Genomic DNA, 449,990 nt, shown 5'->3' on the forward strand with positions numbered 1-449,990 from the left:
CCGGCAGTACCGGGCCATAAACGTTCAGCGCGTTCTGGGACGCCTTACGGGAGGCGATTTTCGCCGGTTCCGCCTGGAGTTTTTCAATGTACTCCTGCGTTACCTGCTGCCAGTTTTCCGGCATTTCACCGCCCATACGGCGGTTAAACTCGGCCGCCAGCTCCGGGTAGGCTTCCTGATACGCGGCGAATTTCTCGTTCCAGCTCGCTTCAACCTGGCGGCCTTTTTCCTTCGCATCCCAGCCTTTGTAGACTTCATCCGGAATTTCAAACGGCGGGTAGTTCCAGCCGAGCTGTTTACGGGTCAGCGCCACTTCTTCTTCGCCAAGCGCCGCGCCGTGGGACTCCTCTTTGCCCGCTTTGTTCGGCGAGCCGAAGCCAATCACGGTGCGACAGATAATCAGCGACGGTTTATCGGTAACCTGTTTCGCCTCTTCAATGGCGCGCTTGATAGCCTCTGGATCGTGGCCGTCAATCTCATGCACTACGTGCCAGTGGTAGGCTTCAAAACGTTTGGCGGTGTCGTCGGTAAACCAGCCCTCGGTTTCGCCATCAATCGAGATGCCGTTGTGATCGTAGAAGCCAATCAGCTTGCCAAGACCCAGCGTGCCCGCGAGCGAGCAGACCTCATGGGAGATACCTTCCATCAGGCAGCCGTCGCCCATAAACACATAGGTATTGTGATCGACGATTTCATGGCCCGGGCGGTTGAACTGCGCCGCGAGCGTTTTCTCGGCAATCGCCAGACCCACGGCATTCGCGAGCCCCTGACCGAGCGGCCCGGTGGTGGTTTCCACGCCCGGCGTATAGCCGATTTCCGGGTGGCCCGGCGTTTTGGAGTGCAGCTGGCGGAAGTTTTTTAGCTCTTCCATCGGCAGGTCGTAGCCCGACAGATGCAGCAGGCTGTAGAGCAGCATCGAGGCGTGGCCGTTGGAAAGAATAAAGCGGTCGCGGTCATACCACGTCGGGTTTGTCGGGTTGTGTTTGAGGAAATCGTTCCACAGCACTTCGGCGATATCTGCCATCCCCATCGGCGCGCCGGGGTGACCGGATTTGGCTTTCTGAACCGCATCCATGCTCAGCGCACGGATGGCGTTGGCTAAAAGCTGACGAGACATGTTTCTCTCCATGGCAAAAGTTAAAGTTTGGCGGCAAGCAGATCTTCAAGTGAACGCTGGTCGACAGCGAACTGGCGAATGCCTTCGGCCAGTTTTTCGACCGCCATCGCGTCCTGGTTATGCTCCCAGCGGAATTCCGCTTCGGTCATCGGCTGCGGACGGTTAAAGCCCTGGGAGGCCGGAATAAGCTTACGCGCCACCGGCGCATCGCTCTCCTGCAACTCTTTCAGCAGGTTAGGGGAGATGGTCAGACGGTCGCAGCCCGCCAGCGCCAGGATCTGCTCGGTACGGCGGAAGCTCGCGCCCATCACGATGGTCTGGTAGTTATGCTGCTTGTAGTAGTCGTAGATGTTACGCACCGACTTCACGCCGGGATCTTCATCAACCACATACGGGTCCATCGGTTTGCGGGTGTTGTACCAGTCATAGATACGGCCCACGAACGGGGAGATGAGATACACCCCCGCTTCGGCGCAGGCGCGCGCCTGGGCAAAGGAGAACAGCAGTGTCAGGTTGCAGTGAATGCCTTCTTTTTCCAGTTCTTCTGCGGCGCGAATGCCTTCCCAGGTGGAAGCGAGCTTAATCAGAATGCGCGATTTATCGATGCCCTGTTCCTGGTACAGCTCCACCAGGCGACGCGCTTTGGCGATGCTTTTTTCTTTGTCGAACGACAGACGCGCGTCCACTTCGGTTGAGACGCGTCCTGGAATACTTTTCAGAATTTCCGCACCCACATTGACGGCCAGTTTGTCACTCGCTTCCGCGACCTGCTCTTTTTGCGTGCTGCCGCGTTTTTTGCCGTATTCCAGCGCATCGGTGAACAGATGCTGGTAATGCTCAAGGCTTGCGGCCTTCAGCAGCAGGGAAGGGTTGGTGGTCGCGTCCTGAGGCTGATAGTTACGAATGGATTCAATATCGCCGCTGTCGGCGACTACCGTTGTGAATTGTTTAATGCCATCGAGTTGGTTCATTTTGCTACTCCTTGAAAAGCAAAGATTTTATGGGGCGCTGTCAGTGTCGCCCGCCGGGATCTCATCAGGGACATAACAAAAAAGCATAGCAGACGCGCATAGCAATGCTTTCCCGAACCGGCAACATCGCTGCTATAAATTGATAACATCAAAGGGTTGCATGACTCAGAGTTTGGCGGTCTTCAAAGTTTAGCCGCCGCTAACGGGCGATACTGACGGCCTGGTTAAACGAGCGTGCGACACGCCGCTTCATACCCTGCAGAAGAAAAAGGATCAGTAAAATGGATGAGCAACTAAAACAGAGCGCCCTCGATTTTCACGAATTCCCTGTCCCAGGCAAAATTCAGGTTTCTCCGACCAAACCGCTGGCCACTCAGCGCGATCTGGCGCTGGCCTATTCGCCAGGCGTAGCCGCGCCCTGTCTGGAAATCGCCGCCGACCCGCTGGCCGCCCATAAATACACCGCGCGCGGCAACCTCGTGGCGGTTATCTCCAACGGCACCGCGGTGCTGGGGCTTGGCAATATCGGCGCGCTGGCCGGTAAACCGGTGATGGAAGGCAAGGGCGTTCTGTTTAAGAAATTCGCCGGTATCGATGTGTTTGATATCGAAATCGACGAACACGATCCCGATAAAGTCATCGATGTGGTGGCGGCGCTGGAGCCGACCTTCGGCGGCATCAACCTGGAAGATATCAAAGCGCCGGAGTGTTTTTATATCGAGCAGAAGCTGCGCGAGCGCATGAATATTCCGGTGTTCCATGACGATCAGCACGGCACCGCCATCATCTGTACCGCCGCGGTGTTAAACGGCCTGCGCGTGGTGCAGAAAAACATTTCCGACGTGCGCCTCGTGGTTTCCGGTGCGGGCGCGTCCGCCATCGCCTGTATGAATCTGCTGGTGGCGCTTGGCATGCAGAAGCACAACATCGTGGTGTGCGACTCCAAAGGCGTTATCTACAAAGGCCGTGAAGAGAACATGGCGGAAACCAAAGCCGCTTATGCGATTGACGACAACGGTAAGCGCACGCTGGGCGACGTGATTGAGGGCGCGGATATCTTCCTTGGCTGCTCCGGCCCGAAAGTCATGACCCAGGAGATGGTCAAAAAGATGGCGGATTCGCCGCTCATCCTGGCGCTCGCCAACCCGGAGCCGGAAATCATGCCGCCGCTCGCCAAAACGGTGCGTCCGGATGCGATCATCTGCACAGGCCGTTCAGATTTCCCGAACCAGGTGAACAACGTCCTCTGCTTCCCGTTTATCTTCCGTGGCGCGCTGGATGTCGGCGCGACCGCCATCAACGAAGAGATGAAGCTTGCGGCGGTCCACGCCATCGCTGAACTGGCACACGCCGAGCAGAGCGAAGTGGTGGCCTCCGCGTATGAAGATCAGGAGCTGTCGTTCGGGCCGGATTACATCATTCCGAAACCGTTCGATCCGCGCTTAATTGTGACTATCGCGCCTGCGGTAGCGAAAGCGGCGATGGATTCCGGCGTGGCGACCCGTCCGATTGAGGATTTCGACGCTTATAAAGACAAACTCACCGAATTTGTCTACAAAACCAACCTGTTCATGAAGCCGGTCTTCAACCAGGCGCGCAAAGATCCGAAGCGCGTGGTGCTTACCGAAGGCGAAGAGCCGCGCGTGCTGCACGCCACTCAGGAGCTCATTACGCTTGGGCTGGCGAAGCCGGTGCTGGTGGGCCGTCCTGGCGTTATCGAGATGCGCCTGAAAAAACTCGGTCTGCAAATCGAGGCGGGCAAAGATTTCGAGATCGTGAATAACGAGTCGGACCCGCGCTTTAAGGAGTACTGGAACGAGTATTACAGCATTATGAAGCGCCGTGGCATCACGCAGGAGCAGGCGCAGCGCGCAGTGATTGGCAACAGCACGGTGATTGGCGCTATCATGGTGCATCGCGGCGAAGCCGACGCGATGATTTGCGGTACGATCGGCGATTATCATGAGCATTTCAGCGTGGTTCAGCAAATTTTCGGTTATCGCGACGGCGTGAAAGCCGCAGGTGCGATGAACGCGCTGCTGCTGCCGAGCGGCAATACGTTTATCGCCGATACCTACGTGAACGACGATCCGACGCCGGAACAGCTGGCGGAGATCACCGTCATGGCGGCGGAAACGGTGCGTCGTTTCGGGATCGAACCAAAAGTGGCGTTGTTGTCGCATTCCAACTTTGGCTCTTCCGATTCGCCTGCCGCCAGCAAAATGCGCGAAACGCTACAGCTGGTGCGTGAGCGCGCCCCGGATCTGATGATCGACGGCGAGATGCACGGCGACGCGGCGCTGGTAGAGAGCATCCGCAACGATCGTATGCCGGACAGCCCGCTGAAAGGCTCGGCCAACATCCTGATTATGCCGAACGTGGAAGCGGCGCGTATCAGCTATAACCTGCTGCGCGTATCAAGCTCCGAGGGCGTGACCGTGGGGCCGGTGCTGATGGGTGTGGCGAAACCGGTACATGTGTTGACGCCGATCGCCTCGGTTCGCCGTATCGTGAATATGGTGGCGCTGGCGGTGGTCGAAGCGCAAACCAACCCGCTGTAATTGGTTAACGGCGGGTGCGCAGGCTTACCCGCCCTACACGGCAAAGTGGTTATTCGTGGTTTTGTAGGGTGGGTAAGCGAAGCGCACCCACCTGACATTAACCCGGCGGGTGCGCAGGCTTACCCGCCCTACAAGGGAAAGCGGTTGTTCGTGGTTTGTAGGGTGGGTAAGCGAAGCGCACCCACCATTTTTCCAGCCGCACCCGCCATTCACCCACGCTCACCGCCGCCCGAGCGGCACCACCAGCGGCGTACCCGCCACCGGATCCTCAATAATCATGCATCGTAACCCGTAAATTGCCTCGATAAGCGCCGCGTCCACAATCTCTGACGGCGCGCCCTCGGCGATAATCTTCCCGTCCCGCAACGCAATCAGATGATTCGCGTAGCGGCACGCCTGGTTCAAATCGTGCAGCACCGCGGCAAGCGTATACCCCTGCTCGCGGTTAAGCGTGCAGAGCAGTTCCAGCAGATCGATCTGATGGCTGATATCAAGCCAGGTGGTTGGCTCGTCGAGCAGCAGAATTGAGGTCTCCTGCGCCAGCACCATCGCAATCCAGGCGCGCTGGCGCTGGCCGCCGGAGAGCGTATCGACGCTCTGGTCGGCAAGCGCGGTCACGCCGGTCGCCGCCATGGCTTTTTGCACCGCGCGCTCGTCCTCGTCGCGCCAGCGGGTAAACAAAGGCTGATGCGGATAACGCCCACGCGCCACCAGCTCCGCAACGGTGATATCCCCCGGCGCGCTGGCGTTCTGCGCGAGCAGGCCAATGCGCCGCGCCACCTCTTTAGTGGCGAAGTGCTGAATAGCCTCGCCATCGAGGCGCACCTGCCCGCCGAGCGGCTTCATCAGGCGGCTCAGCGTGCGCAGCAGCGTCGATTTGCCACAGCCGTTCGGGCCGATAATCGCGGTAAATTTGCCATCGGGGATCGCCACGTTCAGCCCGTCGGCGACGCGAAAATCGCCGTAGCCCAGCGTCAGCGCTTCGCCGGTTAAGCGTGAAGTCATAGTCATTTCCTGCGTGACTCCTGTATCAACAAGGCGATGAGATAAATGCCGCCGAGGCAGACAGTGACGGTGCCCACCGGCAGCTGATAAGGCGTGAACAGATACTGAGCGCACAGGTCAGCGGCCAGCAGCAGCAGCGCGCCGCACAGCGCCGCCTGCGTCAGCCCAAAGCGCGCGGTGCCGCTTAAGCGACGCGCGACATGCGGGGCCACCAGCGCCACAAAGGAAATCGGCCCGGCCATCGCCGTCGCGCCTGCGGTCAGCACGACGCCGGTCAGCATCAGCAACAGGCGGGAGCGTTCCACCGCCACCCCCAGCGCGCAGGCGCTGTCGTCGCCCATCTCCAGCAGCCGCATCCGGCGCACCAGCAGCGCGCTCGCCAGCAGCGCCAGCACAAGCAGCGGGGAGGCGGGCAGCGTTTTCCCCCAGGTAATGCCGTTCAGCGAACCGGCGTTCCACAGGCCCGCGGACAGCGCCGTCTCAAGCGACGCCTGCAGCAGCAGCCAGGTATTGAACGCCACCAGCATCGCCCGCACCCCAATGCCGATAATAATCAGCCGGAAAGTGTCGATGCCGTTGCGCCAGGCGAGCAGCCAGACGACAAACGCCGTCAGCGTGCCGCCCGCGATGGCGGCGAACGCGATAGCGGATTGATGCTGGCCCGCCAGCACCATCGCCACCAGCACGCCGCTCCACGCGCCGGTGTTGAAGCCCATCACATCCGGGCTGCCTAAAGGGTTGCGCATCAGCGACTGGAAAATCGCGCCGCTCACGCCGAGCGCGGCACCCAGCAGCAGCGCCATCGCCACGCGCGGCAGCCGCCATTCGGTGACGATAAGCGAAACATTGCGCGGCGCGTGGCCGGTCAGCGCGTCCAGCACCTGGCGGGCCTCAAGCGTCACCGCGCCCTGCGTCAACGCCCAGAGGCCGAGACCTGTGCACAGGCTCAGCGTCAGTAGGCAAAAGAGCCCTAAACGAGGGGGAACGGATCTCATAACGCGCCTCCGCCGCGCCGCTGGCGCACCAGATAAATGAGCGCGGGCGCGCCAATAAACGCGCTGACCACTGAGACCCTCAGCTCGCCCGGCACTATCAGCCTGCCAATGATATCCGCGAGCAGCAGCAGCGACGGCGTGGCGAGCAGCGTCACCGGCAGCGACCAGCGGTGATCCGCGCCCACCAGCCAGCGCGCCAGGTGCGGCATCATCAGGCCGATAAAGGCGATGGGGCCGACCACGGCGGTGGCGCTGGCGCACAGAAGCGTAATGGCGACAAGCCCTAGCACCTGCGTGCGCGCCACGCGGCTGCCGAGCGCCGTCGCCGTGTCGGCTCCCATACTGAGACTGTTCAGGGCGCGCCCCAGCAGCAGCGCGATAACCGCGCCCGTGAGCACGAGCGGCGCGATGGCTTTAAGCGTCGTCAGCGTGCGGATATCAAGCGAGCCCGCCTGCCAGAAGCGCAACTGGTCATACACCGTCGGGTTTAAGAGCGCGATACCGCCGGAAAGCCCTTCCAGCACCGCGGCCAGCGCCACGCCCGCGAGCGTCAGGCGCACCGGGCTAAGCTGTCCGCCGCCCGCGCTGCCGGTAAACGCCACGATGAGCGTGGCGGCCAGCGCGCCGCACAGCGCCAGCGCGAGAACAGGCAGCGGATCGTTCACGCCCCACAGCGCCGCGCCCAGCACAATGGCGAAGCTGGCACCGGCGTTCACGCCTAACAGGCCGGGGTCGGCGAGCGGGTTGCGGGTCAGCGTTTGCATCAGCGCGCCGGCAAGCCCGAGCGACAGCCCGGCGACAATCCCCGCAAGGGTGCGCGGCAGGCGTGCGTCGAGCACGATAGTGCAGTCCGCCTCGCGGCAGGTGCCGGTGAGCGCGTCCATCACAAGAGAGAAGGGCAGGGATTTGGCGCCCACCCGCAGGCTGAGGGCGGCCATCAACAGCAGCAATAACAAGAGACACAACAGGACAACCATCCTGGAGGAAAGGCGCGAGGCCGACATAACGCACATCCTGGAATCGATAATGATAGTTATTATCACTCTTATCTGGCTATGTTAGCATGGCCGTCCCGTTATCCGGCAAGGAAAATTCGCGTTAAGGCCCTGTAATGAACCGACATTCGCTGTTGCTCAACCTCTCGTTACTGAAAACTCATCCCGCTTACCGCGCCGTCTTCCTGGCGCGCTTTATCTCCATTCTCGGTCTTGGTCTGCTTGGCGTGGCGGTGCCGGTACAGATCCAGACGCTCACCGGCTCGCCTTTTCAGGTGGGGCTTGCGGTCACGCTTACGGGGGCGGCGATGTTTATCGGGCTGATGACGGGCGGCGTACTGGCCGACCGCTACGAGCGCAAAACGCTCATTCTGCTGGCGCGCTCCACCTGCGGCCTCGGGTTTATCGGGCTCTGGGTCAACGCCATGCTGCCTGCGCCGTCGGTTATTGCGATTTACGCGCTCGGGCTGTGGGACGGGTTTTTCGGAGCAATCGGCGTGACGGCGCTGCTGGCGGCGACGCCCGCTATCGTCGGGCGTGAAAACCTGATGCAGGCGGGGGCGATTACCATGCTGACGGTGCGTCTGGGGTCGGTGATTTCGCCGCTGCTCGGCGGGATGCTGCTCGCCTGGGGCGGTGTGGCCTGGAACTACGCGCTGGCGGCGCTCGGCACGTTTCTTACGCTCCTGCCGCTGCTGACCCTTCCGGCGTTGCCTGCGCCGCAGATGCAGCGCCAGCATCCGCTGCGCGCGCTGGCCGACGGGCTGCGCTTTCTCGCGGCAAGCCCGGTGGTGGGCGGCGTGGCGCTGATCGGCGCGCTGCTGACGATGGCGAGCGCGGTGCGCGTGCTCTATCCGGCGCTTGCGAACCACTGGCAGATGGCGAGCGGCGAAATCGGCGTATTGTACGCCGCCGTGCCGCTTGGCGCGGCGCTGGGCGCGCTCACCAGCGGCGGGCTCGCGCACGCGCCACGCCCGGGGCGCACACTGCTGGTTTCTTCCGTGCTGGCGCTCGCGGCTGTTAGCGTGTTCAGCCTGATGCCGTTCTGGCCGCTGGCGTTTATCTGCCTGACGCTGTTCGGCTACCTGAGCGGCGTGAGTTCGCTGATCCAGTATCAGCTCATCCAGACCCGCACGCCGGATCACATGCTCGGGCGCATCAACGGGCTGTGGACGGCGCAAAACGTGACGGGCGACGCCATCGGTGCGGCGGCGCTCGGCGGCATGGGCGCGTGGCTGTCGCCCGTGAGCGCAGCGAGCGTGGGCGGGATGGGGCTTGCGATTATTACCCTTGCGCTGGCACTGCTGCTGGCGGAACTGCGCTGTCTACGCCAGCCGCCGCCGGAACCCGCGCCGCATTAAAAAAGGGGCCAGTCGGCCCCGTTTTTTATTGTTTGAACAACGCTTCAAGCCGTTTCAGCAACAGGCTGGCGCTGTAGTAATCGAGCCGGAAAGTCTCGGTGCCAAGCGCGTAAACGCGTTTATTTTTCACCGCCGACAGGTGCGCGAGCAACGGGTCGCGCATCAGTGCCGCCGCGTCTTTATCATCAGCCGCGAACAAAAACAGCGTCTCGCCGTTCAGCCCCGCCGCCAGATTTTCCCCGCCGAGCTGAATAATGTCGTGGCGTTTGCCCATGCTGGTGAGGCCGTGCGCGGCGGGCGGCGGCGCGAACGTAAAGCCGAGCTGGCCGAGCAGTTTCCCCTGCGCCGATTCGGCGGTCCAGAGATTCGCGCCGTGCGCGGCAGGGTTATAAACCAGCGCGCTCACGGGCTGCGGCGGCAGCGTCATCTGCGCTTTTGCCTGCGCAAGCTGCTGATCAAACTGCGCGATGCGTTCGGCGGCCTGCTTCTCATGGCCTGTTATCTCGCCAAGCTGCGTTAACAGTGCCTGCCAGCTTTTGTCGTCGTAATTGATGATTAATGTCGGCGCGATAGCGGAAAACTGTTCATACAACGCCTGCGCGGAATCGCCGCCGGTCGCGCTCACCAGTATCAGATCCGGCATCTGCGCGGCGACGGCTTCAGCGTTTGGCTCGCCGATGTACAGCCGCTCAACATGACGCGCTTTGGCGATATCACCCCACTGGCGCAAAAAACCCTGGTCGTCAGCGACGCGGTTGCCGGGCGACGTCGCGCCGCTTGCCACCACCGGAGCATCAATCGCCAGCAGCGAACCGGTTAGCGTGACGCTGGTGGAGACGATGCGCTGCGGCGCTTTTTCAAGCGTATGTACGCCGCGGCTGTCGGTCACCTGACGCGGCCACGACGCCGCCTGTGAGACTGAGGATATTCCTAAAACCAGCAGGCTGGCGACGAATGCGGCGCGCAGAGCGGAAGTGAACGTCACGGCAACAATTCCTGTACGATGAGTTAATAATGCTTCTCATTTTCATCATTTGCCGACAGGATGCAAGCGCCACTGTCGCCTTCACTTCACCCCCATGGTTGACAACCCCGTCATTTCGCCTTAGGTTACGCCTCCAAATACAAATGATAACAATTATCAGTTCACTTTTTGGTACAGGAGGAGCGCATGGATACGTCACTGGCCGGGGAACGCTGCGACGCTGCCGCAACCCTTTCATCTGACAGCTTTTTCTTCATGTCGCCTTATCGCAGCTTTACCACGCGCGGCTGTTTTAGGCGGCTGGAGACGCCCGCGGCCGACGGCGCAGCGCGTCACGGCGTGTTTCAGACCGCGTTGCGTAACGCGTTCGACAGCGCCCGCAGGCAGGGCATTGCGCGCCCCATGATCGTTGGCGCTATCCCGTTCGATACCCGCAAACCCACTGCGCTGTTTATTCCTGAAAGTTACAGTGACACCGCGCGCGGCGGTTATTCGCTTATCGACAACAGCGCCGCGCCGCGAGTGATGAGCCGTGAGGCGCTCCCGGATGAAGAGACGTTTATGGCGATGGTGGCGCGCGCCGCCGCGCTGACCGCGACGCCTGCGGTCAGCAAAATCGTGCTCTCCCGCCTTATCGACATTACCACCGAACAGGCTCCGGACAGCCTCGCGCTGCTGGCGCGTCTGGTGGCGCAAAACCCCGCGAGTTTTAACTTTCACGTGCCGCTGCCGGACGGCGGCGCGCTGCTCGGCGCAAGCCCGGAACTGCTGCTGCGCAAAGATGGCAATACGTTCAGCTCGCTGCCGCTGGCGGGCTCCGCGCGCCGCCATGCCGACGCGGCGCAGGATAAAAGCGCAGGCCAGGCGCTGCTCTGTTCGGCCAAAGATCGCCATGAACATGAACTTGTGACGCAGGCAATGCGCGACGTACTCGCGCCGCGCAGCCAGCGCCTTGCGATGCCGGGCGCGCCGGAGCTGATTACCACGCCGACGCTCTGGCATCTCGCGACGCCTGTGGAGGGCGAAACGCGCTTTGCGGATGACAACGCGCTGTCGCTCGCCTGTCTGCTGCACCCGACGCCCGCGCTGAGCGGTTATCCGCACGAGGCGGCGAAAGCGTATATCGCTGAGCTGGAGCCGTTCGAGCGCGAACTGTTCGGCGGGATCGTCGGCTGGTGCGATGCCGACGGCAACGGCGAGTGGGCGGTGACTATCCGCTGCGCGCGTTTGCGGGAAAACCAGGTGCGGCTGTTTGCGGGCGCGGGCATTGTTCCGGCGTCCGATCCGGCCTCGGAGTGGCGCGAAACCGGCGTCAAGCTCTCCACCATGCTCCACGTTTTAGGTCTTCACTGAGGTTTTACGCATGACGATCCCTTACACCCGCTGGCCGGATGAACTTGCCGCGCGCTACCGCGCCCGCGGCTACTGGCTTGACCTGCCGCTCACCGATATTCTGAGCCGCCACGCGCAGAGTGCCGCGACGGCGCTTATCGACGGCGAGCGCCGCTACAGCTACCGCGAGCTGGACGCGGCAGCTACACGTCTTGCGGGCGCGCTGGCGTGTCGCGGGCTTCAGCGCGGCGATACCGCGCTGGTGCAGCTTGGCAATGTGGCGGAGTTTTACATCGTGTTCTTCGCGCTGCTGAAAATCGGCGTAGCGCCGGTTAACGCGCTGTTCAGTCATCAACGCACCGAGCTTGACGCTTACGCGCGCCAGATTGCCCCCGCGCTGCTGATTGCCGACCGCGAGCACGCGCTCTTTAGCGACGACGCGTATATCACGGCGCTGAAAGCGCAGTGTTCGTCGCTGCGGGTAACGCTTCTGCGTGGCGACGGGCTGGAGGCGCTCATTTCAGCGCCGACGACGGATTTCATTCCCACGCCGTCCGCTGCCGATGAAGTGGCGTTTTTCCAGCTTTCTGGCGGCAGTACCGGCACACCGAAGCTCATCCCGCGCACGCACAACGACTACTACTACAGCATTCGCCGCAGCGTGGAGATTTGCGAATTCAGCCGCGAAACGCGCTACCTCTGCGCGCTGCCCGCGGCGCACAACTACCCGCTAAGCTCCCCCGGCGCGCTCGGCGTCTTCTTCGCCGAAGGTTGCGTGGTGCTGGCGCGCGACCCGAGCGCGACGCTCTGCTTCCCGTTGATTGAGGCGCACCAGATTAACGTCACCGCGCTGGTGCCGCCCGCCGTCAGCCTCTGGCTGCAGGCCATTCAGGAGTGGGGCGATAACCGCCAGCTGGCATCGCTGAAACTCTTGCAGGTCGGCGGCGCGCGGCTTTCCGACACGCTCGCTGCGCGCATTCCGGCGGAAATCGGCTGCCAGCTTCAGCAGGTGTTCGGCATGGCCGAAGGGCTGGTGAATTACACCCGCCTGGACGACCCGGACGAGCGCATCTTCACCACCCAGGGCCGCCCGATGAGCCCGGACGATGAAGTCTGGGTAGCCGATGAAAACGGCAATCCGCTGCCGCGCGGTGAAACGGGACGGCTGATGACGCGCGGCCCGTACACCTTCCGCGGTTACTACAACAGTCCTGAACACAACGCCAGCGCCTTTGATGAGAACGGCTTTTACTGCTCCGGCGATCTGGTGGCCATTGATGAGCAGGGCTACATCACCGTTCAGGGGCGCGAGAAAGATCAGATCAACCGCGGGGGCGAGAAGATCGCCGCGGAAGAGATCGAGAACCTGCTGCTCGGCCACGAGGCCATTGTGCATGCGGGGCTGGTCTCGATGGAAGACAGCCTGCTTGGCGAAAAAAGCTGCGCGTATATCGTCATCACCCGCCCGATCAAGGCGGTGGAGATCCGCCGTTTTTTACGCGAGCTGGGCGTCGCCGATTTCAAACTGCCGGATCGCGTGGAGCGCGTCGATGAACTGCCGCTTACGCCGGTCGGCAAAGTAGATAAAAAACAATTGCGTCTGTGGCTGGCCGCGCGTCAGCCCGTCTCTGAGTAAGGAAAGAAGATGGCTATCCCAAAACTGAACGCCTATACGCTGCCCACGGCGGCGGATCTCCCGCAAAATAAAGTGAGCTGGGCGCTGGAGCCGCCGCGCGCCGCGCTGCTCATTCATGATATGCAGGAGTATTTCCTTAACTTCTGGGGCGAAAACTGCCCGATGATCGAGCATGTGGTGGCGAATATCGCCGCGCTGCGAGCGTACTGCAAGGCACAGGGCATTCCGGTTTATTACACCGCGCAGCCCAATAACCAGAGCGACGCCGATCGCGCGCTGCTGAACGACATGTGGGGGCCGGGGCTGAATAGCCATCCGGAGAAGCAAAAGGTGGTTGCGGCGCTGGCACCGGATGCCGACGACACCGTGCTGGTGAAATGGCGCTACAGCGCGTTTCACCGCTCGCCGCTTGAGCACGCGCTGAAAGAGACGGGCCGCGATCAGCTCATTATCTGTGGGGTGTATGCGCACATCGGCTGCATGATCACCGCCACCGACGCGTTTATGCGTGATATTCAACCGTTTATGGTGGCCGACGCGCTGGCGGATTTCAGCCGGGATGAGCACCTGATGGCGCTTAATTACGTCGCGGGCCGAGCCGGGCGCGTGGTCATGACCGCCGATCTGCTGCCTGCCAGTGAGCCGGACGCGCCGGGCAGCAAAGCGGCGCTGCGTGCGCTGGTGCTGCCGCTGCTGGATGAGTCCGACGAGCCGGAAGATGACGAAAACCTGATCGACTACGGTCTCGACTCGGTGCGCATGATGGCGCTGGCGGCGCGCTGGCGCAAAGTGCATGGCGATATCGACTTCGTGATGCTCGCGAAAAACCCGACCATCGATGCCTGGTGGGCGCTGCTAAGCCGGGAGCCGCAGGCATGACGCTCGATTTCCAGGGGAAAAACGTCTGGGTGACCGGAGCGGGCAAGGGCATTGGCTACACCACCGCGCTGGCGTTTGCCGCGGCGGGCGCGAACGTGACTGGTTTTGATCTCGCGTTTCCACTGGCTGATTATCCGTTCGCCTGTGAAACGCTGGATGTGGCAGACGCCGCGGCGGTGGCGGGCGTTTGCGAGCGGTTGCTCGGCAATAACCCGCGCCTTGACGTGCTGGTGAACGCCGCGGGCATTCTGCGCATGGGCGCGACGGATGAACTCGCTCCCGACGACTGGCAGCAGACGTTCGCGGTAAACGTGGGCGGCGCGTTTAACTTCTTTCAGCAGACGATGGCGCAGTTTCGCACGCAGAAGGGCGGGGCTATTGTGACCGTTGCTTCCGACGCCGCCCACACGCCGCGCATCGGGATGTCGGCGTATGGCGCATCAAAAGCGGCGCTTAAAAGCCTGGCGCTGACCGTGGGGCTGGAGCTGGCCTCCTTTGGCGTGCGCGCAAATCTGGTGTCGCCGGGTTCGACCGACACTGATATGCAGCGCACGCTCTGGAAAAGCGACGATGCCGAACAGCAGCGCATTCGCGGTTTCGCGGAGCAATTTAAGCTCGGCATTCCGCTCGGCAAGATTGCGCAGCCGCAGGAAGTGGCGAACACCATCCTGTTTCTCGCCTCGGATCTTGCGAGCCACATTACGCTGCAGGATATCGTCATCGACGGCGGCTCAACGCTTGGAGCATAGATGATCTGGAAACGACACATGACGCTTGAGGCGCTGAACGCGACCAGTACTGGCACGCTGGTGGAAAATCTCGGGATTGTTTATACCCGTCTGGGCGACGATCTGCTGGAGGCGACGATGCCGGTCGATACCCGCACGCATCAGCCGTTCGGTCTCCTGCACGGTGGCGCCTCCGCGGCGCTTGCCGAAACGCTCGGCTCGATGGCCAGTTATCTGACCACCCGCGACGGGCAGTGCGTGGTGGGCACCGAAATCAGCGCGTCTCATCATCGCGCGGTGTCGCAGGGCCAGGTGCGCGGCGTCTGCCAGCCGCTGCATCTGGGGCGGCAGAGCCAGTGCTGGGAAATCGTGATTTATGACGAACAGGGGCGGCGCTGCTGCACCAGCCGGTTAAGCACGGCGATTCTGGGATAGATTTTTTGTGTGGTGGGTGCGCCTTCACATCTGGCGGGTGCGCTTCGCTTACCCGCCCTACAAAAGCCCGGTTCACAAAGGATGTAGGGTGGGTAAGCGAAGCGCACCCACCATTGCAGAAGGCGATGGTCTGTATCGTGATGAGCGGCGAATATATACGCTCGGTGAACGGTTCCGTTCGCCGACACGCTGTCTTTCTCTGCCGCCTTTCCTCACGCGAACGTGTTAAGGGGGCTCGCCGCCGCCCCCTTAACAATCCCGGCTCGCGGCCAAAGGGCAGCCGCCGGGAAACCCCCACGTATCGGCGTGCAATTTCGGAAATCTTGTTTTCGTAGGGCGGGTAAGCGAAGCGCACCCGCCATCATCACGTGATCCCGCTAGCAGACTCACGTAAATCCCTGACGCCATCCCGCGTTTCTCGGGTGGCTAAGTTGTTAAATTCATTTTGGTGATATAGAAACAAAATGTAACACCTGTGTTTCACTCACTGTTTCACTGAATGGATAACTATTATGACGAACTCAGGGAAATACCTTATCTGGGCAGCGCTCTCTGTCGTGGGCGCGTTTGCGCTGGGCTATATCGCGCTTAACCGCGGCGAACAGATCAACGCGCTCTGGATCGTGGTTGCTGCTGTCTGTATCTATCTCATCGCTTACCGTTTTTATGGTCTGTATATCGCGAAAAAGGTGCTGGCCGTCGACCCGACGCGCATGACGCCTGCGGTGCGCCATAACGACGGGCTCGATTATGTACCCACCGATAAAAAAGTGCTGTTCGGTCACCATTTTGCGGCGATTGCCGGTGCCGGGCCGCTGGTTGGGCCGGTGCTGGCGGCGCAGATGGGGTATCTGCCGGGCATGATCTGGATCCTCGCAGGCGTTGTGCTGGCAGGGGCGGTGCAGGATTTCATGGTGCTGTTTGTCTCCACCCGCCGTGACGGGCGCTCGCTCGGCGAACTGGTGAAAGAGGAGATGGGCAACACGGCGGGCGTCATCGCGCTCGTCGCCTGCTTTATGATTATGATAATCATCCTGGCGGTGCTGGCGATGATTGTGGTGAAAGCGCTGACCCACAGCCCGTGGGGCACTTACACCGTCGCCTTTACCATTCCGCTCGCGCTCTTTATGGGCATCTATATTCGTTATCTGCGGCCAGGACGCATCGGCGAAGTGTCGGTCATCGGCCTTGTGATGCTGGTTTTTGCGATTGTTTCCGGCGGGTGGGTGGCAGAGAGCCCGACCTGGGCGCCGTGGTTTGATTTCACCGGCGTGCAATTGACCTGGATGCTGGTGGGCTACGGTTTTGTCGCGGCGGTTCTGCCGGTCTGGCTGCTGCTGGCACCGCGCGATTATCTCTCCACCTTCCTGAAAATCGGCACTATTGTTGGCCTCGCCATCGGCATTTTGATCATGCGCCCGACGCTGACGATGCCCGCGATGACCAAATTTATCGACGGCACTGGCCCGGTCTGGACCGGTAACCTGTTCCCGTTCCTGTTTATCACGATAGCCTGTGGCGCGGTGTCGGGCTTTCATGCGCTTATCGCCTCCGGCACCACGCCGAAAATGCTCGCCAATGAAAATCAGGCCTGCTTTATCGGCTATGGCGGCATGCTGATGGAGTCGTTTGTCGCGATCATGGCGCTGGTCTCGGCCTGCGTTATCGACCCCGGCGTCTATTTTGCGATGAACAGCCCGATGGCGGTGCTGGCACCCGCAGGCACGGCGGATGTGGTCGCGTCGGCCGCCCAGGTGGTGAGCGGCTGGGGTTTCCAGATAACGCCGGATACGCTTAATCAGATCGCGAATGAAGTGGGCGAGCAGACGATTATCTCGCGTGCGGGCGGCGCGCCGACGCTTGCGGTCGGCATGGCGTATATTCTCCACGGGGCGCTCGGCGGCCTGATGGATGTCTCGTTCTGGTATCACTTCGCTATTCTGTTTGAGGCGTTATTTATCCTGACGGCGGTGGATGCGGGCACCCGCGCCGCGCGCTTTATGCTGCAGGATCTGCTGGGCGTGATTTCGCCGGGCCTCAAGCGTACCGATTCACTGCCCGCTAACCTGCTGGCGACAGCGCTGTGCGTGCTGGCGTGGGGCTATTTCCTGCATCAGGGCGTGGTGGATCCGCTTGGCGGTATTAACACCCTTTGGCCGCTGTTTGGTATCGCCAACCAGATGCTGGCGGGCATGGCGCTGATGCTCTGTGCGGTGGTGCTGTTTAAGATGAAGCGCCAGCGTTATGCGTGGGTGGCGCTGGTGCCGACCGCGTGGCTGCTGGTCTGTACGCTGACTGCCGGCTGGCAGAAAGCGTTCAGCCCGGATAACAAAGTGGGTTTCCTCGCCATCGCCAATAAGTTCCAGGCGATTCTGGACAGCGGCACCATTCCGCCGCAGTACACCGAGGCGCAACTGAGCCAGCTGGTGTTCAATAACCGTCTTGACGCGGGCCTGACCATTTTCTTTATGGTGGTGGTCGTGGTGCTGGCAGTGTTCTCGATTAAAACGGCGCTGGCGGCGCTGAAGCAGGATAAACCGACCGCCAACGAGACACCGTATGAGCCGATGCCTGCCAGTGCGGAGCAGATAGTCGCGCAGGCGAAGAACGCGCATTGATTGAGGCGTGGGGAACGGTAGGTGCCGGTAACGGTACGGTGGGTGGTGGAAAGGTGGCCCGGGCAGGTGGGTGCGCTGACGCTTACCCACCCTACGTGCGACCACCGCGCTATTTGTTGTTGTAGGGCGGATAAGCGAAGCGCACCCGCCGTGATTACAGGAATGGTACATATCGTAGGGCGGGTAAGCGAGGCGCACCCGCCGTAGGTTCAGGAATGGCACACATCGTAGGGCGGATAAGCGAAGCGCACCCGCCGTAGGTTCAGGAATGGCACACATCGTAGGGCGGATAAGCGAAGCGCACCCGCCGTGATTACAGGAATGGCACATATCGTAGGGCGGGTAAGCGTTAGCGCGCCCGCCGTCCAGAACCCGGCCACGGGTCACAATGAATCAGAGCCAACGCGTAAGGATAAAGATATGTTCGATACCCTCGCCAAAGCCGGTAAATACCTCGGTCAGGCCGCGAAAATGATGGTTGGCGTGCCCGACTACGACAACTACGTCGAGCATATGCGTGTGAACCACCCGGACCAGACGCCGATGACTTATGAAGAGTTCTTTCGTGAACGCCAGGACGCCCGTTACGGCGCGAAAGGCGGCGCGAAATGTTGCTGAGCGCCGTACATCAACGGTAAAGGATTAGCTGTTCTGGCTGGCAGTCATACAGCGCTGCCAGTTTTTCGCGGGTGCGTTTTTGTGGACGTGAATCCGGTGATTCCAGCTGAGAAACGGCGGACTGACTGATACCGAGTTTTTCCGCCACGTCCTGTTGGGAAAGGCCGCGCCAGATGCGCCAGGCGGCTTGTAAGCTCACGTTCTGCTCGACGGAAATCCCCACCACTTCATGCGGCACGGTGACGTCGTTTTCATCGCTCATTTCAAAAGGTAACGGCATGAGCGTTTCGTTGTCTTCAAGCTGCGTGAGCAGCGATAAGTAAAGCTCATAAGGGATAACGACATATTCTGGTTTCCCTTCTTTATCGTGAATCACCTGTGCATTAAACATAGCGCCACCCTGATTTAGTTAAGGTATGTGGTTGTCGTTCTGCGTTTGACTTCCATGATAAGGCAGATAACCGGCACGCCCTGACGGCGTTCAAAAATTACCCGGTAATCTCCCACCCGCAGCCGGTAGCGAGCCTGACGGCACGCCAGTTTGACGATATCCAGTCTCGTTTGGCCGGGAGACGCTATCGCCGCGACTTTACTCACAATGGCTTTTTGGTCGTTCTGGCTAATCGCCTGCAACTGCGCAATCGCCCGCTTCGTCCATCTGATCTCCATGTGGTTCCCTCACTTTATCCGTTTCCTTTTTATAAGTAAAATATAAGAATATAAGCTTTTATCCGAAAAGCGTTTTCTTATATGGCAACGTTAAACCCGGTCAGGGTACAGGGGAAGCAGCAGGGAAAGATTCTTCGTGACGTCTCGCAAAAACGCCTTCCGAAGAAGGCGTTGCGTGGGATCAGGCGGGGGTTTCTTCCAGGCGCTGGCGTTTACGCAGCGACGGAAACAGGCGCATCCAGAGCCCGACGACCACCAGCGTGCCGATACCGCCAATGGCCGCAGCGGGCACGGTGCCCAGCAGCGCGGCCAGCATGCCGGATTCAAATTCGCCAAGCTGGTTCGAGGTATTGATAAATATCGAGTTCACCGCGTTCACGCGGCCCAGCATCTCGTTGGGGGTATCGAGCTGCACCAGCGCGCCGCGAATAACCATGCTCACCATATCAAACCCGCCTGTCGCGAAGAGGGCGATAAGCGACAGCCACAGGTTGCTTGATAGCGCAAACACCAGCGTCGCCACGCCAAAGCCCGCTACCGATAAGAACATAATCATCCCGACATGTTTCTCAAGCGACCGGCGGCTCAGCCAGAAGCCCACCAGCAGCGCGCCCACGGCAGGCGCGGCGCGCAACAGCCCCAGCCCCCACGGGCCGGTGTGCAGAATATCGTGCGCGTAAATCGGCAGCAGCGCGGTAGCGCCGCCCAGCAGCACGGCAAAGAGATCGAGTGAAATCACGCCCAGCACGTCCGGGCGCTCGCGAATAAACTTCACGCCTGCAAAGAGCGTGGCGAGACTCGCGGGCTGGCGCGCAGGCGGCGCCTGTTCATAGCGCAGGCGGCTCACCATCACGACCGAAATGAGATACAGCACGGCGGTCAGCGCATAAACCACCTGTGCGCCGAAGACATACAGCAGGCCGCCCAGCGCCGGGCCCATGATCATCGCCGCCTGGCTTGATACCGCGCTCGCCGCCGTGGCGCGCGCAAGTAGGGAAGGCGGCACCAGCGCCGGCAGCATCGACTGCAACGACGGCGCTTCCATCACTTTGGCGACGGAAATGATAAAAATCAGGCCGAGGATAATCTTCACATCGGCGAGATGCGCCACGGTGGCGGCGGTCAGCGCGGCGATGGCGAGCCATTCCACCAACTGGCCAATCAACACCACGCGGCGGCGATCGCGCTGATCGGCAATGTGCCCTGCCCAGAGCGCCAGCGTGATAGAGGGAAGAAACTGCACCAGGCCTATCAGACCGAGATAAAACGCGCTGTGGGTGAGGGCGTAAATCTGCCAGCCCACTACGATAGACAACATCTGGAAACCAAAGCCGGAGCAGGTACGCGCCAGCCAGAACGCGACAAACGAGCGGTGCGCCATCAGCGACGCGCCGCCATCAGAGTGTACAGAAGCCATAAACCATCCCGAACGTATAAAAACGCGGCGTGAAAGAATAGTTATCGCCGCGTGAGCGAGGTTTAAGCCTACAGGGATTTCGCAAAAAGTGGCATCGCACCCTGTGCGATTTAGTTAGCGAGCAAAGGTTTCCACTTTTTCAAAGGCCGCGCGCAGGGCTGCGGGTGACAGCGCCACCGGCAGGGCGTGAATGGATTCCACCGGGCGCAGCGTGTGGGCGATAACACGGTCCAGCTCCGCCGCGTTATGAATATCGACATCCAGCTCTGCAAGCGTGGTGGGCAACCTGAAGCGCCGCCAGGCGTCAATCAGCTGCGTCAGCACGTCGTCCTGGCCGAGCAGAGCGCTCTGTACCAGGATGCCGTAAGCCACTTTGGTGCCGTGCAGATATTTTTCCGTCTGCGGCAGCACGGTCAGGCCGTTATGTACCGCATGCGCCGCCGCCACGCGCGTATAGCGCTCGCCAAGCCCGCCGACCATGCCGCCGCCCGCGATAATGGCATCCACCACATCGCGGAAATCCTGCGTGAGCGCGCCACGATGCTGACAGGCGAGCGCCGCTTCGCTCTGTTCCAGCAGCACGTCACGAATGGCGAGCGCGGCGTTGAGGCCAAGCCGTACGGTAAGCGGCAGGGTGGCGGGCGCAGGTGCCAGTACCACGGCTTCATACCATTTGGCGAGCGTGTCGCCGATGCCCGCGAGCAGATATTCCGCCGGCGCGCGCAGGATAATCTCCGGCTCCACCAGTACCAGATGGTTGGCGTCGTCGAAAATCTCAAAATGCAGCGCCTGACCAGCGTCGTTGTACCAGACGGAGAGCGGCGTCCAGGCAGCGCACGTGGCGGCGATGGTCGGAATGGCGACCACCGGCAGGCCAAGACGTCGCGCCAGCGCTTTGGCGGTATCCAGCAGCGCGCCGCCGCCAACGCCAATCACCACCGCCCGATCGTCACCCGCCTGGGCCGCAAGCGCGCTGACATCGCTTTCGCTGCAATGCCCGCGAAACAAAATCCGCGTAGCGCCGGGGGCGTCAATGGCGTCTGAGAGAAAAGGGCGCGCGGCGGCAATAGCGCGTTCGCCATAGATCCAGACGGCGCGCGCGAGTTGCGCCGGGGTGTAGAAATCGTGCAGGCGAGCCAGCGCGCCGGGATAAGAAAAGTAGTTTGCCGGGCCGGGAACCACGCGGATGTCGGTATCGCTCATGAGAGTTGTCCTTGTCTTTTTTACCATCCTGCCACAGAAAGCCGTCCGGACGTCTGATTATTGTCGTCCTCGCGCATGCAATCTTTTCACGTTGACAGCGAAACGCAGCGGCAACCTGAAAAATTCTAATGTTACGTCCAGACATCTGGACGGCTAATAATTTTTTGCTTTATCTTATGCCGATTCATTCATTGCAAGCGGATATATCCGCGTGAATGATTGCCTTAGCTGATTAATCATTCATGTGGAGACGGCCTGCTATGTCCCTGAACCAGTGCCTTGAGATGCGCGCGATATCCCTGGCCTTTAGCGGCTTTCCGGCGCTGACGCAGGTGGATTTCACCCTGCGGGCAGGCTCCGTACACGCGCTCACCGGCGCGAACGGTGCCGGAAAATCGACGCTGATGGCGGTGCTCTCCGGTGCCTGGGATCACTATCAGGGCCAGATCCTGCTGGATGGCGAACCCGTACACATCCGCTCGCCGCGCGACGCCAAAGCGCTCGGCATTCATCTCGTGCAGCAGGAAGTGGACGCCGCGCTGGTGCCGGGGCTGAGCGTTGCGGAAAACATTATGCTCGACAGCCTGCGTGAAGGCGGCCTGCGCTACCGCTGGGGTGAAACCCGCCGCCGCGCCCGAGCGGCGCTGGCGCAGCTTGATGTGGAAATGGACGTTAACCGCCGCATCGACAGCTGTTCGCTTGCCGAAAAACAGCATGTGCTGCTGGCGCGCGCGCTTTCGCATCACTGCCGTTACCTGATCCTTGATGAACCGACCGCGCCCCTCGATCAGCACGAAAGTGAACGTCTGTTCGCGGTGGTCAGACGCCTCCAGGCGAAGGACATGGGCGTGGTGTTTATCTCGCACCGCATTCATGAGCTAAAAGCCATCTGCGACACCCTGACGGTGCTGCGCGACGGCAGGCTGATTGAGAGCGGGCCGATGGCGTCGCTCTCTGGCTCGCAGATCGTCGAGAAAATGCTGGGACATGCGCTCGACACGCTCTACCCGCCGCGCCGCCCGACGCCTGAAAATGCCGTATTGCTGGCGGTGGACGGGCTGCATGACGACACGCTGCTACAGGACATTTCGCTGCACCTGCGTAAAGGGGAGATCCTGGGGATCGCCGGGCTGGCGGGGGCCGGGAAAACGGAGCTGTGCAAGGCGCTCTTTGGCGCGAGCAAAAGTACGCTGCGCCAGGGCGAGCTTGCGGGGCGTCCGTGGCGGCCCACCGATCCTGCGGATTCGGTGGCGCGCGGGCTGGCGCTGGTGCCGGAAGAGCGACGCAAAGAGGGCATTTTTATCGACGAGCCGATCGCCATGAATCTCGCCGCCAGCGCTGATGGCAGCTTTACCCGCTGGGGGCTGTTTGGTCACCGCGACGCCTGGCGCTGGGCGCAGGAGGTGATTTCGCGTCTCGGCATTCGCGCCAGCGGGCCAGGGCAGCGGCTGCGCAGGCTTTCCGGCGGCAACCAGCAGAAAGTGGCTATCGGCAAATGGCTGCGCGGCAATAGCGACGTGCTGATTTTCGACGAGCCGACGAAAGGCGTGGACGTCAAAGCCAAAACCGATCTTTTCAACCTGATTGACGGGCTGGCCCGCCAGGGCAAGGGCATTATTTACGCCTCCGGCGAGTTCACCGAGCTGGTGGGCCTGTGCGACCGCATCTGCGTGCTGTGGGACGGGCGCATTGTGGCGGAGCTGGATGGCCGCGACGCCAGCGAAGAAACCTTATTACTCTATTCCACCGGAGGAACCCCCGCGTGAGCAAGGCCGCAACCCTGAAGAGCACGCCGTCGGCGCGCCACCAGCTGTTTGAGTTTTTCTATAAGTGGGGAATGTTGCTGACGGTCGTGGCGCTGGTCGCGCTGTTCGGCATCGCCTCGGACAACTTTCTCGATCCGTTCAACATCATCAACATTCTGCGCTCTATCGCCATCGTGACAGTGATCGCTATCGGCGTCTCTATCTCGCTGACTATCGGCGGGTTCGATCTCTCGGTGGGCTCGACGGCGTCGCTGGCCAATGCGCTGGTTGTCTCGCTGTTCGTCTGGCACGGCTTCGGCACAACGGAGGCGATTGTCATCACGCTTGCGCTCTGCACGCTGGTCGGGCTGTTTAACGCGTTTCTGATTGTGGTGCTGAAAATCCCGGACATGCTCGCCACGCTTGCCAGCCTGTTTGTGATTCAGGGCGTCGCGATGACCTACAGCTACGGTGGCTCAATCACCCAGAACATGGTTCTGCCGAGCGGCGAGATGGCGGAGGGCGTGATTCCTGACGCCTTCAGCCTGCTCGGCCAGGTGCCGGTGATTGTGATTGTGATGCTGGTGGTGACGGTCGTGGCGCAGCTTGGGCTGTCGTTGACCACCCACGGGCGGCGCATGTACGCCATCGGCGGCAACCCGGAGGCGGCGCGCCTCTCCGGCATTCGCATTACGCGCTACAAAGTGGCGGCGTATGTCATCGCCTCGCTGCTGGCGGGCCTTGGCGGCATTCTGCTTGCTTCGCGCATTGGCTCCTCGCAGGTGAACGCGGGCAGCGGTTATCTGATGGACGCCGTCGCGGCGGCGTGGATTGGCTTTTCGCTGGCCGGCTCCGGCAAACCGAACGCGCTCGGTACGTTAGTGGGCGCGGTGATCCTGGGCGTGCTCTCCAACGGCCTGGTGATGCTCTCGGTGCCGTATTACGCAATGGACATTATCAAAGGGCTGGTGCTCGCTGGGGCGCTTGCCATCACTTACATCCAGCGACGTTAATCACAGACAGGGAAATAAACAGAATGAAAAAACTGACGCTCTCTTTACTGGCGCTGGGCCTGCTCTCATCGCTACCCGGTTTCGCCGCCACGCCCGCGCCGGTGCCGGACGCCATCGCCAGTCACAACGGGCCGGTGCGCATCGCCGTTATCCGCAACTTAGGGTCGGACGACAACACCACGCAGTTTGTGGCGGGCGCGATCCAGGAAGGCAAAAAGCTCGGCTTTAAGGTCAGCACCTTTTTAAGCAACGGCGACGACGCGAAATTTCAGGATTTCGTCAATCAGGCCATCAGCCAGAAATATGACGGCATCATTCTCTCTCAGGGGCGCGATCCGTACTCCACCGAACTGGTGAAGCGTATTGTGGACGCGGGCATTAAAGTCTCGGTGTTTGATACCGCCGTGAAAGGCGAGATCCCGGGCGTCACCGTCACCCAGCAGGACGACGCGTCGCTCACGCAGCTCTCCGCAGGCCAGCTGGTGAAAGATTTCAACGGCAAGGCGAACATCATTAAGCTGTGGGTAGCGGGCTTCCCGCCGATGGAGCGTCGTCAGGCGGCGTACCAGGAGATCCTGAAGCAAAACCCTGGCATTAAAGAGCTGGAATCGATAGGCGCAGTCTCGTCAGACGTGCAGGGCGATACCGCCAACAAAGTAGGCGCGGTGCTGGCGAAATACCCGAAAGGCCAGATTGACGCCATCTGGGGCACCTGGGACGCCTTCAGCCAGGGCGCTTACAAGGCGCTGAAAGAGAATGGCCGCACCGAGATCAAGCTCTACAGCATCGATATCTCCAACCAGGATTTGCAACTGATGCGCGAAGCGGGCAGCCCGTGGAAAGTGAGCGTGGCGGTCGATCCGAAGCTGATTGGCGCGACCAACGTGCGACTTATCGCCAATAAAATCGCCGGTGAGCCGACGCCTGCCACCTATGATTTTAAAGCCGCGGCCATCCCGCAGGCGTTGCTGGCAAGCCAGAGCGGGCCGGTGAACGTGGCGGCGCTCAGTAAAATCATTCCGGGCTGGGGCCAGACCGAGGATTTCATCGCGCCGTGGTTTGCGACGCTTGAAGCGAAGCACAAATAATGGCGACTGAGTTACCGCGCCCGGACTACAGCCGCAATATGCGGCTGATTGGCCACTCCGACCAGGGCGGCCGCCCGGACGGCGTGCAGGTGATGGTGCACCGGGGCTTTGCGTATATCGGCCATATGGTGTCGCAGGGCTTTTCCATCGTTGACGTGCGCGACCCGAAAAACCCGACAGCGGCGGGCTATGTGCCCGCGCCGCCCGGCACCTGGAACGTGCATCTCCAGGCGCACGATGACCTGCTGCTGGTGATTAACGCCCGCGATCTCTTTGCCGATGCGCGCTTCGCCGACGAAAAAGTTTATTACACCCGTTCGGTCGGCGAGACGGTGCGCGATGTCCACGACAAAGGCTGGAGCGCGGGGCTTCGCGTGTTTGATATCGCCACACCCGAAAAGCCGCGCGAAATCGGCTTTCTGCCGCTCAACGGCATCGGCATTCACCGCATCTGGTATGTCGGCGGGCGCTGGGCGTATGTCTCGGCGCTTCTCGATGGCTTTACCGATTACATTTTCCTGACTATCGATCTGGCTGACCCGCGTAAGCCTGAAGTGGCGGGGCGCTGGTGGCTGCCGGGGATGCATCAGGCGGCGGGGGAGACGCCCCACTGGCCCGACGGCAAACGCTACGCGCTGCACCATGCGATTATCGCGGGCGATACCGCCTACGGGAGCTGGCGCGACGGCGGGCTGACGATTCTCGATGTGAAAGACCGCAGCCAGCCGAAACTAATCAGCCACCGTAACTGGAGCCCGCCGTTTGGCGGCGGCACGCATACCGCACTGCCGCTGCCGGATCGCTCCCTGCTGGTGGTGCTGGATGAAGCCGTGCTGGATAACCAGCAGGATGGCGAAAAGCATATCTGGCTGTTTGATATTCGCGAGCCGTCAAATCCGGTGAGTATTTCGACCTTCCCGCAGCCGGATGAAACCGACTACGTGGCGAAAGGGGCGCACTTCGGGCCGCATAATCTGCATGAGAACCGCCCCGGCAGTTTTGTGAGTTCAACGCTGATTTTCGCGACCTGGCAGAACGCGGGCGTGCGTGCGTACGATATCTCGAACCCGTACCGGCCAGTGGAGACCGGCGCGCTGGTGCCCGCCGCGCCAGAGCGAATGATGGATACGCGGCCCGGACGCCCGCAGGTGATTCAGTCATGCGATGTGTTTGTGGATGCGCAGGGGATTATTTACAGCACGGATTATAACGGCGGGTTGTCGGTGATTGAGTATCAGGGGTAGGGGCATCGCGCGGTAGGCGGCATGACGGCGGGTGCGCTGCGCTTACCCGCCCTACGGGGCGGGGGAGATATGGTGGCGGGTGCGCTTTGCTTACCCGCCCTACAAACCCAGTTTCGACCTTCTTTTTTGTAGGGTGGGTAAGCGTAGCGCACCCACCGGGGCCAATTACCCGTACTGCCGCACGCGGGCGATAAACTCGTCGGCGCTCTCAATGCGCGGGGCAAGAAGGATCAGCGCCTTGCCAAGCCCGATGGCGTGGCGCAGGCACGACAGCTTCATCTCTTCATCCCGAATGGTATCGATATCCGCTACATGCGACAGGCCGACGCTTCGGCGGATAAGCTCCGTACCGGCAAAGCCAATGGCGTCCGCCCATACTTTCTTCAAAAACTCGCTGGCGTAGCCAGGCTCTGCCAGCGCCGCGTCGCGAGTTTTCTCGCGCGCCAGCGTCTGGAAACGCTCGGCGAAGGTGTGCCACAGCGTGGCGATATCGATAAGGCGCTGCTCGCGCGCGTCGGCGGCTTCGCGAATGCCGAGCTGGCCCGGCGCGCCGCAGTAGTTCAGCAGCAAGTTGCCGATGGCCGTTCCAACGTCAAAGCCCACCGGGCCGAAATACCCGAACTCGGCGTCAATAGCTTTCAGGCTGCCGTCGGCGACAAAAATGGAGCCGCTGTGAATATCGCCGTGCAACAGCGCTTCGGCATGGGAGAAAAAGCGGTGCTTGAGTGCAGCCACGGCGCATTTCAGCGCGGCATCGTCGCGCAGCGCCGCGACGTCGGCCTCAAGTTCAGCCGGATAGTTATTGCGCTCATGAACCTGATACGGGTCGTTAAAGAACAGATCTTCGGTGATCTCGCACATCTCCGGGTTGATAAAGCGCGCCACTTCGGCCTTTTTCGCATGGGGATGCAGATAAAAATCACTCGTGTGAAACAGCGTCTGGGCCAGATATTCGCCAAGCTGGCGGGCCGCCTGTGGGTAATGCACGCCTTTGATCAGTTCGCCGCGCCAGATGCGGTGATCGGAGAGATCTTCCATCACCATAACGGCAAGCGTGGGATCGTAATGATGAATTTTAACCGTGTGCGCCGGGCAGTGCTGATAGTGCGCCACCAGCGTCTGGGCTTCGAGACGCGCGCGATCGAGCGTCAGCGGCCAGGATTCCCCCACGCAGCGCACATAGGGCAGCGCCTGTTTAACGACAATTCGGCTAATGCCCTGTTTATCAAAGATTTTAAAGACCAGATTGAGATTGCCGTCGCCGACCTCCTGCGCGCTCACCAGTGCTTCCGGCGCGCTGAGTCCGCCAAATTGTTGCGCATAAGCCACCGCATCGCTGGCCGTAAAGGTTCGGTATTGCGACATTGCTGATATCCTCATTCAATCTGGTTATAAAGACGTACGGACGTCTATACATCTGGACTTCATCCTGACACAATAGAACACAATAACGCAACAAGGATTTAACGCATGCAGACACTTCAGACGACCAGCCTGCGGGTGGTGGATAACAAGCTCTGGATCCTCGACCAGCAGGCGCTGCCGCAGCAGAAAAACTGGCTGCCCGCCGATAATACAGAGGCGCTGGTGGGGCACATTCACGCGCTGAGAGTGCGTGGTGCGCCGTTGATTGGGCTTTCGGCGAGCCTGCTGCTGGCCCTGCTGGCCGAACATGGCATGACGCGCGACGCGCTCGGCCAGGCGCTGGAGGTACTGCGTGCGGCACGGCCCACGGCGGTCAACCTGATGAATAACCTCGACCGCATGAAACAGGCACTCACGCAGCCGGATTTCGTGGCGGCGCTGGGCGCGGAGGCCTTACGCCTGGTGCAGGAAGACCGCGAGCTGTGCGAGCGCATCGCGCGCGCCGGGAGTGAACTCGTGAAGCCTGGCAGCCGTTTGCTCACCCATTGCAATACCGGCGGGCTCGCGACGGCGGGCGTCGGCACGGCGCTGGGCGTGATTGCGCGCGCGCATGAAGCGGGCAAGGTGGCGAACGTGTGGGTCGATGAAACCCGGCCGCTGTTGCAGGGCGGGCGCTTAACCGCCTGGGAGCTCGGCGAGCTTGGCGTGCCGTATCAGCTGATTACCGATTCGATGGCGGCGAGCCTGATGGCGCAGGGGCAGGTGGACGCCGTCTGGGTGGGCGCGGATCGCATCGCGGTCAATGGCGACGTGGCGAATAAAATCGGCACCTATTCGCTTGCCGTACTGGCGAAATTCCACAACGTGCCGTTTTACGTGGCGGCCCCGCAGACGACGCTCGATCCGGCATGCCCGAACGGTGCGGCGATCCCGATTGAGCAGCGTTCTGCGGCGGAAGTGACCGGTGTGGCGGGCAGCTTCGGCGCGGTACAGTGGGCGCCGGAAGATGCGCGGGTCTATAACCCGGCATTTGACGTCACACCCGCCGCGCTGATTAGCGGCTGGGTGCTGGACAGCGGCGTGGTGACGCCGGAGGATGTGGCAAACGGGCGTTTCGCCGGGTAAAAAGGGCGTCCGCGCGAGGCGGACGCCGCGTTATTTCACCCAGTCGCGCACCGGCAGGAAATCGCGGTACAGCGCTGCCTCCGGGCTGTTTTCTTCCGGCTGATAGCCATATTCCCAGCGCACCAGCGGCGGCATCGACATCAGTATCGACTCGGTGCGCCCGCCGGTTTGCAGGCCAAACAGCGTGCCGCGGTCCCACACCAGGTTGAACTCCACATAGCGGCCGCGACGATAAAGCTGGAATTCGCGCTCGCGCTCGCCCCAGGGCAGCGCTTTACGGCGCTCTACAATGGGCAGATAAGCCTCAAGATAGCCGTCGCCCACCGCCTGCATAAACGCAAAGCAGGTGTCGAAATCGGGCGTGTTCAGATCGTCAAAGAACAGCCCGCCGATGCCGCGCGCCTCCTGGCGATGCTTCAGATAGAAATAGTCGTCGCACCATTTTTTATAACGCGGGTAGACGTCATCGCCGAAAGGCGCGCAGAGATCCCGTGCGGTGCGGTGCCAGTGCACGGCGTCCTCTTCAAAGCCGTAAAACGGCGTTAAATCGAAGCCGCCGCCAAACCACCAGACCGGATCGGCACCCGGTTTTTCGGCAATGAAAAAGCGCACGTTGGCGTGACTTGTCGGTACATACGGGTTTCGCGGATGCACAACCAGCGACACGCCCATCGCCTCAAAGCTGCGGCCTGCCAGCTCCGGACGGTGCGCGGTGGCGGACGCGGGCATTGCGTCGCCATGAACGTGGGAAAAGTTGACGCCCGCCTGCTCGAACACCACGCCGTCGCGCAGTACGCGGCTACGTCCGCCGCCGCCGCCCTCGCGCTGCCAGGCGTCTTCGACGAAATCATCGCCATCCACCGCCGACAACTGCTGGCAGATACGGTCCTGTAAATCGAGCAGGAAAGCTTTTACGCGCTGAATATCAGGTGCCATCGTTAGCCTCGTTTCGAGTGGGCTTTGTGATTATCAAACCAGTTGAAATAGCTGATGACGCCGTTGGCGATGGCGGTCGCGATTTTCTGGCGGAAGGCGGCCGTGCCCAGCAGCTTCTCTTCCTGCGGGTTGGTGATAAACGAGGTTTCCACCAGCACGGACGGGATCGATGGCGATTTCAGCACCACAAACGCCGCCTGTTCCGTGTTGCGGCTGTGCAGGCGGTGAACCGGTTTTATCTGGCGCAGAATATGCGAGCCGAGCGTCAGGCTATTTTTAATGGTGTCGGTCTGCACCAGATCGAACAGCACCTGTTGCAGATAGTGATCTTTATTTTTGACCTTGCTGCCCGCCACGTCGTCGGCGGCGTTCTCGCGCTCGGAGAGGTATTTCGCCATGGCGCTACTGGCGCCGCGGTTGGAGAGCGCAAAGACTGACGCGCCCGCGGCGCTGGGGCTGGTAAAGCCGTCGGCGTGAATCGACATAAACAGATCCGCGCCATGCTTGTGCGCGATTTCAACCCGATCGTAGAGCGGGATGAAGGTGTCATTGCTGCGCGTCAGTTTGGCGTCGATGCCGTGGGCGCGCAGAATGGCGCGCACGTTTTTCGCGATGGCGAGCACGACGTGTTTTTCTTTCGAGCCGTTATGGCCGATGGCGCCGGTATCGATGCCGCCGTGGCCTGGATCGAGCATCACGAGGCGGCGCGCGCCCGCTTTTTTCGCTTTAGGCTTGCTGTGGCTGTTACGCGTGCTGAGCGCCGGGCTCTCTTCTTTCGCCAGCGCCTGGTTAAGACCGGTCAGCGCCAGCGCGGCAAGACCGGTACGTAGCAGCTGACGTCGCGAGGTGAGTTTTTTTAAGGGTTTGAAAGTGCTCATGCGTCCTGACTTCTGATTTTACTGTCCTGGAGTGTTATAACCTGGCGTAACGGGGTGGAACGACACCCTGTTGCAACAAAAGTTTTACTATTCATTTCAGGGCGTGATGATTCATCAGTATGCCATTTTCAGGGAACTTTTGCCGGAGATATTGGCTATTGGCGTCGGTAGCGCCATAATCGGAGTTTTTACGCCACAAAAGACGGGGAATACCATGGAGATACGCGTTTTTCGCCAGGCCGACTTTGAAGAAGTCATTACCCTGTGGGAGCGCTGCGATCTGCTGCGTTCGTGGAACGATCCTGAAATGGATATCGAACGTAAACTTAACCATGACCCGGATCTTTTCCTGGTGGCGGAAGTGAGCGGCGAAATCGTCGGCTCCATCATGGGCGGCTATGACGGCCATCGCGGTTCGGCGTATTACCTGGGCGTACACCCGGAGTTTCGCGGCCGCGGCATCGCCAACGCGCTGTTAAACCGGCTGGAGAAAAAACTCATCGCGCGCGGCTGCCCGAAAATCAATATCCAGATCCGCGAAGAAAACGACGTCGTGCTCGGCATGTACGAGCGGCTGGGCTATGAACATCAGGATGTGATTAGCCTTGGCAAACGGCTTATCGAGGATCAGGAGTATTGATAACCCTTCACCCGGCCGCGGCCGGGTGAACCAGGCGTTTAGCCTTTGGTGATTTTCTTCACGTCGATTTCGACGGAGTTCCAGTCTTTATCCACTTCACCTTCGATGCGCACTTTGTCTTTCGGCGTGACGGTGACGCCATTCCAGACGTGGTCGTCGATGTCTACGTTGGCGGTGCCGCTGGCGTCACGGAACTCATAAAGCTCTTTACCCATCTTGCGCACGATGTTGCCTTCCAGCACCACCCACGCGTCATCGCGCAGGTTTTTCGCTTCGCTGACGGTTGTGCTTGCGGCGTCCGGCCCCTGGAAACCGCCTTTCGTGGCTGTCGCGCTGGCGCTGTTATCCGGGCCTGAGAAACCGCCTTTCTGCGCCATCACGGGCGTCGCTGACAGCGCGCAAGCGGCGATACACAGAGCGATAAGCTGTTTTTTCATCTCCATCTCCTTGAGTTATGTACGACGAAGACCTTTCTTCGTCGGATAAGACAAGACATAATTTTGGATCTAATACCGAAAGAGTCCAGGGTTTATACGTGTATTTACCTTCCGATTACGACAGCCGCGGCTGGCTTAAACTCCCGTTGCTGTTCTGGGCGGTGCTGTTATTACAGGCCCGCACCTGGGCGCTGTTTGTGCTGGCGGGCGCGTCGCGCGGGCAGGGCGAGGCATTGCTGGGGCTCTTCTACCCTGACCGCCAGAGCTTCTGGCTGGGGCTGGCTGCTGGCCTGCCTGCGTTGCTGACGTTTCTATTAAGCGGGCGGCGGCACGATTTCCCCCGCCTGTGGCGCGGCGCGCGTTATCTGTTAATGCTGACGCAGACCGTGATGCTGCTATCGCAGGCGCTGTTGCTCTGGTGCGATACGCCGGGCGGCATCGCGCTGGCCCTGCTCGTGCTGGACGCCTGGGCGCTCTGGCTGCTGGCCTCGCATCGCCGACTGCGTGCCTGTTTTGCAACACCACAGCCCTGAACGGCACTTTTTGCCGTCTTTACGCTCCAACGAGACATTGTCGACTGATAAAAGGAACCGGGATGAAGAAATTGCCTTTGCTGCTCTGTGGAACGTCGCTGTTACTGGGCGGCTGCTCAACGCTCTCTAACGTTAACTGGTCAAAGGCGGCGCCCTGGCACTGGTTTGACGGGTGGGGATCGTCGCTGGAAGTCACCGAAAAGGGCGTCGGCGATATCACTGCCGATACGCCGCTGCAGGAAGCCGCGATAAGCGAGGCGTTGGGTGACGATTATCGCCTGCGCAGCGGCATGCGCGCTAATGGCGGCACGATTGTGCGCTACTTCGAAGCGATGAAAGAGAACCAGCTGGCGCTGGTCATTGACGGCGAAAACGGCACGGTGAGCCGCATCGACGTGCTGGATAAAGCGATTCCTGAAGACAATGGTGTCGAGATCGGCACGCCGTTTGGCGATCTCTATAAAAAAGCGCAGGGCGTCTGCCAGAAAGCCAGCGCGCCGGATGATGAGGGCGTGGAGTGCAAAGCGCCTGACAGCGAGCACATCAGCTATGTGTTCAGCGGTGAATGGCGCGGCCCGCAGGAGCTGATGCCGCCGGATGATACGCTCAAAGGCTGGACGCTGAAAAAGATTATCTGGCGTCGCTGAGTCTTGCGTAAACGCAACGCCTGAACCGTGAAATCGGGTACAATACGCCCGGTTTTGCCACCCGGTGGCAGCGGTTTATCAGGAGGAGTGATGTCTGTGGTTCAAAGCGGCATTTTGCCGGAGCATTGTCGCGCGGCTATCTGGCTTGAGGCGAGCGTTGATGAAAGCCAGCGTGAGGCGCTGCGCGCGGCGAGTAAAATTTTCGCCGATAAAGTCGCGACCTTTCAGGCGCAGTTTCCCGAGGCGAATCTTGGCGTTGTCGTGGCGTTCGGCCACACCCTTTGGCGGGCGCTGACGAAAGATGACAGCGCGGCGGAGCTGAAAGACTTTGCGCCGCTCGGTAAAGGGCTCGCGCCCGCGACGCAGCACGACGTGCTTATCCACATTCTCTCTCTGCGTCACGATGTGAATTTCTCCGTGGCCCAGGCGGCGCTGGAAGCATTCGGCGACGCGCTGAAAATCGAAGAGGAAACCCACGGTTTTCGCTGGGTGGAAGATCGCGACCTGAGCGGTTTTGTCGATGGCACCGAAAACCCGGCGGGCGAAGAGACGCGCCGCGAAGTGGCAGTGATTCAGAACGGCATCGACGCGGGCGGCAGTTACGTCTTCGTGCAGCGCTGGGAGCATAATCTCAAACAGCTCAATCGTATGAGCGTGCCGGATCAGGAGATGATGATAGGGCGCACCAAAGTCGCTAACGAAGAGATCGACGGCGACGTGCGTCCTGTTACGTCGCATCTTTCACGCGTTGATCTGAAAGAAGACGGCAAAGGACTGAAGATTGTGCGCCAGAGCCTGCCTTACGGCACGGCCAGCGGCGTGCATGGCCTTTACTTCTGCGCCTACTGCGCGCGTCTTTATAACATCGAACAGCAACTGCTGAGCATGTTTGGCGATACTGACGGCAAGCGCGACGCCATGCTGCGCTTCACGCGTCCGGTGACCGGCGGCTACTATTTCGCGCCTTCACTGACCCGCCTGCTTGCCCTTTAATTCCCTTCGCGCGCGGCCTTACGGGCCGCGCCTTCACGCCTTTCGTCTTATATCCTTTTGCGCTTGCAAATCACTAAACGGTATATAAAAGCGGTATAGCTTTCTCACCCGTATAAATACACTGATGGCTCGATCGTTATCACATTTATAAGGTGCAAAATGGCCGTGAAATCAGTGAAAAAAGCATGGGGCGCGCTGGCGATTTCTCTGCTGATGGCGGGTTCCGCGCAGGCGACTGAACTGCTTAACAGCTCTTATGATGTTTCGCGCGAGCTGTTCGCTGCCCTGAACCCGCCGTTTGAACAGCAGTGGGCGAAGGAGAACAACGGCGACAAGCTGACGATCAAACAGTCTCACGCAGGCTCCTCAAAGCAGGCGCTCGCGATTTTACAGGGCTTAAAAGCAGACGTTGTAACTTATAACCAGGTGACCGACGTTCAGATCCTGCATGACAAAGGCAATCTGATCCCGGCCGACTGGCAGGCGCGTCTGCCGAACAATAGCTCGCCGTTTTACTCCACCATGGCGTTCCTGGTCCGTAAAGGAAACCCGAAGAACATTCACGACTGGAATGACCTGGTGCGCCCGGACGTGAAGCTGATTTTCCCGAACCCGAAAACCTCCGGCAACGCGCGCTATACCTATCTGGCGGCCTGGGGCGCGGCGGATAAAGCCGACGGCGGCGATAAAGCCAAAACCGAGCAGTTTATGACCCAGTTCCTGAAAAACGTTGAGGTGTTCGACACCGGCGGGCGCGGCGCGACCACCACGTTTGTCGAGCGCGGCCTGGGTGACGTGCTGATTAGTTTTGAATCGGAAGTCAATAACATCCGTAATCAGTACGCCAAAGAAGGCTACGAAGTCGTGGTGCCGAAGGTGAATATCCTGGCGGAGTTCCCGGTGGCGTGGGTCGATAAAAACGTAAAGGCCAACGGCACGGAAAAAGCGGCCAAAGCCTACCTGAACTGGCTCTACACGCCACAGGCGCAGCAGATTATCACCAGCTATTACTACCGCGTGAATAACCCGCAGGTGATGGAATCGCTGAAAGATAAATTCCCGCAAACCGAGCTGTTCCGCGTGGAAGACGCCTTCGGCACATGGCCGGACGTGATGAAAACCCATTTCGCGAGCGGCGGTGAGTTCGACAAGCTGGTGGCGGCGGGGCGTAAGTGATGTTTGCTGTGTCTAAACGCGTGCTGCCGGGGTTTACCTTAAGCCTCGGCACCAGTTTGTTGTTTGTCTGCCTTGTTCTGCTGCTGCCGCTGAGCGCGCTGGTAATGCAGCTCTCCCAGATGACCTGGGCGCAGTACTGGGACGTGATTTCTAATCCGCAGGTGGTGGCAGCGTACAAAGTGACGCTGCTCTCCGCGGCGGTCGCCTCGCTCTTTAACGGCGCGTTTGGCCTGCTGATGGCCTGGATTTTAACGCGCTACCGTTTTCCGGGCCGCACGCTGCTCGACGCGCTGATGGATCTGCCGTTCGCGCTGCCGACCGCCGTGGCTGGCCTGACGCTCGCCTCGCTGTTCTCGGTTAATGGTTTTTACGGCGAGTGGCTGGCGAAGTTTGATATCAAAGTGACGTATACCTGGCTTGGCATCGCGGTGGCAATGGCGTTCACCAGTATTCCTTTTGTCGTGCGTACCGTTCAGCCGGTGCTCGAAGAGCTGGGGCCGGAGTATGAAGAGGCGGCGGAAACCTTAGGCGCTACCCGCCTGCAAAGCTTTCGCAAAGTGGTGCTACCGGAGCTTTCGCCGGCGCTGATGGCGGGCGTGGCGCTCTCCTTTACCCGCAGCCTCGGCGAGTTCGGCGCGGTGATTTTTATCGCAGGCAACATCGCCTGGAAAACCGAAGTGACCTCGCTGATGATTTTTGTTCGTTTGCAGGAGTTTGACTACCCGGCCGCGAGCGCGATTGCCTCCGTGATTCTTGCCGCGTCGCTGCTGCTGCTGTTTGCGATTAACACGCTGCAAAGCCGGTTTGGACGCAGGGTGGTGGGACACTGATGACGATGATGACACAGGCGCGCGAAGGCGCGCGCATAAACTGGGGTAAATGGCTGCTTATCGGCATCGGGATGCTGCTGTCGGCGTTTATTCTCGTGGTGCCGATGGTCTATATCTTTGCCAAAGCCTTTTCCGACGGCCTGATGCCGGTGCTGGAGAATATCGCTAACCCGGATATGCTGCACGCGATCTGGCTGACGGTGCTGATCGCGCTGATTACCGTGCCGGTTAACCTGGTCTTCGGTACGCTGCTGGCCTGGCTGGTGACGCGCTTTAACTTCCCCGGTCGTCAGCTGCTGCTGACGCTGCTGGATATTCCTTTTGCCGTCTCGCCTGTAGTGGCGGGGCTGGTGTATCTGCTGTTTTACGGCTCCAACGGCCCGCTCGGCGGCTGGCTGGACGCGCACGACATGCAGATTATGTTCGCCTGGCCGGGCATGGCGCTGGTAACGATATTTGTGACCTGTCCGTTCGTCGTGCGCGAACTGGTGCCGGTGATGTTAAGCCAGGGCAGCCATGAAGATGAGGCGGCGATTTTGCTGGGCGCTTCGGGCTGGCAGATGTTCCGCCGCGTGACGCTGCCGAATATTCGCTGGGCGCTGCTCTATGGCGTGGTGCTGACTAACGCCCGCGCCATCGGCGAATTCGGCGCGGTGTCGGTGGTCTCCGGCTCTATTCGCGGCGAGACGCTGTCGCTGCCGTTACAGATTGAACTGCTGGAGCAGGACTACAACACCGTCGGCGCGTTTACCGCCGCCGCGCTGCTGACGCTGATGGCGATTCTGACCCTGTTTTTAAAGAGTGCGTTGCAATGGCGCCTGAATAATCAGGAGAAACGCGTGCAACAGGAGGGAAATCATGAGCATTGAGATTGCCAATATTAAGAAGTCTTTTGGTCGCACCCAGGTGCTGAATGATATCTCTCTGGATATCCCTTCCGGCCAGATGGTGGCGCTACTGGGGCCGTCCGGCTCCGGGAAAACCACGCTGCTGCGCATTATCGCCGGGCTTGAACACCAGACCAGCGGGCAGATCCGCTTTCACGGCACCGATGTGAGCCGCCTGCATGCGCGCGAGCGTAAAGTCGGGTTCGTGTTCCAGCATTACGCGCTGTTTCGCCATATGACGGTGTTTGACAACATCGCGTTCGGCCTGAGCGTTCTGCCGCGCCGCGAGCGTCCGAACGCCGCCGCGATTAAACAAAAAGTGACACAGCTTTTAGAAATGGTGCAGCTGGCGCATCTGGCTGACCGCTATCCGGCACAGCTTTCTGGTGGCCAGAAACAGCGCGTGGCGCTGGCGCGTGCGCTCGCGGTTGAACCGCAAATTCTGCTGCTGGATGAACCCTTCGGTGCGCTCGACGCCCAGGTGCGTAAAGAGCTCAGGCGCTGGCTGCGTCAGCTGCATGAAGAGCTGAAATTCACCAGCGTCTTCGTGACCCATGACCAGGAAGAGGCGATGGAAGTGGCCGACCGCGTGGTGGTGATGAGCCAGGGCGATATCGAACAGGCCGATGCGCCGGAGCAGGTGTGGCGTGAACCGGCGACCCGCTTTGTGCTGGAGTTTTTAGGCGAAGTGAACCGGCTCAAGGGCACCGTGCGCGGCGGGCAATTCCACGTCGGCGCGCATCGCTGGCCGCTCGGCTTTACGCCTGCATACCAGGGGCCGGTGGATCTGTTCTTACGCCCCTGGGAAGTGGACGTGAGCCGCCGCACGAGCCTTGATTCGCCGCTGCCGGTGCACGTACTGGAAGTGAGCCCGAAAGGCCACTACATGCAGCTCGTGGTACAGCCGCAGGGCTGGTATGACGAACCGCTCACCGTGGTGCTGCGCGAGGATTATGTGCCGCAGCGTGGCGAGCGGCTGTTTGTCGGCCTGCAGCATGCGCGCATTTACCACGGTAATGAGCGTATCGAGACGCGCGAGAATATTGCTCTGGCGAAGTCTGCCTGATAGCTTATTGCGCAGGTTTATCGCCCGGTGGCGCTACGCTTGCCGTGCCGACAGTTATCACCGCATTTTTCAGGCCGGGTAAGCGAAGCGATACCCGGCTTTTTTTTTGAGTAAACATCGTGAACACACTCGAACAAACGATCGGCAATACGCCTCTGGTGAAGCTCCAGCGCCTTGCGCCGGACAACGGCAGTGAAATCTGGGTCAAACTCGAAGGCAATAACCCGGCGGGCTCCGTCAAGGACAGGGCGGCGCTGGCGATGATTACCCGCGCCGAAGCGCGCGGCGAGATTAAGCCTGGCGATACGCTGATTGAAGCCACCAGCGGTAATACCGGCATTGCGCTGGCGATGATCGCCGCCGTCAAAGGGTATCGTATGACGCTGCTGATGCCCGATAACATGAGCATGGAGCGCAAGGCGGCGATGCAGGCGTATGGCGCGAAGCTGGTGCTGGTGAGCCGCGAACAGGGAATGGAAGGCGCGCGCGATCTCGCCTCTGAAATGGCGAAACGGGGCGAAGGGATTATTCTCGATCAGTTCAATAACCCGGATAACCCCTGGGCGCACTATACGACCACCGGGCCGGAGATCTGGCGCCAGACTGAAGGACGTCTCACGCATTTTGTCTCCAGCATGGGCACGACCGGCACCATTACCGGCGTCAGCCGCTTCTTACGTGAGCAGGCCAAACCGGTGACCATCGTTGGATTACAGCCGGAAGAGGGCAGCAGTATTCCGGGTATTCGCCGCTGGCCCGCAGAGTATCTGCCGGGGATTTTTGACCCATCGCTAGTGGATGAAGTACTGGATATTCATCATCGTGATGCGGAAAGCACAATGCGCGATCTGGCGCGTAAAGAAGGCATTTTCTGCGGCGTCAGTTCCGGCGGCGCGGTATGCGGCGCGCTGCGCGTGGCGCGCGCGAATCCGGGGGCTGTCGTGGTGGCGATTATTTGCGACCGGGGCGACCGCTATCTCTCCACGGGTGTGTTTAGCGAAGAGATTTACAGCCAGGGCGCGGGGATTTAACGCCATAACGGCGGGCATACGCCAGATGGGGATTTCAGCCGCCGCGTTTTCCGGTAACCCATCAAGATCCAGCAGCAGGGTGGTCGGAAACGGTCAGAAGAAACGCCGGTGGCGCATGGTTGGTTGAAGCCCGCGGTTAAGGGCAGGGATAAAAAAATGGCGCCTTGCGGCGCCATTTTTGTACACGAGTCAGTCTTATTTCTTGATACGGATTACCGGCGTTTCACCGACGGTCACGCTACCAGAAAGCTTGGTCAGCTCTTTGATTTCGTCCATATTGGAAATAACAACCGGCGTCAGCGTGGATTTTGCTTTCTCTTCCAGCAGCGGCAGATCGAATTCGATAACCGGATCGCCTTTCTTCACGCGCTGGCCTTCTTCAGCGATGCGTTTGAAGCCTTCGCCTTTCAGCTCAACGGTATCAATACCGAAGTGGACGAACAGCTCAATGCCACTGTCCGATTCGATAGAGAAAGCGTGGTTAGTTTCGAAAATCTTACCGATGGTGCCATCAACCGGCGCAACCATTTTATTACCGGTCGGTTTGATAGCGATGCCATCACCAACGATTTTCTCTGCGAACACTACATCCGGCACGTCTTCAATATTAACGATTTCACCAGACAGTGGAGCAACGATCTCAATGGTTCCGGTGTCGCTATTGCCTTTATCACCGAACAGTTTACTAAATAACCCCATTAGCCTTCTCTCCTAAGCAGTAATTTGGGCCGCATCTCGTGGATTAGCAGATTGTTTTTTCTTCAATGAACTTGTTAACCAGCGTCATTAACTCGTCCGTTGTCGGTTGAGCAAGAGCCTGCTCTGCTAAAACCTTCGCATCTTCGAAGTTCGTGTTACGGATAATCTTCTTAATGCGCGGGATAGAAATGGCACTCATACTGAATTCATCCAGACCCATCCCCAGCAACAGAAGTGTAGCACGTTCGTCGCCAGCAAGCTCACCACACATGCCGGTCCACTTACCTTCAGCATGAGATGCATCAATAACTTGCTTGATGAGGTTCAGGACAGACGGTGACATCGGCTGGTAAAGATGCGATATCATATCATTACCGCGGTCAACCGCCAGGGTGTACTGCGTCAGATCGTTGGTACCAATACTGAAGAAATCGACTTCTTTGGCGAGGTGGCGCGCGATGGTCGCGGCAGCCGGGGTTTCTACCATGACGCCGATTTCAATCGTTTCGTCGAAAGCTTTGCCTTCGTCACGCAGTTCTTGTTTGAAAACGTCGATCTCTTTTTTCAGCGCGCGCACTTCTTCAACCGAAATAATCATCGGGAACATGATGCGCAGTTTGCCGAACGCGGAGGCGCGCAGGATGGCACGCAGCTGATCGCGCAGGATCTCTTTACGATCCATCGCGATGCGGATTGCACGCCAGCCGAGGAACGGGTTTTCTTCTTTCGGGAAGTTCATGTACGGCAGCTCTTTGTCGCCGCCGATGTCCATGGTACGCACGATAACGGCCTGCGAGCCGCACGCTTCAGCAACGGCTTTGTAGGCCTGGAACTGCTCTTCTTCGGTTGGCAGAGAATCGCGGTCCATGAACAGGAATTCGGTACGGTAGAGGCCTACGCCTTCTGCGCCGTTACGCTCGGCGCCTGCGACATCGCGCACGGTGCCGATGTTCGCGCAGACTTCAACCTGGTGGCCGTCAAGAGTGATGGCCGGCAGATCTTTGAGCTTCGCAAGCTCTGCTTTTTCTTCAGCAACCTGAGTCTGAATCGCGCGCAGGGATTCAATCTCTTCGTTCGTCGGGTTAACGTAAACTTTGTTGTTAACCGCATCGAGGATCAGGTAGTCGTCATTTTTCACCTGAGTGGTGACGTTGCCGGTGCCCACAATCGCTGGCAGCTCAAGGGAGCGCGCCATGATGGAGGTGTGGGAAGTACGGCCGCCCAGATCGGTAATAAAGCCCAGCACCTTTTTGAGGTTCAGCTGTGCGGTTTCCGACGGGGTTAAATCGGCTGCCACCAGAATGACTTCGTCCTGGATGGAGCTTAAATCAATGATGGCCAGGCCCAGAATGTTGCGCAGCAGACGCTTACCAATATCGCGCACGTCAGCGGCGCGTTCTTTCAGGTATTCATCATCCAGCTCTTCCAAGGCGGTCGCCTGACCTTCGATAACTTCATGCGCTGCCGCGTCGGCAGTGATGTGCTTATCTTTAATCAGGGCTATGATTTCCTGCTCCAGCTCTTCATCTTCCAGCAACATGATGTGGCCTTCGAAGATAGCTTCCTTTTCTTCACCGAAAGTTTCGCCGGCCTTGATCTTGATAGCTTCCAACTGAGCGGAGGCTTTGGCGCGACCACTCAGGAAACGTTCTACTTCCTGATCAACCTTATCGGCAGAAATTTTTTTCCGGTCGATGACAATTTCATCTTCTTTCAGCAGCAATGCTTTGCCGAAAGCGATACCCGGAGACGCTAAAATGCCTGAAATCATAACCCTACCTTACTTGTGACTGATTTTAATAAGAACCCGGAACTTACTCGAGTTCAGCCATCAGTTTTACCAGATGCTCTACTGCTTTCTGCTCATCTTCGCCTTCTGCGGAGATGGTCACAACGGTGCCCTGAGTCAGGCCCAGAGTCTGCAGTTTAAACAGGCTTTTTGCGCTGGCGCTTTTGCCGTTGGAAGTCACAGTGATCTCGGAGGTGAAGCCTTTCGCTTCTTTTACAAACTGAGCAGCAGGGCGGGTATGCAGACCGTTCGGAGCGGTAATAGTCACTTCTTGCTGGAACATTGTATTTCCCCAACTTATAGGTTTAGTTTGTGGAACTAAAGTCTAGCCTGGCGGCGTGACTTTAGCCTGTATTGTTAGCGTCGGCGTAACGGAACGCAGCACGGATGCCAGAACCACGAAAAACGCATGGCTTTTTGTTCCATGCGGCTCGCGTTTCGCTCGTCATTAATCATTATGACGCGATCGAAGTAGCATAACCAAATCGTTAAATCGATTCAGCACACATCAATTCGCCTCAGGATTAATTTCACGCATCGAAATAATTGCTGGTTAAATACCAGACCCGGTCAATCCAGGCAATGCCATACAAGACAAAAGTTTGATGCACGCCACAAAAAAGCACCCCTTTGGGTGCTTTTTTGCGCATATTTAACAATCTGGCATCACTGTTGCAGTTCTTTCTCAGTGAAGAGATCGGCGAACAGCGCGGTGCTTAAATAACGCTCACCCGAGGATGGCAGGATAACCACAATATTCTTATTGGTAAAGGTTTCATCTTCCTGAAGCTTGAGCGCAGCGGCAACGGCGGCACCGGAAGAGATACCGGCCAGAATCCCTTCTTCTTCCATCAGGCGGCGCGCGGTGGAGATGGCCTCTTCGTTGGTGATGCCGATAACTTTATCGATCAGTTTGAGATCCAGATTGCCCGGAATAAACCCTGCGCCGATGCCCTGAATTTTATGCGGGCCTGGTTTCAGCTCCTGACCTGCGATTGCCTGGGCGATTACTGGGGAATCGGTCGGCTCAACAGCGACGGTAATCAGCTCGGTTTTACCCTTGGTATTTTTGATATAGCGGCTCACGCCGGTCAGCGTACCGCCAGTACCGACGCCTGCGATAAATACATCAACCTGGCCGTCCGTGTCTTCCCAGATTTCAGGGCCGGTGGTTTTTTCGTGAATTTCCGGGTTAGCCGGATTGCTGAACTGTTGTAACAGCAGATATTTCGACGGATCGCTTGCGACAATCTCTTCCGCTTTCTGAATAGCGCCTTTCATGCCTTTAGCGCCTTCGGTCAGTACCAGATTTGCGCCCAGCGCTTTCAGCAGCTTACGGCGCTCAACGCTCATGGTTTCCGGCATGGTCAGCGTCAGCTTATAACCACGGGCGGCGGCGACATACGCCAGCGCGATGCCGGTGTTACCACTGGTCGGCTCGACCAGCTCCACACCCGGCTTCAGTACGCCGCGCTTTTCCGCATCCCAAATCATGTTGGCACCGATACGGCACTTAACGCTGAAGCTTGGGTTACGTGACTCCACCTTCGCCAGAATGCGTCCGTTACCGATGCGGTTCAGTCGAACCAGCGGCGTATGGCCAATAGTCAACGAGTTGTCTTCAAAAATCTTGCTCATAGCCCGTCCTTAACTGTATGAAATTTGGGAGCCGCACCAGCATACCCGCTCACCGCGTGTGAGGAAGTAAGGATTTCGTATATCGTTATACTCGTGCGAAATAATGCTTAAGAGTATGGAATAAGCCCGGCTATATGCCAGCCGGACTAGCGCCAGCTCGCATGTTTACCGCGATAACAATCCACCCACATCGCCGTTGCGCCGCAGACCGCGACGGGCATAATCGCCAGATTCAGCACCGGGACCAGCGTAAAAAGGCTGACCAGCGCGCCGAACTGCATATTTAAGCTCTTACGTTCGCGCAGCGCCGCGCGCATGGTTTTAAACGGCACTTTATGGTTGTCGAAGGGGTAATCGCAGTACTGGATTGAGAGCATCCAGGCGCTGAAGAGAAACCACAGCACGGGCGCGACGGTCTGGCCAATACCCGGAATAAAGTAGAGCAGTAACAGCACCAGCGCGCGGGGCAGATACCAAGCGAGCTTTTGCCATTCGCGCTTCATAATGCGCGGCAAATCTTTCATGATGCCGAAAATACCGGTATCCGGCGGCGTGGCACCGGTGAGGCGTGCTTCCAATTGTTCCGCCAGCAGACCGTTAAACGGCGCGGCTATCCAGTTGGCCACCGTCGAAAAGAAATAGCCGAAAACAAGAACAATGGAGATAACCGCGAGGGGCCAGAGCAGGTAATTAAGCCACTGCAGCCAGTCCGGTACATGAGACATGAGCTGCGGGATCCAGTTATCGAGGCGGGTAAACAGCCACCAGAACGCGCCGCCCATCAGCAGGAAATTGACCAGCAGGGGAAGGATGACGAAGCGCCGAATGCCGGGCTGGCTTATCAGCCTGAATCCTTCTGAAAGGTAGTACAGACCGCTGCGCGAACCCGCGCCTGTCGTTGAAACCATAGTTCCGCAAAGCTCCTTATTAGCCTCCCCGAACCGGGGCCCGGTTATCTTAACCGAGAGGGAAATTTGCGCCACCCGAGAAATGGTCGAAAAAACAGCAAAAAGCACGATTTCTTTCATCTTTCTGTCCGGAAAACCGAGCGCGCACTTGCACTTGCCGTAATGGGCAAATACTCTTAGTGAGTAAATGTTTGCCGTCATGGCAAGGTGTTAGAACAACAGAGAATATAATGATGCAGGATTTGCGTCTGATATTAATCATTGTTGGCGCGATCGCCATAATCGCCTTACTGGTGCACGGTCTGTGGACCAGCCGTAAGGAGCGTTCTTCTATGTTCCGCGATCGTCCGATGAAGCGCATGAAATCGAAGCGCGATGAGGATGAAGACGAAGACGACGTCGATGAGCCGGATGATGACGGCGTTGGCGAAGTTCGCGTGCGCCGCAGCGCGCCGGCGCCGGAAAGCGCGCCTGCTCGCCAGCCTCAGCATAACTATCAGCCGCCTTACGCGCCTTCGCAGCCGCGTCAGCCTGTTCGCGAGCCGGTCGAGCCGGAGCCAGAAGTGGCTTACAGGGAAGCGCCGCAAGCGCCCCTGCATCAGCCGCAAGAACCACAGCCGGTTCGCCAGACCGCGCCGCAACCGTCGCAGCCCGCACCGGCACAGCCTGCCATGCGCCAGCCTGCGCCGCAGCCGGTCGCCGAGCCCGCGCCACAGCCCGAGCCGGTTGCTGAGCCTGCCCCCGTGAGCGCCCCGGAAAAACCGCAGCCGAAAGAAACCGTTATTATCATGAATGTCGCGGCACACGCGGGCAGCCAGCTGAATGGTGATGTGCTGTTTAACAGCATTCAGCAGGCCGGTTTTAAGTTTGGCGACATGAATATTTTCCATCGTCATCTGAGCCCGGACGGCAGTGGCCCGGTGCTGTTTAGCCTGGCGAATATGGTTAAACCCGGGTCGTTTGATCCGGAAACCATGACCGATTTCACCACGCCGGGTATCACCATCTTTATGCAGGTGCCGGGCTTTGGCGATGAGCTGCAAAACTTTAAACTGATGCTGCAGTCGGCGCAGCATATCGCCGATGAAGTCGGCGGCGTGGTGCTGGACGATCAGCGCCGTATGATGACGCCGCAGAAGCTCCGTGAATATCAGGACAGAATTCGCGATGTGAAAGAGGCGAACGGTTAACCGCCCGCCGTTAAGTTTTCTCCCCTAACCCCCGCCTGTCGGGGGTTTTTTATCATTGATGGTGCGTTATGGAATCAATCGAAGAAAAACTGACTCAACTGCGAACCACGCTTCGCCATCATGAATTTCTCTACCACGTTATGGACGCGCCGGAAGTGCCGGACGCCGAATACGATCGCCTGATGCGCGAACTGCGCACGCTGGAAGAGGCGCATCCGGAGCTGGTAACGCCCGATTCACCCACTCAGCGCGTTGGCGCAGCGCCGCTGACCGAGTTCAGCCAGGTGCGACATGAAGTGCCGATGCTGTCGCTGGACAACGTGTTTGACGAGGCGAGTTTCCTCGCGTTTAACAAGCGCGTGCAGGATCGCCTGAAAAGCACTGATGCGCTGGTGTACTGCTGCGAGCTGAAACTTGATGGCCTGGCGGTCAGCCTGTTGTATGAAAATGGTCTGCTGGTCCGCGCCGCCACTCGCGGCGACGGCACCACCGGCGAAGACATCACCCTCAACGTGCGCACCATTCGCGCCATTCCGCTGAAGCTTCGTGGTGACAACATTCCGGCGCGCCTCGAAGTGCGCGGCGAAGTGTTTCTGCCGCAGGCGGGCTTTGAAAAGATTAACGAAGAAGCCCGGCGCACCGGCGGGAAAGTTTTTGCGAACCCGCGTAACGCGGCGGCAGGCTCGCTGCGTCAGCTCGATCCGCGCGTTACGGCCAAACGACCGCTGACGTTTTTCTGTTATGGCGTCGGGCTGCTGGAAGGCGGCGAGCTGCCGCGCAGCCATATGGAACGTCTGCAACAGTTTAAAGCCTGGGGTCTGCCGGTGAGCGAGCGTATTCGTCTCGTGAAAACGCCGGAAGAGGTACTGGCGTTTTACCATCAGGTTGAGGCCGACAGGCCGACGCTCGGGTTTGACATCGATGGCGTGGTGATTAAAGTCGATTCGCTCGAGCTTCAGGAGCAGCTTGGCTTCGTAGCGCGCGCGCCGCGCTGGGCCGTGGCGTTTAAATTCCCGGCGCAGGAGCAGATGACGACCGTACGCGACGTGGAGTTCCAGGTCGGACGTACCGGCGCTATCACGCCGGTGGCGCGCCTTGAGCCGGTGCAGGTAGCAGGTGTGCTGGTGAGCAACGCGACGCTGCATAACGCCGATGAGATAGCGCGCCTTGGGTTGCGCATCGGCGATAAAGTCGTCATTCGCCGCGCGGGCGATGTGATCCCGCAGGTGGTCAATGTGGTGCTCTCAGAACGCCCGGAAGAGACGCGGCCTGTGGTCTTCCCGGCGCAGTGCCCGGTCTGCGGCTCGGATGTCGAGCGCGTTGAAGGCGAGGCCGTAACGCGCTGCACCGGCGGGCTTATCTGCGGCGCGCAGCGTAAAGAGGCGCTCAAGCATTTTGTTTCCCGCCGCGCGATGGATGTGGACGGCATGGGCGATAAAATCATCGACCAGCTGGTTGAGAAAGAATATGTCCATACGCCTGCCGATCTGTTCCGTCTGACTGCGGGCAAACTGACCGGGCTCGATCGTATGGGGCCGAAATCGGCGCAAAATCTGGTCAATGCGCTGGAAAAAGCCAAAGAAACCACCTTCGCGCGTTTCCTCTATGCCCTTGGCATCAGGGAAGTGGGGGAGGCGACCGCCGCCGGGCTTGCGGCGCATTTCGGCACGCTGGAGGCGCTGATTAACGCCTCGATTGACGATCTGCAAAAAGTACCGGATGTCGGCATCGTGGTCGCCACGCATGTGTTCAACTTCTTTGAAGAAGAGAGCAACCGCGCTGTCATTCACGATCTTACCGAAGAAGTAGGCATTCACTGGCCCGCGCCGCAGGTGGTGAAAGCCGAAGAGATAGACAGCCCGTTCGCCGGGAAAACCGTAGTACTGACCGGGACGTTAAGCCAGATGTCGCGTGATGACGCCAAAGCGCGGCTTGCCGCGCTGGGCGCGAAGGTGAGCGGCAGCGTGTCGAAGAAAACCGATCTGCTTATTGCCGGTGAAGCGGCAGGCTCCAAGCTTGCGAAAGCGCAGGAGCTGGGCATTGAGGTCATCGATGAGGCGGAAATGCTGCGTCTGTTAGGTGAGTAATATGGAAAAAGAGCAACTCATCGCTATCGCTAATACGGAAATGCCGTTTGGAAAATACAAAGGCCGCCGGCTTATCGACCTGCCAGAGGAGTACCTGCTGTGGTTTGCCCGTAAGGATGAATTTCCCGCCGGTAAACTTGGCGAACTGATGGCGGTGACGCTGCTTATCAAATCAGAAGGGCTGGGCCACCTGGTTCAGCCGCTGAAAAAGCCCTGAAAAAACGGCGCGAACCTCGCGCCGTGATTTTTCCTGCCATTTCACCGTGGCCCTGTTACCGGCCGGTGAGAACGTTTTTCTTATACGTAGATATCAATCTGATGGTCGCCGGAAGCCTGCTTCACGGCTTCCACCTGCTTGCTTTCCTGTTTTTTCTGCGCCTGTTCAGCCTGCTCACGCTGCAACTGAGCCAGCTGCGCCTGCAGCATTTTGATCTGGTTTTGAATAAGCTGCTGTTGTTTCTGCTTCTCTTCCGCGCTGCCTTCGCTGGTCGCGAGATCTTTAAGCTTGGTCGTAAGCTTAGTGATCTGCTGGGTCAGGCGGGCAATCTGCGATGCGATATCATTGCCGGTGGGCGCGCTGCTGCTGCTCGTCTGTACCGACGGGGTTGAAGCAGTAATGGTCGTCGACATCATGTTCTCCTTTTTTATAAGCCTGGAGAAGGTATCGGCACCGGAATGGGAAAACTGAGTGTTTAATGGATAAATCGTGGATAAAAACGAAGCAGGGCGGGTGAATACGGAAAGACGTGAGCGATGAGAATAACGCGCATAGCAAAAAGGCGCCTTTAGGGCGCCTTTTTACATTGGTGGGTCGTGCAGGATGACTCGCTTCGCTCGCCCTTCGGGCCGTCGCCGCAAGCGGTTCCGTTGTCTCGCCATAAATGGCTCGACTCAAACCTGCTGCAGGTTCGAATCTTTTTGGCATACAGATAAGCAAAAAGGCGCCTTTAGGGCGCCTTTTTACATTGGTGGGTCGTGCAGGATTCGAACCTGCGACCAATTGATTAAAAGTCAACTGCTCTACCAACTGAGCTAACGACCCGAAGTGGTGGGTGATGACGGGATCGAACCGCCGACCCCCTCCTTGTAAGGGAGGTGCTCTCCCAGCTGAGCTAATCACCCACTTCGGTACTTCTGTTACTAATGACAAGAAATTCGCTGGCGAGAAAGTGGTGGGTGATGACGGGATCGAACCGCCGACCCCCTCCTTGTAAGGGAGGTGCTCTCCCAGCTGAGCTAATCACCCACTTCTCATTTCTTATCTACACGGCGGGAACCACTTAGAGTGGTGGGTGATGACGGGATCGAACCGCCGACCCCCTCCTTGTAAGGGAGGTGCTCTCCCAGCTGAGCTAATCACCCCCGCTGTGTGGAGTCGCATTATAGGGAGAGTTGAAAATGAGTCAACGCCTTTTCCAAAGTTTTTGTTTGTTCGTCGTAAAATTAGACAGTGCGCTGATTTTATGGTCGTTAAGGTATGATTTCTCAACAGATAACGCCGGAAAAGAAGGGGGGGAAGGTATCAACATTGAGGAATCAGCGCACGGTGGTAGAATATTGCCCACTTTGTCACTCCCTGGCATGTGCCGCTTAATGGCATTGTTTAACACTAAGGCCAATCAATGAAAATCAAAACCCGCTTCGCGCCAAGCCCGACCGGCTATCTGCACGTCGGTGGCGCCCGTACCGCTCTTTATTCCTGGCTTTTCGCCCGCAATCAGGGCGGCGAATTTGTGCTGCGTATCGAAGACACCGATCTTGAGCGCTCCACGCCGGAAGCCATCGAAGCCATTATGGATGGGATGAACTGGCTGAGCCTGGAGTGGGATGAAGGCCCGTATTTCCAGACCAAACGCTTCGATCGCTACAACGCGGTCATTGATGAAATGCTGGCGGCGGGTACGGCGTATAAATGCTATTGCTCGAAAGATCGTCTGGAAGCGCTGCGCGAAGAGCAGATGGCGAAAGGTGAAAAGCCGCGTTACGATGGCCGCTGCCGTCACAGCCATGAGCATCATGCTGACGATGAGCCTTGCGTCGTGCGTTTTGCGAACCCGCAGGATGGCTCCGTCGTGTTTGACGATCAAATCCGCGGCCCGATTGAGTTCAGCAACCTTGAGCTTGACGATCTGATTATCCGTCGTACTGACGGCTCCCCGACCTACAACTTCTGTGTGGTGGTGGACGACTGGGATATGGAAATCACGCACGTGATCCGTGGCGAAGACCATATCAACAACACGCCGCGCCAGATCAACATTCTGAAAGCGCTGGGCGCGCCGGTGCCGCTGTACGCGCACGTCTCTATGATCAACGGCGATGACGGTAAAAAACTCTCTAAACGCCATGGCGCGGTGAGCGTTATGCAGTATCGCGACGACGGCTATCTGCCGGAAGCGCTGCTGAACTATCTGGTGCGTCTGGGCTGGTCCCACGGCGATCAGGAAATTTTCTCCCGTGAAGAGATGATCAAATTCTTTACGCTTGACGCGGTCAGTAAATCGGCGAGCGCGTTCAATACCGATAAACTGCTGTGGCTGAACCACCACTATATTAATACGCTGGCACCGGAATATGTGGCGACGCATCTACAGTGGCATATCGAGCAGGAAAATATCGATACCCGCAACGGCCCGCAGCTGGCGGAGCTGGTAAAACTGCTGGGTGAGCGCTGCAAAACCCTTAAAGAGATGGCGCAAACCTGCCGCTACTTCTACGAAGATTTCAGCGAGTTCGACGCCGATGCGGCGAAAAAACACCTGCGTCCGGTCGCGCGTCAGCCGCTGGAAGTGGTGCGCGATAAACTCGCGGCCCTGACCGACTGGACTGCCGAAAACGTGCACCACGCCATTCAGGCCACGGCTGATGAGCTGGAAGTGGGCATGGGTAAAGTCGGTATGCCGCTGCGCGTCGCAGTGACCGGGGCAGGGCAGTCGCCGGGCCTGGATGTGACAGTTCACGCGATTGGCAAATCCCGAAGCGTGGAACGTATCAATAAAGCGCTGGCGTTTATCGCCGAGCGCGAAAACCAGCAGTAATAAAAAAGCCGGCGCACGCCGGCTTTTACTTTTCGTCGCGAAGGCCGAGCCTTTTCACCAGGCCCGCCGCTCCTTCTTCGCTGATGAGTTCGCTCAGGCGCGCCTGCTCCTGAGGGCTCAGCATCTCCAGCGTGCGAATAAACTGTGCCATCATCTCGTTATCCCAGGTCACGTAGGGCGCAGGGGTCTCTTCAATGCGGTTATAAAGATGCGCGGAATAGCGCAGCTTATCGGTAGCAAGGAAATAGTCATACACCTGCTGTGTGATAAGAATTAACAGCGCGCCGCCTTTACGTCCTTTGAGCGGAATGCGCTTCCAGCCATACTTTCGCGCCCAGCGGCTGATGGCCTGGGCCGTGTAGCCTGATAGCTCGCCCAGTTCTCCCGCTGTCATCCAGCGTGTAAATTGGTTCATGCGTTAATCCGTATGGCGAATATCCAGACGCTGCAACAGTCCGGCGATGCCTTCGCGCAGCAGTAATGAGGTCAGCTGTTTTTGCTCTGACTGACTCATCTCTCGCAATGAATTTAGCAGCAGATTTTCCAGCGGCGCGTCGACCGTGGCTGTGTAAGGGGCCACGTTGTCAGAGACGCGGCGGGCGCTGCGGATAAATGACAGCACCTCTTCATCAATATGAATAACGCGCGCTTTACCGCCCTGCACGCCTGGCTTCGGCGATGTATGCCAGCCTTCTCTACGCACCCACTTATTGATCGTCTGGCGGCTATATCCGGTATAGTGCGCCAGCTCGTCCGGGGTCATTCGATCCTTGACCATGACTAATCCTTACAAAATGTAAACCTGTTAGTAGTTAATCGTACAAGAACACAGTACATGAAACTGTGACGTGAATAACTACAGCGTATCGGGAGAATCGCGTTTTTGGAACCTTTTTGCTGCCTTTTTCGGCACTTGAAAGGCAAAGATGAATTTGGCGTTGACACTGTCCGGTGGAATTCTTATTATCCCGCCCGTCAACGCGACAAGGTGTTCCGACGGGGCTATAGCTCAGCTGGGAGAGCGCTTGCATGGCATGCAAGAGGTCAGCGGTTCGATCCCGCTTAGCTCCACCAAACCTACATCCCATCAGGTTTGGTCAGTAACACTAAAATCTCGTGGGGCTATAGCTCAGCTGGGAGAGCGCTTGCATGGCATGCAAGAGGTCAGCGGTTCGATCCCGCTTAGCTCCACCAAAATTAAAACCCTCGCTTAATAGCGGGGGTTTTTGCTTTCAGGGTCTTGCGCGCAGTTCGTCACTGACGGCTCGTGCTTTGTTCTCTGCCATTTCCTTGCCAGCCCGTCGAAAGGTTTTTATTATTAAAGTCTGTACGACACGCCGCCCTGATGCCTGAGAAGCTCCCTATGAATGCTCGCTACGGTTTGCGTAAGTCAGGCATCGCGTTATTGCTCTGCGTCCTGCTGTTGCCGCTAGCGCGCCTGTTATCTCCCAAAGCCATTGTCGATGGCGCGGGAATATATTTAACGTTTTTACCGCTCAGCCTGATGCTGGCGATGATTTATCTTTTCGGTCGCTATGCATTATTCGGTAATGACTCCAACTTATTGATAGTGTTTTATGTTCAGATAATGCCCGATGACTTTGTCATGCAGCTCCACCGATTTTGAGAACGACAGCGACTTCCGTCCCAGCCGTGCCAGGTGCTGCCTCAGATTCAGGTTATGCCGCTCAATTCGCTGCGTATATCGCTTGCTGATTACGTGCAGCTTTCCCTTCAGGCGGGATTCATACAGCGGCCAGCCATCCGTCATCCATATCACCACGTCAAAGGGTGACAGCAGGCTCATAAGACGCCCCAGCGTCGCCATAGTGCGTTCACCGAATACGTGCGCAACAACCGTCTTCCGGAGCCTGTCATACGCGTAAAACAGCCAGCGCTGGCGCGATTTAGCCCCGACGTATCCCCACTGTTCGTCCATTTCCGCGCAGACGATGACGTCACTGCCCGGCTGTATGCGCGAGGTTACCGACTGCGGCCTGAGTTTTTTAAATGGCGGAAAATCGTGTTGAGGCCAACGCCCATAATGCGGGCGGTTGCCCGGCATCCAACGCCATTCATGGCCATATCAATGATTTTCTGGTGCGTACCGGGTTGAGAAGCGGTGTAAGTGAACTGCAGTTGCCATGTTTTACGGCAGTGAGAGCAGAGATAGCGCTGATGTCCGGCGGTGCTTTTGCCGTTACGCACCACCCCGTCAGTAGCTGAACAGGAGGGACAGCTGATAGAAACAGAAGCCACTGGAGCACCTCAAAAACACCATCATACACTAAATCAGTAAGTTGGCAGCATCACCCATTATTCCCTCTGGTCATCACTTTTTTATTTTTTTATGGCTGGTTTTTCCCGTTAAATAGCCAACAACTGCTGGCGTTTATCGCGAGTTTTTTATTACCGGTGATTCTGACTTGCGCTATTCTTCGCGCGTTAAAAGGCCCGCGCTGGCGCTTTGCGATCTCCCGTCACAGTACCGGGCTGCGGCTGTTTCTGCCCGGTCTGTTAGCCCCTTGCCTGATAAAGTTTTTAATGGTGGTTTCAGGCTACTGGCTTGATTATCCAGAGGTTATTTCATCTTACTTTGGTGAAAGCACCTCGTTTTATAGTGTTGTCACCGTGCAGGGGTTAATGGCGGCCTCGGTCATTTTTGTCGATATTTTTTATTATCCCGTTCGTATGGCGTTAAGCCCGGCTTTTGCGCGGGCTTTCTGGCATCGTTGCGTTATTCCGCTGCTGGCACCTGAAAAGAAAGTGCTGGCCGCAGGGTGGTTTGCGGGCGTCTTCATTCTGCTGATACTCTTCCTGCTGCCCTTTAAACTATTTTTAATTTCGATCTATACCCTGCCAGTCATCTTTGTTTTATTTACCGCCGGGATTTTCCTTATTGGTCCGGTGTTAATTACGCTGTTGTGGTCTTTTTCATTGTTATTATTACTGGGCAGCAGCAGCAACTTTTTACCGGCTGAAAAAAACGGCTTTTTACTGGCGTTTATGCTGTCTGGCTTTATCGCATTTACGGTTTCAATGCGTTTCATGACGGTCATTTTTAACAAGAGTGAATGGATGAAACGGCAGTACCGTATGCTCGCCTTGACCGACCCGCTTACCCGCCTGCCGAACCTGCGTGCGCTGGAGCGGCACCTGCAAGGCATCTCCGGGGGCGCGCTCTGCTGCCTGCGCGTCGCTAATCTTGAGTTTCTGAGCCGCCACTATGGCCTCATGATGCGCATTCAGTGCAAAAAAGAGGTCACGACGCTGCTGCTGCCCTGGCTTAACACCGGTGAGAAAGTCTTTCAGTTGCCCGACAGCGACCTGCTCATTTATCTGGCAGGCCCCGAGCCGCAGAGCCGGTTGCGCCACCTGGTGGATTTGCTGAACAGCAAACGCATCCAGTGGAATGGCGCACAGCTTGAGCTCGACTATAGTGCCGCCTGGGCACCCGTACCTCGGGCACAGACACCAGAAGAGCTCTACCGCACCATTGGGCAACTCAGTTATCTGGCAGAGGTTGCTGGCCCCGGCGATCCGGTCGTGGCGCTGGAGAGTCGCAGTCAGGGGCTTTCCGGGCAAACCAGCGAGCCGGTGCTTATGCTGCAGAAAGTCAAACAGGCGCTTTCAGAAGGGGGCGTTACGCTGTTTGCACAACCGATACAAAACGCACAAGGCGAGGGGTATGCCGAGATCCTGGCGCGCCTTGAGTGCGATGGCGAACTCATCATGCCCGCCAGATTTATCCCTCTTATCACCCGATTTAATCTCAGCGCGCGTTTCGATATGCAGGTGCTTGAGAAACTCCTTATTTACCTGCATACCCACCCGCAAACGCGCCCTGGCGCGCGCTTCTCCGTTAACCTGATGCCCTTAACGCTGGAACAGCAGGGCATCGCTCAACAGGCTATCGCACTGTTTGAGCGCTACCGGGTGCCCATCAGCGCGGTGATCCTGGAGGTAACAGAAGAGCAGGCACTCTCCGGCTCGGAAAACACCGTTCAAAATATTTCGCTGTTGCAGGCGCGAGGGTTTTGCATCGCCATTGATGATTTTGGCACCGGTTACGCTAACTTCGAGCGGCTTAAAAATTTACAGGCTGACATTATTAAAATCGACGGCTGTTTTATACGTAACGTGGTGAGCAATACCTTTGACGCGCTGGTGGTGAAATCGATTTGCGATCTGGCGAAAGCGCGTTCGCTGACTGTCGTGGCAGAGTTTGTGGAAACGCCAGCGCAGCGCGATCTGCTGTTCGCGCTTGGCGTGGAATACATTCAGGGCCACCTGCCGGGGCGGCCAGAACGGCTTGAGCGCGAGGCATAAAAAAACCGGGGCTTGCCCCGGTTTTTAAGTATCGTTTTGATTACAGCACGAGTGCGGCGATGGACGCAGAGAGCACGCTCACAAGCGTAGAGCCGTACACCAGCTTCAGGCCAAAGCGGGAAACCACGTTACCCTGCTCTTCGTTCAGGCCTTTGATAGCGCCGGCGATGATGCCGATAGAGGAGAAGTTAGCGAACGACACCAGGAATACCGACAGAATGCCTTCCGCGCGCGGAGAAATTGTGCCTGCCAGTTTCTGCAAATCCATCATCGCGACGAATTCGTTGGAGACCAGTTTGGTCGCCATAATACTGCCGACCTGCAGCGCTTCGTTAGCCGGCACGCCCATCACCCAGGCAACCGGGTAGAAAATGTAGCCCAGAATGCCCTGGAAGGAGATGCCAAGCACCGCGGCGAACAGCGCGTTCAGACCAGAAATCAGCGCGATAAAGCCAATCAGCATCGCGGCTACGATAATCGCCACTTTGAAACCTGCCAGAATGTACTCGCCCAGCATTTCGAAGAAGCTCTGCCCTTCATGCAGGTTAGACATCTGCAAATCTTCTTCATTCTCAACGCGGTACGGGTTGATGATGGAGAGGACGATAAAGGTACTGAACATATTCAGGATCAGCGCCGCCACCACGTACTGCGGTTTCAGCATGGTCATGTACGCGCCGACGATAGACATGGACACCGTGGACATCGCAGTTGCGGCCATGGTGTACATACGGTTGCGTGACATTTTGCCGAGAATATCCTTATAGGCGATAAAGTTTTCTGATTGTCCCAGAATCAGCGAGCTTACCGCGTTAAAGGATTCCAGTTTACCCATACCGTTCACTTTAGAGAGAACCGTACCGATAGCCCGGATAACAATCGGCAGTACGCGAATGTGTTGCAGAATACCGATTAACGCAGAGATAAAAACGATAGGGCAAAGCACTTTCAGGAAGAAGAATGCCAGACCTTCATCGTTCATTTTGCCAAAGACAAAGTTTGTCCCTTCATTAGCAAAGCCGAGCAGTTTTTCAAACATATCGGCAAAGCCTTTAACAAAGCCCAGGCCAATATTTGAATTAAGGAAGAACCAGGCCAGCAGCACTTCAAGCACCAGCAGCAGGCCAATATAAGGCAGACGAATTTTTTTGCGGTCATGACTGACCAGCAAAGCAAGCAGCGCTACAACGGCGAGCGCCAAAACGAAATGAAGAACGCGGGACATATTTGCTCCAAATATGAGGCAGGTTTAATTTCCGTGCACATTCTATGCAACAACCATTTAGAAAACGAGATCTGCAACACACTATAGTTACGTCATGTGACCAAACGCTAAAAGAGTGATCAAACATACAAAAATGTTATGTTGCGTAAAGCAGTGAAAGGTTATCTTTTGCTGCTACACTTTTAACATACGTGGGCGCACGGCAAAGTATTTTCCGCGTATTCCTCGATCTTAACCCACCTTTCATTGATTTCAGCTATCAGAGCCATTAAGGATTGTCCGGTTTAATGAACTTGATAATCATTCTCATTTTGGTAGCATGAAACATAGCAAAGGCTATATTTCAGAGGCAGAGCATGAACCACACTCGCGTTGAGCAAAATCGTGGCCGTACAGCGCGGAAGTTAAGGCTGGCGCTGATGGGGCCAGCTTTCATCGCTGCCATTGGCTATATCGATCCGGGTAACTTTGCGACCAATATTCAGGCAGGCGCGAGCTTTGGCTATCAGCTGTTGTGGGTCGTCGTCTGGGCGAACCTGATGGCGATGCTGATTCAGGTGCTCTCGGCCAAGCTTGGCATCGCGACGGGCAAAAATCTCGCTGAGCAAATTCGCGATCACTATCCGCGCCCGGTTGTCTGGTTTTACTGGGTGCAGGCGGAGATCATCGCGATGGCGACCGATCTCGCGGAATTCATTGGCGCGGCGATAGGTTTTAAACTCATTCTTGGCGTATCGCTTCTGCAGGGCGCGGTACTGACCGGTATCGCCACGTTTCTGATCCTGATGCTGCAAAAGCGCGGGCAAAAGCCGCTTGAGAAAGTCATCGGCGGGCTGCTGCTGTTTGTGGCGGCGGCCTATATCGTCGAGCTCTTCTTCTCGCAGCCGAAACTGGCGGAGCTCGGCAAAGGGATGCTGATCCCAAGCCTGCCTACATCCGAAGCGGTGTTCCTGGCCGCAGGCGTGCTGGGGGCGACCATCATGCCGCATGTTATCTATCTGCACTCGTCGCTGACGCAAAACCTGCATGACGGCTCGCGCAAAGAACGCTACTCGGCGACCAAATGGGACGTGGCGATCGCCATGACCATCGCCGGTTTTGTGAATCTGGCGATGATGGCGACCGCAGCGGCGGCGTTTCACTTTAGCGGCCACACCAAAGTGGCGGAGCTTGATCAGGCGTACCTGACACTCGAACCACTGCTGAGCCACGCGGCGGCGACCATTTTTGGGTTAAGTCTGGTAGCGGCGGGTCTCTCTTCCACGGTGGTGGGCACGCTGGCAGGGCAGGTAGTGATGCAGGGGTTTGTACGCTTCAGTATTCCGCTCTGGGTGCGTCGCGCGGTCACCATGGCGCCGTCGTTTATCGTTATTCTGATGGGGCTTGATCCGACGCGTATTCTGGTGATGAGCCAGGTGCTGCTGAGCTTTGGTATCGCGCTGGCGCTGGTGCCGCTGCTGTTCTTTACCAGCAATAAAGCGCTGATGGGCGAGCTGGTCAACACGCCGTGGGTGAAACGTACCGGGTGGGCGATTGTCGTGCTGGTAGTGGCGCTCAATATCTGGCTACTGGTGGGCACGGCGCTTGGGTTATAGCGACGTAAAAGACGTAAAAAAGGCAGGCGCTGAGCCTGCCTTTTTTGTGATGTAGCGTGTGAAATCAGTGGTGATGACCATGTCCGCGGCCATGTTTACCCCAGCCGCGACGGTCGTCGCGATCGTTCCAGCCTTCACGATAGCCGCGTTCATACGCCCGGCGGTCATCCCAGCCGCGATGTTTATCCCATCCGCGGTGCAGGCCATTGTCATGACGCCACCAGCGGTCGCCGCGCCACTCATAATGGTTACGCCAGTAGTCGCGGTCGCGCCAGCGGCCGCCGTCCCAGTAGTTACCGTAATTGTCGCGATCGCCAATTTGTAATTTGATGGATGGCAACAGGGTGATTTCACCAGCGCTGGCGATAAGTGGCGCGGTGCCTGCCAGTAACGCTGCTGCAAGAATCAGTGACCTGAACATACTTATCTCCTTCACGATCGGGGCCGTAGTGGCCTGTTGCAGTAATATTACGGACCTGTAAATCCCTGCAGCATCGCTCCGACTCTGAAAACAGGTATGACCGCACTTTTTGCTAAAGCAGTGTCACCTGATGCACTATGCGAGTATCGCCTCGATCGCCTGCCGTTCTTCGGCGGAAAAGCCCCGGTTTGCGAGCATTCCCACCGCATCGTCTATCTGGCTGGTCTTGCTGGCACCAATCAACACTGACGTCACTTTCTCATCGCGCAGCACCCAGGCGAGCGCCATCTGTGACAGTTTCTGCCCACGCTGTAGGGCGAGATCGTTCAGCTTGCGCACTTTATCGAGTTTCTCAGGCGTGATCTGATCCGGGTTCAGGAAACGGCTGCCGCTGGCGGCGCGCGAATCTGCCGGAATGCCGTTCAGGTAACGGTCCGTCAGTTGCCCGCCAGCCAGCGGCGAGAAGGCGATACTGCCGACGCCTTTTTCCTGCAAGAGATCCAACAGGCCATCCTCTACCCAGCGCTCAAACATCGAATATTTGGGTTGATGGATAATGCACGGCGTGCCGAGCTGCGCCAGCAGATCGATAGCCTCGCGTGCGCGGTCTGCCGGGTAGTTAGAGATGCCGACATACAGCGCTTTACCCTGACGCACGATATGGTCCAGCGCGCGCATGGTTTCTTCGAGCGGCGTCTCCGGGTCCGGGCGGTGGTGATAGAAAATATCGACATATTCAAGGCCCATGCGCTTCAGGCTCTGGTCAAGGCTCGAAATCAGATACTTGCGCGAGCCCCAGTCGCCGTAAGGGCCGTCCCACATCGTGTAGCCCGCTTTGGTGGAGATAATCAGCTCGTCACGGTACGGCAGAAAATCCTCTTTCAGGAGGCGACCAAAATGGCTTTCGGCGGAGCCCGGCGGCGGCCCGTAATTATTGGCGAGATCAAAATGGGTAATGCCGAGATCAAACGACCGGCGCAGCAACTGGCGGCTGGTCTCGACCAGCGTGGCGTCGCCAAAGTTATGCCACAGGCCGAGAGAAATGGCCGGGAGCTTCAGGCCGCTGCGTCCGCAACGGCGGTATTCCATAGTGGCGTAGCGCGCCGGATCTGCCTGATAAACCATGCTTCTTCACCTCTGTATGTGGTTACTGCCCTGTGTAATTATCGAATTGAGTGACTCACCCGTACCGCAAGTGTATACGTTTACACTCAACGCGAAAGCTGACAGCCTACACGCCCGACGCGCGTAAATCTTGCTTGCCACCGCTTTTTGCTGCCGCATTCTGGACAGCGATCACACTTCATTAATACTCACTACAGGTCCCTGAAAAAGGATGGCAAAAATGCCAGTTCACTATTGTATTGCCGATTATCTGTTGGATCGTCTGGCAGGATGTGGTGTTAAGCACCTGTTTGGCGTACCTGGAGATTACAATCTGCTGTTCCTCGATAACGTCATTGCCCACCCGCGTATTACCTGGGTCGGCTGCGCGAATGAGCTTAACAGCGCTTATGCCGCCGACGGGTACGCCCGCTGTAACGGCATCGGCGCGCTGCTGACGACCTATGGCGTCGGCGAACTCAGCGCGCTCAACGCCATTGCCGGTAGTTACGCTGAGGCGGTGCCGGTGCTGCATATCGTCGGCGCGCCGTGTCAGGCGGCGCAGCGCAAGGGCGAAGTGCTGCACCACACGCTGGGCGATGGCGATTTCCATCACTTTATGCGCATCGCCCGCGAAGTGACCGCAGCCCAGGGCTGGCTCACGCCCGCGAACGCCTGCAGCGAAATTGACAGGGTGATTGCTGAAATGCTGCGTACCCGCCGCCCCGGATATCTGGTGCTGCCCACCGATGTGGCAAGTGCGCCGGCGGTTGCGCCTGTAAACGCTATCACCGTGCCACGCCCGCATGGCGACGACGCGCAGCTGGCCGCATTTCGTGAGGCGGCGCAGGCGCGGTTCGCCAGCGCCGGACGCGTGGCGTTGCTGGCGGATTTTCTGGCCCAGCGCTTCGGCGTGCAAAACGCGCTGCATCAGTGGCTGGACGACACGCCGATGCCGCACAGTTCGTTGCTGATGGGCAAAGGTGTGCTGGATGAAACCAAACCCGGTTTCACCGGGACTTACAGCGGCGCGGCGAGCGATCCGGCGGTCTGCCAGGCTATTGAAGAGGCGGATCTCGTTATCTGCGTTGGCGTGCAGTTCGCCGATACGATCACCGCCGGGTTTACCCAGCGTCTGACGCGCGATCAGACCATCGACATCCAGCCCTGGGCGACGCGCGTAGGCGACCGCTGGTTCAGCGGGATCGCGATGGATCAGGCGGTAGCGATTCTGCATGACATCGCCAGACGCCACAGCGCGCGCCTGCCGCCGGACGTTGCGCCGCCTGTAGCCAAACCCACCACCGCAGGCGCGCTTAACCAGCAAAACTTCTGGCCGCTGATTGAGGCGTTTTTACAGCCGGGCGACATCATCGCCGTCGATCAGGGCACTGCCGCGTTTGGCGCCGCCGCGCTGCGTCTGCCCGCTGGCTGTGATTTCCTGGTGCAGCCGCTCTGGGGCTCGATAGGCTACGCCTTGCCTGCTGCGTTCGGCGCGCAGACGGCCTGCCCGAACCGCCGCGTGGTGTTGATCACCGGTGATGGCGCGGCGCAGCTCTCTATCCAGGAAATGGGTTCTATGCTGCGCGATGGTCAGGCGCCGGTGGTGATTGTGCTCAATAACGACGGCTATACGGTGGAGCGCGCCATCCACGGCGCGACGCAGCGTTATAACGACATCGCCCCGTGGCAGTGGACGAAACTGCCGCACGCGCTGCATGCCGACAGCCAGGCGCAAAGCTGGCGCGTCAGCGACGCGGCGCAACTCAAAGAGGTGCTGGAGCGTCTCTCGCGGCCCGAGCGGTTGTCGTTAATTGAGGTGATGCTGCCGCGCGACGATGTGCCGCCGTTGCTCGACGCCGTCAGCCGTGCGCTGGAGGCCCGCAACGGCGCGCAGGACGAATAAGCGCCTTTCGGTACAGAAGATGCTGAAACGTTCAAGGTAATCTGTGATGTAAGTCTCTAAACGCGGGGCACTTATGCTATGGTCATTGTTGTTCAGGCGCCGTGAATTTAGAGTGTGCCAAGATTATTTTGTATTTAGCGGAGCAGCAACAGAATGACCAAATATGCTTTGGTGGGAGACGTAGGCGGCACCAACGCACGCTTAGCGCTGTGCGACGTAGACAGCGGCGAGATTCTCAAGGCGAAAACCTATTCCGGCCTTGATTATCCGAGCCTGGAAGCGGTGGTGCGGGTGTATCTGGAAGAGCATAACGCCACGGTGACGGATGGCTGTATCGCCATCGCATGCCCGATTACCGGCGACTGGGTGGCGATGACCAACCACGTATGGGCGTTTTCTGTCGCCGAAATGAAAAAGAATCTCGGCTTCGATCATCTGGAAATTATTAACGATTTCACCGCCGTTTCTATGGCGATCCCGATGCTCAAAACCGACCATCTAATCCAGTTTGGCGGCGGCGAACCGCAGCCCAATAAACCGATCGCCGTTTATGGCGCGGGCACCGGGCTTGGCGTGGCGCACCTCGTGCATGTGGATAAACGCTGGGTCAGCCTGCCGGGCGAGGGCGGTCACGTCGATTTCGCGCCGAACAGCGAAGAAGAAGCGATTATTCTTGAGCAGCTGCGCGCCGAAGTCGGGCACGTCTCCGCCGAGCGCGTGCTCTCAGGGCCGGGGCTTGTGAATCTCTACCGCGCCATTGTTAAAGCCGATGGCCGTCTGCCGGATAATTTGCGTCCGAAAGACATCACCGAACGCGCGCTGGATGACAGCTGCACCGACTGCCGTCGCGCGCTGTCGCTCTTCTGCGTCATCATGGGCCGTTTCGGCGGCAACCTGGCGCTGACGCTCGGCACTTTCGGCGGCGTCTATATCGCAGGCGGTATCGTGCCGCGCTTCCTGGATTTCTTCACCTCCAGCGGTTTCCGCGGCGGGTTTGAAGATAAAGGCCGCTTTAAAGCGTACGTGCAGGATATTCCGGTCTATCTGATTGTTCACGACCAGCCGGGGCTGCTCGGCGCGGGCGCGCATCTGCGCCAGACGCTCGGACAGATCCTCTGAGAAAAAAGGCGCCACGCGGCGCCTTTTCTTTTTCCCTCACAGCCGCATCAGCTGGCGGAATGCTTTTACCCGGCTGCGGCTCACCGGCACCTGAAAATCGAGATCGCGCAGGCGCAGCACGTAAGTGTTGTTAAACCACGGCTCAATCTCGCGGATCTTATTGAGATTCACGCAGTAGGAGCGGTGGCAGCGGAAGAAATGCGCCTCCGGCAGACGGCTGCAAAACTCGGTGATATTCATCGGCATCACATACGCTTCTTTGCGCGTATAGACGAACGTCATCTTCTCGTGCGCTTCGGCATAATAGATATCGTTAATATCGGTAACGATAATCCGCTCATCCTTGATGAGATTAATGGTCGCGTTCTCACGCCCGGCGGGAGCGGCGGCGTGCGGCGCGCTCTGCTGCGCAAAGGCGGCTTCCAGCTTTTGCAGCATGCCGATAATGCGCGACTCCTGATACGGTTTCAGAATGTAGTCAAAAGCTTCCAGTTCGAACGCTTCTACCGCGTGCTCTTTCCAGGCGGTGATAAACACGATAAACGGCTTGCGGGCGAATTTACTGATGTTCTGCGCCAGCAGCACCCCATCCAGCGACGGGATATTGATATCGAGAAAAATGGCGTCCACATCGTGCTGCTGCAGATATTTCAGCACATCCAGCCCGTCTTCGAACGTGGCGACCACGTCCATCTGGCTGTGCGTTTTAATCAGCCAGTTCAGCTCCTGCTGCGCGAGGACTTCATCCTCAACGATAATGACTTTCATCGCATTCTCTCTCTACAACAACATCGCGGCGTCAGGGCGCGGCGGTTGATTGGGCACGTAAAACGCAATCTCGGTGCCTGGCTCCAGGCGGCGAATGTGCAGCCCTTCGCCATATAACAGCTTCACGCGGTGATGTACGTTAACCAGCCCGATTTTATTGACCGGCATCTCGTTGGTATCCAGCTGTTCGATAATGTGTGGGTCGATGCCGTGGCCGGTATCCCGCACCGCGATCCGCACCCGGCTGCCGCTTTGCGCAATGCTAATCGTCACCACGCCTTTGCCGCGGCAAGGCTGGATGCCATGCACGATAGCGTTCTCCACCAGCGGCTGAATAAGCAGGCTGGCGACGCGGCAGTTCACTTCGTCGTCGATATCGTAAATCACGGTTAGCTTGTCGCCGAAGCGCGCCTGCTCGATCGCTATATAATCCTTAATCTGGTACAGCTCTTTTTTGATATCGATTTGCTCGTCGTCGTTCAGTTCGATGTTATAGCGCAGGTAGCGCGAGAGATTAAAAATCAGCTGGCGCGCGGTGTCCGGGTTCAGGCGGATCGACGAAGAAATGGCGTTCAGCGCGTTAAACAGAAAATGCGGGTTAATTTTGCTCTGCAGCGCGCGCAGCTCCGCTTTGTTCGCCATCTCGCGCAGTTGCTCGGCGCGCGATACCTCAAGCTGTGTGGAGATAATCTGCGACAGGCCGATGGCCATCTCCTGCAACGACGAGGTTATCTGATGCGCGTGGCAGTAGTAGATTTTCAGCGTTCCGGTGACGACGCCTTTCTCCCACAGCGGGATCACCAGCATGGAGTGAATCTCCGGCGTGCGGTGGGCTTCGTCGTTATTTTTGATAATAATTTTACCGTGACGGAGTGCCTGCTGCGTGGTGGGGCTTAGCGCGTCGCTGTTATCCTGATAGTTATGCTCGCCGACGCCGACATAGGCCTGCACCTTTTCGGTATTCGTGATGGCGACCGCGTCGGCGTTGATATCGCGGCGGATAATATCGCACACCTGGCGCAGGGATTCGCTGTTCACATGGCGAAACAGCGGCAGCGTTTTGTTGGCGATATCCAGCGCCAGTTTGGCCTGACGCGCGGCGCTGGCCTCTTTCTCGCCCTCAACGCTTCGCACCAGCAGCACAATTAATCCAATCGAGACCGTCCCTAAAATCATCGGCACGCCGATTTTCGAGACGATATCCAGCCCGAGCGCCGTGGTCGGCGCCCAGACCACCACCAGAATCATGGTCAGCGTTTCGCACAGCATGCCGCCGAGAATACCCGCGCGCCAGTGCTGGGCTTTCGGCACGCGGCGGCTGATAAAGCCGGAGATCACGCCCGCGACGATACTGGTGATAAAACAGGGAATGGCGGTGATACCGCCGATATCAATCAGGTAACGGTGCAGCCCGGCGATAACGCCGGTAATGATGCCGACCCACGGGCCGAAGAGAATACCGCCGGACATCACGGCGATAATGCGCACGTTCACCAGCGAGCCTTCCACCGGCACGCCGGACCACGTACTGAACAGCGCGAACATCGAAAAGATCGCGGTGACCGCCAGCAACTCTTTCGGCGTGTGGGCGCTCTTATGCAGCAGCTCGCGGAACAGCCGCAGGCGAATCAGGAAAAAGAGGCAAATCAGCATTAGCGCCGCGCGGTCGAAGACCGCCAGCAGCATGTCGAAAATCTCGTGCACGGAAAACCCGAAGTCTGGCAGGAAAGCGCACATGATAGAAAACCTGACGGCCCTTGACCAGCCGCCAGGTGTTGCCGGTTATGCGCCTTTGAGCTGTTCGCGTCCGGCAGGGGTCAGATCCGCTTCGGTGGCGCGCCCGCTGAAATCGATTTCGAAATCATCCGGCGCGAAATCCGGCGGCGAACGGCCTTCCACAAACGCCGGCCACTGGCGCTTCAGGTAGGCGTCGTTCTTCTCACACCACGGCGCGGCGGCGATATACATCACGTTGCTGTCAAACTCGCCCTGATGCTCGTTTTCCACCGCGTGAATAACGTCGCAGTGCCAGAAGACGGTATCGCCCGGCTCCATATCGGGAATTGAGGAAATCCCGGTCAGTAAAAGGGGATACCAGCGTTCGTTAATGGATAACGCGCGGCCAGGCTTCGCGTCGCACAGCGAATCCTCCGGCACATCGTCCTGTAATGCGCGCAGCAGGATATACGCCATCGCGTTGGCGACCGGCAGCAGGGTGAGCGTACCGCCGTGCTTGCGCTGCTCGGAGAGCGCCGTCCAGCCCTGAAAGGTGCGGAACATCGAGCAGACGGCAGGTGAGGGGATCTCCCGCGCCTCGACGCGGCCCTCGGCTTCAAACGGGTTATAGCGCTGCCACTCGCCGCTAAAGACGTGACGGTAAACGTGACGGAAATTCTCATCAAGCCAGCGCTCCACCGAGCCGCCATCCACATGCGGCGACAGGCCAAGCGACGACGAGCGCGGCGGGCGGCGACGGGTGCGGTCGGCGTACGTCACCACGCGATTCGGGTCGAAATGCTGTTTGCCGTGGCTCTCCGTCTGCCAGAGATTATTGAGAAACACTTGCGCGGCTTTCATACGCTCGTGCTGGCGCGCCTCCACCTGCGGCTTCGACCAGTAAATGCCGTAAATTTGCGGCTTACTGTCGGCAAGCGTGCCGAAATAGTTATCTTCCGCCGCGTTCTTAAGCTTTTCGACAAAGTCGTTGCGCTCCAGGTAATCGCCAATCTCCTGATTCCAGGCGCGCGCCTGGTTTTCCGGGAAGACGCCTTTAATCACGCAGCAGCCGCGCTCGCGGATGCGGGCTTTCTGCGCGTCGCTGATGCGGCCATTAAGGATGTCGTCGGCATGGATCTGCGGCACCGGGCTTTCGCCGCGCGCGGTTTCGCTTTTGATGGTGTCAATCTGGCGCGCGATATCGGCTTCCAGTTCGGCAAACACGGCCTGATAGTTCGGCAGCGCCGCACGTAGCTGCTGTTTTATCTCGCGGATAGCGGCGGGAAGATCGGGAATGTGCAGGGTCATAGCATGTACTCCGGCAATCAGGAACAGGGGTTATTGTTTTGTTGCGTCGAAGTTAATATAGTTACGCCTTATCAAATAAAACAGGGTTAACTTTCAAATGAAAGTTCCCGTTTTTTGTTCCGAAAATTATTTTTGCGATTGCCTCTCGACAGCAGAAAATTTTCCAGGCTATGTTCTTAAAGCCGCATCAGCGGCAGCGTCGCTCGGACGGTCCGGGCGCTTACGTCACATCGAGGAACCTATGGCTGACTTCAGTCCCAAACGCCGTTTTTCGCGTATCGAACGCCTTCCCCCTTACGTTTTTAACATCACTGCTGAGCTGAAAATGGCTGCGCGTCGGCGCGGCGAAGATATTATCGATTTCAGCATGGGAAACCCGGACGGCCCGACACCGCCGCATATCGTTGAAAAACTCTGCACCGTGGCCCAGCGCCCGGATACGCACGGCTACTCCACCTCCCGCGGCATTCCGCGCCTGCGCCGCGCCATTTCGCGATGGTATCAGGAGCGCTACGAGGTGGAGATCGACCCGGAAACCGAAGCTATCGTCACCATCGGGTCGAAAGAGGGGCTGGCGCACCTGATGCTCGCCACGCTCGATCACGGCGACACGGTGCTGGTGCCGAACCCAAGCTATCCGATCCACATCTACGGGGCGGTGATTGCGGGCGCGCAGGTGCGTTCGGTGCCGCTGGTGGAGGGCGTGGATTTCTTCAACGAGCTGGAGCGGGCGATTCGCGAAAGCTATCCGAAGCCGAAAATGATGATTTTAGGCTTCCCGTCGAACCCGACGGCGCAGTGCGTGGAACTGGAATTTTTCGAGAAAGTCGTGGCGCTGGCGAAGCGCTATGACGTGCTGGTGGTACACGATCTGGCTTACGCCGATATCGTCTACGACGGCTGGAAAGCGCCGTCCATCATGCAGGTGCCGGGCGCGCGCGATGTCGCCGTGGAATTTTTCACGCTCTCGAAAAGCTACAACATGGCGGGCTGGCGCATCGGCTTTATGGTCGGCAATCAGGAGCTCGTCAGCGCGCTGGCGCGCATCAAAAGCTACCACGACTACGGCACCTTTACGCCGCTCCAGGTGGCGGCCATCGCCGCGCTGGAAGGCGATCAGCAGTGCGTGCGCGATATCGCTGAGCAGTATAAACGCCGCCGCGACGTGCTGGTAAAAGGGCTGCACGAGGCGGGCTGGATGGTCGAATGCCCGAAAGCCTCGATGTATGTCTGGGCGAAAATCCCGGAGCCTTACGCGGCGATGGGCTCGCTGGAATTTGCCAAAAAGCTGTTGCAGGACGCGAAAGTCTGCGTGTCGCCGGGGATTGGTTTTGGCGACTACGGCGACACCCACGTGCGTTTCGCGCTGATTGAAAACCGCGATCGCATTCGCCAGGCAGTGCGCGGCATTAAAGCGATGTTCCGCGCCGACGGGCTGTTACCGGCAAGCGCGAAGAGCGCCGCGGCGCAGGACGCCGAATAAAAAAACAGGAGCCAGTGGCTCCTGTTTTTTTTACTCAGGTGTTTTACTAAATCATCAGGGCAAACGTGCCGGCCCACAACAGTAAAATCACCGATACGCCCATAAAGAAATATTTCACGTTACATCGCTCCGCATGTCTTAAAACACGCCTGAATCAATACGCAAGGTCACAGTATACAAAGTTGACGCCGCAGCCGAATCACTTTGGGACTATTCCCCAATCCGGCTACCGCTCTCTAAAATCGTGCGCGTCAAATGACGTCAGCGGGCGCTAATGTAATCCTTTATTTCAGAGGTGACAAGCGACACGCGGGCTCGTTAAAAGAAATTTTTTCATACTGCTTTTTTCCTTAAAAAACAATTAAAAAGAAATTAATTACGGGGCGTAACTCCCGCTTCCAGGCGCTTGCCAGCAGCTTCGCTGACTGCCATTCTGGAAGGGGTAAAAACAGGAGCATGTATGAAAATCAGCAAGGCAAATGCGGAACATTATTTGTGGGGCGGCGATTGCGACGGCTGGCATCTGGTCAAAAACCAAAACCTTAGCGTTATCCATGAGCGGATGCCCGTCGGGCGGGCGGAACAGCGCCACTATCACGAGCAGTCGCGCCAGTGCTTTTTTGTGCTGAGTGGGGAACTGACGATGGCGCTGAACGGCGAGCGCGTCACGCTTACGGCAGGCGAAGCGATAGAAATTCCGCCGCTGGCACCGCACCAGGCGCGTAACGACGGGCAGGAGGCGGTGGAATTTCTGGTTATCTCCCAGCCGACCACGCGGGGTGACCGGGTTAATCTCACAGCCAGCCCGAGCGTTTAAGCTTCCAGTAAAGCAAATAACAGACGGCAATGGTGCCGCCAATGGTTACCGGGTAGCCGAACGCCGAGCGTATCTCCGGCATATTTTCAAAGTTCATGCCGTACATGCTGAAAATGACCGTCGGCACCACCAGGATCGCCCCCCAGCCTGCGAGCTTTTTCACCACCTCGTTTTGCTGCACCGTCACCAGCGCCAGGTTCACATGCATGGCGCTGGTCAGCATTTCACGCATATCCTCGGCATCCATCACCACGTGATGCGCGTGATCCTGCACGTCGCGCAGGTAAGGGCGCAGCGTTTTCGGCACGATATCTTCATGCAGGCGAATCAACTGGTTGCAGATTTCATCCACCGGCAGCGCGGCGTTACGGATAGCCAGCAACTGGCGGCGCAGCGTATAGACCTGCTGCACGGCCTGTTTGTCAAACTCGGTGCGGAACATCGTGTTTTCCATCTCGCCGATGCGGCTGGTGAGCGACGAGGTGATTTCCAGATAGTTATCGACGATAAAATCGAGCAGGCAGTAGAGCGCGTAGCCCGGCCCGATGGCCAGCATGTCGGGCTTTTCCTCAGCGCGGGCGCGGATGGGCGCATAGCTTTCGGAGGCACCGTGGCGCACCGTTATCAGAAAGTTTTTGCCGATAAACAGATGCGTTTCGCCAAATTCAATCTGCTCCTGGCGGTTCATCCACGCGGTTTTCACCACCATAAACAGCGATTCGCCATACTGTTCGATTTTCGGGCGCTGATGGGCGGTGAGCGCATCTTCGATGGCGAGTTCGTGCAGGCCGAACTCCTGCTGAATGATATGCATAAACGGCGCGTCGGGCTGCCACAACCCCAGCCAGATAAAGGCGTCAGGATCTTCAATCGCTTCGCTGATATCTTCGAGGTTAATCACTTCCGGCTTTTTGTCGCGCCGGTACACCATACTGTTAACAATCATTTTCTCATCCCTGGCGGTACGCTTATCGGGTAACTATAAACACCGCGCGTGCCGTCTTCCTCTTTTTCGCGTGAATTCAGGCGATTCTGGCGCTCAGAACATCTCCACCAGGCGGCGCACCGACGGCGAGCGTTCAAACTTACGCCAGGCCAGCGCGATATCGGTTTTCAGCATCTGATCGCTTAACCGGTGGAACGTTACCTCCGGGTGCCCGATGCACTGCATCGACACCGGCACCAGCGCGAAGCCAAACCCGGCCGCCACCATGCTGAGCGAGGAGGAGAGCTGCGACGCCTGCTGGCTGTCGGCAGGCGCGAGCCCCGCGCGCAGGCAGGCGTTAAACACCAGTTCATAGAGCCCCGGTGCCACTTCATGCGGGAAGAGTACCAGCGGCGTGCCGGCCAGCTCGCTCAGCGCCACTTCATCGCGCTCGCTCAGAGGATGACTGCGGTGCAGCGCGGCCACCATCGGCTCTACGTCAATCAGACGCAGGTTAAACGCTTTGCTGCTCTCACACGGCAGGCGGACAAACGCGGCGTCCAGCAACCCTTCCTGCAAATCGTGCATCAGCGAGGCCATATTCGCCTCCTGTTGCAGCAACGTAATCGCCGGATAGCGGTGCTGAAATTCATGCAGCAGGGAGAAAATACGCGGATGAAAAGCATTAGAACTGCTGATGCCGACCGACAGCGTGCCGTTGACGCCGCGTGCGATGCCGCGGGTTTTCTCCAGCGCCGCGTCGCTAAGCGCCAGTATCTGGCACGCGTCCTGATAAAAGGCCTCGCCGGCCTCGGTAAGTTCCACGCCGCGCGTCAGGCGACGCAGCAGCGGCGTGCCCACTTCGCGCTCAAGGCGCTGGATCTGCTGGCTGAGCGGCGGCTGAGAAATACCCAGTAATTCAGCGGCACGGGTGAAGTGTCGCGTCTGGGCTACCGCCACGAAATAACGCAAATATCGAAGTTCCATATCAAATACGACTCAAACCGGGATGCTTTCTATATTGGAACCCTGCGCTGAATCGCGTCAACATTTGATTAATCTTTCTTACGAAATATGAGTGAGGATCAGTGCGATGAGCCATGCAACCGATTGTTCTTGCGAGGAAAGCTTGCTGGAAACCGTGCGGGCGCTGCGGGAAAAAGATACAGAATGTGTGATATATCAAACATCCATGATGAGCGCATTGCTCAGTGGGGTTTACGAAGGAAATACCACCATTGCTGATCTCCTGACCAAAGGCGATTTTGGCCTTGGCACCTTTAACGAACTGGACGGCGAATTAATTGCCTTCAGCCATGAGGTTCACCAGCTGCGCGCCGACGGCAGCGCCCGTAAAGCGCAGCCCGACCAGAAAACACCGTTCGCGGTAATGACCTGGTTTAAACCGCATTACCGCCAGCGCTTTGACCGGCCGATGAGCCGTCAGCAAGTTCACGACGTGATTGACCGCCAGGTGCCGTCCGACAACGTTTTCTGCGCGCTGCGCATCGACGGCCACTTTCGCCATGCCCACACCCGCACCGTACCGCGCCAGACGCCGCCGTACCGCGCGATGACCGACGTGCTGGACGACCAGCCGGTATTCCGCTTCGACGGCCGCGACGGCGTGTTAGTCGGGTTTCGCACGCCGCAGCACATGCAGGGCATTAACGTCGCGGGCTACCACGAACATTTCATCACCGACGATCGTCAGGGCGGCGGGCACCTGCTCGACTACCAGTTAGAGCACGGCGTTCTCACCTTCGGGGAGATCCACAAACTGATGATCGATCTGCCGTCGGACCCGGCGTTCCTCAACGCCAACCTGCATCCCGACAATCTTGATGCGGCCATCCGCTCGGTTGAAAACTAACAGTCAGAAAGGGGAAATATCATGGATAACGAAAACCGGATGCGCCAGTGGGCGCACGGCGCTGACATGGTGGTCGGCCAGCTTGAGGCCCAGGGCGTAAAACAGGTCTTCGGCATTCCCGGCGCGAAAATCGATAAAGTTTTCGACTCCCTGCTGGATTCCAGCATCCAGATTATTCCGGTGCGCCACGAGGCGAACGCGGCGTTTATGGCTGCCGCCGTCGGGCGTATCACCGGCAAAGCCGGGGTCGCGCTGGTCACCTCCGGGCCGGGATGCAGCAATCTCATCACCGGCATGGCGACCGCCAACAGCGAAGGCGACCCGGTGGTCGCGCTCGGCGGGGCGGTTAAGCGCGCGGATAAAGCACGCCAGGTGCATCAGAGCATGGATACCGTGGCGATGTTCAGCCCGGTCACCAAATATTCCGTTGAAGTCTCGTCCTCGGACGCTATCGCCGAAGTGGTTTCTAACGCCTTTCGCGTGGCGGAGCACGGCAGACCGGGCAGCGCCTTTGTCAGCCTGCCGCAGGATATCGTTGACCAACCGGCGCAGGGCAACATTCTGCCTGCGGGCAACGCGCCGAAACTGGGCCCAGCGCCGGATGCGTGTATCGACCACGTCGCCGGGCTGATTCGCAATGCCAAAAACCCGGTCATCCTGCTGGGCCTGATGGCGAGCCAGCCGGAGAACAGCCGCGCGCTGCATCGCCTGCTGGAGAAAAGCCATATTCCCGTTACCAGCACTTATCAGGCAGCGGGCGCGGTCAACCAGGAGCACTTCACGCGCTTTGCGGGCCGCGTCGGGCTTTTCAACAACCAGGCGGGCGACCGCTTGCTGCATCTGGCGGATCTCATTATCTGCATCGGCTACAGCCCGGTGGAATATGAACCTGCCATGTGGAACTGCGGTAACGCCACGCTGGTGCATATCGACGTGCTGCCAGCGTATGAAGAGAGCCACTATGCGCCGGAAATCGAGCTGGTGGGAGATATCGCGGGCACGCTGGAAAAACTGGCCGGGCGCATCGAACAGCCGCTGGTGTTAAGCGACCGCGCGTCTGAAATCCTGATCGACCGTCAAAATCAGCGCGAGCTGCTGGCGCGCCGGGGCGCGCAGTTAAACCAGTTCGCCCTGCATCCGCTGCGTATCGTGCGTGCCATGCAGGACATCATTAACAACGACGTGACGCTGACCGTAGACATGGGCAGTTTCCATATCTGGATCGCCCGCTATCTCTACAGCTTCCGCGCCCGCCAGGTAATGATTTCGAACGGTCAGCAGACCATGGGCGTGGCGCTGCCGTGGGCCATCGGCGCATGGCTGGTGGATCCGTCGCGCAAAGTGGTTTCTGTTTCCGGCGATGGCGGTTTCCTGCAATCGAGCATGGAGCTCGAAACCGCGGTGCGCCTCAAAGCCAACGTGTTGCACATCATCTGGGTGGATAACGCCTACAACATGGTGGCGATTCAGGAAGAGAAAAAATACCAGCGGCTCTCAGGGGTGAGCTTCGGACCGGTGGATTTCAAAGTTTACGCCGAAGCGTTCGGCGCGGCCGGGTTCGCGGTGGAAAGCGCCGAGGCGCTGGAGCCGACGCTGCGCGCCGCGATGGATGTCGACGGGCCGGCGGTGGTCGCCATTCCGGTGGACTACAGCGATAACCCGCTGCTGATGGGCCAGCTCCATCTCAGCCAGATTCTCTGACTTACCAAAAGGAACGGATTATGAAAAAAGTAGCACTGGTTACCGGCGCAGGGCAGGGGATTGGTAAAGCCATCGCCCTTCGCCTGGTCAAAGACGGTTTTGCGGTCGCGATTGCCGATTATAACGCTGAAACGGCCAATGCCGTGGCGCAGGAAATTAACGAGCAGGGCGGCAGCGCCGTGGCGGTGACCGTGGATGTCTCGAAACGCGACCAGGTGTTTGCCGCAGTAGAGCAGACCCGTAAAGCGCTCGGCGGCTTCGATGTTATCGTCAACAACGCCGGTATCGCGCCGTCAACGCCGATTGAGACCATCACCGAAGAGGTGATCGACAGGGTCTACAACATCAACGTCAAAGGTGTTATCTGGGGCATGCAGGCGGCGATTGAAGCGTTCAAAGCCGAAGGCCACGGCGGGAAAATCATCAACGCCTGTTCGCAGGCGGGCCACGTCGGCAACCCGGAGCTGGCGGTTTACAGCTCCAGTAAATTCGCGGTGCGCGGCCTGACCCAGACCGCCGCGCGCGATTTAGCGCCGCTCGGCATCACCGTCAACGGCTTCTGCCCGGGCATTGTGAAAACCCCGATGTGGGCGGAAATCGACCGTCAGATCTCCGAAGCCGCCGGCAAACCGCTCGGCTACGGCACGGAAGAGTTCGCCAAACGCATCACGCTTGGCCGCCTCTCCGAGCCGGAAGATGTCGCCGCCTGCGTTTCGTTCCTGGCAGGCCCGGATTCCGACTACATGACAGGTCAGTCACTGCTGATCGACGGCGGTATGGTATTCAGTTAATTTTTATCATCTATCTTTTCGGACATGCCGAAAACCCACCGTTATTGCGGTGGGTTTTTTTATGGCGAGGTAAAGCGGGTTTATTAGGGGGTTATGGTGTTATCGTGGCGATATTCCCCGTAAACGAGAAGGCATTATTGAAGTAAGATTTTCGACGCCATAAATTCACCACAGTAAAGATTTCCGAACAATACAAAGCCCCTGTCGGGGCTTTTAAATAAAGACGTGTAGCGTTTATACCGGGCGCTCAATAATACCGATTTGCCCGCAGCAAATGACAGTATTTAGTCTTTGCTCTGCAACAGGAAGCGATAAATCAGGCCGCCCACTACGCCGCCCACAATCGGTACGAGCCAGAAAACCCACAGTTGTTGTAACGCCCAGCCGCCCTGGAAAATAGCGACAGCGGTGCTTCGCGCTGGGTTCACCGACGTGTTGGTGACAGGAATGCTGATGAGATGGATCAGCGTCAGGGCGAGGCCAATCGCCAGCGGCGCAAATTTCGCCGGCGCGTTTTTATCCGTGGCACCATGGATAATCAGCAGGAAAAACGCCGTCAGTACCAGCTCAGTCAGGATGGCTGCCGAAAGGCTATAGCCATCCGGCGAGTGTTCGCCATAGCCGTTGGCGGCAAAGCCGCTGGCGACGGCGTCAAAGCCCGGTTTACCGCTGGCAATCGCATACAGCACGCCCGCCGCGGCAATACCGCCGATGACCTGGGAAATGATGTAAGGAATGACATCCTGAAAGGTAATACGTCCACCCGCCCATAAACCCAGCGTGACGGCCGGGTTAAAATGACCGCCGGAAATATGCCCTACGGCATACGCCATGGTCAGGACGGTCAGACCAAACGCCAGCGCAACCCCCGTAAAACCAATGCCCAGCTCAGGATACGCGGCGGCAAGCACCGCGCTCCCGCAGCCACCAAACACCAGCCAGAATGTGCCGAAAAATTCAGCCGCACTTTTTCTCAACATATTATTTGTCCTTATTTACACTATGACCGTTACGTATTTATTTAACGGCGGAATATCATAGCGTTTAAAATAAATAACGGAACCAGGCGCTATTCTTAATCAGGAAGGAAATGTTGCGAGTTGTGCAAAAATGATGATTATTTGTGAATGTAATAGATTTAAATGAATATGGCGTCAGGGAGTTGTTGGCTTTTGTTTAATACAGAAGAGTGTGTGGAAATGTGCGCAGCATGTCGTCTCCAGACGTTTGATTATTTTGGTTTATATTCAGTACGCCTGAATATCTCCCTTTGGAAGAGATAAATATCATTAAATCTCTCTTAAAGTGATCACCATTGTCTGGATTTACTTCCCAGTCGGGACCTTTGTTAACCTAACAGGTCTCTAGTTTGAAATGCCTTGCGTGCCCAAAACTCATTTTCTGTATAAATTTCACGAGGCTGTTAATTCGATTTTTAGGCAAAAGCGCCAGGGCGTTATTGTTGATTCATATAATGGACGTTGAACTTAATAAGTTTTTACCCAACATTTACCCAGAAAAAATAAGACATTTAATGCATCAAGGCGGTCAAGCATGAACACAAGAGTGGTGAAATCACTGTTTTTATAAAATTTACGAACGGTTTCAAAGGTGAGTGAACAGCAAAATGGCGTCCCCCCTGCAGACTTCGAATATGTATGGTTTATTTGTTGATAGTTAAGGTTTATTTGTTGTTAATAAAGTTAAGGGGCCCCCAATAAGGCCCCCAAAAGTTATTTTGACAGAATTCATTGAATAATAACTAACCGTCTTTGGTTCGATTCCGCTTAATAGATATCGTACTCGAAAACTTCATCTTACCATATCTCAATGAGATCCTCGTAAAAGACCTATTGCCTGTCTTGCCCTCAGAATATCGACAGCCCGAAGGTAAGGGGATTGTTCCTGCCAGCGAAATCCCTTCCTGTCGATACGGACCAGTTCGTATTTTTCCACCAGAAAATTCACGGCATCTGACAGGGTGATACCGGCATCGATATGTTGCTGTATAACAACTTCATCGCTGAATGGGGTATCGTTTATTGTCAGACCGTAGTGCTGTTCCAGCAAACGCGCCAGTAACATTTGCCAGACAGCCACGGGTGACAGGCAGGGCTTCGCTGCCCGCTGAGTTGTTGCAGGTAAAGTTTTCATGTTTGCTCTCGTGAAGGTAATTAACGCTGAGTGGGATAAATGGCGATGTATACGTAGCCGCAACTGCCAAGGGTGTCGGCTTCACAGGTAAAACCGTTGTGGTACAGGGTGACGCAGTGGGCATGTTGGGGGCTGAGTTCACCGGTGGTCAGCATTGATTCCATCTGGCGGATAAAGTGTGGGAATGTGTCATCCAGCTTCCGGCATTCGGCGTCACTGAACATACCGGTGATGCTGGCCCGGTCAGCCAGGTAGTGCAGCCGGTTGCCCTCCTGTACCAGACGGGCTCCCAGGCGCGGCGTGATAGCCCGCTGCAGGCCCCAGTTGATGTGGGTCATGGCGGCTCTCCTTTTATTGTCAGTTCAGGGTAATACTCATCAGGCAGGTATAGGGCCCGTTGCGGTCCTGGCGGCGTTCGGCGTATACCGCGAGGACTCCTGTGATATCCGGCACATCCCTGCCGGTGTAATGGCAGACGCTACCGTGCCACTGATATTTTCCACTGCAGTAGCGAAAGATCCGGGACTCAGGATGCTGGCGGTATATCGTCATTGCCCGGCGTTTACTGATAATTTTCATGTCATACCTCACAACAGACCGTGTTCTGCGAACGAATAGATTTGCCTGCCACCGACAATCAAGTGGTCAGGGACACGGATATCCACCAGCTGAAGCACCTGAACCAGTCGCTGCGTGAGGGTTTTGTCGGCCTGGCTAGGTGTCGTCTCGCCGGAAGGATGGTTATGCGCGAGTATCACCGCCGCCGCGTTGAAGTGCAGAGCACGTTTGACCACCTCCCGGGGATGCACCTCGGTGCGGTTAATCGTGCCGGTGAAGAGCGTTTCATGGGCAATCAACTGATTCTGGTTGTCCAGATACAACACCCGGAACTCTTCCCGCTCAAGCGCAGCCATATGCAGTCGCAGCCATTCACGTACGGCGTGGGTAGAGGTGAAGGCTACGCCGGGCTCATGCAGGTGGCGGTCCAGAGCCCTGAGCGCCCGCTGAATGAGACGCCGGTCCTGTAGCGTCATCTCGCCGGGTAAAAAGGAAAGCTGTTTCATCTGTTGCTCCTTCGGTCAGTCGATAATACGCAGAATGGCGTGAGCCTCTGGATGTTGCATGGCATACTCCCGCAGGCGGTAATAGTGTGCGGTCATCGCGTCACATTCTGTACGGCAGGCATGGTGGCTATACGCAATCAGGCAGACAGCAATACCTGCTGCTTCTGCACTCATTTGGGCATCGTTACCGTTCAGGCAGTTAAACAGACGCCATGTCTCATCGTTGTCAGGCTCGGGGGACATAAATGCGCCGCCATTGCTGAGGGTGTAGAACGACCAGATACCACCGCTGTAGCCCTCACAGAAGCGGTCCATCCAGGCGAAGATATGCGGCTCCAGGAGTAGCCACTGCGGGATAGCGCCAAAGTACTGTGGCCAGAAATCGATACGCTGTTCATCGGGGACCGGCGTGACGGTCAGTTCAAATTCGGGTTGGTTAGCGGGTGCGAGGTCGTGCTGCGTCTGTGTTGTCATGGGTATGTCTCCGTCAATAAAAACGCCAGCGGCGATGGCTGGCGTATGGGGATATAAAGTGTGTTCGGGGAGGTGAATGCGGGTAAATGCTTCGCGATCAGCGGGTGGCCGTGTCTGTACGGATGCCTGAGGTGCGGATATAGCGGTTAAGACCTTCACCGGCATCCGGCTCAAAGTTCCATGCCCGCCAGACCATCCGGCCTTCAGTATCACGAACCACCAGACGGAAGTGACTGCCCTGGTCGTCTTCAATGGTGATATTACGGTACAGACGGATAAGGGTTTCGGCCTGCTGACGTGAGAACGAACCGGGAGGCAGGGTTAACGATTCAGTCATGGTGACTCCGGATAGTCAGCGTGTCAGGACGCTAGGTGCAGCATATTCTCCGCCATGACCCAGAGCGCCCGGTTGAGCTTCACGTCCCCGTCAATCCCCTTTACCGCACGGGTATGAGCTCGCTTGCCTTTGGTCGTTCTGCCCGGCAGACCGCCCTTAATCAGATTCTCCTGAATGCGCTGGTAGGTGGTCCACAGGTCGTTACTCTCATCCTGCCAGCGGCGTGGGGAAAGTATCTGTGATTCCGTCACCGGCTGGTGGTCTTCGCCAAAGCGGTACGTGAGCGCCGCTTTGGCCAGTGCCTGCTGTGCTGGTGGCGGTAACAAAAGCGATTGCATGGCATCGCGCTTCTCCTCCACACGGTCGAATATCCCCAGTACTTCGTAAGCCCCTTCAATGACTTTCTCCACCACATTGCCTTTATGTGGCACACGTACCTCACCAAAACTCTCACCGCAAATCAGCCCGTTCTGGCAGACTGCACGAAACAGCCCCGGCAGCATCTGGTATGAGCTGGAGCCGTCATGACTGTTAAGCAGGATGATTTCAGGGACCTGTTTGCCAGTGATCTGGCCTTCGCGACGCAGGCGCAGCATGTGTTTGGTGTGCTCTCACTTGCTCTGGTCCCGAACCCGGGTCTGGCAGGCAAAAAATGGCTGGAAGCCTTCGCGCTGAAGGTTATCGAGAAGGGTAATGGTCGGAATACAGGTATAACGATCACTTCGGGACTCATGCTTGTCTTCGCTGAACACACTCGGTACATAATGCATTAACTCCTCACGGGTTAACGGACGGTCACGGCGAATAAGATTTACCGCACCAAAGCGGCTGGCTAATCGGGTCATGGCGAGACTCCTGTGAGAAAAAAACAAACGAAAACGGCCTGCTCAACTGAGCAGGCCGTGGTAGGGGGTTAAACAGCAAAGTGTGCGGAAGGGGGAATACCCGTCGTTGAGTTTGTCGCGGGAGGCTCAGGCCCGGATACCCAGTATGCTCATGGCGACCATAAATCCGATGAACCAGCCAATAAACTGGGGCAATACCGCCCAGAGCAGACGGGCCTGAATGACGGCACCGGTACTTCCGTAAACCGCATCCGGCATGATCCATTTTCGGATGAGATTACCCAGCCAGACGCCCAGGCCCGGCAGGACACACTGCAGCACGGCGGCCCATGCTGAATACCCGAACCCGACAATACGGGTATCAACAACCGTGATAATCAGCCCCACTAGGGTTGACAGGCTGAGACAAAGGCTCAAAGGCATAGCAGCCCTCCTTAAACATGGCAATTTCCATAAACTCAGTGAGTTAGTTTGTTCTGTCGTAAAACAGCCCGTCGTTCCGGTTGCGAAACATCATGCCTTGGCAGGTATAGGGCATGTCCAACTGGACATATTTTCGGGTGACCATACTCTGATACGTGCAGATTTTCTGTGCCCCGCCCGCGGCGCTGTTCTCCGTTCTGACCAGACGGAATGCCTCGTAATCACTGTATCCAGCCTGGGCTACGGTGGGGATAAAAAGACTGACACTGCTGAGGGCCAGGGCGCTGGCAATCATGCGACGATAACGCGGATGCATACGGTGTTTCCTTATTAAGTAGGTAATAGACAACAATGAAAGGGATGGCCTGATGGTCACCCCGTCGTGTTAGTTGCAGCAGGGCTCTTCTCCTCTGTTAAAGGCGGCGCAGAATGGGATGCAGCCATCACGTCGTGCATGACCGGGAAATGAGGCAGCGCCCGGATGAAGGCCACCTGACGGGTGAGTTGACATACCGTATCACGACGCTCGAAGCCCTCACTCAGGACGGTGATGGCGGTGATCCCGGACAGCGGCAGAACAACGATCCTTCCGTGCTGCTCACCGACCAGATACAACGCTCCCTCAAGGTAAATAAGCCGGTACGGTGCCAGGTGTTCAGCCCGCACACCCTCAGCCAGTTCCCGGATGCACTGCTGCTGAATGATGGTATCGACCAGTCGGGAAAAGAGACCGGGGCGGACGGGGGCGCTTTCGGCGTCCTCCTGCCAGACCAGACAGGGTGAGATATCCTCACTGTCCGTTAGCGTGTTTACCAAGCGAAGGTCCGTTTCTGGAAACACCTGCTGAAGCCCAACATTGCGCATAAAGCACAGGGTTCCCGGGGCACGCTGTGCCATACCGGGATCTGACAACAATCGGCAGTGCCCATGACGGTACTCAAGGTTCAGATATATCAGCCGCTCACGAAAATCGCGGCGCAGGGTGCGTACCGAGACACCAAACTCGACTGCCAGTGTCTTCACGCTCAGTGTTTCGCCTGCCAGCAGACGACTGATAATGAGAGACAGTCTGACCGCCAGTCGGTCATAGCGGTGCTCAGTCTGTGACATGGCATGTTCTCCATCGTGATGAACGTATTGAAAAAGATGTGATTACTGTAAACAGGGGGAGGGTCAGGGTATGGACAGGGCGAAAAATATTTTTATCACCCGTCAGTACCGTACGGGCTGCGGCACTGACTGTATTCAGTCTGTTTTTTAACCGGATACACCACACCTAAAATGGACAGGGTGTGTCCGGCAAACGGAGAGCGAATGCAAGGTGCACACATAGTGGTGCATTTGCTCACGGGATAACGGCATTTCAGCCGTCAGAAGAAAAACCGCCAGACACTGCGGGCAACAGAGACCACCGCACTAATCACGGTACTGACCACCGCATTCACTGCGGAGGGAAGGGACAGCTCCGACAGGGTGTGTGTCATCACGTCGCTGACCGTATCGCCAAAATCCTGTTGCGCCTGCGCCTCAATTTTTTGCGTGCGGTATTGTGGTCTGATGACCGAACTGACGGCACTGCTGGCGCGGGCAGGCAGTGAGCGAAACAGCACCTCCACCAGCTCAGGCAGATGCCAGCCAGTGGCTGCTGATACGGTGATCACCGGGAGTGCCGGGTGGTTGAATAACGAGCACACCGCGCGCTGCTTTTCCTTCAGGTGTTTTAACTGTTGCTCTGAAGGTTGATTAAGAAAGCCGCTCCATTCACGGGAAGGCTCGATTTTATCGGCTTGGGTCAGGACAAACAGCACCTTATCCCTCCCAGCACTGCCTGGTGACAGCATCCGAAAGTAAAAATCACAGTCGGGGGTCAGTGCCCGGTCATCGGCTTTAATCAGCCAGAGCACCAGGTCCAGCTCCGGCCAGATACGTTGATACAGTGCCTGATACTCTTCATCCCGCTCCGGGCTTTCGCCCACCCCGGGCAGATCAATCAGCGTCACCTGGCGTTCACCTGCCTGCAGCGTAAAACGCTGTGGCTCACGGGTACACGCAGTGGTATGACTAACGGCCGAGACCGTGCTGCGAAACAGTGCGTTACACAAACTCGACTTCCCAGCACCAGTCTTTCCCATTATGCCGATGATGGGCTGGTAATGAATAATGTCGTGCAGACGTTTAGTGACTTCCTCTGCAACATTGCTGGGCAGCAGACTAAGTGGCGAATACAGCTGATTTAATTCTTTATTGCATTTCATTATGTCACCTTATCAATTGATTAAGAAAGCATCGCTTGCCTCTGTCAATCTGGTGATATATATTTAAAGAAAATTTAAATCGTGAATAAAAAAATGAAAAGTCACAATCAAGAAAAAGCAAAAAAAGAAGTTCTGGAATTCATTAAAAAGAACAAAGCACTATACTCCAGGCGTATATCAACCTATAAAAAAGAAGAGTTAATGAATGCATTCTACTGCAGAGAGTTATTCTTTAACTGTGAAAGAGCAATCAAACGCATGGAAATAAACAGCATGGAGTTTGATAATAAAAAGCTTTCTGACAGCCAAAAGAGAACTCTGCGAAACAAATTCATGCAAAACGATTCAAATAAGGAAAAGTTAAAAACGTTGTCAACACGCATCGAAAACCTTGATATTTTAAAGCAAGACAATGTGGATTTAATTATCTGGAAACAAAACCCCAGACAGGCTGTGCAAAAACTTACCTTTGAAAGGATTTTTAATGAATCCAGAAATGCACATCCCAGTATAAAGGAGCACATGCGTTTTCTTGAAGCATGCCATGCATGCTTCCCCTTCACTCCTAATGATTACCCTAATGCCCGAAGCGCCAATCCTGAGTTAAGCTCTGTTTTTAATAAAATCAATCATCTGACCAGCCAAATCATTCCAGATAATTATCCTTACTCAACTGAAATGGCCTCTTTATCTAATTTATGGATTACAATTGATCTTCGTTACTCTGATTATATTCTCTCCAGCCAAATTGCAGGCCTCATCAAACTCGAAAGGCAGTCATATCCAAAACAAGTGCAAAATGATATAGATAATTGGCTGAGTTTTGAAACAATAAAAAGGAAATTGCTCACACTTGACACATTCGTTATCATCGATGCTTTAATATTGAGCGCAGCTAAAGGCGTAATCTTAAAAAACACTGAAATAAACAACTCACTTAATTCCTCAGGCACTGAGTTGCGTAATATCAAGAACGCGATCGATTATTTCATGGATATACTTAGCGATGAACTTGATAATAATGAATTCACACCTCACTAGCATTTGCGAATCCACCTCGGATAGCCCTCATCGGAAATGTAGGAGGGTTTAACCGCAAAAAACTTCGCATAAATGTCTAATATACTCTCTTTAGCAGACGCAGGATCGCTAACAGATATTGACAGGTGTTTTTTACAATACCGCCTAAACAGAGATAGTGAAGAAAAAAGCGCACGTACCCTTAACATTGTTTTCTTCCCATTTTCCATTACCCACACGAACCTCTTAATTCTGGATAAAAAGCGTTCAGGATCGCCTCGCAAATAAGCATGAAAGAAAGCAAGTGCAATCATATCAAAGTAGCAGGTAATAAAAGTGACACGCTTACCTTTAAACTTAATTATTTTGTTTCGAAAAAGCTTACATATGTATTTCAGACAATAAAGGATGGTTCTTTCTTTTAAGCGAATCAGTTCCGCATTCAATAGATCAAAAATAAAAACCTGGTTGAAAACTGCGTCAGCATTTAAATATCTGCTTTGTCCATTTTTTATTCTTGGCAGCTTGCCAATTTTACAAAACAATGCATTAACTTCATCGTCTGAATAATTTTTAACGATAGAATTGATGAGACTATGCGGCATATCCTTCCTTTTCTTACTTAGAGAATGACCATTAAACATCTCAAAAGCATCATTTTCAGGGATTTTATCTTTATTCATTTTGTTTATAAATGAAGGTGCAATCATAATGTTCTCTGGTACATTCATCCCTCCTTTTGAATTTGGATACTTATGACTTAAATCCAGCTTAATAAATGGAGTTAGTTTGTGTTCATTTTTTTTGCAGTTGCCTCGTATTTTCTTTTTCAAAAAATGGCTACATGGAATCTGTAATCGGGATTTAATTCGGTATAGTGAAATGATGTTGGCGATATCCTCAAGACCGTTAATTGAATTCAATTGCAATGGATTGTTTTTAACAAACCGGATTGGGCAGATTGAGGCGTTGATATGAAAGGGATTTGTTACTTCTGATTTACTGCCTGGGGCATCTGTGGGGCATTTCCTCCAAAATTAGCGTTCAGTATGCTCATTTGATCCACATTGTTATCGTTCATCCATTTCCCGTAAACGCTGTAAACCATCTGCGCTGAATTGTGACCCATCTGAGATGCTATGAAGTTAGGGTTGGCCCCGGCACTTAATGCCCAGCAAGCGTATGTGTGTCGAGACTCATACGCCTTCCTGTGCTTAATTTTCGCGCGCTTCAAAATTTCATTCCAGGTGGCACCGAAAGAGCCAGGTGCATACCAGTCACCACCTTTCCCGTTTCTTGCTGTTAGCCGCGGCACAAATACGAATGTGCATAAGTCCATCCGTGTCCTGCCAAATTCCCTCAAATTAACTTCTATGTGGTGCTGTTTGCCCATCCTTGTGTATGCCATTTGGCTTTTTAGAGCCTCTATCGCCGGGAGAGTCAGGTTTATCACCCTATTGCCTGACTCCGTTTTAGGCGGCGTGAAGTGATTCTTAATTGCCATATTCCTCGACACCGTTATTGTCCAGTTGACCATGTCGATATCTTCCCAGGCTAGGGCGCATATTTCTCCGTGCCGCATGCCTGTATTGATTGCCAGAATCCACAGGTTCTTTATTTGCTCGGAAGGGCAAGCCGTCAGTAGACGCTCATACTCATCCTTCGTAAGTGGCTCCGGTTCGGACCTGCTCTTTCTGAGTGGATCAATACCTGTCATTGGCGATTTATCTATGTATCCATTAAGCTCAGCAAACCTCATCATGCTGCCCATCGTTGACATATAGACGTTTACAGTCCTCACCGTTCTTCCCTTTTTGGAAAGGCGTGACTTTTGGTTGTTGCTGACAATTTGGTTTCCTGTAAGCAACTCCTTTCTTAGTCTAAGCATGTCCTCATTATTAAGGCTGGAAACAGTACGTGATGCCCCAAGAATATCTGTAGCGATGGTTATGTATGATACGTATCTAAGATGAGCATTTTTTGTTATCTCCATTTTCTTAAGTTCCAGCCATCGCGCAGCAAGCTCGCCCAGCGTCACACCCTGTCTCACAAACCCGAATCGCTTTAAATTCGGCGACGACGGGAAGCGGGAAGCATAGTTAAACGTGCCGGTTTTTATCTCATAGCCTATTGAGGTTCTTAGCTCACCTGCCATCTTCCTGTTTTTCGGTGTATCGGGAACGCCGAGGTTTTCCCTTACCCTGGCTCCCTTGTAGATGAACCATATCCGCAGTGTTCCGCCGTGATTCTCCACTCCTGTTGGATACTTGGTCATAACGATTCCTCGTCAGTTAATAGGGAAGGGTATTTAAGCAGATTTCTGGCGGGGAATCGCTGGCCGCTGACGTTCAACCCACGCATCGACTTCATGCCGGTTGTAGAGGATAGGGGAGTTGTCCTTGGGCTGGCAGTCGCCGGAGTAGTGCAGATATTCCTTACCTTCCATCCATGACTTCTCTCGCGCTGATTTAATGGCGTTTTTCGTCAGGCCGGTGATCGCCATCAACACTTCTTCGGATACCCATTTGTTGGGGACAAGCTGAATCACTTCATTCATTCGATTATCTCCAGGCGTAAAAAAGCCGCCCTCAGGCGGCTCACTCAATGCGGATGCCAGCTATTTCACCGGCCGCTATTATGTCGTACAGTTTGTACCATCCGGGAGATGACAGTTCGCCATCAATCGTCTTTCTTCCATATTCAAAATCGACAGCACCGCCGGCCTTTGCTAAAGCTGTTACTCCTGCCGCTCGCTTATTGTCTGCCTCTGAGCGGATGGGGCGGAACATCCAATTATTCCCTTGAAACTCTTCCGTAAAATTTCCAATCTCAACAAGACGCATTCCATTATTTTCGCTGGTCGCCTTATACGAACACCATGAGCGACCACCATCGACAGACACTTCAGCCTTCACGCCAACCGGAGGCAATCCCTCACCATCCCATACCGGCTGTTGCGCAGCGGCGAGTGCGGCTTCGTACTGTTCGCGGGTAACTCTTTCTATCCGCACTCCATCGCCTTTCTCACGCGGTTTCACGCAAGCAGCCGCAAAGTCATGACCGTAAACCTTTCCGCAATCGGCACCCCAATTACCATCCTTATCATAGAAATCAATTTGTGCTTCATGCAGATAGCGCTCGCACTCAACTGCACCCTCAGGCCACCCGCCACGTTTCGGCAATTCCTGCACCAGTAAATCAATTAGCTTCATATCTTTGCTCCAATAAAACCCGCCATCAGGCGGCCTTGAGTAGTTCTTTCATGAGCGCATAAGTTTCTGGCGCGCGTCCGTCTGGTCGCTTCAACTCCTCCTTTAGCAGCCCTGTCAGCCGATCCCATTCGAGCAGAATTGCAGCAAAGTTCTTTACCTTCTTCGCTATTGCGGGAAAGCTATCTTTAATCTCAGGGATATCCTCAACCAGAAGCATGCATCTGTGTAGGTCTGCCGGGTCGGAAGGCGCATCGAAACGCCCATGATAAAAGTTCTTTTCCAGGCCAAGTGCAATTGATGCCATCGTCGCACTGCTTATTCCCACGCGACCCTTTGCTTGCCACTCCAAAACCTTCATTGCCAAATCAGACATAAATTTCTCCAATAAAAAACCCGCACTCGGCGGGTCATGGTGTTAACTCAAAATTATCATCCCACGGCGGGAATGTGCTCATCCGTCCATGCGACATGATGTACTCTGATGCCGCAGCCATAGAGCTTGGCTTCTCGAACTCAAGCATAAACACATCGTAGTATGCCTTCCCCAGCCACCATCCGCCGCCGTATTCTCGCGCGCGCTGAATGAGAACCCACCGACCGGGCGTAATGCGGTGATGTATCTCGCCCCTGTAGATAATCAGATAGTCCGAGTCTTTGCTCATGACGCACCCCAAAATAACTGTATTTATATACAGTAAATTGAGGTGGGCGGGCTGTCAATTCTTGGTGGGAGCTTCCGGGAGAGGCATCCAGTGGGTAGCAGGAAGCTCGCGCCCAGAAACGACTGATGTGAAATATCGACAACTCGCTCCCGAACGCTCCATTTCACCAACATTCACACACCCATTATCCGCGGTTAGAACTATGTCACCAACTTCAGGCAACCGCTCGCTGCACGCTATCCAGCCAGCAGCTACCGGCGCGGGCGGTGCTTCAACGAATACGGGAACTAGCCCCGCATAGGGGTGCGCCCACATCCATCCTTTATTCGCTGTTCCAGCCTGGAAATTGCGGAACGCCTGCGGCTCAGCGTAGGCCACCGGCTCCGCCCGCTCCCGCAGCACAACCGGCGCTGGCGGTGCGGTGTAAAACTTCGTTCCCAGAGGCATTCGCTTCATTTTGTTCAGCCCCTTAATCGCGCGGTGGGTTCCACTCCCGCCAAGGTGAACCGTGCCATCCATGACAAGCCCGTCAGGCTGGTCAACTACTTCGCCAACAGGCTCCGCCCGCTCCCGCAGCGCCAGCACAGTCAACAGGCGTTCGGTTAACAAGCGCTGCGCCTCTCCGCTCTGAACATCCGGCTCACCCGGTCCACCGAATCCAGCGAAAAAATCTGCAATTTCGCTGGCGATAAGTTCGTTAAGTTCGCTCACGCTTCACCCCTGTCTCAAGATTGATGCCCACCGCTTTCAGTTTTGCTGTGTCGGTCATACGGCACCGCCTTGACGCAGCTTCTGCGCTAACTCGTCAAGCATATTTGCGTAATTAAACTGGTTTACGCCATCGAGCGCGCACGCCGCCATATCCACGCCCTGAGCCCTTACTTCCCGCAGGAATGCGTCCGTGGCGGGGGTTTCGCGCATGACGGCAGCGGCATCAGTAACTGCAGAATAATATTTATCTGGAATGGGTCCGGAGTCGGGCATTGATACAGCTTCGTACAGCCACTCAAGTGCATTCTTCAGCTCCGCATTCTCCTCCGCCAACTTCTCGCACTGCTTCGTCTTTTCCCGCAGCGCCGCGGTGGTAACGTCGAGCTTATCCGCCAGTCGGACAATCATCTTCGCGATATCAATCAGCGGCGTATTGCTGTCGAGGCACTTCGCCAGCTCATGGCCAGCTGCGATTAATTCGTCGTTGTTCATTTCTTCGCTCCCAGCCAGCGGTTGAGGTATTTGTTGTTATTCACAGAACCGAAGCTGTTGCGCTTCATGAGTTCTTCGCGGCTCGGCATCGGAGTGTGTTTGCGGTCAGACTTACCGCCGACGGTTACGGTTAAATAATTTGCCTGGTCTCTGGACATGGTTAACTCCTTAATCGCTAAGAACGTGACCGTAGCGACCGAGGAAGCGGCGCATACGGTTATCTGTTTCTTCAGGGCGGCGCGGGCCGGTGGTGACGAATCCGGGCATGAACGATGCCGCAAGGTTGTCGTCCCACAACTGCCGGTCTGCCAGCGCATCAGCCTGGCGTGTCATTCGAGCTTCCTTGCTCTCGGTTTCGTACTGGCGTCCCAGCGTCTCTTGCAGGTGTGCTTTGATGCGCTCCAGCACCTCTTCTTTGGTGCCGGAGCGTTTTGGTGGGCGTGCGTATCCCGCCCCGGGAAGAGGTGATGGCATTTTTTTCTCAGGATTTGTTAATTGATTAGTTTCTTCCAGATAGCAGAAACGTATTTAGCCTGATGAATTGCATCGTCTAATGCGTTGTGACGAGTACCCTCGAATGGCATGTCGCGCTTAGGGTCAAATCCTAGGGCCTTCCCAATCTCGACGACAGTCCTTACATCACGATCATTCCACCATTGCCATGGGGCATCTATTCCCGCCAGCGCGTAGCTATTGCGCAGAATTACGCAGTCGAATGAAGCTCCATTCCCCCAAACCTGAACAAAGCGAGGGTTTGCATGCTTGCTGATGAACTCGCTGAGCCATGTCAAGGAATCAGGAAGGGATGCCGTTTCAGTTGTTAACGACTGACGCGCATCAGCACTTTGCTCCATCCACCACAGGATTGTTGATGCGTCCGGTCTGGCTCGGTATCGCATTGATGATTCAAGCGACACGTTAACTGAGAAGTCTTCTCCAATATCGCCTGTCGTTGGTTCGAAGAACGTTGCGCCGATGGAGATAACAGGCGCGTATGGGCCATTACCCATAGTTTCGAGGTCAAGCATTAAATGGTTCATATTCATCCTTAAATAGCCTGAATGGTGTGGCGAGGAAATGGTAATGTCGCAGGAGCGAAAGGTATGTCATCATCAAAGTCCATAGGTGGGACTGAAGACTGCTGCGATGGCGGTTTTTGTTTTGTTGTCTGGGATTGCTGTTTCGGCTGGTCTGACTGCTGCTTTCCACCCAGCATCTGCATGGTGCCGCCGACGTTCACCACGACTTCGGTTGAGTAGCGATCCTGACCGCTCTGATCCTGCCACTTACGGGTGCGCAGCTGACCTTCGATGTAAACCTGCGAGCCTTTACGCAGAAATTCGCCCGCCACTTCCGCCAGTTTCCCGTACAGCACGACGCTGTGCCATTCGGTCACTTCTTTCATCTCGCCGGTCTGCTTGTCTCGCCACGATTCAGATGTTGCGAGGCGAAGACTTGTTACCGCTCCGCCATTAGGCATGTAGCGAACCTCAGGGTCTTGCCCGAGGTGGCCGAGTAAAATTACGCGATTAACTCCATGTCCCATCTTTATTTCTCCTGCGAATAACTCCGGCCTCGGCATCCTCTTTCCGATGAAGTGCTGAGTGCTCAGATATTGTTAGTAATTGAAGGTTTGAAGGGTGATTATTCAGCTTGTTGCGGTCTTTATGGTGGACGTGTTCGTTGCGCTTTATTCGACGCCCGATTATTGATTCCATGACAACTACGTGCTCTGAGCGCCCCTTGTGCTCACCTCTGGTAAACTCCTTGTAACCGGAGCTGTTTATTCTGTAGCCTCTGGCATGTTCATCTGCATGCTTGAGCTTCCCTGCACTGATGTTGCGCTTCCACTCTTCACTGAAAATGCGCGTCTTCCCTTTGTTTTGCCCAAGCCTTCCATCTTCGGCCGCCCTACGAATTCCATCACCTCGGCTGCGTAAAATGCCTGCTTTCTTGCAGTGATGTCTTACTGTGGATTGCGGTAAGCCGGTGGTTGATGAAATCTGCGGAATGCTCATGCCAGAAGCGTAAAGCTCTATTACGCCTTTGCTCGCCATTTATGCCGCCTGTTTCAGTTCTTTGATTCGGATGCCGGTTACGTCTTTGCACTTAGTCTGGTGTTCAGGGAAGCCGTTAAGGCGCGTCCATGTTGATGCGTATTGCTCCTGCAATTTCTTCGCGTCGTTCTCGGTGCCTGCATACTGGGTGAACTCAGCCAGAATGGTGTCAGCATCAGCAGGATGGATGTGGTGAACCTCCGCGTCAGCATCAATCGCCGTCTCTTCTGTCGGAATGCAGAACGCCTGAAACGCTGCGTATTTGTAGGCAATCGACATGGCCTTGTTCGTGGCCTTGTCTCCGCTATCCATCGCTTCGCCGTAGGTGACTACCGTGTGAACGCTGCCGTCCTTTGTGCTCACAAAATCGAACTCTGCTTTAACCACCACATAGAACAGGACAGTGCCTTTTGGAGTCGTGCGCTCGGTTACGGTGCGCTCAGTGATGCGGGGGAGGATGAGGAGTCCGTGATTAACCAGCGCCGGAGCCAGTGCGTTATAGACCTGATCGATGCCGCGAAACTTGAAGTTTTGCTGGGTGTTCGTCCTGTCCTTGCTGATGCCCGTTGCCGCCATTTCCTTGGCTACAGCGCTGATTGCCTGATAAACAAGCTTCTCTGTCATGAGTAATTCCCCGCGAACTCTTGCCATGTAATAGGCTGATTCATGCGTTCAGCCGCCAGGTTAATTTGCTGCTCCACCTCTTCTTCAATTTCAGGAGAGATGAGAGCGATAAAGTCGTCGTCTTCTAATTCATGCAGCATGTTTTTTGTTCCAGTCGTCGTCCTGAATATCATTCCATCCCATCGCGATTTCCCACGCCCATTCATAGGCTAAGTGCCGTCCGTCATCCGTGTCCGGGAATGCAGCTTCATAGAGCTTGTTGAACTCGCGATTACCTTGTTGAACCAGAATGGTTCCGTTAACAGGGACAATAGTCATGGTTAGGCACTCCGGGTTGAGAGAGGATGTCGGCCAGCTTTTTCCAGCCAGTGCGTAACTTGCGTGTGATGCGATCGAGTAGGGATTCGTGTAGCTGGAAAGCACCCATGCGAGCGCCTCCCGCGATTGCTAGAATCATGGGTGGTTCCTTTTGTTTAGATTTATTAGTAAGCGATGCGAGTGGCGAAGACTTCGCCTTTTACGATTGCGGTGATGATGCTCTTGGCTACATCCTCGCTTGCTCCGACCTTGATAAGGTCAGCGAGTATTTTGTTATTCACTTCTTTGCGATGCGCTTTATCTTGTGCGCGGCGCTTTTCTTCATCCTTGATTCGTTTTTCCTCTGCCAGTCGTGCCGCTTCTTTTTCTTCTGCTTCACGACGAATGCGGTCGGCTTCATCCTGAGCTTTCTTTCTCTCTGCTTCTATAGCTTCCTGCTTCTCACGTTCGGCTCGCTCTAGCGACTCTTTGGCTTCGCGTTCAGCTTTTTCTTTTTCCTGCTTAGCAAGAAGCTCTGCCTGTGCTTTTGCAGCAATGGCGTCTTCTTCGCGCTTCTTGGCTGCTGCTATTTCTGCTGCTGCTTTTTCCTCTGCCTCACGCTTAGCGCGCTCTTCAGCCTGCCGTTTGATTTCCTCTTCATGTGCAATGCGCTGGCGTTCCTGTTCAGCTTTCTTTTCTGCTAACTCACGGTCGAAAGCGTCATTCATCAGCAAAGCCATTTCATGATCTGATTCAATCTTCTTAGCTAGCTCCTCTGCAGCCCGCTTAGCTTCTTCTTCCTGCTTAATGCGTTCTTGCTCGACTTCATAATCAGTCAATGGCTGACGGGCTTTCTCTTTCAGCTCATCCAGGCGATCGCGAACTGTCTTGCGGTTTGCATCGATTAGCTTTGGAATCTCTTTCAGCTCAGCAACTAGGTCTGAAGTGGTTTACTGAATTTGGCCACCTGAACAGAGGTGATATGCTCACCTCAGAACAATATAGGTGCACCAATGAAACGAAGAAATTTTAGTCCTGAATTCAAACGCGAATCCGCTCAGCTGGTTGTCGATCAAAACTACACCGTCTCTGATGCCGCTAAGGCTATGGATGTCGGTCTTTCCACGATGACAAAATGGGTCAAGCAACTGCGTGAAGAGCGTCAGGGCAAAACACCAAAAGCCTCTCCGATAACACCAGAACAAATCGAAATACGTGAGCTGAAGAAAAAGCTACAACGTATTGAAATGGAAAACGATATTCTAAAAAAGGCTACCGCGCTCTTGATGTCAGACTCCCTGAACAGTTCTCGTTAATCGGGAAACTCAGGGCGCGTTATCCAGTGGCCTCTCTCTGCCACGTGTTCGGGGTTCATCGCAGCAGCTACAAATACTGGCAAAACCGTCCTGAAAAACCAGACGGCATGCGGGCTGTATTACGAAGCCAGGTGCTGGAGCTGCATAACATCAGCCACGGTTCAGCCGGAGCAAGGAGCATCGCCACAATGGCAACCCAGAGAGGCTACCAGATGGGGCGCTGGCTCGCTGGCAGACTCATGAAAGAGCTGGGGCTGGTCAGTTGTCAGCAGCCGACTCACCGGTATAAGCGTGGGGGGCATGAGCACGTTGCTATCCCGAATCATCTTGAGCGACAGTTCGCCGTAACAGAGCCAAACCAGGTGTGGTGCGGTGATGTGACCTATATCTGGACAGGTAAACGCTGGGCGTACCTCGCCGTTGTCCTCGACCTATTCGCAAGAAAACCAGTGGGCTGGGCAATGTCGTTCTCGCCGGACAGCAGGCTCACCATGAAAGCGCTGGAAATGGCATGGGAAACTCGCGGTAAGCCCATGGGGTTAATGTTCCACAGCGATCAGGGCAGTCATTATACGAGCAGGCAGTTCCGGCAGTTACTGTGGCGATACCGAATCAAGCAGAGTATGAGCCGGCGCGGAAACTGCTGGGATAATAGCCCAATGGAGCGCTTCTTCAGGAGCCTGAAGAACGAATGGGTGCCGATGACGGGCTACGTAAGCTTCAGCGAAGCAGCTCACGCTATAACGGACTATATCGTTGGGTATTACAGCGCGCTCAGGCCGCATGAATATAACTGTGGGTTACCACCAAACGAATCGGAAAACCGATACTGGAAAAACTCTAACGCGGTGGCCAGTTTTAGTTGACCACTACAGTCTTTGCCAAGACCATCAAGATAGGTTTTTGTCTGTGCAACTTTATATGCCAGAGAAGCGATCTCCTTTCTGCCCTTTGCCGTAGTAACATCAGGCACAAAGGACATAACTTCACGCTCAACTTTCTGGAGAATATCTTCAATCTGGTCAGTAGATTTGAAGACTGTCATTGCATTCGCTTTCTCAATAACAACTAAATCCGTTGTTTCACTCATGGGCTGGTTCCTTATGTTGTGTGTGATTGCATAGCGATAGAGACTCGTGAATCTCTGTTGATATGCAGGCATGAAAAAGCCGCGCTTAGGCGGCTTCAGTATCGTCAGTGATTGTGTATCCTTTCTTTTTAAGCCACTCGATCACATCCTGTTCTGATAAACAATCCAAGGCTTCCTCAATGTCTCCATTGCGTTTAATTGCCTCCATTACATCATCAGTATCAACCCAGTCAGCAACCACTCGAATAAGGTCATAGCGCACACCTTCAATGCGAACTTCACGGCAGTCGATTTGCATTTCTGCAATGCTCATATTTCCTCCAGGCGAAAAAAAGCCCTCCGGAGATGGCGAACAACTTCAGGGGATGATGAGGGTTTCTCCAATAACCAGAACAGGTCTTCGTCTCCTGTCTTGGTTATGATGCGGATTGCATCAGATAACCGACTCCATGAATCGGCTATCGGATATCGGCTGATATTCAACGGCCTCATCATCTATGTCGTAAATGTCGTGATAGCATTCGTGGCACAACTCTTCATTACCATCGCCACTGTAAACGGCAACCGCAGCAATCCCTTTGCCGCATATGTCGCATTCGACTTCCTCATCCATATCTCACCTCAGATAAGTGGCTTGCTGCCAAAAAGAAAGGCCGCTTATTCTGCGACCTCATCTGCGTATTCTTTGATGGTTAACCAGCCTGGTCTTTCACCCTTGCCAAGATAGAAATCAATAATATCCAGCAAGCGTGGGTAAAACTTCAGGGCCTTACGACCATCCATTTCAGCAATTTCATGCTTGCTGTATTTACGCCATTCCTCTGCGGTGTGGTTCTGGCACCCAACTCGCACATATTCACCGTTCGTGATGCTGATGAAGTATTTCTCACCTATGATTACGTATGTGAGATCAGGCAGGTTGGCACCGCGCAGGTTGGCACCGTACAGGTTGGCACCGTACAGGTTGGCACAGCTCAGGTCGGCACCGCGCAGGTTGGCACCGTACAGGTCGGCACCGCGCAGGTTGGCACCGTACAGGTTGGCACCGTACAGGTCGGCACCGTACAGGTTGGCACCGTACAGGTTGGCACCGTACAGGTTGGCACAGCTCAGGTCGGCACCGCTCAGGTTGGCACCGCTCAGGTCGGCACCGCTCAGGTCGGCTTTAGATCCGTTTTCACCAAACGAAGTCACCCACACTTTGTGCTCATCCAGAATTTTTGATAATTCAGCAGAGTTCATTTTGTTAATCCTTTTGATTAGTCGTAGGAGGCCGGAATCGATTTACCGCGCATTTTCTGGTGCGCGTTAATCAAGTGGGTAGGGTGGTTAACCGGCTTCTTGTATGCCGGGTTACGCTTGCGTTCGGTTACTTCCGGTTTCTTGTCGCGGAGAGCTACGAGCGAAGTGGCTCGGTCTGCTCTGACGCAACCAGAGAGCTTCTGTTCGATTCGGCGCGCAAGAGAAGCGTCTTGCTGTGCCTGTTCAATCTTGGCGGCCCGGCGCGCTTTATAGCGGCTCTTGGCAGTGCCTTTTGCTTCTTTCCAGATGATGGTTGCCATACTGACCTCCTGTTAAGTGGTTTAGGTACATGGCGCGCCAGATGCTTATCTTCTGGTTGCTTCTGTGAGCTGCAATTCGCGCCATCTCCAAAACCACCTGGGTTCTGGTCTCAACGGTTAGGTTGAGAGTTCATCAATGTTAAAGAGCGATGCCAATCTGTTCCGTTTGGCTACCAGCGTCCTGCTGATGACTTAATAGTACGATGTGTATTTGCTTATCGTCAATACGAAATGTATAAAATACTTAAATAATGATGCATCGTTATGTATTTAAAAGGATTTTAATTTGATGTAACTAACAACAAGGTTGTTGTTAGTGAAAAAATGAGTGGAGGGATGGTATGGTCAAGGAGGAGGCTGTGTTGAGGTGGGCGCATACACCTAGATAGGCTGGCAGGTGCTGGCGTGATAGTTATGTGCAGGCAATAAAAAACCCGGCGCGGTGGCCGGGTTTGGGGATCAGTATTTATAAGCCAGTTGATAAGCCGCAAACGCGTCTTTATGACGAACTGTTCCTGCCTGACTTTCAGGAAGCTCGGCCAATATAGAGTCGTCATTGGAGGCTGGGATGCCCTGGGCTTTATTCAGCATGGCAAGCTCAAATGCACATCCTGGGCATTTATGGCGGCCTGTCTTCCCTTGGTTTTCAGGGAGAACGCTAAACATTGGATTGTAACGATGGTTCTTATGGCAAATATGTTTCATTCTAATGCCTCAAAAAATGTGGCATCGAATGCTTTACATGGGATATCGCTTGAGTTAATCTCCCCAATTGAGATCTCAAGAAAACATTCTAGCCGATGTTTTTTCAACCCCGTGAAACTTCGACCTTTCACGGGGTTTCCCTTTATTGGTGATCAGAAAACGATCACACAACAGCGGGATACTACCCAGGCAAAAAAGAAACTTCAACAAAATGATCAGCTTATGGCTGATTTTTTTTACACCTGTAATTCCATCCAATAAAAAAGGCCGCATCTCTGCGACCTCTCTCTCTTATCAGAAATATCACCCAAACGTCTCTTCAGGCCACTGCGCCTTAACTACCTTGCCTATGATGCGGCAGCTATGGTCGCAATCCAGGGTTCTGTATGCCGGGTTTAAAGGCACCAGGTAACTAACCCCTGCATCCTTCTCATACTTCTTGAACGTTGCCTCTGAATCACCATTTGCAGAAGCTACGCAGAAATCCCCAGACTCTACCGGTTCGGCCGGGTCTACGAGTATTAGCATACCCTCAGGAAAGCTCGGCCTTACGCCCTGTGGCGCAGTCATAGAATGGCCTTTCACCTCAAGCCAGAAAGCTTTTTCGCTGGCTTTTGTGGTCGTTGGTACCCATGCCTTTGCATCGCTGGCTGTGTAGCTTCCCACCTCCGAAAATGGCCCGGCCTGCACTGAAGAAAATAACGGGTACTCATACTGTTTTTTAACTGGTTTATCTAATGGCTTATCACCAATAGTGAAAGTACCATCAGAGTTAAATTTCACATCGTAAATACCCAAATACTCAAAGATTGAACCGATTTCCTGCAAGGAAGGGTTCCGCATTCCTCTAAGCCAATGACCAACCCCACCCTGAGTTTTGCCTAAAGCCTCAGCGAGATCTTCTTGGGTTACACCAAGCTCTTTCATTCTGGTTTTAGCCAGTTCATTCCAGGTCGTTTTCATAAGCTAATTATTACGCAGTGTATTGTTTGCATCCATGCACAATGCGTATTTTTTAGCTTGCGATTCAAAAGTACGATGTGTATTATTGATTTGAAACACAGCATGGAGCCTATATGAGCAATTTAAAAATGTACCGGGAGAAGGTTCGAATCTCCCAAGCAGCTCTGGCCGAGATTATAGGGTGTACTCAAGGTGCCATTGGTCACTGGGAAGCAGGACGTCGCCAACCGGACCTGAAAACATGCCGACACCTAGTTAAGACGCTTAATAAGCTCGGTGCAAAAGTGAAATTAGACGACGTGTTCCCTCCGGAACGGTCAGCCGCCTAAGCAGTACCCGCTCTTTAACAGTTCTGGCCGCTCACCTCTAACCGGGTAAGCAAAAACCAAGTGGCAGACCCCACGGTCTGCGCACGTATCTAAACAACAAAGGAAGAATACCGAATGGAAAACGCAAGTTATAGCAAGCCATCCCAGCGCGACATCGACCGCGCAGAGACAGACTTACTCATCAATCTCTCTACGGTCACACAGCGTGGACTGGCGAAGATGGTGGGGTGTCATGAATCGAAGATAAGCCGGACAGACTGGCGCTTCATAGCATCAGTTCTGTGCGCGTTTGGGATGGATTCAGATATCAGTCCGATCAGTCGTGCATTCAGGCATGCACTGGAAGGAATTACCAAAGAAAAAGCCCCTAAGAACGGTGAATTCTTAGAGGCTTAAGAACACTGTGTTACGCCAAGTAACAGGAGTAATTATGTCAAAAACACTCAGTCCTGACCAGGACAAATTACACAAAAACATTATTCGTGATCGCTACCTGTCCAGTTTTAAGCAGCCTGGTCGATTCCGGGCTGAGTGGGAACGGGTGAAAAAATTATTCAGAGGTAAAGGTCATGAGTAATCTCGCAACAGTAACTCAGTTAAGGCCTGTAGAGCGGCCTGCGGAGCGTCGCGTGGCAGAAATTGAAGATGGATATACCCGTCTTGCAAATGCCCTGTATGACGAGCTTATCGGCGCAGATTTAACGAAGAACCAGAGCAAGGTTGCTCATGCCATTTGTCGAAAAACATACGGCTTTGGTAAGAAAATGGACCGCATCTCCGACAGCCAATTAGCTCAACTTACCCGGCTGCCAAGACAGAAAGTCAACAAGGCCAAGAATGAGCTGATCGCAATGAAAGTTATCAAGCGTGACGGGCACTTAATCGGTCCGAACAAGGAAATCAGTGAGTGGCAAATCGAAGGGTGTCACTACTCTGGTGATAATGTCACTGCATTGGTGACAAATACTGTCACCAAAACGGTGACAGCGCTGTCACCAAAACAGAGTCACACAAAAGAAACTATTACAAAAGAAAAGAAAGAAACTACCCCCTTACCCCCTGAAGGGGGAGACGGGCAGGACTCTAAACCTGAAAAGCGAAAAGCAAATCGCATCGACTACCAGGAATTCCTGCTGGCCTACAACGAAGAAGTCGGCGAGTTGCTACCCCACGCGGTGGCGCTGAATGATTCCCGCAAGCGCCGCCTGAAGAAATTAATCCCGCAACTGAAGACCCCGAATGCAGAAGGCTGGCGCGCTTACGTGCGGGCTTTCGTGCATCAGGCCAAGCCTTTTTACTTCGGTGAGAATGACTCTGGATGGTCGGCAGATATCGATTACCTGCTGCGAGACTCCACCCTGACAGGCGTTCGCGAAGGCAAGTTTGCAGGCAAGGAGATGGCATGAGACAGGATATCGAGGCGAGCGTGATTGGCGGCCTGATGATTGGCGGATTGACGCCGATGGCGAGCGAGGTTCTTGCGACGCTTGAGCCTGAGTCGTTCACCATCCCGCTCTACCAGAAAGCCTTTCGCGTTATCCAGAAGCAAGCCCGAAACCGGAACCTCATCGACATGCTCATGGTGGCGGAAGAGTGCGGCGACGAGCATTTCGGCGACATCATCGAGACTGCAAAGTCATGCCCCAGCGCGGCGAACCTGAAAGGGTACGCGGGCATGGTCGCGGACAACCATCACCGGCGGCTGGTTTTGCAGCTGATGGATGAGATGCGAGGCCCAATTCAGAACGGAACCATCGACGCATCCGGCCAGGCGATGGATGAGCTGGTAAAGCGGCTATCGGCTATCCGCAAGCCACGCGACGAAGTCCGGCCTGTTCATCTGGCAGATGTGATTAACGAGTACGCCGATGTGCTGGAAAAGCGCCAGCGCAACGGGGAAGAGTCGGACACGCTGAAGACCGGGATTTATGAGCTGGATGCGATCACCGGCGGCATGAACGCGCAGGACCTGGTAATTATCGCGGCTCGTCCGGGGTGCGGTAAAACAGAGCTGGCGTTGAAGATTGCCGAAGGCGTTGCAAGTCACGCAATGCCTGGCGGTGAGCGTCGCGGAGTTCTGATTTTCAGCATGGAGATGAGCAACCTCCAGATAGCAGAGCGAAGCATCGCCGGAGCCGGAATGTTGCCGGTAAACGCGCTGCGTAACCCCGCGCGACTCGACGATGAAGGCTGGGCCAGAATTTCTAACGGCATTTCAGCGCTCATTGGTCTGGATGTATGGCTGGTTGATGCATCAAGCCTGACCATCGAGCAGATCCGCTCTATCGCAGAGCGTCACAAGCAGGAGCACCCAAATCTTTCGCTGATTCTTGCCGATTACCTCGGCCTGATTAAGAAGCCAAAGGCAGAGCGTAATGACCTGGCGATCGCACACATATCGGGAAGCCTGAAGGCAATGGCAAAAGACCTGCGAACGCCGGTTATCTGCCTTAGCCAGCTTTCTCGTGATGTGGAAAAACGCCCCAACAAACGACCAAACAACTCTGACCTGCGCGACTCCGGCAGCATCGAACAGGACGCCGACTCAATCATCATGCTCTACCGCGAGGCGGTGTATGACGAGAACAGTCCGGCCGCGCCATTCGCAGAAATCATCGTCACAAAAAACCGCTTCGGCTCACTCGGCACCGTGTATCAGCGATTTGTTCATGGTCACTTCACACCTTGCGACCAGGACGAAGCCCGCCAGAAATGCACACAGGCCGCCGCGCCGAAACAGAAGGGCCAGCGTTACGCGCTGCCTGACGTCTAACCGAACATCACAAGGATTAACCATGAGCACCATTAGCACAGAACAGGCAAAAGACCTGCGTAACGCATTTGAATGCTGGCAGCAGGACTATGACCCGGTAGAAGACAAAGAGCAGTACGAGATGTTTGGTCTCGGCGTTGTAGCGATGGATGAGCTTCTGGCGCTGCGCAAAGAGCGGGAGAAGGAAGAATCAGCCGTTTGCCCAAAATGCGGCAACACTGGATTAGCCGATAGCGGCGGGGTGCAGCCATGGGGAGAGCCAATTCTCATTGAATGTGATTGCACAGCACCGCCCGCGCCTGGTGCTGATGACGACTCTCTGCCGTATGACCCACAGATTGCTGAGTATGAGCAAATGATGGAAGCCGAGCAGGCACAAGCCGACACCACCTCGCAGCAGTTCGAATCGCTGGCAGGTAAGGCGGTTGTACCGGCGGGGTGGAAACTGGTGCCGATTGAGCTAACAAAGGAAATGCGCAGAAAAATTCATCCTTTCGCGGAGGCCCTTTGCCATGGTTGCGGGCGTCAGGTGGTAGCTGACTGCGTAGACAATGTTACGGCGTCATGGAATGACATGCTCGCGGTAGCGCCTGAGCCATGCAAATAACCATCGACGACATCCAGGTAATATCAGCCTACATCGGCACTCCTCGCTTCATCGACATCGAAACACTCACCAAACGATATCTCTTTACCAGCCAGCTGATAATGCTTCAGGCAATCAGTAAGGCGAGGTATTGAGCGGAGACTCATCATGATAACCAAGTTGCAAATTATGACCTGGTTCGAAATGAACCGGAAAGGCACAGTCAAGCAGCTCGTTGAGGAGCTCGGCGGAAAGGGCGACCGTGTGGCCGCCATAGTCTGTGGTCTTGTGCGAGAGGGCGCATTGGTACGCTCTGCAAGCACCGGCATGGGAACACGCTGCCGCCTTTATGAACTTAGTGAAGGTAAAACGAGTCGCCAGCGTATCCGCGAATACGTCACTGAACATGGTCCGGTATCGTCCCGCCAGGTTTCAGAGGGCACCGGCATAGATATGGGCGCAGTACAGCGCATTCTCCGTGACGAACACGATTCAGGACGTATTGAGCGCTACAACTCGGAGAAGTGCAGCGAGCACCAGGGTTCATTCCTGTATGTCGCAGCGCATGAGTTATGCAAGTTCGGATGCTCAAACCCCATGACGGCGTTTATCAATCAGCAGCTGCGCGCGGTGCGGCAGGAGATGAGGGTATGAGCATCATAATGCTGGTCTTCATCGGCCTGTGCTTCATGTTCGCGGCCATCGTTAAACAGGACGGCCTGATGTTCACTGACGCGCTGATTCTGCTGTGCAGTGCATTCGTACTGATTAAGCTGGAGAAGAGGAATGAGAAAACAAACTTTTGAAATTCGCACACCGCTAGTCCAGCAAAACGCAATCCGCACCATCCAGCAGCTTTACCCCGACCCGGAAAGACCTCTCATCGTAACCATTCAGGAAAAGACGCGCTCAATAGAGCAGAACAAGCGTCTTTGGGCGACCCTGCGCGATGTGTCTGAGCAGGTCGTCTGGCATGGCATGAAGCTGGATAGCGAAGACTGGAAGCACATCTTCACGGCGGCGCTTAAAGGCCAACGCTCAGCGCCGGGGATTAAAGGCGGTTTTGTCGTGCTCGGCCAGTCGACCTCAAAGATGCGCGTAAGCGAATTCAGCGAGCTTCTGGAGCTGATTTACGCATTCGGTGCAGAGAGAGGCGTCAGTTGGAGTGAAGACGCTCGGGAAGCGATTGAGTGGGCTAAGCGAACAGGAAGGAAGGTGGCAGCATGAGGCGACAGCGACGAAGTATTACCGACATAGTCTGCGAAAACTGCAAGTTTATGGTCCGACCCCGCCGCAAGAAGAAACCTGAATTACCTCCCTCACAAATCCCAACATACGCGTATACGGCCCACCTGGCTGATGTCCGGTGGTTGCGTCAACGCGCCAGGAGGAAGAATGACCAATGAATACGAGTACGCAGAGCGTTTCGCCGACCTCATGGAAGACATGCAGGGCGACGGCGTGGACGCGTGAACATCCTGATGAATTACCTCATGGGCTTCGTCGAGCAGGCTACAGAAGGTGACGAGGACAAAGGGCTCATCTGGCAACTGGAAGACAAAGAGCTGGTTATCACCATTGAGCCAGTCGACGGCACAAACACAGCGAGGCTGCACTGATGCCAGCTTATTACAACGAAATTGATCCGTATGCAGCTCAGTGGCTGCGCAATCTGATATCCGCCGGCCATATAGCGCCAGGCGAAGTTGACGAAAGGAGCATTGAAGATGTCACACCTGACGACCTGCGAGGATTCACGCAGTGCCATTTCTTCGCCGGTATCGGCGTCTGGTCTCATTCCCTCCGCCTCGCAGAATGGCCTGACGATAAGCCAGTATGGACAGGATCCTGCCCGTGCCAGCCTTTCAGCGCGGCAGGCAAAGGCGATGGGTTTGCTGACGAGCGGCACCTTTGGCCCGCATTCTTCCACCTCATTAGCCAGTGCAAACCTCAGCATGTCTTTGGCGAACAGGTTGCAGCAGGTAACGCAAACGCATGGTTCGACCTTGTTCAATCAGACCTGGAAGGAATGGACTACGCCTTTGGGCTTACGCCGTTTACGTCAGCGAGCATCGGTGCGCCGCACATCAGAGAGCGCGCTTTCTGGGTGGCCAACTCCAACAGCAGCCTCTGTGACAGGCGCTGGAGCGACCGGCAGACAAGGTGGCCTGAACATCCAGACTGCGGTTACGTTGGCTGGCTGGCAGACGCCAGTAGCGAACGACGCGACCGGCTCGACCCATTGCTACAGCGGGAAGAATCAGGACGGATCGCCGAAAGTCTGCCTGAAACTACCGGACTCGGTTCTTCTTGCGGGTTGGCCAACTCCCCAAGTGAGCAACATAACCAACGCAACAACAGTGCAGATGAGCGGAGATGGTCGAGAAACCCCGAACAAAATCGGATGGGCGGCGAGTCTGTGCGGGCCCTTGAGGTTAACGGTTTTTGGCGAGATGCGGACTGGCTCTTATGTCGAGATGGCAAATGGCGTCCAGTTGAACCCGGCACATTCCCGCTGGTTGATGGGGCTGCCGCACGAATGGGACGAGTGCAGCCCGCACTGGCAAGAATGGCAAGTCGCAACCGCACCGGAAGATTGAAAGGCTACGGAAATGCCATAAATGCTCAGGCGGCGAAAACTTTCATTGAAGCATATATGGAGTGCACAAATGCTTAACCCCACCCAAACCCAAACCTACGAGCAGCAGAGCATAGCCAGAGCTCTCTGCGCAGGATGCAGCAAGCAACTGGAGCCTGATGAGGTATATGCCTGCGGCGAGTGCATCAACGAATGGCTTGTGTATCGAGACCCCAATCATTTTGTGGCGGAGGATGAAGATGAGTGACTTTTCTGAATTGGTATCATTCCAAAAAGACCGTGATGCACAGACAACAGAGACCCGATATTTCACGCAGCATTGCTCAAAAAGCACAAGGTTCAATGGCAGGCGAGGATCAATTCTGAACCAAGAATTGGTCATTAAAGGAGACCTCCGTTACCCGTTCTTTGAGGCTTCAATGGAAATGAAGGATTTTCCTCGGTGCAGTTCTGAGCGGGAAGCAGCTTTGAAGCTTGCTGAGTGGATGCAAAGGATGGGCGCTGCAATCGAGAATTACTGGAGCGAACCATAATGGCTAAATCACCTCGCCGACGCTGTAAAAACGAAGAGTGCAGAGAATGGTTTCACCCGGCATTCGCTAATCAGTGGTGGTGTGGCCCTGAATGCGGCGCAAAGATAGCGCTGGAGCGACGAAGCAGGGAGCGCGACAAAGCACTCAAAGCAGCAGAGAAGAAGCGACGAAGAGAAGAACAGCAGCAGAAAGACAGACTCAAGATTCGAAAGCTCGCCTTAAAGCCCCTCAGCTACTTCCACAAACTCACTCAGCAGGCATTTAACGAATACATCCGCACAAGAGATGCAGGTAGTCCATGCATAAGCTGCGGCAGGCTTACGGGCGCAAAAATGAACGCAGGCCATTTCAGGACGGTCGCGGCTTCTCCGGAAACCCGGTACGACGAAACCAACTGTCACATCCAATGCGAACACTGTAATTCGTACCTGTCGGGGAATATCGGAGCATACCGCCCGAGGCTCATCGAAAAAATAGGGAATGAAGCCTATGAAAAATTGATGGGTCCGCACGAGAAAAAGAAGTGGACGCGTGAGGATTTGCAGGAGCTGGCGAGGCACTACAGACAGAAAACCAAAGCACTGCGTGAGAGCAGGGAGGAGGCCGCATGAGCAAAATCCAGTACCAAATGACCACAGCCGCTGTGTTCGACGGCGTCGTTTATCCAGTCAGTTTCAGCGGCCCCGAATCAATCCGGAAGGAAATAGACGGCGCAGTTAACTGGTTCTGCCGGTGGTGCAATGAAGAGCGCGCGGTCGTCAGGTCAAAGATGCTGGTCAGTTGTTGGGGTACATACCTGAATCATGACCAAGTTATGTCGGAGGCCTTATGAGCGAAGTAAGCAGAGAGGTCTGTGAGGAATATCTCGATGCGTTAGTGACGGTTGAGTTAGCAGCCAAGCTGGCGCAGAAAGACGGCCGCAAGGTTAACGGCGCTATCCGCGCAACGGTGAACGCCTTACTTCCACGACTCAGCGACCGAAAAGTCAGTGGAATATTTACCGGCCTAGCACGCCAGCCATTCCCGGACGGTGCGCTGAAGATGTTAAGGCGACAACTCGATTCAATGGTGGGAGAGCCAGTATGAGCACAATAACCCATATCTCATCAGCGCAGCAGCGCCAGAAGGATAAGGAGATGCTTGAGGTTGTTGAGTGGCAGCTTAACAACGTTCACGAGACGGAGCGCCGCTTAAAGGAAATGCGTAAGGAGCTGGAAAACCGGCTCGGCATCAACAAACCAGATGGAGGCGATGCAGCATGAGGCTCACACCAGTATTTGGTATGGTTAACTTCATCGACGATGCTCACTTCCGCCGCGTATGGAAGCATCCGAAGAAAACTATAAACTCCCGCCAGAAAGCTTGGGTGCATTACATGCTTCAGGTATGGGGAAAAGTAAACGCAGGTGACGATTCGCCGGCCGGGGCTATCAACGTTATCGGACGCCTGATGATTCGCAGTCAGTGGAGCGATGATAAGGCCAAGCAGATAGAAAACGTTGTCATGCGGCTATACGAGGAAGAAGGCTTGCGGGGCGATGCTCTGTATCAGAAAGCTCGCAAATTGGTCATCCCGCAATCTTCATTCAGCAACATCATCGCTCTCGCCAAAGAATCAGATGATGCTGCGTTTGTTGAGCGCGTAATGGTTAAAACCTTTCACCGTGAAAGCCCCGTCCGCGATGTAGCTATTAAGCGATATTGCCACCGCAATTGCACGCAAGATATCGCTAAGCTGATGAGCCATGTCACCGGAATGGATGTGCAGTCATGTCGGCGTCGTGTTGTCTGGTGCGAGAACGTGCTCGATTCGGAAATATTTTTCGCAATGAAGCGTGAAATTGAGAATGAATTTCCTCAATTGGCGGCTTAAGTAATAAATATTTTCCGAAAGCATTGCATTCGCGAAATCGAAGTAGTACATTTTGTGTATGCTCGGAGCAAAAGCGAACTGAGCAGCCCAAATTGAAGTCCACGCCACCCGGCCGCAGATAATATTAAGAGTCTGCATGCTGGCTTGGTATGGCAAAAGCCCTGAGTTAATAGCTCGGGGCTTTTTTGTTTCCACAACAGGTAAGAGCATTGAGCGATGTCGGAGATCGCCATTATTGGTAGAGGGTTCGAATCCCTACCCAGTGCTCTTTCCGTTGTGGTGAATGCGCAGGCAGAACAATTGCTAGATTGGTTAAACCATTCGTCGGGATAAGCGCCGGCCACCACAATCAAATAACTCCAAATATTTAAGGCTCGCTTATCGCGGGCCTTTTTCGTATTAGGCCACAGGCAATCAATCACAGATGAACCCTCGCATCCTTTGCCTTGCTGGCCTTTCCTAACTACACCACAGCACTTCCATAACCGGAGGTGTGAGAAATGCTACGTATGAATACCAACAACGGATTCTGGTCGTATTTCTGGTCAGGTCTAACGGGATTCTTCGCCATGTTGACTCTTCAGGATGTTCTGTTTGCCCTGGGATTTGTCATAACGGCGATTTTCACCTGGCTGACATATCGCTCAAACGACCGAAAGAACAAAGCGGCGATTGAGGAAGACCGTAAGCGAACGGACATCCTCAAAGCCGCGTATGCCCGTGGTGATGTAACGAACATTTCCGAGGGTGCCAAAATCGTCAAAGACATCGACCAGGAACTATCGCCATAGGTGGAACCATGCAGATACCAGCGAAACTACGTACTGCACTGGTTGCAGCTGCGGCGGGAGGGGCGTCATTTATCGCGGGCGTCCTGATACAGGACCAGGAAGGCGTTAAGTACAAGCCTTACCTCGACCCTGTTGGTATTCCTACTGTGTGTGCAGGCATTACCGGCCCTGATGTGAAGATGGGCAAGGTCTACACAAAGCAGGAATGCGATGACCTCCTTAACAAGCACATGCAACCGGTTATCAAAGCCGTGGATGCCTCAGTTAAGGTTCCCATTTCTGCATACCAGCGTGCCGCGCTCTACTCATTCACCTACAACGTAGGGGTAAGCGCCTTCCGCTCATCGACGTTGCTTAAAAAGCTCAACAATGGCGACAGAAAAGGAGCCTGCGACGAGCTGCGAAAATGGACATGGGCGGGCGGCAAGCAGTGGAAAGGATTGCAAACTCGAAGGGAGATAGAGCGCTCCATGTGCCTGGCGGAAAGCGAAAATGACCTTTAACTGGAAGATCATCCTCTTCGCCATAATGAGCCTGCTGCTGGCAATCGCTATTGTCATCGCCAGTCATTACCGGTCAGCGCTCAAAGAATCGCAGGCATCTTTAACCAAAGTTAATCGTGAATTAAATCTGGCTAAAGACACCATCAGCGACATGCAGACTCGCCAGCGCGATGTGGCCGCGCTCGACGCAAAATACACACAGGAGCTTGCAGATGCTCAGGCGACTATCGATCAGCTGCATGATGACGTTGCTTCTGGCAAGCGTCGGTTGCAGCTCCACGCGACCTGTACGAAGCAATCCGCCCCCGGCACCGCCAGCCTGGATGATGCAGCCAGCCCCGGACTTACTGACTCCGCTGAACGGGATTATTTCACCCTCAGGGAGCGGATCGAGACCGTGACCAGGCAGTTGAGCGGATTGCAGGCGTATGTTCGGGAGCAGTGTTTGAGATAAAAAAAAGCCCCATGGCTGGGGCGACGACAGGATAGATATTTTCTCTTTTTATAATTATTAACGCAGCGTTGACTTGTTTTCCCTGATGCTTTTTCTCGCAAGACATTCCTGTCTGTATGGTCTTCATCCCTGCGACTCACAGACCTTGTTTGTAGGAGCCACTCCACCAACAAGATGGAAATAATCCTGGCCGATATATTCAGCTTAACAAGCGGCAGACATCTTTTATAGGAATAGTCCGGGGATAATTGTACGGTGAGCGACCTGATGTACAGATAGGCAAGCCGTTATATAGAAGCGTTCTCAAAACATAGTGAACCACTAAACATCACAAGGCGCATTTGCGAGTGCGCCTGATGATGGGAAAAGAGCGTCTTTCAGTCGTGAGCCACTGGCATCCGCTGGTGGCTTTTTTATGCGCATCGCACACGCACAAAAGAGAGTCTTTCAGTCGTGAGCCTAGGGAACGCTGCTTTCTCTCGGGCGGCTTTCCCGTGCGACAGGCCCACATATAAAAGGAATGAAGTATGCAGGTCACTATTGACGGCGTTCAGTATGTGCCCGCCAGTCAGCAGCAATCCCGCATCGGCATCGCAATAACCACGCACAACCGTCATGACGTTCTGAAGCAAGCCATTGAGCAACATCTGAAGCATTTGCCCGCCGGCGCGCTGGTGGTTGTGGTGGATGATGGTTCCAGTCCTGCCGCTGTGGTGCCTGACGGCATTCGCTTAATCCGGCATGAAACCTCTCTTGGTATCGTGGCATCGAAGAACGCCAGCCTTGAAGCGCTGATGGATGCTGGTTGCGAACATCTTTTCCTGTGGGACGATGATGCCTGGCCGATTGCCGATGAATGGCATCTACCTTACATCGAATCACCGGAGCCGCATCTGGCTTATCAGTTTCTCGATCTGGCGGGCCCGCGCAAGCTGAATGACCTCTCCGTCCTGTACCGCGATGATAACCACATCGCCTACACCGGGCAGCGCGGCGTGATGCTCTACTACCACCGCAGCGCTATTGAAAAGGTTGGCGGATTCGACCCCATTTACGGGCGCGGGATGTACGAGCACAGCGATTTAGCCCTGCGCATTCATAACGCGGGACTGACCACATGGGCCTATGCCGATGTTGTTGGTTCTGAAAAGCTGATTCATTCCCTCGATGAACATGAAGCCATTGAGCGTTCGGTACCTAAACCGGACCGGGTAGCGCTGGTGGAACGTAACGTGAAGATCCACAACGAGCGCCGTGATAACGGGTTTACGGGTTACGTTGAATACCGGAGACAGCGTGACGTGGTCATCACTACTCTGCTAACCAGTCAGCCAGATCCGCAGCGTGGTAACAAAATGGCCGCCTCGCCTGACATGCTTGCCAAATGGGCAGCCTCGCTTCGAGAGTGCGGGCGTATCGCGCTGGTGGATGAGTTGCAGACCGCCCCGGCAGACGTTGAGCTGTGCCAAGTTCCTGACGTGAAGATGAATATCTACTTCCGGCGCTGGCTGCATATCTGGCAGCACCTGCGCGAGCATCCCGAATATCGGTTCGTCTGGTGCACCGATGGCACCGATGTCGAGATGCTCCGCGCACCGTGGGAAGAAATGCAGCCCGGTACTGTTTACGTCGGTTCTGAACCGAAGATCTACGCCGATACCTGGGCAAAACAGAATCATCCTGAGCGTATCTATCAGGAATTCATTGAAGCGCACCTCAACGATGTGATGCTTAACGCTGGACTGCTGGGCGGCACGCGAGCTGATGTCATGGCGTTTGCTCACGGCATCATCCGTCTTTACTACCGGATCGAGAGTTATCGTTTCTGGAAGAAAGAACAGGCTGGCGCCGCGGTGGGTGACATGCTGGCGTTCGGTATTGTCGCGCAGTCATTCGCTGACAGGCTGGTCACCGGCCCTCTGGTACATACCGTATTCAAAACTGACGGGATTGGTAGGGAGGCCGCATGGTGGAAACACAAGTGAGATTCGTGATAGTCGCCCATCATTCCCGCCACGAACAGGCAAAAAAGCTTGCTGAATCACTGGATGCTTATCTGCTGGTGGATGAGAACAGCTCTGGCGCGAACTGGAATCATTACCGCGCGCTGCAATGGGCTGCAGAGCAAAGCTGTCGCGTTGTGGTGCTGGAGGATGACGCGCTGCCGGTAGAAGGGTTTCAGGCGCTGGCTACTGAATGGCTTAGTCGCTTCCCTGACTCACTCATCAGCTTCTATCTCGGTACCGGCCGCCCGCCGCAGTATCAACTGGAGATAGCCACAAAGCTTATCGCCGCTGACCGCGAAAGGGCAGACTACATCACCATGCAGCGTCTCGTGCATGCCGTGTGCTACAGCGTACCCCCGAAGTTAATCCTGAAGGTGCTGGCGCGCTGGGATGCGAGCAAGCCTGCTGATTATGCGGTGGGTGATGCCTGCGGCGGCCCGGTAATTTACCCGTGTAACTCGCTGGTGGACCATGCTGATGGCCTGCCTGTAGAGAAGCATCCCGACAGACAGCCGCGCCGCGAACGTCGCCGCGCATGGAGGTTACATGGCTAAGCTGACCACGTTAAAGCCACGTCTGAAGGTTATTGATACGCGCCGCATAAAGCCCGTGTACGGCGAGCAACGGCGCATCAGCGGCAGCGCCCGCGTTGGTCTTAAGCGCCGCATATGGGTGCGTGACGGTGGGCACTGCTGCATGTGCTCACGCGCTGTTGACCTGCATGAAAGCGAACTCGATCACCGCATCGCGTTACAGTTCGGCGGCGATAACTCAGAGCGAAACCTGTGGACATTATGCACTGACTGCCACGCCGGGAAGTCGGCACGCGAAGCGGCAGCCGGTCAGCCTGATGAAGAAGCCCTAGAGCATGCCGTGCCAGACAGTGCCAGTCATTCGGTAACGATTATCTGAGGTGAAGAAGATGGAGTGGTTACTGCTGATCTTACTGGTAGCATTCGTAATTTTTTTGATGGATGCAAGCGCTGGCGCACAGCCAACATGGATGCACTGTCGGGAAATGAGAAACCGATATGGAACTCCAAAGTCGCACGACAGCAAGCGCCCCGTCGGTGGTTATCAGCCTGTAGCGGAGAGCAGGGAAAGCAGTGATCCTCTGCCTCCACTGAAGCACTAATGAGAACGATTATCGGATTCTCTTCTGAATGGTTGTCAATGCAATCATTTCAATGTGAATGATATCAATTATCATCAAGGCGGGGGGGTGGGTCCCGAAGTAAACATCAATCGCGCTGGACACCGCCCCCCCTCTCACGCACAGAAAAAATTCCCCTCTGGAGGGTGTAAACATGTTAACAGCGCAAAAGCGGAAATTCGCTGTCGCGCTGATGTCCGGTATGTCTCAAAAAGATGCGGCAGTAAAGGCGGGGTATTCTGAGAAATCCGCACGCTCCAAGGGGTCGCAGCTTGCAAAAGACCCGGAAGTCATCGCGTTTATTGAGCGTAAAAAGAAGGAAGTCATCGAGACGGATGATGTTCCGGCCTGCCGGCAGGATGTTTATACCCCAGCGGTAAACAACACCGAAAAAAACGATGCGCCACTGGCGCCCGCCGTAGCTGGTGCTTACGACGACCCGCTCAAGTTTCTGATGGCTGTAATGAACGATGCCAGCGAAGAAATTGACGTCAGGAAGGACGCGGCGAAGGCCATGCTTCCCTATATTCACCCCAAAAAAGGGGAGACAGGGAAGAAAGAGGCGCGCAACGCCGCGGCAAAAGCTGCATCCGGTGCCAGCAAGTTCGGTGCGATGGCGCCGCCGAAACTGGTCGTGAACAACAAGGGGTAATTTATGGCGCAGTGGTCTACAGCCTGTACAGACTGGGAATCGCGCCTGGTTGCAGGTGAATCCATCATTCCGCCGCCTATCTTTCCCCACCAGGCGGAGCAGGCGCTGGGTATCTTCCGTGAATTGCGGGTTTCTGACCTGCCGGGCAAGCCTACTTTCGGCGAGTGCTCTGAAGAATGGGTGTTCGACTTCGTGAAAGCCATCTTCGGCGGATACGACGCCGAGACGGGAAACCAGCTCATCCGCGAATACGGCCTGCTGATATCGAAGAAAAACACAAAATCGACCATCGCAGCGGGCATCATGCTGACTGCGCTGATCCTCTGCTGGCGCGAGGATGAAGAGCATCTGATTCTCGCGCCCACCAAAGAGGTGGCCGATAACAGCTTCAAGCCCGCCGCCGGCATGATACGCGCCGACGACGAGCTGTCCGATATGTTCCAGATCCAGGACCATATCCGCACGATTACGCACCGGGTGACGCGAAACACGCTGAAAGTGGTAGCCGCGGATACGGATACCGTTTCCGGTAAAAAGTCTGGGCGCATTCTGGTTGACGAGCTCTGGCTGTTTGGCAAGCGCGCCAACGCAGAGGCGATGTTTATGGAAGCGCTCGGCGGGCAGGTGTCGCGTAATGAAGGATGGGTGATATTTCTCACCACGCAGAGCGACGAGCCGCCGGCAGGCGTTTTCAAAGAGCGCCTCGATTACTGGCGTAATGTCCGTGATGGCAGGATAAACGACCCTAAAACGCTGGGTATCCTTTACGAGTTCCCGGAACGGATGGTGCAAAGAAAGGCTTATCTCGATCCGGAAAACTTCTACATCACCAACCCGAACATCGGCCGCTCGGTCAGCGCGGAGTGGATAGCCGACCAACTTCGCAAGAACCAGGCGAAAACGGACGGCACGTTGCAGCAGTTCCTGGCGAAGCATCTCAATATTGAAATTGGCCTTAACCTGCGTAGCGATCGCTGGGCGGGCGTCGATTTCTGGGAGCAGCAGGCGCAGCATGTCAGCTTTGATGATTTGCTGCGGCGCGCCGAGGTGATCACCGTCGGCATTGACGGCGGCGGTCTTGATGACCTGCTGGGCTTCGCTGCTGTCGGACGTGACGCTGAAACGCGGGAGTGGCTCTGCTGGTGCCATGCCTGGGCGCATGAGATAGCCATCCGGCGGCGTAAGAGCGAAGAATCCAGGTTCAATGACTTCGTGAGGGCAGGCGACCTGACCATCGTGAAACGCGTCGGCCAGGACACGGAAGAGGTGGCGGAATACGTCCGGCGCATCCACATTGCTGAACTGCTCGACAAGATAGGCATTGACCCGTCAGGCGTCGGCCAAATCCTCGATGCGCTGATTGAGGCTGAAATACCCGCCGATGCGGTGGTTGGCGTAAGCCAGGGCTGGCGTCTTGGCGGTGCGATTAAAACCACCGAACGCAAGCTTGCCGAGGGCGTGCTTATCCATGGCGGGCAACCGATGATGGCCTGGTGTGTGGGTAATGCCCGGGTGGAGCCGAAAGGTAACGCCATCCTCATTACCAAGCAGGCCAGCGGCAAGGGGAAGATTGACCCGCTGATGGCGCTGTTCAACAGCGTTTCGCTCATGGCGCTGAACCCTGAAGCGAAAAAGCAGGATTACCAGGTGCATTTCATATGACAGTTACGTCAGTTAATAACCCGCTCCGGCGGGTTTTTTCGTTTCAGGAGGCAGCTAAATGACGCTTAATCGCGCATGCACCCTCATGACGGTAAAGGCGGTGAACGAGGACGAGCGGATCATTACCGGCATCGCTTCCACACCATCTCCCGACCGTGACGGGGACATTATGGAGCCGGAGGGCGCCAAGTTCCGCAGCGACACGCCGTTCCTCTGGCAGCATGACCGCTCGCAACCCATCGGCACCTGCACCCCGAAAATGGTGAAGGGCGGGCTGGAGATCACAGCAAGACTGGTGAAACCCACCCCGGATATGCCGTCCCAGCTTGTTGCCCGCCTCGATGAGGCCTGGGCATCCATTAAGGCTGGGCTGGTGCGCGGTCTCTCTATCGGCTTCCGGCCGATTGAATATTCCTTCCTGGATGAAGGCGGGATCCGCTTTCTTTCCTGGGACCTTCTTGAAGTCTCGGCAGTGACCATTCCGGCAAACGCCGAATGCTCCATTAACTCCGTTAAATCATTCGACCGCCAGTTACTCGCCGCGGCAGGCAAAGAGAAACCGGTGGTTAAAGCAACACAGTCCGCTGGCGCTACAGCACCCAAAACCATTACCAATAAAGGAAACAGTTCGATGAATATCGCAGAACAAATCAAAAGCTTTGAAGCGAAGCGTTCGGCGCTGGCGGCGTCTCTCTCCGACATCATGGCTAAAGCCGCTGAAGCCGGGCGTACGCTTGATTCGGAAGAAGAAGAAAGCTACGACAACACCTCAGCCGAAATCAAATCCGTGGATGCGCACCTGAAGCGCCTTCGTGACATGGAAAGTAACCTTGCTGCGACTGCCAAACCGGTAAGCAAAGCGGCGGGCGGCGATGTAAATGTCGTAACGACCAACGCGCCGGGCATCATCCGCGTAGAGCAGAAGCTGGAAAAAGGCATCGCCTTTGCCCGCTTCGCCAAGGCGCTGGCCGCCGCGAACGGCAGCCGCTCCGAGGCGCTGGAGATTGCGCGTAAGCAATATCCGGACGATGCGAAACTGCATCATGTCCTGAAGGCGGCCGTCGGCGCTGGCACCACTACCGATCCGAAATGGGCTGGCGCGCTGGTTGAATACCAGGAATACGCACAGGATTTCGTGGAGTTCCTGCGACCGCAGACCATTATTGGCCGCTTCGGGCAGGGTAACATCCCGGCGCTGCGCCAGGTGCCGTTTAACATCCGCATCCCGGCGCAGACCTCCGGCGGTTCAGCGAACTGGGTAGGGCAGGGCAAGGCGAAGCCGCTGACCAAGTTTGACTTTGAGTCGATCACCTTCAGCTTTGCCAAAGTGGCCGCAATCGCGGTGCTGACCGACGAACTTATCCGCTTCTCCAACCCGGCAGCCGATGCGCTGGTGCGCAATGCTCTGGCCGAAGCGGTTATTGCCCGTCTCGATACTGACTTTATCAACCCGTCCAAGGCGGAAGTCGCCAACGTGTCGCCGGCTTCCGTTACCAACGGCATTACCGCTATCCCGTCCACCGGTAATCCGGACGACGACGCAGCGGCGGCTTTTGGCGTGTTTGTCGCTGCTAACCTGCAACCGAACGGTGCAGTCTGGCTGATGTCCAGCACCACCGCGCTGGCGCTGTCCATGCGTAAAAACGCGCTGGGTCAGAAAGAGTATCCGGAAATGACGCTGCTGGGCGGTACCTTCCAGGGTCTGCCGGTTATCGTCTCCCAGTATGTGGGCAGCCAGCTGGTGCTGGTTAACGCGCCGGATATCTATCTGGCTGACGACGGCGGCGTTGCCGTGGATATGTCCCGCGAGGCCTCGCTCGAAATGCAGAGCGAACCAACCGGCGACAGCGTTAATGGTACGGGCACCGAGCTGGTTTCCATGTTCCAGACCAACAGCGTGGCTATCCGCGCCGAACGCTGGATTAACTGGAAGCGCCGCCGTACCGCTGCCGTCGCCGTGATTTCCGGTGTGAACTACGGCACCACCCAGACCAGCTAACCAACTCAGGAGGGCGGGGGCGACCCCGCCATTTTGCATGGCAAAAATCCGATATCTCCAGCGCACCCACGACTCTAAGCCCGGCGATGAAAAAACCGTGGATGACCAGTGCGCGAGGGTGCTGGTGCTGCTGGGCAAGGCTGAGTACACCGGCGCAAAGCGTGCTGGTGGCGGGAAAAAGAAAAATAATGCGGGGAATGGCTGATGTGGAATCCTTTCCGGAGAAAAGAAAAAGCGCTTCAGCAGCCAACCAGCCGCGGCGGCTGGATGTCTCTTATCCATGAGCCTTTCGCCGGTGCCTGGCAGCGCAATCTGGAGATTAACCAGACGACAGTGCTTTCCTTTCACGCGGTGTTTGCCTGTATATCGCTGATTGCGAGTGATATCGCCAAAATGCCCGTGCGGTTGATGCGCCGCGACTCAAACGGCATCTGGAAAGAAAACAATAACGGCAGCACCGCCAGGATTTACAGGCGCCCGAATGCGTTCCAGAACCGGATGCAGTTTTTCGAATGCTGGCTTAACTCCAAGCTTTGCTACGGGAATACGGTTGTCCTGAAGATCCGTAATACCCGGGGAGAAATCACAGAGCTGCGCATTCTGGACTGGAACAAGGTTACGCCGCTGGTTGCGGATGACGGTTCCGTTTTTTACCAGATTAACCCCGATAACATGACGGGTGTTGAATCATCAGTGACGGTGCCGGCACGCGAGGTTATCCACGACCGGTTTAACTGCCTATTTCATCCGCTTATCGGTCTTTCACCGATTTATGCTGCCGGCCTGGCAGCGATGCAGGGGCACCATATTCAGGAAAATGCGGCCTTCTTCTTCCGCAACGGCGGCAAGCCCAGCGGGGTTATTGAAGTGCCGGGTAGCATCAGCGAGGAAAATGCCCGCATCCTGAAAAACAACTGGGATACGGGATATACGGGGGAAAACGCCGGTAAAACTGCAATTCTGAGTAATGGCGCCAAGTACAACCCAACGGCTATGACGGCCGCAGATGCTCAGATGGTTGAACAGCTTCAGATGACCGCGAAAATCGTCTGTTCGGTGTTTCACGTTCCCGCTTACAAAGCCGGTATAGGTGAGCTGCCCTCTTACGACAACATCGAGGCGCTGGAGCAGCAGTATTACTCGCAGTGCCTGCAGACGCTTATCGAGTCGATTGAGCTGTTGCTGGATGAAGCGTTTGTTCTGGAGGGTGATACCGGCACCGAATTTGATGTTAACGCGCTGCTGCGAATGGACAGCGAACGGCGTATAAAAACGCTGGGCGAAGGCGTGAAAAATACCATCCTGACGCCTAATGAGGCGCGACGCAGTGAAAACCTGCCGCCCGTTACTGGTGGTGATGAGCTTTACCTTCAGCAGCAGAACTACAGTCTTGGCGCGCTGGCCCGCCGCGATGCCTCGGATGATCCATTCGGCAAAAGCAGTGCGCCTGCACCATCGCAACCCGCCAGTGATGAAGGAAAGGCTCTGTCTGACGCTGAACAATCGGCGGCAAAAGCCATGCTCAGAGGATTGCTTACCAAATGAATGAACGCGAATTAACGCTGATAAAGGTGCTCGGTGAGGAGTTCGGGCAGGCTCTCACCGAAATGCGCGAAGGATTCACTAAAAGCCTTGATGAGCAGCGCCAGGTATATGATGAAAAGCTGAACATGCTTTCCCGTCAACTGGAAGAAATCAAAAGCATCCCGGCGCCCGACTTCGGCGCCATGGTGGAAGAGGCTGTGGCCGCTCTGCCAGCGCCTGAGCTTCCTCAACTGCCTGATATCGCCTCCATGGTCAGTGAAGCTGTAGCCAATATCCCGCCTCCGGAGGATGGAAAAAGCCTGACGCCCGACGACGTGCAGCCAATGCTTCAGGAGATGGTGGACAAAGCATTCGCCGCCTTACCAACACCGAAAGACGGTAAGGATTACGATCCGGCGGTACTGAAGCAGGCGGTGGAAGAGGCTGTAAGCGATGCGGTAGCTGCCATCCCGGTACCGCAGGACGGCAAAAGCCTTACACCTGAAGACGTGCAGCCTATGCTGGAGCAACTCGTCGCAGCGTCAATACCGGTTCTTCCGGATGTGAAAACGCTGGTTAGCGAAGCCGTGGCCGCATTGCCGACAGCTGAACCGGGCAGGGATGGCGAAGATGGCCGCGACGCGCTGGCACTGGAAATTCTGCCATTCATTGATGAAGAGAAAAGCTACCCTCGCGGCTCTTATGCAACCCATAACGGCGGCTTGTGGCGTGCTTATGAGAAAACGCACGGCATGCGCGGATGGGAATGTGTGGTTGATGGTGTGGCGGGCGTGGAGATTGAGCGTTCCGAGCAGCGGCGCTTCACCCTGACGGTTAACCGCGCCAGCGGCAGCAGAGAAACCAAATCGTTTGACGTTCCGGTCATGATTTATAAAGGCGTGTTCAAATCCGGTCAGGAATACCTGCCAGGCGACACGGTAACGTGGGGCGGATCCCTCTGGCACTGCGACGAGCAGACGCAGGACAAACCGGGCGAAACGGGAGCTAAAGGCTGGACGCTGGCGACCAAGCGCGGGCGCGACGGGAGGGATAAACGTGATTGAGCTGGTTACTCTCCTGCAGGCAAAAGAGCACCTGCGCATAGATGATGATGCCGGAGATGCTGATCTGACCCTGAAAATTCAGGCCGGCAGCGCCGCTATTCTCGCTTATGTGCAGGGAAGCCGTGACCTTATTGTCAACAGTGATGGCGCGCTGATCGAAGGTGAACCGTTACGACGCACGCAGACGGCGCTGCTCATGCTCTTGGGCTGGCTGGATCGCAATCGGGGTGGTGAAGAGGAAGAAAAGCTTCAGCAAGGTGAGTTGCCGCTCTCCGTCACGATGCTTATCTACGATCTCCGTCGGCCAACGATTTTATAGCGAGGAGGTGCTATGCAGGCAGGGCGCTTACGCGATCGGGTTTCCATCCTTAAGTTCACGGCTGTCCGGGACCCATCAGGTCAGCTCGTTGAAAAATGGGAAGAAGGTAAAACCGTCTGGGCTGAAGTTAAGGGGATCAGTGGCAGGGAACTGGTTTCTTCTGGCGCGGAGACAGCTACGGCAACTGTTCGCGTCTGGGTGCGATTCAGGCGGGATATTACCGCTGCCTCCCGCCTAAGGGTGTTAAGCGGCGCGTTTAAAGGGGTTGTCCTGAGCGTGGTGGGGCCGCCAATCCCCGACGCCAGTTGCATTCAGCTTGAAATTCTCTGTAAGCAGGGAGGTGAAAAGTGATCGACATAAACCTCGACTTCTCCGGGCTCGATGAAATAGCTCGAGACCTTGAGACTCTCAGCCGCGCAGAGAATAACAAAGTCTTGCGCGATGCCACCCGTGCTGGTGCGGAAGTGCTGAGAGAGGAAGTTATCCAGCGGGCGCCAGAACGTACAGGAAAGATGAAGAAAAACGTGGTTATCCTGACCCAGAAGGCGCGCCGCCGTGGAGAAATTTCTTCAGGCGTCCATATCCGTGGCGTTAATCCCCGCACCGGCAACAGCGATAACACGATGAAGGCGAATAACCCACGCAATGCTTTCTACTGGCGATTCGTTGAAATGGGTACCGTTAATATGCCACCACACCCTTTCGTTCGTCCCGCGTTCGATGTTCGCCAGGAGCAGGCGACGGAGGTGGCGATCAGGCGCATGAATCAGGCCATTGACGAGGCGTTAAGCAAATGACGGAAGACAATCTCTACCCTCTGCTGGCGCATCTTGCCGGAGGGCAGGTTTATCCCTACGTTGTGCCGCTCGGCAGTGACGGGAAGCCTTCAGTCTCGCCGCCTTGGGTAATTTACTCGATTATTACCGACGTGGCTGCTGAGGTTCTCTGCGGACAGGCGGAGTCTGCCGTTTCTGTGCAGGTCGATGTCTACTCCAGCACTATTACTGAAGCGCGCAATATCAGGGATATGGCCCTCGATGCTTTGCAGGCATTGAAGCCAGAAAACATTGTCAAAACACCAAGCTATGAGCCTGACATGCGCTATCACCGGGCGACGCTCGAATTTCAGGTAACCGTTTAAATTACCCACCATAACAGACCGCTGCGGCGGTCTTTTTTATCTGGAGAAATCATGACCAGTAAGTACGAAGTCACAAAGGGGATGACCTTTTCAGTCTCCGCCGCGCCTGTTACAGCAGATGAATTTAATTCCTCTACTTTCCCCGGAGCTGGCGTTTCCTGGCTGGAGGCAGCCTGTGCCACGAAAGAGATTTCTTTCACCGGAGGTCAAAAAGGGGACATCGACGTCACTACGTTGTGCTCGACCGAGCAGGAGCAGACTAACGGCCTTGCCGCGCCTGCTGAAATGAGCATCACCCGTAACTGGGTTGGTGACGAAGCTGCGCAGGAAGCCCTGCAGACCGCCTATGAAAATGACGAACTGCGCGCCCTTCGGGTTGTGTTTCCTTCCGGCAATGGATACTACGCGCTGGTTGAGGTTCGACAGAGTTCCTGGTCTGCGTCCACGTCCTCGGTGGTCGGCGCCACTTACTCCCTGCGCGTTCGTGGCAAAACTAAACGCATTTATGCGGCTGGTTCCTGAGCGGCTTCGGCCGCTTTTTAATTACCGAGATCATAGGACAAGATCAAATGGCAAATAACGTTTCAAAGAATTCACTACGCGCGCTGGCGCTGGCACCGATGGCAGGCTTTCGTACCAAAATCGTTACCGTCCCGGAATGGGAAAACGCCACGGTAAAACTGCGTGAACCCTCCGCTCAGGCGTGGCTGGAATGGCAGCAGGTGCTGAACCCGAAGCAGGGAGAGGGCGAACCTGAAGAGCTGACGGCAGCAGAACGCGCACTGCGTAACAAGAGCGCTGATGTGGTGCTGTTTATCGATGTGCTTCTTGAAGAAGACGGCTCACAGGTCTTTAACGAAGAAGATAAAACGCAGATTGAACAGTTCTACGGTCCGGTGCATGCCCGTCTTCTTAAACAGGCACTGGAACTGACCACTACGGCGGCCGATGTGGAAAAGCCGTAAGCCAGCCCGGTACTTACTTTCTGATGACGCTGGCGCTCCGTCTGGGTCGTACGCTTCATGAGCTGAAGCAGACTCTGACGGCCAGTGAACTGCGTATGTGGATTGAGTTTGACCGACTGAACCCCATCAGCGACCGGCGCGGCGATATTCAGGCCGCGCAGATTTCCGCAGCGGTACTTAACTCGCAGGGCGCAAGGCTGAGTCTGGACGATCTGCTTCTTCAGTGGAGCGCGACGGAACCGAACGAAGAAAGCGCCGAGCTGGAAGGTTTCTTTGCCGCGCTGGCTGGTTAGCCCACTCAGGTGGGCTTTTTGTTTTTGAAAACGTCATGCTTGGCTTGGCTATGTAGGTTTTTAAGTGCTTGATACATCTGTGTATATGATGACATTTGTTCCATGAGATAAAATGTGACATTTGTCATTTCTTCCTCCCATTTAGAAAATTCTTCGGGAGTTTTAGGCCTGCGCTGGGAAAGGTCGCCATAGGTTCTCATTAGCTTTGAGTTATCAACGGCAGTTGGTATGGGAGACTTTAGTGCCTCATCAATCATGAAAATGATTTCAGTATTCATCGACCTGCCGTTTTCTTTGGCTCTAGCAGCTATTGCCTCCCTCATTCCTGCCGGAAGCCTAACGTTAAATCTGTCCATTTCTTGGCTTGGGAACTTACTCATAAATCCTCAAAATTGTAATTTTGACGATTAACAATAGCACCTACTTGACACCATGTTAAATGGTGCTAAATTGGTACTAGCACCAAGTTGGTGCCATTGTAAGGAGATAGGAAATGCAAGATGTGATTTATACCGGTCGTAAAAATGTGGTTTTCAATTTGAGACTTCCGGAGCGCATGGACGAGGAAATTCGCAAGCTGGCAGAAATGGACGGCATCTCTATTAACTCAGCGATTGTTCAGCGGCTGGCAAAGAGCCTGAGAGAGGAAAGGGCTAATGGTCAGTAAAAACAGCGAAGCCCCAACTGCGCTAACAGTCAGGGCCTCTAATTTGTCAGTTAACCTTTGCGAGAAAACCAACATGAACATTGTAGCCAAATCAGAACTTAACTTCCATGGTGTTAACCTGACTCCTGTTTCTGAAATGCAGGGAATTTGGCTTACCTCCGGGGATATTGCTAAGGCGCTCCACTACAGCAGCACAAAGTCAGTTACGAACCTTTTTAACCAGTATGCTGATGAGTTCTCACCGGCAATGACAATGGTCATTGAATCGATGACCAATGGTATTAACGGCTCATCTCGTCGCATGAAGACCCGCGTCTTCTCACTGCGTGGCGCTCATTTGTTAGCTATGTTCGCCCGCACTCCAGTAGCTAAAGAATTTCGCAAGTGGGTGTTGGATATTCTGGATCGCGAAGTGGAGCAATCTCCTATCGCCAAACATTTTACGGACGAAGAGTTATGCGAGCTGGCATGGATGTGGCATGTGGCCGAGCGTATGCGAGTTTTCGCCAGGGACATTCATCCGGCGCTGAGAGGCCTTAAATCTGAGTATGCGGGCAAGGCGTACGATTACGGCAATGAGTTCAACTATGTATTTGTAAGGGCGAGGGACATTCTACGAGAGCACACTGCCCACATTGATAAGAACGCTCATAATGGTGCCCGAGAAGAAAATTTGAAACTTCCACTAACGTGGCTGAGGGTGCCGGTGGACTTCCACTGATCACCAAAAAGAAAAACCGCCAGTGGCTGCTGGCGGTCTACTGATGTCTAACAACGTATAGGAACGTCTATGACTGCATTAAAGATAGCAGACCAAAGATCGCATGTCACTATGTCCAGCCGTGAGATTGCGAAGCTCACCGGGAAGGATCATAAGAATGTTATCCGCGATATCTGGGAAATGATTGATGACCTTTATGGGGTTGCAAAAGATGGCTCAGATCTGAGCCATAAGAAAAATCAAACGGTTACGTTGGCTGATGGTGTTGATGTAACGGTTGATTCTCGCGGCTATGTGTCACACTTCAGGCTGGATAAGCCACATGTGGAGTGCCTGCTTACTGGCTATAGTGCAGTTCTTCGTATGACGGTAATCAGACATATCTACCAGTTGGAGGCGCAGATAAACCGCCGCTCTTTACCTGGTAACTACAAAGAAGCATTACTCGCGCTGGTTCAAGCAGAAACAGAAAAGGAGCAGATTGCTTTAGAGCGCGATCAGGCTATTGAAACTAAAGCCTGGATCGGTGAAAAACGTGAAGCTACAGCAATGGCTACAGCATCAGCAGCCGTCCGCGCCAAGAACAAATTGGCTGAACGGATAGGGGAAGGAAAGAACTACGCCGCCATCATCCCGGTAGAGAAGAAACTCGGGCAGAAATTCAAATGGCAGCCGCTCCGCAAATGGTGCAGGGAGAATGACACTGATCCGCATGAAGTCGAAGATCCGCGATTTGGCACGGTGAAGTCGTGGCCCCGCGAGGCATGGCTTGCTGTATATGGCGTAGACCTACAGAAACTGTTCTGACTACCTACACAAGAAATGTAGGTGCTTATCTCAAACCCGCTTAATTGCGGGTTTTGTCGTCGCTTCGATCCCTGATACTCTTTCAGCATTTTAAACAAGGAGAAAGGGATATGAAAAAAATAGTCTTGATCACTGTTGCAACCTTATCTTTATTAGGATGCAAGCAACAGCGCACGTTACAGGATACGTTCGACCAGGAAAATGGTTGGGTTAAAATCTACAGCACAACTGACATAAATTTAGCTCAATCAAAAGCTGATGCTTATTGTGGTAACCATGCATTTTATTTAAAGCCAGAGCATGATTCTAATATTGGTATTGTTAACGAAAACCCAAATGACAATTTTCTCTTTAATTACATCCCTTACCAATGCAATGCGCACTATGCTGCAATAGCAGGGAATTCCGAAGCGAAAGCCATTGATGAAAAAGAGAAGTCTGATGCGTTAAAGTCTCTAGAAAAAGCAAAACGGCATCAATATGAAACACATAAATCTTTCGCCAAAAAACATGGGGGAGATTCATATAGCGTTGTTAATCCAGATGGAAGTATTGAAGCTTATAGCTTTGATGGTAATGGTAACGAATGTGTTGGATTCTCAAATCAAAATGGATCAGACGTGCACTGTAAATAAGGGTTCTGCTTACTTACTGAAAATACTGTTTATTCAAAAAGGCTACATTCGTAGCCTTTTTTGTTTGGAGGGCTAAATGGCAACTCTACGCGAATTAATAATCAAAATATCCGCTAACTCCCAATCCTTCCAGTCTGAAATCGCCCGAGCTTCACGCATGGGTTCAGATTATTACAGGACCATGGAGCAGGGTGGTCGTCGGGCTGCGGCATCTACCCGAGAAACTCAGCGCGCACTGGCTGAATTGAACTCTCAACTTGCATCTGTACGCGCTTCTGCTGCGGGTATGGTTGGTGCTTTTGCAGGAGCATTTGCTACCGGACAGCTTATTCATTATGCCGATACCTGGAACCAGCTGAATGGTCGTCTGCGCCTCGCTTCCTCCTCGGCACAGGACTTTACCATGGCGCAACAGTCGCTGATGTCTATCAGTCAGCGGACCGGAACCTCGTTTGAGGCAAACGCCAACCTCTACAGCAGAATCGCACAGTCTCTGCGTGACGCTGGCTATGCATCTGCGGACGTGGCAAACGTCACCGAAACCGTGGCGACCTCCCTCAAGTTGTCCGGCGCCAGCACAGAAGAAGCAAGTTCGGTAATTACACAATTAAGCCAGGCGCTTGGCTCCGGTGTCCTGCGAGGTGAGGAATTTAACGCCATTATGGAAAGTGGCGGGCGCCTCGCAAAATTCCTTGCTGATGGGCTTAATACATCTGTCGGCGGCCTGCGTAATATGGCTAACAATGGCGAACTAACCACTGAAAAGATCGTCCCATTGCTAACCAATGTTTCTCAGCTTCGTAAAGAGTTCGAATCGCTTCCCGCCACAGTAAGTGGATCTGCTCAGAAAGTGCAGAATGCTTTTATGGCTTGGGTTGGCGGGGCCAGCGAAGCTACCGGTGCTTCCTCAGCTTTAGCTGGTGCTTTAGATGGCCTGGCTAACAATATTGATAATGTTGCCGCTGCCGGAGCGGTTTTGGCTGGAGTTGGCGTAGCGAAATACTTCGGTGGTATTGCTACTGGTGTTTCTGACTCGATTGGCAAGCTTGTATCTGCCAAAAAGGAAACAATCGCACTGGCTGATGCGCAGCTTTATTCCGCAACTCAATCTCAAAGAAAGGCGGTTGCGGCAGCGGAAGCTGCAAGGTCAGATTATGCATTGGCTGTGGCAGAAGCAAACGTAGCTAAAAATACCAACGCATCGGTAATTGCCTCACAAAATCTGATCAAAAAACGCAGTGAGATGATGGCGGCCAATGCCTCTCTTGTCCTGTCTAACAGGGCAGTAATAACCGCTCAGGAAAATCTCAACAAAGCCACATCGCTTACCAGTTTTGCTAAATCAGGCTTAAGCGGCGCGCTATCTGTTATAGGTGGTTGGCCTGGCGCATTGATGGCTGTCGGCGCAGCATGGCTGTATGTTTATGAGAAGAGCGAACAGGCCCGTAAAGCTGCCTTGGACTACGGCGAAGAAATTTCTAAAGCAAAACCAGTGAGTGGTGTCGCCATTCCGCAGGGTAACTTAACAAATGAAATCGATAAGTCATCGGTTTCTATGAGAGCCCAGGCCGAAGAATTATCACTTCTAAATAACCGAATCGCTGAATTAAACCAGCAACAATATAATGCTCGTCAGGCCATGAAGAATAGTGAGGAGGGTAGCTGGTCATATAATAACGCTCAGGAAGCATTGGTTAATGTTAACCAAGAATTAACTGATGCTGAGAGGCGAAGAAATGAAATATTAAGTCAACTTATCGCAACAACAGATCGACATAACATGCTGTTGCGTCAGAATGCCGCCGCGCAAACAGCTTATTATAATAATCTAATATTAATGAACGGGCAGGGTACATTATTTCGTCAAACGCTTGACGGTATTAATGAAGCACTTGCCCGCAACACGACTTTAACTGCGTCCCCGCTTCGACTACCGCAAGCGCCAGTATCGGATAAGGATCAGGAAACGTTACTGCGCAAACAGCAGCAGGCCGAACTGGAAGGCTTAACGGGCTTGGCCAGAGTGCGTCGGCAGGCAGAGATTGAGCTGCAAAATATGGGCCGCACAGGTCCTCAAAACGCAACTTACGCAGCAGATTATCTAAAGGCTGCTGAGCAGGGTTATGCAAATAGCCAGAAGGTTGCTGCCGCTCAAAAAGCACAGGCTGACGCAACACGTGATGCGGACAAGGCCGCTCGCGAGGCCGCTCAAACTACCGAACAATACAGCCGGAAAATGGCTGACCTCAGCATTGCCACTGAGGTGCAAAAGGTTCGGGCCAACCAGGGTGAAAAAGCTGCTGAGTTGTTTGCCGCCTCCCATGAAGCCGGAACTAAATGGAGCGAAGAGCAGCGCAAATCCATTGAAGCTGGTGCCGTGGCGCTGGCGCAGTGGACGCAGAAAGCCGATGAGGCTGTCCGCAAGCAGCATGAAATGGCCGATGCGCTGAAAGATCTGAAGGATGCGGGGCGCCGCTACCAGGACGAAGCTGACTTAACCTCCGCCACGTCTGGGATGGGGAACCGTCAGCGTGAGCAGTACCGCGAGCGGCAGGAAGTTGAGCGCGTGTTTGATAAAACCGATAAGGGGGCTGAGGCTATTGCTGCGCGCCAGGCTGCACTGGATGCGCTTGATAAAAAATATCAGCAGGCGAAGGCCAGCGAACTGGACTGGCGCGCTGGCGTAAGCGCGGGGCTTGCTGACTGGATGGATAACGTCAGCAACATTGCCGGCACGGTATCGCAAGGTATCACTTCCACGATGGACAGTGCGCTTGATAACGTCTCCGCAATGCTGGTGGGTAACAAGGCCAGCTGGAAGGACTGGGGGTTATCCGTTCTGCAGACTATCTCAAAGGTTGCGCTGCAGATGGCCGTGGTTAACGCGATGGGAGGCGGTTCGTCTGGCAGTGGACTTCTTGGCTCCCTTCTCGGAGGAATTGTGGGAGGCGTCGCCGGAAGCGCATCCGGCGACGCGAATGCAGGCACCGCCATCCAGAACTACGGCGCGTCTTTTCAGTTTGCCGCGAAGGGTGGGGTTTATTCGTCAGCCGATCTGAGCAGATTCAGCGGCAGTGTCGTTGATACCCCCACCTTTTTTGCGTTTGCGAAAGGGGCGGGCGTGATGGGCGAGGCCGGGCCGGAAGCCATTATGCCGCTTACCCGCGACGCTTCAGGCAGGCTTGGTGTTAAAGCGCTGGGCAGTGGCACGAAGGGCGGCGCGGGTGTCAGCGTCAGCATCGGAACCATTAATTTCACAGGCGGCACAGGTGGTGCGCAGGGTAATGCTAATGCCGCCGGCGCGGTGGCTAACCAGATCACCGGCGCCATCATCGATACCATCAATACGCAGCTGCGCAAGCCCGGCACTCCGTTGTGGAACGCCACGCAGGGCAAGCGCTGACCCTCCTTACTTACCCGCCACGGCGGGTTTTTTTATGGGTGAAACATGGCAACCGAAACTTTTACCTGGTGCCCGCGCATTAATGCCGGCGGCGAGGTCACTCACCGCGTCCGCCGCGCGCAGTTCGGCGACGGGTATGCCCAGGCGTCGGGCGACGGCATCAACGCCCGCGGTCAGAAATGGGATCTGGAATTCGTCGGGGATGAAAGCTACATCACCGCGATTATGGACTTCCTCGACAGACATGGCGGCAGCCGTTCATTCATCTGGCAGGCACCGCTGAAAGGTGCGGGGCTTTACCGCTGTGACGTTTATCGCCCGTCGGCGCTGGGCGCCGGTAAATATTCGCTTTCAGCGACCTTCACACAGGCATTCGCTCCGTAGGTACTTATGGCAATCAGTAATGACGTTCAGAAGCTTGAGCCCGGCGACAGTGTTCGCCTGGTGACCGTCGACGGCTCGGCGTTCGGCGCGGGCGTGCTGCGCTTTCACGCCTGCACCATTCCTCATACGCCGGAAGAAATCGCGGCGAGCGGCGGCGACACCTCAAAGCTTGCCGCTAAATCCATCTGGTTTGATGGCGAGGAGTACGGCGCCTGGCCATTTGAAATTACCGGGCTGGCGTCGTCGAGTGACGGACAGAGCGCGGAGCCGGTGCTGCGCGTCGCTAACCTTGATGGCGTGGTGACCGCGCTCTGCCTGCGCTTTGATGACATGGTACAGGCGAAGGTTACTGTTCTGGATACGTTCGGCCAGTATCTCGATGCGCGCACGTTTCCCGACGGCAACCCGTCTGCCGATCCGGGGCAGTATTTCCGCCAGGTGTTTTACATCGACAGCAAGTCGGCTGAAGACAATGAAGTTGTGGAGTTCCGCCTCTCCAGCCCGATGGACCTGCAGGGACTGCTGATCCCGACGCGGCAAATCACGGCGGTCTGCACCTGGGCCTGCCGCAACAAATACCGCAGCGGTGACGGCTGTACCTACAACGGGCCGCGCATGTTTGATCTGAAAGGTAACCCGGTGACCGACCCGGCACAGGATAAATGCTCGGGCCTGCTGACCGACTGTAAAAAACGCTTTGGCCCGGATGCCCGGCTCGATTTCGGCGGCTTTCCGGGTGCCAGCCTGATACGGAGGTAACCATGCGGGATAAAACCATTGCCGACATTCTGGCGCATGCTGCGGCGGAATACCCGCGCGAGTGCTGCGGCGTGGTGGCGCAGAAAAGCCGTGTCGAGCGATATTTTCCGTGCCGGAACATTACCGGCGCGCCGGAGGAACAGTTTGAGCTGTCGCCGGAGGATTACGCGACGGCGGAAGACTGGGGAACCGTTACTGCCATTGTGCATTCCCACCCGGGCGACGGCGCCACCACCCAGCCGAGCGAGCTCGACCAGCTGCAGTGCGATGCTCACGGCATCCCCTGGGTAATCGTCTCGTGGCCGGAAGGCGACCTGCGCACCATTGCGCCCCGCGGTGAACGGCCGCTGGAAGGGCGCGCCTTTGAACTGGGTTATGCCGACTGCTGGTCGCTGGTGATGGACTGGCACCGACAGCATGGCGTAACGCTTCGCAACTACAGCGTGGATTACCCGTGGTGGGAGCGGGGCGAAAATCTCTATATGGATAACTGGTATGCCGAGGGGTTCCGCGAGGTCACAGAGCCGCGCCCCGGCGACATGGTGCTGATGCAGGTATCCGCGCCGGTGGTGAATCATGCCGGTATTCTGCTGGAAGGTAACCAGCTGCTGCATCATCTGTACGGCCAGCTCTCCTGCGCAACGCCTTACGGCGGCTATCTGCGCGAGCGCACGATTAAAATAGTCAGACACAAGGATCTGCCATGAACGAACTGAAAACGGTGCGGCTGTACGGCGCGCTTGGCGCGCGGTTCGGCCGGGTGCACCGGCTGGTGATTGCCAGCCCTGCAGAAGCCTGCCGCGCGCTGTCGGTCATTCTTCCGGGTTTTGAGCAGTACATGCAGACGGCGCACCTGCGCGGCCTGCGCTTTGCCGTGTTCCGGGGGAAAAAGAACATCGGCCAGGACGAGCTGAAACATAACAGCGGCGAAGAGGATATCCGCATCGCGCCGGTGATTTCCGGAAGCAAGCGTGGCGGTGTGCTGCAGACCATTCTCGGTGCCGTGCTGGTGGTGGGAGCGCTTGCTCTTGGCCCCGTGGGCATCGGCGCCATCGCAGGCAGCACGGCGATGAGTATTGGCCTTATGGGCGGTTCGATGATGATTGGCGGCGTGGTGCAGATGCTGTCACCCCAGCCCGGCGGACTGGCATCGCGTCAGGACCCCGATAACGCGCCGAGCTACGCTTTTGGCGGTCCTGTGAACACTACCGCTATGGGCAATCCCGTCGGGCTCCTGTATGGCGAGCGCGAAATCGGCGGCGCGATTGTCTCCGCCGGCATCTACACCAACGACCAGTGAGAACCGGTCTGATAACAGCGCCTGCGGGCGCTTTTTTTATGGGCGCAGTATGGAAAAAATAACCGGTAAAAAGGGTGGCGGTGGTAATTCACGCACACCGCGGGAGTCTCCTGATTCATTACAGTCGATCGCGACGGCCAAAATACTGCTGGCGCTGGGCGAGGGGGAGTTCGCCGGCGGCCTGACGGATAAAGATATTTTCCTCGACGGTACCCCGATCCGCAGCGCCGACGGCACGCTTAATTTTCCCGATGTGAAATGGGAGTTTCGTCCGGGTACCCAGACGCAGGATTACATTCCCGGCATACCGTCGGTGGAAAATGAAATCACCGTTAACACTCAGCTTAAAGCCACACAGCCGTGGACGCGTGCCATCAGCAACACGCAGCTCTCTGCGGTCCGGGTGCGTCTCGGTGTGCCTTCACTGCAGCGCATGAAGGACAACGGGGATGTGGTGGGCTACCGCGTCGAATACAAAATTGAACTGTCCACTGACGGTGGCGGATATACCACGGTGCTGAACAGTGCATTCGACGGTAAAACCACCTCCCTCTATGAGCGCAGCCATCGCATTGACCTTCCGCCTGCCCGGACCGGCTGGCAGCTTCGTGTGAGCCGGACGACGGCGGACAGCACCTCCAGCCGCATCGTGGATACGACGAACATCGAAGCGTATTCCGAAATCATCGATGCAAAGCTGCGCTACCCGAACACCGCGCTGCTCTTTGTGTCGTTCAACGCGAAGCAGTTCAGCAATATTCCGCAGATCAGCGTACGCGCCCGCGGGCGGCAAATCCGCGTGCCCACGACATACGATCCGGTGGCGCGCACCTATTCCGGCACCTGGGACGGATCGTTTAAATGGGCCTGGAGCAATAATCCCGCATGGGTGTTTTACGACCTGGTGCTGAGCGACCGTTTCGGGATCGGAGACCGGCTGGACGCGACGCAGGTGGACAAGTGGGAACTCTATCGCATCGCGCAGTACTGCGATCAGCCCGTGCCGGACGGTACCGGCGGCAGCGGTACTGAGCCACGTTTTCTCTGCGACGTGTATATCCAGAGCCAGAACGAGGCGTTTACGGTGCTGCGCGACCTGGCGAGCATCTTCCGCGGCATGACCTACTGGGCCGGTAATCAGCTGGCCGCGCTGGCGGATATGCCGCGCGATATGACGTATGTCTACACCCGCGCCAACGTTATTGACGGCAAATTCTCCTACGCCAGCGGCAGCGAGAAGAACCGTTATTCAACGGCGATGGTGAGCTGGTCAAACCCGGAGAACCATTACACCGATGAAGTGGAAGCGGTGATGGAGCCTGATCTGGTGCGGCGCTACGGCGTGCGCCAGACGCAGATCTCCGCCATTGGCTGCACGCGGCGCACCGAGGCCAACCGCCGCGGCCGCTGGGCACTGCTGACAAATGCTAAAGACCGGATGGTGAGTTTCGCCACCGGGCTGGAAGGCATGATCCCGCTGCCGGGCCATATCATCGGCGTGGCGGATCAGTATCTGTCGGGGCGGGTGATGGGCGGGCGTATCAGCCAGGTAAACGGTCGCGCGCTGACGCTCGACCGGGTGCCGGATGCAAAAGCGGGCGACAGGCTTATCGTCAACCTGCCGTCCGGCAAATCACAGGCCCGTACCCTTCAGGCGGTCAGCGGTCGTAATGTCACGGTGTCTGCGGTATTCAGCGAAACGCCGGAGCGCGAGGCGGTCTGGTCGGTGGATGCGCAGGATGTCGCGATCCAGCAGTACCGCGTCACGTCTGTCGAAGACAACAACGACGGCACCTGGACCATCAGCGCCGTGCAGCACAACCCGGATAAATATGCCGCCATTGATTCCGGCGCGCGGCTCGATGAGCGTCCGGTATCAGCCATTCCGCCGGGCGTGCAGGCACCGCCAGCCTCCGTGACCCTCAGCAGTTACAGCCGCGTGGTGCAGAACCTCAGCGTGGAAACCCTGCGTGTCGCCTGGCCCGCGGCACCCGGCGCCGTGGCGTATGAATGTCAGTGGCGCAAGGATAACGGCGACTGGGTGAATGTGCCGCGCACAAGCTCGCTCGGCTTTGAGGTGCAGGGCATTTATGCCGGGCGGTACATGGCGCGCGTCAGCGCCGTAAACGCCAGCGATGTCGCCTCGGTCTGGCAGACCAGCGTGGAAGTGACACTGACCGGCAAGGTGGGGCAGCCGCCGGTACCGCTGAACTTCCGCACCACGCCGATCAACTGGGGCATCCAGCTTGACTGGAACTTCCCTGACGGTGCTGACGATACGCTGATGACCGAAATTCAGTATGCCGCCGCGAGCGACGGTAGCGACGCGCTGCTGCTTTCGGATGTGCCGTATCCGGCGCACAGTTACACGCAGCTTGGTCTGCGTGCCGGGCAGATCTTCTGGTACCGCGCGCGGCTGGTGGACCGCATCGGGAACCAGTCAGCCTGGACTGGCTGGGTGCGCGGCATGGCGAACGACAACGCGGAGGATTACCTGGGTGATATTACCGGTGATTTTCTCACCAGTGCCGACGGCCAGGCGCTGCAGCAGCAAATCGACACTAACATTGAGGCGGTGATGCAGAACGCGCTGGCGAACAACGCCACGGTCGATCATCAGTGGAAGCAGTATGGCGAAGTGCGCGCCGATATTCTGGTGGTGAAAACCACTATCGCCAACGTCGATAAGGCAATGGCTGATATGAGCACTCAGGTCCAGGCGCAGATAGGTAATGTCACGGCTGCACTTGAAGACAAACTGACCGCCGTGGTCGACGCCAGTGGCGCTACAGCCATTCATACGCTGAAAGCAGGTGTGCGGATTAACGGCGACTACTACAGCGCCGGCATGAGCATTGCGGTGCTGGCGCAGGCCGGGCAGCCAGTCGTAACGCGTGTTGCGTTTAATGCCGATCAGTTTGTGCTGACCACCGGCAGCGGTGCCAGCCAGTTCTCGCCGTTTGCTGTGGTGGGCGGCCAGGTGTTTATGAACTCGGCCTTTATCCAGGACGGCACTATTACCAGTGCTAAAATCGGTGCCTTTATCCAGTCGGCAAATTACGTGGCAGGAACATCAGGCTGGCGATTGGACAAGAATGGAAACTTCGAACTTAACGGAAGCGGCGGCAATGGTCGAATGCTAATTACTAATAACATAGTACAAATATGGGATTCCAATAATGTTCTGCGTGTAAGAATGGGGCTTTTCTGATGTCTGGTTTGCAATGTTGGGATGCCACTGGGCGGCTTGTGGTAGATCTCGGAGACTACCTGTTAAAAAAACAAGCGGAAGTACAGGTGCCTTCCAAAGCGGGGGCATATAAACAAGTTAACGTGCCAATATCGGGGGTTACAGAATCTTGTTTTGCTGTGCTTAATTGCGACACTATTCAGTCCAAAACATGGGTTACGTCTTGCTACAATGGTGGGGTGACAATTTACTTTACTCTCAGTCAGTATTTTTACGGAACTGCAACATTAGAAATTTACTCATATATATAGGTGCTTTGTGAGCGGTTTTGAGGTAAGAAATTCAGCAGGTTCTGTCACAGTGAATAGTGACTACTCATCACCCAGGCTTCTCCGATATGAGGAGAAGCCTAAAATGGGTAAAACTGGTGACTGGGGCGGAACAATACCGGATATGGGCAAGATTGAAAGCTTGGCCTACCTTGAAGATTCTATTACCCCTTCAGGAACGACATATACACAAAACTACCACAAGCCGGGCCAGATAATGTGGTTTCGGCTGGCTGTAGGTGCATGGGGACTTCCTGGCGCAGATTATTTTATTCCCAACCAGGTTAATTTGGCCTTCACCTCAATGAGCGCGCCGATAGAGTCTGGTTATTTAGATGTTTTCGACGGATCTGGTAAATTGATATGGTCTGCTAAATCGGCAGCAACCACTCCACGAATAATCGGGTTTATTAATGTTCCCGCAGGTTATGACCTTTTAAATAAAACGCTGTCCGTTGCCGTGCCGGGAACGCCATTTTTCCCGTCCGATATGTTTCCTGGCCTGCTTAATGAAACCTCGGAAGGAGCCGGAGGGCGAGCCAGTCTCGCGATTAAACAACAATCAGGTAGCGTTTTATTGCGATATGACGCTTATAACAACCCGCCCTATACCGAGACGCCGTTATATTCAAGGGGGTTCAAAATCCCCTACGCGATATTTCCTACACTTTAACCCGCTTCGGCGGGTTTTTTTTATTTCAGGAGACAGTCATGTCTGCAGGAACTCTTACGCTAACCAATAAATCAGCTGCGGTTACTGGTAATGGAACATCATTCACAACGGAATTAAAAGCTGGCGACCTCATTGTTGTTAAAGTTGGTGGAACTCCTTATACACTGCCCGTTAAAGCAATCACAAATAACACTCAACTGATGCTTGTTAGTGATTACACAGGGCCAACCCAGAGCGGTGCCGCTTGGTTTGCCGTTCCGCAGGAAGCACAAAGCTTAATTACTGCGGCCCTTGCCTCACAGACCGCAGAAGCCTTACGTGGACTTAACCTGGACAAAACAAACTGGCAGCAAATGTTTTCAGGCGCAGGTAATATTACTGTCACTCTATCAGACGGTAGCTCATGGACTGGCCCATCATTGAATAGCATTAAAGATATGGTTGACGCTCTTTCACCTGTGGGGTCGATGTTAGTGTGGCCTTCTTTAAATCTTCCTGACAACTCAACTCTTGGAATTAAATACCTCAGGTTGAATGGGGCATCATTCGATAAAACGCTATACCCAAAATTAGCTTCTATTTATACGACAGGCGTTCTTCCCGATATGCGTGCTAACGTAGTCAGGGGATTTGATGATGGCAGGGGAGTAGATCAGGGGAGGGCAATGCTTTCGGAACAACTGGACGCAGCTCCTAATATTGTAGGGTCTTTTGCGCCATCGGTTGATTCCAGAGGATTTGGCACAGGCGCGATAACGTGCGCAGGAGGCGTTGCAGCTGCGTACACAACAACGAGTGACACAACTTTCCTTCGCAGTGTGACTGCAACTATTGATGCATCAAAATCAAGTGCTTCTTATGGTCGTGGAAACTCAGCAGAAGTCAGAATGAGGAACATAGTCTGGAATATGATAGTGAGGGCTTCGTAATGGTATTCAATTCAGATGGTTTTGCTGAACAAGATTTCATCCAAAAAGTTTATATTGCAGACATCAGTGGGGAATACATAGGCACCTCTGAAGTCATGATAAGTAGAGGAACGGGACTTCCAGCTGGCGCATACCTCGACGCGCCGCCGCCTCTGCAAGAGGGAAAGGCGATAATCAGAAATGCGAATGGATCTGAATGGATTATCACATCAGATTATCGTGGCAAGACAGCCTACTCAACTGACAAAAGCAAGACCATTATTATAAATGAGCCTGGAGACATTCCTGATGGGTTTACTTTGTCTGGTCCTCCTCGGGCATGGGAGTTTTGGGATGGAGAAAAGTGGCTACCCGACGATAAAGCACTCAAAGATATTCAGCAGAGAGAGGCAGTAGAAAGGAAAACCATGCTGATGAATGAAGCAAGCAACGAGATATCACTCCTTCAGGATGCTGTTGATCTTGACATGGCAACAGAAGATGAGACAGCAAGACTTTTAGCCTTGAAAAAATTCAGAGTGTTATTAAGTCGTATAGACACGACTTCCGCTCCTGATATCTCATGGCCCATAGCGCCTTGAAAGCAATCTATGTGGCATGCATGGGGCAAAAAATTAGCGCAAAACAACTCAAAACCCCGGAAGGTGTCGATTCGTCTTGCGCTAATGCATTGCTTCTAGCCTAGTTTTCTACCACATCAACACGCTTCCACGCTGAACGGCTGCCTATTTTAAATAAACCCCTCTGTGTTAAGCCAGTACGAGTGATTATGGATTTCAGTTTTATCAGAATCCTTAAGGGTTCTCATACCAATCCCTTTGCATTTATTTGAGCAAAATTTATTATTTCTCGTTTCAGAGAAATTAGCACCACAAACTTTACAGCGAATGTCTTTCTTTACATTCCTTTTTCGGCTCAATTCCTTCCGTCTATTAAAGTGGATATAACAAAGCCTGACACCATATTCATAGCTAATAGATGCTATATTCTCTTTGCACCCTTTTCTGCAACATATTGCCATTACATACCGTCCATGTTCACTTCACGCGGTTTTCCAACCATTCGTGTATGTCACTTAGCCTCCAACGAGAACTTCTGCCAAGTTTTATTGGCTTCATAAATTTTCCGTCCTGAATTTGCTTATAAATCCATTTATCAGTGACTTTCAGCGTTGCTGCGATCCACTTCATATCTACAAGTTGCATGTCATTGTTTTCACTTCTTTCCACACTGTTCTCCTGATGTGCCGCCCTTTCGCAAGATACTGGCTGTATAGGGCCACAAAGTGCAGGCAAAAGATCGCTCTAGAAATTGTCTTGACAATTCACTTCAGTTGCGAACTAGAGGGGAGGAAACGATTGATGGTGTAGTCTTTGTAAGATGCTCCGATAAAACCGCCTAAGTTGATCATGCAAAATGATCAAATGAGACCTGCCATTAAAGTAAAAATGGTAAGATTCAGGTTGCTACCCACGCAGCATTTACTAGTATTTAAATCTTACAAACAGATCAAGATTGGAATATAAATTCAAACATTAATTAAAAACCCAGCCAATCAAACCAAATAAATAAAAATTAAAGATATATTTAAAGTCAGCGTAACCGATATATGGACAGCTATATCAAACAACATCTTGCTGCAGATTGCTGAACATTGATTGCATGTTGAATGGAAGGCATCAGCTATACCACCGCAGTAAGTTGCGACAGGTGTTACCTGCTGCTTGTTACAAGGCTGACTAATGTAGTGCTGGAAACATTACAGATTGAGTGCTGTGACGGCTTTGTTGAATAAATCAGATTTCGGGTAAGTCTCCCCCGTAGCGGGTTGTGTTTTCAGGCAATACGCACGCTTTCAGGCATACCTGCTTTCGTCATTTTGTTCAGCGCTCGTACCAGGGCCATAGCCTCCGCAACCTGACCATCGTAGTCACGCAGCGTCAGTGAACCCCCGAACAGCTGTTTTACCCGGTACATCGCCGTTTCCGCTATCGAGCGACGGTTGTAATCTGTTGTCCATTTCCACCGCGCATTACTCCCGGTCATTCGCTGATTAGCCACTGCACGGTTACGGTCTGCATATTCACCGGGCCAGTAACCCGCACCTTTTCGGGGAGGGATAAGCGCGCTGATTTTCTTACGCCGCAGTTCATCGTGACATAGCCGGGTATCGTAAGCGCCATTGCCGGCGGCTGACCTGATTTTCCGGTGGGTTTGCCGGATTAACCCGGGGAAGGCCTCTGAGCCCGTAACGTTGTTCAGCGACAGGTCAGCGCAGATGATTTCATGTGTTTTACTGTCAACGGCGAGATGCAACTTTCGCCATATACGACGGCGTTCCTGGCCATGCTTTTTGACTTTCCACTCGCCTTCACCGAAGACCTTCAGCCCGGTGGAATCAATCACCAGGTGTGCGATTTCACCCCGGGTGAACGTTTTGAAACTGACATTAACCGACTTTGCGCTCTTGCTGACACTGGTGTAATCCGGGCAGCGCAACGGAACATTCATCAGTGTAAAAATGGAATCAATAAAACCCTGTGCAGCCCGCAGGGTCAACCTGAACACGCGTTTAATGACCAGAACGGTGGTGATGGCGAGATCAGAATAGCGCTGAGGTCTTCCCCGTGATGAAGGCGTTGCCGACTCATACCAGGCCTGAATAGCTTCATCATCCAGCCAGAAAGTTATGGAGCCACGGTTGATGAGGGCTTTATTGTAGGTGGGCCAGTTGGTGATTTTGAACTTTTGCTTTGCCACGGAACGGTCTGCGTTGTCGGGAAGATGCGTGATCTGATCCTTCAACTCAGCAAAAGTTCGATTTATTCAACAAAGCCAAGAAAAAGATCTACGGAACGCGAGAAGAAGCCCGCAGTGATATTTTTGATTACATCGAAATGTTTTATAACAGTAAGCGTCGGCATGGTTCTAGCGAACAGATGTCACCGACAGAATATGAAAAACAGTATTATCAACGGCTCGGAAGTGTCTAGATTATCCGTGGCGATTCATTATGCAGAGGATCAATTTTATTATTTCAGGCTTGAGATGGTTAGGTTTATCTGCAGCAGAATGCGTTCAGACCTTCATAAACAGCAGCGCAGTGATACTCTGCAATTTATGAAGACCTGTTCAGGATAATCACTTACATCTAAAATAGCTGCAATGACTATTTTTGATATAAATATTAATTACACAATCATAATTATCAACGTTTCGCTACAATCTTGCCTGTTGTGTTATCCAAACGATATTGCGAAATAGTACCATCCACAATATATTGGATTACAGCCTGTACTGTAGCCAGAGGGACATGAAACCATTCTTTCGGTGTATAAACCTGTCCAGTATGACTTTTGAGTGTAATATTAAGGCGACGCGTTGCTAGAAAGCCATGTACTAAGGCTTCAAGTTTTTGTGCATTTAAATTGAAACATTGGCTGGTGGCTACAATTCTGACAGGTGCCTCAAGAAAAGTACGGTCTTTTTCAGCATTTTTGATTCGCTGTTCTACAGTCGTTTCAGTAAAGCCAATTTTGTATAAATTTTGTTTATAAGGTATGAGCGCTGGATCTTTACTCTTAGTTGCAAGTATATAAACTAAACCAGATGGAACAGAAACATCTGAAGGTATCAGTTTCTGACCATTGAGTTGCACTTTGCGCCCTTCTTTGTCCCTCACTAAGCCATGAGTTAAGGACTGATAGAGCATATTCATTTCAGTGCCGTTTTCAAATATCAGGTGTAAACGCGCATTATAAGTACTGTATTCACGCAGACGCTCACCAGCACTATGCACGTAGCCAACCACGCCGTTAAGAACAAAAAAGTCGCCTTCGCTAATTTTCAACTTGTGCGTAAAACGTTCCAGGGAAAAAATGCCATTTTTTAAACCACCCCGTAGTTGAAGAAAAAGAGGCTCAAACCGCTGGAAATCGGGGCAAGGCTGCCGCTGAGCAATTTCATCGGGTTGCTCTTTTCTATCAACCGAAACATGCGTAATACTGAAAATATCAGGCTCATCGAAATTTAATAGTTCGTCATCGTCATCTGCAAATATGTCTTCCAATGAGGTAACAAGTTCTGATTTATTGATATAAGCGGGTGATTCAGACTCTGCGGCCAAGTTGGTATGTATATAGTCCGAACTATTTGATTCAAGTAAGTTATAGAAATCTATGGATCTTAGTTGTAAACACAGGTCCGGGTTCTCTTTAATACTCTTTAAGCGCCTTGCAAGGCGCTTTTCATCAAGAGATACCGTATTTCCTTCAGTTGGAAGCCGACCATGCTGTTCGTAATACGCTACGATTTCTGAAAATTGATTACCATACAGATTAACTAAGCCAGATTTGGGTTTTAGCGGTTGCACGTCAAGCAGGTCGAATTCATCGTCCTCTGAAATGATGCTATTCAATGTCGATTTACCAGACAGGTGATTAGTCGATAAACGGATCATATTACTGTCCCTTTTTTGCGATCTGTTGCTGTTTCATCTTACGTATAAACGCTAAAGCTTCCGCATACCGTACTTCAATCGGGTCACTTGAGTTCAACGATGGTTCTTGTCCGTGCTCTTTTTTGAATTGTTTAATCTTCGGCCAAAGGATTACAGCTTCCTCTTCAGAAACTTGAGATTTACTAGCACTGACAGCCTCCTGAATGGTTTTCAGCATAGGAGCCGTAACCGATTTAGAGAGGATCTCATAAGCGCCATGAAATGGATTAATAGAATCAATCAGATCTATATCAAGATTGTCTATGCAAAGGAACTTCTCGCCCATTTTAAGAAACTGTTTTCCAACAACGCTTGAACTGGATTCCATCCCAGAATTATCTCCCATGTCTATTACGGCATCAGGTGGCAGGTCTTCACCCTCGAACAATCCACCTTGCTGAGTAATTAGCATACTTTGTAGGATACCCTGCCTTATTTGTTCTTGTTCTTCTTCAGTCAAGTCAGGGTAAAGAGTTTGAATCACTGCAGGCAATGCCATCTGAGTGATAGTCTCAGAAGGTGTGGTTTCACTGATTGCTTCTTTTACCGTTTGTTCGTTAGCCATTAACGTGGCCATAATCTCATTCTTGTCGCCATTAAGAATGTCGAGCACTTTTTGAGATACAGGTGTGCTTGATGAATCGTCAACTAATAAGGTATTCGGCGGCAGTGGTTTTCCGTCCCATTGCGAACGAGGTTTGAACTGGATACTGGGGGCAAGAATCTGTTCCATTAATAACGAGGTCGTAATCGCTTTTAGCATGTTGTTGACCGATGATTTCACATCATCATCCTGCGCATCTGGCTGGGCAATTAAGTTGGTGAACTGCGCATGTTTTTTGCCAATACAATCGCGTGTGGCACGGCCAATAATCTGTACAATTTCTGTTAACGAACTACGGTAACCGATGGTCAAAACATGTTCACAGAATGGCCAATCAAAACCTTCTTTGGCCATACCCAACGCGATAATAATGTCTATGTCATCGGCAGCTTTGATATTACGCAGATAGGCTTGGATTTTTGGCCTTTCAATGGGGTTATCATCGACCAGATTAGCTAATTTAAGCAAACGTCCATCTTTAGCCTCAATATGGTATACACCTGTGGCCGAGTCACGTTTTAACACATTTCCCAAAACATCCAGAATAGCATCTACTTCTCCATGCTTATCCTTAGTTGATTCACCAGAGTTAACATTTGGAATATGAATTATAGTTTTCTTACTGGCATCAAGAACTGAGGGTAAAGCTTCGATGTAAGGACCTTGGTAAAAGTGATAGCCAATACCCAAGGATTTCAAGTATTGGTAACCGTTTAGCTGCTCATAGTAGGTATAAGTAACCTTTGTGAACAATGCTTCATCTTCGGCCAACAAGATAGGCACCGTATCGCCCCGAAAGTAAGAGCCAGTCATAGCGATAATGTGCGCACTTGATTTTTTCATCAAATCATCTATGAGGCTACCCAAGCGGTTATCACCGTCGGCTGAAACATGGTGGAACTCATCAATAGCTACAAGACAATTATCAAAATCAGTCACTGCTAATTTTTCAAAAGCAAAACGCAAGGTTGCGTGAGTACACACAAGAATCTTGTCATAACTGGACATAAACCGCTGGAAAGCTTTGACCTTACCCGACTCACCGCCATCAACGCATAGGTTATTTTCCGGTTTAACAACCCAGTCAGCGAAAAAACCATGCTCACTCAGCTTAGTATCTTGAAATGAACCCCCGATAGATTTTTCAGGAACCGCGACTATCACTTTACGCAAGCCCTGATGTTTCAGCTTATCCAAGCCAAGAAACATAAGTGCACGCGATTTTCCGCACGCCGGTGGTGCTTTGATCAAAAGATACTGGCTACCACGTTCAGCAAAAGCTCGGGCTTGCATTTCACGCATACCCATTGAGTTAAGGTTAGAGCTTTGACCCGTTTGACTATACTCGACATGTAGAAGGTTTTTCATCATTAGTCCTTAAATTTCATTAGTGCCTTTATCTACTATAAGTTCATAAAACAGTATCAGTTTTGAACCAGTGCCTCGTAACGTGCTAGCAAGCAACTTAATCGGTCGGTAGCATCTTTAAAGGGGCGATCCCGATAAAGCCTATCAACTGCTTTATCAAGCGCCTGATGTGCGGTTAGCAACTCATGCGGCATCTTGTCAGGATCATACAACTCAGCTAAGGAACAACCAGGGAATTCTTCTCGAGTTAGAATGACCTCTTCAGCTAGTCCTTCAATCGTTTTACGTTGAGAATCAGTTACTTCAGGCCAAGGAAATGGGTTATATACTAGTTTTGCTGAATAGCGATAATCACTTTTAATTCGGCCTGCGATCATTCTCATCCAATCGTTATGTAATAAGGATGAAATAATTCCAAATTCGAATAATGTACCATCTGGAATCATCAAATTCGCATCTGAGCAAATAACCTCATGAGAGTAAAAACCAATTGGAATATATACCCGTCTTTCAGAGGAGTGCCTAGGAACAAGAATATAACTACCTGAGATAGGCTGTCTAATTTCGTCAAATAAATGTGGTGTTAGTGCCTTTTTTCTTGTACTTAATTTAGTGCTTTTTGCGCGAAATTCCGAAACTTTTTGAATCCGATTAAAAACATTAGGAGCCTTCTTTATGTCAAGTTCTGATAAATTAACCAACCATAAACACCAACGCTCTTTGGAATTCAGAAACTCATCAGCTCCTAAAATAGGTTTTATCCACTTTTCAGCTAAAGGCTCTTGGTTGAGTAAATCTTCACGCTCAGATCGATTTAGCAATAAATTGCCATCATCTGTAGGTTGATTACCTTTAACCATGATCTTTGTATTCTTCAAATGTGGTTTACTACGAGTTTGGACCGTAGTGTTAGTACCTTCAATCAAATAAGGGCTGATATTATGCACTGTTTGGATATGTATCTCCCCACCTATCTCATGATATATTTTCCCTAACTTTGATCGACTAGTTAACCCTACGATAATTACATGAACAGCAGCTTTGTCACGAGCGTTATTCGCCCAAATAAATGTAGGGTAAGCAAATTTTATTTTCAATCCTAGATTAAAAATCGATGGCCAAAGAGTAGCTACCTGTTCACCTTGACAAAGCGAATTTGTTGCCACTAATGCCAATTCAGAAGATGTATTTTGAATATATTGTGCCCCTTTCCAGAACCAGCAAGCAACATAATCCAAATTACCTAATGTCTTAAAGCCATTAAATACAGATAACATATCGGCTTTCTGCAGTTCGGTACGTTCGCGAGTACCTAAAAATGGCGGATTACCTATTACATATACTTCCTGCTCAGGTGTTTTCGGGCAAATCCTATTCCAATCTAATTGCAAGCTATTTCCACTATAAATATTTCCACTTTCACGTAAAGGCAACGCAGGTGGAGCAAAACCAAACGCTCGTTCCCACTGGCTATTTAATTGATGTTCGGCCAGCCAGAGGGATAACCTTGCTATCTCGCAAGCGAAGTCGTCAATTTCAATACCATAAAACTGTGAAAGATGTAGCCCACTCATCGAAAAACCTTGTGGTTCCAGCTCTTTCAGGGCATCAATGACTTTCATCTCTAATTTTCGTAGTTCTTTGTAAGATACGATTAGAAAGTTTCCTGACCCGCAGGCAGGATCAAATATCTTTATTTCAGTAAGACGAACTAGTAGAGCCTTTAAACCTTTCGGGCTACGCAATTGTTTGTTCAGCTCAGTTTCCAACGGCTCCAGGAACAGCGGCTTTATCACCTTCATTATGTTGCTGTACGAGGTATAGTGCTGCCCCAAACGACTACGTTGCTCGACGTCTATCACCGCCTGGAACATACTTCCGAAAATATCAGGGTTGATTTCACTCCAGTCCATCGTGCCACATTCAAGCAGCATCTTACGGCCTTTTTTGCCTAGTTCTGGAATAGGCTCATCAGAGGAAAAAAGCCCTCCATTTACATAAGGAAATGCCGCTAAATGAGTAGGTATCTTTTGTCGTTGCTGGCTAGCTGGAGCCGCGTTAAGGACAGTGAATAATTGATAGAGGAAGGTATCAAGATCGCTACCATCTTCCTCGGTGTAACTCTTGATCGCAGAGGTGAACTGAGCTGCTTCAAATATACCTGTATCTTCGGCGAACAGACAGAATAGCAAACGTGTCAGGAAGACGTTAAGAGCATGAATATCTTCTGGTTTACTGAGATCATTGTGGACACGAATGAGATCAAACAGCTTGCCCATCTTCTCTGCAGCTTTAACATCTGCGGGGTTCTCACTACTTATAATTGCCTTTTCTAAACCAGCTAAAGGTAAGAAAAAGCCATAGTTGCTATAAAGTTCATCTAGCTCAATATCGAGTCTCTCTTTACTACATGTATCCCACGCTAAAAATCGAACATAATCAGTAACTAATACAAAACGTATCTTGTTTTTCGCTATGACTGAATCAACGATACGTAACTCAAAAGCCTCATCAAGGTCTTCTTTGTCATTGACACTTTGAAAATAGAGTTTATTTTTCAAACCAACATGACCAGTTTCCTTGGCAACATTACGGCTACTGCCTTGTCGAACCTGTGTGATCGTTGCTTTAGGGAAGTCAAAGGCTGCCATAAATCCATAAATGAACTCATCCCGGTCTAGTTCACGGGTAAGTTGCTCGAGTTGTTCAAATATTTTTGCCTGATTAACGGCCATCAGTAATCCTTTAGGGTATGTCAGATTTTTAGTAACAATTGTAATGGGTTAAAAAAATCCAGAAGGTCTAAACCTTAAAAGTGCTCAACCTTGTAAGGCAGCATATTAACCTCAGCGACGCCAACCCTCAGCGATGAACAAGCTCCATAGTGCGGATAGAATTTGTCCGCTGAGGTGAAGTAAATTCTTTTCATGCTTATTTGAATTTCAAGCCTGACTGAACGGGTTGACATAACACTCGATTGATAAGGTCATCTGTAGATGTGCTTTCGTACCTGTCTGCCAAAACATGGCGTAGTTTCATCAATCGAGCATTAGCTGTTCCAACCAAAGAACCAAAAGTCGTAGCGCGAACTCTCCCATACGGATTACGCTCTCCATCACCAACAACTTTCTCACGGGCAACACCAGCCGCAACCTTTTGCCCAACGACCCAAGCGTTAATAAATGGTGTTCCTGTTATCAAACCTGATGCTGCAATGTCCTGTACATAGCCATCAGCTTGATTCACCTCTTTTCTTGTGAGCTCAAATCCACCTTTCTTCAGTTCAATTACCAAAACCTGTTGCATTTGAACAAGAGACACATCTACTGGATCAAATGACTCGATGCCAGTCATTTGCCACGTTGTTTTTTCCGGCAAAACTACAATATCAGGACGATTGCGCTCGTTTATAAATTGAGCACCAGGGCTTTTGAATAGTTCGCGGGCTACAGATTGTAATGTCATATTCGAGCAATATTCCTGCGATTCGAATTCAGGACCAAACAACCAACGAGAACGTAAAATCAATGGATGTAGAGTGTGTAACTCATCCGTATCAGGGTCATCAGCCAAACGCTGAATTGTTTCTATCACGCTGAGTCGACTGTCAATTTCATCAAGGACCCGCAACGCGTCCTTGACTGTCCATTCAGCCAGTAACCGATCTAAACTCTCTATATCGTCGTGCTGCAAAGTAGCAAGCTTTTCCAGTAATGCGGCTCCGCTCTTGGTCTTTTCAAGATGAATAAGCGCCTTAACTGCTGTGGCAAGAAATTCTGGGGAGACAGTCGGATGCTCTTGAGCTACCGCTGTAGTGAATTCAGCTACTCCCAAGCGAGCCCCCTGACCCAAGGTTGCTAACTCTGAGCGGTTTTGCATCAGCGCATCCTCTGATGTAATTTCAGTAAATTCCACAGCAAGCCTTTGTGCAACATCACGAATGTGCTCAGCTGTAGCCTGATATAATTCCTTTACAGAATCAGTGGGACAAAAAGCGGTCCAGTCTTGTTCAACATCAGATTCGAAACCTTCTGTATCAACGATAACCTTGTAACGCCGGGCAAAGCGTGTACGTCCGTCGAAATTGGCTATCTGTCCAACTGCCCATGACGGGGTCCCAACTAATCTGTGCTGTACCCAAAATGCAATTCCTTGGTGCAAAGAAGAATGATTCAGACGAGTTGAGTCGATGACAATCACTTTGGCATGACGTCCTGCACTGAGGCACAAGGTCTCTTCACTTATTCGCCCATCAATCTCAGTAAAGGGTCGTAACTTGCCATTAACACGCACCTCGAATTCAGGATCGTGGATGAAGCGGGCGGATAATACAGTGAGTATTTCATCAGCATCTGGCAGTTTGCGTGTTACCTGTACCTGCAATCGTGTACCGGAGCCTATGTGTTTCTCCTCAGTCTCGCTACGACACACGAAAGGACTAGAACCAGCTCCAGTGCCAACAACGAATGTTGCCAAAATGCCATCGCGCCAGGTTTTCACTTCGTATTCGTCAGCAAAACAAAGCAAGCCATGGCGACCAATGCCATTGCGACCGTAAGCCTTACGCGGGCGGGCAGTTCGTCCGGTAGGGAACTCTACATTGAAACCTTGATACTTCTCGCGAGTGTAGCGCAAAGTCATCCAGCGCTTTTTAAATTGCTCCGGGGTCATACCATGACCATCGTCTGTCACAGTCAATATTCCACCTATTTCGGTAGGTAAAACCAAGTCTACTCGTGACGCTCCGGCATCCCAGGCGTTAGCAACTAACTCTGTTAAAGCGACCTGTGGAACATGTGCTACCTGCCCAAGTTCCCGTAGCAGGTAATCGTCCTCAAAAAGCGAGTTCTGAAGTGGTTGCTCAGACATGGGCGGCCTCACATAAACGATTCGGTGACCAAATTAATTCTACTAATCCCGCAATCAGTTTCCGGCGTACCTGTTGTTCCGCTTTATCGAATACCTCAGCGAATTTGAAAGACAACTCATATTTGGTAGAAAACTGCTGAAACTGTGGCTGATGTTCGTAAACACTGGAGTCCAAACTTGCGGCAAAGAAGTTCTGTTTGGCATAGTGCACCCGCTTCAGGGGAAACGGTTTGTCCTGCAGGCTCCGGTTAACATCTGCTGGTAGGAGTAAAAGTGACGCAACATGATTGCGCCAATCTTGAAATTCCTGCTCAGTACTGAACTGATCTTTCACGATTTCGTAATCATCAGCCCAGATATGTTCGATGTCGAATGGGTTCTTGAGAGTACGGTCCACCAATCGATCAAATGTCTCAGTACGCCCTGCACCGATCTCAGTTGCTTCTGTCAGTCGTGCTAGCAAATGGTAGATATAACGGCGACTGAATTGATTGAGCCCTAAACCATCAATACCCGTTCGTCCTTTTACTGCGTAGCCGGAGAACGTAACATCATCATCTGCCAGTTTCTTCTGGAGGATAGCTACCAACTCTGGTAGCGGTTTACGCCTGATATCCCGGCACAATAACCACATAGCGTAAGACACACTAGAGTATCCAACCCGGACATAATTCACTACTCGACGCATCAACCAGATGTCCAAATAAGTAGCTGTGACCGCCAGTTTCCGGTCCACAGTCTCGTCATCGTCAGTTTCTATCAACGATGCCAGGAGCACCGTATTCTGCCAAGTAAAATCATTGTGAGCGTTATAGTAGACCGCTCGTAGCTTCGGAGTGTAATGCTTGCTGCTGTTTAGGATACGCCGGTACGCTTTGGCAAAAAATGGAAAGCTTACAGCCATCATGTTCTGATTTTCCTGAGCTTTACCCAAACCCAGGCGAGAGTTGTTTTCTCGCACCCAGCGGTGAAAGACTGAACCGATCAACTCCCAATCTTTATCAACCGATCCCGCCTTACGTTCACGGATACTTTCTGCGTACTGTGCCCGTAACCACGCCTTAATACAGTTGGCATCTCGCTCCGGTTCGTGCTCCCCTCCCCAGGAGATCAATTCCAGGACTTGCTGTTTCCAGATTTGATTGGCCTGTAGCCGCGCATCCTGTTCTTCAATCGGAGCCAATAAATATGCCTTCAACATATCTACCGGACTAAGCGGCTTACCCCGATCATTCATCGTTTCAAAAATGGCGTAAGCATAACTGTCGTTATCAGTGGCAATCTCTATCAAACCTACCCGTGTCAACAACCAGTAGATGAAATGCGGCAATGCATTTCCTATCTCTGCCATCAAGTCGTTTGCTTCAATATCACTATAACGGGCGTACATGGTTTGTATGGATTCATCCTTACCATCCGGATTGAACGCTTCCCCCTTGAATAGGGCATTGATAACAGGAAGTCGCTCAGAGATGTCGAGGTTGAACTTGGGGTTACCGAGGTTGTCGCTGAAAATAAGTGGGGCTAAGGTTTGGGCTACCGGCAGCCTCTGTTCCTCGGCAGATCGGTACAGGCAAATCAGCAACAATGTCAAAGAGGTGACTCGCTGCTGGCCATCGATCAAGTAATTTTTGTTATTGCGTTTGCTGACAATGATTGAGCCAAGAAAATACTCCCCATAGTTACTAATAGCGCTGGTTTCATCACCCTGCTTGTAGTAGTTAAAGAATTTTCCCTGAAGATCAGACAGCAGCTCGTCAATGTTCTCCTTCTCCCACTTGTACTCACGCTGATACTCATCGATAGAAAAGGATTGGCTTTGCAGCAACTGCTGTACGTTACGGTAGTGGGGGGTGATTGTGCTCATATCAGACGAAACCGTACTAATGATTAATAGTTGTATTATGCCCTGCTCGCGGAGCAGTGTCTTTGACCCTTGTTCAAAATCAGTGCGTTGCAAAATCTGCAGTGGCACAGCTGAGTCAATAAATTGCAAACACCAAAATTAGCAAAAAAATAAGGCATGCCTGAGGCGCGCCTTATAGAAATCCTTTTAATCAGCCCTTATTCAACTTAGCAAAATCAAACGGGCTAACCCCCTTCTCCCGATTCGCATCCAGATAATCCGCCCACCACTGCACCATCAGCCTACGCTCCCCCAAGTGTTCAGCCTTATGAATATAAGCCGCACGCACAGAGTTACGTTCCTGGTGACTCATCTGCCGTTCAACCGCATCCTTCGACCACAATCCCGACTCGATTAACGAACTACATGCCATAGTCCTGAAACCATGCCCGCAAACCTCAACTTTCGTATCATAGCCCATCACCCGCAGTGCCTTGTTCACCGTGTTCTCACTCATTGGTTTACGTGGATCATGATCGCCAACGAAGATCAGCTCTCGGTTTCCACTCATGCTTTTGATCTTTTCTAGAATGGCGAGAGCTTGTCGTGATAAGGGTACAAGATGTGGAGTGCGCATTTTCGAACCTCGATGTGAATGTTTCACACCTTCTAAAGGTTCACGCTCTCCCGGAATCGTCCACATTGCAGTTTCAAAATCAACTTCTGACCAGCGAGCAAAACGTAACTCACTAGATCGAATGAAGACTAACAACGTCAGCTCCACAGCTAAGCGTGTTAGTGGTCTGATGCACGGTGAGCGCGGTCGCATAGCCCTCCGCAATCCACAGGCGTTTTCCGGCCTGTTTCTGCCCCTCAATGATATGGCATGTACCTTTCACCGCTCCGCCTTTCAGGGTGCGTTTGAGACCGTCAGCATTAATAATCTGAAGGTTAACCAGCGCCCCGGCATCGTCATGCAGCGGCACCACCGCATCATCGGCGCGGAACGTCACGCCGCCGGTTTTATGCATGACGGTGAGCGTCAGACATTCCAGAGCGGGGAAGCCCTTTCGGGTAAGGTAGGCGTTGCCGGTGGCCGGTCGGGTTTTCTCCATCAGTTTCGCGGCCAGCCCGGCCGCCGCTTTGCGGTCGGCATCGGTTTCTGTCTCTGCGGCAGCAATCACCTCCGGGGCAACCGGCGGCAGGTTGCCGGTGACAGCATTCACCTTTTGGGCGGCCTCTGAGGCCGATACGTCGAATACCTTCTCAACCAGCTTAAGTCCGTCACCCGCGCCGCACTGGTTACAGAACCACGTGCCGCGCCCCTCTTTATCGTCAAAGCGGAAGCGGTCGGAGCCGCCGCACACCGGACAGGACTGATGCCGGTTTTTAATCACCTTCACACCCAGCGCCGGGAGAATGCGCGGCCAGTGGCCGCACGCCTGTTTTACCGTTTCTGATACGTTCATTTTCATTGTTATTTTCTCCCTCAGTGCAGTACCGGTGCGGTGATATGGCGGGCGCAAAGCTCATCCATCACGGCGAGCCCGAGAAAGGACAGCGACGGCGGGGCTTTCAGTGGCCCGGCTTCCATTAAATCTTCCAGTAATGCACAGGCAATCTGACGGCCTTTTTCCTCGCCATGCTGGCGCAGGTAGAAGCCCTCAAGCTCGGCGGCAATGGCGCTTTCCAGCGCGTCGAGGGTGAGGTGCGGGTACTGGTTCTGAATAACCCGCTTGCCAATACCACAGGCCATCAGGGATATACCGAACCGGAAAAGGTTGTGATGCAGCAGGTGAAAGACCGGCTTGAGCAGGCGGTGAAAGGCTGCAATATCCGTCTGACCGATGAACCGGTGCTGTTTAAAACAGGGCTGTCGGCCTCCACGCTGCCACATATGGAGCATGACGTTGCGGCCACGCCCGTTCAGCGGAAAGTCTGGCAGGAAAAAATGCGGGAACGTGAAGCCGACCTGAAAGCACGGGGGTTACTGTCATGATGCGCTGCCCTTTCTGCCGCACGGCGGCACACGTTCGCACCAGCCGCTATATGTCCGAGAGCGTCAAAGAGAGTTACCTGCAGTGCCAGAATGTGCACTGCTCGGCGACATTCAAAACGCATGAGTCCATCTTTGAAGTGATACGTTCGCCGGTCGTCGATGAGAAACCCGCGCCGGTGCCGACAATACCCGCAGCACCCCGTCGGGTAAAAGGCTGCTACAGCTCGCCGTTCCGCCACTAATCAGGAGAGACAACCCGTGACCACCCTGACCTTACAGCAGGCCAATGAAGCCTGTCAGACGAACAAAACCGCGTGGCTGAACCGTAAAACCGAACTGGCCGCCGCAATGCAGGAATATCAGGAATTATTGCTGGATGACAATGCATCAGGCTCCCGCAGATTGCAGACGCTGCGTGACCTGATTGACGTAAAAAAGTGGGAAGTTAATCAGGCCGCCGGTCGCTACATCTTCTCGCATGAGGAGGTGCAGCGCATCAGCATCCGTAACCGGCTGCATGATTTTATGCAGCAGAACGGCGCGGAGCTGGCCGCCGCACTGGCACCGGAGCTGATGGAGATTAAAAACCAGCCCGCGATGATAAAAAACCGTGCGCTTGACCGTTCAGTAGATTACCTGCGAGAAGCTCTTTCCGTCTGGCTGACCGCAGGAAATGAAATTAATTATTCTGCACAGGATAACGACATTTTAACGGCCATCGGATACAGGCCTGACGCGCCTTCGCGGGATGATAATCGTGAAAAATTCACCCCTGCACAGAACATGATTTACACCCGTCGACGCGCCGGGCTGGCCGCGCAGTAACCTGTCAAAAAATCCCTGTAAATCTTGTCATTTTTCCCGAATTAAGCCATGCATCCAAAGGGTGCATGGTTTTGCATGCGTTTTCCCGTTCCTACACTCCCGACCCGCGCCAGTCGCGGCGCGGCCTGAGTCCACCTTTGCACCTGCATTAAAAGCGATCCCTTAAGCGGGCAGGCGGGGCGGGGAGAGCATTGCGCGCGATAAGTATTAATTAATTATATTTTGGTAGGATGTTTGAGATATAAAAAAGGGTTAAAGTAGGTCTGGTAACACTGAAAAGCAAAAAAATCATAATGAACCATTAATCTGACAGGAGGATGTCATGCAGCAAATAGGTTCGAAGTGGTGGAAGTTTGATTTCCACACACATACACCCGCATCAATGGATTACGGTAAAGCAGACCATCAAATAAAACAAACAATGACCCCGAGGCAATGGTTATTAGATTATATTCAACACGGAATTGAATGCATAGCAGTGACCGATCATAATACTGGGTCATGGATCGACAGATTAAAGATAGAAGCAGACAATTTAAGATCAGAAGGGCATTCAATATACATATTTCCAAGTATAGAGATTACAGCACATGGTAACATTCATATTTTAGGTATATTTGACATTGATAAAACATCTAGTTTTATATCTCAGATAATTGGTGCAACTAACTACTCCGGTACAGAAGGGGATAGTGATGCAGTAACTCAAATCAGTCCGCAAGACGTTATTGACTTAATCATTAATCGTGGGGGAGTTGCGATTCCAGCACATATTGACAAAGCGAGCGGGCTTTGCACCGTTCATTCTTCAGGTGCGACCCTAAAGCAGATACTTACTAATGCTTCTGCAGTTGAAATAATAAGAACGCATGATGAATATGAAACCAACCAGCCAGGTTCAAGTCCACTACATGGGTATGTTTCGTTACAAACAGGACTTTCTGAGGTAATTGGTTCAGATTCTCACCACCCAAACAGAGTTGGTAGAGCTTTTACGTGGGTAAAAATGGGTACACCATCAATTGATGGATTAAAGCTTGCTTTGTTTGACGGTGATGACTCATTAAAAAGGTCAGATCAATACCCAAACTCTCCAAATATTTACGCGGAAAACAGAATTACATCCATAAAGATAAACAAAACTAAATACTGCGGGAGAATAAATGAATTTTCAATACAGTTTCACCCATGGTTAAATTGTATTATAGGTGGGAGAGGAAGCGGTAAATCAACCATTTTAGAGTTTATGAGAACGGCTTTGGGAAGAGAGAAAGAACTGGAGCAGTTATCATCTAACAAAGAAATGTTTAACTCTTATTCTAAACTAGCCAAAAAAGCACAGAGCAGAGATGATGATGGTGTCTTTTTAGAAGATAGTAGCATTCACGTAGAGTACTTAAAAGGAGAAAATCATTATAAGTTAGAATGGAGATATGGCGGCCAGCAAATATCTATAAACCGAATTGATGGGCAAAACGTCATCCTAGAAGAAGGGGATGTAATAAGTAGATTCCCCGTAAAAATATTTAGTCAAAAGCAAATATATGAAATATCTCGCTCACCAAATTATCTTTTAAACCTGATTGATGAGTCAAGCATTGTTAACTTAACCGAATGGAACTATAAATGGGAAAATGAAGTTAGCACAATTTTTCAGTTAAGAAGAGAAGTTAAAGATTTAAAGTCAAATATATCCACTAAAAGTACCTTAACCGGTCAATTAAATGATATCAATCAAAAAATAGCATCTATTGAAAGATCCAGTCATACTAGCATTTTAGCAAATTATCAGAAATCTTTAAACCAAGATAATTTGATACGTAATTTCATTACAGGAAATGTTGATTTCTTAGAAAATATAACTAGTTACATTACTCAAACCAGACCAATTAAACTTGAAGTCAATCCTGAACTTTTTATCAATCAAAATGAAACGACTACCCAAAACAAAATCCTAGAGCTTCAACAAAAAGTTGAAGATAATATTATCACATTCAATAAGACCATCAATGATGTCACTGACGAAATTAAAGGTCTAAGCAATTGGTTTGACTCATCTGCATTGAAGCAAGAAATTATTGCCAATAAAAATCAATACACCACATTAGTAGCTAACCTACAAGCTAGTGGGGTTAATAACCCAAGCGAGTATGAAAGCCTTATTGGTACAAGGAAAGCACTGTCAGAACGGTTAAGTAAAATCGCTGCCGATGAAAAAACCATTGAACAAAAAAAATCAGAAATTGTTCAAAGTTACAAGAAATTAGTTGAACTTCGTAAGGAAATCACAGCCCGGAGAAGACAATTCCTCGTCGACATAAATGATAATAATGCTAACTTTAAAGTTAATGTTGATTTTTGTGGTGATAAACAATTCCTTGAAAGTAGTTTTAGAAACGCCATCGATAAAAACGATACTACATTCAGCAATGAAATATACAATGAAGATGATAATGGTTTTTTAAATATATTAAATACTAAGATTAAAGAAATTTCAGAGGACAATGATGGGATTATAAATAAAATACAAGACCTAAAAAATGGATTTTTTGATAAAACCGCTAACACAATATTGGATGTGAAGTTAAGCAAGCGTTTCTTCGATTTTAAAAACTCATTATCTGAAGAAGAGGTCACCGCCTTAATATGCTGGTTCCCTAGTGATTCAATCACAGTAAAATATAATGATGGTCGAAGATTTAAAGATCTATCTCAGGGCTCAGCAGGCCAGAAGGCAGCAACAGTTCTCGCATTTTTACTTTCCTATGGAGATGACCCTATAATTTTAGATCAGCCTGAAGATGATTTAGATAACCAACTAGTTTATGAGCTTATTGTGAAAAAAATAAAAGAAAGCAAATGCAAAAGGCAAATAATTATAATAACTCACAATCCTAACATTGTTGTGAACGGAGACTCTGAACTAGTTGTTTCATTAAGCCAGCAGTCAGGTATCACTGATTTCCTTTCCTTTGGAGGATTACAAGAACGTGAAGTAAGAAAAAACATCTGTGACATAATGGAAGGGGGCAGAGACGCATTTAGTCAACGCTATAGAAGGATTGTTTCTGCTTAAAAGCATTTGCCTCTCTCTCGAAAAGAGAGAGAGGTAAATACTCTCAACATCAATATTTTTGATGTTTTGCATAATCGAATGGAGTTACAAATTCATTTTTGTTGGCATCGAGATAGTTAGCCCACCACTGCACCATCAAACGTCGTTCATCCAAATGCTCAGATGTATGAATATACGCAGCGCGTACATTATTGCGTTCTGAATGGCTTAGCTGTCGTTCAATGGCATCGTCACTCCATAACCCTGACTCACCCAATGCACCACGCGCCATCGTCCTAAAACCATGCCCGCAGACTTCGGTCTTCGTGTCATAACCCATTGCACGTAAAGCGCTGTTTACTGTGTTTTCACTCATAACCTTTGTTGCGTCATGATCCCCCGGAAAAAGTAACTCTTTATCACCACTAATCTGCTTTAGCTGCTCTAACAAAATCATCGCTTGCCGACTAAGCGGAACGATATGCTCCTCTTTCATCTTCATGCCACGGTACGAGTAACGCACGCCTTTAATTTCTTCTCGTTTTGCCGGTACGCGCCAGAGAGATTTATCGAAGTCGAACTCATCCCATCGCGCGAAACGTAACTCACTGGAACGAACAAAAGTGAGTAAAGAGAGCTCGACCGCGATCCGCGTCATTACACGGCCACGATATGCATCAAGACGAGCAAGAAACTCAGGGAACCGGCTTGAGGGCAAAGCGGGGTAATGTCGCGCTTTGGTTGTCGATAGCGCACCGGCCATATCACTGGCTGGGTTTGAGTCGATGTAATCGTTCTGTACGGCATAACGCATAATGGCCGTAACGCGCTGTTGCAGGCGCTGAGCGACGTCATGCTTTCCACTGGCATCAACTTTTTTAATCGGAGCTAACAGGTGGCTGGTTTTGAGCTGGCGAATGTCGGACGAACCGATATGAGGGAAAATATAAAGCTCAAGATAGCGAAGAACGCGCGATCGATGATCTTCACTCCATCGCTTGTTACTGGCATGCCATTCACGAGCTATGGTTTCGAAAGTATATGCTCCCGAATTCTCGGCCTGAGCTTCTTTCTGTTCGGCTTTTGGGTCTATGCCCTGTACTAAGAGCTTTTTAGCTTCATCGCGCTTTGCTCTTGCCTGAGCAAGCGTCACTGTAGGCCAAACACCAAAAGCGAGGCGATCCTCTTTTTTGTCAGAGGGACGTCTGTATTTCATGCGCCAGTATTTAGAACCCTTGGCCGAAACCTCGAGATACAAACCGCCGCCATCGGCCATTTTGTAGGTTTTGTCTTTTGGCTTTGCGGTCTCGACCTGTCTGGCGTTGAGCTTCATTTGGGGGCACATTTCTAATCGAAGTTAAGATGCCCCCAATTATGCCCCCAATGACATCCGGATTTCAACGGACGACCTCGGACAACTCGGGACGGAAAAATCGCTGCAAGCATTGATTTTAAAGGGTTTTATGGACTTTCTCGGATGATCTTGGAAGTACTAATGGTGCCGAAGGCCGAACTCGAATCGGCTCTTCATTAACTAACTCTGGCAACGTTTCCATCCAATCGCAATCCATCCAAATAGTCCCCATACCACTGCATCATCTCTTTCCTCCCTTCAAGATACTGCGCATGGTTATAGGTCCCGCGAATCGCGTTCTTGTCCACATGCGCGAGCTGGGTCTCAATCCAAGCAGTGTTGAATCCTTCCTCATGCAAGATTGTGCTCATGGTGTGACGAAAACCATGTCCGGTTGCTCTCTTATCGTAACCAATCCTTTTAATAACCATATTGATGCTGGCTTCGCTCATTGGTTTATTAACATCGTTTCGACCTGCAAAGATAAACTGGTAAGTACCGGTCAATTGCTTTAGTTGCCGAAGTGCTGCTAAGGATTGAGCAGAAAGGGGGACTATGTGGGGTCGCCTCATCTTCATTCTACTTTTCGGTATTTCCCAGATATGGTTTTCGAAGTCGATTTCACTCCATTCTGCCATACGTAATTCGACGGTTCGTAAGCCCGTAAGCATGAGTAGTCGGGTCGCCAGAAGCGTTACTAGACTGCCGGTGTATTGTGAAAGCTTTTGTAAAAACTCGGGTAGCTCAGCAGCAGTAAGAAAGGGATAATGTTGTTTCTCGTACCCCTGTAAAGCACTACCAAGATCAGCCGCAGGGTTGTACTCGGCTCGGCCAGTAACAATAGCGTAACGGAACACTTCGCTACAACGTTGGCGCACTTTACTGGCAAGCTCCGGCGCACCTCGCTTTTCCATACGCTGCAATACAGACAGAAGCTCCAGTGGCTTTATCTCATTAACCGGCTGCGATCCAACAAAGGGAAATACATTGTTTTTGAAGGCCCGGTTAACATAGTCAGCGTAGTTTTTTGACCAGCCAGAAACTTTTGCGTTGTACCACTCAACCGCTATCGCTTCAAAAGTATTCGTAACCGATAGTTTTTGGGCAAGTAGTTCGGCTTTTTTAACTTCACCGGGATCTTTATCATTTGCCAATGTTTTTCTCGCTTCATCGCGCTTAGTGCGGGCTTCCGCAAGTGAGATGTCAGGATAGGTTCCGAACGAGAGTTTTTTCTCTTTACCGGCAAATCGATACTTCATTCGCCAGTACTTTGAACCGTTAGTATTGACCATGAGATAGAGCCCTCCGCCATCAGCGAGTTTATAGGCTTTATCTCTGGGCTTTGCAGTCTCGACCTGACGAGCATTCAGTGGCATTTGGGGGCCTCATTTTCCGTTGAACAGGATAAGCCCCCACTTAGGCCCCCAAACGTTTATTGATTCACGTAGATATGGGTAGACTTCAGTTGACGTCGCATAGCCTGAGAAGAGGAGTTATGGCTGATTATAAAAGGTTTTTATTGAATTCGGTAGACATCAGGAGAGTTATATCTGGTGTCCCCTGCAGGAATCGAACCTGCAACTAGCCCTTAGGAGGGGCTCGTTATATCCATTTAACTAAGGGGACGAGGCGGCGTCAGTATACCGATTTTTACACCGCCGTTAAGGGCTTAGCCGCCTGTTCGGTTAAACAATCGCCATCGTCAGCGGTTTTGTGAGCCGCGCCCGGTTTCGTCTTCACGCGCTGCCTTTTCCTTTTTCAGACGCGCTTTCTCTTCCGATTTCTTCTTATTGCTCATGTCGTTACGGATCTGCGCATGGCTTAACAGCGCGAAGATAAACGTACCGCCGATGATGTTGCCCGCAAGCGTCGGCAGGGCGAACGGCCAGAAGAATTCGCTCCAGTGAATGGTGCCGTTAAAGACGAGATAGAGGATCTCGACGGTGCCCACCACGATATGCGTTGTGTTGCCGAGCGCGATAAGCCAGGTCATCAGGATAATCACCACGATCTTCGCGGCACCCGCAGACGGGAACATCCACACCATCGTCGCGATGATCCAGCCGGAGATAATCGCGTTCGCGAACATTTCCCCCGGCGTGTTGTGCATGACTTCCATGCCGATGGTCACAAACGCATCGCGTGTTGCCTCGTCAAAAATCGGCATAAATTCAAACGCCAGCGTCGCAAGGCCGGTGCCGATGATATTACCGAGCAGCACCACGCCCCAGAGGCGCAGGAGCAACAGCATATTGGTGCCGGTCGGGTTCTGCATCACCGGCAGCACCGCCGTGACGGTATTCTCGGTAAAGAGCTGCTGGCGCGCCATGATGACGATGATAAAACCAAAGGTGTAGCCGAGGCTTTCCAGCAAAAATCCGCCGGGAATGCCTTCCAGGTGGACGTGGAAAATACCTTTGGCCAGCAGCGACGCGCCCATCGACAGCCCGGCGGCGATGGCCGACCAGAACAGCGCCATCGCGTCGCGCTCCATCTCTTTCTCGCCGTCCTGGCGGATGTGCTCATGGATGGCCATCGCGCGCGACGGCAGTTCCTCTTCATCCACTTCTATTTCTTCTCCGCTCTCTTTTTCTTCACTTTCGACTTCCAGCTCATCCGCCTCGCCGATTTTTTCCTCGCCAGGTTTGCTCATTATGTACTCCAGTCAAATAAGGGAATGCATTAAGCGTAGCGCGTCGGCGAACGTTATCAGGAAAAACAGACAATTCAGCCTGCGTGATGAATATTTTGCGAGGCATCGCGCAGGGTTTCACCGCCTGCGCAGTCCGCGGGGTGGCCGCGTCATTGCCCTGTGGTACTATTCCCGACTCGTCTGAAAGGAGCTGTCCCATGTTAGAAGCCCGGAATCTTGCCTGCCTGCGCGACGAGCGGCTGCTGTTTCGCGCGCTCTCGTTTCGCGTGTCGCCTGGCGAGATTGTGCACCTGACCGGCGCGAACGGGGCCGGGAAAACCTCGCTGTTGCGCCTGTTGGTCGGGCTGGCGCGCCCGGAAGAGGGCGAGGTGTACTGGCGCGGCGAACCGCTTGCGCATCAGCGCTCTGCCTTTCATCAGGAATTGCTGTGGCTCGGCCATCTGCCGGGTATCAAAGCGGCGCTCACCGCCGATGAAAATCTCGCGTTTTATCACCCACAGACCCGGCGCGAGACGCGCTGGCAGGCGCTTGCCGCCATCGGGCTTGGTGGGTATGAAGATCTCCCGGTTGAACAACTCTCAGCAGGCCAGCAGCGCCGCGTAGCGCTGGCAAGATTGTGGCTTAGCGAAGCATCACTGTGGGTACTGGATGAACCGCTAACGGCGCTTGATGCCGCAGGCGTGGCGACGCTGACGAGGCGTCTTGAGGCGCACGCGGCACGCGGCGGCGCGGTGATAGTCACCACTCACCAACCGCTGGCGTTTAACGTTGCACACCGCACATTAACCCTTACGCCGGAGCCCGCCGCATGATGGGCCGCATTATCCGCCGCGAGCTGCGTCTCGCCGCGCGTCACCGGGCGGAACTCCTTAACCCGCTGTGGTTTTTTCTGGTGGTGATTGTATTGTTCGCGCTCGGCGCAGGCCCGGAGCCGCAACGGCTTGCGCGTATCGCGCCAGGCGTGGTGTGGGTCGCGGCGCTGCTCGCCTCGCTGCTGGCGATGGATCGGCTGTTTCGCGACGACGTGCGCGATGGCGCGCTGGAACAGCTCATGCTGTTGCCAACGCCGCTGCCGGTGGTGATTATCGCGAAAGTGACCGCTCACTGGGTGGCGACCGGGCTGCCGCTGGTCGTGCTCTCGCCGCTGGCGGCGCTGCTGATGGGACTGAACGGCTATGCGACGCTGACGCTAATGCTGACGCTGTTGCTTGGCACGCCGACGCTGAGCTTTCTCGGCGCGCTGGGCGCGGCGCTGACGGCCGGGCTGCGCCGCGGCGGCATCCTGTTGAGCCTGATTATTCTGCCGCTTGCGATCCCGCTGCTGATTTTCTCCACCGCCGCGGTGGATGCCGCCATGATGCAGTTGCCGGTCGGCGGGTTTTTCGCGCTCTCCGGCGCGTTTTTAACAGCAAGCGTCACGCTAATGCCGTTCGCGACGGCGGCGGCGCTGCGTATCACTATTCAGTAGGCCCGGTTTCGCGGGCGATAATTTTATGTGAGCAATAGCATGTGGAAATTCTTACACCCCTGGGCGCGGCCTGAACGGCTTTACGGCCTCTGCCAGCGGCTCACGCCGTGGTTCGCGTGGCCGGGTGCCGTGATGCTCGCGACGGGCTGTATCTGGGGTTTTGTTTTTGCGCCGCCCGATTACCAGCAGGGCGACAGCTACCGCATCATGTATCTGCACGTTCCGGCGGCGATGGGCTCGATGGGCATTTACGCCTCAATGGCGGTCGCGGCGTTTATCGGGCTGGTGTGGCAGAACCGGGCGGCCGACCTGGCCGTGATGGCGATGGCCCCGGTGGGCGCGGTCTACACCTTTATCGCGCTGACAACCGGCTCCGCCTGGGGGAAACCGATGTGGGGCACATGGTGGATCTGGGATGCGCGGCTCACTTCCGAGCTGGTGCTGCTGTTTTTATACGCGGGCGTCATCGCGCTCTGGCACGCCTTTGACGACCGCCGCCTCGCGGGCCGCGCCGCGGGCGTACTGGTGCTGGTGGGCGTGGTGAATCTGCCCATCATCCACTACTCGGTGGAGTGGTGGAATACGCTGCATCAGGGCTCCACCAATATGCAACAGAGCATCGACCCGAGCATGCGCGCGCCGCTGCGCTGGAATATCGCCGGTTTTTTGTGCCTGTTTGTGACGCTCACGCTGACGCGCCTCGGCAATTTGCTGCTGCTTCAGGAGCGCCATCGCCCGTGGGTGGCCGTGGTGCTGGAGAAAAAATCATGACCGCCGCGTTGACCTCGTTTTTCCTGATGGGCGGCTACGCCTTTTACGTCTGGCTGGCGGTGGCGATGACGGTGATTCCGCTGGCACTGCTGATAGCGCATACGCGTCTGGCGCGCCGTACGCTGCGCCGGGATATCGCGAAACGTCAGGCGCGCGAGCGCCGACGCCAGGGCGCGGAGGTGTCGCGATGAACCCGCGTCGTAAAACGCGCCTGTGGGTCGCGCTCGCCGTGCTGGCGGGCCTCGGGCTGACGATGGCCCTGGTGCTCTACGCGCTGCGCGCCAATATCGATCTCTTCTATACGCCGGGTGAAATTCTCTACGGCAAAGGTGCCTCGCAGGAGAAACCACAACCGGGCCAGCGGCTGCGCGTCGGCGGAATGGTGATGCCAGGGAGCGTGAAGCGCGACAGCCAGAGCCTGAAGGTGAGCTTTCGTCTCTATGACGCACGCGGTGTGGTAGATGTCGATTACGACGGCATTCTGCCCGATCTGTTTCGTGAAGGGCAGGGCGTGGTGGCGCAGGGCGTGCTGGGCGAGGATCAGCGCATTCACGCGCGCGAAGTGCTGGCGAAGCATGACGAAAACTACACGCCACCGGAGGTGAAAGCGGCGATGGATGCCAACCACACGCGTCCGCCGCAGGCGTATAAGGACAACCGCCCATGATGCCGGAAATCGGGAATTTCTTGCTGTGCCTCGCCGCAGGCCTCGCGCTGCTGCTCACGCTCTGGCCGCAGTGGGGCGCGATGCGTCAGGCACCGCGGCTGATGACGCTGGCGCGCCCGCTCGCCTGCGCGCTTTTCGCCTGCCTGCTGGGCGCGTTTCTTATCCTCGTGCATGCTTTTGTGGTGAACGATTTCACGGTGCTCTATGTGGCGAGCAACTCCAACACCGAGCTGCCGGTCTGGTATCGCGTGGCCGCGACCTGGGGCGCGCACGAAGGCTCACTATTGCTTTGGGTGCTGCTGATGGGCGCGTGGACGTTTGCCGTTGCGATGTTCAGCCGCGCCATGCCACAGGAGGCGATCGCCCGCGTGCTGTCAGTGATGGGCGGGATTAATTTCTGCTTCCTGCTGTTTATTCTGCTGACCTCAAACCCTTTCACACGCACGCTGCCGGAATACCCGATTGAAGGGCGCGATCTCAACCCGCTGCTGCAGGATATCGGGCTGATTTTCCATCCGCCGCTGCTGTATATGGGGTATGTCGGGTTTTCGGTCGCGTTCGCCTTTGCCGTGGCGTCGCTCTTAACCGGGCGGCTCGACACCGCATGGGCGCGCTGGTCGCGCCCCTGGACGCAGGCAGCGTGGGTGTTTCTGACCATCGGCATTATGCTTGGCTCCGCCTGGGCCTATTACGAACTCGGCTGGGGCGGCTGGTGGTTCTGGGACCCGGTAGAAAACGCCTCGCTGATGCCGTGGCTCGCGGGCACCGCGCTGATGCACTCGCTGGCGGTGACGGAAAAGCGCGGCAGCTTCCGCGCCTGGACGGTGCTGCTCGCCATCACCGCGTTTTCGCTCTGTCTGCTCGGCACGTTCCTGGTGCGCTCCGGCGTGCTGGTCTCCGTGCACGCGTTCGCCTCCGATCCGGCGCGCGGCATGTTTATTCTGGCGCTGCTGGTGATTGTTATCGGCGGCTCGCTGCTGCTCTATGCCGTGAAAGGCGGCAGCGTCAGGGCGCGGGTGGGCAATGCGCTCTGGTCGCGCGAAAGTTTTCTGCTCGGCAACAATATTCTGCTTATCACCGCCATGCTGGTAGTGCTGCTCGGCACGCTGCTGCCGCTGGTGCATAAGGCGCTGGGGCTGGGGTCGATTTCCGTCGGCGCGCCGTTTTTCAATGTGCTGTTCAGCGCGCTGATGGTGCCGTTCGCGCTGTTGCTCGGCGTCGGGCCGCTGGTGCGCTGGCGGCGCGATGAGCCGCAAAAGCTGCGCCGTCGCCTGCTGGTGGCGCTGGTCGTTACGCTCGCTGCCTCGCTGATGCTGCCCTGGCTTTTGCAGGACAGCATTAACGCGATGACGGTCGCCGGGCTGATGATGGCGGTCTGGGTGCTGGTGTTAACGCTGATGGAGCTGCTTGAGCGCGCCACGCACCGTCATAGCCTGTGGCGCGGGCTGGGGAAATTAAGTCGCAGCCAGTGGGGGATGACGCTCGGGCACGTAGGGCTTGCGGTAACGGTTATCGGCATCGCGTTCAGCCAGAACTACAGCGTGGAGCGCGACGTGCGCATGACGGCGGGCGACAGCGTTGATATTCATCATTACCGTTTTGTGTTTCGCGAAGTGCGCGACGCGCAGGGGCCGAACTGGCGCGGCGCGGTCGGGATTATCGATGTGCTGCGCGACGGTAAACCCGAGGCAACGCTGCGCGCCGAAAAACGCGCCTATAACAGCAACCGCGTGGTGATGACCGAAGCCGCCATCGACGGCGGGCTGACGCGCGATCTCTACGCGGCGCTCGGTGAAGAACTCGATGACGGCAGCTGGGCGGTGCGCCTTTATTACAAACCGTTTGTCCGCTGGATCTGGTACGGCGGGCTGCTGATGGCGTTCGGCGGGCTGCTTTGTCTGCTCGACCCGCGTTACCGGCTGAAAAAAATCCAGGAGGCCACATGAGACGCCGCATTTTACTTCTCCCGCTGGCGCTGTTTCTGCTGCTCGCCGCCGTGCTGTTCTGGCAACTGACGCGCAACGCGGCGGGGGACGATCCGTCTCAGCTCGAATCCACGCTGGTGGGCAAACCTCTGCCCGCGTTCCGGCTCGCCGCGCTTGATGACCCAAGCGTGACCTACGATCGCGCCGCCCTCCTGAACGGCAAACCGCTGCTGCTTAACGTCTGGGCGACCTGGTGCCCGACGTGCCGCGCCGAACATCAGTTTCTCAACGGCCTGGCCGCGAAGGGCGTGCGGATCGTCGGGCTTAACTATAAAGACGATCGCGCTAAAGCCGTGGCCTGGCTCAACACGCTCGGCAACCCTTACGCGCTGAGCCTGTTTGACGGCAGCGGAATGCTCGGGCTGGATCTGGGCGTGTATGGCGCGCCGGAGACGTTTGTTATCGACGGGCGCGGCGTGATTCGCTATCGCCACGCGGGCGATCTGAATGACGAGGTGTGGCGGCAGGACGTCAAACCACTGTGGGATGCGCTGAATCAGGAGGTCGAGCCGTGAAACGTCTGTTAACTCTGCTGGCTGGCCTGCTGCTGGCGTGTCATGTTTCTGCCGCCATCGAGGCGTACCCTTTTCAGAACGAGGCGCAGGAGCAGCAGTTCCGCGAGCTGACCAGCGCGCTGCGTTGCCCGAAATGCCAGAACAACAGCATCGCTGATTCCGGTTCGATGATCGCGGCAGATATGCGCCAGAAGGTCTATGAGCTGATGCAGCAGGGGCAGAGCCGCGAGCAGATTGTGGCGTATATGGTGGCGCGCTACGGAAATTTCGTGACCTACGATCCGCCCGTTACGCCCGGCACGATACTGCTCTGGCTGCTGCCCGCGCTCTTTGCGGCAGGCGGCGTTGCCGTGCTGGTGATCCGCGCGCGTCGCATCCGACGGGAGCCGCTCGTGCTTGACGAAGACGAACAGGAGCGGCTGCGCGCGCTACTGAATGAAGAAGGAAAACGCCCGTGAGCGCGTTAATTATGGTTATCGTCGTCCTGCTGGTGGGCGTTGCGGCGCTGGTCTTCTGGCCGTGGCGCGAGCGGGGCGCGGTCAGCCGCGATGCGCTGAACCGCACACTCTATTACTCGCGCCTGCGGGAGCTTGACGAGGAGCCGCCCGAGGCTCGTCAGGCGCTGGTGGTGGAATTACAACACAGCCTGCTGGCGGATATTCCCGAGCCGCGCGGGCAGAAAACGAGTCACACGGGTAATGGTGCGTTGCTGGCGGGCGTGCTGCTGGTCGTGGCGGTGAGCGGCGGGCTGTTCATGGCGACGCATAGCCTTAAACAGGTGAATGACTGGCAGGCGGCGGCGCGCGAGACACCCTCACTGGTGGCGCGCGTGATGGATCCGCACGCAACACCGCTCACGGTGGAGGAGCTGACGCGCCTCGGGCTTGGGCTGCGCACGCGTTTGCAGGACGACCCGCATAACGGCGCGGGCTGGGCGATGCTCGGGCGCATCGGTATGGTGCTCAATAACGCTGATACCGCTACAGAAGCGTTTAAACGCGCCTGGCAGCTCAATTCGCAAAGCATCGAAGCGCGGCTCGACTATGCTGAAGTGCTGGCGCGCTCGCCGCAGCCGGACGATAACCGCCTCGGTGAACAGATGCTAAAAGACGTCTCGGCGCAGGCACCTGATAATCTGCGCGCGCAGGGGCTGCTTGCCTTCAGCGCGTTTCGCCAGCAGCGCTATACGGAGGCGATTGCCGTCTGGCAGTCGATGCTGACGCGCCTGCCGCCGGACGATGCGCGCCGTGCGGCGGTCGTGCGCGGCATTGCGCAGGCGCGCGTGGACAGCGGCATGGACAACGCGAGACTGGCTGTTAAAATCACGCTCTCACCCGTTTCGAAAAAAGCCTTACCAGATAAAGGGATACTCTTTATCAGCGTGACGGATGGCGCATCAAACGTACCGGTGTTGGTGAAAAAATTGCCGCTGGGCCATTTTCCGCTGACAATTACGCTTGATGACGCCGACGCGATGCTCCCGGACAGGGGGCTTGAACACGTCACGCAGGGCATTGTGAAGGTGCATATTTCCCGGGACGGCAACGCGGCCGTACAACCCGGAGACTGGACAGGCGAGCGCCGCTTCACCACGCTCAACCCGGCAGCGCCGGTGGACGTCCTGGTCGCGCCTTCGCCATCAGGAGCGGGTTAGTTACCATTTACAGGGAGACTGCTATGAACTTTCGCCTTACCGGGCTTGCGCTGGCGGCCACGCTTTTAGTGGGCTGCGCCAGTTCGTCAGAGCCGCAGCAAGGGCGTTCCGACCCCTTTGAAGGGTTCAACCGCACCATGTTTACTTTTAACTATGACGTGGTGGACCCTTATGTGCTGCGCCCGGTGGCTGTCGCCTGGCGCGACTACGTGCCACAACCGGCGCGCAACGGGCTGGGCAACTTCACCAGCAACCTTGAAGAACCCGCCTCAATGCTTAATAAATTTCTGCAGGGCGACCCCTACCAGGGGATGGTGCACTTTACCCGTTTCTTCCTGAACACCCTGCTGGGGATGGGCGGTTTCATCGACGTGGCCGGTATGGCGAACCCGAAACTGCAGCGAGAAGAGCCGCACCGTTTCGGCAGCACGCTCGGCACCTATGGCGTCGGTTACGGGCCGTATGTGCAGTTGCCGTTCTACGGCAGCTTTACGCTGCGTGAAGATGTCGGCGATATGGCGGACACTACTTATCCGGTGCTCTCCTGGCTGACCTGGCCGCTGTCGCTCGGCAAATGGGCGGTGGAAGGCGTGGAGACCCGCGCGCAACTGCTCGATTCCGACGGCCTGCTGCGCCAGTCTTCCGATCCTTACATCCTGGTGCGTGAGGCGTATTTCCAGCGTCACGACTTTATCGCCAACGGCGGTAAGCTTAAGCCAAATGAAAACCCGAACGCGCAGGCGATTGAAGGCGATCTCAAGGATATCGATTCGGAATAAAACGCCGGATGCGATCATTCTTAAGGTAAATAAAAAAAGCGGGCCGGGGCTCGCTTTTTTATTTCCGAACGATAAAGCGCAATAAAAAAGGCGAGCCGCAGCTCGCCTTTGTCGTGACAGAGCAATCAGAAACGGTAGTTAAAGTTCACGCCATACAGCCACGCTTTACCTTCAGATTTGAAGGTGTACGGGCCTTCGGTGAATTCCACGTGCTGGCCGTGCATGTAAGAAACACCGGCATCGACAGAGGCGTCTTCATTGAAGGCGTAAGTGGTACCGGCGCTCAGCCAGAGACGGTCCTGGTCAGGAATGGATATAGAGCGCTGTTGTTCTGGCACCGGGCTGTCATCAAAGGCGATACCGGTACGGAAGGTCCAGTTGTCGTCCATATAATAGGTGGTGCCGAGGGCGATGCGGTACGCGTCTTTATATTTCTCTTCTTTCTTAAACAGGGTGTCGCCGTTGCTGTTGGTCGCTTTCAGCTCCTGGAACTGGCTCCAGCTGGTGTAGGTCAGGCTGTAGTGAATCGCCCACTGCGGCGCGATACGGTTATAACCAGACACTTCCCACATTTCAGGCAGGTTCAGGGTCAGCGAGCCGCCGGTGGTTCTGCCACCCGTTCCGTAAGGCAGGCCGAGGCCCAGCGCGGCGTTAACAGGGTTAAGGGCTGCCGGCAGGCTGCTCTTATAGTCGCCGTCGAAGTCGATTTTCACTTCAGAGCGGTAGGTCAGGGAGTAGCGGTTGTTCTTATCCAGTTCATACAGGATACCGGCATTCCAGCCAAAGCCCCACTCGTCGCCCTTCAGGTGCGCAATCTGGGTGTCGCTGTTAATACCGCCTGCAGCCGCGCCAAGCTGTGCCGCTGTCTGCGGATCGATCTTGCCGGACTGCACGAGTCCCGGTAAGCCGCCTGCGATGATTTGCGGCAGATCGCCCGCGTAACGCTCGATCTTGGCGCGCGCATACACGGCGTCGAAGCCCAGGCCGAAGCTCCAGTGGTTATCGAGACGATACGCGCCGCTGAGGTTCAGGTTCAGCGTTTCGAGATCGGTTTTACCGCCGACAGAACCTGCGGCATAGCTGTTGCTATATTCGGTGGCGAGGCCGTAGTTGGAGGTGACGGACGCCCCCCAGCCAAACTGCTCGTTGATCGGCGCGACAAAGTGCAGGTTCGGCACCCAGGCGGTCGGCGCGATGTTATCGGCGTTAAGGCTACGTCCCGTCGGGGAACGGCCAGACACATTCACATCCGGGTCAACGAAAATCGCGCCGCCGGAGAATGTCGGGCGATCGAACATGGTAATCAGCGCCGGGTTACGGCTGACGTTGCCCGCGTCATCCGCAATAGCGCCTTCCCCGGAATAGGCGCGGCCCAGACCGGAGGCAGAGAATTCGTTTAACTGGAAACCTGCGGACCAGGCCTGAGAAGACACGATTGCCACTGCGACTGCTAAAGCAGATTTGGTAAACAGGGTTTTCTGGCGCATGACCATAACCTCATCCATTTATTTTTATTCAAATAATGTTACGTGACGTAACAGGAGCGCGGAGTGTAGGGTCTGAGGTACGGCATGGAAATCAGACCAGTGGCGAGAGTATAGGTCCGACCAGCAGAGATGTTGCAAGTATGTTTATAAGTTTTTTCAATTGTGATCTAAGAAACGCGATCCGTTTAGCAAAATTTTGGGGTTCAGAAATTCATCAATCTGGTGATTATTGTTTTAGATCATTTTTAAGTGTGATTTCGGTCACTTATAAGCGTAAACGGGAAGAACAGGTAGAGCGGTGGCGGCGCGGGGCGTAAAATAGCCTTATCTCTTTTCAGGAAATACAGAGGAAATCACCATGACCAAATGCAGTGCTGATGAAACCCCGGTTTGCTGCTGTATTGATGTAGGCACCATTATTGATAATACCGACTGCGTCGCCTCTTACAGCCGCGTGTTTGAAAACCGCGCCGACGCTGAAGCCACGCTCGCGGCTCTCACCGCCAAAGCGCGTGAAGTCGAATCTGAGCCGTGCCAAATCACCCCGCGCTTTACTGAAGAAGCCGACGGCGTGCGTCTTGATATCGATTTTGTTTTCGCCTGCCAGGCGGAAACCGTTATTTTCCAGTTAGGTCTGCGTTAATCCCTCCGCTTACGCCCCGGCACTCCGGGGCGCATTTCTTGTTACGTAATTCGTGTTTTGCCTCGCAATTTTTCCTTTATGTGATTGGCTGAATGTAAAATTCTGGTTAAAACTGTTATCAGGTCAGACCACTTAATTCATCTTTAGCCTTTTCACAGGGGAACGTTATGAGTCAGGCACTACCGCTGGTCACCCGGCAGGGGGATCGCATTGCCATTGTCAGTGGATTGCGCACGCCTTTCGCCCGTCAGGCAACGGCGTACCACGGCGTTCCGGCGGTCGATCTCGGTAAAATGGTGGTCGGCGAACTGCTGGCCCGCAGCGAAATCCCGCCTGAAGTCATTGAACAGCTTGTTTTCGGCCAGGTGGTGCAGATGCCGGAAGCGCCCAACATCGCGCGCGAAATCGTGCTCGGCACCGGCATGAGCGTCCATACCGACGCCTACAGCGTCAGCCGCGCCTGCGCCACCAGTTTTCAGGCGGTGGCGAACGTCGCCGAAAGCCTGATGGCGGGCACTATCCGCGCCGGGATCGCTGGCGGGGCCGATTCCTCCTCCGTGCTGCCGATTGGCGTCAGTAAAAAACTGGCGCGCACGCTGGTGGACGCGAATAAAGCCCGCACCGCCGGACAGCGACTGAAACTCTTCTCGCGCCTGCGTCTGCGTGACCTGCTGCCGGTGCCGCCCGCCGTGGCGGAATATTCCACCGGACTTCGCATGGGCGACACCGCCGAGCAGATGGCGAAAACGCACGGCATCACCCGCGAACAGCAGGACGCGCTGGCGCATCGCTCTCACCAGCTGGCGGCGCAGGCGTGGGCGGAGGGCAAATTGCGCGAAGAAGTGATGACCGCTTACACGCCGCCATACCGCGAGCCGCTCAGCGAAGACAACAACATCCGCAAAACTTCGTCGCTGGCCGATTACGCGAAACTGCGCCCGGCATTTGACCGTAAACACGGCACCGTGACCGCCGCGAACAGCACGCCGCTCACCGACGGCGCGGCGGCTGTCATTCTGATGACGGAATCCCGCGCCCGCGAGCTTGGCCTGACGCCGCTCGGCTATCTGCGTAGCTACGCTTTTACCGCGGTCGATGTCTGGCAGGACATGCTGCTGGGCCCGGCCTGGTCGACGCCGCTGGCGCTGGAGCGCGCCGGACTGACGATGGCCGATCTCACGCTTATTGATATGCATGAGGCGTTCGCCTCGCAAACGCTCACTAACCTGAAACTGATGGCGAGCGACCGCTTCGCCCGCGAGGTGCTGGGACGCAGCCAGGCCACCGGTGAGGTGGATGAAAGCAAATTTAACGTGCTCGGCGGCTCAATCGCCTACGGGCACCCGTTCGCGGCCACCGGCGCGCGAATGATCACCCAGACGCTTAATGAACTGCGCCGCCGCGGCGGCGGTTTCGGGCTGGTCACCGCCTGCGCGGCGGGCGGGCTCGGCGCGGCAATGATACTGGAGGCCGAATAATGGAATCGACATCCGCATTTAATTTACAGATGCGCCCGGACAATGTTGCGGTGGTCACCATCGACGTGCCGGGCGAGAAAATGAATACGCTGAAGGCGGAGTTCGCCCGCGATGTTCGCGCGATTGTTAAAATGCTGCGGGAAAACCGCGATCTCGCGGGCGTTGTGTTTATCTCCGCCAAGCCGGATAACTTTATCGCCGGTGCGGATATCAACATGATCGCGCACTGCCAGAGCGCGCAGGAGGCCGAAGCGCTGGCAAGCCAGGGCCAGCAGATCATGGCGGAGATCCGCGCGCTGCCGGTGCATGTGGTCGCGGCCATTCATGGCGCGTGCCTGGGCGGCGGGCTGGAACTGGCGCTCGCCTGCCACAGCCGCATCTGCACCGATGATGCGAAAACGCAGCTCGGGCTGCCGGAAGTGCAGCTTGGGCTACTGCCTGGCTCCGGCGGCACACAGCGGCTGCCGCGCCTCGTTGGCGTCAGCACCGCGCTTGAGATGATCCTTGCGGGCAAACAGCTGAGGCCGCGTCAGGCGCTGAAAGCCGGACTGGTGGATGATGTGGTGCCGCAGTCTATTCTGCTGGAAGCCGCTGCCGAACTGGCGAAAAAGCGCCGTCCCGCGCCGCGCCGTCTGCCGGTTCGCGAGCGTTTGCTTGCAGGCCCGATTGGCCGCGCGCTGCTGTTTCGCATGGTGACGCAGAAAACGCATCAGAAAACCCACGGTAACTATCCGGCGGCGCAGCGCATTATTGACGTGGTGCGCACCGGCCTTGAGCAGGGCAGCGCCAGCGGTTATCAGGCCGAGGCGCGCGCCTTTGGCGAACTGGCGATGACGCCGGAATCTGCCGCGCTGCGAGGGCTGTTCTTCGCCACCACCGAGCTTAAAAAAGAGACCGGCAGCGAGGCCGCCCCGCGCGCGCTGCACTCGGTCGGTGTACTGGGCGGCGGGCTGATGGGCGGCGGGATCGCCTATGTCACCGCCATCAAAGCCCGGTTGCCGGTGCGTATCAAAGACATCAGCGAAAAGGGCATTAACCATGCCCTGAAATACAGCTGGGATCTGCTTGAGAAAAAAGTGCGCCGCCGTCATCTGCGCGCCAGCGAGCGCGACGCTCAAATGGCGCTCATCTCCGCCAGCACCGATTACCGTGGGTTTCACCAGCGCGATATCGTCGTGGAAGCGGTTTTCGAAGATTTAACGCTTAAGCAAAACATGGTGGCAGAAATCGAAGCGCATACCGCGCCGCATACGATTTTCGCCTCTAACACCTCGTCGCTGCCTATCGGCGATATCGCCGCAGGTGCCGCGCGCCCGGAGCAGGTCATTGGCCTGCACTACTTCAGCCCGGTGGATAAAATGCCGCTGGTGGAAGTTATCCCGCACGCGGGCACCAGCGCGGAAACCATTGCCACCACCGTTCAGCTTGCCAAAAAACAGGGCAAAACGCCGATCGTGGTGGCCGACTGCGCCGGATTCTACGTTAACCGTATCCTGGCACCCTACATCAATGAGGCGATGCGTTGCCTGATGGAAGGGGAGAGCATTGAGAAAATCGACGAGGCGCTGGTCAAAAGAGGCTTTCCGGTGGGGCCAATTCAGTTGCTTGATGAAGTGGGCATTGATGTCGGCACCAAAATTATGCCGGTGCTGGAGCGCGCTTACGGGCCGCGATTCAGCGCGCCGGGAGACGCCGTTGCAGCAATTTTGAATGACGATCGCAAAGGCAGAAAAAATGGCCGCGGTTTCTATCTTTATCCGGCGAAAGGGCGTAAAAGCAAAAAACAGGTTGACCCTGCGGTTTACGGGCTTATTGGCGTTAAACCCGGCGGGAAACTGAGCAGCGAGGAGATTGCCGAGCGCTGCGTCATGATGATGCTTAACGAGGCGGCGCGATGTCTGGATGAAGGCGTGGTGCGTTCCGCGCGAGACGGCGATATCGGCGCGGTGTTTGGTATCGGTTTTCCGCCGTTTCTTGGCGGCCCGTTCCGCTATATGGACACGCTCGGCGCGGCGGCCGTGGTGGCGACGCTCACACGTCTTGCCACCCGTTATGGAGACCGTTTTACCCCGTGCGACAGGCTGTTGCGCATGGCGCAGACCGGACAAACATTTTGGCACGCGGGGAACCCGCAAGCTGAAATGACGGTCTGATATAAGAACGTTCCTGATATCGAAAACGCAGCGCTGGCTAATTTGTAAACAGTGATTGACTATACTTACGTCAATAAGGTAAAAAACAGCGTTTCATTCGAAGTACGGATCAGGCACAATGCCCGACCGCCAGACGATACCCTTAAAAAGCGCGTTGCTTTTTAAGCTCTCGCTGGCGCTTCTGGTCAACAAAAGCGGTGCAATATGCAAGTTTTTATCATGCGTCACGGCGACGCAGCACTCGATGCCGCCAGTGATTCGGTTCGTCCTCTGACCGCGTGCGGTTGTGATGAATCCCGTCAAATGGCGACCTGGTTAAAAGGTCAAAAGGTGGATATCGAACGTGTTCTGGTGAGCCCTTTCCTGCGAGCCGAACAGACACTGGACGTCGTGAAAGAGGCCATGAGCCTGCCTGTCAAAACCGAAGTTCTGCCGGAGCTCACGCCGTGCGGCGATGTCGGTCTGGTGAGCGATTACCTCCACGTTCTGGCCCGTGATGGCGTCAGCGCGGTCATGGTTATCTCTCACCTGCCGCTGGTCGGTTATCTGGTGGCGGAACTCTGCCCTGGCGAAACGCCGCCGATGTTCTCCACGTCCGCTATCGCCTGTGTGACGGTTGAAGGCGACAACGAGAAGGGCATCTTTAACTGGCAGATGAGCCCCTGCAATCTCAAAATGGCGAAAGCGATTTAACTCAAGCCTGAACCATAAAAGAAAAGAGCCGCTGATGCGGCTCTTTCTGTTTCTGCAGTGCAGGCGACGCTTAAGGCAACTGTGGCGGCTGCCACTCTTCCACTTCGATTAACACCAGCAGCGCGGCGTCGCCGCCATACTCTTTCGGCGCCTGATGAAAGGCCATCACGTGCGGGTGCTGGGCCAGCCACAGCGGCGTCTGCTGTTTGAGAATATGTTTACCGTGGCCATGCATCACGCAGGCGCAGAACACATGTTCGCGGCGGCAGGCGGCGATAAGCGCGCTCAGCTCCTGCTTGGCCTGCATCTGCGTCAGGCCGTGGAGATCGAGAAACAGCTCGGGCGAATAGTCGCCGCGGCGCAGTTTTTTCAGCTCGAAATGATCCACGCCGGGGCGCACATAGCGCATCGGCCCGTCGCTGTTTAAAAGCGGCTGGAATTCATCAGAAAAATAGTGGCTCGCGTCCACCTGCTCCTGCAACAGGCGTTTTGGCGGCACCTCGCGTAGCTTTTTACGCGCGGGCGGATGCACGATGGTGTCCTGTTTCAGCTCGCGCGTTCCGCTCATCAGCGCGCGAAACAGCGACTTTTCTTCTTCGCTTAGCGATGGCTTCTTTTTCATCTTCTTCTCTTCTTTCTCTTTGCGCAGGCAGTGTACCCGAGTTTGGCGCGCCGCCAAACAAAAGCCATTTTTCCGGTATGACGCGCCGGTTGCTGATTTATCGCCGCCTTCATGGCAAACTAGCCGCCGAATTTAACGCGGAGCGTCATGCGGAGGGCAGTGTGGATAAAATTTTCGTCGATGAGGCAGTCAGTGAACTGCATACCATTCAGGATATGTTGCGTTGGGCGGTGAGCCGCTTCAGCGCGGCCGGCATCTGGTATGGTCACGGCACGGACAACCCCTGGGATGAGGCTGTGCAGCTGGTGCTGCCGTCGCTCTACCTGCCGCTTGATATTCCGGAAGATATGCGCACCGCGCGCCTGACCTCCAGCGAACGCCACCGTATCGTGGAGCGGGTGATCCGCCGCGTTAACGAGCGTATTCCCGTGGCGTATCTCACCAACAAAGCCTGGTTCTGCGGCCATGAGTTTTATGTCGACGAGCGCGTGCTGGTGCCGCGTTCGCCGATTGGCGAGTTAATCAATAACCGCTTCGCCGGGCTTATCGACCACGAGCCGCAGCACATTCTTGATATGTGCACCGGCAGCGGCTGCATCGCTATCGCCTGCGCGTATGCCTTCCCGAACGCGGAAGTTGACGCGGTGGATATCTCTGCCGACGCGCTGGCCGTGACCGAGCACAATATTGAAGAGCATGGACTTATCCATCACGTCACGCCGATCCGCTCTGACTTGTTCCGCGATCTGCCGAAAGTGCAGTACGACATCATTGTCACCAATCCGCCTTACGTGGATGAAGAAGATATGTCCGATCTGCCGAACGAATATCGCCACGAGCCGGAACTCGGCCTGGCGGCGGGCAGCGACGGGCTGAAGCTCGCGCGCCGCATTCTCGCCTGCTCGCCGGACTACCTGACCGACAACGGTATTCTGATTTGTGAAGTCGGTAACAGCATGGTACATCTGATGGAGCAGTACCCTGACGTGCCGTTTACCTGGCTTGAGTTCGACAACGGCGGCGACGGCGTCTTTATGCTGACCAAAGCGCAGCTCATCAGCGCCCGCGAACACTTCAGCATCTACAAAGATTAACACCAGGCGGGCGCAGGCCCGCTGAATCATAAAAACACCACAACGACACGACAACGGAGCCGTGATGGCAGGCAACACTCTTGGACAACTCTTTCGCGTAACCACTTTCGGCGAGTCGCATGGTCTGGCGCTCGGCTGCATCATTGACGGCGTGCCGCCGGGCATTGCGCTGAGCGAAGCCGACCTGCAACACGATCTCGACCGCCGCCGCCCTGGCACCTCCCGTTACACCACGCAGCGCCGCGAGCCGGATCAGGTGAAAATTCTCTCCGGCGTGTTTGAAGGCGTGACCACCGGCACCAGCATCGGCCTGCTGATTGAAAATACCGATCAGCGCTCCCAGGATTACAGCGCGATCAAAGATGTGTTCCGTCCAGGACACGCCGATTACACCTACGAACAGAAATATGGCCTGCGCGACTATCGCGGCGGCGGGCGCTCTTCCGCGCGTGAAACCGCCATGCGCGTGGCGGCAGGCGCCATCGCCAAAAAGTATCTGGCGCAGAAATTCGGCATCGTCATCCGCGCCTGCCTGACCCAGATGGGCGATATTCCGCTGGAGATCAAAGACTGGACGCAGGTGGAGCAGAACCCGTTCTTCTCCCCGGATGTGGATAAGCTGGAAGCGCTGGACGAACTGATGCGCGCGCTGAAAAAAGAGGGCGACTCCATTGGCGCGAAAGTGACGGTGGTGGCGGATAACGTGCCGCCGGGCCTCGGCGAGCCGGTATTTGACCGTCTCGATGCCGATATCGCCCACGCGCTGATGAGCATTAACGCCGTTAAGGGTGTTGAGATTGGTGAAGGCTTTGGCGTCGTCGCGCTGAAAGGCAGCGAAAACCGTGACGAAATCACCAAAGAGGGTTTTCAGAGCAACCACGCGGGCGGCATTCTCGGCGGCATCAGCAGCGGCCAGCAAATTATCGCGAATATCGCGCTGAAGCCGACCTCCAGCATCACGGTGCCGGGCCGTACCGTTAACCGCTTTGGCGAGGAAGTCGAGATGATCACCCGCGGGCGTCACGACCCGTGCGTGGGTATTCGCGCCGTGCCGATCGCCGAGGCGATGATGGCTATCGTGCTGATGGATCACCTGCTGCGTCACCGCGCCCAGAACGCGGATGTCACCACCACGCTTCCTCGCTGGTAACGTCATGAAAAAACTCTGCTTAGCCTTGCTGGCGCTGCTTGCCTGCAGCGCGGCAAGCGCCGCCACGCCGTGGCAGAAAATCACCCAGCCGATCCCGGGCGCGGCCCAGTCGATCGGCACCTTTTCCAATGGCTGTATCGTCGGCGCGCAGCCGTTGCCGATCGAGTCAGAGCACTATCAAATCATGCGCACCGACCAGCGCCGCTATTTCGGTCACCCGGAGCTGGTGCGCTTTATCGAGCGCCTGAGCAATCAGGTGAGCGACTTGCAGCTCGGAACGGTACTGGTGGGCGATATGGGAATGCCTGCGGGCGGGCGCTTCAACGGCGGCCACGCCAGCCACCAGACGGGGCTCGACGTCGATATTTTCCTGCAACTGCCGAAAACGCGCTGGAGCACGGCGCAACTGCGTCGTCCGCAGGCGCTGGATTTAGTCTCAAGCGACGGGAAATCGGTGGTGCAGTCACTCTGGAAGCCGGAGATCGGCGGGCTGATTAAGCTTGCGGCGCTTGATGATGAAGTGACGCGTATTTTCGTAAACCCGGCCATCAAACAGCAGCTCTGCCTGGATGCCGGGCCGGATCGCGACTGGCTGCGTAAAGTGCGTCCGTGGTTCCAGCATCGCGCCCATATGCACGTGCGTCTGCGCTGCCCGCCGGACAGCCTGGAGTGCGTGGAGCAAGACCCGCCGCCGCCGGGCGATGGCTGTGGTGAAGAGCTGCAAAGCTGGTTTAAGCCTGCCGCACCTGGCAGCAGCAAGCCTGAGAAAACCACGCCGCCGCCGCTGCCGCCGTCGTGTCAGGCGCTGCTCGACAAACACGTTCTTTAACACCGACTAAGGATGGCCGTGATGGACTGGTTTATGGTTTCGCCGCTGTTGCTGACAGCGCTCTTTTTTGTCGCCATGCTGGCAGGGTTTATCGATGCCCTGGCGGGCGGCGGCGGGCTGCTGACCGTGCCTGCGCTGCTGGCGGCGGGCATGTCGCCTGCCCAGGCGCTGGCGACCAATAAACTCCAGGCCTGCGGCGGCTCACTATCGGCCTCGCTCTATTTTATCCGTCGCGGCGTGGTCAGCCTGCGCGACCAGAAGCTCAATATCCTGATGACGTTTATCGGCTCCACCAGCGGCGCGCTGCTGGTGCAGCATGTGCAGTCCGATATTCTGCGCCAGATCCTGCCGGTGCTGGTGATTGCCATCGGCCTTTATTTTCTGCTGATGCCGCGCCTGGGCGAAGACGATCGCCAGCGCAGGCTGTATGGCCTGCCGTTCGCGCTGGTGGCGGGCGGCTGCGTCGGCTTTTATGACGGCTTTTTCGGCCCCGGCACAGGCTCGTTTTACGCGCTGGCGTTTGTGACGCTCGCCGGTTTTGGCCTCGCCAAATCCACCGCCCACGCCAAAGTGCTTAACGCCACCTCTAACGTCGGCGGTCTGCTGCTCTTTATCATTGGCGGCAAAGTTATCTGGGGCACCGGCTTTGTCATGCTCGCCGGGCAGTTTCTCGGCGCGCGCTTAGGCTCGCGTCTGGTATTAAGTAAAGGACAGCGCCTGATCCGCCCGATGATCGTTATCGTGTCGGCGGTGATGAGCGCCAAATTGTTATATGACAGCCACGGACAGGAGATCCTCCACTGGCTGGGGATGGCGTAATGCGTGAACACCACTATCAGGATTTAATTGCTATTTTCGACGGCTGTTTTGCCGGTGATTTTAATACCCGTCTGATTAAAGGCGACGACGAACCGATCTATCTTCCGGCAGATGCCGATGCGCCTTATCACCGCGTGGTGTTCGCACACGGCTTTTACGCCAGCGCCCTGCATGAGATTTCGCACTGGTGCATCGCGGGGAAAGCGCGGCGCGAGCTGGTGGATTTTGGCTACTGGTACTGCCCGGACGGGCGCGATGCGCAAACCCAGAGCCAGTTTGAAGACGTCGAAGTCAAACCGCAGGCGCTGGAGTGGCTGTTCTGCGTGGCGGCGGGCTTTCCGTTTAACGTCAGCTGCGACAATCTTAACGGCGATTTCGATCCGGATCGCATCGCGTTTCAGCGCCGGGTGCACGCGCAGGTGATGCAATATCTGACCAACGGCATTCCCGAACGTCCGGCGCGCTTTATCGCGGCCTTACAGGATTTTTACCAGACGCCGCCGCTGGCGGCGCAACAGTTCCCATGGCCGGAAGACTTGTGCTAATCGCCATGTTATTAACCGAGGAAAACGAATGATTGCCGAATTTGAAGCACGTATTCTGGCGCTGATTGATGAGATGGTGGAGCACGCGAGCGACGACGAACTGTTCGCCAGCGGCTACCTGCGCGGACACCTGACGCTTGCCGTCGCGGCGCTGGAGCAGGGCGACGACCACTCGCCGCAGGCGGTGTACACCAAAGTGACCAACAGCCTTGAGACGGCGATCCACGCGGGCGAGCTTTCGCCGCGCGACCAGGCGCTGGTGCTGGGCATGTGGGATAACCTGTTCCAGCAGGCGAAGCTCAACTAAGCCTCACAGCCTGCGCGCCGCCCGGCGCGCAGGTTTTTTTAGCGTTTACGCTTTCAGCCACGTCACCTGTTCGACATTACCGCATTAACCCGCCGCACGCCCCTTGAGAAGCTTACGCACCCACAGCCGGTTGGGGTTCAGCGCGGCGAGCGTCGCGCCATCAAGCGGCAGCGGTTCGCCGCTCATTTGCGAGGCTAAAATCTCAGCGGCCAGCGGCGCGCTGCACAGCCCGCGCGAGCCGAGCGCGCCCAGCACAAAGAGATTCTTGAGCACCGGCGCGGGCATGACCGTCTCCGGCGCGCTGGCATCCTGGGAAAGTGTCGCGTAATCGCGAAGCGTCGCGGCGTAATCCGGCGCGTTGCCGACCATGGGCAGATGATCGCGTGTGGCGCAGCGTACCCCGCAGCGCGCGTCGCCCGCGCTCACGTCCACCTCCTGCGCCCAGCTGGCCGCGGGCAGGCAGTCGATAAGCCGCTGGCGGTTGCGCTGCTGGTCTTCCTCCTGGTAGCGCATCTCGCTCACGCCACGGTGATAGCTGGCGCCGATGCAGTGCATCGCATTCGCCGGGTTTTGCGGCGTCAGGTAGCCGTCATAACAGAGCACCTGGCGCAGCGCGCCGAGGCCCGGCGTGGTGGGAATATGGCTCACCTGGCCGCCGACCGGGTAGACCGGCAGCTTTTCGGTTTGCGGGAAGCCGCTGAGCTGGTGCCCGTTCGCCAGTACCACGGCGGCGTGGCGCGCCTGCGCGCCGTTCGCGAAGTCGAGTTGCCAGTCCTGGTCTTCCCGATGCAGCGCGCTCACCCTATGCCCGTAATGCACCCGCAGGCCGTTCGCCTGCGCAAGTTCCAGCACGCCTGCAGTCAGTTGCGCCGGGCAGAGCCAGCCGCCCTGCGGATATTCAATGCCGCCACAGCCGGTCTCCACGCCGCAGCGTTCGCACACTTCTCGCGCGTCAACGCCGCGCGCCAGCGTGTCCGGCAGGGCGAGCTCCAGCATCTGGTTGATTTTCGTCTGGCTCTTTTCATCCCAGCCAAGCTGCGTCACGCCGCACCAGTCTTTATCGAAACTGACCGGCAGCGCGTCATAGAGCCTGCGCGCGAAGGTAAAGGCCGCCGGGAAGAAGGCGGCCAGCGCGGCGTCATGATGGCTTAACAGAGGATAGAGCGCGCCCTGGCGGTTGCCCGATGCCCCCTGCGCCGGCGCGTCATCTTCGCAGTAGAGCGTGACCTGCCAGCCACGCCTCTGTAAGGCGAGCGCGAGCAGGGCACTGGCGATACCGCCACCGATAATCGCTACGTCTTTATCACCGCTTGCCGGACGACGCGCATACCAGGGCGCGCGGGCAGGCGGCGGCGCGTCATGGCTGAGCGTGCCCGTCAGCATTTCGCGCTTGCGCCCGAATCCTTTGCGCTTTACCACATCAAACCCGGCCTCAATCAGCCCGCGGCGCACAAAGCCTGCCGAGGTGAATGTCGCGAGCGTACCGCCGGGGCGGGCGAGGCGCGCCATCGCAGTAAACAGGCCTGGCGTCCACATTTCCGGGTTTTTCGACGGCGCGAAACCATCCAGAAACCAGGCGTCCACCTGGCGGTTGTGCGTGTCATCCAGCGTATCGACCAGTTCGTTGATATCGCCAAGCCAGAGATCGAGCGTCACGCGTCCGCCATCCAGTACCAGCCGCTGACAGCCCGGCAGCGCCATCGGCCACTGTGCCTGGAGCTGTTGCGCCCACGGCGCGAGTTCCGGCCAGTGGGCGTGCGCGCTTTTAAGATCGGCAGACGTCAGCGGGAATTTTTCAAAACTGATGAAGTGCAGGCGTTGCAGCGTAGCGTCCGGGTGCGCGTCGCGAAACGCCGCGAACGCCTGCCAGAGCGTCAGGAAATTCAGCCCGGTGCCAAATCCGCTTTCGGCGACAATAAAGCTGTCACGCGGGTGTGTCATAAAGCGTTCAGGGAGCTGATTACCGTCCAGAAAGACATAGCGGGTCTCCTCCAGACCGTCATCATTGGAAAAATAAACGTCATCAAAATCTCGGGAAACAGGTGTACCCTCATTATTAAACGTCAGGCTGGCGGGCTGTATGGCGATAGGTTTCACGTAAATGGCTCGAATGACAGGCAGTCGCACGATCTTAGCGAGCCCGGTCAGACATCGCAAATTTCTTGCCAATCTGGCTGATCGGACTTGTTCGGCGTACAACTGTACGCTATCTTGCGACACGACAACTTACTTAGCGTACTCGAAGAGGTATTGAATGAAACGTGCAGTAATTACTGGCCTGGGCATCGTTTCCAGCATCGGTAATAACCAGCAGGAAGTCCTGGCATCCCTGCGTGAAGGACGCTCGGGGATCACTTTCTCTCAAGAATTTCTCGACGCAGGTATGCGTAGCCACGTCTGGGGCAACGTGAAGCTGGACACCACCGGTCTTATCGACCGTAAAGTGGTGCGTTTCATGAACGACGCCTCTATTTATGCTTATCTCTCCATGCAGGAAGCGATTAAAGACGCTGGTCTGCCCGACGAGGTGTATCAGAACAACCCGCGCGTCGGTATCGTGGCCGGCTCCGGTGGTTCGTCCAAAGCCCAGGTGTTCGGCGCTGACGCGATGCGCAGCCCGCGCGGCCTGAAAGCGGTCGGCCCTTACGTGGTGACTAAAGCGATGGCCTCTGCGGTTTCCGCCTGCCTCGCGACCCCGTTTAAAATCCACGGCGTTAACTACTCCATCAGCTCCGCGTGTGCGACTTCCGCGCACTGCATCGGCAACGCGGTTGAGCAGATCCAGCTTGGCAAACAGGACATCGTGTTTGCGGGCGGCGGTGAAGAGCTGGGCTGGGAAATGGCGTGTGAGTTCGACGCGATGGGCGCGCTCTCCACTAAGTACAACGAGACCCCGGACAAAGCGTCCCGTACCTATGACGCAAGCCGTGACGGCTTTGTCATCGCAGGCGGCGGCGGTATGGTCGTGGTAGAAGAGCTGGAGCACGCGCTGGCGCGCGGTGCGCACATCTATGCAGAGATCGTCGGCTACGGCGCAACCTCCGATGGTGCCGACATGGTCGCACCGTCTGGCGAAGGCGCGGTGCGCTGCATGAAGATGGCGATGCATGGCGTGGATACGCCGATTGACTACCTGAACTCCCACGGTACGTCTACACCGGTTGGCGACGTGAAAGAGCTTGGCGCTATTCGTGAAGTCTTCGGCGACAACACGCCGGCTATCTCCGCAACCAAAGCGATGACCGGCCATTCGCTGGGTGCCGCAGGCGTTCAGGAAGCTATCTACTCGCTGCTGATGCTGGAGCACGGCTTTATCGCGCCGAGCATCAACATTGAAGAGCTGGACGAGCAGGCGAAAGGCATGAACATCATCACCGCGCCGGTTGAGCGTGAGCTGACGACGGTAATGTCCAACAGCTTCGGTTTTGGCGGCACCAACGCCACACTGGTTATGCGTAAATATCAGGCGTAACGTCTCTTTAAAAGAAATGGAGCCGAAAGGCTCCTTTTTTTATATTTACTCTCCGCCTTTAACATTTCTTGTTTCTCTATCCGAAACAGGCTTAATCTCCTCCTCCCTGTAGTTACTGACATCTCTCCTGCCTTATTAAGAATAACCTTTTGATTTAATAGTGTTAAACACTGTTCCTTCCTGATGTGTGTCGTTTCATGAAAATCCTTATTTAACCATGGCTTAAACTTTTCTGTTTTTATTTAATTTAACTTAAGTCGTAAAAAATATATTTATAATAATTCTAACCTGCTGATAAATATAATTTAGTTTAATGAAAATGCCTTTATTGGCTTCTTTCTTAAAGTTATGGCATTTTTTGACGATATATCCGTATATATCTGAGTAGCCGTTTTCTTTGCATTAACGGTAACTCGTAGCGGAAACGCATATCACATAATGCCATTCTCAATCTTTTCAAAAAGATAAGAGTGAAGGACGCAGCATAAAAGAAATCCGAAATCAGTTTGCGGAATTCAGGGAATAGTTGTTTGCCTCTCACGAGGCCTTGCCAGCCGGGGAAACCAACCATGCCCACAGACGTATCTCTGGGTAAAGGGACTTTTTTGACCACAGGAAAAGTAATTCCACTTATTATTCTGTCCTGCTCAGGGGCCGCCTCTGCCAGCGCAAAGAAGAATGCGGATGATACTTTCACGTATGTCCCCTCTGTGGCGGCAGCGGATGTCGTCACGCGCACCAACTATAACCGTCCGCTGTTTATCACCAGCGCCGCGACGGCGCGCGCGGCAGGCGTCAACGGCGCCGGGATAAAAGTCGGCGTGGCGGATACCGGTATTCTGACCACGCATCCGGCGCTGCTGGGGGTGGTGAAAGGCACGCTGAACTATGTCGACGCGAGCGCCAATAATCTGAGCGTTGGCGATGTGCGCGGCCACGGCACGATGGTCGCCCAGACGCTCGCGGGCCGCGCCACAGGCCTGTTCACCGGCGGTACTGCGCCGGGCGCGACGCTTATCAGCGCGCGTATCATTCCTGATGTCGCCAATACGCGCCAGAGCCTGAATTTCGGGCAGATTAACTACGATCTCGCGCGTGCAGGCGCGAAAATTATCAATAACTCCTGGGGTATTCCTGACTGGAACCCGACCAGCACGGCCACGACTACCTATTTTGTAAACGCCTGGAAGCCTTTTATCTCGTCGTATAACGGACTGATTGTGTTTGCGAGCGGCAACGATGGCGCGGCGAATCCGGTAGGCGTTGCGAAACTGCCATCACTGGCACCCGCTTCCGGGCTGGATAAAGGCTGGCTGGTGGCGACGGCGGTCGATACTTTTAACCCAAGCTATATCGCAAGCTATGCCAACCGCTGCGGCGTGATGAAAAACAGCTGCCTCGCGGCACCCGGCAGCGTTTACGTGCAGTCGACAGACAGCACCGGTAAAGCGGTGCTGCGCCTGGTGAGCGGCACCTCATTCGCCGCGCCGCAGGTTTCGGGCGTGGCGGCGATGGTCTGGCAGAAATACCCTTATTTCACGAACGATCTGGTTCGCCAGACGGTGCTCGGCACCGCGACCGATATCGGCGCACCGGGCGTGGACGCGGTATTTGGTTACGGCCTGCTGAACGCCGCGAAGGCGATTAACGGCCCGGCGAAGTTTAACTGGGGCACCGTGAGCGTCGCGTTTAACAGCTACACCTCGACCTGGAGCAACGCAATCAGCGGCAGCGGCGGGTTGATTAAAAGCGGTACCGGCAAGCTGGTGCTGACGCAGGACGCCAGCTATACCGGCACCACACAGGTGCTGGGCGGTAGCCTGTCGTCGGCGAAAAGTCTGGCCTCCGCGGTGAACATTGGCCGCGCGGGCACGCTGGATGTGCGCACGGTAAAAGGCAATGTCGATAACAGCGGTTTTCTGCTGCTGCGCGACGGCAAAACGCGCTTTATGACCAACTATACTCAGCGCACCACCGGCAGTCTGGCGTTTATGCTCGGCTCGACGCTGGATGTGGCAGGGCGCGCGACGCTCGCCGGTAACCTGCATCTTTTGGGCGTACCGGCAGGCTACATCACCCAGGCGCGCCAGCCGGTGGTCAACGCGGGCGCGGTATCCGGCAAATTCAGCCGTTTTACGCAGTCGGCGGGCGTGTTCCTGACAGGCTCGGTGGGCTACAGTACGAAGCAGGTGTGGCTGAACATCAAGCGCCTGCAGGTGACGCAGACCAAAGTCGCCAGCACGTCTGCGGCTACGCAGTCCGCCGCCGTGCGTCTGGAACAGGCGTTTACGCAGCTTGATAAACAAGTCGCGACCGGCGTGGCGGTACGCGCCAGTTCGTTTGCGTCCGCCGCGGGCGAGTTGCAGCACATCTCGAATAACCCGTCTGCCCGCGCGGCGCTGGAGAGCCTCTCCGGCCAGCTTCCGGCAGCGACGGCGGCGCTCACCTGGCAGGCCATCAATGTGAATCAGCGCAGCAGCGCGAATCACATCAACGCGCTGCTGGACGCGCCGCAAAGCCGTAGCTGGAGCGATACGCTCTCCTGGAACGGCAGCCTCGGGCGCAGCGGATATTCGCCGGTGAGCTACTCCATGAAAGGGTGGGTGACCGGCCAGGACCGGTTTATTGATGAGCACACGTTTATCGGCACGTCGCTGTCGCGCACCGACACGTTCAGCGCGCTGAGCAGCGGCGGCGAGCGCAACACCGGCACGCTGAGCGAAGCGGCGCTGTACGGCGGCAAGATCTACGGCGGCTACTACCTGACCGGGCGCCTGGCGTCCGGGTATTACGACGGCCAGCAGCGCCGTATGTTGTGGCTCGGCAGCCGTTCCGAGCGCGTCAGCAGCCGTCAGAGCGGCAGCTGGATGTCGCTTGGCAGCGAAACCGGCTATCGCTTTAACGTGGACGGCTTAGCCGTGACGCCGTTTATCGATACGCAATACATCACGCTGAAGCAGGATGCGTTTAGCGAGAAGAGCGGCTCAGGTTTTGGCCTGCGCGCTGACAACCAGACCACCACGCGCTGGCAGGCGGGCGTGGGGTTGCGCGCGGCGTACACGTTCGATCTGCAAACCCACGGGCGGCTGGATCTGAGCTTCCAGACTCACCTGCAGCGTGCGTTGAGCCAGGATGAAGGCCGCTACCAGGCGAGCTTCACCGGCGTGGATCAGCCGGTGCCGCTGCACGGCGTGACGGCACCGGAGAAAACGCTGACCAGCGCAGTATCGCTCGGCTGGCAGGTGAACCCGGCGCTGAATCTGAATCTGACGGGCGAGCAGGAGACCAGCGACGGGCGCAACAGCAACCGCAGCGTGATGGCCGGCGTATCGTTAAGTTTCTGATACAGGGACTGAAGAAAAAGAAAAGGCGTCGTAAGACGCCTTTTTGCTGTCTGTCAGATAACCAGCCAGAGCAGAAGAATAACCAGCACCAGCAGGAACATCGCAAGGCCAGGTTTCGCGGAAATCTGCTTCATCGGTTGGGTGAAGAACGCGATAAGCGGGCTGTAGATCGGCTGAATATGGCGCACTTCAAGCGTTTCCGGCGACCCTTCCGAGCGACGAATAAACACCTGATTAAGAATATCCTGCACCTGGGCGGTGGTCAGCACCGTTTGCGGCGTGGCCTGAAAGCGCTGCTGCGCGTAGTCGCTTATCTCCTGCCATTCGCGCGATTCCAGCGGCTGGCGCAGCGCGGCCTGAATGCTGTGCAGCGTCGGCGCGGGCTGGTCGGCGAGCGTCTGGCGCGCAACAAGCCAGGTCGAGAGCGCGGCGAAATGCTTCGCCGGAATCAGCTCGCCGCTTTTCACACCTGAAAGCTCCAGCATTGACTGCCAGATGAGCTTCGGCGATTCGCCGGTCGCGGCGGCAAGCTTCGTTACCTGCTGGTTGAGCGTATTATGCTCTGCGGGCTGCATCGGGCGGTCGGTCGCCGGGCGCTGCTGAGGCTGCGGAATATTCAGCTGCGCGTTTTGCAGTAGCGTCAGCACGCTTTTGAGCTGCTCGCCGGAAAGCTGGTTCAGCGCGGTGTGCCCAAACTGCTGGCGGATATAATCGCTCACCGCCTGGCGGTTGTTGCCGACGTTCAGAAGCTCGGTCAGTTGCGACAACACCTGGCGCTGAGTGTGGGTCTGCTGCGCCTGGCCTAGCCGCTGGTTAAGATTCTGCTCGGCAGCGGGGAAGTGGCGCGAAAGCAGCGGCGCATCGCTCTTTAAGCCCAGATCGTGCTTCATACCGGCCCAGACTTCGGCGCTTTGCTGTTGGGTTAGCGCCACAAGCCGGGTGATAAGCCGCTCAAGCACCGTGCGCTGCTGAGTGGAAAGCGGCTGCTCGCCTGCGGAGTGGGGCGATGTGGGAGGCTCCCCCGCCGGGCGGGGCGTGGCGCCATGAATGGGTTGCATCATCAATAATCCTTAACCTGACCGGACGGTGCCGCGAAACTAACCACGCTGTTAAGTATGCCTGGCGGCGAGATTATGGCACACTTAACGGCTATCTCCCGCACATAAACAGGTAGAGAAACGTGAAAATCCTCGTTGATGAAAATATGCCTTACGCACGCGAGCTGTTCAGCCGTCTTGGCGAGGTGCAGGCCGTGCCTGGCCGCCCGATCCCGCAGGCGGCGCTGGACGATGCCGACGCACTGATGGTGCGCTCGGTCACGCAGGTGAATCGCGATTTGCTGGCAGGCAAAAACATCCGGTTTGTCGGCACCGCCACGGCGGGCACCGATCACGTTGATGAAGACTATTTACGCGAGGCAGGCATCGGGTTTTCCGCCGCGCCCGGCTGCAACGCTATCGCCGTCGTCGAATATGTATTCTCCGCGCTGCTGATGCTTGCCGAGCGCGACGGCTTTGCGCTCACTGACCGCACTGTCGGCATTGTCGGCGTGGGTAACGTCGGCTCTCGTTTGCAGGCGCGGCTGGAGGCGCTCGGCGTACGCACGCTGCTGTGCGATCCGCCGCGTGCCGATCGCGGCGACAGCGGCGATTTCCGCACACTCGACGAGCTGGTGCGCGAGGCAGACATTCTCACCTTCCACACGCCGCTCTTTAAAGACGGTCCGTACAAAACGCTGCATCTGGCCGACGAGGCGCTGATCGCGCGCCTTAAGCCCGGCGCTATTCTCATTAACGCCTGCCGCGGCCCGGTGGTCGATAACGCCGCGCTGCTGGCGCGCCTTGAGGCGGGGCAGCCGCTCAGTGTCGTGCTGGATGTCTGGGAGCCGGAGCCTGCGCTTAACGTTGAGCTTTTAAAGCGTGTTGATATCGGCACCGCGCATATCGCGGGCTATACGCTGGAAGGCAAAGCGCGCGGCACTACGCAGGTGTTTGAGGCGTACAGCCAGTTTCTCGGCACGCCGCAGCAGGTGGCGCTTGCCACGTTGCTGCCGCCGCCGGAATTTGGCCGCATCACGCTTCAGGGGCCGCTCGATCAGGCGACGCTGAAACGGCTGGTGCATCTGGTATATGATGTGCGCCGCGACGACGCGCCGCTTCGCCGCGTGGCGGGCATTCCAGGCGAGTTTGATAAGCTTCGCAAAAATTACCAGGAGCGCCGCGAATGGTCGTCGCTCTATGTGCAGTGCGATGACGAAGCCGCCGCCGCGCTGCTGCAAAAGCTGGGTTTTAACGCGACCCATCATCCGATCCGTTAATCACTGATTCTCTTATTCCCCGCAAACCGGCGGGGAAGGCATTTTATTTTCTGGAGTAAAAACCACCATGTCTGAAGGCTGGAATATCGCCATACTGGGCGCGACGGGCGCCGTGGGAGAGGCCCTGCTTGAGCAACTCGCCGAGCGTCAGTTCCCGGTGGGTGAACTTTATGCGCTGGCGCGCAATGAAAGCGCGGGTGAAACGCTGCGCTTCAACGGTAAAAGCGTGCAGGTGCAGGATGCCGACGCGTTCGACTGGACTCAGGCGCAGCTCGCCTTTTTCGTCGCAGGCCAGGAAGCAAGCGCCCGCTACGTGGATGACGCGACCAACGCCGGTTGTCTGGTTATCGATTCCAGCGGCCTGTTCGCGCTGGAGCCGGACGTGCCGCTGGTGGTGCCGGACGTCAACCCGTATGTACTGGCAGATTACCGCAACCGCAACGTAGTGGCGGTGGCCGACAGCCTGACCAGCCAGCTTCTGACGGCGCTGCGTCCGCTGATGGAAGCAGGCGGATTGTCGCGCATTCAGGTGACGAATCTGTTGTCCGTTTCCGCGCAGGGTAAAACGGCGGTGGACGCGCTGGCGGGCCAGAGCGCGCGCCTGCTGAACGGGATGCCGGTCGATGAAGACGATCATTTTGGCCGCCAGCTGGCGTTCAACATGCTGCCGCTGCTGCCGGACCGCGAAGGCAGCGTGCGCCAGGATCGCCGTCTGGTGGATGAAGTGCGCAAGGTATTGCAGGACGAAGGTTTGATGATTTCCGTCACCAGCGTACAGGCACCGGTATTTTACGGTCATGCCCAGATGGTGAATTTCGAAGCGCTGCGCCCTCTCGCGGCGGAAGAAGCCCGCGACGCGCTGGAGCGCGATCAGGACATCGCGCTCTCTGAAGAGAACGACTATCCGACGCAGGTGGGCGACGCCTCCGGCAGCGTGCATCTTTCCATCGGCTGCGTGCGTAACGACTACGGCATGCCGGAGCAGATCCAGTTCTGGTCGGTCGCTGATAACGTGCGCTTCGGCGGCGCGCTGATGGCCATCAAAACGGCGGAAAAACTGCTGCAGGAGTACCTGTACTGATGTCGGAGAGTCTGGAAAAGCCGGTAGTTAAAATCGCGCTTGGCATTGAGTACGACGGCAGTAAATATTACGGCTGGCAGCGTCAGCAGGAAGTGCGCAGCGTCCAGGAGAAGCTTGAAAAGGCGCTCTCGCAGGTGGCGAACGAACCGATTAACGTCTTCTGCGCGGGCCGTACCGACGCGGGCGTGCATGCCACCGGACAGGTGGTGCACTTTGAAACGACCGCTATTCGCAAAGATGCCGCCTGGACGCTCGGCGTAAATGCGAATTTACCTGGTGACATCGCGGTGCGCTGGGTGAAAGATGTGCCCGCGGAGTTTCACGCCCGGTTCAGCGCCACGGCCCGCCGTTACCGCTACGTTATCTATAATCACCGTTTGCGGCCGGCGGTGCTCTCGCAAGGGGTGACGCATTACCACCTGCCGCTGGACGCAGAGCGTATGCACCGGGCGGCGCAGTGTCTTATCGGCGAAAACGACTTTACCTCGTTTCGCGCGGTGCAGTGCCAGTCCCGCACGCCCTGGCGCAACCTGATGCATATCAACGTTGAGCGCTTCGGGGCGTACATTGTGGTGGATATCAAGGCTAACGCGTTTGTGCATCATATGGTGCGTAATATCGTTGGCAGCCTGATGGAAATAGGCTGCGGTAACCAGCCGGAGAGCTGGATAGCAGAACTGCTGGCGGCTAAGGACAGAACGCTTGCGGCAGCGACGGCGAAGGCGGAAGGGCTTTATCTGGTGTCGGTGGATTATCCGGCGCAGTTTGAGCTTCCAAAGCCGCCGATGGGCCCACTTTTTTTAGCTGACTGACAGCAGTCGGGGAAGAAGAACCAGTATGGACATTATTCGCTTTCTGATTGATTTTATTTTACATATCGACGTGCATCTGGCGGAGCTGGTGGCGCAGTACGGGATCTGGGTATACGCGATCCTGTTCCTGATCCTGTTCTGCGAAACGGGGCTTGTCGTGACGCCGTTTCTGCCGGGCGATTCGCTGCTGTTTGTGGCGGGCGCGCTCTCCTCGCTGCCGTCCAACGATCTCAATGTGCACCTGATGGCGCTTTTAATGGTTATCGCGGCGATACTCGGCGACGCGGTGAACTACACTATAGGCCGACTCTTTGGCGCGCGGCTGTTCAGCAACCCGGATTCAAAAATCTTCCGTCAGAGCTATCTTGATAAAACGCATGCGTTTTATGAGCGTCACGGCGGTAAAACGATTATCCTCGCCCGCTTCGTGCCGATCGTGCGCACTTTCGCGCCGTTCGTCGCCGGGATGGGGCATATGTCCTATCGTCATTTTGCCCTGTATAACGTGGTGGGCGCGCTGTTGTGGGTTCTGCTGTTTACCTACGCGGGCTACTTCTTTGGCGCGATGCCGTTTATTCAGGACAATCTGAAGTTGCTGATCGTCGCCATTATCGTCTTCTCGGTATTGCCGGGCGTATATGAAGTGGTGCGTCACAAACGCGCCGCGGCGCGCCAGATAAAATAAGCCCTCTGGCGGTTCGACCACTTTTTTATCCAAAGTTGCGGGCCGTTATGGTTTAATGAGCACCATTTATGGTCTGTGGAAGGCAATAATGGCATTATGCGCCCCCACAGAAAAACTGGCATCGACCAGGTTCAGGCAGAAAGGTTATCAATGAGCTGGATTGAACGAATTCTCAATAAAAGCAATATTACTCCCACTCGCAGGGCAAACATCCCGGAAGGGGTGTGGACCAAGTGCGACAGCTGCGGCCAGGTACTCTACCGCGCCGAACTGGAGCGTAACCTTGAGGTTTGCCCGAAATGCGATCACCACATGCGCATGGCGGCGCGCGACCGTCTGCACAGCCTGTTAGACGAAGGGTCGCTGGTGGAACTGGGCAGTGAGCTTGAGCCGAAAGATGTGCTGAAGTTCCGTGATTCCAAAAAATACAAGGATCGTCTGGCCACCGCCCAGAAGGAAACCGGCGAGAAAGACGCGCTGGTGGTGATGAAAGGCACCCTGCACGGTATGCCGGTTGTTGCGGCGGCGTTCGAGTTCGCCTTTATGGGCGGCTCAATGGGTTCCGTCGTGGGCGCGCGTTTCGTGCGTGCGGTTGAGCAGGCGCTGGAAGACAACTGCCCGCTTATCTGCTTCTCCGCCTCCGGCGGCGCGCGTATGCAGGAAGCGCTGATGTCGCTGATGCAGATGGCGAAAACCTCCGCGGCGCTTGCGAAAATGCAGGAGCGTGGACTGCCGTACATCTCCGTGCTGACCGACCCGACCATGGGCGGCGTTTCCGCGAGCTTCGCGATGCTTGGCGATCTCAATATCGCCGAGCCGAAAGCGCTGATCGGCTTCGCTGGACCGCGCGTTATCGAGCAGACCGTGCGTGAAAAACTGCCTGCTGGCTTCCAGCGCAGTGAGTTCCTGATCGAAAAAGGCGCTATCGATATGATCGTGCGTCGCCCGGAGCTGCGCCTCAAACTTGCCAGCATTCTGGCGAAGCTGATGAACCTTCCGGCACCAAGCCCGGACGCGCCGCGTGAAGCGGTGGTCGTGCCGCCGGTACCGGACCAGGATCACGAGGCCTGATAGTCATGAAGGGCAGGGCCATAAGGCGCTGCCCTTCTTGTTTATGAACCGTAACCAGGATACGGGCATCATGGAAAAGCAACACCTTCCCCAAGCCACGTCGCCTCTGGCCACGTGGCTTTCTTATCTGGAAAACCTGCACGGTAAAACCATCGACATGGGCCTTGAGCGCGTCTCGCGCGTGGCGGCATTGCTTGATGTGGCGAAACCCGCGCCGTTTGTCTTTACCGTCGCGGGCACTAATGGCAAAGGCACCACCTGCCGCACGCTCGAAGCGGTGCTGATGGCGGCAGGCTATCGCGTGGGCGTCTACAGCTCGCCGCACCTGGTGCGCTACACCGAGCGCGTGCGCGTGCAGGGCGAGGAGCTTGCCGAAAGCCAGCACACCGCCGCCTTTGCGGAGATTGAAGCCGTGCGTGGTGAAACGTCCCTCACGTACTTTGAGTACGGCACGCTGTCCGCGCTGTGGCTCTTTAAGCAGGCGCAGCTGGATGTCGTTATCCTCGAAGTCGGGCTCGGCGGGCGTCTGGACGCCACCAACCTGGTGGATTGCGATGTGGCGGTCATCACCAGCATCGCGCTCGATCATACCGACTGGCTGGGGCCGGATCGTGAAAGCATCGGGCGCGAGAAAGCCGGTATTTTCCGCGCGGGCAAACCGGCGGTCGTGGGCGAGACGGACATGCCGCACACCATCGCGCAGGTGGCGCAGGAGAAGGGCGCACGACTGCTTTGTGTGAACGACGCCTGGCGCTATGAGGCGGAACGCGACGGCTGGCGCTTTAGTGATGGCGACAGCGAACTGACTCATCTTCCGCTGCCGCAGGTGCCGCAGCCTAACGCGGCGACTGCGCTCGCCGCGCTTCGCGCAAGCGGCCTGCAAATCAGCGAGCAGGCTTACCGCGACGGTATCACGCGCGCCGCGCTGCCGGGGCGTTTCCAGATTGTGAGCGAGGCCCCGCGCATCATTCTGGATGTAGCCCATAATCCGCACGCGGCGGGCTATCTGGCGCAGCGGCTCGCGCAGTCGCCATCCGCCGGGCGCGTACTGGCCGTTATCGGCATGCTGCATGATAAAGATATCGCCGGAACGCTCGCCTGTCTGGAGAGGGTCGTGGATAGCTGGTATTGTGCCCCTCTGGACGGGCCGCGCGGCGCCCGCGCCGAAGAGCTTGCGGAACATCTGCAGGCCAGCGCTGTCTTTGATAGCGTGGCGCAGGCCTGGCACGCGGCGCTGGCCGACGCGCAGCCTGTTGATACGGTGCTGGTATGCGGGTCGTTTCATACCGTCGCAGCGGTAATGGAAGAGATGGACGCGGGGAGACGAGGTGGCGAGTAAGTTTCAGAACCGATTAGTCGGCACAATTGTGCTGGTGGCGCTGGGCGTTATCGTGCTGCCAGGGCTGCTGGACGGCCAGAAAAAACATTATCAGGATGAGTTCGCGGCGATCCCGCTGGTGCCGAAACCTGGCGATCGCGACGAGCCGGATATGCTGCCGGCTGCAACCCAGGCGCTGCCGTCTCAGCCACCGGAAGGCGCGGCGGAAGAGGTGAGAGCCGGTAACGCGGCGGCGACGTCGATAGATACCACGCGACTGCCTGCCGATACCGGCGCGGATTTGGATGAAGTGCCGGTGACGTCTGCGAAGCCGAAAGCGACGGAGCCTGCGAAAACACGGACTGCCGATAAGCCCCAGAGCAAGCCGCAACGCGATAAAACCGACGAGCAGCTCGCGATGGTGAGCGAGGCCGAAGCGCCCGCGCCTGCGAAAACCGCGCCGCCGGAGAAACCGCAAACGCCGCCTGCGGGCAAGGCGTATGTCGTGCAGCTCGGTGCGCTGAAAAACGCCGATAAAGTCAATGAAATCGTCGGCAAACTGCGCTCGGCGGGTTATCGGGCGTATACGTCGCCGTCCACGCCGGTGCAAGGGAAAATCACCCGCATTCTGGTAGGGCCGGAGGCGTCGAAGGATAAGTTAAAATCGTCGCTTGGCGAGCTGAACAGCCTGTCAGGGCTTAACGGCGTGATAATGAATTACAGCGTGAATTAAGCGGTCTGGCGTCTTTTTAAAAGGCGCACCGAGAAACCGCATCGCGCCACAGACGGCCCGCATACGGCGCTTTTTTGCCGCCCGCGGGCGTAACGGACGGATGGCGTTGAAGATTTTTTCAACGCCATTTTTTATTAACGCGTGGAAAGGAAATCCCTACGCAAACGTTTTCTTTTTCTGTTAGAATGCGCCCCGAACCGGATGTCAGGGCGTTTTATCGTGGGACACATTCATGGTCTGGATAGATTACGCCATCATTGCAGTAGTGGGTTTCTCGTGTCTGGTCAGCCTCATCCGCGGCTTCGTGAGAGAGGCGCTGTCGCTGGTCACCTGGGGCTGTGCTTTCTTTGTCGCCAGTCATTACTACACTTACCTGGCAGTCTGGTTCACCGGCTTTGAAGATGAACTGGTACGTAATGGGATAGCTATCGCGGTGCTGTTTATCGCGACGCTTATCGTCGGTGCGATAGTCAACTATGTGATTGGCGCACTGGTGGAGAAAACCGGCCTGTCGGGTACAGACAGGGTGTTGGGGATCTGTTTCGGCGCCTTGCGAGGCGTGCTGATTGTCGCCGCCATTCTGTTCTTTCTTGATACCTTCACGGGCCTGTCCAAAAGCGAGGACTGGCAAAAGTCGCAGCTCATCCCGCAGTTCAGTTTCATCATCAGATGGTTCTTTGACTATCTGCAAAGCTCGTCAAGTTTCCTGCCCCGGTAATCGTGCCGGGGGCGGTCTTTGAATTGAGGAAAAGACAACATGTGCGGTATTGTCGGGATCGCCGGTGTTATGCCGGTCAACCAGTCGATTTATGACGCGTTAACGGTGCTTCAGCACCGCGGGCAGGATGCCGCAGGCATCATCACCATCGATGCGAATAATTGCTTCCGTCTGCGTAAAGCGAACGGCCTGGTGAATGATGTATTCGAAGCCCGCCACATGCAGCGTCTGCAGGGCAATATGGGTATCGGCCATGTGCGCTACCCGACGGCAGGCAGCTCCAGCGCCTCCGAAGCCCAGCCGTTCTATGTGAACTCGCCCTACGGTATTACGCTTGCCCACAATGGCAACCTGACGAACGCCCATGAACTGCGCAAAATGCTCTTTGAAGAGAAGCGCCGTCATATCAACACCACCTCAGATTCTGAAATCCTGCTCAATATTTTCGCCAGCGAGCTGGATAACTTCCGTCACTACCCGCTGGAAGCGGACAACATTTTCGCGGCCATCGCGGCGATGAACCGCCTGATCCGCGGCGCATACGCGTGTGTGGCGATGATTATCGGCCACGGCATGGTAGCGTTTCGCGACCCTAACGGTATTCGCCCGCTGGTGCTTGGTAAACGCGATGCCGGTAACGGCCGCGCCGAGTACATGGTGGCGTCCGAAAGCGTGGCGCTCGATACGCTGGGCTTTGAGTTCCTGCGCGACGTAGCGCCTGGCGAAGCGGTGTATATCAGCGAAAAAGGCCAGCTCTTCACGCGCCAGTGCGCTGACAACCCGGTCAGCAACCCGTGCCTGTTTGAGTATGTGTACTTCGCGCGTCCGGACTCCTTTATCGACAAGATTTCCGTCTACAGCGCTCGCGTGGAAATGGGTAAAAAGCTCGGCGAGAAAATCGCGCGCGAGTGGGAAGATCTGGATATCGACGTGGTGATCCCGATCCCGGAAACCTCCTGCGATATCGCCCTTGAAATCGCGCGCATTCTTAACAAACCCTACCGCCAGGGTTTTGTGAAAAACCGCTACGTCGGCCGTACCTTCATCATGCCGGGACAGCATCTGCGCCGTAAATCGGTGCGCCGCAAACTGAACGCCAACCGCGCCGAGTTTCGCGATAAAAACGTGCTGCTGGTGGATGACTCTATCGTGCGCGGCACCACGTCCGAGCAGATTATCGAGATGGCCCGCGAGGCGGGCGCGAAGAAGGTCTATCTGGCCTCCGCCGCGCCGGAAATTCGCTTCCCGAACGTCTACGGTATCGACATGCCGAGCGCCAACGAGCTTATCGCTCACGGCCGCGAAGTAGATGAAATCCGCCAGATCATCGGCGCAGACGGCCTGATTTTCCAGGATCTCGACGATCTCATCGAAGCCGTACGCGCCGAGAACCCGGATATTCAGCAGTTCGAATGCTCGGTCTTTAACGGCGTTTACGTCACCAAAGATGTCGATCACCAGTACCTGGAATATCTCGAATCCCTGCGTAACGACGACGCCAAAGCGGTCATGCGCCAGAACGAAGTCGAAAACTTAGAGATGCACAACGAAGGCTAATCTTTCCCCGTGCCGTCGCCCCTTGCGCAACGCGAGGGGCGAAATCCCCGTTTGCATCTCGTCGCGTCTTGCGGCAAAGTCTCGCTCAGTGCTCCTTTTCCAGATAACTCCATGAAAAAAATCATTGTCGGCATCTCTGGCGCCAGCGGCGCGATTTATGGCATTCGCCTGTTGCAGACGCTTCAGGCGGTGGCAGAGGTGGAAACGCATCTCATCATGAGCCAGGCGGCGCGTCAGACGCTGTCGCTTGAAACCGATATGAGCGTGCGCGATGTTCAGGCGTTGGCTGATGTAAACCACGATGCGCGCGATATCGCTGCCAGCGTCTCGTCCGGCTCGTTTAAAACCGACGGAATGATTATTCTGCCGTGTTCGATTAAAACGCTCTCCGGCATCGTGAACAGCTATACCGACGGACTGCTGACCCGCGCGGCGGATGTGGTGTTAAAAGAGCGCCGCAGGCTGGTGCTGTGCGTGCGGGAAACGCCGCTGCATCTCGGCCATTTGCGTCTGATGACCCAGGCCGCTGAGCTTGGCGCGATTATCATGCCGCCGATGCCCGCGTTTTATCATCGCCCGCAGACGCTGGATGATGTGATTAACCAGACGGTAAACCGCGCGCTCGATCAGCTTGATATCACGCTTCCTGCCGATCTCTTCACCCGCTGGCCAGGCGCGTAAGGCGCGCCACCCTGGGGCAAAGCGCAGCGCGGCGCCTCATTTTGGGGCAATTCTGCAAGCGCGATCATATCCTCGACATTTAATCCCGCCTTTTGCGATTTCACGCTCAGCGTCTGCTGCGCGGAATGCTATCTTCATTCACACAACTTCATTGCAACCATTTTTTAACAAATCATGGCGGTGTATGCGGTTACGTAAAGCTGGCATGGGAAGTGCAACGTCCGACTGCAACACACAACGCAACAGATAATAAAACAGAAAACTTGAGGGTAATGTATGAAGAAGAAGGTGCTCGCGTTCTCCTTACTGCTTGGCCTTTCCACCAGCGCCAGCGTTTTCGCCGCGCTCCCCCAGACGGTACGCATCGGTACGGATGCCACCTACGCGCCGTTCTCCTCAAAAGACGCTAAAGGCGATTTTGTCGGGTTTGATATCGATCTCGGCAACGAGATGTGTAAACGCATGCAGGTGAAATGCACCTGGGTTGGCAGCGATTTCGATTCGCTGATCCCGTCGCTGAAAGCGAAAAAAATCGACGCGATTATCTCTTCGCTCTCTATTACCGAAAAGCGTCAGAAAGAGATTGCCTTCTCTGACAAGCTTTACGCCGCCGACTCCCGCCTGATTGCCGCCAAAGGCGCGACCATTCAGCCGACTATTGAATCGCTGAAAGGCAAACATGTGGGCGTGCTGCAGGGCTCCACGCAGGAAGCCTACGCCAATGAAAAATGGCGCGGGAAGGGTGTGGATGTCGTGGCGTACCAGAACCAGGATCTGATCTACTCCGATCTCTCGGCGGGCCGTCTTGATGCAGCGCTGCAGGATGAAGTGGCCGCCAGCGAAGGTTTCCTCAAACAGCCTGCCGGGAAGGATTACGCCTTTGCCGGCCCGTCGGTAAAAGACAAAAACTACTTTGGCGACGGTACCGGCGTTGGCCTGCGTAAAGAAGACGCCGAGCTGAAAGCCGCGTTCGACAAAGCGCTCGGCGAGATTCGCAAAGACGGCACCTACGACAAAATGGCGAAAAAATATTTCGACTTTAACGTCTACGGCGACTGATTATCTGTAACGCGTTTGCCGGCCAGTCACCATGTTGGTGCGTGCCTGGCTGGCATGACGCAAAATGGTGCAGGTTATGCACCAGAGAAGAGCATGTGTGCATTTCTACGCACCGAAAATGAAAATAAATCTATCTCAGCGCGCATAAAGTTTTGATTACGAGGCGGCAGTGATGGCACGATAAGTGCAGTTTTTCCGCCTGACATTTAAATATGCGCGTCTGATGAGGATAGTTATGAAAAAAAGGCTGTTAGCACTTTCTCTGGGGCTGGCGCTGTCCAGCATTTCTGGGGCTTTCGCAGCAATTCCGCAGCACTTACGTATCGGCACTGACCCTACCTATGCGCCGTTTGAATCGAAAAACGCGCAGGGTGAACTGGTCGGTTTCGACATCGATCTGGCCAAAGAACTGTGCAAACGCATTCAGACACAATGTTCGTTCACTGAACAGCCGCTGGATGCGCTGATCCCGTCGCTGAAAGCGAAGAAAATCGACGCGATTATGTCGTCGCTGTCGATCACCGAAAAACGCCAGCAGGAAATCGCCTTTACCGACAAGCTTTACGCCGCGGATTCGCGCCTCGTGGTGGCAAAAGGCTCGCCCATTCAGCCGACGCTGGAATCGCTGAAAGGCAAGCGCGTGGGCGTGTTGCAGGGCACCACCCAGGAAACTTACGGTAATAAGCACTGGGCACCGAAAGGGGTGGAGATTGTTTCTTATCAGGGCCAGGACAATATCTATTCCGATCTGACCGCGGGCCGTATCGACGCCGCGTTTCAGGATGAAGTGGCCGCCAGCGAAGGCTTTCTGAAGCAGCCGGTGGGCAAGGGCTATCAGTTCGGCGGCCCGTCGATTAAAGATGAAAAACTCTTTGGCGTCGGCACCGGGATGGGGATCCGTAAAGAAGATAACGAACTGCGCGAGGCGCTGAACAAGGCGTTTGCCGACATGCGCGCCGACGGCACCTACGAGAAGCTTGCCAAAAAGTATTTCGATTTTAACGTCTACGGCGATTAATCCGCACGCGTTTGCACGGCGCCCTGCGGGGCGCCGATGGGCCGTGCGCACGCTGAGTACAGGATAAGTCACCATGCTGTATGGGTTTTCACAGGTAATCCTTCAGGGCGCGCTCGTCACCCTGGAGCTGGCGCTCAGCGCCGTTGTCCTCTCGGTGGCGATTGGTCTGGTCGGCGCAGGGGCGAAGCTCTCACGCAACCGCCCGCTGGCGCTGATTTTTGAGGCGTACACGACGCTGATTCGCGGCGTGCCCGATCTCGTTCTGATGCTGCTGATTTTTTATGGTTTGCAGATTGCGCTGAACGCCATTACCGACGCGCTGGGATTCAGCCAGTTTGATATCGACCCGATGATCGCGGGCATTATCACGCTTGGGTTTATCTACGGCGCTTATTTCACCGAAACCTTCCGCGGCGCGTATCTCGCCGTGCCAAAAGGCCATATCGAGGCGGCGACCGCGTTTGGTTTTACCGGCTCGCAAACCTTCCGGCGGATTCTGTTTCCTTCCATGATGCGCTATGCGCTGCCGGGCATCGGCAACAACTGGCAGGTGATTTTAAAAGCCACCGCGCTGGTGTCGTTGCTGGGCCTGGAAGATGTCGTGAAAGCAACGCAGCTTGCCGGGAAAAGCACCTGGCAGCCGTTTTACTTCGCGATTGTCTGCGGGCTGATTTATCTGGTGTTTACCACGCTCTCCAACGGCGTTCTGCTGCTGCTTGAGCGTCGCTATACCGTGGGCGTGAAGAGGGCCGACCTGTGATCGAGATTATTCAGGAGTACTGGAAATCCCTGTTGTGGACCGACGGCTATCGCTTTACGGGTGTGGCGATTACGCTCTGGCTGCTTATCGCCTCGGTGGTGATGGGTGGCGTGCTGGCGGTTTTTCTCGCCATTGGCCGCGTTTCGGAAAACAAGCTGGTCTGGTTCCCCATCTGGCTCTTTACCTATGTCTTTCGCGGCACGCCCCTCTACGTGCAACTGCTGGTGTTCTACTCCGGCATGTATACGCTGGAAGTGGTGAAAGGCACGCCGTTACTCAATGAGTTTTTCCGAAGCGGCCTGAACTGTACCGTGCTGGCGCTGACGCTCAACACCTGCGCATACACCACCGAGATTTTCGCGGGCGCCATTCGGGCGGTGCCGCACGGCGAGATCGAGGCGGCGCGCGCTTACGGCTTTTCACGCTTTAAAATGTACCGCTGCATTATTCTGCCGTCGGCGCTGCGCATCGCGCTGCCTGCCTACAGCAATGAGGTGATCTTGATGCTGCACTCCACGGCACTGGCGTTTACTGCGACCGTCCCGGATCTGCTGAAGATCGCCCGCGATATTAACGCCGCCACCTACCAGCCGTTTACGGCATTTGGCATCGCGGCGGTGCTGTACCTGATTATCTCTTATGTGCTGATAAGCCTCTTCCGCAAGGCGGAAAAGCGCTGGCTGCGGCACCTGAAACCGGCTTCAACGCACTGAGTGGCTACGCATGTCTGAAAATAAATTAAACGTTACCGATCTGCACAAGCGCTACGGCGAACATGAAGTGCTTAAAGGGGTATCGCTGAAGGCGAACGCCGGTGATGTCATCAGCATTATCGGCTCTTCTGGCTCCGGCAAGAGCACCTTCCTGCGCTGCATTAACTTTCTGGAAAAACCCAGCGAAGGCACCATCGTGGTGAACAACCAGAACATTACGCTGGTGCGTGACAAGGACGGTCAGCTCAAGGTGGCGGATAAAAACCAGCTGCGCCTTCTGCGCACGCGCCTGACGATGGTGTTCCAGCACTTTAACCTGTGGAGCCACATGACGGTGCTGGAGAACGTGATGGAAGCGCCGGTTCAGGTGCTGGGCTTAAGCAAACAGGATGCGCGCGAGCGGGCGGTGAAATACCTCGCCAAAGTGGGCATCGATGAGCGCGCGCAGGGCAAATACCCGGTGCATCTCTCCGGTGGTCAGCAGCAGCGCGTGTCGATTGCCCGCGCGCTGGCGATGGAGCCGGATGTCTTGCTGTTCGACGAACCAACTTCCGCGCTGGACCCGGAACTGGTGGGCGAAGTGCTGCGTATCATGCAAAAGCTTGCCGAAGAGGGCAAAACGATGGTGGTGGTGACGCACGAAATGGAGTTTGCCCGCCACGTTTCCTCGCATGTCATTTTCCTGCATCAGGGCAAAATCGAAGAAGAAGGGCCGCCGGACGCGCTCTTTAACAACCCGCAAAGCCCGCGTCTGCAGCAGTTTTTGAAGGGATCGCTGAAGTAATATCTATCAGTCCGGCAGGGACGCCGGTTATGCCTCGTCGTCTATCAGAATCAGACCCATCTCTTCGGCCAGCCGGTAAATCTCGGTCAGCGCCCCTTGCATCAGCGGCACGCTCTCATGCAGCGTAAGACGCTTAATGCGATCCCCGAACAGCATCAGCGCTTTGCCGCCGTGCTGGCGCGACGCCCAGCTAATACCGTGAAGGCGCGGATTCGCGGCGTGAATGGCCGCCGCCCAGAGCCGTGTTTGCGGATAACACTGCGGAGAGCTTCCGGTCAGCGCCGCCTGCGTGACGCCCCAGCGGCGCAACAGCACCGGCGTCAGGTTAGCGAGCTCAAGCGCCACGTCCGGTGTTAACGTGCTGATGCAAAGTTCACGGGCCTTATGCAGATCGAAGCTGGCACCGGAGGCGCCTGCCGGGACATCGTGAAACAGCGATTCCATAATCGCCACTTCGGCGTCGATACCGCCATAAAGCGTAGGAATAAGACGGCCATCGGCGCGCTGTAGCGGGCTGAAACGCGCGTTACCATAACCGGGGTTGAAAGCGTCGCCCGCGAACTGACGGCTGTGAACGCGAACTATCCGCTTCCCTGCGGGCCATACCGTGACGCGCGGCACTTGCATATCTGCAGGCGGCGCAGGCAGGCGTTCTTCCCTGAATTCAACCATGCATCGGCCCTTCGGCTTCCGCTTTTGCGGCGTCCAGCACCGCCTGCGGATCGGCTTTCAGACGGTCTTTGGGTTTTGCGCCGCCAAGCCAGGCATTGGGCGAATGAAACCAGAGGGCGATACTCCAGGGCGTTTTCTCACGAAACAGCGCAAGGATGGGTTTGAGTGACGGCAGCGGCTGACCGCCTTCGTCAAACGCCCAAGCGGGGTAACGATCTTTGCCGTTGACCGGCAGCGCAAAAACTTTACCCGCCTGTTTCCAGCGGTTCGCGGTCGCGCTCGGGTTTTTCAGCGCGGCACCGGCGGCAAGGCTCACTTCGCCTGCAGACAGCCACTGGCCTTCATCAAGCACGGTCTGGCGCAGCGCATCAAGCCGCTCGCGATTACGGGCCTGCAACGGCGCGGCGTGCGCGGGCTCGCTATGGTGCCCGGCGCGCTTCATTTGCGACACCGCCGTGACGGCGCTGACAATTGCAAGCCGCAAATCGTTATCCAGCGTCTCTTCGTCCAGGTTGTCCGGCATTTTGAGCATCAAATAGCGCCCGGCGTCTTCACCGGGAATATCGGAAAGGTGAATCTGTCCCCAGGGCGCAGGCGTCTCGTGCAGGGACGTCACCAGATGCCCGACATCGACAAACTCGACGCTGACGTCCAGTGGATACTCGTTCAGTTTTACGTGGCGTGGACGGGAACTCATCGTGCCCCCTTCGTGATATAAATGATATTCGTGATATTGATTATAACGTAATCAGGTGAGGGAATGCCAGCGGCGGGTGAAACGTGTAAAAAATAGCGGGACGCGGGCACCATCATTGCCCGCGTAGCCAAAGACGGCATCAACGCGCTCGCGCAGCGATATCCTCCAGCGCCTCTTCCAGCTCAAACCAGCGGAAACCGAAGCCCGATTCCTCCAGGCGTTTAGGCAGGGCGCGCTGGCCGCCCAGCACCAGAACCGCGGATTCGCCCATCATAAGGCGCACGGCGGTTGCGGGCGCGCGCATCAGCGCGGGGCGGTGCAGTGCGTGGCCAAGCGCATGAGCAAAGCGCTCGTTGCGCACCGGGTAAGGGGAGACCATGTTAAATGGCCCGCGCAGATCGTTATCCAGCAGCCAGATAATCGCGTTGACCATATCGTCGATATGGATCCAGGCGAGATACTGACGGCCGCTGCCAATCGGCCCGCCAAGGCCCAGACGAAACAGCGGCAGCAGTTTGCTCATCATGCCGCCATCGGGCGCGAGCACCGCGCCGGTGCGCAGCAGGCAGACGCGGGTTTTATCGCTTTGCGCGCCTTCGGCTATCTGCTCCCAGCGGGCGCAAAGCTTATGGGTAAATTCGCTGTGCGGCGGTTCGTCTTCCGTCACCACCACTTCGCCGAGATCGCCGTAATAACCGACCGCAGAGCCGGAGAGAAAAACCGCAGGCGGATTGCTACCAGCCTGCATCATCGCCACCAGTTGCTGGGTTATCTGCCAGCGGCTCTGACACAGGCGCTCTTTCTGGGCGGCGGTCCAGCGTTTATCGGCAATAGGCTCGCCCGCGAGGTTAATCACCGCGTCGAACGTATCGAGATTACTGAAGTGATCGAGGCCCGGCACCAGCGTAATAGCGGTGTCGAGCCGCGCGCGGGCACGCTCAGGATTGCGGGTGAGGACCGTGACGTGATGCCCTAACGCCACCAGACGCGATGTCAGCGTGCGGCCAATCAGGCCAGTACCGCCAGTTACCAGAATCTCCATAAGTGCCTCCTGCGCCGCCCGCGCATAACGTAGTGTTATCTCTTCAGCATAGGCGACCCGGCAAGGTTTGCCTGAGATATGGCGCACGCCGGGCGTAATTTTTCCTGTAAAGAGAGAAGGTTATCAACGTATTTGCACTGGTTAACTGCTGGCGAGCTGGTACGCACGTTCGGTCGCCGGACGATGCCTGATGCGCTCAAACCAGTTGCTGACCGCCGGGAAATTGTCGAGATCGATTCGCTGGCGCTCGTGCGACACCACCCACGGATAGGTGGCGATATCGGCAATGCTGTAACGCTCGCCGCCAAGCCACGGGCATTTCTCCAGACGCTTATTCAGCACGCCGTAGAGACGCTGTGTCTCCACCTGATAGCGTTCAATGGCGTAAGGCACTGCCTGGGGCGCGAAATGGTTAAAGTGGTGGTTCTGGCCAAGCATCGGCCCGAATCCGGCAACCTGCCAGAACAGCCACTGTAACGTCACCTGACGCTCGCGCAGTTCGCCGCTCAACAGCTTGCCGCTCTTCTCGGCGAGATAGAGCAAAATCGCGCCCGATTCAAACAAACTCAGCGGCGCGCCGCCGTCGGAGGGCGCATGGTCGATAATGGCGGGAATTTTATTGTTCGGGGTAATGGCGAGAAATTCCGGTTTAAACTGCTCGCCCTTGCTGATGTCAACGCGGTGGAGGCGATACTCAAGCCCGGCCTCTTCAAGAAACAGCGTAACTTTATGGCCGTTAGGCGTCGGGGCGTAGTAGAGATCCAGCATGACAGCGTCCTTTAGATGGGGATTTGGCGTGCTCAAAGTATAGGCGGTTTGCTGAATAATGCGGCAGCTCTCATAACCGGCGGCATGACAGAAAACGGTTTACGGTATAGTTTTAGCTATCCGCCATCAGAGATGAGAATTGCTATGTCGCAGCCCGCCATTACGCTTTGGTCAGATGCCAGTTTCTTTAGCCCTTACGTGATGTCCGTCTGGGTGGCGCTTCAGGAAAAAGGTCTGCAATTTCAGCTGCAAACCCGCGATTTGTCGCGCGGCGAACATTTACAGGCCGACTGGCAGGGCTTCGCCCTGACGCGCCGTGTGCCGCTGCTGGTGATTGACGATTTCGCGCTGAGCGAATCCTCCGCTATTACGGAATATCTTGAAGAGCGCTTTGCGCCGCCGGTGTGGGAGAGGCTCTATCCGCACGATATTGAAAAACGTGCCCGCGCCCGTCAGGTGCAGGCGTGGCTGCGCAGCGATCTGGGCGCGTTACGTGCTGAACGTCCGACTGACGTTATCTTTGGCGCGGCCCGCTACGCGCCATTAAGCGCAGATGGCCAGGCGGCGGCGGATAAGCTTATCGCGTGCGCGCAGGCGTTACTTCCGCACGGGCAACAAAATCTGTTTGGTGAATGGTCACTCGCAGATACCGATCTGGCGCTGATGATTAACCGTCTGGTCATGCATGGCGACCCGGTGCCGGAGGCGCTTGCCGACTACGCTGCGTTCCAGTGGCAGCGCGCGTCAGTGCAGCGTTATATCGCACTTTCTGCCAGGCGTTTGGGCTGATAAGCCCGGCGCGATCCGTTATCATGCGTGCACCACAATTTTCATTCGGAAGGTGAGTAATGAAGCTGATGTTTGCTTCGGATATTCACGGCTCGCTGCCTGCCACAGAGCTTCTGCTGGCGCGCTTTGCCGACAGCGACGCCCGCTGGCTGGTATTGCTGGGAGATTTCTTAAACCACGGGCCACGTAACCCGCTTCCTGAGGGCTACGCCCCAGGCGAAGTGGCGAAACGGCTTAATACCGTGGCCGACCGCATTATCGCGGTGCGCGGCAACTGCGACAGCGAAGTCGACCAGATGCTGCTGGAGTTTCCCGTCACCGCGCCCTGGCAGCAGGTGTTGCTCGCCAGACAGCGGCTCTTTTTGACCCACGGTCATCTCTACAGCCCCGATAACCTGCCGCCGCTGGCCGCAGGCGATGTCCTGATCTACGGCCATACGCATATTCCGGTGGCGGCGCGCCACGGCGAGCAGTTCCACTTTAATCCAGGCTCAATCAGTATGCCGAAAGGCGGGCATCCGGCAAGCTACGGGTTCCTCAATGGCGATACGCTGAGCGTCATTACCCTGGAAACCTCGCAGGTTATTGCACAGATCGCGATTTCCCCTTAATTTACCGAACAACCAGAACGCGCCGTAAGAGCGCTTATTGAAGAAGGTTTCCTGATGGTGGAGCAGAATCATTTGGCAGACATGGAATGGGTGGACATTGTCAGTGAAGACAATGAGGTGATAGCGCAGTCCAGCCGGGCGCAGATGCGCGCCGAACGTTTGCGTCACCGCGCGACCTATATCGTGGTGCATGATGGTATGGGCAAAATCCTGGTGCAGCGTCGCACCGATATCAAAGACTTTATGCCGGGCATGCTCGACGCCACCGCAGGCGGCGTAGTGCAGGCGGGCGAAGCGCTGCTTGAGAGCGCGCGTCGCGAGGCGGAAGAGGAGCTGGGCATCGCGGGCGTTCCTTTCGCCGAGCACGGCCAGTTTTACTTTGAAGATGAGCATTGCCGCGTCTGGGGCGGGTTGTTCAGCTGCGTCTCCCACGGTCCGTTCGCGCTGCAGGAGAGCGAAATCAGCGAAGTATGCTGGATGGAGCCGGAAGAGATAACGGCGCGTTGCGATGAATTTACGCCGGATACGCTAAAAGCGCTTTCGCTCTGGCTGAGCCGCAACGCGGGTCAGGAGAGTGGCAGTCACAGTAAAGACAGTAAAGAAAAAGAGCAGGAAGAGAAAAACCCTACGCTCAGCTAAGCGTCGCGGCCCCGCCATCGTCAGCGACGCGCGGGGCGGCTTTTTCGGCGTAAGCTTACGCCTGTTGGTTGTCGCACATCGCGCGCCACAACGTATCAAATCCCACCGCTTTAAACTCGTCAGAGCGCGCCGGTTCGCGCGTCGCGAAATCCATGGTCGTCTGCGCCAGCGCAAAGAAAATTTCATCGCCAAACGCGCGAAATTCACTGGAGCGGAACAGCGGCAAAATGCATTTCTCGCAAAGCTCATGGAGCTCCGGGTAGATATCGGTCACCAGTTTTTTGCTTTCATCGGTAATACGGCTGCTGACTTCGAGCTTACGCGCGGCCAGATTGGCTTCCGGTTTGGTTAACCCCCAGTCGATAAAGCTGTTCCAGACATAACGAATATTTTCTTTGTGGTCGTTCTTGCTGTCGAGCTTGCCTATCATCGAACGGCAGAAATCTTGCTTAAGATGGACATAGAGCGCGTTATAGAGATCGTCCTTGGAGGCGAAATAGCGAAATATCGTCCCTTCAGCCACGCCCGCTTTACGCGCGATAAGCGCGGTCGACGCGCCAAGGCCCGCCTCGGCTATCGCTTCGGTGGCGGCTTCGAGAATCGCCATTCTTTTATCTTCACTGCGGGGACGCGCCACGGACATTGCTCTCCTGTAAAAAGGGCAGATTGAATCACGACTCGCCGATCCGCTGCAAGGCTTGCGATCACAGGAAAAAACAGAGTTGACGAATCGGCCGACATTCCTATAATGAGTGTTTACTCACTCATTATCAAGTTTCACTGGCTACCATTTTTTATGGTGCTGCGTGCGGGCCGTTTTCGCCCGGAAAATGAGCAGAGCGCTCATGCGAGCCGGAATTCAGGACAGGCGAAGGCCTGAAACATCATTGCGATTACCACTACTGGAGGGATTCTATGGAACTTCCCGCTCAGGTTATTGAAACGCTGACCGACTGGATTGATGACAATCTTCATAAGCCGCTGCGCATTGATGATATCGCGCGCCACGCGGGTTATTCGAAATGGCATTTGCAGCGGCTTTTTCACCACCATAAAGGGGAGAGCATCGGGCGTTATATTCGCGAGAAAAAGCTGCGGCTGGCGGCGCAGGACCTGCGTGCCACCAACGACCGCGTGCTGGATATTTCCATGAAATACGGGTTCGATTCTCAGCAAACTTTTACGAGACTCTTCACGCGTAAGTATCGGATGTCGCCTGGCACCTGGCGCAAGCAGGGCGATGCCCCGACCAACCACTGAGCGCGGGCGGTTTGCATAGCGCGCCAGATTCCCTGACAATACGCTTTTGAACCAACCGAAAGCCTCTCATGAAGCATCCTCTTGAAACGCTGATCACCGCTGGTGGCATTTTGCTGCTGGCGTTTCTCTCCTGCCTGCTGCTGCCGGCCCCGAGACTCACGCTGACGCTGGCGCAGCACCTGATGACGATGTTCCATCTGGTCGATCTTAACCAGCTCTACACCATCATCTTCTGCATCTGGTTTTTACTGCTCGGCACGGTGGAGTATTACGTGATTCGCTTTGTGTGGCGGCGATGGTTTTCGCTGGAGCGTGCTTAAGCGCGTACTGGCAGGATATAAAAAAGGCCGCATCATGCGGCCTTTTGCTTTCTTTTCAGCAGTGATTACTGCTGGCTTGCCTGAATTGCCGTCAGGGCGATGGTGTAGACGATATCGTCCACCAGCGCGCCACGGGACAGGTCGTTAACCGGTTTGCGCATACCCTGCAGCATCGGCCCGATGGAGATCAGGTCGGCAGAGCGCTGTACCGCTTTGTACGTGGTGTTACCGGTGTTCAGATCCGGGAAGATGAACACGGTAGCACGGCCGGCAACCGGTGAGTTCGGCGCTTTGGATTTCGCTACGTCAGCCATAACGGCAGCATCATACTGCAGCGGGCCGTCGATAACCAGGTCAGGGCGTTTTTCCTGCGCCAGTTTGGTCGCTTCACGCACTTTTTCGACATCGCTGCCCGCACCGGAGTTGCCGGTGGAGTAGGAGAGCATCGCCACGCGCGGTTCGATGCCGAAAGCGGCAGCGGAATCGGCGGACTGGATAGCGATTTCGGCCAGCTGTTCTGCAGTCGGATCCGGGTTGATCGCGCAGTCGCCGTACACATAAACCTGTTCCGGCAGCAGCATGAAGAACACAGAAGAGACCAGCGAGCTGCCCGGTGCCGTTTTGATGAGCTGCAGCGGCGGGCGAATGGTGTTCGCGGTAGTGTGAACCGCGCCTGATACCAGACCGTCCACTTCGTCCTGCTCCAGCATCAGCGTGCCCAGCACCACGTTATCTTCCAGCTGCTCGCGGGCGACCGCTTCGGTCATGCCTTTGTTTTTACGCAGCTCAACCAGACGTGCCACATAGCTTTCGCGTACCACTTCCGGATCGACGATTTCAATGCCAGCGCCCAGTTCAACGCCCTGTGCGGCAGCAACGCGCGCGATTTCATCCGGGTTGCCCAGCAGCACGCAGGTCGCGATGCCGCGCTCGGCGCAGATGGCCGCGGCTTTCACGGTGCGCGGTTCGTCGCCTTCCGGCAGCACGACGCGTTTGCCCGCTTTACGCGCAAGCTCGGTCAGCTGGTAGCGGAACGCTGGCGGAGAGAGACGACGGCTGCGCTCGGAGGCGGCAGTCAGAGAGTCGATCCACTCGGCGTTAACGTGGCTTGCCACATATTCCTGTACTTTTTCGATACGCTCGTGGTCGTCTGCCGGCACTTCCAGATTAAAGCTCTGCAGGCTGAGCGAAGTCTGCCAGGTGTTGGTGTTCACCATGAATACCGGCAGGCCGGTGGCGAAAGCGCGTTCGCACAGCTTGCTGATGCGCTCGTCCATTTCATAGCCGCCGGTCAGCAGGATGGCACCGATTTCCACGCCGTTCATCGCGGCGAGGCAGGCAGCCACTAACACATCAGGGCGATCCGCGGAGGTCACCAGCAGAGAGCCCGGACGGAAATGTTCCAGCATGTGCGGAATGCTGCGCGCGCAGAACGTCACAGACTTCACGCGGCGGGTTTTGATATCGCCTTCGTTAACGATGGTCGCGTTCAGGTGACGGGCCATATCGATAGCGCGGGTGGCGATAAGATCAAAGCTCCACGGCACCGCGCCCAGAACCGGCAGCGGGCTGATGGCCTGCAGATGCTGTGCATCGATATTGATGACTTTCGCTTTCGTGGAGTCATCGAAAATCTCGGAGAGATCCGGGCGCGTGCGGCCCTGCTCGTCCACGGGCGCGTTCAGTTTGTTGACGATTACGCCGGTGATGTTGGCGTTTTTGCTGCCGCCGAAGCTGCTGCGCGTCAGCTCGATACGCTCTTTCAGCTGTTCCGGGGTATCGGTACCCTGAGACATCACAAACACGATTTCCGCGTTCAGGGTCTTCGCGATTTCATAGTTCAGCGACTGGGCGAACTGATGCTTACGGGTCGGCACCAGGCCTTCCACCAGCACCACTTCGGCATCTTTGGTGTTCTCATGGAAGCGAGCAATGATCTCTTCCATCAGCACGTCTTTCTGGTTGCTGGAGAGCAGCGACTCGACGTGGCTCATGCGCAGCGGCTCAGCGGCCGGCAGATTGGTGTTAGCACGCACGATAGTCGTGGTCTGGTCCGGCGTATCGCCGCCAGTACGTGGCTGGGCGATAGGTTTGAAGACGCTCAGACGAACGCCTTTACGTTCCATAGCGCGGATCACGCCGAGGCTGACGCTGGTCAGGCCGACGCTGGTTCCGGTAGGAATAAGCATAATGATACGGGACACGGTTTATCCTCTTTTTGTTGCAGCCAGCCGTGCGGCTGGCACCACATAAAACAACACCGCCAGCGAGGCTGGCGGTGAGGGATCAGGCGGTCAGGCGGCAGGCGTCCTGCGCGATAACCAGTTCTTCGTTGGTCGGAATGACCATCGCGAGGGTGGTGCCTTCTTTGTTGATGAAGCCGGATTTGCCGAAACGCGCGGCCAGGTTGCGCTCGTGGTCAACCTCGAAGCCCAGCACGCCCAGTTTACCCAGGGAGAGTTCACGAACCATCGCCGCGTTCTCGCCGATGCCGCCGGTGAAGACGACTGCGTCCAGACGGCCTTCCATCAGCGCGGTGTAAGAGCCGATGTATTTCGCGAGGCGATGGCAGTAAACGTCCATCGCGCGCTTCGCGTCTTCTTTGGTCGCGTAGTTATCTTCAACATAACGGCAGTCGCTGGTAACTTCGGTCAGGCCCAGCAGACCGGACTCTTTGGTCAGCAGTTTGTTGATGTCATCCACGCTCATGCCTAGTGCGTCGTGCAGATGGAAGACGATAGCCGGGTCGATGTCGCCGGAGCGGGTGCCCATAACCAGACCTTCCAGCGGGGTCAGACCCATGGAGGTGTCAACGCATTTGCCGTTACGGATAGCGGAAACAGAACCGCCGTTGCCCAGGTGGCAAGTGATGATGTTCACTTCTTCCACCGGTTTGTTCAGCATTTTCGCGGCTTCCTGCGTCACATAGAAGTGGCTGGTGCCGTGTGCGCCGTAGCGACGGATGCCGTGTTCTTTGTACAGTTTGTACGGCAGGGCATAGAGGTAAGACTCTTCCGGCATGGTCTGGTGGAACGCGGTGTCGAACACGGCCACGTTTTTATCCGCCAGATGCGGGAAGGATTTCAGCGCTTCGGCGATACCGATCAGGTGAGCCGGGTTGTGCAGCGGTGCGAAAGAGGCGGAATCTTTGATGCCCTGAATAACAGTCTCATCAATCACAACGGAACTGGTATACTTTTCGCCACCATGCACGATACGATGACCAATCGCGGTCAGCTGTGCAGACAGCTCTGGTTTTTGTGCCAGAATAGTATTAACGATGAAGTTCAGCGCTTCGCTGTGAGCCGCACCGGCGCCAAGCGCCGCTTCGTGTTTGCCGCCGTCCATTTTCCATTTGATACGCGCTTCTGGAAGATGGAAACATTCGGCCAGACCGGACAGGTACTCGTCACCGTTCAGTGCATCGATGATGGCAAATTTCAGTGAGGAGCTACCGCAGTTGAGAACCAGTACTAACTTACTCGACATGGAAGTACCTATTAATGATACGTGGCTAAAAAAACGTCAGTGAGTCTCTCAGCGTAGCGTAAGATGACGCCGACATTTATGATTAACGTCATAGCGAAGCGAGATTCTGCTGTGACGAAGAAATAAACAGAGTTTACGCCATTTTGCGCAAATTTCCGGCGCGAAAGACGGCCTTAAAGATTTGACAGCGCGGGCTTTGCCTTCTACGCCATCGCAGGCGCGCACAGGATAACTGATTGCGACTTGTATTGACAAAATATTTTGAACGTTGTCATAGAGAGTTGTTATCTTGCAGGAAAATTTTATTTTTTATTAATGAAGTTGAGGTAAGGCCATGTCGACACCTGAAAATCGCCCCGTGAGCTTTTTTAGCCTGTTTCGTCGTGGGCAACACTATTCCAAGACCTGGCCGACTGATAAACGCCTGGCACCGGTCTTTATTGAAAACCGCGTAATCCGCGCCACGCGCTTTGCGATACGCATTATGCCGCCCGTCGCCGTATTTACGCTCTGCTGGCAGATTGCGCTCGGCGGCCAGCTGGGGCCTGCCGTCGCTACGGCGCTGTTCGCGCTGAGTATGCCGATGCAGGGCCTGTGGTGGCTTGGCAAACGCTCCGTCACGCCGCTGCCGCCGGGCACGCTGAACTGGTTTTATGAAGTGCGCACGAAATTGCAGGAGGCGGGGCAGGCGCTCGCGCCGGTGGAAGGCAAGCCCGATTATCAGGCGCTGGCCGACACCTTAAAACGTGCGTTTAAGCAACTTGATAAAACATTTCTTGATGACTTGTAATTGATCAAAAGACGTTTGGGCAAAAAAAGGCAAAGTAAGGGCAGTATCCCACTTTGATCGGGCTTCGCCTGTAACAGGAGCACACCATGGAAATGACCCATGCCCAGCGTCTTATTCTCTCCAACCAGTACAAAATGATGACCCTGCTCGATCCGGAAAATGGCGAGCGCTATCGCCGCCTGCAAACCATTATTGAGCGCGGTTACGGGTTACAGATGCGCGAACTCGACCGCGATTTCGGCGAGCTCAGCGAAGAAACCTGCCGCACCGTCATCGACATCATGGAGATGTATCACGCCCTCCAGGTCTCCAGATCAAATATGAAAGACGGCCAGAGCATTGATGAGCGTCGCGTCACCTTCCTGGGCTTCGACGCGGCGACCGAAGCGCGCTTTCTGGGTTACGTGCGGTTTCTGGTCAATACCGAAGGGCGCTATACCCATTTCGACGCCGGCACGCACGGCTTTAACGCGCAAACCCCGATGTGGGAAAAATACCAGCGGATGCTGAAAGTGTGGCAGGCGTGTCCGCGGCAGTACCATTTGTGCGCCAACGAAATTATGCAAATTATTAACGCCTGACGGGAGAAGGCTGTGGAATGTAAAGGGTTTTTGTTCGATCTTGACGGTACGCTGGTGGACTCTCTGCCCGCCGTTGAACGCGCCTGGTGTCACTGGGCGGATCGCTTTGGCATCGCGCATGACGAGGTGCTGGGCTTTATTCACGGTAAGCAGGCGATCACGTCGCTGCGCCATTTTATGGCGGGGCACAGCGAAGACGAGATCATGGCGGAGTTTCATCGTCTGGAACAAATAGAAGCGAGTGATACCGAAGGCATCGTCGCGCTGCCGGGCGCGCTGGAACTGCTGAACCATTTGAACGAGGCCCGCATTCCCTGGGCTATTGTCACTTCAGGCTCTATGCCCGTTGCTTCCGCGCGTCGTGGTGCTACGGGGCTGCCGAAGCCGGAAGTGTTCGTTACCGCGGAGCGCGTGAAGCGTGGCAAACCGGAGCCGGATGCCTATCTGCTCGGCGCTGAGCTGCTGGGGCTTGCGCCTCATGAGTGTGCTGTCGTGGAAGACGCGCCGGCGGGCATTCTCTCTGGCCTTGCGGCGGGTTGCCCGGTGATTGCCGCTAACCCGCCTGCCGATACGCCGCGTCTTGACGAGGCGGTGCTGGTGATTAAATCCCTTACCGAACTGGTGCTGGAAAAAGGAGCGGACGGCTGGGTCAGCGTTAAAAAGCAGCCGTAACGGCTCTCCGCCCTCAGGCGCTCTCGCGCCACCTTTCTTTGTACGGCGGGTTGCTTCCCGCCGTTTTCGTTTCCTAAGGCCGTGATGACAACACAAGGATACGTTGTGAATGGTGAATTAATCTGGGTGCTGACGCTGTTAGGTGTGGCGGTTTTACTGTTCGCCACCGGGAAAATCCGTATGGACGCCGTGGCGCTGCTGGTGATTGTGGCGTTCATTCTCAGCGGGACGCTGACCGTTAACGAAGCCTTTGCAGGGTTCAGCGATCCCAACGTCATTCTTATCGCCGCGCTGTTTGTGATTGGCGATGGTCTGGTGCGTACCGGCGTTGCCACGAAAATGGGCGCCTGGCTGGTGCAGATGGCGGGCAGCAGCGAAACCCGTATGTTAATCCTTCTGATGCTGACCGTTGCCGGGCTGGGGGCGTTTATGAGCTCCACCGGCGTGGTGGCGATTTTTATTCCGGTGGTAATAAGCGTCTGCGCGCGGATGAAAATTGCGCCGTCGCGGCTGATGATGCCGTTAAGCTTCGCCGGGCTTATCAGCGGCATGATGACCCTGGTGGCGACGCCGCCAAATCTGGTGGTGAACAGTGAACTGCTGCGTGAAGGGCATCCGGGCTTTGGCTTCTTTAGCGTGACGCCCGTAGGCCTGGCGATTCTTGCGCTGGGTATCCTCTATATGCTGGTGATGCGCTTTATGCTCGGCTCCGGTGACGGCCGCGAGAAGCCGCAGGCGTGGAACCGCCGGACCTTCCGTGATTTTATCCGCGATTATCATCTTACGGGGCGGGCGCGCCGCCTCGCCATTCGCCCCGGCTCGCCGCTTATCGGCCATCGCCTTGATGATTTAAAACTCCGTGAGCGCTATGGCGCGAATGTGATAGGCGTTGAGCGCTGGCGTCATTTTCGCCGTGTGATTGTGGATGTGAATGGCGTGACGGAGTTTCGCGCGCGGGATGTGTTGCTGATAGATATTTCCGCGTCTGATATCGATTTGCGTCAGTTCTGCAGCGAGCAGCAACTGGAGCCCATGATCCTGCGCGGCGACTATTTTTCCGATCAGGCGCTGGATGTCGGCATGGCCGAGCTGTCGCTGACGCCCGAAGGAACCATGGTGGGTAAAACGGTGCGCGAACTGAATTTCCGTAGCCGCTACGGGCTGAATGTCGTCGGCATCAAACGCGAAGGGAAAGCCCTGCCGGGCGCGATAGTGGACGAACCGCTTGAGCTTGGGGATTTACTCTTAGTGGTCGGCACCTGGAAGCTTATCAGCCAGCTCGGGCAGAAAAGCCGCGATGTGGTGGTGCTCAATCTGCCGGTGGAAGAGAGCGACGCTTCGCCCGCTCATAGTCAGGCACCCCACGCCATCTTCTGTCTGGCGCTGATGGTGGCGATGATGATGACGGATGAAATTCCGAATCCTGTCGCCGCGATTATAGCGTGCCTGCTAATGGGCAAGTTTCGCTGCATCAACCCCGAAAGCGCGTGGAAAGCCATTCACTGGCCGAGCATTATTCTTATTGTCGGTATGATGCCATTCGCACAGGCGCTACAAAAAACCGGCGGGGTAGCGCTTATCGTTGACGGTCTGATGCGCGTCGGCGGCGGCTATGGTCCGCATATGATGCTGGGCTGCCTGTTTGTGATGTGCGCGGTTATTGGACTGTTTATTTCCAATACCGCGACGGCCGTATTGATGGCGCCTATTGCGCTGGCGGCCGCGAAAACCATGGGCGTGTCACCGTACCCGTTCGCCATGGGCATCGCGATGGCGGCGTCAGCGGCCTTTATGACGCCGGTGTCGTCGCCGGTCAACACGCTGGTACTGGGGCCCGGGAATTATCGCTTCAGCGATTTTGTAAAAACCGGCGTGCCGTTCACGCTTATCGTGATGGTGGTCTGCGTACTGTTAATTCCTGTGTTGTTCCCGTTCTGAACCGCTCAGAGCGGGGAGTCCTGGCTGATTTCATCTAAGGAAAGATGGAAGCTCGGCACGAAAACCTGCATGAAATAGTCCATTTCGGCGCTGTGCCGCTGTGCCAGCGTTTTTTCCAGACGGCTTTTGGCGAGCAGGAATTCATTGTTGCCCGCCGAAAGCTCTTCCAGACATTTCAGATAGGCGCACAGCGCATCGGCCTGTTTCACCAGCGATTTCTCATCTTCGGTGTAGTGGTGCTCATCAAGCAGCGGGGCGAAGATGTCCTGTAACTCTTCCGGCACCATTGCAATCAGCTTCTGCTGGGCGATTTTCTCGATGGCCTTATATTCATGGGCTATCTGAGAATTGAAATATTTCACCGGGGTGGGCAGATCGCCCGTCAGTACTTCGCTGGCGTCGTGGTACATCGCCAGCAGCGCGATGCGCTCGGGGTTCACGTTGCCCTGAAATTTGCGGTTTTTAATCACGGCGAGCGCGTGGGCGACCATCGCCACCTGCAGACTGTGTTCAGAGACATTTTCAGTGCGCACGTTGCGCATTAGTGGCCAGCGGTTGATTAATTTCAGGCGGGAAAGGTAGGCGAAAAAATGACTCTGACTCATAAAGATCCCTTGTCTGTGACTGCGACAAAAAACCATTGTGAGGGGAGCGGGGGGAAGATGCAAATCTCCCCCCCAATCGGTTACTGATGGTAGCCGGAAAGGAAGCGGCCGAGCTTCGTGATGGCAAGATCGAGTTCGTCGATGCGCGGCAGCGTCACGATACGCACGTGATCCGGCCACGGCCAGTTGAACGCGGTACCCTGAACCAGCAGCACTTTTTCCTGAAGCAGGAAATCGAGCACCATTTTCTGATCGTCGTGAATATTAAAACGCTTTGCGTCGATTTTCGGGAACATATAGAGCGCGCCGCGCGGTTTGACGCAGCTAACGCCCGGAATGTCGTTAATCAGCTCCCACGCGCGGTTACGCTGCTCGTAAAGCCGCCCGCCGGGTACGATAAATTCGCTGATGCTCTGATAACCGCCAAGCGCCGTCTGAATAGCATGCTGCGCGGGCACGTTCGCGCACAGGCGCATCGAGGCGAGCATTTCCAGCCCTTCGATATACCCTTTGGCGTGTTTTTTCGGCCCGTTCAGTACCATCCAGCCCTGACGGAAACCCGCCACGCGGTAGGTTTTAGAAAGACCGTTAAAGGTGACGGTAAGCAGATCCGGTGCCAGCGCGGCGATCGAGTGGTGTTGCGCGTCGTCGTAGAGGATCTTGTCGTAGATTTCGTCGGCGAAAATGATGAGGTTGTGCTGACGGGCAATCTCAACGATGTCCAGCAGCAGTTCTTTAGAGTAGACCGCGCCGGTCGGGTTGTTCGGGTTGATGATGACAATCCCGCGGGTGCGCGGCGTGATTTTAGCGCGGATATCGTCAAGATCCGGGAACCAGTCGGAGGATTCGTCGCAAAGATAATGCACCGCTTTGCCGCCGGAGAGCGACACCGCCGCGGTCCACAGCGGATAATCGGGCGCAGGCACCAGCATTTCGTCGCCGGCGTTCAATAATGCCTGCATTGCCTGGACTATCAGTTCTGACACGCCGTTGCCGATATAGATATCTTCGACCGTCACATCGCGCATGTCGCGCGCCTGGTAGTGCTGCATGATAGCTTTGCGGGCGGAGTAGAGCCCTTTAGAGTCGCAGTAGCCCTGCGCGGTGGGCAGGTTGCGGATGACATCAACAAGAATCTCATCTGGCGCGTCAAAGCCAAAAGGCGCCGGGTTGCCGATGTTCAGCTTAAGAACTTTCTGACCTTCCTCTTCAAGGCGTTTGGCCTCTTTAAGTACCGGGCCGCGGATGTCATAACAGACATTGTCGAGCTTACTGGATTTTTCGATGGGTGACATAACGTCAGAACCTTACTTGTTTTGCGCTTCCTGCCATGGAAGCCGATGGCCGACAATTTACTCCTCCCGCTCATGCTTTTAAAGCCTCCTGTGCCAGCCAGGTTCTGCATCAACACTTCATTTGAATGGTGTTAAGTTTTTAATAATTAACTTTTTGTTTTATAAAATATTGTAAAACTGAGTGAGTTGTAATTTTTGTGCTGGTATAAGATTTAACTATGGTTGATGCCACCATCGCTGGAAAATCACAACATTAGCGCGTTAATTAATTCACGCGATATGAAATTTACCCACAGAAATTAGCCAGGCTTTAACCCAACCTTTATTACTGTAAAAAGGCGGCGGTATAACGCGCTTTGTAACAATCTTGTTATATGAAAAGACGGAGAAATTATGAATTATTAAATAATATTAATTATTGGTTCTGACGATGTCTGTAATAGAGTTACGAAAATTTTGAAATTTACTGGCTCGTATAAGTAAAATCGCACGAAGTCTTAAAAAAAGAACAGATTTGCGATATTATAAAGCCGCCTGCGCGAGACGTTTCGCCAGCGCAGCCAGGCCGTAACGCCTCTTGCGGGCAACTGGTTGTTTTTATAGTCATTCAGGACACAAGTCAGGCATAGTTATATACTCTTCTTTTTCTTTTGCCAGAGTATGTTAAGGTCGTGAAGTTGTTGCTTTTCGCCTTAGCCAACGTAGCCAGATTTTTAATTCAAATCACGGGTTCGCTGTGCAGAATATTTGACATAAAGGCACAACTATAACAGAGAAATGCCCCTTTTACTGTTTTAATAACCAGGGGTTTGAATTAGAAAAGCGCATGGCGGTCTTCCGACGCGGGTTGTGTTAGCCCGGAAGCATGCTTCAAAAGGAATTGCTTTCTTTCCTTTACACATAGCAACAGACGGTGCCCGCTGCGTGCGGTTACCTGAAAGTGATAACAATATGATTAACGCAAATCGTCCGATCTTAAACCTCGACCTCGATCTGCTGAGAACGTTTGTCGCAGTCGCCGATCTGAACACGTTTGCCGCCGCGGCGGCAGCGGTATGCCGTACGCAGTCGGCCGTCAGCCAGCAGATGCAGCGCCTGGAGCAACTGGTCGGTAAAGAGCTCTTCGCCCGCCACGGGCGTAATAAGCTTTTGACCGAACATGGCATCCAGTTGTTGGGTTATGCCCGTAAAATTTTGCGCTTCAATGATGAAGCATGCACTTCGCTAATGTATAGCAATCTGCAGGGCGTCCTGACCATTGGCGCTTCTGACGAATCGGCGGATACCATCCTGCCGTATCTTCTCAATCGCATCAGTTCGGTTTATCCGAAGCTGGCGATTGATGTTCGCGTTCAGCGTAACCCGTACATCATCGAGATGCTCAACCAGCAGGAGATTGATCTGGTCGTCACCACGCATCAGCCGGAGAATCTGGACTCGCTGGTACTGCGTACGTCGCCCACGCTCTGGTATTGCGCCGCCGACTACACGTTGCACAAAAATGAAGCGGTGCCGCTGGTGATGCTTGATGAGCCGAGCCCGCATCGTGAAGTGATTATTGAGCAACTGAATGCGGCGAATGTACCGTGGCGTATCTCCTATGTCGCATCAACACTGCCGGCGGTGCGTGCCGCGGTGAAAGCGGGGCTTGGCATCACCGCGCGCCCGGTCGAGATGATGAGCCCGGAGCTACGCGTGCTTGGCGCGTCAGACGGTCTGCCCGTCCTGCCGGAGACGCAATACATGCTGTGTCGCAACGCGAACAGCAAAAACGAAATGGCGGAAATCATCTTCCAGGCGATGGAAAGCCACTATCAGCCGTGGCGTTATACCGCCACGCTTGAAGGCGGCGATGATACTCTCCTGATGCAGGGCGATCTGGAGTAATTTCTCTGCTTTTGTTAAAACTGTGTTAATAAAGCCTCTGAGGGTCTCAGGCTCTCCAGAGGCTTTTTTTATACACTTTCGCACTCTAAGTGACTGTAATTAGCTCTGATAAAACGCCCTTATCATCCACTGTTCCACTCGCTTCACCCGCTTCTGCGGCTGGTATGCCAGCAGAAAATTTTACTTTTGTTGTTAAAAAGTGAGCGATTTTGTTGCCTTTTTCAGTGGTCAATTAACAAAAGCGTGTCTCAGATCAAGAAAATACTCCCGACGAGGGGGAGGAATAGTCAGAAATTCCTGCCAAAATAAGGGGTGTTTATGTCTTCTCACTTTTAACGGACACGATTCACCCGCCGGGCTCCGTAGTCTCGCACGCGGCTCACAGGACGCTTAAAGCATCAAATGTTAAGGGTCTTGGGGAGATGTAAACTAATGTTAGGTTTCTTTTGTTAAAGTTGACAAAAGGTTATAGAAAGGAGTAAAAAACCCCATCAATTTGCTGCTTAAGTAATAATTCCGGCAGTTATTGTACGGTTGATTGTTCCTCCCCTTGAATCGATGTGGCGTTCATCTGCCAGCAAGAGCAGAGGCTTTAGCGCCACTTTTGATGAGTAAGCAATGAGTATGTCAACATCCACTGAAGTTATCGCTCATCACTGGGCGTTCGGTATCTTTCTTATTGTTGCCATTGGCCTGTGTTGTCTGATGCTGGTCGGCGCCTGGTTCCTCGGCGGACGCGCCCGCGCCAGGTACAAAAACACCCCGTTCGAATCGGGGATCGACTCGGTCGGCACCGCCCGCTTACGACTTTCCGCGAAGTTCTACCTGGTAGCGATGTTCTTCGTCATCTTTGACGTGGAAGCGCTTTACCTCTTCGCCTGGTCAACATCAGTTCGTGAAGTCGGCTGGCTCGGCTTTATCGAGGCCGCAATTTTCATTTTAGTGCTACTGGCTGGTCTGGTTTACCTGGTGCGCATCGGCGCGCTGGAGTGGACGCCTTCGCGCTCACGTCGCGAACGTCTTAACACCGAAGAAGCCGGCAGTCTCACTAATCGTCATACGCAGTAACAGCGAGGCAATAAGATGGACTATACGCTCACCCGCATAGATCCCGACGGTGAGAATGACCGTTACCCCCTGCAAAAACAGGAGATTGTGACTGATCCTCTGGAACAGCATGTACACCGCAGCGTCTACATGGGCAAGCTCGAGCATGCCCTGCATGACGTGGTGAACTGGGGGCGTAAAAACTCCCTGTGGCCTTACAACTTCGGCCTTTCCTGCTGCTACGTGGAGATGGTGACCTCGTTCACCGCGGTCCATGACGTCGCGCGTTTCGGCGCGGAAGTATTACGTGCTTCCCCGCGTCAGGCCGATTTCATGGTGGTCGCCGGTACGCCGTTTACCAAAATGGCCCCGGTGATTCAGCGTTTGTATGACCAAATGCTGGAACCGAAATGGGTGATTTCCATGGGCGCGTGTGCGAATTCCGGCGGCATGTACGATATTTATTCCGTCGTGCAGGGCGTGGACAAATTCCTGCCCGTGGATGTGTACATCCCAGGCTGCCCGCCGCGCCCGGAAGCGTATATGCAGGCGCTGATGCTGCTGCAGGAATCGATTGGCAAAGAGCGCCGTCCGCTTTCATGGGTGGTTGGCGATCAGGGCGTTTATCGCGCCAACATGCAGTCAGAGCGTGAGCGTAAACGCGGCGAACGTATCGCAGTCACTAACCTGCGTACGCCGGACGAAATTTAATTTGCGCCTGCGGGAGGTCGCTTCTCACGTATACCAATAAACGACAGCGAGAAGCCGCCGCCCGACAGTCATCACAGACCATTGGCAATGGTGAACAATATGACCGATTTAACTGCGCAAGACGCCGTTTTGCCTGTGTGGCAGACCAGGGATCACCTCGACGATCCGGTGATTGGCGAACTGCGTAACCGTTTTGGGCCGGATGCCTTTACCGTTCAGGCCACCCGCACCGGTGTTCCGGTTGTCTGGGTTAAGCGTGAACAATTACTGGAAGTTGGCGAATTTTTACGAAAGCTGCCGAAACCCTACGTCATGCTGTATGACCTGCATGGCATGGATGAGCGCCTTCGCACTCACCGCAACGGTTTACCGGCTGCGGATTTTTCCGTTTTCTACCACCTGCTTTCCATCGATCGCAACCGCGACATCATGCTGAAAGTGGCGCTGTCGGAAAACGACCTCAACGTGCCGACCTTTACCCGCCTTTTCCCGAACGCCAACTGGTATGAGCGTGAAACCTGGGAGATGTTCGGTATTACGTTCACCGGTCACCCGAACCTGCGCCGCATCATGATGCCGCCGACCTGGGAAGGGCACCCGCTGCGTAAAGACTACCCGGCGCGCGCGACGGAGTTCGATCCGTTTACGCTCACTAAGCAAAAAGAAGAGCTGGAAATGGAAGCGCTGACCTTCAAGCCCGAAGAGTGGGGCATGAAGCGCGGCAACGACACTGAAGATTTCATGTTCCTGAACCTCGGCCCGAACCACCCGTCGGCGCACGGTGCGTTCCGTATCATCCTGCAGCTGGACGGCGAAGAGATCGTCGACTGCGTGCCGGATATCGGTTATCACCACCGCGGCGCGGAGAAAATGGGCGAGCGTCAGTCCTGGCACAGCTACATTCCTTATACCGACCGCGTCGAATACCTCGGCGGCTGCGTAAACGAAATGCCGTACGTGCTGGCCGTGGAAAAACTGGCGGGGATTCAGGTGCCGGAGCGCGTGGAAGTCATCCGCGTAATGCTCTCTGAGCTGTTCCGCATCAACAGCCATCTGCTGTACATCTCGACATTTATCCAGGACGTCGGTGCCATGACACCGGTCTTCTTCGCCTTTACCGATCGTCAGAAAATCTACGATCTGGTTGAGGCGATTACCGGTTTCCGTATGCACCCGGCCTGGTTCCGCATTGGCGGCGTCGCGCACGACCTGCCGCGCGGCTGGGATCGTCTGCTGAAAGAGTTCCTCGAATGGATGCCGAAACGTCTCGACTCTTACGTCAAAGCGGCGCTGAAAAACACCATCCTGAAAGGCCGTTCTCAGGGCGTGGCGGCGTATGACGCCAAAGAAGCGCTGGCATGGGGCACTACCGGCGCAGGCCTTCGCGCTACCGGTATCGATTTCGACGTGCGTAAAGCGCGCCCGTACTCTGGCTATCAGAACTTTGAGTTCGAAGTGCCGGTCGGCGGCGGCATCAGCGACTGCTATACCCGCGTGATGCTGAAAGTCGAAGAAGTGCGCCAGTCACTGCGTATTCTTGAGCAGTGCCTGAAAAACATGCCGGAAGGCCCGTTCAAGGCGGATCACCCGCTGACCACGCCGCCGCCGAAAGAGCGCACGCTGCAACATATCGAAACCCTGATTACCCACTTCCTGCAGGTTTCCTGGGGCCCGGTCATGCCGGCCAACGAATCCTTCCAGATGATTGAGGCAACCAAGGGGATTAACAGTTACTACCTGACCAGCGACGGCAGCACCATGAGCTACCGTACCCGCGTCCGTACACCGAGCTTCCCGCATCTTCAGCAGATCCCATCGGTGATCCGCGGCAGCCTGGTGTCCGACCTGATTGTCTATCTGGGTAGTATCGATTTTGTAATGTCTGATGTGGATCGCTAACTATGCACGAGAATCAACAACCACAGAACGAGGCTTTTGAGCTGAGTGCGGCAGAGCGTGAGGCGATTGAGCACGAGAAGCACCACTACGAAGACCCGCGTGCGGCGTCCATTGAAGCGCTGAAAATCGTTCAGAAGCAGCGTGGCTGGGTGCCGGACGGCGCTATCTATGCGATAGCGGAAGTCCTGGGCATTCCGGCGAGCGACGTCGAAGGGGTCGCGACCTTCTACAGCCAGATCTTCCGCCAGCCGGTTGGCCGTCACGTGATTCGCTACTGCGACAGCGTGGTGTGCCATATCACTGGCTATCAGGGCATTCAGTCCGCGATTGAAAAACACCTGAGCATCAAACCGGGCCAGACCACGTTTGACGGACGCTTCACCCTGCTGCCGACCTGCTGCCTTGGCAACTGCGACAAAGGGCCGACCATGATGATTGATGAGGACACTCACAGTTATCTGACGCCGGAAGGGATCCCTGAACTTCTGGAGCAGTACAAATGAAACAGATTATTCGTACTGCCGAAACGCATCCGCTGACCTGGCGTATGCGCGACGACAAGCAGCCGGTCTGGCTTGAAGAATACCGCAGCAAAAACGGCTACGAAGGCGCGCGTAAGGCGCTCACCGGCATGGCGCCGGATGAAATCGTCAATGCCGTGAAAGACGCTGGCCTGAAAGGGCGCGGCGGCGCGGGCTTCTCTACCGGTCTGAAATGGAGCCTGATGCCGAAAGACGAATCCATGAACATCCGTTACCTGCTGTGTAACGCCGATGAAATGGAGCCGGGCACTTATAAAGACCGCATGCTCATGGAACAGCTGCCGCACCTGCTGGTGGAAGGCATGCTGATCTCTGCGTTCGCGCTGAAAGCGTACCGTGGTTACATCTTCCTGCGCGGTGAGTATATCGAAGCCGCCGAACGTCTGCGCCGCGCTATCGCGGAAGCGACTGAAGCGGGTCTGCTGGGTAAAAACATTCTCGGTTCAGGGTTCGATTTTGAACTCTTCGTGCATACCGGCGCGGGCCGCTACATCTGTGGTGAAGAGACGGCGCTTATCAACTCGCTGGAAGGCCGTCGCGCCAACCCGCGTTCCAAGCCGCCGTTCCCGGCATCCAGCGGTGTGTGGGGTAAACCGACCTGCGTTAACAACGTAGAAACCCTGTGCAACGTGCCTGCTATTCTCGCCAACGGCGTGGAGTGGTATCAGGGCCTGTCAACCAGCGAAGACAAAGGCACCAAGCTGATGGGCTTCTCCGGGCGCGTGAAAAACCCAGGCGTCTGGGAGCTGCCGTTCGGCACCACCGCGCGTGAAATCCTCGAAGAGTACGCGGGCGGCATGCGTGACGGCCTGAAATTTAAAGCCTGGCAGCCGGGTGGCGCGGGGACAGACTTCCTGACCGACGCGCACCTCGATCTGCCGATGGAATTCGCCAGCATCGGTAAAGCGGGCAGCCGTCTCGGCACCGCGCTGGCGATGGCCGTCGACCACGAAATCAATATGGTGTCGCTGGTCCGTAACCTGGAAGAGTTCTTCGCGCGCGAGTCCTGCGGCTGGTGTACGCCTTGCCGTGACGGGCTGCCGTGGAGCGTTAAAATCCTGCGCGCGCTGGAGCGCGGCGAAGGGCAACCGGGGGATATCGAAACCCTGGAGCAGCTCTGCCGCTTCCTGGGCCCTGGTAAAACGTTCTGCGCCCATGCGCCAGGTGCCGTAGAGCCACTTCAGAGCGCCATTAAATATTTCCGTGACGAATTCGAAGCGGGCATTAAGCAGAGCCCCGGCAACACCCGTGCCATTAATGGTATTCAGCCGAACCTGCTCAAGACGCGCTGGTAAAAGCATTTTGATTAACGCCTGGCTCGCGCCAGGCCAACTGGAAGCATGCTGACTATGGCTACGATTCATGTAGACGGCAAAGAATATGAGGTAGACGGCGCGGACAACCTGCTGCAGGCGTGTCTGTCGCTCGGCCTCGATATTCCTTATTTTTGCTGGCATCCGGCGCTGGGTAGCGTTGGTGCCTGCCGCCAGTGCGCGGTGAAGCAATATCAGAACGCGGAAGATACCCGTGGTCGCCTTGTGATGTCCTGCATGACGCCGGCATCCGATGGCACCTTTATTTCTATTGACGACAACGAAGCGAAACAGTTCCGCGAAAGCGTTGTGGAGTGGCTGATGACCAACCACCCGCACGACTGTCCGGTCTGTGAAGAGGGCGGTAACTGCCACCTGCAGGATATGACCGTAATGACCGGCCATAGCTTCCGTCGCTACCGTTTCACCAAGCGTACCCACCGTAATCAGGATCTGGGGCCGTTCATCAACCATGAGATGAACCGCTGCATCGCCTGCTATCGCTGCGTGCGTTACTACAAAGATTACGCTGACGGCACCGATCTTGGTGTGTACGGCGCGCATGACAATGTCTATTTCGGTCGCCCGGAAGACGGTACGCTTGAGAGCGAATTCTCCGGTAACCTGGTCGAAATTTGCCCGACCGGCGTTTTCACCGATAAAACGCACTCCGAGCGCTACAACCGTAAATGGGACATGCAGTTTGCGCCGAGCATCTGCCAGCAGTGCTCGCTGGGCTGTAACACCAGCCCTGGCGAACGTTATGGCGAACTGCGTCGTATAGAAAACCGCTACAACGGTACCGTTAACCACTACTTCCTGTGCGACCGCGGTCGTTTCGGCTACGGCTACGTCAACCTGAAAGATCGTCCGCGTCGTCCGGTTCAGCGCCGTGGCGATGACCTGATCACCCTGAACGCCGAACAGGCGATGCAGGGCGCGGCGGATATTCTGCGCCAGTCGAAGAAAGTGATTGGTATCGGTTCCCCGCGCGCGAGCGTCGAGAGCAACTTCGCGCTGCGTGAACTGGTCGGTGCGGAAAACTTCTATACCGGCATCGCGGCGGGCGAGCAGGAACGTCTGCAACTGATGCTGAAAGTGCTGCGTGAAAGCGGCATCCGCACGCCGGCGCTGCGTGAGATTGAATCTTACGACGCTGTGCTGGTGCTGGGCGAAGATATCACCCAGACCGGTGCGCGCGTGGCGCTGGCGGTACGTCAGGCGGTGAAAGGCAAAGCGCGTGAAATGGCGGCGGCCCAGAAAGTGGCTGACTGGCAGATTGCGGCCATCCTGAACATCGGCCAGCGCGCCAAACATCCGCTGTTTGTGACTAACGTTGACAGCACCCGCCTGGACGACATCGCCGCGTGGACTTATCGTGCGCCGGTGGAAGATCAGGCGCGTCTCGGTTTTGCCATCGCCAACGCGCTGGACGCCGCATCGCCTGCGGTGGAAGGGCTGGATCGCGACCTGCAAAACAAAGTGGACGTGATTGTGCAGGCGCTGGCAGGGGCGAAGAAGCCGCTGATTATCTCCGGCACCAACGCCGGTAGCGTGGAAGTGATTCAGGCGGCCGCGAACGTGGCGAAAGCCCTGAAAGGCCGTGGCGCGGATGTCGGTATCACGATGATCGCCCGCGCGGTTAACAGCGTCGGTCTCGGAATGATTGGCGGCGGTTCGCTTGACGACGCGCTGAACGAACTCGAAACCGGCAACGCTGACGCCGTTATCGTGCTGGAAAACGATCTGCACCGTCACGCCTCGGCGGCGCGTGTGGACGCAGCGCTGGCGAAAGCGCCGTTGGTGATGGTGATTGACCATCAGCGCACCGCGATTATGGATCACGCGCATCTTGTGCTTTCCACTGCGAGCTTCGCCGAAAGCGACGGTACGGTCATCAACAACGAAGGTCGCGCGCAGCGCTTCTTCCAGGTGTATGACCCGTCCTACTACGACAATACCGTCACGATGCTGGAAAGCTGGCGCTGGCTGCATTCGCTGCACAGCACGCTGGAAAACCGTCATCCGGACTGGACGCAGCTTGATCACGTGATCGACGCCTGCATCGAAAAACTGCCGCACCTGGCGGGCATTAAAAACGCCGCGCCGGACGCGACGTTCCGCATTCGCGGCCAGAAACTGGCGCGCGAACCGCATCGTTACAGCGGTCGCACCGCGATGCGCGCGAACATCAGCGTTCACGAGCCGCGCCAGCCGCAGGATAAAGACACCATGTTCGCCTTCTCCATGGAAGGGAACAACCATCCGGACGCGCCGCGTTCTCAGGTGCCGTTCGCCTGGGCACCGGGCTGGAACTCCCCGCAGGCCTGGAACAAATTCCAGGACGAAGTGGGCGGCCACCTGCGTCATGGCGATCCGGGCGTGCGCCTCATTGAGGCGGGCGAGGGCGCTATCGACTACTTCACGACCGTACCGCAGCGTTTCGCGCCGCAGGATGGTCAGTGGCGTATCGCGCCTTACTACCATCTGTTTGGCAGCGACGAGCTGTCGCAGCGCTCACCGGTCTTCCAGAGCCGCATGCCGCAGCCGTACATCCGCCTGAATCCGGCCGATGCCGCGAAGCTTGGCGTCAATGCGGGCGCGAAGGTCTCCTTCAATTACGAAGGCCAGACCATCACGCTGCCGTTGCAGCTCTCTGAAGGGCTGTCGGAAGGGCAGGTCGGTCTGCCGATGGGGATGCCGGGCATCGCGCCTGTCATGGCTGGCGCTCGTCTTGAAAATCTGCAGGAGGCTGCGCAATGAGTTGGTTGACACCGGATGTTATCGAGATCCTGCTCAGCATCCTGAAAGCGGTGGTCATTCTGCTGGTGGTCGTGAGCTGCGGCGCGTTCATGAGTTTTGGCGAGCGTCGTCTGCTCGGCCTCTTCCAGAACCGTTACGGGCCGAACCGCGTTGGCTGGGGCGGTTCGCTCCAGCTGGTCGCGGACATGATCAAGATGTTCTTTAAAGAGGACTGGATCCCGCGCTTCTCCGACCGCGTTATCTTTACGCTGGCGCCGATGATTGCGTTCACCTCGCTGCTGCTGGCGTTCGCGATTGTGCCTGTCAGCCCGACCTGGGTCGTGGCGGATCTCAATATCGGGATCCTCTTCTTCCTGATGATGGCGGGCCTTGGCGTTTACGCGGTGCTGTTCGCAGGCTGGTCGAGCAACAACAAATACTCGCTGCTGGGCGCAATGCGCGCCTCCGCGCAGACGCTGAGCTACGAAGTGTTCCTCGGCCTCTCGCTGATGGGTGTTGTCGCGCAGGCCGGGTCGTTCAACATGACCGACATCGTCAACAACCAGGCGCACCTCTGGAACGTTATCCCGCAGTTCTTCGGCTTTATCACTTTCGCTATCGCGGGCGTTGCGGTGTGTCACCGTCACCCGTTTGACCAGCCGGAAGCGGAGCAGGAGCTGGCTGACGGTTACCACATCGAATATTCCGGCATGAAGTTCGGTCTGTTCTTCGTGGGCGAATATATCGGGATTGTGACCGTTTCTGCGCTGATCGTGACGCTGTTCTTCGGCGGCTGGCAGGGCCCCTGGTTACCGCCTTTCATCTGGTTCGCGCTGAAAACCGCGTTCTTCATGATGATGTTTATTTTGATTCGCGCCGCATTACCGCGTCCACGTTATGACCAGGTAATGTCCTTCGGCTGGAAAGTGTGCCTGCCGCTGACGCTTATCAATCTGCTGGTAACCGCGGCTGTCATTCTCTGGCAGACAGCGGCATAAGGGGTGAGAAAACCATGACATTGAAAGACATAGTGGTTGGTTTCGGCACCCAACTACGCAGTATCTGGATGATTGGCCTGCACGCGTTTTCCAAACGCGAAACGCGCATGTATCCGGAAGAGCCGGTTTATCTGCCGCCGCGCTACCGCGGCCGTATCGTGCTGACGCGCGATCCGGACGGTCAGGAGCGTTGTGTGGCCTGTAACCTCTGTGCGGTCGCCTGCCCGGTGGGCTGTATCTCTCTGCAAAAAGCGGAGACCGTAGACGGTCGCTGGTATCCGGAGTTTTTCCGCATCAACTTCTCACGCTGCATTTTCTGCGGCATGTGCGAAGAGGCTTGCCCAACCACCGCTATCCAGCTGACGCCGGATTTCGAGCTGGGCGAGTTCAAGCGCCAGGATCTGGTGTATGAAAAAGAGGACCTGCTGATCTCCGGTCCGGGCAAATACCCGGAATATAACTTCTACCGGATGGCAGGTATGGCAATCGACGGCAAAGATAAAGGCGACGCGGAAAACGAAGCCAAACCTATCGACGTCAAAGGCCTGTTACCTTAAGGAGTCAGGAATGGAATTCGCTTTTTATATCTGCGCCCTTGTGGCGGTCCTGACCACCGCCCGGGTGATCACCCACAGCAATCCGGTACACGCGCTGCTGTACCTGATTATCTCGCTGCTGGCGATCGCAGGCGTCTTTTTCTCACTCGGCGCTTACTTCGCCGGTGCGCTGGAGATCATCGTCTACGCAGGCGCCATCATGGTGCTCTTCGTGTTCGTGGTCATGATGCTCAACCTCGGCGATTCCGTGGTGCGTCAGGAGCGCGAATGGCTCAAACCGCAGATCTGGATTGGCCCTGGCATTCTCTCGGCGGTTCTGCTGGTGGTGATTGTGTACGCCATTCTGGGCGTTAACGATCAGGGCATCGAAGGCAACCCGATTAGCGCGAAAGCCGTCGGTACTGACCTGTTCAAAACGTATGTTCTGGCGGTTGAACTCGCGTCCATGCTGCTGCTGGCAGGCCTGGTCGTGGCCTTCCATCTTGGCCGTGAAGAGAAAGCGGGCGATGTGGTAAGCGTGCGCGGCGGTGCTCCGTCGGACGCATCGAAAAGAAAAACGGAGGAGCACGCATGATCCCGTTACAACATGGACTGATCCTGGCGGCTATTCTGTTCGTCCTGGGTCTGACCGGTCTGGTTATCCGCCGCAATCTGCTGTTTATGCTGATTGGGCTGGAAATCATGATTAACGCCGCCGCGCTGGCCTTCGTGGTCGCGGGCAGCTACTGGGGTCAGACCGACGGTCAGATAATGTATATCCTGGCGATTAGCTTAGCCGCGGCAGAAGCCAGTATCGGCCTTGCGCTGCTGCTGCAACTCCATCGTCGTCGCCAGAACCTGAATATCGATTCAGTAAGTGAGATGCGTGGATGAACCTGCTCGCATTAACCATTATTTTGCCATTGATTGGCTATATTCTGCTCGCCTTCTCCCGCGGTCGCTGGTCGGAAAACCTCTCCGCGACGGTTGGGGTCGGCTCTGTGGGTCTGGCGGCGCTGGTCACCGCTTACGCTGGCATTGATTTCTTTAATAACGGCAAGCAGGCGTTCTCGCTGCCGCTGTGGACCTGGATGTCGGTTGGCGATTTTAACATCGGTGTTAACCTGGTGCTGGACGGTCTTTCGCTGACGATGCTCTCCGTGGTCACCGGCGTAGGCTTCCTGATCCACATGTTCGCGTCCTGGTATATGCGCGGCGAAGAGGGCTATTCTCGCTTTTTCGCGTACACCAACCTGTTTATCGCGAGCATGGTTGTGCTGGTGCTCTCCGATAACCTGCTGCTGATGTACCTCGGCTGGGAAGGCGTGGGCCTGTGCTCCTATCTGCTGATCGGTTTCTACTACACCGATCCGAAGAACGGGGCCGCCGCGATGAAGGCGTTTGTCGTGACCCGTGTGGGTGACGTCTTCCTCGCGTTCGCGCTGTTCATCCTCTACAACGAACTCGGCACGCTGAACTTCCGTGAAATGGTTGAACTGGCACCGCAGCATTTTGCCAACGGCAATGAAATGCTGCGCTGGGCAACGCTGATGCTGCTTGGCGGCGCGGTCGGTAAATCCGCACAGCTTCCGCTCCAGACCTGGCTTGCGGACGCGATGGCAGGCCCGACGCCGGTTTCCGCGCTGATCCACGCGGCGACCATGGTGACCGCGGGCGTTTACCTTATCGCCCGTACTCATGGCCTGTTCCTGCTGACGCCGGACGTGCTGCATCTGGTTGGTATCGTTGGTGCCATCACGCTGGTGCTGGCGGGTTTCGCCGCGCTGGTGCAGACCGACATCAAACGTGTTCTCGCGTATTCCACCATGAGCCAGATTGGCTACATGTTCCTGGCGCTTGGCGTTCAGGCGTGGGATGCGGCGATTTTCCACCTGATGACGCACGCGTTCTTTAAAGCGCTGCTGTTCCTCTCGTCCGGCTCCGTCATTCTGGCGTGCCATCACGAGCAGGACATCTTCAAAATGGGTGGCCTGCGTAAATCCATTCCGCTGGTTTACGCCTGCTTCCTGGTGGGCGGCGCGGCCCTTGCTGCTCTGCCGGTCGTGACTGCAGGCTTCTACAGTAAAGATGAAATTCTGTGGGGCGCTGCTGCTAACGGCCATAACTACTTAATGCTGGCGGGTCTGGTGGGTGCGTTCCTGACGTCCATCTATACCTTCCGCATGATTTTCATCGTGTTCCACGGCGAAGAAAAAATTCACGCACACGCAGGGAAGGGGATCACCCATCATCTGCCGCTTATCGTGCTGCTGGTGCTTTCGACCTTTGTCGGCGCGCTGATTACGCCGCCGCTGGCGGGCGTATTGCCGGAAAACCACTTCGGTCACGAAGGCAAAATGGCGCTGGAAATCACCTCGGGCGTGGTAGCGATTGTCGGTATTCTGATCGCCGCCTGGCTGTGGCTTGGCAAACGTACGCTGGTTACCGCCGTCGCCAAAAGCGCGCCGGGTCGTTTCTTCGGCACCTGGTGGTATCACGCCTGGGGCTTCGACTGGCTGTATGACAAAGTGTTCGTTAAGCCTTTCCTGGGTATCGCCTGGCTGCTGCAACGCGATCCGCTGAATGCGCTGATGAACATTCCGGCCATCCTGTCCCGCTACGCAGGCCGTGGTCTGCTGCTGAGCGAGAACGGCTACCTGCGCTGGTATGTGGCGTCCATGAGCGTCGGTGCGGTGGTCGTACTGGTGTTGCTGATGGTGTTGCGTTGATTCATAAGTGAATTTTAAAAGAATTCGTTGAAAATCAAGTCCGAAAGGACAGGCGTTATCAGCGAAGCCACCGTGGAGACTCTCTGCGCGCAGCGGGATCCACGGTGGCAAGTAAGATAGCCTGAGCTGGACTTAAACAAGGAACAAAAATCGCCATGTTACTACCCTGGCTAATACTGATTCCCTTTATCGGCGGCTTCCTGTGCTGGCAGACCGAACGCTTCGGCGTCAAGTTGCCGCGCTGGATTGCGCTGATTACGATGGGACTGACGCTGGCGCTCGGCCTGCAACTCTGGTTGCAGGGCGGCTACTCCCTGACGCAATCCGGTGAGTTTCCGAAGTGGCAGGACCAGTTCATTCTCGACTGGATCCCTCGCTTTGGGATCACAATCCATTTAGCCATCGACGGGCTGTCGCTGCTGATGGTGGTACTGACGGGCCTGCTTGGCGTGCTGGCGGTGCTCTGCTCCTGGAATGAAATTGAAAAATATCAGGGCTTCTTCCATCTCAACCTGATGTGGATCCTGGGCGGCGTGATCGGCGTGTTCCTCGCCATCGACATGTTCCTGTTCTTCTTCTTCTGGGAAATGATGCTGGTGCCGATGTACTTCCTGATTGCCCTGTGGGGTCATAAGGCATCGGACGGTAAAACGCGTATCACCGCGGCGACCAAGTTCTTCATCTATACCCAGGCGAGCGGTCTGGTGATGTTGATTGCCATCCTGGCGCTGGTATTTGTGCACTACAACGCCACCGGCGAGTGGACGTTCAACTACGAACGCCTGCTGAAAACGCCGATGTCTCACGGTGTCGAATACCTGCTGATGCTCGGCTTCTTCATCGCGTTTGCGGTGAAAATGCCGGTGGTGCCGCTGCACGGCTGGCTGCCGGACGCGCACTCCCAGGCACCGACCGCAGGCTCCGTTGACCTCGCGGGTATTCTGCTGAAAACCGCGGCCTATGGTCTGCTGCGCTTCTCGCTGCCGCTGTTCCCGAACGCCTCCGCCGAATTCGCGCCAATCGCCATGTGGCTTGGTGTGATCGGTATTTTCTACGGCGCGTGGATGGCCTTTACCCAGTACGACATCAAACGTCTTATCGCGTACACCTCCGTTTCCCACATGGGCTTTGTGCTGATCGCCATCTATACCGGTAGCCAGCTCGCTTATCAGGGCGCGGTTATTCAGATGATCGCTCACGGTCTTTCCGCGGCGGGTCTGTTTATTCTCTGCGGTCAGCTTTATGAGCGTCTGCATACCCGCGATATGCGCCAGATGGGCGGTCTGTGGAGCAAAATCAGATGGCTGCCGGCGCTGTCGATGTTCTTCGCCGTGGCGACGCTCGGTATGCCGGGCACCGGTAACTTCGTTGGCGAGTTCATGATCCTGTTCGGCAGCTTCCAGGTGGTGCCGGTGATTACCGTCATCTCGACCTTCGGTCTGGTGTTCGCGTCTGTTTACTCGCTGGCGATGCTGCACCGCGCGTACTTCGGTCAGCCGAAGAGCGAGGCGGCGCGTCAGGAGATTCGCGGTCTGTCGCCGCGCGAGCTGTTTATGATCCTGCTGCTGGTGGTGCTTCTGGTGCTGCTGGGCTTCTATCCCCAGCCAATTCTGGATACATCCCATTCGGCGATGAGCAATATTCAGCAGTGGTTTACCGATTCTGTTTCAACTACAAGGCCGTAATTCGCCATGACAATAACTACTCAACAATTGATCGCGCTGCTACCGCTGCTGATCGTCGGATTGACGGTGGTAGTTGTGATGCTCTCCATTGCGTGGCGACGTAATCACTTCCTCAATGCCACGCTGTCCGTTGTTGGCCTGAACGCCGCGCTGCTGTCGCTGTGGTTCGTGGGGCAGGCGGGCGCGATGGACGTCACGCCGCTGATGCGCGTGGACGGTTACGCCATGCTGTATACCGGCCTGGTGCTGCTGGCGAGCCTCGCCACCTGTACCTTCGCCTATCCGTGGCTGCAGGGCTACAACGATAACAAGGAAGAGTTTTATCTGCTGGTGCTGATCGCAGCGCTGGGCGGTATTCTTCTGGCGAACGCCAATCATCTGGCGTCGCTGTTCCTGGGTATCGAGCTTATCTCTCTGCCGCTGTTTGGTCTGGTCGGTTACGCATTTCGTCAGAAACGCTCGCTGGAAGCGGCTATCAAATACACCATTCTGTCTGCCGCAGCGTCGTCTTTCCTGCTGTTTGGTATGGCGCTGGTGTACGCGCAGTCCGGCAGCCTGTCGTTCGTCACGCTCGGTAAGAGCCTCGCGGACAATATGCTGAGCGAGCCGCTGCTGCTGGCGGGTCTGGGCCTGATGATTGTCGGCCTGGGCTTTAAACTCTCCCTGGTGCCGTTCCATCTCTGGACGCCGGATGTTTACCAGGGCGCGCCTGCGCCGGTTTCCACTTTCCTGGCGACCGCGAGCAAAATCGCTATCTTCGGTGTGGTGATGCGTCTGTTCCTCTATGCGCCGGTAGGTGACAGCGAGGCAGTGCGCGTGGTGTTAGGTGTTCTGGCCTTCGCCTCCATCATCTTCGGTAACCTGATGGCGCTGACCCAGACCAACATTAAGCGTCTGCTCGGTTATTCATCCATCTCCCATCTGGGCTACCTGCTGGTCGCGCTGATTGCGCTGAAAAGCGGCGATATGTCGATGGAAACCGTGGGCGTTTACCTGGCGGGTTATCTCTTCAGCAGCCTCGGCGCGTTTGGCGTGGTGAGCCTGATGTCCAGCCCGTATCGCGGCCCGGACGCGGATTCGCTCTACTCCTACCGCGGCCTGTTCTGGCACCGTCCGATTCTCTCGGCCGTAATGACCGTGATGATGCTGTCGCTGGCGGGTATTCCGATGACGCTCGGCTTTATCGGTAAATTCTACGTGCTGGCCGTCGGCGTGCAGTCCAACCTGTGGTGGCTGACCGGTGCGGTAGTCGTGGGCTCTGCGATTGGTCTCTACTACTACCTGCGCGTGGCGGTGAGCCTGTACCTGAACGCGCCGCAGCAGCTCAACCGCGATGCGCCGTCCAACTGGGCATACAGCGCGGGCGGTGTCGTGGTGCTGATTTCCGCACTGCTGGTGCTGGTGCTGGGTGTCTGGCCGCAGCCGCTGATTACGCTGGTGCAGCTGGCGAAACCGCTGATGTAAGCCTTGTGCTTTAGATAAAAACCGCCGTTTACCGGCGGTTTTTTTATGAGCGCTATACCGTGATGGTCAGGAAATCTTCCGCCAGCTCGCTTGCCGGGAAAATGGCCTGGCACTCGGCGAGCAGCCGCTGACACTCTTCCGCGCTATAACGTGAACTAAAGTGCGTCATCAACAGGCGCTTCGCGCCCGCGTCTCTGGCAACCTCAGCCGCCTGCTGTGTGGTCGAGTGCCCGCGTCCGTTAGCTTTCTCCGCCATCGCCGCTTCAAGCGTGGTTTCATGAACCATCACATCCACATCACGGGCAAGCGTAACCGCCTGTGGCGTCGGGCCGGTATCGCCGAAAATCGCTATTTTTTTGCCAGGGCGGGGGGCGCTCAGGTAATCCGCGCCGCACACCGTGCGCCCGTCAGCGAGCGTCACCGTCTCGCCGCGCTTGAGCTGCTGAAACAGCGGCCCTGGCATAACGCCCGCCGCTTTAAGGCGCGCCGCGTCCAGCGCGCCGGGTTTATCCTGCTCCTCGATCCGGTAGCCGTAACATTCGACCGGGTGCGTCAGCGGGTACGCGGTCACGGTAAGCTCGCCATCGTCCAATAGCTGCCCTTCGGTAATCTCATGCACGTTTAACGGGTAGCTGGTCCAGGAGCCGCTCAGACGTAGCGTGGTTTCGACAAATTCCGCGATGCCCTTCGTGCCGTAAATCTCAAGCGGCGTCTCACAACCTGCCATAGAGCGGCTGCACAGCAGGCCCGGCAGCCCGAAGATATGATCGCCGTGCAGGTGCGTGATAAAAATTTTCTCTATTTTGCCGGGAGTGGCCGTGGCGCGCAGCATCTGATGCTGGGTGCCTTCGCCGCAGTCAAAAAGCCACAGCCCGGAGCGATTGTTTTGCGGGTTCAGGACAATGGCCGTCACGTTGCGGGTGGTGGACGGCAGCCCGGCGCTGGTGCCTAAAAATGTCAGTTCCATGAGGAATTTACTCTGTACGATTGCGCGAAAGCTTTTAGTATAACGAGGAAAGCCGCACACTCTGGAGCCCAATATGATCGACTGGCAGGATAAACATCACGCCGAGCTGGATGTCCCGACGCTGTACGCGCTGCTGAAGCTGCGCTGTGAAGTATTTGTGGTTGAACAAACGTGTCCTTATCTGGATGTGGACGGCGAAGATCTGGTGGGCGAAAACCGTCATCTGCTGGCCTGGCGCGATAATCAGCTGATTGCTTATGCGAGGATTCTGAAAAGTGACGATCCATATGCGCCGGTCGCGATAGGGCGGGTTATTGTTTCAGGTGCCGCACGGGGTGAAAAGCTGGGTGTTGAACTCATGAAACGCGCGGTTGAGAGCTGTGAGCGCAACTGGCCGCAAAGCCCGCTATACCTGAGCGCACAGGCGCACCTGCAGGCGTTTTACGCACAGTTTGGTTTTGTCCCGGCCACGGAGATCTACGACGAAGACGGCATCCCGCACATCGGGATGCGGCGCGAACCGCGTCCAGGCAAAAAAGCGTGAGTGTGTCTATAGTTAGCAAACCGGTAACTTGATAACACGGAGACCAGTTATGCCTTTATCTTCACAACCTTATGAAACGCGTGTCGACGATGACCTGACTCTGCTGAGCGATACTCTGGAAGAGATCCTGCGCTCGTCCGGCGATCCAGCGGATCAAAAGTATGTTGAACTGAAAGCGCGTGCCGAGCAGGCGCTGCATGACGTAAAAAACCGCGTCAGCACCGCGTCCGACAACTACTACTTCCGCGCCAAACAGGCGGTTTATCGTGCCGATGACTATGTGCATGAAAAACCGTGGCAGGGCGTTGGTATCGGTGCCGCTGCGGGTCTGGTACTGGGCCTGCTGTTAGCCCGCCGTTAATCCTCCGCACATCGCGCACCGGCGCATCCGTTTAGGGTGCGCCATTTTTTTTGCGCGCAAAGCCCTGTAGAATGCAGGGTTTTAAGCAGAGGAAAGGAAACCTGTGAATACCCTCGCCGCCGCGCAGGCGTTGGCTGAAAAGGCGCTTGCGGACGTGCCTGATGCGCCCGGTCTCTGCCGTTGCGCGTTTGAATTCTCCCCTGAATTTTACGATTTACTCGCCTGGCTTGGTGCGCAGCCAGGGTTTCCGCAGTTTTACTGGCGCTCTCGTGAAGGCAATGAAGAGGTTGCCACGCTTGGTGCGGCATGCACATTCTCAAGTCTCGACGAGGCGCAGGCGTTTTTACACAAGCATGCGGATACACCAGGCCTTCGTGTCTGGGGGCTAAACGCGTTCGATCCCCAAAAAGGGCTTTTTTTCCTGCCGCGCCTGGAGCTGCGCCGGGAGGACGATCGCGCCTGGCTGATAGTGAACATTTATAATGCCTGCTCACAACACAAGGCGGCGCAGGCGTTAAAGCCGCTTATCCACAACCTGCAACCAGCGCGGCACACGCTGTTGCAACGCCCGCCGCGCCGTGTCAGCCGCTGTGATATTCCGCAGGCGCAGCAATGGGCGCAACTGGTTGGCGCGGCGACACACGCTATTGAGCGCGGCGATTTCGCTAAAGTGGTACTGGCGCGCGCCACCGATCTGCGTTTTCTCGCGCAGCCGGACGCGACGGCGCTGATGGCCGCCAGCCGCGAGGCTAATCACCACTGCTACCACTTTTATCTGGCCTTCAGCGCGCGCGAGGCATTTCTTGGCTCGACGCCGGAGCGCTTGTGGCGGCGCAATGGGCTGGCGCTGGATACCGAGGCGCTGGCGGGTACGGTGGAAAATCTTCCCGACGACAGTCAGGCGCAGGCGCGCGCCATCTGGCTGCTGAATGATGATAAAAATCGCCGCGAAAACGCGTTAGTGGTCGAAGATATTCGCGAGCGGCTACAGGCGATTGCGCATAGCATCACGGCGCGTCTGCCGGAGGTGATGCGGCTGCGGCGGGTGCAGCATCTTCGGTGTGCGATGACCGCGCGCCTTTTCGCGCCCGATGACGCCGCGTGCCTGCATCAGTTACAGCCTACCGCCGCAGTGGCCGGGCTGCCGCGCGAGGCGGCGCGCCGTTTTATCGCTGAGAACGAGCCGTTCGATCGCGAATGGTACGCCGGCTCTGCCGGGTATTTGTCGCTGGAGCAGTCAGAGTTTTGCGTAAGCCTGCGCTCGGCGCGCCTGAAGGACGAAACAATCCGCATTTACGCGGGTGCCGGGCTGGTGGCGGGCTCGCAGGCCGCACCGGAATGGCAGGAGATCGAGAACAAAGCGGCGGCGCTGCTCACGCTTCTGACACAATGAGCCGAGCCACAACCCGACCCATATCAAAATTCGATTCCGACGAGGCTTTATAATAAACCGGCTAAATTGATACCGGACAAGCTTATGTCGACAAGCACGTTTAACCGCCGCTGGGCGGGCGTCATTCTCGAAGCGCTGAGCCGCCACGGCGTGCGCCATCTTTGCATCGCGCCGGGCTCTCGCTCTACGCCGCTGACGCTCGCCGCCGCGCAACATCCGGCGTTCGCGCCGCATACCCACTTCGATGAGCGCGGTCTTGGCCATCTGGCGCTCGGGCTTGCCAAAGCAAGCGGCAAGCCGGTGGCGGTAATTGTCACGTCCGGTACGGCGGTGGCGAACCTTTATCCCGCGGTGATAGAAGCCGGTCTGACGGGCGAAAAACTGGTGGTGATCACCGCCGACCGTCCCCCGGAGCTGATAGACTGCGGCGCGAACCAGGCGATTCGCCAGCACAGCATTTTTGGCTCACACCCCGCCGCCACGCTCGATTTACCGCGCCCCACGCCCTCCATTCCCGCCGCCTGGCTTATCAGCGCCATCGATGAAAAGATGGGCGCGCTAAAGGCAGGCGCGCTGCATATCAATACGCCATTCGCCGAACCGCTCTATGGCGAGCTGGACGATACCGATCTTACGTGGCAGCAGGCACCAGGCGAGTGGTGGCAGACGACAACACCCTGGCTGCGCTATGAGAACACACAGGCAGTCAACGCGCAGGCAGACTGGCCTTTCTGGCGTGAACAGCGCGGCGTGGTGCTTGCAGGCAGGCTGACGGCGCAGGAGGGCGAAGCCGTTGCGCAGTGGGCGGCGCGTCTTGGCTGGCCGCTCATTGGCGATGTGCTCTCGCAAACCGGCCAGCCACTGCCGTGCGCCGATCTCTGGCTCGCGCACCCGCGTGCCGCCGCGCTGCTCGCGCAGGCGCAGATTGTCGTTCAGTTTGGCGGCAGCCTGACCGGCAAGCGCGTGTTGCAGTGGCAAAGCGAATGTCGCCCGCAGGAGTACTGGGTTGTTGACCCGCTGCCAGGGCGGCTTGATCCGGCACACCACCGCGGGCGTCGGATTGTGGCGGATATCTCCGCCTGGCTTGAACAGCATCCGGCGCACCCCATGATGCCATGGGCTGAGCCGCTGGAAGGGCTGGCGGCGCAGACGCAGCGTATCGTGGCGCGCGAACTCACTGAGTGGGGCGAGGCGCAGGTGGCGTACCGCCTGCCAGAACTGCTGCCGCCAGACGGCCAGCTCTTTCTCGGCAACAGCCTGACGGTGCGGCTGGTGGATGCGCTGGCGCAGTTGCCTGCCGGTTACCCCGTCTATGGTAACCGCGGCGCGAGCGGCATCGACGGGCTGGTTTCTACCGCGGCGGGCGTACAGCGCGCCACCGGAAAACCTACGCTTGCCGTGCTGGGCGATCTCTCCACGCTTTACGATCTCAACGCGCTGGCGCTCCTACGCGACGCACCCGCGCCTTTCGTGCTGATCGTCGTGAACAACAACGGCGGGCAGATTTTCTCCATGCTTCCGACGCCCGCCCGCGAGCGCGAAAAATTTTACTGTATGCCGCAAAACGTCAGCTTTGCGCCCGCGGCGGCGATGTTTTCGCTGAACTATGACGCGCCGGAGAGCCTGGCCGCGCTTAAAGAGGCGGTGACGCGCGCGTGGCATTCATCGGTCGCCACAGTCATTGAACTGCGCGTCCCGGAAACCGCGGGCGCGCAGGTATTCTCGCGTTTACTCAAAGCGGTGTGCGCCTGATGCCGCTGGCCGCGTATTTTCAGCCCGCCCGTGCTGCCGCGCGTGGCACTGTCGTCTGGCTGCACGGTTTTCTTGGCGACCATCGGGAATGGCAGACGGTCGCCGCGGCCTGCGTTGAGCATAACCATCTGTTTATCGATCTGCCGGGCCACGGCGGCTCGGCGCATCTTTGCGCCGTTGATTTTGCGCACGTGAACGAACAGCTTATCGCAACGTTAAATAGTTACAACATACTTGAATACTGGCTGGTGGGTTACTCGCTCGGCGGGCGGATAGCGATGTTTCACGCCACGCAGGGGAATACGCCCGGCCTGCGAGGGCTTGTGGTTGAGGGGGGCCATCCGGGGCTTCTGAATGCCGATGAGCGCGATGCGCGTTTCGTTGCGGATAAACAGTGGGCGCAGCGGTTTCGCGATGAACAGATTGAATCGGTGCTGGACGCCTGGTATCGCCAGCCCGTTTTCGCCACGCTGACAGATGCACAGCGCCGGGAATTAATCACGCTGCGCGCCCGCAATGCCCCCATCGCCCTGGCCATGATGCTGGAAGCCACATCGCCTGGCCGCCAGCCGCCGCTGTATGAGCCTTTAGCGCGGCTCTCTGTACCTTTTCATTACCTGTGCGGGGAGCGCGATGCAAAATTCCGCGCGCTCGCCGCCACGCTCAATGTGCCTTTGCATGTCATTACTGGCGCGGGTCACAACGCGCACCGGGAAAACCCGGCTGCGGTGGCCTGCTGTCTTAACGCGATTTTGCGCCCCTAACGGAGAACTCCCATGATCTATCCTGATGAAGCGATGCTTTATGCGCCTGCCGAATGGCTCGACTGTTCGGAAGGCTACACCGACATTCGCTACCACAAATCCACTGACGGCATCGCTAAAATCACCATCAACCGTCCGCAGGTGCGCAACGCGTTTCGCCCGCTCACCGTTAAAGAGATGATCCAGGCGCTGGCCGATGCCCGCTATGACGACAATATCGGCGTCATTGTCCTCACTGGCGAAGGTGAAAAAGCCTTTTGCGCGGGCGGCGATCAGAAAGTGCGCGGCGATTACGGCGGTTATCAGGACGACGCCGGCGTGCATCATCTCAACGTGCTCGATTTCCAGCGTCAGATCCGCACCTGCCCGAAACCGGTGGTGGCGATGGTGGCGGGTTTTGCGATTGGCGGCGGTCACGTGCTGCATATGATGTGCGATCTGACCATTGCGGCGGAAAACGCCGTCTTCGGCCAGACCGGCCCGAAAGTCGGTTCGTTTGACGGCGGCTGGGGAGCGTCGTATATGGCGCGCATCGTCGGTCAGAAAAAGGCGCGTGAAATCTGGTTCCTGTGCCGTCAGTACGACGCAAAGCAGGCGCTGGATATGGGGCTGGTGAATACCGTCGTTCCGCTGGCGGAGCTTGAGAGAGAAACGGTGCGCTGGTGCCGCGAAATGCTGCAAAACAGCCCGATGGCGCTGCGCTGCCTGAAAGCGGCGCTCAACGCCGACTGCGACGGTCAGGCGGGGCTTCAGGAGCTGGCAGGCAACGCGACCATGCTCTTTTATATGACCGAAGAGGGGCAGGAAGGACGCAACGCGTTCAACCAGAAGCGCCAGCCAGATTTCAGCAAATTCAAGCGTAACCCATAATGCGCGCGGCTCAGCTTTATCGTTATCAGGTGCCGATGGACGCAGGCGTGGTACTGCGGGAGCGGCGCCTGAAAACCCGCGACGGCCTGCTGGTGCGCCTTTCTGACAACGGACGCGAAGGGTGGGGAGACATTGCGCCGCTGCCGGGGTTTAGCGACGAGACGCTGGACGCGGCGCTGTCTGCCGCGCACGACTGGCTCCATGCCTGGCAGTATGGCGATGCGCAGCCGCTGCCGGAGGTGGCAAGCGTCGCGTTTGGTTTAAGCCTGGCGCAGGCGGAGCTTCACGGCACGCTGCCCGAGGCCGCGAATTATCACACCGCGCCGCTATGTACGGGCGATCCGGATGAACTCTTCGCACGCCTCGCCGGGCTGCCCGGCAAGAAAGTCGCCAAAGTTAAAGTGGGGCTGTATGAGGCGGTGCGCGACGGCATGGTGGTCAACCTGCTGCTGGAGGCGATTCCCGATCTCACGCTGCGTCTTGACGCGAATCGCGCCTGGACGCCGCTGAAAGCGCAGCAGTTCGCGAAATACGTTAACCCGGCGTACCGTTCGCGCATCGAATTTATCGAAGAACCCTGCAAAAACCCTGACGATTCCCGCGCGTTCGCCGCCGAAACCGGTATCGCCATCGCCTGGGATGAAAGCCTGCGCGAACGCGATTTTTCCATTACAGCGGAGCCTGGCCTGCGGGCGGTGATTATCAAACCGACGCTCACCGGCAGTCTGCAAACGGTACAGCAGCAGGTGGCGCAGGCTCATGCGCTGGGCCTGACGGCGGTCATCAGTTCCTCCATTGAGTCAAGCCTCGGCCTGACCCAGCTCGCACGGCTTGCCGCCTGGCTGACGCCGGGCGTCACGCCGGGGCTCGATACGCTCGCGCTGATGCAGGCTCATCTGGTGCGCCCGTGGCCGGGCAGCCCGCTGCCGTGCTGGCCTGTGGATGCGCTGGAGCCGCTGCTGTGAGTCTCTTCGACTGGCCGTGGCGTCATTGGGCAAGCGTGAGGCCGCATGACATCGCGCTGCGCGCCGACAGTGGCGATATCATCTGGCGCGCGCTCTGCAAGCGGATTGATGCCCTTGCTGCAGGGTTTCACCAGCAGGGCGTGCGCGACGGCGACGGCGTGGCGCTGTGCGCGAAAAACAGCGAGCGAACGCTGCTCGCCTGGCTTGCGCTGTTACAGTGCGGCGCGCGCATTCTGCCGCTAAACCCGCAACTGCCAGCACCGCTAATCAACGCGCTGCTGCCGTCGCTCACGTTGCGGTATGCCGTTTGTATCGGTGATGCGCCTACGCTGCCGGGCCTTACGTTGCTCGACTGGCGCGAGCCTGCGGCGACGCATGCCGCGGCGTGGCAGGCGGATCGTCTGGTATCCATGACGCTAACGTCCGGCTCCAGCGGCCTGCCGAAAGCTGCCGTTCATACGGCGTTCGCGCATATGGAGAGCGCGAGAGGCGTGCTGAGCCTGATCCCGTTTCATACCGCCGACTGTTGGCTGCTCTCGCTGCCGCTGTTTCATGTCTCCGGTCAGGGAATATTCTGGCGCTGGTTGCGGGCAGGCGCGCAGCTGGCGGTACGTGATTCCCTGCCGCTTTACGAGGCGCTGGAAGGCTGTACGCACGCCTCGCTGGTGCCGACCCAGCTCTGGCGGCTGTTAGCGATGCCAGAGTGTCGCCTGAGCCTTAAAGCGGTGTTGCTCGGCGGCGCGGCGATCCCCGTTGCGCTGACGCAAGCGGCGGCACAGCGGGACATCGCCTGCTGGTGCGGCTACGGGCTGACGGAGTTTGCCTCGACGGTGTGCGCGAAACGCGCCGATGGCGAGGCTGATGTAGGTACGGCACTGCCGGGGCGCGAGGTGATGCTCGCGGGCGATGAGATCTGGCTGCGTGGTACCAGCATGGCCGCCGGCTACTGGCGTGACGGCGCGCTGGTGCCGCTCACCAATGCGCAGGGCTGGTTCGCCACCCGCGACCGCGGCGCGTGGCACGACGGCAAATTACTGGTGCCCGGACGGCTGGATAATCTTTTTTTCTGCGGTGGCGAAGGCGTTCAGCCGGAGGCGATCGAGCGCGTGCTGAGCCAGCATCCGCAGGTACGGCAGGCGTTTGTCGTCCCGCTGGAGGATGACGAGTTCGGCGCGCGGCCGGTGGCAGTCATCGAGTGTGAGGCGTCGTTTGAGCCGCAGGCGCTGCGCCAGTGGGCAAGCGATAAGCTGGCGCGATTTGAGCAGCCGGTTGCCTGGCTACGGCTACCGGAGACGCTTAAAAACGGCGGGATTAAAATTTCCCGCCGGGCGCTACGCGACTGGGTAAACCAGCAGGCGATTGCGGATTCAGGGACGCTGGATATTCACTAGCTGCTTCGTATGCCAGCGGCTCAACGCGAACACGGTAGTGAGCGCGCCAAGCAGGGCGCAAAACATATCCGACTGGGTGTCCCAGGGATCGCCCTGGGTGCCGAGAAAGTCATCGGCACCTTGTCCCAGCGCCAGCGCCGACCACCATTCGATTAATTCGTAAACGGCGCTAATCGCCAGCGCGATACAGCAGACCACGAAGGCGAGCATTTTACGACCGTGAACGTAGCCGTCGCGCAGCAAAATCTCCCGTGCCGCCAGCGCCGGCACCAGACCCTGAAAAAAGTGTCCCAGTTTGTCGTAAGGATTGCGGCTTAATCCCAGCCACGCCTGAACGTCAAAACCGATGGGCACTTTCGCGTAGGTGTACATACCGCCGACCATCAAAATGATGGCATGGAAGAAAATCAGTACGTAAAGCAGCGGCGTTAACGGATAGCGCGAGTGTGTGGCCAGTAGCAGTGGAACGATAATAATGACCGGCGTCACTTCCATAAGCCAGGTGAGTTTGTCTTTGGCGCTGATGCCGGTGTAAATCAGGATCAGGGCCAGCACCAGCGCTGCGAAGGTTAACGCCGTACGAGATGATGTGACGGTCATAATGATCTGCCAGAAATGTAAAAGGCTAACTATCGGGCAGATATGGCGAAAATACAACGACTTCCCTCGCTGGCGGCATTTTAACTGCCACCAGCGAGGGTGGCTATCAGGAAGAGAGATCGCTCTGCGTTTTCAACGGGCGCTTACGCAGTCGCTTCACCAGCGGCGGTACGATAATCACCAGCGTGGCCATAATGAGCAGGGTTTTGGTGACGCCGCTCTGCCAGAGAATGCCGAGCTCGCCGTTGCTGATAGAGAGCGCGCGGCGCAGGTTCTGCTCCAGCATCTCGCCCAGCACAAAGCCCAGAATCAGCGGCGACATCGGAAAATGCATTTTACGCAGGATATAACCCAGCACGCCAAGGCCCACCATCAGCAGCAGATCGAATGTCGTGCTGTGCACCGCGTAAACGCCCACCGCCGAGACAGCCGCAATCGCTGGCACCAGGAACCACAGCGGAATGGTCAGCATGCGGGTGAAGAGGCCGATCAGCGGAATGTTCATAATAAGCAGCATTACGTTAGCGATAAGCAGCGCCGCGATAAGCCCCCAGACGATATCCGGCTGTTCGGTAAACATCGCAGGCCCCGGCGTGATGTTATAGAGCGTCAGCGCGCCCATCATCACCGCCGTGGTGCCGGAGCCGGGCACGCCTAAGGTCAGCATCGGGATAAACGAGCCGCAGGCCGAGGCGTTGTTCGCCGCCTCCGGCGCCGCCACGCCGCGAATATCGCCTTTGCCGAACGAGCCGTCTTTATCACCGAGTTTTTTCTCGGTCATGTAGGTAATGGCGCTGGCGATGGTCGCCCCCGCGCCCGGCAGAATACCGACAAAAAAGCCAATTACCGACGAGCGCAGTGTCGCGCCGGTACAGGCAGCCGCTTCTTTGGCGTTAAACAGCATCCGCCCGGTCTTGCGCACCAGCGTCTGGCCGCTGCTGGTGCTCTCCAGCATCAGCAGAATTTCGGAGACCGAGAACAGGCCAATCACCACCACAATAAACTGCACGCCATCCGAGAGATGTACGCTGTCAAACGTGAAGCGATACACGCCGGTGTTGGCATCGACACCGACCGTCGCGAGCCCGAGGCCAATCAGCGCGGCAAGGAACGACTTCAGCGGGTTTTGCGCCATCATGCTGCCAAGACAGGCGATGGCAAAGACCATCAGGGCGAAATATTCCGCCGGACCGAACGCCAGTGACCACTCCGCCAGCACGGGTGCAAAAAGGATGATGCCGAAAATCGCGATAAACGAGCCGACGAACGAGCTGACGGCGGAGATAGAAAGCGCCACGCCGCCGCGCCCCTGCTGCGCCATCGGGTAGCCGTCCAGCGCCGTCATGATCGCCGCGGCGTCGCCCGGCACGTTAAGCAGTATCGATGAAATGCGCCCGCCATATTCACAGCCGATATAGACCGTGGCGAGCAGGATCAGCGCCGATTCCGCCGGCAGATGAATCGCGAACGCCAGCGGCAACAGAATGGCGACGCCGTTAATCGGCCCGAGGCCCGGCAGCAGCCCGACGATGGTGCCAACGAAACAGCCAATCAGCGCAATCAGCAGATTGGTGGGCGTCAGCGCGACGGCGAAGCCCTGCGAGAGATAAAGCCAGGTATCCATAAAAGCTCCCGTTAATTAAGCCAGGCCCCGAGAGGCAGCGTTACGTCAAGCAGGCGGTCAAAGGCGTACCAGAGCGCGCTGCCCATCGCCACGCCGGACACCAGCGCCGCGGGAAGCTGCGCGCCGAAAAGCATACCGATCACCGCCGTCAGCAGCGCGGTGGCGAGCGGAAAGCCGAGCCATTCAAAACCCCAGGCGTAGAGCAGCAATACAATGACCATTACCACCAGCCGTTGCAGCACGGCGTTGTGCGGCCAGTCCACGACATCCGGGCGGCGCAGCAGTAGCAGCACCGCGCACAGCAGCATCAGCGCGATAATGCCCATCGGAAAAGGGCGCGGCCCGACCGGTTCGTAGGCGTACTCGCTGTGGATCTGCCAGGCCACAAACAGCCCGCCGATACAGAGCAGGATCCAAATCCCCGCAAAAATGCGATCGCTCATCACATCCTCCTGCGCTATTTCGCAAGCCCAAAGGCTTTGGCTTTTTCGCGGTAGTCGTTGACCTGATTTTTCACATACTCATCCAGTGCTTTGCCGGTCAGGTTGAATTCAAACAGGCCGCGCAGATCGCGCTGCTTTTTAAATTCATCGGTTTGCTGGAGTTTTTCGAAGGTCTGCACCCACCACTGGTAATCGGCGTCGCTCACTTTAGGGCCGACATAGAAGCCGCGAATGATAGGCCATACCAGGTCATAGCCCTGCTCTTTGGCGGTGGGCACCTTGGCGAGCTGGCCAGGCAGGCGCTCGGCGGAGAACACCGCCAGCACCCGCAGTTTATTGCCGGTGAGGTACGGCACCATTTCGCTGAGATCGCCGGATACCGCCTGCACGTGGTTGCCCATCAGCGCGGTGACTGGCTCGCCGCCGCCTTCAAAGGCTACGTAGCGCATCTTGTGCGGATCGACGCCCGCTTTCTGGGCCAGCAGCGCGGTTTTCATCCAGTCCTGGCTGCCGATGGACGCGCCCGCGCCAAACACCACGCTGTTCGGATCTTTCTCCAGCGCTTTCATCAGGTCGCCGAGCGTTTTCCACGGCGAATCGGCGCGCACCGCGATCATGCCGTAATCGGTGCCGACACTTGCGAGCCAGCGCACGTCATCGACGTTATAGCGGCCAAATTTGCCCTGCGAGAGATTGAGCAGCGAGCCGCCGGAAAACGCCACCACGGTGCCCGGTTCGCCGGGGCGCTGGGCCACAATCGCGTTATAGGCCACCGCGCCGACGCCGCCTGGCATATAGGTCACGCGCATCGGTTTTTCCAGCGCGCCGGTTTCCTGAAGGCTCACCTGAATCAGTTTGCAGGTTAAATCGAAGCCGCCGCCGGGCTTGGCGGGCGCGATGCACTCCGGGCGCGACGGCGCTTCTGCCGCCACGGCTTCGGTAAAAGAGAAAGCCAGAGACGTTGCTAACAGGGTAGAGAGAAGTGATGTTTTCATTTTCATCCTCATGCATGACTGCCGTGATGTTTCTGATTATGTGAACTGCTTTGTAGCGTATCGGTTGCATGATTGTTAAAACTAAAGCCTTTCAGTTTCCTTTCATCGCGACAGAAACTTTACTGGATGTGATATGCGTCTCTTACTGGCTTATCAACACTGAATAATGTGGAGGTATGTCACATTATGTCAGCCACCTTGAATCCCTTTACCTCTGCCGGTTACGTTTATGTTGAGTTATGCCAACGTTCATTGAGAGATGGGAAAAAACCGGATAACCTACCGGACAAACTTTTCACCTTGTCCTGTTGCCATGCCATTAACCGACACAAAAATCAGAAATGCTAAACCTCATGAGAAGCCTTACTCGCTTCAGGATGGTCAGGGCCTCTATCTTGATGTCAGGCCTACCGGTGCCAAGATATGGCGATACCGGTTCTGGCTGTCACCAAAAAAAGACGGGCGCTATACGATAGGCGAGTACCCTGGCGTCTCCCTGGCTGATGCCAGAAGAGAAAGAGAGTGGGCAAGAGAACAGGTTAGGCAGGGCAAAAATCCAACCATCGTCAAAGACACTGAAAAGCTGATGGTTATGGGTGATGCAGAGAACACCTTCAAATCAATCGCTGAAGAATGGTATGAGCGAAAGTGCCAGACTTGGGCAGAGAAAACTCAGATAGTTAATCGTGGATTCCTGGATAAGCACATCCTGCCCGCAATAGGGAAGATACCAGTAAAGGACGTTAAAGCCGCGCACATACTTGCATTGATGCGGACGCTCGAGAAGGCCGGGAATGCTTATTCCGCAGGAAAGGTGAGACAGATATGTTCAGCCGTTTTTTGCTACGCCGTCGCCACACTGAGAGCTGAAGTCGATCCATCGTATGCCCTTCGCGGCGCGGTGATGCAGAAGCCTACCACACACGCAAGACCTGCAACTACAGAAGAACTTCGTCAGTTATTTGTGTCGCTAAGGAATTACAAAAGCCCGGTCATGGTTATCTGCATAAAAATGCTGGTTATGACATTCGTGCGTCAACAGGAACTTAGGTTTGCCAGGTGGGATGATATCAGCTTAGAAAAAGCCGAATGGATAATCCCAAAAGAAGTGATGAAGAAACGCCGCGAACACCGCGTTCCGTTGTGCGACCATGTTATCGCATTGCTGGAAGAACTTAAACCACTGACAGGTGATAAAGAATATCTCTTCCCCAGCCCATCAAAGCCTGGCCAACCAATTGCCAAAACCACCATTAATCGCGCCATCGAGTATCAGGGGTTTGCAAGCGGTGAGATAACCGGGCATGACTTCCGCGCCACGGCATCCACCGCTTTGTATGAGCAAGGCTTCAGGCCAGAAGTGATAGAAGCACAACTGGCTCATCAGCAAAAGAATAGGGTAGCTGCCGCGTACAATCATGCGGAGTATATGAAAGAAAGAAGGGAAATGATGGATTGGTGGGGAGGTGTTATTGCTGGCCTGATCGAGGACAAGAAGTGATTTTATCCTTTATCCACGCATCGACTTCACTGGAAGGCCATCGGACGCTTCTGCCAATCTTAACAGGACGTGGAAATTTACCATCTCTCATCCATTCATAAATGGTAGGCTTCTTGTAGCCGGTTGCCGCGCACACATCGGTGATCGGCATGAGTCTATCGCTCATTACTGTATTCATTCGATTATCTCCAGGCGTAAAAAAGCCGCCATCAGGCGGCTTTGAGTAGTTCTTTCATGAGCGCATAAGTTTCTGGCGCTCGCTTGTCTGGTCGCTTCAACTCCTCCTTTAGCAAACCTGTCAGCCGATCCCATTCGCGCAGAATTGGAGCAAAACTCTTAACCCTCTTCGCTATTTCGGTAAAGCTATCTTTAATCTCAGGGATATCCTCAACCAGAAGCATGCATCTGTGCAGGTCTGCCGGGTCGGATGGAGCATCGAAACGCCCATGATAAAAGTTCTTTTCAAGGCCAAGTGCAATTGATGCCATCGTCGCACTGCTTATTCCAACTCGACCCTTTGCCTGCCAATTCAAAACCTTCATTGCCAAATCAGACATAAATTTCTCCAACAAAAAACCCGCCTAAGCGGGTCATGGTTTCAACTCAAATTCATCGTCCCAGGGTGGGAGTGTCTGCATCCTTCCATGCGACATGATGTACTCAGTTGCCACAGCCATAGAACTTGGCTTCTCGAACTCCAGCATAAAAACATCATCGTATGCTTTCCCCAACCACCACCCGCCGCCGTACTCCTTTGCGCGCTGAATGAGCACCCAGCGACCGGGCGTAATGCGATGATGCACCTCGCCCCTGTAAATAATCAGATAGTCCGAGTCTTTACTCATGAAGCACCCCAAAATAACTGTATTTATATACAGTAAATTGAGGTGGGCGAGCTGTCAATTCGTGGTGCAATTGGGTGGGAGTTTAGGTGTCAGTCATCATCAATAGGTCCGCGGTTCCCTCTGAACCATACATCATTAGCTGCACGCGTCTTACGTGCCCATCCAAAGAAGATAATCACAGGGATTGTGAACCACAGGGCATAATCAGGAGCCCTTTGTTCGGCGATTATCCCCAGAATGAATGGAAGTACAGAAGAGGCTGCCTTCCTGCCGTACCATGCATATTTATTTATCCAATCCATCACCCCTCCTTTCCAGGCAACTTGTAATGCTGGCTTACAGGTTGAAGAATTGCGGCGCGTCTTTCCCATTCAGCAATTTCGCGAGCGTGCTTCATTGAGTTGTCACTAAACTCGGCATTAGCGCATTCGTCTGCTTCCTCAGCGGCTCTTTTCGCAATAGCCAGAAGCTCGGAGACAAGTGAATCAGCCACAACCGGATCGGGAATTGTCGCGCGCATGAAAGAACGACAATCATCCACAGCGTGGTCAATAAGTTTATGAAACAGCTCCTTGTTGTTTTTCGTCTCTTCATCTGCGAAATACAAGGCTATGTTGAACGCCAGCCTGGTCAGAGCATCATCAGGCACAACCTGCGCGGGCGGTGCGGTGTAGAGCGGGGTTACTTTCCACCCATTCGCAATCCAACTTCCAGCTACAGATTTTGATCTGGTTAATGCCCCCGAAGAGAAAGGCCCGTCATCGTGACGCCACGCAACCGGCTCCGCCCGCTCCCGCAGCGCCAGCAGTGCTACGCGCGCGATTGCTAATTCGGTCTCAAGCTCCTGCCTGACTGAATCAAACGCGCTCTGTTTAACCGAAAACTCAAGCTGTCTCACTTTCTCTTCGCACGCTTCAGCCAGCGCCGCTTTGCTTATTTCGCTCACGCTTCACCCCCTGTCTCAAGATTGATGCCCGCGACGGCGCAAAATTCAACCGCCTCGCGTTGTGCTTTTCGATAACCAAACATCACATCGTCGTTGAACATTTGCGGGTTAATGCTCGGCAGCTTAACCTTGCGCGCCTCCAGTTCAGCGATGCGCTTCTGCGCGGCTTCCAGCGCTGCTATCAGGCAGAGAACAGCCTTTGGGCTTGCTTCGGCAATAAACGCTGCGTCGTCTTTCAGGCAATGCTGCGCAACTGCCTCACTACCAACGCGCACCTCGTATCCGCGCGCTCCACTATGCGGCTTATATGCAGACCAGTCGCCCCAGCGTGCTTTCTCAGCCGCCGCTTTCAGTTTTGCTGTGTCGGTCATGCGGCACCGCCTTGACGCAGCCAGCGGTTGAGGTATTTGTTGTTATTCACAGAACCGAAGCTGTTGCGTTTCATAAGCTCTTCGCGGCTCGGCATCGGCTGAGATTTGACGCGAGCCTGTAGCTCGCTTGGTGTGATACGCGGGTCATGTGTAATCATGAATTTTTCCTCGCGCCGTCCGTGGCGCACGATTAAACGCGACGCAGGCTGATGTGCTCGCGCTTTGCCATCTGGCGGATAGATTCGTATGAGCGGTTTAACTGGCGGGCTATAATCTTGGGATGGACGCTGCCGGCCAGTGATTTGATGAGGCTTAACTCGGTGGTGGTCCAGTTGCGGCCCAGCGTCTGCTGATTGCCACGGCGTTTTTTGAATGGTTCTGCTGGCATTTCACCTCCATTGTTCTCCGAAGGTGAAGCCAATTTCTGCCAGCGCCATGTCCATCTTTTCAATGAACTCTGGCACCGCTTCCGTGAATTCTTCCATGTATTTTTCATCACGTTCGACAACGACATGATGAAGTCCTTCGCGCCTCATGCGCGGGTCATAATTCGAAAAGTACCAGGCATCCTTACCAGTTACCCACATGCTGAACTGCACCTGAGCCATGTACGCTGACTTTATGGCTTCAAATCCGCCGAGGCGAAATTTCATGAAGTCGCGAGAAGTGAAAGGGCATTTAAGCTCAAGCCCTCGGCCATCACTGCAAAGCCCATCCGGTGAGCATGCAGTGCGCATAGTTTCGTCCTTGTAGATAATTGGCGACTCGGTTACCTGAACGCCGACAGTGAACTCAAACAGGGCTCTTGCGTCATCCTCGTATTGCTTTCCCCATGCCAGAGCCTTGGCGTTAACTTCAGGAGCTACGCCGGTACACACCTCAGCGAGAAGGGTGTGGAAATATGACATCTTCATATCCGGCCATTTTTTACCTGAGCGTGGTTTTGATATGACGTTATGAACATCTGATGCGGTGATAACTCCGAGGCGCAGCCTCTGCCACGCCTCATCTCCTTGTTCAACCGTGAGCACATCTATCCCTGTGCGCTCAAGGATGATTTCTGGAGTCATGCTGCCGCCTTTTGCCTGAGGAATCCGAGTGCCTTAACGGCTTCGATTTGGGTAAGCTCAGATGACGCGAGAATTTCGCGACGGAAGATTTTCGAGCAAAGAGGCAACAGGTCTTCATCCCACGTTTTATTCATGGCGATGAGTACGTCGTTAATTTCTTTGATGGTTGCAATGTCTGCCGGGGTGATATCGCGCTCAGGCTGCCGTTCTGCGGCGAAGTTAATACCTTCTTCCCCCTCGGTATTAACATAGTCAATTGCCGCGTCGAGTCGCTCACGGCGCGGCCAGTATTTGGCAGCTTGCTTCACGACCGTCTTGAGCATCATCTGCTCTTCATCGGTAACCCACGGGCATTTTTTGCTGTTGTCAGTTTTGTACTTCTTCCATGCTTCAGACCGGTCACGTATTGAATAAATGTCTTCAATACGCATGGTGTGCGTCAGGTAGTCGCCATCGTCCGTTTTCACGACAACATAAGCGCCTACAACCTCTCCGCGCTGTTCTTTGGTGTCAAACTCGCTATAGATGTGAACCGGAGGCTTATCGAGACCCTCGCGACGGAATTGGTCATTTTTACGGACGATTGCCGACTGGCACCACTTAATTGCCCCTGATTGCTGGGCAATATGCATCAGCCCCATGTAGCTTATATCGAGGCAAATGGCTCCTTTCCGTGGAACCAGATAGGCCAGTTTCTGCGCTGGGTTCAGCGTGATGCCAATCGCAGCAACGTTCATGATCGCGCTGCGGGTACTGGTCGTGTTATTCATTGCAGTCTTTGCGAGATAGTCGTTATTGGCGAATATCTGCATCGCAAACTCTGATTCACGCTTGAAATTTATTGATGGCTCAGCGCATACCTGCTCGAACTCAACCTTCAGGGGATTGATAAGCTCGTATACCTGATTAACAACCGGGCTTGCCATTACGCTGCCTCCCTGTGTGAATGCCGTGCCTTGAAGATGCCGATGGCGTACTCGGCAGTAACGCGCTCGGTCAGCGCATCAATCCACCAACCCTCGGATGCGTCCTGAAACGCGATGCTATGGCCTTCGAGATAGTTGATGGCGTCACCGGTATGCTCATCAGCATCCAGCCCCGCCAGAGCCGAAATAAACGGGTTTGCTTTCTTCGCCAGACGCTCAACTTCATCGCTGATGCGCTCGTTATCAGTTGCGTCCAGCGCGGCGATAATCTGCTCGATTTCTTTGACGTCGTTCAGGGTCAGTCTCATTGCTTCTGCTCCTGTTGTTTTGGTGTCTGTTTCATCAAATCTTTCATGAGGCGGGCAAACTGCTCATCAGTCATGTCGCGAGGGTTGAGGGTCTTCATTGCGGCCTCCGGTACCAGGGCATGCTCACTGCCTGCTTCATCTGCTTATTGGCCTGCAGCCACATCCCGGCGTCACCGAGGAAGCGGGCGATAACCGCCTTGCTCTGCGCGGCCATAAGGGCCTGATGGTTTACTGTTTGATTGCCGTACATGTCAGCTCCTTAAGCGTTGTGCAGATACCGCGTATGCGGCGGGTGATGAGGTCGAGTAGCGATTCATTGAGTTGAGCGGCACCCAAGACGGCACCGCCCGCGATAGCAAATGTCATCGTGGGGTTCCTGTTATTTGTGATTGGCATAGCGAAAACGCCTAAAATAGGCGCTATTGATATGCTGAATTAATGTTCAAATGCTTTTGATAGGTGATAGATTCCATATTCCACAACACATCGGAGGTTTTATATGGAAGAGAACTTTTGCTGTCCTGAGTGCGGGTCAGAGGAAATAATCGGGGACTTAAGTACCGAAGAGGGCTGGAACAACGCTACTTGTGAGTGCGGACATAAATACTCTTATGAAGAGTATGTTCATGCTTCAGCAGTTTTTGCCGCAAAATGCCTGTTTAAAGACTTATAAAAAATGCCCGGACGCAATGCCGGGCGAACAGGCAACAAGGGTTATTTCTCCATTTAACCAGAACAGGTCTTCGTCTCCTGTCTTGGTTATGATGCGGATTGCATCAGATAACCGACTCCATGAATCGGCTATCGGATATCGGCTGATATTCAACGGCCTCATCATCTATGTCGTAAATGTCGTGATAGCATTCGTGGCACAACTCTTCATTACCATCGCCACTGTAAACGGCAACCGCAGCAATCCCTTTGCCGCATATGTCGCATTCGACTTCCTCATCCATATCTCACCTCAGATAAGTGGCTTGCTGCCAAAAAGAAAGGCCGCTTATTCTGCGACCTCATCTGCGTATTCTTTGATGGTTAACCAGCCTGGTCTTTCACCCTTGCCAAGATAGAAATCAATAATATCCAGCAAGCGTGGGTAAAACTTCAGGGCCTTACGACCATCCATTTCAGCAATTTCATGCTTGCTGTATTTACGCCATTCCTCTGCGGTGTGGTTCTGGCACCCAGCTCGCACATATTCACCGTTCGTGATGCTGATGAAGTATTTCTCACCTATGATTACGTATGTGAGATCAGGCAGGTTGGCATCGCTCAGGTCGGCACCGCTCAGGTTGGCACCGCTCAGGTTGGCACCGCTCAGGTTGGCACCGTACAGGTTGGCACCGTACAGGTTGGCACCGCTCAGGTTGGCACCGTACAGGTTGGCACCGTACAGGTTGGCACCGTACAGGTTGGCACCGCTCAGGTTGGCACCGCTCAGGTTGGCACCGCTCAGGTTGGCATCGCTCAGGTCGGCACCGCTCAGGTTGGCATCGCTCAGGTCGGCACCGCTCAGGTTGGCACCGCTCAGGTTGGCACCGCTCAGGTTGGCATCGCTCAGGTCGGCACCGCTCAGGTTGGCACCGTACAGGTTGGCACCGTACAGGTTGGCACCGCTCAGGTTGGCACCGCTCAGGTTGGCACCGCTCAGGTTGGCATCGCTCGGCACCGCTCAGGTTGGCACCGCTCAGGTTGGCACCGCTCAGGTTGGCATCGCTCAGGTCGGCACCGCTCAGGTTGGCACCGCTCAGGTTGGCACCGCTCAGGTTGGCACCGTACAGGTTGGCACCGCTCAGGTTGGCACCGTACAGGTTGGCATCGCGCAGGTTGGCTTTAGATCCGTTTTCACCAAACGAAGTCATCCACACTTTGTGCTCATCCAGAATTTTTGATAATTCAGCAGAGTTCATTTTGTTAATCCTTTTGATTGGTCGTAGTAGGCCGGAATCGATTTACCGCGCATTTTCTGGTGCGCGTTAATCAAGTGGGTAGGGTGGTTAACCGGCTTCTTGTATGCCGGGTTGCGCTTGCGTTCGGTTACTTCCAGCTTCTTGTCGCGGAGAGCTACGAGCGAAGTGGCTCGGTCAACGCGGCTTGCATGCTTGCGTGATTCTTCCTGAGAAGCGTCAGGAGCCTCGCAACCTAAAATGGAGTCGATGATATTGCCGATAGAGTCACGCTCGATAGCGAGCTTTCTGCGCCGCTCATGACGGCGAGTTTTAGCGTTACCAGCTGATACTGAAGAACCGTATTGGATAACCGTCATGGCTTTGTCCTCGTGTGAAATGTCTTTGAAATGCTTTCATTTCAGAGTCATCTCTAGCCCCTCATAAGAGGGGCAGAAAGAGCATCTATGCACCAAAAAGGACGATGCTCGCGCCGGATCGATAGATTTAATTAATCTGAGTTTTGAAGTTATGCATTCACATAAATCCTCCTGTTGCATGTGCAGCATTGGCTGTGTTTGGCGGCTGCATTTCGCCTGGTGAAATGGATTTGGTGATTGGATGGCCGGCGCTGAACCCCGGCTAGCTAGACATGCCACGAAATGAATCAGTTGCACCCCCGTCGCTGTGGGGAGACTTGACCAGCAAGTTACATTCGTGTGCGCATCAGCCTGCGCATTCATCCAATCCAAAACCCATCTCGTTTGGTATCTGTTCGCGCTTTGTCAGCGCACCGTCGAAGTTAAAGAGCGATGCCAATCTGTTCCGTTTGGCTACCAGCGTCCTGCTGTTGAGATGAATAATATGCGTATAGCGCATATGCGTCAAGCGCATAATGTGAGGGTGTAGTTAAAAAAGTGGGGAATTTGATGTATGCGTATGAAACAGAGAGAGAAAAATATTTAGGCAGGGTTTGCTACAGGCACAAAAAAGCCCGCACATGGCGGGCTTAGTATGCAAAATGTTGGCTATCCGTGACGGCGGAACTGCTGAGATTGGCTTAGCATAACGCGACCAGCCACATGAAACATATGCATTTCTTCTTCTGAAATTGTCCACTCACGATAGCGAGGATTGTCAGAAATCACGATCAGCTGGCTCTTCACCTTTTGCAGTCGTTTAACAAACATGTCGCCATTAAAGTTGAAAACGTAGATGCCATCACCGTCAAAAACACTGACGCCGACATCTACAAAGATGAGATCGCCTGGCTCTATGGTTCCTTCCATGCTGTCACCGCGAACGTTGATGAGCTTCACAGATGATTCTGGCCGGTTACCAAAAATAACCCTGGCCTGGTCAGGCACATACTCAATAGACCGTATAACTTCTACGACGTCTTTCGAGGCAGCCCCATCACCTGCGCTTGCTGAAACATCAAGAACGTCAATTCGATACACATCATTCCTCCCCTTTTTTATAATGGAACCAACACTGTATGTATCTACAGTATCACTGGCTTCATTAGAAGAGAATAGCTCAGCTACAGGAACTCCGAGAGCTTCTGCAATCTTTTGAATGAGAGTGTCGCTATAACCCTGCATGCCGCGCTCTAGACGCGACAGATTCCCTACGTCGCTTTCTACGCGCAACGCAAGCTCACTGAGGGTCATCTGATTCGCTTTGCGAATCTGTCGGATTTTTTCGCCTATTTTCATGGCTCATATTCAACCTTTTTTATGCGTGACACGCAAAGCGCCTTGCGCATATTTTTTATTTCGCATATTATGCGTATAGCGCATTACGGAGGTGCAATATGCAGACGCCACTTAGAAAAATGCGTGTAGAGAAAAAGCTGACAATCGCCGAGGTAGCCATCGCAACACAGTTGGACGTTGGCAACCTGAGTCGAATCGAAAGGGGAATGCAGGTTCCGTCTCTCGAAACAGCTGAGAAGCTCGCAAAGTTCTTCAAGGGGAAGATTAGCGAGATGCAGATTCTCTACCCGCACCGATACATGAAGGCGACTGATTCAGCCGCCTAAGCAGTACCCGCTCTTTACCAATCTGAACCGCCGACAACGCGGTAATTCAATCAAGTGGCAGACCCCACGGTCTGCGCACGTATCTATCTAAACCACAAAGGAAGAATACCGAATGGAACTTACAAGCACACGCAAGAGAGCCAACGCAATTACCAGCAACATTTTTAACCGCATCGCTATTCGCGGTCAGCGAAATATCGCATCGCAGCTGGGCGTTGATGAGTCGCAAATTACCCGTTGGAAATCCAGCATGATCCCGAAGATGTCGATGCTGTTGGCAATTCTGGAGTGGGGAGTTGAAGACGAGGAATTATCGAATCTTGCAAAGCAGGTAGCACTGCTTCTCACAAAAGATAAAGCCCCAAGCGCTGGAACGCTTGAGGCTTAGCAAACTGTGTTACGCCAAGTAACAGGAGTAATTATGGAATTTACAGAAGAAAAAGTAAAGCTATCGCAACACAAGCAACGGATTCTTGATGAGGCCATGGAAATTGATATGGATCCTCTGAGGCACTTGAATTTGCCAGAAGATTACCGTCATCAAGGCTGGGTTTATGCCCTAACAAATCCAGTTATGCCTGGTCTTTTTAAGATAGGTATGACCACTTCTGAGCCAGAAGTTAGAGCAAAGGAAATTTCTCAAGGGACTGGCATTCCAATGCCATTTGAAGTGGCTAAAGCCTATTACAGCGACAATCCGAGAGAAGATGAGGCCGAAATTCATCTGTATCTAAATGATTTTCGCGTAAGCCAAAACAGAGAGTTTTTTAAGTGTGACCTCGAAACATTAGAAGAGGCAGCGTCTGCATGTGGACTGGATGAGAGAGGTTCATCTGTAGAAACTCTCGCTGATAAATATGACGTCTTTTGCTTTGACAAAAGAAACAAGCTTGATTTAGTCGAATTGTTCCAAGAGTTGGGAATAGAAGTATTTGGTGATCCTGTTGCCACAGCGGAAGCAATGATTCGACTGTCAACAAGGTTTATTAAAACCTACTCGCTCAACGGTTCATCCGTCATTTTTCATGAAAACAAAACCAAGCGAATAATCCAAGGGCTAGCTCAGAGCTTTGAAGCCTACCTAAAAGAACATCCAGAGGAGAGAAATAAGCCTGGACTGTTCCATCTGCCAATTTGACCGAGGTAATTATGGCTAGATCAAGAAACATCAAACCAGGCTTCTTCACTAACGATGAACTAGCCGAATGCTCACCTCTCGCCCGGCTTTTGTTTGCCGGGTTATGGACTATAGCCGACAAAGAAGGTCGATTGGATGACCGGCCAAAGAAGGTGAAAGCTCTCGTTCTTCCTTTCGATAATGTCGATTGCGATGAGCTTCTTCAGCAGCTTCATGATCGCAAATTCATTCAACGCTATCAGGTTCAGGATGGCGCATACATCCAGATCACCAACTGGAAAAAACACCAGAACCCTCACTGCAAGGAAGCTCCTAGTGAGATACCTGAATACTGCGAGGCAGATGAAAAACAGGAAGAAGAACAAGTCAAGGAAGATGAAAGCACCATGCAAGTACAGTGCAATAACAGTGCAAATGAATCACAAGTCACTGATAAATATCAAGCACAGTTAGAGCACAGTGCAAGCACGGTGCAAGAACCAGTGGAGAACAATTTAAATCCTGCTGATTCCTTTAACCTGATTCCTGATTCCCTCATTCTGATTCCTGATTCCGTAGTTAACACCCAAGCCGCTGACGCGACTTGTTCCGAAGATGGCAATGTTCACCAGATGGCTAGTCGTTACGCCTTCGAGGGAAATGTTATTCGACTGAACCAGAAGGACTTCGATTCCTGGAAGGCGCTTTTCAAAAATATTGACCTGGCAGCAGAGTTGACTCGCCTGGATCTGGAATTCACGCATGAGAAGCCGAAAAACTGGTTTAGTACTGCCAGTGCCAAGCTGAACTACCAGAACAAACATTCTCCAGGCCGACCAATTCAGAGAGCGGCTGTCAACCAATCACACTGGAACGACAAAGACGAGTGGGAGGAAAACTTCCTATGAAAAACCTTGTCCAGGCGATAAACAATCGCGACAGCAACGCTCTGGCTCGCCTTGCTGAAAATCACCAGGAGCCAGAACGCGGCGTGAATTTCGAAGCCGAGAAGCTAGTCGACATACTGTTCGATAACCTGAAGCAACTTTTCCCGGCATCTGTCAGCACCGTCCTGAAAGACCCGCGCGACGAGGCCGCTGCTAAGCGTCAGTGGATTGCCGCGTTTGCAGAGAACAAAATCCAAAACAAAGCACAGCTTAAAGCCGGCATGCAACGTGCCCGCGCCAGTGAGTCCCCTTTCTGGCCTTCTCCAGGGCAATTCATAGCCTGGTGCAAAGACGCGGAATTCAGGGGTAGCGGACTACCAGATACGACAGAGCTTTTCGAAATGGTAATGCAGTACTGCGCGAAAAAATGTCAGTACGCCACACCTGAAGAGTACCCATGGAAAAGCAACGCCTGCTACTGGATGGTAACGAAGCTTTACGACCTTATGCGCTCATTCAACCTTACCGAGCCTGAACTCCGGAAGCGGTGTTCTGAAGAGCTTCGAAAGATGTCTGTTCGTATCGAGTCAGGTGAGCAAATCCCCGCGCCTGTAGTTCAGATCCCCAAACTTCACATCCCCCTTAGCAACGAGAAAGGCCTGGCAAAAATCGCCGAGTTAAGGGCTAAGCACAAGTTCCGGAGGCACTGATATGGATATGGAACGAATCCGTTTCGAAGAGCTTTTCTCAAGTATCTTCAGGTCTAAATATGACCTGTCCAGAACAGCTATCGGCTACCTGAACCCGTTTGTTAATAGCTGTTTTTTCTTTTGGCAGGAAGGTCGAGGTGTCGAGTGAAGAGGAAATTCAATAGCGGCTCAATAGTTTCATGCGTTGACCTGAATCCAGGCTGTCTTTCGTCTTTGGTCGTAAAGAGCACAGGGATTGAGCGGGGTTCGGTTATTTCAGCACTCAACAGACTGACGAAAGAGGGAAGGCTTCGCAGGGAAAGCGCTGCCAGGGGATTTATTTATTTTGTTGGCGATTCTGCGAGTGAGCGGGTGAGGAAAAGCAAACGCGGCAACCAATCACCCAAATTGACAGGCGCTTTCGGGTGCGCAAATCCATTAACCCAAATGTTCAACAGGTGCCTAATGGAGGCCAGATCATGCCAGTGATTAAGAGACAGCGAGAGGTCTATTTCGCCCCGACACGAGGGCGTTGTTACCTGACATTAAGGGGCGCAATTAATGCTGAAGCGCGGGCAATAATCTTTTCAAGATACCCATCAACCGGCTCGGTATTCAGTGACGGCATGCTTATCGAGGACCCATGGAGCATTACCACTGATGATCCGGAACGCTATCAGAAAATGTATCGCCGGCTGAAAAGGCTTATCGCCAAATCCGTAATCAGCAATTCTCCTACCGAACATCACAAGGATTTCGCATGACCATATCTATGGCAATGATGGAGCTGGCTCTGAACCCACGATTCAAGGCAGTAATGGATGTCTGCCTCGATGAAGAGGAGTTGATAGTTCAGTTCGAAAGACTTTCTGGCATCAAGCGTCCACCAACGCGCAGCTTCCCCATTGAAGATATGGTGGATATCGCCACAGGCTTCCGGGATGCGCAGTGGAAGGCATTTTTCGAAGCATTCATCCCTTTCGTTTACGACTGCGTCTGGCTCCGCTGGGCAGATCGCGACAATGAAGATTTCTGGCAAACGCCAGCCGAACATCACAAGGATTAACCATGAGCACTATTAGCACAGAACAGGCCAAAGACCTGCGTAACGCATTTGAATGCTGGCAGCATGACTATGACCCGGTAGAAGACAAAGAGCAGTACGAGATGTTTGGCCTTGGCGTTGTGGCGATGGATGAGCTTCTGGCGCTGCGCAAAGAGCGGGAGAAGGAAGAATCAGCCGTTTGCCCAAAATGCGGCAACACTGGATTAGCCGATAGCGGCGGGGTGCAGCCATGGGGAGAGCCAATTCTCATTGAATGTGATTGCACAGCACCGCCCGCGCCTGGTGCTGATGACGACTCTCTGCCGTATGACCCACAGATTGCTGAGTATGAGCAAATGATGGAAGCCGAGCAGGCACAAGCCGACACCACCTCGCAGCAGTTCGAATCGCTGGCAGGTAAGGTTGTTGGTGGCAGCGATGGTTTCGAGTGTACGCCAGTCGCTGACCTGTACGAGCTTCTTACCAAGTGTGGCGAGTGTTACGACTATACAACCTCGGCAAAAGTCGCTGCCGCCTGGATTAAAGATGGTTATTCGGCGCGGGAATACGTGAAGCTTGACCGTCTGCAGGAAGCCATGACGCATGGTTCATCCGGGGAGCCTGATGGCTGGATTCCATGCAGCGAGCGGATGCCTGATACATACGTAAATGTTTTACTGACAGACGAGCATGGCGACACTTGCATTGGTCAATTAGAAAGTTTCGAGGACGCGCATTTCTATATCAGTAGCTCTATTCACAGATATAAGGCGACTCACTGGCAACCGCTCCCCGAGCCGCCATGCAAATAACCCTCGACGACATAGACACCATCGCCAGATACATCGGCACTCCTCGCTTCATCGACATCGAAACACTCACCAAACGATATCTCTTTACCAGCCAGCTGATAATGCTTCAGGCAATCAGTAAGGCGAGGTATTGAGCGGAGACTCATCATGATAACCAAGTTGCAAATTATGACCTGGTTCGAAATGAACCGGAAAGGCACAGTCAAGCAGCTCGTTGAGGAGCTCGGCGGAAAGGGCGACCGTGTGGCCGCCATAGTCTGTGGTCTTGTGCGAGAGGGCGCATTGGTACGCTCTGCAAGCACCGGCATGGGAACACGCTGCCGCCTTTATGAACTTAGTGAAGGTAAAACGAGTCGCCAGCGTATCCGCGAATACGTCACTGAACATGGTCCGGTATCGTCCCGCCAGGTTTCAGAGGGCACCGGCATAGATATGGGCGCAGTACAGCGCATTCTCCGTGACGAACACGATTCAGGACGTATTGAGCGCTACAACTCGGAGAAGTGCAGCGAGCACCAGGGTTCATTCCTGTATGTCGCAGCGCATGAGTTATGCAAGTTCGGATGCTCAAACCCCATGACGGCGTTTATCAATCAGCAGCTGCGCGCGGTGCGGCAGGAGATGAGGGTATGAGCATCATAATGCTGGTCTTCATCGGCCTGTGCTTCATGTTCGCGGCCATCGTTAAACAGGACGGCCTGATGTTCACTGACGCGCTGATTCTGCTGCGCAGTGCATTCGTACTGATTAAGCTGGAGAAGAGGAATGAGAAAACAAACTTTTGAAATTCGCACACCGCTAGTCCAGCAAAACGCAATCCGCACCATCCAGCAGCTTTACCCCGACCCGGAAAGACCTCTCATCGTAACCATTCAGGAAAAGACGCGCTCAATAGAGCAGAACAAGCGTCTTTGGGCGACCCTGCGCGATGTGTCTGAGCAGGTCGTCTGGCATGGCATGAAGCTGGATAGCGAAGACTGGAAGCACATCTTCACGGCGGCGCTTAAAGGCCAACGCTCAGCGCCGGGGATTAAAGGCGGTTTTGTCGTGCTCGGCCAGTCGACCTCAAAGATGCGCGTAAGCGAATTCAGCGAGCTTCTGGAGCTGATTCACGCGTTCGGTGCAGAGAGAGACGTCCGGTGGAGTGAGGACGCTCAGGAAGCGATTGAGTGGGCTAAACGAACAGGAAGGAAGGTGACGGCATGACAGACAAATCAAACACGCCAGTTGAGATAAAAGACCTCTGGCAAACCCCGCCGGAAATCTACCGGGCGTTACGGAGCGAGTTCCCGTTTTTCCTTGATGCAGCAGCCAGCCAAAGTAATGCGCTTTGCACCAGGTTCATTGATGAAATGGAAAACACGCTCGAAGCGAATTGGCTCTCGAAAATGCCTATCGGAGTTGGGCGGGCTTACGCGTGGCTGAACCCTCCATACAGTGCACCGATGCCTTTCGTTAAGAAGGCCGCACAGGAGAATGCAGATCACAGTGTTGGCTGCGTGATGCTTCTGCCTGCTGATACCTCTGTCCAGTGGTTCAAAGAGGCTATCAAGACAGCGCATGAGGTCAGGTTCATTACTGGCGGGCGGCTCTCATTTCTGAACGCAAGCACGGGCAAGCCGGTAAACGGCAACAACAAAGGCTCGATGCTCATCATCTGGCACCCGTGGCCGCGAGCTGGCGAATGCCGGATGACGACTGTTGAGCGCGACGAGCTTATGGCGTATGGCCGGAAACGCATGGAGGCGCTGAAATGCGAAAACGGAAAAGCAGCCTAGTCGCTGTAATGGAAAACTGCATATTCATCGTACGGCCCCGCCGAAAGAAGAAACCTGAATTGCCTCCCTCACAAATCCCAACGTATGCGTATACGGCCCACCTTGCTGATGTCCGGTGGCTTCGTCAACGCGCCAGGAGGAAGCATGAACAATGAATACGAGTACGCAGAGCGCTTCGCCGACCTCATGGAAGACATGCAGGGCGATGGCGTGGATGCCATGAACATCCTGATGAATTACCTGATGGGCTTCGTCGAGCAGATGAGCGAGGGCGAAGAAGACAAAGGGCTCATCTGGCAACTGGAAGACAAAGAGCTGGTTATCACCATTGAGCCGGCAGAGACAAACACAGCGAGGCTGCATTGATGGACTATTCACAGTTAAGTGATGATGAAATCAATAACATGGTAGGGCGCGTAGTTTCACAGAGATTTCGCACCGACTACTGCAACGACCCCGGCGCCGCATGGCCGATTATCCAACGAAATGGCATTTCACTCGCCAAATATGAGCACGGGATGTGGCTTGCGTCCTCAGATGCGTACTGGGTTGACGGTGTTGAATGGCAGATTGACGGAGAAACACACCCAAACCCACTCCGCGCCGCCATGATTGTCTTCCTCATGATGCAGGAAAGCCAACATGCTTAACCCCATCCAAACCCAAACCTACGAGCAGCAGAGCATAGCCAGAGCTCTATGCGCAGGATGCAGCAAGCAGCTGGATGCCGATGAGGTATATGCCTGCGGCGAGTGCATCAACGAATGGCTTGTGTATAGAGACCCGAATCATTTTGTGTCGGAGGGTAATGATGACGTGGCTTTATGACATTTTACTAAAACTTTCCATGTTTGCGGCAGAAAGGCTCTACAAGGAAAAGGTTGAACAAGTTGATGTTTGGATGAAGAGCGGGCGACAGGTGTGCTTGATGACAAGGGATAGCGCCGACCAGCTAAAGCGGGTTACCGAAAACCTCCGCGAAGCCTGGACGCCACAGCAAGTTGACGAGCTGAAGGCTGCGATTAAAAAAATCAGAGAGGAGGAAGCTAATGGCTAAATCACCTCGCAGGCGCTGTAAAAACGAAGAGTGCAGAGAGTGGTTCCACCCGGCATTCGCTAACCAGTGGTGGTGTGGGCCCGAGTGTGGCGCAAAGATAGCGCTTGAGCGACGAAACAGGGAGCGAGACAAAGCACTCAAAGCAGCAGAGAAGAAACGACGAAGAGAAGAACAGCAGCAGAAAGACAGACTCAAGATTCGAAAGCTCGCCTTAAAGCCCCGCAGTTACTGGATTAAACAAGCCCAACAAGCCGTAAACGCCTTCATCAGAGAAAGAGACCGCGACCTGCCATGTATCTCGTGCGGAACTTTCACGTCTGCTCAGTGGGATGCCGGTCACTACCGGACAACTGCTGCGGCACCTCAGCTTCGCTTTGATGAACGCAATATCCATAAGCAATGCGTCGTGTGCAATCAGCACAAGAGCGGCAATCTCGTGCCGTACCGGGCAGAGCTTATCCGGCGTATCGGGCTGTCAGCAGTCGAGGCTGTCGAATCTAACCACTATCGCCACCGCTGGACTATCGAAGAGTGCAAAGCGATTAAGGCGGAGTATCAGCAGAAGCTTAAAGACCTGCGCAATTCGCGCGAGGAGGCCGCATGAGCGAAATAAGCAGAGAGGTTTGCGAGGAATATCTCGATGCCCTGGTGACTGTGGAGTTGGCCGCAAAGCTGGCGCAGAAAGACGGGCGCAAGGTTAACGGTGCTATCCGCGCGACGGTGAACGCCTTACTGCCGCGGCTGAGCGACCGGAAAGTGCACGGCATATTCACCGGACTGGCGCGCCAGCCATTCCCGGACGGTGCACTCAAGATGCTGCGCCGACAACTCGATTCAATGGTGGGAGAGCCAGCATGACGACGGTAACAAACATCGCATTAGCTCAGCAGCGCCAGAAGGATAAGGAGATGCTTGAGGCTGTTGAGTGGCAGCTTAACAACGTTCACGAGACCGAGCGGCGCTTAAAGGAAATGCGTAAGGAGCTGGAAAACCGGCTCGGCATCAACAAACCAGAGGGAGGCGATGCAGCATGAACCTGGAAAACGCACTGAAATACCACTTCGCTAAATCGACCATGATAAGCGATTCCCCGCGAGCTACGGCTTCAGACGCATTGACCGGCACTGATATCATGGCAGCTCAGGGAATGGTGCAGAATCGCGCGCAGATGGGCTTTGCGGCGTTTATGGGGAAAATGGGCGTCAGCAGCAATGACCGTGAGAAAGCTATTGAAATGCTGACCCTGTATGCAATTGAGCGCTGCGATAAGGTTGCCGCCTTGCGCAAGCTCGAAAGTGATATTAAGCCAAAGGTAATGCAAGCGCTCGCAACTTACGCCTTTGAGGACTATTCACGCAACGCCGGGAGCACCCGGCAGTGTGAATGCTGCAATGGCGCAGGCTTCATTCATGCGGAAGTCGTGACCATGAAGCACATTGGTCGACCGAATCTCGCGGCCAGAAGGGAGCAGGTGAAAGTGCTGTGCCAGAAGTGCAAAGGAAAGGGTGTGGTTTCTACGGCATGCTCTGACTGCAAGGGGCGAGGGAAGGCGATAAATCAGGAGGAAACAGAAAAGCAGGGCGTTCCAGTGATATCTGACTGCAAGCGCTGCGGCGGCGTCGGCTATCCTCGTTTGCCCTCTACCGAGGCCTTTGCTGCGGTATGCCAAATCACGGATTCCATATCACTCGACACGTGGAAGAAGTCAGTTAAGCCATTCTACGATGCTCTTATCATCAAGTTTGAGGTGGAAGAATCGTGGGCTGACGCACAGTTACGAGAAGTCACCAGGTAAAAACCGAAAATAGCGCATTAATTTGTCGTGCGCTATTTACTTTTCCCGAACCTGCGGATATGATTTCTAACAGTGGAAGTTGCGCACGTTGTTAAGCGCTAAAAACATTAAGCCCTGAGTTAATAGCTCGGGGCTTTTTTATTGGCTCAACCAAAGCAACAGGTGTTCATATGAAAAGCTGCAACGCTACTCAGGGTTTCGATAACCCGACTAAATTTCGTGAAGAGTGGGATCGTCAAACCAAAGAAGCATGAGACGAAACCGGCAAGGGCATTGATGGAACAGGCAGCGTAACCGCGTGGCGGAACAGGCAGCGTAACTGATAGTGCTTTCATTCGTGGGTAACAACTGGCATATCGCCTTAGTAAATCCCATATAGGTGCTGGGTTGATCGCCAGCCGTCAGCTCCACGAAACGGAGCACATAACAGGTAAGGGAACTGAACTTTTTAAGCCAGGTAAGCGCTGGCGTCGGTGCGATTCCGGGCAGTTTCCTTTCCGTTGTGGTGAATGCGCAGGCTGATGCGCGGAAAGAAATGCCCCATTGGTACACGAGGCGAGTTCACCAGACGGGTAAAGCCGCTTGCCGCCGGGACCGATAAGCCGGAGTTCAGCACCGGCCACCACAAACAAATCACTCCAAATATTCAAGGCTCGCTTCGGCGGGCCTTTTTCGTATTAGGCCACAGGAAATCAATCACAGATGAACCCTCACATCCGATGCCTCGCTGGCCTTTCCTAACTACATCACAGCACTTCCATTATCGGAGGTGTGAGAAATGCTACGCATGAATACCAACAACGGATTCTGGTCGTATTTCTGGTCAGGTCTGACGGGATTCTTCGCCATGTTGACTCTTCAGGATGTTCTGTTTGCCCTGGGATTTGTCATAACGGCGACATTCACCTGGCTGACATATCGTTCAAACGACCGAAAGAACAAAGCGGCGATTGAGGAAGACCGCAAGCGAACCGAAATCCTCAAAGCTGCATATGCCCGTGGTGATGTAACGAACATTTCCGATGGTGCCAAAATCGTCAAAGACATCGACCAGGAACTATCGCCATAGGTGAGACCATGCAGATACCAGCGAAACTACGTACTGCACTGGTTGCAGCTGCGGCGGGAGGGGCGTCATTTATCGCTGGCGTCCTGATACAGTACCAGGAAGGCGTTAAGTACAAGCCTTACCTCGACCCTGTCGGCATTCCTACTGTGTGTGCAGGAATTACCGGCCCTGATGTGAAGATGGGCAAGGTCTACACAAAGCAGGAATGCGATGACCTCCTTAACAAGCACATGCAACCGGTTATCAAAGCCGTGGATGCCTCAGTTAAGGTTCCCATTTCTGCATACCAGCGTGCCGCGCTCTACTCATTCACCTACAACGTAGGGGTAAGCGCCTTCCGCTCATCGACGTTGCTTAAAAAGCTCAACAATGGCGACAGAAAAGGAGCCTGCGACGAGCTGCGAAAATGGACATGGGCGGGCGGCAAGCAGTGGAAAGGATTGCAAACTCGAAGGGAGATAGAGCGCTCCATGTGCCTGGCGGAAAGCGAAAATGACCTTTAACTGGAAGATCATCCTCTTCGCCATAATGAGCCTGCTGCTGGCAATCGCTATTGTCATCGCCAGTCATTACCGGTCAGCGCTCAAAGAATCGCAGGCATCTTTAACCAAAGTTAATCGTGAATTAAATCTGGCTAAAGACACCATCAGCGACATGCAGACTCGCCAGCGCGATGTGGCCGCGCTCGACGCAAAATACACACAGGAGCTTGCAAATGCTCAGAGCACTATCAATCAGCTTGAGCGCGATGTTGCCGCTGGTAATAAGCGGCTGCGCCTTGCAGCAACGTGCGGAAAGAACGGAGCGACCGGCTCCCCCGGCGTGGATGATGCTTCCACCGCCGAACTCACTCCAGACGCTCGACAAAATTATTTCCATCTCCGAGAGCAATTAGTCACGGCTGAAAAGCAAATACTTGGTCTTCAGGAATATATTCGCACGGTGGTCTTTGATGAAAAGAGCCAAAGTAACACAAGAAATTGAAGCGTATATTAGGGAACACTTGGAAGTAGACGCCCGTGTATCATCAGGCCTGAAATGGAAGAAAGCACCAAAATTTAACGGTCATATGCTCGGGAAAGAGGCGGGAGTTAAAAACCCTGATGGTTACTACCGAGTTGGCGTAAAAAGACAGAAGCTCTCCACGCATCGGGTAGTTTGGTTTCTGTTAAACGGAGACTGGCCTTTTTGTATTGACCATATAGATGGCAATCAAGCAAATAACTCTCCTGAAAACTTGAGGCCTGTGACTCTTTCAGAAAACCAACATAATCGAATTTGCATGGGCGTTAAATATGACGCCCGGCGTGACATGTATAGCGCAAGAATCACTGTTTCAGGTAAGCGAATCGAGCTTGGGTCATTTAAGAGTCAGAGTGAAGCCTCTCAGGCATACAAGGCCGCAAAAAGAAAACTTCACCCATCTGCTCCTGCTCGCTGTTACCAGTGAAAAGACTCCGCTCAACGGGATTATTTCACCCTCAGAGAGCGAATCGAAACAGTGACCAAACAGGTTAGCTATCTGCAGGACTACATCCGGCAACAATGCCTCAAATAAATTGTGTAACCCCGTAAGGATGGTGATCGCAATCTGGCTGACGGGTAAGCCGTAAGTGGGTTAGCCATTCTGTGAGGAATCGCGAAGCCTGCGACCATGACAACCCCCAAGAAGATTCACCATCAGCAACAAAGCAATATCGGCCTCGCTAATGCGGGGCTTTTTTTATGCGCTTCGCACGCGCAAACACCAATCCCTAAGCCTACAGAAAAGCAAGCCTGAGATTATCCGTAAATGGTGCGTCTTAGGGGACGGCTTAATCTGTGCGACAGGCTTGTTTCTCTATAGGAGCACCAACCTATGCAATATCCAGCAAATGACCATCCGTTAGTAATGACCAGCATTGAAATCGCTGAGCTGGTAGAAAAACGGCACGATAACGTTAAGCGCACGATAGAAAGCCTTATTGAACGGGGCACGATTGCTTCTCCTCAAATTGAGGAAAAGCCCACGGCAGGCCGCCCAGTGAGTTTTTATGTGTTTGAAGGTGAGCAGGGTAAGCGCGACAGTATTATTGTCGTTGCTCAGCTTTCTCCTGAATTTACCGCTCGCCTGGTTGATCGCTGGCAGGAACTTGAAGCCCAACTTAGCCAGCCCGTGAGAATACCGCAGAGCCTGCCGGAAGCGCTACGCCTCGCAGCAGACCTCGCAGAGCAGAATGCCCAACTGGAAAGCAAGCTCGCTATTGCCGCACCTAAAGTCGAATTCGTTGATCACTATGTCGAGGCAACCGGAGCTATGGGATTCCGTGAGGCAGCGAAACTGCTGAAGGTGAAAGAAACGGACTTCCGACTGTTCCTGATAGAGCAGGGAATCATGTATCGCCTGGCGGGGAAATTGACACCCTATGCTCAGCATCTCGATGCCGGCCGCTTCACCATGAAAACCGGAGAGAACCAGAATAACGGCCATGCATTCACCCAGGCCAAGTTCACTCCGCGTGGCATTCAATGGGTAGCCGCATTGCTGGCAGGTCACAATCTTAATGACCAGGCAGCCTAAGAAGAGGTGAGAGCCTCTTTCACAACGGCTTTCATCACAAGGCGCATTTGCGAGTGCGCCTGATGATGGATTAAGCAGAGATCAACCCCTTTTCATATGCCGAACTCAATATTCTGGTGAAAACCTCACTCTGAAGATTGCTGTCGGCAGTATTGAAAACCACATCTGATGTTGGCGATTCAAACGTAAGGGCGCCATCAAAACGCAGGTAGCACTTAAGGATAGAAATCTCCTCTTTGTTAACCAGCGTGAAAAATTCAACTACCGATATTAAATTTTTATCATCAATAATGAATTTATTCCTACTTGCAAAGGAAAATTGAAGTTTAGGCATAGTCGCGCAAAAGCGGCCCTGTTCAATTTTGCCGGTTATTGCGATATGGAAGAAATCACGTACTTCCAAGTAGCTGAAAAGGCTCTCATGAAATGCGGTTGTGACATTATCAAGATGATGGCCGTAATTTTTCAGCGGTGTAGAGATGTCTGCAAGAGTTACGATATTCATATTTATCCTTAAGGACTAAAATGGCACTCACCGACAAGCAAGAAATGTTCTGTCGCGAGTACCTCATCGATTTGAACGCTACGCAAGCGGCTATTCGGGCGGGGTACAGCGAAAAGACCGCCAATGAACAAGGCTCGCAAAACTTAGCGAAACTTAACATCCAGTCCAGAATCTCCGAACTTAAAGCAGAGCGCAATGATCGGGTCGAGGTTGATGCTGATTATGTGCTGAAACGCTTGTTTGATATCGACCAGATGGACGTCGCTGACATCATCCTGGCTAACGGGGAAATTAAGCCGATTAAGGACTGGCCGAAGGTATGGCGCACAACACTTTCTGGAATTGACGTCATAGAGATGGCCGCCGCCGATAGTTCCGCCTTGCTGAAGAAAATTAAGTGGCCTGACAAGGTTAAGAATCTTGAGCTTCTCGGCAAACACATTAGTGTTATGGCATTCAAAGAGCAGGCTGCTCACGAACATACGGGCAAGAACGGCGGCCCGATTGAAGTGGCCGCGCTAACGAAAGATGAATACAAAGCTGCCCGGCGGGAGATGTTGGAGGATGACGACTGCTGAGCAAAAGAACTATGCGCGCCGGATAGAGTGCGAAGAGGACGGGCTTTACTTTGCCCGCTACTTCTTCAAGCAACGTACCGGCGGCAAGATGATAGTGGCGCCGCATCACAAGGTGATACAGCAAACGCTGGACAGAGTGATAGACGGCGAGATTAACCGGCTGATCATCAACGTTCCGCCTGGCTACACGAAAACAGAACTGGCAACCATCAACATGATGGGTCGTGGCCTGGCACTGAATAAACGCGCCAGATTCATGCACCTGTCCTACTCGCACAACCTCGCACTTCTGAACTCATCCACTGCCCGCAGCATGATTAAGTCGCAAGCCTACCAAGCGATGTGGCCGATGGAGCTGCGCGACGATGCTGACAGTAAGGCGATGTGGTGGACGGAGTATGGCGGCGGTGTTTATGCCTCATCGTCAGCAGGACAGGTAACCGGCTTCCGTGCCGGGCATATGGAACCTGGCTGGCAGGGCGCTCTGATTATCGATGATCCGGTTAAACCTGATGACGCCTATTCCGAAACGGTTCGTGACGGCGTAAACAGCCGCTTCAACGAGACGATTAAATCACGCCTGGCTATCGAAACCACGCCGATGATAGTCATCATGCAGCGCATCCACTATCACGACCTGAGCGGCTATCTGCTGCGAGGTGGTAGTGGTGAGATGTGGCACCACCTGAATCTGCCGGTAATCATCGACAACAGCCGGTCTTATCAGGAGCAGTACCCTGAAAATAGTCACGCCATACCAATTGAGCACGGCCTGCCTGATGGTTGGCTCTGGCCGTTCAAACACAACGAGAGCCATCGCACAGCGCTTTTCTCTCATCGCCGAACAGCCGAAGCGCAGTACATGCAGAACCCTCGCAGGTTCAACGCAGAGGGCGCGCTGTGGACAGAGCAGATGATTGCAGCAGCACGCGCCCTGAACATCACCGAACAGCTATCCAGAACGGTTATCGCTATCGACCCGCAAGCAACAAACAGCGAAGAGAGCGATGAAACGGGGATTGTAGCAGCCAGCTCATACGGTGCAGGAGATAAGCGACAGTATTCAGCCGACGGCGACTACAGCGGCAAATATTCCCCTAACGGTTGGGCAACGCGTGCAATGGACGCTTACAAGCAGCATGACGCCGACGCGATTGTGATTGAAACCAACCAGGGCGGTGACATGGCAGAGGACACACTCCGCAATGCCGGGTTCAAAGACCGCATTATCCGCGTCCATGCGAGCAAGGGTAAGTTCGCGCGAGCCGAGCCAATATCCGCTCTGTATGCACAGGGTCGCGTAGCCCATCGCGGCAATCTCTATCAACTGGAAAACCAGCAGATGGAGTACGTGCCAACCACCTCAAAAAAATCACCTGACCGCCTCGATGCGCTGGTATGGGCGATGACCGAATTAAGCGGTTCGGAGCCTATAGGGATGATGATTCCTAAGCGCCTGCAAGGGCGGTAAACTGAAAATGAGGCGTAACTCAATTCCCGCTTGCGGGTTAGATGGGTAGAGTAATGCATCAACCGGATTATCCGGCAGGGCAGGCATGGTGCTAATGCTGAACCTGAGTGCTGGTTCGAGTCCAGCCGCCTCACATATTCAACAGGTCGCTACGGCGGCCTTTTTTATTATCTCAACCATACAGACGAGGACCATATGAGCGGCGTTTATTTCGAATCGAAAAAAATCGGCGATATCTCCTGCACGCAGGTTAAATCTGGCTGCGTTGAGGTGATTGTGAAACAAGTCGGAGATCGCAAAGTCATTAAATCTCAGGGGCGCGGAAATGTCAGGCAGGTGAAAGATATCGCCAGATCATTTCACAAAGCCATTCAATGACGGATAAACCATGACTGACAAATTAACACTGGCCGTCAACCATGCGTTGAACGATGCCAGGCTTGCGCGCGCCCGCATGATGATGGCTAACCCGTCTATGGGTCTGGATGCAAAACGTAGCACGGCGTGGTGCGAATATGGCTTCAAGGAAGATTTAGACTTCCATGACCTCTATAAGCTTTATCGCCGTGGAGGCATCGCTAACGGTGCGGTAAATAAGCTGGTATCCAACTGCTGGAAAACGAACCCTGAAGTTATTGAGGGTGATCCGGATGATGAATCACGCCAGGAATCGACGTGGGAGAAGTCGAGCAAAGAACAGGTGTTCACCCATCGGTTCTGGCGCTCATTCGCCAAAGCCGATACGCGCCGACTGGTTGGTCGCTGGGCTGGCATCCTTCTGCACGTCAAAGACAATAAGCGCTGGGATGAGCCGGTAGTCAAAGGCCGTTCGCTACAGAAGATTACGCCAGCTTGGGCTAGTGCACTGAAGGTCGCCAGTCGTGATTACAACGGCAATGTCACGAAATGGCATTACACAGAAGTGCAGCCTGACGGGGGTAGAGTTCAACGTGACATCCACCCTGACCGAATCCTGATTATCGGTGATATGTCCGATGACGAGATCGGATTTCTGGAGCCTGGCTACAACGCAGCTGTAAGCCTCGAAAAGGTAGAAGGAGGCAGCGGTGAATCTTTTCTGAAGAACGCCGCGCGCCAACTGAACGTCAATTTCGATAAAGAGATTAACTTCAGCAACCTCGCGTCACTTTATGGCGTTAGCGTCACAGATCTGCAGGAGAAGTTCAATGAGGCTGCCGTTGAAGTTAACAGCGGCAATGATGTGCTTCTGACCACTCAAGGCGCGTCTGTTACGCCTCTGGTAACTTCGGTTGCCGACCCTTCACCTACTTACGATGTAAACCTGAAGACCTTTGCGGCATCGGTTGATATTCCCTCTCGCATTCTCGTTGGCAACCAGTCAGGCGAGCGCGCCAGCACGGAAGACCAGATTTACTTCAACGCTCGCTGTCAGTCGCGACGTGGTGACCTGTCATTCGATATCGAGGATATGGTGGACAAGCTGATAGATCTGCAAATCCTGAAGCCGGTAGCCAAGTTCAGCATTGTCTGGGATGACCTTAACGAACAGTCATCTTCAGACAAGCTGGATAGCGCCAGCAAGATGAGCGACATCAACCAGAAGACGCTGGCAACCGGCGAGCAGGTATTTACCGCTAACGAAATCCGCGTTGCTGCAGGATACGAGCCGCTTGGCGAACCGCTGACCGAGGATGACGATGAAGAAAGCGAACAAGCCAGCGAAACCAGCGATATTACCAGCCAATAAGCAGGACCCGACTGGTGTAGACAGGCTGGAGCGCGGCGCAATGCGCGAGTTCAGCAGACGGCTACGGAAAATCGGAAAGGGGTACATAGAGTTACTTAACCGCATACCTTCAGAGCCAGCAGTAAACCAGCGCTACACCTTCCGCCTTGACCAGACACTTCTTTCCATGCTGCTTCAAAACGGTGAATCGCTCGTCGATGACATTTTGTTGCAGGGCGGGGAGTTGAATTTGTGGTTCTGGCAGGACTACGTTTCTACGGCTTATCAGCGAGGAACGGCGCAGGAGTTTAGCAACCTTTCGCAGCAATCCCCGGCATACGCCGCCGACAGGGAAAGCATTGAGAAGATCCTGTTAAGTGACGCCTATCAGTCCCGTCTGATACTGGTCAGGGCGCGCGAGTTTGAAGAGATGAAAGGCCTTAGCAATCAGATAAAGGCTGACCTTTCCCGCGTACTGACGGACGGTATTGGGCGCGGGCTTAACCCTCGCGAAGTTGCCAGAAATATAACCGCTCAAACAGATATCGAGCGCAGCAGAGCCAACCGCATTGCACGCACGGAAATCACTACCGCACTCCGGCGTGCGCGATGGGACGAACATGACCAGGCAAAAGATGATTTAGGCCTTAACGTCATGTTGCTTCATATGTCCGCCTTAAGCCCCACAACGCGACGTACACACGCTCTCAGGCACGGACACCTCTATACCTCGGATGAGGTCAGGGAGTGGTACAGCATCAATGGCAACGCGATTAACTGCTACCTGCCTGACACAGAAGTGCAAGGCAGGTTTGTGGCTGGCTCAAAAACTTACTACAAGGGGATGGTCGTCAAGCTTGTGACTCGTAGTGGTCGCAACCTTACCGTTACCCCTAATCACCCCGTAATGACCGACAGAGGATTGATTGCTGCTAACGAAGTCACGGAAAGAGACAATCTTTTCGCATACAGCAGCAATGTCGAAAATTCTGTTGGGATAGGTGACCTGAACGACCAGCATAGAGTATCCGCAGTTCAGGATGTCTTTAGCTCTCTGGTGGAGTCTGGTCATTCGATCCTTAGATGGGTGAGTGCTGTAGATTTCCACGGCGACGGTAGTTCCTGCAATGGAGAGGTCCACATTGTAAGGTCCGACCGGCAACTGACCATTGCATGCGACACCCATACGAGCAAGATGCTCGATTATTTCGCTCTCAAACATACCAACTCTGTCAGCGCGTTGATTCAGGGATCGCCTTTCTCTGACCTCATCGCTATCGATTTGGCCCCTCCTGACGCCGAGGGCTGCAGCGGTAACAAGTCGCCTTTCTTCAGGCGTGGCAAGCGAGAATCGGTTTATTGCAGCAGTACTTTTTCCTCTGCGAACAATTCCAGCAGCTTCGAGCCGTCGCTTAACAGCGCTGCGGGAAGCACCAATCTTTCTGGAGATAGCCTGCTCAGAGAGGCCGGACTTATAGAGATTGACGATGTTGTCAGTGTCGAGAGGTATTTCTTTGAAGGTCATGTTTACGATCTCGAAGAAGTGTCAGGCCTTATGATAGCCAATGGAATAATCGCAAGCAACTGTAAATGCACTCAGGTCACCGTTCTGGTTGATGAGAAGGGCGTTCCGCTCAACTCCAGCGTTATCGATATTGCCAAAAAAGAGTTTGCTCAGACATGGGGCAAGCGCATGGCCACAAATAAATCACATCACTGCTGCAAACACGCGGCATAGACAAGAGTAATCACCCATGACAATGCAGGTTAACGTCACCACAAAGGTGAACAGTCAGTCTATTCGCCGTGAAACGTATAACGGGCGCGAACATCTGGTTCTCCCCAGCTATACGCTGCCGGCGAACGTAGTAATGAACGGTGGTCTTTACCCCGCATCAGAAATCGACGCGCACTATCAGGGGCTGGAAGGCACTCTGGCACCATTGGGTCACCCAACGGTCAATGGTCAGTTTGTATCAGCTTTCTCTCCTGAGGGAATCAACGTAGGCCACATCGGCGCATGGAACCGCAACGTGAAGAAATCCGGCAATCGGGTTTATGCGGAGAAATGGGTTGATGTTCAGGTTGCCAATCAGAGTGAGGGTGGGCGTGAACTTCTGGAGCGCGTTGCAGCGATTGAGCGCGGCGATGATGTACCACCCATTCATACCAGCGTTGCAGTATTTCTCGACCAGCTTGAGGCAAGCGAGCAACAGAAGGCTCAGGGCATTGAATGGGTTGCCAAAATCAACGCAATGGACCATGACGCCATCCTCCTTCATGAAGTCGGTGCGGCACAGCCAGAGCAGGGCGTTGGTCTGATGGTTAACGCTGACCAGGCAAAGTCCATCAAAACCAACTCTGGCGCACTGGTAGGCGAGTCCTACCGCGAACGTGAACGCCGCCTTGAGAAAGCTGCCCGCGACAAATTTGCGACCGGGCCTGACGATTACGCATGGATTGCTGACTTTACCGATTCACAGGCGATTGTCATCCGTAACGGCGGTGATGCACAGGTGTACGGGTATACCAGTGATGGCGGGCAGATCACCTTTGACGAAACAGGCACCAAAGTGGCGCGCCAGGAGTCATGGGTCGCAATTGTAGCCAACAAATTCAAATCTCTTTTCACACCGCAGGACGCTCCTGCAACAAACCACAAAACGGAGGGCGACATGCCTTTAACCAAAGAAGAACTGGAACAAATCGGCAGCATGATTGGTGAGGCTGTGGCTACCAATACGGAGAAGGCAATTAAGCCGCTTTCCGAGAAGGTTGAAGCGCTACAGGCCAACCAGGAAAAGCTGACAGAAACCCTGACCGCCAACTCTCGCGCTGAAGAACAGACCAAGCGCGCCGCTGTGGCTGCTAAGCATGGCGAAGTCGTAGCTAACGCGCTGTCAGGCGAAGCGCTAGATGCAATGTTTAAATCCTTGGGTGAAGCCGCTCCGCTGGGTACTAACTCTGCACAGAACCAGGCAGAAACCGGCGCGCCTGATTACAAAACCTACTTTGGAGGTGCTGCGTAATGGCACGTTATCGTCGAATCAATATTGACGGTCAGTCGCTGTACAAGACCGAAACCCGAGTGGTCGCTGCTGATACCCTGCCGGGAACTGCAGTAGTCATTAATGGCGACAACGAGTTTGCACAAGCAACTGCTCTGACTGGTCGTCTCTACATCGTTGAAACCGGTTATCACCAGGGCCTGACCGTTAATGAGCCAATCCCTGCCGGTGATTCTGCCGTCGGCAACTATCTGGAGGAGGGTCGCGAACTGGCGCTACGGTGTGCTGCTGGCACCTACGCAAAAGATGACCCGATCAAGCTTGGCACTAATGGTCAGTTCACCAAAGCGAGCGCCGACACTGACTCAGTGATTGGCTACAGCCAGGATGACGTAACCATCGCCGCCAGTACTACCGATTTAATCCGCGTACGCGCTCGCGTAGGCACCGTTGCCGCAGCAGCTGGCGCTTAATCAGGAGAATAAGAATGTATTTTACCGCTGAAACACTGGCTGCTAACAGCCGACTGCGCGGACACTGGAACGAGCTGTGGGCTAACCGCAACATCTTCAATCAACAGCATGACATGATGGTTAATGCCTACCGACCAAGCATGACCGCAGAAATGCTGGCGGCTAACGCTGTTGGCGGTTTTACCCGCGAATTCTGGGCTGAGATTGATCGCCAGATCATCCAAATGCGCGATCAGGAAGATGGCATGGAAATTATCAACGACCTTCTGGCTGTCCAGACCGTACTGCCTATCGGCAAAACCGCGAAGCTCTACACCGTTTCCGGTGATATTGCTGATGACGTATCAATCAGCATCGATGGTCAGGCACCATATTCCTTCGACCACACCGAATACGGCGGCGATGGCGACCCTATTCCGGTGTTCACTGCAGGTTATGGCGTTAACTGGCGTCACGCTGCAGGCCTGAGCACTGTTGGTATTGACCTGGCGCTGGACTCGCAGGCTGCCAAGATGCGCAAGTTCCACAAAAAGCGCGTCGGGTACTACCTGAATGGCGATGACAGCATTTCTGTCGATGGCTACAAAGGTCAGGGCATCCGTAACCACCGAAACACTGCGAAGATTAACCTCGGCAGCGGCGCTGGCGGCGCGAATATCGACCTGACTACGGCCTCACCGGCTGACATGCTGGCATTCTTCGGCCCGACTGGTGCTTTTGGCCTGACTGCTCGCCGTAACAAAGTTGCTGCCTATGATGTTCTGTGGGTGAGTTCTGAGATTTGGGCAAACATGTCCAAGCCTTACCTCATCAACGTAAACTCGGGCAGCAACGCTCTGGTAAGCGGCACTGTGGCTGATGCGATCTCTCGCTTCATTCCTGCCAAGGAGATCCGCCCGACCTTCGCGCTAAGCGGCAATGAGTTCTTCGGATATCAGCGTCGCCAGGACGTAATTTCACCGCTGGTAGGCATGGCTGTAGGCGTAGTTCCGCTGCCGCGTCTGATGCCGCAGAGCAATTACAACTTCCAGATCATGTCTGCAGAAGGCTTGCAGATTAAGAAGGACGGCGAAGGCCTGTCTGGTGTGGTTTACGGCGCTAATCTGGCATAAAGGATAAATCATGGCTGATAAATACGAAGTAACCCGTCCTTGGCATGGTGTCTCTTTAGGCGAAGTGGTTGAACTGGAAAACCTGCACCCTTCGTTGAAATCTCATGTCCGTAAGCTTTCCGGTAAGGCGTCAGCAGAGCTGACTCCGGCGACCCCTGATGCATCTACCGATAAGCAGGCCCGCAAGCAGGCTATCACCAAGCGCCTTGATGATCTGGGCATTGAGTACAAAGGCAATATGGGCGTCGACAAGCTCGCAGGCCTTCTGCCAGAGGGCGAGCTGGATAAGCTTTTCCCTGCTGAGTAACAGCCGCCGCGATGGCGGTTTTTTTATGCCCTCTGCGGAGGGCTATATCTGAGGTCAGCATGATAACCACAGCACAGGCGAAGGAATACCTATCGTCGGTCGGCATCACGCTGCCCGACTTTATTCTTGACGCGCTGATTGAGCAGGTGAACAGCATTCAGGAATGTCTTGATGCTCATTACCCAGCTGCGACAGCGCTGCTAATTCAAATGTATTTGTTAGGACTGATGGGGCTGGGGCAGGGCGATCGCTATATCAGCTCTCAGACAGCCCCGTCAGGTGCCTCAAGGTCGTTTCGATATCAGTCGTTTGCGGATCGGTGGTCAGGATCTCTGTCCTTACTGCGAGGGCTTGATAAGTATGGCTGTGCAACCTCGCTGATTCCCCCAGACCCCAGTAATAAGGCTTTTGCAGGCATCTGGATAGGGAAAGGTGGATGCATGTGTAACGGTGAACGCTAATGACGTGGATATCCGTTAAAAATCGACTCCCGCGGTCATTCGAGCGCGTATGGGTACTTACTGAAACAGGTCGGCAGACCACCGGATACGTTAAATCGGATGGGGAGTGGTTTATTAACTGCCCGCGCATCCGGGAGAGTGGTGCGAAGGTGCTGCGCTGGAGGGAATAAGAATGTCAGAGTTGGCCCGCTGGTCATACACCGGCAAAGCGACGTTTTGGAAGCGACTGGAAGGCCAGAATGACTATGGTGATCCGTTGGGTTTCGCAGCTCCGGTGGTCATCGATTGCGGCTATGAAGGTGGGTTGAGCAAGCGGCTCGGCGATATTGGTTCAGAGCGAGTAATCAAAAACACCTTCTGGACGGAATTCGCCGATGCGGATATGGGGGATTACATCCTGATTGGCGTGTCTACCGAAGCAGACCCTGTTCAGGCTGGGGCTGATGAAATACTCCAATCTATAAGGGATGAAGACACGTTCGACCGCCTTATGGATGACTACGCGATAATTACCGGAGGCTGAGCATGGCTGGAAAAATCAGAGGCATAAGCCAGGCTAAGGCCAATCTTGAAAAACTCATTGCTGATGTTCAGGGAAGAAAAGCAATAAGAGCGATAAAGAGCGCGCTCATTATTGGTTCATCACAGGCATCCGTATATACGCCTATCGGTGACACCTCCACGCTCATCAATAGTCAATATCAGGAACTGGATGTAAACGGCACTCGCCTGACTGGGCGCGTTGGGTATTCAGCCAACTATGCGGTCTATGTTCACGATCCCAACATCCCACAGAAATTCCGCCGTGCAACTGCAAGGAAGGAGTTCCTTACAAAAGGGTTTGAGGATACCCGAGAGCAAATCGACCGGGTTATGAAACAGGAGTTGTCGCTATGAACCCTCCGATGCATACCCGGCTGCGTGATTATTTTGTAGGTGCCGGGCTTACCGCTGGTTTTACAACCCAACTCCTTATATGGAATGACACCGGAAACATGTCAGAGCGTTTTATGGTATTCCGCCCTAACGGCGGCTCTTCCATACGCAATGAACTAGGGGCCGAATATTACGTGTTAGTAGATGTTATCGGCGCAAAAGGAGGGAATGGATATTTAGACACTTCGGTGCAGCAAATTATCCAGCACGTGCAATCAGACCCTCTGCCAAGCAACTGTATTGGCTATATCGAAAATTTCGGCGGTATCCCCGCTCCAGTCCTAACAGCTGAAGGTCGCCTCATCTATCGGCTGCAATTCGCTATTAAATATGGTGAGTGAACTGTATAATTAACCAGTGGCTAGGCTGATCACCGAAGGCCCGGTTTCGTCGCCGGGTTGCCACACCCACCAAACGACGAGCAACTTTGACGAGGTTGTGCATGAGTATTTCGGAAGAGAAGATTTTACCTCTCGATTATTTACGAGAGTGCTTGTCTTACTGTCCAGAGTCTGGTGTGTTGACATGGAAATCTAGGCCTCTGTCCCATTTCCCTGATGGTAACGATGGTGGATTCAACAGAAGGTTTTCGAATCGAAGAGCTGGATCTGTATTGCGAGATCACCTCGCGGTCCAAATCATGGGTGCCAAGCACTATGCGCACAGATTGTGCTGGGCCTTGTACTATGGAAGCTATCCAGTTGGGTCAATCGACCATATCAATGGTGATGGATTTGATAATCGTATATCCAACCTTAGAGAGGTTACCCATCGAGGAAATACCCACAATCAGAAAACCCGCATAACTAATAAAAGCGGATGTATGGGGGTTACCATAAGGCCTGACACTGGGAAATATAGAGCAAGAATAAATACGCCAGCAGGCAGAAAGCATTTGGGTGATTTTAATTCACTTGAAGAAGCTATTTCAGCCAGAAAAGAAGCAGAAAAAAAGTACGGATATCATGAAAATCACGGTCGATAAAGGCCAAAATCACCAACTAAGGTCGCCAAATGGCGGCCTTTTTTATTACAAAAGAGGTAACTATCTATGCAAGGCTGCTCTACTGATAACAGCAAGCTTTTCGGTCGTGCCGTTGTGTTAGAGGTGGCTTTGGGCTGCCCTGATGCCGTTCCTCCGGAAAGCGAGCGAAAAGCGCTCATGGCTGGAACATCAAAGGGATTTGACTTTAGCCCAAACACTGTAACCAGCGATGCTGATGATACGAAGGGCTACGTTGAAAACATCGTAACCAACTCGGATTTCACCATCAGCTTTGAAGGTGAGGTTCGCAAGCGCGACAAGCTGGATCAATTCGGAGTTGGTAAGTTTATCAAATACTACAACGATGAAGTGAAGGCTGGCCGCCAGCCTACCATCTGGGTGTTCATGGATTATGGTCCGGTGCAATTCCAGGGTTACATGGTTATTACTGCGCTCAGCTCGGATGGTGGCAGTAATGACATTGTAACGCTATCTACCGAGTTCAAGGTTTCCGATTCGGATACGATTGATGTTCAGGAAACGCCTGATGAAGTACCTGTTACCGGCGTCACCGTATCGCCACAGACCACATCTGTAGTGGTGGGATCAACCCGGCAACTGACCGCGACTGTTTCCCCGACTGATGCGACAGACAAAACCGGCGTATGGACATCTTCCGATCCGACTAAGTTCACTATCAACAGCAGCGGCCTGATTACTGGTGTAGCGGCTGGTACCGGCACGGCAACATTTACCACCAATAACGGTGCTAAAACGGCGCAAACAGCAGTGACCGTCACCGCTTCGTAACCATTCCAAAGGGCGGTTACGGTCGCCCTTGATAATGATTATGGAGACAACATGACCCCGCTTAAAGAGATTGGTGAGTGCCTCATCAGCGTTGATGGTGAGGATTATTTCTTCCGGCCTTCATTTGTGAACATGTCACGCATTGGTGAGCCAGATGAAATCGTACAGGTGTTTTACGACCTGCACAACGATGAAGTAACCAGCCTTGTGAGTCGAGCCGTTGAGGCTTACGGATACGTTCCGCAATGGCTGATAAGCCACATCAAAAGCACCAGTTACGGCCGCAAGGCGTTTCTCGCTTCAGTGGTTGTTCTGAATGCCTGTTGTGACAAAGACGCTGGCCCGTTGACCGGCGTATTCCATCCCTCTAAAGGCAACGGACGCACATTCAAGATTCGCAAAGGCGCGCTGCCTGAATCTGACATGCTGCTGATTGCGCAGTCGCTGATAACCCATGGCGTTATCGGCAAGGCGAAAGTTCGAAAGCTCCAGCGGCATGAAAGCGGAGAGACCAGCACAGAGTTCCGCGCTGTTGATTACATCGTGGCCGCGCAGGCGCATTTCGGCATGACTGAGCAGGAAGCTGGAAATCTGACGATGACCAAGTTTCAGATGCTGCTGGCAACCAAATACCCTGAACAGAAAGGCTTTACTCGCGAAGAGTACGATCAAGTAGCAGATGATTATCTTGCCAGGAAGGCAAAGCGCCTGGCTAATTCAGCGTAGCCCACTCAGGCGGGCTTTTTGTTACTCAGGTAGCGATTTCATAACACGCTCTGTTTCACGAGCTTCGAATCTCGATGTCCAGCCACAGGAGTCACAATGGTACGGAAAATCATCAAATCCACTACCGACTTGTTTATGACAGTTGGGGCAATAAACCGCGTCGACGTATCCACCAGAGGGGTTTTTTCTAAAGGCCGCTCCCATATGCTCGACAAACTGCTCTTTTGCCCGGTAAGCCTCTATCTGCTTCGCAAGTTCTACGCATTTGGCTTCCGCCTCGGCAAGTTTTTGCTCGGTGGCAGCATGGGCTTTCTGAAGTACGTCAATCTGCTCGCCGATGAAAGCGATACGCTCGCGCAACACCTCGTTGCTTTGAACCACAGAAAGGGCTCCGAGGCCACTTTTAAGAGATGTAATAAGTAAGCCAATATCCATAATTATTTTTCCTTGCTGTGCATTTTATTTAATGTTTCAAGAAGCGCCTCTTTAAACTTTTCAGCTTCACGTGTGGCGAATTCCTCCTTGCTACTTACATTTTCGGAAACAGCATCAAGCAGAATTTGAACAATTTCGGCATTCATAGACCTCCTGTTGTTCTTTGCACGCAACCTTATCTTCTCTTTTAACTCATTGGAAACGCGGATGTTTATCTGCGGCTCTTCTCTAGACATGATGCCTCCGTGGTGTAACCGTAATACTACCCTTGCATCACAGTCCTCACAATGGTATAACGGTTATATCAAATTGATATGGAGGTAGTATGATAGTTCCGTCAGATGCGCCTAAGTACAACCTGCGGATTCCCGCAGAGATTAAAGAGATTATCGAGAAATCAGCTAAAGATGAGGGAAGGTCGGTAAATAGCGAAATTGCAAAGAGGTTAATGGATAGCTTGAAACGTGATGGATTACTTTAACCCGAAATGTTGAAGCCCCAACTACTTGCGATAGTCAGGGCTTCGGATGTTAGTCAATCTTGAGGAAAAACCAACATGACAAGTATAGCGATTCTTGAAGCAGTTAACACCTCTTACGTTCCGTTTAACGGTCAGCAGATCGTTACCGCCATGTCGGCAGGTGTTGCGTATGTGGCTATGAAGCCTATCGTGGAAAACCTTGGGATGAGCTGGTCAACTCAGGTTCGTAAACTGACTGCCGATAAAGGTAAATTCAACTGTGTTCATATGAACATGGTTGCGACAGACAGCAAGTTGCGCAATGTTTTGTGCCTTCCCCTTAAGAAACTCAACGGCTGGCTGTTCAGTATCAACCCTGAGAAAGTGCGTGCGGACATTCGTGACAAGCTAATTCAATACCAGGAAGAATGCTTTACAGTCTTGCACGACTACTGGACAAAAGGGGAAGCTAAGAATCCTCGCAAGAAAACAACCGCCGAAGAGCGCACCCCACTGCGTGACGCTGTGAACATGCTGGTTGGCAAGAAAGGACTGCGTTATGACGATGCATACAATATGGTTCATCAGCGGTTTAACATCGACAGCATTGATGAGCTGGAGATTGACCAAATTCCCCTGGCGGTAGAGTACATTCATCGTATTGTTCTTGATGGCGAGTTCTTGGGCAAAGAAACTGGAGTTGAAGAAGGTTTCAAAGTTAGCCTTCCTCACGAAGGTCGCTGGCTGGTCTACTTCCAAAATGGCTCGCCCCAGTTGATGAATATCAGCGGGCACAATTGCATACAGGACCAGTACATTCGAGACATGCGCAGGGATGTTATGCAGTTGGTGGATGTGTTGATGGAGTTCTCTGGCAGAGCGCTCATCATGACTGGCGATGAAAGCCCGTCACGGCTTAAATATCCTCTTATTAAGCATTAGTGCTGCAATGATTAATCAAGCCCGCCCCGGCGGGTTTTTTGCTACCAAAAATGGCGGGTAAGTCATGCGGTCTTATGGTGTTAAGATGTTTCTGATTGCAATCAATGGAAACATAAAAAATGAAAAAGGCATTGGCTTTAGCCGCAGTAGTAATGTTGTTGGCAGGATGTAGCTCACGCGTGGCCGATTTGACCGTGGCAAGCACAAAAAACTACAACCTCAATTCAAACAATTTCGTTAAAGGTGCTCGCGTTCAGGGAGAAGACTCAGCTCCAGTAGTATTTTTCCCTCTCGGCATTCCAAATGTGAAGACTGCTATCGACAGAGCGATTGAGAAGAATCGTTGCTCAGTTGCGCTTTCTGATGTCGTTGTGACTCAGTTCAACCACTCTTTCCTGTTCGGTAAGTTTGGCTTTATTGTTGAAGGGACTGAGGTCATTGACCGTCGCCAGCCAGGTTGCGAGAACGCGAGCTAAAAAATAGCCACCTTCGGGTGGCTTTTTTGTATCAGTCGCTATGCAATCCTCCGCAAGTTTCCCTCCCGCTGGTTGATATGTGATCGCATTTTGATAGGATTCAATCTCTTTAATAGAGAGGATTTCCCTATGAGACTGTTTTTGGTTCTGGCAACTTTCCTGGTGTCTCAGGCAGCATATGCTGCCAGCGATGCGGAAATAGTAAAATTTGTGGAAAAAGAGGCAAAAGAAACCTTCTTTCCAAAAGATGTTAAAGTTAATTCTTTATCTGAAGTCAAATTTTACCCAAACCAAGAAGATTCGGCTTACGCAAGAATGGGTAATGTATGCGGAAAAGCGTCCGTACAGAACGCAAACAAATCAGCGGAGCTAGTTTTTATTGCCCCAATTGTCGAGAAGGCCAGCCGCATACATATTGAAACCCCGACACTATACGATTTGGACTCTCAGGGAGATATGGCCCGAAGAGATTTAAAAATTAGATGCAATTAAAAAGAACCCGCCAAGTGCGGGTTTTTTGTTTTCTGGAGATCACCAATGGCCGGAGATAAGCAGTTAGGCAATATCGTCTACCAAGTGGAAATGGATGTTGCTCAACTCATTGCAGCGCAGCAAAAGGTTAACCAGCGCCTTGACCAAATGGATGGTAGCTTTAACAAGTCATCACAATCAGCCGGTCGTTTCGAGGGGGCATTAAATAAGGTTGGTCTTGCTATTGCTGGCGCTTTCACAATAGAAACGGCCAGGCGGTTAATCGAAATTGGCGATCAGATGAATACCCTGCAAGCCAGGGTTGCGCGCCTTAGTCCAAGCGTTGAAGCTGCCAAAGAGTCAATGAAGGCATTGTCTGCCATTGCCTCTCAAACCGGGAATAGCCTTTCAGATACTGAGCGACTTTGGGAGACTCTCACCTCAGCGCTGAAAGAAACAGGGGCAACAAATTCGCAGATTCTTTCCCTGACTGACACACTTCAAAAAATAGGCACTATCGGCGGGTCGTCTGCTGAGGAAATGTCTAATGCCCTGCGACAGTTCGGGCAGTCAATTGCAGGTGGCGTTGTTCGTGCTGAAGAGTTCAACTCTATCCTGGAGCAAATGCCTGAGCTGGCAAGGCAGATAGCTGCTGGTTTAGGTATTTCGATTGGTCAGTTAAGACAACGGATGCTTGAAGGCAAGCTAACCGCTCAGGACGCGCTAAACGCTATCCAGAAACAGTCGGAGAGTGTTAACGCTGAATTCGACAAAATGCCAGTTAGCATCGACAGAGCTAAAAACAGTCTCGATGTTGCCTTTAAAAACGCAATAAGTGATCTCAACCAAGCAATAGGTCTGACATCCACACTTGCCGGATTAATGCAAAGCGTTGCTGATAACCTCAACTTCTATAATAGCAACGTTGGCGAATCATCTCGGATGAATAAGCTAATTAGCGATCAGAAAAAATACAACGAGGAACTAAGCGATTCAAAAAGATGGTATGAGACAGAGTCGATTTACCAAATTCGAAGAAAAGAGGCTGCAAATCAACTAAAAATTGTTGAGGGGGAGATAGCTCATATTAGAGCAAAGGCTGCAGCTGAGGCTCAAAAAAATCAAAAATTCACTGCACCTCAGTCCAAAGGTGATGATGCTGCTACCCAAAAGCTTGTCAAAAACTCTGAACGCAGATTAGCACTAGCCAAACTTGAAGGTGAGGCTCGCGCACGGTTGCAGGCTCAATATGATGCGGCCGATGCCGGGATTACTGACCAGAAACGCGTGAAGGCACTTCAGGACGAGTATGCCGAGACATACCGGGTAACTGAAGCAAGAAAGCAAAGTAACAAAGAGGGCAAGCAGTCAGCCAGCCAGGCGGAGAGAAACGCAAAAGTTCTGGAGGAGTATAGGCAAAAGGCAAGCCTCTCAGCTGACTCGACTGCGGATCTTTCTCGAGAGCAGGCAATTCTTGCCGCCAGGCAGAAATTAACCAATCCAACACCTCAACAAATTGCTCAGGTTGAGCGTGATGCGGCGGCGGCCTGGGATAAGGCGGCGGCTCTAAAAGCACAGAATGCAGTGCCAATTCTAAAGGAAAACGCTAATTACGAAGAGCAGAAGAAAGCACTTGAGAGCCTGAAGGGACAGAAGGATGCTAACGGTCAGCTAATCCTATCTCAGGAGCAATACAATCAGGCATCTGAAAAGCTTGAGCAAGACCACCAAGTGGCGCTTGCCAAAATCAGAGCGCAACAGGTTGTAACTCCACAGCAGTCAGCTATAGGTGAGGTTGATCCTGTCCAGAGACTTGCAAACCAGCACGCTCAGGAGTTGGCGTTAATCCAGCAGTTTGAGCAGGAAGGTTTGTTAGCTCACCAAAATGCACTGGCCCTCAAAAATGCTGCGGATACGCAGTATGAGCAACAGAGAACTGCGGCGCAATGGGAACTCCTGAGTCAACAGAGCCTTGGTTATAACATGCTTACCAGTGCTGTTGATGCTTTTTCGGGTAACGCCTCAAATGCTCTTACTGGCCTGCTAACTGGCACAATGGATGCCCAGGATGCGATGAGGTCGCTTGGCAACACGATTTTGAACAGTGTCATCAATAGCATGGTTCAAATGGGTGTTGAAGCGCTCAAAAACATGATCATCGGCCAGACGATTGGTGCCGCATCTTCAGCAGCATCAATGGCTCAGGCAGCCCTTGTTTCTTCTGCATGGGCTCCGGCAGCCGCAATGGCTTCATTGGCAACTCTTGGCGGTAATGCCGCTCCTGCTGCTGCAGGCATTACTTCAACGGTCGGGTTGGCATCAGGGCTGGCCTTAGCTGGTATGCGCTACAACGGTGGGCCGGTGAGTGCCGGTGGACTTTACCAGGTAGGCGAGAAAGGGAAGCCGGAGATTTACCAGGCCAGTACCGGGAAGCAATATATGATTCCGGGCGACAACGGCAGGGTGATCAGCAATAAGGATATGCAGGCAGGCGGAGGCATCAACGTCGTTGTAAATGTTCAGAACTATAACGGTTCATCAGTAGATGCACAGGCCACTTCTGACGGCAGTGGAGGACTTACTGTCGACGTTATCGTTGCCGACCTGAACAATGGCGGCCCAATCAGCAACGCCATAACCAGCAATATGAACGTTAAACGCACGCCAAGGGGGCAGGGCTGATGGCTATTATCGACTATCCTGACTGGCTGCCGCTGGCGCAGAAAGCCAGCAAAAACATGACTTTCGACACCGGGTTTCAGACTGACCAGCCAGCAGTCGGCCCGGCTATTTTCCAGAACCTTACTGACGACCTCAAAACCACATGGTCACTGACGTGGATTTTCACACTTGATGAAGAACGCGCTTTCCAGCAGTGGTTGCGCAGCCCGAACTACCTGAATCGCGGTGTTAACTGGTTTCGCATGCCCATCAACATCGGTGGCAGTGGCTTGCAGGTTCAGGAGCTTCATTTCACGCAGATGCCTGTGCAAACGAGCATCGACGGCGGCGTGGTGACCTGGACGGGAACCGTTATCGCGAACCACCTCTATAACCCTGACGACGAGTTTGACGACATCATTGTTGAGCTGCCGCCGCCGTGGAATAGCTGGCTGGATATTGTTGTGACCGGTTATCCGGATAATCGTGATCCGGAATCTCTGCCGAGGGTGCCGTAATGCCGTCCTTTCGTGAATATAAACAACAGCGCCCGACGCGCGGCCTATACGACACAATCACATTCTATCACCCGTCATTCGGATACGTTCGCCTGGTAGATAAGCAGTTCTTCGACAAAACGCTTGGCGGCCAGGTGTTCAAGCCTGCGCGTTTCGAGATTGAAGAGAGCCAGCAGAGCGGGACTCCTGTGATTGACGCCACTGTGAAACTTGGCCGCCTTTCATCGGACATCAAATCGCTGATGAAGAAGTGGAAGGGTGCATCGCGTCTGACGGCAATCACGGCCACGCGGCAGATATTCGACAGTGGAGACGTTTCTGTGCCGATTAAGTCGTGGCAACTGTACGTCAAAACGGTAGATATCGACGCAGATGCTGCATCAGTGACTCTCTCAGTAACTAACCCGTTAAACAACAATATAGGCCGACTTTATGATCCGCAAGAATACACAGGGCTTCAGTACCTCTGAGTTCGTCAGGCGGGTCATTGGCGTGCCGTGGGCAAACCGTGCCTGTTCGTTCGAGAAAGTAGACTGTTGGGGGCTGGTTGTTCTCTATTACCGCCACGTGCTCGGTATTGAGCTACACCAGACACCGGACTACGAAGCCGGGGAGGACTTCTTCACCTGTTATCAGGGCGACGTCGTATTCTGGCGTCAGGTCGAGAAGCCTGTTGAGGGCGGGATATTCGTGGGATACCGAGGCGCGCAACCGGCGCATGTTGGACTGGTGCTCAACAGGCAAGCGTTGCACTCTCGCGGCGAGAACGGAAGCGTGCGCATGGACTCGTTGCTGGTCATTCAGCGGGCATTCACTAAAGTGGAGTTTTTCGAATATGGCGTTGATTGAGATTCAGCGTTTCCCAGGGACGCCAAAAGAACGCTACAGGGTGCCAAACGGCACCCTTTTTTATGACTGGCTGGCGGCCAATGACGCCACCTTTCACCGTGACCTGCTGATCATCCGCAATGGCGTGAAGCTGAGGGACGACGATGAGCTGGCGTTTGAGCTTAGCGAGCTGGACAAAATCCAGATCTTCGACCAGCCAAAGGGCATCGTAGAAGATATTCTTAGCCCTATCTTTAAAGTGGTTGGGCAGGTTTTTTCCTTTCTTGCGCCAAAGCCAGCTATCGCAAACACTGGCGGGAATACAGTAGATTCTCCAAATAATAGCCTTACAGGACAGACTAATACCGCGCGCGTCTATAAAGCCAAGCCGGATATTTATGGTCAGGTGAGGTCATTTCCTGACCTTATTCAGGAATCTGTTTTCGAATATGTGCGTCAGAATGATAAAGATGGCGGACTGAAGTACGTGACAGAATGGATGTGCATCGGAATCGGTAAGTACGATTATGAGTCTGTGCGCTACTCTGAATCGAGTCTGGGCTCACTGGCTGGGGCTGAATATCAGTTTTATCAGCCCGGTGAAGTCATCCCCCAAATCGTCGAGGGATATGGCTTCGATGACGTAGATGGACAGGAGGTGCCTGGGCAGAACGAAGCGGGAGATTTCCCGATAGAAACGGCGACGGCAAACACAGTCGTCAGCGGGACATATTCCGGCGGCCAGATAGCCATGAAAATCGTGAAGCAATCCGACTTCGATTATTTCATGGGGTTAGTGCTGCCGCATGCCGTAACATTCACCATTAACGTTACGTACAGCACGGCTTCTGGCAATGTCACTACTGACGCTACTTTCTCTGGCACCCTTATCTCTGCGGTGGAAACTAACAACGGGGCGGTTACTAATCCTGTTCGCTGGTACACTTTCACGATGAGCGACCTGCAGGGCCCTCAGGACATCCCGGCAAATGCCACCATCAACACTACGAAATTCATTCTCAACGACAACGAAGCGCTTGTTGTTGGGCCATTCTTCTCGCCAGTTGAATCTTCTCAGCTTTGGCTACACACGCAGTCTAGTCTGGGCGGTAAAAAACAGACGAACTGGAAAGTTGTTATCTGGAAAATCGACGATAATTACAACCAGATACCCGGCACGACCCAAACTTTCACGTATTACCAGGGGACTCCTCACGACCATACGAGCGAAGTTTTTTATCGCACAGATAAGATAACCCCGTCAGGTGGCTTCGGTAAATATGCGATCAGCTTTCAGCGCACTGATAACTCCAGCGATGCCTCGGTGCTAAAAGTTGAAGAGATTCACGCGATCAACATCAGGACCAACGTCGTTCATCCGACTGACACGCTGGTTCGTGTAAAAGTTCGGGCGACAGAAAACGCGCTGGGAAGTCGGGAGCGCAAATATAACGCCCTGGTGACGCGCCATACCATCACTTACAACCTGAACACGCAGACTGTAGATTACACGCTGCGTCCATCGCGATCATTCGCTGATGCTGTGGCGCATACCTGGCTCATCATGGGCGAGCAGTCGGTCAGCAGCATTGACCTTTACGGGCTGTACTCTATTGCTGAAAACCTGCCAGATGAGCGCTTGGGCTACTTCGACTACACCTTTGACGATGAAAACGACTCGCTCGGTGACCGCGTGCAAGCAATCTGTAATGCGGCATCGGTGGTTGCTTATTGGGATGACGGTGTGCTGACGTTCACCCGCGACCAAAAGGTTGATTACCCGGCGGCCGTATTCAACCGCGCCAACATGAAGACGGACGAGCACAAAATGACGTACGAGGCCACTCTTCCTGGCGGCTACGATGGCGTGCAGGTGTCCTACGTTCATCCGACTACCAACAACAAGACGTACATCAACTACCGCGTGCTGAACGGCGCTATCGTTGAGCAGGAGGCGGAGAACCCGAATAAGCTGGAGATAGTCGGTTTCCGTAACGAGTACCAGGCGCGGGAGCGTGCGATGCGCGAAACGAGGCGCCTTATCTACTCGCGGGTGAAGATGAACGCCAAAGTGTTCGAAGACGGCATTATCCAGGTCGGCAGCGTCATTCAGATGCCGGATATCTACGACAGCAATCAGCAGCAGGGGTATATCACCGGTCGCGCCGGCAATAACTTTGATACCAGCGAACCGATCACCTTTTCTGGGGATATGTATGTGCTGATTACCGATAGCGTGGGCAACCCGACGTTACGCTACCCAGCTTCGCCTCGAGCGGACACTAAATACGGATTCATCGCGGCAATACCAAACATTCAACTCAATATCTGGAATGGAGATACGGTGCAGCTTCCGTCGCGCTACCTTATTGCGACAGTAGAAGAACTGGACAGCCAACTATGGACGGTCAACAGCATCAAACCAAACACGGATAATACCGTCTCACTTACAGTCTCGGAATACAGCGACTCTATTTACTCATAAGACCCATTCAACCATCACAACCCGGCCACCGCGCCGGGTTTTTTTATGGAAAAAATATGGCTACGCAACCTACTAATAATCCAGTACCGAGTGAATCTCCGCGCGACCTGAAGTTCAACGCCGGTAAAATCGACGAGTTTGTTACTTCGCTTGTCACTACATATGTTGACCGTTTCGGTAATGAACATTACACAATAGAGGGCTTGAGCCAACTGGCACGCCAGGCTATTGCTGCGTTTGGCTGGATACCGGTTGGCACTTTCCAGGCAGGGGCAACAATCTCATTGCCTAATCAGATCCTGAAAGACACAACAGACGGTGAATACTACCGCTGGGATGGGCCTCTGCCGAAGGTTGTTCCTGCCGGATCTACGCCTGCATCTACAGGCGGAACTGGTGTCGGGGCATGGATTAGCGTTGGCGACTCTACACTAAGATCAATGTTGGCGTCATCAACGGGGGCAGGGCTCATTGGAACCAACCATCGTGGAACCCTTGCTGCCGACTTGAACGCCATTGACCGACGTCCTGATGGGTATGCTACTGGCGTGGCCGGGGTTTTCTCTAACGGGCGCGATGTTGAGATAGATAAAGATATATCAACTAACTCAAATACATATGTCCCTGAAATGCAGTCCCGCATGGTTTATCGTCTTACAAATAACCAGTTCGTGGAAGGGCGCGGCGGCAAGGTCACGGACACTTCTGGTAAATCTGCGGTGTATGGGATGCTTGGTACTGACACAGCTCCTACAACCAATGTAACCATCAATGATATTCAGGCTGGCGGCACTTCTTCTCCGACAGATAATAGTAATGAGGCAATTTCCTCGTTCGCGTTATTAACACGTTACACCAAAAACCTGATTGTGCGTGGGGTTCGCTCCTTCGCTGGTCTGGCCGGCGGCGTTTACGTCAGCCAGGCAAGAAGCGCGATTGTTAATGACGTCATTACCGAGAAACAGGTATATCACACTGGTGAGGATGTCGGCGGAGGTCGTGCAGGGTATTCGGTTCTTACGGACAACGCCAAAGAAACCATCATCAATAACGTGATGCAAACTGTCGAGGCGGCACCGAACGGCCGACACCTGCTGTATATGTCCACTGGCTCCGGCGGCGATACTAACGGCAACGTAAACGTTATTGCCAACAATATGATAGGCCGTTGGATTGGACGTGATGACCGCAACCAGTGGATGCTCGCAATCCGCGCTTCTCAACGTTTCATCCTGAATAACGCGATTCAGGAGGGCGGCAACGGTGGCATGATTTTCAATGACGAAAACAACAACATTACTGATTACATCGCCTCTAACATGGTTTTCCAGACCATTAAATACGCTGCTGGAGTTCCTGTTTATGCTGTCGGTCAAGGGCAGTCACCGACATACAAATCCAACAGGTGGCTTATTACTAACCAGAACATCTATGCTGTTCCTAAAGACTCAACTGTAGGGCGAACAGACATTATTGCGTTTAATATCTCCGGTAATAACGGGATGTTGAGCAATGCAGTGATCACATGTCCGGGTGAGTCAACGCCTATCCTTGTTGGGCATGATACACAAAGCGTCCAGAACATCACTATAGCTAACATTCACGATAATATTGGTGGTGGTAGTAGTGGCACTCCTGCTCCATTGATAGCATTCACTGGCAGTGCAGTATCCAATGTTACTGTTCGTGGAATAACAACATCACGCTCTCCTGTATTTCAAAGACTTGGCGTGGTAACAGATCTGACGGTTGATTTTACTCGCAAGGCAAGAATTTCATTTAATGCTGGGGCTGTTACTAAAGCTGACGTGGAAGGAATCACAGCAACAGTAACACCTTCTGCAACAGGTTTTACTATTGCGTTCCCTAGCCACATTACCCAAAAAGCTGTAGATAACCTTGTTATTCGAATGCTTGGTGCCGGTCAAGTCAACATCGCTTCTATTGGAGCGAAAACAGTAACTTTTAACACTTATACCAACGGTGGTGCTGTGTTAAGTATGCTGACGGGAAGCTACACCTTTGATCTGACTCTCTTTAGTTAGAATAAGTCATAATAATATGAGCAATCTAAAATATACGGGCGTAACCGCCCGTGTATTTACTTAAATTTAAAAACAATGGCATCCTTGTAATAAAAAGTGTCAAACAGTGCGTCTGAATAAATTGTTTGTTTGTCATCTTTCCTCAAGAAAATCTCGTATTCCTCTGCAATCTTCGGTGCAGGGTATCCAGAAGAAATACCATACTGAGACATAAGGCTATATTTAAATCTATAGTTATTAAAGGCGGAAATAACCATATATCTAGCCATTCCAAATGATTTAGTTACCCGCAAAGCATATTTTGGTAATCTTGGTTTGCCAGTTATGTATATGTTTTTGTGATCTGCGTTATAATGTTTGAAGTATACGCTAGCTATTTGCGTTGCTAAAAATCTATCATTTCTCTCAACCGCGTTCATCGCTCCTGATATGATGTATGAAAAAATAAAAGAAATGATAATCATAGCTGACGAACAGGTAGCTGTTACAGTTGAAGACCATCCAGTAGAAATATAAACCAAAAACATCATAATAATTGATGAAGCCATCATGGTTCTTGGTGCTATAGCTGGTCTCTCAAACATAGACAGCGCCCCAAAAGAGCACAGAAACAAAATAATGATAAACAGAACGCAATATAATGCTTTGAGTGAAAATCCAAATTTTTTTACGCATGATGCAATTGATGCGGCAATTGCGACAAACCACAATGTTAAATAAAATCTTGGTGAATTATCAATCAAAAACCTAAAGTAATTTATAAAATTATTGTACACCCTTAAAGGAAATTCTTTATTTAATTGTAAAATTTTGGAATTGGATATTGCGTAGTCACTAAGGTGAGCTATTGGCATTACCAGCTTTGAATATACGACGTAGCTAACTAAAATCGTCAAAGCAAGATAAAAAGCCAACTTTATGTCAAAGCGATCCCTGCGTAAATAATCATTAAATATTATACAAATAGACATCGCTATATATGCATTTATGGATGCCTGGTACAAGCTCAATGATGCAGTTAACATGGCAAAAGAGGTAAGCAGCATTATCCTGCCCCTGGGGCTTGCAATAGCTGCTAAAACAGCAAGCAAGAAAGATGCAGCCATCAATGCAGAGTCATGCCTGAATTGAATGTTTCCCACCCAAAAAGGGTTGCAAACTGGCAGAGAGCATATAAGAAAAACCTTCAGCCTGCTTGTGATATCCATTTGCACACAAAAAGCGTAGGCTGATGCGACTAATAATACCGATGACATTATTAGCGTTAAAGGGAAAACATCCAACAGCGACCCATCACCAAAGACATTTTTACCATTAGGGAATAGCGACATGGCGCTCATCATAAAAGATGCAAGTGGCCTGCCATTTTCCTCCCATCCTGAGTTTCCAGTGTCAGACCTTAGCCAGTCATCAACAAAGTAGTTGTTGTTAATGGCGAATGGGAGTATGAATAATATAGATAACAAGAATGACCAACTTAAAGACCACCTGTTTCTATAAACCCTATTTATATCAATCACGGTTATCCCCTTTTCTTTTGATAATAAAGCGAGGCCTGTTTTTTACCTCAATGTAAATTCTTCCGATGTACTCACCAAGAACGCCAATCCCTATCAGCTGAATTCCTCCCAGGAAGAGAATCGAAACCAGAAGAGAAGGGTAACCCCTTACCGGGTTTCCAAATGCCAGCGTATCAACAATCATCCATGCGCCATACATAAACGCAAAGCCAGCAACCACCAGGCCAATGTATGTCCACATTCTAAGCGGGAAGGTGGAAAAGCTTGTAATGCCCTCAAGTGCCAGGTTCCACAGTTTCCAACCATTGAATTTTGTGTTGCCTGCAATACGTTCAGCGCGGGTGTATTCCACAATATCAGTGCGGCCGCCAACCCATGACAGAACGCCTTTCATGAACAGGTTTCGCTCTGGCAGGAGCTTGATGTTTTCCACGACTTCCCGAGACATGAGTCTGAAATCACCTACGTTCTCTTCGATCTTCGGGTTACTGATTTTGTTATGCAGCTTATAGAACATTTCAGCGCTTTTGCGCTTCAGGCGACCATCAGTGGAACGGTCTGTACGTTTAGCCAAGACGACATCTGCCCCGGCCTGCCAGCGTTCAATCAGTTGCGGGATAACTTCAATCGGGTCTTGCAGGTCAACGTCGATTGGAATCACTGCGTCACCTGTGGCGTGGTCCAGACCGGCGAAGAGGGCGGGCTCTTTCCCGAAGTTACGAGTAAAGGACAAAGGCACCACGAGCGGATCTGAAACGGCCAGCGCGTTGATAATCGACTCTGTAGCGTCTTTGCTGCCGTCATTGATAAATACGATTTCCACCTCAAACGATTTGAGTGGTTCATATTCTCTGACGGTTTTATAAAAAATAGGGATAGTGTCTTCTTCGTTGAAGACCGGAACAACGAGTGAAATCTTCATTTCGCTTCCCTGAAGACGATGTATTTCGAATAGATAAACCCGCATACCAGGCTGATAGCCGAGAACACGACAAGAGTTACAACTGGCGGGAGAGAGCATTTATCAGCGGCCAATCCGACAGCCGCGCTAAGCGATCCCATGAAACCCACGTAAAGCATGTAGCGCGTCGTCGTGGTAGAGCTGTTGAAGGTGAATCGAGCATTAGCGAAGAAACTGAAACTGACCGCAACAACGAATCCGCTGAAGTTCGCCAGAGCCTGGCTTGTGCCTAGCGCATAGAAGCAGGCTGCGAACACCACCCAATGGATCAGCGTGTTGAGCACGCCCACAGAAGCGTACTTTGTAAAGAGCTTGAGCATATCTAAGTCCGTTAGATTTGAAGGGGAAGAGTCTAGCATCGGACGCGGCATCGATCGACGGGTAGTGGGACAGAAGTGAGACACGCAAGGCTTTGCACCGGGTTGTGTTAAGCTAGCCGCACAAATAATCCTGACATGTTGCAAATATGTAACTAGCCAGCATTATTCCCATGTGATGGATTGAGTTACTTTCGTTAAACCGGACAAGTTACCGGATATAAAAACCAAGTATCCAAAATAGCTTCCAATATAAACATGGGTTTACAACGAAAATGCGTCTCTTACTGGCGGAAGATAACCGTGAGCTGGCTCACTGGCTGGAGAAAGCGTTGGCGAATACCGGCTTTGCGGTGGACTGCGTCGGCGACGGGCTGGCGGCGGATCACCTGCTGCAAAACGAGCGCTACGCCGTGGCGGTGCTGGATATTGAAATGCCGCGCATGAGCGGGCTTGAGGTATTAAGCCGTCTGCGTCGTCGCGGGCAGGCGGTGCCGGTGTTGTTGCTTACTGCACACGGCGCGGTGGCCGACCGCGTAAAAGGGCTTAACGAGGGCGCTGATGATTATCTGCCAAAGCCGTTTGAGCTGAGCGAGCTGGAGGCGCGGCTGCGCGCGCTGGTGCGCCGCAGTGAAGGGCAGGTGCAGGAGGCCCAGCGGCTCGGCGAACTGACCTTTCACGACGAAGGCTATTTCGAGCTACAGGGCAGGCCGCTTGCGCTCACGCCGCGCGAACATGCGCTCTTAACGGTGCTGATGTACCGCCGCCGCCGTCCGGTCACGCGTCAGCAACTCTTCGAACAGGTGTTCAGCTTAAGCGACGACGTCAGCCCGGAAAGCATTGAGATCTATATTCACCGGCTGCGTAAAAAACTGCTGGCGAGCAACGTTCAAATCACCACGCTGCGCGGGCTGGGCTATGTACTGGAGTGCAGCGATGAGCTGGTTGCGCCCTGAATCCCTCCTCGGAAAACTGCTGCTGTTTCTCGGCCTGCCGCTCTCGCTGCTGTGGGCATTTTCCGCGTTAAACAGCTATGTCAGCGCGCTGAACGCCGCAACTCAGGCCTACGATCGTACGCTGCTGGCCTCGGCACGTATTGTGGCTGAGCGCCTCAACGTGCATCACGGCGAATTACAGGCGGACGTGCCCTGGGTGGTGCTCGATAGCGTCGAGCGCAACATGAATGACCGCCTCTACTACAAAGTGAAAGATACGCGCGGGCGGGTTATCTCCGGCTATGACGATCTGCCCGCGATGCCGGGCGGCGTGGCGCGTACCGAGCTTTACCCGGCGCTGGCGTGGTTTTATCACGCGACCTATCAGGGCCAGCGGTTGCGCGTGGCGCGGCTGTTGCAGCCGGTCAATGAAGATGGCATTAACGGCATGGCGGAGATTTATGTCGCCGAGACGTTGCAGTCGCGTCATCTGCTGGCGCGGCAGTTGCTCATCTCGTCTGCGCTCTCGCAGGGCGGGCTGGTGCTGTTAACGCTGCTGCTCGCCGGGCTGCTGCTGCGCCGCGTGCTGAAACCGATGCGCAAGCTGTCGCGCCTGATGGTCAGACGCGCGCCCGGCGAACTGACGCCGCTGCCCGATCTGCTGCCGTGGTCGGAAACGCGCCTGTTGATTATCGCCTTCAACCGTTATATGAGCCGCCTGCGCGCGCTCATCGCCCGCCAGGAGCGCTTCAGCGCCGACGCCTCGCATCAGTTAAAAACGCCGCTGGCCGTGCTGAAAACCCAGGCGGCTGTGGCGCTGGCGAGCCCCGATCCGGCGCAGTGGCGCGAAAGCCTTCAGGCGATGAGCACGACGCTCGATCAGACTATCGATCTGACCGAGCGGTTATTACAGCTCGCGACGCTTCGGCGCGCCGAGCCCGGCGAGACGCGCGCGCTCGATGTGGTGGATCTGGTGGCAGCGGCGCGGGAAAGCTGTTTTTCACGGCTGCCGCAGGCGCGCAGCAAGCCCGTCGATCTTGGTTATGAAGGCGAAGAGGGGCCGGTGTGGGTTGCCGCTGAACCGCTGCTGCTGGCGGAGCTGTGCGCCAATTTGCTGGATAACGCGCTGAAATATACGCCCGCGGGCGGCGTCGTGACGGTGCGCGTCTGCGTTGAGGCAGGGGAGGCGCGCCTTGAGGTCGAAGACAGCGGCCCCGGCATTGATGCCGCGCAGCGCGACCAGGCGCTGACGCCGTTTCGCCGTCTCGATAACGCCAGCACGCACCCCGGTGCCGGGCTGGGGCTGGCGCTGGTTAACGATATCGCCCGCTGGCACCGCACCCGCGCCGAACTCTTAAAAGGCGAGCAGCTCGGTGGTCTGCTGGTACGCGTGCGTCTGCTTCTCCATGCCTCTGCGCCAGGTCAAAGCGGCGTTTAATGCTTTTCTGCATAGGTGTTTTCTCCTTTTTCAGGTGCCGCAGGCCTGCCGCGCCCGCCTCACGTTGATTGCCGCCCCGATACGGGTACAATGCCGCGTTGCGTTTTGCAGGGCACTTTTTCTTTTTTTGAGACACATGGAATGAAAAACACACTTCGTTTAGCAATGGCCGGCCTGCTGCTGGCTGCCACCCAGGCGAGCGCCATCAGCGTCAACGGCTCCGTGGGTGAGCATTACACCAATATGGGCGTGGGCCTCGGCACCGAAAGCAGCGGTCTGCAACTGACCGGCAACTGGGCGCACAATGACGATCACGGCGATATCGTGGGCGCGGGCCTGGGCTTCAATATGCCGCTCGGGCCGTTTATGGTGACGCCGGGCGTGAAGGCGGTTTACCTGAGCCCGAAAGAAGGCAGTGAAGGCTACGCGGCGGCGGTCGGCGGCGGCGTGCGCTGGGATCTCGGCCAGCATCTTTCACTGTTTGGTGACTACTACTACTCGCCGGATTCGCTTTCCAGCGGAGTGAACGATTACCAGGAAGCCAGCGCGGGCGCGCGTTTCTCGATCTTCCGCCCGATTAGCGTCGAAGCCGGTTATCGCTATATTAACCTGACCGGTAAAGACGGCGATCGCGACAGCAAAGTGGCCGATGGCCCGTACCTGGGCGTCAGCGCAGGCTTCTGATTTTCCGGGCGCGGTGTTCCGCTGCGCCTGTTTTTCTCCTTCTTCTTTTCTCTGCGCGCTATAGTAAAGCGTTCCCTTCTTGCGGAGAAAATAATGCTACAGACAGAAATGCTCTCGACCGGCGATGAGGTGCTGCACGGTCAGATTGTCGATACCAACGCCGCCTGGCTTGCCGATCTGTTTTTTAATCAGGGACTGCCGCTGACCCGCCGCAACACCGTTGGCGACAGCCTGGAATCGCTGGTATCCGCGCTGACCGAGCGCAGCCAGCACGCCGATATTTTAATCGTCAACGGCGGCCTGGGGCCGACCAGCGACGATCTCAGCGCTGAAGCGGCGGCCCGCGCGGCAGGTGTGGAGCTGGTGCTGCACGAAGGCTGGCTCGCGCAGATGGAGCGCTTTTTCGAAGCGCGCGGGCGCGTAATGGCCGCCAGCAACCGCAAACAGGCGCTGCTGCCGGCGGGCAGCGAAATGATCGACAACCCGGTCGGCACCGCCTGCGGGTTTGCTATAAAGCTCAATCGTTGTCTGATTTTCTTCACGCCGGGCGTGCCGTCTGAATTTAAGCGCATGGTGGAGCATGAGATCCTGCCGCGCCTGCGCGAGCGCTTTACGCTCCCCGAACCCCCGCTCTGTCTGCGTCTCACCACCTTTGGCCGCTCTGAAAGCGACCTCGCCGCCGCGCTCGATACGCTGCCGCTGCCGCCGGATGTCGTGATGGGCTACCGCTCCTCCACGCCGATTATCGAACTCAAACTCACCGGGCCTGCGTCGCGGCGTGCGGAGATGGAAGCCATCTGGCCAAAAGTGCGTGAAGTGGCGGGCGACAGCCTGATTTTTGAAGGCACCGAAACGCTGCCTGCCCAGATCGCCCGCTGCCTGCGCGAGCAGCAGCTCAGCATTACGTTAAGCGAACAGTTCACCGCGGGCCTGCTGGCGCTGCAACTCTCGGGGGCCGACGCGCCGCTACTGGCAAGCGAAGTGCTGCCCGCCCAGGTGGAGACGCTGGCGCAGACCGCCCACTGGAACGTTGATCGTCGCAGCCGTCATCTCGCCGACCTGGCGCTGAGCATCGCGAGCGTGGAAGACGACGAGATTAACATCGCGCTCACCACGCCGCAGGGCACCCATGCCGTGCGCCTGCGCTTTAACGCCAGCCGCTACGCGCTGCATATCCGCCAGGAAATTTGCGCCATGATGGCGCTGACGCTGGTGCGCCGCTGGCTGAACGGCCAGGACGTGACGGCAAGCCAGGGCTGGGTGCAGGTAGTCGAAACACACACGGTCTGACACTGCAACGGGGCGCCTGTGCAGAGCCGGGCGTCCGTTATCTGCTGAACATCCAGACGCGCTGCTCTGCGCTCTATTCCCCTCTCTGTTTTCCATTTAGCGTACTGGCGCTCACGCCGCGCATTTTCCTTCTCTTTTATGCGCTTAATCGAAAGTAAACGCGCACCATTCGAAAATACATGGCAAAAATTTGCGCTTTTGTTTTCGAATGTCATATTTCTGTAACATTTTGTGCGACGTTTCACAGCATAAATAATCCATTTTGCCTACTATCACGCTCGCAAAGGAAACATAAGTAAAACGAATAGATATAAACCTCATCAGCAGGAGACAGAGATGTTAAGTATTTTTAAACCCGCCCCGCATCGCGCAAGGCTGCCTGACGGCGAGATAGATCCGCTCTATCGTCGCCTGCGCTGGCAGATTTTTATGGGGATTTTCTTCGGCTATGCCGCTTACTATCTGGTGCGTAAAAACTTTGCCCTCGCGATGCCGTATCTGGTGGAGCAGGGCTTCTCGCGCGGCGATCTCGGTTTTGCGCTTTCGGGCATTTCCATCGCTTATGGATTCTCGAAATTCATCATGGGTTCGGTCTCTGACCGCTCAAATCCGCGCGTCTTTCTGCCCGCGGGCCTGATCCTGGCGGCGGCGGTGATGCTGTTTATGGGCTTCGTTCCCTGGGCGACGTCGAGCATTATGGTGATGTTTGTGCTGCTGTTCCTGTGCGGCTGGTTCCAGGGCATGGGGTGGCCGCCGTGTGGACGCACGATGGTGCACTGGTGGTCGCAGAAGGAGCGCGGCAGGATTGTCTCCGTGTGGAACTGCGCCCATAACGTGGGCGGCGGTATTCCGCCGCTGCTGTTCCTGCTCGGCATGGCATGGTTTAACGACTGGCACGCCGCGCTCTATATGCCTGCGTTAGCGGCGATTCTGGTGGCGATTATCGCCTTCGCCCTGATGCGCGATACGCCGCAGTCCTGCGGTCTGCCGCCTATCGAAGCGTACAAAAATGATTACCCGGACGACTATAACGAGAAGCACGAAGAAGAGCTGACCGCGAAGCAGATCTTCATGCAGTACGTGCTGCCGAATAAGCTGCTGTGGTACATCGCCATCGCGAACGTCTTCGTTTATCTGCTGCGCTACGGCATCCTCGACTGGTCGCCGACTTACTTAAAAGAGGTGAAGCATTTCGCGCTGGATAAATCTTCGTGGGCATATTTCTTCTATGAATACGCAGGCATCCCCGGCACGCTGATTTGCGGCTGGATGTCGGACAAGGTTTTCCGCGGCAACCGCGGTGCGACGGGCGTGTTCTTTATGACGCTGGTGACTATTGCCACTATCGTTTACTGGCTCAACCCGCCGGGCAACCCAAACATTGATATGGCTTGCATGATTGTCATCGGCTTCCTGATTTACGGCCCGGTAATGCTGATTGGTCTCCATGCGCTGGAACTGGCACCGAAAAAAGCGGCGGGCACCGCGGCGGGCTTCACCGGCCTGTTCGGCTACCTCGGCGGCTCGGTGGCGGCGAGCGCTATCGTCGGCTACACCGTCGATTTCTTCGGCTGGGATGGCGGCTTTATGGTGATGATTGGCGGCAGCATTCTGGCGGTATTACTACTGATTATCGTGATGGTCGGTGAGCATAAACACCACCATGCAACGCTTGCGAAACGCGGATAAGGAGCACCGATGAAACTGAAAATGACGCTGGCGGCGCTGGCGATTGGCGTAATGTCGGCAAGCGCGCTGGCGGCGGATAAACTGGTGATCGCGCATCGCGGTGCCAGTGGCTACCTGCCGGAGCATACGCTGCCTGCCAAAGCGATGGCCTATGCGCAGGGCGCGGATTACCTTGAGCAGGATCTGGTGATGACCAAAGATGACCAGCTGGTGGTGCTGCATGACCACTACCTGGATCGCGTCACCGACGTGGCGGAGCGCTTCCCGGACCGCGCGCGTAAAGATGGCCGCTACTACGCAATCGATTTCACGCTCGCGGAGATCAAATCGCTGAAATTCAGCGAAGGCTTCGAGCTGGAAAACGGCAAAAAGGTGCAGACATTCCCCGGCCGCTTCCCGATGGGCAAATCCGATTTCCGGGTGCATACCTTTGAAGAAGAGATCGAATTTGTGCAGGGGCTGAACCACTCCACCGGTAAAAACATTGGTATCTACCCGGAGATCAAAGCGCCGTGGTTCCACCATCAGGAGGGGAAAGACATCGCCCTTAAGGTGCTGGAAACCCTGAAAAAATATGGCTACACCACGAAGCAGGATAAGGTCTATCTGCAATGTTTCGACGCCAACGAGCTTAAGCGCATTAAAAATGAGCTGGAGCCGAAACTGGGAATGGATCTGAAGCTGGTGCAGCTTATCGCTTACACCGACTGGAACGAAACCCAGGAGAAGCAGGCCGATGGCAAATGGGTAAACTATCGCTATGACTGGATGTTTAAACCGGGTGCCATGAAGCAGATTGCGCAGTACGCCGACGGCATCGGGCCGGATTACCATATGCTGGTGGCAGAAGGCTCGACCAAAGACCACGTGACGCTGACCGATATGGCGAAAGAGGCGCACGCCAGCCATTTGCAGGTGCACCCGTATACGGTGCGCGCCGACCAGTTGCCGGTATACGCCACGGACGTGAATCAGCTTTATGACGTGCTGTATAACAAGGCGGAAGTGGACGGGCTATTTACCGATTTCCCGGATAAAGCGGTGAGTTTTTTGAAAGATAATCGCTGATATTGCCGGGTGGCGGTTTCGCCTGATCCGGCCTGGTAGTATGGTTTGCCAGGCCGGGTAAGCGTCGCGCCACCCGACAATACGGCGTTGTTACATCTCAATCTCAATATCGCCCTGCGGTTTACAGCAGCAGGGCAAAATCTCGCCTTCCTGAATAAACGCCAGCGGTTTGGTCAGCCACTGCACCTGGCCTGCGACCAGTTTGCAGCGGCACGAGCCGCAATAGCCTTCACGGCACTGGTACTCTACCGTCACCGCGTGTGACTCCAGCGCCACCAGCAGGGAAGGGTGCTCGTCCGGGCACGACAGCTCGGTGCCCGTCACGCGAAGCGTAATGCGACCCATATCAGAGCTGGAAGCTGCTCAGATCGTCATGGTCGATTTCAGAATCGATCTGGCCGACCAGATAAGAGCTCACTTCCACTTCCTGCGGCGCTACCTGCACGTTATCAGACACAAGCCAGGTGTTGATCCACGGAATCGGGTTGGAGCGGGTTTTGAACGGCAGATCCAGACCGACAGCCTGCATACGGATATTGGTGATGTACTCAACGTACTGGCACAGAATATCTTTGTTCAGGCCGATCATGGAGCCGCCCTGGAACAGGTATTCCGCCCACTCTTTCTCCTGCTGCGCCGCCAGCACGAACAGGTCATAGCACTCCTGTTTGCACTCTTCGGCAATCGCCGCCATTTCCGGATCGTCTTCGCCGCTGCGCATCAGGTTCAGCATGTGCTGGGTGCCGGTCAGGTGCAGCGCTTCGTCGCGGGCAATCAGACGGATGATTTTCGCGTTGCCTTCCATCAGTTCGCGCTCGGCGAAGGCGAAAGAGCAGGCGAAGCTGACGTAGAAGCGAATCGCTTCCAGCGCGTTGACGCTCATCAGGCACAGGTAGAGCTTTTTCTTAAGCTCGTGCAGGTTCACGGTCACGGTTTTGCCGTTGACGCTGTGAGTGCCTTCGCCCAGCAGGTGCCAGTAGCTGGTCATCTCGATCAGATCGTCGTAGTAATGCGAGATGCCTTCGGCGCGCTTTAAGATCTGCTCGTTGGTGACGATATCGTCAAACACCACCGCCGGATCGTTGACGATATTGCGGATGATGTGGGTGTAAGAGCGCGAGTGAATGGTCTCGGAAAACGCCCAGGTTTCGACCCAGGTTTCCAGCTCCGGGATGGAGATCAGCGGCAGCAGCGCCACGTTCGGGCTGCGGCCCTGGATGGAATCAAGCAGCGTCTGGTATTTCAGGTTGCTGATGAAAATGTGTTTTTCATGCTCCGGCAGCGCCTGGAAATCGATGCGGTCGCGGGAAACGTCCACTTCTTCAGGACGCCAGAAGAATGACAGCTGCTTTTCGATAAGCTTTTCGAAAATTTCATATTTTTGCTGATCGTAACGCGCCACGTTGACCGGTTGGCCAAAAAACATGGGTTCAAGAAGCTGGTCGTTTTTCGTCTGTGAAAATGTGGTGTAGGCCATGACGTAGATCCTGTCTGCAAACAATATCGGCTGTTGACGGTGGGGGCGCTTCGCTTACCCACCCTACGGCCAACGGTTCGGCTGTTAACGGTGGGTGCGCTTTGCTTACCCACCCTACGGCCAACGGTTCGGCTGTTAACGGTTCGGCTATAAATGGTGGGTGTGCTTCGCTTACCCACCCTACGGCCTTAACAACAAGAGGGCGGGTTTCCCCGCCCTGCGTGTTAGATTTTACATGCGCCGCTTTCGCAGCCGTCATCCTGAATGGATGGCGCCAGGTCGTCCTGGGCATCTTCCGCGCCATCGCGGGTGTTCTGATAATACAGCGTCTTCACACCGAGCTTATAAGCGGTGAGCAGGTCTTTCAGCAACTGCTGCATCGGCACTTTACCTGACGGGAAGCGTGTCGGATCGTAGTTGGTGTTAGCAGAAATCGACTGGTCGATGAACTTCTGCATGATGCCCACCAGCTGCAGATAGCCGTCGTTGCCCGGCATTTCCCACAGCAGTTCGTACTGATCTTTCAGCTGTTCGTAGTCCGGCACCACCTGACGCAGGATACCGTCTTTCGACGCCTTGATGCTGATGTGGCCGCGCGGCGGCTCAATGCCGTTGGTGGCGTTGGAGATCTGCGAAGAGGTCTCGGACGGCATCAGCGCGGACAGCGTGGAGTTACGCAGGCCGTGCGTCTTGATGGATTCGCGCAGGCTTTCCCAGTCGTAATGCAGCGGCTCGCTGGCGATCGCATCCAGATCTTTCTTGTAGGTGTCGATCGGCAGAATGCCTTTGCTGTAGGTGGTTTCATTGAACCACGGGCATGCGCCTTGCTCTTTCGCCAGCTCGTTAGAGGCTTTCAGCAGGTAGTACTGAATCGCTTCGAACGTTTTGTGCGTCAGATTGTTGGCGCTGCCGTCGGAGTAACGCACGCCGTGCTTCGCGAGATAGTAAGCGAAGTTAATCACGCCGATGCCGAGAGTACGACGGCCCATCGCGCCGCGTTTAGCCGCCGGAATCGGGTAATCCTGGTAATCCAGCAGGGCGTCCAGCGCACGAACTGCCAGCGTAGAAAGCTCTTCCAGCTCGTCCAGGCTCTCAATAGCGCCCAGGTTGAAAGCAGACAGGGTGCAGAGCGCGATTTCACCGTTTTCGTCGTTTACATCATCCAGCGGTTTGGTCGGCAGCGCGATTTCCAGGCACAGGTTAGACTGACGCACCGGCGCGACAACCGGATCGAACGGGCTATGGGTGTTGCAGTGATCCACGTTCTGGATGTAGATACGGCCGGTAGAGGCGCGCTCCTGCATCATCAGCGAGAACAGCTCAGACGCTTTAATGCGCTGTTTGCGGATGCTCTCGTCCTGCTCATATTTGGTGTACAGACGCTCGAACTCGTCCTGATCGGCGAAGAACGCGTCATACAGGCCCGGCACGTCGGACGGGCTGAACAGCGTGATGTCTTCGCCTTTCAGCAGGCGCTGGTACATCAGCTTGTTGATCTGTACGCCGTAGTCCATGTGACGCACGCGGTTCGCTTCGGTACCGCGGTTGTTTTTCAGCACCAGCAGGCTTTCGACTTCCAGATGCCACATTGGGTAGAAGAGGGTGGCCGCGCCGCCGCGAACGCCGCCCTGCGAGCAGGATTTCACGGCCGTCTGGAAATGTTTGTAGAACGGAATGCAACCGGTGTGGAACGCTTCGCCGCCGCGGATTGGGCTGCCGAGCGCACGGATGCGGCCCGCGTTGATGCCGATACCGGCGCGCTGGGAAACGTATTTCACGATGGCGCTGGAAGTGGCGTTGATGGAATCCAGGCTGTCGCCGCACTCGATCATTACGCAGGAGCTGAACTGACGGGTCGGGGTGCGCACGCCGGACATGATCGGCGTCGGCAGCGAAATTTTAAAGGTGGAGACCGCATCGTAGAAACGCTTCACGTAATCCAGACGGGTTTCGCGCGGGTAGTTAGAGAACAGGCACGCCGCCACGAGAATGTAGAGGAACTGCGCGCTTTCGTAGATCTCACCGGTAACGCGGTTCTGGACCAGGTATTTCCCTTCAAGCTGCTTCACGGCGGCGTAGGAGAAGTTCATATCGCGCCAGTGGTCGATAAAACCGTCCATCTGCGCAAACTCTTCTTCGCTGTAATCCTGCAGCAGGTGGTGGTCATATTTACCCAGCTCCACCATCTTCACGACATGGTCGTACAGTTTCGGCGGCTCGAACTGACCGTAGGCTTTTTTGCGCAGGTGGAAAATCGCCAGGCGCGCGGCCAGGTATTGATAGTCCGGCGCGTCGCGGGAAATAAGATCCGCCGCCGCCTTGATGATGGTTTCATGAATATCGGAGGTTTTGATGCCGTCGTAGAACTGAATGTGAGAACGCAGCTCTACCTGGGAGATGGAGACGTTATGCAGACCTTCCGCAGCCCAGTCCAGAACACGATGAATTTTATCCAGGTTGATGCGTTCCTGGCTGCCATCTCGTTTTGTTACCAGCAGACTCTGATTCATGGGTAATACCTGTCCGTGAAATCCGTGAAATAGAAATATCCCCCGCTTATCCACAAGTGACTAACTCTGTGGATAAATACTATATATAGGGGGTTTGAGATAAGTGAAACGCTATATGGTGAGTATTCTAGTCGGGATTCTTTTGAGAACAAGCCTTGATTTCGGTGTTAATTTGCGGTTGCAAAATCTCGAAATTAAGTAAGTCCTCATCACATAAGGCCTTGAGGGCTTGTCAAGGCGGCAGGAAAAAAAATGAAAATTTGATCGAACGCTGATTTCCTGGTCAGGAAAGAAATGGCGCAACAGAACGTTGCGCAATTTTTAATACGAAAAGCTTCTGACAGGACGGTTTTCAGACAGGTTTTTTAGCCTGTGTATGCAACATATAGTTAACATCAACGCCCGGCGCGAGCTTAAAGCGGTTGGTCAGCGGATTGTAGTGCAGACCGATGATATGACGCTCTTCCAGCGGGGTTTCATCCACCCAGGCCAGCAGTTCGGAAGGGCGAATGAATTTTTTGGCATCGTGCGTGCCTTTGGGCACCATGCGCAGCACATATTCTGCGCCTACCACCGCCATCAGCCAGGATTTGGCGTTGCGGTTAAGCGTGGAGAAAAAGACGTGGCCGCCGGGCTTTACGAGTTGAGCGCAGGCCTGCACCACCGAGCGCGGGTCCGGCACGTGTTCGAGCATCTCCATGCAGGTCACCACGTCATAGGCGCCGGCATGCTGCGCGGCGTGTTCTTCCACGGTCTGCTGAACATAGTTAAGCTCAACGCCGCTTTCCAGCGCGTGTAGACGCGCCACCGCCAACGGCTCCGCGCCCATATCGAGCCCCGTGACGTTCGCCCCTTCGCGCGCCATACTCTCTGAGAGAATGCCGCCGCCGCAGCCGACATCCAGCACTTTTTTCCCGAACAGGCCACCGGCGCGTTCGGCGATATAGCCAAGACGCAGCGGGTTAATGCGATGCAGCGGTTTAAATTCCCCTTCAGTGTCCCACCAGCGCGAAGCGACAGCTTCAAATTTGGCGATTTCTTCTAAGTCTACGTTGTGCGCAACGGGCGGTTTTTCAGCATTCATGGACGCCTTTACTCCTTTCTTCGCAAGAGCGTCGAGTATAACAGGCGTTAGTAGGGAATAAAGCGGCCTGACGGGGCTATTCGGTTTACCGAACAGGCCGCGGCTGTGTTATAATTTGCGACCTTTGAATCCGGGACACAGTAGAGGGATAACGGTCAGATGAGCGACCTTGCCAGAGAAATTACACCGGTCAACATTGAGGAAGAGTTAAAGAACTCCTATCTGGATTACGCGATGTCGGTTATTGTCGGCCGCGCGCTTCCGGATGTCCGAGATGGCCTCAAACCGGTACACCGTCGCGTACTTTACGCCATGAACGTGTTGGGCAATGACTGGAATAAAGCCTACAAAAAATCCGCCCGTGTCGTTGGTGACGTAATCGGTAAATACCATCCCCACGGTGATTCCGCCGTCTACGATACCATTGTACGTATGGCTCAGCCGTTCTCGCTGCGCTATACGCTGGTGGATGGTCAGGGCAACTTCGGTTCTATCGACGGCGACTCCGCCGCGGCGATGCGTTATACGGAAATCCGTCTGGCGAAAATCGCCCATGAACTGATGGCCGACCTCGACAAAGAAACCGTTGATTTTGTCGATAACTATGACGGCACGGAAAAAATCCCGGACGTCATGCCGACCAAAATCCCGAATCTGCTGGTAAACGGGGCTTCCGGTATCGCGGTCGGGATGGCGACCAACATTCCGCCGCATAACCTGACGGAAGTGATCAACGGCTGCCTCGCCTATATCGATGATGAAGATATCAGCATCGAAGGGCTGATGGAGCACATCCCCGGCCCGGATTTCCCGACTGCTGCCATCATCAATGGCCGTCGCGGCATTGAAGAGGCGTACCGCACCGGGCGCGGCAAAATTTACATTCGCGCGCGCGCGGAAGTGGAAGTCGATCCGAAAAACGGCCGCGAAACCATTATCGTGCACGAAATTCCGTATCAGGTGAACAAAGCGCGCCTGATCGAGAAAATCGCCGAACTGGTGAAAGAGAAACGCGTCGAAGGCATCAGCGCGCTGCGCGACGAGTCTGACAAAGACGGTATGCGCATTGTTATTGAGATCAAACGCGACGCCGTGGGCGAAGTGGTGCTCAATAATCTCTATTCCCAGACGCAGCTGCAGGTGTCTTTCGGTATCAACATGGTCGCGCTGCACCACGGTCAGCCGAAGATCATGACGCTGAAAGAGATTCTGGCGGCGTTTGTTCGCCACCGTCGTGAAGTCGTGACCCGCCGCACCATCTTCGAACTGCGCAAAGCCCGCGAGCGCGCGCATATCTTAGAAGGTCTGGCGATTGCGCTGGCCAACATCGATCCGATTATCGAACTGATTCGCCGCGCGCCGACCCCGTCGGAAGCGAAAGCGGGCCTCATCGCGCAGGCGTGGGAGCTTGGCACCGTTTCTGCGATGCTGGAGCGCGCCGGTGATGACGCCGCGCGTCCGGAGTGGCTGGAGCCGGAGTTCGGTATTCGCGATGGCAAATACTGGCTGACCGAGCAACAGGCGCAGGCGATCCTCGATCTGCGTCTGCAAAAGCTCACCGGCCTTGAGCATGAAAAACTGCTCGACGAGTACAAAGAGCTGCTGGAGCAAATCGCTGAGCTGCTGCATATCCTCGGCAGCGCTGACCGCCTGATGGAAGTGATCCGCGAAGAGCTGGAGCTTATCCGCGACCAGTTTGGCGACGAGCGCCGCACTGAAATCACCGCCAACAGCGCCGATATCAACATCGAAGATTTGATCAACCAGGAAGATGTGGTGGTCACCCTGTCTCACCAGGGCTATGTGAAATATCAGCCGCTGACAGATTACGAAGCGCAGCGCCGCGGTGGTAAAGGCAAATCCGCCGCACGTATTAAAGAAGAAGACTTTATCGACCGCCTGCTGGTGGCCAACACCCACGATACGATCCTCTGCTTCTCCAGCCGTGGTCGTCTCTACTGGATGAAAGTCTACCAGTTGCCGGAAGCGAGCCGTGGCGCGCGTGGACGTCCTATCGTCAACCTGCTGCCGCTGGAAGCGAACGAGCGTATCACCGCGATTCTGCCGGTACGCGAGTATGAAGAGGGCGTTAACGTCTTTATGGCGACCGCGAGCGGCACCGTGAAGAAAACGGCGCTGACCGAGTTCAGCCGTCCGCGTACCGCCGGTATCATCGCGGTGAACCTGAACGAAGGCGATGAGCTTATCGGCGTCGACCTGACCGCAGGTAAAGACGAAGTGATGCTGTTTTCCGCGCAGGGCAAAGTGGTGCGCTTTAAAGAAGACGCCGTGCGTCCGATGGGCCGTACCGCCACCGGCGTGCGCGGTATTCGCCTCGGCGAGGGCGACAGCGTCGTGTCGCTTATCGTGCCGCGCGGCGAAGGCGCTATCCTGACCGCCACCCAGAACGGTTACGGCAAGCGTACCGCGGTGGAAGAGTACCCGACCAAGTCGCGCGCGACGAAAGGGGTTATCTCCATCAAGGTGACCGATCGCAACGGGCCGGTGGTCGGCGCGGTGCAGGTCGATGACGCTGACCAAATCATGATGATCACCGATGCCGGTACGCTTGTGCGTACGCGCGTGTCGGAAATCAGCGTGGTAGGCCGTAACACTCAGGGCGTTATCCTCATCCGTACCGCGGAAGATGAAAACGTGGTGGGTCTGCAGCGTGTCGCCGAGCCGGTGGATGACGAAGAGCTCGACTCCATCGACGGCAGCGTGGCGGAAGGCGATGACGACATCGCGCCGGAAACCGACGCCGACGACGATGCGGCGGACGACGCAGACGAGTAATCGTCGCGCGGCTTTCGCACACCGTGTTTTGCCTTATGAAAGGGCCGGTCTGACCGGCCCTTTCTTTTTGCGGCGCAGGCTGCTCTGAATATCGCCGGATAAGCGCGTTGCCGTTGCGGCACAAGGGTTTTGCGGCTACCTTAACGGCATTCCTTTTTCTTACCTCACGGCTGGCTGGTGCCCCCTTGAAATACTTCGTCTCTTTCCGCTCGACGCTTAAAGTGTCTCGCTATCTTTTCCGGGCGCTGGCGCTGCTGCTCTGGCTGCTTATCGCCCTGTTTTCGGTGTTTTACATCGTAAGCGCGCTGCATGTGAAAGAGTCGGAAATTCGTCAGGAATTTAACCTTAGTTACGATCAGGCGCAGCGCTATATTCAGCGCACGTCTGATGTGATGAAAGAGCTGAAGTATGTGGCTGAAAACCGGCTGGAAAATATCGATGCGCTGATGAAAAGCGGGCGTGGGCAAAATGATGCGCTGAACGCGCCGTCGTTTGTGCCGCTGTTTTCCGATTCCGACTGTAACTCGCTCGGGACGAGCTGGCGCGGCTCGTTGCAATCACTCTCCTGGTTTTTGCGCTACTGGCACGATAACTTCTCCGCCGCTTATGATTTAAACCGCGTGTTTCTGATAGGCTCCGATAACCTCTGCATGGCGGATTTTGGTCTGCGTGAGATCCCGCTTGAGCGCGACAAAACCCTGCAGGCGCTGCATGAGCGCATCATTAAATATCGCAACGCGCCGCAGGACGAACGTAGCAACAGCTTGTTCTGGGTATCGGCTGGCCAGCGTCCTGGTATCGGTAATTTCTATTCGCTGACGCCAGTCTACCTGGCGAACCGCCTGCAGGGGTTGCTGGGTATTGAGCAGACCATCCGCATTGAAAATTTCTTTACGCCCGGCAGTATGCCGATGGGTGTGACGATTCTCGATGAAAACGATCGGCCGCTCTTTTCGCTTACCGGTTCGGAAACCAACCTTGAGCCGAATGGCGAGTGGGAGCAGGAGCGCGCGTGGTTTGGCTATACGTCTGGCTTTAAGCAGCTGATTCTAAAAAAGAGCCTGCCGCCGTCGTCGCTCAGCATTGTCTATTCCGTGCCGGTCGATCTGGTGCTGGAGCGCATCCGGATGCTTATCCTCAACGCCGTACTGCTGAATGTGCTGGTGGGGATTGTGCTGTTTACGCTGGCGCGCATGTATGAGCGGCGCATCTTTATTCCGGCGGAAAACGACGCCCAGCGTCTGGAAGAACATGAGCAGTTCAACCGTAAAATCGTTGCCTCCGCGCCGGTCGGGATCTGTATTCTGCGCACCCAGGACGGGACCAATATTATCTCCAACGAGCTGGCGCATAACTATCTGAACATGCTGACGCATGAAGACCGCCAGCGGCTCACGCAGATTATCTGCGGGCAGCAGGTGAATTTCGTCGACGTGCTCACCAGCAACAACACCAACCTGCAAATCAGCTTCGTGCATTCGCGCTATCGCAATGAAAACGTGGCGATCTGCGTGCTGGTGGATGTCTCGGCGCGCGTCAAAATGGAAGAGTCGCTGCAGGAGATGGCCCAGGCGGCCGAGCAGGCGAGCCAGTCGAAATCGATGTTCCTGGCGACCGTCAGCCACGAGCTGCGCACGCCGCTCTACGGGATTATCGGTAACCTCGATCTTCTGCAAACGCAGGAGCTGCCGAAAGGCGTCGATCGTCTGGTGACGGCGATGCATAACTCTTCAAGCCTGCTGCTGAAAATCATCAGCGATATTCTCGATTTCTCTAAAATCGAATCGGAACAGCTCAAAATCGAGCCGCGCGAGTTTTCACCGCGCGAAGTGATGAGCCATATCACTGCCAACTATCAGCCGCTGGTGGTGCGTAAACAGCTCGGCCTCTACTGCTTTATCGAGCCAGACGTGCCGATGTCGCTGCTGGGCGACCCGATGCGACTGCAACAGGTGATCTCCAACCTGCTGAGCAACGCCATTAAATTCACCGACATCGGCTGCATTATTCTGCATGTCGGTACTCAGGGCGATTATCTCTGCTTCCGCGTGCGCGACACCGGTGTTGGCATTCCGGCGAAAGAGGTCGTGCGGCTCTTCGATCCGTTCTTCCAGGTGGGAACCGGCGTGCAGCGCAACTTCCAGGGAACAGGGCTTGGGCTCGCTATCTGCGAAAAACTCATCAACATGATGGACGGCGATATTTCGGTCGATACCGAGCCGGGTATGGGCAGTCAGTTTACCATCCGCATTCCGCTCTGGCAGGCGCAGCTGCCGCCGAAGCCCAACGTCGACGGGCTTTCCAATAAGCGCTGCTGGCTGGCGGTACGCAACGCGTCGCTGTGCGAATATTTGCAGGGCCTGCTCTCGCGCAACAATATCCGCGTACAAAATCATCACGGCGAAACGCCGGATAAAGACGATATCCTGATTACCGACGATGAAAACTGCGTCGAGTGGCAGGGCAGAGGGGTTATCTTCTTCTGCCGCCGTCATATCGGAATGCCGGTGGAGCGCAGTCCGGGCGTCTGGATGCACAGCGTCGCCGCACCGCATGAACTTCTGACGCTGCTGGGGCGTATCTACAGCATTAATGTCGACGTGCCGGGCAGCGAGCCTGTACTGCCTGCGTCCTCCACCAGCGCCGAACAGAACGAAGATATGATGATTCTGGTGGTGGATGACCACCCGATCAACCGCCGACTGCTGGCCGATCAGCTCGGTACGCTGGGCTATCAGTGCCGTACCGCGAATGACGGCGTGGACGCGCTCAATGTGCTCAGCAAAAACCATATTGATATCGTATTAAGCGACGTCAACATGCCGAACATGGACGGTTACCGCCTGACGCAGCGTATTCGCGAGCTTGGCATGACGCTGCCGGTTGTGGGCGTGACCGCTAACGCGCTGGCGGAAGAGAAGCAGCGCTGCCTGGAATCCGGGATGGACAGCTGTCTGTCTAAACCGGTGACGCTGGATGTGCTGAAGCAGACGCTGGCGGTGTATGCCGACAGGGTTCGCAAGACGCGCGGTTAATCGTAACGCGCGCCCTCATGCATGAGCGGCGCGCGATGGTTTACCCGTGTGAGAATTAAAACCCATAGCGCGTCATCATTAGCGGCATTGATTGATTGTGTAAAAATGGCAGGAAAAGCAGGGCGGGAGACGGCGGTGTGTCCCTGCCCGGCGGGCAGGGACAGCAGGAATTACTCTTTATCCGCAGGCGTCAGGCTTACGGAAGAGAGGTAGTTCAGCAGCGCGATATCGTTATCCACGCCGAGCTTCATCATCGCCGATTTCTTCTGGCTACTGATGGTTTTAATACTGCGGTTCAGCTTCTTGGCGATTTCTGTCACCAGGAAACCTTCGGCAAACAGACGCAGCACTTCGCTCTCTTTCGGCGACAAGCGTTTATCGCCATAGCCGCCTGCGCTGATCTTCTCAAGCAGACGGGAGACGCTTTCCGGGGTAAATTTCTTGCCTTTTTGCAGCGCAGCCAGCGCTTTCGGCAGGTCTGTCGGCGCGCCTTGCTTAAGAACAATCCCTTCGATATCGAGATCTAACACGGCGCTCAGAATGGCCGGGTTATTGTTCATCGTCAGCACGATAATAGATAAGGTCGGGAAATGGCGCTTAATGTATTTAATAAGCGTAATGCCGTCGCCGTATTTATCGCCCGGCATGGAGAGGTCGGTGATAAGGACATGCGCGTCCAGCTTCGGCAAATTGTTAATTAATGCTGTGGAATCTTCGAACTCACCGACAACATTCACCCACTCGATTTGTTCAAGAGATTTGCGAATGCCGAACAGAACAATCGGATGGTCATCGGCAATAATTACGTTCATATTGTTCATGTATTAGGCTACCTTGCTACAGCAGGCTCTTGACGTAAACGTCAATGTCGCTGATATATTTTTCTATGGCTGTGGCATCCTTCTCGCGAATAAGATGCTCCAGTGTTTCACATAACTGTTTGCCGGGAACCAGATTCAGCATAGCGAACACCCCCTTCAGGCGGTGCGCCGTCTGCGCCAGCGCAGCAAAATCGCCGGCGGACGATTCAGTATACAATCTCTGGGTAATGACTCCAACTTATTGATAGTGTTTTATGTTCAGATAATGCCCGATGACTTTGTCATGCAGCTCCACCGATTTTGAGAACGACAGCGACTTCCGTCCCAGCCGTGCCAGGTGCTGCCTCAGATTCAGGTTATGCCGCTCAATTCGCTGCGTATATCGCTTGCTGATTACGTGCAGCTTTCCCTTCAGGCGGGATTCATACAGCGGCCAGCCATCCGTCATCCATATCACCACGTCAAAGGGTGACAGCAGGCTCATAAGACGCCCCAGCGTCGCCATAGTGCGTTCACCGAATACGTGCGCAACAACCGTCTTCCGGAGCCTGTCATACGCGTAAAACAGCCAGCGCTGGCGCGATTTAGCCCCGACGTATCCCCACTGTTCGTCCATTTCCGCGCAGACGATGACGTCACTGCCCGGCTGTATGCGCGAGGTTACCGACTGCGGCCTGAGTTTTTTAAATGGCGGAAAATCGTGTTGAGGCCAACGCCCATAATGCGGGCGGTTGCCCGGCATCCAACGCCATTCATGGCCATATCAATGATTTTCTGGTGCGTACCGGGTTGAGAAGCGGTGTAAGTGAACTGCAGTTGCCATGTTTTACGGCAGTGAGAGCAGAGATAGCGCTGATGTCCGGCGGTGCTTTTGCCGTTACGCACCACCCCGTCAGTAGCTGAACAGGAGGGACAGCTGATAGAAACAGAAGCCACTGGAGCACCTCAAAAACACCATCATACACTAAATCAGTAAGTTGGCAGCATCACCCAATCTCTGAACATCATCCGGTACCATATCGACGAACAGCGCATAATAGCCGCTGGCATGAAGCTGCGCATTTTCATCGCCGCCCATTGGAGATTCAGGAATATCTTCCTGCGCCAGTTGCTCTTCAATTAGTTGTAGCACTGCTTCCTGCATTGCGTGACTAATATTAAAGTTGACGCGCAGCTGTCCTGGTCCGATGCGTCGTACGCCGGCCTCATCATCGCTTAAAAGCAGGCCGTTGGCAGTAAGATTAGACGGATTATCAGTCAAAAATATATCGTACTCTTGACTTGATAATCTTTCGTCCGGCGTGATGCAGGACGCGCCCCACTGTTCGAGCTGGCGCACCACCACATTACGAACTTCGTTCGATGTAATATCGATCATCGCGATAACGTCATCCAGCAGCCGCTCGTCGCTCTCTTCGGTCTCCAGCGGCTCCACCGGCATCGTCACGTGCAGCGAATAGCGCGTACCCAGCTCTTTGCGGGCTTTGATATTCAGATGACCGCCGAGGCGGCGCGCCAGCTGGTTGCACAGATAAAAGGTGAGGCCGTTAGCTTTGCCAAACTGATCGTTAGAGGTGTCGTTCAGGAACGGGAAGTGCAGGTTATCGATTTCGCTGTTGCTGATGCCTTCGCCGGTATCCAGCACGCGGAACAGCAGACGCTCGCGCGCACCTTCTTCCGCCATAATTTCAAGCGTAATTTTGCCAATCTGCGTGGTGGTGACGGAGTAGTGCAGCAGCATCAGCAGCACTTTACGCAGCGCCTCGCGATCGCCGTGGCGCTCTTCATTAGCGGCAAGCTGGTTATTAATCAGCAGTTGTAAACCCTTACGCTTGATGACCGGCAGCACTTCCGGGACCACTTCGTCAATCAGCTCCTGAATGGTGAAGTCGGTAGGCGTCGGGCGCCAGAAATCCGCCTCCAGCTGATTCACCAGCTGAATTTCATCCACCAGGCGCGCGATGCGCTCGGCCTGTTCGGCGAGCACCTGGCTTTCCGGTGCTTCAATCAGCGCCGCCTGGTGCGCCAGCTGTTGCGTTGGCTCTTTCAGCGCCGCGCCGATATTCTGCATAAACGCCGAGCGGCCCTGCTGGTTTTTCTCATACAAACGCTGCGCCTGCTTAAGCTTTTTGTTCACCAGAATTTCACGATCCTGATCGCGAATAATGAAAATCTGAGTGCGCGGCACCACCTGGCTTCGGAACAATCGGATCTCATAGAGCTCGTTATTGACTGTCGCCTGAATAATGCCCTGATGCTGATCCGCCATTGACGTGATGTTTTGCAGATTCAGGTGCGGCAGCAGGTGGTCGGCGATTTTGTTGCTCATGATAGTGCGGCTGGATTCCTGGTCGTGCACCAGTAACCCCAGCGGCAGCACGCTCAAAATCTCTTCGTTCAGCGCACGCAGCATTTGCAGCTCAGCATTATTCGCGCTGTTGGTAACGGCCTCCACCGGGCGACTCGGCTGGTGGCGGAAGGTGGTATAACCAAACAGCGCCAGCGCAAGCAGGCCGATGTTGAGCAGCAGCGGCAGCAGGATATTTTGCAGCGTTTCCATCAGCAGAGAGCCGAACGGCACTTCCCAGATGATGCGCAGCTGTGTGCTGGTCAGCGCGGACGAGATCTCAATGCGGTTGCTGTTGAAATTAATAGTGACGCTGTCCGGATCGTCTTTATTCTGGCCTGTAAGCGCGTTCTGGCTGCTGTCTGGCTCAAGGCGGAAGCTCTCAAGGGGCATGCCAGGCGGGATCAGATCGTTAATCGGCACGTCAAACGCCACGACCGTCGCCAGATGGCCCGGCTGGTTAAACGTGGTGCGCAGGGTGAAATAGTAACCGTTCTGCCAGGCGAGTTTGCGCAACGGAGAGAAGCTCTCGCGCTCATCCAGCGCGTTCGCCTGCTGAAGCATCTCGGCGCGGCGCGAATCGGCGATCGCGTTAATGGAATTCTCTTTAAAACCGGCGGAGAGATCTTTTAACGGCAGCGTGGAGACCAGGATCATGCTGTTGTCCTGGCCATTGAGATAATACATCGACCACGGCGCGCCTTCCGCGCCCCACAGCGTGTCGAGATAACTTGAAATCCGCTGCGTCATATCGAGCGTCGAACTGTCGTGCGAGCCGAAAATCAGCGCTTCGGTTTTGCGGTGCGGCTTTTCCAGATAATAGACATCCTGGCGCAGACGCGTTTCCTGTAAGCCTTCGCCGTTCTGGCCTGCGGCGCTGGCACCGATGTTGTCATAAATCTGCCAGGTGGCGTAGCGGTAGGTATCTACCCGTTTATGCAGCGCGTGGGAGATATCGACTATCTGGTAGCTCTTGTCTTTCAGCCAGGCGTTGACGGCGCTCTGGACCATCACGCCCATCGTCACCAGCAACACCACAATCAGTAAAAGGAAGAAACGGGTAATACTGCCCGGCATAAGGGAAAATTTATTGGGGATCATTGCGTCTGGCTGACTCATTATTGTGCGTAATCCACCGGCCTGCGCCGTGTAAAGAAAAGAGAACCGTGCTGCGCCGGCGGCAGCTATCCATTTTTTTGCCTTTTGTCCTGCAACGTCGCGGTGAAACCAGCGCGCGACGCCCGTAGCACAGGGCTTATCGGGGCGATAACCGTCTTCTTTAACAGTATCGCAAACAATGAAGTATAAAGCGAAACGTATGATTTACCAGATGGTGAGAACGGTCTGAAACTGCGACATACGTGGCTTTCGACCGCGTCAGGACGGTGCCCTATTGAGTGAAGATAACGGGGAGGATAATTTGCTGGCGAACAAAATAACGGCAATATGATTAATTAATAGTCGTTAACTTTACGCTAATTTACCCAGAAATAGTTGAAACAGAAATTTCAGGCAAAAAAATGCCGGATGCGAGCATCCGGCGGTAATAGGGGTAAAACGAACATTCAGATCTGAATGACGGTAATAAATAAAGTTAATGATGATAGCGAGAGTTATTTTAGTGGACTCTTCTTATTTGGTTTTGGCATTCAGTGCGGTAAATAATCTGAATGGTAATGTTATTGATTTTACTAAATTAATTGTGTTTTCTTGATAATTAGTGCGAATTTATTTAGCGATTAGTGCGGAAAAAAGTTCCCTTTCATTAATACTTTTTTACATTTTGTAGGCATTATGAAACACCTAAAAAGTTTTCGTATCATATTCCTGTTGGATTATTCGGCTCCGGTTTCGGACAATGGATTTGCCCGCTAGTTCCCTGAATTAGTGAGCAGTGGCAATAATAATATAAAGGCATATAACAGAGGGTTAATATAATGAAAGTTAAAGTTCTCTCCCTGCTGGTCCCGGCTCTGCTGGTTGCAGGCAGCGTAAATGCGGCAGAAATCTATAATAAAGACGGCAACAAATTAGATCTGTTCGGTAAAGTTGACGCTGAGCATTACTTCTCTGACGACAAAGGCGCTGACGGCGACCAGACCTACATGCGTATCGGCTTCAAAGGCGAAACCCAGGTTAACGATCAGATCACCGGTTACGGCCAGTGGGAATATCAGATTCAGGGCAACACCGCTGAAAACGACAACCAGTCCTGGACCCGTGTGGCGTTCGCTGGCCTGAAATTCGGTGACGCAGGTTCTTTCGATTACGGTCGTAACTACGGCGTTATCTATGACGTGACCTCCTGGACCGACGTTCTGCCGGAATTCGGCGGCGACACTTACGGTGCGGATAACTTCCTGCAGTCTCGCGGCAACGGCATCGCGACCTACCGTAACACCGACTTCTTCGGTCTGGTTGACGGCCTGAACTTTGCCCTGCAGTACCAGGGTAAAAACGGCAGCGTTTCCGGTGAAAACGACGCCACTGGCGGTCGCAGCCTGCTGAAACAGAACGGCGACGGCTACGGCATGTCTCTGACCTACGATCTGGGCGAAGGCTTCAGCGTAGGCGGCGCGATGGCAACCTCCAAACGTACTGCTGACCAGAACGCCAGCAATGCTGCCCTGTTCGGTGAAGGCGACCACGCTGAAGTTTACTCCGGCGGCCTGAAATACGACGCGAACAACATTTACCTGGCAGCGCAGTACTCCCAGACTTACAACGCAACCCGTTTCGGTACCTCTAACGGCGACCGCAGCGACATCTACGGTTTTGCTGACAAAGCGCAGAACTTCGAAGTGGTTGCACAGTACCAGTTCGACTTCGGCCTGCGTCCGTCCGTGGCTTACCTGCAGTCCCGCGGTAAAGACATCGCCAACAAAACCACCGGCGAATCTTTCGGCGACCAGGATCTGCTGAAATACGTTGATGTTGGCGCGACCTACTACTTCAATAAAAACATGTCCACCTTCGTGGATTACAAAATCAACCTGCTGGATGACAACAAATTCACCCGTCAGGCTGGTATCGGCACCGATGACGTCGTAGCGGTAGGCCTGGTTTACCAGTTCTAATCCCCGACCTGATGTGCAAAAGGAGCCTGCGGGCTCCTTTTTTTATGTCTGAAGAAATTAGGGTAACCTGTCGCCGCCGTTACAGAGGAGAAATGTGTGAAATTACTGGCTTTACGAACCCTGCTGCTGACTGCTGCCTTGATGGTTGCCGGTTGTGACAACGCCCCGCAGGCGCTGGTGCTGGAAGGCAAAACGATGGGGACGTCGTGGCGCGTCAGCCTGGCGGACGTTGATACAGCGCGCGCAAGCGAACTGCGTGAGAAAATCCAGGCGCGCCTCGACGCCGACGACCGGCTCCTCTCTACCTGGAAGGACGACTCCGCGCTGATGCGTTTTAATCATGCCCGCACCACGGCGCCCTGGCCGGTCGATGAGGCGATGGCCGATATCGTTACCGAATCGCTGCGCGTTGGCGCGAAAACCGACAACGCGATGGATATTACCGTCGGGCCGCTCGTTAATCTCTGGGGCTTCGGCCCGGATAAACAGCCGGTGGAAACGCCGGATCAGGCACAGATCGACGCGGCCCGCGCGCGCACCGGCCTGTCGCACCTGAAAGTTATCAACGGTGCCGGGCAGCAGTGGCTGCAAAAAGATCTGCCCGACCTGTATGTCGACCTTTCCACCGTCGGCGAAGGTTACGCCGCGGATCATCTGGCGCGCCTGATGGAAGAAGAGGGCATCAGCCGCTATCTGGTGTCGGTGGGCGGCGCGCTCGCAAGCCGCGGCATGAACCCTGGCGGGCATCCGTGGCGTGTGGCTATCCAGAAGCCAACCGACCAGGAAAACGCCGTCCAGGCAGTGGTGGATATTAACGGCCACGGCATCAGTACCTCCGGCAGCTACCGCAACTATTATGAGCTTGACGGCAAACGCCTGTCGCACGTGATTGACCCCGCGACTGGGCGGCCCATCACGCATAAGCTGGTCTCGGTAACGGTGATATCGCCAACTGCGCTGGAAGCAGACGCCTGGGACACCGGGCTGATGGTGCTCGGCCCGGAAAAAGCGAAAGCCGTGGCGTTGCGTGAGAAGCTCGCCGTTTATTTGATCACCCGCGAGGGCGACGGCTTCGCGACCTGGATGTCACCGCAGTTCGCAACCTTCATTGAGAAAACCGAAAATTAAAAAGCAAGAAGATGCGTTTTCACAGGCGGCTGGTCGGGCAAACTCACGCTAACCTGTAAGAAGGAGAGCGCCATGAACGTAGCAGATTTTACCAGCGAGCACGCCCGCTGGCAGGCGGTGGAAAGCCGCGACGCGCGTGCCGATAACGCTTTTGTCTTTGCGGTGGTGACCACCGGGATTTTCTGTCGCCCGTCGTGCCGGGCGCGCAGGCCGCTTCGCGAAAACGTGCGTTTTTACGAAGATGCCAGCGCCGCCAGCGCGGCAGGTTTTCGCCCCTGCAAACGCTGCCAGCCGGCAGGGCTCACGCCGCAGGCGCAAAAAGCGCAGCGTATCGCGGCGGCCTGTCGGCTCATGGAACAAAGCGACACGCCGCTGACGCTGGCAGCACTTGCCGAAAGCGCCGCCATGAGCCCGTATCATTTTCATCGCGAATTCAAAGCGATTACCGGCATGACGCCCAAAGCCTGGCAAAATGCGCTACGCGCGCAAAAACTCCAGGCGGCGCTGCGTGGCGGCATGAGCGTTACGGATTCGCTCTGGGAGGCCGGGTTTTCCTCCGGCAGCGCGCTCTACCGCGACGCCGACCGCGCGCTCGGCATGCGTCCGGGGCAGTACCGGCGCGGCGGCGAACAGACTGCAATTCGCTACGCCATCGCGCCCTGCGAGGCGGGGCTGTGTCTGGTCGCGACCAGCGATCGCGGACTCTGCGCCGTGCTGCTGGCGGATGACGCGGCGGCGCTTGAAGCAGAACTCGCGACCATTTTCCCGCATGCGGAGCGTCTCGCGCCGGATAACACTTTCCGTGCGCAGGTGGCGCAGGTTATTGCGTGGCTCGATGCACCACAGGGCGAACTGGCGCTGCCGCTCGATTTACGCGGCACCGCGTTTCAACTGCGCGTCTGGCAGGCGCTACAGTCAGTGCCGCCCGGCAGCACGATAAGCTATCAAGCGCTCGCGGAGCGTACCGGCAATCCGCAGGCGGTGCGCGCTGTCGCCAGCGCCTGCGCGGCCAACAAGCTCGCTATCGTGGTGCCGTGTCACCGGGTGGTGCGCCGCGACGGGGCGCTCTCCGGCTACCGCTGGGGCGCTGACCGTAAGGCGCGGCTGCTCGCTCGCGAACGTGAACAGGAGAAATAATGCTCGATCTTTTTGCCGATGCCGACCCCTGGCAGGAGCCGCTCGCCGACGGTGCGGTGGTGCTGCGCCGTTTCGCGCTCGCCTCTGCGCCCGCGCTGATGGCGGGCATTGAGGCCGTCGCGGCCCGTTCGCCGTTTCGCCATATGGTGACGCCCGGCGGTTATACCATGTCGGTGGCGATGACCAACTGCGGGGAGGTGGGCTGGAGCACCAACCAGAAAGGCTATCTTTACGCCCAGGTCGACCCGCAAACCGGCGCGCCGTGGCCCGCGATGCCGGATGCCTTTCGCACGCTGTGCGACGCGGCCGCGAGCGCGGCGGGCTACACCAGTTTCACGCCGGACGCCTGTCTTATCAACCGCTACGCGCCGGGCGCGAAGCTGTCGCTGCATCAGGATAAAGACGAGCCGGATCTGCGCGCGCCGATTGTGTCCGTTTCGCTTGGGCTGCCCGCCGTGTTTCAGTTCGGCGGCCTGAAACGTAACGATCCGCTAAAGCGTCTGTTGCTTGAGCATGGCGATGTGGTGGTGTGGGGCGGGCCGTCGCGGCTGTTTTATCACGGTATACAGCCGCTCAAGCCCGGCCAGCACCCGGCGACCGGGGAATATCGCTACAATCTTACCTTCCGCCAGGCGCGTGGATAAAAATAAGAATTATTCTTGATGTGACCGCGCAGCCGTTTAAACTGCTCGCTGTTTTCACAGCCTGAGTCATGTTTATTTATGGAACTTCTGCGTCTCGTCTGGCGCCAGTATCGCTGGCCGTTTTCTCTGGTGCTCGCGCTGAGCCTCGCCAGCGCGGCGCTCGGCATCGGGCTTATCGCCTTCATTAATCAACGCCTGATTGCCACTGTCGATCTTAATGCCTCGGTGCTGCCGGAGTTTCTCGGCCTGCTGGTGCTTTTGATGGCGGTGACGCTCGGCTCCCAGCTGGCGCTGACCATGCTCGGCCACCACTTTGTTTACCGGCTGCGCGGTGAATTTATCAAACGCATTATGGATACGCCGGTCGGGCAGATAGAAAAGCTCGGCAGCGCCACGCTGCTGGCAGGGCTGGCGAGCGATGTGCGCAATATCACCGTCGCGTTTGTGCGCCTGCCGGAGCTGGTACAGGGCGTTATTCTGACGCTCGGCAGCGCCGCCTACCTCGGCTGGCTGTCCGGCAAAATGCTTGTGGTAACCGCGCTGTGGATCGCGGTGACAATGTGGACAGGCTATCTGCTGGTGCAGCGGGTCTATAAACACCTCTCCACGCTTCGTGAGGTGGAGGACAGCCTGTATGAAGATTTCCAGATAGTGCTGGAAGGGCGCAAAGAGCTGGCGCTCAACCGCGAGCGCGCAGAGTACATCTTCGATAAGATCTACACGCCGGACGCGCAGCGTTACCGCGAACAGATTATCCGCGCCGATACTTTCCATCTGAGCGCCGTTAACTGGTCGAATATTATGATGCTCGGCGTGATTGGCCTGGTGTTCTGGATGGCGAACGGGCTTGGCTGGGCCGATACTACCGTCGCGGCCACCTATTCGCTGGCGCTGCTATTCCTGCGCACGCCGCTGCTTGCGGCGATGGGCGCGCTGCCGCCGCTGCTCTCCGCCCAGGTGGCGTTTAACAAACTCAAACAGTTTCAGCTCGTGCCTTATGAGCCGGCCTTTGAACGCCCGGCGCGCAATGACCACTGGCAGCAGCTGGAATTACGTGACGTCACCTTTACCTATCACGACGGCAGTTTCAGCGTGGGGCCGATTAATCTCACTATCCATCGCGGCGAACTGCTGTTCCTGATTGGCGGCAACGGCAGCGGCAAATCGACGCTCGCCATGCTCTTAACGGGGCTGTATGAACCCGCATCCGGCGAAATCCTGATCGACGGCAAACCGCTCGCCGCAGGCGACATGGCCGCGTACCGCCAGCATTTTTCGGCGGTGTTCACCGATGTCTGGCTGTTTGACAAACTGCTCGGCCCAGGCGGTGAAGAGGCGGACCCGGCGCTGGTGGAAACCTGGCTTCATCGCCTGAAAATGGTCAATAAGCTGACGCTTGAGAACGGCAAAATCCTCAACCTGAAACTCTCGAAAGGGCAGAAAAAGCGCGTGGCGCTGCTGCTGGCGCTGGCGGAAGGGCGCGATATCATCCTGCTTGATGAATGGGCCGCCGATCAGGACCCGCATTTCCGCCGCGAGTTTTATCAGGTGCTGCTGCCGCTGATGAAAGAGATGGGTAAAACCGTGTTCGCCATCAGTCATGACGATCACTATTTCATTCATGCCGACCGGCTGCTGGAGATGCGCCAGGGCGTGCTGTCCGAACTGACCGGCGACGAGCGCCAGCTCGCGAGCCGCGACGTGCTGGCGCGCACCGGCAGTTAAGCCGCGCGCATCAAAAAGGCGGAAACGTTCTTCCGCCTTGCAGAGCCTTAAACCACCGCGCTGGCGGTGGTTTTTTCAGAGTTTACCGCTCAGCCGCTGGTGGAATTCGTGGCTGCGCATATCCAGCCCTTCAATTTCCACTTTCGCGTTATAGCGCTGATAGTGCGTTTCGATGGCGTCCAGCGCCGCGACGGTCGAGGCGTCCCAAATCTGCGCGTGGGTTAAATCGATGATCACCCGCGCCGGATCGTCGGCGTAGCGGAAATGCTCGTAGAGATCGTTGCTGCTTGCGAAAAACAGCGGGCCGCGCACCCGGTAGCGCACCGCGGCTCCGTTATCGATAACCTCGCGCTCAGCGCGCACCACGTGGGCAACGCGACGCGCGAAGAGCATCATCGCAAACAGTACGCCGCCCGCGACACCAATAGCGAGGTTGCCGGTCCAGACGGTGGCGATAACGGTAACGACCATCACCAGCGTTTCAGAGACCGGCATGCGTTTGAGCGTGGCAGGCGCGATGCTATGCCAGTTCAGCGTTTTCGCCGCGACCACCATCATAATGCCCGCCAGCACGACCATCGGGATCTGCGCCATCACGGCGCTCAGCCCGGTCACCATCAGCAATAATACCAGCGCGGCGGCGATGGTGGAAAAGCGCGAGCGGGCGCGGCCCAGCTCTACGTTCACCACCGTCTGGCCGATCATCGCGCAGCCGCCGATGCCGCCATAAAACCCGCTCAGGATATTGGCAACACCCAGCCCCCAGCATTCGCGGCGTTTGCTGGACGGCGTGTCGGTGATGTCATCCACCAGACGCGCTGTTAAAAGCGATTCCATCAGCCCGACAAACGCGATGCTCAGCGCGCAGGGCCAGACGATACGCAGGGTGTCCAGGTTAAGCGGCACCAGTAGTTGCGTAAAGCCCGGCAGGCCCGGCGTCATCGGGCCTTCGTCGCCGACCGTCGGCGGCGTCAGCCCGCACGCCCAGGCGATGACCGTTACCGCGACAATCGCCACCAGCGGCGACGGCACGCTTTTGGTCATGCGCGGCAGGAGAAGCACGATGGCGAGCGTGGCGGCAAACAGCAGCCAGACCATCTGGCTCTGCCCCCAGACGTGCGGCACCTGCGCCATAAAAATCAGGATGCCGAGCGCGTTCACAAAGCCGGTCATCACCGAGCGCGGGATGTAACGCATCATGCGCGCCAGCCCCAGCAGCCCGAAGAGGATCTGGATGATGCCGCCCAGCACCAGCGCGGGAAGAATGTAGCCGACGCCGTGCTGATGCACCATCGGGCCAATAACCAGCGCCACCGAGCCTGCCGCCGCGGTGACCATCGCCGGGCGTCCGCCGAGCAGGGACATACTGAAGCACAGCACAATGGACGCCACAAGGCTCACTTTCGGGTCGACGCCCGCAATGACCGAGAACGAAATCACTTCCGGGATCAGCGCCAGCGCGGTCAAAACGCCCGCCAGCGTTTCGCGCATCAGCAGGCGCGGTGTGCGCAGCACATGCGCGACAGAAAGCTCAGGCACCGCCCGAGCCGCAGTTTGAGTATCAGACATGAGTATTTGCAGGTGTTTTATAATGAGCGCCGCCCTTTGCGGGCAGCAGGGACGGGCGATGGTACAGAGCAAGGCGACAAAACGCCAGCCTTGCGACCGCGCCGATTACTCAACACGCTGGTAAGGAAAGCGGTCCTGAATGGCTTTACGGAAGTAGCGGCCCTTTGATGGGGCGCGCGCCAGCGCGAGCCACACCTGCTCCGGCACGTTCTGGTAGTGATAGACCGCGCCGCTGTGAAAGGCGATTTCCAGCACCCGGCGGTCCAGGTCATAGCCGACCGACGCCAGGCTTCTGGAGACGACATCTTCTCGTTGCATTACGTCCTCGCGGCGGATGAGACAATGGTATGAAGTATAGCGCTGAAACCTGTGAGAGCGGCCGAGGACATCGCAGATAAAAAAACCAGCCTTAACGGCTGGTTTTGATGGATATTTTAACGCCAGAACCAGAGCACAGCTATTGAGATACGAGGCGTGATCCCAGCCTGAGGCTGTTTCCGCCGCGATCGTCAGTCACCTGCCAGACGATATTATCCCCGCCAGGCTCTGGCGGCAGAGAATAGGTTGCTGATCCTTTTGGTGGCAACATTCTTCCTTGCGTATCAATTGTTTTTTCGCCCACCATCAGGGAATAAAAGGTAATCCAGTAAGGTGTCGGATTCTCCGCATGCAGGGTATTTCCCGCCCGGCTAAATATCACTTTTTGATAATCGCTGCGGGTCGGTGCTTTTAAACCGGCAGGACGGTAAAATAATTTCATCCGCTGATTTATGGCCACAGCCAGCGCATGTCTTTTTTGTTCCAGCCCTTGCGGGCTGGCTTTAATCGTGATCCAGTAAACCGATTCCCGGTCAGTGGGAAGAGGTGCATTTTTGTAAATAATATGAAGTTTTCTGACGTTATTCGGGTCGAGTCGGAATAACGCTGGGGATACTTCAAATGGTGGTGTTGACGCACTGTCTGTTGTGCCCGTGACTGCATCGCTATCCACCCATGATTCAATCAGCCAGCGTTCTTTGCTCTGGTTTCGTACGGTCAAAGAATGTTGTTTTTGTCCTGGCTGATAAATAACCCGCGTTCCTTCAATCACGACGCCGGTTTGCGCTCCGGATGCCGTCGCTGCAGGCGCCTGGATAATTCCCGTCATGGTCATCTGGACAGTATCTGCGGCCTGTGCGCCCTGCGCCCAGCTAATTCCACCTGAAATGAGCAACGTCATCAACGTAGTTTTTGAAAATAATTTACTGGCAGACATAATATTTCTCCTGTTATTGGTAATTGATAGTCACGGTGGCCGAAGCATTCGCATCACCGGCGGCGACTATCTCTGCCGTTTGTAAATAACGGGCCTTCCAGCCAAAATTGAGTATGGTTGGAGTAAGTGGTTTAAATTGGCTAATGCTGCCGATCGGAACGCCATTATTATTGGCGTCCACAATTTGAATGGCCACGCCGCTGGCGGTCAGTACGCTGCTGGGCGTTAATTTAATGGCGCCCGGTTGAGGGGTGGCCGTGTCTGCCGTGGCATCCAGTTTTGCATACACCATAATTCCGGCAGGGCAGCTGAGTTTAATCGGAAGCTCCACACTGGCTGTGGTGCTGTTGATACCGGTAAACTCTGTGGTGAGATGATTGTTTAAATTTGCCGCAACCGTAGGCGTCAGAACGGTACATGACAGGGAAGGAACGACAATTGTTGTATTTCCCATGTTGTACGCTCTGTCCTGATGTTCCGCTGAGGAATAATAGAAATTTTTGACGGCCAATTGCTTTATATCTAAAACCCCGGCTTCTGGCGTATCAGATGTTTTTATGAGATCGACAATGGTCGGATTCGCATCATAAGCTGCAGTCGGGCCTGTCCAGACAGGGCTTGAAGTATAGGGGGACGTAAAATAAAACCCATTTTGCAAAACGCGAACCCCAATGCCCTGAAGGTTTGTTTCATAGACATGGCTGATGGAGGTTTCATTCGCAGAATAAGATAAGTGAAAATGAAAATAACCGTAAGATCCAGCGTCACACTCCATTTCTTTATTATTTGTGGCGGGTATTGATTGCGAAGCGATAACCCCGCCGACGGGAATATCTGATGTCACCGTCACTGTTCCGAAATTCACAGTCGCATCAGGTTGCGGATAGATAACACAATTCGCTAATGCTTGTGTTATACCCGCAATGAGCAACACTACCACACATAAAGTGTGATATAATATTTTCTGGTTTTTCATGTTTTCTACCTTAAATAAATGGCTGACTTGCATTCATCCGGACGTAATAACGCCAGATGTCATCGCCTATTTTTATACTGTTTATTTCCTGGCTCTTGTTCAGGGGTGCAGATAAAAAGAGGGTTGCCGCGGTTTTCAGGACTGAGGTGATGCTGCCAACTTACTGATTTAGTGTATGATGGTGTTTTTGAGGTGCTCCAGTGGCTTCTGTTTCTATCAGCTGTCCCTCCTGTTCAGCTACTGACGGGGTGGTGCGTAACGGCAAAAGCACCGCCGGACATCAGCGCTATCTCTGCTCTCACTGCCGTAAAACATGGCAACTGCAGTTCACTTACACCGCTTCTCAACCCGGTACGCACCAGAAAATCATTGATATGGCCATGAATGGCGTTGGATGCCGGGCAACCGCCCGCATTATGGGCGTTGGCCTCAACACGATTTTCCGCCATTTAAAAAACTCAGGCCGCAGTCGGTAACCTCGCGCATACAGCCGGGCAGTGACGTCATCGTCTGCGCGGAAATGGACGAACAGTGGGGATACGTCGGGGCTAAATCGCGCCAGCGCTGGCTGTTTTACGCGTATGACAGGCTCCGGAAGACGGTTGTTGCGCACGTATTCGGTGAACGCACTATGGCGACGCTGGGGCGTCTTATGAGCCTGCTGTCACCCTTTGACGTGGTGATATGGATGACGGATGGCTGGCCGCTGTATGAATCCCGCCTGAAGGGAAAGCTGCACGTAATCAGCAAGCGATATACGCAGCGAATTGAGCGGCATAACCTGAATCTGAGGCAGCACCTGGCACGGCTGGGACGGAAGTCGCTGTCGTTCTCAAAATCGGTGGAGCTGCATGACAAAGTCATCGGGCATTATCTGAACATAAAACACTATCAATAAGTTGGAGTCATTACCACAGACAAAGTAATTAAAAACAGAAACAAAAGAATGACTATTTTCCTGACGGAAACAGACGTCCGTTGTTTTCTGCGTCCGGGTCAGAATAAAGAACGGCTGTAAAAAATACTGAATCAAAACAGGACAGGAAATGTGCTTTTTCCAGGGACTTTCGGGGCTTCATTCGGGGAAAAACGGCATGGTATATAATTGTAAATATTATCAATTGATTAGGTTTTTTCTCCACGTTTAATCACTGCTGCGAAAAACTAAGGAAATATTTGAAATAATAGTGTGCATCGTTAAACGGAGATACACCGTATATGCAAAGGATTTCGGCTCCCTACGGAGCCGAAATCAGGGGAGTTAATAAGATGCCATGCTTAAAGCAAATAATCTCTGGTATTGGTGGCCGTTACTGGGGTTGAAGGATCAACGGTATCCTGTGGATCGACCGTTACAGTGGTAGAGAAACCAAACACGTTACCACTCACTGCGTAGCAAGTTTGTGTTGCCTGTCCCTGCGCATCGGTGACGGATTGACCGCTATTACAGTGGATAAAGCCGTTAGCGGGGTTAGACCAAATGACGGTCGCTCCGGCCACCGGATTGCCATTAATGTCTTTTACCAGCGCGGTCGTAATGCCCGGATCTGCCGCATTTCCTCTTCCGACCGAACTCAGCGAAACACTCACCGCTTTGAGCGAAACAGACGTAAAGGTTGCGGATGCGTTGCCGGATTTACCGCCCGCGCTGGCGATGACCGCGACCGTTTCTGCCGTGGCGTCGGTGAGGCTGACGGTGGCGAGACCACTGGCATCGGTGGTGACGGTGAGCGGTGTGGTGGCGGTAGCCGTTCCCACGTTCCAGGTGACGCTGACGCCCGCCATCGGCTGGCCGGACGCGCTGGTAACCAGCGCCTGCGCGACGTTAGCTGTGCTGCCATCCGCAGGCGAATTGTTAGTGGTGATGGTCACTGCGACACTACTTACCGGCACAACGCTAAAGACAGCGATCGCGCTGCCGGTTTTGCCGCCCGCAGTGGCGCTGACGGTGATAGCTTCCGCCGTGGTGTCGGTGAGGCTGACCGTGGCGATCCCGATGGCGTTGGTGGTGACGGTGAGCGGCGTGGTGGCGGTGGCCGTTCCCACGTTCCAGGTGACGCTGACCCCCGGCATTGGCTGGCCGGATGCGCTGGTAACCAGCGCCTGCGCGACGTTGACCGTGCTGCCGTCCGCAGGGGAATTGTTGGTGGTCATGGTCACTGCGACATCATTCACCGGCACCGCGGTAAAGACCGCAGAGGCGCTGCCGGATTTGCCGCCCGCACTGGCGCTGACGGTGACGGTTTCCGCCGTGGTGTCGGTGAGGCTGACCGTGGCGATCCCGCTGGCGTTGGTGGTGACGGTGAGCGGCGTGGTGGCGGTGGCCGTTCCCACGTTCCAGGTGACGCTGACCCCCGGCATCGGCTGGCCGGATGCGGTGGTAACCAGCGCCTGCGCGACGTTGGCCGTGCTGCCGTCCGCAGGGGAATTGTTGGTGGTCATGGTCACTGCGACAGCGGCGACAGTCTGGCTCACGAAGGTTGAGTTTACCGAATCCGTCTTATTCCCGGCGCTGGCGCTCAGCTTTATAGCGCCCGGGGTCGTGGAGGAAAGATGAATCGTTGCCACACCGCTGCTGTTCGTGGCCTTGTCGCTGCTGACAATTGTGGCACCATTGCCCACTTTCCAGGATATCGCAACGCCGGAGAGTCCTTTACCGCTGGCATCTTTCACCTGTACCTGGGCGGCGTTTTGATCGGTGCCGTCGGCAATACTGTTATCTTTAGTGACGACGAGATCCAGATTTGCGACTAAGAGATTGAATGCCGCAGATGTCGTGCGTACGACAGAACCGGAGGTGGCGGTCACGATCACCTGACCCGCAGTCGTATTCGTCAGGTTAACGGACGTATTGCCATTTGCATCCGTCACGCTGTTCGTATTGCTCAGAGCCGCGTTGCCACTCACCGTCCAGACGATGGCGGCATGGGCGGCAGGCTTGCCATCAGCGGTGACAGCATGAAGCGTAACGGTGTCGGCAGAGGTGCCATCCGCCGGACTGTTATTTTTTATTGTTGCAAGCGTCATATCCGCCACCGCTTTTGACGTCGCTTTTTTCTTGTATTGCAGGATAATTTCATTGTTGCGATCAACGAGATCGTAACGGCTGCCAGCCAGACTCCGTCGTGTGGCCACTTGCTCGGGGGAGATTTGCGACTGCCATGAGCTATCAAGCGCGTAGTGAAAGTTCAGGCTGAACTTCATTTCGTCCATGGAATCCTGGCCACGCTTATAATCGATGCCAGCAGTAATCAGGGGCACGGGCGTATAATTTAAACCGACCGTCACTGCGGAGGGGTTACTCTGCAAATGATCTTTATCGAACAACGCCACGTTATCACCGTAATATTGTTCGTACATTAATTTCGCGCCTAGCTGTGGAAACGAAGGAAGATAACCTTCTGCGCGCACGTCATAACCGTCAGCAGGCTTTTCATTGTAATTATCAAAATCGCCTGAGTTGTGCCATTGACTGGTTCCAATATACGTATTGGCGGAAAGTTTGAGATAATTTGTCCAGGCTTCAGCGCCAAATCCGATCCGGCGATTTTCACCCGTAAAATCATCATCAAAAAAGACGTTACCGCCGAACATCCAGTCGCGGACATAGAATGTGCGTACCCCTACGCCAATGTTGCCGGTCGTGCGGCCATCAGGTGCGCGAATGCCTAGCTGGGTGAAAAGCACGGATTTCTTATTGTCATAGAACGGAGCCAGGAAATCAAAAGCGCTATTATCCCAGTTTCCGTTATCATCGACGTCAAGCGTGACCTGCGCAGTACCGAAATGGCTTAACCATTCTTCAACCGTTGAGGCCGCATGAGTTGTTGCGAGATGTGTTGCGGTGTTTTTCATTGCATCAGCGCCATTTTGTGCCGCACTGCTGGCAAGCGACGCGCTAAGCGTTGACGCATCAGACATATCTGTTTCAGTCGCGCCAGGCCCGGATGAGGCGTGCGCGGGTAATACTAATAAAGGGAACGCTATTTGTAGGAGGATTTGCGCCCAGATAATAATCTTTTTTAACAGGCTAATTTTTAACGTATTCTTTTCCATTATGGATTGCTCATGCATAAATTCTCAATCAACACCCGTGCTACAGGTATCCTTAATGATGCCAAATGCATCTTAATATCCTGAAAAATGCAGTATTAACCTATGCCTTAATTTCCCATATAAATATCGATGCCAGACCAGACAGCATTAATGCTCCTGGAATAACAGGATGAGTATGTAAAAGAGTAAGTTGCTGAATTTAAATAATTACAGCAAAGCGCCTTCAATAAGGATTAAATGTATCGATGGTTTCTCCTGCTAAAAGTCAACGAGAGCATAAAAAATGATGACCCTTTGCAATACCTTTTGTTGAACATGTAAGTAAATGTTATTAACGCTGACATTATTAACTGGCTAACGCCGAGTCTGAAAGCGGAAATTACTATAATAGGATTAATAAGAATATTCCAGTGATGATAAGGGGAGTTAAGCGTGCTAATAAACAGAGTGATATATAAAGTGTATTTTTATGCTCACTTTTTTGCAAAAAAAGGCCAGTTTAAAGCTATATAAAATAGATAATAATAGGGTCTCTGCTACACGTGGATTAATTTTGTTTATCGCTGTTTGAGAATGGCTTACGGGAGTAAAGATTATTGCTGAAATATCTGTATACGAACAATTTACCGGAAGAAAAAATAGTCTGGCGGCTTTGTCCGTACGCTCATTACACGATGAGTGCGCGGAAACGGGCTGTACCGGTTTGAGAAGAATGAGAGGGGCTTTTATAAATGAAGTGCGTTACAGGTTCACATAACACGTTAGAGGTGGTGAGTATGTTCTGAGGAGTATATTGATGATGAGCAGTAAGATAGCATTGGGAGAGATAATCATGACACTCATTTCCGACCCGATAGAAATGATCAGAATTTTGATCATACTGACCCTGGGTGAGGTGGGCAGATGGTTATGTGGCGGCGGTCGGCTGCGTGAAAGAACAGGCGATCTGATTATCAGTATCCTGCTCTTTGCTCTTATCAGGCCGCATATCATTAGCATGTCATCCATCTTCGGCATGCGGATATCTTCACGAACTATTGCCATCTGCATCGCGCTGGTGGGTTCAAAGGGTATTAACCGTATTCTGGTTTATATCATTAAGAAAAGGACAGGATTTGATATTGATAAAGTGCTCGAAAAGAAAAAATAACACATCGCAAAGACTGTATTGTAAAGCATGGTATTAAAATCTCTGATGTATATGATTGACACCAATACATCAGAGATGATTTTATGGCATGTCGGTCTTAATAAGCAGGAAAGGAATTACTGTGCTTGTTTTGTAATGGCAGCTAATACTTGCATAATGTCAGAAAAAATGGCTGTGCTTTTATGTTTTTTATTGATATAAAGCCCGCTCTGAATTCTGATGTCTGGTATTTTTATCTTCTTTACACCCGGTGGCGAAAAAAACGAAGTGAGACATTCGGGTAATAACATCATTCCTTCTCCCGAACTTACTGAAATGAGAATAGAGGCCGTATCTCTGTCTGTTTCTATAATATCCACATGCGGTATAAAGCTTTTGATGCTATTTGAGATAATTCCTTTTAACTCATTGGAGAAAACATCCTTTCTGATAAGCAGGCTTACATTACGGATGCTGTTAAAGTTTTTTAGCGCTGTGACGTGAAGTGTTTCAGGCATAAGAAGGAAAATGGATTCATCACTGGCTTTATGAAAAATAAGATTATCAGTGTAAGCTATTTCTCTGAAGGACAAGATGCCTGCGTCGGGGTTAGTGTGAAGAGACTGGATATCGGCGCAGGAAACAGAGACGCGCCTGCAACACACAGGCTGGTTCGTTTTTTTTAGCCAGGATAAAATATGCTGATAAATGACCAATGGGACACTAATGTCGCAAAGTAACTCAAATCGGGAGCATTTGGCTGAGATACTGAAGTCGTTTTCTATCGAATAGAGGAGGTCGTAGGTGATGCTGCCAACTTACTGATTTAGTGTATGATGGTGTTTTTGAGGTGCTCCAGTGGCTTCTGTTTCTATCAGCTGTCCCTCCTGTTCAGCTACTGACGGGGTGGTGCGTAACGGCAAAAGCACCGCCGGACATCAGCGCTATCTCTGCTCTCACTGCCGTAAAACATGGCAACTGCAGTTCACTTACACCGCTTCTCAACCCGGTACGCACCAGAAAATCATTGATATGGCCATGAATGGCGTTGGATGCCGGGCAACCGCCCGCATTATGGGCGTTGGCCTCAACACGATTTTCCGCCATTTAAAAAACTCAGGCCGCAGTCGGTAACCTCGCGCATACAGCCGGGCAGTGACGTCATCGTCTGCGCGGAAATGGACGAACAGTGGGGATACGTCGGGGCTAAATCGCGCCAGCGCTGGCTGTTTTACGCGTATGACAGGCTCCGGAAGACGGTTGTTGCGCACGTATTCGGTGAACGCACTATGGCGACGCTGGGGCGTCTTATGAGCCTGCTGTCACCCTTTGACGTGGTGATATGGATGACGGATGGCTGGCCGCTGTATGAATCCCGCCTGAAGGGAAAGCTGCACGTAATCAGCAAGCGATATACGCAGCGAATTGAGCGGCATAACCTGAATCTGAGGCAGCACCTGGCACGGCTGGGACGGAAGTCGCTGTCGTTCTCAAAATCGGTGGAGCTGCATGACAAAGTCATCGGGCATTATCTGAACATAAAACACTATCAATAAGTTGGAGTCATTACCGAGGTCGTAAACAGGTTTGATTTTCTCATAAAGCGTAATCGCTAATTCTGTTGGTTCAAGGTAATTATATTTTCTGATAAATAATTTCCCTCCCATTTTTTCTTCCATTTCGTAGATTACGCGGGCGAGAGGTGAGCGTGTTACACACAGTTGCTCTGCCGCACTGTTGATGCATTTCGCTTCAAAACAAACAATAAAGTATTTTAATTTTTTTGATATTAACAAGTTCATCATTACCCCCGTTCAAAAGTTTCCTTCTTCAACAACATATTTGAAGATGATTGATGGGAAAATAATACCTTCCAGATCCCTCATATGTAGTAGCTGTCTGTCCGTGCTCCTGTGCAGGTCTCTCACAGGTAAGATACGCGATTAGCTATTATCCTTGGCTCAAAAATGGCTGACAGAATGCGCATTAATCGCACATTTCTGGATGGTAATAAGCAATGAGCGGCTCATGCTGATTCCGTCATTATTTTACCAGGCAAATTTTAGGGTGGCATACCAGAACATGATGATGTTGTGCGTGTAATTTTTTATTTGATATTCGCTATTAGCAGGTACAGATAATAGCCGGTCTGTAGCAGGAGAGCAGTAAAATCAACCGCGGACATCTCTTTCTGACTGCCTGTAATGTTTCAGGCGAGCAGACATGAAATCACAGGTATGCGTCAGTGTGCGACTGGCTATTTTTTGCCTAAAGAGAGGGGGTATTGACAGGGACGGGAATGATAAACGCATCGGTCAGGATACGACAGATATAAAAAGAGCAAGTCTCTCGACTTGCTCTTTTCCGGGGTAATGTGCCACTCACATTGCTGCGGACTGACGCATTTAAATTTTGGTCGGCACGAGAGGATTTGAACCTCCGACCCCTGACACCCCATGACAGTGCGCTACCAGGCTGCGCTACGTGCCGACGTGGAGGCTTATACTACCCGTTTTCACGCTGATTGCAAGCCGCGCCAGGCCGAGTGATTTATAAATAATCAATCAGTTAGCAATGAAGCGTTTTTCATCCGTCAGCACCTGCAGCAGCAGGCTGAGCTGCGGTTTATCGTCCTTCATTCGTTCGCCGCGCAGGTCATACATCCGGTAGTTGCCGTTGTTGTCCAGCACCAGCGTCATCTGCGGCGTCGTCACCGCCAGCGTATTGTTATCCGCGCTCACCACCCAGTTATTGCGGCGGGCAGGGGAGAAGAGATCTTCGCCCTGCGAATATTCATAAGCCGGTGTGCGCACATGCAACAGACGCTGCATCAGGGTCGTCATCACGTCCTGATGATCGGTCAGTTTCGTCACGCGCTGCGCAGGCGTGCCCGGCCAGTGGATAACCAGCGGCACCTGAATGCGCGAGCGATCCCAGCCGAAGCTCTCCTGCTGCTTGCCTAACGGAACGCCGCGGCCCGCCGTGATAATCACAACGGTATTATCCAGCTTACCGCTCGCTTTAAGCGACGCCAGCACGCGATCAATCTGCGTATCCACATTCCCCGCCGCGCGGGCGTAGCGGCGCGTAAAGGCCGCCTGCTGAGTATCTTCATCAATGTTGGTGCCATTGAAGGAGACCCATGAGAACCAGCGGTTATCTTCTGACGCGTATTTGTTGAGCCAGCTAATCCACTGCGACGCGGTTTGATCGTCGCCCTGCGGCTGTGTCGTCGGGAGTGAGAAGTCCGACAGCAGCGCCTGGCGGTACAGCGAACTGCTGAAACCATCTGACGCGAACAGGCCGAGCTGATACCCCTGCTGATTCAGCGCGGTGATCAGCGCCGCCGGAATACGTGCGGCCAGCACGCCATCCATGTAACCCGGCGAAATTCCGTAGAACAGACCAAAAATGCCGCTATCGGTCAGATTCCCGGAGCTGAAATGCTGGGTGAAATTGATGTTGTCGTGCGCAAACTGCGCAAGCGACGGCATCTGTTTTTCAAAGCGCGAGTAGTTCAGGCCATCGACCGTAATCAACAGCACGTTATGCCCGGAGCCCATATCGCCGTAGCGCAGATCGCTCAGCGGATATTGCACGCTGACCGCCTCCGGATCGCCTTGCTCCACCAGACGGCGCTGATACTCCTGCGCATCCAGCAGGCCATGTTTTTCCAGAAAACGGCGCGCCGTCATCGGGTAGGAGAGCGGGAGGTTCGCGCGCTGCATCGTGACCGGACGGTAGAAATTGGCATCGGCCCAGATATACATCACGTGCGTAGTCACAAACGAGGCGAAAAAGAGCGCGGCCACGGGGCGCGCGTACCGGCGGCGGCGCGTCAGGCTGCGCAGCTTCTGCCAGCTCCAGGTGGCGAACAGCATCTCGATAAGCAAAATCACCGGCACCGCAATAAACATCAGCTGCCAGTCGCGGGCCATTTCGCTTTGATCGGGGTTAATCACCACCTGCCAGACCACCGGATTGATATGCAGGTGGAAGCGGGTAAAGACTTCGCTGTCGACCAGCAGCAGCGTCATGCCGATGGTCGCGAGAATCGCCGACAGGAACCGCATCAGCCGTTGCGACATCACGATAAACGTGAGCGGGAACAGGATCAGCAGATACGTGGCAAACACCAGAAAGCTAAAGTGGCCCACCAGACTCACGTAGGAGTAAACCCGGCCCGTCAGGGTCGTGGGCCAGTCGGCGATAAACAGATAGCGGCTACCGAGGACAATGGAGAAGAGAATATTGAACAGGGCGAACCAGTGCCCCCAGCTGATCATCTGGGAGACTTTTTCGCGGTAGCGCTGACGGTTAGTCACCATAGCTTTTTAACGTTCTTCCTTAATGCGCGTTATCGTCGCGAATGGAGGACTGCAACGCCTCCGCGAAGGAGCGCGCCAGCGTCTTGCGCTGCGCGGGAGCCACGCTGTTATTGATAACATTGGTGACCATATTCCCAAGTACCATCAGGGAAAGGTCGGTCGGCGCCTTGTGCTTTGACAGCACGCTCGCCAGTTCAGTCAGTAATTCTTCAACGCGTTCGTCACTATAGCGGGATAGTTGTGGCATAAATCAACATCAGTTTGTTCAGGAAAGTCCAATATCTTACCGTAGCAGTGGCTTTATTTCCGCTTTTTTATCAGCGGTTGCGCAGGACGGCAGGCAGTGGTTGAATACGCCCCTGCCCAACAGGAGAGTTTATCATGAGTCTGGATATCAACCAGATTGCCTTACATCAGTTAATTAAGCGCGATGAGCAGAACCTGGAGCTTATCCTGCGCGACTCGCTGCTTGAACCTGGCAATACGGTCACGGAAATGATGGCCGAGCTGCATCGCGTCTACAGCGCGAAAAGCAAAGCCTACGGTCTTTTTAACGAAGAGAGCGAGCTTGCCGAGGCGCTGCGTCAGTGCCGTCGCGGCGATGAAGATTTCCTGGCGTTCAGCCGCGCGGCCACTGGCCGTCTGCGTGACGAGCTGGCGAAATACCCGTTCGCGGATGGCGGCATCGTGCTGTTTTGTCACTATCGTTATCTCGCGGTCGAATACCTGCTGGTGGCGGTGCTGAACAATTTAAGCAGCATGCGCGTTAACGAACAGCTGGACATCAGCACCACGCACTATCTGGATATCAACCACGCCGATATCGTCGCGCGCATTGATCTGACCGAATGGGAAACCAACCCGGAATCGACCCGCTACTTAACCTTCCTGAAAGGCCGGGTAGGGCGCAAGGTCGCCGATTTCTTTATGGATTTCCTGGGCGCGAGCGTGGGGCTTGATACCAAAGCGCAGAACCGCGGGCTGTTGCAGGCGCTGGATGATTTCACTGCCGAGGCGCAGCTCGATAAAGCCGAGCGCCAGAACGTGCGCGCGCAGGTCTACAGCTACTGTAACGAGCAGTTGCAGGCGGGCGAAGAAATTGCGCTGTCTGAGCTTTCCAAAGAGCTGCCGAGTTTTGGCGAGAAAAGCTTCCAGGAGTTTACGGCGGAGCAGGGCTATGAGCTGGAAGAGACCTTCCCGGCGGATCGCAGCACGCTGCGTCAGCTGACCAAATACGCCGGCAGCGGCGGCGGGCTTACGATTAACTTCGACGCCATGCTGCTTGGCGAGCGTATTTTCTGGGACCCGGCGACCGACACGCTGACCATTAAAGGCACGCCGCCGAACCTGCGCGATCAGCTACAGCGCCGGACGTCAGGCAAATAAACGTGAAATGAAAAAGGGCGGAATTTCCGCCCTTAATTTTTGCGCCTGAATCACAGGCAAAAAAAAACGCCGCATAGCGCGGCGTTTTTTCTTCATTGCACTTACGCGCGAACGAAGTCGATGTGGTGCAGTTTCGGTTTGTACGGGTGACGCTGTACAGCCTGAACTTTTACTTTAACTTCTTTGCCATCGATAGCCAGAGTCAGCACTTCGCTGTAAAACTCCGGTTTAGCCTGCATGTTCATCACTTTGTCGTGGTCCAGTTCGATTGCAACCGGAGCCTCGGTGCCACCGTAAACGATAGCCGGGAACTTGTTGGCGTGACGCAGGCGGCGGCTCGCACCCTTACCCTGCTCTTTACGTACTTCAGCGTTGATAGTAAACATTGACATCTCTCTTAATAAAGAAACCTGTTACAGGCGACCCAGCAACAGGCAAATGACTGGCTTTGCGGATGCAAAAGCGGGCGGCATTATAGCTATTCGAGCGCGCAGGGGCAACGAAAACCGCCGCTAACCGCGTAATTCATTGGCGCGGCGGAACCGCCCGTTATAATCGAACACCTTTTCACGCACCTGCCAGTACTGGCCTTTGAGCCTGGCCACCACAAAATCGGGATGACGCAACAGCGCCTGCTGGGCGACGATATCGTTGACGGTTATCCAGCGCAGCGGCACGCCCGGCGTGCGGGTGTGCGGGCGAATAAAAAGCTGTTCAAAGGCGGTGCGCTGCGCGGGCGTGTGCAGGCGGAAGCGTTCGCTGACGTCCGCGCCGTCCTCATCGTAATAGGTCACTTTCAGCCATTCGCCTTTCTCATCGGCGCCCGGCTGGAGTTGCATCCCGCCGCAACGCAGCACCAGCGCGTCTTTAAGCTTCAGCGCCGCTTTCAGCATGTCGTCCGGGTCTACCAGCACCTTGTCGCATTCGCGGCAGCGCCGCGCGGCGATGTCGTTTTCCGCGTTGCAGTGCGGACAATTTTTAAAGCGGAAGCGGTAGTCGCACTGTTCACGGTGGCCATCGTCATCTTCGAACCAGCCCTGGCAGCGGCGGCCGAAATGCTCGATAAGCGTGCCATCCGCCGTGGTTTTGCCCCAGAAGGTATTGGCGAAACCGCAGGCGGGGCAGAAGACCTGCACCGGCACATTGTCGCTTTTACCCTTCGGCGCGCCCACTTCCGGCGCGTAGAGATCGTGCGGGTTACCCGCGTAATCAAGGATCAGGCAATCTTTTTTGCCCGGCGACAGCCGTAGCCCGCGCCCGACAATCTGCTGATAGAGGCTGACCGATTCGGTCGGGCGCAGAATAGCGATGAGATCCACATGCGGCGCGTCAAAGCCGGTGGTGAGTACCGCCACGTTGACGAGAAAACGCAGTTGCTGAGCTTTAAACGCCTCAATAATCGCGTCGCGTTCGCGTCCTGGCGTTTCGCCGGTGATAAGCGCCGCTTCGCCCGCAGGCAGCAGGCCGGTGATTTCACGCGCGTGCTCGACGGTTGCGGCGAAAATCATCGCGCCGCGCCGGTCAGCGGCGAATTCAACTATCTGGCTCACGATATGCGGCGTGATGCGCTGCTGCTGTTTCAGCTCGCGGTTAAGGTCAGCCTCGCTGAACAGCCCGTTGCTCTGGGCCTGCAGACGGCTGAAATCATATTGTACCACCGGCATATCGAGCCGCTCCGGCGGCGTCAGGTAGCCGTGTTTAATCATGTAGCGCAGCGGCAGCTCGTAGATGCAGTCGCGAAACAGCGCTTTTTCATCGCCGCGCACCATGCCGTGATAATGGAACTGGTAAATCCAGCCCTTGCCGAGGCGAAACGGTGTCGCGGTCAGCCCCAGTAAGCGCAGGCGCGGGTTCTGCTTACGCAGGTGCGTGAGAATTTGCTGATACTGACTGTCGTCGTCATCGCTAATGCGATGGCACTCATCGACAATCACCAGCGAGAATTCTCCCTGAAAATGGTCGAGGTAGCGCGCCACCGACTGCACGCTGCCGAACACGACCTTGCCGTGGCTCTCTTTGCGTGCGAGACCGGCCGCGTAAATATCGGCCTCAAGCCCGAGCGCCAGATATTTCGCATGGTTTTGCGCCACCAGCTCTTTCACGTGGGCGAGCACCAGCACACGGCCGCGTGCGAGCCGCGCCAGTTCGGCGATCACCAGGCTTTTGCCTGCGCCGGTCGGCAGAACGATCGCCGCTGGCGCGTCGTGGCGGCGAAAATGGTTAAGGGTGGCATCCACCGCTTCGCGCTGGTAGGGACGTAAAGTAAAGGACATGGGGCCTGCAGAAATAGGGATCACGCTAATATTATGCCACGAATCATTTTCATCTTGTGAGCGGGCCATTGCCCGTTATACTGACGGCTCTGATTCCGCTTCAAGCATATTGACGGGCGCTTTGCCCGCCCCCGCGTCGGAACTGCATCAACAACAGGCTTATAAACGTAATGCGACTTGATAAATTTATCGCCCAGCAGCTTGGCGTCAGCCGCGCTATTGCTGGCCGTGAAATTCGCGCCAGCCGGGTCACGGTGGATGGCGAGATTGTAAAAGACAGCGCTTTTAAACTGCTGGCGGATCACGACGTCGAATATGACGGCAATCCGCTCATCCAGCAGAACGGCCCGCGCTATTTTATGCTGAATAAACCGCAGGGCTACGTCTGCTCCACCGACGATCCGGATCATCCGACGGTGCTCTACTTTCTGGACGAGCCGGTCGCGCATAAGCTGCACGCCGCAGGGCGACTGGATATCGACACCACCGGGCTGGTGCTGATGACTGACGACGGCCAGTGGTCGCATCGCATCACCTCGCCGCGCCATCATTGTGAGAAAACCTATCTGGTGACGCTGGAATCGCCGGTGGCGGATGACACCGCGGCGCTGTTTGCCAAAGGCGTACAGCTCAACAACGAAAAAGATCTCACCAAACCGGCGCAGCTTGAAGTGATCACCCCGACCGAAGTGCGTCTCACCATCAGCGAAGGGCGCTATCATCAGGTGAAGCGTATGTTTGCGGCGGTGGGTAATCACGTTGTCGGTCTGCATCGCGAGCGCATCGGGGCGATTGAACTCGATCCTGAGCTTGCGCCTGGCGAATACCGCCCGTTAACCGAAGACGAAATTACCAGCGTTGGCATGCCGTCACGCTAATTTCAGGAGTCAACTGTGACCACCAGGCAGAATTCGTCGCTGGGTATTGTGTTTATTCTTGGCCTGCTGGCCATGCTGATGCCGCTCTCTATCGATATGTATCTCCCGGCGCTGCCGGTTATCGCCAGCGAGTTTGGCGTCGAGGCGGGCAGCGCCCAGATGACGCTCAGCACCTATATTCTGGGCTTTGCTATCGGCCAGCTTTTTTATGGGCCGATGGCCGACAGTCTGGGACGCAAGCCGGTTATTCTTGGCGGCACGCTGATATTCGCGGCGGCCGCCATCGCCTGCGCGCTGGCCCAGAGCATCGACCAGCTCATTTATATGCGTTTTCTGCACGGGCTTTCCGCGGCGGCGGCAAGCGTGGTGATTAACGCCCTGATGCGCGATATCTACCCGAAGGAAGAGTTCTCGCGCATGATGTCCTTTGTGATGCTGGTGACGACCATCGCGCCGCTGCTGGCACCGATGGCGGGCGGGGCGGTGCTGGTCTGGTTTAACTGGCACGTGATTTTCTGGATCCTCGCGGTGCTGGCGCTGCTCGCCTGCGCCATGATTTTCTTTCTTATCCGCGAAACGCTGCCGGTGGAGCGTCGCCAGAAGTTTCACTTTCGCACCACGCTTGGCAACTTCGCCACGCTGTTTCGCCATAAGCGCGTCCTGAGCTATATGCTGGCGAGCGGCTTCAGCTTTGCCGGCATGTTTTCGTTTTTAAGCGCCGGGCCGTTTGTCTATATCGAACTGAATCACGTTTCGCCGCAGCACTTCGGTTATTACTTCGCGCTGAATATCGTGTTTCTGTTCGTGATGACCATCATTAACAGCCGCTTTGTGCGCCGCGTGGGCGCGCTGAAAATGTTCCGCGCCGGGCTGTTTATTCAGTTTGCGATGGCCGTGTGGCTGGTGATTAGCGCGCAGTTTGATGTCGGCTTCTGGTCGCTGGTGCTGGGCGTGGCGGCGTTTGTCGGCTGTGTGTCGCTGGTGGCGTCCAACGCGATGGCGGTTATCCTGGATGAGTTTCCGCATATGGCGGGAACGGCCTCGTCGCTCGCAGGCACGTTCCGCTTCGGGATCGGGGCGATTATGGGCGCGCTGCTCTCTATGGCGACGTTCAACTCCGCCTGGCCGATGCTGCTTTCCATCTTCTTCTGCGCTACCTGTTCCATTCTTTTCTATCTCTACGCCAGCCGTCCTCGCCGACGCGCTGTCTGATCTTCTCGCGGGAGTATCACTCCCGCCTTTTAGTCACGCATTAAGTCCCTCTGGCGCGCTTTCTTGAGTCATTTTCGTTTCCTGAATGTAAAAATATATCGCGTAAAAAGTCACGGCCTTGTATTAAAAAAGGTTGTGTCGGGGCGCGTAACGGGGTACATATAGCGCCAAAATGCGAGCCAACGCACAAAATAACCGCCTCGCTGGTGAGGAAATAACCGGAGGATGCGGTGGCAATGAAACCGTTTTCTTTGTTGATACGATCACTTTTTGTCAACATGTGTTAATCTTTATGTGAATGACTTGTAAAATTTATGTTTCCGGGGACACTATCTTGAATACGCTACAACTCTCTATCGTTCATCGCTTGCCGCAGAGCTATCGGTGGCGGGCGGGTTTCGCCGGTTCAAAAGTTGAACCGATTCCGCAACAGGGCCCGGATTGCGACAACTGTCTGGTTGGCCTGCGCCTGTTAAGCCCGGACGGCGAAAAAGCCTGGCCGGTGATGCAGAAGCTCAGCCAGGCGTTGAATGATATCTCGGTGGATTGCTCCGTGCTGGAGTGCGAAGGCGAGCCGTGTCTGTTCGTGAGCCATCAGGATGAGTTCGCGGCCACCTGTCGGCTGAAGAATTTCGGCGTGGCAATTGCCGAGCCGTTTTCCGGCCAGAATCCTTTCTGAGCCTTAGCGCAGCGTTAACAGCTCGCGCGTATAGGCCTCACGCGGGGCGGCGAAAACCGTCTGACAGTCGCCCTGCTCAATCACCTCTCCCTGACGCAACACCACCACCTGATGACACAGCGAGCGCACCACCTGCAAATCATGGCTGATAAACAGGTAAGCGAGCTGATGCTCTTGCTGTAGCTTTTTCAGCAGCGAAAGGATCTGCGCCTGTACGGTGCGATCGAGCGACGACGTCGGTTCATCCAGGATAAGCAACTCGGGTTTTAAGATCAGCGCCCGCGCGATGGCGATGCGCTGGCGCTGGCCGCCGGAAAATTCGCTCGGGTAACGGTGGCGCGTTTCGGGATCGAGCCCCACTTCGCGCATCACATCAATCACCTGCGCCTCGCGCTCAGCCGGGGTCAGCGCTGGCTGATGGACGCGCAGCCCTTCGGCGATAATGCTTTGTACGTCAAGACGCGGGTTAAGCGATGAGTTCGGATCCTGAAACACCACCTGAATCCGGCGGCGCAGCGGCAGTAGCGCGTGGCGGTTGAGTGCGTGCAGCGGATGCCCGTCGAAAACAATCTCGCCTTTTGAGGCGATAAGGCGCAGCAGCGCAAGCCCTGACGTACTCTTGCCCGACCCCGATTCGCCCACCAGCCCCAGGCTTTCGCCCGCATGCAGCGTAAAGCTTAAATTTTTGAGCGCATGATGATAGCCCGCGACGCGCCGCAGCAGCCCGCGACGCTTCTCAAACGCCACGCTCAGCCCACGCACAGTGAGTAAAGGCACGGCAGGCTCAGGAAGCGGCACCGGAGAGCCGTCCGGCTCGGCGTTAATCAGGCGCCGGGTGTAGTCATGCGCGGGCGTGGCGAACAGCGCCGCGGCGCAGTTTTGCTCCACGCAGCGCCCGTTCTGCATCACCGCCACGTTATCCGCGAGCCGTTTGACGATATTCAGGTTATGGGTGATGAACAGCAGCCCCATGTTGAGTTCGCGCTTCAGCTCCGCCAGCAGTTGCAGGATTTGCGCCTGCACCGTGACGTCCAGCGCGGTGGTCGGTTCATCGGCGATGAGCAGCGCCGGGCGGGTCAACAGCGCCATCGCGATCATCACGCGCTGGCGTTCGCCGCCGGAAAGCTGGTGCGGGAAATCGTTCATCCGCTGCGATGCGTTGCGAATACCGACGCGCTCAAGACAGGTGAGGATCTCGGCGCGCGCGGGCTCGCGACGCATGCCACGGTGCAGCGCCAGCACTTCATAGAGCTGTTTTTCCACGGTATGCAGCGGGTTTAAGGAAACCATTGGCTCCTGAAAAATCATCGCTATCTGGTTGCCGCGCACCGCGCGCAGTTCGCGTTCGCTGGCGTGCAGCAGCGACTGCCCCTGAAAGCGGATATCGCCCTGCGGATAAACCACCGGCGGCGACGGGAGCAGACGCAGCACGGAAAGGGCCGTGACGCTTTTTCCGGAGCCCGATTCGCCCACCAGCGCCAGCGTTTCGCCCGGCTCAATAGCCAGCGACAGCGAATCCACCACCTGACGCTCAACGCCCTGCTGGCGAAACGCGATGGAAAGATTGTCGATGGAAAGCAGAGGGTGCGTCATATCAGACCGCCTTACCGGGATCGAAGGCGTCGCGAACCGCTTCGCCGATAAAAATGAGTAACGACAGTAAAATCGCCAGCGAGAAAAAGGCGGTGAGGCCAAGCCAGGGAGCTTCGAGGTTATTCTTGCCCTGCAACAGCAGCTCGCCAAGCGACGGCGAGCCGAGCGGCAGCCCGAAGCCCAGGAAATCGAGCTCCGTCAGCACGGTAATCGAACCGCACAGAATAAACGGCAGAAATGTCAGCGTCGCCACCATCGCATTTGGCAGCATATGACGCCAGATAATCGCGCGGTCGCTGACGCCAAGCGCCTGGGCGGCGCGGATATAGTCAAAATTGCGGGTACGCAGAAACTCGGCGCGCACCACACCCACCAGCGTCATCCAGCCGAACAGCACGGTTATCAAAAGCAGCCACCAGAAGCCCGGTTGCACCACGCTTGAAAGAATAATGATCAGAAACAGCGTCGGCATGCCGGACCAGATCTCGATAAAGCGCTGGCCGAACAGATCGATTCTGCCGCCGTAGTAGCCCTGGATTGCACCAACCGTAATGCCGATGGCGCTGGCGCAGAGCGTCAGCATTATCCCGAACAGCAAGGAGATGCGCGTGCCATACAGAATGCGCGCCAGCACATCGCCGCCGTTGGCGTCGGTGCCCAACCAGTTTTGTGCCGACGGCGGGGCAGGGAAGGGGTGATCCGACGCGAAATTAATCGCAGTGCCGCTAAAACGCACCGGTGCCCACAGCACCCAGCCTTTATCTTCCAGCCGCTGTTGCAGCCATGGGTCCTGATAATCGGCAGGCGTGGCGAGCGGCCCGCCAAAATCGCTTTCGCTGTAGTTATGGATAAACGGGAAATACCAGCGGTCCTGATAATGCACCGCCAGCGGTTTATCGTTGGCGATAAGCTCGGCACAGAGGCTTAAGGCAAAAATTATCGCGAAAATCCACAGCGACCAGTAGCCGCGCCGGTTATGACGAAACCGCGCCCAGCGCGCCTGATTGACCGGATTGAGTCTTCTCATCCGCGCCTCTCGAAATCAATGCGTGGGTCGACAAGCGTATAAGTGATATCGCTCAGGATATTCAGCAGCAGGCCGACCAGGGTGAAAATATAGAGCGTGCCAAACATTACCGGATAATCGCGCGATACGGTGGCTTCATAGCCCAGCAGCCCGAGGCCATTGAGCGAGAAAATCACTTCAATCAGCACTGAACCGGTGAAAAACATGCTGATAAACGTGGCCGGGAAGCCCGCAATCACCAGCAGCATGGCGTTGCGAAACACGTGACGCCAGAGGATCTGCTGCTCGCCAAGCCCTTTGGCGCGGGCCGTTACCACATACTGCTTGCGGATCTCATCGAGAAACGCGTTGCGGGTAAGAATGGTGAGCGTCGCGAAACCGCCAATCACCGTCGCCAGCACCGGCAGCGTAATGTGCCAGAGATAGTCGGTAATTTTCTGATACCACGGCAGCGTGTCGAAATTAGCCGAGACCAGTCCGCGCAGCGGAAAGAGATCGAACCAGGTGCCGCCGGCGAAAACGACAATTAATAAAATGGCGAACAAAAAGGCAGGCACGGCGTAGCCGGTGATAATCGCCACGCTGCTCCAGACATCGAAGCGGCTGCCGCTGTTCACCGCCTTGCGAATGCCGAGGGGAATCGACACCAGATAGATTATCAGCGTGCTCCACAGGCCGAGCGTGACCGAGACCGGCAGGCTGTTTTTTATCAAATCGATGACCGACGCGCTGCGAAACAGGCTGTCGCCAAAATCGAAACGCGCGTAATCCCACAGCATTTTCAGGTAGCGCTCATGTAGCGGTTTGTCGAACCCGTAACGGTGGGTGATTTCGGCGACCACTTCCGGGTCGAGCCCGCGGGCGCCGCGGTAGTGGCTCTCGTTAACGTTCATCACGCCGTTTTGCGGGCGGCTGCTCTGCATCCCACCGTTCTGAACGCCGGGGATGCCGCTGGCGCTGCCAAACTGGATAGCGGCGAGCGCCTGATCCACCGGGCCGCCGGGCGCTATCTGGACGATGAAAAAGTTAAGCGTGATGATGGCCCAGAGTGTCGGGATCAGCAGCAGTAAGCGGCGAAGCAGGTAAGCGCCCATAATTCTCCTCAGCGCCGTGCTTCTGGCAGCGTGGCGGCTTTATTGACGTCATACCACCACGTATCAAAGCCAATCGTGTAGAGCGGGCTGGTGGCGGGGCGCGAGAATTTGTTCCACATCGCCACGCGATCCGCGGCGGCATACCACATCGGGATCATGTAATAGTTCCAGGTCAGCACACGGTCGAGCGCACGGCCGAGCGGCAGCAGCTTCTGCTGATTGCCCTGGTTGGCGATAATCTGCGCTATCAGTTTATCCACCGCCGGGTTCTGCACGCCGGGAGTGTTCCATGAAGAATCGATATAGTCTGACGCCCAGCTTATCTGCAATCCGGTATCGGGCCAGGGCGACGCGCGATAGAGCGTCGGCATCATGTCGAAATCGCGTTTGCGCAGTCGGTTGGTAAGCTGCGAATTATCCACCTGACGAATGGTCATCGTAATGCCCAGCCGCGTCAGACTATGCTGGAAGGGTAACACCCACTGGTTATTGCCCTCCGAGCCCAGCAGCAGTTCAAACGTAAACGGTTTGCCGGTTTCGCGGTTCACCAGCTTGTTATTTTTAAGCTCCCAGCCCGCGTCTTTCAGCAGCGCCAGCGCTTTGAGGAGATTCTCTCTGTCAAAGCCGTCGCCGCGCGACACCGGGGGCTCGTAGATGCGGGTAAAGACTTCAGGCGGCACCTCTTTTTTAAGCGGTGCCAGCAGGGTGAGCTCGTCGGCGTCAGGATAGTGGCGCGCGGCGTATTCGGTATTCAGAAAATAGCTGTTCGGGCGTCGCCAGGCTTTATAGAACAACACCTTATTCATCCACTCGAAATCGAAGGCGAGCGAAATCGCCTCGCGCACGCGCCGGTCGGCGAAGAAAGGACGCTGAATATTGAACGCCAGCCAGCGTGCGTCCTGCGCGGTGGTTTTTTCAAACTCGTCCTTGACGATATAGCCGCGGTCAAAATTACTGCCGGTATAGCGCGTCGCCCAGTTTTTCGGGCTGCTTTCCGGGCGGAAGTCATACGCGCCCGCTTTAAACGCCTCAAAAGCGACGTTGTCATCGAGATAGTAGTCGTAACGGATGGTGTCGAAATTCCAGCGGCCGCGGTTCACGGGCAGGTTAGCGGCCCAGTAATCCTTCACGCGAGAGTAGACGATGTATTGCCCCATACGCCACTGGGTAGCGCGATAAGGGCCGTTCGCGAGCGGCGGCGCAGAGAGCGGATCGCTAAGCTTATGGTCGCGCCAGAACTTCTCCGGCATCACCGGCAGCGTCAGCAGACCGAGCATATTTTCTTTACCAGGCTGCCCGAGCTCGATTCGCACGGTCAGTGGTGCGATGGCCTTTATCGTCGTGCCTTTGTAGTAAAGCCGGAACTGCGGCACGCCTTCGGTCATAAATTTCTGAAAGGTGTAGGCGACATCTTTTGCGGTAATCGGCGAGCCGTCGTGGTTGCGCGCCTGCGGGTTTATCGTCACCTCTGCCCAGGAAAAGTCGTCCGGGTAGCGGATCATCTCGGCAATCAGCGGGTAGTAGCTGCCCGGCTCGTCGTCGGAACTGGTAAACAGTGAATCGTAGAGCGCTTCGGTGCGAACGCCGGGGTTGCCGCGCAGCGCGTAGCGGTTGAAGTTATCAAACGTGCCGATGGCGGCAAGCGTGATGCTGCCGCCTTTCGGGGCCGCCGGGTTGACGTAATCGAAATGGTTAAAGTTAACGACATATTTCGGTTCCCCGAGCACCGCCAGGGAGTAACTTTCATGAATGGTCTGCGCCTGACAAACAGCGCTGAACATCAGAACGAGCAAAACGAACGCGCGTGCAATCATTGAGGTGGTATGTCCTTCTCCGGGGCCTGAACGGGCGCGGTAACAGCATGGCTGCATAATAAGGGAGCCGCGCGCGATTGTGAAATAGCCCCGCGTTATGCGTCGGCTTCTTTCATGCTGGCAGGCAGATCGGCGGCACGCATCGGGCGACTGAAATAGTAGCCCTGTAAGAAGTTCACACCACGCACGGTCAGCCATTTCGCCTGCTCCTGCGTCTCCACGCCCTCGGCAACTGTCGCCATATTCAGGCGTTTCGCAAGGCTGATGACGGCATCCAGTACCGGCGAGGTGATCGTTTCGGTGCCGATCGCATTCACAAACCCCCGATCGATCTTCAGGTAATCCAGCGTGAAGCGCTCAAGGTAGATAAGCGCGCTGTGGCCCGTGCCAAAGTCATCGACCGCGATTTCATAGCCTTGCTCATGCAGCCACTGAAAAAGATCCAGCGCTTCTTCCTCGCGGATCATGTCGCGCTCGGTTATCTCAAATACCAGCTGGAAATAATCCGGCGGCAGCGAGGCGCGCAACTTCTGAATATCCATTTTGAATTGCTCGGAATGAAGATGACCGGGCGCAATATTAATACCGAGCTTGGCACCAGGCGGTAGCGTCTGTTGCAGGCGCGGTACATCCTGGGCGATGAGCCTGAACAGGTGGCGGGTTAAGGGAACGATAAGTCCCTGGGCCTCGGCGAAATTAATAAACGCGTCCGGCGGTATCATGCCCGCGCTCGGGTGTTCCCAGCGCATCAGCGCCTCGACGCCGCGGATCTGACGCGTGGCGGCGTCCACCACCGGCTGGTAAACCACGAAAAACTGATTGCGCTTGATGGCGCTGACGATCTCTCGGCCCGATCGTGCGCGCAGCGCCAGCAGGATCACCGTCAGTGTGCCACCCAGCAGGCCAATTAATAAACCGAGCAGCAGTGCCAGATGGCGGTCTTCGGCGGGCATGGTGTCGCCATAGAGATAAAGCTTCAGCGGATAACCCTGCACGCTTTCACTACGCAGCGGTGAGGCGGGCAGTTCATCTGGCGTCATGACCTTGCCGGAAAATGTGGTCAGCGCCCTGTCTTTCGCTACCAGAGCCAGCCCGTTGAGATCGTTCTGGCGCGCGGTGTAGACCAGATACGGCGTGAGATTCACGTTAAGCGTAGTAACGATCCCGCGACCTTCCATCAACGGATTGCCGAACCACATCACAATGGACGGTTTATCGGGCATCATTGGCGTGCCCGGAATAATGCTGATATCAACCGTTTTATGAGTGTCGATATCCGGAGCGAGATTGCGAAGCGGCAGGTGAAGCTTGCCGGTGGCGGAAGAGCAATAGGCCGCGCCGTCTCTGACCAGTAAAAAAGCGCGCACGTTGAGGTTAAACGCCGCACGCGAAGTAAGCTCAGACGACACGGTGCCGCATTCCGCAAGGGTGAGCGGTTGCAGCGCGTCGGCGGAGGATTTCAGCTGGGCAAAATACGTATTGAGATAGTGATGAATATCCCGCGCCAGCATATCGTACTGATTCTCACGCTGCTGATGCAGCCAGCCGCGGGCAGCGATCGTGATAATCAACGCCAGGGCCAGGCCTGTCGCAATACCGACCAGAATAATTTTACGGGGCGTGGACAGTGTTGATGCAAAAGGCGGACTGGATAACATCCTTTTTAGTTCCTGTGCGAGCAACTGGCGTGAAACCAGCTTAACAGAAATCCCGCCTGAGGTGAGGGGTTACAGAAGCGGCAAGAACAGAGGCACAGACGAAAAAAACGCTGCATCAGCAGCGTTTTTTTATTCAGCAAGGACGATCAAGGGAAATCGTCATACCGGATTAACTACGGCTCAGTACGCGGCGCGCTTCGTTATAGCGCTTCTTCCAGTACGGTTCGTCCATATTGGAAATCATGACACCACTGCGCGTGGACGCATGCACAAACTGATTGTTGCCGATGTAAATGCCGACATGGCGGCCGGTAGATCCAGCGCGGAACAGCACCAGATCGCCGGAGCGCAACCGGGTACGATCGACCGGTTTGCCCATTTCCTGCTGCTCATATGTAGAGCGCGGGAGTTCTAAACCAAACTGTTCACGGAAAGTACGCTGCACAAAGCCGGAACAATCGATGCCGGTTTTAGTGCTGCCGCCGAGGCGATAGCGCACGCCTTTCCAGTCAGCGTATTGATCCATAATGCGGGATTTCACATCCAGCGTACGGACCATCTGTTCGAATTCATCCTGAGAGGCTTGCAGTAACAGCCCGTCGTTTTCACCTACTGCATGCGTCTCAGAATGCATGTTTTTTGCGGTATTGGTGGAGCTACATGCTGAAAGCAAAACTGCCACAGCGACTGCGGGAATGGCCCGCATGATATATCTCAGGATTGGTTGAGATTTGACCATTATGTTTGTTTTCCCTTGAAGTCCTTAACGATAAAAATCGTTATAAAAAATGCTAAACGTGCCGAGACTAATGAGCTCTGGGGGGTAAGACAATTCCTGGTGAGCTAAATTGTGTGGTAGGCCACACTTTTTATTTGCATTACCAATAAATGCCCTTAAACCGCAAAACGCTCCCGAGATTACCTGAACAAACCCCATATGGCGAGTGGTTTTATTTATTTTTTTATAAGAAATTGTAATGCCCGGTATACCAGTGGCAAAGAAAGGATAAGGACTCACGATTTGTCGTAAAAATAGACAACCTATTCATTTTTATGACGAATATATGAAAGTCTTGCGAAAGGCGTTCGGGAAGGTGTGTCTATAAAATAAACAGGGACCCTTAACGATCCCTGTTGAACATACTTTTAAAGTATTTATTAATTGTTATGAATTTGTTGTTTTTTTACCAGGCAGATGATTATTAAGCCAGGTAATTATTTTATCGCTAAGCGGCGTCAATAAAATCCACGGAAGACCAATAAAAACGATTGACAAAGAGCCAACGGCGATATCGGTAAACCAGTGCGCGCCAATCATCATGCGCGGGAGCGCGAAAACGCAGAATATCAGCAGGCCAAGCCCGAAAGCTTTAGCGCCGAAATAACGCCACATAAAACCCGCAAATATTAAAAGCATCATGCCGTGATCGCCCGGAAAACTGTCGGTCGAGGCGTCTTTGGTGGAGATCCCCACCATTTTGCCCACGCGCAGGCTGTCTTCAAAAGTCAGCGTCGGGCTCGGGCGCGACACCGGCAGCAGATGCCCAAGCTGGTTCAGCACCACCGCAGAAAGCAGCATCACAATGCCCATAATAATGATGTGGCGGCGGCCAGGCGGGGTGGCCTTGCGCCAGTACCAGAGCAGCAGCAGGCCCATCGCCAGCAGCGAGCAGCCGTCAAAGGCGCGATTATTCGTTATCGCCAGAAACCATAAAAAGCTGTGGCTGGTGGCGGCCAGGTGATTGAAAAAGTGGAAAATCCCGGCATCAAGGGTAAACCAGAATCCGGTCTGCGCCGGCGGATACCAGGAAAGAAAAAGGACGGCACCTGCCAGATTAAGCAGCAGGATCGCGGGGAAACGGGAAGTCATCATGGGCGTCTGAAGTTTCACAAAAGGGTAACGTTAAAGCGAGGTGTCTAAACGAAGCTTCAACAGAGCGGACTGAAGCGCGTTCCAGTCCGTTTCCGAAGCGGTAATCAGCTCAATGCGGCTGTCCGGCGGCGGCGCGCTCTGGGTTTCGATATGAAAATCCTGCCCCTGGCGGTTAATACGCACCAGCCCTTCAGGAATGCGCAGCACGCCTTTTACGCGCTCAGCCGGTGCCAGCCGCGCCCACTCCAGTATGCCGATAGTATCGAACACCGTATCGGCATCGAAAATCCAGCCGCAGGCGTGATGCCCCTGACCGCTGTTAAGACTACGACGCCAGCGCTGATTGCCCGGCAGGCTCAGCGCGGCCAGTCCGCTGCGTGTGGCATGTGAATGTGCATGATGCGCGCTGGCGGGCAGCTCGCGCAGGTTAAGACGCGGCTTATCAAGCAACGCCGGGTCGATTTCACCCTGGGTCGCGAACACCAGTTCCCGGTCGGCGGCGTATTCGTCGCGCCAGGCGTTCAGCGCCGCAAGGCTTGCCGCATCGCTGCGATCCTGTTTATTGGCAACGATAATATCTGCCGCCGCCAGCTGGTCGCGGAAATTGTCATTGGCGACATATTTTTCATCCAGCAACTGACGCGGGTCGAGCAGGCAAAGCGTGGCGCGCAGATCAATGTAGGGTTCATAGACCGCTGAGGTCAGCATATCGAGGATCTGCTTCGGATGGCCAAGTCCGGTCGGTTCAATCAGCAGGCGATCGGGTTTTCCCTGGCGCAGCAGGGTATTCAATCCAACCTGCATCGGCAGGCCGTTAACGCAGCACATGCAGCCGCCGGGGATCTCTTTTAACAGCGCGCCGCTGTCAGCCATCAGCGCGCCGTCGATGCCGACTTCGCCAAATTCATTGACTAGGACGGCCCACTTTTCCGCAGGATCTTTATGGGCCAGCAGATGACGGATCGTGGTGGTTTTTCCGCTGCCAAGAAAACCGGTTATGAGACTGGTACGGGTCACGTGCGCTCCTGATAAATATCTGACGGGAATAAATCATCAGGCGACATTCTGGATAAAAATAATGGGCATGAGAAGAGAAAACGCGGACGGGCAGGCGCGCGTCCGCGTTAAAAGCATTCAGGGTTAAAAATCAGCGGCGTGCGAGCCGGGCAACCGCCTCTTTCGCGCCCAGACGGCACAGCGACTGCCAGGCGGCATTCAGCGTATGAATAAACAGCGGATGCTGCGGCAGATCTTCACCGAAGACTTCTTTGAGCGTCAGCAGCGCGCCGACGCGTTCATCTTCGCTGCTTGATTGCACCAGCGCCGCGATTTTTTCAGCGAGCGGGTCGCGCACGTCGACAGGCTGGCCGCGGTCATCCACGCCGCTGACGTAGCGCATCCAGCCCGCCACGCCAAGCGCCAGCAGCGACCATTCGCCCCCGTGCTGCAAATGCCAGCGCACCGAATCGAGCATACGCTGGGGCAATTTCTGGCTACCGTCCATGGCAATTTGCCAGGTGCGGTGCTTCAGCGCCGGGTTGGCAAAACGCGTAATCAGGCTGTCGGCATAGCCGGTAAGGTCAACGCCAGTAATGCGCAGCGTCGGTGCCTGTTCGCGCAGCATCAGCTGGCGCGCCGCGTCGCGAAAGTGTGTATCGTTCATGCAGTCGCTGATGTGCGCATAGCCCGCCAGATAACCGAGATACGCGAGAAAAGAGTGGCTGCCGTTCAGCATTCTTAACTTCATCTGCTCCCACGGCAGCACGTCATCCACCATCTGGACGCCCGCGTCTTCCCAGGCGGGGCGGCCCGCGACGAAATTATCTTCAATCACCCACTGAATGAATGGCTCACAGCTGATGGCGCACGGATCGGCAACGCCGAGAGCGTCGGCAATTTCCGCCAGCGATTCCGGCGTCGCGGCGGGCACGATGCGATCCACCATCGTGCCGGGAAACGTCACGTGGTCGGCTATCCACTGCGCAAGGGCAGGGTCACGCTGATGCGCCATGCCGAGCACCGCTTCGCGCACCACATGGCCGTTATCAGGAATGTTATCGCAGGAGAGCACGGTAAACGGCGCGTGGCCGCGCTCGCGGCGGCGATGCAGCGCCTCAACCAGCAGACCAGGGGCAGATTGCGGCTGGTGCGGGTTTTCAAGATCGTGCGCGATGCGGCTGTTTTGCGTATCAAGCTGACCGGTCGCCGGATCGATGCAGTAGCCTTTTTCGGTAATGGTTAATGAGACGATAGCGACCTGCGGCTCGCAGAATTTCTCAATAATCGCGTCCATCCCGTCGAGCTTCGCGTTGAGGCATTCATTTACCGCGCCAATAATAATAGCTTGATTACCGTCAGCGCCTTTTTCCAGCACGGTATAAAGATGATCCTGGGCGCGCAGCGCGCTCATCAATTCATCACCACTGAAAAGGCTTATCTCGCAGATACCCCAGTCGCCGCCGTTCAGGTTAAGCACCCGGTCGGTCAGCAGCGCCTGATGCGCGCGGTGGAACGCGCCGAAGCCAAAATGCACGATGCGGGTTTGCAGGGCGCGGCGGTCATAAGTGGGGCGTTGGACCGAAGCAGGCAGCGTGGCGGAAGCGATATTATTCATTTCTCACATATCCTGATAACCATTATTTAACAAAATCAGTGTAAAGTTATATGACAACAAATTGAATTGGTGTGCCGTAAATATCCGGGGTTTGTGAGCTGGATCAATAGCGGACAGCATGTGGTTTGACGGCTTTAGGTAAACATGTATGGTAGTCATCATAGAGGTTAGTAATATTGGTATAACAACTTTTTAAGGAGAGGGAGATGGAACAAACCTGGCGTTGGTATGGGCCGAACGATCCGGTTTCGCTGGACGACATCAGACAGGCCGGAGCGACCGGCATCGTCACTGCGCTGCACCATATTCCCAACGGCGAAGTCTGGCCGGTGGAGGAGATCAAAAAACGTCAGGCGGAGCTGGCGCAGAAAGGCCTGACCTGGTCGGTGGTCGAAAGCATTCCGGTGCACGAAGATATCAAAACCCATACCGGCCAGTACGATCGTTACATCGCAAGCTATCAGCAGAGCATCCGCAATCTGGCGGCCTGCGGCATCGATACCGTCTGCTACAACTTCATGCCCATCCTTGACTGGACGCGTACCGATCTGGAATACACGCTGCCGGATGGCTCAAAAGCGCTGCGTTTCGATCACATCGCCTTCGCGGCCTTTGAACTGCATATCTTAAAACGCGACGGCGCGCGTCATGATTACACCGACGATGAACAGCGCCAGGCGCAGGACTATTTCAGCGCCATGAGCGAGGCGCAAATTGAGACGCTGACGCGCAATATCATCGCCGGCCTGCCGGGCGCGGAAGAGGGCTATACGCTGGATCAGTTCCGCGCCCGCCTGAGCGAATATGACCATATCGATAAGGCCGCGCTGCGCGACAACATGGCGTATTTTCTGAAAGCGATTGTCCCGGTGGCCGAAGAAGCGGGCGTGCGTCTGGCAGTTCACCCGGACGATCCGCCGCGCCCGATCCTCGGCCTGCCGCGCATTGTCTCCACCATTGAAGATATGCAGTGGCTGAAAGAGACCGTCGACAGCCTCTATAACGGTTTCACCATGTGTACCGGCTCATACGGCGTGCGTGCGGATAACGACCTGGTGCGGATGGTGGAAACCTTCGCCGATCGCATTCACTTCACGCATCTGCGCTCCACCTGCCGCGAGGCGAACCCAAAAACCTTCCATGAAGCCGCGCATCTGTATGGCGACGTCGATATGGTCGCGGTGGTAAAAGCGATTCTGACCGAAGAGCAACGCCGTAAAAAAGCAGGCGATCTGCGCCCGATCCCGTTCCGTCCGGATCATGGCCACCAGATGCTTGACGATCTGCGCAAGAAAACCAACCCCGGCTATTCGGCGATTGGCCGCCTGAAAGGGCTTGCGGAAGTGCGCGGTGTGGAGCTGGCGCTGAAAAAAGTGCTGTTCCCGGATTTGCTGTAACCGTCAGCACCGCCATAAAAAAAGCCCCGCACTGGCGGGGCTTTGTCTTTTCTCAGGGCGGCGATTACTCGGCGCGGCCCATGTAGCGGCGCTCGGCGATATGCACGCGGATTTTTTCACCGGCGCTCAGGTATTCCGGCACCTGAATGACAACGCCCGTTGAGAGCGTGGCAGGCTTGGAGCGGGCGCTCGCGGAGGCACCTTTGATGCCGGGCGCGGTTTCCACAATTTCCAGATCCACCGTCTGCGGCAGTTCGAGCGCCAGCAGCTGGCCGTCCCAGGTCAGCACCTGCATGTCCGGCATGCCGCCTTCCGGCATAAACAGCAGCTCTTCTTCAATCTGGTCTTTGGTAAAGGTATACGGCGTATAATCTTCTTTATCCATAAAGACATACTCGTTGCCGTCGACGTAGGAGAAATCGACAAAACGACGCGTCAGCGTAATGGTGTCCAGAATATCGTCGCCTTTAAAACGCTCTTCCACTTTCTGCCCGGTACGGACATCAGAGAAGCGCATTTTGTACAGCGTAGCCGCGCCGCGCGCGCTCGGCGACTGAATATCGATATCTTTCACAATCAGCAGTTTGCCGTTGTAATTCAGCACCATACCTTTTTTAATTTCATTCGCTCTTGGCATCGACGTGTCCTGTTAAGCTGGAATATGCAAAATATCGCGACAAGTTACTCGCGAGGCACGCGCCAGGCAAGCGGAATTACGTACATTGCGAGACGTACCGAAAAAGTCGCGCGCGGTGAGTTTTTCGACATCAGTGCTGTACCCGGCGAGGCAAAACGCTACAATGCCCGGCTTTCACGCGAGGAGCCGCAATGCCGATTTCCATCTGTCTCGTCCTGCCTGAAGAAACGGCTACCGTTTATCGTCTGATCCCGAAGTTCGCCGGCCTGCATGCTGCGCAGGCTATCCGCCAGCGTATCGGCGAGCGCGTCGCCTGCGCGCTGGTGGCGTATGACGGTGCAGAGCCGGTGGGCTTTACGCTCGGCTATGAATCGGCGCCATGCTTATGCTGCTTTTCCGCAACGGTTACCAGGTTATCGGGCTGGAAAAGAAGGGCGAGGTGGCTGATTACCGGCTGCTGCTTGAAAAATCACTGACCGACGCCTGAGCGTCGTCACGGAGAATGTATGGAATGTCGCCCCGACTGCGGTGCCTGCTGCACCGCACCGTCTATCTCAAGCCCGATCCCGGGCATGCCCGACGGCAAACCGGCCAATACGCCCTGCGTCCAGCTCGACGAACGCCTGCGCTGTAAGCTCTTTGGCTCGCCGCTGCGCCCGAAAGTCTGCGGCGGCCTTCAGCCTTCGAAAGAGATGTGCGGCGAAAGCCGCCACGAGGCGATGACCTTTCTTATTCACCTTGAGGCGCTGACCGCGCCTTAAACGTCCTTAATGCGCCACAAACACCAGACCGCGCCTGCGGTCATCGCCAGCGCCACATAAAACACCGCGTGGTAGTTGAGAAGCTCCGCAATCACGCCCGCAAGCGATCCGGCGATGATCCAGCCCACGCGGGTGGTGTTGGTGTACAGCGTGGTCGCCGCACCCGCCTGGCCTGGCATTAGATCCTGAAAATAGAGCATGCCGATACCGGCCAGAATGCCGATATAAATGGCGTTCAGCAGCTGTAAAGCCAGCAGCAGCGCCGGGCTGTGCAGCGTCAGCATGCCGAGATAAAACAGCACGCCTGCCGCCACCGCGACCCGCATCAGAAAGCGTTTACCGAATTTACGGGCGTAGAAGCCTGCAATCAGCATCACCGGGATCTCAAGCCCGGCGGCAGCGCCCATCATCACGCCCGCCAGTTTTTCCGGCAGGCGCAGCTCGTTAATCAGATACAGCGGCATATTAATGATGTAGAGACTGTTGGTGCCCCACATCAGCGTACACACCGAAAAGAGCAACAGCGCGTCGCGCCGGTTACGGCGCGGCGCTTCCAGCGGCGCGGCGGTGGCGAGCGGCTCTTTACGCATGGAGGGCAAAAAGCACCAGACCATCAGCGCGCAAAGCACAAACGCCGCCGCCGCGCTGATATACATCACCTGAAAGCCGAACCCCATCGCCAGCGCGTACGCCAGCGGCGGCCCCACCACCCAGGCGAGCGATACCTGCGCGCGCAGCACCGAGCTGAACATCACCGCCTCGCGCCCGGTGCGATCGGCATGCTCGCGCGCCAGCGCGAACATCTGCGGGTTGGCGGTCGAACCAAAACTGCTCAGGAACACACCGACAAACAGCAAAATGAAATAGTTGCGGTTCCAGGCAAACAACAGGCACGCCAGCGCGCCCAGCAGGCAGCAGGCGAAAATCAGGGATTTACGGTCGCCCTTACGATCCGAGCGCCCGGCCAGAAACTGGCTGACGAAAATACCGATAATCGCACTACCGGTAAAAAAGAAGCCGACCATCGCCGGACGCGCGTGTACCTCTTCCGTCAGAAACAGGCTCAGCGTCGGGGTTTGCAGCGCGCCCGCAATACCGGTGAGAAAAGCAACAATCAGAAACGAGGCTGATGTGAAATCGAGCGGACGCCGCGGGGCCGCGAGGGAGTCGTTTTGCATAGCGTAAGCAGTATCGGTAAAGAAGGGGCGGAGTTTACGCCTCTTGTCATTATTTGAACAGCGACCCGACGCCACGACGCCACAAAAAATCAAAATAGCATTTCATAATCATTTTGCCGCTTTGCTGAAGCGAGCTGAACCATCCCTGAAAAAAGCTGAACCTGGCACCCGCCGCGTTTCACTAAAGGGTGAAATGTGCGGGATCTCTAATATTCAACACGTGAATAACGGCTTTTCTTGCGCACAGAGCACGGAGAATGCAGACTTTCTTGAAACGTTTCAGCGTTGTCTCGTTTTGCTCATTTGGCGTGACAACGCTCTTTTTCTCACAACGGCTGAAACGATTCGGGTTCAGCAAGCGAGGAGACCATGTTCCAGTTATCTGTTCAGGATATCCATCCCGGCGCTCATGCCGGAGATAAAGAAGCCGCGATTCGTCAGGTTGCTGACGCGCTGGTGAAAGCGGGCAACGTCAGCGCCGGTTATGTTGACGGCATGCTGGCCCGCGAGAAGCAAACCTCCACCTTCTTAGGCAACGGCATCGCCATTCCCCACGGGACGACGGACACGCGCGATCAGGTGCTGAAAACCGGCGTCCAGGTGTTTCAGTTCCCGCAGGGCGTCGCCTGGGGCGACGATCAGGTAGCGTACGTCGCTATCGGCATCGCGGCCAGCTCCGATGAACACTTAGGCCTGCTGCGTCAGCTCACCCATGTGCTGAGCGACGATGCGATTGCTGAACAGCTGAAAACCGCGACTACCGCCGAAGAGCTGCGTGCGCTGCTCATGGGCGAGAAGCAAAGCGCGGGCATGAAACTGGACAACGACACCCTCACGCTTGACGTTGCGGCCACGAGCCTTGTGACGTTACAGGCGCTGAACGCCGGTCGTCTCAGCGAAGCGGGCGCGGTGGATGCGGAGTTCGTAAGCCACGTGATTAACGCTAAACCGCTGAACCTCGGCCAGGGCGTCTGGCTTGCTGACAGCGCGCAGGGCAATCTCGCCAGCGCGGTCGCGGTGAGCCGTCCGGCGCTGCCGTTCACGCAGGATGGCGAAAACGTCGGCCTGCTGCTGACGGTCGCGGTCGCTGACGATCAGCCGCTGCAGGTACTGGGCCGCGTCAGCGAACTGCTGATCGCGAATAAAGCTGACCGTCTGCTGAACGCCGACGCCGCCACGCTGCTGACGCTGCTGACCAGCGATGACGCGCCAGGCGAAGATGTGCTGAGCGCCGAATTCACCGTGCGTAACGAGCACGGCCTGCACGCCCGTCCTGGCACGGTGCTGGTGAACACCATCAAACAGTTTAACAGCGATGTCACCGTCACCAACCTTGACGGCACCGGTAAACCGGCGAATGGCCGCAGCCTGATGAAAGTCGTGGCGCTCGGCGTTAAGAAAGGCCATCGCCTGCGCTTTACCGCACAGGGCGACGATGCGCAGGCGGCGCTGGACGCCATCGGCGAAGCCATCAACGCGGGTCTCGGGGAGGGCGCAGCATGAGCAGACGTGTCGCCACTATTACTCTCAACCCGGCATATGACCTGGTAGGTTACTGCGCAGAGATTGAGCGCGGCGAAGTTAACCTCGTGCGGACCACCGGCCTGCACGCTGCGGGTAAAGGCATTAACGTCGCCAAAGTGCTCAAAGATTTAGGTATCGACGTCACCGTGGGCGGTTTTCTGGGTAAAGATAACCAGGACGGCTTTCAGCAGCTGTTCAGCGAACTTGGTATCGCCAACCGTTTCCAGGTGGTGCAGGGCCGCACCCGCATTAACGTCAAACTGACGGAAAAAGACGGGGAAGTGACCGACCTTAACTTCTCCGGTTTTGAAGTGACGCCTGCCGACTGGGAGCGTTTCGTTAATGACTCCTTAACCTGGCTTGGCCAGTTCGACATGGTGTGCGTCAGCGGCAGCCTGCCATCGGGCGTTTCTCCGGAAGCGTTCACCGACTGGATGACCCGTCTGCGCAGCCAGTGTCCGTGCATTATCTTCGACAGCAGCCGCGAGGCGCTGGTCGCGGGGCTGAAAGCCGCGCCGTGGCTGGTGAAACCGAATCGCCGCGAGCTGGAGATCTGGGCTGGCCGCAAGCTGCCGGAACTCAAAGATGTTATCGAGGCGGCTCACGCGCTTCGCGAACAGGGGATCGCCCATGTGGTGATCTCTCTGGGCGCGGAAGGGGCGCTGTGGGTGAACGCGTCGGGTGAATGGATCGCCAAACCGCCGTCCTGTGACGTCGTCAGTACGGTCGGGGCAGGGGATTCCATGGTTGGCGGCCTGATTTACGGCTTGCTGATGCGTGAATCCAGTGAACATACCCTACGTCTTGCAACGGCGGTGGCGGCGCTGGCGGTCAGCCAGAGCAACGTCGGCATCACCGACAGGACACAGTTGGCCGCAATGATGGCGCGTGTCGACTTAAAACCCTTCCACTAACAGCAGGAGAGGCATAATGAAAACGCTGCTGATTATCGAGCCCGGGTGTGGACAGGCCCGCGCTTATATGGCGAAAACGCTGCTTGGCGCCGCCGCGCAAAAAGCACAGCTGGAATTAACCGATAACCCGAACGATGCGGAACTGGCGATTGTTATCGGCAGTGCCGTACCGGCAGACGCATCCCTGAATGGCAAAAAGGTTTATCTCGGCGATATTAATCGCGCCGTGGCGCACCCGGAGCTGTTTTTAAGCGAAGCGAAATCGAATGCGAAGACGTATACCGCGCCTGTCGTCGCCGCGCCTGCGGCAAGCGTAAACGCCAGCGGCCCGAAACGCATTGTGGCGGTCACGGCCTGCCCGACCGGCGTGGCGCACACCTTTATGGCGGCGGAAGCAATTGAAACCGAAGCCAAAAAACGCGGCTGGTGGGTGAAAGTGGAAACGCGCGGCTCTGTCGGCGCGGGTAACGCGATTACGCCGGAAGAAGTGGCGCAGGCGGATCTGGTCATCGTGGCGGCGGATATCGAAGTGGATCTGGCGAAATTCGCCGGGAAGCCGATGTATCGCACCTCAACGGGTCTGGCGCTGAAGAAAACCGCGCAGGAATTCGACAAAGCGGTGGCGGAAGCCAAACCGTATCAGCCAGCAGGCGCAGGCACCGTGGCGACCGATAAAAAAGAGCAGAGCGGCGCGGGTCCGTACCGTCATCTGTTGACCGGCGTCTCCTATATGCTGCCAATGGTGGTGGCGGGCGGTCTGCTGATTGCGCTCTCGTTTGTGTTCGGCATCGAAGCCTTTAAACAGGAAGGAACGCTGGCGGCGGCGCTGATGAAAATCGGCGGCGGCTCCGCGTTTGCCCTGATGGTGCCGGTACTGGCCGGTTATATCGCGTTCTCCATCGCCGACCGTCCGGGCCTCACGCCGGGTCTTATCGGCGGTATGCTGGCGGTCAGCACCGGTTCCGGCTTTATCGGCGGCATCATCGCGGGTTTCCTGGCCGGTTACGTGGCGAAAGCCATCAGCGGCAAAGTGAAGCTGCCGCAGAGTATGGAGGCGCTGAAGCCAATCCTTATCATTCCGCTGTTCTCCAGCCTGATTGTGGGTCTGGCGATGATTTACGTGATCGGTACGCCGGTGGCTAAAATCCTGGCGGGCCTGACCGCATGGCTGCAGGGCATGGGTACGGCGAACGCCGTCCTGCTGGGCGCTATCCTCGGTGCCATGATGTGTACCGATATGGGCGGCCCGGTGAACAAAGCGGCGTATGCGTTTGGCGTGGGGCTGCTGAGTTCCCAGGTCTATGCGCCGATGGCGGCGATCATGGCGGCCGGTATGGTTCCGCCGCTGGCGATGGGTATCGCTACCCTGGTGGCGCGTCGTAAATTCGACAAAGGCCAGCAGGAGGGCGGCAAAGCGGCGCTGGTGCTGGGCCTGTGCTTTATCTCCGAAGGCGCTATCCCGTTCGCGGCGCGTGACCCGATGCGTGTGATCCCGTGCTGTATCGTGGGCGGTGCGCTGACTGGCGCTATCTCCATGGCGATTGGTGCGAAACTAATGGCACCGCACGGCGGTCTGTTCGTCCTGCTGATCCCAGGCGCTATCAGCCCGGTGCTGGGCTACCTGCTCGCCATTGTGGCAGGTTCGCTGCTGGCGGGTCTGGTGTATGCCTTCCTGAAACGTCCGGAAAGCGAACTGGCGGCGAAAGCGGCCTGATGCTGATAACTCCCTGCTCCGGCAGGGAGTTTTTTATCCCCCTCTGTATTCCCCGTTACACGTCTTTTTTGCCCTCTGCGCCATTTGCGTCAACACTTAACTCTTTGTATCGCTTAAAGGAGGACGCTGTGCTGCGCTCAATCGCCACGCTGTGTGTCGCCGGAACCCTGCCGGAAAAGCTGCGCGCCATCGCGCAGGCCGGTTTCGACGGCGTCGAGATATTTGAACCCGATTTCACGGAGTGGGGCGAAAGCCCGGCGCGGCTGGCTACGCTGTGCCGCGAGCTGGGCTTAACCATTTTTCTTTATCAGCCGCTGCGTAACGTTGACGGCGTGCCGCAGGAGGCGTGGCCGCAAACGCGCGAGCGCGCGTACCGCACGTTTGAGACGATGCGCGAAATGGGCTGCCGCAGTCTACTGGTATGCAGCAATCTGGAGGCGGACAGCAGCGCCGATCCGGCGCGGCAGACGGAGGATTTAGCGCGCCTCGCGGAGATCGCGGCCGAGTTTGACGCGCGGGTGGGGTATGAGGCGCTCGCCTGGGGCCGCCATGTGAACCGCTACACGCAGGCCTGGGAGCGGGTGAGAGCCGTGGATCATCCGGCGCTCGGCCTGGTGTTAGACAGCTTTCACGTGCTGGCGCGCGGAGATACGCTGGCGCTTAAGGACATTGCGCCTGAGAAAATCTTCTTTACGCAGTGCGCCGATGCTCCGCATAAGGATTTATCGCTGGAGGCCTGGAGCCGCCACTTTCGCGCGTATCCGGGCGAAGGTAGCCTGCCGGTGGTGGATTTCGCGCGCACATTAATGGCGAGCGGATATCAGGGGCCGTGGTCGCTTGAGGTGTTCAGCGATGCGTGGCAGCAGGCACCCGCCGAAGAGAGCGCCCGCGCCGGGTTGGCCTCGCTAGACTGGCTTGCGGCGCAGCTTAACGCGCCGCGCCGCGAGGGAGAGGTGTAATTACGCCTGCGCGCCGCCCGTTTGCTGGGCCTTCAGCCAGGCGATTTCTTCATTCCAGATATCGGGATTAATGGTTTCCAGAATCAGCGGAATGTTGTCGAAATGCGACTGCTGCATGATCCAGCGAAACGGCGTAAAGCCGATATTACCTTCGCCCAGGCTGTGGTGACGGTCGACGCGGCTTGCGAAAGTACTTTTGGCGTCATTGAGGTGCATCCCGCGCAGATACTGAAAGCCGACGATGCGGTCGAACTCGGCGAAGGTTTTCTCGCAGTCTTCTTCGGTGCGCAGATCGTAACCCGCGGCGAAGGCGTGGCAGGTATCAATGCACACGCCGACGCGGGATTTGTCTTCCACCTGATCGATAATCGCCGCCAGATGCTCAAAGCGGAAACCGAGGTTGCTGCCCTGGCCTGCGGTGTTTTCAATCACTGCCGTCACGCCTTCGGTTTTATCGAGCGCGATATTTACCGACTCGGCGATGCGCGACAAACACGCTTCTTCGCTTAACTGCTGAAGGTGGCTGCCGGGGTGGAAGTTCAGCAGCGTCAGGCCGAGCTGCGCGCAGCGCGCCAGCTCGTCGATAAACGCCGCGCGGGATTTCTCCAGCGCTTCCGGCTCCGGGTGGCCTAAGTTAATCAGAAAACTGTCGTGCGGCAGGATCTGACCGGGGCCGTAGCCATGCTTGCGGCAGGCGGCTTTGAACTCGTCGATGACGGCAGGCGTCAGCGCCGCCGCGCGCCACTGGCGCTGGTTTTTGGTAAACAGCGCAAAGGCTGTCGCGCCAATTTCCGCCGCGCGGGCCGGGGCATTCGCCACCCCGCCCGATGCGCTGACGTGCGCGCCTATAAACTTCATCATTTTCTCCTGTCATACCCGCAAAAGGGGGAACGTTTTATCATAGCGGACAGAGCAGGGAAAGGCGTGCCGCTTTATGCCAGCAGATGCGTGACCGCGAGATTAATCGCGCCACCGCCCACAATCAGCCAGACGAAGAGCACCAGCGCCATCAGCAGCGGACGCACACCGGCATTTTTCAGCGCGCTGACGTGCGTCGTAAGGCCGAGCGCCGCCATCGCCATCGCGAGCAGAATGGTGTCGAGCGTCACCAGCGTCTGCACGACCGCCTGCGGCAGCAGATGCAGGGAGTTAAACGCCGCGACCACAATAAACAGCAGGGCGAACCACGGAATGGTAATCTTGCCCGCTTTCTCGCCATTGCGTGGAGAGAGCTGTTTTACCCGGCCTGCCAGCAGCAGAAGGAACGGGGCCAGCATCATCACGCGGAGCATTTTGGCAATCACCGCCGCGTTTTCGGTGTCCGAGCTGACCGCATGGCCTGCCGCGACCACCTGTGCCACTTCATGCACCGTTGAGCCGATATACACGCCAAACGTCTGTTCGCTAAACCACGGCGAAAGCCACGGCCACAGCAGCGGGTAGACAAAAATCGCGAGCGTACCGAAAATCACGACCGTCGCCACCGCCACGGTGACTTTGCTCGCCTGCGCTTTCACCACCGGCTCGGTCGCCAGCACCGCCGCGGCACCGCAGATGCTACTGCCCGCGCCAATCAGCCAGCTGGTTTCACGGTCAAGCTTAAACACTTTCTGCCCGAGCCAGCAGGCGAGAGTAAAGGTGCTGGCGAGCGTCAGGATATCAACAAGAATGCCGCTCGCCCCCACATCGGCTATCTGCCAGAAGGTAAGACGAAACCCGTACAGAATAATGCCCAGGCGCAGCAAATGCTGTTTGGCGAACAGCACGCCGCCGTCGCAGTGGGTATGGATTTTCGGGTACAGCGTATTGCCGATAATCATCCCGCCGAGAATGGCCACGGTCAGCGCGCTGAAACCGGCGTTACCTACGGCCGGAATCGCGCCGATCCAGATAGCGGCGGCGGTGAGTAAACCGGTCAGCGCCAGACCCGGCAAGAAATGCATAAGCCCATGATGGCGTTCGGAATAAGTCAGTGTGGTCATCGCGTCCTCCTGTTATGGAATAAGCTTATGCCGTTCTGGTATAAAATTAAAATTGATTATATATTTATAATTAATCTTAATAAGTGGTAAGCACGGTTGCGTTCGCACGAGGTCATCATGCACATCACCTTACGCCAGCTGGAAGTGTTCGCCGAAGTCCTGAAAAGTGGTTCGACGACCCAGGCCTCTCAGATGTTGTCCCTCTCTCAGTCCGCCGTCAGCGCGGCGCTCACCGATCTGGAAGGCCAGCTCGGCGTGCAGCTTTTTGACCGCGTCGGCAAGCGGCTGGTTGTCAATGAACACGGGCGGCTGTTATATCCGCGCACCGTGGCGCTGCTGGAGCAGGCGGGCGAAATCGAGCGGCTGTTTCGCAACGACAATGGCGCTATCCGCGTTTACGCCAGTAGCACCATCGGCAACTATATTCTGCCGGAAATCATTGCCCGCTATCGCCGCGACTTTCCGGATCTGCCGCTGGAGATGAGCGTCGGCAACAGTCTCGACGTGGTGCAGGCGGTGTGCGATTTTCGCGTGGATATCGGGCTTATCGAAGGGCCGTGCCATATGGCAGAAATCGTGGCGCAGCCGTGGCTTGAGGATGAACTGGTGGTGTTCGCCTCGCCCGCAAGCCCCTTGCTGGAAGGCGAAGTGACGCTGGAACGGCTCGCCGCCATGCCGTGGATTTTGCGCGAGAAAGGCTCCGGCACGCGCGAAATTGTCGATTATCTGCTGCTGTCACATTTGCCGCAGTTTCGCCTCAGCATGGAGCTTGGCAACTCGGAAGCGATTAAACACGCGGTGCGCCACGGGCTTGGCGTGAGCTGCCTGTCGCGACGGGTGATCGCCGAGCAGCTGGAAACCGGCTCGCTGGTAGAAGTGAAAGTGCCGCTGCCGCCGCTGGTGCGCACGCTTTACCGCATTCATCACCGACAAAAACATCTCTCCAGCGCGCTGGCGCGTTTTTTGCGCTATTGCGAACTCTGATTTCGCGGAGCGCGTCACACGGCGCGCTCATCATCAGTTTTTTTCCTCTCAACGCCCCGATTCGCTGCTTTACTTATAATCCTCGAGCGATCATGAAGCTCTCTTATAACCGCGTATTTCCACCAGGCGCTTAGCGGCAACTCTGCTACAATCGCGCCTCTTTTGATGGATGGGCATTATTTTTATATGGTTTCCGAATCTAAAACCACACAAGCGCCTGGGCTGCGTCGCGAACTGAAGGCGCGCCACCTGACCATGATCGCCATTGGCGGCTCCATCGGCACAGGGCTTTTTGTCGCTTCCGGTGCGACCATTTCTCAGGCGGGCCCGGGTGGCGCGCTGTTGTCCTATATTCTCATCGGTCTGATGGTCTATTTCCTGATGACGAGCCTCGGCGAGCTGGCAGCCTATATGCCGGTCTCCGGCTCGTTTTCCACTTACGGCCAGAAATATGTCGAAGAAGGCTTCGGCTTCGCGCTCGGCTGGAACTACTGGTACAACTGGGCGGTGACCATCGCGGTTGACCTGGTGGCATCACAGCTGGTGATGAGCTACTGGTTCCCGGACACGCCCGGCTGGATCTGGAGCGCGCTGTTCCTCGGCATCATGTTCCTGCTGAACGTCATCTCCGTGAAAGGCTTCGGCGAAGCGGAATATTGGTTCTCGTTAATCAAAGTCGCCACCGTGATTATTTTTATCCTGGTGGGCGTCGCGATGATCGTCGGGATTTTCAAAGGGGCAGCGCCGGCCGGCTGGAGCAACTGGGCTATCGGCGACGCGCCGTTCGCGGGCGGTTTCTCGGCGATGATAGGCGTGGCGATGATTGTCGGCTTCTCCTTCCAGGGCACCGAGCTTATCGGTATCGCGGCGGGTGAATCAGAGGAGCCGGAGAAAAACATTCCGCGCGCGGTGCGTCAGGTGTTCTGGCGTATCCTGCTGTTCTATGTGTTCGCAATTCTGATAATCAGCCTGATTATTCCGTACACCGATCCGAGCCTTTTGCGTAACGACGTGAAAGATATCAGCGTCAGTCCGTTTACGCTGGTGTTCCAGCACGCCGGTCTGCTGGGCGCGGCGGCGATTATGAACGCGGTGATCCTGACGGCGGTGCTGTCTGCGGGTAACTCCGGGATGTATGCTTCCACGCGTATGCTCTATACGCTCGCCTGCGACGGCAAAGCGCCGCGCATTTTCGCGAAGCTGTCGAAAGGCGGCGTGCCGCGCAACGCGCTGTATGCGACGACGGTTATCGCTGGTCTGTGTTTCCTGACCTCGATGTTCGGCAACCAGACGGTCTATCTGTGGCTGTTGAACACCTCCGGCATGACGGGCTTTATCGCCTGGCTGGGTATCGCCATCAGCCATTACCGTTTCCGTCGCGGCTATGTGTTGCAGGGCAATGACATTAACGATCTGCCGTATCGTTCCGGCTTCTTCCCGCTGGGCCCGATTTTCGCCTTTGTGCTGTGCCTGATTATTACGCTCGGCCAGAACTATCAGGCGTTCCTTGCGGACACCATTGACTGGGCAGCCGTTGCGGCCACCTATATTGGCATTCCGCTGTTCCTGATTATCTGGTTTGGTTACAAGCTGGTGAAGGGCTCCCGTTTCGTGCGTTACCGCGATATGGAATTCCCTGAACATCTGAAGAAATAAAGAAAAGGGCGCGTAAAGCGCCCTTTTTTATGGGGTTTTTCTGGGGGACGGCGGGTGCGCTGCGCTTACCCGCCCTACATACCTGTCGCACCTTTATCGTAGGGGGGGTAAGCAAAGCGCACCCGCCATTGCTCTTTTATGCCATCCCCCATTGCCCTTTTATACAGTAGGGTGGGTAAGCGCAGCGCACCCACTACGTACCGCATTACGACCTTTGAATCACACCCACCACGCCCTGTTAACGCAGATGCTGCGCGTGGAAACGCAAATGCTCTTCAATAAACGTGGCGATAAAATAGTAGCTGTGGTCGTAACCCGGCTGCATACGCAACGTTAGCGGCCAGCCCGCCTTGCGCGCGGCTTCGTCAAGCCGCTCCGGCTGAAGCTGCTCGCCGAAAAACGGATCATTGTCGCCCTGATCGATAAGCGTCGGGATCGCGTTTTCCGCAGACGCCTGCTCCATCAGCGCGCAGCTGTCCCACGCGCGCCACAGATTTTCGTCATCACCCAGATACGCCGCGAACGCTTTTTTGCCCCACGGCACCCCGGCCGGGTTCACAATAGGCGCAAACGCCGACACCGAGCTAAAACGCCCCGGATTTTTCAGCACCATGATAAGCGCGCCGTGGCCGCCCATCGAATGTCCGCTAATCGCCGCTTTCGGCGCCAGCGTAAAGTTCTCCGCCAGCACCTGCGGTAACTCCTCGCTCAGATAATCAAACATCCGGTAATGCGCGGCCCACGGCGTCTCGGTGGCGTTAAGGTAAAAGCCCGCGCCTTTCCCAAGATCGTAACCAGCGTCATCCGCCACCGCGTCGCCGCGCGGACTGGTATCCGGCATCACCAGCACCAGTCCCAGCTCAGCGGCGACCCGCTGCGCGCCCGCTTTGGTAGTGAAATTCTCATCGCTGCAGGTCAGCCCGGACAGCCACCACACCACCGGCGGCGGAGTCTGCGCGTCGGGCGGAAGATAGATGCTGAAGGTCATCGGGCAGTTAAGCACGCGGGAGTCGTGACGCCAGCGCTGTTGTAAACCGCCAAAACAGCGGTGTTCTTCGAGCAGTTCCATAGGGGCTCCTTTTGTTCAAACCCGGATAGTGCAGTCTAACCGTCAGGTGAGCAAGTTTCACTTCACCAGGCCGGGATCATAGCGCATCATATTGATAACTTTATTTTAACAAATGGAGGCGGCGTGGCGCTGCGTATCGCATTAACCGGCTTTCTGGCACTGGTGGTGGCAATGGGAATAGGGCGGTTCGCGTTCACGCCCCAGGTGCCGCTGATGGTGGGCGAGGGCGAACTGACGCTGACCACCGCGGGGCTTGTGGCCGCCGCCAACTATCTTGGCTATCTGGTGGGCGCGTGGGATGCCATGCGCGCTCACCGTCATGTGGAATACCGACTGCATATGGGCGTCTGGGGCGCGGTGCTGCTGACGCTCGTTTCCGCGCTGGCAGACGGCCCGTGGTCGCACGGCGTGGTGCGCTTCGTGATTGGCTGCATGAGCGGCTGGGCGCTGGTGATGGCCGCAGGCTGGACTAACGAACAGCTCGCCCACCACGGCAGGCCGGGTTTGAGCGCGGCGGTCTTCGCAGGCCCTGGCGTTGGTATCACTATCAGCGGCCTGCTGGCGGTCTGGATCCACGGCGCGGCGCTCAGCGCCGCACAGGGCTGGGTGATTTACGGCACGCTGGCGTTCGCGCTGATTGCGCTTATCGCCCGTTATTTACCCCGCAAAGGCGAGCTGCACCGGGCGGATACGCCGCCTGCGCCGCTGGAACTGACGCCCGCGCTCAAAAGACTGGTCTGGAGCTATAGTCTCGCAGGCTACGGCTATATTCTGCCCGCCACGTTTTTATCGCAGATGGCGGCGGCGCGCTTTCCCGGCAGCCTGTTCGCGCAGTTCGTCTGGCCGGTGTTCGGCGCGGCGTCGGTTGTGGGCATTGCGCTCAGTATTCTCTGGCGAACGCGCGGTACGGCCTCACAGCGCCTCGCGATTGTCCTCTGGCTCCAGGGCCTCGGCGTACTGGCGGCGGCGCTGCTGCCGGGATTATCAGGGCTTGTGATCGGCTCACTTCTCGTGGGCGGCGGTTTCCTGTGCGCGGTGCAGCTTTCTTTGCAGTGCGGGCGCGAGCTGGCACCGTCGCACACCCGCTATCTCGCAGGCCTGTTGACTACCGGTTATGCGATAGGACAGCTTGTCGGGCCGGTCACCTCAGCGCTCTCAAGCCACTTTACCGGCCAGCTTGAGCCCGCGTTGTGGCTCGCGGGCGTGGCGCTGTTTATCGGCGGCGCGCTGGTCTTCCGGCGTGCCTGAAAGGCCGCGACGATTTCAACAATTTCGCCCCGGCCACTGGATTATGTGCGTTAGCTCACGCACAATGAGCCCACGCTCAGCCCCGGCCGGGCAGAGTCTGGTTACACCTGCAGGAGAAAATAACGATGCCATCACTCAGTAAAGAAGCGGCCCTGGTTCATGAAGCGCTGGTCGCGCGCGGTCTGGAGACGCCACTGCGTCCGCCGGTCAACGAGCTGGATAACGAAACCCGCAAGCGCCTTATCGCCGGTCATATGACCGAAATCATGCAGCTGCTTAACCTGGATCTGAGCGATGACAGCCTGATGGAAACGCCGCATCGCATCGCCAAGATGTATGTGGATGAGATTTTCTCCGGCCTCGATTACGCCAATTTCCCGAAGATTACCGTTATTGAGAACAAAATGAAGGTGGATGAAATGGTCACGGTGCGCGACATCACCCTGACCAGCACCTGTGAACACCACTTTGTGACCATCGACGGTAAAGCGACCGTCGCGTATATCCCGAAAGACGCGGTGATCGGCCTTTCAAAAATCAACCGCATCGTGCAGTTCTTCGCCCAGCGCCCGCAGGTGCAGGAGCGACTGACGCAGCAGGTACTGGTGGCACTGCAAACGCTGCTTGGCACGAATAATGTGGCGGTCTCCATCGACGCGGTGCACTACTGCGTGAAAGCGCGCGGCATCCGCGACGCCACCAGCGCGACCACGACGACCTCGCTCGGCGGGCTGTTTAAATCCAGCCAGAACACGCGCCAGGAATTTCTGCGCGCCGTGCGTCACCACAACGGCTAAAACCCAGGATGACGAGAAATATCACCCTCGACGCGGTACGCGGTCTGGCGATCCTCGGCATCCTTCTGCTCAACATTACCGCCTTTGGGCTCCCGAAGGCGGCCTATCTCAACCCCGCCTGGTATGGCGATATCACCTCCCGCGACGCCTGGACATGGGCGCTGCTCGATCTCTTTGCCCAGGTCAAATTCCTCACGCTGTTCGCGCTGCTGTTCGGGGCTGGTCTGCAAATGCTGCTGCCGCGCGGTAAACGCTGGATCCAGGCAAGGCTTACGCTGCTGGCGCTGCTCGGTTTTGTACACGCCATTTTCATCTGGGATGGCGATATTCTGCTGGCGTACGGGCTGGTAGGGCTCATCTGCTGGCGCATGGTGCGCGATGCCCCGAGCGTTAAATCGCTGTTTAAAACCGGCGTGGTGCTTTATCTCATCGGGATTGCGGTGCTGTTGCTGCTCGGCATGATATCCGGTGAGCACATGAGCCGCTCCTGGACGCCGCAGGCGGCCGATCTCTTCTATGAAAAATTCTGGCGTCTGGAAGGGGGCATGGAGGCCGTGCGCAGCCGTCTCGATCTGCTCTCTTCCATGCTGCTGGCGCTCGGCGCGCAGTATGGCTGGCAGCTCGCGGGCATGATGCTGACCGGCGCGGCGCTGATGCGCAGCGGCTGGTTGCGCGGCGAATTCAGCCTGCGCCACTACCGGCGCACCGGTTTCGGGCTGGTGGCGCTGGGCGTGCTGATTAACCTGCCCGCGATAGTCGTGCAGTGGCATCTCGGCTGGGATTACCGCTGGTGCGCGTTTCTGCTTCAGGCACCGCGCGAACTGGGCGCGCCGCTGCAGGCGCTCGGCTATACGGCGCTGGTTTTCGGCTACTGGCCGTGCCTGGCGCGCCTGAAAATGATGACCGCCGTGATCTGCGTCGGGCGTATGGCGCTCACTAACTATCTGCTGCAAAGCCTTCTCTGCACGACGCTCTTCAACCGCTTCGGCCTGTTTATGCAGTTTGACCGGCTCTCGCTGCTGGCGTTTGTCCCGGCGGTGTGGGCCGTTAACCTCGCGTTCTCTGTGCTGTGGCTGCGTTATTTCCGCCAGGGGGCGCTGGAGTGGCTATGGCGGCGTCTGACGCGTCTCGCCGCAGGCGCACCGCAATCTGTATCATCCAGATAACGATCTGGATCACAATCGTTAACAAATCGTATGTAACCGTTTCCAGCGCTGTGATGCGCTTCACGCAGCGCATTCAGGCGCACTGCCAGAATAGCCACCTGACTTAACACAGGGGGTTTCTGTGAGACGCATTTCAGCTCTTCAGGGTGGTCGCCATGATCACCATTCGTGACGTTGCCCGTCTGGCAGGGGTCTCTGTTGCGACGGTCTCCCGCGTTCTCAATAACAGCGCGCTGGTCAGCCCGGAAACGCGTGAAACCGTCATGCAGGCGGTCACGCAGCTTGGCTACCGCCCGAACGCGAACGCCCAGGCGCTGGCCACCCAGGTCAGCGATACGATAGGCGTTGTGGTGATGGACGTCTCCGATCCGTTCTTCGGCGCGCTGGTGAAAGCCGTCGATGTCGTGGCGCAGCAGCACGGCAAATATGTGCTTATCGGCAACAGCTATCACGAGGCGGAAAAAGAGCGCCACGCCATTGAAGTGTTGATCCGCCAGCGTTGCAGCGCGCTTATCGTGCACGCCAAATCGCTTTGCGACGAGGAGCTTGCCGCTTTTCTTGAACAGGTGCCGGGCATGGTGTTGATTAACCGCATCGTGCCGGGTTACGCGCATCGCTGCGTCGGGCTAGATAATGTCACTGGCGCGATGATGGCGACGCGCATGCTGCAAAGCAGCGGCCATCAGCGCATCGGCTATCTCGCCTCCAGCCACCAGATTGATGATAACGACAAACGCCGCGAAGGGTGGCAGCGGGCGCTGGCCGATGAAGGCGTTCAGCCGCCGGAGGCCTGGGTCGGCACCGGTAGCCCGGATATGCAGGGCGGCGAGGCGGCGATGGTGGAACTCTTAGGCCGCAATCTGCATCTCACCGCCGTGTTTGCTTACAACGACAGCATGGCGGCAGGCGCGCTGACGGCGCTGAAAGATAACGGCATTCTGGTGCCGCAGCATCTGTCAGTCATTGGTTTCGATGATATTCCGATTGCCCGTTACACCGACCCGCAACTGACCACCGTGCGTTATCCGGTGGTCTCCATGGCGCGTCTCGCCACTGAACTGGCATTGCAGGGGGCCGCAGGAGCGCTGGATCCGACGGCTACCCACTGTTTTATGCCTACGCTGGTGCGTCGTCATTCCGTCGCGGCGCGGCAAAATGTGGAGCCGATCACTAGTTTATAAATGCGCGTGATGTAACCGCTTTCAATCTGTGAGAAAATTCACAGTATATTAACATTGCGCTGACTATGATGACGGCGTCTCATGGGCCTGAAACTTTATGTAACGGCGATTTAACACTGACGTTATCTGCCGCCCCTGAACGATAAAAAAGCTTTACTGGAAGCATTACCGAGCAAGGAAGTGTTTTTTATTAGTGAACTTCGGCATTCAGTAAGGTTTTTCTCCTTACCGTCCTGCCGCCCGTTTTTCACGATTGCTACCCTGCATAAAAACCGGAGATACCATGAATAAGAAGGTGTTGACCCTCTCTGCCGTTATGTCCTGCATGCTTTTTGGCACCGCGGCTCAGGCAGCCGACCGTATTGGCGTAACCATTTATAAATACGACGACAACTTTATGTCCGTCGTGCGCAAGGCAATTGAAAAAGACGCTTCCACTTCTCCTGACGTTCAACTGCTGATGAACGACTCCCAGAACGACCAGTCCAAGCAGAACGATCAGATTGATGTGCTGCTGGCAAAAGGCGTGAAATCTCTGGCGATCAACCTGGTTGACCCGGCGGCCGCAGGCACTGTTATCGAAAAAGCGCGCGGTCAGAACATCCCCATCGTGTTCTTTAACAAAGAGCCGTCCCGCAAAGCGCTGGACAGCTATGACAAAGCCTATTACGTGGGCACCGACTCCAAAGAATCCGGCATTATCCAGGGCGATCTGATTGCCAAGCACTGGAAAGCCAACGCGGGCTGGGATCTGAACAAAGATGGCCAGATCCAGTACGTCCTGCTGAAGGGCGAGCCGGGCCACCCGGATGCTGAAGCGCGTACCACTTACGTTATCAAAGAGCTGAACGATAAAGGCATTAAAACCGAACAGCTGCAGCTGGATACCGCCATGTGGGACACCGCTCAGGCGAAAGATAAAATGGATGCCTGGCTCTCTGGCCCGAACGCTAACAAAATCGAAGTGGTTATCGCGAACAACGACGCTATGGCGATGGGTGCGGTAGAAGCGCTGAAAGCGCACAACAAATCATCTATTCCTGTCTTCGGTGTGGATGCCCTGCCGGAAGCGCTGGCGCTGGTGAAATCTGGCGCGCTGGCCGGTACCGTGCTGAACGATGCCAACAACCAGGCGAAAGCGACCTTTGACCTTGCTAAAAATCTGGCTGCAGGTAAAGGCGCGGCAGACGGCACTGACTGGAAAATTGAAAACAAAGTGGTGCGTATTCCTTATGTCGGCGTTGATAAAGACAACCTGGCGGAAATCACCAGCAAAAAATAATTGCAATGTATTTACGGGGCGCATTTTGCGCCCCCTTTAGCGTGCCATGCTCAGCCAACACACTCGCAGCCAGGTATAAATATGGTCAGCAATAATACGCAGTCGTCAGGCGAATACTTGTTGGAAATGACGAATATCAACAAGAGTTTTCCGGGCGTTAAGGCACTCGATAACGTTAATTTAAAAGTTCGTCCTCATTCTATTCATGCTCTGATGGGTGAGAATGGCGCGGGCAAATCAACGTTATTAAAATGTCTTTTCGGGATCTATCAAAAAGATTCCGGCAGTATTCTTTTCCAGGGGAAAGAAATTGATTTCCATTCGGCCAAAGAGGCGCTGGAGAATGGAATATCGATGGTGCATCAGGAATTAAACCTGGTATTACAACGTTCCGTCATGGACAACATGTGGCTTGGCCGTTATCCGACCAAAGGCATGTTTGTTGACCAGGAAAAAATGTATCTTGATACCAAAGCGATTTTCGACGAGCTCGATATTGATATCGACCCTAAAGCTCGCGTGGGTACGCTTTCTGTATCGCAGATGCAGATGATTGAAATCGCCAAAGCGTTCTCCTACGACGCGAAAATCGTCATTATGGATGAACCAACGTCATCTCTGACGGAGAAAGAAGTTAATCATCTCTTTAAGATTATCCGTAAGCTGAAAGAACGCGGCTGCGGTATTGTTTATATTTCCCACAAAATGGAAGAGATCTTCCAGCTGTGCGATGAAATCACTATCCTGCGCGATGGCCAGTGGATCGCCACCCAGTCGCTGGAAGGGCTGGATATGGATAAGATCATCGCCATGATGGTAGGGCGTTCTCTCAACCAGCGCTTCCCGGATCGTGAAAACAAACCCGGTGAAGTGATCCTGGAAGTGCGCAACCTGACTTCGCTGCGCCAGCCCTCAATCCGTGATGTCTCGTTTGATCTGCATAAAGGCGAGATCCTGGGCATTGCCGGTCTGGTGGGCGCGAAGCGCACGGATATTGTGGAAACGTTATTTGGTATTCGCGAGAAATCCGGCGGTACCATTAGTCTGCACGGTAAAAAGATCAATAACCATAGCGCCAATGAAGCCATTAATAACGGCTTTGCGCTGGTGACCGAGGAGCGCCGCTCAACGGGGATCTACGCTTATCTGGATATCGGTTTTAACTCCCTGATTTCCAATATTCGCAACTATAAAAGCAAAATCGGCTTGCTGGATAACTCCCGCATGAAAAGCGATACCCAGTGGGTGATTGACTCAATGCGTGTTAAAACGCCGGGTCATCGCACACAGATTGGTTCGCTTTCCGGCGGTAACCAGCAAAAAGTGATTATCGGGCGCTGGCTGCTCACCCAGCCGGAAATATTAATGCTTGATGAGCCGACGCGCGGCATCGACGTAGGCGCGAAATTTGAAATCTACCAGCTTATTGCTGAACTGGCGAAAAAGGGTAAGGGGATCATTATTATCTCCTCAGAAATGCCTGAGCTGTTAGGGATAACTGACCGTATTCTGGTTATGAGCAATGGCCTCGTCTCCGGAATTGTTGACACCAAAACGACGACGCAAAATGAAATTCTGCGTCTTGCGTCTTTGCACCTTTAATATCAGGGGCTCCTCATGAGTGCGTTAAATAAGAAGAGTTTTCTCACTTATCTGAAAGAGGGCGGTATTTACGTCGTTCTTTTAGTGTTGCTGGCCATTATTATTTTCCAGGACCCGACGTTTTTAAGCCTGTTGAACTTAAGTAATATTCTCACCCAGTCATCGGTGCGTATTATTATCGCGCTTGGCGTGGCAGGGTTGATTGTCACCCAGGGGACTGACCTTTCCGCAGGGCGTCAGGTTGGCCTCGCCGCGGTGGTCGCGGCAACGCTGCTGCAGTCGATGGAAAACGCCAACAAAGTGTTCCCGGAAATGGCGACCATGCCGATTGCGCTGGTGATCCTGATTGTCTGCGCTATCGGTGCTGTGATTGGTCTGGTGAACGGCATTATCATCGCGTACCTGAACGTGACGCCGTTTATTACCACGCTTGGCACGATGATCATCGTTTACGGTATCAACTCGCTGTATTACGACTTCGTGGGCGCGTCGCCGATTTCCGGCTTCGATTCCGGCTTCTCGACGTTTACGCAGGGGTTTGTCGCGCTCGGCGGTTTCAGGCTTTCCTACATTACGTTTTACGCGCTGATTGCCGTGGCGTTCGTCTGGATCCTGTGGAATAAAACCCGCTTTGGTAAAAACATTTTCGCTATCGGCGGTAACCCGGAAGCGGCGAAAGTCTCTGGCGTGAACGTGGCGCTGAATCTGCTGATGATTTATGCGCTCTCCGGCGTGTTCTACGCCTTCGGTGGGATGCTGGAAGCGGGCCGTATCGGTTCTGCAACCAACAACCTGGGCTTTATGTATGAGCTTGACGCCATCGCGGCGTGTGTGGTGGGCGGCGTCTCCTTCAGTGGCGGCGTGGGTACGGTGCTTGGCGTGGTGACCGGTGTGATTATCTTCACCGTTATCAACTACGGCCTGACCTATATTGGCATCAACCCTTACTGGCAGTACATCATCAAGGGCGCGATTATCATTTTCGCGGTCGCCCTGGATTCCCTGAAATACGCGCGTAAGAAATAAGCGCGGTTACGCCAAAAAGCCTCCGCTTGCGGGGGCTTTTTTTATAGGCGGTGAGTGTGAATGATGGCGGGTGCGCTGCGCTTACCCGCCTTACACTCAGAGTGAGCGTTGAGGATGATGGTTTTGCTCCGGCTTAAAAAAATCGGCCTCGCTGTTTCGCCGCAGGCCGGGGCGCACCGGAGGGACCCGGTGCGAGGGCATGACAATACAGGGAGGTATTGTCTTGCCCGACCCATGGCCGGAGGGAATAAGGCGAGGCTTCCCCGCAGGGGCGATTTTCCGCCGGGAGCCGGGATTGCAAAGGGGGCGGCGGCGAGCCCCCTTTGCACGTTCGCGTGAGGGAAGCGCATATATCAGGATGACATTGTGGCGAACGTAACGAATTCACCGACCTGATATATTAAAAACTGGATGGCGGGTGCGCTGCGCTTACCCGCCCTACGGTGATGAAAGGAATTTGTAGGGTGAGTAAGCGCCAGCGCACCCACCGGGTACCAAGATGAAAGGAATTTGTAGGGTGGGTAAGCATCGCGCACCCACCGCACCTGCCATCGCGACGCTTACTTCTTTTTCTGCAATTCCAGCATCTGCTCGGGCGTCACGGCAGGGTAACCCTGCGCGTCGTCAGGCACTTCGCTAAGGGCGGGGATGGGCACCAGCGGGCCGAGGAAACGCGGTTCACGCTTAAAAATATAAAGATCCGCCAGCGCCCCTAAACGCGCGCCAAACTCACGCACGCGCACCGACAACATATTTTTTGGCGACGGCACGGCGTAACACTGCGCCTGGATGCCCATATGCAGCGCGATAAACAGCGCGCGCTCGCAATGGAAACGCTGGGTGATAATGATGAAATCGTTGGTATCGAACACACGGCGGGTGCGCACGATAGAGTCGAGCGTGCGGAAACCCGCGTAATCCAGCACGATATCCGCCGGATCGACGCCTGCGGCAATCAAATCCTTGCGCATCGTCATCGGCTCGTTATAGCTCTGCTGGGCATTATCGCCGCTCAACAGCAGGTAATTCACCTTGCCGCTGTTATACGCGTTCAGCGCGCCCTGAATGCGGTAGCGGTAATACTGGTTAATCACGCCGGTGCGATAATATTTGGCGGTGCCGAGCACCACGCCCACCTGACGCCACGGTAAATCCTGTAGCTCGTCATAGACGTAAGGCGCGGTTTTCCAGCTGATCCAGCGGTCAAGGAGCAGCGCCGTTAACAGCAGTACGCCAATCAGGGCCAGCAGGCTGTATAACAAACGCTTTAACATTCAGGCAGCTCGAAGCAATCAGAAAAGAGATTCAAGGCTACTTTACCCGCCGGGCAAGAGCAAGAATCGAACGACCGGTTGAAGCATTTTTCGCCGCTGCGGGCAGAACGCCCGCAGCGTTATTTCAGGCAAGCGTAACGAGTTCGAGATTCGTGAAGCCAAGCGCCTTCAGCGTCGCGGCGGTGGCGTCCCGCTGAACAATCGTCGCGTCGTCACGTTCGGCAAGCGCGACGCGCTTAATATCCGCCCACGCGTAACCGTTCAGGCTCATCAGATTCAGCGCGGCCTGCAGCGGCGGGAGGGAAGGGTTGAACGCCGCGTTCTCGGCATAACTGCCGGTAAAGATTTCACCATCGCGGGTTTCAATGGCCAATCCGGAAGGGGACTGGCTGTACGGCGCATGGCTGCGGTTGGCTGCCGCAATCGCGGCCTGCGTCAGCGCGTCGCCTTTCAGCGCATAGCCATGATTTTCCGTATCGAAAATCAGCGTTTTGATATCGAGATCGCGCGGGCCGAACGCGTCCGGCAGGTAATCGCCAAGCTGTGAAGGCGCGCGTCCAGGCAGGTTAATGCGAAGCGTCAGCCCGCTGTTAAGCTCATTCATAAACTGACGGCAGTGGCCGCACGGCGTGTAGTTAACGGTAATCGCCGCAAGGCCGGTTTCGCCGCGCATCCAGGCGTGGGTGATGGCGCTCTGCTCGGCGTGAATCGTCTGCTGCATCGCCGCGCCGCGAAACTCCATATTGCCGCCGAAATAGAGATTGCCGCTAAGGCCACGGGCCACCGCGCCCACATTAAAGTGCGAGATCTCCGTTTGCGCGCAGGCGGCGGCTAACGGCAGCAGCGCAAACGCCAGCGCGTCATCGTCCAGCCCGCTCTGACGGCGAACGTCAGCGACCTGTTCGGCGCTCAGCATCGCCGGAAAATGAACATCAGCAATCCATGGAGCCAGAGCGGCTTGCAGTGCCGCCGGCAGCTGTGCAAAGGCAGTTTCAAAACGTGGGTGCATGGCAAAGCCTCAAAAGAAGTAACAGGAAAAATAGTTTACGGCGCTCCTGAGGCTTTATATGTGATTTAGATCTCGCTGGCTATGCAACAAATGAAATTTAGAATGAAAATGCGCGACGTATCGCAAGTTTTAGCGCCATATCGCGAGAATAAGCGGGAACAGGAACGGGGCGACCAGCGACGTAATAATCCCGCAAATCACCAGCGCCAGCGAACTGAACGCGCCTTCCTGATAGTCCAGCTCCGCACAGCGCGCCGTCCCGAGGGCGTGCGAAGCCGTGCCCATCGCGAGCCCGCGCGCGGATTTGGTTTTTATCCGCATCATATTCAGCAGCGTATGGCCAAACACCGCACCGAGAATCCCGACGAAAATCACGCATACGGCGCTGATAGCCGGAATGCCGCCGAGGCTTCCGCCCACGGCCATGGCGATCGGCGTGGTGACCGATTTCGGCAGGACGGACGCCGCGATTTCCGGGCTTGCGCCCATCAGCAGCGCAACAGAAGTGCCGGTGACCATCGCCACCACGCTGCCTGCAAAGCAAATCGTGATAATCGACTTCCAGCGCGCGCGGATCTGGTGCAGCTGTTCATAGAGCGGGAACGCCAGCGCCACCACGGCGGGTTGCAGCAAATCATTCAGAATGCGGCTGCCCTGAAAATAGCGCTCATAAGGAATGTGGCTCAGCATCAGAAACGGGATCAGCACCACCATGCAGACCAGCAGCGGATTAAGCAGTGGACTTTTTAGCCGCGCAGCAAGCTTGCGGGCGGCGAAGAACACCAGCAGCGTCAGCGGCAGCGACCACCAGATATTCTGAATCATTTCTCATGGCTCCTTTCCTGGCCTACCACTTTGCGCTCGCCGTGCGCCAGATGCGCGCTCCAGCTCACCACCATAAATACCACCAGCGTGCTGATAAAACAGGAGACGACCACCGGGCCAAACTGCGCCTGCAACACGTCGAAATATTGCATCACGCCAATACCCACCGGCACGAACAGCAGCGCCATATAGCGGATCAGCAGATTACAGGCGGGCTGTACCCATTTCGCGGGCAGGATCTGAAACGCCAGCAGCACAAAAAGAATCAGCATGCCGATGATGCTGCCAGGTATCGTAATCGGCAGCAGCGCGGCAATCGCGATGCCTGCGTAAAGGCAGGCGTAAATCAAAACAAACGCGCGTACCAGTTGCCAGAGAGAAGTCAGCATTGTGCTCATAGGGGTCACCTTTAAACCGAACGCATTCATCATACAATTAAAATGAAAACTGTGCTACCGATCACAGGAGCCAACTCAGCATACCTAAACTTTCGAGCCGCCGCTCAGGTTCACAACGCGCCTTTCATGGCCGCAAAAATTTTTTGCGCACCGTTACGCAAACCAGTAATGATCCTGTTGAAGCTATAGATTACAATCTATAAAACGCTCCTTGCCGTTCACGGTAGTCGCTAACGAACAGGGAGGAGCGCCATGTGGACTATTTACCTTACTCACGAGTTTGAATGCTGGCTCGCGAGACAGCCGCAGCCGTTGCAGGAAGATGTGCTGGCCGCGCTGGGGCTTTTAAAAATCAAAGGTCCGCACCTCGGGCGTCCGTATGCCGATACGCTCAAAGGCTCGCGTCACGCGGGTATGAAGGAATTACGGGTTCAGCACGCCGGGCGGCCCATACGCGCCTTTTACGCTTTTGATCCGCACCGCTATGCGATTGTGCTGTGCGCGGCACAGAAAAAGGGCGATGAAAAGCGGTTTTACCGGGTCATGCTGCGCGTCGCTGACAAACTGTTTAGCCACTATCTGAACCACCGGGAGGTATAGATGAAGACGTTTGATGAAGTGCTGGCGGCGCAGACCCCGGAGGCCCGCGCACGCATCGAAGAGAAAACGGCGCAGCTGCTGCTGGAAACCCACCTGTATGCGCTGCGCGAGGCGCTCAGCGTGTCGCAAACCGAGATGGCGCGCCAGATGGGTATCGCCCAGCCGTCAGTCGCGGCTATCGAACAGCGCGGCAACGAGATGAAAATCTCAACGCTTAAGCGCTATGTCGAAGCCCTGGGCGGCACGGTGCGGCTGGATGTCGAGCTGCCGGACGGCCAGCGTTTCGGTTTTACGCTCTGAGCCAGCGCTCGCGCATTCCTTTCACGGCGGCTAGGCGCTACCATAGCGCCTCTTTTTTTAGCGGGTAGCGTTATGCGTGTTTTACTGGCGCCGATGGAAGGCGTGCTTGACTCTCTGGTGCGCGAACTGCTCACCGGGGTAAATGATTACGATCTCTGCATCACCGAATTTCTGCGCGTGGTGGACAGCCTCCTGCCGGTAAAATCGTTCTATAAACTTTGCCCGGAACTCCACCACGAGAGCCGCACGCCGTCCGGCACGCGGGTGCGTGTGCAACTGCTCGGTCAGCACCCGCAATGGCTTGCCGAAAACGCCGCCCGCGCGGTGGAGCTGGGCTCCTGGGGCGTTGATCTCAACTGCGGCTGCCCGTCGAAGCTTGTGAACGGCAGCGGCGGCGGTGCCACGCTGCTCAAAGACCCTGATCTTATCTATCGCGGCGCGAAAGCGATGCGCGAAGCCGTACCTGCGCATCTGCCGGTCACGGTGAAAATTCGTCTCGGCTGGGACAGCGGCGCGCGGCGTTTCGAGATCGCCGATGCCGTCCAGCAGGCGGGCGCGACGGAGCTGGTGGTACACGGGCGCACCAAAGAAGATGGCTATAAAGCGGAGCGCATTAACTGGGCGGCGATTGGCGAAATTCGCGAGCGGTTGACGATTCCGGTTATCGCCAACGGTGAAATCTGGGATTACGCCAGCGCGCAGGCGTGCATGGCGGAAACGGGCTGCGACGCGGTGATGATTGGCCGCGGCGCGCTCAACGTGCCGAATTTAAGCCGCGTGATTAAATATAACGAGCCGCGTATGCCCTGGCCGGACGTGGTGCAACTGCTGCAACAGTACACCCGGCTTGAGAAACAGGGCGATACGGGCATGTACCACGTGGCGCGTATCAAGCAGTGGCTCGGTTATTTGCGTAAAGAGTACGCCGAGGCGACGGAACTCTTCAGCGAAATCCGCGCGTTAACCACTTCGGCGGCCATCGCTGACGCCATCAACCGCCACTGAGGTTATTCGCCGTTCGCTATCAGCCGCTGAATAAATCCGCGTAACCACATCAACGCCGGATCGCTGTTATGGCGCTGATGCCACAGCAGCGCCACTTCAAACGGCGGCACGTCGAGCGGCACCGGGCTTGCCGAAAGCCCCCAGGCCGTTTGCCACATATCACACAGCCCCGCGGGCACGGTCGCGAGCGCGGGCATCTGCATCAGAAGTCCCGGCAGGCCCGCGAAGTGCGGCGTGGTGTAGCAAACGCTGCGGCGCGCTCCCTGGCGTGCCAGTAGCGTATCAATCAGGCTGCTAGTCGCTTCGCGGTAGGTCACCATCAGGTGCGGTTCTCGCACGTAATCCTCAAGCGTCAGCGGGGCGGTGAGGCTGAGCTGCGACGGGTGCCAGAGCGTCACAAACGGCATGCTCACTAACACCTCGCGCTCCTGCCAGCGCGGCCCGGCCTGCGCCACGCTTATCGCCATATCCAGCTCGCCTTCCTCCAGACGGCGCGGATCGCTAAACGGCGAGCTTGCCACCACGTTAAGCCGCACGCCGGGCGCGGCTTCGCGCAGCGCCGGGATCAGTTGCGGCATCAGCCACATCTCCACCCAGTCGGTCATGCCAAGCGTAATGGTGGCGCTCGCCTGCTGCGGGTGAAATTCAGCCTGCTGGAACAGCGCTGACTGAAGCTGCTCCAGCAGCGGCATCAGCTCGCCATGCAGAGCGACGGCGCGCGCGGTCGGCTGCATCCGGTGGCCGCTGCGAATAAACAGCGGGTCATCGAACATATCGCGCAGGCGCGCGAGCGCGCCGCTGACCGCGGGCTGCCCGAGATGCAGTTTATCGGCCGCGAGCGACACGCTCTGCTCGCGAAACAGCACCGCAAACGCGATGAGCAGGTTGAGATCGATTTTGCGGAAATCGTTTTCTTTGATAGTCATTATGGCTCCAATCAATTGGAGTGATACTAGTGCGGCGTGGATACTTCAGCAAGTCAAATCAACTGGAGGACGATGATGAAAACTGCCGCAACCTTACTGGCGCTTTTCACTTTCGCGCTGGCCGCGCCGCTTGGCGCTGCGCCATTGCCTGTTAACAGCGCGCAGGCGCCCGGCTATTACCGCATGATGCTCGGCGACTGGCAGATAACGGCTGTCTCTGACGGCACCGTGACCATTCCCGCCGACAAACTCCTGACCCGCATCACGCCTGACGCTCTCAAAACGCGCCTCGCCGATGACGCGCTGACGCCGCAGGTCGAAACCTCCATTAATGCCTACGTCATTAACACTGGTGATAAACTCATCCTGGTGGACAGCGGCGCGGGCGCGCTGCTGGGCAATAATGGCGGTCATCTGCCGGAAAATCTGCGTGCCGCCGGTATCGACCCGTCGCAAATCGACACGGTCCTGCTGACGCACATTCACGCCGATCACTCCGGCGGCGTGCAGCGCGACGGTAAACCGGTCTTCCCGAACGCCACCGTGCGGGTGGATCAGCGCGACCTCGATTTCTGGCTCAACCCGGCGCATGAAAAGGAAGTCGAAGCCAGCCAGCGCCATACGTTTGCGGAATCGGAGCAGTCGCTGCGCCCGGTCATCAGCGCCGGAAAGATGAAGGCGTTCCACGCGCCCGCGCAAATCATGCCCGACATTGAAGCACTGCCCGCGCCCGGCCACACGCCCGGCAGTGTGATTTACAAAGTGACCCGCGGCGGTGAAACGCTTTTACTGTGGGGCGATATTATCCATGTGAAAGCGGTGCAGATGCCGCAGCCGAAAGTGGCGATTCATTTTGATGTCAATCAGGACGAGGCGGTGGCCATGCGGGAGAAAACGCTGAAAATGGCGGCGCAGAGCAACGCCTGGGTGGCCTCGGCGCATATCGCGTTTCCGGGTATCGGCAAGATAAAAGCGCAGGGAGACGGGTATCGCTGGGTGCCGGTCAACTACAGCAGCCACGGCGCGAAGTAAGGTAAAGGGCGCCGCGGACAGGCGGCGCCCGGTAGATCAGAAGATCATTTTAAATACGCCCGTCACCACTAACAGCCCAATCAGAAAAATAATCAGTACCGCCCACAGAATGATTTTCATCACTTACTCCTTATTGTCTTTGCGGGATCTCGTTGATCCATGAAGGTAATTACCAGTATAGAAGCTCCTGCGAAGGCGGCAGAAAAAAGTGAGGGGAGCGTTTTCGCCCGCCGGGCGCTGATTTTTCAGGCCTCGCTATACTTAACACTTTAACGCAACTCCCGGAGGCACCATGAGTTCTGCAACCAAAGTGGCGATCGTCACCGCGTCAGATTCAGGCATCGGCAAGAAGTGTGCGGTATTTCTCGCAAGGCAAGGGTTCGATATCGGCATTACCTGGCACAGTGACGATAAAGGCGCGAAGGAGACCGCGCAGGAAGTGGAAAGCCTGGGACGGCGCGCTGAACTTATCCAGCTTAACCTCAGCCATCTGCCGGAGGGCGCGAACGCCATTCAGGCGCTTATCGACCGCTTCGGGCGTATCGACGCGCTGGTGAATAACGCGGGCGCGATGATCAAAAAGCCGTTTCTGGAGATGACGTTCGACGAGTGGCGCAGCATTCAGACGGTGGATGTGGACGGCGCGTTTCTCTGCTCGCAAATCGCGGCCAAAGCGATGGTGAAACAGGGGCAGGGCGGGCGCATTGTGAATATCACCTCGGTGCATGAACACACGCCGCTGCCGGAGGCGAGCGCCTACACCGCGGCCAAACACGCGCTCGGCGGGCTGACCAAATCGATGGCGCTGGAGCTGGTGGAGCATAACATTCTGGTGAACGCCGTCGCGCCTGGCGCTATCGCCACGCCGATGAACGACATGGACGAGGGCGATGCGAAACCCGGCTCGATGCCGAATATCCCGATGGCACGCCCCGGCGAAACCGATGAGATAGCCAGCATCGTCGCGTGGCTCTGCTCGGAGGGGGCCACCTATACCACCGGTCAGTCGTTTATCATCGACGGCGGGTTTACGCTCGCTAACCCGCAGTTTAAGCCGAAGGCTTAATCCTCTCTGCTGCTGCGTTTGCGCCACAGCCAGCGCAGCAGCAGCACAATACCCACCGCCAGTACGACCCACACCAGCTGTTTCAGATGATGATCGAGGCGATGCAGCCACGGCTCTATCACCTGGCCGCCCACGTAACCAAGCGTGGTAAAGAGCGTCGCCCAGGCCAGCGCCCCGAGAATATTCAGCGGCACAAAGAGCTTTGGCGGGACATGACTCGCGCCGATGAGCAGCGGGCCGATGATGCGAAAACCGTACATAAAGCGGGTGCCAATCACAAACCACGCCGGATGGCGCTGGATAAGCGCCTGCGCGCGGGCTATCTGCTTCTGCTTGCCGGAAAACCGCGCCAGCGCCCGGGTGCCGAACCGGCGGCCCACCAGATACAGCGCCTGGTCGCCAATCATGCCGCCGAGTGCCACCACCAGCACCACCAGCGGAAAGCGCAGCAGCCCTTCATGTGCGGCCACGCCGCCCAGCAGCGTGACGGTTTCCCCTTCGGCAAGGCTGCCCACCAGCAATGTCACATAACCGTACTGCTCAATCAGGTTATTGATATCCATGAATTCCACTACTCCCGTTTGTCAGGCTTTCTTCGCGCCACGCGCGAAACCGAAAGTATAACGCGCCCGCCGCGCCCTGCGCGTTCAACGGACTACCTGTTTTTGTGCTGTTTACTTTTTAATCTACAGGCCTGAATTATACTTACAGTACCCGTTCCGGGCGGTCTGAGTCAGGGGGCGTTATGAACCATGTCTGGGGGCTTTTGTCCCATCCTTTCCGTGAAATGCAGGTGATTCGCCACGAAAACGAAACCGTGACGCATCACTATACCCACCACGTACTCATCATGGCGGCCATTCCCGTGCTGTGCGCGTTTATCGGCACCACCCAGATTGGCTGGGATTTCGGCGACGGCAACGTCGTGAAGCTGTCGCTCTTTACCGGTTTTTATCTGGCGGTACTGTTTTATGCGCTGATGCTGGCAGGCGTCGCGGTGATGGGGCGGGTTATCTGGTGGATGGCGCGTGATTATCCGCGTCGTCCGTCGCTCGCCGGTTGTATGGTGTTCGCGGGCTATGTGGCGACGCCGCTCTTTTTAAGCGGCGTGGTGGCGCTCTATCCGCTGGTGTGGCTCTGCGCGCTGGTGGGGACGCTCGCGCTGCTCTACACCGGTTATCTGCTGTATGTCGGCATTCCGGCGTTTCTCAATATTAATCAGGAAGAAGGGCTGCGCTTTTCCGGCTCGACGCTCGCCATCGGCGTGCTGCTGCTGGAGGTGTTGCTGGCGCTGACCGTGCTGCTGTGGGGTTACGGTTATCGTCTCTTCTGACGTATGCCGCCGGTGTAAAAACCGGCGGTGCCGCGCCCGGCGCTGAATCTTCTGTAGCGGGAAACGCGAAGGCCGGAGTATCATGCCCGCGCCAGCCACCAATAGCTTTCACCGTTGGTGGCGGTGCGTTTAATTACGCGCGTGAATTCTTTTCCGAACTTTCGCCATGCCGACAAAAATTCGTCTTTCCCTGTTAAGTCTCGCGCTGCTGCTGGCCGCGCCGCTTTCCACTCCGGCGCTGGCCGCCGCGAAAGCTGCCGCATCGCCGCTTGCCGCCGCTGAGCCGCAAATTGCCTCAGGCAGCGCCATGATAGTCGATCTGCGCACCAATGAAGTGCTGTTCTCAAGCCACCCGGATCTGGTGCGTCCGATAGCGTCAATTACCAAAGTGATGACCGCGATGGTGGTGCTCGACGCCAGCCTGCCGCTGGATGAGATGCTGACGGTGGATATCAGTCATACGCCGGAGATGAAAGGGATCTATTCGCGGGTGCGTTTAAACAGCCAGATCAGCCGTAAAAATATGCTGCTGCTGGCGCTGATGTCGTCGGAAAACCGCGCGGCGGCAAGTCTTGCGCATCACTATCCGGGCGGCTACGACGCGTTTATCCGCGCCATGAACGCCAAAGCGAAAGCGCTCGGCATGCGCAATACGCATTTTGTGGAGCCGACAGGGCTTTCCATCCACAACGTCTCGACCGCTCGCGATCTCACGAAGCTGTTAATCGCGACCAAACAGTATCCGCTGATTGGCCAGCTCAGCACCACGCGTGAAGAGATGGCGACGTTTTCGAACCCGACGTACACGCTGCCGTTCCGTAATACCAACCATCTGGTTTACCGCGATAACTGGAATATCCAGTTGACCAAAACCGGCTTTACTAACGCGGCGGGGCACTGCCTGATGATGCGCACGCTGATTAAAAACCGTCCGGTGACGCTGGTGGTGATGGACGCCTTCGGCAAATATACCCACTTTGCCGACGCCAGCCGCCTGCGCACCTGGCTTGAAACCGGTAAGGTACAACCGGTGCCTGAGGCGGCGTTGAGCTATAAGCGCCAGAAAGCGGCGCAAATGGCGAACAACAGCGTCGAGTAAGCTATTCCGGCAGCGTCCAGTCTCCCTGGTTGAGCGGACGCTGCATAATCAGCGTGTCGCGCCAGCCGCCGAATTTAAACCCGACGCTGCGCAAACTTCCCACCACTTCAAACCCCAGCAGCCGGTGCAGACGCGTCGAGCCGCGATTATTCTCGCCATCGCCAATCACCGCCATCAGCTGACGCCACGGGCCTTGCTCGCAGCGCTCGATAAGCGCCTGTAACAGACGGCTGCCGATACCGCGCCCGACCATGCTGGCGTCGATATAAATCGATTCTTCGAGGGTATAGCGATACGCAGGGCGCGCACGCCAGGGCGAGGCGTAACAGTAGCCGACCACAATGCCGTCCATCTCCGCCACAAGCCAGGGTAAGCCCTGCGCGGTGACGGCATTAACGCGCGCGGTCATCTCATCAAGCGTCGGGGGCGTTTCTTCAAAGGAGGCGCGGCCGTGTTCGACATGCCAGCCATAAATGGCGCGAATGGCGTCGATATCCCCCGGCGTAACGTCACGAATCGCGGCTTTTGATGCCGTGAGATTTTCCACAACAGCCATACCTGTATCCTCAAAAGACATGCCGCCGGAGGGCTCCGGCGGCATGGAGGATATATTATGCCTGTGCTTAAAAAGAAAACAGCCTGCCAGAATCAGCGGGCGGTCTGCTCCCCTGGCGTTTGTGCGATCCCATCCGGTTCACCCCAGTATTTCTGCTTTGAGGTTTTACCAATACCGGGGTTCATGCTGTTGGTCGGGTCATTGGCCTTATAAAATTGTTTTAAGCTCTCCGGCGCTTCGTAGAGATGGCCGACGTTATGCTCCGCCGGGTATTGCGCGCCGCGCTCGCGCAGCAGCGCCAGCATCTCTTCTTTCAGCGCATGCACATCCACGCCTTTTTTAACGATGTAATCCTGATGGAACACATGGCAGAAGAAGTGGCCGTAATAGAGCTTGTGCACCAGCTTGCTGTCAATTTCCGGCGGCAGACGCTCGAACCACTCGGTGTCGTTGCGCCGCAGGGCGATATCCAGCGCCAGAATATCTTCCACCTCGTCAGCGTGAACCGCGTGATAACGCACCGCCGCGCCCGCCGCCGCAAAGCGGTGCAGAAACGCTTTGCTGCCTTCTTCCGCCGTACAGGCGAAGAAGTCGCCTTCGGCCTCTTTAAAGAAGCTCGTCAGCCAGCTGCGCGCTTCTTCAATGCCGTCGCCCGCCATTTTCAGCAGCAGATGGTGCTCATATTTATCGCGCCAGCTTTTCATGCGCGGCGGCAAATGACCGGGGAATAACCCGCCCAGTTTTTGCATCACGCGGTCAGTAAAGTGCGGTTTAACAAACGGCACTTTCTCAAGCCAGGCGTCGGTGCGGCCTTTCGCCGTGAAGAAGAACGGCATTTTGTCGGTGCCGAGCTTGTTGATCATCAGGAACGTATCTTTCCCGTAGCGCTCGGCGATATCGTAGATATCGCGGTGCATATATTCACCGGCGACCGGCAGGCTTTGAAAATTTGCAAGAATATGGCGGCGGATGTGGGTCAGTACGTCAGGCTGATTGGTGCCGATATAAAACACCTCCTGGCGTTTTTCGGCTTCGAAGGTATCAAGACGCACCGCGAACACCGCGAGCTTACCGGCGCAGCCGGAGGCTTCAAAGAGCCGCTCCGGGTTGGCGTTGTAGCGCGCCGGGCTGTCGGCCTCGATGTCGCGCACGCGCTCAATATAATGACGGTCGGAGGCCTGGCGTTCGTCGTGGCGCACGGCGGTCGGATCAATGCGGTCATCGTCAAGGCGGCCCAGGATCTGCTCCGGCGTCTGGCCGAGATCGATGCCCAGATGGTTCACCAGACGCAGCCGCCCGGTGTCGTCTATCTGCGCGAACAGCGCCATTTCGGTATAGGCGGGGCCGCGATGCACCAGCGCGCCGCCGGAGTTATTACAGATGCCGCCCATCACCGACGCGCCGATGCAGGAGGAGCCAATCACCGAGTGCGGCTCGCGGCCAAGCGGCTTGAGCGCGCGCTCCAGCTGCCAGAGCGTGGTGCCGGGGTATGCGAGGATCTGCTCGCCGTTATCCAGCAGGTGCAGCTTATCGAGGCGCAGCGTGCTGATGATGATAATGTCGCGATCGTAGTCGTTGCCATTCGGCGTCGAGCCTTCCGTCAGGCCGGTGTTAGCCGCCTGCATCAGAATGATTTTGTCGGCGGCGACACAAACTTCCAGTACGCGCCATAATTCCAGCAGCGTGCCGGGAAAAACGACGGCCAGCGCTTCGCCCTGGCCTGAGCGAAAGCCTTTGCGGTAACGGGCGGTTTTGGCCGGGTCGGTGAGAAGATGGCTGGCGCCGATAATGCGGGTCAGCTCCGCGATAACCTCATGGTTACCGGAGGTTGGTGTCAGGATCATGTTCCACTCCTTGTGGCAGAGAAAACGCACGTCTCTAAGCATAGCCGCGAATTTCGCGACGAGTCCGAAAAGGTTGAAAAATCAGCGTATAAACTTGCGTTTGGCTTCTTCCCTGCTAAGGCTTATGGCACACTGCACACCTTATTCTTTGTGGCGGCAACGTTGCGGCTGCGTCTAAAAGAGAGTTAATCCTATGAAATGGCTTTGTTCTGTGGGTATGGCCGTGAGCCTTGCGCTGCAACCGGCCCTGGCGTCTGAACCATTTGGCGAGCATCCTCTGACGCCCGAAGCGCGGGATGCGTTTGTCACCGATTTACTCAAAAAAATGACTGTCGATGAGAAAATCGGCCAGCTGCGTCTGATTAGCGTCGGGCCGGATAACCCGAAAGAAGCGATTCGGGACATGATCAAAGAAGGTCAGGTCGGCGCGATTTTCAACACCGTTACCCGCCCGGATATCCGCGCGATGCAGGATCAGGTGATGCAGTTAAGCCGCCTGAAAATTCCGCTGTTTTTCGCCTACGACGTGCTGCATGGCCAGCGCACCATTTTCCCGAACAGCCTCGGGCTTGCCTCCTCGTTTAACCTCGACGCGGTAAAAACCGTGGGCCGCGTGTCGGCGTATGAAGCCGCTGACGACGGTCTTAACATGACCTGGGCGCCGATGGTCGACGTCACGCGCGACCCGCGCTGGGGCCGCGGCTCGGAAGGGTTCGGTGAAGATACCTATCTCACCAGCATGATGGGCAAAACGATGGTCGAGTCGATGCAGGGCAAAAGCCCGGCGGACCGCTATTCGGTGATGACCAGCGTGAAACACTTCGCCGCTTACGGCGCGGTGGAGGGCGGTAAAGAGTACAACACCGTCGATATGAGCTCTCAGCGTCTCTTCAACGACTACATGCCGCCTTACAAAGAGGCGCTCGACGCAGGCAGCGGCGGCGTGATGATTGCGCTCAACTCCCTGAACGGCACGCCAGCGGCATCCGACGGCTGGCTGCTGAAAGACTTGCTGCGCGGCGACTGGGGCTTTAAAGGCATCACCATTTCTGACCACGGCGCGATTAAAGAGCTGATTAAACACGGTACGGCGTCCGATCCGGAAGACGCGGTGCGCGTGGCGATTAAATCCGGCGTCGATATGAGTATGGCGGATGAGTACTACAGCAAATACCTGCCGAATCTTATCAAAAGCGGCAAAGTCACCATGGCAGAGCTCGACGACGCTACGCGTCACGTGCTGAACGTCAAATATGACATGGGGCTGTTTAACGATCCGTACAGCCATCTGGGACCGAAAGACTCCGATCCGAAAGACACCAACGCTGAAAGCCGCCTGCACCGCGACGACGCGCGTAAAGTGGCGCGCGAAAGCCTGGTGCTGCTGAAAAACCGCCTGGAGACGCTGCCGCTGAAAAAATCCGGCACCATCGCGGTGGTGGGGCCGCTCGCTGACAGCAAGCGCGACATGATGGGCAGCTGGTCTGCCGCAGGTGTGGCCGATCAGTCCGTCACGCTGCTGCAGGGCATGAAAAACGTCGCGGGCGATAAGGCCAAAATCCTCTACGCCAAAGGCGCTAATGTCACTGACGATAAGGGCATCGTTGACTTCCTGAATCTCTACGAGCCGGCAGTGGTGGTGGATAAACGCACGCCGAAAGCGATGATCGACGAGGCGGTAAACGTCGCGAAGCAGTCTGACGTGGTCGTGGCGGTCGTGGGCGAAGCGCAGGGCATGGCGCATGAGGCATCCAGCCGTACCGATCTCACCATTCCGCAGAGCCAGCGTGACCTTATCAGCGCGCTGAAAGCGACCGGCAAACCGCTGGTGCTGGTGCTGATGAACGGTCGTCCGCTGGCGCTGGTGAAAGAAGATCAGCAGGCCGATGCGATTCTGGAAACCTGGTTTGCCGGAACCGAAGGCGGTAACGCCATCGCCGACGTGCTGTTTGGCGACTACAACCCGTCAGGCAAGCTGCCGATTTCCTTCCCGCGCTCGGTCGGGCAGATCCCGGTGTACTACAGCCACCTCAACACGGGCCGTCCGTACAACCCGGAAAAACCGAACAAATACACCTCGCGCTACTTTGACGAAGCCAACGGCCCGCTCTATCCGTTCGGCTACGGCCTGAGCTACACCACGTTCAGCGTTTCCGACGTGAAGCTCTCCGCGCCGACCATGAAGCGTGACGGCAAAGTGACCGCCAGCGTAACGGTGACCAACACCGGCAAACGCGAAGGCGCGACTGCAGTGCAGATGTATCTCCAGGACGTCACGGCCTCTATGAGCCGTCCGGTAAAACAGCTGCGCGGCTTTGAGAAAATCACGCTGAAACCGGGCGAAAGCCAGACCGTCAGCTTCCCGATCGATATCGACGCGCTGAAATTCTGGAACCAGCGTATGAAATATGACGCGGAGCCTGGCAAATTCAACGTCTTCATCGGGCTGGATTCCGTCCGCGTGAAGCAGGGCGAATTTGAACTGCTGTAAGCGGGTGTCGATCGTCAGAGGGCCGGGAGACCGGCCCTTTTTTATGGCCATTGCCCGTTAAAAAATGCCATTTCCCGTCTTTTCCCTTTCCCCCTGAGATTTATCAACTACGCTTTTCTCTTAAGCCCTTAGCGAAGCGGATAAAAGAGGAAAATCATGAGGCTAAAACTCTGGAGCGCGGCAGGCCTGGTACTGCTGGCGGCAGGCGCGCAGGCGGCCGAGCCGGTGAAAGTGGGCTCGAAAATCGACACCGAAGGCGCGCTGCTTGGCAACGTGATTTTGCAGGTGCTGGAAAGCCACGGCGTGAAAACGGTCAACAAAATCCAGCTGGGCACCACGCCGGTCGTGCGCGGGGCGATCACCTCCGGTGAGCTGGATATCTACCCGGAATACACCGGCAACGGGGCGTTTTTCTTTAAGCAGGAGAACTCTCCTGCGTGGAAAAACGCGCAGCAGGGCTATGAGAAAGTCAAAAAGCTCGACGCCGAACAGAACAAGCTTATCTGGCTGACGCCAGCGGCGGCGAACAACACCTGGACCATCGCGGTGCGTCAGGATCTGGCGCAGAAAAACAAGCTAACCTCGCTTGCCGACCTTAGCCGCTATCTGAAAGAGGGCGGGACGTTCAAACTCGCCGCGTCGGCGGAGTTTATCGAGCGCCCGGACGCGCTGCCGGCCTTTGAAAAAGCCTACCAGTTTAAGCTTAACCAGGACCAGATGCTGTCGCTCGCGGGTGGTGATACCGCGGTGACTATCAAAGCGGCGGCCCAGCAGACCTCCGGCGTTAACGCCGCGATGGCTTATGGCACCGATGGCCCGGTGGCGGCGCTCGGCCTGCAAACGCTCACCGATCCGAAAGGCGTGCAGCCGGTTTACGCGCCCGCGCCGGTCGTGCGCGAAGCGGTGCTGAAAGCGTACCCGGATATGCCGCAGTGGTTTGAGCCGGTCTTTAAGGCGCTGGATGAGAAAACGCTTCAGGAGCTGAACGCGCAGATCGCGGTAGAAGGGCTGGATGCCGGTAAAGTGGCGTCGCAGTGGCTCAAAGAAAAAGGACTGGTGAAATAACGCCACCGGCGTTTGCCTCGGGATACGTTTTGTCAATCAGATGCCATAACCGGGTGCTGGTGCTGCTGGCGGTCCTGCTGGCCGCCGCCGCCCTGTTGCCCTTTTTAAATTACGCGCCGAACCGGCTGGTCTCCGGCGCGCCGCTCGGTCTCTCCGGGCTTTTCCCTGCCGCCGTGCCCGCATTATGGGCGCTGCCGGTCTTGCTCTGTTTACTCGCCTTTGTCCCCGGAAAACCGGGCGCGCTGCTGATTCTGGTTGCGGCGCAGGCGCTTTTTATCACGCTGCTTTTTGTGACCGGCGAAGAGGCGACGCGGCTTGCCGAAACCGGTAGCCGTCTGGCGCGTACCTCGCCCGGCAGCGGCCTGTGGCTGATGCTCGCGGTCTCGCTGCTTGCCGCAAGCGACGCTATCGGCAGGCTGACGCGCCAGCCGCTCGGGCGCTGGCTGTTACAGGCGCAGATCTGGATTGCGCCGCTCTGGCTTCTGCTGAGCGGTCATTTTGATGCGCTGTCGCTGCTTAAAGAATACGCCAACCGCCAGACGGTGTTTGATGACGCCACCGCGCGCCACCTGACGCTGCTTTTCGGCACGCTGGCACCCGCTATCGTTATCGGGCTGCCGCTCGGCATTTTGTGTCACCGACGCCCGCGCTGGCAGCCGGGACTGTTCGCTGCGCTCAATATTATTCAGACGGTGCCGTCTGTGGCGCTCTTTGGCCTGTTGATGGCCCCGCTTGCGGGGCTGGCGCAGGCGTTTCCGGCGCTCGGCGCGTTGGGCGTCTCCGGCACCGGGCTTGCACCTGCGCTGATTGCGCTCACGCTCTATGCGCTGCTGCCGCTGGTGCGCGGCGTAGTGGCCGGGCTCGGGCAGGTGCCCGACGCGGTGCGTGAGAGCGCCCGCGGGGTGGGAATGTCCGCCTGGCAGCGCTTATGGCATGTCGACGTACCGCTGGCGCTGCCCGTCTGGCTGCGCAGCCTGCGTGTGGTGGCGGTGCAGACGGTCGGTATGGCGGTGGTGGCCGCGCTGATTGGCGCAGGCGGCTTCGGCGCGCTGGTTTTTCAGGGGTTGCTTAGCAGCGCGCTCGATCTGGTGCTGCTTGGCGTTATCCCGGTCGTGGCGCTGGCGGTGGTGCTGGACGCGCTGTTTACGCTCGCCATCGGCGCGCTGGAGACAAAAAGAAATGATTGAATTTAAGCAGGTCAGCAAGTTTTACAACGGCGGCACGGCGGTGAAAGACTTAAGCCTGACGTTCGCCGAAGGCGCATTCTCGGTGCTGATTGGCACCTCCGGCTCCGGTAAGTCTACCACGCTCAAGATGATTAACCGGCTGGTGGAGCACGACGCGGGCGAAATCCGCTTCGCGGGCGAGGAGATCCGCCAGTTTTCGCCCGAAGCGCTACGCCGGCGCATGGGGTATGCGATCCAGTCGGTCGGGCTGTTTCCGCACTGGACGGTGGCGCAAAACGTCGCGACGGTGCCGCAGCTGCTGAAGTGGCCGAAGGCGCGCATTCAGGCGCGGGTGGATGAACTGCTCGCGCTGCTTGGGCTCACGCCTGACGCATTTCGCGATCGCTACCCGCATCAGCTCTCAGGTGGCCAGCAGCAGCGCGTCGGCGTGGCGCGCGCGCTGGCGGCTGACCCGGAAGTATTACTGATGGACGAGCCGTTCGGCGCGCTCGATCCGGTCACGCGCAGCGCGCTGCAACAGGAGATGCGCCGCATACATCAGTTGCTCGGCCGCACGATTGTGCTGGTGACGCATGACATCGACGAGGCGCTGGGGCTTGCCGAGCATCTGGTGCTGATGGATAACGGCGAAGTGGTGCAGCAGGGCACGCCGCTGGCGCTGCTCACCGCGCCGCGCAATGACTTCGTGCGTGACTTTTTCGGGCGCAGCGAGCTTGGCGTGCGGCTGTTGTCGCTCAAACAGGTGAAGGATTTCATTGAGCCTGGCATGGTCGACGGCGCGCCGGTGGCGGAAACCTTAACGCTGCGCGAGGCGATGTCAGTGTTTGTCGAACGCCAGTGCGAAGCGCTGTCTGTGGTGGATGCAAACGGCGCGCACCGCGGCGTGCTGCGCTTTCGCCATCTGGTGAATCAGCGGGAGGCGCGGGGTGAATAGACTGCGCGATCCGCTGCTCTGGCTGGCGCTGCTGTTTGTCGCGCTGCTGCTGGCGATGCCGCACAGCGAAGGGCTGTTCCACTGGCTGTTTCCGGGGCTGGCGCGCCCGGTCTATCTTCAGGAAAGCTTTGTCGCGCTCACGCTTTCGCATCTCGGGCTGGTGGCGGCGGCAGGCGCGGTGTCGGTCGCCTGCGGCGTCGCGGTGGGGATTGCGGTGACGCGCCCGTGGGGGCGTGAGTTTCGCGCGCTCGCCGAAACGCTCGCCGCCGCCGGTCAGACGTTCCCGCCAGTGGCGGTGCTGGCGATTGCGGTGCCGGTAATGGGCTTCGGGCGCGAGCCTGCGATTGTCGCGCTCATTCTTTACGGCCTGTTGCCGGTGTTGCAGGGCACGCTTGCGGGCTTAAGCGCGGTGCCGGAGGACGTGAAAGAGGTGGCGCGGGGCGTCGGCATGAGCCGCGCTCAGATCTTACGCAAAGTCGAGTTGCCGCTGGCGTCTGGCGTGATGCTGGCGGGGATACGCACGTCGGTGATTATTAATATCGGCACTGCCACCATCGCCTCCACCGTGGGAGCCAGCACGCTCGGCACCCCGATTATCATCGGCCTGAGTGGGTTTAACACGGCGTATGTGATTCAGGGTGCGGTGCTGGTGGCGCTGGCGGCGGTTCTGGTGGACCGGCTCTTTGAGCGTCTGGCGCGGGTTATGAACCGGAATGCAGGATAACGGTGTAGCCGGCCAGCATAACGCCGCCGATACCGCCGATGGCCATCAGGACCATGCCGGTGATAAGCCCGATTCTGACAAATTTCATGCGTTGCTCCTTATGTTAACCGCGTAAGTATACGGTGAAGCGCGCCTGTTAATGAACCTTTAAATGGTTTCCGGTTCATGGAGCGAGAAAATGGCGTGGCCCTGCGCATGCCAGGCGGCAATTTGCTCAAGCTGACGCGCCGCGGGCGGTTCGCCGCACCACACCAGCAGCGTTCTGCCAGGAAAGAGTTCAGGGCGCAGTTGAACCAGCGGTTGCGCCAGCACATCCACCCGCCAGCCTTTTTGCACCGCCACCCAGGCCGCGAGCCAGATCTGCGTCGCATCCTGATGATTCCAGCCGACCACCAGCGCGTCGTTGCCCGGCTTTTTCCATGCGGATTGCAGACAAAGCGCGATGTAGTTAATCAGAATGCCGTCGAGCAGGCTTAAGAGCGCATGCAGCGTGGCGTGCTGTAGCTGCATCCTGCGGCGCAGCGGGGTGTAGAGATGGCGCACCAGCATCTGGGCCGGGTAGTCGCGTCCTAATTCGCTTACCCAGTGCCGCACCTGGCCCGGGTTGCCGCTGCGCAGTTTCGCAAGCAGCATCTCCTGGCGCTCGCGCCAGCCTTCCGGCTCATCGGCGCTGTCCTGGCTTAACAGGGTTTTGACTTTACTGACCTGAACGCCTTGCTCAATCCAGTGTTTGATTTCGCGGATACGGTCGATATCCGCCTCGCTGAACAAACGGTGGCCGCCGTCGGTGCGCACGGGTTTAAGCAGTCCGTAACGGCGCTGCCACGCGCGCAGCGTCACGGGGTTAACTTCACAGAGATCGACCACTTCGCCAATCGTATATAACGCCATACTGGTTCTCTTCGGGGAATGGTACCCGTTAAATGTAGTAGGTGATGCACGAACCGGGAAAAAGAGTTTGTATCCTGTATCCCGCAGGCAAAAAGGCGATAACCACGACGCTGGACGAAAAAAGGGGAGATAAGCATCTCCCCTTCGTTTTATGGCGCTGCTGGCGCGCTGGGCGTCAGGTTATTTCACCTGCTGGCCCGGCTTCGCGCCGCTGTCCGGGCTTAACAGGAAGATATCTTTCCCGCCAGGGCCCGCGGCCATCACCATGCCTTCTGAGATACCGAAACGCATTTTACGCGGCGCGAGGTTCGCCACCATAACGGTCAGGCGGCCAATCAGCGCTTGCGGGTCCGGGTAGGCGGAGCGGATGCCGGAGAAGACGTTACGTTTTTCGCCGTCCAGATCCAGCGTCAGGCGCAGCAGTTTGTCAGAGCCGTCCACAAATTCCGCGTTTTCAATCAGCGCCACGCGCAGGTCGATTTTCGCGAAATCGTCAAACGTGATGGTTTCCTGGATCGGGTTGTCCGCCAGCTCGCCAGTCGCAGGTGCCGCCGCCGCTTTCACTTCTTCTTTGGATGCTTCCACTAACGCCTCCACTTGTTTCATCTCAATACGGTTATAGAGTGCTTTAAAGCTGTTCACTTTATGGCCGAGCAGCGGGGCGTTAACGCCATCCCAGGTCAGCTCGACATTCAGGAACGCTTCGGCACGGGCGCACAGCTCCGGCAGTACCGGCTTCAGGTAGGTCATCAGCACGCGGAACAGGTTGATACCCATAGAGCAAATCGCCTGCAGATCGGCGTCGCGGCCTTCCTGTTTGGCAACTACCCACGGTGCCTGCTCATCCACGTAGCGGTTCGCGAGGTCAGCAAGCGCCATGATTTCGCGGATAGCCTTACCAAACTCACGGCTCTCCCACGCCTCGCCAATCACGGCAGCCGCGTCGGTGAAGGTCTGGTAGAGCGCCGGATCAGCCAGTTCAGCGGCTAATTCACCGTCAAAACGTTTGGCGATAAAGCCCGCGTTGCGCGACGCCAGGTTGACCACTTTGTTGACGATGTCGGCGTTCACGCGCTGCACGAAATCTTCCAGATTCAGGTCGATATCGTCGATGCGGGAGGAGAGCTTCGCCGCGTAGTAGTAGCGCAGGCTGTCGGCGTCGAAATGGTTCAGCCAGGTGCTGGCCTTGATGAACGTGCCGCGCGATTTAGACATTTTCGCGCCGTTGACCGTCACGTAGCCGTGGACAAACAGGTTGGTCGGTTTACGGAAACCGCTGCCTTCGAGCATTGCAGGCCAGAACAGGCTGTGGAAGTAGACGATATCTTTACCGATAAAGTGATACAGCTCGGCGTCAGAATCCTTTTTCCAGTACTCGTCAAAGCTCACGGTATCGCCGCGCTTGTCGCACAGATTTTTGAACGAGCCCATGTAGCCGATAGGCGCATCCAGCCAGACGTAAAAATATTTGCCCGGCGCGTTCGGGATTTCAAAACCGAAGTAGGGCGCGTCGCGGGAGATATCCCACTGCTGCAGGCCGGATTCAAACCACTCCTGCATTTTGTTCGCCACCTGCTCCTGGAGCGCGCCGGAGCGGGTCCACGCCTGCAGCATTTCGCTGAACGACGGCAGATCGAAGAAGAAGTGTTCAGAATCACGCATCACCGGCGTGGCGCCGGAAACGACCGATTTCGGCTCGATAAGCTCCGTCGGGCTGTAGGTCGCGCCGCAGACTTCGCAGTTATCGCCGTACTGATCCGGGGATTTACATTTCGGGCAGGTGCCTTTTACAAAACGGTCCGGCAGGAACATGCCTTTTTCCGGGTCGTAGAGCTGCGAAATGGTACGGTTTTTAATAAAGCCGTTTTCTTTGAGGCGAGTATAAATCAGCTCCGACAGCACGCGGTTTTCGTCGCTGTGCGTAGAGTGATAGTTGTCATAGCTGATGTTAAAGCCCGCAAAATCGGTCTGATGCTCTTTGCTCATCTCGGCAATCATCTGCTCCGGCGTAATGCCAAGCTGCTGGGCCTTGAGCATGATAGGCGTGCCGTGGGCGTCGTCGGCGCAGATGAAATTAACCTCGTGGCCGCGCATTCGCTGGTAACGGACCCAGACATCAGCCTGGATGTGCTCCAGCATATGGCCGAGGTGGATGGAGCCGTTGGCGTACGGCAGCGCGCACGTTACCAGAATTTTTTTCGCGACTTGAGTCATAGTGAGTATTACGTCTTCTGTGGCAAATGGGGCAGTCATAGTACCCGAATCCACCCGCGTTGAGTACCGCGCGGCGGTAAAAGCGCGCAAAAATGACGATAAACGCTCCTGTTCTACGCTCGCTATACATAATGAACAGACAGAATGCGTTAGCTTATTTTAAGGGAACCTCAATATAGCCTGCTTCCAGTCCTTTTACCTCAATACCTTGTACAACCGATTTACCGGTTTTAACTTCAATTTTTTTTATGGGGCCTTCCTCTGCAGCACGATAGTTTACCCATGTAACCCCGTTGATATCCTGATGCAGCGCCTCCGGGGGAACGGCAATTCCCTTCTCATTCATATAAAGTATTATCGCCAGATGTGCACTCATACCTATTCTGGCTCCTTTTGATGGCGTATCTACTGAAATGATGACATCGTAATAGACCGACATTCCTGAAGCATCTGCTGCATCACTCTGAACGGCAATAGCGCTGACATGACCCTCCAACTCTTCTCCGACAAATCCATCTCCGGTTATTTTTACTGGCATGCCTTCATGTATTCTATGTATGTCTGACTCTTCGACTTTTGTCACGACCTGCAAATGATCGAGACTGACAAGTGTTAAAAGGGGTGTTCCCTGGTTTACCGTCATTCCTGGCTGAATAACGATTTTTTTACTATTTTCCATCGGTGACTGTCGAACTATAACCCCTGCAAAAGGCGCTGTGATAATTTGGCGTTGAGATTGGGCGAGCAACATTTGAAATCGCGCTTGTGCATTAACCAGATTTAACCTGGCAAGTTCATACTCTTCACCCTGGCCTTTCAGTTCAATAACATTGAGTTCATCCTGAGAGGCGGATAAATCTTGTTGTTGAGAACGTAATTGCGCTTCAAGCGAATCAACCTCCATACGGGCAACGATGCCGCGTTTGAATAATAATTGCGTTTCCCGCAAATTTGCATATGTTGCATTCAAGCTATCCTGTGAGGCCTTTAAGGCTCTCCTGGCCCGGACAACGTCTGGGCTGTTGCTCCAGTTTTTTAATTGATGCAGTTCTCGCTGTGCCTTTAACAAATCTCCCTGTGCCTGACGTAACTGGATTTGAATTTGCTCAGGATTAATGTGAGCCAGTATCTGATTAGCCGCAACACGTTGACCTTCCTGTACCATTATTTCTTTAATGACACCTTCAAACGGAGCTGAAAGAGTTTGCTGACGTACTGCCTCAATACGCCCAACCAGTCCAATATTTTGCTCCAGCCTTTCTGGTCTTATCTGAAGCCAATTTTTATCAACGACTTGAACTTTTTGCTCATCTTCCTTTTGTAATATTAGCCCCAAGCCAGTAATAAATGCTATAACTAAAAAAATAGTAAAAAAGGCTTCAGGCGCGCTGTTGTTAAATATTTAGATGCTAAAGGAAAATTAATCATTAATTGTTATGTCCCAACTTTGCAGGGTAGTACCCAGTTGCTGATCCAGTTCAGCCTGGGCATTAAGATAATTTATTAGCGTATTCAGACGCGCATTTTCAGCATTGCGAAGATCATTTTCATAACTCAATACCTGGAAGTTACTTGAACGTCCTACGGTAAGTTTCTCACGTTCGATCTCCAGCTTACGAAGGGATAGATCCCGGGCACGTTGCGAGATTTCATATTGCCGCCAGCGAGCGTTAATATCTCGCACTGCGTTCGTTACCTCTCGCTCCAGTTGCTGGTGAGCTTCGGCAAGCTGGATTCCACTGTTACGTACATTTACCCTGGCCTGTACTTCTGCCTGGTGGATACTCATGTCATTGACCGGTATTTCGACCTGTATGCCTACGTAGTTCTCCCATGTCCTGGATACCCCAGACTGATTATCTCGTCTGCGCACTTGATTGGCTCCACCAACAAGGGATACATCCCATTGGCTATTATTGTGAGCTACTGCCAGGTCAATATTTGCCTGCTCATTTTCAATAAGCTTTATGAGCCATTGCGGCTGGGAGTATTCTGCTTGCTTTATAGCCTGTACAACATCAACTTTTGTATCATGTGCCTGAAGTGATTCGGTTGCTTCTATTGGCGTGTTTAAATCGAGAGAGAGTAATTGCAATAACTCCAGACGCTTTGCGTCAAGGTCATTACGGGCTTGTTCAAAATTTAGTTCCTGAGAGGCAACCTCAGCTTCTGCCTGTACAATCTCAAATTCAGCCATTCTTCCTGCAGCAATCATTGCCCGGTTAACATCAACTAATTTATGTGATCGATTAAGAGATTCGCGAGCAATTTTTAGCTGCTCTTGTGCCTGCAATAATGCTCTGTAAGAAGTAATGATCCCGGTGACAGTTTGTGAAATTATTGATTTTAAATTAAGCCGGTTAATTTGCTCACTCAGTTGTGCCAAGCGAACAGGTGCTGTTGCAATATTTTTACCGGCACCACGCAGTAAAGGTTGAATGACAGTGATGCTGGCACCATCGTTTGTGGAAAAGCCAGCCATATTCGCTTTTGTATTAATATAGTTCCATCCAAGGCTTACTCTTGAACCATAAGGTGTCAGGATAGTGGTTTTTGGTGACACAGCCCCCTGACGATAACGGTCATCCTGGTTATATGTGGCAAGATAATTGCCGCTAAGCGTCAATTTCGGGTTGAATCTGTCTTGAGACACTGTAAGATCAAATTTCTGAGAAATACGGTTCAAATAAGCGCTACGTATAGCACGATTGTTTCGGAGTCCCAAATAAATAGCATCTCCCAATGTCATTTCAATTTTCTGTGCATGCAATGAGATGTCTGGGGAGTTAAAAGTTAAATTTTTTTCTTGCCCGGCAGAAACAGCCTGTTCATTTGAAAACGAATAAGCATCTACACTGACAGGCACAAATAGTATTGATATTGCTATTAAAATTTTAATCATCACGTAATGCCTGGACAGGAGATAAACGCGCCGCAGAGACTGCTGGCGATAGCCCAAATAAAAGCCCTGTAATTGCCGCGCCGCCAACACCCAGCATAAAACCTGAGGGATATAATGAGAAAGTTCCCCAGCCAGAGTAATAGACAAATAACCAGGCTGTAATAAGGCCCATAAGTGCGCCGGTAAGTGCTCCCAGACCAGTAAGAACGGTGGATTCAATTAAGAAAAGTAATGCGATATCTTTAGGTCTGGCTCCTAACGCTATACGGACGCCAATTTCACGACGCCTTTCAGCAACGTTCATCACCATAACATTCATAACACCGACTCCACCAACCAAAAGCGCTATTCCTCCAAGACCAGAAAGGAACCAGGAAAACAGACGTGACTGTTTTTCCATACCTTTAAGTAATTGTTGAGGGAATTGTACGCTTATTTCAAAACCGGAATTTTTTTTTGCTAGCCAGTTGCGTAAAATATGGGCATTTTGAACGACGTGCTCATAATCATGATTACGAATAAGAACACTTGTAATGTATGGGTTAGGAAATATACGACGCATACTGTCTATGGGCACAAAAATGGAATCATTAACGGAAAAAGGTACCAATGGGTTTTGTTCATCACTTTTGATTATCCCTATTACCTCGAAAAGGTACCCGGCAAGCTGAATATGATCCCCCGGCTTGATGTCTTTCCCTGCATTTTCCATTTGATTAGCGATATTTCCTCCCAGAACTGCATAAGTATTCCCCGTATCATATATGCTAAGAAATCGTCCCACTTTGAGATGCAGGCCCAAAACATCTGATAATTTATCAGTGCTCCCTATCGTTGTTACGTTCAATACTTGTCCTTTGAAAAGAGCATCTATATTTGCTGAGACTAAAGGGGCTACTGCAATTGTTTCAGGAATCAGTGTGTTTAAATCACTGGTATTTAAGGTTGTATTAACCGAAATTGTCTCGTTTCGATTACCAACAGGCAGTTGAATAGTCGCTGCAATCATATCGGTACCCATCCCTTTGAAGACGCTCATTGCCTGTAATTGCGCATTGTGACCAATATTTAGTAACGCAACGACGGCCATACAACCTATAGCGATTCCAATGAGAGCCAGAAATGCACGACGACCGAGGAGCCTTAAGTTTTCCAGAGATTCTCGTAAAATGTGTAAGCAAGATGGACCATAGACGAGTTTTAATTCTGAGTATATGAATGTATTGCGTTTAGCCGTTGGCATGAGATCTTTCACTGATAGTACCATCATGTACTTCTATACAACGAGACATACAGCCAGCAAGGCTTTTATCGTGCGTCACTAACAGAAGTGTTGTTTTTTCTGTTTGATTTAGTGACATTAATAAATTAATAATGCCTTCGGCATTTTTGCTATCGAGATTACCGGTAGGCTCATCGGCCAACAACAATATGGGTTCGCCTATTAATGATCGTGCGATAGCCACACGCTGGCGCTGCCCACCTGAGAGATCGGCGGGTTTATACTGGATTTTGTCGCTTAGCCCAACACGATTCAGCTGTATCTTCGCTGCCTTATAGGCATTTGATTTAGATACGCCGCGATAGAAAAGCGGTAATGCGACGTTATCTAATATTGTAAGGCGTGGTAAAAGATTATAGCTTTGAAAGACAAAGCCAATGATTTGGTTTCTGGCTATTGCTCTTATTTCACTATTAGCTTGTGACATTTCAGTGCCATTGATAAATACACTTCCAACATTAGGTTTATCTAAAAGGCCAATGATGTTGAGCAACGTGCTTTTCCCTGATCCTGAAGCGCCAACAATAGCGCAACTTTGACCATGGGGAATTGACAATGAAATGTTATTTAATATAACCTGCCGGGAAAGGTCTTTAAGATATGAATGAGAAATATTTCTCAGGCAAATTATATCTTTATTGTATTGAACCTCTGTCATTATTCGTGATTTTATCTTTTCATCTCAACTTCATTTCTGAGAAATAAATGCGTCTAATAGTGTTTTGTTTTCCGGGAAAGAAGTGGTAAGGAAGCTCTGGGGATCATGGAGCAATTTCCCATCAACCAAACTGAAGCCATTTTTCAGTCCTTTCTCCGTGACAGTGAATACGCCATTGACGTTACGCCAGTCTGGTTCTTCCGTTTTTAATGTCACTTCACTGGCAGTTTCAATAATATAATTTTTTTGTCCTTTACCCTCGTAAGTAGCGAATTTAGCACCCAAATTTTGACCATTTACCACTGCTTCAAGGAAATCGAAATTGGCTTTGTGCGAAAATGAATAGCCTGCGTCTAATTCATAGTTCAAAAAGCCTGTGTCAAGAACGGAGCCGGAATAGCCTTTACTACTTTTAATTCTTGTTGCAGTAGCAGTATCAGCTTCAGTAAATATGAAGGTTTGCTGATGTCCTTCCATATCAAACATGGTTCCATCATTGACGTTTGCCATTACACCGTTAAACATTCGATACGTTCCCAGGTCATGCGCTAAGTCGTCAACATATCTCAAGTCAGCACCCTCATTTTGAGCCTGCTCGTATAAGTCAGATAATATACTCTGATCTTGAGTAGTTAAAAAATTAACAGAAGACATATTCATGTTATTAACATTTAGCTGTGTTTGAACAGGAGGGGTAGAATCACTGTCACCAAAAAGGCGAGACATCATTATCTCTTTACCACTAAAGCTAATGTTCGCAATCGCTGACTCTGTATTTTCTTGTGTTCTGTTTAATTTAAAAGGCTGAGAGGAAATGGTTTTCAAACGGGTGCCTGACGTATCCTGCATCTGTTTGTATGTTACATATGATTGATTGATCATCATGATTGATATCCCTCTCGCCTGTGGTTAGTTAATTACATCTATTGATACTTAGTAAGAAAACTCGACGGTGACGCTTTCGTTACGTGATGGCTGTAACGTCTCTGATGGTGCGCCTGTAACAGTATGGCGCAGAGAAATCCGACTGCCAGCATCGAAACGTACATCATTCAACGCCGTGGTTGATGATGAAGAACCGCTGCTTACCGGAATACAACGTGTTGGGCCTGACTGATAAGGTTGATATATGCATAATTCCGTCGTGTGCGTATAAGCAGCGGGATATGCGGCCTAATCAAAGCGAATCAGAGTCAATGTTTTGGTTGGGTTTGCAGAGCCTTTTTGGAAGTCAGCAACCTGGAATGTAAACAAGGTTGACGTAACAGGCGCTGTGCCAGCGGAGTAAAGACGGATTGAAGATGGCACTACTGTCTTTGTAATGGATCCCGTCGCTGCCATTGCAGGCAGAGAAGCAGCACATGCAGCCAGTGCTAAAGATAAATAAACAAGATTTTTTCTCATTGTTTTTCCATATAAAATTCCATTTTTACACAGAACTGAGTATACCGTTCTGAGCCCTTAAGGTGCTTTTGCTTCCAACATTTGCAAAATAACCCTAAGTCTGGAGTAACGGCAGAGAATCCATTTACTTTAGCCACCAAAAATAATAGGTGACCAGGGAAAATCCCTTTTGCCTGCTCGCTTCATGGTTTTCTTATCTTCAAAGGCTGATTTAACACCATAGATAACACTTTTGGTAAGGAAGACGATGGGAACACCGACAAAAGACTTATCGCCAGATATGAAAACGTTATCGGCTATTTTCCTAATGTCGCTGGTTAATTTAACCGGCTGCGTGGCTGACCAGGCGACGTTTAATCGCGCCGGAGACATGCGCATTATCAATGGCGAGGTTTGTATTTATACCGCGCAGGCCGGGCCGGGGGATGTCTTTACGCAGTATGCGGTTTATTCCATCGATGACCCAAACCCGAAGCGCCACGCGGTGCTTTTACCTGCGTATCAGACCTGTCTGCCAAACGGCGCTTACCAGAAGGGTGAAGCGTGGGTGGCAGAGTATGTGCTGATGAAGCCCGGCGGTGAACTGCAAAAATACGCCGTATCGTTTACCTCGCCCTGAAGCCAGACGCCCACATGCCTGCTTTAGCGCACATCAGGCTAACCCCTGTGGGCGTTTAATGTCGTCTTACTCCCCGCGACTCTGTTATGATTCTATGACTGCAATTTATTAACATCAGAACAACAAAGGAGTCGGGATGAATTCGCAATCCCAGGCCAAATCCCCCGAGGCGCTGCGTGCGCTGGTCGCCGGGACGTTAGCCAATTTCCAGCACCCCACCCTGAAGCACAACCTCACGGCGCTGAAAGCGCTGCATCACGTCGCCTGGCTTGATGACACCATCCACGTCGAGTTACAGATGCCGTTTGCCTGGCGCAGCGGTTTCGAGGAGCTGAAAGAGCAGGTGAGCGCCGAGCTACTGCGTTTAACCGGTGCCAGCGCCATCGACTGGAAACTGTCGCACAGTATCGCCACCTTAAAACGCGTGAAAAACCAGCCGGGCGTGAACGGTGTGAAAAACATTATCGCGATAAGTTCCGGTAAGGGCGGGGTAGGGAAGTCCTCCACCGCCGTCAACCTGGCGCTGGCGCTCGCGGCGGAAGGCGCGAAAGTGGGCATTCTCGATGCCGATATCTACGGCCCATCAGTGCCGACGATGCTCGGCGCGGAAGGCGAACGCCCGACCTCGCCGGACGGCACCCATATGGCGCCGATTATCTCTCACGGTCTTACCACTAACTCCATTGGTTATCTGGTGACCGACGATAACGCCATGGTATGGCGCGGCCCGATGGCGAGCAAAGCGCTGCTGCAACTGCTGCAGGAAACCATGTGGCCGGATCTCGACTATCTGGTGCTGGATATGCCGCCGGGCACCGGCGACATCCAGCTGACGCTCGCCCAGAACATTCCGGTGACCGGCGCGGTGGTGGTGACCACACCGCAGGACATCGCGCTTATCGACGCCAAAAAAGGCATCGTGATGTTCGAGAAAGTGGAAGTGCCGGTACTCGGCATTGTCGAAAACATGAGTATGCACATTTGCAGCAATTGCGGTCATCACGAGCCGATTTTCGGCACCGGCGGCGCGCAGAAGCTGGCGGAAACTTATCATACTCAGCTGCTGGGCCAGATGCCGCTGCATATCTCGCTGCGTGAAGATCTCGACCGCGGCCAGCCGACCGTTATCTCCCGCCCGGAGAGCGAATTCACCACGCTTTACCGCCAGCTGGCGGGCCGAGTGGCGGCGCAGCTCTACTGGCAGGGCGAAGTGATCCCGGGCGATATCGCGTTTCGCGCGGTGTAACGCCGGGAGCGTTTCGCGCCATGACAGACGCCTCCTCCGGGAGGCGTTTTTTATGGTCAGGATTTACGAAAATGCAGGAGCAGGTAAGCGCCCTCTGGGGCGTCGCCGTGCCCCTCCTGCACCCAGCCGTGACGGGCATAAAAGCGCAGCACGCGTTCGTTTTTTTCAAGACACTTAAGCGCGCCGGTGCCGGTAAACCGCGCCTGCACGGCCTCAAGCAGCGCCGCGCCGACGCCGCGCCCCTGAGCGTCCGGGGCGACAAACAGGTGATGTAGAAAATTGTCGTTTTCGGCGATGGACGCAAACCCGAGCCGGTGACCGTCCGCCTGCGCCACCAGAATCGTTTCGCCAAGCGTGTCGGCGTCAAAATCCTCCAGTTGCCATTCGCTGCCATCAAGCCACGGCCAGCCTTCGCGCCGGGCGTGTAAATAGATCGTGCGTAAAAACGGACGATCGCTCTCTTCCCAGGGCCTGATCTCCACTGCGTTTTTCTTCATTAACGACACTCACTTACCGTTTTTTGGGTTTCTTCATAGAAAGTTATGGCACAGCAGCGTATTTTACGCGCTCTTAATTATCAGCGCGGAGCGTGGGCGTGTACGAGTTCAATCTGGTGTTATTGCTGCTCCAGCAGATGTGCGTGTTTCTGGTGATCGCCTGGGTGATGAGTAAAACGCGGTTGTTTATCCCGCTGATTCAGGTCTCGATTCGCCTGCCGCATAAGCTGTTGTGCTACGTCACGTTCTCCTGTTTTTGCATTATGGGCACCTATTTCGGGCTGCATATTCAGGATTCCATTGCCAATACCCGCGCCATCGGCGCCGTCATGGGCGGCCTGCTCGGCGGGCCGCTGGTGGGCGGGCTGGTGGGGCTTACCGGCGGTCTGCATCGCTATTCGCTCGGCGGCATGACCGCGCTGAGCTGCATGGTGTCAACGATTGTCGAGGGGCTGCTCGGGGGCATCGTTCATAGCTGGCTGATTCGCCGCGGGCGCACCGATAAAATCTTCAACCCTTTTACCGCAGGCGCAATTACGCTGGTGGCGGAGCTGGTGCAGATGGGCATTATTCTGCTGATCGCGCGCCCGTTCGGCGACGCGCTGCATCTGGTGCAAAATATCGCCGCGCCTATGGTCGTTACCAATACCATCGGGGCCGCGATGTTCATGCGTATTCTGCTCGACAAGCGCGCCATGTTTGAGAAATACACCACGGCGTTTTCGGCCACCGCGCTCAAGGTTGCCTCCGCAACAGAGGGCATTCTGCGCCAGGGGTTTAACGTCGAAAACAGCATGAAGGTGGCGCAGGTGATTCGCCAGGAGCTGGAGATAGGCGCGGTCGCCATTACCGATCGCGAACAACTGCTGGCGTTTACCGGCATCGGTATGGATCACCATCTGCCCGGTAGCCCGATTTCATCCCCCTGGACGCTGCGGGCGATTGAGTCCGGCGAAGTGGTCTACGCCGACGGTAACGAAGTGCCGTACCGCTGTTCGCTGCACCCGAACTGTAAGCTCGGCTCGACGCTGGTCATTCCGCTGCGCGGCGAGAACCGCAAGGTGGTCGGCACCATTAAGCTGTATGAGCCGAAGCACCGTCTGTTCAGCTCGATTAACCGCACGCTGGGAGAAGGGATCGCGCAGCTGCTTTCCGCGCAGATCCTGGCGGGCCAGTATGAACGTCAGAAACAGCTACTCACCCAGTCGGAGATCAAACTGCTGCACGCCCAGGTGAACCCGCATTTTCTCTTTAACGCGCTGAACACGCTGATGGCGGTGATCCGCCGCGACAGCGATCAGGCCTGCCAGCTGGTGCAATATCTCTCAACGTTTTTTCGCAAAAACCTCAAGCGTCCGACGGATGTGGTGTCGCTCGCCGATGAAATCGACCATGTAAACGCCTATCTGCAAATTGAACAGGCGCGGTTTCAGTCGCATTTGCAGGTGAGCATGAACCTGCCCGATGAGCTGCGCCATATCCGGCTGCCCGCGTTTACGTTGCAACCGATCGTTGAGAACGCCATTAAGCACGGCACGTCGCAGCTCTTGGGCCCTGGCGAAATCGCCCTGCGCGCCAGCCGCGACGACGATCATCTGGTGCTGGAAATTGAAGACAACGCCGGGCTCTATCAGCCCAACGCCGCCAGCAACGGCCTTGGAATGAGCCTGGTGGATAAACGACTGCGCGCGCGCTTTGGCGACGAGTGCGGCATTTCGGTCGCCTGTGAGCAGGACCGCTTTACCCGGATTACCTTACGTTTACCGCTGGAGGGAACGACATGATTAGCGTGCTGATTGTCGATGACGAGCCGCTGGCGCGGGAAAATTTGCGCCTGCTGCTGAAAGAGGAGGCGGATATTGAGGTGGTGGGCGAATGCGCCAACGCCGTCGAAGCCATCGGCGCGGTACACCGCCTGCGCCCGGATGTGGTCTTTCTCGATATCCAGATGCCGCGCATCTCCGGCCTTGAAATGGTCGGCATGCTCGACCCCGACACCCGCCCGTGGATTGTTTTTCTGACCGCGTTTGATGAATACGCCGTGAAGGCGTTTGAAGAGCACGCGTTTGATTATCTGCTCAAGCCCATTGAGACCGCGCGCCTGCAAAAGACGCTCGCGCGGATGCGTAATGAACGCCGCGAGCAGGATATGACGCCCATCACCGAGCGCCAGGAAGCGCTGAAGTTTATTCCCTGCACCGGGCACAGCCGTATCTGGCTGCTGCAAATGGAGGACGTGGCGTTTGTCGCGAGCCGCCTGAGCGGCGTTTATGTCACCAGTAGCCAGGGGCAGGAGGGCTTCACCGAGCTGACGCTGCGCACGCTGGAGAGCCGTACGCCGCTGATGCGCTGTCACCGGCAGTATCTGGTCAATATGGCGCACCTGAAGGAGATCCGGCTGGAGGAGAATGGCCAGGCGGAGTTGCTGCTGCGCCACGGCCAGACGGTGCCGGTCAGCCGTCGTTACCTCAAAACCCTGAAAGAGGCGCTCGGGCTACGCGGATAATCCGCAATTATCGCGGCGGTAAAATAAATGTTACCGCCCCGTACATCTTTTTCCTCGCTTGCCGATAACGGGAGGATATATCCGTATCAGGCATAAATGAGGACTTTTTGATGGGCCTGCTTAAAGACTTTTCTATCCGCGCAGTGATGCTGACGGTGCTCGGCGTACTCTGTGTGTTATGGGCGGCCGTGGGCGTCTACAGCGTCTATTCGCTCTCGGCGATGGCCGATGGTAACCGCGTCGACCGCCAGCTGGTGTCGCAGATGACCGTGCTCAGCAAAGGCAACGATCAGTATTTCCGCTTCGTCACCCGTCTGACCCGCGCCATGGAAAACGGCACGCCGGACGCCAAATCGCTCGAATCCGCGCAGCAGGCGCTCGACACTATGTCGCGCCAGCTCGACGCGTTTAAACAGCTTTCTCCCGGCCCGCTCGACCCGGCGGTATCACAACAGGTGATCGCCGACTGGCAGAAGCTGCTGGATGACGGCGTGATCCCGCAGATGAAACTGGCGCGTGAAGGCACGCCGGACGCGTACCGCGCCCATGCCGGCAAAGTGACGCCGGTATTCAGCCGCGCGTTTGGCGCGAGCGCCGAGAAATTCAACGCCGCGGCGGGCGCCAAGCTTGATGCCACCCGCGAGCGCGTCGACAGCATGACCGTCACCACCAAAACGGTGATTATTATCGCGGTGATTATTGGCCTGCTGCTTCTGCTGCTGACCGACCGCTATCTGGTGGCGATGCTGGTGAAGCCGCTTGAGAAGATCCGCAACCATTTCACGCTGATTGCCGGTGGCGATCTCAGCCAGCCGGTGGAGCCGTTTGGCCGCAACTGCGTTGGTAAACTGGTGCCGCTCCTGACCGCGATGCAGGATCAACTGCGCGAAGCGGTGAGCGCCATTCGCCACGGCAGTGAGAATATCTGGCGCGGTGCGTCGGAAATTTCGGCGGGTAATAATGATCTTTCATCCCGTACCGAAGAGCAGGCCGCAGCGCTTGAGCAGACCGCCGCCAGCATGGAAGAGCTGACCTCCACCGTGCGCCTTAACGCCGAAAACGCCCGTCAGGCGAGCGAGCTGGCGCATGCCGCGTCAGAAAACGCCGGTAAAGGCGGCCAGCTGGCGCAAAATGTTATCGAGACCATGCAGGGCATTTCCGGCAGCTCGAAGAAAATCGCCGATATTACCAGCGTAATTAACAGCATTGCGTTCCAGACCAATATTCTGGCGCTCAACGCCGCCGTAGAAGCGGCGCGTGCAGGCGAACAGGGCCGCGGCTTCGCGGTGGTCGCAGGTGAAGTGCGCAACCTCGCGAGTCGCAGCGCCGAAGCCGCGCGTGAAATCGAAACGCTCATCACCGAATCGGTCGAGCGTATCGAGAAAGGCTCTGAGCTGGTTAACGCGGCGGGCGATTCGATGGCGGAAATCTACCGCGGCGTTTCCAACGTCAGCACGATCATCAAACAGATAGCCTCGGCGTCTGAAGAGCAGAGCAAGGGCATCTCGCAGGTGGGCGTCGCCATCACTCAGATGGATACTGTCACCCAGCAGAACGCCTCGCTGGTGGAGCAGGTGTCCGCCGCCGCCGCCGCACTGGAGCGCCAGACCGAAGAACTGCAAAGCACCGTGCAGAAATTCCGCCTCTCGGCCTGATATTCGTTGTCGTTGTCATAAAAAAGCCGCCTGTGAGGGCGGCTTTTTGGTTTATTCCAGCCCCAGCGCGGCGCTGAGATGTGCTATCTCCTTACGCCACTCGGCCTGCAGGGCGGGTTTCTGGTGGCGCGGTTTGCGTTCGAGATCGGCGTTGAGCCGCATCTCCAGCTCAATCAGCCGCTCCAGCAGGTGTGCGTCACTGTGCTCATCAGGCGGTGCGGCGAGTGCCGCAGGTGCCTCATTCTCTGCCTCCTGCGTCGGCGCTGCGCGCAGACGCGCCAGCAGCGCTTCCATGTTGTGCCATTCGCTTAAACCGCCATCTTCCACGAGCCAGAAGCGGTTACAGCTTGCCTCCATCAGCGTTCTGTCGTGCGTCACCAGCAACAGCCCGCCTTCGAACGTTTGCAGCGTTTGCGCCAGCGCCTCTTTGCCTTCCATATCGAGATGGTTGGTCGGCTCGTCGAGCATCAGCAGCGAATAGCGCGCGAGCGACAGGCCGACAAACAGCAGGCGCGAGCGCTCGCCGCCGCTCAGCGTGTCGACCCGCTGCCCGTGCCGCGCCCACGGGAAACCGGCGCTGATAAGCGCAAGCTTACGCTGTTGCAACTCAGGCGCGAACGGCTCCAGCGCCTCCAGCAGCGTGGCGTTATCCGGTAACTGATGCAGCGACTGATCGTAATAGCCGAGCGACACGCGCGGATGGAAGGTGACGCCGGGAACCGTTTCCCCTGTTTGCCACTGTCGCCACAGCAGGCGCAGCAGCGACGACTTCCCGCAGCCGTTATGCCCAAGCAGCGCCACGCGATCCCCGCTTTTGAGCCGCGCCAGCGGCAGGGTAAAGAGCGTCGGCGTATCAGGAGCCGCGCTGACGGCCAGATTTTCCAGCTCAAGCAGGCGATCCGCCGCCAGCGCGTCGCCGGAAAGCGTCAGTCGCCAGCGGCTGCCCTGCGCCAGTTCGGTTTGCTCCTCTTTGAGCCGCGCCACCTGTTTTTCCATCTGTTTGGCTTTGCGCGCCAGATCTTCGTTGTCATAAACCTGTCCCCACGTGGCGAGCCGTTTTGCACTCGCCGTCACGCGGTCAATCTCTTTTTGCTCCGCTTTATGGCGCAGGGCGTCGCTCTCATCCCGCGCCGCCAGCGCCGCGCGTGCCTGCGTACAGGGGAGATCGAACGCCTGAAGCTGACCGTCGCGCAATATCCAGGTGCGGTTGGTTACGCTGTCCAGCAGCGCGCTGTCGTGGGAGACCAGAATAAAGCTGCCGTTCCAGCGGGCCAGAAACTGCTCCAGCCACAACATCGTCGGGAGATCCAGATGGTTGCCTGGCTCGTCGAGCAACAGCAGATCGGGCGAGATAATCAGCGCCCGCGCCAGCAATAAGCGTGTGTGCTGGCCGCCGCTAAGCGAGCCCGCCGTCAGCGACCAGGCGGCCTCGGCAAAGCCCATATTCGCGAGCAACGCCTGCGCCCGCCAGGCGCTGCTTTCACGCTCGGCCTCAGGCAGCCTGGCCAGCAGCGCGTCCAGCAGCGTCTGCTGATGCAGTTCGTCGGGCAGATGCTGCTCCACGCGCGCCAGCAGACAGCGCGCCGCGCGCGTCACAACGCCTTCGGCAGGCGCAAGGGTGCCGTCCAGCGCTTTCAGAAGCGTGCTTTTGCCGCAGCCGTTATGACCGATAAGGCCAATGCGGTCGCCTTTTTTCAGGGTAAAGGAAAGGGCGTTCAGCTCCGGGCCAAACGGGGAATCAATGCGCAGAGAGTGCGCCGTCAGTAATGTGCTCATCGCTTACTCAGAATTTTCAGGCATAACAATGCCTCGTCAAACATCGCTGACGATAATCTGGTAAGCCCTGGAGAAGGGTGATGTGATGGGATCTTCGCTCAGGGTCCAGTTATCGCAGCACGATACCGGTAATGCCTGAGCTCTGGCGATCGCCAAAATGATGTGAATAGTCAAACAATTCACAGCACAGCATAAGAGTCCTCCTTTTATATTCATCAGGTTGATGGGTAGAGCGAGTGTAGCGGGCGGCGCGTTTAAGCACCACTACGCGTATTAAGGGGTGTGAGCGAAAAAACGTTTTGGAAAGGGAAGATATAAGATGCGCCTGAGCGTCGGGCCTGCTTCAGGCGCTGAAAAGATTAGCGGTGATAGAAAATATCGCCGTTCATGGCGCGCACGACTTTACCTTCGGCGTCGGTGATAAGCACGTAGTAGCCGCCCATGTAAGTCCAGTGGGTGCCGGCTTCCGGGGCGGGCAGGTTGCGGATCTGCCACTGTTTGATGTTGTACTGCTCGGTGCGGTAGAGGTCCGGCACGATGTCGCCAATGGTGTATTTTTTGGAATCGGAGTGAAACTCTTTCACTTCATAGCTATCGATAGATTTGGGTTTTACCACATCTGCGGCGAATGCAGAGGCCACCGACATCAACAGCACACCCGCTACGATCATTCTGGTTTTCAACATACCTTCTCCACATGTCAGGGCGCTGCGCCCCGTTGATTTGTTACCGTCAGGCCGCTATCTTCCTGCGCCATTCCCGGCCGGGCAAGGCTAATTATGTATAAAAAAATGAAGCCGATAGCAATCGGCGCGGGGCTGATTTGGTGGGGCGTGCTTATGGGCTGCCAGAAGTGGTGGGTTATACTTATGTCATGATTGCAGGGATAATGAGATTATCATCCATCGGATTATTTATGATGAGTACAGAAGACGGCGTTCGGGCGTTAATAAAAAAGCATTTCTGGGAGATGGCGGATGAAGATTCGTTAAGTACCGGACAATATTCCGTCCTGCCAGAAGATGCGCACGCCTTCTTCGGGGAATACTTTGCTGTGTTCAATATGAATTATTCTTCCTTCGACTTCCGTAAATATTTTCCGCAAGAAGGGATATTTTTCCTGCCCAATGCGATTCTTCCCGACTATTTAAAAAGCGATAAGCATCAACCTGCGCCGCTTACCGTGAAAATGCTGATTGCCTCGGCAAAGGCGGGGCGCTGGATTGATGATTAGCGCATTGAACACCTGAGGTTGTAATGGCATTATCGGGTAATGACTCCAACTTATTGATAGTGTTTTATGTTCAGATAATGCCCGATGACTTTGTCATGCAGCTCCACCGATTTTGAGAACGACAGCGACTTCCGTCCCAGCCGTGCCAGGTGCTGCCTCAGATTCAGGTTATGCCGCTCAATTCGCTGCGTATATCGCTTGCTGATTACGTGCAGCTTTCCCTTCAGGCGGGATTCATACAGCGGCCAGCCATCCGTCATCCATATCACCACGTCAAAGGGTGACAGCAGGCTCATAAGACGCCCCAGCGTCGCCATAGTGCGTTCACCGAATACGTGCGCAACAACCGTCTTCCGGAGCCTGTCATACGCGTAAAACAGCCAGCGCTGGCGCGATTTAGCCCCGACGTATCCCCACTGTTCGTCCATTTCCGCGCAGACGATGACGTCACTGCCCGGCTGTATGCGCGAGGTTACCGACTGCGGCCTGAGTTTTTTAAATGGCGGAAAATCGTGTTGAGGCCAACGCCCATAATGCGGGCGGTTGCCCGGCATCCAACGCCATTCATGGCCATATCAATGATTTTCTGGTGCGTACCGGGTTGAGAAGCGGTGTAAGTGAACTGCAGTTGCCATGTTTTACGGCAGTGAGAGCAGAGATAGCGCTGATGTCCGGCGGTGCTTTTGCCGTTACGCACCACCCCGTCAGTAGCTGAACAGGAGGGACAGCTGATAGAAACAGAAGCCACTGGAGCACCTCAAAAACACCATCATACACTAAATCAGTAAGTTGGCAGCATCACCCATTATCGGAAGTCATTTTAAGTGACTCTGCGGGTTCTGTTAGATCGTGACGCTGCAAGATCGTATAACGATTAATGATAGCAGTGACAAGGTCCTGGTCGTGGAAGACTGATATGAGATATAGTTTGATATTATTGTGTCTGATTACGGGTACGTGCGGAGCAACCCAAATGACGGGATTTGGCGCAAGGTATTACGATGATATTACCGATGTTTATTCTGATAATCATGAAACCGATAAAGATCTGGTGCCCGTTATTGCTATAGGAACCACCGAATACAAGTTTGAGGTTAACACGCTTGCAGCTATCGCTAAGAATGCCGGTGTAAAGGTAAATAAAGATAACCTGGCTTCCTGGATTTGCCTAAAATCAGGGGGCATCAATTATTGGTTTATTTCTGATAATGAGATGGGAGCGGGGGATTTAACCGCGGTGGCAATAGCGAAAGATGGATCGCCTTGTACACCTTACAAGGGAGTATTACAAGTATCCGTTAAGGCGCCTGTGTTAACGACTAAAGAAGAAACAGAAAAATATTTTAATCATAAGCCTAAGAAAGATATCGTTATGTACTACAAGGATGTCGCAAAATCAGGTGAATACACGCAAAGTAACAGCATCATGTACTATCTGAAAGATGATAAAGTTCAGGGGGTTGTTATTAGCCAGGGGACGACCAACTGACAGGCGTCTTAGCCGTAAGGTCAGGAGTCATTTTTAATGAAACTCTGATGCCTATTTCTTTATTAATCTTAAAACCAATGGTAATGGCTCTTTCTCCAAAAATCACACTTCAGCACCGCATCAATTTATCAGAACCAATGAAATCGCCAGCAAATGAAGATGGCGGCCTGTTGTTCAGGATCGTAACGTTTTCTGATGTGGCCCAAACCGGGACGCAGCCTATTTTTTAGGGTTGAGTCTTTGGCTTGCCGCTGGCATGATCCACAACAGAGAGTAATGTAGCGTTAATCGCAACGTTTTGATTTTGCAGTAAATGACTCGGGGTGCCCTTCTTTGTGAAGGCTGAGAAATACCCGTATTACCTGATCTGGATAATGCCAGCGTAGGGAAGTCAGATGCCTGTCCGGTATCCCGTCTTCGCGCCTGGCAGGAGAGAATCATGTCTTCTGACCTGCTTTGCGGCTCGCACGCCGCGCCTGTTGTCACCCAACTTCGCCGTCACGCGCCGCTGGTACACTGCATTACCAACGATGTGGTGCAAAATTTCACTGCCAATGTCCTGCTCGCGCTCGGCGCCTCGCCCGCGATGGTCGTGGATACTGACGAAGCCGCGCAGTTCGCGGCCATCGCCGATGCCTTACTCATAAACCTCGGTACCCTCACACGCCCGCAGCAGCAGGCGATGCGGGCGGCTATCGACAGCGCCTGCGCGGCGGGCAAGCCGTGGACGCTTGACCCGGTCGCCGTCGGCGCGCTCACGCTGCGCACGGAATTTGCGCAGGAGATTCTGGCGCGTCGTCCCGCCGCCATTCGCGCTAACGCCTCGGAAATCCGCGCGCTGGCAGGCGAAAGCGGCGGCGGGCGCGGCGTTGACGCAACCGAAAGCGCGCACCATGCACGTGAGGCGGCCCGCTTACTGGCGCGTCGCAGCGGCGCAGTTGTCGCCGTGACCGGTGAGGTCGATTACATCACCGATGGCGAACGCATGGTCGCAGTTGATGGTGGCACCGCGATGCTGACCCGCGTGGTGGGCACCGGCTGCGCACTCTCGGCGGTCGTCGCCGCCTGCTGCGCGCTGCCGGGCGATCGCCTGGAGAATGTCGCAACGGCCTGCTGGCTGATGAAGCGGGCGGGCGAAGAGGCGTTGACCGTCTCCCGTGGCCCCGGCAGTTTCGCCAGCGCGTTGCTGGATAATCTGCATGCGCAGGCGTTCGGAGGTGCTTATGAAACGCATTAACGCGCTCACCATCGCCGGTACCGACCCGAGCGGCGGGGCGGGGATTCAGGCCGATCTCAAAACCTTCTCGGCGCTCGGTGCTTACGGCACGTCCGTCGTCACGGCGCTGGTGGCGCAGAACACCCGCGGCGTGCAGTCGGTCTATCGCATCGAACCGTCGTTTGTCGCCGCCCAGCTTGATTCAGTGTTAAGCGATGTGCGCATCGACACGACGAAAATCGGCATGCTGGCAGAAACGGATATCGTCGAGGCCGTGGCGGAGCGGCTATCACGTTACCGGGTGCGCAATATTGTGCTGGATACGGTCATGCTCGCGAAAAGCGGCGATCCGCTGCTGAGCCCGTCTGCCGTGCGCACGCTGCGCGAAAAGTTATTGCCGCAGGTGGCGATCATCACGCCGAATTTGCCAGAGGCGGCGGCGCTGATGGAAACCACCCACGCCCGCAGCGAAGCGGAGATGCGCCAGCAGGGCGAGGCGTTGCTGGCGCTCGGCTGTGGCGCAGTGCTGATGAAAGGCGGGCATCTGGATGACGTCGAAAGCCCCGACTGGCTCTTTACCCGCGAAGGGGCGACGCGCTTTACCGCTCCGCGCGTCATGACGAAAAACACCCACGGCACCGGCTGCACGCTCTCCAGCGCGCTTGCGGCGCTGCGTCCGCAGTATGCTGACTGGGTTGAAACGGTGACGGCGGCGAAGGCGTGGCTCACGAAAGCGCTGCAACAGGCGGATAGTCTGGAAGTAGGGGAGGGCATCGGGCCCGTCCATCATTTTCATGCATGGTGGTGAACCGTGCCAGCAGAATTAGCTGAAAATGCGCTCAGGTCTGGCAATCTGTGCTAATCAAGTCCAGGCTAAGAGGGCCCAGCTAAGGCGTGGGTAAGGAATCTTATCGTCCGGCAGGTCACCACCTGCCGACCATAACGGGAGCGTATGATGACTGATATTGCGCAGTTGCTCGGCAACGATGCCGATAGCCTGTTACAGCACCGCTGTACGACCATTTCCTCCGACCAGCTCTACCTGCCAGGGCCGGATTATGTCGATCGCGTGATGATCGATAACAACCGTCCGCCCGCGGTGCTGCGAAATATGCAGACTCTTTATAACACCGGACGCCTTGCCGGCACCGGCTATCTGTCTATTCTGCCGGTGGACCAGGGCGTCGAGCATTCGGCGGGCGCGTCGTTCGCCGCCAATCCGATGTATTTCGACCCGAAAAATATCGTCGAGCTGGCGATTGAGGCGGGCTGTAACTGCGTGGCGTCAACGTATGGCGTACTGGCGTCAGTCTCGCGCCGCTACGCGCACCGTATTCCGTTCCTGGTGAAACTCAACCATAACGAAACGCTCAGTTACCCCACGCAATATGACCAGACGCTGTACGCGAGTGTCGAGCAGGCATTCAATATGGGCGCGGTGGCGGTCGGGGCGACTATCTATTTCGGCTCTGAAGAGTCGCGCCGCCAGATTGAAGAGATCTCCGCCGCGTTTGAGCGCGCGCATGAGCTTGGCATGGTGACAGTGCTGTGGGCGTATCTGCGTAACAGTCACTTCAAGAAAGATGGCGTCGATTACCACTCCAGCGCCGATTTGACCGGTCAGGCTAACCATCTGGCCGCCACCATTGGCGCGGATATCGTGAAGCAGAAGATGGCCGAGAATAACGGCGGCTATACCGCGCTGAAGTTCGGCTATACCGACGAGCGCGTGTATAGCAAGCTGACGAGCGACAACCCGATTGACCTGGTGCGTTATCAGCTTGCCAACTGCTATATGGGCCGCGCGGGGCTGATTAACTCCGGCGGCGCGTCCGGCGGCGAGGCGGATCTCACCGATGCGGTGCGCACGGCGGTGATCAACAAGCGCGCAGGCGGCATGGGGTTGATTCTGGGACGCAAGGCGTTTAAGAAAACCATGGCCGACGGCGTGAAGCTGATAAACGCGGTACAGGATGTGTATCTGGATAAGAAAGTGACGATCGCCTGATGGCGGTTGTGGTTACGCAGCATAAACGCGCCTGCGGGCGCGTTTTTTTGTGGGTGGGGTAAATGGTGGGTGCGCTGCGCTTACCCGCCCTACGAAACCACAAAAGCCACCGCCGATGCCGTGCGTTTTCCCTTGCGGCTGCCCTTTGGCCGCGAGCCGGGATTGTTCAGGGGGCGACGGCGAGCCCCCTTAACACGTTCGCGTGAGTAAACGTGACAGAGAGAATCCGCGTTGTGGCGAACGGAACAGGTCACCAGGCGTACATATTCCCGGGTTCCACGGTTCACCCGTATTGAACAGGCAATGCCTTTCATTTGACGGCGGTGCTGATGGTGGGTGCGCTGCGCTTACCCACCCTGGAACGTTTCATACCGCTGCATCTCTGGTAGGGCGGGTAAGCGTAGCGCACCCGCCGTCCCGAAAATCGCGATGCCACACATTCCTTTATTTAAGCAGCGGACAATCCGGCGGCAGGCGGCACTGCAGCGCGCCGGGCTCAACCTCAATGCGGAAATGCTGTCCGCTCAGCGGCTCGCCGTCGAGGTTAAAGGTAATCTCATGCGGCGCGGTTATCTCAAACCAGGGCGAGGCACCATCGATAATATTCGGGCTCTCTTCCGGCTGCGTCAGCGTGGTAAACAGCGCAGGCAGCAACTCTTCGCCGGTAAAAATCCGCAAATGCAGCAGCCCGTCGTTAATCAGCGCCTCCGGGCACAGCTCCTGACCGCCGCCCGCCTGCCGTCCGTTACCGATGCCGATAACCAGCGCGTCGCCCTGCCAGTGAAAATTCTCGCCGCGAATTTCACAGCGATCCGCTTTCAGGGCGTCCATACGCATCAGCCCGTGGATCAGATACGACACCCCGCCGAGCGCGGCTTTTAACCGCTCCGGCGTTTCAGTGGTGATGCGCGTACCGAAACCGCCCGTCGCCATATTGATAAACCAGGTTTTATCATTCACGTGCGCAATATCAATCGGCACCGCGCGGCCTTCAATGGCCAGCTTCAGCGCCAGTTCGATATCGTCCGGCACGGCGGCGCTGGTTGCGAAATCGTTCGCGGTGCCGAGCGGCAACAGGCCGAGCGCCGGGCGTTTTTCCTGCGTGACACAAGCCAGCGCCGCCGCCACTTCATTGATGGTGCCGTCGCCGCCTGCCGCAATGACCGTCTGCGCGCCCTGATCTGCCGCCTCACTGACATAGCGCGCCGCATCGCCTTTCTCCCAGGTCACGCGCACCTCTATCGGGTGGCCCTGGTCGCGTAGCAGCTTCACGCTGCCGCGCAGGATCTCATTATCAGCGCTTTTACCATTTAAAATCAGAAACGAGCCGGGGAAACGGGACATGAATACACTCCTGTGAATACGGATTCACAGAGTTTATCGCAGAGTCTGGCGAGTCGCTTAAGAACTGACTGAAAGGATAAAAAAATAAGCCTGCGTAAGGGAGATTACGCAGGCTGAAGGAGGTGGTTCCTGGTACAACGGGCATTTATGGATTATGTTTTTCAGCGCCGTGGATAATAACCGCTTTAAACATAACGGTTTGTGATCCCATTCGAAGAAACATTCGCGCGGTAAAAATAACCCTTATAAATCATTTACCATGTGGATTTCTGGTGGTCTGGCCAGAGAAATTACGCATTAACAGCGCATAGTCCAGTGCTAAATCCTCTGGAACCGGCATCCAGATGGTGTATCCGTCTCCCGGTGCCACCTCCATCTTCTCGCCTTTCGCGTTTTCCATATGCTCAAGCGTAAAGCTGACGTTGCCCTGCGGCGTCATCAATTCCAGGCTGTCGCCGAGAGAGAATTTGTTTTTCACCGCCACCGCAGCCAGCGCGCCGTTGCGCTCGCCGGTAAATTCGCCGACAAACTGCTGGCGGTCTGATACCGAGTAGCCATAGTCATAGTTCTGATAATCGTCGTGGGTGTGACGACGCAGAAAACCTTCGGTATAGCCGCGGTGCGCCAGGCCTTCGAGCGTCTCAAGGAGGCTCGGATCGAACGGTTTACCGGCGGCGGCGTCGTCAATGGCGCGACGATAGACCTGAGCGGTACGCGCGCAGTAGTAGAACGATTTGGTGCGGCCTTCGATTTTCAGTGAATGAACGCCCATTTTCGTGAGGCGCTCGACGTGCTGAATGGCGCGCAAATCTTTGGAGTTCATGATGTAAGTGCCGTGTTCATCTTCGAACGCGGTCATGTATTCGCCGGGGCGCTGCGCCTCTTCAATCATAAAGACTTTATCGGTCGGCGCGCCGATGCCGAGCGTCGGCTCGACGGTCTGCACCGGGATAGGCTCATGGATATGCACGATATTGCCGATGCTGTCTTCTTTGCCTTCCTGCACTTTATATTCCCAGCGGCAGGCGTTGGTGCAGGTGCCCTGGTTCGGGTCGCGCTTGTTGATGTAGCCGGAAAGCAGGCAGCGACCGGAATAGGCCATGCAGAGCGCGCCGTGAACGAAAATCTCCAGCTCCATCTCCGGCACCTGCTCGCGAATTTCCGCAATCTCTTCCAGCGACAGTTCGCGGGAGAGAATGACGCGCGTCAGGCCCATCTGCTGCCAGAATTTTACCGTCGCCCAGTTCACCGCGTTGGCCTGTACCGAAAGGTGAATATCCATCTGCGGGAAGTGCTCGCGCACCAGCATGATAAGCCCCGGATCGGACATGATCAGCGCATCCGGGCCCATCTCCACCACGGGTTTGAGATCGCGGATAAAGGTTTTCAGCTTGGCGTTGTGCGGCGCGATGTTAACCACGACGTAGAATTTTTTGCCAAGCGCGTGGGCTTCATTAATGCCGAGCTGCAAATTCTCGTGGTTGAATTCGTTATTGCGCACGCGCAGCGAGTAGCGCGGCTGGCCGGCGTATACGGCGTCGGCGCCATAGGCGAAGGCGTAACGCATATTTTTCAGCGTTCCCGCAGGCGACAGTAATTCTGGTTTAAACATGTTGAACTCGTTCTGATGACAGGTCAGACCCGCTTCAACGGCGAAGCGGTTGGGGGCACGTTTACCCCCACGTTAAGGGCGGGAATTGTAGCGCCCGCGGCCTGGGCGTGCAAACCGTTATGAGGGCTTATGGACGTGAGGCGGGTGCGCTGCGCTTACCCGCCCTACGAAAACCAGTCACGTGCGGTGTGATGGCGGGTGCGCTTACGCTTACCCGCCCTACAAAAACCCGATTCGCATTCTGCGTAGGGTGGGTAAGCGTAGCGCACCCACCACTGGAAAATGAAAAGCCACCGCCGATGCCGTGTGTTTTCTCTTGCGGCTGCCCTTTTGCCGCGAGCCGGGATTGTTAAGGGGGCGGCGGCGAGCCCCCTTAACACGTTCGCGTGAGTAAACATGAAAGAGAGAATCAGCGTGGTGGCGAACGGAACGGGTCACCGGTCGTGCATATTCCTGGGCCTGCGTTTCACCCGTGCAGGTAATCTCTACACCACCCGGCCCGCGTCGGCTTCCCAGCGGTAACCCACGCCGTACACGGCGCGGATAAAGGACTGCTCGTCGTCCAGCGCTTCCAGCTTGCGGCGCAGGTTTTTGATATGGCTGTCTATCGTGCGGTCGGTCACCACGCGGTAATCGTCATACAGATGATTCAGCAACTGCTCGCGCGAAAACACTTTGCCGGGCTCGCTGGAGAGCGTCTTCAGCAGGCGGAATTCGGCAGGCGTCAGGTCGAGCGGCTTCTGCCGCCAGCTCGCCTGAAAACGCCCTTCATCGATAATCAGCGGGCTTTGGGCATCCTGCGCCTGCAGATCGCGCTGCGGCTTGCAGCGGCGCAAAATGGTTTTCACGCGCGCCACCACCTCACGCGGGCTAAACGGCTTGCAGATGTAATCATCGGCGCCGATCTCAAGCCCCAGCAGGCGGTCTATCTCTTCGATTCTGGCGGTCACCATCACAATCGGCACTTCCGAGAAGCGGCGAATTTCGCGGCACAGCGTCAGCCCGTCGGTGCCGGGCAGCATCAGATCCAGCAGGATCAAATCCGGCGGCGTCTGGCGCACATAGGGCAACACCTGATCGCCGTGGTTGATCAGCGTCGGCGCGTAGCTGGCCGCCCGCAGGTAATCTACCAGCAGCGCGCCGAGTTTTGGCTCATCCTCGACAACCAGAATGCGCGAGGTTTTATCGTTAATCGGTAACTCTGTCATACGTCTCCCGGAAGTACGGCATCAAGCGGTAAGGATACGGTGATGCTGACACCGCCTGATGATGAATGATCGGCATTAATCGTCCCGCCATGCGCCGCCACGATATTGGCGCAGATGGCAAGGCCGAGGCCCGAGCCGCCGCTGGCGCGGTTGCGCGAGCCTTCCGCGCGGTAGAAGCGCTCAAACAATTTTGACAGCTGCTCATCGCTCACGCCCGGCGCGCTGTCGATAAACCGCAGCACGAAACGCTGCGCCTGGCGCTCGCCCTGAATCAGCAGCCCGCCGCCCGCGTCCGTGTAGCGCAGGCTGTTTTCCAGCAGATTATTAAAAAGCTGCATCAGCCGGTCGCGATCGCCAAAGAGCGTCACGTTTTCCGGCATCGACAGATTCAGCGTCAGCCCGCGCGCGGCAAAGCGCTCGCGGAACGCGCCCGCAGCCACTTCTATCAACGTCACGATCTCCAGCGGCTTTTTCTGGTAGGCGAGCGCGCCTTCGTCAGAGAGCGACAGTTGGTGCAGGTCATCCACCAGTTTGGTCAGCGTGCCCACTTCGGCCTGCAACGAGGCGACCGACTCCGGCGTAAACTGGCGCACGCCGTCCTGAATCGCCTCCAGCTCGCCGCGCAGCACCGCCAGCGGCGTGCGCAGCTCATGGGAGATATCCGCCATAAATGCCTGGCGCATCTGCTGGTTTTTCTCAAGCGTGCTGGCGAGCTGGTTGAAATCCTGCGCCAGTCGGCCCAGCTCATCCTGCCCGGTGGCGACGACGCGGGTAGTAAAATCGCCCGCCGCCAGACGGTGTGTGCCTTCCACCAGTCGTTTTACCGGGGCCAGCAGGCCGCGTGCCAGCAGCAAGGTGGCGGCTGCCGCGAGCAGCGTCGAGAGCGCGACGATAAGCCAGCTGGTGCGCCGCTGCTGTTTATCGAAATTGATATCGGTACTGCGCGTCAGCCGCTCCACCGGCGAGGCGATCACCCAGCCGACGCGTTTGCCGTCAACGACAATCGCGCGGCGCGCGCCATCCTGCGGCACCGGCGAGCGCGGGCCGACCAGCACATTTTGTTCGGCGTCCACCACCCAGAACTGCGTTCGCCAGCCGTGCGGCGGCATGTGGGGCGGCGGCCCTCGGTCTGGCGGCGGCGGGCCGTCATGGGCGTTCTCCCGTTCAAAAGAGCGTAAAATCTGGAATATCATGCGATCGTTATGGCGCAGAAATCCCCAGTCGCCGTGCTGCTGGTACTGCTCGCTCAGCGCGTCGCTTAACAGGGCCAGACGTTGTTCGTTACCGTGTTTGATATAGTCGATAAAGCCGCGCTCGAAGCTAAAGCGCACCGCCCAGTGCATCGTAATCAACAGCAGAATACAGGTGGCGAAAATGGCCAAAAACAGCTTGCCCGTAATGCCGGGCCGCCAGAACCTCATGAAGCACTCCTTTTGCGCCGCGCGATGACGGCGTTTTTACTGATATCGTCAGGGACGCGGGCGAAGACCAGTGCCGGCAGGGCGATAATTAGCGCCATGCACAAATAGGTCCAGAAAAAGATGCCGTGAGCGTCGCCGCTGTCCGCGGCAAGCTGGTTATGCCCGAACGCGCCAAGCAGCAGGCCCGCGATGCTCACCCCAAGGCTCATCGAGAGCTGCATCACCATCGACAGCAGACTGTTGCCGCTGCTCGCCATCTCATCGGGCAGGTCGCGAAGCGTCAGCGTGTTCATCGTCGAGAAACGCACCGAGTTCACCATCCCCTGAAAAAGCATGACTACCGGCAGCAGCCAGTACCAGCCCGCCAGCGCCACGCCCATAAACAGCAGGGTCACGAGCGCAAGCGCAAGCGTCGAGGCCACCAGCACACGGCGGTAGCCAAAGCGGTTTACCACCTGCACCACAATGCGTTTGATCCCCATACTGCCAAGCACCATCGGCATCATCATCAGCCCGGCGTGAAAAGGGGAGAAGCCGAGGCCAATCTGTAAAAAAACCGGCGTCATAAACGGCAGCATCCCGCTGCCGATGCGCCCGCATAAGCTGCCGAACAGCCCCAGTGAAAAGGTACGGGTATGGAAAAGCCGCAGGCTGAACAGCGCCCGCTCGTTGCCGCGCGCATGCCACAGGTAAAGCAGCGTGGCCGCGCTGCCGCCCGCCACCAGCGCGCCAAGCCCGGCAGGGGAAAGACCAGTGCTGCGGTAGCCGTCGAGCGCAATCGTCAGCGCCGCCATGCCGAAGGCGAGCAGCAGAAAGCCGGAGAAATCGAAGCGCCGCGTTTGCATGGTGTAATTCGGCATCAGCCAGAGCGTCGCGGCGGCACCGGCAATGCCCACCGGCAGGTTGATTAAAAAGATCCAGTGCCAGGAGGCGTACTCCACCAGCAGCCCGCCGAGCGCAGGCCCGAGCAGCGGCCCCACCTGGCCGGGGAGCGTCACAAATGTCATCGCGGCCATATACTGATCGCGCGGGACGATTTTCATCACCGTCAGCCTGCCGACCGGCACCATCATCGCGCCGCCGACGCCCTGTAACACGCGCGCTGCCACCAGCTCATTAAGCGTCGAGGACTGCGCGCAAAACAGCGAGCCGAGCGTGAACAGCACAATCGCGGTGAAGAAGATGTTGCGCACCCCGACGCGATCCGCCAGCCAGCCGCTCGCGGGCAGCATCACCGCCACCGTCAGCACATACGAGACGATAACCATGTGCATCCGCAGCGGGCTCTCCCCGAGGCTCGCGGCCATTGAGGGGAGGGCGGTATTGACGATAGTGGTATCCAGCGCCTGCATAAAAAAGCCGAAGGCGACGATCCACAATTGCCAGCGCACGTTCTGGGGCAGGTCGGTCATAAATTATTCGCTCGCGGTCAGGGTGTCCTCAGGTTTCGCCCGGCGCGTAAAACGCAGGCGCAGTCGGTCGAAGAAGAGATAGACCACCGGCGTGGTATAGAGCGTCAGCAACTGGCTCATCACCAGACCGCCGACAATCGTAATGCCGAGCGGCTGGCGCAGCTCCGCGCCGTCGCCGCTTGCTATCATCAGCGGCAGCGCGCCGAACAGTGCCGCAAGCGTCGTCATCATGATCGGGCGAAAACGCAGCAGGCAGGCCTGAAAAATGGCGTCGCGGGCGCTGAGCTGGCCGCTGCGCTGAGCCTCCAGCGCGAAATCCACCATCATTATCGCGTTCTTCTTCACGATACCAATCAATAGCATAATACCGATAAGCGCGATGAGGCTAAACGGGGCATCGAACGCCTCCAGCGCCAGCAGCGCGCCGACGCCCGCCGACGGCAGCGTGGAGAGAATGGTGAGCGGATGCACGTAACTCTCATACAGCATCCCCAGCACGATATAGACCGTGGCGATGGCCGCGAGGATTAAGATCACCTGCGAATTCATCGTCTCCTGGAACACCTGAGCCGTACCGGCGAAGCTGCCGCGCACCGACGACGGCACGCCAAGCGAGGTCATCGTACGGGTGATGGCGTCACTGGCCTGCGAGAGCGACACGCCGGTTGGCAGGTTAAACGCGATGGTCGACGCCGCCGACAACCCCTGATGGTTAACCGACAGCGGCGCGTTGGCGGGCTGCCATTTCGCAAACCACGAGAGCGGAATCGGCTTGCCTTCGCTGTTCATCACGAACATCTGATCGAGCGCGCTGATATCCTGGGTGTAACGCGGGTCAACTTCCATCACCACTTTGTACTGGTTAAGGGGCTGGTAGATGGTCGAAATCTGGCGCTGGCCGAAGGCGTTATTCAGCAGGCTGTTGGCGTCCTGCACGCTGATGCCAAGCCGCGCCATCGATTCGCGGTCATAGACCAGGCTCATCTCCGCGCCGTTGTCCTGCTGATCGGAGTTCACGTCGGCAAGCTGCGGCAGTTTCGCGAGCGCCTGGCGAATTTTCGGCTCCCATTCGCGCAGTGCCGCCAGATCGTCAGACAGTAAGGTGTACTGGTAGCTGGCGTTCGACTGCCGCCCGCCGACGCGGATATCCTGCACCGCCATCAGAAACAGGCTGGCACCCGGCTCGCGCGCAAGCTTTTTACGCAGCCGGTCAATCACCTGCTGGGCGCTTTCGGTACGCTCGCCGAGCGGCTTGAGGGAGATAAACATCATGCCGCTGTTCACCCGCGAGCCGCCGGTAAAGCCCGTAACGTTATCCACGGCCGGATCTTCGCGGATGATTTTCATGAAATCCTGCAGTTTGCCTCGCATTGCCTGGAACGAGATGCTCTGGTCGGCCTGAATGCCGCCCATCAGCCGCCCGGTGTCTTGCTCCGGGAAAAAGGTTTTCGGAATGGAAATATAGAGCCAGACGTTCAGCGCGATGGTGGCGAGCAGCACCAGCCCGACCAGCCGGGCGTGGTTCAGCACCCAGCCGAGCGAGCGGGCGTATCCGCCCTGCAGCGCCAGCAACAGGCGATTGATGCCGACGCGACTGCGGGTCTCTTCACGCGGTTTGGCCTTGAGCAGCCAGCCGCACATCATCGGCGTGAGCGTCAGCGACACCACCAGTGAAATGCCGATGGCGACCGAGAGCGTCACGGCAAACTCCCGGAACAGCCGCCCCGGCAGCCCGCCCATCAGTAGCAGCGGCAGAAAAACCGCCACCAGCGACAGGCTCATGGAGAGCACCGTAAAGCCCACTTCGCGCACGCCCTGTAACGCTGCCTGAAGCGGTTTGACGCCCGCCTCAAGGTGACGCGAGATATTCTCCAGCACCACGATGGCGTCATCCACCACAAAGCCAGTAGCGATGGTGAGCGCCATTAACGAGAGGTTATTCAGGCTAAAACCGCACAGATACATGGCGGCGAAGGTGCCGATAAGCGATACCGGTACCGCGACGGCAGGAATCAGCGTCGCGCGCCCGGAGCGCAGAAACAGGAACACCACCAGAATTACCAGGCCGACCGAAATCGCCAGCGACTGCTCCACTTCCGCCAGCGACGCGCGAATGGTCGGCGAGCGATCCTGCGCGATTTGCATATCGATGGCGGCGGGGATGGTGTCGCGCAGCTCCGGCAACGCGGCGCGGATGCGGTCTACCGTCTCAATAATATTGGCTTCAGGCAGTTTGCGGATCATCAGCAAAATGGCCGGTTTGGCATTGGTCATGCCCGCGTTGCGCACATCCTGCACCGAATCGGTCACGGTCGCCACGTCGCGCAGATGCACTGCCGCGCCGTTGTTATAGTGAACGATCAGCGGCTCATACTCGGCAGCGGTTTTGAGCTCATCATTGGTCTGCAACTGCCAGCGGCGCTGCGCGTCTTCTATCGCCCCCTGCGGACGGCGCACGTTGGCGTTGCTGATGGCGCTGCGCACCGTATCCAGCGAGACGCCCTGGTTAAAAAGCGCCTGCGGGTTGAGCTCCACCCTGACGGCGGGCAGCGAGCTGCCGCCCACGTCGACATCCCCCACGCCGTCAATCTGGGCGATGGTCTGGGCAAGCTGTGTCGAGGCGTAATCATAAAGCTCGCCCTGGGAGAAGGTGTCCGAAGTGAGCGTGAGGATCATGATCGGCGCATCGGACGGGTTCGCTTTGCGGTACGTCGGGCGCAAGGGCATTCCGCTCGGCAACAGGCTTTGCGCGGCGTTGATCGCCGCCTGCACGTCGCGCGCCGCGCCGTTGATATCGCGGTCAAAATTGAACTCCAGAATAATGCGCGTGCTGCCAAGCGAGCTGGTGGAGGTCATCTCGTTGACGCCCGCGATGCGCCCGAGCGAGCGTTCAAGCGGTGTCGCGACCGACGACGCCATCGTCTCCGGAGACGCGCCCGGCAGCGACGCGCTCACCATAATGACCGGGAAATCGACCTGCGGCAGCGGGGCCACCGGCAGCAGTCGGAAGCCAAGCACGCCGCAGAGCGTCACGGCGATGGAGAGCAAAATCGTCGCTACCGGGCGGTAGATAAAGAGCGCGTAAAACTTCACTTACGCCTCCTCTTCACGCGCGGGCAGACGGCGGCGCACGGCGTGGCCGAGGCGGTCGAACAGCAGATAAATTACCGGCGTGGTAAAGAGCGTCAGCACCTGGCTTACCAGCAGGCCGCCGACCATGCCGATGCCGAGCGGACGGCGCAGCTCCGCGCCAACACCGGTGCTGAGCATCAGCGGCAGCGCGCCGAGCAGGGCGGCGAGCGTGGTCATCAGGATGGGTCGAAAACGCAGCAGACACGCCTGGTAAATGGCCTCGCGCGGCGTCATGCCCTGTTCACGCTCGGCGGCCAGCGCAAAGTCGATCATCATAATGGCGTTTTTCTTGACGATGCCTATCAGCAGAATAATGCCGATGATGGCGATGACATCCAGCTCGGCACCGGCGATAAGCAGCGCCAGCAGCGCGCCGACGCCCGCGGTGGGGAGCGTCGAGAGAATGGTAATCGGGTGGATAAAGCTCTCATACAGCACGCCGAGCACGATGTACATCGCCACCACCGACGCCAGAATCAGCCAGAGCGTGCTGCCAAGCGCCGCCTGGAAGGCGAGGGTGCTGCCCTGGAATTGGGTCGTTATCTCAGCCGGGAACGCCAGATCGGCTTCCGCCTGAGTGATGGCGTCTACCGCGTCGCCAAGCGAATAGCCGTCCGGCACGTTAAACGAAATGGTCGTCGACGGGAACTGATCGAGATGGTTAATCGTAAGCGGCCCGAAGCGCTGCTCGACCTTCGCAATCGCGCTGAGCGGCACCATGCCGCCATCGCTGCTGGCAAGACGAATACTGTCAAGCGCCGCCAGGCCCGGCGTGGCGGTGGTGTTATGCTCAAGCACCACGCGGTACTGGTTCGCCTGGGTATAAATGGTCGAGATGAGGCGCTGGCCAAAGGCGTTATAGAGCGCGTTATCGACATCGCTCATGCTGATGCCAAGACGGCTGGCGCTCGCGCGATCCACATTCACGTAAGCCACAAGGCCGTTGTCCTGCCAGTCGCTGCTGACATCCGCGAGCTGCGGCAGCGTTTGCAGCCGGGCGATAAGCTTCGGCACCCAGGTGCTGAGCGCCTCCAGCGAATTGGCCTGGAGCGTGAACTGATACTGCGTGCGGCTCACCTGGGTGTCGATGGTGAGATCCTGAATCGGTTGCAGGTAGAGCGTGGCACCCGGCACGCGGCTCGCGGCCTCCTGAAGGCGCGCAATCACCGTCTGCACGCGGTCGTCACGGTCATCGAGCGGTTTTAAGTTGATTTGCAGCCGTGCACTGTTGAGCGACGGATTCGTGCCATCGACGCCGACAAACGAGGTGAGGCTCTCCACCGCCGGATCTTTCAGAATGACATCCGCCACCGCGCGCTGGCGTTCGGCCATGCTGGCGAACGACACCGACTGCGGTGCCTGCAATGTGCCCTGGATGATGCCGTTGTCCTGCACCGGGAAGAAGCCTTTCGGGATGAAAATCCACAAAAGCACCGTCAGCGCCAGGGTGCCAAGCGCGACGCCGAGCGTCAGCCACGGGTGATTCAGCACGCGCTTCAGAAGCTGGCCGTAGCGGGCGATCACCCGGTTGATCACGCGTTCTGAGGCGCGCGAGAAGCGGTTCTGCTTGCGCAGCGATTCATGGCTTAACATGCGCGCGCACATCATCGGCGTCAGCGTCAGCGAGACGACAGCGGAGATCAAAATCGCCACCGCCAGCGTCACTGCGAACTCGCGGAACAGACGGCCCACGATATCCCCCATAAACAGCAGCGGGATCAGCACGGCTATCAGCGAGAACGTCAGCGAGATAATGGTAAAGCCGATTTCGCCTGCGCCCTTGAGCGCGGCGGCCAGCGGCTTTTCGCCTTTCTCGATATAGCGCGAGATGTTTTCAATCACCACGATGGCGTCATCCACCACGAACCCGGTGGCGATGGTCAGCGCCATCAGCGTCAGGTTGTTGATGGAGAAATCGAGAAACACCATCACCGCAAAGGTGCCGACCAGCGACAGTGGTACCGCCACCGCCGGGATAATGGTCGCCGGAATGTTGCGCAGGAACAGGTAGATGATCATCACCACCAGCGCTATCGCCAGCATCAGTTCAAACTGCGTGTCGTTGACCGACGCGCTGATATTGGTGGTCCGGTCGGTCAGCACTTTCACCTGCACCGATTTCGGCAGGCTTTCCGTAAGCTGCGGCAGCAGTTTCTGAATGGTTTCGGCGGTGGTGATGATGTTAGCGCCCGGCTGGCGCTGGACGTTCATCACAATCGCGGGCTGTTTATTGGCCCAGGCACCAAGCCAGGCGTTCTCCGCGCCTTGCTCCACCGTCGCGACGTCGCCAAGCCGCACCGGCGCGCCGTTTTTATAGGCGATGATCAGGTTGCGGTATTCGTCGGCGGATTTCATCTGATCGTTGGCGGAGAGCGTCACCGCGCGCTCCGGGCCGTCGAAACTGCCTTTCGCCGAGTTGACGTTTGCGCTGGTGATGGCGGTGCGCACGGTTTCGCTGTCAATGCCCAGCGACGCCAGCGCCTGCGCATTCAGTTTTACCCGCACCGCCGGACGCTGACCGCCGGAGAGGGTCACGAGGCCGACGCCCGTCACCTGCGAGATACGCTGCGCGACACGGGTTTCCACCATATCTTCCACCTGGGTAATCGGCAGCGCCGATGAGGTGACCGCAAGCGTCATGATTGGCGGGTCCGCCGGGTTCACTTTGCTGTAGACCGGCGGGTTAGGGAGATCGTCCGGCAGCAGGTTGGTGGCGGCGTTAATGGCGGCCTGCACCTCCTGCTCGGCAACATCCAGCGGCAGCGTGAGCTGGAACTGTAACGTCACCACCGACGCGCCGCCCGCGCTTTGCGAAGCCATCTGCTTTAAGCCTGACATCTGGCCGAACTGGCGCTCCAGCGGCGCGGTGATAGCCGACGTCACGACATCCGGGCTGGCGCCAGGGTAGAGCGTGACGACCTGAATCGTCGGATAGTCCACTTCCGGCAGAGCGGAAACCGGCAGAAAGCGATAGCCGATGATGCCTGCAAGCAGAATAGCCACCATCAGCAGCGTAGTGGCCACGGGGCGCAGAATAAACAGGCGGGACGGCCCGCCAGTGGCGCTCGGAGGTAACACCTGCATCAGGAACGCGCTCCTTTGGCTGCGCGGGCGCTGTCGGTTGGGCTGCGCTCGCCGCGTTCAGGCTTCGCGTTATCGGTGGCCGTTTGTGCTTCCACCACGTCCACCTTCGCGCCTTCGGTCAGGCGGTCGATGCCGTCCGTCACCACGCGATCGCCTGCGGAAAGGCCTGCAGTGATCACTACGGTTTCGCTGTTCTGAATGCCGGTCGTGACGGTGTGCTTACTCACTTTGTTGTCGTCGTTCAGCACCCAGACAAAGTGGCCTTCGTTGCCCATCTGCAACGCGGCGGTCGGGATCACGACCGCGTTCTGCTGCGTATCAATCAACATGCGGGCGTTAACGAACTGGTTCGGGAACAGCGCGTCATCCTCATTGGCGAAGCGCGCCTTGAGCTTAATCGTGCCGGTGGTGGCGTCTATCTGGTTATCCAGGCTTAACAGCTCACCGGTGCTGAGCTTTGTGCTGTTAGTGCGATCCCAGGCTTCCACCGTCAGGGCTTTCCCCGCCTTTTGCGCCTGCATCACGGCGGCGATATCGCTCTCCGGCAGGGTAAAGGCCAGATCAATCGGGTGCGTCTGGGTCAGCACCACAATGCCGGTGGTGTCGCCGCTGGAGATCTGGTTGCCGATATCGACCTGTTTTAAGCCGACACGCCCGTCAATCGGCGCGGTGATGCGGCTCCAGTCGAGCTGTAACTGCGCGCTGGCGACGGCGGCTTCGTCGGCTTTCAGCGTGCCTTCGGTTTCGCTGACCAGCGCCTGCTGGGCATCGAGCTCCTGGCGTGAAACCAGGTTCGTTTTACCAAGCTGCTGATAGCGCGCCAGATCGCGACGGGCGTTGGCAAGCGTCGCGCGGTCTTTGGCGAGCTGCCCCTGGGCCTGCGCGAGTGCCACTTTAAACTGGCTCGGGTCAATCTCCGCAAGCAGATCGCCCGCTTTTACCTGCTGGCCCTCTTTAAAGTGAATCGCCATTAGCTGACCGTCCACGCGGCTACGCACCGTGACGGTGTTCGCGGCAGTGATAGTCCCAAGCCCTGTGAGATAGCGCGGCACCGCCTCGCTGCGCGCGGTGGCGGCCTGTACTGGGGCTTGTGCGCCGCCCATGCGCATCGCGGCGCGACCGCCTGCGTGTGTCGTTTTACCTGATGGCGCATCCGTGGCGGCGTTACGCCAGTAGAGGAGCGCGGCAATCGCCACGACCACGATGCCGGCGATGACCCACCCGCGCTTTTTAACCGTGCTTTTCATAAGCAGTACGTCTTCTTTTCCTGAAACGATTAGGCGTAATGATACAAGTTTAGTCAGCCCTGACCGCAGAAAGATGGAGGAAATATGAAACACCGTTTAGAACTGTCTGAATCGCTCAGGTTTTACGAGACGTCTCGCAGCGCTTGTATCTCTCTCTGGTGGGGTCATAAAACCGCTTTTAAAGTATGGTTTTATCTGTGGATATAAACTATAGTTTATGAGGGATGGGTATGGCATGGACGGTGATTTTTACCGATCGTTTTAACGACTGGTATCAGCAGCAGCCCGAAGGATTACAGGATCGTATCGCCGCGCTCTTATGGAACTTACGTTATTCCGGCCCGCTTGTCGGACGCCCGCTGGTCGATACGGTGAAAGGTTCGCGTTATCCCAACCTGAAAGAGCTACGTGTGCAATATGGCGGTGAGCCCTGGCGCATTTTTTTTGCGTTTGACGCTGAACGTCAGGCCGTTGTGCTCTGCGCAGGCAATAAACGAAGCCAGAAACATTTTTATGACGCCTTAATCAGGCAGGCTGAAGAAGAATTCTTCCTGCATGTGCAAGCGATGGAGAGACGAAATGAAAACTCTTGATGACGTAATGGCGGGCTTTTCCCCGGAACGGCAGGCAGAAATCCTGCGCATGGCAGACGAAATCGCGCTGGAGCACGGCCTGCCGCTCATTCGCGAAGCGCGGGCGTTTTCGCAGCAGCAACTGGCGGAGATAATGGGCGTGACGCAGCCCGCTATCGCCGCCATTGAGCAGCGCGGGAAGGAGATCAAACTGCTGACGCTCAAGCGCTACGTTGAAGCGCTGGGCGGCAAGCTCTCTTTACTGATAGAGCTGCCCGAAGGCAGCAAAGTGATCCCCGTCTGACCGCGCCGGTTACTGAAACACCACCTGCGCCCAGCGCGCAAGGCCCGCGGTGACGGAGCCGAAATCATCGCCGCCCTGTACCGGGATGCCTGGCAGTTGCGCCTGCAGCGCCTCGCGGATGAGCGGTGAACGCGCGCTGCCGCCGGTGAGATAAATAACATCGGGGCGCTCGTTGCTTGCCTCAAGCGCCAGCGTCACCTGCTCAAGGATACGCTGTAGCGGCGGGTTGAGCGCCAGCGCGAGCGCCTGCTGTGTAATTTCCTGGCTCAGTTGCGGCTCAATAAACGGCAGCGCGGTCTGGCAGAGCGGGGACTGCGAGAGCGCGATTTTGCTCTCTTCCGCCGCGCGCACCAGACGGTAGCTCAGGCGTTGCCGCCACACTTTTTGCAGTAGCGCCACTTTTTGCGGCTCGCGGGCGTCGCGGGCTAAATCCGCCAGCAGGCGTCCGCAGGCGGCGCTGTAGAACTCGCTCTGCGCTGGCACGTCGTTAATCGCGCAGGCGTTCCACCATGGGAGCACCGGCAGCGCAGTGCCTTTTTCGGTTTCGCCGCCCATGCCGAGCAGCGGCATCAGCTGTTTAAACGCCAGCGCGATATCCAGATCGTTACCGCCCACGCGGCAACCGCTGTGACCGAGAAGGCTTTGATCGCGGTCGCGGCGCGCGCGCCACTGCGGGCCCATCAGCAGCAGCGAACAGTCGGTGGTGCCGCCGCCGATATCCACGACCAGCACGCGCTGCTCTTCGCTCAATGTGGCTTCAAAATCGAGACCAGCCGCGACCGGCTCATACTGAAACACCACGTCGCGAAAACCGGCGCGGCGCGCCGCGCGCTCGAGGATCCCCTGCGCCTGACGGTTGGCGTCATCGCCGCCGAGCCCCTGGAAGTTGATCGGACGGCCAATGACCGCCTGGTCTATCTCCGCGTCCGCCTGCTGCTGCGCCGCCTGGCGAATGTGGACCATCATCGCGCAGACCAGATCTTCAAACAGCGCGACCTGTTGCGGCTTCAGCCCGCTGGCACCGAGAAACGACTTCGGCGATTTCACGAACCAGACCTCTTCCGGGTCGTCCATATACTGGCGCAGCGCGCTCAGGCCGAACTGCACGCTGCCCGGCGTCACGTCGATGCTCTCTTCGCGGTTATAGCTCATCGCGCGGCGCAGCAGCGCCTGCGTTTCCGCGCCGCTCGCCTCGACATTCTGATGGCGATACAGCCATTCGCTTACCGCCTCGCGCACCGGCGCGCCAATCATGGATGGCAGCAGCGTCGAGCCCTGCTCAAGCGGCAGCATTTGCGGCACGCCGTCACGCATCATCGCGACAGAACAGTTGGCGGTGCCGTAGTCAAAACCGATAAACATTCACATATTCCCCATGCCGTGAAGAAGGGGGGCGACTTTAGCGAAATGTCGCGTCGGCGGCAAATGGAATAACTGCGCAAGGCAAAAAAAGGGCGTAGCGATTAAGCTTTAGAAATCAAAAACAAAGGAGACGCTATGTTTACGCTTCGCTATCAGCCGCCTTACGACTGGCCGTGGATGTTACGCTTTCTGGGCGATCGTGCCGTGGCGGGCATTGAAGAGGTGAGCGAAAACCACTACCGGCGCACGCTGGCTATCGGCGGGTATCAGGGCTGGTTTAGCGTCACCCCGCACCCGGCGCACGCAATGGTGACGCTTGAGATGAGCGATGGCCTGCTGCCGGTGGCGGAAGAGGTGCAGTTGCGCGTGATGCGGCTGTTCGATCTGCGTTTCGACCCGATGCCCATGCTGGAGACGCTCGGGCCGCTCGCCGCCGACAAACCAGGCTTGCGGCTGCCGGGGTCGGTGGATGTGTTTGAGCAGGGCGTGCGCGCGATTCTCGGGCAACTGGTGAGCGTGGCGATGGCGGCGAAGCTGACCGGCAAAGTGGTGCAGGCGGTGGGGATGCCGCTTGAAGATGGCACCGGCTGGCGGTTTCCGACGCCTGAGGAGATGGCGCGCGCCGAGCCTGCGACGCTGAAAGCGCTCGGCATGCCGCTGATGCGCGCCGGGGCGCTTATCCAGCTCGCCCATGAACATCTGGCCGGGCGGTTTCCGCTCACCTGTCCGTCCGATGTCGCCGCGGGCGTGAAAGCGCTGACGCAACTGCCGGGCATCGGCCCCTGGACAGCAAATTATTTCGCGATGCGAGGCTGGCAGGCACCGGATATTTTTCTGCCGGACGACTATCTGATTAAGCAGCGTTTCGCGCCGATGACGCCTGCGCAAATTCGCCGCTATGCCGCGCGCTGGCAGCCGTGGCGCACCTACGCGCTCCTGCACGTCTGGTACGCCACGGCGTGGCAGACGCCAGTCAGTGAATAGCGAAATAGCTGGTGGCAAGACGCGCGCTCAGCGCCTGCGTCTGGGCCACCGTTTCGCCAAACACCAGATCGATGCCGACATTCGCGAGCGTTTCCAGCAACGACTGCTGGTCGGCAGGCCCGGCGATAGTTTGCAGGCCGAGGCGGCGCGCGTTACCCATCACAATCGTCAGCAGCATTTCGTCCATCAGGCTGGCATGGGCGTCGGCCACCAGATCGCTTGCCACCATAATGTAGTCGGCACACGAGGCGGAGAGATGTTCAAAAACCTCCAGCTCGCGACCGATATGGCTCAGTACAACCCGACAGCCCGCTTCACGCAGGCGCGCCAGCTGACGGCGCGCCTGCGTGGCATCCTGCATCAGCACGTCGCTATCGATAACCAGATGCAGCAGGCGCGGCGGCAGCGGGCTCGCGGCGAGCTGCGCCAGCAGCGCATCGAGACGCTGCGCGTTTAACAGCGTCGCGCCAGAAAGCGTGAGCGCCACGCCGACGCCTTTTTGCGCCACGCTGGCGGCGTGATCCCGGAAGAAATCGGTCATCATGCGCGTATCCAGCGCCTGCATCAGCTCTGGGTCGTTAAGCCCCGCGCGGAAGCTGTGTTCTTCTATCATTTCGCCTTCGCTGGTCCACAGACGCAGCGACAGCAGCCAGAAGCTGGCGCTTTCCGGCACACGCGGTGAGGCGACGGGGCGCACCATCAGGACATGATGATGCTCGTTGATCATGCGTTGCTGCTCCTGGGGAGTCAGCGTGCCGCGGCCGCTGTGGAGTTGTTGCTGGTGCGGCTCGTAGACCGTCACCACGCCGCGCCCGGCGTTTTTCGAGGTATAACAGGCGATATCCGCCTGCGACATTACGTCCTGCGCCTGATTATTCGAGGCGTCGATAATCGTGATCCCGGCGCTGGCGCCGATGCGGTGCAGGCGGCTCTCCCAGACAAACGGGTATTCGTTGATGGCCGCCACGATGCGCTCGCAGATGGTGCGGGCGTTCTCCAGGCTGCAATCCGGCAGCAGCAGGCCGAATTCATCGCCGCCGAGACGCGCCAGCACGTCGGTGGTGCGCAGCATTCCGAGCATCAGCGAGGCCAGTTCACGCAGCAGGGCGTCGCCCGCCGCATGTCCGGCCGAGTCGTTCACCGCTTTAAAACGGTCGAGATCGATATAGACCAGCGCGTGGCGCTGATGGGTGTCGCTGACGCTTTGCAGTAACCGCTTGAGGTGCGTCTCAAAACTGACGCGGTTGGCGAGATGGGTGAGGGCGTCATGCGAGGCGCTGTAGCTCAGCTGGCGGAGCATTTTGCGCGACTCGGTCACGTCATGGATAACCAGCACCGAGCCGATATTTTCCCCTTCCAGCGTGCTGAGCGGCGTGATGGTGTAGTGGATATCGTAATTACCGCCGCTGCGGCAGTGCAGCACCACGTCCTGTTCAATGCCGGTCCCGGCGTGCGTGGCTTCGCCGTTGTGAATATCGTCCAGCAGCGGGCCGTTATCGCCAAAAGTGATGCGCAAAATCGTCAAGATTGACTGACCAATCGCCTCTTCCTGACGCCAGCCGCTCATCTTCTCGGCGACCGGGTTCATAAAGGTGACGTTCATATCGATATCGGTACAGATCACCGCTTCGCCGATGGAATCGAGCGTGATATGCAGGCGCTCTTTCTCCTGGAACAGCGCCTCGTTGAGCTGTTTCACCTCGGTCATGTCCATATTCACACCGAGCAGACGCTCCACTTCGCCCTGCTTATTGAGCACGCGGTTGGCCAGCGCGCGAATGTGGCGAACGCCGTTTTTCACCTGAATGCGAAACTCAAGTTTAAACGGCATGCGCGCGCGTAGCGCCTCCTGAATCGTGGCTTCCGCGTGGGCGACATCTTCTTTCAGCAGCCGCGATTTCCACAGCTGGTAAGTGGGGCGCGTATGCGGCGGCACTTCGTAAAGCTCAAACATGCGCTGATCCCAGGCGAGCACGTCGGTGCCAAGCTCCCACTCCCAGATGCCGATGCCGCCCGCTTCGTTGGCAAGCGTGATGCGCTCCATCAGGCGCTTGTTCACCCATTCGGTGCGCTTGAGTTCGGTAATATCTTCAACCTGGGCGATAAAATAGAGCGGTGAGCCGTCGCGCTGGCGCACGATAGAGACCGCCAGCAGTGCCCACACCACATCGCCCGCGCGGGTGTAGTAGCGTTTTTCGAGCGAGTAATTGTTTGTTTCGCCGTTTAGCAGCTTCTCCACCTGTTCCATATCGGCATGCAGATCTTCAGGGTAGGTGAGCTGCTGGAAGCTCATGTGCGCGAGTTGCTCAGGCGTATAACCGAGAAAGTTACAGAGCGCCTTGTTGACCTGCAAAAAGCCGCCTTCTGTGGAGACCAGCGCCATGCCGATGGCGGAATACTCCATCGCGTTGCGAAAGCGCGTTTCGCTCTCGGTAATCAGCTTGCGCTCTTCGCGCGAGGCGTACATCACCATGGTCATGACGTTCGCGGGCAGCAGAATCATCAAAAACGGCAGCCACGGCGCGTTGACCACCATGCCCTGATGGGGCAAATCCAGCAGCGCGGGGTTAGTGGCAATAACGAAAGAAACCATCATGACGGTGGCGAGAAAGACGGTAAACGCCTCCAGGCGCGGCAGGCGGATGGCGCTCCACATCAGCAGCACAATCACAAAAGTAAACGGCCACGGCATATAGTGGAGCGCGAGCCAGCTGCACAGCAGCGTAACGCACAGTGTCGCCAGGCTTTCGGCCAGCAGGCGGGGGCTGCGGTGGCGCAACAGATAGCGCGCTTTAAACAGCAGGCCGAGCGGCACCAGCGCCAGCGCGCCGATGGTTTCCGATAAGATCCACACCAGCGCCAGGCGCAGCGTCACGTGACCCTCGCTGATAGCCGCCAGCAATAAGCCGCCCACCAGAGGCGGCACCACGGCGCTGGCGAATGCCAGCCGCAGCCAGTTATTTAAGTTTTTAAGCGGGTTATACCAGGGCAGCAGTTTGCGCAGCAGTATGGCGCCCACCAGCGCTTCGACGATGTTTATCGCGGTATACGAAAGCTCAAGGTGCCCAGGCGGGAACAGCGTCAGCGTCGCGAGCACCGTGCCTGCGCCGCAGACCAGCGCGATCGGCACCCACAGGCGCAGGGCGTGGCGAAAGAACGCAACCATCATAATGGAGGTCGGGAACCACAGCGGGGCCAGCAGCGTGTCGAATAGCGTCAGCTCAAGCGAGAAGAGCGTAAAAATATAAGTCAGCAAGCCAAGACTGACTAAGCGCAGCAAAGGATGCGGCGTGGCCGCCAGCTCCTGCTTGTTCTTTTTTTTAATCATTACCACATAATCCGCATAGGCATTGCCGTCAGGTGCAATACCCGAACGCATCAGGAAAAATGTTTCGGTTATGCTAGTACAAACAATTTACAATTCCTATGGCGTCTGCTCATAAATTAACTGTGGTGAATAATAAAAAGCGCACCGCTCCGTTTGCGCCTCGCTTAATCCCTGTTTGCATAGCCAAAAACAGGGCTTTTCACCTGCCATGCGCGACAGAATTTGCGCACTTATTCTCACGATTGCAGCATCGACTGGTATCAATTTCGTGAAATCCCTATAATTGCCGCGTCTGACGCGACGGCGTCACCCTTCCTTTTCTCTTTATTATGTAAACCAGGTCGCTAATTTATGACTGACAAGTCCCATCAATGCGTCATCATCGGCATCGCCGGCGCATCGGCTTCAGGTAAAAGCCTTATCGCAAGTACCCTCTATCGGGAGCTGCGTGAGCAGGTCGGTGATGAACACATTGGTGTTATTCCAGAAGACAGCTATTACAAGGATCAAAGCCATCTGTCCATGGAGGAGCGGGTTAAAACCAACTACGACCATCCGAACGCGATGGATCACAACCTGCTGTTTCAACACCTGCAAATGCTCAAAGCAGGTAAACCCATTGAGCTGCCGGTTTACAGCTACGTGGAGCACACCCGTACCGCGCAGACGGTACATATCGAACCGAAAAAGGTGATTATTCTGGAAGGGATCCTGCTGCTCACCGACGCGCGTCTGCGTGAAGAGATGAATTTCTCGATTTTCGTCGATACCCCGCTCGATATCTGCCTGATGCGCCGCATTAAGCGTGACGTCAACGAGCGCGGCCGTTCTATGGACTCTGTGATGACGCAGTATCAGAAAACGGTGCGCCCGATGTTCCTGCAATTTATCGATCCTTCCAAGCAGTACGCCGATATCATCGTGCCGCGCGGAGGTAAAAACCGCATCGCTATCGATATTCTCAAGGCGAAAATCAGCCAGTTCTTTGAATAAGCTGCGTTTTGCGTGTACCGTTCCAGAAGTTACCCTCAGGCTTTCGGCATATGCCGGAAGCCTGAACACATCAGGAGAGTGTAATGCGTCTTTGTGACCGAGATATTGAAGCCTGGCTGGATGAAGGCCGACTGGCGATAACCCCGCGTCCGCCGGTGGAGCGCATTAACGGCGCCACGGTGGATGTGCGTCTTGGCAATAAATTCCGCACCTTCCGCGGCCATACCGCTGCGTATATCGATTTAAGTGGCCCGAAAGATGAAGTGAGCGCGGCGCTCGATCGCGTGATGAGCGATGAAATCGTGCTTAACGACGGCGAGGCGTTTTTCCTGCATCCGGGCGAACTGGCGCTGGCGGTGACCTATGAGTCCGTCACGCTGCCGGCGGATCTGGTCGGCTGGCTCGATGGTCGTTCGTCACTGGCGCGGCTTGGATTGATGGTGCACGTGACCGCGCACCGTATCGATCCAGGCTGGCAGGGCTGTATCGTGCTGGAGTTCTATAATTCAGGTAAGTTGCCCCTGGCGTTGCGCCCAGGCATGTTGATAGGCGCGCTCAGTTTCGAGCCGCTTTCCGGCCCGGCGGCGCGGCCTTACAACCGTCGCCAGGATGCGAAATACCGCGATCAGCAGGGTGCTGTCGCCAGCCGTATAGACAAAGACTAAGCGCCCGCGGGCCGGTCTGCAGAGGATGCCATGAGACGAGTTCTGACCACGCTGATGATCTTACTGGTGGTGTTTTTCGCCGGTCTCTCCGCGCTGGTGATGCTGGTAAATCCCAACGATTTTCGCAGTTACATGATAAGCCAGGTGGAACGGCGCAGCGGCTATCAGCTCAGGCTGGACGGCCCGCTGCGCTGGCACGTCTGGCCGCAGCTCAGTATTCTCTCAGGCCGGATGAGTCTCACCGCGCCGGGGGCCAGCCAGCCGCTGGTCAGCGCCGATAACATGCGCCTCGACGTAGCGCTGTTTCCGCTGCTCTCGCATCAGCTCTCGGTACGTCAGGTCATGCTGAAAGGCGCGGTGGTTCAGCTCACGCCCCAGAGCGAAGCGCGGCATGAACCCGGCGCGCCAGTCGGGCCGAAAAACAGCGCGCCGCCGGTGGAAGATTCCCACGGCTGGTCGTTTGATATCGCCCGTCTTAAAGTCGCGGACAGCGTGCTGGTGTTCCAGCATAAAGATGATGAACAGATCACCGTTCGCAACATCAATCTGCAAATGGAGCAGAACGAGCATCAAGACGCGCAGCTTGAGCTGAGCGGCAAAGTGAGCCGCGACCAGCGCGATTTAACGCTCTCCTTGAGCGCTGCGCTCAATGCAGCCGACTATCCGCAGACGCTGAGCGCCACCGTTTCTCAGCTCTCCTGGGAACTGCGCGGCGCGGATCTGCCGCGCGATGGCATTGTGGGCAACGGCACGCTCCAGGCCCGCTGGCTTGAGGGTGACAAACGGCTGGAATTCAGCGCGCTCAACCTTAAGGCCAACGACAGCCAGCTCGCCGGGCAGGGGAGCGTGACGCTTGGCGACACGCCGGGCTGGGATCTCGATTTGCATTTCAGCGCGCTCGATCTGGAAAAACTGCTTGCGCCGGACGCCGCCACGACCACCGCCGTCGCCCAGCAGGGCCAGCAGAATGCGCGCCCGCGCCCGGTGATTGCCAATGAAGTGGAAGAGGCGCCTTATACGGGGCTGCGCGGTTTCAACGCCAGCGCCACGATTAAAGCCGACAGCGTACGCTGGCGCGGGCTGACCTTCAGCGACGTGAACGCGCAGATGCGCAACCAGGCGGGGCTGCTGACGCTCTCTGCGCTCAGCGGTAAGCTTGGCACGGGCGAGCTGTCGCTGCCGGGAACGCTGGATGCGCGTGACGATGTGCCGCAAGCGCGTTTTACGGTTAACGCGAAAGAGATTGAGGTGGGCGATATCCTGCACGCCTTTAACTATCCTATCGCGCTGACCGGTAAAATGAGCGTTGACGGTAAGTTTCAGGGTGACCGCATCGACGCCCAGGCGTTTCGTGAAAACTGGGAAGGCGAGGCGACGCTCGCGCTCAAGGGCAGCCGCATGGAAGGGCTAAACTTCCAGCAGCTCATCCAGCAGGCGGTGGAGCGCAGCGGCGGCGGCGTGAGCGCGCGTGAAGATTTCGACAACGCCACCACGCTCGACAGCTTCACCACGCACGCGACGCTGGATCACGGCGAGCTCACGCTTGATGAGATGCAGGGGCAATCGTCGCTGCTGGCCTTAAGCGGCGAGGGCTCGCTCGATCTGGTGCGTGAACAGTGCGACACACGCTTTAAGGTTCAGGTGACGGACGGCTGGAAAGGCGACGACAAACTGGTGCAGTGGCTGAAAACCACGCCGGTGCCGCTGCGGGTTTACGGCCCGTGGAACGCGCTTAACTACAATCTTCAGGTTGACCAGTTACTGCGTAAACATCTGCAGAATGAAGCGAAGCGCCGTCTGAGTGACTGGAGCGAGCGTCACAAAGACAGCAGTGACGCGAAGGATGTGAAAAAACTGCTCGATAAGCTCTAAGAGCTATCACACAATAACTCACACAAAAAAGCGGCCCTGATGGCCGCTTTTTTTATGGCGTTACGCCGCGCCGGGCGACAGTTCCTGCGGCGCGGTCTGCGAGGTTATCTGCACCTTCTGGATGCGGTGGTGTTCCACTTCCAGCGTTTTTAACTGGTAATGTCCCACCTGAAGCGTCTCGCCCACGCCCGGAATGTGTTGCAGATACTCCATCATCAGCCCCGCGAGCGTATGGTATTCGCGCTTCTCATCCAGCGGCAGCGGCACATACTGAACCAGATCCTCCAGCGGCATATGGCCGTTGGCGGTCCAGCTGCCGTCGGCGTTTTTCTGGATGTCGTGGCGCGCGTCAATCTCTTCCACTTCGTTCGGCAGATTACCGGCGATGGTTTCCATCACGTCGCTTAACGTCACCACGCCTTCCACCGAGCCAAATTCATCGACCACAAACGCGAAGTGAGTACGGGCGTTGCGGAACTGCTCCAGTGCTTTTAAAAGCGGCAGCCCTTCCGGGAAGACCAGCGGCTGGCGCACCAGCACGCGCAGATCCAGCGGCTCGCCGCGCAGCGACTGTTGCAGCAGGTCGATGATGTGCACCACGCCAAGCAGATCGTCTTCATCCTCGTCGCTGCGGATCACCACGCGGGTGTGCTGATTACGCTCCAGCAGCGCGCGCACCTGCGCCTCGGGGGCGTTGATGTGGATATGCTCGACGTCATGGCGGGAGGTCATAATACTGCTGACGGTACGCTGGTTAAGGTTCAGTACGCGCTCAATCATCAGCTGTTCCTGACGGTTAAACAGCGGATGGTTGTCGTAATCGGCAATCAGTGACGCCGTCTGCGGGTCGAGATCGGCGTCTTCTTTCTTGCCGCTGATAAGGCGCATCACCGCTTCCGTGGTGCGCTGGCGCAGCGTCTGGTTGGCGGTGGAGAGAAAACGACGGCGGTTGAAAATCGCGAGCTGGTTGAGCGCTTCAATAATGATGGAAAAGCCAATCGCCGCGTAGAGATAGCCTTTCGGAATATGAAAGCCGAAGCCGTCGGCTATCAGGCTAAAGCCAATCATCAGCAGGAAGCTGAGACAGAGAATCACAATCGTCGGGTGATTGTTCACAAAGCGCGTCAGCGCCTTGCTCGCCAGCAGCATCAGGGAGACGGCGATAATCACCGCCGCCATCATCACCGCCAGGTGATCCACCATGCCGACGGCGGTAATCACCGAATCGAGCGAGAATACGGCATCAAGGATGACAATCTGCGCCACCACCGCCCAGAAGCGGGCACCGCGCCGCTGCGTCGGGTTTTCGGTATCTTTGCCTTCAAGCCGCTCGTTAAGTTCGACGGTCGCCTTAAACAGTAGGAACAGGCCGCCCAGCAGCATAATTAAATCGCGTGCGCTGAAGCTGAAGCTTTTTATTGTCAGCAGCGGCGTAGTGAGCGTTACCAGCCACGACACCGAGGCCAGCAGGCCGAGTCGCATTATCATCGCCAGTATCAGACCGGTGACGCGCGCGCGGTCGCGCTGGGCGGGGGGCAGTTTTTCAGCAAGGATGGCGATAAACACCAGGTTGTCGATTCCGAGCACAAGCTCCAGCACAATCAGCGTGGCCAGACCTGCCCAGATAGAGGGGTCGGCAATCCATTCCATATGAGGTCAGTTACCTTTTAAGATAAATAGCAGTCTGATGATCCTGGATAAGTCGCGCTTAAAATGCAACGCGAGGCAGAATTATCTTAACGATGTAGTGTGGCGGGAAATTAACCAAAAATGGCAAATAAATGCTAATTAATAGCCAGATGCCATATTCTGGTCATAATGAAAAAGAATGAAATAATAATATTACCCGGATATTTCTTAATTATAATGTCTGCGTAGTTTAACTGCCCCTGCCTGTCAACATGAAGAAAATCCTAAAAGTAATAAAATGGGGCGTTCATATTATTCTTAAAAACAGCACTGCAACGGTGCGTTAACTTGCCTGGTAAAACTTTAGCTGCAACAATCCATTCAGCATTTCTTATTCCCACCGGCACACAAGGATTTATCTTTGTGCGTTCTGGATGAGCAGTGCGCCAGCGTAATGAACCGTCTCTTTCAATAAGATAAATCCAATTGGAAGAGGCTTCACAGGGGTGTGTCAATATAACCGTCTGTTTTTGCAGTAGATTGGTAACTGAAAGCCAAGGGCGGTAGCGTGCCTGAAGTCTGTCAATTAGCCTCAATTATTCTGTCAATAGTATATGGGTAAATAAGCGACTTTTAGGAATGATTCCAGTTATATTCTGGCGCCTGACGCCGCATTCTTGATGCAGGAACAAGCGGTACGGTGGCTTATTTAAAGGGTCAGAATAATTACTCTGCCAAAGTGATAAAAATTCAATGATGAAATCCAGACTGAAATTGATGCCTTTATTGGTGTCTGTAACCTTGATGAGCGGTTGCACTGTTTTTCCCGGCAGCAATATGTCAACGATGGGAAAGGACGTGATCAAGCAACAGGATGCAGACTTTGATCTTGACCGGATGGTGAACGTATATCCGCTGACGCCGCGACTGGTAGAACAATTACGTCCTCGTCCGAATGTGGCCCAGCCGAATATGTCTCTCGACCAGGAGATTGCCAACTACCAGTATCGCGTAGGGCCGGGCGACGTACTGAACGTCACCGTCTGGGATCACCCGGAACTCACCACGCCTGCGGGCCAGTACCGTAGTTCAAGCGACACCGGTAACTGGGTCCAGCCGGACGGCACCATGTTCTATCCCTACATTGGTAAAGTCCACGTGGCAGGCAAAACGCTCGCTGAAATCCGCAGCGATATTACCGGCCGTTTAGCGCAGTACATCGCTGACCCGCAGGTGGACGTTAATATCGCCGCATTCCGCTCGCAGAAAGCCTATATCTCAGGCCAGGTGGCGAAATCGGGCCAGCAGGCCATTACCAACGTGCCGCTGACTGTGCTGGACGCCATCAACGCCGCGGGCGGCCTGACAGACGCCGCCGACTGGCGCAACGTCGTGCTGACCCATAATGGTCAGGAGCGCCGCATCTCCCTGCAGGCGCTGATGCAGAACGGCGATTTGAGCCAGAACCATCTGCTCTATCCGGGCGACATCTTATTCGTCCCACGTAACGACGATCTGAAAGTCTTCGTGATGGGCGAAGTGAAGAAACAGAGCACGCTCAAAATGGACTTCAGCGGTATGACGCTGACCGAAGCGCTCGGCCAGGCCGAAGGCATCGATCTGACGACGTCTAACGCGAGCGGCATCTTCGTTATCCGTCCTCTGCGCGGCGACAACCAGCGCGGCGGCAAGATTGCCAACATTTACCAGCTTGATATGTCTGACGCGACGTCGCTCATTATGGCGACGGAATTCCGTCTGCAACCGTATGACGTGGTCTATGTCACCACCGCACCGGTGGCGCGCTGGAACCGTCTTATCAACCAGTTGCTGCCGACCATCAGTGGCGTCCGTTATATGACGGATACGGCTAACGACATTCACAAGTGGTAATGCCTATGTTCAACAAAATACTTGTGGTTTGCGTGGGGAACATCTGCCGTTCCCCCACGGCGGAGCGGCTGCTTAAGCGCTACCTGCCGGACGTGACGGTCGCGTCCGCCGGGCTTGGCGCGCTGGTCGGGAAGGGCGCGGACGCCAGCGCAGTCAGCGTGGCGGCCGCACATGACCTCTCACTGGAGGGCCATGAGGCCCGCCAGATAACCAGCGCCATGTGCCGCGACTATGACTTAATCCTCGCGATGGAAAAGCGCCATGTCGCCTCGATTTGCGAAATGGCGCCGGAGATGCGCGGCAAAGTGATGCTGTTCGGTCACTGGGACGACCAGCGCGATATTCCCGACCCGTATCGTAAGAGCCGGGACGCCTTTGAAGCGGTTTACGGACTTCTGGATCACTCTGCCCGCCAGTGGGCGCAGGCACTGAAAACGCAGCAGGGATAACGATGACTGAAAAAGTGAGACATTCTGCCGCCCCGGTGGAGGGCGGTGACGAGATAGATATCGGACGCCTGGTCGGCACCGTAGTGGAAGCGCGCTGGTGGGTGCTTGGCATTACGGCGCTGTTTGCGCTGGGCGCGCTGATTTATGTCATGTTCGCCACTCCCATCTACAGCGCCGACGCGCTGGTGCAGATAGAGCAGAATCAGGGCAACTCGCTGGTGCAAGACATCAGCACGGCGCTGCAAAACAAACCACCCGCATCGGATGCGGAAATTCAGCTGATCCAGTCTCGTCTGGTGCTCGGCAAAACCGTGGACGATCTTGATCTCGATATCGCCGTTCAGAAAAAGACTTTCCCGCTGTTTGGCGCAGGCTGGGAGCGTCTGATGGGACGCGCCGACGAGACGCTTAAAGTGACCACGTTCGACCTGCCAAAAGGCATGGCGAATGATGAGTTCACGGTCGAGGTAACAGGCCCGAAACAGTATCAGCTCACCAGCAGCGGCGGCTTTAGCGCCCGCGGTAAAGTGGGTAAACCGCTGAGCAAAGACGGCGTGAAAATGGTGGTGAGCGAGATCCACGCGCAGGAAGGCAGCGAGTTTACCGTCACCAAATACTCCACGCTCGGCATGATCAATCAGTTGCAAAACAACCTGACGGTCACCGAAACGGGGAAAGACACCGGCGTGCTGAGCCTCACTTATATGGGCGAAGATCGCGATCAGATCCGCGATATTCTTAACAGCATCACCCGCAACTACCTTGAGCAGAATATCGAGCGTAAATCGGAAGAAGCGGCCAAAAGCCTGGCGTTCCTCGCGA

Annotated in this window: 464 protein-coding genes, 9 tRNA genes, 13 pseudogenes and 1 riboswitch (2 of these 487 cut by a window edge); of the genes and pseudogenes, 289 read left to right on the forward strand and 197 right to left on the reverse strand. The window is 55.7% G+C overall.

The features are described 5' to 3' along the window. Nucleotides 1-1,117, reverse strand: the 5' portion of a protein-coding gene (gene tkt, locus CSK29544_RS09925) for a transketolase (protein WP_014728327.1). Its footprint begins 878 nt before the window's first position; 1,117 of the gene's 1,995 nt are visible here — the first part of the coding sequence; the start codon lies at nt 1,115-1,117; its stop codon lies beyond the left edge, outside the window. A 20-nt stretch (nt 1,118-1,137) separates the two neighbouring features. Further along, complete coding sequence (gene tal, locus CSK29544_RS09930) at nt 1,138-2,088, reverse strand: transaldolase (RefSeq protein ID WP_007893829.1); 951 nt, start codon at nt 2,086-2,088, stop codon at nt 1,138-1,140. A 281-nt stretch (nt 2,089-2,369) separates the two neighbouring features. On the opposite strand from tal, the gene maeB reads away from it, so the two are divergent. Then, a complete protein-coding gene (gene maeB, locus CSK29544_RS09935; protein WP_007893826.1) occupies nt 2,370-4,649 on the forward strand; it encodes an NADP-dependent oxaloacetate-decarboxylating malate dehydrogenase in 2,280 nt (759 codons plus the stop codon). Between the two features lie 219 nt (nt 4,650-4,868). Here the strand turns inward: maeB and fepC are convergent, their stop codons facing one another. Genes fepC through fepD form a run of 3 tightly spaced genes read right to left on the reverse strand, consistent with a single transcriptional unit; the run spans nt 4,869 to nt 7,653 of the window. Then, nucleotides 4,869-5,660, reverse strand: a complete 792-nt coding sequence (fepC, locus tag CSK29544_RS09940) for an iron-enterobactin ABC transporter ATP-binding protein (RefSeq protein ID WP_029039421.1) — start codon at nt 5,658-5,660, stop codon at nt 4,869-4,871. Continuing rightward, nucleotides 5,657-6,649, reverse strand: a complete 993-nt coding sequence (gene fepG / locus CSK29544_RS09945) for an iron-enterobactin ABC transporter permease (RefSeq protein ID WP_029039422.1) — start codon at nt 6,647-6,649, stop codon at nt 5,657-5,659. Before fepG ends, fepC begins: the two co-directional genes overlap by 4 nt. Continuing rightward, on the reverse strand, nt 6,646-7,653 hold the full coding sequence (gene fepD, locus CSK29544_RS09950) for a Fe(3+)-siderophore ABC transporter permease (protein ID WP_029039423.1): 1,008 nt from the start codon (nt 7,651-7,653) through the stop codon (nt 6,646-6,648). Before fepD ends, fepG begins: the two co-directional genes overlap by 4 nt. A 107-nt stretch (nt 7,654-7,760) precedes the next feature. On the opposite strand from fepD, the gene entS reads away from it, so the two are divergent. After that, entirely contained in the window at nt 7,761-9,005 is a 1,245-nt protein-coding gene (entS, locus tag CSK29544_RS09955; protein WP_007893817.1) for an enterobactin transporter EntS, read from the forward strand. Between the two features lie 25 nt (nt 9,006-9,030). On the opposite strand, the gene fepB is transcribed toward entS, so the two are convergent. Continuing rightward, nucleotides 9,031-9,990 (reverse strand): Fe2+-enterobactin ABC transporter substrate-binding protein, encoded by a 960-nt coding sequence (gene fepB / locus CSK29544_RS09960; RefSeq protein ID WP_007893811.1) that lies wholly within the window; start codon nt 9,988-9,990, stop codon nt 9,031-9,033. Between the two features lie 186 nt (nt 9,991-10,176). On the opposite strand from fepB, the gene entC reads away from it, so the two are divergent. The 7 genes from entC to CSK29544_RS09995 all read left to right on the forward strand — a co-directional run bounded on the left by entC (nt 10,177) and on the right by CSK29544_RS09995 (nt 18,236). Further along, nucleotides 10,177-11,343: an isochorismate synthase EntC gene (entC, locus tag CSK29544_RS09965; RefSeq protein ID WP_007893808.1), complete on the forward strand. Its 1,167-nt coding sequence runs from the start codon at nt 10,177-10,179 to the stop codon at nt 11,341-11,343. 10 nt (nt 11,344-11,353) lie between these two features. Beyond that, nucleotides 11,354-12,958: a (2,3-dihydroxybenzoyl)adenylate synthase gene (locus CSK29544_RS09970; RefSeq protein WP_007893805.1), complete on the forward strand. Its 1,605-nt coding sequence runs from the start codon at nt 11,354-11,356 to the stop codon at nt 12,956-12,958. A 9-nt stretch (nt 12,959-12,967) separates the two neighbouring features. Continuing rightward, a complete protein-coding gene (locus CSK29544_RS09975) occupies nt 12,968-13,837 on the forward strand; it encodes an isochorismatase (RefSeq protein ID WP_007893803.1) in 870 nt (289 codons plus the stop codon). After that, entirely contained in the window at nt 13,834-14,586 is a 753-nt protein-coding gene (entA, locus tag CSK29544_RS09980) for a 2,3-dihydro-2,3-dihydroxybenzoate dehydrogenase EntA (protein ID WP_007893801.1), read from the forward strand. Before CSK29544_RS09975 ends, entA begins: the two co-directional genes overlap by 4 nt. Next, the gene (gene entH, locus CSK29544_RS09985) at nt 14,587-15,000 is read left to right on the forward strand and encodes a proofreading thioesterase EntH (protein WP_029039424.1); all 414 of its coding nucleotides are present in this window, start codon (nt 14,587-14,589) and stop codon (nt 14,998-15,000) included. Between the two features lie 512 nt (nt 15,001-15,512). After that, nucleotides 15,513-17,618 (forward strand): pyruvate/proton symporter CstA, encoded by a 2,106-nt coding sequence (cstA, locus tag CSK29544_RS09990; protein ID WP_007869845.1) that lies wholly within the window; start codon nt 15,513-15,515, stop codon nt 17,616-17,618. A gap of 420 nt (nt 17,619-18,038) precedes the next feature. Beyond that, nucleotides 18,039-18,236: a YbdD/YjiX family protein gene (locus tag CSK29544_RS09995; protein ID WP_004387581.1), complete on the forward strand. Its 198-nt coding sequence runs from the start codon at nt 18,039-18,041 to the stop codon at nt 18,234-18,236. Nucleotides 18,237-18,246: 10 nt separating this feature from the next. Here the strand turns inward: CSK29544_RS09995 and CSK29544_RS10000 are convergent, their stop codons facing one another. The 4 genes from CSK29544_RS10000 to CSK29544_RS10015 form a co-directional block, all read right to left on the reverse strand. Then, complete coding sequence (locus CSK29544_RS10000; RefSeq protein WP_004387582.1) at nt 18,247-18,627, reverse strand: helix-turn-helix domain-containing protein; 381 nt, start codon at nt 18,625-18,627, stop codon at nt 18,247-18,249. A gap of 14 nt (nt 18,628-18,641) precedes the next feature. After that, nucleotides 18,642-18,905 (reverse strand): type II toxin-antitoxin system RelE family toxin, encoded by a 264-nt coding sequence (locus CSK29544_RS10005; protein WP_004387583.1) that lies wholly within the window; start codon nt 18,903-18,905, stop codon nt 18,642-18,644. 181 nt (nt 18,906-19,086) lie between these two features. Further along, nucleotides 19,087-20,322, reverse strand: coding sequence for an MFS transporter (locus CSK29544_RS10010; RefSeq protein WP_007893792.1), 1,236 nt, complete (start codon nt 20,320-20,322; stop codon nt 19,087-19,089). 114 nt (nt 20,323-20,436) lie between these two features. Further along, nucleotides 20,437-21,525: an oxidoreductase gene (locus tag CSK29544_RS10015; RefSeq protein ID WP_007893789.1), complete on the reverse strand. Its 1,089-nt coding sequence runs from the start codon at nt 21,523-21,525 to the stop codon at nt 20,437-20,439. A 260-nt stretch (nt 21,526-21,785) separates the two neighbouring features. Here CSK29544_RS10015 and CSK29544_RS10020 point away from each other — a divergent pair, with 260 nt between their 5' ends. From CSK29544_RS10020 to CSK29544_RS10035, 4 genes are read left to right on the forward strand one after another with little or no spacing between them, the layout of a single operon-like run. Beyond that, nucleotides 21,786-23,291 (forward strand): sugar ABC transporter ATP-binding protein, encoded by a 1,506-nt coding sequence (locus tag CSK29544_RS10020; RefSeq protein ID WP_007893781.1) that lies wholly within the window; start codon nt 21,786-21,788, stop codon nt 23,289-23,291. Further along, nucleotides 23,288-24,283 carry an ABC transporter permease gene (locus tag CSK29544_RS10025; protein ID WP_007893777.1) on the forward strand — a complete coding sequence of 332 codons (996 nt, stop codon included), beginning with the start codon at nt 23,288-23,290 and terminating at the stop codon, nt 24,281-24,283. Before CSK29544_RS10020 ends, CSK29544_RS10025 begins: the two co-directional genes overlap by 4 nt. Nucleotides 24,284-24,306: 23 nt before the next feature. Beyond that, complete coding sequence (locus CSK29544_RS10030; RefSeq protein ID WP_007893775.1) at nt 24,307-25,371, forward strand: sugar ABC transporter substrate-binding protein; 1,065 nt, start codon at nt 24,307-24,309, stop codon at nt 25,369-25,371. Next, nucleotides 25,371-26,615: an LVIVD repeat-containing protein gene (locus CSK29544_RS10035; RefSeq protein WP_007893773.1), complete on the forward strand. Its 1,245-nt coding sequence runs from the start codon at nt 25,371-25,373 to the stop codon at nt 26,613-26,615. Before CSK29544_RS10030 ends, CSK29544_RS10035 begins: the two co-directional genes overlap by 1 nt. A 165-nt stretch (nt 26,616-26,780) precedes the next feature. Here CSK29544_RS10035 and mtnK read toward each other — a convergent pair whose 3' ends face one another. Then, a complete protein-coding gene (gene mtnK, locus CSK29544_RS10040) occupies nt 26,781-27,980 on the reverse strand; it encodes an S-methyl-5-thioribose kinase (protein ID WP_007893769.1) in 1,200 nt (399 codons plus the stop codon). 105 nt (nt 27,981-28,085) lie between these two features. On the opposite strand from mtnK, the gene mtnA reads away from it, so the two are divergent. Beyond that, a complete protein-coding gene (mtnA, locus tag CSK29544_RS10045; RefSeq protein WP_029039425.1) occupies nt 28,086-29,105 on the forward strand; it encodes an S-methyl-5-thioribose-1-phosphate isomerase in 1,020 nt (339 codons plus the stop codon). Between the two features lie 30 nt (nt 29,106-29,135). Here the strand turns inward: mtnA and hemF are convergent, their stop codons facing one another. Then, nucleotides 29,136-30,041, reverse strand: a complete 906-nt coding sequence (gene hemF / locus CSK29544_RS10050; RefSeq protein WP_004388566.1) for an oxygen-dependent coproporphyrinogen oxidase — start codon at nt 30,039-30,041, stop codon at nt 29,136-29,138. 2 nt (nt 30,042-30,043) lie between these two features. Further along, on the reverse strand, nt 30,044-30,919 hold the full coding sequence (amiA, locus tag CSK29544_RS10055) for an N-acetylmuramoyl-L-alanine amidase AmiA (protein ID WP_004388567.1): 876 nt from the start codon (nt 30,917-30,919) through the stop codon (nt 30,044-30,046). Nucleotides 30,920-31,133: 214 nt separating this feature from the next. Between amiA and CSK29544_RS10060 the strand changes: the two genes are divergently transcribed. Next, entirely contained in the window at nt 31,134-31,559 is a 426-nt protein-coding gene (locus CSK29544_RS10060) for a GNAT family acetyltransferase (protein ID WP_004388568.1), read from the forward strand. A 38-nt stretch (nt 31,560-31,597) separates the two neighbouring features. Here the strand turns inward: CSK29544_RS10060 and CSK29544_RS10065 are convergent, their stop codons facing one another. Continuing rightward, nucleotides 31,598-31,996: a YgiW/YdeI family stress tolerance OB fold protein gene (locus CSK29544_RS10065; RefSeq protein WP_007893760.1), complete on the reverse strand. Its 399-nt coding sequence runs from the start codon at nt 31,994-31,996 to the stop codon at nt 31,598-31,600. A gap of 98 nt (nt 31,997-32,094) precedes the next feature. Between CSK29544_RS10065 and CSK29544_RS10070 the strand changes: the two genes are divergently transcribed. The 8 genes from CSK29544_RS10070 to cysM all read left to right on the forward strand — a co-directional run bounded on the left by CSK29544_RS10070 (nt 32,095) and on the right by cysM (nt 39,159). Continuing rightward, entirely contained in the window at nt 32,095-32,529 is a 435-nt protein-coding gene (locus CSK29544_RS10070) for a DUF2919 domain-containing protein (protein WP_007893759.1), read from the forward strand. A gap of 62 nt (nt 32,530-32,591) precedes the next feature. Continuing rightward, nucleotides 32,592-33,176 (forward strand): RpoE-regulated lipoprotein, encoded by a 585-nt coding sequence (locus tag CSK29544_RS10075; protein WP_007893758.1) that lies wholly within the window; start codon nt 32,592-32,594, stop codon nt 33,174-33,176. Between the two features lie 90 nt (nt 33,177-33,266). Next, on the forward strand, nt 33,267-34,169 hold the full coding sequence (locus tag CSK29544_RS10080) for a Dyp-type peroxidase (protein ID WP_007893757.1): 903 nt from the start codon (nt 33,267-33,269) through the stop codon (nt 34,167-34,169). Between the two features lie 159 nt (nt 34,170-34,328). After that, a complete protein-coding gene (locus CSK29544_RS10085; RefSeq protein WP_007893755.1) occupies nt 34,329-35,345 on the forward strand; it encodes a sulfate ABC transporter substrate-binding protein in 1,017 nt (338 codons plus the stop codon). Then, a complete protein-coding gene (gene cysT, locus CSK29544_RS10090) occupies nt 35,345-36,175 on the forward strand; it encodes a sulfate/thiosulfate ABC transporter permease CysT (protein WP_004388574.1) in 831 nt (276 codons plus the stop codon). The genes CSK29544_RS10085 and cysT overlap by 1 nt, the downstream gene beginning before the upstream one ends. Beyond that, the gene (cysW, locus tag CSK29544_RS10095) at nt 36,175-37,044 is read left to right on the forward strand and encodes a sulfate/thiosulfate ABC transporter permease CysW (protein ID WP_004388575.1); all 870 of its coding nucleotides are present in this window, start codon (nt 36,175-36,177) and stop codon (nt 37,042-37,044) included. Before cysT ends, cysW begins: the two co-directional genes overlap by 1 nt. Next, the gene (gene cysA, locus CSK29544_RS10100; RefSeq protein WP_007893753.1) at nt 37,034-38,128 is read left to right on the forward strand and encodes a sulfate/thiosulfate ABC transporter ATP-binding protein CysA; all 1,095 of its coding nucleotides are present in this window, start codon (nt 37,034-37,036) and stop codon (nt 38,126-38,128) included. Before cysW ends, cysA begins: the two co-directional genes overlap by 11 nt. A 119-nt stretch (nt 38,129-38,247) precedes the next feature. Then, nucleotides 38,248-39,159, forward strand: coding sequence for a cysteine synthase CysM (gene cysM, locus CSK29544_RS10105; RefSeq protein ID WP_007893745.1), 912 nt, complete (start codon nt 38,248-38,250; stop codon nt 39,157-39,159). Between the two features lie 195 nt (nt 39,160-39,354). Here the strand turns inward: cysM and crr are convergent, their stop codons facing one another. The 5 genes from crr to cysZ all read right to left on the reverse strand — a co-directional run bounded on the left by crr (nt 39,355) and on the right by cysZ (nt 44,193). After that, the gene (gene crr / locus CSK29544_RS10110; protein ID WP_004385842.1) at nt 39,355-39,858 is read right to left on the reverse strand and encodes a PTS glucose transporter subunit IIA; all 504 of its coding nucleotides are present in this window, start codon (nt 39,856-39,858) and stop codon (nt 39,355-39,357) included. A gap of 43 nt (nt 39,859-39,901) precedes the next feature. Then, a complete protein-coding gene (gene ptsI / locus CSK29544_RS10115) occupies nt 39,902-41,629 on the reverse strand; it encodes a phosphoenolpyruvate-protein phosphotransferase PtsI (protein ID WP_007893743.1) in 1,728 nt (575 codons plus the stop codon). Nucleotides 41,630-41,672: 43 nt separating this feature from the next. Then, the gene (ptsH, locus tag CSK29544_RS10120) at nt 41,673-41,930 is read right to left on the reverse strand and encodes a phosphocarrier protein Hpr (RefSeq protein ID WP_000487600.1); all 258 of its coding nucleotides are present in this window, start codon (nt 41,928-41,930) and stop codon (nt 41,673-41,675) included. A gap of 383 nt (nt 41,931-42,313) precedes the next feature. Further along, complete coding sequence (gene cysK, locus CSK29544_RS10125; protein ID WP_004385844.1) at nt 42,314-43,285, reverse strand: cysteine synthase A; 972 nt, start codon at nt 43,283-43,285, stop codon at nt 42,314-42,316. A gap of 146 nt (nt 43,286-43,431) precedes the next feature. Continuing rightward, nucleotides 43,432-44,193: a sulfate transporter CysZ gene (gene cysZ / locus CSK29544_RS10130; protein WP_007893740.1), complete on the reverse strand. Its 762-nt coding sequence runs from the start codon at nt 44,191-44,193 to the stop codon at nt 43,432-43,434. Between the two features lie 230 nt (nt 44,194-44,423). On the opposite strand from cysZ, the gene zipA reads away from it, so the two are divergent. The 3 genes from zipA to CSK29544_RS10145 all read left to right on the forward strand — a co-directional run bounded on the left by zipA (nt 44,424) and on the right by CSK29544_RS10145 (nt 47,687). Next, nucleotides 44,424-45,383, forward strand: a complete 960-nt coding sequence (gene zipA / locus CSK29544_RS10135) for a cell division protein ZipA (protein ID WP_007893734.1) — start codon at nt 44,424-44,426, stop codon at nt 45,381-45,383. A 68-nt stretch (nt 45,384-45,451) separates the two neighbouring features. Beyond that, entirely contained in the window at nt 45,452-47,470 is a 2,019-nt protein-coding gene (gene ligA, locus CSK29544_RS10140; protein WP_029039426.1) for an NAD-dependent DNA ligase LigA, read from the forward strand. 1 nt (nt 47,471) lies between these two features. Next, nucleotides 47,472-47,687, forward strand: a complete 216-nt coding sequence (locus tag CSK29544_RS10145; RefSeq protein ID WP_007700262.1) for a DUF3820 family protein — start codon at nt 47,472-47,474, stop codon at nt 47,685-47,687. Between the two features lie 80 nt (nt 47,688-47,767). On the opposite strand, the gene CSK29544_RS10150 is transcribed toward CSK29544_RS10145, so the two are convergent. The 5 genes from CSK29544_RS10150 to CSK29544_RS10170 all read right to left on the reverse strand — a co-directional run bounded on the left by CSK29544_RS10150 (nt 47,768) and on the right by CSK29544_RS10170 (nt 48,832). Then, on the reverse strand, nt 47,768-48,100 hold the full coding sequence (locus CSK29544_RS10150) for a FlxA-like family protein (RefSeq protein WP_007777020.1): 333 nt from the start codon (nt 48,098-48,100) through the stop codon (nt 47,768-47,770). A 336-nt stretch (nt 48,101-48,436) separates the two neighbouring features. Beyond that, nucleotides 48,437-48,512: transfer RNA gene (locus CSK29544_RS10155), tRNA-Lys, on the reverse strand. 4 nt (nt 48,513-48,516) lie between these two features. Next, nucleotides 48,517-48,592, reverse strand: a tRNA-Val gene (locus tag CSK29544_RS10160). 48 nt (nt 48,593-48,640) lie between these two features. Next, nucleotides 48,641-48,716: transfer RNA gene (locus CSK29544_RS10165), tRNA-Val, on the reverse strand. 40 nt (nt 48,717-48,756) lie between these two features. Then, nucleotides 48,757-48,832: transfer RNA gene (locus CSK29544_RS10170), tRNA-Val, on the reverse strand. Nucleotides 48,833-48,868: 36 nt separating this feature from the next. Between CSK29544_RS10170 and CSK29544_RS24190 the strand changes: the two genes are divergently transcribed. Beyond that, entirely contained in the window at nt 48,869-49,096 is a 228-nt protein-coding gene (locus CSK29544_RS24190; protein WP_131824816.1) for a hypothetical protein, read from the forward strand. Next, entirely contained in the window at nt 49,093-50,508 is a 1,416-nt protein-coding gene (gene gltX / locus CSK29544_RS10175) for a glutamate--tRNA ligase (protein WP_029039427.1), read from the forward strand. The genes CSK29544_RS24190 and gltX overlap by 4 nt, the downstream gene beginning before the upstream one ends. 25 nt (nt 50,509-50,533) lie before the next feature. Here the strand turns inward: gltX and CSK29544_RS10180 are convergent, their stop codons facing one another. Together CSK29544_RS10180 and CSK29544_RS10185 are read right to left on the reverse strand one after the other, a co-directional pair. Next, nucleotides 50,534-50,923 (reverse strand): YfeC-like transcriptional regulator, encoded by a 390-nt coding sequence (locus CSK29544_RS10180; RefSeq protein ID WP_004388523.1) that lies wholly within the window; start codon nt 50,921-50,923, stop codon nt 50,534-50,536. A gap of 3 nt (nt 50,924-50,926) precedes the next feature. Next, nucleotides 50,927-51,286: a YfeC-like transcriptional regulator gene (locus CSK29544_RS10185; RefSeq protein ID WP_004388524.1), complete on the reverse strand. Its 360-nt coding sequence runs from the start codon at nt 51,284-51,286 to the stop codon at nt 50,927-50,929. 220 nt (nt 51,287-51,506) lie between these two features. Between CSK29544_RS10185 and CSK29544_RS10190 the strand changes: the two genes are divergently transcribed. The 3 genes from CSK29544_RS10190 (at nt 51,507) to CSK29544_RS24555 (ending at nt 52,135) form a co-directional block, all read left to right on the forward strand. Continuing rightward, nucleotides 51,507-51,582, forward strand: a tRNA-Ala gene (locus CSK29544_RS10190). Between the two features lie 44 nt (nt 51,583-51,626). After that, nucleotides 51,627-51,702, forward strand: a tRNA-Ala gene (locus CSK29544_RS10195). A gap of 169 nt (nt 51,703-51,871) precedes the next feature. Further along, the gene (locus tag CSK29544_RS24555) at nt 51,872-52,135 is read left to right on the forward strand and encodes a hypothetical protein (protein WP_007887837.1); all 264 of its coding nucleotides are present in this window, start codon (nt 51,872-51,874) and stop codon (nt 52,133-52,135) included. Here CSK29544_RS24555 and CSK29544_RS10200 read toward each other — a convergent pair. Beyond that, a protein-coding gene (locus CSK29544_RS10200) for an IS1-like element IS1B family transposase (protein WP_095033700.1) occupies nt 52,070-52,767 on the reverse strand; the annotation gives its coding sequence in 2 pieces (ribosomal slippage) (nt 52,070-52,518 and nt 52,518-52,767; 699 coding nt in all). The genes CSK29544_RS24555 and CSK29544_RS10200 overlap by 66 nt on opposite strands. Nucleotides 52,768-52,818: 51 nt before the next feature. On the opposite strand from CSK29544_RS10200, the pseudogene CSK29544_RS10205 reads away from it, so the two are divergent. Beyond that, nucleotides 52,819-54,837, forward strand: a pseudogene (locus CSK29544_RS10205) (EAL domain-containing protein); the annotation flags it as partial. A gap of 40 nt (nt 54,838-54,877) precedes the next feature. Here CSK29544_RS10205 and CSK29544_RS10210 read toward each other — a convergent pair. Further along, nucleotides 54,878-56,062 carry a NupC/NupG family nucleoside CNT transporter gene (locus CSK29544_RS10210; protein ID WP_007851542.1) on the reverse strand — a complete coding sequence of 395 codons (1,185 nt, stop codon included), beginning with the start codon at nt 56,060-56,062 and terminating at the stop codon, nt 54,878-54,880. A gap of 356 nt (nt 56,063-56,418) precedes the next feature. Here CSK29544_RS10210 and CSK29544_RS10215 point away from each other — a divergent pair, with 356 nt between their 5' ends. Then, nucleotides 56,419-57,657 (forward strand): Nramp family divalent metal transporter, encoded by a 1,239-nt coding sequence (locus CSK29544_RS10215; RefSeq protein WP_004388527.1) that lies wholly within the window; start codon nt 56,419-56,421, stop codon nt 57,655-57,657. A gap of 64 nt (nt 57,658-57,721) precedes the next feature. On the opposite strand, the gene CSK29544_RS10220 is transcribed toward CSK29544_RS10215, so the two are convergent. Both CSK29544_RS10220 and mgrA read right to left on the reverse strand, forming a co-directional pair. Further along, nucleotides 57,722-58,078, reverse strand: a complete 357-nt coding sequence (locus CSK29544_RS10220) for a DUF2502 domain-containing protein (protein WP_004388528.1) — start codon at nt 58,076-58,078, stop codon at nt 57,722-57,724. A gap of 135 nt (nt 58,079-58,213) precedes the next feature. Then, the gene (gene mgrA / locus CSK29544_RS10225; protein WP_007869775.1) at nt 58,214-59,203 is read right to left on the reverse strand and encodes an L-glyceraldehyde 3-phosphate reductase; all 990 of its coding nucleotides are present in this window, start codon (nt 59,201-59,203) and stop codon (nt 58,214-58,216) included. A gap of 220 nt (nt 59,204-59,423) precedes the next feature. On the opposite strand from mgrA, the gene CSK29544_RS10230 reads away from it, so the two are divergent. Next, on the forward strand, nt 59,424-61,088 hold the full coding sequence (locus tag CSK29544_RS10230; RefSeq protein WP_007893457.1) for an alpha-keto acid decarboxylase family protein: 1,665 nt from the start codon (nt 59,424-59,426) through the stop codon (nt 61,086-61,088). A 153-nt stretch (nt 61,089-61,241) separates the two neighbouring features. Further along, nucleotides 61,242-62,207, forward strand: coding sequence for a glucokinase (gene glk / locus CSK29544_RS10235; RefSeq protein WP_007893455.1), 966 nt, complete (start codon nt 61,242-61,244; stop codon nt 62,205-62,207). A 36-nt stretch (nt 62,208-62,243) separates the two neighbouring features. Here glk and CSK29544_RS10240 read toward each other — a convergent pair whose 3' ends face one another. The 3 genes from CSK29544_RS10240 to CSK29544_RS10250 all read right to left on the reverse strand — a co-directional run bounded on the left by CSK29544_RS10240 (nt 62,244) and on the right by CSK29544_RS10250 (nt 65,999). Beyond that, nucleotides 62,244-62,975, reverse strand: a complete 732-nt coding sequence (locus CSK29544_RS10240; protein ID WP_004388532.1) for a LytR/AlgR family response regulator transcription factor — start codon at nt 62,973-62,975, stop codon at nt 62,244-62,246. A 12-nt stretch (nt 62,976-62,987) separates the two neighbouring features. Further along, on the reverse strand, nt 62,988-64,679 hold the full coding sequence (locus tag CSK29544_RS10245) for a sensor histidine kinase (protein ID WP_097573263.1): 1,692 nt from the start codon (nt 64,677-64,679) through the stop codon (nt 62,988-62,990). 78 nt (nt 64,680-64,757) lie between these two features. After that, nucleotides 64,758-65,999 carry a DUF1479 domain-containing protein gene (locus CSK29544_RS10250; RefSeq protein WP_007893452.1) on the reverse strand — a complete coding sequence of 414 codons (1,242 nt, stop codon included), beginning with the start codon at nt 65,997-65,999 and terminating at the stop codon, nt 64,758-64,760. A gap of 241 nt (nt 66,000-66,240) precedes the next feature. Between CSK29544_RS10250 and alaC the strand changes: the two genes are divergently transcribed. Further along, nucleotides 66,241-67,482, forward strand: a complete 1,242-nt coding sequence (gene alaC / locus CSK29544_RS10255; protein WP_004388535.1) for an alanine transaminase — start codon at nt 66,241-66,243, stop codon at nt 67,480-67,482. A gap of 46 nt (nt 67,483-67,528) precedes the next feature. On the opposite strand, the gene ypdK is transcribed toward alaC, so the two are convergent. After that, complete coding sequence (gene ypdK, locus CSK29544_RS25150) at nt 67,529-67,585, reverse strand: membrane protein YpdK (protein WP_097566156.1); 57 nt, start codon at nt 67,583-67,585, stop codon at nt 67,529-67,531. 357 nt (nt 67,586-67,942) lie between these two features. On the opposite strand from ypdK, the gene CSK29544_RS10260 reads away from it, so the two are divergent. After that, nucleotides 67,943-68,299: a cupin domain-containing protein gene (locus tag CSK29544_RS10260; protein ID WP_007893450.1), complete on the forward strand. Its 357-nt coding sequence runs from the start codon at nt 67,943-67,945 to the stop codon at nt 68,297-68,299. Here CSK29544_RS10260 and CSK29544_RS10265 read toward each other — a convergent pair. Together CSK29544_RS10265 and CSK29544_RS10270 are read right to left on the reverse strand one after the other, a co-directional pair. Beyond that, complete coding sequence (locus CSK29544_RS10265) at nt 68,277-69,245, reverse strand: magnesium and cobalt transport protein CorA (protein WP_004388537.1); 969 nt, start codon at nt 69,243-69,245, stop codon at nt 68,277-68,279. The genes CSK29544_RS10260 and CSK29544_RS10265 overlap by 23 nt on opposite strands. A gap of 93 nt (nt 69,246-69,338) precedes the next feature. Continuing rightward, nucleotides 69,339-70,211, reverse strand: coding sequence for a LysR family transcriptional regulator (locus CSK29544_RS10270; RefSeq protein ID WP_012124113.1), 873 nt, complete (start codon nt 70,209-70,211; stop codon nt 69,339-69,341). A gap of 106 nt (nt 70,212-70,317) precedes the next feature. On the opposite strand from CSK29544_RS10270, the gene budA reads away from it, so the two are divergent. Genes budA through CSK29544_RS10285 form a run of 3 tightly spaced genes read left to right on the forward strand, consistent with a single transcriptional unit; the run spans nt 70,318 to nt 73,589 of the window. Continuing rightward, complete coding sequence (gene budA / locus CSK29544_RS10275) at nt 70,318-71,097, forward strand: acetolactate decarboxylase (RefSeq protein ID WP_029039541.1); 780 nt, start codon at nt 70,318-70,320, stop codon at nt 71,095-71,097. A gap of 21 nt (nt 71,098-71,118) precedes the next feature. Next, nucleotides 71,119-72,798 (forward strand): acetolactate synthase AlsS, encoded by a 1,680-nt coding sequence (gene alsS / locus CSK29544_RS10280; RefSeq protein WP_007847733.1) that lies wholly within the window; start codon nt 71,119-71,121, stop codon nt 72,796-72,798. 20 nt (nt 72,799-72,818) lie between these two features. Beyond that, nucleotides 72,819-73,589, forward strand: coding sequence for a (S)-acetoin forming diacetyl reductase (locus tag CSK29544_RS10285; RefSeq protein ID WP_007700187.1), 771 nt, complete (start codon nt 72,819-72,821; stop codon nt 73,587-73,589). 284 nt (nt 73,590-73,873) lie between these two features. On the opposite strand, the gene aqpZ is transcribed toward CSK29544_RS10285, so the two are convergent. The 12 genes and pseudogenes from aqpZ to CSK29544_RS10340 form a co-directional block, all read right to left on the reverse strand. Beyond that, complete coding sequence (gene aqpZ / locus CSK29544_RS10290; RefSeq protein ID WP_007893443.1) at nt 73,874-74,569, reverse strand: aquaporin Z; 696 nt, start codon at nt 74,567-74,569, stop codon at nt 73,874-73,876. An 847-nt stretch (nt 74,570-75,416) separates the two neighbouring features. Further along, on the reverse strand, nt 75,417-75,743 hold the full coding sequence (locus tag CSK29544_RS10295; protein WP_007869731.1) for a TA system toxin CbtA family protein: 327 nt from the start codon (nt 75,741-75,743) through the stop codon (nt 75,417-75,419). A gap of 20 nt (nt 75,744-75,763) precedes the next feature. Then, complete coding sequence (locus CSK29544_RS10300; protein WP_007893439.1) at nt 75,764-76,081, reverse strand: type IV toxin-antitoxin system YeeU family antitoxin; 318 nt, start codon at nt 76,079-76,081, stop codon at nt 75,764-75,766. Between the two features lie 19 nt (nt 76,082-76,100). Further along, nucleotides 76,101-76,322 (reverse strand): DUF987 domain-containing protein, encoded by a 222-nt coding sequence (locus CSK29544_RS22725; RefSeq protein WP_007893437.1) that lies wholly within the window; start codon nt 76,320-76,322, stop codon nt 76,101-76,103. Between the two features lie 8 nt (nt 76,323-76,330). After that, nucleotides 76,331-76,807, reverse strand: coding sequence for a JAB domain-containing protein (locus CSK29544_RS10305; RefSeq protein ID WP_029039540.1), 477 nt, complete (start codon nt 76,805-76,807; stop codon nt 76,331-76,333). A gap of 15 nt (nt 76,808-76,822) precedes the next feature. Then, nucleotides 76,823-77,281 carry an antirestriction protein gene (locus tag CSK29544_RS10310; RefSeq protein ID WP_000211838.1) on the reverse strand — a complete coding sequence of 153 codons (459 nt, stop codon included), beginning with the start codon at nt 77,279-77,281 and terminating at the stop codon, nt 76,823-76,825. A gap of 97 nt (nt 77,282-77,378) precedes the next feature. Beyond that, entirely contained in the window at nt 77,379-77,618 is a 240-nt protein-coding gene (locus CSK29544_RS10315) for a DUF905 domain-containing protein (RefSeq protein WP_007893429.1), read from the reverse strand. Nucleotides 77,619-77,641: 23 nt separating this feature from the next. Next, nucleotides 77,642-78,463, reverse strand: a pseudogene (locus tag CSK29544_RS10320) (DUF932 domain-containing protein). Nucleotides 78,464-78,589: 126 nt separating this feature from the next. Beyond that, on the reverse strand, nt 78,590-78,886 hold the full coding sequence (locus CSK29544_RS10325) for a hypothetical protein (RefSeq protein ID WP_015386464.1): 297 nt from the start codon (nt 78,884-78,886) through the stop codon (nt 78,590-78,592). A 43-nt stretch (nt 78,887-78,929) separates the two neighbouring features. Continuing rightward, nucleotides 78,930-79,202, reverse strand: a complete 273-nt coding sequence (locus CSK29544_RS10330) for a hypothetical protein (protein WP_007869719.1) — start codon at nt 79,200-79,202, stop codon at nt 78,930-78,932. A gap of 56 nt (nt 79,203-79,258) precedes the next feature. Then, on the reverse strand, nt 79,259-79,996 hold the full coding sequence (locus CSK29544_RS10335; protein WP_029039539.1) for a DeoR family transcriptional regulator: 738 nt from the start codon (nt 79,994-79,996) through the stop codon (nt 79,259-79,261). Between the two features lie 260 nt (nt 79,997-80,256). Next, complete coding sequence (locus tag CSK29544_RS10340; protein ID WP_007869717.1) at nt 80,257-81,141, reverse strand: GTPase family protein; 885 nt, start codon at nt 81,139-81,141, stop codon at nt 80,257-80,259. Between the two features lie 81 nt (nt 81,142-81,222). Between CSK29544_RS10340 and CSK29544_RS10345 the strand changes: the two genes are divergently transcribed. Further along, entirely contained in the window at nt 81,223-82,182 is a 960-nt protein-coding gene (locus CSK29544_RS10345) for a hypothetical protein (protein WP_029039537.1), read from the forward strand. Here CSK29544_RS10345 and CSK29544_RS10350 read toward each other — a convergent pair. The 17 genes and pseudogenes from CSK29544_RS10350 to CSK29544_RS10420 form a co-directional block, all read right to left on the reverse strand. Beyond that, nucleotides 82,179-82,994, reverse strand: coding sequence for a hypothetical protein (locus CSK29544_RS10350; RefSeq protein WP_239921477.1), 816 nt, complete (start codon nt 82,992-82,994; stop codon nt 82,179-82,181). The genes CSK29544_RS10345 and CSK29544_RS10350 overlap by 4 nt on opposite strands. Nucleotides 82,995-83,149: 155 nt before the next feature. Next, the gene (locus tag CSK29544_RS10355; RefSeq protein ID WP_007893402.1) at nt 83,150-84,436 is read right to left on the reverse strand and encodes a tyrosine-type recombinase/integrase; all 1,287 of its coding nucleotides are present in this window, start codon (nt 84,434-84,436) and stop codon (nt 83,150-83,152) included. A 33-nt stretch (nt 84,437-84,469) separates the two neighbouring features. Then, entirely contained in the window at nt 84,470-84,718 is a 249-nt protein-coding gene (locus CSK29544_RS10360; protein ID WP_007893397.1) for an excisionase family protein, read from the reverse strand. Between the two features lie 40 nt (nt 84,719-84,758). Next, nucleotides 84,759-85,373, reverse strand: coding sequence for a hypothetical protein (locus CSK29544_RS10365; protein ID WP_029039535.1), 615 nt, complete (start codon nt 85,371-85,373; stop codon nt 84,759-84,761). Between the two features lie 25 nt (nt 85,374-85,398). Continuing rightward, nucleotides 85,399-85,746, reverse strand: a complete 348-nt coding sequence (locus tag CSK29544_RS10370) for a hypothetical protein (protein ID WP_029039534.1) — start codon at nt 85,744-85,746, stop codon at nt 85,399-85,401. A 343-nt stretch (nt 85,747-86,089) separates the two neighbouring features. Then, a complete protein-coding gene (locus CSK29544_RS24850) occupies nt 86,090-86,746 on the reverse strand; it encodes a DUF551 domain-containing protein (RefSeq protein WP_052367204.1) in 657 nt (218 codons plus the stop codon). 54 nt (nt 86,747-86,800) lie between these two features. Beyond that, nucleotides 86,801-87,238: a hypothetical protein gene (locus CSK29544_RS10385; protein ID WP_007893382.1), complete on the reverse strand. Its 438-nt coding sequence runs from the start codon at nt 87,236-87,238 to the stop codon at nt 86,801-86,803. Beyond that, nucleotides 87,235-87,396, reverse strand: a complete 162-nt coding sequence (locus CSK29544_RS22730; protein WP_007893381.1) for a DUF2737 family protein — start codon at nt 87,394-87,396, stop codon at nt 87,235-87,237. Before CSK29544_RS22730 ends, CSK29544_RS10385 begins: the two co-directional genes overlap by 4 nt. A 10-nt stretch (nt 87,397-87,406) precedes the next feature. Continuing rightward, nucleotides 87,407-87,712 (reverse strand): hypothetical protein, encoded by a 306-nt coding sequence (locus CSK29544_RS24200; protein ID WP_133053171.1) that lies wholly within the window; start codon nt 87,710-87,712, stop codon nt 87,407-87,409. Nucleotides 87,713-87,729: 17 nt separating this feature from the next. Beyond that, nucleotides 87,730-88,278, reverse strand: a complete 549-nt coding sequence (locus CSK29544_RS10390; RefSeq protein WP_029039532.1) for a 3'-5' exonuclease — start codon at nt 88,276-88,278, stop codon at nt 87,730-87,732. An 8-nt stretch (nt 88,279-88,286) separates the two neighbouring features. Then, nucleotides 88,287-88,784: a single-stranded DNA-binding protein gene (gene ssb, locus CSK29544_RS10395; RefSeq protein WP_029039531.1), complete on the reverse strand. Its 498-nt coding sequence runs from the start codon at nt 88,782-88,784 to the stop codon at nt 88,287-88,289. Next, nucleotides 88,768-89,295, reverse strand: coding sequence for an HNH endonuclease (locus CSK29544_RS22040; protein WP_029039530.1), 528 nt, complete (start codon nt 89,293-89,295; stop codon nt 88,768-88,770). The genes ssb and CSK29544_RS22040 overlap by 17 nt, the downstream gene beginning before the upstream one ends. Next, nucleotides 89,296-89,919, reverse strand: coding sequence for an ERF family protein (locus tag CSK29544_RS10405; protein WP_007893363.1), 624 nt, complete (start codon nt 89,917-89,919; stop codon nt 89,296-89,298). Then, on the reverse strand, nt 89,916-90,059 hold the full coding sequence (locus tag CSK29544_RS24560) for a phage-type recombination accessory function protein (RefSeq protein WP_007841605.1): 144 nt from the start codon (nt 90,057-90,059) through the stop codon (nt 89,916-89,918). The genes CSK29544_RS10405 and CSK29544_RS24560 overlap by 4 nt, the downstream gene beginning before the upstream one ends. Further along, the gene (locus tag CSK29544_RS10415; protein ID WP_007893360.1) at nt 90,049-90,237 is read right to left on the reverse strand and encodes a DUF5444 family protein; all 189 of its coding nucleotides are present in this window, start codon (nt 90,235-90,237) and stop codon (nt 90,049-90,051) included. The genes CSK29544_RS24560 and CSK29544_RS10415 overlap by 11 nt, the downstream gene beginning before the upstream one ends. Then, a complete protein-coding gene (locus CSK29544_RS22735) occupies nt 90,218-90,376 on the reverse strand; it encodes a protease FtsH-inhibitory lysogeny factor CIII (RefSeq protein ID WP_071603025.1) in 159 nt (52 codons plus the stop codon). Before CSK29544_RS22735 ends, CSK29544_RS10415 begins: the two co-directional genes overlap by 20 nt. 25 nt (nt 90,377-90,401) lie before the next feature. Then, a pseudogene (locus CSK29544_RS10420) lies at nt 90,402-91,157 on the reverse strand (cell envelope biogenesis protein TolA); the annotation flags it as partial. Between the two features lie 72 nt (nt 91,158-91,229). Here CSK29544_RS10420 and CSK29544_RS10430 point away from each other — a divergent pair. After that, a protein-coding gene (locus tag CSK29544_RS10430; RefSeq protein ID WP_085959001.1) for an IS3 family transposase occupies nt 91,230-92,398 on the forward strand; the annotation gives its coding sequence in 2 pieces (ribosomal slippage) (nt 91,230-91,479 and nt 91,479-92,398; 1,170 coding nt in all). On the opposite strand, the pseudogene CSK29544_RS22745 reads toward CSK29544_RS10430, so the two are convergent. The 7 genes and pseudogenes from CSK29544_RS22745 to CSK29544_RS10460 form a co-directional block, all read right to left on the reverse strand. Beyond that, a pseudogene (locus tag CSK29544_RS22745) lies at nt 92,389-92,622 on the reverse strand (cell envelope biogenesis protein TolA); the annotation flags it as partial. The gene CSK29544_RS10430 and the pseudogene CSK29544_RS22745 sit on opposite strands and share 10 nt — an antisense overlap. An 85-nt stretch (nt 92,623-92,707) precedes the next feature. Next, entirely contained in the window at nt 92,708-92,935 is a 228-nt protein-coding gene (locus tag CSK29544_RS10435; RefSeq protein ID WP_007893358.1) for a hypothetical protein, read from the reverse strand. A gap of 120 nt (nt 92,936-93,055) precedes the next feature. Beyond that, nucleotides 93,056-93,235: a hypothetical protein gene (locus tag CSK29544_RS10440; RefSeq protein ID WP_032975650.1), complete on the reverse strand. Its 180-nt coding sequence runs from the start codon at nt 93,233-93,235 to the stop codon at nt 93,056-93,058. Between the two features lie 44 nt (nt 93,236-93,279). Beyond that, nucleotides 93,280-93,864: a pentapeptide repeat-containing protein gene (locus CSK29544_RS10445; RefSeq protein WP_046623016.1), complete on the reverse strand. Its 585-nt coding sequence runs from the start codon at nt 93,862-93,864 to the stop codon at nt 93,280-93,282. A 17-nt stretch (nt 93,865-93,881) separates the two neighbouring features. Continuing rightward, nucleotides 93,882-94,184 carry a hypothetical protein gene (locus tag CSK29544_RS10450; RefSeq protein ID WP_007893356.1) on the reverse strand — a complete coding sequence of 101 codons (303 nt, stop codon included), beginning with the start codon at nt 94,182-94,184 and terminating at the stop codon, nt 93,882-93,884. Between the two features lie 459 nt (nt 94,185-94,643). Further along, nucleotides 94,644-94,889, reverse strand: coding sequence for a hypothetical protein (locus tag CSK29544_RS22750; RefSeq protein WP_071844242.1), 246 nt, complete (start codon nt 94,887-94,889; stop codon nt 94,644-94,646). 303 nt (nt 94,890-95,192) lie between these two features. Continuing rightward, the gene (locus CSK29544_RS10460; RefSeq protein WP_029039744.1) at nt 95,193-95,852 is read right to left on the reverse strand and encodes a LexA family protein; all 660 of its coding nucleotides are present in this window, start codon (nt 95,850-95,852) and stop codon (nt 95,193-95,195) included. Between the two features lie 113 nt (nt 95,853-95,965). Between CSK29544_RS10460 and CSK29544_RS10465 the strand changes: the two genes are divergently transcribed. The 38 genes from CSK29544_RS10465 to CSK29544_RS10635 all read left to right on the forward strand — a co-directional run bounded on the left by CSK29544_RS10465 (nt 95,966) and on the right by CSK29544_RS10635 (nt 119,071). Further along, complete coding sequence (locus CSK29544_RS10465) at nt 95,966-96,181, forward strand: helix-turn-helix transcriptional regulator (protein ID WP_029039743.1); 216 nt, start codon at nt 95,966-95,968, stop codon at nt 96,179-96,181. A 114-nt stretch (nt 96,182-96,295) separates the two neighbouring features. Next, nucleotides 96,296-96,577, forward strand: coding sequence for a CII family transcriptional regulator (locus tag CSK29544_RS10470; RefSeq protein WP_029039742.1), 282 nt, complete (start codon nt 96,296-96,298; stop codon nt 96,575-96,577). A gap of 34 nt (nt 96,578-96,611) precedes the next feature. Beyond that, entirely contained in the window at nt 96,612-96,758 is a 147-nt protein-coding gene (locus CSK29544_RS24205) for a DUF2740 family protein (protein WP_085958994.1), read from the forward strand. Next, complete coding sequence (locus CSK29544_RS10475; RefSeq protein WP_029039741.1) at nt 96,751-97,587, forward strand: replication protein; 837 nt, start codon at nt 96,751-96,753, stop codon at nt 97,585-97,587. Before CSK29544_RS24205 ends, CSK29544_RS10475 begins: the two co-directional genes overlap by 8 nt. Next, the gene (locus CSK29544_RS10480) at nt 97,584-98,954 is read left to right on the forward strand and encodes a replicative DNA helicase (RefSeq protein WP_007893353.1); all 1,371 of its coding nucleotides are present in this window, start codon (nt 97,584-97,586) and stop codon (nt 98,952-98,954) included. Before CSK29544_RS10475 ends, CSK29544_RS10480 begins: the two co-directional genes overlap by 4 nt. A gap of 22 nt (nt 98,955-98,976) precedes the next feature. Beyond that, nucleotides 98,977-99,561 (forward strand): hypothetical protein, encoded by a 585-nt coding sequence (locus tag CSK29544_RS22045; RefSeq protein WP_007893352.1) that lies wholly within the window; start codon nt 98,977-98,979, stop codon nt 99,559-99,561. A gap of 147 nt (nt 99,562-99,708) precedes the next feature. Beyond that, the gene (locus CSK29544_RS10490; protein WP_029039634.1) at nt 99,709-100,194 is read left to right on the forward strand and encodes a hypothetical protein; all 486 of its coding nucleotides are present in this window, start codon (nt 99,709-99,711) and stop codon (nt 100,192-100,194) included. Then, on the forward strand, nt 100,191-100,346 hold the full coding sequence (locus CSK29544_RS24565; protein ID WP_007893347.1) for a hypothetical protein: 156 nt from the start codon (nt 100,191-100,193) through the stop codon (nt 100,344-100,346). The genes CSK29544_RS10490 and CSK29544_RS24565 overlap by 4 nt, the downstream gene beginning before the upstream one ends. Then, complete coding sequence (locus CSK29544_RS10495; RefSeq protein WP_007893343.1) at nt 100,327-100,767, forward strand: recombination protein NinB; 441 nt, start codon at nt 100,327-100,329, stop codon at nt 100,765-100,767. Before CSK29544_RS24565 ends, CSK29544_RS10495 begins: the two co-directional genes overlap by 20 nt. Beyond that, nucleotides 100,764-100,946 (forward strand): NinE family protein, encoded by a 183-nt coding sequence (locus tag CSK29544_RS22755; protein WP_029039773.1) that lies wholly within the window; start codon nt 100,764-100,766, stop codon nt 100,944-100,946. Before CSK29544_RS10495 ends, CSK29544_RS22755 begins: the two co-directional genes overlap by 4 nt. Before the next feature lie 63 nt (nt 100,947-101,009). Next, entirely contained in the window at nt 101,010-101,159 is a 150-nt protein-coding gene (locus tag CSK29544_RS10505) for a hypothetical protein (RefSeq protein ID WP_007893338.1), read from the forward strand. After that, complete coding sequence (locus tag CSK29544_RS10510) at nt 101,159-102,217, forward strand: DNA cytosine methyltransferase (RefSeq protein ID WP_046623018.1); 1,059 nt, start codon at nt 101,159-101,161, stop codon at nt 102,215-102,217. The genes CSK29544_RS10505 and CSK29544_RS10510 overlap by 1 nt, the downstream gene beginning before the upstream one ends. Next, a complete protein-coding gene (locus CSK29544_RS10515; protein WP_029039712.1) occupies nt 102,210-102,386 on the forward strand; it encodes a protein NinF in 177 nt (58 codons plus the stop codon). Before CSK29544_RS10510 ends, CSK29544_RS10515 begins: the two co-directional genes overlap by 8 nt. Continuing rightward, a complete protein-coding gene (locus CSK29544_RS10520) occupies nt 102,379-102,672 on the forward strand; it encodes a hypothetical protein (RefSeq protein ID WP_029039713.1) in 294 nt (97 codons plus the stop codon). The genes CSK29544_RS10515 and CSK29544_RS10520 overlap by 8 nt, the downstream gene beginning before the upstream one ends. Next, nucleotides 102,672-103,283 (forward strand): recombination protein NinG, encoded by a 612-nt coding sequence (locus tag CSK29544_RS10525; protein ID WP_029039714.1) that lies wholly within the window; start codon nt 102,672-102,674, stop codon nt 103,281-103,283. Before CSK29544_RS10520 ends, CSK29544_RS10525 begins: the two co-directional genes overlap by 1 nt. Next, nucleotides 103,280-103,504, forward strand: a complete 225-nt coding sequence (locus tag CSK29544_RS10530) for a hypothetical protein (RefSeq protein ID WP_029039715.1) — start codon at nt 103,280-103,282, stop codon at nt 103,502-103,504. The genes CSK29544_RS10525 and CSK29544_RS10530 overlap by 4 nt, the downstream gene beginning before the upstream one ends. Then, nucleotides 103,501-103,758 carry a DUF7740 domain-containing protein gene (locus CSK29544_RS10535; RefSeq protein ID WP_029039716.1) on the forward strand — a complete coding sequence of 86 codons (258 nt, stop codon included), beginning with the start codon at nt 103,501-103,503 and terminating at the stop codon, nt 103,756-103,758. Before CSK29544_RS10530 ends, CSK29544_RS10535 begins: the two co-directional genes overlap by 4 nt. Then, on the forward strand, nt 103,755-103,934 hold the full coding sequence (locus tag CSK29544_RS10540; RefSeq protein WP_007902518.1) for a hypothetical protein: 180 nt from the start codon (nt 103,755-103,757) through the stop codon (nt 103,932-103,934). Before CSK29544_RS10535 ends, CSK29544_RS10540 begins: the two co-directional genes overlap by 4 nt. Further along, nucleotides 103,931-104,545, forward strand: coding sequence for a hypothetical protein (locus CSK29544_RS24210; RefSeq protein ID WP_029039717.1), 615 nt, complete (start codon nt 103,931-103,933; stop codon nt 104,543-104,545). The genes CSK29544_RS10540 and CSK29544_RS24210 overlap by 4 nt, the downstream gene beginning before the upstream one ends. Nucleotides 104,546-105,054: 509 nt before the next feature. After that, nucleotides 105,055-105,336, forward strand: a complete 282-nt coding sequence (locus tag CSK29544_RS10550) for an SHOCT domain-containing protein (protein ID WP_235608090.1) — start codon at nt 105,055-105,057, stop codon at nt 105,334-105,336. Between the two features lie 8 nt (nt 105,337-105,344). Continuing rightward, a complete protein-coding gene (locus tag CSK29544_RS10555) occupies nt 105,345-105,839 on the forward strand; it encodes a lysozyme (RefSeq protein WP_012125639.1) in 495 nt (164 codons plus the stop codon). Then, a complete protein-coding gene (locus tag CSK29544_RS10560; RefSeq protein WP_007902541.1) occupies nt 105,829-106,293 on the forward strand; it encodes a lysis protein in 465 nt (154 codons plus the stop codon). Before CSK29544_RS10555 ends, CSK29544_RS10560 begins: the two co-directional genes overlap by 11 nt. A gap of 527 nt (nt 106,294-106,820) precedes the next feature. Further along, nucleotides 106,821-108,278 carry a glycosyltransferase family 2 protein gene (locus CSK29544_RS10565; RefSeq protein ID WP_029039719.1) on the forward strand — a complete coding sequence of 486 codons (1,458 nt, stop codon included), beginning with the start codon at nt 106,821-106,823 and terminating at the stop codon, nt 108,276-108,278. Then, nucleotides 108,260-108,853 (forward strand): hypothetical protein, encoded by a 594-nt coding sequence (locus CSK29544_RS10570; RefSeq protein ID WP_029039720.1) that lies wholly within the window; start codon nt 108,260-108,262, stop codon nt 108,851-108,853. The genes CSK29544_RS10565 and CSK29544_RS10570 overlap by 19 nt, the downstream gene beginning before the upstream one ends. Then, on the forward strand, nt 108,846-109,211 hold the full coding sequence (locus CSK29544_RS10575) for an HNH endonuclease (protein WP_029039468.1): 366 nt from the start codon (nt 108,846-108,848) through the stop codon (nt 109,209-109,211). Before CSK29544_RS10570 ends, CSK29544_RS10575 begins: the two co-directional genes overlap by 8 nt. Before the next feature lie 395 nt (nt 109,212-109,606). Further along, nucleotides 109,607-110,104, forward strand: a complete 498-nt coding sequence (locus tag CSK29544_RS10580; RefSeq protein ID WP_029039749.1) for a terminase small subunit — start codon at nt 109,607-109,609, stop codon at nt 110,102-110,104. Between the two features lie 3 nt (nt 110,105-110,107). Continuing rightward, complete coding sequence (locus CSK29544_RS10585) at nt 110,108-111,766, forward strand: terminase large subunit (protein ID WP_029039748.1); 1,659 nt, start codon at nt 110,108-110,110, stop codon at nt 111,764-111,766. Between the two features lie 58 nt (nt 111,767-111,824). Then, nucleotides 111,825-113,765 carry a phage major capsid protein gene (locus CSK29544_RS10590; protein ID WP_029039747.1) on the forward strand — a complete coding sequence of 647 codons (1,941 nt, stop codon included), beginning with the start codon at nt 111,825-111,827 and terminating at the stop codon, nt 113,763-113,765. A 37-nt stretch (nt 113,766-113,802) separates the two neighbouring features. After that, the gene (locus tag CSK29544_RS24570; protein WP_007889812.1) at nt 113,803-113,970 is read left to right on the forward strand and encodes a hypothetical protein; all 168 of its coding nucleotides are present in this window, start codon (nt 113,803-113,805) and stop codon (nt 113,968-113,970) included. Beyond that, nucleotides 113,970-115,310, forward strand: coding sequence for a phage portal protein (locus CSK29544_RS24215; RefSeq protein WP_046623019.1), 1,341 nt, complete (start codon nt 113,970-113,972; stop codon nt 115,308-115,310). The genes CSK29544_RS24570 and CSK29544_RS24215 overlap by 1 nt, the downstream gene beginning before the upstream one ends. Further along, entirely contained in the window at nt 115,307-116,353 is a 1,047-nt protein-coding gene (locus CSK29544_RS24220; RefSeq protein WP_007891682.1) for a hypothetical protein, read from the forward strand. Before CSK29544_RS24215 ends, CSK29544_RS24220 begins: the two co-directional genes overlap by 4 nt. Beyond that, on the forward strand, nt 116,346-116,672 hold the full coding sequence (locus tag CSK29544_RS10605; protein ID WP_007891680.1) for a head-tail connector protein: 327 nt from the start codon (nt 116,346-116,348) through the stop codon (nt 116,670-116,672). The genes CSK29544_RS24220 and CSK29544_RS10605 overlap by 8 nt, the downstream gene beginning before the upstream one ends. A 12-nt stretch (nt 116,673-116,684) precedes the next feature. Beyond that, entirely contained in the window at nt 116,685-117,023 is a 339-nt protein-coding gene (locus tag CSK29544_RS10610) for a phage head closure protein (protein WP_029039697.1), read from the forward strand. Beyond that, nucleotides 117,020-117,469 carry an HK97-gp10 family putative phage morphogenesis protein gene (locus tag CSK29544_RS10615; RefSeq protein ID WP_029039696.1) on the forward strand — a complete coding sequence of 150 codons (450 nt, stop codon included), beginning with the start codon at nt 117,020-117,022 and terminating at the stop codon, nt 117,467-117,469. Before CSK29544_RS10610 ends, CSK29544_RS10615 begins: the two co-directional genes overlap by 4 nt. Next, nucleotides 117,466-117,813 (forward strand): tail completion protein gp17, encoded by a 348-nt coding sequence (gene gp17, locus CSK29544_RS10620; RefSeq protein ID WP_007891675.1) that lies wholly within the window; start codon nt 117,466-117,468, stop codon nt 117,811-117,813. The genes CSK29544_RS10615 and gp17 overlap by 4 nt, the downstream gene beginning before the upstream one ends. 51 nt (nt 117,814-117,864) lie before the next feature. Beyond that, the gene (locus CSK29544_RS10625) at nt 117,865-118,335 is read left to right on the forward strand and encodes a phage tail tube protein (RefSeq protein ID WP_007891674.1); all 471 of its coding nucleotides are present in this window, start codon (nt 117,865-117,867) and stop codon (nt 118,333-118,335) included. 47 nt (nt 118,336-118,382) lie between these two features. Further along, on the forward strand, nt 118,383-118,778 hold the full coding sequence (locus CSK29544_RS10630; protein ID WP_007891673.1) for a phage tail assembly chaperone: 396 nt from the start codon (nt 118,383-118,385) through the stop codon (nt 118,776-118,778). A 23-nt stretch (nt 118,779-118,801) separates the two neighbouring features. Further along, nucleotides 118,802-119,071, forward strand: coding sequence for a phage tail assembly protein T (locus CSK29544_RS10635; RefSeq protein WP_007891672.1), 270 nt, complete (start codon nt 118,802-118,804; stop codon nt 119,069-119,071). A 5-nt stretch (nt 119,072-119,076) separates the two neighbouring features. On the opposite strand, the gene CSK29544_RS10640 is transcribed toward CSK29544_RS10635, so the two are convergent. After that, entirely contained in the window at nt 119,077-119,451 is a 375-nt protein-coding gene (locus CSK29544_RS10640) for an Arc family DNA-binding protein (protein ID WP_042391850.1), read from the reverse strand. 113 nt (nt 119,452-119,564) lie between these two features. On the opposite strand from CSK29544_RS10640, the gene CSK29544_RS10645 reads away from it, so the two are divergent. From CSK29544_RS10645 to CSK29544_RS10705, 13 genes are all read left to right on the forward strand, one after another. Next, the gene (locus CSK29544_RS10645; RefSeq protein WP_029039695.1) at nt 119,565-119,738 is read left to right on the forward strand and encodes an Arc family DNA-binding protein; all 174 of its coding nucleotides are present in this window, start codon (nt 119,565-119,567) and stop codon (nt 119,736-119,738) included. Further along, the gene (locus CSK29544_RS10650) at nt 119,728-120,459 is read left to right on the forward strand and encodes a P22AR C-terminal domain-containing protein (protein ID WP_042391847.1); all 732 of its coding nucleotides are present in this window, start codon (nt 119,728-119,730) and stop codon (nt 120,457-120,459) included. The genes CSK29544_RS10645 and CSK29544_RS10650 overlap by 11 nt, the downstream gene beginning before the upstream one ends. A gap of 69 nt (nt 120,460-120,528) precedes the next feature. Then, nucleotides 120,529-121,266 (forward strand): Rha family transcriptional regulator, encoded by a 738-nt coding sequence (locus CSK29544_RS22770; RefSeq protein ID WP_032975520.1) that lies wholly within the window; start codon nt 120,529-120,531, stop codon nt 121,264-121,266. A 110-nt stretch (nt 121,267-121,376) separates the two neighbouring features. Beyond that, nucleotides 121,377-121,901, forward strand: a complete 525-nt coding sequence (locus CSK29544_RS24225; RefSeq protein WP_133051626.1) for a hypothetical protein — start codon at nt 121,377-121,379, stop codon at nt 121,899-121,901. A 76-nt stretch (nt 121,902-121,977) separates the two neighbouring features. Further along, the gene (locus tag CSK29544_RS10665) at nt 121,978-125,304 is read left to right on the forward strand and encodes a phage tail tape measure protein (RefSeq protein WP_029039692.1); all 3,327 of its coding nucleotides are present in this window, start codon (nt 121,978-121,980) and stop codon (nt 125,302-125,304) included. Nucleotides 125,305-125,349: 45 nt separating this feature from the next. After that, the gene (locus CSK29544_RS10670) at nt 125,350-125,688 is read left to right on the forward strand and encodes a phage tail protein (protein ID WP_007891661.1); all 339 of its coding nucleotides are present in this window, start codon (nt 125,350-125,352) and stop codon (nt 125,686-125,688) included. Between the two features lie 6 nt (nt 125,689-125,694). Then, nucleotides 125,695-126,447 (forward strand): phage minor tail protein L, encoded by a 753-nt coding sequence (locus tag CSK29544_RS10675; RefSeq protein WP_046623021.1) that lies wholly within the window; start codon nt 125,695-125,697, stop codon nt 126,445-126,447. A gap of 2 nt (nt 126,448-126,449) precedes the next feature. Next, complete coding sequence (locus tag CSK29544_RS10680) at nt 126,450-127,154, forward strand: C40 family peptidase (protein WP_029039761.1); 705 nt, start codon at nt 126,450-126,452, stop codon at nt 127,152-127,154. Further along, a complete protein-coding gene (locus tag CSK29544_RS10685; protein WP_007898842.1) occupies nt 127,151-127,747 on the forward strand; it encodes a tail assembly protein in 597 nt (198 codons plus the stop codon). Before CSK29544_RS10680 ends, CSK29544_RS10685 begins: the two co-directional genes overlap by 4 nt. A gap of 49 nt (nt 127,748-127,796) precedes the next feature. Continuing rightward, nucleotides 127,797-130,958, forward strand: coding sequence for a TipJ family phage tail tip protein (locus CSK29544_RS10690; RefSeq protein WP_046623022.1), 3,162 nt, complete (start codon nt 127,797-127,799; stop codon nt 130,956-130,958). Between the two features lie 297 nt (nt 130,959-131,255). Further along, entirely contained in the window at nt 131,256-131,939 is a 684-nt protein-coding gene (locus tag CSK29544_RS10695; RefSeq protein WP_029039239.1) for a DUF8377 family phage-derived protein, read from the forward strand. Between the two features lie 38 nt (nt 131,940-131,977). Then, entirely contained in the window at nt 131,978-132,868 is an 891-nt protein-coding gene (locus CSK29544_RS25155; protein ID WP_151451647.1) for a tail fiber protein, read from the forward strand. Then, nucleotides 132,868-133,449 carry a tail fiber assembly protein gene (locus CSK29544_RS10705; protein WP_029039240.1) on the forward strand — a complete coding sequence of 194 codons (582 nt, stop codon included), beginning with the start codon at nt 132,868-132,870 and terminating at the stop codon, nt 133,447-133,449. The genes CSK29544_RS25155 and CSK29544_RS10705 overlap by 1 nt, the downstream gene beginning before the upstream one ends. Before the next feature lie 456 nt (nt 133,450-133,905). Here the strand turns inward: CSK29544_RS10705 and CSK29544_RS10710 are convergent, their stop codons facing one another. After that, nucleotides 133,906-134,097, reverse strand: a complete 192-nt coding sequence (locus CSK29544_RS10710) for a helix-turn-helix transcriptional regulator (RefSeq protein ID WP_013098166.1) — start codon at nt 134,095-134,097, stop codon at nt 133,906-133,908. 607 nt (nt 134,098-134,704) lie between these two features. Next, nucleotides 134,705-135,673, reverse strand: coding sequence for an IS5 family transposase (locus CSK29544_RS10715; protein ID WP_080700758.1), 969 nt, complete (start codon nt 135,671-135,673; stop codon nt 134,705-134,707). A 26-nt stretch (nt 135,674-135,699) separates the two neighbouring features. Here CSK29544_RS10715 and CSK29544_RS22780 point away from each other — a divergent pair. Then, a pseudogene (locus CSK29544_RS22780) lies at nt 135,700-135,861 on the forward strand (IS3 family transposase); the annotation flags it as partial. A 215-nt stretch (nt 135,862-136,076) separates the two neighbouring features. On the opposite strand, the gene CSK29544_RS10720 reads toward CSK29544_RS22780, so the two are convergent. The 8 genes and pseudogenes from CSK29544_RS10720 to CSK29544_RS10755 form a co-directional block, all read right to left on the reverse strand. Continuing rightward, nucleotides 136,077-137,327 carry a GIY-YIG nuclease family protein gene (locus CSK29544_RS10720; RefSeq protein WP_029039242.1) on the reverse strand — a complete coding sequence of 417 codons (1,251 nt, stop codon included), beginning with the start codon at nt 137,325-137,327 and terminating at the stop codon, nt 136,077-136,079. 1 nt (nt 137,328) lies between these two features. Next, nucleotides 137,329-139,341, reverse strand: a complete 2,013-nt coding sequence (locus tag CSK29544_RS10725; RefSeq protein ID WP_029039243.1) for a DEAD/DEAH box helicase — start codon at nt 139,339-139,341, stop codon at nt 137,329-137,331. Between the two features lie 53 nt (nt 139,342-139,394). Then, nucleotides 139,395-142,073 (reverse strand): class I SAM-dependent DNA methyltransferase, encoded by a 2,679-nt coding sequence (locus CSK29544_RS10730; protein WP_029039244.1) that lies wholly within the window; start codon nt 142,071-142,073, stop codon nt 139,395-139,397. A 196-nt stretch (nt 142,074-142,269) separates the two neighbouring features. Further along, nucleotides 142,270-144,207, reverse strand: a complete 1,938-nt coding sequence (locus CSK29544_RS24865; RefSeq protein ID WP_007900371.1) for an ATP-binding protein — start codon at nt 144,205-144,207, stop codon at nt 142,270-142,272. Continuing rightward, a complete protein-coding gene (locus CSK29544_RS10740) occupies nt 144,200-146,110 on the reverse strand; it encodes a DUF262 domain-containing protein (protein ID WP_029039245.1) in 1,911 nt (636 codons plus the stop codon). Before CSK29544_RS10740 ends, CSK29544_RS24865 begins: the two co-directional genes overlap by 8 nt. Before the next feature lie 154 nt (nt 146,111-146,264). Then, nucleotides 146,265-146,858 (reverse strand): annotated as a pseudogene (locus CSK29544_RS10745) (tyrosine-type recombinase/integrase); the annotation flags it as partial. Continuing rightward, nucleotides 146,806-147,528: pseudogene (locus CSK29544_RS10750) on the reverse strand (primase-helicase zinc-binding domain-containing protein); the annotation flags it as partial. The pseudogenes CSK29544_RS10750 and CSK29544_RS10745, both read right to left, overlap by 53 nt. Before the next feature lie 14 nt (nt 147,529-147,542). Then, on the reverse strand, nt 147,543-147,809 hold the full coding sequence (locus tag CSK29544_RS10755; protein WP_007900388.1) for a DUF5375 family protein: 267 nt from the start codon (nt 147,807-147,809) through the stop codon (nt 147,543-147,545). Here CSK29544_RS10755 and CSK29544_RS10760 point away from each other — a divergent pair. The 4 genes and pseudogenes from CSK29544_RS10760 to CSK29544_RS10775 all read left to right on the forward strand — a co-directional run. Beyond that, nucleotides 147,768-148,052, forward strand: a pseudogene (locus tag CSK29544_RS10760) (glycoprotein 3); the annotation flags it as partial. The gene CSK29544_RS10755 and the pseudogene CSK29544_RS10760 sit on opposite strands and share 42 nt — an antisense overlap. Then, entirely contained in the window at nt 148,049-148,294 is a 246-nt protein-coding gene (locus CSK29544_RS10765; protein WP_007900390.1) for an ogr/Delta-like zinc finger family protein, read from the forward strand. The pseudogene CSK29544_RS10760 and the gene CSK29544_RS10765, both read left to right, overlap by 4 nt. Nucleotides 148,295-148,310: 16 nt before the next feature. Continuing rightward, on the forward strand, nt 148,311-148,877 hold the full coding sequence (locus tag CSK29544_RS10770) for a phage polarity suppression protein (protein ID WP_007900391.1): 567 nt from the start codon (nt 148,311-148,313) through the stop codon (nt 148,875-148,877). A gap of 322 nt (nt 148,878-149,199) precedes the next feature. Beyond that, nucleotides 149,200-151,953: a TrlF family AAA-like ATPase gene (locus tag CSK29544_RS10775; RefSeq protein ID WP_071844244.1), complete on the forward strand. Its 2,754-nt coding sequence runs from the start codon at nt 149,200-149,202 to the stop codon at nt 151,951-151,953. A gap of 49 nt (nt 151,954-152,002) precedes the next feature. Here CSK29544_RS10775 and CSK29544_RS10780 read toward each other — a convergent pair whose 3' ends face one another. The 4 genes from CSK29544_RS10780 to CSK29544_RS10795 form a co-directional block, all read right to left on the reverse strand. Further along, nucleotides 152,003-153,265 (reverse strand): tyrosine-type recombinase/integrase, encoded by a 1,263-nt coding sequence (locus tag CSK29544_RS10780; RefSeq protein ID WP_007899414.1) that lies wholly within the window; start codon nt 153,263-153,265, stop codon nt 152,003-152,005. Between the two features lie 197 nt (nt 153,266-153,462). After that, nucleotides 153,463-154,662, reverse strand: coding sequence for a tyrosine-type recombinase/integrase (locus CSK29544_RS10785; RefSeq protein ID WP_007851503.1), 1,200 nt, complete (start codon nt 154,660-154,662; stop codon nt 153,463-153,465). A gap of 175 nt (nt 154,663-154,837) precedes the next feature. Next, nucleotides 154,838-154,912 (reverse strand) — tRNA-Arg (locus CSK29544_RS10790). 76 nt (nt 154,913-154,988) lie between these two features. Beyond that, entirely contained in the window at nt 154,989-155,939 is a 951-nt protein-coding gene (locus CSK29544_RS10795; RefSeq protein WP_007899401.1) for a formate/nitrite transporter family protein, read from the reverse strand. A gap of 197 nt (nt 155,940-156,136) precedes the next feature. Here CSK29544_RS10795 and ccmA point away from each other — a divergent pair, with 197 nt between their 5' ends. The 10 genes from ccmA to mlaA are packed head-to-tail and all read left to right on the forward strand — an operon-like array spanning nt 156,137 to nt 163,778. Beyond that, a complete protein-coding gene (gene ccmA, locus CSK29544_RS10800) occupies nt 156,137-156,751 on the forward strand; it encodes a cytochrome c biogenesis heme-transporting ATPase CcmA (RefSeq protein ID WP_007899398.1) in 615 nt (204 codons plus the stop codon). Continuing rightward, complete coding sequence (gene ccmB, locus CSK29544_RS10805) at nt 156,748-157,407, forward strand: heme exporter protein CcmB (protein ID WP_007899391.1); 660 nt, start codon at nt 156,748-156,750, stop codon at nt 157,405-157,407. Before ccmA ends, ccmB begins: the two co-directional genes overlap by 4 nt. A 39-nt stretch (nt 157,408-157,446) precedes the next feature. Then, a complete protein-coding gene (locus CSK29544_RS10810; protein WP_029039248.1) occupies nt 157,447-158,178 on the forward strand; it encodes a heme ABC transporter permease in 732 nt (243 codons plus the stop codon). Continuing rightward, nucleotides 158,175-158,369, forward strand: coding sequence for a heme exporter protein CcmD (gene ccmD / locus CSK29544_RS10815; protein ID WP_029039249.1), 195 nt, complete (start codon nt 158,175-158,177; stop codon nt 158,367-158,369). The genes CSK29544_RS10810 and ccmD overlap by 4 nt, the downstream gene beginning before the upstream one ends. Next, a complete protein-coding gene (gene ccmE, locus CSK29544_RS10820; protein WP_007899370.1) occupies nt 158,366-158,845 on the forward strand; it encodes a cytochrome c maturation protein CcmE in 480 nt (159 codons plus the stop codon). Before ccmD ends, ccmE begins: the two co-directional genes overlap by 4 nt. Further along, on the forward strand, nt 158,842-160,791 hold the full coding sequence (locus CSK29544_RS10825; protein ID WP_029039250.1) for a heme lyase CcmF/NrfE family subunit: 1,950 nt from the start codon (nt 158,842-158,844) through the stop codon (nt 160,789-160,791). The genes ccmE and CSK29544_RS10825 overlap by 4 nt, the downstream gene beginning before the upstream one ends. After that, complete coding sequence (locus CSK29544_RS10830; RefSeq protein ID WP_004387033.1) at nt 160,788-161,345, forward strand: DsbE family thiol:disulfide interchange protein; 558 nt, start codon at nt 160,788-160,790, stop codon at nt 161,343-161,345. Before CSK29544_RS10825 ends, CSK29544_RS10830 begins: the two co-directional genes overlap by 4 nt. Next, on the forward strand, nt 161,342-161,803 hold the full coding sequence (locus tag CSK29544_RS10835) for a cytochrome c-type biogenesis protein (RefSeq protein ID WP_007899363.1): 462 nt from the start codon (nt 161,342-161,344) through the stop codon (nt 161,801-161,803). The genes CSK29544_RS10830 and CSK29544_RS10835 overlap by 4 nt, the downstream gene beginning before the upstream one ends. Beyond that, nucleotides 161,800-162,999, forward strand: a complete 1,200-nt coding sequence (ccmI, locus tag CSK29544_RS10840; RefSeq protein ID WP_007899361.1) for a c-type cytochrome biogenesis protein CcmI — start codon at nt 161,800-161,802, stop codon at nt 162,997-162,999. Before CSK29544_RS10835 ends, ccmI begins: the two co-directional genes overlap by 4 nt. Before the next feature lie 23 nt (nt 163,000-163,022). Continuing rightward, on the forward strand, nt 163,023-163,778 hold the full coding sequence (gene mlaA, locus CSK29544_RS10845; RefSeq protein WP_004387036.1) for a phospholipid-binding lipoprotein MlaA: 756 nt from the start codon (nt 163,023-163,025) through the stop codon (nt 163,776-163,778). A 125-nt stretch (nt 163,779-163,903) separates the two neighbouring features. On the opposite strand, the gene fadL is transcribed toward mlaA, so the two are convergent. Beyond that, nucleotides 163,904-165,271, reverse strand: coding sequence for a long-chain fatty acid transporter FadL (gene fadL, locus CSK29544_RS10850; protein ID WP_007869627.1), 1,368 nt, complete (start codon nt 165,269-165,271; stop codon nt 163,904-163,906). A gap of 352 nt (nt 165,272-165,623) precedes the next feature. On the opposite strand from fadL, the gene CSK29544_RS10855 reads away from it, so the two are divergent. From CSK29544_RS10855 to sixA, 4 genes are all read left to right on the forward strand, one after another. After that, entirely contained in the window at nt 165,624-165,908 is a 285-nt protein-coding gene (locus CSK29544_RS10855; protein ID WP_004387038.1) for a YfcZ/YiiS family protein, read from the forward strand. Nucleotides 165,909-166,075: 167 nt separating this feature from the next. Beyond that, the gene (gene fadI, locus CSK29544_RS10860) at nt 166,076-167,386 is read left to right on the forward strand and encodes an acetyl-CoA C-acyltransferase FadI (RefSeq protein WP_007899358.1); all 1,311 of its coding nucleotides are present in this window, start codon (nt 166,076-166,078) and stop codon (nt 167,384-167,386) included. Further along, nucleotides 167,386-169,539, forward strand: a complete 2,154-nt coding sequence (gene fadJ, locus CSK29544_RS10865) for a fatty acid oxidation complex subunit alpha FadJ (RefSeq protein WP_007899356.1) — start codon at nt 167,386-167,388, stop codon at nt 169,537-169,539. Before fadI ends, fadJ begins: the two co-directional genes overlap by 1 nt. A gap of 204 nt (nt 169,540-169,743) precedes the next feature. After that, nucleotides 169,744-170,232, forward strand: a complete 489-nt coding sequence (gene sixA, locus CSK29544_RS10870; protein ID WP_029039251.1) for a phosphohistidine phosphatase SixA — start codon at nt 169,744-169,746, stop codon at nt 170,230-170,232. Nucleotides 170,233-170,302: 70 nt separating this feature from the next. On the opposite strand, the gene smrB is transcribed toward sixA, so the two are convergent. After that, nucleotides 170,303-170,854: an endonuclease SmrB gene (gene smrB, locus CSK29544_RS10875; RefSeq protein WP_007899352.1), complete on the reverse strand. Its 552-nt coding sequence runs from the start codon at nt 170,852-170,854 to the stop codon at nt 170,303-170,305. Between the two features lie 161 nt (nt 170,855-171,015). On the opposite strand from smrB, the gene prmB reads away from it, so the two are divergent. The 6 genes from prmB to CSK29544_RS10905 all read left to right on the forward strand — a co-directional run bounded on the left by prmB (nt 171,016) and on the right by CSK29544_RS10905 (nt 175,598). Next, nucleotides 171,016-171,948, forward strand: coding sequence for a 50S ribosomal protein L3 N(5)-glutamine methyltransferase (prmB, locus tag CSK29544_RS10880; protein ID WP_004387044.1), 933 nt, complete (start codon nt 171,016-171,018; stop codon nt 171,946-171,948). A 64-nt stretch (nt 171,949-172,012) separates the two neighbouring features. Then, nucleotides 172,013-173,098 (forward strand): chorismate synthase, encoded by a 1,086-nt coding sequence (gene aroC / locus CSK29544_RS10885; protein ID WP_007899331.1) that lies wholly within the window; start codon nt 172,013-172,015, stop codon nt 173,096-173,098. A 4-nt stretch (nt 173,099-173,102) separates the two neighbouring features. Then, nucleotides 173,103-173,927, forward strand: a complete 825-nt coding sequence (gene mepA / locus CSK29544_RS10890) for a penicillin-insensitive murein endopeptidase (RefSeq protein ID WP_007899330.1) — start codon at nt 173,103-173,105, stop codon at nt 173,925-173,927. Between the two features lie 21 nt (nt 173,928-173,948). Continuing rightward, nucleotides 173,949-174,746 carry a sulfite exporter TauE/SafE family protein gene (locus CSK29544_RS10895; RefSeq protein WP_007899329.1) on the forward strand — a complete coding sequence of 266 codons (798 nt, stop codon included), beginning with the start codon at nt 173,949-173,951 and terminating at the stop codon, nt 174,744-174,746. Then, on the forward strand, nt 174,746-175,291 hold the full coding sequence (locus CSK29544_RS10900) for an elongation factor P hydroxylase (RefSeq protein ID WP_007899328.1): 546 nt from the start codon (nt 174,746-174,748) through the stop codon (nt 175,289-175,291). Before CSK29544_RS10895 ends, CSK29544_RS10900 begins: the two co-directional genes overlap by 1 nt. A gap of 28 nt (nt 175,292-175,319) precedes the next feature. Next, nucleotides 175,320-175,598, forward strand: coding sequence for a YfcL family protein (locus CSK29544_RS10905; RefSeq protein WP_004388549.1), 279 nt, complete (start codon nt 175,320-175,322; stop codon nt 175,596-175,598). A gap of 84 nt (nt 175,599-175,682) precedes the next feature. Here the strand turns inward: CSK29544_RS10905 and mnmC are convergent, their stop codons facing one another. Then, the gene (gene mnmC / locus CSK29544_RS10910) at nt 175,683-177,695 is read right to left on the reverse strand and encodes a bifunctional tRNA (5-methylaminomethyl-2-thiouridine)(34)-methyltransferase MnmC2/FAD-dependent 5-carboxymethylaminomethyl-2-thiouridine(34) oxidoreductase MnmC1 (protein WP_007899313.1); all 2,013 of its coding nucleotides are present in this window, start codon (nt 177,693-177,695) and stop codon (nt 175,683-175,685) included. A 157-nt stretch (nt 177,696-177,852) separates the two neighbouring features. On the opposite strand from mnmC, the gene fabB reads away from it, so the two are divergent. Next, nucleotides 177,853-179,070 carry a beta-ketoacyl-ACP synthase I gene (fabB, locus tag CSK29544_RS10915; protein WP_004388551.1) on the forward strand — a complete coding sequence of 406 codons (1,218 nt, stop codon included), beginning with the start codon at nt 177,853-177,855 and terminating at the stop codon, nt 179,068-179,070. Nucleotides 179,071-179,416: 346 nt separating this feature from the next. Here fabB and CSK29544_RS24870 read toward each other — a convergent pair whose 3' ends face one another. Next, nucleotides 179,417-179,767, reverse strand: coding sequence for a hypothetical protein (locus CSK29544_RS24870; protein ID WP_225805828.1), 351 nt, complete (start codon nt 179,765-179,767; stop codon nt 179,417-179,419). Between the two features lie 13 nt (nt 179,768-179,780). Here CSK29544_RS24870 and CSK29544_RS10920 point away from each other — a divergent pair, with 13 nt between their 5' ends. Further along, on the forward strand, nt 179,781-182,414 hold the full coding sequence (locus tag CSK29544_RS10920) for an autotransporter serine protease (RefSeq protein ID WP_007892018.1): 2,634 nt from the start codon (nt 179,781-179,783) through the stop codon (nt 182,412-182,414). A 53-nt stretch (nt 182,415-182,467) separates the two neighbouring features. On the opposite strand, the gene flk is transcribed toward CSK29544_RS10920, so the two are convergent. Beyond that, nucleotides 182,468-183,475, reverse strand: a complete 1,008-nt coding sequence (flk, locus tag CSK29544_RS10925) for a flagella biosynthesis regulator Flk (protein WP_007892020.1) — start codon at nt 183,473-183,475, stop codon at nt 182,468-182,470. Nucleotides 183,476-183,594: 119 nt separating this feature from the next. Between flk and pdxB the strand changes: the two genes are divergently transcribed. The 15 genes from pdxB (at nt 183,595) to hisP (ending at nt 197,721) form a co-directional block, all read left to right on the forward strand. Continuing rightward, nucleotides 183,595-184,731: a 4-phosphoerythronate dehydrogenase PdxB gene (pdxB, locus tag CSK29544_RS10930; RefSeq protein WP_007892028.1), complete on the forward strand. Its 1,137-nt coding sequence runs from the start codon at nt 183,595-183,597 to the stop codon at nt 184,729-184,731. 67 nt (nt 184,732-184,798) lie between these two features. Next, a complete protein-coding gene (locus tag CSK29544_RS10935; protein ID WP_007892029.1) occupies nt 184,799-185,812 on the forward strand; it encodes an aspartate-semialdehyde dehydrogenase in 1,014 nt (337 codons plus the stop codon). Continuing rightward, nucleotides 185,812-186,624, forward strand: a complete 813-nt coding sequence (gene truA, locus CSK29544_RS10940; RefSeq protein ID WP_007892030.1) for a tRNA pseudouridine(38-40) synthase TruA — start codon at nt 185,812-185,814, stop codon at nt 186,622-186,624. Before CSK29544_RS10935 ends, truA begins: the two co-directional genes overlap by 1 nt. A 25-nt stretch (nt 186,625-186,649) precedes the next feature. After that, on the forward strand, nt 186,650-187,309 hold the full coding sequence (locus CSK29544_RS10945) for a DedA family protein (RefSeq protein ID WP_007892031.1): 660 nt from the start codon (nt 186,650-186,652) through the stop codon (nt 187,307-187,309). Between the two features lie 150 nt (nt 187,310-187,459). Next, nucleotides 187,460-188,380, forward strand: coding sequence for an acetyl-CoA carboxylase, carboxyltransferase subunit beta (gene accD / locus CSK29544_RS10950; protein ID WP_007892032.1), 921 nt, complete (start codon nt 187,460-187,462; stop codon nt 188,378-188,380). A 70-nt stretch (nt 188,381-188,450) separates the two neighbouring features. Continuing rightward, a complete protein-coding gene (gene folC, locus CSK29544_RS10955; protein WP_029039253.1) occupies nt 188,451-189,719 on the forward strand; it encodes a bifunctional tetrahydrofolate synthase/dihydrofolate synthase in 1,269 nt (422 codons plus the stop codon). Beyond that, the gene (gene dedD / locus CSK29544_RS10960; RefSeq protein WP_029039254.1) at nt 189,709-190,431 is read left to right on the forward strand and encodes a cell division protein DedD; all 723 of its coding nucleotides are present in this window, start codon (nt 189,709-189,711) and stop codon (nt 190,429-190,431) included. Before folC ends, dedD begins: the two co-directional genes overlap by 11 nt. 232 nt (nt 190,432-190,663) lie before the next feature. Then, the gene (cvpA, locus tag CSK29544_RS10965; RefSeq protein WP_004386645.1) at nt 190,664-191,149 is read left to right on the forward strand and encodes a colicin V production protein; all 486 of its coding nucleotides are present in this window, start codon (nt 190,664-190,666) and stop codon (nt 191,147-191,149) included. Between the two features lie 39 nt (nt 191,150-191,188). Continuing rightward, nucleotides 191,189-192,706, forward strand: coding sequence for an amidophosphoribosyltransferase (purF, locus tag CSK29544_RS10970; RefSeq protein ID WP_004386646.1), 1,518 nt, complete (start codon nt 191,189-191,191; stop codon nt 192,704-192,706). A gap of 111 nt (nt 192,707-192,817) precedes the next feature. Then, the gene (locus tag CSK29544_RS10975; protein WP_007869579.1) at nt 192,818-193,387 is read left to right on the forward strand and encodes a UbiX family flavin prenyltransferase; all 570 of its coding nucleotides are present in this window, start codon (nt 192,818-192,820) and stop codon (nt 193,385-193,387) included. A gap of 276 nt (nt 193,388-193,663) precedes the next feature. Then, on the forward strand, nt 193,664-194,446 hold the full coding sequence (gene argT, locus CSK29544_RS10980) for a lysine/arginine/ornithine ABC transporter substrate-binding protein ArgT (protein WP_004386648.1): 783 nt from the start codon (nt 193,664-193,666) through the stop codon (nt 194,444-194,446). A gap of 235 nt (nt 194,447-194,681) precedes the next feature. Next, the gene (gene hisJ, locus CSK29544_RS10985) at nt 194,682-195,464 is read left to right on the forward strand and encodes a histidine ABC transporter substrate-binding protein HisJ (protein WP_029039255.1); all 783 of its coding nucleotides are present in this window, start codon (nt 194,682-194,684) and stop codon (nt 195,462-195,464) included. Nucleotides 195,465-195,537: 73 nt separating this feature from the next. Then, a complete protein-coding gene (locus tag CSK29544_RS10990; RefSeq protein ID WP_007776841.1) occupies nt 195,538-196,224 on the forward strand; it encodes a histidine ABC transporter permease HisQ in 687 nt (228 codons plus the stop codon). Further along, the gene (locus tag CSK29544_RS10995; RefSeq protein WP_004386651.1) at nt 196,221-196,937 is read left to right on the forward strand and encodes an ABC transporter permease; all 717 of its coding nucleotides are present in this window, start codon (nt 196,221-196,223) and stop codon (nt 196,935-196,937) included. The genes CSK29544_RS10990 and CSK29544_RS10995 overlap by 4 nt, the downstream gene beginning before the upstream one ends. Before the next feature lie 10 nt (nt 196,938-196,947). After that, the gene (gene hisP / locus CSK29544_RS11000) at nt 196,948-197,721 is read left to right on the forward strand and encodes a histidine ABC transporter ATP-binding protein HisP (protein ID WP_004386652.1); all 774 of its coding nucleotides are present in this window, start codon (nt 196,948-196,950) and stop codon (nt 197,719-197,721) included. A gap of 27 nt (nt 197,722-197,748) precedes the next feature. On the opposite strand, the gene CSK29544_RS11005 is transcribed toward hisP, so the two are convergent. From CSK29544_RS11005 to yfcG, 4 genes are all read right to left on the reverse strand, one after another. Further along, nucleotides 197,749-198,393: an RES family NAD+ phosphorylase gene (locus CSK29544_RS11005; protein WP_007892036.1), complete on the reverse strand. Its 645-nt coding sequence runs from the start codon at nt 198,391-198,393 to the stop codon at nt 197,749-197,751. Next, nucleotides 198,386-199,090 carry a hypothetical protein gene (locus CSK29544_RS11010; protein WP_007892037.1) on the reverse strand — a complete coding sequence of 235 codons (705 nt, stop codon included), beginning with the start codon at nt 199,088-199,090 and terminating at the stop codon, nt 198,386-198,388. Before CSK29544_RS11010 ends, CSK29544_RS11005 begins: the two co-directional genes overlap by 8 nt. A 139-nt stretch (nt 199,091-199,229) precedes the next feature. Then, the gene (locus tag CSK29544_RS11015) at nt 199,230-200,132 is read right to left on the reverse strand and encodes a TIGR01777 family oxidoreductase (RefSeq protein WP_007892038.1); all 903 of its coding nucleotides are present in this window, start codon (nt 200,130-200,132) and stop codon (nt 199,230-199,232) included. A 141-nt stretch (nt 200,133-200,273) separates the two neighbouring features. Then, nucleotides 200,274-200,900, reverse strand: a complete 627-nt coding sequence (yfcG, locus tag CSK29544_RS11020) for a GSH-dependent disulfide bond oxidoreductase (protein ID WP_007892039.1) — start codon at nt 200,898-200,900, stop codon at nt 200,274-200,276. A 144-nt stretch (nt 200,901-201,044) separates the two neighbouring features. On the opposite strand from yfcG, the gene yfcF reads away from it, so the two are divergent. Genes yfcF through yfcD form a run of 3 tightly spaced genes read left to right on the forward strand, consistent with a single transcriptional unit; the run spans nt 201,045 to nt 202,939 of the window. Further along, nucleotides 201,045-201,689, forward strand: a complete 645-nt coding sequence (gene yfcF, locus CSK29544_RS11025; RefSeq protein ID WP_007892040.1) for a glutathione transferase — start codon at nt 201,045-201,047, stop codon at nt 201,687-201,689. Nucleotides 201,690-201,748: 59 nt separating this feature from the next. After that, nucleotides 201,749-202,300 carry a phosphodiesterase gene (gene yfcE, locus CSK29544_RS11030; RefSeq protein ID WP_004387821.1) on the forward strand — a complete coding sequence of 184 codons (552 nt, stop codon included), beginning with the start codon at nt 201,749-201,751 and terminating at the stop codon, nt 202,298-202,300. A 54-nt stretch (nt 202,301-202,354) separates the two neighbouring features. Then, complete coding sequence (gene yfcD / locus CSK29544_RS11035; RefSeq protein WP_004387823.1) at nt 202,355-202,939, forward strand: NUDIX hydrolase YfcD; 585 nt, start codon at nt 202,355-202,357, stop codon at nt 202,937-202,939. Nucleotides 202,940-202,994: 55 nt separating this feature from the next. Here yfcD and CSK29544_RS11040 read toward each other — a convergent pair whose 3' ends face one another. Next, nucleotides 202,995-203,582, reverse strand: a complete 588-nt coding sequence (locus CSK29544_RS11040) for a TetR/AcrR family transcriptional regulator (protein WP_007892041.1) — start codon at nt 203,580-203,582, stop codon at nt 202,995-202,997. Nucleotides 203,583-203,854: 272 nt separating this feature from the next. Between CSK29544_RS11040 and CSK29544_RS11045 the strand changes: the two genes are divergently transcribed. Both CSK29544_RS11045 and CSK29544_RS11050 read left to right on the forward strand, forming a co-directional pair. Continuing rightward, nucleotides 203,855-204,199 (forward strand): RamA family antibiotic efflux transcriptional regulator, encoded by a 345-nt coding sequence (locus CSK29544_RS11045; protein WP_004387824.1) that lies wholly within the window; start codon nt 203,855-203,857, stop codon nt 204,197-204,199. 68 nt (nt 204,200-204,267) lie between these two features. After that, nucleotides 204,268-204,519, forward strand: coding sequence for a DUF1158 domain-containing protein (locus CSK29544_RS11050; protein WP_004387825.1), 252 nt, complete (start codon nt 204,268-204,270; stop codon nt 204,517-204,519). Between the two features lie 65 nt (nt 204,520-204,584). Here the strand turns inward: CSK29544_RS11050 and pta are convergent, their stop codons facing one another. Together pta and ackA are read right to left on the reverse strand one after the other, a co-directional pair. Then, nucleotides 204,585-206,723, reverse strand: coding sequence for a phosphate acetyltransferase (gene pta / locus CSK29544_RS11055; RefSeq protein ID WP_004387826.1), 2,139 nt, complete (start codon nt 206,721-206,723; stop codon nt 204,585-204,587). Nucleotides 206,724-206,805: 82 nt separating this feature from the next. After that, a complete protein-coding gene (gene ackA, locus CSK29544_RS11060) occupies nt 206,806-208,008 on the reverse strand; it encodes an acetate kinase (RefSeq protein ID WP_004387827.1) in 1,203 nt (400 codons plus the stop codon). A gap of 334 nt (nt 208,009-208,342) precedes the next feature. Between ackA and yfbV the strand changes: the two genes are divergently transcribed. The 4 genes from yfbV (at nt 208,343) to CSK29544_RS11080 (ending at nt 211,989) form a co-directional block, all read left to right on the forward strand. Next, complete coding sequence (yfbV, locus tag CSK29544_RS11065; RefSeq protein WP_007869555.1) at nt 208,343-208,798, forward strand: terminus macrodomain insulation protein YfbV; 456 nt, start codon at nt 208,343-208,345, stop codon at nt 208,796-208,798. Between the two features lie 86 nt (nt 208,799-208,884). Further along, on the forward strand, nt 208,885-209,379 hold the full coding sequence (locus CSK29544_RS11070; RefSeq protein ID WP_029039256.1) for a YfbU family protein: 495 nt from the start codon (nt 208,885-208,887) through the stop codon (nt 209,377-209,379). Nucleotides 209,380-209,391: 12 nt separating this feature from the next. Next, nucleotides 209,392-210,051, forward strand: coding sequence for a sugar phosphatase (locus tag CSK29544_RS11075; protein ID WP_029039257.1), 660 nt, complete (start codon nt 209,392-209,394; stop codon nt 210,049-210,051). 105 nt (nt 210,052-210,156) lie between these two features. After that, a complete protein-coding gene (locus tag CSK29544_RS11080) occupies nt 210,157-211,989 on the forward strand; it encodes an SLC13 family permease (RefSeq protein ID WP_007892050.1) in 1,833 nt (610 codons plus the stop codon). Nucleotides 211,990-211,994: 5 nt separating this feature from the next. On the opposite strand, the gene yfbR is transcribed toward CSK29544_RS11080, so the two are convergent. Both yfbR and alaA read right to left on the reverse strand, forming a co-directional pair. Further along, entirely contained in the window at nt 211,995-212,594 is a 600-nt protein-coding gene (gene yfbR, locus CSK29544_RS11085; RefSeq protein WP_007699992.1) for a 5'-deoxynucleotidase, read from the reverse strand. 80 nt (nt 212,595-212,674) lie between these two features. Continuing rightward, nucleotides 212,675-213,889, reverse strand: coding sequence for an alanine transaminase AlaA (gene alaA, locus CSK29544_RS11090; RefSeq protein WP_007892053.1), 1,215 nt, complete (start codon nt 213,887-213,889; stop codon nt 212,675-212,677). Between the two features lie 951 nt (nt 213,890-214,840). Between alaA and lrhA the strand changes: the two genes are divergently transcribed. From lrhA to nuoN, 14 genes are all read left to right on the forward strand, one after another. After that, nucleotides 214,841-215,776, forward strand: a complete 936-nt coding sequence (gene lrhA, locus CSK29544_RS11095) for a transcriptional regulator LrhA (protein WP_004388646.1) — start codon at nt 214,841-214,843, stop codon at nt 215,774-215,776. A 618-nt stretch (nt 215,777-216,394) separates the two neighbouring features. Beyond that, entirely contained in the window at nt 216,395-216,844 is a 450-nt protein-coding gene (nuoA, locus tag CSK29544_RS11100; RefSeq protein WP_007776781.1) for an NADH-quinone oxidoreductase subunit NuoA, read from the forward strand. 15 nt (nt 216,845-216,859) lie between these two features. Then, a complete protein-coding gene (locus CSK29544_RS11105) occupies nt 216,860-217,534 on the forward strand; it encodes a NuoB/complex I 20 kDa subunit family protein (protein ID WP_007900931.1) in 675 nt (224 codons plus the stop codon). Nucleotides 217,535-217,621: 87 nt separating this feature from the next. Then, the gene (gene nuoC, locus CSK29544_RS11110) at nt 217,622-219,433 is read left to right on the forward strand and encodes an NADH-quinone oxidoreductase subunit C/D (RefSeq protein ID WP_004388649.1); all 1,812 of its coding nucleotides are present in this window, start codon (nt 217,622-217,624) and stop codon (nt 219,431-219,433) included. A gap of 2 nt (nt 219,434-219,435) precedes the next feature. Continuing rightward, nucleotides 219,436-219,936 carry an NADH-quinone oxidoreductase subunit NuoE gene (gene nuoE, locus CSK29544_RS11115; protein ID WP_004388650.1) on the forward strand — a complete coding sequence of 167 codons (501 nt, stop codon included), beginning with the start codon at nt 219,436-219,438 and terminating at the stop codon, nt 219,934-219,936. Beyond that, a complete protein-coding gene (gene nuoF, locus CSK29544_RS11120; RefSeq protein WP_004388651.1) occupies nt 219,933-221,270 on the forward strand; it encodes an NADH-quinone oxidoreductase subunit NuoF in 1,338 nt (445 codons plus the stop codon). The genes nuoE and nuoF overlap by 4 nt, the downstream gene beginning before the upstream one ends. Nucleotides 221,271-221,324: 54 nt before the next feature. After that, nucleotides 221,325-224,051 carry an NADH-quinone oxidoreductase subunit NuoG gene (nuoG, locus tag CSK29544_RS11125; protein ID WP_029039258.1) on the forward strand — a complete coding sequence of 909 codons (2,727 nt, stop codon included), beginning with the start codon at nt 221,325-221,327 and terminating at the stop codon, nt 224,049-224,051. Continuing rightward, the gene (nuoH, locus tag CSK29544_RS11130) at nt 224,048-225,028 is read left to right on the forward strand and encodes an NADH-quinone oxidoreductase subunit NuoH (RefSeq protein WP_004388258.1); all 981 of its coding nucleotides are present in this window, start codon (nt 224,048-224,050) and stop codon (nt 225,026-225,028) included. Before nuoG ends, nuoH begins: the two co-directional genes overlap by 4 nt. A gap of 14 nt (nt 225,029-225,042) precedes the next feature. Then, nucleotides 225,043-225,585: an NADH-quinone oxidoreductase subunit NuoI gene (nuoI, locus tag CSK29544_RS11135; protein WP_004388259.1), complete on the forward strand. Its 543-nt coding sequence runs from the start codon at nt 225,043-225,045 to the stop codon at nt 225,583-225,585. 10 nt (nt 225,586-225,595) lie between these two features. Further along, nucleotides 225,596-226,159 (forward strand): NADH-quinone oxidoreductase subunit J, encoded by a 564-nt coding sequence (gene nuoJ, locus CSK29544_RS11140; protein WP_007900923.1) that lies wholly within the window; start codon nt 225,596-225,598, stop codon nt 226,157-226,159. Next, nucleotides 226,156-226,458: an NADH-quinone oxidoreductase subunit NuoK gene (gene nuoK / locus CSK29544_RS11145; protein ID WP_004388260.1), complete on the forward strand. Its 303-nt coding sequence runs from the start codon at nt 226,156-226,158 to the stop codon at nt 226,456-226,458. The genes nuoJ and nuoK overlap by 4 nt, the downstream gene beginning before the upstream one ends. Next, entirely contained in the window at nt 226,455-228,293 is a 1,839-nt protein-coding gene (gene nuoL / locus CSK29544_RS11150) for an NADH-quinone oxidoreductase subunit L (RefSeq protein WP_007900921.1), read from the forward strand. Before nuoK ends, nuoL begins: the two co-directional genes overlap by 4 nt. A 155-nt stretch (nt 228,294-228,448) precedes the next feature. Next, nucleotides 228,449-229,978: an NADH-quinone oxidoreductase subunit M gene (gene nuoM / locus CSK29544_RS11155; RefSeq protein ID WP_007900920.1), complete on the forward strand. Its 1,530-nt coding sequence runs from the start codon at nt 228,449-228,451 to the stop codon at nt 229,976-229,978. 6 nt (nt 229,979-229,984) lie between these two features. Next, nucleotides 229,985-231,442: an NADH-quinone oxidoreductase subunit NuoN gene (gene nuoN / locus CSK29544_RS11160; protein WP_007776765.1), complete on the forward strand. Its 1,458-nt coding sequence runs from the start codon at nt 229,985-229,987 to the stop codon at nt 231,440-231,442. Nucleotides 231,443-231,494: 52 nt separating this feature from the next. On the opposite strand, the gene rnz is transcribed toward nuoN, so the two are convergent. Then, nucleotides 231,495-232,409: a ribonuclease Z gene (gene rnz / locus CSK29544_RS11165; protein WP_007900919.1), complete on the reverse strand. Its 915-nt coding sequence runs from the start codon at nt 232,407-232,409 to the stop codon at nt 231,495-231,497. A 73-nt stretch (nt 232,410-232,482) separates the two neighbouring features. Between rnz and CSK29544_RS11170 the strand changes: the two genes are divergently transcribed. The 8 genes from CSK29544_RS11170 (at nt 232,483) to menE (ending at nt 240,449) form a co-directional block, all read left to right on the forward strand. Further along, a complete protein-coding gene (locus tag CSK29544_RS11170) occupies nt 232,483-232,953 on the forward strand; it encodes a GNAT family N-acetyltransferase (protein ID WP_007864668.1) in 471 nt (156 codons plus the stop codon). Between the two features lie 49 nt (nt 232,954-233,002). Next, a complete protein-coding gene (elaB, locus tag CSK29544_RS11175; RefSeq protein WP_004388266.1) occupies nt 233,003-233,314 on the forward strand; it encodes a stress response protein ElaB in 312 nt (103 codons plus the stop codon). A gap of 103 nt (nt 233,315-233,417) precedes the next feature. Further along, on the forward strand, nt 233,418-234,707 hold the full coding sequence (menF, locus tag CSK29544_RS11180; RefSeq protein ID WP_007900918.1) for an isochorismate synthase MenF: 1,290 nt from the start codon (nt 233,418-233,420) through the stop codon (nt 234,705-234,707). A gap of 84 nt (nt 234,708-234,791) precedes the next feature. Then, a complete protein-coding gene (menD, locus tag CSK29544_RS11185; RefSeq protein WP_007900910.1) occupies nt 234,792-236,459 on the forward strand; it encodes a 2-succinyl-5-enolpyruvyl-6-hydroxy-3-cyclohexene-1-carboxylic-acid synthase in 1,668 nt (555 codons plus the stop codon). Beyond that, on the forward strand, nt 236,459-237,223 hold the full coding sequence (menH, locus tag CSK29544_RS11190) for a 2-succinyl-6-hydroxy-2,4-cyclohexadiene-1-carboxylate synthase (RefSeq protein ID WP_007900908.1): 765 nt from the start codon (nt 236,459-236,461) through the stop codon (nt 237,221-237,223). The genes menD and menH overlap by 1 nt, the downstream gene beginning before the upstream one ends. 12 nt (nt 237,224-237,235) lie before the next feature. Then, nucleotides 237,236-238,093, forward strand: a complete 858-nt coding sequence (gene menB, locus CSK29544_RS11195) for a 1,4-dihydroxy-2-naphthoyl-CoA synthase (RefSeq protein ID WP_007900906.1) — start codon at nt 237,236-237,238, stop codon at nt 238,091-238,093. After that, nucleotides 238,093-239,058: an o-succinylbenzoate synthase gene (gene menC / locus CSK29544_RS11200; protein ID WP_007900904.1), complete on the forward strand. Its 966-nt coding sequence runs from the start codon at nt 238,093-238,095 to the stop codon at nt 239,056-239,058. The genes menB and menC overlap by 1 nt, the downstream gene beginning before the upstream one ends. Beyond that, nucleotides 239,055-240,449: an o-succinylbenzoate--CoA ligase gene (gene menE, locus CSK29544_RS11205; protein ID WP_007900896.1), complete on the forward strand. Its 1,395-nt coding sequence runs from the start codon at nt 239,055-239,057 to the stop codon at nt 240,447-240,449. The genes menC and menE overlap by 4 nt, the downstream gene beginning before the upstream one ends. Here the strand turns inward: menE and CSK29544_RS11210 are convergent. The 4 genes from CSK29544_RS11210 to CSK29544_RS11225 all read right to left on the reverse strand — a co-directional run bounded on the left by CSK29544_RS11210 (nt 240,426) and on the right by CSK29544_RS11225 (nt 244,111). Beyond that, complete coding sequence (locus tag CSK29544_RS11210; protein ID WP_029039259.1) at nt 240,426-241,049, reverse strand: DUF2238 domain-containing protein; 624 nt, start codon at nt 241,047-241,049, stop codon at nt 240,426-240,428. The genes menE and CSK29544_RS11210 overlap by 24 nt on opposite strands. Nucleotides 241,050-241,155: 106 nt before the next feature. Further along, nucleotides 241,156-242,673, reverse strand: a complete 1,518-nt coding sequence (locus tag CSK29544_RS11215) for a tripartite tricarboxylate transporter permease (RefSeq protein ID WP_004388273.1) — start codon at nt 242,671-242,673, stop codon at nt 241,156-241,158. Nucleotides 242,674-242,684: 11 nt separating this feature from the next. Continuing rightward, nucleotides 242,685-243,116, reverse strand: coding sequence for a tripartite tricarboxylate transporter TctB family protein (locus CSK29544_RS11220; RefSeq protein WP_007897458.1), 432 nt, complete (start codon nt 243,114-243,116; stop codon nt 242,685-242,687). Nucleotides 243,117-243,130: 14 nt separating this feature from the next. After that, complete coding sequence (locus CSK29544_RS11225) at nt 243,131-244,111, reverse strand: Bug family tripartite tricarboxylate transporter substrate binding protein (protein ID WP_029039260.1); 981 nt, start codon at nt 244,109-244,111, stop codon at nt 243,131-243,133. A gap of 313 nt (nt 244,112-244,424) precedes the next feature. Here CSK29544_RS11225 and CSK29544_RS11230 point away from each other — a divergent pair, with 313 nt between their 5' ends. Continuing rightward, entirely contained in the window at nt 244,425-245,612 is a 1,188-nt protein-coding gene (locus CSK29544_RS11230; RefSeq protein ID WP_042390936.1) for a tyrosine-type recombinase/integrase, read from the forward strand. Here the strand turns inward: CSK29544_RS11230 and CSK29544_RS22805 are convergent. The 18 genes and pseudogenes from CSK29544_RS22805 to CSK29544_RS11300 form a co-directional block, all read right to left on the reverse strand. After that, on the reverse strand, nt 245,581-245,790 hold the full coding sequence (locus CSK29544_RS22805) for a helix-turn-helix transcriptional regulator (RefSeq protein WP_306453721.1): 210 nt from the start codon (nt 245,788-245,790) through the stop codon (nt 245,581-245,583). The two genes, CSK29544_RS11230 and CSK29544_RS22805, sit on opposite strands and share 32 nt — an antisense overlap. 31 nt (nt 245,791-245,821) lie before the next feature. Next, nucleotides 245,822-246,169 (reverse strand): hypothetical protein, encoded by a 348-nt coding sequence (locus CSK29544_RS11235; protein ID WP_029039262.1) that lies wholly within the window; start codon nt 246,167-246,169, stop codon nt 245,822-245,824. A 33-nt stretch (nt 246,170-246,202) separates the two neighbouring features. After that, entirely contained in the window at nt 246,203-246,457 is a 255-nt protein-coding gene (locus CSK29544_RS11240; protein ID WP_029039753.1) for a hypothetical protein, read from the reverse strand. An 89-nt stretch (nt 246,458-246,546) separates the two neighbouring features. After that, a complete protein-coding gene (locus CSK29544_RS11245; RefSeq protein WP_029039754.1) occupies nt 246,547-246,759 on the reverse strand; it encodes a hypothetical protein in 213 nt (70 codons plus the stop codon). Continuing rightward, on the reverse strand, nt 246,759-247,403 hold the full coding sequence (locus CSK29544_RS24690) for a hypothetical protein (protein ID WP_052367212.1): 645 nt from the start codon (nt 247,401-247,403) through the stop codon (nt 246,759-246,761). Before CSK29544_RS24690 ends, CSK29544_RS11245 begins: the two co-directional genes overlap by 1 nt. Beyond that, nucleotides 247,400-247,774 carry an ead/Ea22-like family protein gene (locus CSK29544_RS11255; protein ID WP_029039755.1) on the reverse strand — a complete coding sequence of 125 codons (375 nt, stop codon included), beginning with the start codon at nt 247,772-247,774 and terminating at the stop codon, nt 247,400-247,402. The genes CSK29544_RS24690 and CSK29544_RS11255 overlap by 4 nt, the downstream gene beginning before the upstream one ends. Further along, the gene (locus tag CSK29544_RS22810) at nt 247,771-247,932 is read right to left on the reverse strand and encodes a DUF2737 family protein (protein WP_071844234.1); all 162 of its coding nucleotides are present in this window, start codon (nt 247,930-247,932) and stop codon (nt 247,771-247,773) included. Before CSK29544_RS22810 ends, CSK29544_RS11255 begins: the two co-directional genes overlap by 4 nt. A 32-nt stretch (nt 247,933-247,964) precedes the next feature. After that, the gene (locus tag CSK29544_RS11260) at nt 247,965-248,162 is read right to left on the reverse strand and encodes a hypothetical protein (protein WP_029039756.1); all 198 of its coding nucleotides are present in this window, start codon (nt 248,160-248,162) and stop codon (nt 247,965-247,967) included. A gap of 1 nt (nt 248,163) precedes the next feature. Continuing rightward, nucleotides 248,164-248,844, reverse strand: a complete 681-nt coding sequence (locus tag CSK29544_RS11265) for a lambda exonuclease family protein (protein ID WP_029039757.1) — start codon at nt 248,842-248,844, stop codon at nt 248,164-248,166. Continuing rightward, on the reverse strand, nt 248,841-249,770 hold the full coding sequence (locus CSK29544_RS11270; protein ID WP_042391939.1) for a recombinase RecT: 930 nt from the start codon (nt 249,768-249,770) through the stop codon (nt 248,841-248,843). Before CSK29544_RS11270 ends, CSK29544_RS11265 begins: the two co-directional genes overlap by 4 nt. Beyond that, complete coding sequence (locus CSK29544_RS11275; RefSeq protein WP_029039759.1) at nt 249,770-250,078, reverse strand: hypothetical protein; 309 nt, start codon at nt 250,076-250,078, stop codon at nt 249,770-249,772. Before CSK29544_RS11275 ends, CSK29544_RS11270 begins: the two co-directional genes overlap by 1 nt. Before the next feature lie 94 nt (nt 250,079-250,172). Then, nucleotides 250,173-250,328, reverse strand: coding sequence for a host cell division inhibitory peptide Kil (gene kil, locus CSK29544_RS11280; protein WP_007706457.1), 156 nt, complete (start codon nt 250,326-250,328; stop codon nt 250,173-250,175). Then, on the reverse strand, nt 250,307-250,444 hold the full coding sequence (locus tag CSK29544_RS22815) for a protease FtsH-inhibitory lysogeny factor CIII (RefSeq protein WP_071844233.1): 138 nt from the start codon (nt 250,442-250,444) through the stop codon (nt 250,307-250,309). Before CSK29544_RS22815 ends, kil begins: the two co-directional genes overlap by 22 nt. 410 nt (nt 250,445-250,854) lie before the next feature. Beyond that, nucleotides 250,855-251,034, reverse strand: coding sequence for a hypothetical protein (locus CSK29544_RS11285; RefSeq protein ID WP_032975650.1), 180 nt, complete (start codon nt 251,032-251,034; stop codon nt 250,855-250,857). Between the two features lie 44 nt (nt 251,035-251,078). Beyond that, nucleotides 251,079-251,747 (reverse strand): pentapeptide repeat-containing protein, encoded by a 669-nt coding sequence (locus CSK29544_RS11290; protein WP_046623026.1) that lies wholly within the window; start codon nt 251,745-251,747, stop codon nt 251,079-251,081. Nucleotides 251,748-251,871: 124 nt separating this feature from the next. Next, nucleotides 251,872-251,988, reverse strand: a pseudogene (locus CSK29544_RS25250) (pentapeptide repeat-containing protein); the annotation flags it as partial. Next, nucleotides 251,985-252,344: a transcriptional antitermination N peptide gene (locus tag CSK29544_RS11295; protein ID WP_029039740.1), complete on the reverse strand. Its 360-nt coding sequence runs from the start codon at nt 252,342-252,344 to the stop codon at nt 251,985-251,987. The pseudogene CSK29544_RS25250 and the gene CSK29544_RS11295, both read right to left, overlap by 4 nt. Before the next feature lie 648 nt (nt 252,345-252,992). Next, nucleotides 252,993-253,682 (reverse strand): XRE family transcriptional regulator, encoded by a 690-nt coding sequence (locus tag CSK29544_RS11300; protein WP_029039739.1) that lies wholly within the window; start codon nt 253,680-253,682, stop codon nt 252,993-252,995. A 98-nt stretch (nt 253,683-253,780) separates the two neighbouring features. Here CSK29544_RS11300 and CSK29544_RS11305 point away from each other — a divergent pair, with 98 nt between their 5' ends. The 27 genes and pseudogenes from CSK29544_RS11305 to CSK29544_RS11415 all read left to right on the forward strand — a co-directional run bounded on the left by CSK29544_RS11305 (nt 253,781) and on the right by CSK29544_RS11415 (nt 266,817). Beyond that, entirely contained in the window at nt 253,781-254,008 is a 228-nt protein-coding gene (locus CSK29544_RS11305) for a helix-turn-helix domain-containing protein (protein WP_012815642.1), read from the forward strand. 112 nt (nt 254,009-254,120) lie between these two features. Then, nucleotides 254,121-254,396 carry a CII family transcriptional regulator gene (locus tag CSK29544_RS11310; RefSeq protein WP_029039738.1) on the forward strand — a complete coding sequence of 92 codons (276 nt, stop codon included), beginning with the start codon at nt 254,121-254,123 and terminating at the stop codon, nt 254,394-254,396. A 33-nt stretch (nt 254,397-254,429) separates the two neighbouring features. After that, nucleotides 254,430-255,146: a GIY-YIG nuclease family protein gene (locus CSK29544_RS22065; protein ID WP_052367210.1), complete on the forward strand. Its 717-nt coding sequence runs from the start codon at nt 254,430-254,432 to the stop codon at nt 255,144-255,146. Between the two features lie 11 nt (nt 255,147-255,157). Beyond that, nucleotides 255,158-256,033, forward strand: coding sequence for a hypothetical protein (locus tag CSK29544_RS11320; protein ID WP_029039737.1), 876 nt, complete (start codon nt 255,158-255,160; stop codon nt 256,031-256,033). Next, complete coding sequence (locus CSK29544_RS11325; RefSeq protein ID WP_029039736.1) at nt 256,030-256,722, forward strand: replication protein P; 693 nt, start codon at nt 256,030-256,032, stop codon at nt 256,720-256,722. The genes CSK29544_RS11320 and CSK29544_RS11325 overlap by 4 nt, the downstream gene beginning before the upstream one ends. A gap of 404 nt (nt 256,723-257,126) precedes the next feature. Next, a complete protein-coding gene (locus tag CSK29544_RS11330) occupies nt 257,127-257,465 on the forward strand; it encodes a hypothetical protein (protein WP_076723684.1) in 339 nt (112 codons plus the stop codon). Further along, nucleotides 257,462-257,767: a hypothetical protein gene (locus tag CSK29544_RS11335; protein WP_029039734.1), complete on the forward strand. Its 306-nt coding sequence runs from the start codon at nt 257,462-257,464 to the stop codon at nt 257,765-257,767. Before CSK29544_RS11330 ends, CSK29544_RS11335 begins: the two co-directional genes overlap by 4 nt. A gap of 2 nt (nt 257,768-257,769) precedes the next feature. Beyond that, the gene (locus CSK29544_RS11340) at nt 257,770-258,558 is read left to right on the forward strand and encodes a DUF551 domain-containing protein (protein ID WP_052735625.1); all 789 of its coding nucleotides are present in this window, start codon (nt 257,770-257,772) and stop codon (nt 258,556-258,558) included. 147 nt (nt 258,559-258,705) lie between these two features. After that, nucleotides 258,706-259,191, forward strand: a complete 486-nt coding sequence (locus tag CSK29544_RS11345) for a hypothetical protein (RefSeq protein ID WP_029039634.1) — start codon at nt 258,706-258,708, stop codon at nt 259,189-259,191. Continuing rightward, nucleotides 259,188-259,343, forward strand: coding sequence for a hypothetical protein (locus CSK29544_RS24580; RefSeq protein ID WP_169737564.1), 156 nt, complete (start codon nt 259,188-259,190; stop codon nt 259,341-259,343). Before CSK29544_RS11345 ends, CSK29544_RS24580 begins: the two co-directional genes overlap by 4 nt. After that, nucleotides 259,324-259,764, forward strand: a complete 441-nt coding sequence (locus CSK29544_RS11350; protein ID WP_029039635.1) for a recombination protein NinB — start codon at nt 259,324-259,326, stop codon at nt 259,762-259,764. Before CSK29544_RS24580 ends, CSK29544_RS11350 begins: the two co-directional genes overlap by 20 nt. After that, entirely contained in the window at nt 259,761-260,336 is a 576-nt protein-coding gene (locus CSK29544_RS11355) for a phage N-6-adenine-methyltransferase (RefSeq protein WP_029039636.1), read from the forward strand. Before CSK29544_RS11350 ends, CSK29544_RS11355 begins: the two co-directional genes overlap by 4 nt. After that, nucleotides 260,312-260,491, forward strand: coding sequence for a NinE family protein (locus CSK29544_RS22825; protein WP_071844232.1), 180 nt, complete (start codon nt 260,312-260,314; stop codon nt 260,489-260,491). Before CSK29544_RS11355 ends, CSK29544_RS22825 begins: the two co-directional genes overlap by 25 nt. After that, nucleotides 260,481-260,702, forward strand: coding sequence for a hypothetical protein (locus CSK29544_RS11360; RefSeq protein ID WP_029039637.1), 222 nt, complete (start codon nt 260,481-260,483; stop codon nt 260,700-260,702). Before CSK29544_RS22825 ends, CSK29544_RS11360 begins: the two co-directional genes overlap by 11 nt. Next, nucleotides 260,702-260,986 (forward strand): phage protein NinX family protein, encoded by a 285-nt coding sequence (locus CSK29544_RS11365; RefSeq protein WP_029039638.1) that lies wholly within the window; start codon nt 260,702-260,704, stop codon nt 260,984-260,986. Before CSK29544_RS11360 ends, CSK29544_RS11365 begins: the two co-directional genes overlap by 1 nt. Further along, nucleotides 260,979-261,164: a protein NinF gene (locus tag CSK29544_RS11370; RefSeq protein ID WP_029039639.1), complete on the forward strand. Its 186-nt coding sequence runs from the start codon at nt 260,979-260,981 to the stop codon at nt 261,162-261,164. Before CSK29544_RS11365 ends, CSK29544_RS11370 begins: the two co-directional genes overlap by 8 nt. Next, entirely contained in the window at nt 261,145-261,393 is a 249-nt protein-coding gene (locus tag CSK29544_RS11375; RefSeq protein WP_151451316.1) for a hypothetical protein, read from the forward strand. Before CSK29544_RS11370 ends, CSK29544_RS11375 begins: the two co-directional genes overlap by 20 nt. Then, nucleotides 261,386-261,997 (forward strand): recombination protein NinG, encoded by a 612-nt coding sequence (locus CSK29544_RS11380; RefSeq protein WP_012125646.1) that lies wholly within the window; start codon nt 261,386-261,388, stop codon nt 261,995-261,997. Before CSK29544_RS11375 ends, CSK29544_RS11380 begins: the two co-directional genes overlap by 8 nt. Next, nucleotides 261,994-262,251, forward strand: coding sequence for a DUF7740 domain-containing protein (locus tag CSK29544_RS11385; protein WP_029039641.1), 258 nt, complete (start codon nt 261,994-261,996; stop codon nt 262,249-262,251). The genes CSK29544_RS11380 and CSK29544_RS11385 overlap by 4 nt, the downstream gene beginning before the upstream one ends. After that, complete coding sequence (locus CSK29544_RS11390; RefSeq protein ID WP_029039642.1) at nt 262,248-262,427, forward strand: hypothetical protein; 180 nt, start codon at nt 262,248-262,250, stop codon at nt 262,425-262,427. Before CSK29544_RS11385 ends, CSK29544_RS11390 begins: the two co-directional genes overlap by 4 nt. Beyond that, entirely contained in the window at nt 262,424-263,188 is a 765-nt protein-coding gene (locus CSK29544_RS11395) for an antitermination protein (protein WP_029039643.1), read from the forward strand. Before CSK29544_RS11390 ends, CSK29544_RS11395 begins: the two co-directional genes overlap by 4 nt. Before the next feature lie 787 nt (nt 263,189-263,975). Further along, nucleotides 263,976-264,257, forward strand: coding sequence for an SHOCT domain-containing protein (locus tag CSK29544_RS11400; protein ID WP_241720356.1), 282 nt, complete (start codon nt 263,976-263,978; stop codon nt 264,255-264,257). 8 nt (nt 264,258-264,265) lie between these two features. After that, nucleotides 264,266-264,760, forward strand: coding sequence for a lysozyme (locus tag CSK29544_RS11405; RefSeq protein WP_029039645.1), 495 nt, complete (start codon nt 264,266-264,268; stop codon nt 264,758-264,760). Further along, on the forward strand, nt 264,750-265,241 hold the full coding sequence (locus tag CSK29544_RS11410) for a lysis protein (protein ID WP_042391774.1): 492 nt from the start codon (nt 264,750-264,752) through the stop codon (nt 265,239-265,241). Before CSK29544_RS11405 ends, CSK29544_RS11410 begins: the two co-directional genes overlap by 11 nt. Continuing rightward, on the forward strand, nt 265,210-265,707 hold the full coding sequence (locus CSK29544_RS22830; RefSeq protein WP_076723568.1) for an HNH endonuclease signature motif containing protein: 498 nt from the start codon (nt 265,210-265,212) through the stop codon (nt 265,705-265,707). The genes CSK29544_RS11410 and CSK29544_RS22830 overlap by 32 nt, the downstream gene beginning before the upstream one ends. Before the next feature lie 3 nt (nt 265,708-265,710). Then, nucleotides 265,711-265,815: pseudogene (locus CSK29544_RS22835) on the forward strand (lysis system i-spanin subunit Rz); the annotation flags it as partial. 300 nt (nt 265,816-266,115) lie between these two features. Next, nucleotides 266,116-266,817 (forward strand): phage antirepressor KilAC domain-containing protein, encoded by a 702-nt coding sequence (locus tag CSK29544_RS11415; protein ID WP_029039646.1) that lies wholly within the window; start codon nt 266,116-266,118, stop codon nt 266,815-266,817. A gap of 70 nt (nt 266,818-266,887) precedes the next feature. On the opposite strand, the gene CSK29544_RS11420 is transcribed toward CSK29544_RS11415, so the two are convergent. Then, the gene (locus tag CSK29544_RS11420) at nt 266,888-267,322 is read right to left on the reverse strand and encodes a hypothetical protein (protein ID WP_029039647.1); all 435 of its coding nucleotides are present in this window, start codon (nt 267,320-267,322) and stop codon (nt 266,888-266,890) included. Between the two features lie 20 nt (nt 267,323-267,342). Here CSK29544_RS11420 and CSK29544_RS11425 point away from each other — a divergent pair, with 20 nt between their 5' ends. The 17 genes from CSK29544_RS11425 (at nt 267,343) to CSK29544_RS11500 (ending at nt 279,897) form a co-directional block, all read left to right on the forward strand. Beyond that, entirely contained in the window at nt 267,343-267,900 is a 558-nt protein-coding gene (locus CSK29544_RS11425) for a terminase small subunit (RefSeq protein WP_029039648.1), read from the forward strand. Then, nucleotides 267,887-269,371, forward strand: a complete 1,485-nt coding sequence (locus CSK29544_RS11430) for a phage terminase large subunit family protein (RefSeq protein ID WP_029039649.1) — start codon at nt 267,887-267,889, stop codon at nt 269,369-269,371. Before CSK29544_RS11425 ends, CSK29544_RS11430 begins: the two co-directional genes overlap by 14 nt. Nucleotides 269,372-269,379: 8 nt before the next feature. After that, a tRNA-OTHER gene (locus CSK29544_RS24240) sits at nt 269,380-269,505 on the forward strand. Between the two features lie 61 nt (nt 269,506-269,566). Then, on the forward strand, nt 269,567-269,749 hold the full coding sequence (locus CSK29544_RS11435) for a hypothetical protein (RefSeq protein WP_029039650.1): 183 nt from the start codon (nt 269,567-269,569) through the stop codon (nt 269,747-269,749). A gap of 10 nt (nt 269,750-269,759) precedes the next feature. Beyond that, nucleotides 269,760-271,100: an anti-CBASS protein Acb1 family protein gene (locus CSK29544_RS11440; protein WP_029039651.1), complete on the forward strand. Its 1,341-nt coding sequence runs from the start codon at nt 269,760-269,762 to the stop codon at nt 271,098-271,100. After that, on the forward strand, nt 271,045-272,817 hold the full coding sequence (locus CSK29544_RS25160; RefSeq protein WP_372584596.1) for a phage minor head protein: 1,773 nt from the start codon (nt 271,045-271,047) through the stop codon (nt 272,815-272,817). Before CSK29544_RS11440 ends, CSK29544_RS25160 begins: the two co-directional genes overlap by 56 nt. A 16-nt stretch (nt 272,818-272,833) precedes the next feature. Further along, nucleotides 272,834-274,108, forward strand: a complete 1,275-nt coding sequence (locus CSK29544_RS11450; RefSeq protein WP_029039652.1) for a hypothetical protein — start codon at nt 272,834-272,836, stop codon at nt 274,106-274,108. Next, nucleotides 274,108-274,560: a gp53 minor capsid family protein gene (locus CSK29544_RS11455; protein WP_029039653.1), complete on the forward strand. Its 453-nt coding sequence runs from the start codon at nt 274,108-274,110 to the stop codon at nt 274,558-274,560. Before CSK29544_RS11450 ends, CSK29544_RS11455 begins: the two co-directional genes overlap by 1 nt. A gap of 14 nt (nt 274,561-274,574) precedes the next feature. After that, nucleotides 274,575-275,672, forward strand: coding sequence for a major capsid protein (locus tag CSK29544_RS11460; RefSeq protein WP_029039654.1), 1,098 nt, complete (start codon nt 274,575-274,577; stop codon nt 275,670-275,672). A gap of 10 nt (nt 275,673-275,682) precedes the next feature. Further along, nucleotides 275,683-275,979, forward strand: a complete 297-nt coding sequence (locus CSK29544_RS11465; RefSeq protein WP_029039655.1) for a hypothetical protein — start codon at nt 275,683-275,685, stop codon at nt 275,977-275,979. A gap of 59 nt (nt 275,980-276,038) precedes the next feature. Further along, complete coding sequence (locus tag CSK29544_RS11470) at nt 276,039-276,440, forward strand: DUF7370 family protein (protein ID WP_029039656.1); 402 nt, start codon at nt 276,039-276,041, stop codon at nt 276,438-276,440. 172 nt (nt 276,441-276,612) lie between these two features. After that, nucleotides 276,613-276,963, forward strand: a complete 351-nt coding sequence (locus CSK29544_RS11475) for a hypothetical protein (protein ID WP_029039657.1) — start codon at nt 276,613-276,615, stop codon at nt 276,961-276,963. Between the two features lie 2 nt (nt 276,964-276,965). Continuing rightward, complete coding sequence (locus tag CSK29544_RS11480) at nt 276,966-277,337, forward strand: hypothetical protein (RefSeq protein WP_029039658.1); 372 nt, start codon at nt 276,966-276,968, stop codon at nt 277,335-277,337. Further along, entirely contained in the window at nt 277,334-277,717 is a 384-nt protein-coding gene (locus CSK29544_RS11485; protein ID WP_029039659.1) for a phage tail termination protein, read from the forward strand. Before CSK29544_RS11480 ends, CSK29544_RS11485 begins: the two co-directional genes overlap by 4 nt. Nucleotides 277,718-277,818: 101 nt before the next feature. Continuing rightward, the gene (locus tag CSK29544_RS22850) at nt 277,819-278,361 is read left to right on the forward strand and encodes an HNH endonuclease signature motif containing protein (protein ID WP_029039660.1); all 543 of its coding nucleotides are present in this window, start codon (nt 277,819-277,821) and stop codon (nt 278,359-278,361) included. A gap of 66 nt (nt 278,362-278,427) precedes the next feature. Further along, nucleotides 278,428-279,171 carry an Ig-like domain-containing protein gene (locus CSK29544_RS11495; RefSeq protein WP_029039661.1) on the forward strand — a complete coding sequence of 248 codons (744 nt, stop codon included), beginning with the start codon at nt 278,428-278,430 and terminating at the stop codon, nt 279,169-279,171. A gap of 51 nt (nt 279,172-279,222) precedes the next feature. Next, entirely contained in the window at nt 279,223-279,897 is a 675-nt protein-coding gene (locus CSK29544_RS11500) for a DUF6246 family protein (RefSeq protein WP_029039662.1), read from the forward strand. 21 nt (nt 279,898-279,918) lie between these two features. Here the strand turns inward: CSK29544_RS11500 and CSK29544_RS22855 are convergent, their stop codons facing one another. Both CSK29544_RS22855 and CSK29544_RS11510 read right to left on the reverse strand, forming a co-directional pair. Next, nucleotides 279,919-280,332, reverse strand: a complete 414-nt coding sequence (locus CSK29544_RS22855) for a hypothetical protein (protein ID WP_071844246.1) — start codon at nt 280,330-280,332, stop codon at nt 279,919-279,921. Between the two features lie 2 nt (nt 280,333-280,334). Next, complete coding sequence (locus CSK29544_RS11510) at nt 280,335-280,568, reverse strand: Arc family DNA-binding protein (protein WP_029039664.1); 234 nt, start codon at nt 280,566-280,568, stop codon at nt 280,335-280,337. Nucleotides 280,569-280,657: 89 nt separating this feature from the next. On the opposite strand from CSK29544_RS11510, the gene CSK29544_RS11515 reads away from it, so the two are divergent. From CSK29544_RS11515 to CSK29544_RS11560, 10 genes are all read left to right on the forward strand, one after another. Further along, a complete protein-coding gene (locus CSK29544_RS11515) occupies nt 280,658-280,813 on the forward strand; it encodes an Arc family DNA-binding protein (protein WP_029039665.1) in 156 nt (51 codons plus the stop codon). Between the two features lie 75 nt (nt 280,814-280,888). Then, entirely contained in the window at nt 280,889-281,734 is an 846-nt protein-coding gene (locus CSK29544_RS11520) for a phage antirepressor N-terminal domain-containing protein (RefSeq protein WP_046623027.1), read from the forward strand. A 119-nt stretch (nt 281,735-281,853) separates the two neighbouring features. Further along, complete coding sequence (locus CSK29544_RS11525; RefSeq protein WP_029039592.1) at nt 281,854-282,210, forward strand: putative periplasmic lipoprotein; 357 nt, start codon at nt 281,854-281,856, stop codon at nt 282,208-282,210. Between the two features lie 129 nt (nt 282,211-282,339). Continuing rightward, nucleotides 282,340-282,702, forward strand: coding sequence for a hypothetical protein (locus CSK29544_RS11530; protein ID WP_029039591.1), 363 nt, complete (start codon nt 282,340-282,342; stop codon nt 282,700-282,702). Nucleotides 282,703-282,747: 45 nt separating this feature from the next. Then, nucleotides 282,748-285,363, forward strand: a complete 2,616-nt coding sequence (locus tag CSK29544_RS11535; RefSeq protein WP_029039590.1) for a tape measure protein — start codon at nt 282,748-282,750, stop codon at nt 285,361-285,363. Next, nucleotides 285,363-285,860, forward strand: coding sequence for a hypothetical protein (locus CSK29544_RS11540; protein ID WP_023899332.1), 498 nt, complete (start codon nt 285,363-285,365; stop codon nt 285,858-285,860). The genes CSK29544_RS11535 and CSK29544_RS11540 overlap by 1 nt, the downstream gene beginning before the upstream one ends. Beyond that, nucleotides 285,860-286,330, forward strand: a complete 471-nt coding sequence (locus tag CSK29544_RS11545) for a hypothetical protein (protein WP_029039589.1) — start codon at nt 285,860-285,862, stop codon at nt 286,328-286,330. The genes CSK29544_RS11540 and CSK29544_RS11545 overlap by 1 nt, the downstream gene beginning before the upstream one ends. Next, entirely contained in the window at nt 286,293-286,709 is a 417-nt protein-coding gene (locus CSK29544_RS11550) for an NlpC/P60 family protein (protein WP_042391617.1), read from the forward strand. The genes CSK29544_RS11545 and CSK29544_RS11550 overlap by 38 nt, the downstream gene beginning before the upstream one ends. After that, nucleotides 286,696-289,173 (forward strand): host specificity factor TipJ family phage tail protein, encoded by a 2,478-nt coding sequence (locus CSK29544_RS11555; protein WP_029039587.1) that lies wholly within the window; start codon nt 286,696-286,698, stop codon nt 289,171-289,173. Before CSK29544_RS11550 ends, CSK29544_RS11555 begins: the two co-directional genes overlap by 14 nt. 56 nt (nt 289,174-289,229) lie before the next feature. Then, nucleotides 289,230-291,218, forward strand: coding sequence for a tail fiber/spike domain-containing protein (locus tag CSK29544_RS11560; RefSeq protein WP_029039586.1), 1,989 nt, complete (start codon nt 289,230-289,232; stop codon nt 291,216-291,218). 56 nt (nt 291,219-291,274) lie between these two features. Here CSK29544_RS11560 and CSK29544_RS11565 read toward each other — a convergent pair whose 3' ends face one another. Genes CSK29544_RS11565 through CSK29544_RS11575 form a run of 3 tightly spaced genes read right to left on the reverse strand, consistent with a single transcriptional unit; the run spans nt 291,275 to nt 294,019 of the window. Then, nucleotides 291,275-292,738, reverse strand: a complete 1,464-nt coding sequence (locus CSK29544_RS11565) for a glucosyltransferase domain-containing protein (protein ID WP_071844247.1) — start codon at nt 292,736-292,738, stop codon at nt 291,275-291,277. Continuing rightward, nucleotides 292,731-293,660: a glycosyltransferase family 2 protein gene (locus tag CSK29544_RS11570; RefSeq protein WP_029039584.1), complete on the reverse strand. Its 930-nt coding sequence runs from the start codon at nt 293,658-293,660 to the stop codon at nt 292,731-292,733. The genes CSK29544_RS11565 and CSK29544_RS11570 overlap by 8 nt, the downstream gene beginning before the upstream one ends. Further along, complete coding sequence (locus tag CSK29544_RS11575; RefSeq protein ID WP_029039583.1) at nt 293,657-294,019, reverse strand: GtrA family protein; 363 nt, start codon at nt 294,017-294,019, stop codon at nt 293,657-293,659. The genes CSK29544_RS11570 and CSK29544_RS11575 overlap by 4 nt, the downstream gene beginning before the upstream one ends. Before the next feature lie 272 nt (nt 294,020-294,291). Between CSK29544_RS11575 and tctD the strand changes: the two genes are divergently transcribed. The 6 genes from tctD (at nt 294,292) to glpQ (ending at nt 301,120) form a co-directional block, all read left to right on the forward strand. Beyond that, complete coding sequence (gene tctD, locus CSK29544_RS11580) at nt 294,292-294,972, forward strand: transcriptional regulator TctD (RefSeq protein ID WP_004388278.1); 681 nt, start codon at nt 294,292-294,294, stop codon at nt 294,970-294,972. Next, nucleotides 294,953-296,389 carry a sensor histidine kinase gene (locus CSK29544_RS11585; RefSeq protein WP_007897464.1) on the forward strand — a complete coding sequence of 479 codons (1,437 nt, stop codon included), beginning with the start codon at nt 294,953-294,955 and terminating at the stop codon, nt 296,387-296,389. Before tctD ends, CSK29544_RS11585 begins: the two co-directional genes overlap by 20 nt. A gap of 141 nt (nt 296,390-296,530) precedes the next feature. Continuing rightward, the gene (locus CSK29544_RS11590; protein ID WP_004388515.1) at nt 296,531-297,073 is read left to right on the forward strand and encodes a YfaZ family outer membrane protein; all 543 of its coding nucleotides are present in this window, start codon (nt 296,531-296,533) and stop codon (nt 297,071-297,073) included. A gap of 93 nt (nt 297,074-297,166) precedes the next feature. Continuing rightward, nucleotides 297,167-298,363, forward strand: coding sequence for a nicotinamide mononucleotide deamidase-related protein YfaY (locus CSK29544_RS11595; protein ID WP_007897466.1), 1,197 nt, complete (start codon nt 297,167-297,169; stop codon nt 298,361-298,363). 336 nt (nt 298,364-298,699) lie between these two features. Then, nucleotides 298,700-300,052, forward strand: a complete 1,353-nt coding sequence (gene glpT, locus CSK29544_RS11600) for a glycerol-3-phosphate transporter (protein ID WP_007897472.1) — start codon at nt 298,700-298,702, stop codon at nt 300,050-300,052. A gap of 9 nt (nt 300,053-300,061) precedes the next feature. After that, nucleotides 300,062-301,120, forward strand: a complete 1,059-nt coding sequence (glpQ, locus tag CSK29544_RS11605) for a glycerophosphodiester phosphodiesterase (protein WP_004387470.1) — start codon at nt 300,062-300,064, stop codon at nt 301,118-301,120. 90 nt (nt 301,121-301,210) lie between these two features. Here the strand turns inward: glpQ and yfaE are convergent, their stop codons facing one another. The 4 genes from yfaE to ubiG form a co-directional block, all read right to left on the reverse strand. Next, complete coding sequence (gene yfaE / locus CSK29544_RS11610; RefSeq protein WP_007699900.1) at nt 301,211-301,465, reverse strand: class I ribonucleotide reductase maintenance protein YfaE; 255 nt, start codon at nt 301,463-301,465, stop codon at nt 301,211-301,213. A 1-nt stretch (nt 301,466) separates the two neighbouring features. Then, the gene (gene nrdB, locus CSK29544_RS11615) at nt 301,467-302,597 is read right to left on the reverse strand and encodes a class Ia ribonucleoside-diphosphate reductase subunit beta (protein ID WP_004387472.1); all 1,131 of its coding nucleotides are present in this window, start codon (nt 302,595-302,597) and stop codon (nt 301,467-301,469) included. A gap of 224 nt (nt 302,598-302,821) precedes the next feature. After that, nucleotides 302,822-305,107: a class 1a ribonucleoside-diphosphate reductase subunit alpha gene (gene nrdA / locus CSK29544_RS11620; protein WP_007897476.1), complete on the reverse strand. Its 2,286-nt coding sequence runs from the start codon at nt 305,105-305,107 to the stop codon at nt 302,822-302,824. Between the two features lie 352 nt (nt 305,108-305,459). Then, nucleotides 305,460-306,191 (reverse strand): bifunctional 2-polyprenyl-6-hydroxyphenol methylase/3-demethylubiquinol 3-O-methyltransferase UbiG, encoded by a 732-nt coding sequence (gene ubiG, locus CSK29544_RS11625; protein ID WP_007897478.1) that lies wholly within the window; start codon nt 306,189-306,191, stop codon nt 305,460-305,462. A 159-nt stretch (nt 306,192-306,350) separates the two neighbouring features. Here ubiG and gyrA point away from each other — a divergent pair, with 159 nt between their 5' ends. Then, nucleotides 306,351-308,987, forward strand: a complete 2,637-nt coding sequence (gyrA, locus tag CSK29544_RS11630) for a DNA topoisomerase (ATP-hydrolyzing) subunit A (RefSeq protein ID WP_007897480.1) — start codon at nt 306,351-306,353, stop codon at nt 308,985-308,987. Nucleotides 308,988-309,172: 185 nt separating this feature from the next. Further along, entirely contained in the window at nt 309,173-312,022 is a 2,850-nt protein-coding gene (gene rcsC, locus CSK29544_RS11635; RefSeq protein ID WP_007897481.1) for a two-component system sensor histidine kinase RcsC, read from the forward strand. Nucleotides 312,023-312,192: 170 nt separating this feature from the next. On the opposite strand, the gene rcsB is transcribed toward rcsC, so the two are convergent. From rcsB to rcsD, 4 genes and pseudogenes are all read right to left on the reverse strand, one after another. Then, nucleotides 312,193-312,843: a response regulator transcription factor RcsB gene (rcsB, locus tag CSK29544_RS11640; RefSeq protein WP_007676706.1), complete on the reverse strand. Its 651-nt coding sequence runs from the start codon at nt 312,841-312,843 to the stop codon at nt 312,193-312,195. 16 nt (nt 312,844-312,859) lie between these two features. Beyond that, nucleotides 312,860-313,066 (reverse strand): annotated as a pseudogene (locus CSK29544_RS11645) (Hpt domain-containing protein); the annotation flags it as partial. A 15-nt stretch (nt 313,067-313,081) separates the two neighbouring features. Continuing rightward, a protein-coding gene (locus CSK29544_RS11650; RefSeq protein ID WP_095033700.1) for an IS1-like element IS1B family transposase occupies nt 313,082-313,779 on the reverse strand; the annotation gives its coding sequence in 2 pieces (ribosomal slippage) (nt 313,082-313,530 and nt 313,530-313,779; 699 coding nt in all). 55 nt (nt 313,780-313,834) lie between these two features. After that, a pseudogene (rcsD, locus tag CSK29544_RS11655) lies at nt 313,835-316,291 on the reverse strand (phosphotransferase RcsD); the annotation flags it as partial. A gap of 836 nt (nt 316,292-317,127) precedes the next feature. Here rcsD and CSK29544_RS11660 point away from each other — a divergent pair. The 5 genes from CSK29544_RS11660 (at nt 317,128) to CSK29544_RS11680 (ending at nt 322,901) form a co-directional block, all read left to right on the forward strand. Then, nucleotides 317,128-318,267: a porin OmpC gene (locus CSK29544_RS11660; RefSeq protein ID WP_004387479.1), complete on the forward strand. Its 1,140-nt coding sequence runs from the start codon at nt 317,128-317,130 to the stop codon at nt 318,265-318,267. Nucleotides 318,268-318,363: 96 nt separating this feature from the next. Next, nucleotides 318,364-319,395 carry an FAD:protein FMN transferase ApbE gene (gene apbE / locus CSK29544_RS11665; protein WP_007897486.1) on the forward strand — a complete coding sequence of 344 codons (1,032 nt, stop codon included), beginning with the start codon at nt 318,364-318,366 and terminating at the stop codon, nt 319,393-319,395. A gap of 72 nt (nt 319,396-319,467) precedes the next feature. Next, nucleotides 319,468-320,532, forward strand: coding sequence for a bifunctional DNA-binding transcriptional regulator/O6-methylguanine-DNA methyltransferase Ada (gene ada, locus CSK29544_RS11670; protein WP_007897487.1), 1,065 nt, complete (start codon nt 319,468-319,470; stop codon nt 320,530-320,532). Further along, a complete protein-coding gene (gene alkB / locus CSK29544_RS11675) occupies nt 320,532-321,176 on the forward strand; it encodes a DNA oxidative demethylase AlkB (protein ID WP_007897488.1) in 645 nt (214 codons plus the stop codon). The genes ada and alkB overlap by 1 nt, the downstream gene beginning before the upstream one ends. Before the next feature lie 78 nt (nt 321,177-321,254). Continuing rightward, nucleotides 321,255-322,901, forward strand: coding sequence for a multidrug ABC transporter permease/ATP-binding protein (locus CSK29544_RS11680; RefSeq protein WP_007897489.1), 1,647 nt, complete (start codon nt 321,255-321,257; stop codon nt 322,899-322,901). Nucleotides 322,902-322,976: 75 nt separating this feature from the next. Here CSK29544_RS11680 and CSK29544_RS11685 read toward each other — a convergent pair whose 3' ends face one another. The 4 genes from CSK29544_RS11685 to CSK29544_RS11700 form a co-directional block, all read right to left on the reverse strand. Then, nucleotides 322,977-324,470, reverse strand: a complete 1,494-nt coding sequence (locus CSK29544_RS11685; RefSeq protein ID WP_029039683.1) for a SulP family inorganic anion transporter — start codon at nt 324,468-324,470, stop codon at nt 322,977-322,979. 105 nt (nt 324,471-324,575) lie between these two features. Then, nucleotides 324,576-324,788, reverse strand: coding sequence for a KTSC domain-containing protein (locus CSK29544_RS11690; protein ID WP_007794706.1), 213 nt, complete (start codon nt 324,786-324,788; stop codon nt 324,576-324,578). A gap of 139 nt (nt 324,789-324,927) precedes the next feature. Then, the gene (locus CSK29544_RS22875; RefSeq protein WP_029039684.1) at nt 324,928-325,725 is read right to left on the reverse strand and encodes a fimbrial biogenesis chaperone; all 798 of its coding nucleotides are present in this window, start codon (nt 325,723-325,725) and stop codon (nt 324,928-324,930) included. Nucleotides 325,726-325,738: 13 nt separating this feature from the next. Then, nucleotides 325,739-326,701, reverse strand: coding sequence for a fimbrial protein (locus CSK29544_RS11700; RefSeq protein WP_007897490.1), 963 nt, complete (start codon nt 326,699-326,701; stop codon nt 325,739-325,741). A gap of 200 nt (nt 326,702-326,901) precedes the next feature. On the opposite strand from CSK29544_RS11700, the gene CSK29544_RS11705 reads away from it, so the two are divergent. Beyond that, a protein-coding gene (locus CSK29544_RS11705; RefSeq protein ID WP_095033700.1) for an IS1-like element IS1B family transposase occupies nt 326,902-327,599 on the forward strand; the annotation gives its coding sequence in 2 pieces (ribosomal slippage) (nt 326,902-327,151 and nt 327,151-327,599; 699 coding nt in all). A 380-nt stretch (nt 327,600-327,979) separates the two neighbouring features. On the opposite strand, the gene inv is transcribed toward CSK29544_RS11705, so the two are convergent. Continuing rightward, the gene (inv, locus tag CSK29544_RS11710) at nt 327,980-330,775 is read right to left on the reverse strand and encodes an inverse autotransporter invasin Inv (RefSeq protein WP_029039750.1); all 2,796 of its coding nucleotides are present in this window, start codon (nt 330,773-330,775) and stop codon (nt 327,980-327,982) included. 778 nt (nt 330,776-331,553) lie between these two features. On the opposite strand from inv, the gene CSK29544_RS11715 reads away from it, so the two are divergent. Further along, nucleotides 331,554-331,907, forward strand: a complete 354-nt coding sequence (locus tag CSK29544_RS11715) for a hypothetical protein (protein WP_029039751.1) — start codon at nt 331,554-331,556, stop codon at nt 331,905-331,907. Nucleotides 331,908-332,023: 116 nt separating this feature from the next. Here the strand turns inward: CSK29544_RS11715 and CSK29544_RS11720 are convergent, their stop codons facing one another. Then, nucleotides 332,024-332,479 (reverse strand): hypothetical protein, encoded by a 456-nt coding sequence (locus CSK29544_RS11720; protein WP_241720330.1) that lies wholly within the window; start codon nt 332,477-332,479, stop codon nt 332,024-332,026. A gap of 265 nt (nt 332,480-332,744) precedes the next feature. On the opposite strand from CSK29544_RS11720, the gene CSK29544_RS11725 reads away from it, so the two are divergent. Further along, nucleotides 332,745-333,442, forward strand: a protein-coding gene (locus CSK29544_RS11725; protein ID WP_095033700.1) for an IS1-like element IS1B family transposase whose coding sequence is annotated in 2 segments (ribosomal slippage) — nt 332,745-332,994 and nt 332,994-333,442 — 699 coding nt in all. Because the reading frame shifts where the segments join, the coding sequence is not laid out codon by codon here. Here CSK29544_RS11725 and CSK29544_RS22895 read toward each other — a convergent pair. From CSK29544_RS22895 to CSK29544_RS11740, 4 genes are all read right to left on the reverse strand, one after another. Beyond that, a complete protein-coding gene (locus CSK29544_RS22895) occupies nt 333,377-333,691 on the reverse strand; it encodes a LysR family transcriptional regulator (protein WP_085958990.1) in 315 nt (104 codons plus the stop codon). The genes CSK29544_RS11725 and CSK29544_RS22895 overlap by 66 nt on opposite strands. Before the next feature lie 608 nt (nt 333,692-334,299). Then, a tRNA-Pro gene (locus CSK29544_RS11730) sits at nt 334,300-334,376 on the reverse strand. A gap of 74 nt (nt 334,377-334,450) precedes the next feature. Continuing rightward, nucleotides 334,451-336,214: an LPS biosynthesis-modulating metalloenzyme YejM gene (gene yejM, locus CSK29544_RS11735; protein ID WP_007890786.1), complete on the reverse strand. Its 1,764-nt coding sequence runs from the start codon at nt 336,212-336,214 to the stop codon at nt 334,451-334,453. A gap of 19 nt (nt 336,215-336,233) precedes the next feature. Continuing rightward, entirely contained in the window at nt 336,234-336,461 is a 228-nt protein-coding gene (locus tag CSK29544_RS11740; RefSeq protein WP_004387431.1) for a YejL family protein, read from the reverse strand. 134 nt (nt 336,462-336,595) lie between these two features. On the opposite strand from CSK29544_RS11740, the gene yejK reads away from it, so the two are divergent. Further along, nucleotides 336,596-337,600, forward strand: coding sequence for a nucleoid-associated protein YejK (gene yejK / locus CSK29544_RS11745; protein WP_004387432.1), 1,005 nt, complete (start codon nt 336,596-336,598; stop codon nt 337,598-337,600). 101 nt (nt 337,601-337,701) lie between these two features. Here yejK and rplY read toward each other — a convergent pair whose 3' ends face one another. Both rplY and radD read right to left on the reverse strand, forming a co-directional pair. Beyond that, the gene (rplY, locus tag CSK29544_RS11750) at nt 337,702-337,986 is read right to left on the reverse strand and encodes a 50S ribosomal protein L25 (protein ID WP_004387433.1); all 285 of its coding nucleotides are present in this window, start codon (nt 337,984-337,986) and stop codon (nt 337,702-337,704) included. 126 nt (nt 337,987-338,112) lie between these two features. Next, the gene (gene radD / locus CSK29544_RS11755; protein ID WP_007890787.1) at nt 338,113-339,873 is read right to left on the reverse strand and encodes a DNA repair helicase RadD; all 1,761 of its coding nucleotides are present in this window, start codon (nt 339,871-339,873) and stop codon (nt 338,113-338,115) included. A gap of 170 nt (nt 339,874-340,043) precedes the next feature. Here radD and rsuA point away from each other — a divergent pair, with 170 nt between their 5' ends. The 3 genes from rsuA to CSK29544_RS11770 all read left to right on the forward strand — a co-directional run bounded on the left by rsuA (nt 340,044) and on the right by CSK29544_RS11770 (nt 342,642). Further along, nucleotides 340,044-340,751 (forward strand): 16S rRNA pseudouridine(516) synthase RsuA, encoded by a 708-nt coding sequence (rsuA, locus tag CSK29544_RS11760; RefSeq protein ID WP_007890788.1) that lies wholly within the window; start codon nt 340,044-340,046, stop codon nt 340,749-340,751. 15 nt (nt 340,752-340,766) lie between these two features. Further along, nucleotides 340,767-341,963 (forward strand): Bcr/CflA family multidrug efflux MFS transporter, encoded by a 1,197-nt coding sequence (locus CSK29544_RS11765; protein ID WP_007890789.1) that lies wholly within the window; start codon nt 340,767-340,769, stop codon nt 341,961-341,963. 334 nt (nt 341,964-342,297) lie between these two features. Continuing rightward, the gene (locus tag CSK29544_RS11770) at nt 342,298-342,642 is read left to right on the forward strand and encodes a YejG family protein (protein ID WP_004387437.1); all 345 of its coding nucleotides are present in this window, start codon (nt 342,298-342,300) and stop codon (nt 342,640-342,642) included. Between the two features lie 3 nt (nt 342,643-342,645). On the opposite strand, the gene yejF is transcribed toward CSK29544_RS11770, so the two are convergent. From yejF to CSK29544_RS11815, 9 genes are all read right to left on the reverse strand, one after another. Next, entirely contained in the window at nt 342,646-344,235 is a 1,590-nt protein-coding gene (gene yejF, locus CSK29544_RS11775) for a microcin C ABC transporter ATP-binding protein YejF (protein WP_029039351.1), read from the reverse strand. 1 nt (nt 344,236) lies between these two features. Then, on the reverse strand, nt 344,237-345,262 hold the full coding sequence (locus CSK29544_RS11780; protein WP_029039352.1) for a microcin C ABC transporter permease: 1,026 nt from the start codon (nt 345,260-345,262) through the stop codon (nt 344,237-344,239). After that, nucleotides 345,259-346,356: a microcin C ABC transporter permease YejB gene (locus CSK29544_RS11785; protein WP_004387440.1), complete on the reverse strand. Its 1,098-nt coding sequence runs from the start codon at nt 346,354-346,356 to the stop codon at nt 345,259-345,261. Before CSK29544_RS11785 ends, CSK29544_RS11780 begins: the two co-directional genes overlap by 4 nt. Nucleotides 346,357-346,364: 8 nt before the next feature. Then, the gene (locus CSK29544_RS11790; protein ID WP_029039353.1) at nt 346,365-348,170 is read right to left on the reverse strand and encodes an extracellular solute-binding protein; all 1,806 of its coding nucleotides are present in this window, start codon (nt 348,168-348,170) and stop codon (nt 346,365-346,367) included. Between the two features lie 95 nt (nt 348,171-348,265). Further along, complete coding sequence (locus tag CSK29544_RS11795) at nt 348,266-349,828, reverse strand: cyclic di-GMP phosphodiesterase (protein WP_007851282.1); 1,563 nt, start codon at nt 349,826-349,828, stop codon at nt 348,266-348,268. A 169-nt stretch (nt 349,829-349,997) separates the two neighbouring features. Continuing rightward, nucleotides 349,998-350,567: a bifunctional murein DD-endopeptidase/murein LD-carboxypeptidase gene (gene mepS, locus CSK29544_RS11800; protein ID WP_004387441.1), complete on the reverse strand. Its 570-nt coding sequence runs from the start codon at nt 350,565-350,567 to the stop codon at nt 349,998-350,000. 426 nt (nt 350,568-350,993) lie between these two features. Continuing rightward, on the reverse strand, nt 350,994-351,701 hold the full coding sequence (locus CSK29544_RS11805; protein WP_007851281.1) for a phosphatase PAP2 family protein: 708 nt from the start codon (nt 351,699-351,701) through the stop codon (nt 350,994-350,996). Nucleotides 351,702-351,731: 30 nt separating this feature from the next. Next, the gene (locus tag CSK29544_RS11810) at nt 351,732-352,718 is read right to left on the reverse strand and encodes a CobW family GTP-binding protein (protein ID WP_007869406.1); all 987 of its coding nucleotides are present in this window, start codon (nt 352,716-352,718) and stop codon (nt 351,732-351,734) included. Between the two features lie 130 nt (nt 352,719-352,848). Beyond that, nucleotides 352,849-354,315: a mannitol dehydrogenase family protein gene (locus CSK29544_RS11815; RefSeq protein ID WP_007890795.1), complete on the reverse strand. Its 1,467-nt coding sequence runs from the start codon at nt 354,313-354,315 to the stop codon at nt 352,849-352,851. 206 nt (nt 354,316-354,521) lie between these two features. Here CSK29544_RS11815 and uxuA point away from each other — a divergent pair, with 206 nt between their 5' ends. After that, nucleotides 354,522-355,712: a mannonate dehydratase gene (uxuA, locus tag CSK29544_RS11820; protein ID WP_007890796.1), complete on the forward strand. Its 1,191-nt coding sequence runs from the start codon at nt 354,522-354,524 to the stop codon at nt 355,710-355,712. Between the two features lie 64 nt (nt 355,713-355,776). On the opposite strand, the gene yeiP is transcribed toward uxuA, so the two are convergent. Beyond that, nucleotides 355,777-356,349: an elongation factor P-like protein YeiP gene (yeiP, locus tag CSK29544_RS11825; RefSeq protein ID WP_004387446.1), complete on the reverse strand. Its 573-nt coding sequence runs from the start codon at nt 356,347-356,349 to the stop codon at nt 355,777-355,779. A gap of 191 nt (nt 356,350-356,540) precedes the next feature. On the opposite strand from yeiP, the pseudogene CSK29544_RS22900 reads away from it, so the two are divergent. Then, nucleotides 356,541-356,836 (forward strand): annotated as a pseudogene (locus CSK29544_RS22900) (hypothetical protein). A 19-nt stretch (nt 356,837-356,855) separates the two neighbouring features. Further along, nucleotides 356,856-357,110 carry a YkgJ family cysteine cluster protein gene (locus CSK29544_RS11830; protein ID WP_004387449.1) on the forward strand — a complete coding sequence of 85 codons (255 nt, stop codon included), beginning with the start codon at nt 356,856-356,858 and terminating at the stop codon, nt 357,108-357,110. On the opposite strand, the gene setB is transcribed toward CSK29544_RS11830, so the two are convergent. Continuing rightward, entirely contained in the window at nt 357,107-358,288 is a 1,182-nt protein-coding gene (gene setB, locus CSK29544_RS11835) for a sugar efflux transporter SetB (protein WP_007890798.1), read from the reverse strand. The genes CSK29544_RS11830 and setB overlap by 4 nt on opposite strands. 369 nt (nt 358,289-358,657) lie before the next feature. Between setB and fruB the strand changes: the two genes are divergently transcribed. The 4 genes from fruB to CSK29544_RS11855 all read left to right on the forward strand — a co-directional run bounded on the left by fruB (nt 358,658) and on the right by CSK29544_RS11855 (nt 363,399). After that, nucleotides 358,658-359,791, forward strand: a complete 1,134-nt coding sequence (gene fruB, locus CSK29544_RS11840) for a fused PTS fructose transporter subunit IIA/HPr protein (RefSeq protein ID WP_007890799.1) — start codon at nt 358,658-358,660, stop codon at nt 359,789-359,791. Further along, complete coding sequence (gene fruK / locus CSK29544_RS11845) at nt 359,788-360,726, forward strand: 1-phosphofructokinase (RefSeq protein ID WP_004387452.1); 939 nt, start codon at nt 359,788-359,790, stop codon at nt 360,724-360,726. The genes fruB and fruK overlap by 4 nt, the downstream gene beginning before the upstream one ends. A gap of 16 nt (nt 360,727-360,742) precedes the next feature. Beyond that, nucleotides 360,743-362,440, forward strand: a complete 1,698-nt coding sequence (gene fruA, locus CSK29544_RS11850; RefSeq protein ID WP_007890800.1) for a PTS fructose transporter subunit IIBC — start codon at nt 360,743-360,745, stop codon at nt 362,438-362,440. A 128-nt stretch (nt 362,441-362,568) separates the two neighbouring features. Next, nucleotides 362,569-363,399, forward strand: a complete 831-nt coding sequence (locus CSK29544_RS11855) for a sugar phosphate isomerase/epimerase family protein (protein WP_007890801.1) — start codon at nt 362,569-362,571, stop codon at nt 363,397-363,399. On the opposite strand, the gene nfo is transcribed toward CSK29544_RS11855, so the two are convergent. Both nfo and CSK29544_RS11865 read right to left on the reverse strand, forming a co-directional pair. Next, nucleotides 363,400-364,257 carry a deoxyribonuclease IV gene (nfo, locus tag CSK29544_RS11860; protein ID WP_012124269.1) on the reverse strand — a complete coding sequence of 286 codons (858 nt, stop codon included), beginning with the start codon at nt 364,255-364,257 and terminating at the stop codon, nt 363,400-363,402. Nucleotides 364,258-364,331: 74 nt separating this feature from the next. Further along, complete coding sequence (locus CSK29544_RS11865) at nt 364,332-365,381, reverse strand: YeiH family putative sulfate export transporter (protein ID WP_007890803.1); 1,050 nt, start codon at nt 365,379-365,381, stop codon at nt 364,332-364,334. Nucleotides 365,382-365,498: 117 nt separating this feature from the next. Between CSK29544_RS11865 and yieE the strand changes: the two genes are divergently transcribed. After that, nucleotides 365,499-366,365 (forward strand): DNA-binding transcriptional regulator YeiE, encoded by an 867-nt coding sequence (gene yieE / locus CSK29544_RS11870; RefSeq protein ID WP_007851261.1) that lies wholly within the window; start codon nt 365,499-365,501, stop codon nt 366,363-366,365. Between the two features lie 186 nt (nt 366,366-366,551). Continuing rightward, entirely contained in the window at nt 366,552-368,021 is a 1,470-nt protein-coding gene (locus CSK29544_RS11875) for an amino acid permease (protein ID WP_029039354.1), read from the forward strand. Between the two features lie 238 nt (nt 368,022-368,259). Here the strand turns inward: CSK29544_RS11875 and fghA are convergent, their stop codons facing one another. Then, nucleotides 368,260-369,090, reverse strand: a complete 831-nt coding sequence (gene fghA, locus CSK29544_RS11880; protein ID WP_007899448.1) for an S-formylglutathione hydrolase — start codon at nt 369,088-369,090, stop codon at nt 368,260-368,262. Nucleotides 369,091-369,213: 123 nt separating this feature from the next. On the opposite strand from fghA, the gene CSK29544_RS11885 reads away from it, so the two are divergent. From CSK29544_RS11885 to mglC, 7 genes are all read left to right on the forward strand, one after another. After that, nucleotides 369,214-370,338 (forward strand): YbfB/YjiJ family MFS transporter, encoded by a 1,125-nt coding sequence (locus tag CSK29544_RS11885; protein WP_004387460.1) that lies wholly within the window; start codon nt 369,214-369,216, stop codon nt 370,336-370,338. A 125-nt stretch (nt 370,339-370,463) separates the two neighbouring features. Continuing rightward, nucleotides 370,464-371,135: a GTP cyclohydrolase I FolE gene (gene folE, locus CSK29544_RS11890; RefSeq protein ID WP_004387461.1), complete on the forward strand. Its 672-nt coding sequence runs from the start codon at nt 370,464-370,466 to the stop codon at nt 371,133-371,135. Nucleotides 371,136-371,143: 8 nt separating this feature from the next. After that, nucleotides 371,144-372,301, forward strand: coding sequence for a DUF418 domain-containing protein YeiB (gene yeiB / locus CSK29544_RS11895; RefSeq protein ID WP_007899450.1), 1,158 nt, complete (start codon nt 371,144-371,146; stop codon nt 372,299-372,301). A gap of 155 nt (nt 372,302-372,456) precedes the next feature. Next, the gene (galS, locus tag CSK29544_RS11900) at nt 372,457-373,482 is read left to right on the forward strand and encodes an HTH-type transcriptional regulator GalS (RefSeq protein WP_004387463.1); all 1,026 of its coding nucleotides are present in this window, start codon (nt 372,457-372,459) and stop codon (nt 373,480-373,482) included. A gap of 283 nt (nt 373,483-373,765) precedes the next feature. After that, on the forward strand, nt 373,766-374,764 hold the full coding sequence (gene mglB / locus CSK29544_RS11905; protein ID WP_007899453.1) for a galactose/glucose ABC transporter substrate-binding protein MglB: 999 nt from the start codon (nt 373,766-373,768) through the stop codon (nt 374,762-374,764). Between the two features lie 81 nt (nt 374,765-374,845). Beyond that, nucleotides 374,846-376,366, forward strand: a complete 1,521-nt coding sequence (gene mglA, locus CSK29544_RS11910) for a galactose/methyl galactoside ABC transporter ATP-binding protein MglA (RefSeq protein ID WP_004387465.1) — start codon at nt 374,846-374,848, stop codon at nt 376,364-376,366. A 15-nt stretch (nt 376,367-376,381) separates the two neighbouring features. After that, entirely contained in the window at nt 376,382-377,392 is a 1,011-nt protein-coding gene (gene mglC, locus CSK29544_RS11915) for a galactose/methyl galactoside ABC transporter permease MglC (RefSeq protein ID WP_004387466.1), read from the forward strand. A gap of 560 nt (nt 377,393-377,952) precedes the next feature. Here the strand turns inward: mglC and sanA are convergent. From sanA to CSK29544_RS11935, 4 genes are all read right to left on the reverse strand, one after another. Continuing rightward, nucleotides 377,953-378,666, reverse strand: a complete 714-nt coding sequence (gene sanA / locus CSK29544_RS11920; protein ID WP_004387784.1) for an outer membrane permeability protein SanA — start codon at nt 378,664-378,666, stop codon at nt 377,953-377,955. A gap of 124 nt (nt 378,667-378,790) precedes the next feature. Further along, complete coding sequence (gene cdd / locus CSK29544_RS11925) at nt 378,791-379,675, reverse strand: cytidine deaminase (protein ID WP_029039355.1); 885 nt, start codon at nt 379,673-379,675, stop codon at nt 378,791-378,793. Between the two features lie 129 nt (nt 379,676-379,804). Next, a complete protein-coding gene (locus CSK29544_RS11930) occupies nt 379,805-380,500 on the reverse strand; it encodes a CidB/LrgB family autolysis modulator (protein ID WP_007899537.1) in 696 nt (231 codons plus the stop codon). Further along, entirely contained in the window at nt 380,497-380,898 is a 402-nt protein-coding gene (locus CSK29544_RS11935) for a CidA/LrgA family protein (RefSeq protein ID WP_007869367.1), read from the reverse strand. Before CSK29544_RS11935 ends, CSK29544_RS11930 begins: the two co-directional genes overlap by 4 nt. A 252-nt stretch (nt 380,899-381,150) precedes the next feature. On the opposite strand from CSK29544_RS11935, the gene CSK29544_RS11940 reads away from it, so the two are divergent. From CSK29544_RS11940 to dusC, 3 genes are all read left to right on the forward strand, one after another. Continuing rightward, nucleotides 381,151-381,498, forward strand: a complete 348-nt coding sequence (locus CSK29544_RS11940; protein WP_004387788.1) for a type II toxin-antitoxin system RelE/ParE family toxin — start codon at nt 381,151-381,153, stop codon at nt 381,496-381,498. Further along, nucleotides 381,499-381,798 (forward strand): helix-turn-helix domain-containing protein, encoded by a 300-nt coding sequence (locus CSK29544_RS11945; RefSeq protein WP_007776551.1) that lies wholly within the window; start codon nt 381,499-381,501, stop codon nt 381,796-381,798. 72 nt (nt 381,799-381,870) lie between these two features. After that, complete coding sequence (dusC, locus tag CSK29544_RS11950; RefSeq protein ID WP_007899538.1) at nt 381,871-382,803, forward strand: tRNA dihydrouridine(16) synthase DusC; 933 nt, start codon at nt 381,871-381,873, stop codon at nt 382,801-382,803. 2 nt (nt 382,804-382,805) lie between these two features. Here the strand turns inward: dusC and CSK29544_RS11955 are convergent, their stop codons facing one another. Continuing rightward, a complete protein-coding gene (locus CSK29544_RS11955) occupies nt 382,806-383,729 on the reverse strand; it encodes a LysR family transcriptional regulator (RefSeq protein ID WP_007899542.1) in 924 nt (307 codons plus the stop codon). Between the two features lie 72 nt (nt 383,730-383,801). On the opposite strand from CSK29544_RS11955, the gene CSK29544_RS11960 reads away from it, so the two are divergent. After that, on the forward strand, nt 383,802-384,761 hold the full coding sequence (locus tag CSK29544_RS11960; protein WP_007899546.1) for an MBL fold metallo-hydrolase: 960 nt from the start codon (nt 383,802-383,804) through the stop codon (nt 384,759-384,761). Nucleotides 384,762-384,797: 36 nt separating this feature from the next. On the opposite strand, the gene yohP is transcribed toward CSK29544_RS11960, so the two are convergent. After that, nucleotides 384,798-384,881 (reverse strand): small membrane protein YohP, encoded by an 84-nt coding sequence (gene yohP, locus CSK29544_RS22915; protein ID WP_000691708.1) that lies wholly within the window; start codon nt 384,879-384,881, stop codon nt 384,798-384,800. Between the two features lie 172 nt (nt 384,882-385,053). On the opposite strand from yohP, the gene CSK29544_RS11965 reads away from it, so the two are divergent. Then, nucleotides 385,054-385,827 carry an SDR family oxidoreductase gene (locus CSK29544_RS11965; RefSeq protein WP_007899548.1) on the forward strand — a complete coding sequence of 258 codons (774 nt, stop codon included), beginning with the start codon at nt 385,054-385,056 and terminating at the stop codon, nt 385,825-385,827. On the opposite strand, the gene CSK29544_RS11970 is transcribed toward CSK29544_RS11965, so the two are convergent. Then, nucleotides 385,824-386,390 (reverse strand): DedA family protein, encoded by a 567-nt coding sequence (locus tag CSK29544_RS11970; protein ID WP_007899550.1) that lies wholly within the window; start codon nt 386,388-386,390, stop codon nt 385,824-385,826. The two genes, CSK29544_RS11965 and CSK29544_RS11970, sit on opposite strands and share 4 nt — an antisense overlap. A 182-nt stretch (nt 386,391-386,572) precedes the next feature. On the opposite strand from CSK29544_RS11970, the gene CSK29544_RS11975 reads away from it, so the two are divergent. After that, nucleotides 386,573-387,160 (forward strand): Yip1 family protein, encoded by a 588-nt coding sequence (locus CSK29544_RS11975; protein WP_007776512.1) that lies wholly within the window; start codon nt 386,573-386,575, stop codon nt 387,158-387,160. A 166-nt stretch (nt 387,161-387,326) separates the two neighbouring features. Next, nucleotides 387,327-388,259, forward strand: a complete 933-nt coding sequence (gene pbpG / locus CSK29544_RS11980) for a D-alanyl-D-alanine endopeptidase (protein ID WP_007869351.1) — start codon at nt 387,327-387,329, stop codon at nt 388,257-388,259. Between the two features lies 1 nt (nt 388,260). On the opposite strand, the gene CSK29544_RS11985 is transcribed toward pbpG, so the two are convergent. Both CSK29544_RS11985 and dld read right to left on the reverse strand, forming a co-directional pair. Beyond that, a complete protein-coding gene (locus CSK29544_RS11985; protein ID WP_015386497.1) occupies nt 388,261-388,815 on the reverse strand; it encodes a GNAT family N-acetyltransferase in 555 nt (184 codons plus the stop codon). Between the two features lie 92 nt (nt 388,816-388,907). Continuing rightward, entirely contained in the window at nt 388,908-390,659 is a 1,752-nt protein-coding gene (gene dld / locus CSK29544_RS11990) for a D-lactate dehydrogenase (protein ID WP_007899552.1), read from the reverse strand. 193 nt (nt 390,660-390,852) lie between these two features. Here dld and bglX point away from each other — a divergent pair, with 193 nt between their 5' ends. The 5 genes from bglX (at nt 390,853) to CSK29544_RS12015 (ending at nt 397,060) form a co-directional block, all read left to right on the forward strand. Beyond that, nucleotides 390,853-393,150, forward strand: coding sequence for a beta-glucosidase BglX (bglX, locus tag CSK29544_RS11995; RefSeq protein ID WP_004387798.1), 2,298 nt, complete (start codon nt 390,853-390,855; stop codon nt 393,148-393,150). Nucleotides 393,151-393,303: 153 nt separating this feature from the next. Continuing rightward, on the forward strand, nt 393,304-394,215 hold the full coding sequence (gene osmF / locus CSK29544_RS12000; RefSeq protein ID WP_171965330.1) for a glycine betaine ABC transporter substrate-binding protein OsmF: 912 nt from the start codon (nt 393,304-393,306) through the stop codon (nt 394,213-394,215). 29 nt (nt 394,216-394,244) lie between these two features. Beyond that, nucleotides 394,245-395,402, forward strand: coding sequence for an ABC transporter permease (locus tag CSK29544_RS12005; RefSeq protein ID WP_032976181.1), 1,158 nt, complete (start codon nt 394,245-394,247; stop codon nt 395,400-395,402). After that, on the forward strand, nt 395,395-396,336 hold the full coding sequence (locus CSK29544_RS12010) for an ABC transporter ATP-binding protein (RefSeq protein WP_007899565.1): 942 nt from the start codon (nt 395,395-395,397) through the stop codon (nt 396,334-396,336). Before CSK29544_RS12005 ends, CSK29544_RS12010 begins: the two co-directional genes overlap by 8 nt. Next, nucleotides 396,329-397,060, forward strand: a complete 732-nt coding sequence (locus CSK29544_RS12015; protein WP_007869323.1) for an ABC transporter permease — start codon at nt 396,329-396,331, stop codon at nt 397,058-397,060. The genes CSK29544_RS12010 and CSK29544_RS12015 overlap by 8 nt, the downstream gene beginning before the upstream one ends. On the opposite strand, the gene CSK29544_RS23880 is transcribed toward CSK29544_RS12015, so the two are convergent. The 9 genes from CSK29544_RS23880 to CSK29544_RS24255 all read right to left on the reverse strand — a co-directional run bounded on the left by CSK29544_RS23880 (nt 397,038) and on the right by CSK29544_RS24255 (nt 406,411). Further along, nucleotides 397,038-397,148, reverse strand: coding sequence for a protein YohO (locus CSK29544_RS23880; protein WP_004388656.1), 111 nt, complete (start codon nt 397,146-397,148; stop codon nt 397,038-397,040). The genes CSK29544_RS12015 and CSK29544_RS23880 overlap by 23 nt on opposite strands. A 59-nt stretch (nt 397,149-397,207) precedes the next feature. After that, the gene (locus tag CSK29544_RS12025) at nt 397,208-397,951 is read right to left on the reverse strand and encodes a MerR family transcriptional regulator (protein WP_007899569.1); all 744 of its coding nucleotides are present in this window, start codon (nt 397,949-397,951) and stop codon (nt 397,208-397,210) included. 180 nt (nt 397,952-398,131) lie between these two features. After that, nucleotides 398,132-400,165 carry a methionine--tRNA ligase gene (gene metG, locus CSK29544_RS12030; RefSeq protein WP_029039356.1) on the reverse strand — a complete coding sequence of 678 codons (2,034 nt, stop codon included), beginning with the start codon at nt 400,163-400,165 and terminating at the stop codon, nt 398,132-398,134. Between the two features lie 154 nt (nt 400,166-400,319). Beyond that, nucleotides 400,320-401,501 carry an efflux RND transporter periplasmic adaptor subunit gene (locus tag CSK29544_RS12035; protein WP_234004305.1) on the reverse strand — a complete coding sequence of 394 codons (1,182 nt, stop codon included), beginning with the start codon at nt 401,499-401,501 and terminating at the stop codon, nt 400,320-400,322. Nucleotides 401,502-401,585: 84 nt separating this feature from the next. Beyond that, nucleotides 401,586-403,157: a TolC family protein gene (locus CSK29544_RS12040; protein WP_007899578.1), complete on the reverse strand. Its 1,572-nt coding sequence runs from the start codon at nt 403,155-403,157 to the stop codon at nt 401,586-401,588. Next, entirely contained in the window at nt 403,060-404,337 is a 1,278-nt protein-coding gene (locus CSK29544_RS22920; protein ID WP_080700759.1) for an ABC transporter permease, read from the reverse strand. The genes CSK29544_RS12040 and CSK29544_RS22920 overlap by 98 nt, the downstream gene beginning before the upstream one ends. Then, entirely contained in the window at nt 404,297-405,007 is a 711-nt protein-coding gene (locus CSK29544_RS12050; RefSeq protein ID WP_015386504.1) for an ABC transporter ATP-binding protein, read from the reverse strand. Before CSK29544_RS12050 ends, CSK29544_RS22920 begins: the two co-directional genes overlap by 41 nt. Nucleotides 405,008-405,037: 30 nt before the next feature. Continuing rightward, complete coding sequence (locus CSK29544_RS12055) at nt 405,038-405,892, reverse strand: hypothetical protein (protein ID WP_029039358.1); 855 nt, start codon at nt 405,890-405,892, stop codon at nt 405,038-405,040. Nucleotides 405,893-406,180: 288 nt separating this feature from the next. Then, entirely contained in the window at nt 406,181-406,411 is a 231-nt protein-coding gene (locus CSK29544_RS24255) for a hypothetical protein (protein ID WP_133053163.1), read from the reverse strand. Between the two features lie 280 nt (nt 406,412-406,691). Here CSK29544_RS24255 and CSK29544_RS12060 point away from each other — a divergent pair, with 280 nt between their 5' ends. Further along, the gene (locus CSK29544_RS12060) at nt 406,692-407,030 is read left to right on the forward strand and encodes a putative T6SS immunity periplasmic lipoprotein (RefSeq protein WP_012124298.1); all 339 of its coding nucleotides are present in this window, start codon (nt 406,692-406,694) and stop codon (nt 407,028-407,030) included. Nucleotides 407,031-407,166: 136 nt separating this feature from the next. Continuing rightward, nucleotides 407,167-408,276: an iron-sulfur cluster carrier protein ApbC gene (gene apbC, locus CSK29544_RS12065; protein WP_029039359.1), complete on the forward strand. Its 1,110-nt coding sequence runs from the start codon at nt 407,167-407,169 to the stop codon at nt 408,274-408,276. Between the two features lie 56 nt (nt 408,277-408,332). On the opposite strand, the gene CSK29544_RS12070 is transcribed toward apbC, so the two are convergent. Continuing rightward, the gene (locus CSK29544_RS12070; RefSeq protein ID WP_029039360.1) at nt 408,333-408,773 is read right to left on the reverse strand and encodes a GNAT family N-acetyltransferase; all 441 of its coding nucleotides are present in this window, start codon (nt 408,771-408,773) and stop codon (nt 408,333-408,335) included. 98 nt (nt 408,774-408,871) lie between these two features. Between CSK29544_RS12070 and CSK29544_RS12075 the strand changes: the two genes are divergently transcribed. From CSK29544_RS12075 to CSK29544_RS12085, 3 genes are all read left to right on the forward strand, one after another. Further along, entirely contained in the window at nt 408,872-410,557 is a 1,686-nt protein-coding gene (locus CSK29544_RS12075; RefSeq protein WP_007889684.1) for a sensor histidine kinase, read from the forward strand. Continuing rightward, nucleotides 410,554-411,279 (forward strand): two-component system response regulator BtsR, encoded by a 726-nt coding sequence (btsR, locus tag CSK29544_RS12080; protein ID WP_004388669.1) that lies wholly within the window; start codon nt 410,554-410,556, stop codon nt 411,277-411,279. Before CSK29544_RS12075 ends, btsR begins: the two co-directional genes overlap by 4 nt. Nucleotides 411,280-411,389: 110 nt before the next feature. Continuing rightward, nucleotides 411,390-412,934, forward strand: a complete 1,545-nt coding sequence (locus CSK29544_RS12085; protein ID WP_007889687.1) for a methyl-accepting chemotaxis protein — start codon at nt 411,390-411,392, stop codon at nt 412,932-412,934. Between the two features lie 51 nt (nt 412,935-412,985). On the opposite strand, the gene CSK29544_RS12090 is transcribed toward CSK29544_RS12085, so the two are convergent. Both CSK29544_RS12090 and CSK29544_RS12095 read right to left on the reverse strand, forming a co-directional pair. Beyond that, entirely contained in the window at nt 412,986-414,710 is a 1,725-nt protein-coding gene (locus CSK29544_RS12090) for an ABC-F family ATP-binding cassette domain-containing protein (RefSeq protein WP_007889689.1), read from the reverse strand. Nucleotides 414,711-415,069: 359 nt separating this feature from the next. After that, complete coding sequence (locus CSK29544_RS12095; RefSeq protein WP_007851199.1) at nt 415,070-415,396, reverse strand: RcnB family protein; 327 nt, start codon at nt 415,394-415,396, stop codon at nt 415,070-415,072. Between the two features lie 230 nt (nt 415,397-415,626). On the opposite strand from CSK29544_RS12095, the gene CSK29544_RS12100 reads away from it, so the two are divergent. Continuing rightward, on the forward strand, nt 415,627-415,944 hold the full coding sequence (locus CSK29544_RS12100; RefSeq protein WP_032975357.1) for a DUF1493 family protein: 318 nt from the start codon (nt 415,627-415,629) through the stop codon (nt 415,942-415,944). Nucleotides 415,945-415,994: 50 nt separating this feature from the next. Here the strand turns inward: CSK29544_RS12100 and CSK29544_RS12105 are convergent. Continuing rightward, a protein-coding gene (locus tag CSK29544_RS12105) for an IS1-like element IS1B family transposase (protein ID WP_095033700.1) occupies nt 415,995-416,692 on the reverse strand; the annotation gives its coding sequence in 2 pieces (ribosomal slippage) (nt 415,995-416,443 and nt 416,443-416,692; 699 coding nt in all). A 225-nt stretch (nt 416,693-416,917) separates the two neighbouring features. Between CSK29544_RS12105 and CSK29544_RS12110 the strand changes: the two genes are divergently transcribed. The 5 genes from CSK29544_RS12110 to fbaB all read left to right on the forward strand — a co-directional run bounded on the left by CSK29544_RS12110 (nt 416,918) and on the right by fbaB (nt 420,657). Further along, nucleotides 416,918-417,433: a hypothetical protein gene (locus tag CSK29544_RS12110; RefSeq protein WP_234004306.1), complete on the forward strand. Its 516-nt coding sequence runs from the start codon at nt 416,918-416,920 to the stop codon at nt 417,431-417,433. 47 nt (nt 417,434-417,480) lie between these two features. Beyond that, on the forward strand, nt 417,481-417,663 hold the full coding sequence (locus CSK29544_RS22930; RefSeq protein WP_007903019.1) for a hypothetical protein: 183 nt from the start codon (nt 417,481-417,483) through the stop codon (nt 417,661-417,663). A gap of 79 nt (nt 417,664-417,742) precedes the next feature. Next, nucleotides 417,743-417,839, forward strand: a riboswitch (TPP riboswitch). Between the two features lie 33 nt (nt 417,840-417,872). Next, the gene (gene thiM, locus CSK29544_RS12115; protein ID WP_029039288.1) at nt 417,873-418,670 is read left to right on the forward strand and encodes a hydroxyethylthiazole kinase; all 798 of its coding nucleotides are present in this window, start codon (nt 417,873-417,875) and stop codon (nt 418,668-418,670) included. Continuing rightward, nucleotides 418,657-419,457 carry a bifunctional hydroxymethylpyrimidine kinase/phosphomethylpyrimidine kinase gene (gene thiD / locus CSK29544_RS12120; protein WP_007903000.1) on the forward strand — a complete coding sequence of 267 codons (801 nt, stop codon included), beginning with the start codon at nt 418,657-418,659 and terminating at the stop codon, nt 419,455-419,457. Before thiM ends, thiD begins: the two co-directional genes overlap by 14 nt. A gap of 147 nt (nt 419,458-419,604) precedes the next feature. After that, nucleotides 419,605-420,657: a class I fructose-bisphosphate aldolase gene (gene fbaB / locus CSK29544_RS12125; RefSeq protein WP_029039287.1), complete on the forward strand. Its 1,053-nt coding sequence runs from the start codon at nt 419,605-419,607 to the stop codon at nt 420,655-420,657. Between the two features lie 444 nt (nt 420,658-421,101). On the opposite strand, the gene yegS is transcribed toward fbaB, so the two are convergent. From yegS to CSK29544_RS12165, 8 genes are all read right to left on the reverse strand, one after another. Further along, nucleotides 421,102-422,001: a lipid kinase YegS gene (yegS, locus tag CSK29544_RS12130; protein WP_007902998.1), complete on the reverse strand. Its 900-nt coding sequence runs from the start codon at nt 421,999-422,001 to the stop codon at nt 421,102-421,104. A 250-nt stretch (nt 422,002-422,251) separates the two neighbouring features. Continuing rightward, nucleotides 422,252-423,613, reverse strand: a complete 1,362-nt coding sequence (gene trhP, locus CSK29544_RS12135; protein WP_007902995.1) for a prephenate-dependent tRNA uridine(34) hydroxylase TrhP — start codon at nt 423,611-423,613, stop codon at nt 422,252-422,254. Between the two features lie 485 nt (nt 423,614-424,098). Then, entirely contained in the window at nt 424,099-424,821 is a 723-nt protein-coding gene (gene baeR / locus CSK29544_RS12140; RefSeq protein ID WP_007902992.1) for an envelope stress response regulator BaeR, read from the reverse strand. Further along, nucleotides 424,818-426,242 (reverse strand): envelope stress sensor histidine kinase BaeS, encoded by a 1,425-nt coding sequence (gene baeS, locus CSK29544_RS12145; RefSeq protein WP_007902990.1) that lies wholly within the window; start codon nt 426,240-426,242, stop codon nt 424,818-424,820. Before baeS ends, baeR begins: the two co-directional genes overlap by 4 nt. Beyond that, nucleotides 426,239-427,654 (reverse strand): MFS transporter, encoded by a 1,416-nt coding sequence (locus tag CSK29544_RS12150; protein WP_007902988.1) that lies wholly within the window; start codon nt 427,652-427,654, stop codon nt 426,239-426,241. The genes baeS and CSK29544_RS12150 overlap by 4 nt, the downstream gene beginning before the upstream one ends. Before the next feature lie 3 nt (nt 427,655-427,657). Further along, nucleotides 427,658-430,747, reverse strand: coding sequence for a multidrug efflux RND transporter permease subunit MdtC (gene mdtC / locus CSK29544_RS12155; protein ID WP_007902987.1), 3,090 nt, complete (start codon nt 430,745-430,747; stop codon nt 427,658-427,660). Beyond that, nucleotides 430,748-433,870 carry an MdtB/MuxB family multidrug efflux RND transporter permease subunit gene (locus CSK29544_RS12160; protein WP_007902982.1) on the reverse strand — a complete coding sequence of 1,041 codons (3,123 nt, stop codon included), beginning with the start codon at nt 433,868-433,870 and terminating at the stop codon, nt 430,748-430,750. Next, complete coding sequence (locus CSK29544_RS12165) at nt 433,870-435,117, reverse strand: MdtA/MuxA family multidrug efflux RND transporter periplasmic adaptor subunit (RefSeq protein WP_007902978.1); 1,248 nt, start codon at nt 435,115-435,117, stop codon at nt 433,870-433,872. The genes CSK29544_RS12160 and CSK29544_RS12165 overlap by 1 nt, the downstream gene beginning before the upstream one ends. A gap of 230 nt (nt 435,118-435,347) precedes the next feature. On the opposite strand from CSK29544_RS12165, the gene CSK29544_RS12170 reads away from it, so the two are divergent. Further along, nucleotides 435,348-435,710 carry a type II toxin-antitoxin system RelE/ParE family toxin gene (locus CSK29544_RS12170; protein WP_029039286.1) on the forward strand — a complete coding sequence of 121 codons (363 nt, stop codon included), beginning with the start codon at nt 435,348-435,350 and terminating at the stop codon, nt 435,708-435,710. Beyond that, nucleotides 435,697-435,993, forward strand: coding sequence for a helix-turn-helix domain-containing protein (locus tag CSK29544_RS12175; protein WP_007902969.1), 297 nt, complete (start codon nt 435,697-435,699; stop codon nt 435,991-435,993). The genes CSK29544_RS12170 and CSK29544_RS12175 overlap by 14 nt, the downstream gene beginning before the upstream one ends. Nucleotides 435,994-436,002: 9 nt before the next feature. Here CSK29544_RS12175 and yegD read toward each other — a convergent pair whose 3' ends face one another. Next, nucleotides 436,003-437,355: a molecular chaperone gene (gene yegD / locus CSK29544_RS12180; protein WP_007902966.1), complete on the reverse strand. Its 1,353-nt coding sequence runs from the start codon at nt 437,353-437,355 to the stop codon at nt 436,003-436,005. 135 nt (nt 437,356-437,490) lie between these two features. Between yegD and alkA the strand changes: the two genes are divergently transcribed. Next, a complete protein-coding gene (alkA, locus tag CSK29544_RS12185; RefSeq protein WP_007902962.1) occupies nt 437,491-438,339 on the forward strand; it encodes a DNA-3-methyladenine glycosylase 2 in 849 nt (282 codons plus the stop codon). On the opposite strand, the gene CSK29544_RS12190 is transcribed toward alkA, so the two are convergent. Then, nucleotides 438,329-441,718 (reverse strand): diguanylate cyclase, encoded by a 3,390-nt coding sequence (locus CSK29544_RS12190; RefSeq protein ID WP_007902961.1) that lies wholly within the window; start codon nt 441,716-441,718, stop codon nt 438,329-438,331. The two genes, alkA and CSK29544_RS12190, sit on opposite strands and share 11 nt — an antisense overlap. Nucleotides 441,719-442,018: 300 nt before the next feature. On the opposite strand from CSK29544_RS12190, the gene udk reads away from it, so the two are divergent. The 3 genes from udk (at nt 442,019) to asmA (ending at nt 445,197) form a co-directional block, all read left to right on the forward strand. Then, nucleotides 442,019-442,660 (forward strand): uridine kinase, encoded by a 642-nt coding sequence (gene udk / locus CSK29544_RS12195; protein WP_004386755.1) that lies wholly within the window; start codon nt 442,019-442,021, stop codon nt 442,658-442,660. A gap of 83 nt (nt 442,661-442,743) precedes the next feature. Then, on the forward strand, nt 442,744-443,325 hold the full coding sequence (gene dcd, locus CSK29544_RS12200) for a dCTP deaminase (protein WP_004386756.1): 582 nt from the start codon (nt 442,744-442,746) through the stop codon (nt 443,323-443,325). A gap of 30 nt (nt 443,326-443,355) precedes the next feature. After that, nucleotides 443,356-445,197, forward strand: coding sequence for an outer membrane assembly protein AsmA (gene asmA, locus CSK29544_RS12205; protein ID WP_029039284.1), 1,842 nt, complete (start codon nt 443,356-443,358; stop codon nt 445,195-445,197). A gap of 60 nt (nt 445,198-445,257) precedes the next feature. Here asmA and CSK29544_RS12210 read toward each other — a convergent pair whose 3' ends face one another. After that, nucleotides 445,258-446,847, reverse strand: a complete 1,590-nt coding sequence (locus tag CSK29544_RS12210; protein ID WP_007902955.1) for a TerC family protein — start codon at nt 446,845-446,847, stop codon at nt 445,258-445,260. A gap of 732 nt (nt 446,848-447,579) precedes the next feature. Here CSK29544_RS12210 and CSK29544_RS12215 point away from each other — a divergent pair. The 3 genes in view from CSK29544_RS12215 to wzc are tightly spaced (at most 5 nt apart) and all read left to right on the forward strand, a layout consistent with a single transcriptional unit that may run on beyond the window. After that, nucleotides 447,580-448,719 (forward strand): polysaccharide export protein, encoded by a 1,140-nt coding sequence (locus CSK29544_RS12215; protein WP_004386759.1) that lies wholly within the window; start codon nt 447,580-447,582, stop codon nt 448,717-448,719. Between the two features lie 5 nt (nt 448,720-448,724). Further along, nucleotides 448,725-449,168: a low molecular weight protein-tyrosine-phosphatase Wzb gene (gene wzb, locus CSK29544_RS12220; protein ID WP_004386760.1), complete on the forward strand. Its 444-nt coding sequence runs from the start codon at nt 448,725-448,727 to the stop codon at nt 449,166-449,168. A 2-nt stretch (nt 449,169-449,170) separates the two neighbouring features. After that, nucleotides 449,171-449,990: the 5' portion of a tyrosine-protein kinase Wzc gene (gene wzc / locus CSK29544_RS12225; RefSeq protein WP_007902949.1), read on the forward strand. The gene runs 1,343 nt beyond the window's last position; 820 of the gene's 2,163 nt are visible here — the first part of the coding sequence; its start codon is at nt 449,171-449,173; its stop codon lies off the right edge, out of view.

Origin of the sequence: Cronobacter sakazakii (assembly GCF_000982825.1) — a bacterium.
Lineage (GTDB): Bacteria > Pseudomonadota > Gammaproteobacteria > Enterobacterales > Enterobacteriaceae > Cronobacter > Cronobacter sakazakii.

Bases quoted from the DNA above. Each gene is read 5' to 3' on its own strand.
- tal (WP_007893829.1), bottom strand. From the start codon at position 2,088: ATGAACCAACTCGATGGCATTAAACAATTCACAACGGTAGTCGCCGAC.
- maeB (WP_007893826.1), top strand. From the start codon at position 2,370: ATGGATGAGCAACTAAAACAGAGCGCCCTCGATTTTCACGAATTCCCT.
- fepC (WP_029039421.1), bottom strand. From the start codon at position 5,660: ATGACTATGACTTCACGCTTAACCGGCGAAGCGCTGACGCTGGGCTAC.
- fepG (WP_029039422.1), bottom strand. From the start codon at position 6,649: ATGAGATCCGTTCCCCCTCGTTTAGGGCTCTTTTGCCTACTGACGCTG.
- fepD (WP_029039423.1), bottom strand. From the start codon at position 7,653: ATGTCGGCCTCGCGCCTTTCCTCCAGGATGGTTGTCCTGTTGTGTCTC.
- entS (WP_007893817.1), top strand. From the start codon at position 7,761: ATGAACCGACATTCGCTGTTGCTCAACCTCTCGTTACTGAAAACTCAT.
- entC (WP_007893808.1), top strand. From the start codon at position 10,177: ATGGATACGTCACTGGCCGGGGAACGCTGCGACGCTGCCGCAACCCTT.
- CSK29544_RS09970 (WP_007893805.1), top strand. From the start codon at position 11,354: ATGACGATCCCTTACACCCGCTGGCCGGATGAACTTGCCGCGCGCTAC.
- CSK29544_RS09975 (WP_007893803.1), top strand. From the start codon at position 12,968: ATGGCTATCCCAAAACTGAACGCCTATACGCTGCCCACGGCGGCGGAT.
- entA (WP_007893801.1), top strand. From the start codon at position 13,834: ATGACGCTCGATTTCCAGGGGAAAAACGTCTGGGTGACCGGAGCGGGC.
- entH (WP_029039424.1), top strand. From the start codon at position 14,587: ATGATCTGGAAACGACACATGACGCTTGAGGCGCTGAACGCGACCAGT.
- cstA (WP_007869845.1), top strand. From the start codon at position 15,513: ATGACGAACTCAGGGAAATACCTTATCTGGGCAGCGCTCTCTGTCGTG.
- CSK29544_RS09995 (WP_004387581.1), top strand. From the start codon at position 18,039: ATGTTCGATACCCTCGCCAAAGCCGGTAAATACCTCGGTCAGGCCGCG.
- CSK29544_RS10000 (WP_004387582.1), bottom strand. From the start codon at position 18,627: ATGTTTAATGCACAGGTGATTCACGATAAAGAAGGGAAACCAGAATAT.
- CSK29544_RS10005 (WP_004387583.1), bottom strand. From the start codon at position 18,905: ATGGAGATCAGATGGACGAAGCGGGCGATTGCGCAGTTGCAGGCGATT.
- CSK29544_RS10010 (WP_007893792.1), bottom strand. From the start codon at position 20,322: ATGGCTTCTGTACACTCTGATGGCGGCGCGTCGCTGATGGCGCACCGC.
- CSK29544_RS10015 (WP_007893789.1), bottom strand. From the start codon at position 21,525: ATGAGCGATACCGACATCCGCGTGGTTCCCGGCCCGGCAAACTACTTT.
- CSK29544_RS10020 (WP_007893781.1), top strand. From the start codon at position 21,786: ATGTCCCTGAACCAGTGCCTTGAGATGCGCGCGATATCCCTGGCCTTT.
- CSK29544_RS10030 (WP_007893775.1), top strand. From the start codon at position 24,307: ATGAAAAAACTGACGCTCTCTTTACTGGCGCTGGGCCTGCTCTCATCG.
- CSK29544_RS10035 (WP_007893773.1), top strand. From the start codon at position 25,371: ATGGCGACTGAGTTACCGCGCCCGGACTACAGCCGCAATATGCGGCTG.
- mtnK (WP_007893769.1), bottom strand. From the start codon at position 27,980: ATGTCGCAATACCGAACCTTTACGGCCAGCGATGCGGTGGCTTATGCG.
- mtnA (WP_029039425.1), top strand. From the start codon at position 28,086: ATGCAGACACTTCAGACGACCAGCCTGCGGGTGGTGGATAACAAGCTC.
- hemF (WP_004388566.1), bottom strand. From the start codon at position 30,041: ATGGCACCTGATATTCAGCGCGTAAAAGCTTTCCTGCTCGATTTACAG.
- amiA (WP_004388567.1), bottom strand. From the start codon at position 30,919: ATGAGCACTTTCAAACCCTTAAAAAAACTCACCTCGCGACGTCAGCTG.
- CSK29544_RS10060 (WP_004388568.1), top strand. From the start codon at position 31,134: ATGGAGATACGCGTTTTTCGCCAGGCCGACTTTGAAGAAGTCATTACC.
- CSK29544_RS10065 (WP_007893760.1), bottom strand. From the start codon at position 31,996: ATGAAAAAACAGCTTATCGCTCTGTGTATCGCCGCTTGCGCGCTGTCA.
- CSK29544_RS10075 (WP_007893758.1), top strand. From the start codon at position 32,592: ATGAAGAAATTGCCTTTGCTGCTCTGTGGAACGTCGCTGTTACTGGGC.
- CSK29544_RS10080 (WP_007893757.1), top strand. From the start codon at position 33,267: ATGTCTGTGGTTCAAAGCGGCATTTTGCCGGAGCATTGTCGCGCGGCT.
- CSK29544_RS10085 (WP_007893755.1), top strand. From the start codon at position 34,329: ATGGCCGTGAAATCAGTGAAAAAAGCATGGGGCGCGCTGGCGATTTCT.
- cysT (WP_004388574.1), top strand. From the start codon at position 35,345: ATGTTTGCTGTGTCTAAACGCGTGCTGCCGGGGTTTACCTTAAGCCTC.
- cysW (WP_004388575.1), top strand. From the start codon at position 36,175: ATGACGATGATGACACAGGCGCGCGAAGGCGCGCGCATAAACTGGGGT.
- cysA (WP_007893753.1), top strand. From the start codon at position 37,034: ATGAGCATTGAGATTGCCAATATTAAGAAGTCTTTTGGTCGCACCCAG.
- crr (WP_004385842.1), bottom strand. From the start codon at position 39,858: ATGGGGTTATTTAGTAAACTGTTCGGTGATAAAGGCAATAGCGACACC.
- ptsI (WP_007893743.1), bottom strand. From the start codon at position 41,629: ATGATTTCAGGCATTTTAGCGTCTCCGGGTATCGCTTTCGGCAAAGCA.
- ptsH (WP_000487600.1), bottom strand. From the start codon at position 41,930: ATGTTCCAGCAAGAAGTGACTATTACCGCTCCGAACGGTCTGCATACC.
- cysK (WP_004385844.1), bottom strand. From the start codon at position 43,285: ATGAGCAAGATTTTTGAAGACAACTCGTTGACTATTGGCCATACGCCG.
- cysZ (WP_007893740.1), bottom strand. From the start codon at position 44,193: ATGGTTTCAACGACAGGCGCGGGTTCGCGCAGCGGTCTGTACTACCTT.
- zipA (WP_007893734.1), top strand. From the start codon at position 44,424: ATGATGCAGGATTTGCGTCTGATATTAATCATTGTTGGCGCGATCGCC.
- ligA (WP_029039426.1), top strand. From the start codon at position 45,452: ATGGAATCAATCGAAGAAAAACTGACTCAACTGCGAACCACGCTTCGC.
- CSK29544_RS10145 (WP_007700262.1), top strand. From the start codon at position 47,472: ATGGAAAAAGAGCAACTCATCGCTATCGCTAATACGGAAATGCCGTTT.
- CSK29544_RS10150 (WP_007777020.1), bottom strand. From the start codon at position 48,100: ATGTCGACGACCATTACTGCTTCAACCCCGTCGGTACAGACGAGCAGC.
- CSK29544_RS24190 (WP_131824816.1), top strand. From the start codon at position 48,869: ATGAGTCAACGCCTTTTCCAAAGTTTTTGTTTGTTCGTCGTAAAATTA.
- gltX (WP_029039427.1), top strand. From the start codon at position 49,093: ATGAAAATCAAAACCCGCTTCGCGCCAAGCCCGACCGGCTATCTGCAC.
- CSK29544_RS10180 (WP_004388523.1), bottom strand. From the start codon at position 50,923: ATGAACCAATTTACACGCTGGATGACAGCGGGAGAACTGGGCGAGCTA.
- CSK29544_RS10185 (WP_004388524.1), bottom strand. From the start codon at position 51,286: ATGGTCAAGGATCGAATGACCCCGGACGAGCTGGCGCACTATACCGGA.
- CSK29544_RS24555 (WP_007887837.1), top strand. From the start codon at position 51,872: ATGAATGCTCGCTACGGTTTGCGTAAGTCAGGCATCGCGTTATTGCTC.
- CSK29544_RS10210 (WP_007851542.1), bottom strand. From the start codon at position 56,062: ATGTCCCGCGTTCTTCATTTCGTTTTGGCGCTCGCCGTTGTAGCGCTG.
- CSK29544_RS10215 (WP_004388527.1), top strand. From the start codon at position 56,419: ATGAACCACACTCGCGTTGAGCAAAATCGTGGCCGTACAGCGCGGAAG.
- CSK29544_RS10220 (WP_004388528.1), bottom strand. From the start codon at position 58,078: ATGTTCAGGTCACTGATTCTTGCAGCAGCGTTACTGGCAGGCACCGCG.
- mgrA (WP_007869775.1), bottom strand. From the start codon at position 59,203: ATGGTTTATCAGGCAGATCCGGCGCGCTACGCCACTATGGAATACCGC.
- CSK29544_RS10230 (WP_007893457.1), top strand. From the start codon at position 59,424: ATGCCAGTTCACTATTGTATTGCCGATTATCTGTTGGATCGTCTGGCA.
- glk (WP_007893455.1), top strand. From the start codon at position 61,242: ATGACCAAATATGCTTTGGTGGGAGACGTAGGCGGCACCAACGCACGC.
- CSK29544_RS10240 (WP_004388532.1), bottom strand. From the start codon at position 62,975: ATGAAAGTCATTATCGTTGAGGATGAAGTCCTCGCGCAGCAGGAGCTG.
- CSK29544_RS10250 (WP_007893452.1), bottom strand. From the start codon at position 65,999: ATGACCCTGCACATTCCCGATCTTCCCGCCGCTATCCGCGAGATAAAA.
- alaC (WP_004388535.1), top strand. From the start codon at position 66,241: ATGGCTGACTTCAGTCCCAAACGCCGTTTTTCGCGTATCGAACGCCTT.
- CSK29544_RS10260 (WP_007893450.1), top strand. From the start codon at position 67,943: ATGAAAATCAGCAAGGCAAATGCGGAACATTATTTGTGGGGCGGCGAT.
- CSK29544_RS10265 (WP_004388537.1), bottom strand. From the start codon at position 69,245: ATGATTGTTAACAGTATGGTGTACCGGCGCGACAAAAAGCCGGAAGTG.
- CSK29544_RS10270 (WP_012124113.1), bottom strand. From the start codon at position 70,211: ATGGAACTTCGATATTTGCGTTATTTCGTGGCGGTAGCCCAGACGCGA.
- budA (WP_029039541.1), top strand. From the start codon at position 70,318: ATGAGCCATGCAACCGATTGTTCTTGCGAGGAAAGCTTGCTGGAAACC.
- alsS (WP_007847733.1), top strand. From the start codon at position 71,119: ATGGATAACGAAAACCGGATGCGCCAGTGGGCGCACGGCGCTGACATG.
- CSK29544_RS10285 (WP_007700187.1), top strand. From the start codon at position 72,819: ATGAAAAAAGTAGCACTGGTTACCGGCGCAGGGCAGGGGATTGGTAAA.
- aqpZ (WP_007893443.1), bottom strand. From the start codon at position 74,569: ATGTTGAGAAAAAGTGCGGCTGAATTTTTCGGCACATTCTGGCTGGTG.
- CSK29544_RS10295 (WP_007869731.1), bottom strand. From the start codon at position 75,743: ATGAAAACTTTACCTGCAACAACTCAGCGGGCAGCGAAGCCCTGCCTG.
- CSK29544_RS10300 (WP_007893439.1), bottom strand. From the start codon at position 76,081: ATGACCCACATCAACTGGGGCCTGCAGCGGGCTATCACGCCGCGCCTG.
- CSK29544_RS22725 (WP_007893437.1), bottom strand. From the start codon at position 76,322: ATGAAAATTATCAGTAAACGCCGGGCAATGACGATATACCGCCAGCAT.
- CSK29544_RS10305 (WP_029039540.1), bottom strand. From the start codon at position 76,807: ATGAAACAGCTTTCCTTTTTACCCGGCGAGATGACGCTACAGGACCGG.
- CSK29544_RS10310 (WP_000211838.1), bottom strand. From the start codon at position 77,281: ATGACAACACAGACGCAGCACGACCTCGCACCCGCTAACCAACCCGAA.
- CSK29544_RS10315 (WP_007893429.1), bottom strand. From the start codon at position 77,618: ATGACTGAATCGTTAACCCTGCCTCCCGGTTCGTTCTCACGTCAGCAG.
- CSK29544_RS10325 (WP_015386464.1), bottom strand. From the start codon at position 78,886: ATGCCTTTGAGCCTTTGTCTCAGCCTGTCAACCCTAGTGGGGCTGATT.
- CSK29544_RS10330 (WP_007869719.1), bottom strand. From the start codon at position 79,202: ATGCATCCGCGTTATCGTCGCATGATTGCCAGCGCCCTGGCCCTCAGC.
- CSK29544_RS10335 (WP_029039539.1), bottom strand. From the start codon at position 79,996: ATGTCACAGACTGAGCACCGCTATGACCGACTGGCGGTCAGACTGTCT.
- CSK29544_RS10340 (WP_007869717.1), bottom strand. From the start codon at position 81,141: ATGAAATGCAATAAAGAATTAAATCAGCTGTATTCGCCACTTAGTCTG.
- CSK29544_RS10355 (WP_007893402.1), bottom strand. From the start codon at position 84,436: ATGACCAAGTATCCAACAGGAGTGGAGAATCACGGCGGAACACTGCGG.
- CSK29544_RS10360 (WP_007893397.1), bottom strand. From the start codon at position 84,718: ATGAATGAAGTGATTCAGCTTGTCCCCAACAAATGGGTATCCGAAGAA.
- CSK29544_RS10365 (WP_029039535.1), bottom strand. From the start codon at position 85,373: ATGAAGCTAATTGATTTACTGGTGCAGGAATTGCCGAAACGTGGCGGG.
- CSK29544_RS10370 (WP_029039534.1), bottom strand. From the start codon at position 85,746: ATGTCTGATTTGGCAATGAAGGTTTTGGAGTGGCAAGCAAAGGGTCGC.
- CSK29544_RS10385 (WP_007893382.1), bottom strand. From the start codon at position 87,238: ATGAACAACGACGAATTAATCGCAGCTGGCCATGAGCTGGCGAAGTGC.
- CSK29544_RS22730 (WP_007893381.1), bottom strand. From the start codon at position 87,396: ATGTCCAGAGACCAGGCAAATTATTTAACCGTAACCGTCGGCGGTAAG.
- CSK29544_RS24200 (WP_133053171.1), bottom strand. From the start codon at position 87,712: ATGCCATCACCTCTTCCCGGGGCGGGATACGCACGCCCACCAAAACGC.
- CSK29544_RS10390 (WP_029039532.1), bottom strand. From the start codon at position 88,278: ATGAACCATTTAATGCTTGACCTCGAAACTATGGGTAATGGCCCATAC.
- ssb (WP_029039531.1), bottom strand. From the start codon at position 88,784: ATGGGACATGGAGTTAATCGCGTAATTTTACTCGGCCACCTCGGGCAA.
- CSK29544_RS22040 (WP_029039530.1), bottom strand. From the start codon at position 89,295: ATGGCGAGCAAAGGCGTAATAGAGCTTTACGCTTCTGGCATGAGCATT.
- CSK29544_RS10405 (WP_007893363.1), bottom strand. From the start codon at position 89,919: ATGACAGAGAAGCTTGTTTATCAGGCAATCAGCGCTGTAGCCAAGGAA.
- CSK29544_RS24560 (WP_007841605.1), bottom strand. From the start codon at position 90,059: ATGCTGCATGAATTAGAAGACGACGACTTTATCGCTCTCATCTCTCCT.
- CSK29544_RS10415 (WP_007893360.1), bottom strand. From the start codon at position 90,237: ATGACTATTGTCCCTGTTAACGGAACCATTCTGGTTCAACAAGGTAAT.
- CSK29544_RS22735 (WP_071603025.1), bottom strand. From the start codon at position 90,376: ATGATTCTAGCAATCGCGGGAGGCGCTCGCATGGGTGCTTTCCAGCTA.
- CSK29544_RS10435 (WP_007893358.1), bottom strand. From the start codon at position 92,935: ATGAGCATTGCAGAAATGCAAATCGACTGCCGTGAAGTTCGCATTGAA.
- CSK29544_RS10440 (WP_032975650.1), bottom strand. From the start codon at position 93,235: ATGGATGAGGAAGTCGAATGCGACATATGCGGCAAAGGGATTGCTGCG.
- CSK29544_RS10445 (WP_046623016.1), bottom strand. From the start codon at position 93,864: ATGAACTCTGCTGAATTATCAAAAATTCTGGATGAGCACAAAGTGTGG.
- CSK29544_RS10450 (WP_007893356.1), bottom strand. From the start codon at position 94,184: ATGGCAACCATCATCTGGAAAGAAGCAAAAGGCACTGCCAAGAGCCGC.
- CSK29544_RS22750 (WP_071844242.1), bottom strand. From the start codon at position 94,889: ATGAAACATATTTGCCATAAGAACCATCGTTACAATCCAATGTTTAGC.
- CSK29544_RS10460 (WP_029039744.1), bottom strand. From the start codon at position 95,852: ATGAAAACGACCTGGAATGAACTGGCTAAAACCAGAATGAAAGAGCTT.
- CSK29544_RS10465 (WP_029039743.1), top strand. From the start codon at position 95,966: ATGAGCAATTTAAAAATGTACCGGGAGAAGGTTCGAATCTCCCAAGCA.
- CSK29544_RS10470 (WP_029039742.1), top strand. From the start codon at position 96,296: ATGGAAAACGCAAGTTATAGCAAGCCATCCCAGCGCGACATCGACCGC.
- CSK29544_RS24205 (WP_085958994.1), top strand. From the start codon at position 96,612: ATGTCAAAAACACTCAGTCCTGACCAGGACAAATTACACAAAAACATT.
- CSK29544_RS10475 (WP_029039741.1), top strand. From the start codon at position 96,751: ATGAGTAATCTCGCAACAGTAACTCAGTTAAGGCCTGTAGAGCGGCCT.
- CSK29544_RS10480 (WP_007893353.1), top strand. From the start codon at position 97,584: ATGAGACAGGATATCGAGGCGAGCGTGATTGGCGGCCTGATGATTGGC.
- CSK29544_RS22045 (WP_007893352.1), top strand. From the start codon at position 98,977: ATGAGCACCATTAGCACAGAACAGGCAAAAGACCTGCGTAACGCATTT.
- CSK29544_RS10490 (WP_029039634.1), top strand. From the start codon at position 99,709: ATGATAACCAAGTTGCAAATTATGACCTGGTTCGAAATGAACCGGAAA.
- CSK29544_RS24565 (WP_007893347.1), top strand. From the start codon at position 100,191: ATGAGCATCATAATGCTGGTCTTCATCGGCCTGTGCTTCATGTTCGCG.
- CSK29544_RS10495 (WP_007893343.1), top strand. From the start codon at position 100,327: ATGAGAAAACAAACTTTTGAAATTCGCACACCGCTAGTCCAGCAAAAC.
- CSK29544_RS22755 (WP_029039773.1), top strand. From the start codon at position 100,764: ATGAGGCGACAGCGACGAAGTATTACCGACATAGTCTGCGAAAACTGC.
- CSK29544_RS10510 (WP_046623018.1), top strand. From the start codon at position 101,159: ATGCCAGCTTATTACAACGAAATTGATCCGTATGCAGCTCAGTGGCTG.
- CSK29544_RS10515 (WP_029039712.1), top strand. From the start codon at position 102,210: ATGCTTAACCCCACCCAAACCCAAACCTACGAGCAGCAGAGCATAGCC.
- CSK29544_RS10520 (WP_029039713.1), top strand. From the start codon at position 102,379: ATGAGTGACTTTTCTGAATTGGTATCATTCCAAAAAGACCGTGATGCA.
- CSK29544_RS10525 (WP_029039714.1), top strand. From the start codon at position 102,672: ATGGCTAAATCACCTCGCCGACGCTGTAAAAACGAAGAGTGCAGAGAA.
- CSK29544_RS10530 (WP_029039715.1), top strand. From the start codon at position 103,280: ATGAGCAAAATCCAGTACCAAATGACCACAGCCGCTGTGTTCGACGGC.
- CSK29544_RS10535 (WP_029039716.1), top strand. From the start codon at position 103,501: ATGAGCGAAGTAAGCAGAGAGGTCTGTGAGGAATATCTCGATGCGTTA.
- CSK29544_RS10540 (WP_007902518.1), top strand. From the start codon at position 103,755: ATGAGCACAATAACCCATATCTCATCAGCGCAGCAGCGCCAGAAGGAT.
- CSK29544_RS24210 (WP_029039717.1), top strand. From the start codon at position 103,931: ATGAGGCTCACACCAGTATTTGGTATGGTTAACTTCATCGACGATGCT.
- CSK29544_RS10550 (WP_235608090.1), top strand. From the start codon at position 105,055: ATGAATACCAACAACGGATTCTGGTCGTATTTCTGGTCAGGTCTAACG.
- CSK29544_RS10555 (WP_012125639.1), top strand. From the start codon at position 105,345: ATGCAGATACCAGCGAAACTACGTACTGCACTGGTTGCAGCTGCGGCG.
- CSK29544_RS10560 (WP_007902541.1), top strand. From the start codon at position 105,829: ATGACCTTTAACTGGAAGATCATCCTCTTCGCCATAATGAGCCTGCTG.
- CSK29544_RS10565 (WP_029039719.1), top strand. From the start codon at position 106,821: ATGCAGGTCACTATTGACGGCGTTCAGTATGTGCCCGCCAGTCAGCAG.
- CSK29544_RS10570 (WP_029039720.1), top strand. From the start codon at position 108,260: ATGGTGGAAACACAAGTGAGATTCGTGATAGTCGCCCATCATTCCCGC.
- CSK29544_RS10575 (WP_029039468.1), top strand. From the start codon at position 108,846: ATGGCTAAGCTGACCACGTTAAAGCCACGTCTGAAGGTTATTGATACG.
- CSK29544_RS10580 (WP_029039749.1), top strand. From the start codon at position 109,607: ATGTTAACAGCGCAAAAGCGGAAATTCGCTGTCGCGCTGATGTCCGGT.
- CSK29544_RS10585 (WP_029039748.1), top strand. From the start codon at position 110,108: ATGGCGCAGTGGTCTACAGCCTGTACAGACTGGGAATCGCGCCTGGTT.
- CSK29544_RS10590 (WP_029039747.1), top strand. From the start codon at position 111,825: ATGACGCTTAATCGCGCATGCACCCTCATGACGGTAAAGGCGGTGAAC.
- CSK29544_RS24570 (WP_007889812.1), top strand. From the start codon at position 113,803: ATGGCAAAAATCCGATATCTCCAGCGCACCCACGACTCTAAGCCCGGC.
- CSK29544_RS24215 (WP_046623019.1), top strand. From the start codon at position 113,970: ATGTGGAATCCTTTCCGGAGAAAAGAAAAAGCGCTTCAGCAGCCAACC.
- CSK29544_RS24220 (WP_007891682.1), top strand. From the start codon at position 115,307: ATGAATGAACGCGAATTAACGCTGATAAAGGTGCTCGGTGAGGAGTTC.
- CSK29544_RS10610 (WP_029039697.1), top strand. From the start codon at position 116,685: ATGCAGGCAGGGCGCTTACGCGATCGGGTTTCCATCCTTAAGTTCACG.
- gp17 (WP_007891675.1), top strand. From the start codon at position 117,466: ATGACGGAAGACAATCTCTACCCTCTGCTGGCGCATCTTGCCGGAGGG.
- CSK29544_RS10625 (WP_007891674.1), top strand. From the start codon at position 117,865: ATGACCAGTAAGTACGAAGTCACAAAGGGGATGACCTTTTCAGTCTCC.
- CSK29544_RS10630 (WP_007891673.1), top strand. From the start codon at position 118,383: ATGGCAAATAACGTTTCAAAGAATTCACTACGCGCGCTGGCGCTGGCA.
- CSK29544_RS10635 (WP_007891672.1), top strand. From the start codon at position 118,802: ATGACGCTGGCGCTCCGTCTGGGTCGTACGCTTCATGAGCTGAAGCAG.
- CSK29544_RS10640 (WP_042391850.1), bottom strand. From the start codon at position 119,451: ATGAGTAAGTTCCCAAGCCAAGAAATGGACAGATTTAACGTTAGGCTT.
- CSK29544_RS10645 (WP_029039695.1), top strand. From the start codon at position 119,565: ATGCAAGATGTGATTTATACCGGTCGTAAAAATGTGGTTTTCAATTTG.
- CSK29544_RS10650 (WP_042391847.1), top strand. From the start codon at position 119,728: ATGGTCAGTAAAAACAGCGAAGCCCCAACTGCGCTAACAGTCAGGGCC.
- CSK29544_RS22770 (WP_032975520.1), top strand. From the start codon at position 120,529: ATGACTGCATTAAAGATAGCAGACCAAAGATCGCATGTCACTATGTCC.
- CSK29544_RS24225 (WP_133051626.1), top strand. From the start codon at position 121,377: ATGAAAAAAATAGTCTTGATCACTGTTGCAACCTTATCTTTATTAGGA.
- CSK29544_RS10665 (WP_029039692.1), top strand. From the start codon at position 121,978: ATGGCAACTCTACGCGAATTAATAATCAAAATATCCGCTAACTCCCAA.
- CSK29544_RS10670 (WP_007891661.1), top strand. From the start codon at position 125,350: ATGGCAACCGAAACTTTTACCTGGTGCCCGCGCATTAATGCCGGCGGC.
- CSK29544_RS10675 (WP_046623021.1), top strand. From the start codon at position 125,695: ATGGCAATCAGTAATGACGTTCAGAAGCTTGAGCCCGGCGACAGTGTT.
- CSK29544_RS10680 (WP_029039761.1), top strand. From the start codon at position 126,450: ATGCGGGATAAAACCATTGCCGACATTCTGGCGCATGCTGCGGCGGAA.
- CSK29544_RS10685 (WP_007898842.1), top strand. From the start codon at position 127,151: ATGAACGAACTGAAAACGGTGCGGCTGTACGGCGCGCTTGGCGCGCGG.
- CSK29544_RS10690 (WP_046623022.1), top strand. From the start codon at position 127,797: ATGGAAAAAATAACCGGTAAAAAGGGTGGCGGTGGTAATTCACGCACA.
- CSK29544_RS25155 (WP_151451647.1), top strand. From the start codon at position 131,978: ATGTCTGCAGGAACTCTTACGCTAACCAATAAATCAGCTGCGGTTACT.
- CSK29544_RS10705 (WP_029039240.1), top strand. From the start codon at position 132,868: ATGGTATTCAATTCAGATGGTTTTGCTGAACAAGATTTCATCCAAAAA.
- CSK29544_RS10720 (WP_029039242.1), bottom strand. From the start codon at position 137,327: ATGATCCGTTTATCGACTAATCACCTGTCTGGTAAATCGACATTGAAT.
- CSK29544_RS10725 (WP_029039243.1), bottom strand. From the start codon at position 139,341: ATGATGAAAAACCTTCTACATGTCGAGTATAGTCAAACGGGTCAAAGC.
- CSK29544_RS10730 (WP_029039244.1), bottom strand. From the start codon at position 142,073: ATGGCCGTTAATCAGGCAAAAATATTTGAACAACTCGAGCAACTTACC.
- CSK29544_RS24865 (WP_007900371.1), bottom strand. From the start codon at position 144,207: ATGTCTGAGCAACCACTTCAGAACTCGCTTTTTGAGGACGATTACCTG.
- CSK29544_RS10755 (WP_007900388.1), bottom strand. From the start codon at position 147,809: ATGGCCTGTGGTATTGGCAAGCGGGTTATTCAGAACCAGTACCCGCAC.
- CSK29544_RS10765 (WP_007900390.1), top strand. From the start codon at position 148,049: ATGATGCGCTGCCCTTTCTGCCGCACGGCGGCACACGTTCGCACCAGC.
- CSK29544_RS10775 (WP_071844244.1), top strand. From the start codon at position 149,200: ATGCAGCAAATAGGTTCGAAGTGGTGGAAGTTTGATTTCCACACACAT.
- CSK29544_RS10780 (WP_007899414.1), bottom strand. From the start codon at position 153,265: ATGAAGCTCAACGCCAGACAGGTCGAGACCGCAAAGCCAAAAGACAAA.
- CSK29544_RS10785 (WP_007851503.1), bottom strand. From the start codon at position 154,662: ATGCCACTGAATGCTCGTCAGGTCGAGACTGCAAAGCCCAGAGATAAA.
- CSK29544_RS10795 (WP_007899401.1), bottom strand. From the start codon at position 155,939: ATGAGCAAACCTGGCGAGGAAAAAATCGGCGAGGCGGATGAGCTGGAA.
- ccmA (WP_007899398.1), top strand. From the start codon at position 156,137: ATGTTAGAAGCCCGGAATCTTGCCTGCCTGCGCGACGAGCGGCTGCTG.
- ccmB (WP_007899391.1), top strand. From the start codon at position 156,748: ATGATGGGCCGCATTATCCGCCGCGAGCTGCGTCTCGCCGCGCGTCAC.
- CSK29544_RS10810 (WP_029039248.1), top strand. From the start codon at position 157,447: ATGTGGAAATTCTTACACCCCTGGGCGCGGCCTGAACGGCTTTACGGC.
- ccmD (WP_029039249.1), top strand. From the start codon at position 158,175: ATGACCGCCGCGTTGACCTCGTTTTTCCTGATGGGCGGCTACGCCTTT.
- ccmE (WP_007899370.1), top strand. From the start codon at position 158,366: ATGAACCCGCGTCGTAAAACGCGCCTGTGGGTCGCGCTCGCCGTGCTG.
- CSK29544_RS10825 (WP_029039250.1), top strand. From the start codon at position 158,842: ATGATGCCGGAAATCGGGAATTTCTTGCTGTGCCTCGCCGCAGGCCTC.
- CSK29544_RS10830 (WP_004387033.1), top strand. From the start codon at position 160,788: ATGAGACGCCGCATTTTACTTCTCCCGCTGGCGCTGTTTCTGCTGCTC.
- mlaA (WP_004387036.1), top strand. From the start codon at position 163,023: ATGAACTTTCGCCTTACCGGGCTTGCGCTGGCGGCCACGCTTTTAGTG.
- fadL (WP_007869627.1), bottom strand. From the start codon at position 165,271: ATGGTCATGCGCCAGAAAACCCTGTTTACCAAATCTGCTTTAGCAGTC.
- CSK29544_RS10855 (WP_004387038.1), top strand. From the start codon at position 165,624: ATGACCAAATGCAGTGCTGATGAAACCCCGGTTTGCTGCTGTATTGAT.
- fadI (WP_007899358.1), top strand. From the start codon at position 166,076: ATGAGTCAGGCACTACCGCTGGTCACCCGGCAGGGGGATCGCATTGCC.
- fadJ (WP_007899356.1), top strand. From the start codon at position 167,386: ATGGAATCGACATCCGCATTTAATTTACAGATGCGCCCGGACAATGTT.
- sixA (WP_029039251.1), top strand. From the start codon at position 169,744: ATGCAAGTTTTTATCATGCGTCACGGCGACGCAGCACTCGATGCCGCC.
- smrB (WP_007899352.1), bottom strand. From the start codon at position 170,854: ATGAAAAAGAAGCCATCGCTAAGCGAAGAAGAAAAGTCGCTGTTTCGC.
- aroC (WP_007899331.1), top strand. From the start codon at position 172,013: ATGGCAGGCAACACTCTTGGACAACTCTTTCGCGTAACCACTTTCGGC.
- mepA (WP_007899330.1), top strand. From the start codon at position 173,103: ATGAAAAAACTCTGCTTAGCCTTGCTGGCGCTGCTTGCCTGCAGCGCG.
- CSK29544_RS10895 (WP_007899329.1), top strand. From the start codon at position 173,949: ATGGACTGGTTTATGGTTTCGCCGCTGTTGCTGACAGCGCTCTTTTTT.
- CSK29544_RS10900 (WP_007899328.1), top strand. From the start codon at position 174,746: ATGCGTGAACACCACTATCAGGATTTAATTGCTATTTTCGACGGCTGT.
- CSK29544_RS10905 (WP_004388549.1), top strand. From the start codon at position 175,320: ATGATTGCCGAATTTGAAGCACGTATTCTGGCGCTGATTGATGAGATG.
- fabB (WP_004388551.1), top strand. From the start codon at position 177,853: ATGAAACGTGCAGTAATTACTGGCCTGGGCATCGTTTCCAGCATCGGT.
- flk (WP_007892020.1), bottom strand. From the start codon at position 183,475: ATGATGCAACCCATTCATGGCGCCACGCCCCGCCCGGCGGGGGAGCCT.
- CSK29544_RS10935 (WP_007892029.1), top strand. From the start codon at position 184,799: ATGTCTGAAGGCTGGAATATCGCCATACTGGGCGCGACGGGCGCCGTG.
- truA (WP_007892030.1), top strand. From the start codon at position 185,812: ATGTCGGAGAGTCTGGAAAAGCCGGTAGTTAAAATCGCGCTTGGCATT.
- CSK29544_RS10945 (WP_007892031.1), top strand. From the start codon at position 186,650: ATGGACATTATTCGCTTTCTGATTGATTTTATTTTACATATCGACGTG.
- accD (WP_007892032.1), top strand. From the start codon at position 187,460: ATGAGCTGGATTGAACGAATTCTCAATAAAAGCAATATTACTCCCACT.
- folC (WP_029039253.1), top strand. From the start codon at position 188,451: ATGGAAAAGCAACACCTTCCCCAAGCCACGTCGCCTCTGGCCACGTGG.
- cvpA (WP_004386645.1), top strand. From the start codon at position 190,664: ATGGTCTGGATAGATTACGCCATCATTGCAGTAGTGGGTTTCTCGTGT.
- purF (WP_004386646.1), top strand. From the start codon at position 191,189: ATGTGCGGTATTGTCGGGATCGCCGGTGTTATGCCGGTCAACCAGTCG.
- CSK29544_RS10975 (WP_007869579.1), top strand. From the start codon at position 192,818: ATGAAAAAAATCATTGTCGGCATCTCTGGCGCCAGCGGCGCGATTTAT.
- argT (WP_004386648.1), top strand. From the start codon at position 193,664: ATGAAGAAGAAGGTGCTCGCGTTCTCCTTACTGCTTGGCCTTTCCACC.
- hisJ (WP_029039255.1), top strand. From the start codon at position 194,682: ATGAAAAAAAGGCTGTTAGCACTTTCTCTGGGGCTGGCGCTGTCCAGC.
- CSK29544_RS10990 (WP_007776841.1), top strand. From the start codon at position 195,538: ATGCTGTATGGGTTTTCACAGGTAATCCTTCAGGGCGCGCTCGTCACC.
- hisP (WP_004386652.1), top strand. From the start codon at position 196,948: ATGTCTGAAAATAAATTAAACGTTACCGATCTGCACAAGCGCTACGGC.
- CSK29544_RS11005 (WP_007892036.1), bottom strand. From the start codon at position 198,393: ATGGTTGAATTCAGGGAAGAACGCCTGCCTGCGCCGCCTGCAGATATG.
- CSK29544_RS11010 (WP_007892037.1), bottom strand. From the start codon at position 199,090: ATGAGTTCCCGTCCACGCCACGTAAAACTGAACGAGTATCCACTGGAC.
- CSK29544_RS11015 (WP_007892038.1), bottom strand. From the start codon at position 200,132: ATGGAGATTCTGGTAACTGGCGGTACTGGCCTGATTGGCCGCACGCTG.
- yfcG (WP_007892039.1), bottom strand. From the start codon at position 200,900: ATGCTGGATCTCTACTACGCCCCGACGCCTAACGGCCATAAAGTTACG.
- yfcF (WP_007892040.1), top strand. From the start codon at position 201,045: ATGTCGCAGCCCGCCATTACGCTTTGGTCAGATGCCAGTTTCTTTAGC.
- yfcE (WP_004387821.1), top strand. From the start codon at position 201,749: ATGAAGCTGATGTTTGCTTCGGATATTCACGGCTCGCTGCCTGCCACA.
- yfcD (WP_004387823.1), top strand. From the start codon at position 202,355: ATGGTGGAGCAGAATCATTTGGCAGACATGGAATGGGTGGACATTGTC.
- CSK29544_RS11040 (WP_007892041.1), bottom strand. From the start codon at position 203,582: ATGTCCGTGGCGCGTCCCCGCAGTGAAGATAAAAGAATGGCGATTCTC.
- CSK29544_RS11045 (WP_004387824.1), top strand. From the start codon at position 203,855: ATGGAACTTCCCGCTCAGGTTATTGAAACGCTGACCGACTGGATTGAT.
- CSK29544_RS11050 (WP_004387825.1), top strand. From the start codon at position 204,268: ATGAAGCATCCTCTTGAAACGCTGATCACCGCTGGTGGCATTTTGCTG.
- ackA (WP_004387827.1), bottom strand. From the start codon at position 208,008: ATGTCGAGTAAGTTAGTACTGGTTCTCAACTGCGGTAGCTCCTCACTG.
- yfbV (WP_007869555.1), top strand. From the start codon at position 208,343: ATGTCGACACCTGAAAATCGCCCCGTGAGCTTTTTTAGCCTGTTTCGT.
- CSK29544_RS11070 (WP_029039256.1), top strand. From the start codon at position 208,885: ATGGAAATGACCCATGCCCAGCGTCTTATTCTCTCCAACCAGTACAAA.
- yfbR (WP_007699992.1), bottom strand. From the start codon at position 212,594: ATGAGTCAGAGTCATTTTTTCGCCTACCTTTCCCGCCTGAAATTAATC.
- alaA (WP_007892053.1), bottom strand. From the start codon at position 213,889: ATGTCACCCATCGAAAAATCCAGTAAGCTCGACAATGTCTGTTATGAC.
- lrhA (WP_004388646.1), top strand. From the start codon at position 214,841: ATGATTAACGCAAATCGTCCGATCTTAAACCTCGACCTCGATCTGCTG.
- nuoA (WP_007776781.1), top strand. From the start codon at position 216,395: ATGAGTATGTCAACATCCACTGAAGTTATCGCTCATCACTGGGCGTTC.
- CSK29544_RS11105 (WP_007900931.1), top strand. From the start codon at position 216,860: ATGGACTATACGCTCACCCGCATAGATCCCGACGGTGAGAATGACCGT.
- nuoC (WP_004388649.1), top strand. From the start codon at position 217,622: ATGGTGAACAATATGACCGATTTAACTGCGCAAGACGCCGTTTTGCCT.
- nuoE (WP_004388650.1), top strand. From the start codon at position 219,436: ATGCACGAGAATCAACAACCACAGAACGAGGCTTTTGAGCTGAGTGCG.
- nuoF (WP_004388651.1), top strand. From the start codon at position 219,933: ATGAAACAGATTATTCGTACTGCCGAAACGCATCCGCTGACCTGGCGT.
- nuoG (WP_029039258.1), top strand. From the start codon at position 221,325: ATGGCTACGATTCATGTAGACGGCAAAGAATATGAGGTAGACGGCGCG.
- nuoH (WP_004388258.1), top strand. From the start codon at position 224,048: ATGAGTTGGTTGACACCGGATGTTATCGAGATCCTGCTCAGCATCCTG.
- nuoI (WP_004388259.1), top strand. From the start codon at position 225,043: ATGACATTGAAAGACATAGTGGTTGGTTTCGGCACCCAACTACGCAGT.
- nuoJ (WP_007900923.1), top strand. From the start codon at position 225,596: ATGGAATTCGCTTTTTATATCTGCGCCCTTGTGGCGGTCCTGACCACC.
- nuoK (WP_004388260.1), top strand. From the start codon at position 226,156: ATGATCCCGTTACAACATGGACTGATCCTGGCGGCTATTCTGTTCGTC.
- nuoL (WP_007900921.1), top strand. From the start codon at position 226,455: ATGAACCTGCTCGCATTAACCATTATTTTGCCATTGATTGGCTATATT.
- nuoM (WP_007900920.1), top strand. From the start codon at position 228,449: ATGTTACTACCCTGGCTAATACTGATTCCCTTTATCGGCGGCTTCCTG.
- nuoN (WP_007776765.1), top strand. From the start codon at position 229,985: ATGACAATAACTACTCAACAATTGATCGCGCTGCTACCGCTGCTGATC.
- rnz (WP_007900919.1), bottom strand. From the start codon at position 232,409: ATGGAACTGACATTTTTAGGCACCAGCGCCGGGCTGCCGTCCACCACC.
- CSK29544_RS11170 (WP_007864668.1), top strand. From the start codon at position 232,483: ATGATCGACTGGCAGGATAAACATCACGCCGAGCTGGATGTCCCGACG.
- elaB (WP_004388266.1), top strand. From the start codon at position 233,003: ATGCCTTTATCTTCACAACCTTATGAAACGCGTGTCGACGATGACCTG.
- menD (WP_007900910.1), top strand. From the start codon at position 234,792: ATGTCGACAAGCACGTTTAACCGCCGCTGGGCGGGCGTCATTCTCGAA.
- menH (WP_007900908.1), top strand. From the start codon at position 236,459: ATGCCGCTGGCCGCGTATTTTCAGCCCGCCCGTGCTGCCGCGCGTGGC.
- menB (WP_007900906.1), top strand. From the start codon at position 237,236: ATGATCTATCCTGATGAAGCGATGCTTTATGCGCCTGCCGAATGGCTC.
- menC (WP_007900904.1), top strand. From the start codon at position 238,093: ATGCGCGCGGCTCAGCTTTATCGTTATCAGGTGCCGATGGACGCAGGC.
- CSK29544_RS11210 (WP_029039259.1), bottom strand. From the start codon at position 241,049: ATGACCGTCACATCATCTCGTACGGCGTTAACCTTCGCAGCGCTGGTG.
- CSK29544_RS11215 (WP_004388273.1), bottom strand. From the start codon at position 242,673: ATGGATACCTGGCTTTATCTCTCGCAGGGCTTCGCCGTCGCGCTGACG.
- CSK29544_RS11220 (WP_007897458.1), bottom strand. From the start codon at position 243,116: ATGAGCGATCGCATTTTTGCGGGGATTTGGATCCTGCTCTGTATCGGC.
- CSK29544_RS11225 (WP_029039260.1), bottom strand. From the start codon at position 244,111: ATGAAAACATCACTTCTCTCTACCCTGTTAGCAACGTCTCTGGCTTTC.
- CSK29544_RS11230 (WP_042390936.1), top strand. From the start codon at position 244,425: ATGCCATTAACCGACACAAAAATCAGAAATGCTAAACCTCATGAGAAG.
- CSK29544_RS22805 (WP_306453721.1), bottom strand. From the start codon at position 245,790: ATGAATACAGTAATGAGCGATAGACTCATGCCGATCACCGATGTGTGC.
- CSK29544_RS11235 (WP_029039262.1), bottom strand. From the start codon at position 246,169: ATGTCTGATTTGGCAATGAAGGTTTTGAATTGGCAGGCAAAGGGTCGA.
- CSK29544_RS11240 (WP_029039753.1), bottom strand. From the start codon at position 246,457: ATGAGTAAAGACTCGGACTATCTGATTATTTACAGGGGCGAGGTGCAT.
- CSK29544_RS11245 (WP_029039754.1), bottom strand. From the start codon at position 246,759: ATGGATTGGATAAATAAATATGCATGGTACGGCAGGAAGGCAGCCTCT.
- CSK29544_RS11255 (WP_029039755.1), bottom strand. From the start codon at position 247,774: ATGACCGACACAGCAAAACTGAAAGCGGCGGCTGAGAAAGCACGCTGG.
- CSK29544_RS22810 (WP_071844234.1), bottom strand. From the start codon at position 247,932: ATGATTACACATGACCCGCGTATCACACCAAGCGAGCTACAGGCTCGC.
- CSK29544_RS11260 (WP_029039756.1), bottom strand. From the start codon at position 248,162: ATGCCAGCAGAACCATTCAAAAAACGCCGTGGCAATCAGCAGACGCTG.
- CSK29544_RS11265 (WP_029039757.1), bottom strand. From the start codon at position 248,844: ATGACTCCAGAAATCATCCTTGAGCGCACAGGGATAGATGTGCTCACG.
- CSK29544_RS11270 (WP_042391939.1), bottom strand. From the start codon at position 249,770: ATGGCAAGCCCGGTTGTTAATCAGGTATACGAGCTTATCAATCCCCTG.
- CSK29544_RS11275 (WP_029039759.1), bottom strand. From the start codon at position 250,078: ATGAGACTGACCCTGAACGACGTCAAAGAAATCGAGCAGATTATCGCC.
- kil (WP_007706457.1), bottom strand. From the start codon at position 250,328: ATGTACGGCAATCAAACAGTAAACCATCAGGCCCTTATGGCCGCGCAG.
- CSK29544_RS22815 (WP_071844233.1), bottom strand. From the start codon at position 250,444: ATGACATTTGCTATCGCGGGCGGTGCCGTCTTGGGTGCCGCTCAACTC.
- CSK29544_RS11285 (WP_032975650.1), bottom strand. From the start codon at position 251,034: ATGGATGAGGAAGTCGAATGCGACATATGCGGCAAAGGGATTGCTGCG.
- CSK29544_RS11295 (WP_029039740.1), bottom strand. From the start codon at position 252,344: ATGACGGTTATCCAATACGGTTCTTCAGTATCAGCTGGTAACGCTAAA.
- CSK29544_RS11300 (WP_029039739.1), bottom strand. From the start codon at position 253,682: ATGAAAATAGGCGAAAAAATCCGACAGATTCGCAAAGCGAATCAGATG.
- CSK29544_RS11305 (WP_012815642.1), top strand. From the start codon at position 253,781: ATGCAGACGCCACTTAGAAAAATGCGTGTAGAGAAAAAGCTGACAATC.
- CSK29544_RS11310 (WP_029039738.1), top strand. From the start codon at position 254,121: ATGGAACTTACAAGCACACGCAAGAGAGCCAACGCAATTACCAGCAAC.
- CSK29544_RS22065 (WP_052367210.1), top strand. From the start codon at position 254,430: ATGGAATTTACAGAAGAAAAAGTAAAGCTATCGCAACACAAGCAACGG.
- CSK29544_RS11320 (WP_029039737.1), top strand. From the start codon at position 255,158: ATGGCTAGATCAAGAAACATCAAACCAGGCTTCTTCACTAACGATGAA.
- CSK29544_RS11325 (WP_029039736.1), top strand. From the start codon at position 256,030: ATGAAAAACCTTGTCCAGGCGATAAACAATCGCGACAGCAACGCTCTG.
- CSK29544_RS11335 (WP_029039734.1), top strand. From the start codon at position 257,462: ATGACCATATCTATGGCAATGATGGAGCTGGCTCTGAACCCACGATTC.
- CSK29544_RS11340 (WP_052735625.1), top strand. From the start codon at position 257,770: ATGAGCACTATTAGCACAGAACAGGCCAAAGACCTGCGTAACGCATTT.
- CSK29544_RS11345 (WP_029039634.1), top strand. From the start codon at position 258,706: ATGATAACCAAGTTGCAAATTATGACCTGGTTCGAAATGAACCGGAAA.
- CSK29544_RS24580 (WP_169737564.1), top strand. From the start codon at position 259,188: ATGAGCATCATAATGCTGGTCTTCATCGGCCTGTGCTTCATGTTCGCG.
- CSK29544_RS11350 (WP_029039635.1), top strand. From the start codon at position 259,324: ATGAGAAAACAAACTTTTGAAATTCGCACACCGCTAGTCCAGCAAAAC.
- CSK29544_RS11355 (WP_029039636.1), top strand. From the start codon at position 259,761: ATGACAGACAAATCAAACACGCCAGTTGAGATAAAAGACCTCTGGCAA.
- CSK29544_RS22825 (WP_071844232.1), top strand. From the start codon at position 260,312: ATGCGAAAACGGAAAAGCAGCCTAGTCGCTGTAATGGAAAACTGCATA.
- CSK29544_RS11360 (WP_029039637.1), top strand. From the start codon at position 260,481: ATGAACAATGAATACGAGTACGCAGAGCGCTTCGCCGACCTCATGGAA.
- CSK29544_RS11365 (WP_029039638.1), top strand. From the start codon at position 260,702: ATGGACTATTCACAGTTAAGTGATGATGAAATCAATAACATGGTAGGG.
- CSK29544_RS11370 (WP_029039639.1), top strand. From the start codon at position 260,979: ATGCTTAACCCCATCCAAACCCAAACCTACGAGCAGCAGAGCATAGCC.
- CSK29544_RS11375 (WP_151451316.1), top strand. From the start codon at position 261,145: ATGATGACGTGGCTTTATGACATTTTACTAAAACTTTCCATGTTTGCG.
- CSK29544_RS11380 (WP_012125646.1), top strand. From the start codon at position 261,386: ATGGCTAAATCACCTCGCAGGCGCTGTAAAAACGAAGAGTGCAGAGAG.
- CSK29544_RS11385 (WP_029039641.1), top strand. From the start codon at position 261,994: ATGAGCGAAATAAGCAGAGAGGTTTGCGAGGAATATCTCGATGCCCTG.
- CSK29544_RS11390 (WP_029039642.1), top strand. From the start codon at position 262,248: ATGACGACGGTAACAAACATCGCATTAGCTCAGCAGCGCCAGAAGGAT.
- CSK29544_RS11395 (WP_029039643.1), top strand. From the start codon at position 262,424: ATGAACCTGGAAAACGCACTGAAATACCACTTCGCTAAATCGACCATG.
- CSK29544_RS11400 (WP_241720356.1), top strand. From the start codon at position 263,976: ATGAATACCAACAACGGATTCTGGTCGTATTTCTGGTCAGGTCTGACG.
- CSK29544_RS11405 (WP_029039645.1), top strand. From the start codon at position 264,266: ATGCAGATACCAGCGAAACTACGTACTGCACTGGTTGCAGCTGCGGCG.
- CSK29544_RS11410 (WP_042391774.1), top strand. From the start codon at position 264,750: ATGACCTTTAACTGGAAGATCATCCTCTTCGCCATAATGAGCCTGCTG.
- CSK29544_RS22830 (WP_076723568.1), top strand. From the start codon at position 265,210: ATGAAAAGAGCCAAAGTAACACAAGAAATTGAAGCGTATATTAGGGAA.
- CSK29544_RS11415 (WP_029039646.1), top strand. From the start codon at position 266,116: ATGCAATATCCAGCAAATGACCATCCGTTAGTAATGACCAGCATTGAA.
- CSK29544_RS11420 (WP_029039647.1), bottom strand. From the start codon at position 267,322: ATGAATATCGTAACTCTTGCAGACATCTCTACACCGCTGAAAAATTAC.
- CSK29544_RS11425 (WP_029039648.1), top strand. From the start codon at position 267,343: ATGGCACTCACCGACAAGCAAGAAATGTTCTGTCGCGAGTACCTCATC.
- CSK29544_RS11430 (WP_029039649.1), top strand. From the start codon at position 267,887: ATGACGACTGCTGAGCAAAAGAACTATGCGCGCCGGATAGAGTGCGAA.
- CSK29544_RS11435 (WP_029039650.1), top strand. From the start codon at position 269,567: ATGAGCGGCGTTTATTTCGAATCGAAAAAAATCGGCGATATCTCCTGC.
- CSK29544_RS11440 (WP_029039651.1), top strand. From the start codon at position 269,760: ATGACTGACAAATTAACACTGGCCGTCAACCATGCGTTGAACGATGCC.
- CSK29544_RS25160 (WP_372584596.1), top strand. From the start codon at position 271,045: ATGACGATGAAGAAAGCGAACAAGCCAGCGAAACCAGCGATATTACCA.
- CSK29544_RS11450 (WP_029039652.1), top strand. From the start codon at position 272,834: ATGACAATGCAGGTTAACGTCACCACAAAGGTGAACAGTCAGTCTATT.
- CSK29544_RS11455 (WP_029039653.1), top strand. From the start codon at position 274,108: ATGGCACGTTATCGTCGAATCAATATTGACGGTCAGTCGCTGTACAAG.
- CSK29544_RS11460 (WP_029039654.1), top strand. From the start codon at position 274,575: ATGTATTTTACCGCTGAAACACTGGCTGCTAACAGCCGACTGCGCGGA.
- CSK29544_RS11465 (WP_029039655.1), top strand. From the start codon at position 275,683: ATGGCTGATAAATACGAAGTAACCCGTCCTTGGCATGGTGTCTCTTTA.
- CSK29544_RS11470 (WP_029039656.1), top strand. From the start codon at position 276,039: ATGATAACCACAGCACAGGCGAAGGAATACCTATCGTCGGTCGGCATC.
- CSK29544_RS11475 (WP_029039657.1), top strand. From the start codon at position 276,613: ATGTCAGAGTTGGCCCGCTGGTCATACACCGGCAAAGCGACGTTTTGG.
- CSK29544_RS11480 (WP_029039658.1), top strand. From the start codon at position 276,966: ATGGCTGGAAAAATCAGAGGCATAAGCCAGGCTAAGGCCAATCTTGAA.
- CSK29544_RS11485 (WP_029039659.1), top strand. From the start codon at position 277,334: ATGAACCCTCCGATGCATACCCGGCTGCGTGATTATTTTGTAGGTGCC.
- CSK29544_RS22850 (WP_029039660.1), top strand. From the start codon at position 277,819: ATGAGTATTTCGGAAGAGAAGATTTTACCTCTCGATTATTTACGAGAG.
- CSK29544_RS11495 (WP_029039661.1), top strand. From the start codon at position 278,428: ATGCAAGGCTGCTCTACTGATAACAGCAAGCTTTTCGGTCGTGCCGTT.
- CSK29544_RS11500 (WP_029039662.1), top strand. From the start codon at position 279,223: ATGACCCCGCTTAAAGAGATTGGTGAGTGCCTCATCAGCGTTGATGGT.
- CSK29544_RS22855 (WP_071844246.1), bottom strand. From the start codon at position 280,332: ATGGATATTGGCTTACTTATTACATCTCTTAAAAGTGGCCTCGGAGCC.
- CSK29544_RS11510 (WP_029039664.1), bottom strand. From the start codon at position 280,568: ATGTCTAGAGAAGAGCCGCAGATAAACATCCGCGTTTCCAATGAGTTA.
- CSK29544_RS11515 (WP_029039665.1), top strand. From the start codon at position 280,658: ATGATAGTTCCGTCAGATGCGCCTAAGTACAACCTGCGGATTCCCGCA.
- CSK29544_RS11520 (WP_046623027.1), top strand. From the start codon at position 280,889: ATGACAAGTATAGCGATTCTTGAAGCAGTTAACACCTCTTACGTTCCG.
- CSK29544_RS11525 (WP_029039592.1), top strand. From the start codon at position 281,854: ATGAAAAAGGCATTGGCTTTAGCCGCAGTAGTAATGTTGTTGGCAGGA.
- CSK29544_RS11530 (WP_029039591.1), top strand. From the start codon at position 282,340: ATGAGACTGTTTTTGGTTCTGGCAACTTTCCTGGTGTCTCAGGCAGCA.
- CSK29544_RS11535 (WP_029039590.1), top strand. From the start codon at position 282,748: ATGGCCGGAGATAAGCAGTTAGGCAATATCGTCTACCAAGTGGAAATG.
- CSK29544_RS11540 (WP_023899332.1), top strand. From the start codon at position 285,363: ATGGCTATTATCGACTATCCTGACTGGCTGCCGCTGGCGCAGAAAGCC.
- CSK29544_RS11545 (WP_029039589.1), top strand. From the start codon at position 285,860: ATGCCGTCCTTTCGTGAATATAAACAACAGCGCCCGACGCGCGGCCTA.
- CSK29544_RS11550 (WP_042391617.1), top strand. From the start codon at position 286,293: ATGATCCGCAAGAATACACAGGGCTTCAGTACCTCTGAGTTCGTCAGG.
- CSK29544_RS11555 (WP_029039587.1), top strand. From the start codon at position 286,696: ATGGCGTTGATTGAGATTCAGCGTTTCCCAGGGACGCCAAAAGAACGC.
- CSK29544_RS11560 (WP_029039586.1), top strand. From the start codon at position 289,230: ATGGCTACGCAACCTACTAATAATCCAGTACCGAGTGAATCTCCGCGC.
- CSK29544_RS11570 (WP_029039584.1), bottom strand. From the start codon at position 293,660: ATGAAGATTTCACTCGTTGTTCCGGTCTTCAACGAAGAAGACACTATC.
- CSK29544_RS11575 (WP_029039583.1), bottom strand. From the start codon at position 294,019: ATGCTCAAGCTCTTTACAAAGTACGCTTCTGTGGGCGTGCTCAACACG.
- tctD (WP_004388278.1), top strand. From the start codon at position 294,292: ATGCGTCTCTTACTGGCGGAAGATAACCGTGAGCTGGCTCACTGGCTG.
- CSK29544_RS11585 (WP_007897464.1), top strand. From the start codon at position 294,953: ATGAGCTGGTTGCGCCCTGAATCCCTCCTCGGAAAACTGCTGCTGTTT.
- CSK29544_RS11590 (WP_004388515.1), top strand. From the start codon at position 296,531: ATGAAAAACACACTTCGTTTAGCAATGGCCGGCCTGCTGCTGGCTGCC.
- CSK29544_RS11595 (WP_007897466.1), top strand. From the start codon at position 297,167: ATGCTACAGACAGAAATGCTCTCGACCGGCGATGAGGTGCTGCACGGT.
- glpT (WP_007897472.1), top strand. From the start codon at position 298,700: ATGTTAAGTATTTTTAAACCCGCCCCGCATCGCGCAAGGCTGCCTGAC.
- glpQ (WP_004387470.1), top strand. From the start codon at position 300,062: ATGAAACTGAAAATGACGCTGGCGGCGCTGGCGATTGGCGTAATGTCG.
- yfaE (WP_007699900.1), bottom strand. From the start codon at position 301,465: ATGGGTCGCATTACGCTTCGCGTGACGGGCACCGAGCTGTCGTGCCCG.
- nrdB (WP_004387472.1), bottom strand. From the start codon at position 302,597: ATGGCCTACACCACATTTTCACAGACGAAAAACGACCAGCTTCTTGAA.
- nrdA (WP_007897476.1), bottom strand. From the start codon at position 305,107: ATGAATCAGAGTCTGCTGGTAACAAAACGAGATGGCAGCCAGGAACGC.
- ubiG (WP_007897478.1), bottom strand. From the start codon at position 306,191: ATGAATGCTGAAAAACCGCCCGTTGCGCACAACGTAGACTTAGAAGAA.
- gyrA (WP_007897480.1), top strand. From the start codon at position 306,351: ATGAGCGACCTTGCCAGAGAAATTACACCGGTCAACATTGAGGAAGAG.
- rcsB (WP_007676706.1), bottom strand. From the start codon at position 312,843: ATGAACAATATGAACGTAATTATTGCCGATGACCATCCGATTGTTCTG.
- CSK29544_RS11660 (WP_004387479.1), top strand. From the start codon at position 317,128: ATGAAAGTTAAAGTTCTCTCCCTGCTGGTCCCGGCTCTGCTGGTTGCA.
- ada (WP_007897487.1), top strand. From the start codon at position 319,468: ATGAACGTAGCAGATTTTACCAGCGAGCACGCCCGCTGGCAGGCGGTG.
- alkB (WP_007897488.1), top strand. From the start codon at position 320,532: ATGCTCGATCTTTTTGCCGATGCCGACCCCTGGCAGGAGCCGCTCGCC.
- CSK29544_RS11680 (WP_007897489.1), top strand. From the start codon at position 321,255: ATGGAACTTCTGCGTCTCGTCTGGCGCCAGTATCGCTGGCCGTTTTCT.
- CSK29544_RS11685 (WP_029039683.1), bottom strand. From the start codon at position 324,470: ATGTCTGATACTCAAACTGCGGCTCGGGCGGTGCCTGAGCTTTCTGTC.
- CSK29544_RS11690 (WP_007794706.1), bottom strand. From the start codon at position 324,788: ATGCAACGAGAAGATGTCGTCTCCAGAAGCCTGGCGTCGGTCGGCTAT.
- CSK29544_RS22875 (WP_029039684.1), bottom strand. From the start codon at position 325,725: ATGTCTGCCAGTAAATTATTTTCAAAAACTACGTTGATGACGTTGCTC.
- CSK29544_RS11700 (WP_007897490.1), bottom strand. From the start codon at position 326,701: ATGAAAAACCAGAAAATATTATATCACACTTTATGTGTGGTAGTGTTG.
- inv (WP_029039750.1), bottom strand. From the start codon at position 330,775: ATGCATGAGCAATCCATAATGGAAAAGAATACGTTAAAAATTAGCCTG.
- CSK29544_RS11715 (WP_029039751.1), top strand. From the start codon at position 331,554: ATGATGAGCAGTAAGATAGCATTGGGAGAGATAATCATGACACTCATT.
- CSK29544_RS22895 (WP_085958990.1), bottom strand. From the start codon at position 333,691: ATGATGAACTTGTTAATATCAAAAAAATTAAAATACTTTATTGTTTGT.
- yejM (WP_007890786.1), bottom strand. From the start codon at position 336,214: ATGGTGACTAACCGTCAGCGCTACCGCGAAAAAGTCTCCCAGATGATC.
- CSK29544_RS11740 (WP_004387431.1), bottom strand. From the start codon at position 336,461: ATGCCACAACTATCCCGCTATAGTGACGAACGCGTTGAAGAATTACTG.
- yejK (WP_004387432.1), top strand. From the start codon at position 336,596: ATGAGTCTGGATATCAACCAGATTGCCTTACATCAGTTAATTAAGCGC.
- rplY (WP_004387433.1), bottom strand. From the start codon at position 337,986: ATGTTTACTATCAACGCTGAAGTACGTAAAGAGCAGGGTAAGGGTGCG.
- radD (WP_007890787.1), bottom strand. From the start codon at position 339,873: ATGTCCTTTACTTTACGTCCCTACCAGCGCGAAGCGGTGGATGCCACC.
- rsuA (WP_007890788.1), top strand. From the start codon at position 340,044: ATGCGACTTGATAAATTTATCGCCCAGCAGCTTGGCGTCAGCCGCGCT.
- yejF (WP_029039351.1), bottom strand. From the start codon at position 344,235: ATGACGCACCCTCTGCTTTCCATCGACAATCTTTCCATCGCGTTTCGC.
- CSK29544_RS11780 (WP_029039352.1), bottom strand. From the start codon at position 345,262: ATGAGAAGACTCAATCCGGTCAATCAGGCGCGCTGGGCGCGGTTTCGT.
- CSK29544_RS11785 (WP_004387440.1), bottom strand. From the start codon at position 346,356: ATGGGCGCTTACCTGCTTCGCCGCTTACTGCTGCTGATCCCGACACTC.
- CSK29544_RS11790 (WP_029039353.1), bottom strand. From the start codon at position 348,170: ATGATTGCACGCGCGTTCGTTTTGCTCGTTCTGATGTTCAGCGCTGTT.
- CSK29544_RS11795 (WP_007851282.1), bottom strand. From the start codon at position 349,828: ATGTTATCCAGTCCGCCTTTTGCATCAACACTGTCCACGCCCCGTAAA.
- mepS (WP_004387441.1), bottom strand. From the start codon at position 350,567: ATGGTCAAATCTCAACCAATCCTGAGATATATCATGCGGGCCATTCCC.
- CSK29544_RS11805 (WP_007851281.1), bottom strand. From the start codon at position 351,701: ATGATGACTTCCCGTTTCCCCGCGATCCTGCTGCTTAATCTGGCAGGT.
- CSK29544_RS11815 (WP_007890795.1), bottom strand. From the start codon at position 354,315: ATGAATAATATCGCTTCCGCCACGCTGCCTGCTTCGGTCCAACGCCCC.
- uxuA (WP_007890796.1), top strand. From the start codon at position 354,522: ATGGAACAAACCTGGCGTTGGTATGGGCCGAACGATCCGGTTTCGCTG.
- yeiP (WP_004387446.1), bottom strand. From the start codon at position 356,349: ATGCCAAGAGCGAATGAAATTAAAAAAGGTATGGTGCTGAATTACAAC.
- CSK29544_RS11830 (WP_004387449.1), top strand. From the start codon at position 356,856: ATGGAATGTCGCCCCGACTGCGGTGCCTGCTGCACCGCACCGTCTATC.
- setB (WP_007890798.1), bottom strand. From the start codon at position 358,288: ATGCAAAACGACTCCCTCGCGGCCCCGCGGCGTCCGCTCGATTTCACA.
- fruB (WP_007890799.1), top strand. From the start codon at position 358,658: ATGTTCCAGTTATCTGTTCAGGATATCCATCCCGGCGCTCATGCCGGA.
- fruK (WP_004387452.1), top strand. From the start codon at position 359,788: ATGAGCAGACGTGTCGCCACTATTACTCTCAACCCGGCATATGACCTG.
- fruA (WP_007890800.1), top strand. From the start codon at position 360,743: ATGAAAACGCTGCTGATTATCGAGCCCGGGTGTGGACAGGCCCGCGCT.
- nfo (WP_012124269.1), bottom strand. From the start codon at position 364,257: ATGAAGTTTATAGGCGCGCACGTCAGCGCATCGGGCGGGGTGGCGAAT.
- CSK29544_RS11865 (WP_007890803.1), bottom strand. From the start codon at position 365,381: ATGACCACACTGACTTATTCCGAACGCCATCATGGGCTTATGCATTTC.
- yieE (WP_007851261.1), top strand. From the start codon at position 365,499: ATGCACATCACCTTACGCCAGCTGGAAGTGTTCGCCGAAGTCCTGAAA.
- CSK29544_RS11875 (WP_029039354.1), top strand. From the start codon at position 366,552: ATGGTTTCCGAATCTAAAACCACACAAGCGCCTGGGCTGCGTCGCGAA.
- fghA (WP_007899448.1), bottom strand. From the start codon at position 369,090: ATGGAACTGCTCGAAGAACACCGCTGTTTTGGCGGTTTACAACAGCGC.
- folE (WP_004387461.1), top strand. From the start codon at position 370,464: ATGCCATCACTCAGTAAAGAAGCGGCCCTGGTTCATGAAGCGCTGGTC.
- yeiB (WP_007899450.1), top strand. From the start codon at position 371,144: ATGACGAGAAATATCACCCTCGACGCGGTACGCGGTCTGGCGATCCTC.
- galS (WP_004387463.1), top strand. From the start codon at position 372,457: ATGATCACCATTCGTGACGTTGCCCGTCTGGCAGGGGTCTCTGTTGCG.
- mglB (WP_007899453.1), top strand. From the start codon at position 373,766: ATGAATAAGAAGGTGTTGACCCTCTCTGCCGTTATGTCCTGCATGCTT.
- mglA (WP_004387465.1), top strand. From the start codon at position 374,846: ATGGTCAGCAATAATACGCAGTCGTCAGGCGAATACTTGTTGGAAATG.
- mglC (WP_004387466.1), top strand. From the start codon at position 376,382: ATGAGTGCGTTAAATAAGAAGAGTTTTCTCACTTATCTGAAAGAGGGC.
- sanA (WP_004387784.1), bottom strand. From the start codon at position 378,666: ATGTTAAAGCGTTTGTTATACAGCCTGCTGGCCCTGATTGGCGTACTG.
- cdd (WP_029039355.1), bottom strand. From the start codon at position 379,675: ATGCACCCACGTTTTGAAACTGCCTTTGCACAGCTGCCGGCGGCACTG.
- CSK29544_RS11930 (WP_007899537.1), bottom strand. From the start codon at position 380,500: ATGATTCAGAATATCTGGTGGTCGCTGCCGCTGACGCTGCTGGTGTTC.
- CSK29544_RS11935 (WP_007869367.1), bottom strand. From the start codon at position 380,898: ATGAGCACAATGCTGACTTCTCTCTGGCAACTGGTACGCGCGTTTGTT.
- CSK29544_RS11940 (WP_004387788.1), top strand. From the start codon at position 381,151: ATGTGGACTATTTACCTTACTCACGAGTTTGAATGCTGGCTCGCGAGA.
- CSK29544_RS11945 (WP_007776551.1), top strand. From the start codon at position 381,499: ATGAAGACGTTTGATGAAGTGCTGGCGGCGCAGACCCCGGAGGCCCGC.
- dusC (WP_007899538.1), top strand. From the start codon at position 381,871: ATGCGTGTTTTACTGGCGCCGATGGAAGGCGTGCTTGACTCTCTGGTG.
- CSK29544_RS11955 (WP_007899542.1), bottom strand. From the start codon at position 383,729: ATGACTATCAAAGAAAACGATTTCCGCAAAATCGATCTCAACCTGCTC.
- CSK29544_RS11960 (WP_007899546.1), top strand. From the start codon at position 383,802: ATGATGAAAACTGCCGCAACCTTACTGGCGCTTTTCACTTTCGCGCTG.
- yohP (WP_000691708.1), bottom strand. From the start codon at position 384,881: ATGAAAATCATTCTGTGGGCGGTACTGATTATTTTTCTGATTGGGCTG.
- CSK29544_RS11965 (WP_007899548.1), top strand. From the start codon at position 385,054: ATGAGTTCTGCAACCAAAGTGGCGATCGTCACCGCGTCAGATTCAGGC.
- CSK29544_RS11970 (WP_007899550.1), bottom strand. From the start codon at position 386,390: ATGGATATCAATAACCTGATTGAGCAGTACGGTTATGTGACATTGCTG.
- CSK29544_RS11975 (WP_007776512.1), top strand. From the start codon at position 386,573: ATGAACCATGTCTGGGGGCTTTTGTCCCATCCTTTCCGTGAAATGCAG.
- pbpG (WP_007869351.1), top strand. From the start codon at position 387,327: ATGCCGACAAAAATTCGTCTTTCCCTGTTAAGTCTCGCGCTGCTGCTG.
- CSK29544_RS11985 (WP_015386497.1), bottom strand. From the start codon at position 388,815: ATGGCTGTTGTGGAAAATCTCACGGCATCAAAAGCCGCGATTCGTGAC.
- dld (WP_007899552.1), bottom strand. From the start codon at position 390,659: ATGATCCTGACACCAACCTCCGGTAACCATGAGGTTATCGCGGAGCTG.
- bglX (WP_004387798.1), top strand. From the start codon at position 390,853: ATGAAATGGCTTTGTTCTGTGGGTATGGCCGTGAGCCTTGCGCTGCAA.
- CSK29544_RS12010 (WP_007899565.1), top strand. From the start codon at position 395,395: ATGATTGAATTTAAGCAGGTCAGCAAGTTTTACAACGGCGGCACGGCG.
- CSK29544_RS23880 (WP_004388656.1), bottom strand. From the start codon at position 397,148: ATGAAATTTGTCAGAATCGGGCTTATCACCGGCATGGTCCTGATGGCC.
- CSK29544_RS12025 (WP_007899569.1), bottom strand. From the start codon at position 397,951: ATGGCGTTATATACGATTGGCGAAGTGGTCGATCTCTGTGAAGTTAAC.
- metG (WP_029039356.1), bottom strand. From the start codon at position 400,165: ATGACTCAAGTCGCGAAAAAAATTCTGGTAACGTGCGCGCTGCCGTAC.
- CSK29544_RS22920 (WP_080700759.1), bottom strand. From the start codon at position 404,337: ATGATGGTACTATCAGTGAAAGATCTCATGCCAACGGCTAAACGCAAT.
- CSK29544_RS12050 (WP_015386504.1), bottom strand. From the start codon at position 405,007: ATGACAGAGGTTCAATACAATAAAGATATAATTTGCCTGAGAAATATT.
- CSK29544_RS12055 (WP_029039358.1), bottom strand. From the start codon at position 405,892: ATGATGATCAATCAATCATATGTAACATACAAACAGATGCAGGATACG.
- CSK29544_RS24255 (WP_133053163.1), bottom strand. From the start codon at position 406,411: ATGAGAAAAAATCTTGTTTATTTATCTTTAGCACTGGCTGCATGTGCT.
- CSK29544_RS12060 (WP_012124298.1), top strand. From the start codon at position 406,692: ATGAAAACGTTATCGGCTATTTTCCTAATGTCGCTGGTTAATTTAACC.
- apbC (WP_029039359.1), top strand. From the start codon at position 407,167: ATGAATTCGCAATCCCAGGCCAAATCCCCCGAGGCGCTGCGTGCGCTG.
- CSK29544_RS12070 (WP_029039360.1), bottom strand. From the start codon at position 408,773: ATGAAGAAAAACGCAGTGGAGATCAGGCCCTGGGAAGAGAGCGATCGT.
- btsR (WP_004388669.1), top strand. From the start codon at position 410,554: ATGATTAGCGTGCTGATTGTCGATGACGAGCCGCTGGCGCGGGAAAAT.
- CSK29544_RS12085 (WP_007889687.1), top strand. From the start codon at position 411,390: ATGGGCCTGCTTAAAGACTTTTCTATCCGCGCAGTGATGCTGACGGTG.
- CSK29544_RS12090 (WP_007889689.1), bottom strand. From the start codon at position 414,710: ATGAGCACATTACTGACGGCGCACTCTCTGCGCATTGATTCCCCGTTT.
- CSK29544_RS12095 (WP_007851199.1), bottom strand. From the start codon at position 415,396: ATGTTGAAAACCAGAATGATCGTAGCGGGTGTGCTGTTGATGTCGGTG.
- CSK29544_RS12100 (WP_032975357.1), top strand. From the start codon at position 415,627: ATGATGAGTACAGAAGACGGCGTTCGGGCGTTAATAAAAAAGCATTTC.
- CSK29544_RS12110 (WP_234004306.1), top strand. From the start codon at position 416,918: ATGACGGGATTTGGCGCAAGGTATTACGATGATATTACCGATGTTTAT.
- CSK29544_RS22930 (WP_007903019.1), top strand. From the start codon at position 417,481: ATGCCTATTTCTTTATTAATCTTAAAACCAATGGTAATGGCTCTTTCT.
- thiM (WP_029039288.1), top strand. From the start codon at position 417,873: ATGTCTTCTGACCTGCTTTGCGGCTCGCACGCCGCGCCTGTTGTCACC.
- thiD (WP_007903000.1), top strand. From the start codon at position 418,657: ATGAAACGCATTAACGCGCTCACCATCGCCGGTACCGACCCGAGCGGC.
- fbaB (WP_029039287.1), top strand. From the start codon at position 419,605: ATGACTGATATTGCGCAGTTGCTCGGCAACGATGCCGATAGCCTGTTA.
- yegS (WP_007902998.1), bottom strand. From the start codon at position 422,001: ATGTCCCGTTTCCCCGGCTCGTTTCTGATTTTAAATGGTAAAAGCGCT.
- trhP (WP_007902995.1), bottom strand. From the start codon at position 423,613: ATGTTTAAACCAGAATTACTGTCGCCTGCGGGAACGCTGAAAAATATG.
- baeR (WP_007902992.1), bottom strand. From the start codon at position 424,821: ATGACAGAGTTACCGATTAACGATAAAACCTCGCGCATTCTGGTTGTC.
- baeS (WP_007902990.1), bottom strand. From the start codon at position 426,242: ATGAGGTTCTGGCGGCCCGGCATTACGGGCAAGCTGTTTTTGGCCATT.
- CSK29544_RS12150 (WP_007902988.1), bottom strand. From the start codon at position 427,654: ATGACCGACCTGCCCCAGAACGTGCGCTGGCAATTGTGGATCGTCGCC.
- CSK29544_RS12160 (WP_007902982.1), bottom strand. From the start codon at position 433,870: ATGCAGGTGTTACCTCCGAGCGCCACTGGCGGGCCGTCCCGCCTGTTT.
- CSK29544_RS12165 (WP_007902978.1), bottom strand. From the start codon at position 435,117: ATGAAAAGCACGGTTAAAAAGCGCGGGTGGGTCATCGCCGGCATCGTG.
- CSK29544_RS12170 (WP_029039286.1), top strand. From the start codon at position 435,348: ATGGCATGGACGGTGATTTTTACCGATCGTTTTAACGACTGGTATCAG.
- CSK29544_RS12175 (WP_007902969.1), top strand. From the start codon at position 435,697: ATGAAAACTCTTGATGACGTAATGGCGGGCTTTTCCCCGGAACGGCAG.
- yegD (WP_007902966.1), bottom strand. From the start codon at position 437,355: ATGTTTATCGGTTTTGACTACGGCACCGCCAACTGTTCTGTCGCGATG.
- alkA (WP_007902962.1), top strand. From the start codon at position 437,491: ATGTTTACGCTTCGCTATCAGCCGCCTTACGACTGGCCGTGGATGTTA.
- CSK29544_RS12190 (WP_007902961.1), bottom strand. From the start codon at position 441,718: ATGCGTTCGGGTATTGCACCTGACGGCAATGCCTATGCGGATTATGTG.
- udk (WP_004386755.1), top strand. From the start codon at position 442,019: ATGACTGACAAGTCCCATCAATGCGTCATCATCGGCATCGCCGGCGCA.
- dcd (WP_004386756.1), top strand. From the start codon at position 442,744: ATGCGTCTTTGTGACCGAGATATTGAAGCCTGGCTGGATGAAGGCCGA.
- asmA (WP_029039284.1), top strand. From the start codon at position 443,356: ATGAGACGAGTTCTGACCACGCTGATGATCTTACTGGTGGTGTTTTTC.
- CSK29544_RS12210 (WP_007902955.1), bottom strand. From the start codon at position 446,847: ATGGAATGGATTGCCGACCCCTCTATCTGGGCAGGTCTGGCCACGCTG.
- CSK29544_RS12215 (WP_004386759.1), top strand. From the start codon at position 447,580: ATGATGAAATCCAGACTGAAATTGATGCCTTTATTGGTGTCTGTAACC.
- wzb (WP_004386760.1), top strand. From the start codon at position 448,725: ATGTTCAACAAAATACTTGTGGTTTGCGTGGGGAACATCTGCCGTTCC.